We start from the raw sequence: 461373 nt of genomic DNA, 5'->3' as shown, positions 1-461373 counted from the left end.
AAAGACCTGCATGGACCGTCGCTCCTTCCTCATCTCCACGGCCGTTGCCAGTGCCGGCATGGCTTTTCGTGCCCACGCAGAAACGGCGGAGAACGCCCCCCGCTTCGACGCGCCGAGCTTCCGGACCGGCAACGCCCGCTGGCAGGCCGCCTATGACAAAGCGCTCGAAGTGCTGGCCGCCAATGTCCAGACGATGCCCTATGTCAGCAAGCCGGTGCTGATCGAGGGGGCGGTCTATCAGGGCATCTGGCAGGAATGCGGCCCGCACGAAGCATTGGTCTATCGCAAGTTCCGCCCGGACGTGGCGCGCAGCAGCCACATGACCTTCTTCGAGTTGCAGCGCGCCGACGGCCAGTTGCCCGCCAACAACAAGCTGGCGGAAACCGGCTTCGGGCAGATCCAGATGGTGGTGCCCATCGCCGCCACCGCATGGGAACTGGCGCGTGCGACGGGTGACGGCGCTCTGCTGGAAGCGGCCTACCGCGCCTGCTCGGCGTGGGACGGCTGGCTGATGCGATACCGCAATACGCGCGGAACCGGGCTGGTGGAGGGTTTCTGCACTTACGACACCGGGCATGACAACAGTCCGCGCTGGGCCGGGATGCCCAACCAGTGTCCCAACAAGGACGCACGAACTCACCATCCCATCGCCACTCTGCCGCGCCTCTGCCCGGACCTTTCCGCCACGGTCTTCGGCGGCAGGCAGGCACTCGCCGAAATGGCGCGCGCGCTGGGCAAGACGGCGGACGCGGATCGCTGGGCGGAGCAGGCCGAGAACATTCGCAGCCTCATCCTCGCGAAACTCTACGTGCCGGAGGATGCCGCCTTCTACGATCTGGATGCCAAGGGTGATTTCATCCGCGTCCGGTCGGACATCCTGTCGCGCGTCTGCGGGGAGCATGTGCCCGATCAGGCGCTGTTCGACACGCTCTGGGCGCGGCAGTTGCATAATCCCGAGGCGTTCTGGGCGCCGTTCCCGCTGACCTCGGTGGCGATGGACGATCCCGCCTTCGTCGGCTCTTTCCCCGCCAACAGTTGGGGCGGCGCGACGCAGGCGCTCACCGCGTTGCGGGCGGGCCGCTGGTTCGACCATTATGGCCGCTCCGCCGAGTTCACCGAAATGATGGACCACTGGTGCGAAGCGCTCCAGCGCGACATGACCTTCCGCCAGCAGATGAACCCCCACACGGGCGCTTTCACGCTTGAGGAAGCGCCGGGCTATTCTCCCGCCGCGCTGGTCATGGTCGATTACAGCTGGCGGTTGGTCGGCGTCTGCGAAGAGGCTGACGGCCTGCACTGGAACGTTCGCCCGGGCCACGCTGCCGCGCAGGATGCTCGCCTTTCGATGCGGACGGACGGCGGGCGCACCGCCGTCATGGCCTATGGCGCGGGCGGAGCCGACCTTACTCTAAACGGCGCGCCCATGGCCCGGATCGCGGGCGGGTCGGCCCGCCTCGTTACCGACGCGCTGGGCATTCCGCGCCATCTCGTGGGCATCGACCCGCGCCCACAGACCATCAGCCTGCGCCTGGCGGGCCGCAAGCCGCGCAGCCTGACGCTGCGCGCCAACGAACAGGTATCGCTATGACCCAAGGACCAGACGCCATGAAGCTCAGCCGCCGCACCCTGATCGCCGGTGCCGCCGCCATGGCGCTGCCCATGCCCGCCTTCGCGCGGGAGGCGGATTCGCTCGCGTCGCAGGGTGCGGCCAAGGGCATCCGGTTCGGGAGCACGATGGGCAAGAACAACTTCGCGGACCCACGCTATCGCGCGCTCAATGCCGCGCAATGCGCGCTGGTCGTGCCTGAAAACGAGATGAAATGGGCGGCGACCCGACCCGATGCGGAGCACTTCGACTTCACGGCCGCCGACCGCATCGTGGACTGGGCGACGGCCAATGGAATGGGCGTGCGCGGGCACACACTGCTTTGGCACAGCGAGCACTGGATGCCTGAATGGGTGTCGAAGCATGACTACGGCGCGAACCCCAAGGCCGAGGCGGAGCGGCTGCTGACCCAGCACGTTTCCACGGTGGCAGGCCGCTATGCGCCGCGCGTGGACAGTTTCGACGTGGTCAACGAGGCGGTCGATTCCGAAACTGGCAAGCTTCGCGAAACCGCGCTGTCGCAGCGTCTGGGTGCGATCGAGACGCTGGATATCGCCTTTCACACGGCGCGGCAGGCGGCGCCCAAGGCCCAGCTTGTTTACAACGACTACATGGGCTGGCGCAGCGATGAGGGCGTGCACCGCGATGGTGTGCTGCGGCTGCTGGAAGAGTTCCGCAAGCGCGGCACACCGGTCGACGCGCTGGGCGTCCAGAGCCACCTTGGCAGCAAGTATAGCGACACGCCGACCGGCCTCGGCGCGCTGGACGAGACCGCCTGGCGCCGCTTCCTCGATGAAGTGACCGGCATGGGCTTCGACCTGCTGATTACCGAGATGGACATTCACGACAACCCGCTGCCGGGCGCCATCGGTCCGCGGGATGCCGAGGTCGCGGCGCATGCCAAGGCCTATCTCGATCTGATGCTGTCCTATCGGCAGATCGATACGGTGATGTGCTGGGGGCTGTCCGATCGTTATAGCTGGCTGAACGGTCTGCGCCCGCGTCCGGACGGGTTGCCCAAGCGGCCTTGTCCGTATGATGCGGATTTTCGCGCGAAGCCCTTCCACGATGCGATTGCGGCTGCTTTTGCTGCGGCACCGGATCGGCGGAAGGTTCAGGCGGGTAGGGGATAAGGCCGCATACAGCTGATTCAACCAACCCCGTCATCCCCGCGCAGGCGGGGATGTGGATTCACATTCGAAGTGCAACGGTTGAAGAGAGCATGCCTCGGCGGGTGTTTTGAAGTCGAGGCATTTTCGCGGTGTATTGTTGTAGCGTTGGATGATGTCCTCAAAGTGGGCAGGCGAGAGATCCTCGATGTTGGTCTTGCGCGGCAGGTCGCGTCTGAGGCGGCCGATGGCGTTTTCGACGCCGCCCTTTTGCCATGGGGCATGGGGGTCGCAGAAGAACGTATCGATGCCGAGACGGTGCAACCTGTGGTGCTGTGCAAACTCGGTGCCGTTGTCGAGGGTCAGGGTTTGGCGCAAGGCGGCGGGCCAGGGCCGCAGCATGGCGGCGAGCAGGTCGGCGGTGCGCCGGGCCTTTCGGTCGGGCGGATGGCAGATCAGGGTGTAGCGCGAGGAGCGTTCATGGGCGACGAGGATGGCCTGGCCGTATCGGGCGAAGAGCATGAAGTCGGCCTCCCAGTGGCCGGGCCGGGACCGATCCGCGGCCTCGTCCGGGCGCATGGCGATGGGTTGGCGCTTGGCGATGAAGCGGACCGAGGATCCGCCGGGCTTGCGGCGCCATCCGCGGCGGGCCTTGGCGCGGGGCAGATAATGGCGCCATGATCGATCGTTCGTCCGCCTGATCTGGGCATGGATGAAGCGATAGATGCTCTCGTGACTGATGATACGCACGCCGGCCTCGCGGGCCATGCGGCCGGCGATCTGCTCGGGTGACCAGCCGGCCGCGAGGCGGCCCAGCACGCCCTCGCGCAAGGCCTGATCGCGTTCGAGGCGCATGCCCGACCAGCGCCGGGCGCGCGCCTGCTCTTGCGCATAGCCGGGCCGATAGCCCACCGTGCTGCCGCTGTTGCGCTTCAGCTCCCGAAAGATCGTCGATGCCGAGCGATCCAGAGCTGCCGCGATCTGGCGCAGCGATTGCCCGTCTTCATGAAGACGGGCAATCGTACACCGCTCTTCCAGATCAAGCTGTTCGTAAGCTCTTCCCATGACAACACCATAACCTGGTGTTGCACTTCGTTTGTGAACTTGGCGGATCCCGCTTCTGTTGTGCTGGGCGAGAGGTCGCCAAGAAGCGGGGCCCCCGCCTTCGCGGGGGCGACGGTGATGTCGGAGCCCGACCGGGTGAGTTCCGGGTTGCGAATGTGCCTACCGCGGCGGGTTATTCGCGCCCGGATCTGCCCTCCCGGTCTAGAACTCGCCCGAAAGCGGCCCATCGGCGCGGCGGTCTTCCATCCCGCGGCCACCGGTGCTGCGAAAGCCGGTTACTCCCTCCAGCGAATAGGTCGGCCGGCCGGGCGCACGGATGTCGATGAAGTCGGCATCCCGCACATCTTCCAGTCGGAACGCCGCGCGGGGGTCGGGAGCGGCCACGGACACCTCGACATTGCTGAAACGCATGTTGCGCGCGTGGCGAACGAAGAAGCCGGTTGCAGGAAGGTCGCCGAACATGGTCGCTTCGGGATAGGCCAGTTCGGCCTCGGGAGGCCGGACGCGGGCCATTTCCGCCGGCGCGCCGCCGACGTGATGGAAATGGCAGTCGGCGATAGTCACATCCTCGATCCGGTGATCGGCAAGGCCCGCGATGACCGAGGGCAGGATAGTGGCGTTGGAACTGACCACGTTCTGGATGAGGATGCGCTTCATCGATCCGATGGGTACACCTGCCGGTCCGCGCATCCGCTTGCCGATGCGCAGGAACAGCGGCGCATCGATGATGCCGCGCATGGTGATGTTGCTGACGGTCACGTCCTCTACCACCGCGCCGTCCACTGTCTCGAAGGCAAGGCCCCGGCTGTCTTCGAAGATGCAGTTGGTGATCGCAATGTTGCGGAAGCCGCCGTTGGATTCGGTGCCGAACTTGATACGCCCGTGGATCTTCGGCGCGAAGGAGGCGGGCATCTTCCGCCAGGTGCCGTCCAGCACCGAGCCGACTTCATAGTTGCCGGTGACGAAGCAATTCGAAATCGTGAGGTTCTCGGTGATCCGGGGATGGCCCAGCGCATAGCTGCTCTTGGGGCAGATGCCGTCGTCCCACGGGGAATTGACCGTGCAGTTGCTGATGCGCACGTTGCGGCAGCAATCGATGTCGAACCCGTCGCGGTTGGTGTCGGCCAGCACGTTGTCGATGGTGAGATTATCGACGCCGGTCGCGAGCAGGGCGAACCAGCCGCCCTCCAGTATGTGCACGTCGCGCAGGGTGACGTTGCGACAGTTCTTGAGCGCGATTGCCTTGTTGCCGGTGCCCGGCCCGGTGGGGTCGTTCAGCCAGTTGTCCTTGCCGTCGCCGCGGCCCAGCCCCTTGCCCCAGATCAGGCCGGGTCCGAGGATGGCGATATCGTGGAGGTCTTCGCCCCAGATCAGGCTGTTGCGCCAATGGCCATGGCCGAAGTCCTGATAGGCACCCCAGTCGCCGATGGGTTCGGCATGGTCGTAGCCGTGCGTCTCCGTGGGCGCGGCGGCCAGCAGCGTGGCGCCGTCTCCCAGCAGGAGCGTGATGTTGCTCTTGAGGCGGATCGTATAGCTGGCGTAAGTGCCGGCCGGAAAATAGACGGTGCCGCCGCCGAGCGATGCGGCATGGTCGATCGCCTTGTTGATCGCGCCGCTGTCGATCGTGCGGCCATCGCCCTTGGCGCCGAAGTGGCGGACGTCCACCACGCCGCCGCCCGTTGCCGACATGAGCAGTTTGCCCGGTGCGCCCGCAGCGGCCTGCGTGAAGGACGCCGCGCCCGCCAGAATTCCGCCCTGGATGAAGGCGCGCCGGTCAAACCCCATGATTATTCTCTCCCCCGTAGCGGGTCTGTTGGACGGGAAGCGGATCCGTCCGCTTCCCGTCCCATTGTATTTTAGAACTTTAGCTGGGCGCCAAGGAAGAACTCCGTCCCGAGCACGTCATAGGTGGCCGAGAAGGTATTGGCGTTCGGTCCCTGCGTCGTCACCGGAGGCTTGTTGTTGAACATGTTGTTCGCGCCGCCGAAGATCTCGATCCCGTCCTTGAGCGTATAGTTGAACGACAGATCGAAGTAGTTCTGCGCCTTGAGCACCGGATAGGCGAAGCTGTCCAGAGCAGGCGCATTGGCCGCGCCCTGACGGTCAGGCACTACGAAGCGGTCGGTCGTGACCTTGCCGATATAGCGGTGCCGCAGGCTCAGGCTGAGATCCTCGACATTCCAGGTGATGCGCGTCGTGCCGCGCCAGCGCGGAAGCGGCTGGCCGCACGTCGGGCCGTAGGCCCCGGCGCATTCGTTCTTGATATCGGGCAGGGCGGCGACCGGGACGGAGGTGAACTCGTCCAGATAGGTCATGCTGCTGCTGATATCGAACGAACTGGTCTCGCCCACGCCCGGCAGGCCGAAGCCCACGTTGAACGAGTAGCGCGCCGCGAAGTCGATGCCGGAGGTCTTGAGCTTGCCGGTATTGGCGTTGCGGATCTGCGCCACATAAGGATCGTTGATCTCGCCCGTGTTGGGATTGCGGACGATGGCGCGGCAGAACTCGCTATTGGCGTCCTGAATGACGGTATAGCAGAGGTTCAGCGTGTTCTGGAGGCCGCCACCCAGCGACGAGATCGCGCCGTCGAGCGAGATGTTGAAGTAATCGACGCTCAGGTAGAGCCGGGGCGCGAAGCTGGGCGTCAGCACTGCACCGAACGTGACCGTGTCGGACTTTTCGGCACCCAGGTTCGGATTGCCGCCGAAATCGGCCGGCATGATGCTGTTGGGCTGCACTGCGTCGGTGAACACCGCAGCAGTCGGAACGCCGGTGGCGACACAGACGGCGCGCACGGCGGCGGTCTGCTGTGCGGTGGGCGCGCGCGACGAGCAGGGATCGGTCGCCACGCCGACCACGCGGGTCACGCCGCCGTACAGCTCGCTGACGTTGGGCGCGCGGATGGCGCGCTGGTATTGGCCCCGGAACGCGATGTCCCGGTTGACGCGCCAGTCCAGACCGCCAAGGTAGGTCCATTGGCCGCCCACGCCCGCGAGGCTGTAGTCCGAATAGCGGAAGCCGCCATTGGCAACCAGGCTTTCAACGAAGCGCGTATCGTGCACCAGCGGCACGCGAAGCTCGCCGAAGATTTCCTTCACCGAAACGTCGCCCTTGGTCGGAAGGCCGGGGTTGAAGCCCGCGACGTCGCCCGATGCCAGGAAGGAGTCCGGCGTGAAGGTGGCGCTGGACTTGCGCCATTCGGTGCCGAGCGAGAAGCCCACCGGGCCGGCCGGAAGCTTGAACGCGGTGCCGGTGATGCTGCCTTGCGCTACCTGCTGGGTGGCGATGGTGGAGTTGGTGGCACTGATGCGGATTGCGTTCGCGCAGTCTGCCGAGACGTTCTGGCCGAAGATGTTGCAGACCGGGTCCGCACCACCCACCGAGAGCAAGGCGGCCTGCAGGCGGCTGCGGGAGATCGCGTTCTGGAGCAGCAGCGTGTCCTCGCTGCGCGCATAAGTGTAATAGGCGTCGAACTTCAGGTCGGTGAAGAAATCTTCGGACAGATCGCCGATCTTACCCTTCAGGCCCCAGGCGCCGCGGAACACGTTGCGTCGTTCGCTGGCCAGACGCGGGCCGACTTCGCTGTAGCGCCGGCCGGCGGTGAGCACGGCCAGACCGTCGCCCGGCGTGGTCGTGCGCGTGGACGTGCCGCTGGTGACGGTGGTGGTGCCGGTTTCCGCCAGATCGAGCTGGTGCAGGACGTCCTGCAGCTGCGGCGTCAGATAGGGATTGTCGACATCGAACAGCGTCGGGGCGCCGACATTGGTCGGTGCGAGGCGGGCGTTCACTACGTTGTTGCTGTAGTGAAGCTCCATGTAGCCGGTGACGCTGTCGGTGACGTCGTAATGGCCGAAGCTGTTGATCATCCAGCGCTTTTGCGGCTGGATCAGGTAGTTGTCGGGGCCGAGGTTGAAGTCATCCTGCGGCGAGATCTGCGGGCGTGCGGTGGTTCCCGCGTCATTGAAGGTGAACCCGCGCGAGGTGAGCGAGGAAAGGCCCGCTGCGGCATAGGCCGCGTTCAGCGCCGTGTTCGAACCGCCGAAGGCCGGGATGCCGGAGAAGCGACCGTTGGGAATGTCGCCGCTGCCGCCGGCTACGAAGCCCAGCTGGCCGCCACCGGCGACGCAGCCCTGACCGGACGGCGGCGTGAAAGGCGTGCCCGCGCGACTGCTGCTGCCGCTGCCGGGAACGACGCAGCCGTCCGACAGCGAGTCATAGGCGAAATCGCCGCGCTCGCCGCGCGTGATCGACCCTCGGTTGAGATAGTTGCCTGAGACGACGAGATTGCCGCGGCCATCCGCGAAATTGCCGCCCATGGTCAGGTCGAACGTGTAGACGGGCGTGCCCGTCGGACGGTCCATGTTGAGCTGCGCGCGTGCTTCCACGCCTTCGAAATCGTCGCGCATGATGAAGTTGACGACGCCGGTGATCGCGTCCGAACCATAGACAGCGGAAGAGCCGCCGGTCACGATTTCCGTGCGGGCGATCAGGCTGGACGGGATGGTGTTGAGATCGGTGACTTGCTCCGGGCCGTAAATGGCATAGCGCCGTCCATTGACCAGCACCAGGTTACGCGTCGAGCCGAACCCGCGAAGATTGACGTCCGCAAAGCCGCCCGGAACGGTGTTCGAAGTCGCGCTGCCAAGCTGCGAGCCGACCACCTGAGGCAGTTCGGACAAAGTCCGCTCGACATTCACATTGCCGGAAAGCTTGATGTCTTCCTGGCTCACCACGCTGACCGGCGTGGAGGCATCGAAGCCGTTGCGCGCGATGCGCGAGCCGGTGACGATGATGTCGGCCGCAGTGGCTTCCTGCTGTGCGGTTTGCGTATCCGAAGGCGGTGCAGCTGCCGGAGCGGCGTCTTGTGCCAGCGCTGGCACACTGTGGTAAAAAATAAGCGCGGCCCCACCCAAGAGATACGCGCGCAAAGATGGCATGTCCTTCATCATTCCTCCCCTTTTTCAACCGAACTGATCGTCGGAGCGCGGGGCTCCAACTCACGTATTGGCTCTGTAGCGCATTAGGTAGCGCTATCATCTGGATCTACACGTATGCCTCAAACCGGGTCGCGTCAAGCGATGCAACAAACGCGACATATGGTTCGGTCGCTGCTCCGGTCGCAACGGCGAGCTCTACGTGGCTGTTGCATTGCGTTCCGGTTGGCGCTTGGGATGGCTCGATCGGCGCTGGTTTCACAGGAAATTCATGTGGATAGTATGGGCGCAAATTTGTGCCCCGACAGGATTGCCTCGGCCCGCACAAGGCTCGGCAGGGGCGATAATACGGTCAAGGCGCGTGGACGATGATCGCAGGCGTCAAAGATGCAGTTTGTGGCGTATAAGTGTGTTGCCCAATCGGATGGTATTGCACAACGTACACGCCGCCTTGATCTGACAAATGGACAATGCAGACCTATGTTTCACAATTCAGTGCAAGCACAGGTCATTTCTCGAAAAATCTACTGAAGCAAATTTTTCTCAAAGCCCGTAATGGTGTCGTTATTATCAAGATGAGTTTCGGCATTATCCAATTGTATCGAAAAATATCGAATACTGTACCGGACCTTCTGCGCGTTTAGTGTCATTTTAACCATAATTTGGCGTTCGTATTGCGCACTTTTGACCATTCGGAAATAAATTTCATAGGGGACATGCTTGCGGGGGCGTTAACCGCTCTATAATGCCAAAATCGTACCAAAGTTGCAGATTTGACGGTGCGCATTGTGCACGAAAGTTCAGGTTGGCTGCGACGGGATTTGATTTTTTCGGTGGGGCATATGACGGAATTGAAGCAGAAGAATCGCAAGGCCGCGAATGTTGCGGCAGGGGCCGCCAACGCGCCGCAGGTTAACGGAAGCCTTCCGCTCTATCGCGATCCACGTCCTGTACACAGCGCGACTCACGCCGATGCGGCGGTGATCGTGGCGCCCACCGATTTCGGCTTTGCCGCCGCCGCGCCGATGATCCAGTTGACCGTCGATGAGTTCGAACGGGCCTCGCTCGACTATCCCATCCTGTTCTTCGGCGACGATCGCCAGCCTTACGTCGTTACCGGACTGGAAGCGGAGCGCAATCTGTTCGTTTCGGAAGGCCGCTATCAGGCAGGGGCCTATATTCCCGCCTATTTGCGCCGCTATCCTTTCGTGTTTGCGCGTGATGAAGGCAGCGAACGCCTGATCCTCTGCCTCGATCACGCTTCTGGCCGCGTCGCCGGCAAGACCGAAGACGGTGCCGTCGCGCTCTTCGACAGCGGCGAAGCCACCGAGCTGACCCTTCAGGCGCTGCGATTCTGCGAGAACTACGAAAGCGCGCAGGCCCGCACGCGTTTGCTGATCGCATTGCTGGAAGAGCTGGAGCTCTTCGAAGTAAAGCGTGTGCACTACACTGCGCCTGGTGCAACTGATCCCAGTCTGTTGGTCGAATACAGCACAGTAGATCGCACCCGCTTCGAAGCGCTGCCGAACGAGCAGTTCCTGCGCCTGCGTGAAGCCGGTGCGCTGCCCGCGATCCATGCGCAGATCGCTTCGCAGGCGAAGTGGGACGCGCTGGCGGCGGTTTCCCGCACGACCTGATTTTCCGGCCGTACCAGAGCCGCCCGATCCGCGCTGCATAAGGCAGTGCGGAAAGGGCGGCTTTGACGCATCGCCGCGTCTCAAGACATCGCGAATGATTTTCTAACGCTTTGATAAGCAGGAAATTATTCTGACATTTTCTATGTGTTGTCCCGGATTCCTGCTGCCCGCCGCGTGGCGTACAGCAGGGCCATCCCGCTCCTAAGGCGGGCCGGACAACAGGCCGATCAGGCTCCGGGGGGCTTCACCTTGAACATTATTGACACTTTCGCTGGCCGTTCCACCGAGAGCACGGGAGAGACGCGCTCTGCCCGCTCATGGCGCGCGGGAACGTCCGTGGCGACGCTTGCTGCAATGATGGTTTTGGGCGGGGTCGTGCCCTTCGCGGCATCTGCCACCCCCGCACCGACGCCGTCTGCCACGCCGACCCCCACGCCGACTCCCACTCCCACTCCGGGGCCGATCGTGATGCCGCCTGTCGGGTCGCAGATCGAAAATCCGCTTACAGGTGAACTGGAAGTCGTCACCACGCAGATGCCGCCGATGCAGGTGCAGACGGCCAGCAACAATGTGATCCTGCTCGCCACCGAAGTGGGGCAGACTTTCGACGTTTCGGGGACGACCTACACTGTCACTGATGTCACCACCAATTCCGGCGGCGCGGTTACGTCCGTCTCGCTGCAAAGCTCTGCCGACAGCACGATCAGCACCACCGATGTCGTAACCTCGATCGCGCCCGCGACCAATGCGAGCGGGGCCGACAACATCGATCTGCCTTCTGACCCGGGCGATCGCACTTATCGCAACGTCCAGCGCGGCCGCAGCGGCGGCAACGGGCACATCGGCGCGCTGTTCATCTCGGCCGGTAACGGTGGTTCGGGTTCGAATGGTCCGGACATCACCGATTCCATCTCTGGTTCGATTTCCTCGCAGTCGAGCGGCCTGGCGGCCGTCATCGTGCAGAGCATCGGCGGTAACGGCGGCAAGGGCGGCAACGGCTATCTCGGCTCGCATGGCGGCACCGGCGGCACTGCCGGCGTAGGCGGCGATGTCAGTCTGGTCAGCACGGCGAGCGTGGTGACCACGGGCACGAGTGCCTATGGTATCCTTGTCAGCAGCTCGGCCGGCAAGGGCGGCGATGGTGGTTCCGGCTGGCTGTCGAGCGGCGGTTCGGGCGGCGGTTCGCCGGGCGTGGGCGGCAATGCGGCAGTCACCAACGAGGGTTCCGTTGCCACCAGCGGCGGCGGTTCGATCGGCATTCTGGCGCAAAGCCTTGGCGGCACGGCGGGCAGCGGCGGCGACAGCTTCGGCCTCGTCGCGTCCAGCGGCGGTGGCAGCTACGGGGGCAAGGGCGGCAATGTCCTCGTCAACCAGAATGGCGTCGTCCAGACCTCGGGGGACGGTGCGCATGGCGTCCTTGCGCAGTCGGTGGGCGGCTCGGGCGGTAGCGGCGGCACCAGTGGCGGCGTATTCGCCGATTCCAGCTCCGGCGGCGCGGGCGGCGCGGGCGGCAACGCCACGATCACTGCGGGCTTCGATTCCTCCACGAAGACGACCGGCGATTATGCCCATGCCTTCTTTGCGCAATCGGTAGGCGGCGGCGGCGGCAACGGCGGCACGACGGTCGGTCTGGTGGCGCTGGGCAGTGCCGGCAGCGAAGGCAGCGATGCCGGAACCGTCAGCATCGCCATTGCCGATGGCGCCTATGTCTCCACGGCGGGCATCGGCTCCTACGGCGTGATGGCGCAGTCGATCGGTGGTGGCGGTGGCAATGCCGGCGTCAGCGGCGGTCTGGCCGCGCTGGGCGGCACGGGCGCGGGCGGCGGCAATGGCGGCACCGTGTACGTGTCTTCGGGCGCGACGATGGTGACGACCGGTGCTTCGGGCAAGGGTATCTTCGCCCAGTCGGTTGGCGGCGGCGGCGGTTCGGCTGCGGGCACCGGCGGTCTTGTCTCGCTCGGCGGTTCGGGCGCGGGCGGCGGCGACGGCGGACTGGTTCAGGTCACGCAGAGCTCGGGCGGATCGATCACCACGTCCGGCTCATGGGCGGATGCGATCTTCGCGCAATCGGTCGGCGGCGGCGGCGGGTCTGGTTCCGGTACGGTCGGTCTTGTCGGCCTTGGCGGTTCGGGCGCGAGCGGCGGCCTTGGTGGCACTGTGATCGTCAACAACCAAGGCGCGTTGAAGACCACGGGCGATTATGCGCGCGGCATTTTCGCGCAATCGGTGGGCGGCGGCGGCGGCGCCGGCGGCAATTCGACCGGCCTTGCCGCAATTGGCGGCAGCGGCTCGGGCACGAGCCCCGGCGGCAGCGTAACGGTCACCAACGGCGGCTCGATCCTGACCACCGGCCTGCGCTCCATCGGCATCCAGGCGCAGTCTGTGGGCGGCGGCGGCGGTGACGGCGGCTCCTCGACCGGTCTCATCTCGATTGGCGGTTCGGGCGGCGGCGGCGGCAATGGCGGCGTGGTCACGGTCACCAACAGCGGCATGATCACCACCCAGGGCGACCAGGCTCTGGGTATCATTGCGCAATCGATCGGCGGCGGCGGCGGCAACGGCGGTTCCAGCACCGGCGTGCTCGCGATCGGCGGCGACGGCGGCAACGGCGGCAAGGGCGGCAAGGTCGTCCTCAACGAAACCGGCCTCGTCTCGACTTCGGGCGACGACGCGACCGCGATCTTCGTGCAATCGATTGGCGGCGGCGGCGGCAACGGCGGTTCGGCGGTGGCGGGCGGGCTCTTCGCCAGCGCCGCATTCGGCGGTTCGGGCGGCGGCGGCGGCGCGGGCGGCGATATCTGCGTCAACACCAACTCCGCCTGCACGACGGCCAGCTCGGACATGGGCGCGGCCTATATCGAGACGTATGGCGACCGTTCGAGCGGCCTGTTCGTCCAGTCGGTCGGCGGGGGCGGCGGCAATGGCGGCTTTGCGCTCTCGGCTTCGGCGGGCATTGGCGCGACGGCGTCGATCGCATTCGGTGGCTCGGGTGGCTCGGGCGGCTCAGGTGGCGCCGTGCGCGTCGGCCTGCAAGGCACGATTGCCACCAAGGGCCAGCTTTCGGACGGCATCTTCGCCAGCTCCGTCGGCGGCGGCGGCGGTAACGGCGGCTTCTCGGTTGCGGCGGGAGCCTCGCTCGGCGGTTCGCTGGCGATGAGCTTCGGCGGCGGCGGTGGCGTTGGCGGTGCAGGCGGCCTCGTCGATGTCAAGAGCGCCACGGACATCACCACCGAGGGCGACCAGTCGCGCGGCATCTTCGCACAGTCGGTCGGCGGCGGCGGCGGCAATGGCGGTTTCGCGGCCAGCGCGGCGATTGGCATCGGTGCGATCACCTCCACCTTCGGCGGCGTCGGCGGCGCGGGTTCGGACGGTTCGACCGTCAAGGTCGTCTCGGTTGGCGATATCTCGACCAAGGGCGATCAGTCGGACGCGATCTTCGCCGAAAGCGTCGGCGGCGGCGGCGGTAATGGCGGCTTCGCGGTGGGCCTTGCGGGCGGTGCGGCGGGCGCGGCCAGCCTGACCTTCGGCGGCGGCGGCGGTAATGGCGGCGCGGGCGACGATGTCACCGTCTCCTCGACGGGCGACCTTTCGACCGAAGGCGTCAGCGCCAACGGCATCTTCGCCCAATCGGTGGGCGGTGGCGGCGGCAATGGCGGCTTTGCGGTTTCCGGATCGGCCGGCGGCATTGGCGCGATGTCGGCAGCCTTCGGCGGCAGCGGCGCGAACGGCGGCAAGGGCGCCAAGGTCACCGTTTCCAGCACCGGCACGATCACCACGGTGGGCGACCTGTCCAATGGTATCCTTGCCCAGTCGGTCGGCGGGGGCGGCGGTAACGGCGGCTTCTCGGCGGCGATTTCGGGCGGCGGCATCGGTGCCGCGGGCCTCTCCATGGGCGGCGCGGGCGCCAACGGCGGCGACGGCGACGAAGTTTCGGTCACCTCTGACGGTGGCATCTGGACGCAGGGCGCGGCTGCGGCCGGCATTCTGGCACAATCGGTCGGCGGCGGCGGCGGGAACGGCGGTCTGGCGATTTCGGCCAGCGGCGGCTGGGCCGGCGGCGCTTCGCTGGCGTTCGGCGGCGGCGCGGGCAATGGCGGCACCGGCAGCACGGTCACGCTGGTCAGCACCGGCAATATCCTGACCGAGGGCGACAGCTCGCAGGGCCTGTTCGCGCAGTCGGTCGGTGGCGGTGGCGGCAATGGCGGCGGCGCCATCGCGGCTTCGGGCGGCCAGGGCGGCGGCATTTCCGCCTCGTTCGGCGGCAAGGGCGGCGACGGCGGCTCCTCCGGCAATGTCAGCATCGACAGCACCGGCGACATCCAGACGCTGGGCAACAATGCCGACGCCATCTTCGCCCAGTCGCTGGGCGGCGGCGGTGGCAACGGCGGTTTCGCGATCTCGGCGGCAGGCGGCCAGTTCGGCGCGGTCAGCCTCTCGATGGGCGGCACGGGCGGTGTCGGCGGTTCGGCGGGTGACGTTTCGGTCGACTCCGATGGCGACTTGACGACTTCGGGCGACTTCTCGGCCGGCGTGCGCGCGCAGTCCATCGGCGGCGGCGGCGGTAACGGCGGCTTCGCGATCTCTGCATCGGGCGCCCAGTTCGGCGCCGTTTCGCTCTCCTTCGGCGGTAACGGCGGCACGGGCGGCGCGGCGGGTGACGTCACGCTCACCTCGACCGGCGATATCTGGACCGAGGGCAACTATTCGCAGGGCCTGTTTGCGCAGTCGGTCGGCGGCGGCGGCGGCAACGGCGGCTTCTCCGTCAGCGCGGCGGCTGCACAGTACGGCGCGGCAGCCATTGGCTTCGGCGGCAAGGGCGGCACCGGCGGTGCGGCAGGCGACGCGGACCTGACCAATACCGGCGACATCGTCACGCTGGGCGACTTCAGCGCGGGCGCGCAAGTCCAGTCCATCGGCGGTGGCGGCGGCAACGGCGGCTGGAGCGTCAGCGCGGCGGGCGGCCAGTACGGCGCAGTCGCCATCGGCTTCGGCGGCACCGGCGGCGCGGGCGGCACGGCGGGCGACGTCACGCTCACCTCCACCGGCCAGATCGCGACTACGGGCGACCAGTCGAGCGGCCTTGTCGCGCAGTCCATCGGCGGCGGCGGCGGCAATGGCGGCTTCTCCGCCAGCGTCGCGGGCGCGCAGTACGGTGCGGCGGCACTGTCGTTCGGCGGCACCGGGGGCACCGGCAACGATGCGGGTACTGTCACGCTCGCCAACACGGGCGACATCTACACCGAAGGCACGCTGTCCAACGGCATCTTCGCCCAGTCGGTCGGCGGCGGCGGCGGCAATGGTGGCTTCTCAGTCGCAGTAGCAGGCGCGGAATATGCCTCGGCAGCGCTGGCGCTGGGCGGCAAGGGCGGCTCCGGCGGCAAGGGTGAGGCGGTTTCGGTCGTCTCCGCAGGCAACATCACCACGCTGGGCGATCAGGCGGACGGCATTCTGGCCCAGTCCATCGGTGGCGGCGGCGGTAATGGCGGTTTCGCCGTTTCCGGTACGCTGACGGCGAGCAGCGACGGGATTTCAGCCTCGGTCGCGGTTGGCGGCAAGGGCGGTTCGGGCGGCGAGGCGGGCGACGTCTCGCTGATTAGCACCGGCGATATTTCGACGAGCGGTGCCAGCTCGGTCGGCCTCTTCGCGCAGTCGGTGGGCGGCGGCGGCGGCAATGGCGGTTTCGCCGGCGCGCTTTCGCTCTCGGTGGGCAATGCGGTGGCCGTGGGCATCGGCGGTTCGGGCGGTACCGGCAATACGGCGGGCAACGTCACGCTCGGCTCGACCGGCAATGTGTCGACTTCGGGCAACCTTGCGGCGGGCATCCAGGCCCAGTCGATCGGCGGCGGCGGCGGCAACGGCGGCTTCAGCCTGACCGCCTCGGCCACGGTCGAGGGGCAGTCCATCGGCAACAGCAGCGGCGGCACTGGCGGCAGCGGCGGCCTTGCCGGCAATGTCGACGTGACCAGCCTTGGCACCGTGCAGACCACCGGTGAAATTGCCAACGGCATCTTCGCGCAGTCGGTCGGCGGCGGCGGCGGCAATGGTGGCTTCTCGATCTCCGCAAGCCTTTCGGCAAAGGGTGATTCCGACACGCAGAGCGTCGGCGGCAACGGCGGCACCGGCAATGACGCCGGCATGGTCAGCGTTTCGGCCACGGCGGGTGCCAATGCAGGCATCGCGGATTACTCCGTCGTCACATCGGGAACGGGCTCCAACGGCATCCTCGCGCAGTCGATCGGCGGCGGCGGCGGCTCCGGCGGCTTCTCGGTCGGCGGCGCATTCTCGGGCGAGGGCGATGCGTCCTCCAACCAGGTGGGCGGCAGCGGCGGCGCGGGCGGCAATGCGTCCACGGTCGATGTCGTCAACGTCGGCAAGATCCAGACCACCGGCAATATCGCCAACGGCATCTTCGCGCAGTCGGTCGGCGGCGGCGGCGGTAACGGCGGCTTCTCGGTCGGCGCGGGCGTCTCGATCAAGGGCGATGCGTCTTCGAGCGTCGGCGGCGGCGAAGGCGGCGCGGCGGGCAATTCGGACAACGTCAGCGTAGACACCACCGGCGCGATCTACACCGAAGGCGCCGCGTCCAACGGCGTGCTGGCGCAGTCGGTCGGCGGCGGCGGCGGCACTGGCGGCTTCTCGGTCAGCGCGGGCTTCAGCGCGGAAGGCGATTCCACCAGCGACAGCGTTGGCGGCGGCGGCGGTTCGGGCGGCAACGCCGGTAACGTCACGGTCATCGCGCGCGAAGGCATCACCACCAAGGGTGACGGTTCCAACGGCGTCTTCGCGCAGTCCGTGGGCGGCGGCGGCGGTTCCGGCGGCTTCGCCGTGGGCCTCGACGTATCTCTGAAGGGCGATGCGGAATCGAACGTCGGCGGCGGCGCGGGTTCGCTGGGCGGCACCGCGGGCGACGTTTCGGTCACCACCGAAGGCACGATCTGGACTGAAGGTGCGGCAGCAGCAGGCATCTTCGCGCAGTCGGTCGGCGGCGGCGGCGGCAATGGCGGCTTCTCGGTCGGCGCGGGCTTCTCCAGCGAGGGCGGTTCTTCGTCCACCAGCGTCGGCGGCGCCGGTGCGGGCGGGGCGATCGCGGGCAATGTCACTGTCCATGCCGACAGCGACATCCAGACCAAGGGCACCGGGTCCAACGGTATCCTCGCGCAGTCGATCGGCGGCGGCGGTGGTAACGGCGGCTTTGCCGTGGGCCTTGGTGTCTCGATCAAGGGCGACGCGGATTCCAAGGTCGGCGGCGGCGGCGCCGGCGACGGTTCCGACGCAGGCGATGTGACCGTGACCGGAACCGGCACGATCGTCACCCTCGGCGATCAGGCCAATGGCGTCTTCGCGCAGTCTGTCGGCGGGGGCGGCGGCAACGGCGGCTTCTCGGTCGGCGCGGGCCTCAGCCTCGACGGTGCGGCGACCAGCGACAGCGTGGGCGGCACGGGTGGCGGCGGCGGCAATGCCGGCACCGTCACGGTGGACCGCGCGGGCGACATCGGCACCAGCGGCGCCAATGCGAACGGTATCCTGGCCCAATCGGTGGGCGGCGGCGGCGGCAACGGCGGCTTTGCCGTGGGCCTTGGCGCATCCATGAAGGGCGACGCGGAATCGAGCGTCGGCGGCGGCGAAGGCGGCACGGCTGGCGACGGCGGGGACGTGTTCGTGTCCGACGTGGGCACGATCGTCACCAGCGGCACCAATTCGAACGGCATCTTCGCGCAGTCGGTCGGCGGCGGCGGCGGTTCGGGCGGGTTCTCGGTCGGCGCGGGCTTCAGCCTTGAGGGCGGCGCGACCAGCACCAGTGTCGGCGGTTCGGCCGGCGCGGGCGGCAGCGCGGGCAGCGTTTCCGTGTCGCATGACGGCGATATCCAGACCGCGGGCGCATCGGCCAACGGCGTGTTCGCCCAGTCGGTGGGCGGCGGTGGCGGCACCGGCGGCTTCTCGGTCGGCGCGGGCGCGTCGATGGATTCGGACGCCAAGTCCAGCGTCGGCGGCGGCGCCGGCGGTGCAGCCGGTTCCGCTTCGGATGTGACGGTGGTTCAGACCGGAACGGTCATCACCGCAGGCGCGGCGGCCAACGGCGTGCTGGCGCAGTCGGTCGGGGGCGGCGGCGGTGTCGGCGGCTTCTCGGTCTCGGCAGCGCTTTCGTCCTCGGGCGGCGCGGCCTCGGATTCGACCGGCGGCGGCGGCGGTTCCTCCGGCGATGCCGGGAATGTCAGCGTCACGGTTGATGGTGATATCCAGACCGACGGCGCCCAGGCACGCGGCGTTATCGCCCAGTCGGTGGGCGGCGGCGGCGGTTCCGGCGGCTTCGCGGTCGGCGCGGGCGCGTCCATCGAGGGCGATGCGGATTCGACCATCGGCGGCGGCGCTGGCGGCTCCTCGGGCAATGCGGGCAATGTCAGTGTCGATGTAAACGGCAATGTCGTCACCAAGGGCACGGCCTCGGTGGCGCTGCTGGCGCAATCGATCGGCGGCGGCGGCGGCGCGGGCGGCTTTGCGGTAGGCGCGGCGCTGTCCTCCAGCGGCGGCGCGACGGCGGATTCGACCGGTGGCGACGGCGGCTCGGCAGGCGATGCGGGCGACGTTTCCGTCACCCACACTGGCGGCATCGAGACTTTCGGCGCGCAATCGGGCGCGATCCTGGCGCAATCCATCGGCGGCGGCGGCGGTTCCGGCGGCTTCTCGGTCGGCGGCGCGCTGAGCGTTGAGGGTGAGGCGAACTCCACCATCGGCGGCGGCGCGGGCGGATCGGCCGGCAATGCCGGCACCGTGGACGTGGCCAATACCGGCGATATCTTCACCCACGGGGCCAATTCCACCGGCATCGTCGCGCAGTCCATCGGTGGCGGCGGCGGTAACGGCGGCTTCTCGGTTTCGGCCGGTCTCGCACTTTCGGGTGCGGACGCGGTTTCCAGTTCCACTGGCGGCGCGGGCGGATCGTCCGGTTCGGCCGACGATGTGAGCGTGACCTCGATCGGCAACATCAAGGTCGATGGCGATCACAGCCGCGGCATCGTCGCGCAGTCGATCGGCGGCGGTGGCGGCACCGGCGGCTTCTCGGTCTCCGGCGCGATTGCGACCAAGGGCTCGGGCGCATCCGACAGCGTCGGCGGCGCGGGCGGCGCGGGTAATGCTGCGGGCAATGTCACGGTCGTTTCGGTCGGCCAGATCCTGACTTCGGGCGATGCCACCAATGCGGTGCTGGCCCAGTCGATCGGCGGTGGCGGCGGCGCGGGTGGCTTCTCGGGCAGTCTGGCGGCGGCGCTGGGCGGCGGCGCGGCGGTCAGCTCGGTCGGCGGTGCGGGCGGCATCGGTTCCGACGCGGGCAATGTGGACCTGACGCTCAGCGGCGCACTCGGCACGCTGGGCAATGGCTCGGCGGCGGTGGTCGCCCAGTCGATCGGCGGCGGCGGCGGCGTGGGCGGCTTCTCGCTTGGCCTTGCGGCAGCATCGGATGGTGAGGGCGCCAGCGCCGTCACCGGCGGTTCGGGCGGCGATGGCGGCGTGGGCGGCAATGTCCTCGTCTCCACCAGCGCGTTGATCCAGACCCACGGCGCGCTGTCGGACGGCGTATTGGCGCAGTCGATCGGCGGCGGCGGCGGTTCGGGCGGCTTTGCCGTGGCCGGCGCCTTGGCCCTGGGCGAAAAGGCGGCCTCCAGCGCCACGGGCGGCGCGGGCGGTTCGGGCCAGAACGCCGGCACGGTCACCGTGCAGAACACTGGCGACATCTACACCTTCGGCGCGGCATCGAACGGCGTCGTGGCGCAGTCGATCGGCGGCGGCGGCGGCGTGGGCGGCTTCTCCGGCTCGCTCTCGATCTCTTCCACCTCGGAATCCGTGGCCAACAGCCTTGGCGGTTCGGGCGGCGTCGGGGGCGATGCGGCCGGCGTGAAGGTGGTGACCACCGGCAATATCCAGGTGCTGGGCGACCGCTCGGTGGCGATCGTTGCGCAGTCCATCGGCGGCGGCGGCGGTTCGGCCGGCTTCTCGCTGGGCGCATCCGCTTCCAAGGCGGCATCGGCCAGCGACGCAGTGGGCGGCAGCGGCGGCGCCGGCGGTGACGGCGGCACGGTGGAAGTGGCCAATGGCTCGACCGGCACGGTCGTGACCACCGGCAACTTCGGCTACGCCATTCTTGCCCAGTCGATCGGCGGCGGCGGCGGTTCGGGCGGTTTCGCCACGGGCGGCGCGCTCTCGCTGTCCGAAGGGGCAACCTCCTCGGTCGGCGGCGGAGCTGGCGGCGCAGCGGGTGACGGCGGCAATGTCGGCGTCAACAACTACAGCCTGATCCAGACCAGCGGCGACGGCGCCGTGGCGGTCTTCGCGCAGTCCATCGGCGGCGGCGGCGGCAGTGGCGGCTTCGCGGTGGGCGCGGGCCTTGCGGGCGGCAGCGACAGCACCCTTTCCAATGCCATTGGCGGCGGCGCGGGCAGCGGCGGTTCGGCGGGCACGGTCTCGCTCTACAACGACGGCACGATCCTGACGCAGGGCGCCAACGCAACGGCGGTGCTGATGCAGTCGATCGGCGGCGGCGGCGGCAACGGCGCCTTCGCGGTCAGCGGCGCGCTGGCCAAGGGCGGCGCGGCGAACAGCTCCATCGGCGGAGACGGCGGTACGGCGGGTTCGGCGGGCGATGTTACGCTGGTCAACACGGCGAACGCCACGATCGTTACCGAAGGCGCGATGTCCATCGCGATCCAGGCGCAGTCGATCGGCGGCGGCGGCGGTTCCGGCGGCTTCTCGGTCGGCGCGGGCCTTGCCCTCGAAGGCGATGCCAGCTCCACCGTGGGCGCGGGATCGGGCGGCGCGGGCGGTTCGGCCGGCGTGGTGTCCATCGACAACGCAGGCGACATCGGCACGCGGGGCGATGGCTCGCTGGCAGTGCTGGCGCAGTCCATCGGCGGCGGCGGCGGTTCGGGCGGCTTTGCCGTTTCGGGCGGCCTCAGCGTCAAGGGCGGCGCGGCCAGCAATGCCGTGGGCGGCCAGGGCGCTGGCGGCGGTGACGGCGGCCTCGTTTCGGTTACCAGCAGCGGCACGATCCAGACGCTGGGCGCCAATGCGACCGCGATCCTGGCCCAGTCGGTGGGCGGCGGCGGCGGCGCAGGCGGGTTCTCCGCCGGTGCGGCAGCAGCCAGCGCCGATGCGGCCTCGAACCTTGTCGGCGGCAGCGGCGGCGCGGCGGGTGCGGGCGGTGACGTCACGATCGCCAACAATGGCGGCACGATCACGACCGATGGCGACTTGTCCTACGCAGTCTATGCGCAGTCGGTCGGCGGTGGCGGCGGTTCGGGCGGCTTTGCGGCCGGCGCGGGTCTCAGCCTCGAAGGCGATGCCGAGTCCGGCGTGGGCGGTGGCAGCGGTGGTGGCGGCGGCGCGGGCGGCCTCGTCAGCCTCGACAATACCGGCACGATCGCGACCAAGGGCGCAGGCTCTGTGGCGGTCTTCGCCCAGTCGGTGGGCGGCGGCGGCGGTGCCGGCGGCTTCGCGGTGGGCGCGGGCCTGACCGCGCAAGGCGGTTCGGCTTCGGACAGCGTTGGCGGTTCGGGCGGCGCGGGCGGTGCCGGCGGTGTGGTTTCGATCACGACCGATGGCCTGGTCCAGACTGAAGGCGCCAATGCGACCGCAATCTTCGCACAGTCTGTCGGCGGTGGCGGCGGCAAGGGCGGCTTTGCCGTGGGTGCCTCCGCATCGAAGGCGGACAGCGTCTCGACCGTGGTCGGCGGTAGCGGCGGCGCGGGAGGTGACGGCGGCGAAGTCTCCGTGGCCAATGGCGCGAACGGCGCCGTTATCACGCTGGGCACGCTGTCCTATGCGGTCTTCGCGCAGTCTGTCGGCGGCGGCGGCGGTCAGGGCGGCTTCTCGGCTGGCGCGGCGCTGAGCCTTGAGGGCGATGCGAATTCGTCGGTCGGCGCGGGCGACGGTGCCGGCGGCGGCATCGGCGGCGTGGTTTCGCTGAGCAATGCCGGCAAGATCGGCACGGCGGGAGACGGTTCCATCGCAGTCTTCGCCCAGTCCGTGGGCGGCGGCGGTGGTGCCGGCGGCTTCGCGGCGGGCGGCGGCCTGACTATCGAGGGCGGCGCGGCTTCCAACTCGGTTGGCGGTGCAGGCGGCGATGGCGGTGCCGGCGGCGTGGTTTCGCTGGTCAACACCGGCTCGATCCGCACCGAAGGCGCCAATGCCACGGCGGTCTATGCCCAGTCTGTGGGCGGCGGCGGCGGTGTCGGCGGCTTCTCGGTCGGCGCCAGCGCCTCGAAGGCGGACAGCGCCTCGAACACGGTTGGCGGCAGCGGCGGAGCCGGCGGTGACGGCGGCGAAGTCTCCATCGGCAACGGCGCGGGTGGTTCGATCACCACACTGGGTGACTTCTCCTACGCGGTCTTCGCGCAGTCGGTCGGCGGTGGCGGCGGTTCGGGCGCGTTCGCGGCCGGCGGCGCGCTCAGCCTTGAAGGCGACGTGGACTCCAGCGTCGGGGGCGGCTCGGGCAGCGGCGGCGGTATCGGCGGCAATGTCACGCTGAGCAGCCTCGGCGCGATCCAGACGGCGGGCGAGGGCGCGATTGCGGTCTTCGCGCAGTCCATCGGCGGTGGCGGCGGTGCGGGCGGCTTCGCGGCCGGCGGCGGTCTCTCGGCCGAAGGCGGCGCGACTTCCAACACGATCGGCGGTTCGGGCGGCGCAGGCGGTTCGGGCGGCACGATCACGTTGGAGAACGGCGGTTCGATCCTGACGCAGGGCAGCAATGCGACGGCGCTCTTCGCGCAGTCCGTGGGCGGTGGCGGCGGTGTCGCCGGCTTCTCGACCGGCGGCGCGGCATCCAAGGCCGGTGCGGTTTCGCAGACGGTCGGCGGAGACGGCGGCACGGCGGGTGACGGCGGTGACATCACCGTCAGCAACGCAGCCGGCGGCAAGATCGAGACCGATGGCGCCATTTCCTACGGCGTCTTCGCGCAGTCGGTTGGCGGCGGTGGCGGTGCGGGCGGCTTTGCGGCTGGCGGTGCGCTGGCGCTCGGCGACGACGTGGAGAACGGCGTCGGCGGCGGTATCGGCGGTGCAGGCGGTCTTGGCGGCACGATTGCCATCGACAATGCAGGCCAAGTCGTCACGCTGGGCGACGCCTCGATTGCGGTCTTCGCACAGTCCATCGGCGGCGGCGGTGGTGCCGGTGCCTTTGCTGCAGGCGGCGGTCTTTCGGCCGAAGGCGCTTCGGCCAGTTCGTCGGTCGGCGGAGCCGGCGGCGACGGCGGTGCGGGCGGCAATATCACGGTCTCCAACAGCGGCCTCGTGGCGACGGCCGGCGATCAGGCGGTGGCGATCCTTGCCCAGTCGGTCGGCGGTGGCGGCGGTGTCGGCGGCTTTGTCGTCGGCGGCGCGGCGTCGCAGATGGATGCCGTGTCCGACACGATCGGCGGCAGCGGCGGCGCGGGCGGTATCGGCGGTGACATCACCGTGAACACCAGCGGCGCGGTCTATACCGAGGGCGCCTTCGCTTATGGTATCCAGGCGCAGTCGATCGGCGGCGGCGGCGGTAACGGCGGCTTTGCGGCCGGCGCGACCGTGGCGCTCACCGGCGATGCGCAGTCGACCATCGGCGGCGGTGCCGGCGGTGGCGGCGGCCTTGGCGGCGCGATCACGCTGACCAACAGCGGTACCATCGAAACGCTGGGTGCCGGGGCCGTTGCGGTCTTCGCGCAGTCCATCGGTGGCGGCGGCGGTGCCGGCGGCTTCGCGGGCGGTCTCACCGGATCGGGCGAGGGCGCCTTCAATTCGACCATCGGCGGTGCCGGTGGCGATGCCAGCCAGGGCGGCGATATTACCGTCAGCAACAGCGGCCAGATCCATGCGGCGGGTGCCAATGCAGCAGGCGTCTTCGCCCAGTCCGTGGGCGGCGGCGGCGGCCTTGGCGGCTTCTCGCTGGCGACAAACGGCGCGGTTTCCAGCCTGTCCAACACGCTTGGCGGTTCGGGCGGAGCCGGCGGTGACGGCGGCGCGATCAGCGTCACCAATGCCGCGGGCGCGACCATCGTGGTCGATGGCGATCTGTCTTACGGCGTCTTCGCGCAGTCCATCGGCGGTGGCGGCGGTTCCGGCGGTTTCGCGGTCGACGGCACCATCGCCACGGGCGGGGCGGTCAATTCGACGCTGGGCGCAGGCTCCGGCGGCGGTGGCGGCAATGGCGGCGCGATCACGCTGACCAATGCCGGCAACGTGCTGGCACAGGGTGCGGGCTCGGTTGCGGTCTTCGGCCAGTCGGTCGGCGGCGGCGGCGGTTCGGGCGGCTTCGCGGGCGGGCTTTCCGTCGGCGCGGGCGGCGCGCTCAGCCAGTCCATCGGCGGCGCGGGTGCCGGCGGCGGCAATGGCGGCGACATCGCGGTGTCCAACAGCGGCGTGATCCAGACGCTGGAAGCCAACTCCATCGGCGTCTTCGCACAGTCGGTCGGCGGCGGCGGCGGCCTTGGCGGCATGTCCATCTCAGGCTCGCTCAGCACCGGCAGCTCCACGACGACGAGCCTTGGCGGCTCGGGCGGCGCCGGCGGTGACGGCGGCACGATCACGGTCAGCAACAGCGGCGTGATCGATGCCAAGGGCGATCTGTCCTACGCCGTCTTCGCGCAGTCCATCGGCGGCGGCGGCGGCACGGCGGGCATGGTCGTTTCCGGCACGCTCAGCACCGGGCTTGGCGGCATGACTTCCGCGCTCGGCGGCAGCGGCGGTGCAGGCGGCAATGGCGGCGACATCACCGTCACCAACACCGGTTCGATCCTGGTGGAAGGCGCGGCTTCGGTCGGCATTCTGGCGCAGTCGATCGGCGGCGGCGGCGGTGCGGGCGGCTTCACCGGCTCGCTGGCGGTCACCGGCGGTTCGCTGAACACGCAAGTAGGCGGCACCGGTGGCGCGGGCGGCGACGGCGGCGACGTGACCGTCACCTCTACCGGCAGCATCGTCACCATGGCGGACGATTCCATCGCGGTGCTCGCGCAGTCCATCGCGGGCGGCGGCGGCCAGTCGGCCTATGCCATCGCCGCGCAGGCGGGCGCCTTCGACGGCGTGAACCTGACGCTGGGCGCGCAGGGCGAAGGGATCAGCGGCAAGCAGGGCAAGGTCGTCGTCAACCTCTCGGGCGGTGTGCTCCAGACGGCGGGCGCGCTTTCCTACGGCCTGCTGGCCCAGGCCATCGGCGCGGGCGGCGGCAACGTGGCGCTCTCCGTGCCCGATCCGCTGGAAGTCGGCTCCAATGGCCTGACCCTGCAACTGGGCAGCACCGGCGGTGTCGCGGGTGACGGCAACGTCATCGATGTGACCAACGCCAACGAGGTCCAGACCAAGGGCGCAGGCGCCATCGGCTTCGCCGCGCAGTCCATCGGCGGCGGCGGCGGTACCGAGGGCGTTACCGGCGATGTGGTGTTCGGCAGCGGCAATGCCGTCTGGTCCACCATTGTCGGCGGCAGCGGGGACTCGGCCGGTTCGGGTGCGGCAGTGACCATCGCCAACAGCGCGACCATCGTCACCGAAGGCGACGGGGCTCTTGGCCTGCTCGCCCAGTCGGTCGGCGGCGGCGGCGGTGTCGGCACCATGGCGCTCGGCCTTGCCGACGGATCGCTGGCGGGGGCTTCGCTCACTGCCGGCGGTGCGCAGACGACGGCGGGCAATGGTGGGGACATCACCTTCACCAGTTCCACCGGCGCCATCGGCACTTCGGGCAATCTCGCCTCGGCACTAGTCGTCCAGTCGATCGGCGGCGGCGGCGGTGTCGCCACGCTGTCCTCGATGGAAGGCGGCGCGTTGGGTGACATCACCCTTGCAGCCGGATCGACCGGCGGTGCGGGTGGTGACGGCGGCAACATCGTGCTCGACCAGAAGGCGGATGTCGTCACCAGCGGCACCGGCGCCAATGCGGTGCTCGTGCAATCGATCGGCGGCGGCGGTGGTCTGGCGACCCTCGACAATACCGGCGGCGCCGGCACGGTCACGAATGTCGACCTTGGCGGCGCGGCCAGCGGTTCGGGCGGCACTATCGACTTTGCCCTCAATGGCCGTGTCCAGACCACCGGCGCGGGGGCGGCGGGTGTCGTCGTCCAGTCCATCGGCGGCGGCGGCGGTTACGTCAGCGCCGTGGGGGCCAACGCGGATGGCACACTGACGCTGGGCGCGTCGAACGGCGCGACCGGTAGCGGCGGCGACGTTTCGGTGGCGATCAATCAGACGATCACCACCACCGGCGCGGGATCGACGGCACTCTTGGTGCAGTCGATCGGCGGTGGCGGCGGCGCGGCCTCCGTGGTTGGCGCGGACGGCACGGTCCAGACGCTGGACGTGGTGGATGCGAGTGCTGTCAGCCCGCTGCGCATGGCGCGCATGGCCGCCATCGCCCAGACTGCGGCGATCCCGAACGGCGTCGATGCCGGATCGGTGGATGTCACCGTGGGCGCGGCGATCCACACCAGCGGCGCCAATGCCAACGGTGTGGTCGTCCAGTCCGTGGGCGGCGGTGGTTCGGCCTTGGGCTCCGGCACTGGCGTGCTGGGCAGCTCGGGCATCGGCAATGCGGTGAACCTCACCGTGAACGCTGATGTCGTGACCACCGGCACGGGCTCCAGCGCTCTCGTTGCGCAGAGCACCGGCGGTCTTGGCGCCAGTGCGATCACGCTGGACATCGGCAAGGTCAACGTCGTCGGCGGTCTGGGCGGTCATGCCGTCTCGCTGCTCGGCGGCGCGGACAATACGGTGACCAATGCTGGCACGCTCCAGACCATGGACGGGCAGGAAGGCCTGGTGATCTACGCGGAGGGCGGCAACAACACGATCGTCAACTCCGGCACCATCGTCGGCTCGATCGATCTGGGTAGCGGCGTCGGCAGCTTCACCAACGTCAATGGCGGCATCTTCCTGGCCGGTTCGCTGGTCAACGTGGGTGCGGGCACGTTCGTCAACTCGGGCATTCTCAATCCGGGTGGCGGCGGCGTTGTGTCGCAGCTCGCGGTGAGCGGCGGCCTGACCCTGACGGCGGCCAGCGAGTACAACCTCGATCTCGACCTCAAGGCCAATACGGCCGACCGGGTTGTCGTATCGGGCGCGGCGGTGCTGGCAGGCAAGGTCACCACCAACCTGCTCAATCTGGGCTATGCCCGGACCGGGGCCAACGAAGTCGTCATCCTCGATGCGGCGGGTGGGATCACCGGGCAGGACGCAGTTCAGCTCGTTGCGCCGAATTCGGCCGTGGCGACGTTCTCGCTGGCGTATCCTTCGACCAACCAGCAGTCGATCCGCTACGTGGTCGAATATGCCCCGGCCGGACTGACCCAGCGTCAGGCCATGATCGGCGGCGTACTCGATCAGATCCAGCAGACGCCGACCGACGCCTTCGCGCCGACGGCCGCCGCGATCATCTCGATCCCGACGGTCGGCGCGCTGGGCACGGTCTATGACAGCCTGACGGGCGAGGGCGTGACTGCCGCGCAGAGTGCGACGCTAACGGCGGTGGGCAACAACCACGACGGCATCGACAGCCAGATCCTCGGCCGTATCGGCATGTTCGCGCCGGCCTGGGAGAAGGAGAAGCTCGGCAATCTCTGGATGACCGTCCAGGGTGGCCGTCAGCGGCTCGATGGAAACGATGGCGCGCACGACACGCGCACCAGCGGCTATGTCGTCCAGGGCGGCTGGGACTATCGTTTTGATGCGCGGACGCTTGTGGGCGCCAGCTTCGGCTTCGATCCGCAGAGCTTCTCGGTTGCGGGAGCGAGCACGTCGGGCAAGGCCAAGGTCTACACGGTGGGCGCCTATGCGGGCTTCCATCCGGGAGCATGGACGCTCAGCGCGGACCTGCTCTACAGCGTCTCGAACACCGACTACGTGCGCGACATGTGGCTCTATGCCGACGGCAATGTGCAGTCGCGCGGCGACTTCACTGCGCATGCGTGGTCGGGCCGCGCAGAAGTGGCGCGTCAGTTCGGCACCGGGAACGTTGTCTTCCAGCCCTTCGGTGCACTGGAAGCCACGCGCCTCCAACTGCCGAGCTTTGTCGAGACGCATGGCGAGGCACAGCAGAACGCGACGCTCGGCCTGGCCTTCTTCGGGAAGGACTGGACCCGCGCGCGCAGCCTGCTGGGCGCCAATGTTGCGGGCCGTATCGACTTGCCGCAGGGCAAGGCCCTCGTCACCACGCTGCGGGCTGCGTGGGTCCACGATTTCGACCCCGACCGTTCGATCACTTCGGCATTCGCCGGGGCTCCGGACTTCCGCTTCACCACCACGGGAGCGCGGGCCGTCAGCAACAGCGGCCGGATCGACCTGCGTTCCACCCTGCAAATGCACAATGTGGATTTGCAGGCCAGCGTCGGGGCCGACCTCGGCAAGGGCTATAATGACGTTACCGCCATGGTCGGTGTTCGGTTCCACATGTGACCGCGGCGCCCGTCATGCCCATCCCGATGCTTCCACACATTCCCACGATTTCGGCCGGGTCTTCGCAGACCCGGCCAACAGAACTGCGCTAACAGGAGAATTGCCTTGAAGACCAAGCTCATGGCCGGCGCGTCGGCGCTGACCCTCGTGATACTCGCGCCCGGCGTCGCCCAGGCAGTGCCTTCCGGTGCTTGCGGCGTCCCCGCTACTTCTGCCGATCCCAATGTCGTCTCGTGCATCAGCGACAGCAACAATTTCCCCAACGGCGTCAGCTACGATCAGACGACCTATGGCACGCCCGCTAACCTGAAGATCGATATCTACGGCACCGCCGTCATCAATGCGACCGGAACCCCGACCGCGGTCACCATCAGCGGGTCCGCGAACCACGATGCCCTGATCGGCGCGCGCAGCGGATCGAAGATCACGGGCACCCAGACTGGGCTTGAGGCGACGACGTCGGGCACCGGCAATGCCGTGATCGAGAACCACGGTACGGTCAATTCCGGCGGCACGGGCGCGTTCGCAGGCGCACTGGGCGCTGGTTCGGCGACGATCACCAATGCCAGCGATGGTACAGTCACGGTGACGCAGCCATCGAGCGGCGGCGTCAACGGGGGAGTGGGCCTTGGGATCACCGGCACCAACGGCAGCATCGTCAATCAGGGCACGGTCACCGTCAATTCGGGCGGATCCGGCCAATTCTTCGGTCTTGGTGCCAGCGGTGTTGGCGGCGGTACGCTGACGGCCACCAACTCCAACCTGGTAAAAGTCACCACCGACGGCGCGGACGCCGTGGGCATCGGCACTGTACCCAGCGCGGGTAACTTCGTGCTGGCCAACAACGCGACGCTCACTGTGTCGTCGAACACCGGCAGCGCCGCGGGCCTTGCGGTCAGCGGCAACGGATCGACCGGAACCAGCGCGCTGACGAACACCGGTGCGCTTTCCGTCACTTCCACCAGAGGCAGTGCGACCGGCATGTCGGTCGATCAGGCCACCGACGTGACCATGGCCGCCACCCGCACCAGCGCCGCCAGCACCTTCACGGTCTCCGGCGCCGACGCGACCGGCTTTGCGGTTACCGGCGCCGCCGGCGCGGTCAGCGTGACGGGTTCGGGCCAGTATGTCGGCGTGACCGGCACCAACTCGGCGACGGGCGTTTCGGTTTCCGGCGGGACCACGCAGACCGTGGCTTTCGCGCCTGCCACTGTCGGCGGCACGGCCTATCCCGGTGATCTGGACGTGCGCGCGGGCAGCGATGCCAGTGGCGTAGTCCTGAGCGGCGCGACCGACGCGGTTTCGGTGGGCTTCACCGGTGCCAATCTGACGGTCACCAGCACCGGTGCGGGAGCCAAGGGTATTGATGTGACCGGCGGCAGCTCGGTCGACATTTCGGTCATTCCCGGCAGCGGTAACGGTGCTTCGCTGACGGTTTCGGCGGCGGGCGGCGATGCCAGCGGGATCTCCACTTCCGGCGCGACCGGCGTGCAGCGCGTGACCCTCGGCGATCTCTTCAACGTGACCAACACGGCTGGTTCGGCCGTCGGCATCTCGCTGGAAGACGGCACCGATCAGACCGTGTCGCTTGCCAGCGGTGCAACGGTTACGGGTTCGGACGGGGCTAGCGGAGTTGCCCTTGCCGGTGGCACCGGCGCCGTTTCGGTGACCAGTTCGGGTGCGCTTACCGTCGAGGGCGGAACGGGTGACGCCTATGGCGTTGCCATCGCGGACGGCTCCAGCCAGCAGGTTCATCTTGCCGGCGCGCTTGATGTGACCGGCGCCGGCTTAGTCTATGGCGTTTACTCTACCGACAGCACTGGCGTAGTAGCGATCACGGCGGCTGACACGGTCAATGTTACCAGCAGCGATGGCGAAGCGGTTGGCGCTCTCGTTTATGGCGGAACCGACGTTGCGGTCAGCTTCGCCAAGGGGCTGAACATCCAGGGCAGCACGGGCGCCGCAGGTGCGGGCGTCTACGGCAGCGGCGCTCTCTCGATTGCTTCGACGCAGGACGTTTCCGTCAATGCGGGCGACGGAAGCGCATTTGCATTCGGCACATATATGATCGGGGGCACGTCGCAGGCGGCGACTGTCGACGGTAACCTCGTCGTCGCGGGTGGCGCTGGCGGTTATGGGTCGTTCCAGATCGGTGCTACCGGTCCGGTTTCGCTGGCGATTGCCGGAGATTTCACCGGCGCCAACTTGTTCGAAGGCCTTGTCCAGCAGGGCGGCACGACCCAGTCGATCGATCTGGGCGGCACCTTCTCGCTCACCTCGACGAGCGGCGATATCTATGGCGCCGATCTTAGGGATTCGACGGAAAGCGCCAGCCTGACGGTTGGCGGCGCCTTCGACGTCTCGGCAGCGGCCGGTTCGGCGATCGGCGTCAACCTTTCCGGCAATGACGGATCGGTGTCGCTGGCTCAGGGTATGACGGTTTCGGCGGCGGGTGCGTCGGCCTTGGGTCTGACCGCTTCCCTTAACGGTGGCGCGAACGTCACGCTGGGCGGTGCGCTGTCCGTTACCAACGATGCGTCCTCTCTCGGCGGCACGGCAACCGGTCTTTCGATCGGGAGCCTGGGGGCTCAGACCGTTTCGCTTGCCGGGCCGGTCACGGTTTCGGCGGACGGCACGGCCAGCGGCATCGGTCTCTACGGAGACACCGGTGCAATCTCGCTGACCACGGCAGGTCTGGTCTCGGTACAGAGCGCCAGCGGCGTCGCGCAGGGTGTTACCGTCGATGGCGGCAGCGACCAGACGGTCACGCTGACGGGCGGCCTCGATGTCAGCGCGGCCGGTGATGTCGGCGGCGTGGAACTGGCGGACGGCACCGGCACTGCCACGCTGCATCTTCCGACGTCGCTTTCCGTCACCAGCACGGACGGTGCGGCCACCGGCATTTTGGCGCATGCGGGCAATAGCCTCGTCGTCGATGGTGCCGGTGCGATCACCGCTACGGGGGCGACGGGTGCCTACGGCGTGCAGACCACCGACTTCACGGGAACCCAGAACCTTGTGCTGGGCGATGTGTCGGCAACGACGCAAACGGGTGAGGTGTTCGGCGTTGACCTTGCAGGCAGCGGCGCAATCGCGCTGGCTGACACCGGCGGCGTGGTCGTCGCATCGGGCAGCGGCACCGGTGCGGGCGTTTCGCTTGTCGGGACCGGTGCGGACGGTGCGCTCACAGCCTCGCTGGCCGATGTGCAGGCGAGCGGCGACGGCGTGCAGGGCGTGATCTTGTCGCAGACCGGCAGCGGCGCGACCGGCGCGATCACTGCCACGCTCGCCTCGGTATCGACGACCGGCGCCGACGCCAGCGGTGTGACCGTGCGCGGCGCCGATGCCGGTACGGTTTCGCTCACGCTGGGCGGATCGGTGACCTCGGCGCTGCTGCGCACAGCGGCCGTCGACCATTCGGGCGGCGTTTCGACGCTGGGCGACAATGCCAATGGCGTGAACTTCATCTTCGGTGACGGTGCAGGCTCGCTCACCAACCTGGGTTCGGTCACCACTGCGGGTGCGAATTCGGACGGTATTGCCGCCACGGCGACCGGCACCGGTTCGATCTCCATCAACAGCTGGAACGTCGCGACCAGCGGCGCCGGTTCCGACGGCATTTCGGTCCAGACCGGCAGCGGCGCGCAGACCCTGACGGTCCAGACCGTGGCTGTTACCGGCGCAGGCGCACGCGGCATTGTCGCCACGTCAGGCAGCGGCGCGATCACGCTGGTCAGCACCGGCGTATCGGCTGCGAGCGGAGATGCCGTCAGCCTGAACTCGGCCACCGGGAACGTCTCGGCGACGCTGGTTGGCGGCGGCAACACCGTCTCAAAGACGGGCGCGGGCCTCACCATCACCACCGGCGGCAGCGCTGCGGTGACGCAGGGCACCGCGGCGACGCTGCACGGCGCGACCTACGGTCTCGTCTCGGATGCGGCAGGCGGCCAGACGGTCGTGCTGTCGGGCACGGTCGGCGCGGACAGCAACCACGCCGTCGCGCTTTCGGGCGGTGCGGCCACGCTGACCAACAATGGCACGATCAACGGTTACATGACCTTCGATACGGCCTCGACCACGCTGACCAACGCAGGGACGTGGAACGCGCAGGGCGGCAACAGCACGTTTGCGGGCAATGCCACGGTGATCAACAGCGGCACGCTGAACATCAACGCGGCAGCGACCGCGGCGGCCACGATGAAGCTGACCGGCGTCACCACTTTCCGCAACTCGGGCACGATCAGCCTCGTCAACGGCCACACCGGAGACGTGCTCGATCTCGGCAATGCGGCCTTCGTGGGCAGCGGCAATTCGCGTGTCGTGCTGGAAGCGAACCTTGGCGCCAGCGCCGTGGGCAGCAATCCGGCACAGTCGGCCGACCAGCTCAATGTCGGCGCGGCGTCCGGCACAACGACCATCATCATCACCGATCTCAGCGGCAGCACGGCAGCCAAGTTCAACTTCGACGGCATCCGTCTGGTGAACGCAGCGTCGGCGACTGCCGGTGCTTTCGTTCTCGATGGCGGCGCGGTCAACAAGGGCTTCGTCGATTATCAGCTGGTCACCGATGCGACGGGCAATGTCGATCTGGTCGGTGTGCCCAGCACGCAGGCCTTCGAACTGGTGCGCACCGGCGCCGAAGTGCGCCACTACTGGCGCCGTTCGGGCGATGCATGGTCCGATCAGATGCGCGGTATCGCTCCGAAGGAAGGCACCTCGCTCTGGGGCCAGGTCCTTGGCGGCAGCGAGACCAACCGCTCGCGCCCGCTCTATTCGGAAACCGTGCTGGGCACCGCCACGACGTTCGCGCCCAATCTCGATGTGCGCGACACGTGGTGGGGCGGTCAGTTCGGCTTCGACTGGGGCCATGGCAGCGACCAGAGCGGCGACTGGGGCGTCGGCATGACTGCGGGCTACGTCTCGCAGGAAGGCAAGGTCAAGTCGACCGGCGACCTGATCAAGCTCAACGGCGGCAACGTGGGCCTTTACGCTCGTTATCGCAGTGCGGGCGGCTTCTTCGCCCACGGTCTGGCGAAGCTCGATCGCTATTCGCTGAAGTACGATATGGACAACGGCGCCAGCGCGCCCAAGACCAACGGTACGAGCTACGGCGTCGAGATCGAGGCGGGCTACCACATCCGCACCGGCATGTTGTTCCTCGAACCTTCGGCCAGTGCATCGTGGACCAATGCGGACCTTGACGGCTTTGCCGCGACGCAGGGCGGCGTCGGTGCGAAGTTCAACCATGTCCAGAGCTTCTACGGCCGCGCGGGCCTGCGCGCGGGCGTGGAGACCCACTCGGGCAATTGGGCGATCCAGCCCTATGTCGGCGCGAACTGGGAAGGCGAAATGAACGGCCGCCCCGGTGCCACGCTGTCTTCGGGCGGAGAGGACCTCTACTTCCGCGACGATGCCGAAGGCGGCCGCGCGCGCTGGGAAGTGGGTGTGCAGGGCGCTTCGGACGGTCTGTCCGCCTTCGCCAAGGTGGAAGGCGTTACCGGTTCGGGCAGCAGCGGTGTTGCTGGCCGTGCAGGCGTTGCCTTCCGCTTCTGACGGCAGCGAAAGTCCAAACAAGAGGGGCGGCGCACTTCGGTGCGTCGCCCCTTTTTCATTTCTTAGATCATTTCCCCGGTGCTTGGGATCGCAAATAGGCGATCAGGTCCGCGCGGGTGAGTGGGTCTTCCACCCCGGCGAATTGCATGGTCGTGCCCGGCACCATCTTCATCGGATTGGCGATCCATACATTGAGCGTGCGCTCATCCCATGTACCGCCGTAAGACGAGAGGGCCGCCGTGTAGCCATAGCGGGGGCTGTTGCTGGCGACGGGCTTGCCGAAGACGCCGTAAAGGTTGGGACCGCCCCGATCGGAAGCACCTTCGATGATGCTGTGGCAGGCGGCGCATTGCCGGAATTTCCGAGCACCGACATCGGCATCTGCCACTTTCATCAGGGCATCGAGCGACGGATGGAGGCCCGCTGCCCGCAAGCGCTCTTCGCGACGATCGTCGCCGCAGCCGCCAAGCGCCAGAGCAAGTAGGGCGATCGATGCCAGCCGAATGAGGGGGCGCTGAATCACGTCGCGGTCGCCCGACCGCCGGGACCCATCACATCACCTTCACTCACGATAGCCTCCGTGCCGATTCATACAAAATCCGTTATGGCTATTTGCATGGATATTGAATCCATGCAAATAGCGTTATATATGGCAATAAGACTCAAGCAAATCGATTAAGGCTCCGCCCGATGCTGGATCAAGACGCCACTCCCAAAAGCAAAGGCCAATGGATCTTCCGTTGCGGCCTGAAAGGGCTCTGCCCCCGATGCGGCAAGGGGCCCATGTTCCGTAAATGGCTCAAGCTTCAGGATACGTGCCCGACATGCGGCCTGAACTATAATTTCGCCGCCCCGGACGATGGCCCGGCATTCTTCTCGCTCTGCATCGTGGCCTTTCCGCTCACCTTTTTCGCGGTGTGGTTGCAGGTTGCCTATGAGCCGCCGTTCTGGGTGCATTTGCTGACATCGTTCCCCTTGCTCGGGATCGGCTGCGTGGTTCCCCTGCAATATATCAAGGGGTGGCTGGTCGCTTCCCAATATGTGAACAAGGCGCAGGAAGCAGGCACCGAGAAGCTTTGGGCGGATCTTCATGCCCGCGCCGAGCGCAAGGGCGATTGATATGGGCATGCAAACGTTACCCCGTCGGCTCGATCTTGCATCGCGACTGGTTTTGGACCTCTACGAGGCGATCAACCGCCCCGATCTTGCCGGGATGATCCGCGACGGTAGGGCGGATGATTTTCCCGAAATCGAAGTTGTGGCCGTGCTATTGGCAGATCAGGCGGCAAGAATGGCCCGTTATGAGGCCGCCTTGGTTCAATATGCGGATCCCGGCTTCTGGGATGAAGCAACTCCAGGCGGTGCGCTGGCCAACCACGATGGTGGCGAGATGGCGAGAAACGTTCTTGCCGGGCGCCCGCCGTTCTTTCATCGGGACTGACAAGGCATGCAAACCGCATGCATATTCCGGAAGGCTCCCATGCAAGGCTGGATACCCGACATCAGCGCGGCGCGCGGACCGAAGTACCTGGCGATTGCCGAGGCGCTTTCCCGCGATATCGATGCCGGAACGCTGCGGCCCGGCGAGCGCCTGCTGCCGCAGCGAGCGCTCGCGGAAGCTCTGGCGGTGGACCTGACCACCGTGACCCGTGCTTACGGCGAAGCCCAGCGCCTCGGCCTTATCGAGGGGAGCGGACGGCGCGGCAGTTTCGTGCGTGCCAAGGCGGTTTCCTCGACCGGCATTTCGCTTGGCGACCCGGGCGATGTGGGTATGAACGCGCCGCCGGAAGCATTCGGCGGGACTTTGGCGGTCGCCTTTCGCGACTGCGCCTCCACGCTCCTTTCATCGGATACCATGGCCCTGCCATTCCAGTATCAGCGCAGCGGCGGTGGATCCGGCATACGGCAGGCCGGTGCCGAGCTTCTGGCGGCTCGCAACATTCCCTGCAGTGAAGACAGCGTCCTCGTGGCGGCGGGTGGGCAGAACGCGCTTCACGCCATCTTCAGCGCCGAGTTCAGCGCTGGTGACGTGATCGCGGTATGCGCCTTCGCCTATCCCGGATTGCTGGCACTGGCCCGCAGGTTTGGCGTCGAACTGGTCGCGATCGCTTCCGACGAGGGGGGAATGGACCCGGCCGCGCTTGACGAAGCTTGCGCCGCGCGCCCTATTCGCGGTCTCTACATCGTTCCGACTAACGATAATCCGACGACGGTGACGATGCCGCTTGAGCGGCGGGAAGCCATTGCCGCAACCGTCAACAAGCACGATCTTCTGCTGATCGAAGACGATGCCTATGGTTTCCTGCCAAGGAACCCTGTCAGTCCGATTGCCTCGCTTGCTCCCGACAATACGTGGCACATTGCCAGCGTATCGAAGGCTTTGACGCCGGGACTGCGGGTTGCCTGGCTGCGCGCTCCGGATGTGGCGAGGGCATGGCGGCTCGCGGCCGACATGCACGAGACGGCTATCATGGCCCCGCCGCTGAATGCCGCCGTAGTGGCCGAGTGGATCCGCACCGGCACCTTCGAGAAGCTCGTCGGGGAAGTTCGCAGCGAAGCCCGCGCGCGGCAGGCGATTGCGCGCAAATGCCTCCCGAACGAAGCCTTCGGATCACAGGAAGACGGGTATCATCTGTGGGTCGCGGCGGGCGAGGGCGCCAATGCGCAGCACATTGCGGACGCTCTGCGCCAGCACGGTCTTTCCGCGATTCCGGGAGATGCTTTCGCGGTCGACCGGGCATCGAACTCGGGAAGCGCCATGCTTCGTGTCTCGATCGGCGGATCGATTTCCAGAGAGAGATTGCAACGCGGCCTGATCTTGTTGGCTGCTCTGATCCGTCCGGAGGCATCCCGAAGGGTCAGTCTGGTTTAATCCGGAACCGCACGGCTGGAAGCGATGTCCTGGAGTGCGTCCTTCATCGCATGCTTGGCCGTGTTCGCGGCCGGAAAACCGGCATAGGGCACCGCGAGGTAGAGCATTTCCTCAAGCTCTTTTTGCGTGATCCCGAAATCCAGCGCGATCCGCACGTGGTGCTTCAATTCTTCCGTCTGTCGCAGCGCCATGAGCATGCCGATGACGACCGCGCTGCGCATACGGTTTTCCAGACCCTCGCGGGACCAGACGGTACCGTAGGCGAATTCGGCGGCCCAGGCCGCGCATTGCTTGCCGAAATCGTCGGAGTCGATGTGTTCGCGCAGGCCCGCCTCAAGTGGTTCGCCAAGAACGTCACCGAGCAGCCGAACGCCGCGTTCCTGCTTGTCGGAAGGGGTTCCCATCGCTTTCACACCTCACAATTCGTTACAGCGAACGTGGACTTTGGTCTCGTCATTCGGGCCGCGCAGAGTGGCGAACATCGCGGGAAGGTCGATCAGCGGGATCTCGTTGGTCACGATGGTCTTGGGATCGACGTGGCCCTTATCCATCTGGCTGGCGATGTACGTAAACTCTTTCATCGAATAGCCCACCGCGAACTGGATCGAGACGCATTTGTACGATGCAATCGCGGGAATGATCGGATCGGGCGCGGTGCAGAAGCCCAGCGAGACGATCCGGCCGAACTGGTCCGCATGCTGGATCGCCTTGGTAAGCATGCCCTCGGCGCCGACGCATTCGAACACGATCTGCGGCGCGCCGCCCAGCGCTTCCACGACCTCGCCGATCTCGTTGTCGCCATAGGTAACGAAAGCGTCCGCTCCCATCGCCAGCGAGAGATCCTCGCGGCGCGCCGAGCGCGACATGGCGACGATGCGCCCGGCGCCCAGTCGCCGTGCCCAGTAGATCGCGTAAAGCGCGACCGTGCCGCCGCCCAGCACGAGCACCCGGTCGTCCGGCTTGATCGCCGCGAAATTGACGCCGTAGAGGCTGATCGCCAGCGGTTCGATCAGCGCGCCGTCGGTCAGCGACAAGGTAGAGGGCAGCCGCGTCGCGACGCTTACGGGAATACTGGCGAACTCCGCGAAACCGACCATCGCCTTGGCCGGGCTCGACCGGCACAGCACGTTATTGCCGTGAGCATGGCAGGACTGGCACTGGCCGCAGGCTACCGAGGGCAGCACCGCGATCCGTTCGCCGATCCGGAACCCCTCGACCTCGCGGCCGAGTTCGACGATCTCACCCGCATATTCGTGGCCGAAGCGGGCGTTCGGGCCGTAGTCCCAGACCCCGCCCTTGGTCATCGACAAGTCGGTTCCGCAGATGCCGCAGCGATGCACGCGGATGAGCACTTCGCCCGGGCCTGGGCGAGGGTCCGCCACTTGCTCGATGACGATGGGCTGGCCTTTGCCGGGATAGATCGCCGCCTTCACTTGGCCTTCTCCACCAGATCGTAGCGCTGGATATAGTCTCCGAACGGCGCCCGCGCCTGTTCTTCGGTCATGCCGTAGTCTGCGATCGCATAGCGATGGACGCCGTGCTGCAGTTCCGGCTTTTCCTCGATCCGCCGCGCGAAACCGGCGCGGGTGGTATCGGGAATGTCCATGCCGATGAAATCGTAGATGCGTTCGAGCACGTCCATCGGCTGCCGATGGAAATCGCGGTGCACCACGTCGAGCACTTGCCCCGGATGGCGGCTGCGGACCGCCTCCGCCTTGCGGACTGCGTTTGCCCATTTCGCCACTTCGCGTTCCAGCATGATCGCCGCGCGTTGGTCGGCGCGGTCCTGTTCGATGGTTGGGTGCGAGGCCATCAGCAGCGAGACCAGCGAGGGGATCGCCTTGGCCGGATCGCGATGCGTCTGGATGACTTTGGCATCGGGAAACACCGCAAACAGCAGGTCGAGATTGTCGATATGGCCGGGGTTCTTGAGCAGCCAGCGCTTGTCGCGATCGTTCACGCCGATGAGCTGGACGCATTGGCGATAGTAGTCGTAGGCCGGTGCTTCGCTCTGGCATTGCCACCAGGCGTCATAAGTTGCCGCCGACCAGCCGCAGTTCCAGAGGTTCGATACGAACGAATGGCGCAGCAGCATGCAGCATTCGTGGACTTCCTCGGCCGCGACGTGATGCGCGGCGCGCTTTTGCGGCGCCACCGCATAGCGTGCCTCGATCAGGGCGAGCGACTTGCGGAACTCGGGATAGTTCTCCCACTGCTCCACCGGCGGCCGGGGCATCGGCGCGTCGAGCAGCCAGGTCTGCAATCCCTGAAAGCGCGGATCGACCGCCATCAGGCGGTGCAGGGCAGTGGTGCCGGTACGAGGGATGCCGGTGATGACGACCGGGCTGGCGATGGCGACCGCATCGAAGCCGGGATTGTCCTTCATTGCGCGGAAGGCCCCGGCGCGGCTGCGCAGTACGCCGACGATCTGGCCCCAGGCGGCCCGCCGGCCCCGATCGGTGAAGTGCGTGTCATAGTCCATCGACTGGAGCATGACCTTCAGGCCGGGGAGATAGTCGCCGGGCCCGAAGTCGTCATGGCCCAGTTCGGCGGCGACGATCTCATGCGCCCGGTCGCTGGCGGTGCGGAATTGCTCCGGTGGATCGTAACCGAAATCCATGGCCTGACTCTCTCTTGTTTTTTGCCGGTGTTCGCGCTGTTACCAGCGCCGCCGCCGCTGACAGGCGCGCACGCGCTGGCGCAGTTCCTCGGCGCGCTCCTCGGGTGTCACCACCGGCGTATCGGCAGGCAGGTGCGCGCGCAGGTCGGCAAGCTTGACGCGGGTGATCGTCGGGGTGGGCTCGCTGTCGCAGTCGTACCAGCGGCCGTAGATACCGCCCTCGGTATAGCCCGCCGGATCGAGCCAGTTCGGCACGCCTGGATCTTCCAACGCGATCACGGCGAGGTACTTTCCGTCCGAGCCGAGCTTCGCATAATGCCCGTTGGAGCTGGAAATCCGATAGACGTATTCAAGCGCGTTGAAGTACGGATCGTTGAGCTGGATGTTCCAGTACGGCGCCCGGGCCGGGATATCGGTCTCGATGATGAGCGCCTCATCCGGCTCGAACTGGAAGCAGGCCGGCCAATAGACCTGTTTGACCAACGCGCCGGGCATGCGGATCGGTTCGAAGACATTGAAGCCGACCCGTTCCTTCACGCCGTTCTGCATCGGGTAGTAGAGGTTGGTCTTGCGGCCCGGGAACTTCGCCATCTCTCGGATGCGGCGCAGGATTTCCTCGGGCGAAAGTCGCGGCTTGGGCGGGACGGGATCGAGGCACTCGATGGAGAGGCGCGGGTCCACTTCGTTCAGCCAGTCGTAGCTGCGATAGCGCAAGTAGAGATAGCCTGCCTCGGGATCGATCTTCGCCCACTTGCCCTCGTAACCGGCCGGACGTTCGGCGCTGAAGATCACTGAGAAATCCTCGCCGAGTTCCAACCCCAGATCGGCATCGTCCACTTCGTTGTGGCCATTGGGGCGGGGCATTTCGTCGACCGACCCGGACTGCACCTTCTGGCTGGTGAAGGAGAGGATCTTGCAGGTGCCGCGATTGCCGGAGATCCGGTAGGTCAGGTCGCCCCGGATCGGCGACTGGACGTAGATATCGTCCGGATTGGGCTGAAGCGTGTAGACCGGGTTCCACAGTGGCGCCCAGTCCGGATGCTCGGGCGTGGCGTGAAAGTACGCGAAATAGGCGTAGGACAGGCTGGTCATCGTCTGGCGATAGACGTCCGCCCGGTAGGCGGGATCGTCCGGCCGCCATGTCTTGTCCAGATTGACGACCGCGCTTTCAAGATCGGTCAGATAGGCAAGCAGCGTTGGTTCGATTTCCACGACGGTAGCCTCTCCCTGCCGATGCCCGGACCGGCGACATAAAAGATAGTGATAACTATCTATCTTTGTGAACGCGCTTCCGGCAAGCGATTTTCCGCAGCCGATGCCCGATCTCTCTACGCTGCAGCGATCTTACTTCTTTTGGCTGCCCATCATGAATGAGGGATCGATCGCCCCGGTCATGACGCCGCTGGCGAAGCCCTGATCGGTATAGAGAAACGATCCGGTCACCGCGCCGTTGAGCGGGCTGTTCAGCAGAATGAGCGGCCAGGCCTGATCCTCCGCCGTCGCGATCCGGCCGAGAGAGGGGTAGGGCCAGCTATCGAGGAATTCCTGGCTCAGCACGTCGGCGGACTGTTCCATGAACGCCGTCTTGGTGGGGCAGGGGCCAATCGCGTTGAAGCGGATGCGGCGGGAGTTGCCCAGTGCCACTGCTGCGTTCTGGACCCAGACAACCAGCATTTCCTTCGACGTGGTGTAACCATCGCGCAGGCGCTTCGCGGGATCGGCCTCTACCCATGCCAGCGCTTCGTCGGGATCGGAGATGGCCAGCATTTCAACGCTCTGGGCAAGGTTCTTCTGCCAGCCCATCGCGGCGTCCGAGGAGATCAGCGCTATTCCGGCGCCATCGGCGAGCGAGGGGACGAGCTGTTCCACCAGCAACCGCGTGCCGATGTAGTTTACCCGCATGCAGTAGAGCGCGCCCTTCACATGGGGCGGCAATCCGGCGCAGGGAAACAGAAAGTCGATGGGCGCCAGCGCCTTGAGCGCCTCGGCTGTAGCGCGGACTTGCGCGAAATCGGACAAGTCGCAGGCGTGGAACCCGGCATGAGGTACCTTGGGCGTCTGGATATCGACGATGTGCACCCGGGCCCCAAGTTCGCCGAGAATGCGGGCGACGGCTTCGCCCATGCCGGACGCTCCGCCCGCGACGACCACGGTCTTGCCCCGATATCCCAGCCCATCCAAGCCCTGCACCATTACGCGCACTCCCATCCCGATTGCTTCCGGCTTGGGTGCCGGTTTTCGCGCTCCTCATTACGGCGGCGCTATTGGCGATGCAAGATAGATAGCATACACTATCATTATGTGCCGAAGGCAATCGGATAGGGGAGTGTCGAGTCAATGGATCTCAAGCTCGCAAGGCAGGGTGGAACTTTCGATACCGGATCGGGCCTGCTCCGCGCCGAGCATTTTCAGATGGCCTACGCCACCAACGATATCGAAAAGGCGCGGGAGTTCTTCGCCAGCGGTCTGGGTATTCGCGAATTCCGCAGGCTGGAGGGGCCGCTTGCGGCAGGTGGCTACATCAAGGCCGATTTGGCGTGGGTCGGCTCCATCATGTACGAATTGATCGAGGCGACCGGGCCGGGCTCGGCGATCTACATGAGCCGGCAGCCCGCCGGCGAAGGCGTGAAGATCTGGCATCACCACCTAGGCTTTCTCATTCACGATAAGGAGCAGTGGGACGGCGTGATGCGGCAGGCGGAACGCAATGGCTGGGATATTCCCTATCGCAGCAGCAATTCGCTGCTCGACGCCTGTTTCGTCGATGTGCCGCAACTGGGGCACTATCTGGAATATCTCTTCGCCAATCCCACCGGGATCGCGTTTTTCGAATCCGTGCCCCGGCAATGACCGGGCCCTGTTCGATCTACAGGTTTCCTTCCGGGGACCATCTGGCGTAATCGGCGAATGCCGACACGAACAACTGGAGCCCCCGTGGAATCAACGAAGCCTGCACGCCGCAAACGGCGCACCTCCGAGGAAGTGACCAGCCGAATTCTTCAGGCGGCCGAGGCGGAATTCAGGCAGTGCGGCTATTCCGGCGCCACCACGGCGGCCATCGCGCGCAAGGCGGAAACCACCGAGGCGCAGCTTTTCCGGATGTTCTCGTCGAAAGCGGCGCTGTTTCGGGAGGCGGTGTTCCGCCCCCTGAACGACCATCTCGAACGCTTCAGTTCCAGCCATGCGGTCGGCAGCACCAACAGGGGCACCCGGCGCGAGAACGCGGAACTGTACATTACCGAGTTGCAGCGCTTCCTCTCGGAGCATTCGCAGCTGTTGCTGGCCGTGCTGACCGCCAGCAATTACGGTCAGCAGGATGCGACCGGTTCCGAGGCTATCGACAGCCTCAATGCCTACTTCGAAAAGGGCGCGCAGGTACAGGAGCAGCGCGTGGGGGAAAAGCCGCGCGTCGATCCGCGTCTGATGGTCAGGGTGTCGTTCGGAGCGGTCCTTGCCAACGTGATGTTCAAGGACGTGCTGTTCCCTAAAGGCTTGGCCGATGATGACGATATCAACGCTGCGATCGTGGATTTCGTGCTCGACGGTATCAGCGCCAATTCCGAATAGAGCGTTTCATTAGTGCGCCACGTTCGAATGGAGCGTGAGCAATCGATATATCGCTTCGTCGCCCTCGCGAATGCGGGGGCCCCGCTTTCTTGCGGTTTCGTGCCACGCAAAAAGGAGCGGGATCCCCGCCTTCGCGGGGATGACGGGGTTTGGGGGCCGATTTTGTTGTTTAGGGGCGGTCGGGGAGAACGGCTCTGGCATGATCGTTCCCCGGCAAACTGACGCTCCTAAATCCAGTCCCTCCACTTGAACCACAGATAGGGAATGATGGTCGACACAAGGCACAGGACGAGCGCGAAGGGATAACCTAACCGCCAACTCAGTTCGGGCATGACGTGAAAGTTCATGCCGTAAATGCCAACCACAAGCACCGGCGGAATGCCCACCACGGACGCGACCGTCAGCACTTTTACCACGTCATTCTGCTCGATACTGATAAAGGCAGTCGCAGCGTCCTGCTGAAGCTGGATACGGCCGCCCAGGCTGGTCTCGAACTCGTCGAGCGAGTTGATGTCGTGGCGCAGCGATTCAAGCCTGTCCTGCATCGCCTGGTCGAGCTTCGGCGTGCAGCGATCGAGAACGAAGCTCACCATGCGCCCGATACTCAGGAACGCATAACGTGCACGGGACGCACGGTCGCTCGCCTGGCCCATGTTGCGTATGATCTCGCGGATCTTTCGCGTTTCTCTCCGGAGCCCCTGTCTGGTGGTCTCCTCGAAAAACAGCGATTGAGATGCCTGAGACACGATTTCCGAGGCGTGTTCGAGGTGGTCCGCCGCACGGTCGACAATGTCTTCCAGCAATGCCGCAAGCGCGGACGCCGAGGTGAGCTGCGGCGCATGTCGCAACTCGTCGGCAACAGACGCAAATGTCGCCAACTCGGCATAGCGAACCGTGACCAGCACTTCGGGCGTGAAGATGAAGCCGGTTGGCGCCAGTTGCCAATGCCCTGTATCGACCCCCGCAATCAGGGGCGCGCTCATGTAAAGGATGTGGCCGTCGGCGCGGAGGCGGCTCGACGTTTCGATTTCCCGAAGCGCGTCCAGATCCGGGATATGGATGCCATAGCGCTCCCGGACCATGTTCCGCTCGCCCTCATCGGGTGACAGCAGATCCAGCCACTTGGCGTTGCGCTCATCCTGCCCGTTCGGGAACGCTCTCAGCATGTTGCTCTCCCGCGGCACGGTACACGGGAACAACAATTGGATCTGGACAACGTTCCAAGTGCGCGGAGGCGGGGCTTTCGAACAGCGAATCGATGGCCGAGCGACAGTAATTCACCTTTTCATCGACCGACAGGCTCAGGCCGCGATCGGGCTCTATCAGCAGATGATCGCTTTTCGTGTCGCGCTGCACGGTCAGCGTCACCGAACCGCGCGCCGTGAATTTGAAGGCGTTGGACAACAGTTTCTTCATGATCTGCTCGACGCGCTGGGCATCGGTGTTGATGCGCGCCGGCAGAGCCGGATCGTGCTCGATGTGGAACGCCACGCCCTGGTCGCGCGCCACGGGCTCGAAGCTCTGGCTGAGATGACTGACCATGGCATCGACGGGGGTGTCCTCGGCAATGATGCTGATCTTGCCGGCCTCTACCTTCGACAAGTCGAGAATATCGTTGATGAGACCCAGCAGTTCCAGCCCGCCATTATGGATGACGCGCGCCTCTTCCACCTGTTCGGCCGTCAGATTGACTGTCTCGTTGGCCGCAAGCGCGCGCGACAGGATCAGCAGGGAATTGAGCGGCGTGCGCAGCTCGTGGCTCATATTGGCGAGGAATTCGGATTTGTATTTCGACGATTGTTCGACCTCGCGGGCCTTTTCCTCGATCAGGCGCTTGGCTTCCTCCAGATCGCGCGACTGAGCGCGGATGCGTTCGTTCTGCTCCTCCAGCGCGCTGGTCTTTTCCTCAAGCTCCTCGTTCGACGCCTCGATTTCCTCGTTCGAGACTTTCAGCTCTTCCTGCTGCATCTTGAGCTCTTCCTCGCGCCGTTCCAGCTCCTGCGTGTAAAGCAGCTGCTGGGCCAGCGAGCGGGCACGGCTGCGCTGATAGAGCCAAACGGCAAGGACGATGCAGGCATAGGAGATCAGCGTAACGATCCCCATCAGCCATTTGTTGTGATCGAGATTGGCGGCGTCGACTTCCTGACGCTGCCGGAGCAGATGTTCTTCTTCCGCGCCCATGATGGTGAGTTGCTCGCGGACGCGCTCCATCAGCGACCGGCCGTGGATCAGCGTCGCTTCCGCCACGGCTGCGGGCTGCTCGGGAGCCTGAGGTCCGCGCGCATTTATCGTTGCGGCCAGATAGTCGAGCAGGGCCCGGCTTCTCACGTCCATCTCGTCGAGATTGGCCTGTTGAGAGGGATTGTCAGCCGTCAGGTTGCGCAGCAGCACCAGTTCCTGCCGGATGGAGCGGTGTTCGGGCGTTCCGCCATCATCGAGCGAGGCGCTTTTGCCGTCTCGCAGGGCATCGTGATAGGCCTGAAGAAAGTCGGGATTTCCGGTCAGCAGATAGCCGGGCTGCCCGGTCCCGGCGCTTTCATGGAGATCGCGCAGGAGGGAAATGTGCCGACGGACCAGGTAAGTATGATCCACCCAGCCGCGCGCCCGGCCGAGCGCGGCATCCTGACTTACGAACATGAGCGCAGCGAACAGGTAAACGAGGGTAATCACGCCTATGGCAATTGCCGTGGCATGGCGGGCAAGCAGGTTTTCCCTTGGCGGCGCAGGCGTCATGCGAGGCTCCCGGAATGCCGGAGGCCGCGATGGCGTTATCGGGAACCGTCGTGGCCGGCCCCTGTTGATGGATCGAAAGTTCCTTTTATTGCCTAATGATACCTTAGGTTTTGGTACGCATATAAAGCGCGGCCAGGGTCACGTAATCGCCAAGAATCTGTCATTCGTTCGACCGGCAGGCTTGGCCTCTTACGAAACCAAAGCCAGCCCTTATATGCGCTTCGCCATTTCTCCCTGCCCCGAAGGACAGCGCTTTATGCCCCAAGAGACCGTATCGATCCAAACCGCTGACGGCACCTGCACTACTTACGTGCTCACGCCCGAAGGGGAGGGCCCTTGGCCCGCGGTCATCTATTACATGGATGCCTTCGCCATCCGGCCGGCCGTATTCGAAATGGCCAGGAACCTGACCGATGCGGGCTATCTGGTGCTGTTGCCCGACCTGTTCTACCGCCATGGACCCTATGAGGCGCTGGTCCCCAAGGACGTGTTCGCCAACAACGCCTTCGCCACGGACGTGGCGCCGCTGATGGCGTCTACGGACAATCACAAGGCCGGTCGCACCGATACCGAGGCGCTGATCGCCTATCTCGACACCCGCAGCGATGTGAAGGGTGACAAGATCGGCACCGTCGGTTTCTGCATGGGCGGCGGCATGGCCATTGCTGCGGCAGGCTTCTTCCCCGATCGCGTGGCGGCAGCGGTCAGCTTCCACGGCGGCAATCTGGCCACTGACAAGGAGGTCAGCCCGCATCTGCTGGCGCCGCAGATCAAGGCCGAACTGCTGGTTCTGGGCGCCGATAATGACCATTCCTATCCGCTCGACATGGCTGAGCGGCTGGAAGCGGCGCTGAATGAAGCGGGCGTGACCAATACCTGCAAGATCTACGAGGGCGTTGCCCATGGGTGGACGAAGCCCGATTTTCCGATTTTCGACGCTGAAGCGACGGAACGCGGCTGGGGTGAAGCGCTGGCACTGTTCGATGCCCACATGAAGTAAGCGGACGCCATCCGTGCCAAGGCCCGGAATCGGATAAATCTTCGTTGGAGCGTGATCCGAACGCTGAATCGGATCACGCTCTTTATTCTTTGTTCTCCGCATATTCCGAGTCGCCGGAGGATGTCTGGAAATTCGCCGAAAGCGAGTTTTCCGGCACCGACCGGCATTTTCCAACAGACTCTCAGGGGCTTAGGCCGCGATTGAAAATGCCCAAAAATTCGTAGCATACGACAGAGTTTTTTCGGAGGGTGAAAACCCGGATTATGTGCTGTCGAGGCTCGAATCACCTCTGTCCGATATGGTCAGACAAGGCCGCCGATCACCGTATTTGCGATGGAATTCGCGGTTTTTCTCATTCGCGATGGCGGCGGCGGATACCGAAATTGGCCGCCTTACGGAATTACTTAGCTATTGATCTTCTGCCGCTGCCATAGGCATAATCGCTTTACAGGTACGCGCTGGGCTTTTTTCCTGCTACTACGTCCTGACGCCCTGCGTGCTGCGTCCACGCGCATGGGTGAATTTTTTTACTGAGCGCAGCGAAGGTACGTTCGTAGTCATGGCATTTGACAGAGGAAATCGCGGGAACGGCCGCGGCAAGCGGGATCGTTTCGGAGAGGGCGATTCGAACCCATTTGGTGGTGATCGTTTCGGCGGTTCCGACCGGTTTGGCGGCGGTGGTGACCGCTTTGGTGGCGGCGGCGATCGCTTTGGCGGCGGCGGCGGCGGTTTCGGCGGCCCGCGCGGCGGCGGCGGTGGCGGCTTCGGCGGCCCGCGCGGCGGCGGTGCCCCCTCGGTAGTCGTTGGCGAAGGCCGCGGCGTTGTGAAGTTCTTCAACTCGGATAAGGGCTTCGGCTTCATCCAGCGCGAAGACGGTGGCGACGATGTGTTCGTGCACATCAGCTCGGTTGAGCGCGCCGGTCTCAGCGGTCTGGCCGAAGGTCAGCAGCTTGAATTCCAGCTCGTCGATCGCGGCGGCAAGATCTCGGCCAGCGAACTGGTGGTCGTGGGCGAAGTGATCGCCGTTGCCAAGCGCGAATCGGCTGCGCCGCAGCGCCAGCTGACCGGCGAAAAGGCCACCGGCACCGTGAAGTTCTTCAACTCCATGAAGGGCTTCGGCTTCATCACGCGTGATGATGGCCAGCCGGACGCCTTCGTGCACATCAGCGCTGTCGAGCGTGCGGGCCTCTCGGGCTTGAACGAAGGCGATCAGCTTGAGTTCGAGATCGAAGTCGACCGCCGTGGCAAGACCTCGGCTGTAAACCTGGCGGCACGCTGAGTTTACACTGACTGCGAGCCGCTCTTGCGAGACGGCTCGGGAGCTTGATGCTCTGATAATGTTCTCGCGGTGGAGCGATTTGGGCGGCTACGTCCGAAGTCTCTCCACCGCGTAGGGCTCGGCCGACTGGCTGCGCGGGCCCAAATTCATCCCCACTCGAATTTCAGCGGACGCGAAGAGACATGTCCTCGCGTGATGCGTTCTGCTGTCCGAATATCCGGATGGTTTGTTCGCCGGACGCTGGCGATCCCCTTGGCAACGCGCGCTCAGACTCATGTCGTCCACGGCCACCACCCGGACCGTCCGCGAAGAAGGCGCCGCCTTCACCGCGTTGTAGCGCTACATGTCCGTCTCAATCGTCGATCCGCAATGGTGGCTTTATTCATCAAGGCCGCTGAATAGATCATCCAAGATGGCGGATCCTCAACGGGCGGCGGCGGCCGCATTCCATTTTCCAGTAGCCGATTTGACGTTCTGTTTTCCCATCGATCCGATTGGGGGGGCGGGATGAGGGCTTCATCTGCCTGCCAAGAGCACTGTCGTGCACTGGTGAGACGTTCGTCCCTCGCAGCGCCACAGTCCGGAAAAGCCGTTTGTTAATGAAAAATAACGAAAAATGAATATACGGGCACCCGAACATGCCGGGTGCCCTTTTTGTAAGATAACGATTTGGCCTTCTCGGTGGCGGCATTGCGCATTGGAAGAATTTTTTTGAATCTCGCGAAACAAAATGAAGAGTAATAAAATTAAAATAAATATCCAGATGAATAGCATTTTATTTCTTATAATTCGTCATATTCAGAAAAACTATTAGACCGAACTCAAATAATTCGTGTTCGGAAGATGTTTTCCAAATATATCCGTGTTGATGGAATAATTTATTGTTTCCAAAAGGAGGACTTCATTGCTTCGGTTTGTTTTAATTTCGTCGGCCGCAATTTTGCTCGCCCCTTCCACTTCGGCGTTGGCTGCACAGCCAACGGGCGCGCAGAAGGCGCAGGTCGCAGCCGAGAATGACGTTCCCCACTGTGAGCGCAAGCTGGGCACCGTGTCGGTAGCTGATGGAGACGATCCGTTTGGATGGACCCAATTCAGCCTTGCGCCGCCTTCCAAGCTGCTCAAGGTGCTGATCCAGCGGTCGGGCTGCTTCAATCTGGTCGATCGCGGCACGGGCCTTCGCGCGGCCGAACAGGAGCGCAACATCGGCAACGGCCTCGGTTTGCAACGCGGGGCCAATGTCGGCGTGGGTCAGATCAAGGCCGCCGATTATGTCCTTGTGGCCGAGGTTCAGGCCGCGAACCGCAACGCCAGCGGAAGTTCCGTCGGTGGTCTTGTGGGCGGTCTGGTCGGAGGGCGCTTCGGAGCGCTGGCAGGCGGTATCAATAGCCGCAAGATGGAGGCGAACACGGTGTTGTCGCTTACCAACGTGCGGACCACCGAGACTGTACAGACCGCCGAAGGCTATGCGGTCAAGAACAGTCTCTCGTTCGGTGCGGGCGGCGGATCCGGGTTCTTTGGAGGCGGTATCGGCGCGGTCGGCGGCGGGTATGACAATACCGACATCGGCAAGATCGTGACGATGGCCTTCATCCAGGCCTATTCGAAGATGGTGACCGATCTCGGTCTGCTCCAGCCGGGTTCAGCTGCCACGGCCGAGGCCGCCCCGACCAAGACCTTCACGGCGATCGGTCCGGTCGCGATGCACAAGACGGCCGCCGCTGGCGGGGTCATTCGCACCCTGCCATCGGGTGCGATGGTCTACCCGACCGGCAAAAAGAATGGCCTGTGGTGGGAAATCGCCGACGAGAACGACAATGTCGGCTGGGTGCTCAATACCAAGCTCGCGCCTACGCAGTAATTCCCGGCCCGATGGCCCGATAATCGCCTGACGTTGCCGGCCTCATTGAAGAGAGCCGGCAGCGCTTGGTTGGCGCGGCATGCCGCCGCCCGCTGGACTGAGCAGCGACCGGCTATTGAGATGTACGAAGCGACACTTCCTGCATTTATGCATCCGCCGTCGATCGGGAGATGGATACCGCGATCGATTTGTAGGCAGGCGTGCCGCTGGCGGGATCGAAATCCTCCAGCGGAACAAGGCAGTTCGCCTCCGGATAGTAAGCCGCCAGCGAGCCTCGGGCGATGGCGTGCTTGATTACCGTAAAGCCCTTGAGCGCGCGCCCGGAGGGCGTAGTCACGTCCACCACATCGCCATGGGCAAGGCCCAGCATGCTGAGGTCTACTTCGTTGGCGAAGATCACGTCGCGCCGCCCGGTCACGCCGCGATAGCGGTCGTCCAGGCTGTAGATCGTGGTGTTGTACTGGTCATGGCTGCGGATGGTGGTGAGCAGCAGCGGCCGCGCGCCTTCGTGCGGCACGATGGGATGGGCGATGAACTGCGCCTTGCCGCTGGGCGTGCTCCACACGCGGTTGGTCGGCCCGATGGTCAGGCGAAAGCCGCCGGGCTCTCGCACGCGGATGTTGAAATCGTGGAAGTCGGGATAGACCTGCTCGATGCCCTCGCGAATGCGGTCGTAGTCGGCCACGAGCGCGTCCCAGTCCACCTGTGTATGCGGCATCGCCGCCTTGGCCAGACCCGCGACGATGGCAGGTTCGGACCGGACATGCGGCCCCGGCGCCTTCAGCTTCCCGCGTGAGGCGTGGACCATGGACATGCTGTCTTCCACGGTGACGAACTGCGGGCCCGCCGCCTGCACGTCCAGTTCCGTCCGGCCGAGGCAGGGCAGCACCAGCGTTTCCTTGGCGATCAGCAGGCAAGTGCGGTTGAACTTGGTGAGGATGTTTACCGAGAGATCCAGCTTGCGTACAGCCGCGAAGCAGGCCTCGGGATCGGGCATGGCTACGGCAAGGTTGCCGCCCAGCGCGATCAGGGCCTTGGAGTGGCCGTCGCGCATGGCTTCCAGCGCCTCGACCGCGTTGTGGCCGTGTTTGCGGGGGGCGGCGATCCCGTAGGCGGCGTCCAGCCGTTCGAGCATCGCCTCGGCCGGGATCTCGGTAATGCCCACCGTGCGGTCGCCCTGCACATTGCTATGGCCGCGCAGTGGGCAGATCCCGGCGCCCGCCTTGCCGAAATTGCCGCGCAGCAGCAGGAGATTGGCGATCGACTGCACGTTCTGCGTGCCATGGCGATGCTGGGTGATGCCCATGCCGTAGCAAACGATCACCCGCTCGGCGTTCATGTAGACTTTCGCCATCGCTTCGATGGCATCGCGGGTCAGGCCGGACGTGGTCTCGATCCAGTCCCACGAGGTTGCGTCGAGATCGGCCCTGAGCGCCTCGATCCCCTCGGTGTGTTCGGCGATGAAGGCATGGTCGAGCGCATCCGCCTCGATCACCAGCTTCATCATGCCCTTCAGCATCGCCATGTCGCCGCCGATCCGCACCTGATGATAGGCGGAGGCCAGCGGCGTCGCATGGGTGGAGAGCATCTCGGTGGGATGCTGCGGAGACTTGAAGCGCTCCAGCCCGCGTTCGCGCATCGGATTGGCGACCACGATCGGCACGCCCCGCTTCGATGCTGCGGCCAGCGTGGAGAGCATGCGCGGATGGTTGGTGCCGGGATTGTGGCCGATGCAGAAGATGGCGTCCGCATGGTCGAAGTCTTCCAGCGTCACCGTGCCCTTGCCGATGCCGATCGACTTGGGCAGGCCCACGCTCGTCGCCTCGTGGCACATGTTGGAGCAGTCGGGGAAGTTGTTGGTCCCGAACTCGCGCGCGAAAAGCTGGTAAAGGAATGCCGCCTCGTTGGAGGCGCGGCCCGAGCAGTAGAATTCGCAGGCGTCCGCATGGTCCAGCCCTTGAAGCACCGCTCCGGCGCGCGCGAAGGCCTCGTCCCATGGGATCGGCACGAAATGGTCGGTCTCGGAATCGTAGCGCAGCGGCTCGGTCAGGCGGCCCGCGTCCTCCAGCGCGTGATCGCTCCAGGTCCACAGCTCGCTGACCGTATGGCGGGCGAAGAAGTCGGGATCGACACGCTTGACGGTGGCCTCCCAGGTCACCGCCTTGGCGCCGTTCTCGCAGAATTCGAACGAGGACGTGTGCTTGGGATCGGGCCAGGCGCAGCCGGGACAGTCGAACCCGTCCGGCTGGTTCATCTGCAACAGCGCGCGGGTATCGGGGCTGGCCTTCATCTGCTCGCGCACAGTGCGCGCAACGGCGCCCAGTGCGCCCCAGCCGCCGGCCGGGCCCTTGTAGTCGCTAATGCCCGTAAGCGTGTCATCGGCGGTCCGATTGTCGGCCATTGCTGGGGTTCCTTCCGGTTATCCTCGATCCCGCTCGTGCGGCGGATTCCAGCTTCGCAGGGATGGTGGATGATTCCGCCAAGGGTTCAAGCACGATGTGACCAAACGCGCTATTGCTGACGGAAACGTGGTAGTGTCGGTGGGGATCCTGCGCCATCGATGTTGCCCCAGTGTCAGTACTCAGGCGGGCTGGCCGCGCCGGGAAGTCCCCTTATAAGTCAGGCACGTCACTGGGCAGCATCGGCGGCTTGTGCTTCCTGCGAGAATCTCTCCTTGAAGAGGTCAAAGGGCTCGTTGCCGGGATTGGCCTCGCGGAACGCCTCGCGGCCGGCGTCTTTGAGATAGTCGGCATAAAGCATTGTCGTGGTGCCGATGCGCCGCACGGAGAGGACGGTGTCCATTTGCTCCATGAATACGCCGAGCTTTTCAATTGGCGCGCAGGCGATGACCTGGAGATTGAACTCTCGAAGCAATGCCAGGCAGCTGTTCACGTTTCCGCCGTCGAGCGCGTTGAATGCCTCGTCGAACAGGATGATCCCGAGCCCAAGCCTGTCCCGATTGTCTTCCGACGAGTGGCACACGTTCGACATCGCGCAGGCCATGGCGATGTAGAACGGTACTTGCTTCTCGCCGCCTGAGCCGCTGCCCTGGCGCTTGGCGTAGTCCGAAGTGACGCGCTCGCCGTCGAGCGTGGTGGTTTGCAGATCGAAGTGCAGATAATTGCGATAATCGCTGATCTGCTCGACGTTGTCGCCCTCGTCGATCATCCGCTTGATGCGCTCGACGCCTTTCATCAGACTCGGTTCGATTCCCGAATTTGCATCGTCGAACAGCGTGCTGACATCGATGCTGTTGAGTTGCACCCGGCGTGCAATCTCTACGATCTCGGCAAAGAAGCGATCGGGCTTCACGTCAAACCGATAGAGTTCACCATGGAACGGTCGCATCTGGAGGCTGCGATTGAGACTGCGGATTTGCCGTTTCGCGCCTTCGATGCGGTCATGCAGTTTGACCAGCATGTCCGTTTTGAGCGACGTCTCGATCGACGTACGCGCTTCCTGGGCTTGCTCGCGGTAGTCGCTTAGCGCGTTGTTGACGATGGCTGCCAGTTGCTTCTCAAGCCATTCCAGCTGGATGGCCGGGGCATCCTCGCGTCGGAACTGGTCGGAAATACCGGCTTCGAAGGCGTAAGCGTAAGCTTTCTGCGGCGCCTGCACTGCCAGGTGACTGACGCGGCTGCGTGCTCTGGTGGCCATGTCCTGCGCCGCGATCTGCACGTTTTCGAGCAGCCCGCCCTGTTCACGCATCAGGTGCTCGAAATCGGCCATGGCCGCGTCGCGCTCGTCGGACGGCAGGATATCGCGGTCGGCGAACACGCCTTGCGCCTTTTCGAGACCTGCTTCGGCGCCCGACAGTTTTTCCTTCACAATCCCCACCATGGGGCCGGCGACGCGTTCGGCGGCCGCGTCGGCTTCAAGTTGCTGACGCAGATCTTCGAGATCGGATTTCAGCCCTTCGAGGCGGTCCTGAATTTCAACGGGCCGCTCACCTTCCAGAGTTCGGATGTTGTCCCGGATCTGTGCGACCGCTTCAGCGGCATGATGGCGAATGCGTTCCAGCTCTTCGAGGTTGCGACTGCCGCCGACTTCCAGGAATTTCTGGATGCCTTCGATAAGACCCTTCAGCGCTGCGGAATCGGCCTCGTGACGCGTATAGGCGCGCTCCTGCGATTCCAGCAGGTTTTCGAGGATGGGGATGTTCTTGCGATTGGCGTCCTTGCCGAGCCGGTGGACCCGGGCCGGGCGCCGATTCTCGATCGAGCCGCCCGACGCAACGAGACAGTCGGGCGTAACCGCGCGGTCGAAGCGGAGCAAGTCGTGCTCGCTGTCGACCCGGCGCACCGCGTTCAACCGGCGGTTGATGAAGGCTCGCGCATGAACGCTCTCGGTGGCGATGATGTCGGCCAGGCTGCCTGCCGTCGGCGCTTGTCCAATTTCTCCGGTCTTCGTGGTGTTTACGATCTGCGTGCCGGGATAATCCCTGCGTTGCTGGCGGAGCAGGGTAATCGCGCGCTGCGCTTGATCGGGCTCGACCACCAGCGCTTCGCCTGCCGCACCCAGCAGCGTTTCGGCGGCATCGGTCCAAAGCTCGTCGGTGACTTCGACGAGTTCTGCGATAGGGGTGGCTTCGATGTCGTGCGCGGCCAGATACTGAATGAGCCGCAATGTCGGGTCCGCGATCAGCGCCTTGCCGCCGGAGAGACGCTGCAACTGCTCCCGGTTTTCGCGGATCTGGGATCTCAGCGTGACGAGATTGGTGAGGTGGCTGTCCCGTGCGCCCTGAGCTGCGACGGCATAGCGCTCCAGCGGCTCGAGCGTGCGATGAACGATCTGATCGACATCGCGCGCGGCAAGGCTGGTCTCGCCGCCTACTCTGGCGCGCAAGGCCGCCAGTGCATCGCGTGCCTGTTGATATTCGTCCTGCGCATAGACCAGCACCAGTTTGTCGGCGAGGCTGGCCGCGGCCGCGACGGAGGCGAAATAGGCCTGATAGGCTTGCTCGGCATCCGTATGCGCGCGCTCGGCATTCGGCAGGTTGATCTCGCGAAACCCGCGGATCGCCTGCTCCCGGCTATCGTTGTCGAGAGCCCGGGTGATTTCCTTGATCTCGTCCTGCGTCCGCGTGAGCGCCTCGCGGGTTTGCTTCACCCGGCGCTCCGCCAGTTCCCACTCTTCCTGCTTGCGGGCGAGCTGATCGGTTACCGCCTTGACCCGCTCGGCCAGTCGGTCGCGTTCGGCCTTGCCCGCCACCCAGCGCATGCGGACTTCTTCCGACATGCGGTCGAGCAGTTCGCGGTAGGCTGTTACCGCTTCGGTGACTTGCTGCTTCTGCTTCTCCAGCTCGTCGATCTTTTTGAGCAGGCCGCGCCAGGTCGCGACCGACTTTCTCAGCTCCTCGATATTGAGCCCGGCCGGATCGAGTAGGAATTCACGCACGAACTCGGTCGCCGACTTCATCTCGCGGATGCGCAGGCCGTTTTTCAGCGTCTTGAGAAACTTCTCGGGATCGGCGTGATGGCCTTTGCCGCCCAGCGCCATGAGCACGCGCCGGGTGAAATGGGTGGGGCGATGCCCGAGATTATCGAACCCCGGCACGCGCCTGAGCCGTGTTACCAGCTCGTCGTACGGCAAGACATAGGGCTTGCCGTCGATGTCCTGAAGAAAATCGGTGTCACGCAGGGCCTGATCGGGCGCGATGAACGCGCCCAGTACCTCTTCGCTTTGCTGTCCTTCCACGGCGCTCATGCCGACGCCGATCGTCCAGCATTTGCCATCGCGCTCCCGTTCGAACACGAGCGAAACGTAGCTGATGCAATTGCTCCGCAGCGTCTCTCCGGCGACCCTGCCAAGGCAATAATCGTACACCGAGCGAGTTTCGCCGACTTTGCGGGTCTGGCCCGCCGTGACGTTGGCGCTGGCGTTCAGCTGGAAATAATTCCTGTTGTTGCCGGTCAGCACGACCTGGATGGCGTCGAGTATTGACGATTTGCCCGCCCCGTTCGGGCCGATCAACGACGTGCTGCCGCGCACGTCGATGGTCAGGCTTTCAAAGGTGTACCAGTTGATCAGATTGATGCGGCTGAGTTTGATCATTGCACAATTGCCTCGTCCGCGAGGGCGTCTTCGCCCTCATCCGATGTAAAGGCGGCGTCATCGACGGGGGTGCCGTCGTCGCCGTCATCTTCTGCGAAGTCGGAGAGCCCGCCGGGGATTTCTGCGGTGTCCTGCCGCGCATGGGTGGCGGCAATCCACTCCGCGATCCGTGCCTGATAGGCCTCGCCGGTGACGCTTCGGATCGCCGGCCGGATGGTGATGGCGACCCCGTTCTCCAGCGGAATATCCTCGCCAAGGTCGATGAAGCGGCGCTTGCGGAATGCCTCAAGGATCTTGCGAACGCGCGGCCACGGCGGCCGGGGCCGTGCAACCCACTGGTCGTAGCGCTCCAGAACTTCCATGGAAGTCGTCGCGATGAGGCCGAATTCTTCCTGGCTCATCGACACGACGCCCTGCTCGAAGGTGGCTCGCAGGGCGAGGAGAATGATCGTCTCGTCAAGCGAGAGCATCGTGCGGGTCAGGCTGTCCTGAGGCCGCAGTTCGATCATCATCTCGTCGGGCTTTATCACGAGGTCGCGTCCGAGTGCATCGAACAGCCCGCCAAAATAGCCTTTGTGGCGCACGATCAGGTCATAGGTTCCCGAGGCATTGTAATCGTCGCGGAAGAGGCATTGTTGCGCCAACAGACGATCTGCCGCTTTGACCATCATCTCCTTGGTGAGATCGCGGTTCTGAGGACGGTCGAGCAGCTCTTCGAGATCGTAGAGAGTTGCGTTAGCCATGATCGATTTCCAGATTTTCGGGAAGATTGCGGTAGACGCTGAAGGCCGAAAACGCGGACCAATCGGTGTCTACCAAGGTGTCGAGATCGTGCGACACGCGGAACCGGCGCAGCAATTCCTTGCTGCCGAACATATCGAGTTGCCGGACCCCTTGCAGAAGCAGGGCATCCTCGGGTGTTTCGACGACAAAATCACGGGCATGAAGTTCCGCCGCGGATCCGAGGTTGCGCTCGATGTAGCCGGCGATCTTATCCGGGGTGACGGAGAGACGCACCAGATAGGCCTGCTGCGCCCGGTCGTAAGCGTAGAGCGCAGGATCGATTTGCGTTTTCTGTACCGAAGTAGGTGTTGCCGTGACGCGCCGGGATGATGGGCTGGCCAGGTTTCCGGGCCCCCAGTGACGCACCGGATCGGCGAGGTCGGATGGAACGGGAAGCGGGGCGTCCCAATCGAGATCGGTCGCGCCGACATCCCGCAGCAAATGGGTCAGGCGTACGAGAGTAGAGCCATCTATCTCGTTCATATAGCTGATGGTCCGCGCAATGCGCTGTTCCAAACGGCTGCGAAAGGCGTCGATGTCATCCAGCCGTTCCTCGGCGGCATCGAAGATCCGCTTCACCTGGCCGAGATGCTGACGCACTTTGGAAATCGCGATTTCGTACGAGGAGGCAAGGCCCTGGGCGACATACCCCTCGGCAAAGGCGGCAACGATCTCGTTGTCGTGTTCGTAATCGGAAATGATCTGGATGATCCGATTGCGATGACGAAACGGATTGTTGGTCGTCTTGATGGCGCGGTAGTCCGAGATCAGCACTTCTTCGACGAATTGAAAGAAGCTTGCCAGGATCCGCGTGGGCTGGGGATCGGCAACGATGCGCTGCTCATGCGCGCGCAAATTCCCGATGATGGCCGACAGGTGCTGCTGGAAACGACGGGCCCGCGCAGCACTGTCCGCCAGGGATGAGGCCTTGTCGAGCGGGTTGTCGCCCAGTCGCTCGATGACGCTTTCGAGCGCGGCGATCGTGCCGCCGAAATGAACTGCCTCGCCCTCTTCGATCGCGCTTAGCGTTTCGAGAAGCATCGAAACCGAGGCTTCAAGATCGACCATCTGCACATAGCCGCGGCGATGTTCGACCAGCCAACCGGCCTGCTTCAGGCGGAGATAGACGTTATTCGGGTTCTGGCTTGCATCCGCGTTTGCAGCGTCCGCGGCAAAGTCCTCCACGAGATCGGACAACCTGTCGATCTGCACGGCAATGAAGGCAACAAGCTCGTCCTTGCGAACAGGCTTGGCGTAATTCTCTCCGAAGAACTCGCGATAGATCCACAAGATCAGCCGGGCATAGTCACGCTTGGCAGCGGACGCCAGAATACCAAACAGACTCGGCGGAAGATGCCCAAACAACGTATCTTTTATTGTACCGTCTTGTTCTGACTCGCTTGCTTCGTACATCGTAACCTTGTCGGGTGTGGGCGGCCCATTCGCTGCGCGGCGGTTCTTTCGCAGCGCGGGCTGGGGCGGATAGAGCGCGCCGTTTATGACCGCAACCAAGTCCGATTTTCTATGAACATGTTATAGCATCGGGCAGCGCGGGCGTGCACGCCCGCGCTGCCCGTGAAGGGGATGAACCCATCCTCCGGCGCGGGATCGAGGCCGCATTTGGCCGCGTTCCAGCGCCGAGACATGTTCCGGTCAGCGATGCGGGCCGCGGTAGTAGCCGTGATAACCGCCCCGGTACCCGTATCCCGGGCGACCGTAGTTATAGTGGCGATAATAAAAGGCGTGATAGGGATAAGGCCGGTAGGTCCAGCGGTTGTCGATGAATATCCACGGACGATACCATTCCGGTGCGGCATAATAATAAGGCTGGCCATAGCCTTCGTAATAGAAGGCCGGCGCGCCGCCGCGCATGACATAGCCCGGCGGGCAGCCCGGGCTGGTTTCCCCGGTGCTGGCGCTGCCTACCGCTGCCCCGCCTACCGCACCCATGGCGCCGCCGACGATTGCGCCCGTGCCATGGTCATGCCGTCCCGCGACACTGGATCCAAGCAGGGCGCCGAGCAACCCGCCGATCAAGGCGCCCGATCCGGCATTGTTGCCCGAACGCACGCAATAATGCTGGGCCCAATCTTCGGCACGGGCTTCGTAATAACGATCCTGCTGGATCTGCTGCGCGTAAGCCGGGTCCTGCTGATAGCCCGGCGGCGGCGGGGGCGGTTGCGATCCATCATAGCCGCGCGGCGCCGCGGCGGCATAGCTGTCAGGCGGCGGCGGCGCGTATTGCCCGCCGTACTGGCCCCCATACTGGCCCTGATACTGGTTTGGATATTGGCCTTGATACTGGCCGTCCGGCCGCGGCGGGCTGTATTGCTGGTCGTACTGGCTCTGATTTTGCGCAGGATATTGCCCCGGATCCTGACCATTCGGCGCAGGCGGCGGAGGCGGATAATTGCCGGACGATTCGGGCGGCGGGTAGTCCTGCGCCGAAGCGGAGGCGAGCGGTGTCGCGACCGCGACCAGACCCACCATCATATACGCTCCTGCTTTTTGCAGCCTGCCAGTCATGTCCACTCGTCCTGTCCAATTTCGAGCGGCGAATCTGCCATCCCAAGTGTGAACTGCCGCTGACGCGCAATGTTATGAAATATCTTCAAATGTAACAGGCGGGTCGCAAGACCCTTCGGTTGCGGTGCCGGACCGAGATCCGCTGCGCGCGTCCTGCGGTCGGGAGAGGGGAGGGAGAAGCAAATCGACGTGATTTCCATCACGCGCGTCCTGCGGGCTTCGCATTATCGGAGGGTCTGGGTGCGACGCGAAAAGACATATGGACTTTGAAATGATCGCAATTGCGGCGCGAATTTTGTGCCACTTCAATCAGCACGGCCGGGGCGAACATGCGCGCTGGAACGGTGTTCGCTGGGAAAGCGATTGCAGCCGGTGCGGCGCGCCCATCGTGCGCATCGCACATCGGGTCTGGCACCGGCGGCAGTAGCTGAAGCCCTTTCCGGTTCGGCGGGCATCGCTTCACACAAAGGGTGTGGCGAATTCCATCCGGATGCCGCCGGGAATGAACACCAGGAAATGACGCGTTGTTGCCCCCGGGCGGATCGGGCTGGGCGGGACATCGACAATGACTTCCGGATGAGCGCTCACCTTGCGCCATGCCTCTTCCAGCGCATCGTCGTCCGCCACGGCCAGGGAAAGGTGGTGCAGGCCGATATTGGCGCGCCGGTCGAATACGCGGGCGGTCATCGGGTCGGCGGCGCGCCAAAGGGTCAGCAGGACGGTGCCGTCCGACACGAAGATCGAGGGGTAGTCCGGTACCCCGCCGACTTCATCGAACCCCAGAACACCGCAGAAGAACGCGCGCGCCTGATTGAGGTCCGGGACAGTCAGGCCAACGTGATGGACGCCGTGTGTTAGTGTGTCGGTCATGAGTTCATTCCTTCCAGTTCGGAGACGCGGGAGCGCAGCCGGGCCAGTTCGTCGAGCAGGGGCCGGACGCCCTGCGAGATCTGTGCTTCGGTGAAACGCGGGGTGATGTGCTGGGGGCAATTCCAGTCGAAACCGACCACATCGATCACGAAAGCCCGTTCCGGCTCGGCGTCGTAGTCGGGTACCATCAGCGCCGCGATGTCCGCCGGATCCTCGCTGGCATGGGCATGGCCGATCATCTTGAGCCGGCGCCGGCTTGGATAGTCCATAAGGAACAGTGATACGCGGTCGTCAGCGGCGAGGTTTGCGGCTGACAGATACTGCCGATTGCCCCGATAGTCGGCAAAGCCGATGCGATTGCCCGCGAGCTGCCGAAGAAACCCGGCCGGACCGCCGCGATGCTGGATGTAGGGCCAGCCGTCTTCGCTGACGCTGGCCATGTAGAAGCTGTCACGGGCGGTGATGAAGTCCAGCTCGCGCTGGGTCAGAATGTCCATTTCGCCCGCGTGGGCTTCCATTCGCGCGTAAGAGCTGCGCGAACCCGCCGCCTCCTGCAAAGCGCGAGCCCCGGGGCCGAACATGGTGTGGAGGAAAGTCTGTGCCATGCGACGGAACGTAATGCATTGCCGTTGACATTATAATCGGTGAGGATCGGCGTTCACTATTCCGGTTTGGAGAATAATGGATCGCTTCGAAACTCTGACCGCGCTTGTCGCCGTGGCCGACAAGCGCGGCTTCGCAGCGGCGGCGCGTGCTTTGGACGTCTCGCCTCCGGCCGTGACGCGGGCCGTCGCGGCGCTGGAACGGCACCTTGGCGTGTCTCTGTTTCACCGCTCCACCCGGGCGGTTTCGCTGACGGACGAAGGGGCGGCCTTTCTCGACCGGGCGCGCCGGATACTGGCTGACTTGCGTGAGGCGGAGCAGGTCGTCATGGGCGGACGATCGGTGCCGCGCGGGCAACTCTATATCACCGCGCCGGTCATGTTCGGGCGGCTGCACGTGTTGCCGGCGATCGGTGCGCTTCTGGCAAAACATGACGGCTTGAGCGCGCGGATGATGCTGCTCGACCGCAATGTGCGCATCGTGGAGGAAGGGATCGACGTGGCCGTGCGGATCGGAGCGCTTGCGGACAGCGCGCTGCGCGTTGTCGCAATCGGGTCGGTGCAGCAGACGATCGTGGCGAGCCCGGCTTATCTCGCAAGTCACGGCATTCCGGCACTCCCCTCCGACCTGAAAGGCCATAGCTGTATCGTCGGCAGCGGTGTCCGGATCGGCAGCGCGTGGCCGTTCGGGGGCAAGGATGAGCCACCCGTTGAAATCGTGCCCCGCCTCACTGTCAATACGGTCGATGCTGCGATCGAGGCGGCTGAGGTCGGGCTCGGATTCGCCAATGTGCTAAGCTATCAGTCAGCCGAAGCCATTGCGGCCGGGCGACTGGTCCGGGTGCTAGCGGATCATGCGCCTGCGCCGATGCCGGTGAATTTGCTCTACGATGCCGGTCGCGCGGCGATGCCCTCGGTCCGAGCATTCATCGATGTCATGCGCGAGCGGGCGCAGCAAAGAGCGTGGAGTTAGCGAGCAGCCCGAAGTTGAGACATTCACGCAAGCTGTCATTCGGATCACGGACCAGATTTGAGTTGCGCGACCTTGCCGGCTTCGGCAGTCTGAAACTGCGGCGAACAAAGGCAAACTCCATCGGTGAGAATGCGCTCAGCGGCAACGCTGATCGAGCCTGACGGAGATGACCGAAAGGGTGCTGCGCAACGAAGGGAAGGTCCACGCCATGGGTCGTTACCTGCTTTTGGCAATCTCGTTGGTACTGGCATCGCCTGCTTGGGCAAAGTCAGACAGTCAGTCTCTGGGAGTCTGGAAGAATCCACAGAACAGCGTGCATGTCCGCGCTGAACGGTGCGGCAATCAGATGTGCGGTGTCGTCGTTTGGGCAAACGACAAGGCAAAGGCCGATGCAAAACGCGGCGGCACCAATAACCTGGTGGGCATGAACCTCTTCCGGGATTTCACGCAGGAGAAGCCCGGCGTGTGGCGTGGCCGGGTGTTCGTGCCTGACATGAATCGCACGTTCTCCGGCAGAGTCACGATGCTCGATCACAATCGGCTGGAAGGGAGAGGCTGCCTTACCGGAAATATCGGCTGCCGATCTCAGACCTGGACGCGGCTGAATTAAAGCAAGGTTGGTTGAGGCTTCGGGGCGAGGTGCGATGGGGCGCATAGTCGTGGCGCTTGGCGGCAATGCGCTGCTGAAACGCGGCGAGCCGATGACGGCTGAAAACCAGCGCCGCAATGCACGCATAGCCGCCGAAGCCTTGGCGGGACTGTGCGAGACTGAGCAAACCGTCATCACGCACGGGAATGGCCCGCAGGTTGGCCTCCTTGCCTTGCAGGAAGTGCTGAACACCGACATCGAGGACTATCCGCTCGACGTGCTCGTCAGCGAGACGATGGGGATGATCGGCTACATGATCGAGCAGGAACTGGGCAATATCCTGCCGCTCGAACATCACATCGTCACGCTGTTGACGATGATCGAGGTCGATCCCGACGATCCTGCCTTCGGCGATCCTGCCAAGTTCATCGGCAAGCTCTATACTGCGGATCAGGCGAAAGCCGCCGCCACCGCGAACGGATGGACCATGAAGGTGGACGGCGCTCACTGGCGGCGCGTCCTTCCCTCACCGAAGCCGAAGCACATCGTTCAGACTCAGGCGATCGAATGGCTGCTCGAAAAGGGGGCCACGGTGATCGCCGCCGGTGGCGGCGGCATTCCGACGATGCATAAGTCCCCTACCGATCACCGGCTGATTGGCGTTCAGGCGGTGATCGACAAGGACCTGGCATCTTGCCTGCTTGCCAAGGTGATCGGCGCCGATTGCCTTGTCATCGCGACGGACACGGATGCAGTCTATCTGGACTGGGGCAAACCCGGACAGCGCGGTATCCGGTCGATCACACCGGATGCGTTGGACAGTTATGAATTTCCGGCGGGCTCGATGGGCCCCAAAGTCGAAGCGGCGCAGGATTTCGCCCGTGCGACGGGCCAGCGCGCGGTAATTTGCGCACTCGGCGATGTTCCGGCAGCGATCCGGCGCGAAAAGGGGACTACGGTCGATATCCACGCGGGGGAAACGACGTTTCATTGATGGCGTAATCTACGGCATCAGTCGGCGGCGTCCTTCCCAGAGATGCCAACGCATCGCCAGCGCCGCGCCATCGCCATCCTGCACCCGGATGGCTTCCACGATTACCTCGTGCTCGCGCAGCATGGTGGCAATGACGTCCGGATGTCGGGAGCGCGAGATATCGAGGCCCGCGCGCATGACTTTCTCGATGCCGGACCGGAGCGCGTCAAAGGCGATCAGGAATGCGGGATTGCCCGTTGCACTGGCGATGCGGCGGTGGAGTTCCATGTCCTCGGCATGAGCCGGCGCGCCCGACAGCAGGGCGGAGCGCAGCATGTCCATGCCTTCCTCGACATAGGACATCTCCGGCGATGTGCGCCGGGTAGCGGCGAGCCGGGCGGCTTCCGCTTCCAGCACGAACCGCACCTCGAAGCTGCCCATCGTCGCGGAAAGCTCGCACATCGGCATGAACGCTGCCAGTCGTTCCGAAGGACGGTTCTTGACGAACGAGCCGGCTCCCCGCCGGGCTTCGGTGATGCCGTCCGATGCGAGCCGGACCAGCGCTTCGCGCACGATTGCCCGCGAGACGCCGAACATCTCGGCCAGTCCCGCTTCGGAGGGCAATCGCGCGCCGACTTCGAGGTTCCTCGACTTGATGATCTCGACGATGCCCGCATAGGCGTGATCGGAAAGCCGTGGCTGGTTCATGCTCCTGCTGCCCTAGAAGACGCTGCTGGCCAGAAGTACCAGCAAGAGCCCGACCACAGCGACGACGGTTTCCATGATCGACCATGTGCGGAAAGTGCCGGGCATGTCGGTGCCGAGATAGCTCTTTACCAGCCAGAAACCCGGATCGTTGACGTGCGAGAAGAACAGCGATCCGGCACCGATGGCCAGCACCATCCACTCGGGTTCGACACCCGAACTGGCGGCCAGACCTTGCATGACCCCCGCCGTGGTGATCGTGGCGACAGTGGCCGAGCCGGTCGCGAGACGGATGCAGACAGATACGCCCCAAGCAAGCAGCAGGGGAGAGATCGCGCCGTCACCAGCAAGACGAACCAGCATGTCCGACAGGCCGGCGGTCACCAGAACTTGCTTGAGCGCGCCGCCGGCGCCGATGGCAAGGAGGATGCCGCCTGCAGGGGTCATCGCTTCCAGCCAGATCGCGTCCTGGATGCGGCGCTCACCAAGGCGCCATCCAAACAGCAGCGGCAAGGCGAAGAGGTTGGCGAGCAGCAGGGCGATGACCGGATTGCTTACCCAGCCCAGCCAGGCCAATCGGGCTGCGACGGGGGGCGGGGCGATAGCGACGGCCTGCCCTGCGGCGATCAGCACGACCGGCAGCAGGACGGCAGTCAGCGCGCGGCCGACGGAGGGCGTGTCTATGTCGATCGTCTTGGGCGCGAGCAGGGGCGGGCTGAGCTTGACGCCGCGCACGGTGAAGCGAGCGAGCACGGGGCCGGCGATCACGGCGGTGGGAATGCCCACCAAAAGCCCGTAGGCGAGCGTCAGGCCGAGGTTCGCGCCGAGCGCGTTGACCGCCAGCAATGGCCCCGGATGCGGCGGCACGAGCGCATGGACCACAGAGAGACCCGCCAGCGCGGGCAGCATCAGGCGCAGCTTGGATTCGTCATCGTCGAGCCCCTTCGGAAGCGCCGCGGCGGCAGAGGCGATGATCGGCAGCAGCAGGACGAGGCCGGTTTCGAAGAACAGCGGCAGTCCGATCAGCAGCGCGGTGAAAAGGCTGGCCCATGGCGCCCCTTTGACGCCCGACACGCCCAGTGCCGCGCGTGCCAGCCCAGCCGCGCCGTTCGACAGTTGCAGCATGGCACCTAGGCCAAGCCCCAAGGCAACGACCAGTCCGGTACCGCCAAGGATCGTGCCGGCACCTTTCTCCACGGCCTTTGCGGTCTCATCCAGCGGAATTCCGGCGAGTATGCCGACCGTGAAGGCGCCGCAGAGCAGCCCGACGAAGGGGTGGAGGCGGCCGCGTACGATAAGGGCAATCGACAATGCGATGCCCGCCACGGCGGAAAGGACGAGCCTGACGTCTTCAGGGGTCATGACCGGCCCGCTTCGGATGCGTGGAACGCGGCAATCCTTCTCCTGCCGAGCGCTCGTGCCCGGCAAAATGACAGCGCCATTCCTTACCTCTCCCTCTTTTCTCATTCGGCCGGTGTCATGGTTCGACCCGGATCTGTTGGACAGGCTATAGCCGGGACATCGGCATAATCTATAGAATTTCGCCATTCCGTCAGATTTCATCAAAATCTGTCAGACCAATTATCGCTTGCCCACGGCCAACCAGCATGGGTTTGGTAAGTCTTCAGAGCACGCCTGCATACGAAGTCGCTCTTTTCGCGCCGATCCAACGCGTCCGGAGGCCCGGTTTCGCGCGGAAACCTTGTTCATTCCGCCTCAATGACATGATTCATATAGCTTCTGCCGATCAGTTGATTTAGCTCTTCGGGTATCGAGCGCTGTGCAGCCTGCTGAATTCAGGGAGCCCAAGCTTATGACGCCAAAGCCGAGCCTTCTTGATCAGGTAGTCTGGCCTGCGGATTTACGCGCATTGCAACCTGAACAGTTGCGGCAATTGGCCGATGAATTGCGGCAGGAAGTCATTTCCGCCGTGGGTGTCACCGGTGGTCATTTGGGATCCGGTCTGGGCGTCGTGGAATTGACCACCGCCATCCATTATGTGTTCGACACGCCAAGCGACAGGCTGGTGTGGGATGTCGGGCATCAATGCTACCCCCACAAGATCCTGACGGGGCGGCGTGACCGTATCCGGACCTTGCGGCAGGGCGGCGGGCTGAGCGGCTTCACCAAGCGGGATGAAAGCCCGTACGATCCGTTCGGCGCGGCGCACAGTTCCACCTCGATCAGCGCTGCGCTGGGGTTCGCGGTCGCGAAGAAGCTGAGCGGCGAGCGCGGCAAGGCGATTGCGGTCATCGGTGACGGATCGATGTCCGCAGGCATGGCCTATGAGGCGATGAACAATGCGCGTCAGGCGGGTAACCGGCTGATCGTGATCCTCAACGACAACGACATGTCGATTGCCCCGCCTGTCGGCGGATTGTCGGCCTATCTGGCGCGGCTGGCATCGAGCCGCGAATTTCTGGGCCTGCGCGATCTCGCCAAAAAGCTGGCGCGGGGGCTGCCTCGTCCGCTGCACATCGCTGCGCGCAAGACCGAATCCTTCGCGCGCGGCATGGCGATGGGGGGGACCCTGTTCGACGAATTGGGCTTCTACTATGTCGGGCCGATAGACGGTCATAATCTCGACCAGTTGATCCCGGTGCTGGAAAATGTCCGCGATGCGGCGGAGGGACCGTGCCTCGTCCATGTCGTGACGCAAAAGGGCAAAGGCTATGCGCCGGCCGAGGCGGCGGCGGACAAGTACCATGGCGTGCAGAAGTTCGATGTCGTTACAGGCACGCAGGCCAAAGCGCCGCCGGGGCCGCCCAGCTATACCAGCGTCTTTGCCCAGGCGCTGATTGCCGAGGCGACGCGTGACGAGCGCGTCTGCGCGATTACCGCCGCGATGCCTGCGGGCACCGGGCTCGACAAATTCGCGGAAGCCTTTCCCGATCGCGCTTTCGACGTGGGCATTGCCGAACAGCATGCCGTGACATTCGCCGCAGGCCTGGCCGCGCAGGGCATGCGGCCGTTTTGCGCGATCTATTCCACCTTCCTGCAACGTGCCTACGATCAGGTGGTGCACGATGTGGCGATCCAGAATCTGCCCGTACGCTTCGCGATAGACCGGGCGGGACTGGTCGGCGCGGATGGATCGACCCATGCCGGCAGTTTCGACATCACCTATCTGGCGACTTTGCCCAACATGGTGCTGATGGCGGCGGCCGACGAGGTCGAGCTGGTCCACATGGTCCATACCTGCGCTGTCCATGATGAAGGCCCCATTGCCGTGCGCTATCCGCGCGGCAATGGCGTGGGCATGGAACTGCCGAAGACGCCCGAGCGGCTGGAGATCGGCAAGGGCCGCGTGGTGCGGGACGGGCGGCAGGTCGCGATCCTGTCGCTCGGCACGAGGCTGGAAGAGGCACTGAAGGCCGCAGAGGCGCTGGAGGCCAAGGGACTGTCCACCACTGTGGCCGACTTGCGCTTTGCGAAGCCGCTGGATGAAGATCTGATCAGAAAGCTGCTGGTCACGCACGAGGTTGCCGTCACCATCGAGGAGGGCTCCATCGGCGGCCTGGGCGCACATGTGCTGACACTGGCGAGCGACCTTGGCCTGATCGATACCGGTCTGAAGATCCGCACGATGCGTCTGCCCGATATCTTCCAAAGCCAGGACAAGCCCGAGAAACAATATGCCGAGGCCGGGCTCGATGCGGGGGCCATTGTTGACATGGTCCTCGGTGCGCTTGGTCAGGATGACTCAGGATTTCAATGGCACCGTGAATCCAACATTCCCTAAGCTGAAAGTCCTTGCGTGCCTTGCGCCCTGTTTGCTGGGAGCATCACCGCCCGCCAGCGACGGTGCAGTCGTGCTTACCGTCGATGTCGGCAATGTTCGCGTCAGTAAGGGCTACGTACGTGTCGCCATTTGCCCAGAAAGCCAGTTTCTGAAGGATGATTGCCCGTTCTCGGGCGAAGCGCCTGCTCGCGTCGGTGTTACTCGCGTCCTCGTTCATTCGCTGCCGCCTGGACGCTATGCCGCACAGGCCTTTCTGGACGAAAACAGCAACGGCAAGGTGGATCGGGCGCTGTTCGGCATTCCGAAGGAAGGAGTTGGGTTTTCCAACGACGCTAAAATCGTGTTGGGCCCACCCAAATTCTCGGAGGCCGCGTTCCACTTCGATGGCGCGGCGCAGACCATACATTTCAATCTGCGTTATTTCATGGGCGCCAAAGGACCGGGCGGACAGTGACAAGCTTGCGTTTCGGGCCCGCCTCGCTCGTGATGGCGAGCGTTCGCCGCCCTTGGCTGACCCTTGTGCTGGGGCTCGTCGTCACCGCATTGGCGCTGTGGATCGCAGCCGATCGCATTGCCATGACGACGGATACGTCGGCCCTGATCTCCCCCAAGGTTAGCTGGCGGCAGCAGGAAGAGCGGATGGAATCCGCTTTTCCGCAACTGCGCGACAATATGCTCATCGTCATCGATGGTGAGACTCCGGAACTGGCCGAGGATGCCGCCGCCCGGCTCTCGGTCGCACTGGGTGCGGACAAGACGCATTTTCGCCTGGTCACGCGGCCCGATGGCGGCGAATTCTTTGCCCGTGAGGGCCTGCTGTTCGGATCCGTCGAAGATGTCCGCAGTGCGACGCGGGCGATGATCGATGCACAGCCGATGCTGGGGCCACTTGCCGCCGATCCCAGCCTGCGCGGCGTAACGGTCGCGCTTTCGACCATGCTGGACGGCGTTGACGCGGGAGAAATACCGCTCAGTCGCATCGACCGGCCGCTCCACGCACTGAGCACGGCCATCGGTGGTTCGCTGGACGGCAAGAAACCGCATTTCTCTTGGCAAAGGCTGTTTGCGGAAGACGGCAAGGGAGTGAGCCCGCCGACAAGGCGCCTGATCCTGACCCAGCCCGTCCTCGATCATGGCGCACTGATGCCCGGCGAAGCCGCGAGCGAGGCGGTGATCGCCGCCGCCGGAAAACTCTCCATCGATCACGCGCACGGCGTGCGGATCAGCCTCACCGGCGAAGTCCCGCTGGCCGATGAAGAGTTTGCCACGCTTCAGGAGAACATCGGTGTAGTCGGGGCCGTCATGTTGGGCGCGATGTTGCTGACGCTCTGGTTCGCCACCCGTTCGGTGCGGCTGGTGGCGGCGATCATGACGACCATCCTGTCCGGCCTGATTGTGACCGCTGCAATCGGATTGCTGGCGATCGGGCGCTTCAACCTGATCTCGGTGGCCTTCATCCCGCTGTTCGTCGGTCTGGGCGTCGATTTCGGGATTCAGATCTGCGTGCGTTTCAATGCGGACCGGGCAGCTGGGGCCGAACCCAAAGAGGCTTTGCGACTGGCGGCAATGGCGCTGGGCGCGCCGCTGCTGCTGGCGGCCGGGGCTATTTTCCTCGGCTTCGGGGCGTTCCTGCCCACGGCCTATATCGGCATTGCCGAACTCGGCGTGATCGCCGGGCTGGGCATGATCGTGGCGCTGCTGTTCAGTCTGACGCTGCTGCCCGCGCTGATAATACTGCTGCGCCCCGGCGCGCCCCGCAGCGATGTCGGCTTCAAGGCTCTCGCCCCCGTAGACAGCTTTCTGGAACGCAAGCGCCGCACCGTTCTTTGGGCTTTCGGCGCGGCGATGGCCGTGGGGATCGCGCTGCTGCCTTGGGCGGTGTTTGATTTCAATCCGCTGGACTTGCGCGACCCGAATGCGCCCGCGATGCGCGCGCTCAAGGACCTGACGCGCGATCCTGACCGCACGCCCAATGTGATCGACGTACTTGCCGCCAATCCGGCCGAGGCGCGTCAATTGTCGCAGCGCCTGTCGGCATTGCCCGAAGTCGCGCAGGTCGTTTCGCTCGACAGTTTCGTTCCGGAGCAACAGGATGAGAAGCTGGCGCTGATTCAGGATGCGTCGCTGCTGCTCGACCTGACGATCAACCCGTTCGACATCGCTCCCCCCCCACCGACTCCGAATTGCAGCAGGCCATTGCGAGCACGGAAGCGAAGCTGCGAGGCGTGATCGCCGCGCACCCCGGCCCCGAAGGGAACGAGGCGAGCCGCCTGGCAACGTCGCTAAACCGGCTGGGCTCGGCTTCGGAAGCCCAGCGGGCCGCCGTTAACGACATGCTGTCCCGTCCGCTGGGTGTCATGCTCGATCAGATCAGGCAGGCACTGCAAGCCGGGCCAATCACGCGCGAGACTCTGCCGCCCGATCTGGTCCGCGATTGGGTCATGCCAACTGGTCTGGCCCGCTTGCAGGTGTTCCCGAGCGGCAATGCCAACGACAATGCCGTGATCCGCCAGTTCCGCAATGCCGTGGCCACGGTCACGCCTGCTATTTCCGGGTTGCCGGTGGCGACACAGGCTGCGGCCGGGACTGTTGCAGGTGCTTTCGTGCAGGCCGGCGTTTTGGCCTTCCTGCTGGTCAGCGTCCTGCTGTTCCTTGTGCTGCGCGATGTGAAGGAGGTGGCGTTCACACTCGCGCCCGTCGTCCTTTCCATCTTCCTGACGCTGGGGAGCTGCGTGCTGATCGGCCAGCCGATCAACTTTGCCAACATCATTGCCTTTCCCCTGCTGTTCGGCGTGGGCGTGGCATTCCATATCTATTTCGTGATGGCTTGGCGCGGCGGCGCGACCGGTTTGCTGCAATCGAGTCTGGCGCGTGCGGTCATGTTCAGCGCGCTTGCCACGGGCACTGCCTTCGGCAGCCTGTGGCTCTCCCATCATCCCGGAACCGCCAGCATGGGGAAGATCCTGATGATCTCGCTGATCTGGACGCTGATCTGTGCGCTGATCTTCGAACCCGCGCTGCTGGGGCCGCCGCGCAAGAAAGCGCAGAGCGGGCTCTAATTTCGCGCGGGATCGAGTAGCGGGTCGTGCAATTCCGGCGCATCGGACGGCGCGGGCCGTGCGGTGGCGCCCGCCGGATCGTCAAGCGGATCGCCCAGTTCTGCGGGGGCGTTGCCTGCCTTCGGCTTGTGCTTGCCGCGGATCTCCTCGATCTCGGCGGCACGATTTTGGAGATAGACGGACCGCAGTGTCGCGTAAGGGTCGATCGCGTCCGCTAGCAGGGTGCGCAGTTCCGGATCGGCCTCGGCGCGTATCTCCAAACCGTCCGCCACGCCGGTTGAAAGCTGATATTGCCAGGTCGAGAATGGCTTGCCGATTGCCAGCGGCAACAGGCTGTCATCGGCCGCGTTGCTCAGCGCATCGCGAAGCGTCGTCGGGCCCATGAACGGTATGAACAGATAAGGCCCGGATTTGACACCGTAAATCGCCAGCGTCGTGCCGAAGCCGTTCGGCCTGTACGGCAGATTGAAGTCCTTCGTTTTCGCCACATCGAACAGTCCGCCGATCCCTAGCGTCGTATTGATCGTGAAGCGGGCGAGGGTTTCCATCGCCTTGCCCGGTTTCGCCTGCAACAGGAAATTCACGAAAACAAAGGGTTCGGTCAGGTTGCTGATGAGGTTATGTATTCCCGAGCGGACGGGCTTGGGCACGATATGCTCGTACCCCATTGCGGCCGGCCGCCATATCGCCTTGTCCATTGCCTCGTAAATGCCGAACATCGTTCGGTTAAAGCCTTCGAGCGGATCTCTTTCGGCCCGGATTTCATCCGCTTCGATGACGTCAGCGGGTTCCGTTGCCACTTCCTCCGCCGGATCGGGAAGGGCGTCGGTGACCGGAGCCGGATCAGCAGCCGCAGCGTCGGCCGGTATGGCCTCCGGCGCGGGCGGGGGAACCGTAACCGGCGTGTCGTCGGGCGGCGGCGAATCGGCTGGCTGCTCGACTTGAGCCACCGCATCATAGGGCAGGGAAAGATCAGCCGATGCCGCCAGCAGCGCCACCGGCATGATTAGCGGCGTGATCAAAATTTCTCGCCCTTTGCCGCTATGGCATCCATGTGGGCAACCAGCGAAGCCGCTCCGCCCTTTTGCAACACCGACGCGAAATCGGAACGGCGTGTCGCGATCTGGCTGATCGCATTGCGATAGAACACGTCGATGATCTTCCAGTCGTTCCCGCTCTGGCGCAGGCGATAGCTGATGGCGACGGGCGCCTGTTTGGGCACATTCAGCGTCGTACGCACCAGCTTGTCACCGCCACGCTGCTGCACTTGCGGGTCCATGGTGAAGCTTTCGCCCGACCAACTGTCGAAATTGCGGGCATATTGGGAAATGGTCATGCGCCGGAAACTGCGCGTCAATGCCTGTTGGTCGGCGGCATTCAGCGATGTCCATGTCGGCCCGACGGCCAGCCGCGTCATCAGCGGCAGGTCGAACGTCCGGTCCAGAGTGGGACCAAGCGTGGCCGTTCGCGTCTGCACGGTGCCGCCCGCCTTCATCACCCGGATCAGATCGTCGTTCAGCTGCTGAACGGTGGCTCGCGCCGGATCGACGGCCTGCGCGCTGGCAACGGAAGGGGTAAGCGACAACAATAGGCCAAGCGTTAATATTGGATGGCGCATGCATTAACTCCATCAATGGCAGCTCGCTATCCCCTCTGCGGGGACCGTGGTGCACCATCATCTGTCTACATGGCAAGAACCAGCTGCATTCCCGTCTCACTTCTTTACTTTTAAATACAATGCCGCTGCCTCTTTCCTCGGCGACGTTTAACCAGTATCAGAGGGGCGATGCCAAGCCCGTCAGGGCCAATCCCATAAGGGAGATGTCGGTGGTAGCGGATAGTCCGAATTCCAACGTAGGCGAACCGTTGCAGATAGTGCTCGCCAACCCCCGCGGCTTTTGCGCGGGTGTTACACGGGCCATCGAAATCGTCGAACGCGCGCTCGAACGCTATGGCGCGCCGGTCTATGTCCGGCACGAGATCGTCCACAACAAACATGTTGTCGATCAATTGCGGAGCAAGGGCGCGGTTTTCGTGGACGAACTGTCCGAAATCCCGTCCGGTGCGATGACGATCTTCAGCGCGCACGGCGTTGCCCGCACGGTCGAGGACGAGGCGCGGGAACGCAACTTGCCAACCATCGACGCCACGTGCCCGCTGGTGACCAAGGTCCATTTCCAGGGTCGCCGTTACGCCAAGGCCGGGCGAACGCTGGTCCTGATCGGCCACCCCGGCCATGCCGAAGTGATTGGCACGATGGGCCAGATCGAGGCGCCGATTCACCTCGTCTCCACGCCCGAAGATGTCATGGCGCTGCCGCTGGGCGAGGATGTTCCTCTGGCTTACGTCACACAGACCACGCTCAGCATCGACGATACGCGCAGCGTGATTGCCGCGCTGCATGAACGCTTCGTCGATGTGGCCGGGCCCGAGGTCAGCGATATCTGCTATGCCACGCAAAACCGCCAGACGGCGGTGCGCGAACTGGCCTCGATCAGCGACCTGCTGCTGGTTGTCGGCGCACGCAATAGCTCCAATTCGATGCGGTTGCGGGAGATCGGCACGGAAATGGGCGTGGAAAGCCACCTTATCGACGATGGCAGCGCCATCGATCCGCAATGGCTGGATAATGTGCGGACGGTGGGCATTACCGCTGGCGCATCCGCGCCCGACGAACTGATCGACAGTGTGATCACTGCTCTCAGCGCGCTTCGCCCGGTTGCGGTTTCCGAACTGGAGGGGGTGAAGGAAACCATCCAGTTCCGCCTGCCCCCTGCGCTGCGCTACCCGGCCGCCCCGGCCGCGGAATAGGAGACTTTCATGGGCCTGCCCTTGTCTCAGGTGGCGCGCATCGGCGCCTATACGCTCAGCCGGCACATCCGGGGCGGGAAATATCCGCTGGTGCTGATGCTGGAACCGCTGCTTCGCTGCAACCTCGCCTGCCCCGGTTGCGGCAAGATCGACTATCCCGACGCCATTCTCAATCAGCGCCTCAGCTACGATCAGTGCATGGAGGCGATCGAGGAATGCGGCGCGCCTGCAGTGTCCATCGCGGGCGGCGAACCGCTGCTCCATCGGGACATGCCGCGTATTGTGGAAGGCTTCATTGCACGCAAGAAGCTGGTGATCCTGTGCACCAACGCCCTGTTGCTCAAGAAGAAGATCGACGATTATCGGCCTTCGCCGTTCTTCACATGGTCGATCCATCTCGACGGCGACAGGCAGATGCACGACGAAGCCGTCGATCTGGACGGCACTTACGACGTTGCGATTGAGGCCATTCATCTCGCGAAATCCAAGGGATTTCGCGTGCAGGTGAACTGCACGGTGTTCGAAGGCGCGGATCCCGCGCGGCTCGCGGCCTTTTTCGACCAGATGGAGACCCTTGGCGTCGAAATCACCGTTTCGCCTGGCTATGCCTATGAACGAGCGGCGGATCAGGAACACTTCCTCAACCGCGAACGCACCAAAAAGTTCTTCCGCAATGTCTTCAGCCGGGGGCAGGGCGGGAAGGCCTGGACTTTCACCAACTCGCCGCTGTTCCTCGATTTTCTGGCGGGTAACCAGACGTACGAATGCACGCCCTGGTCGATGCCGCTGCGCACGGTCTTCGGTTGGCAAAAGCCCTGCTATCTGGTGGGCGAAGGCTATGTCGGCAGCTTCCGGGAGCTGATGGAAGGCACCGATTGGGAGCAATATGGCGTCGGCAAGTACGAGAAATGCGCCAATTGCATGACCCATTGCGGTTTTGAAGGAACCGCCGCCACCGATGCGATCCGCCATCCGCTCAAGATGCTGTCGCTTGCGCGCAAGGGTGTCCGCACGGAGGGGGAGATGGCGCCCGATATCGACCTTTCGCACCAGAGGCCGGCGGAACAGGTCTATTCGTCCCACCTCGAACGGGAACTGGCGAAGATCAACGCCGCCGATCCCACTGCGGCGAAACACGTCGCGGGCAGGGGCTGAGTCGCCTTACGCCAGATCGAGACGATCGAACCCCGCACGGATAAGCGTGTCAAAAGCGTCCGACAGGCGGCGTAGCGCCTGATCGGTCTGCCGCCCGGTATGAAGAAGCGCCGGTAGCTGGCCGGGGCGTCGCGCAAGCGAACTCAGCACCGCACCCAGCGCCAGACCGCCATCGGGACGCATCCCGACTAACGCTGCGGGCGGCAGGTCATCCTCGGCACAATCGGCAACCACGCGGATCGCCGCGAAGGGCAGTTGCCTGCGCATAGCGACCCTTCGGGCGATATGGCTTTCCATGTCGGCAGCAATGGCGCCGCTTTGCCGGGCCAGATCCCGCTTATCGGCTGCGGTCGCCACAATCGTGTCGCTGCCGCAGATCGCGCCGGTAATCGCGTGGGGCAAGTCTTGCCGCAAGCGATCGACCAGCGTGCTGTCCCCATCGACGATCAGATCGCCCGACCGCAATGCCCGAGACAGCGCGCCCGCAATGCCGCAGGAGAGGACGATGCCGGGATGGGTTTCGGCAAGATTGTCCAGTTCCCGCTCCAATCGCACCGAGTCGCCCCCGCCTGCCACCACGAACACATTGCGGCCGGGCCGGTCGAAAAGGCGCGCCTCACGCTTCAGTCCGCAGGCGATCAGCAGCGTCACATTCCGGCCGTGACGCGGCGCGCGTTGGAGCGCTTGAGATTGCGGTAGCGGGCCATCGCCCAGAGCGGGAAATACTTGGGATAGCCGTGATAGCGGAGGTAGAACACGCGCGGAAAGCCGCCGCCGGTATAGTGTTCCTGCCCCCAGAGGCCGTCCGCATCCTGATTGTCCATCAGCCATGCCGCCCCGCGTTCGACAGCGTCGCTGTCCACGTCGCCTGCGGCCATCAGACCCAGCATGGCCCAGGCCGTTTGCGAGGCGGTGGACGGAGCCGGGACGTGCCCCTTGCGGTCCAGCGCATAGCTGTCGCAACTCTCTCCCCAACCGCCGTCCGCGTTCTGGATCCGTTTGAGCCAACGCGCCGCCCCGTCCACCGCTGGATCGGCGGCGTTTAGCCCTGCCGCATTCAGGGCGCAGAGCACCGACCATGTGCCGTAGATATGATTGACGCCCCAGCGGCCGAACCAGCCGCCCTCCGGTTCCTGTTCCCGGCGCAGATAGTCCAGCGCGGCGGCCATGCGCGGGCTGTCCAATGGCTCGCCCAACTGTGCCAGCATCGATACGCAGCGCGCCGATACGTCGGCGGTCGGCGGGTCGAGCAGCGCGCCGTGGTCGGCAAAGGGCAGGTTGTTGAGATAGTCGTAAGCGTTGTCGGCGTCGAAAGCGCCCCAGCCGCCGTTTTTCGACTGAAGTCCAACCGTCCATTCGACGCCCCGGTCGATCGGCATGCGATCCGCGACTTGTGCGCGGTCCATGGCCATGACCACGACGGCCGTGTCATCCAGATCGGGGTAGTGGTCATTATTGTACTGGAAAGCCCAGCCGCCGGGACGCACGCCGGGACGTTCTTCCGCCCAGTCACCGGCGACATCAAGTATCTGGCGTGGTTTCAGCCAGTCGAGCGCGGCTTCCGCCCGCGCCGCGTTCGCGTCCCCGCCCGCCTCCATCATCGCATGGCAGGCAAGGGCGGTGTCCCACACCGGAGAGACACAGGGCTGGCAATAGGCCTCCTCCTCACCGATCACGAGCAAGTTTTCTACGGACTTGCGGGCGATAGCGCGATGCGGGTGATCTTCAGCGTAGCCCAGCAGATCGAACATCATCACGCTGTTGGCCATAGCCGGATAGATGGCGCCCAGACCATCCTCGCCATTGAGGCGCTCGCTCACCCATGCAACGCAGGTGTCGATGGCGCGCTGCCGTAGCTTTCGCGGCCAGAGTCCATCGCCCAGCTTCAGCAATCGGTCCAGCGTATTGAAGCCCGTCGTCCAGAGCCATTTGGGATCGGCGGCCTGCGTCTGCCGCGAGGCGGCCTTGCCGGTGTAGAGTTCGTCGACCTTGATGCCCTTGGCATTCCGCGCGGCCGGCTTTCGCGTGCAGAGCACCAGTAGCGGGACGACCACCGTCCGTGCCCAATAGGACATCTTGGACAAGTGGATCGGAAACCAGCGCGGCAGCAGGATCAGTTCGGGCGGCAGCGTCGGCACTGCGGACCACGGCCCGGCGTCGAACAGCGCGAGCTGGATGCGGGTGAAGACATTGGCCGCTTCCGCCCCGCCCGCCGCCAGTATCGCAGCACGGGCGCGGGCCATGTGCGGGGCGTCTACATCGTCCCCGATCATCTTGAGCGCATAATAGGCCTTGATGCTGGCGCTGACGTCGAAGGGGCCGGCATGGAACAGGCCCCAACCATGATCATCGCCGGACTGGATGCGGCGCAGATAGCGCGCGATCTTCGCTTCCAGCAGGTTATCGACGGGCTCGCCCAGATAATGACGCAGCAGCACGTATTCGGCCGGAATCGTGCAGTCCGCCTCCAGTTCGAACACCCAATGCCCGTCCGGCCTCTGCGCTTTGGCGAGGGCAGCCGCGGCGCGATCGACCGCCGCATCGATATCGACCAGCGACGGATGGGATGCGGAAAGCGTCGCCATGGAGGTCTCCTATGCTCCGACCCGTTCGATGACCATCCGCGCCGCCGTTTCGCCGGAGCGGATGGCGCCTTCTATCGTGGCGGGCAGCCTGGTCTGCGTCCAGTCACCTGCGAGGAACAGGTTGCGTAAGGCCGTTCGGGCGCCGGGACGGCGGGCATCCTGCTCAGGCGTGGCGGAAAAGGTCGCGCGCTTTTCCTTCACGATCTGCCAGCGCGGCATTGGCGCTGAAAAGCGATAGGCAGACTGGATCTCGTCCCAGAACCGCCGGGCCAAGGCGTCGCGCTCCATGTCCACCAGACCGTCGGCGGCCGAAACCGTGACGGAAATGCGATCCGGAAAGGCAAAGAGCCACTGCGCCGTGCCGCCCAACACGCCGAGCATCGGCGGAGCGTCGGCTGGCGGTGCCATGGCGAAATGTGCGTTGACGATAGCGTGGAAGGCGTCGGGCACGGTCAGTCCCGGCAGGAGTGTCGCCGCGACGGTGGGCGGCACGGCAAGCACTATCGCTTCATACTCTTGCACGGCTTCCGGGCCTTGCCCCCAGTCCAGCGTCGCGACCCGGTCACCGTCCACCGCGATACCCCTGAGACGGCGACCCAGCGTCACCGACGCGCCTTGCGAAGCGAGCCAGCCCAGCGCCGGATCGATGAAAGCGGCGGCCAGACTGGGATGGGCAATGTGCGGCAGGCTCGCTCGTCCGCCTCGCAGCAGCGATTCCCGCATGACGGCGGCCGTCAGCTTTGCCGATCCCTTCGCGGCAGGCGTATTGAGAATGGCCAGCAGTACCGGATCGAGCAATCGGGACCACAGCGTGCCGGTGGCGTGGATCCGGTCGCTGACGGTTTCTTCACCCCGCCTGGAAAGCAGTTTGCCGAGAGCGAGATAGTCCTTCAATTCGGTACCCGGCACGCGTCGGTTGCGGGAGAGAACCCACCACGGCACGGCACCGTCATTGATGCGAACCGTCCAGCGTTCGTCACGGGTGAGGTCCACGAAGGGAAAATCCGCATGATCGGGCCCGGACAGTGGCTCGTTGGCGCCCACCCTTTCTCGAAAGCGGCGCACTGCATCGTTTCCGGCCAGCACCAGATGATTGCCGTTGTCGATCGTCAGGCCGATCTGCGGATCGTGATAGGAGCGGCAGCGACCCCCGGCCTGCGCAGCGGCTTCGATCACGCGCACGGTCACGCCCGCTTCGGTCAGCCGAACGGCGGCGGAAAGGCCCGCGAGACCGGCCCCAACAACAATCGCCCGCCCAGCCTTCACCCCGTCACCAACAGCCGCGCCACGGTCAGGATCAGTCGGACCTTGTTGGTGCGCACGCGTGTTCGCGGCGGCGCCCAGCCCGCCATAAGCATCTGCCTGAGCAGCCGTGCATAGGCGCTCTCCATTAGTCGGGGCGCAAGCAGCAGGCCGCGCGGCCGAGAGGCGAGCAGCCGCCCCGCCTCGTCGAAATGCCGCTGGGCATGGGCCGCCAGCCAGCGGCCGGCCGGATCCATGCGCGGATCGGCTGCGACCTGTTGCGGTGAGGTCGGCACGATCCCCGCTGCCGCCAGCGCCTCGGCCGGAATATAGACGCGGCCGATGGCGGCATCCTCGTCTATGTCGCGCAGGATATTGGTCAGCTGTAAGGCCCTTCCAAGGTGGTGAGCCAAGGCGAGGCCCGGTTCCCGCTCCATGCCGAAAATGCGCACGGACAGCCGCCCCACGGCGGAGGCGACGCGGTCGCAATAGAGATCCAGCTCCGCTTCGCTTGGCCAGCAAATGTCGCGCTCCACGTCCATCGCCATGCCGTCGATCACCGCTTCGAAGTCGCGGCGATCAAGGTCGAAGCGCTTCACGCCAGAGGCCAGGAAATTGGCCTGCCCGGCATCGCGCCCGGCATAGAGCGCGTCGATATCGCGGCGCCACTGATCCAGCTGGCGTGCTCGCGAAACGCGGTCGCCGTGCTGGTCGTCGGCAATGTCGTCGACGATACGGCAGAAGTCGTAGACTGCAAAAATGGCGCTCCGTTCGACTTTGGGCAGCACGCGCATGCCCGCGTAGAAGGAACTGCGCGAGGCGCTGCTTGCCATGGCCGCCTCGCTCATGCGGGCCGCCGCAGCAGAGCGGGAAGGGCGGCCCCGGCGGCCAGGAACAGCGCTTCCACTTTACCGTGATGCACGCGCTCGCTCAGCGGATCGCGGGCTTCCAGCCGGTATGTCAGGCTGCGGGCGAGCCGGTGGATCACCGCCACTTCTGCTGTCAGTCGCCGGTCGCGGACGTGCGCTGCAAAGTCCGCCGATTGATCGAGCAAGCCGCGCGTCCTGCGGGCCAGATCGGCGATGATGGCGCGCAGGCTTTGACCGGCCTTGTTCGCGCCCAGTTCAGCCACGTCCAGTCCAGTGTCGAGCGGAATATAGACTCGGTTGAGCATACGATAATCCTTGCCGCAGTCCTGAAGGTGGTTGACGATCTGCAATGCCGCGCACAGCGCATCGTTCTTGGGCCAGAGCTGCCTGTCCTCGCCATGCACGTCGAGCACGAACCGCCCGACCGGCATTGCCGAATAGCGGCAATAGCCGATCAGATCGTCCCAATCGGCATAGCGCGTTACACTGACGTCGCGGACGAAGGCATCCAGCAGGTCGTGCGCGTGGATCGGATTGAGTCTCCGCGCTGCCATGGCCTCGCGCAATGCCATGGCTTCCGGTGCGCCGTCGCCGTCCAGCCCGGTGCGCATGCGGGCGAGCAGGGCCAGCTTTTCCTCCGGCGCGGCGGAAGGGTGGTCTGCGATGTCGTCCGCAGCCCGGGCGAAGCGGTAGAAGGCCATGATCGGCGGGCGATACTCCGCCTTGACCAGTAGGCTGGCGACGGGGAAATTTTCGCCGCGATGGTCCTTGCCGGACGACAACGTGCCCGATGCCTGAATGGCCGCATCCATCAGCTTTTCGCTCCAGCTTGCGCCCGGCCCTTCCACATGCCTCCCCGCCCACGTGCATGTTGCCAGGCCGAGAGCAAGGTGCATCCCGCATAGAAGGCGGCGATTGCTGGCAAGGCGAGTCCCAAAAGCGGGCTGCGACGATAGAAGCGCAGCACCGGCTGAAAAGACAAGGCCATGGCCATCCACGCTGCCAGTCCCAGCCAGTCCGCCAGCCCGTGCCCGAACAGGGTGAGCAGGGGCGGTACGCCGTATACCAGCAGCAATCCCGCCAGCGTAGCGCCCAGCAGCCACGGCGAATAGCGCAGCTGGGCATAGGCCGAGCGCGAGATCATCGCGGCGACCGAAGCAAAATCCTCATAGGGGCGGATGCTGACGGAATGGTCGGTCAGGCCCAGCCAGACCGGCCCTTGCCGTTTGAGCAGCGTGCCCAGCGTGCAATCGTCGATCAGCGCGCCCCGGATCGCGCCGATGCCGCCCGCCTGCTCCAACGCCGTGCGCCGCACGAGCATGCAGCCGCCCGCCGCCGCGCCCAGCTTTCCCGGCCGGTTCACCTGACCGAACGGATAGAGCATCTGAAAAAAGAACACGAAGGCAGGCACCAGCATCCGTTCGGCAAAGGTCTCGCAGCGCAGCCGGGCCATCAGGCTGACCAATGACAGGCGATTCGCCTCGCCCCGCGTCACCAGCGTGCGCAAGGTGTCCGGTGCATGGGCAATGTCTGCATCGGTGAGCCAGAGCCAGACAGGCGCGGTTCCAGCCTTTTCGATGCCCTGCTGCAAGGCCCAGAGCTTGCCGGTCCACCCCTGCGCCAGCGGTTTGCCGGTCAGCACCTCGACCCGATCCGATCCCAGTGCGCGGGCCACGGCGCCGGTTCCGTCACTGCTGGAATCGTCGACCAGCAGGATGCGGAAACGCCCGGGATAGTCCTGCGCGATGAGGCTGCGGAGGGAGCGGGCAATGACATCTGCCTCGTCGCGGGCGGGCACAACTGCCGTCACGTCGGGCCACTGCGAGGGTGGAGGCGGCAAGTGCCTGTCGTCCCGCTCCCGCGTCATCCAGAAGCCATCACGGCCCAGCAGCAGGCCCAGCCATATCGCCAGCACAGCGATGCCCAGACCTGTTGCCGGATCGGGGGCGATCATCGGATCATCTCCGCCTGCCGGAACCAGTCCATGGCGTCGCCGATCGCCTGCTGCCAAGGCCGCGCGGAATAGCCCAACTCGCGCTCGGCCTTGGCCGAGCTGAAGAACATCCGGTGCCGTCCCATGCGCAGCGAATCCATCGTGAGGAACGGTTCGCTGCCGCCGGACAGCCGCGCGACGCACTCGTTAGCCCAGGCCAGCGGCATCAGCGGTGCGCGCGGCAGACGCACCCGGGGCGGCTTTCGTCCGAGACGGATCGCGATTTCGGCCAGAATGTCGCCCAGCATCACGTCCTGCCCGCCAAGGATATAGCGTTCGCCGATCTTGCCTTTCTCAAGCGCGAGAACATGCCCTTCGGCCACATCGTCGACATGGGCAAGGTTGAGGCCGGAATCGATATAGGCAGGCATCCTCCCCAGCGCGGCTTCGACGATGATCCTGCCGGTAGGCGTGGGACGGACATCGCGCGGGCCGATGGGGGTCGATGGCTGGACGATCACGGCGGGGAGGCCCTGTTCGGCCACCATCCGTTCCACCAGCCGCTCGGCCACCACTTTGCTGCGCTTGTAGGCGCCGATCGCTTCGGAGGGGGCTGCCACGGCCCATTCGTCCACCGCACCGCTGTCCGAAGGTTTGAGCGTGGCGACGCTGCTGGTGTAGACGATCCGAGGCACCGCGGCCTTCAGCGCCGCCTGCATGACGCTTTGCGTGCCGGACAGATTGTTGCGAACGATCTGCTCTGGATCGGGCGCCCAAAGCCGGTAGTCTGCCGCGACGTGGAACAGCGTGTCGACGCCCTGCATCGCGCGCTCCATGGCCGCAGCGTCGCGCAGATCGCCTTCGACCAGTTCACCGGGAAAGCCTGCGAGGTTCACGCGGGAACTCTGGGCACGGGCAAGGCCGCGCAGCCGGAATCCACGGCTGGAGAGCGCCCGGGCCACTGCCGAGCCAACGAAGCCTGAAACGCCGGTAACGAGGGTCAATCGATTGGATTCAGACATTTTCCGGCCGAACATCCGAATGGTTGCCGACAGACTATGCTATTCCTATTCCCGTGAAGCGAACTGGCAAGTATCTTCTTTGAGTTTCCGAATGTTTTCATCATGCCGTGCTCGGCTGGCGAAGGAAGCGAATGACGGTTCTGACCATCGTGATGTCCGCTGTCGGATGGATCCTGCTGCTGATGGCCGTGATCGGCGCGGCCTATTTGGCGGCTGCGGCGTTCGCGCTGGACCGGTTCTTGCGGGCTGGGGAAGCACCAGAGCCGGGAAGCGAGGCGGTTACGATCCTGAAACCGCTCTATGGCCGGGAACCGCGCCTTCTGGAAAACCTCGCGAGCTTCGTCGAACAGGATCACGACGGCAGGATACAGATCCTGTGCGGCGTGCAGCGGCCCGACGATCCCGCAATTGAAACTGTCAGGGCGCTTCAGGCCCGCTTTCCGGAGGCCCGCATCGACCTTGTCGTGGATGGCACCCGCCACGGGCCGAACGGGAAAATCTCGAACCTCGTGAACATGATGGGCCATGCGGCACATGACACCCTGGTCCTCAGCGACAGCGACATGGCGGTGGAGGGCGATTATCTGTCCCGGCTGCTCCCGGCTCTCCGTCAGACGGGAACCGGCGCCGTCACCTGCCTCTATCGCGGGCGTGGGGATGGCGGCTTCTGGTCCCGACTGGCCGCTGCGGGAAGCAGCTATCAGTTCCTGCCCAACCTCGTCGTCGCGAAAACCCGTGGCATGGCGGCGCCCTGCATGGGATCGACCATCGCCCTCAGGCGCGAGACGCTGGATGCGATCGGCGGATTTGCCCGCTTCGCCGACGTGCTGGCCGACGATCACGCCATGGGGCAAGCGATCGTGCGGCTCGGCCTTTCTGTAGACGTTTCCCCCATGGTGCTGACTCACGCATTCGCCGATGCCCGGTTTCGCGAGGTATGGCGGCATGAATTGCGCTGGGCGGCGACGGTGCGCGGCATAGCCCCGGCCGGTTATGCCGGATCGTTCATCACCATTCCGTTTCCACTGGCGCTGATAGCGCTGCCCTTTCACCCCGTTGCAGGACTGGTGGCCGTGGTTGGGACGGCCCTTGTACGGCTCTGCACGAAGCGGGTGGTCGATCGTCACGCGGGCGCCAGTTCCGCGCCATTTTGGTCCTTGCCGCTGCGTGACATATTGAGTTTCGCGATTTTTCTTGCCAGCTTCTTCGTCCGCTCTGTTGATTGGCGCGGAACGGCGCTTAATATGGTAGGGCAAGGGCGCGTCACGGTTTCTTCGGAGATTGCCAGGACATGAAGTCTACGCTTTTTCTTCAAGCCCCCTCCTTCGACGGGTATGACGGCGGCGCCGGCGCGCGGTACCAGATGAAGCGCGAGGTGAAGTCCTTCTGGTATCCCACCTGGCTGGCCCAGCCCGCCGCGATGGTAGAGGGTTCGAAGCTGATCGACGCCCCCGCGCACGATCTGTCGTGGGACGATATCGCGCATGAGGTGGACGGTCGGGATCTGGTGATCCTGCACACCTCCACCCCCAGCTTCAATCAGGACGTGCGCACGGCCGAACTTATCAAGGCGCGCAATCCCAAGGTGCTGATCGGCATGATCGGAGCCAAGGTGGCAGTCGAAAGCGAAAAGGCGCTGGCCGCCAGCACCGCGATCGATTTCGTCTGCCGCAACGAATTCGACTTCACGATCGTCGATGTCGCGAACGGCATGCCACTGCGCGAAGTAGACGGGATTTCGTGGCGCGATGCCGATGGGTCTATCGTCCACAACCGGGACCGCAAGGTGCTGGAAGACATGGACTCGCTGCCATTCGTCTCACCGATCTACAAGCGCGACCTGACGATCGAGAAGTACTTCGGCGGCTATCTGAAGCACCCTTACGTCAGCTTCTACACGGGTCGCGGCTGCAAGAGCCGCTGCACCTTCTGCCTCTGGCCGCAGACCGTGGGCGGGCACAATTACCGCACCCGCTCGATCGCGCATGTGATCGAGGAAGTGAAATACGTCATGGAGAATATCCCCCAGACCAAGGAGATATTCTTCGACGACGACACGCTGACCGACAACGCCCCTCGCGTAGAAGAACTGGCCATCGCGCTGGGCAAGCTGGGTTTCGGCAAGCCGGGCTTCCCGATGAGCTGGAGCTGCAATGCCAAGGCCAACGTCCCGCGCAAGACGCTGGAAGTGCTGAAGGCCAACGGGTTGCGTCTGCTCCTGGTCGGCTATGAAAGCGGCAACCAGCAGATCCTGCACAATATCAAGAAGGGCCTGCGCGTCGATGTCGCGCGGCAATTCACCAAAGACTGCCACGAACTGGGCATCGTGATCCACGGCACTTTCATCCTGGGCCTTCCTGGCGAAACGGAAGAGACCATCGAGGAGACGATCAACTACGCCAAGGAGATCGATCCGCACACGATCCAGGTCTCGCTGGCGGCGCCTTATCCGGGCACGTTTCTCTACAAGCAGGCGATGGACAACGGCTGGTTCGACGGCACCGATCACCTGCTGACCGATGGCGGCAACCAGATCGCGCAATTGAGCTACGAACATCTGCCCGCGCCGGTGATCTTCGACAAGGTTGAGGAGTTCTACAAGCGCTTCTACTTCCGCCCGTCCAAGATCGGATCGATCGTGTGGGAAATGGTGCGCGACTGGGACATGATGAAACGCCGTCTGCGCGAAGGCGTTGAATTCTTCGATTTTCTGCGCCGCCGCAAGGTGGTCGCGTGATGCGCAGACCCATCTCAGCCCGCCGGTTCTGAGCCGGACCGTGAAGCGCCTGGTCGTCACTGCCGACGATTTCGGAGCGTCGCTGGAAGTCAACGAAGCGGTCGAGCGCGCGCATCGGGACGGCATTCTGACCGCTGCCAGCCTGATGGTCGGCGGCGCGGCCATGGACGACGCGGTGGAGCGGGCAAAGCGGCTGCCTTCGCTTGGAGTCGGCCTGCATGTCGTGCTGGTGGATGGGCGGCCCGTGCTGCCCTCGAACCGCGTTCCCGCGCTGGTCGATTCCGGGGGCAAGTTCCGTACCGACATGGTGCGTGCAGCCATGCGGATTTTCGCCTCACCCGCCGCGCGCCGCCAGCTTGCGGCGGAAGTCGAGGCGCAGTTCGATGCCTTTGCTGCTACCGGGCTGCCGCTCGATCATGTCAACGCGCACAAGCATTTCCATCTGCACCCCACGATTGCCGCCACGCTTGTGAAAGTGGGCAAGGCGCACGGCATGCGGACCGTTCGCGCACCCGTCGAACCGCGTGCCGTGCTGCGCGCGGTCGAAAGCGACAGCGTGCGTGCAGGAGTGGAGGGGATCTGGGCGCAGCAAGTGCAGCGCCTGATGCGTCGCGCCAGTCTGACCACACCGGATCAGGTCTTCGGCCTCGCCTGGTCTGGCGCGATGACCGCATCGCGTATCCAGGGCCTGCTGAAGCATTTGCCCGACGGTCTCAGCGAAATCTACGCGCATCCCGCGACCGGCCCCTATGCCGGATCGGCGCCCGGCTACCGCTACGCCGAAGAGTTGGCCGCGCTCACCGACTCACTTGCCAAACAGGCGGTGGCGCGCAATGCCATCGTTCTCGGACGCTTTACGGACTTCATTGAAGGAGAGCGCTCATGACTCTGGCCAGTTCCTGGGGCGACTACGACAAGACGGTTCCGCTCCCGACCGGACGGCTCAAATATGGCAGTCCCGAACACTTGCTGCTGATGAGCCGGACGCTGCTGGATACGCACGATCCCTATCGCCCGGCGTTGATCGACTGGCCGAAGCTGGACGACGATACGCGAAACAAGATCGTCTCCCTGCCGATCTGGGATATTGCCGTTGCCACCGAAGGCCGCGCCGGCATGAACGTCCGGACTTTTGCCGAAGGCGTGAACGATCCGTTGCTGAAGTCCGCCGTGGAAATGAACGCCTTCGAGGAATCACGCCACAAGCTGGTGCTGTCCGACATGGTGCAGGCCTACGGCATCGAACTGGTGCCGGAGCCCGCATATGTGCGGCCCGCCGATCCCGAATTCGCCTTCATGCGCACCGGCTATTCGGAATGCATCGACAGCTTCTTCGGCTTCGGCCTGTTCAAGGTGGCCAAGGATTCGGGCTTCTTTCCGCCCGAACTGGTCGATACCTTCGAGCCCGTGATGCGTGAGGAAGGGCGGCATATCCTGTTCTTCGTGAACTGGGTGGCCTGGTGGCGGCGCAACATGCCGCTGTGGCGACGGCCGTGGTTCGAACTCAAGGTGATCGCGGTCTGGGCGTTCCTGATCTGGGAACGGATCGACATGGCCAAGGGCATGGGCAAGGACAATACGCGCGCGCAGGAGAACAATTTCACGCTCAACGGCTCCAAGGAACTGGGCGTGGAGATCACTTTCCCCGAACTGGCGCGTCTCTGCCTGGCGGAGAACGACCGGCGGCTGTCTGCCTATGATGGGCGCCTGCTGCGCCCGCGTTTCGTGCCGAGCATGATCCGTTTGGCGCTGCGCTTCGTGAAGGGCCCCAAGCCGGGAGAAAGCGGCTGAAACACTGGGCGCGGATCGGCATATTGCTGGCGACCGTAGTTGGTCTTGCGGTTGCCGCGTGGACGATCGGCGCCGCCGGGCTGCGAGACGTGCTGGCCATTGCCGCGCGCATGGGACTGGCGGGTTTCCTGCTCTATTGCTTCTGGTCGCTGGGCGTCTTCGTCTTGCTAGGGGCGGCGTGGCTCGCGGCGGCACCCGGTGAGAAGGCGCGGACTCTTCCGCTGTTCGCCTGGGCGCGGATGGTGCGCGAGGCTGCTTCCGACTTGCTGCCGTTTTCCCAGTTGGGCGGAGTGATCGTCAGCGCCCGGACGCTGACAGCCGCATCGCTGCCCCCCCACCGCGTCCACGGCTCGCTGGTCGTGGACATGACCACCGAAATGGCGAGCCAGTTGGTCTACACCCTGTTCGGCCTGTCGCTGATGGGCTCGCTGCTGATCGGCGACGGCGCGGCGGTTCAATTACGCCCGGCGATCCTCGGCGGCACGTTCGTGATGGTCGCGATCATCCTGCTGTTCTTCGCCATGCAGCGAACCGCGCTGGATTTCGCCGCGGCCATTGCCGCTCGCTTCCTGCCGGAATCGACCGCCATGGCCGGTATGCGATCGGAGCTTTCGCGGATCTATGCGCAAAGGGACCGGGTGGCACTTGCCTTGGTCATCAATCTGGCAGCCTGGGTAGCCAGCGGTATTGGGGCCTGGCTCGCTTTGCGGTGGATGGGAACGCAGGCGTCGATCTGGGACATTCTCGCGCTGGAAAGTCTGATTTTCACGCTGCGCAGCGTTGCCTTCGTCATTCCGGGAGCGCTTGGAGTGCAGGAGGCCGCGTATGCTTTTGCAGGTCCGCTGTTCGGCTTGCCGCCGGAAACGGCTCTCGCCCTGTCCCTTGCCAAACGCGCCCGCGATCTGGCGATTGGCCTGCCCACGCTGCTCATCTGGCAAGCAATCGAATTGCGCGGCGTGACGGCACGACGCGAACGGGCCCTGTAAATGTATTGCCAAATCGGCTCGCTACTCAGGTTGACGGTCCCTGCCGAGCGCGCGCCGTACCGTTCCCTTACTGCCTCGCGGGGAAGAACACCGGGGCTGCCCCGGGTGACCAAACCGGAACACGCAGCATGATTGCGGCGAACAGCGGCGATGCCAGATAGTCGGACAGCCATCGCTGTACATGGGGAAGCGGCTGACTTTCGAACCACCCGCTATCCACCGCCGCACATTGCCGGACGAACGGGATTATGGCAGCGTCCGCGAGACCGCGCGTAGAGCCGCAAAGGAATGGGCTGGATGCCAGCCCGCTTTCCACTTCACGCAGGAATTCCAGCCCGCTCGCCCTGTGCGCCAAAGAATCGCCGTCGTGGCGCTCGGGATATTTGTAGCGGTCGAGATCATGCTTGAACGGGCCGTCGTTGATCGCGATCAGGGCGGCATCGCCGCGATCCAGCCAGCTTTCGGGATCGTTCCGCCCCAATGCGGCGTGCATGATGTCGAGGCTCTGTTCGATCGTTTTGCCATCGGCTTGCACCAATACGGGCACCGTGCCTTTCGGGGAGGCGCGGAGCATGTCCGCCGGTTTCGCCGAAAGCTTGATCTCTCGCAGTTCGCAGGTGGTCGCGCTGACGGCCAGAGCCAGCCTTGCCCGCATCGCGTAAGGGCATCGCCTGAAGCTGTAGAGGACCGGCTCAACCATCGTACTTCTCATTGCCAATGCTGCTTGGTCGGCTCCCCTAGCAGCCATCGCCACTCGAAATCACCCGGAAACGCATCGGCGGAATCTGACGGGGAACGCCGTTCGAGACGTTCCCCGCGTAGGACCTTACCAGGTGAAGCCGATGGTTCCCTGCACCGTCCGGCGGTTGCCGTACCAGCACCAACTATAAGCCGCAAAGCAGCTGGTCAGGTACTTCTTGTCGAAGATGTTGGTGGCGTTGAGGCCCAGAGTGACGCCGGAAAGGCTGGGGCTCACCTTGGCGAGGTTATAGCGGATCAGCCCATCGAACACGGTATATGCGGGCGTGTAGATAGTCGTTTCGCCATCGAGGCTGCCCGCATAGACCTTGTCCACATGGCGAACCGCGCCGCCGAGGGAGAGGCCCTGGAACGTGCCCGCCCTCGGCTCCCAGGCAAGGTTCGCGCTGATGCCGCCCTTGCCAACGGTGGCGAGGCCCTTGCCGACATTGTCGGGATTGACGTCCTTGAGAACCTTCACGTTCTGGCTGCTGAACGCGAGGCGGAAGTTGAAGTCATAAGGCAGCGAGCCGCTGGCCTCGACCTCGACCCCGCGCGAACGCACTTCGCCCGACTGGAACGAGGCGAAAGTCACCGGGTTGGAGACGACCACATTGGTCTGGTTGATCTGGAACCAGGCGCCTGTCAGTAGGATGTCCGTGCCCGGGATCACGTACTTTGCACCGGCCTCGATCTGCTTGCCGAGCGAGGGCTTGGCAAGCTCGCCGTTGTCCAAAATGGCAGACTGCGGTTCGAACGAGGTCGAGTAAGTGACATAGGGCGAAAGCCCGAGGTCCGTCTTGTAGAGCGCCGCGGCGCGCCAGGTGAACTTCCGGTCGTGCTGGACGGACCCGCTCTGCTCAAGCCGCGCCCAGTCCTGACGGCCGCTCAGCGTAACGTCGAGCTTGCCGACCGAAATGCGATCCTGCGCGTAGACGCCTTGCTGACGCTGCCGGGTGGCGACATAGGTGGGATCAACAAGACTGTTCGGATCGTAATTGAAGTCCGCGTCAAAGCCGGGGACTTCATAGGGATTCCGCGGCGTCGGCATCGTGCCGTAGACGGGGTTGTAGGCATCGATCGTGTTGGCCGAGCCGAACGCATAGAGTTCGTTTGAATGCGCGACCTGCCGGTCCAGACCGAACAGCAGGTTATGTTCCAGCGGACCGGTGCTGAACTTGCCGCTGAGCTGGTTGTCGAAGGTCCAGTTGTTCAGGTGCTCGGTCGTCGCATAGGACGCACGGTTGTAGACGGTGCCGTCCTCCTCAACCGGTGAGCCCGACGTATAGACGATGCCGAGGCTGCTCTTCACATACTGGTAGCGGCCGGAGGCGCGGAACGCCCAGTTGTCTCCGAATTCGTGGCGGAAAATGAAGGTTCCGGCAGCCTGTTCGCGCTTGAAGAAGTCATCCGGCTCGCCGCCGTAGAACTTCGTGGAGATCTTGCCGTTGGGATTGTCGAACAGCGTGCCGCTGGCCGGGAACACGCCGTAGTTGCCGTTGTAGGGATCGTGCGAGTAGGCACCGAGCACCGTGAATGTGGTCGGAGTGCCTGCCCCAAGCGTCACTGCGCCGGAAACGGTCTGGCGGCGGCGCTTGCCGATGTCCTGCTGGGAGTCTGCGCCATTAACGCTGCCGTTGATGCGCCACAGCACGGTCTCGCCGATTTTCCCGCCGATGTCGCCGTCGACACGGTAGAGATTGTAGCTGCCGTAGGACCCCGAGACCGCGCCGTAGAAATCGCGATCAATCGGCAGCTTGCTCTGCATGTTGACGAAGCCGCCCGGGCTGGACGAACCGTAAAGCGCAGAGGCCGGGCCCTTCACGACTTCGATGCGATCGAGCCGCGACATGTCGACCTGCGGGGTCGCATAGCCGGTGGCGCTGCCGAACATCTTCAGACCGTCGAGATAGGTCGGCGCATCGAAGCCGCGCAGCTTGAACTGGTCGTAGACTTCGGCCGAGGAACCGCGCGTTTCGGGCGTGACACCGGCGACGAACCGCAGAGCCTGGTTGAGGTTCTGGATGCCCAGATCGGAGATCGTCCCGGAATCGATCACCGAGATCGACTGGGGCGTCAGGGCGATGGGCGTGTCGCTCTTGGTGCCGGACGAGGCGACGGTCGCAGGGCGATCGCCCTTGACGACGATATCGTCGTTCTCCGCAGCCGCCGCGTGAGCGAAGGCAGGAAGAATGGAAACCGCCATCATGCCAGTGGCCGCTCCCAGAAGAAGCCGTCCGCGGACCGTCGTTCGAAACATTGTGTGCCTTTCGAGAATGAGTCGCAGCTGGTCACTAGTGCTAATGCGAATTGATCGCAATATAATCGGAGCGGTGCGGGATCTTTCCGGGATGCAGGCGCGAACTTGTGGGAAATGGGCAACAGATCCGCGGATTGCGGCTGTTGGGCGATGGCGATGCGTGCGGCAGACCGACCGCCGAAGCCGACACGTGGGAGCAGATCGACTGGACACGGCGAGTACGCGGGCGCGCGATGTGTGCTGGGTAACGCGAACGGGCGGGCCGGGCATTGCCGATCTGATCGACCTAAACTGCGGGCCGGCTACCGCGCTTATTGTGTCGCGTGGTGGCCCGGAACTGCTGACACCCTCCATGCGAAACCGATACGCTGTCACTGGCCGGAGGCTGGTGCAAACGAGGAGGATTGCGCTGCCCGGATCGCGCGAGTCTATGCTGAAGGCACCGCGTTTTCAGTGGCACCGGCTGGCAAGAGCGACGTGCCACGCGGATCAGCATCATCAATTGGTGAACGTCGGGCGAAGGCGTGGCAGCGACCATCGGCACCGTCTCGCGCGTGCCGTCTGGAATCCGTTCTTGAGAGAGGGCACTCGCAGGAAGCGCCACGTTTTCGACGCGGCGCTTCCTGCTGCAATTATGGCGTCGCGATCAGGCCGGGCGCGTCGGCGACGAACACATCGAGTACGCCGTCGGCGATCTTGATCGGTCCTTCGAAGCGGGTCGCACCGGGGATTGACCGTATCGCTGCGGCTTCGTCCGCCATGCGCTTGGCATCGGCGAAGAACGGCTGTGCCGTGCCGCTGCCTTCGTCGGCGGCGCTCAGGCCCGCAGCCGTCAGTTGCAGGGCGCGGCCCCAGCGCTGCATTGCGTCGAGCCACGGCGCCGATTGGGCAACGAAGCCCTTGTCCGCCACGCCCGCGCGGATGATGTCCGGCGCATTGGCAATATCGTCCGCCTGACGCGCGAGATCCTTCAGTGCGGCCTTGCGCGCGGCGGCGTCGCCTTGTGCCAGTGCCTCCCGCACATAGTCCAGCACGGCCTTCAGTTTGGGCGCCTGCGGTTGCCAGGGCTGGGTGCCGAACGTCGGGGCGAGGTGCTGCGTGTCGAAGAAGGTGAGCAGCGCCGCCGTTGTGCGCGGATCATCGGACGCGAGTTCCCGCGCCGCCGCGTGCCAGGTCAGTTCCGCGTCATAAGCCTTGTCGTTCCAGGCGAAGGCGGTGAGCCCCATCACCGCCACGCGGCTGGGCGCTTCCTGATTCATCGGATTGGCGACGATGCCGGTCAGCTCGCTCGAAAGGCCCGCCTCGCGCCGTGCGTAAGGGGCGACCAGCAGCCGGCCCGTCGACTGGGCGTAATCGTTGACCGGATAGTTGTCCCACAGCAGCGTCTTGCGGCCGAACGCCTTGGTCGCGGCCTTGGCGTCGGGGATAGAGATCGCGGGCGGCACGACATCGGTACCGGTCCATTGGACGATAATCCGGGGATCGAGCTTCTCGCGCAGGCCTGCCTTGTAGGGCGATTCCGTGGCGTTGTAATATTCGGTCGGCACCATGATCAGCGACGGCCCGGCCGCGTTACCGGAGGCGAGATCAGCCTGGACCGCGTTCAGCAGGTAGGCCTGCGCTGCCGCAGCAGCCTTGTCGCTGGCGGGGCCGAACTTCTCCTTGTCGGCATCGCAGTTCCACTTGGTATATTCGATATCGTCGAGCGCCACGTAGAAGGTTCGCACGGTCAGCCCTCGGATCGCGTCGAACTTGCGGCGCAGCGCTTGAAGATCGGCCGGGCTGGAATAGCAGACCGACGGGCCGGGCGAGATCGCATAGACGAAATCGATGTGATTGCGCTCTGCCTGATGCACCAGTTCGCCCAGTTGCTTCAGTGTCGCGGCGGGATAATCGTCGCGCCATTTGTCGCGCGCGAAGGGATCGTCCTTGGGGCTGTAGATGTAGGTATTGGCTTTTGCGCGGCCGAGAAATGCGAGGTGCGCGCTACGGTCCTGCATCGTCCACGGGGCGCCGTAGAAGCCCTCGATGGTTCCGCGCACCGGCATGGACGGGAAGTCGTGAATGCGTACGGCCGGGAAGCTGGCGCGCTTCGCCAACTGGCGCAGCGACTGGGCGGCGTGGAACAGGCCGTCGCCATCGAAGCCGGCGAGGACGGTCAGGTTGCCGTCGTCTTCAACCGTACTGGCGAGAGTGTAGCCTTCCTTTTCCGTGGGCAGGGCGGCTTTCCCCCGGCTGACGGCACTGCGCAGGATCGCGGAATTGCCGGTACCAATGACGATATAGCTCTGATCTAGCCGGGCAGGGACGTGCGTGGCCGTGCGGATGCGGGTGACGCCGGCATTGCTCAAGATCTGCCGTACGAGTTCGACGGTTTCGGCATCAGTCTTCGCCGCTTGCACCAACACGACCGAGGTGCCGAGCGTGACCGTGCCGCCATTCAATTGCATCGAGGTCGGGGTAGGGAAGATGCCGGGCAGCGATTCCGTCATTGCGCTGGCGTGCGGTGCGGCAGCGGTGGCGGCCAGGATGAGGGGGAGGGCCGCTCTGACGCTTTGATTCAGGCGGCGACGATAGTGATTCACCCAGACTCTCCGGTATTAGAATGGTGTTATATAGGTCTTGTAAATCAGACCCGTCACCACAATGCAAGCGCTGCGGCCAGCCGATTTATCTTTCACGGGATGTAATGGGTTTGGGAGGTCTGCGTCGGCGAATTGGCCGGAAAGACCCGCCCCTAAAAGGGGCTGTAGCGCCGGGCGGGGCGCTTCGTCTCGGATGTTCGAGACGATCTAACGGCAAATGCCGGAACCCCGTTTCGGAGGTTCCGGCACATTGCTCTTATCAGAAGTTGACGGTCGCGCCGATCGCCAGCTGGCGGCCGAGCGAGTCGTAACGGGCCGACAGAGTGTTGCTCCGCGACAATGCGTAGCTGTACGAATTGGGGATCAGCGGCGGCAGCTTGTCGAAGATGTTGTTCGCCGACATGCGCAGCGAGAACTGCTCGTTGACGCGGACCGTGAGGGCCAGGTCGAAGTAGTTCTGCGCACCGATGCGGTAGAACGTCTCACGCTCGGTGCTCTCGCTCCAGCCGAGTGCCGGGTCGCCCGAGTTCGACACGTTCGTCAGCGGGCCCACATAGCGCCAGTTGAACGATGCGTTGAAGACGCGGTCGTCGGTCGTGTAGGTGGCGCGAAGGCTGTGGGTCCACTTGGGGATCAGCTGCCCGCAAGGACCGCCGTAGTAACCGGCGCAATTGTACTTCGCGAGGATCGGCGAATCCTGCCCGCCGGCCAGGGTCGTGAGCGAACCCGAGAAGTCGAACGCAACGCTGCCGTACTTGCCGAAGCCAAGGTTGTACTGGCCCTGGAAGTCCCAGCCGTGCGACTTGCTCTTGTAGTAGTTCGTCGTGCCGCCACGGATGTAGCCGGTGTCCGGGTTCGTGTTGGGGGTGCTCGAAAGCGTACCGTCCGCATTGCGCACGAACATCGAGCAGAAGAACTCGCTACCGGTCTGGAGACAGCCGTTCGAGAAGTAGTCGTAGTCGTTGTAGCCGATCGAGTCGTTGAGATCGATCAGGAAGCGGTCGACCGAGACGGTCAGGCCGCGGATGAACGACGGCTTGAGGACGACGCCGAAGGTCTTGGTATAAGCCGTTTCGGGATCGACGGTGTAGCCGCCGTGACGCACCGTGCAGCCGATGTCGGTCGGGCAGATCAGGGTCGGGCTGCCGTAGAGGTTATCGGCGAGGCCCGTTGCCTTGCAGACCTCGCGCGAGGCGGCGGGGGCACCGTAGACCGGAACGCGCTGACCGTTGGCACCGGTCGTGTAGCTGACCGTGGGCGCGCAGATGTCGTTGTAGGCCGTGTCGATGCGGCCGTAGCTGATGTTGGAGCCCTGATAGGCTTCCACCACCGTTGGGGCGCGCTGGGCGCGGTTGATCGAGCCGCGGAAGGTGATGTCCGGGATCGGGGCCCAGATCGCCTCGGCCTTCCAGGTCGAGAAGACGCTGGGGTTCGAGCTGTACTTGGACAGACGATAGGCGCCGTTGAACTGGATCAGGTCGGCGAAGGGCTTGTGCTCGGCAATCGGAACCTGAAGTTCCACGTTGCCTTCCCACGCGTGCTGCGAAAGGTTGCTGTCCGATCCGCCGTTCTGTTCGCGCCAGATGTCGTCGGCATAGCTCTGCAGCTTGTCCTCGCGGAACTCGGCGCCAAAGGCCACGGCCACGCCCTGTTCGGCCCACGGCGTCTTGATACCGTAAGTGCCCAGATCGCCCTGAACCGTGCCGACGACGTTGTAGAGCGAGTTGATCGTGGTGCTGGTGCCGAAGTTGCCCGAGATCAGGTAGTTGTAGAGCGACTGCGTGTTCATTGCCGAGTTGGCGCTGAAGGCGTCGAAGGGAAGGCAGCCGTCGGCCGAACCGCTGGCGCACTGAAGCTGGCCGTTGACGTTGACGACATTGAGCGCGTTGTTCACGCGGTCATAGTCCGGCTGGCCCCAGGTGATGTCCTGACGGTTGCGCGCGTAAACGCCGCCGAGGTCGTAGTTCCACCCTTGCGCGAACTGGCCGCGTACGCCGGCGGTCGCGCGCAGGCCGGTGTTGACGTAGACGTCGTCGAGCGGCGCCACGTTGTTGAGGCGATAGCGCAGTTCGATCGGCACGAGCGCGGAAGTGCCCGCAGCGGAGCCGCAGACAGTCTGCGCCTGGGAGGCCGACATCAGCGGATTGTTGCAGTTCACGTAGTACGACGAGGAACCGTCGCCATAAGCGCTGGGGCTGTAGACGCGCGCGGGGAAGGGGTTCGTCGAACGGTCGCGGAACCACATCACGCTGCCGTAGAGTTCGGCCGCGTCGGAGATCTCGAACGAGGTGAAGCCGCCGGCGTTCCAGCGCTTGTCGGCACGCTGGAAGGAATAGCCGTCATAGGGATTGGCGGCCACGGCATCGCTGTAGGGAACGAAAGTCCGCGATCCGTCGGGATTGTTGACGTACTGCTCGCCGCTGGCCGCGCCCGTGCGGGGCGAGACGTAGCCGTCGGGCGTGTAGGTCGAGACGGTGCAACCCAGCGGGCCGTCCTTGCTGCTTTCGACCAGCTGGCAGCCGGAGGTTTCGCGCGCCGAGAGCGGGACCAGTGCGGCCTCGCGGTAGTTGACGTAGCCGCTGATGTGGAAGCGGTTGTCGAACAGCTTCTTGCCGAAGGTCACCGAGACGTCGGTGCGGCCGCCGTCGGTGGTGGTGCCGCTGGCCGGCTGCTGGAAGCCGTACTGACTGGCGACGTCCGAAATCAGCGTGCGCTTGTTGCTGTGGGCGTAGAAGTTGTAGTTGCCGTTGACCTGGAGGCCTTCGAAATCGTCATCCATGACGAAGTTCACGACACCGGCGATGGCGTCCGAGCCGTAGACCGCCGAAGCGCCGCCGGTCAGCACGTCCACGCGCTTGATCAGCGAGGTGGGGATCATGTTGGCATCGACACCGTTCATGGTGCCCACGCGCTTGCCGTCGATCAGGGTCAGGGTGCGCTCGAAGCCAAGGTTGCGCAGCTTGATGCGCTGGCGGCCGTCGGAATCCTGGTAGTTCTGCTGGCTGTCCGGCGAGATCTGCGGGATGCGGTTGAGAACTTCCTCGATATTGACGGCGGCCTGCGCGCGGATCGCGTCGTTGGTGACGGACGTGATCGGTGCGGCGGCCGTGGCATTCGGGCGATTGATGCGCGAACCGGTAACGACGATGGATCCGGCGGGGGATGCGGGAGTACCGCCCGCGTTGTCGGCGGCAGCGTCGCCGGGCGTGTTGTCCTGCGCCAGCGCCGGAGCGGCGAGACCCGTAATGCAGGTCGTCGCCAACAGTATCTTCGTGATCTTCCTCATTCGTTGACCCATCTTCTTCCCTGGAATTGATACGACTTTTACTGGATGCATTCGTCCTCCCTTCCGGCGCGGGGGCGCCAGGCAGAGGTTCGAATTCGGTAGGTAATTCAGGCGGAGCGGAGACTGCCCGCGGGATGTACGACCGTGCGGCCGGCGGCATCGGTGACGGCGTAAGTGAAGCCCGGCTGGATCGCGAAGGCGCCGACCCGGCCGTCCTTGTCGATGGCGATGAAGGCCACTTGCGCGTCCTTCACGGCGTCTCCCCGCAGTTTGACGATGTGCTCGATCGCTTCCCGGCAGGCCGCCATTGCCGACAGGCCCATGCGCATGGACCCTACCACGCGCGCTGCGCCGGCAATGCGCGTCACTTCCTCGCCCACGCCCGTTGCCGAGGCGGCGCCGACGCCGGGTTCGACCAGCAGTCCGCAACCGGACTGGGGAGAGTCGCCCACCCGTCCCCGCAACTTGAAGGCCATGCCGGACGTGGTGCAGGCACCGGCGAGGCGCCCGTCCGGGCTGCGTGCAAGGATACCAATGGTGTCATGATCGAGCGCGGAACCGCGCTGGTTCTCGATATTGGCGACCGGCTTGTATTCCGCCTTCTTCAGCCATTCGCGCCATCCGGCCTCGGCTTCGGGCGTCAGCAGGTTCTGCGATGTGAAACCTTGCTCGCGGGCGAACTGCGCTGCGCCTTCGCCCACCAGCATCGTATGCGGCGTGCGTTCCATCACGCGACGGGCGACGGAGATCGCGTGGACATAGCCTTCGAGAGCGGCAACGGCGCCGGCATGGCCGCGATCGTCCATGATGATCGCGTCGAGCGTGACGTGACCATCGCGATCGGGATAGCCGCCAAGGCCGACCGAATGATTGGTGACATCGGCTTCCGGCACCCGCGCCCCGGCTTCCACCGCATCGATCAGCGTGCCGCCGGCTTTCCAGGTGCTATAGGCCGCCGCGTTGGCCGCGGCGCCAAAGTCCCATGTCGAAATCACCAGCGCGGGATCGCCGGCGCTCTGCATGGAAGTGCCCTTCACGGCAGGCGCAGCCCGCGCGGTTGCAGCGGCGACCGAGCCGACCAAGGCAAATCCCAAGGTATCGCGACGCGAAATTCCCATGCCCATTTTTCCCCTGCCGACAAGGCCACGCCGGGTCCCTTCCTGGACCGGCATGCCCTTCCCAAAGCGTGTCCTGCAACAAAGCTGTCATAGGGATTAAATCAATTCAATACCAAAATTCGCCGTGGGCTATATTTTTGCAACCAAGGTTGCATATTTGTCGCCAATTGGTCTCACTTGTCAGGGTAATGGAATGACCCACAAGGCTGGCTCCCCTCGCGGGGAGGCAGGTTTTCAGCCGAAAAGGGGGCGATTCAGGCCTGACGCGGCGGTCGGTTGCGCGATTCGCGTCCGAACGAAAGGTCCGGTGTGGTCTGCATGTGGAACGTCAGCTGACCACCCTGCATGATCTCGTCATGGCGGATCCAGCACCGGCTGTACGCCTTGCCGTTCCATTCCACGCGGCCGTAATAGGGCCGGTCCGAGCGATTGCCCGGGGCGCTGACGACAAGTTCGCGGCCGTTGCCCAGCTTCACCCGCGCCTCTTCGAACAGCGGACTGCCGAAGATATAGATGCCGCTGACCGGATCGACGGGATAGAACCCGAGCGCGGAGAGAACGTACCAGGCGCTCATCTGCCCGCAATCGTCGTTGCCGATCACGCCGCCCGGCCGGGCGCGGTACATCATGGCAAGCAGGCGGCGGGCCATGCCCTGCGTCTTCCAGTGCGCGCCGGTCCATGCATAGAGATAGGCAACGTGATGCGACGGTTCGTTGCCGTGCGCGTACTGGCCGACCATACCGCTGATGTCCGGCGGCGCGTTCTTCGGCAGCGCGGAGGGCGCGTTGAAGAAGGCGTCCAGCTTGGCCTCCAGTGCGGCGGGGCCGCCCATCGCTTCGGCAAGGCCGTGGACATCGTGCTGGTTGAGGAACGTCGCCTGCCAGCCGTTGCTCTCGGTAAAGTCCCGCCACTTCGCGGAATGGCCAAGCTCAACGGGGTCGTAGGGTTCCGCCCAGGTCCCGTCGTCAAGGCGCGGGCGCGCGAAACCCGTTGCGGTGTCGAACACGTTCTTCCAGTTACCCGCCCGCGCTTCCAGCCGCCTGGCATCGTCCAGCGCCCCTGCGGCGCGCGCGATCCGGGCGGCGGCATAGTCGTCATAGGCATATTCGAGCGTGCGGCTTACGCCCTCGAAAACCTTGTCGGCCGGGACGTAACCCTTGGCGTCGTAAAGCGGAATGCCCAGCGCGTTGTCCTGCGCGGGTGTGGCAAAGTCGAACGCGCGCTTGCGAATGCCCGGCCAGGCGGCGGAATACTCGCCCGGAATGCCCTTGGCCATGGCTTCGGCCAGAACCGGCACCGAGTGCCAGCCGATCATGCAGCCGGTTTCCACGCCCTGTAGCGGCCAGACCGGCGGCCCATAGGGGCTCTGCTGGGTCTGGCGAATGAGATCGCCGACGAACTGTTCCGCCTGCTTTGGCCGCAGCAGGATCTGCAACGGATGGACGGCGCGGTAGGTGTCCCAGAGCGAATAGGCGCTGTAGGCGGTCTGTCCCGGCGCGAGCTGCTGGACCTTGCGGTCTAGCCCCATCGTGCGGCCGTCCACATCGGAAAACAGCGTCGGGCTGATGGCCGCATGATAGAGCGCCGTCGTCATGATCGCGCGCTGGTCGGCGGTGCCGCCGCGCACGGTGATCTGGCCCAGTTCCTCGGCCCAGACGCGGCTCGCAGCTTGCCGGTATGCGTCGAAATCGAAGTGCGGCGCCTCGGCGACGAGGTTGGCGCGGGCGCCTGCGACATCCACGGCCGAAACGGCGGTGCGCACGATGATCGGGGCTGCCGCAGCGTCATCGAAATGGACTGCGGCCTTCAGGCGACGGCCTTTGACGCCCTGCGTTCCGGGCGCTTGCGGAGCGTCCGCATCGCCGAAGAATTCGACCCGGCTTGGCGGCCGCGAGAACTGCATCGCGAAGTAGATGTGCCGCCCCTTAGCCCAGCGGAAGACCCGGCGCTGCCCGGTGAGCGTGCCTTCGGCGTCCAGCGCGAGTTCGGCGTCGTCGATCAGCGGGTGAGCCTCTGAGGAATCCAGCACGAGGTGCGAGAGGTCGATCAGCAGATGGCCGGATCCGGCCTCTCCTGCCGGATAGGTATGGCGTTGGATCCCGGTCCGAAGCGTGGCGGTAAGCTCGCTGGCGACGCCGTTTTCCAACTGGACCCGGTAGTAGCCGGGCTCCGCCACCTCATCGGTGTAGCGCAGCCGGTAGCCTTCCTCCGGCCGGTCCAGCGGGCCGGGCTGGAGCCGCACGTCGCCCCGGCAGGGCTGCACCAGTACGTCCAGCATGTCGCCGATGCCGGTGCCCGAAAGATGCGTGTGCGAAAAGCCCAGCATCGAGGCGTCGCCATGATGGTAGCCAGAGCAGGTGTCCCACCGCGCGGTGTCCGTATCCGGACTGAGCTGAACCATGCCGAAGGGCAGGGTGGCGCCGGGGAAAGTGTGGCCGTCGCCGCCGGTACCGATGAAGGGGTCAGCTTTCGTCGGAGCCTCGGGATCGGTCGTTTCGGCTGCCATCGCACGTGTCGCGCCGGCCGAACCGGCGGCGGCGAGCAGCGCAAGGCGGCAGGAACCGGCCATCAGGCGGCGGCGGCTGAAAGCTGTCATGATAAAGAATCCTTAAAAGGACGGCGCCTGCCTATCCGGTCGAAACCGTGAGGCAGGCGCCGGCCCGTGTGCATGCAGGTCTCGGGAGGAGGAGAGTGAGACCTGCCGGCTTTGCACGGGACTTAGAAGCTGAACTGGGCAGTCGCCGAGGATTCGGCGTGGCCAAGCGAGCTGACATGTGTTGCCAGCAGCTTGATGCACGCAGGTTTCATCATAATTTCCTCGTGACCCGACCCGGGACCCGCGTTTCGACCGTTTCCGTTTGCGAAATGCGAGCCCGCTGAAATTTTCTTACGGCAATGCCAATATCATTCCAATCTTCGCAGTCAATGTCACCAAAATAGATCCTTGTGTCCACTGGAAATTTTTCTCGATCCCCGAATGTCGCCGGATCGCTAGGGATTTGGGGAAATTTTTGAAATCATCGCTCTCCGGCTGCGTCGAGCGGTCTGTTGAACCCGCTGGTCTGGTAAGCCAAAGTATGTCCAATTTGCGATAACGCGAATCACCGGTTGCAAAGCCGGCGGGGCAGTATGTGGGGGGGATAAAATGCTCGAGGTCTGTGTGGAGGATGCCGCCGGCATCGCGGCTGCCGTCATGGGCGGCGGAGACCGCGTGGAGCTGTGCAGTGCGCTGGCGCTGGGCGGCTTGACGCCGCCGCGCTCGCTGGTCCGTTTGGCTGCCGAGGCGCCGATTCCCGTCCACATGCTGTGCCGCCCGCGTGAAGGCGATTTCGTTTATGACGCGCGGGAAGTGGCGCAAGTCCGTGATGATATCGATCTGGCGGCCGAGGCCGGACTGGCGGGAATCGTGATCGGTGCGGGCAGCGCCGGAGGTCTCGACCTGCCGGTTCTGGACGAGTGGCTCGATCATGCCGGGCGCGCCGGTGCTGCACGCGGCGCGCGGCTTTCGCTGACGTTGCACCGGGTGTTCGACTTGCTGGACGACATGGAAAACGGGCTGGAGCAGGCCGTGGCGATGGGCTTCGATCGCATCCTGACCTCCGGCGGTGCCGCGCGGGCGGCGGAGGGTGCGCGGATGCTGGCCTATCTTGGCGAACTGGCGGCCGGGCGCATCGTGATTCTTGCCGGTTCTGGCGTTTCCGCCGAAACGATTCCGGTGCTGGGAGCGGCTGGAATCAGGGAGTTCCACGGCTCCTGCCGAACGGCGCAAGCGGTACCGGATGGTGGCGAACGCCTTGAGCAACTGGGCTTCCAGAAGGGCGCGCGGATGGTGACGGATGCGCGGGAAGTGGCGCGCGTAAAGGCGGCGATCGAAGCCCGGGCAAGCGGTACCTGAAAGGAACAGAACCGCACATGAAGTGCACGGACAGCCACGAATGGGAAGGCTGGGCGCACAAGAAAAATGATCGCCATGCGCAAAACCAATTGCGCATGGCCTTGAGTTCGTGAATACCAATATAGAACTTATATCGACATTGGTAGGTGGTCGTCCCCGATTGGTGCATAGCCCGCCGATCGGAAGGCGGGCCAGGGAGATTTCACCGTAATGCAGTCCGACGCCGCAAATCCTCCTCTTTCCCTCATGGCCCGCGAGGCCGCAGAGGCACCGCAGGCCGTGCGGGCGTTTCTGGAGGCCAACCGCGCAGCCCTTGCGGCGCTGGCGCGGGACCTGCGCGACAATCCGCCATCGGTCGTGGTTACTTGCGCGCGCGGATCGTCCGACAACGCGGCGACTTATGCCAAGTACCTGATCGAGACCATGGTGGGCCTGCCGGTCTCGTCCTCTGCGCTCAGCGTTTCTTCCGTGTTTGGCGCCGAGATGCAGCCGGGCCGCGTGCTCGTGCTGGCGATCTCGCAGAGCGGGCGCAGCCCCGACCTGCTGGCCGCCGTCGAGGCGCATCGCCGCGCCGGAGCCCGCGTTGTCGCGCTGGTGAATGACGAGACCGCGCCGCTCGCCGATCTGGCGCAGTGGGTGCTACCGCTTCACGCCGGGCCGGAAAAGTCGGTTGCGGCCACCAAGTCCTTCATCGCCTCGCTGGCCGGCGTTGCCGCGCTGGTGGCGCACTGGACCGGAGAGACCGAGCCCGGAGCCGCGCTGGGCAAGGCCATGGACGGTCTGCCCGAAGCGATGGAAGCGGCCGCGAAGATCGCCCCGTTCGATCTGGTCGAGCGGCTCTCCGATGCCGCCAATCTCTTCGTGATCGCACGCGGCTATGGCTTTGCCGTGGCACAGGAAGGGGCACTCAAGCTCAAGGAAACCTGCGCGCTCCACGCCGAGGCCTATAGCGCCGCCGAAGTGCGCCATGGCCCGATGACGATCATCGACGGCGGCTTCCCCATCGTCGCTTTCGCGACCTCCGATGCCAGCGGCGAGAGCGTGCGCGAAGCCGCCAGCGAGTTCGCCGGGCGCGGCGCGCAAGTCTCGCTGCTCGATGCCACGGTTCCGGTCGGCGCGCAGACTTTCGCCGCACTCGCAGGCCATCCCGCGCTGGAGCCACTGCTCATGATCCAGGCCTTCTATCCGCAAGTGAACGCGCTTTCGCTGGCGCGCGGTCTGGATCCCGACAAGCCCGCGCACTTGCGCAAGGTTACCGAGACTCTCTGATGAAAACTGCCTTCGTCAACGGCAACGTCTATCTTGGCCGCGCATGGGCGCGCGATGTCGTGCTGACCGTCGAGCAGGGCCGCATCGCCGCCATCGAGAGCGGCGCGGACGCCGATGAAGTCATCGATCTCGACGGAGGCTGGCTGGTGCCGGGCTTCATCGATGTGCAGGTGAACGGCGGCGGCGGCGTGCTGCTCAACGACAGCCCCACGGTTGCGGGCATCGCGACGATTGCCGCCGCGCACGCGCGCTTCGGCACCACGGCCATGCTGCCCACGCTGATCAGTGCCACGCCGGACGTGATCGCGGCGGGGCTGGACGCGACCGACGATGCCGTGTCCTCGGGCGTGAAGGGCTGCATCGGCATCCACGTCGAAGGGCCGGTACTCAACGCCAAGCGCCGGGGTATCCATTCCGAAGGCAATCTGCGCAAGCTGGACGACAGTCTGGTCGAACTGCTCACCAGGCCCCGCGCGGGCCGCGTGCTCTTCACTATCGCGCCCGAATATCTCGATGCGGATCAGGCGCGCGCGCTGATCGAGGCGGGTGTCGTGCTGGCCATGGGCCACTCCGATGCCGACTACGAGACGGCACGCGCCGCCTTCGACATGGGCGTGACGGGCGTGACCCACTTGTTCAACGCCATGTCCGCGCTGCACCATCGCAATCCCGGCATGGTCGGGGCGGCGCTGGAGAACCAGTCCGCGTGGTGCGGTCTGATCGCGGACGGATACCACGTCCACCCCGCAGTGATGCGCGTGGCGCTGGCAAGCCGCCCGATCGACCGCTTCATGCTGGTGACGGACGCGATGCCCTGCGTCGGTTCCGATCTTGCGAGCTTCCAACTGGATGGACGCGAGATCACCGTGGCGGAAGGGCGCTGCGTGGGCGCGGATGGCACGTTGGCGGGCGCTTCGCTGAATATGGCCGATGCGGTGCGCAATGTCGTCGACATGGCGGGTGTTTCGCTTGCGCAAGCCGTTGAAATGGCCACCTTGCAGCCTGCCGCGTTTCTGGGGCTTGCCTCTGAACGAGGCACCATTGCCGCCGGCCGCACCGCCGACTTCGTCCGCCTCGACCGCACCATGGCGCCGCAGGCGACGTGGATCGGCGGCGAGCGGGTGTTCTGAGATCCGTCTCCAGGAGACAAGCCAGTCCGATGTCTGCCTCCGTTTCCCCTATTTTGAGCGCCACCCGCGCAAACACGCCAGCCGAACCGCAGAGCATCGCCGTTGCGGCGCCTCTCGAAGGATGGCTGGGTCCGCTTGACGAGATTCCCGATCCGGCCTTTGCAAGCGGCATGGTCGGCGACGGCGTTGCCATCGATCCTACCGGCTCGGTGCTCCATGCGCCTTGCGAGGGCGTGATCGCCTCGATCGCGGCGACGGGCCATGCGGTGACCTTGCGCCTTGAAGGCGGGGCGGAACTGCTGGTCCATCTGGGCGTCGATACTGTGGCGATGGGCGGGCGCGGTTTCACGCCGCTGGTGGCTCAGGACCAGAGCGTTGCGGCAGGCGATCCGCTGATCCGTTTCGACCTTGATGCGATCGTGACCGGCGCGCCGAGCGCGATGACGCCGGTGCTGCTGCTTTCGGGCGAGGAATGGGCGCTGGAATCGAAGCGCGAGCCGGGCCCGGTGGCGGTTGGCGACATGGTGATGACGCTGCGGCACATCGGCGCGGCAGCAGGCGAGGCGTCACAGCCTACCGCGTCCGCTGATGACGAACTGGTGCGCGAGATTTCCGTGCCGCTGCGTCACGGTATCCACGCGCGCCCGGCGGCGCGCCTGCGGCAGGTGGCGACGTCTTTCGATGCGGGCGTGCGGATGGAGATCGCCGGCAAGTCGGCCAGCCTGCGCAGCCCGGTGGGTGTGCTGGCGCTGGGCGTCAAGCTGGGTGACCGCATTTCGCTCCACGCGCGCGGCGCGCAGGCGGCGGACGTGCTGGACGCGCTGGAAGCGCTGATCGCCAGCGGTATGGGCGAACTGGCGCATGCGGATGAAAAGATCGACGAGAAGTCCGGTGTCGAGCCCGCGCGCGTGACCGCGTCGGTGCTCCGCCGGGCGACTGCGATCGCGGCGGATGGTACGCTGGCGGGCGTCGTTGCCGCGCCGGGCGTGGCCGTGGGGCAGGCGGTTCGCTATCGTCTTGGCGAGGTGGAAGTCTCGGCCGGATCGGGCGATGCCGCCACCGAACGGGCTTTGCTGGACGAAACGCTGGCGCAGTTACGCCTCAAGATCGCGGCGGAAAGCGAAGGCGCTCCGGCGCATGCCGCCTCGATCCTTGCTGCCCATGCGGTGATGCTGGAGGACGAGGACCTGCTCGCCGCCGCGCACGAGGCTATCGGCAATGGCGCAAGCGCGGGTGAGGGGTGGCGCGTCGCCATTGGCACGCAGGTCGAGCTACTGCTGCGATCCGGCGATGCCCGCCTTGCCGAGCGTGTGGACGACATGCGCGATCTGGAACGGCAGGTTCTCTGCGCGCTGATCGGCGGCGATGCCACGGGCTTTGCGCTTCCCGAAAATGCCGTGGTCATTGCCGAGGACCTCTTGCCCTCACAGCTCATGGCGCTCGATCCGCAGCGGCTCACGGCGATCTGCCTCGTCAATGGCGGGCCGACGTCGCATGTCGCGATCCTAGCTGCCGGGCTCGGCGTGCCGATGCTGGTGGCGATGGGAACGGCGCTGGACGGGATCCCGGACGGTGCGGTTCTGGTGGTGGACGCCGCCGCTGCGCGGATCGAAACCGACGCTTCGGAAGACCGCATCGCGCGTGTTCGGCAGCAGCTTGCGGCGCTCGCCGCGCGCCGTGCCGCCGCGCGCGAGGCCAAGGGGCCGTGCCATACGGCGGACGGCACCCGGATCGAGGTTTTCGCCAATCTCGGCTCGCTGGCCGATGCGCGTCAGGCGATGGAAAACGGCGCCGAGGGCTGCGGCCTGCTGCGCAGCGAGTTCCTGTTCGTCGAACGCCCGCAGGCCCCGAGTGTGGCCGAGCAGGCCGAAACCTATCAGGCTATCGCCGATGCGCTGGCGGGCCGGCCGCTGATCGTGCGCCTGCTCGATATTGGCGGTGACAAGCCCGCGCCGTTCCTGCCGATTCCGGCCGAGGAAAACCCGGCGCTGGGCCTGCGCGGCATTCGCGTCTGCCTCGCCCATCCCGAACTGCTGGAACAGCAGGTCGAGGCGATCTTGCGCGTGCGCCCGGCCGGTCAGTGCCGGATCATGGTGCCGATGGTCGCCAGCCTTGCGGAACTGCGCGCGGTGCGGGCGGTGGTCGATCGTGTCGCCCTGCGTCTTGGCCTGACCGAGCCGGTCTCGCTGGGGATCATGGTGGAAACGCCCGCTGCCGCCGCGACGGCCGACATTTTCGCGCGGGAGGCCGATTTCCTCTCGATCGGGACGAACGACCTCACGCAATATACGCTCGCCATGGACCGGGGCAATTCGGCGGTGGCGGCGGATATCGACGGGCTCCACCCGGCCGTGCTGCGCCTGATCGGCCTGACGTGCGAGGGCGGTTCGCGCGGCGGCCGCTGGACGGGCGTGTGCGGTTCGCTTGCGTCCGACCCCATGGCCGTGCCGCTGCTGCTGGGCCTCGGCGTGGCGGAGCTTTCGGCGACGCCCGCGCAAGTGCCGGACATCAAGGCGCTCGTCGCGGGGCTGGAAATCGAGCGCTGCCGCCAGCTTGCCGCCGATGCGCTGGAATGCGCCTCGGCCGGGGAAGTGCGCGAATTGATGCGGAAATTCTTGGAGGAGCAGGGGGCATGAGGCGCATTCTCGAAGCATTGCAGCCGCTGGGCCGTGCGCTCATGCTGCCGATTGCGGTGCTTCCGGTCGCGGGCTTGCTCCTGCGTCTGGGGCAATCGGACCTGCTCAATATCGCGCTGCTGAGCGCGGCGGGCGATGCGCTGTTCTCGCACCTTGGTCTGCTGTTCTCCATCGGTGTCGCCACCGGCTACGCGCGGGACGGCAACGGCGCGGCGTGCCTTGCGGGCATCGTCTGCTTCCTCGTCGGCACCGAAGGCGCCAAAGTGCTGATGCCGGTGCCGCTGGGCGTCGATCTCACGCTATCGGGCGAGGCGCTCGCGGCGGCGGTGGCGGCCGCCAAGAGCCAGGCCATCGGGCGGCTGGACGTGCCGATCGGCATCGTCTCCGGCCTTGTCGGCGGCACTTTCTACAACCGTTTCGCGGCGATGAAGCTGCCGGAATACCTCGCTTTCTTCGGCGGGCGGCGGTTCGTGCCGATCGTCTCGGGCGTGGCCGGTCTGGCGATTGCCCTGGTGGTGGGCATGGGCTTCCATCCCATCGTGGTCGGCATCGACGGCGTCAGCCACGGCATCACCGACCTTGGCGGCGTGGGGCTGTTCCTGTTCGGGCTGATCAACCGCCTGCTGCTGGTCACCGGCCTGCACCACGTGTTCAACAACCTCTTCTGGTTCGTCTTCGGCGACTACAACGGCGCGCATGGTGACATTCGCCGGTTCTTCGCGGGCGATCCCACGGCCGGAAGCTTCATGACCGGCTTCTTCCCGGTCATGATGTTCGGCCTGCCCGCCGCCTGCCTTGCGATGTACCGCGCGGCCCTGCCGGAGCGGCGCAAGGCGGTGGGCGGCATGCTCTTCAGTCTCGCGCTGACCTCGCTGCTAACCGGCGTGACCGAGCCCATCGAATTCAGCTTCATGTTCCTCGCCCCGGTGCTCTACGCCATCCACGCCGTGCTGACCGGCCTGTCGATGTGGCTGACGGACGCGCTGGGCATGCATCTTGGCTTCGGCTTCTCGGCGGGCCTGTTCGACTACGTGCTGAACTTCGGCAAGGCCACGCGCCCGCTGCTGCTGCTGCCGGTGGGGCTGCTCTACTTCGCGGTCTATTACGGCGTGTTCTCCTTCGCGATCCGCAAGCTGGACCTCAAGACACCCGGCCGCGAGGACGAGGATATGTCTGCCGCTACCCCCGCCGCCGCCGACAGCCCGGCGAGCGAGGGACGCGGCGCCGCCTTCCTCGCGGCACTGGGCGGCAGTGCCAACATCGTGGAAGTCTCCGCCTGCACCACCCGTCTGCGACTCATCATCGTCGATCACGGCGCGGTGGCAGAGGCGCGGCTCAAGGCGCTGGGCGCGCGCGGGTTGATCCGCCCTTCGGACAAGGCGCTTCAGGTGATCCTGGGCCCGGTGGCCGATATCGTATCCGTGGAAATCCGCGAGGCGATTGCGGCAGGCCCGGCCGTAGAGCGCAAGGTTGCCGTATCAGCCGAGGCCTCGTCGTCGGTGGGTTCGGTCGTGACGATCCCCGGTGCGATGCAGCAGGGGCTCGGCGGCGCTGCGAACGTGCTGGGCGCGCAGCGTTACGGCAATCGCCTGAGGGTGGAGCTACAGGATCCGGCCTTGCTCGACGAGCCCGCGCTGGCCGCTGCCGGTGTTCGCGGCGTGGCAGCCGCCGCAGGCCGCACCGTCCACCTGTTGTTCGCGCCCGAAGACCTCGACCGCTTCGCGGCCTGAGGTCAGGGGGCGGAGTCAGGGAGCCGGGGGTGCGTCGGCAGCGCGCGAGCGGGCCATCTGATCGGCAATTCGCTGGCGCTGGAGGGGCTGGGCCATGTCCGCCCTGACCGCGTAGAACGCGGAAAGGAACGTGCGGTCGGCTGCGGTCAGGCTATTGGGGGCGAGACCATCGCCAGCCGCGCCCGCTTCCGGCGTGAACAGCGTCAGGATGGTCGGTTCCTTGGCCGATCCTTTAAGCTTGGCGCCCGTCAGAGCACGCAGGGCCGCATAATCTGCGATCTGACGCAAGTCTCGATCGGCGGCGGCGTCCCGGTTGATCAGGACGACGGAACTGACGATATCACGGCGGATCGGCATCGAAAGCCGCGTCGACGTGGGGACGTGCAACATTTTCGGGCCGGTATCCGTATGACGCTGAGGGTCGCCGTCGCGGCTTCGGAGATCGACCTCGCTCCACGCCCACACCGGGCCGGGTTCTGCTAGAAGGCGGCGGATATCGGCATGCGACTGGCTCAGCATCGCGCCGGACCCCGCCTGAGACAGGGTGCGCACAGCGTCACGGCCGTCCTTCACGAAGACCACCATGACATTGGGTGTGCAACCCGCGCGGGCGATCCTAAGTCCGGCCGACGCGGCGACCGCCGTGATCCGGTCAGCCACCACCGCGTCCGCGCTGGGCGGCAGGCCCGTGCTGCCCACGCAGACCGGGTCCGTGAATCTCGCGAGCGGCACATCGTTTGCCGCCGCTATCGCGACTTGCGCGACGAAACGCTGCGCGGCGGGCTCTGACGGAACGTTCCCGGTCACGGTAATGGAGGAGGCGGCGGCCAATAGGCTGCCAAGGATGAGGCTCATTCCGGTTCTCCCTTGCGGAGAGAACCTACTGTGCGCGTTTGATTTTTCCTAGCTGTCCGGACCTGCCGGGCATCAGGGTTATGTTCTTTTAATCGCGTGACGGAACTCGCCGAAAGCGACGCATCGACTGTAGGGCCGGATTGCCGTTGCGGCGGAACTGCCGAAGCGGAACACGGCCCTACCTCGCGACATCGCCCTACTGACCGGGTTTCAATTCGATTTCCACGCGCTCGACTTTGCCGGTCAGCTTGAATGGCAGCTTGTACGTGAAATCGATCGGCGATCCGGTATCCATGCCGATGTCCAGCCCTTCGCCCAGCGAGAATTGAATGGGCACGGTTCGCTCCAGCCGCCCTCCGGCAACTTTGGTGCCATTGGCGGAGATAGTAATCTCGCCGCCCTTGCCCATCCCGCCGCCGTCATATTTGAAATCGACGGTGAGCGTCGTTTTTCCCTTGGGCAGGGGCGCCTCGGCCGCGAAGGTTGGCCGGTCGATCGAGAGGAAGTTGTAGACGAAGACGGGCTTGCCCTCGCGCAGATAGAGCCCGTAGCCGCCTTCAAGGCCGCCATGTGTGACGATCATGCCCTCGGCGTGGTCGCTCGGCAGGTCGATCTCGGCGGTAATCGTCCAGCTCTTGTTGAGCATCGGCAGGCAGGCAGCGTCCGGAAGCGCGATCTGCCCTTCATAATAGACGGCCTTGGTCCGCTTGCCGACGAGGCTTGGCCTGCCCATCGCCTCTGCATTCATGCGGATCGTGGCGCGCCAGTCGAGCGGCAGCACGCTATACTTGGCAGCCTCCACCCACCACATGTCCTGCAATTCGCGCAGCTTCTCGGGATGCTGCGCGGCGAGATCCTTCGCCTGCGAAAAGTCCTCGTCTAGCTTGTACAGTTCCCACACCTGTTCATCGGGGCTCCAATCCTCGGATCGGATCGGCTGCCAGGGCACGAACGAGGGGGCCGAAGCCATCCATCCGTCGTGATAGAGCCCGCGATTGACGCCCAGTTCGAAATATTGCGTCTTGCGTTTGCTGGCAACGCTGGCGTCTTCGAAGGTGGCGGCGAAGCTGACGCCCTCGATGGGTTTTTGCTGCACGCCGTTGAGTGTGCCGGGCGCGGTAATTCCGCAGATTTCATAGAGTGTCGGCACGATGTCGATCGTGTGGATGAACTGATCGCGCAGGCCGCCCTTGTCCTTGATGGCGTCGGGCCATGAGATGATCATCGGGTTGCGCGTTCCGCCGAAGTGGCTGGCGACTTGCTTGGTCCATTGGAACGGCGTGTTCATGGCGTGGGCCCAGGCGGACGGGAAGTGATTGAAGTGCTTGGGGCCGCCCAGTTCGTCGATCGCCTTGATGTTGTCTTCCCACTTCTCCGGAAGGCCGTTGAAGAACATGTTCTCGCACAGCGAGCCTTCAAGGCCGCCTTCGGCGCTCGAACCGTTGTCACCGGCGATGTAGAGGATGATCGTGTTGTCCGCGTCGGGCAGTTCCTTGACCGCGTCGATCACCCGGCCCATCGCCACGTCGACTTGCGCACCGTAGCCGGCGAAGACTTCCATCATCCGGGAATAGAGACGCTTCTGGTCGTCGTTGAGCGAATCCCATGCCGGAAGGCCCTTCGACCGGGTGGTCAATTCAGTATCCTGCGGGACCACCCCCAGATCCTTCTGGCGGGCGAGGGTCTGCTCGCGATAGGCGTCCCAGCCTTGATCGAACTGGCCCTTGAATTTGTCGATCCACTCCTTGGACGCATGGTGCGGCGCGTGCGTGGCGCCGGGCGCGACATAGAGGAAGAACGGCTTGTCCGGCGCAATGCTCTTGACCTGACGCAGCCAGGTTATCGCCCGGTCGGCAATGTCCTCGGTCAGGTGATAATCGGGATCTTCCGATGGCGGGACGAGGTTGTGGTTCTCGTAGAGGATCGGGTTCCAGTGATTCATGTCACCGGCGTTGAAACCGTAGAAATAGGCGAACCCAAGCCCGTTGGCCCAACGGTCGAACGGGCCTGCGGCGCTGGTTTCCCACGTCGGCGTATTGTGGTTCTTGCCGATCCAGGCGGTCATGTAGCCGTTCTGGCGCAGGACTTCGCCCACTGTTCCGCAATTCTTCGGCAGGATGCAGCAATAGCCGTCATAGCCGGTCGCGAGTTCGGTGATGCCGGCGAAAGACGCCGAATGGTGATTGCGCCCGGTGATGAGCGCCGCCCGTGTCGGGCTGCACAGCGCCGTCGTGTGGAAGTAGTTGTAGCGCAGGCCCTCCTTGGCGAGCCTGTCCATCGTCGGTGAGGGGACGCCGCCGCCAAAAGTCGAAAACTGGCCGAAACCGACATCGTCGAGGAGGATCAGCACGATGTTCGGCGCGCCCTTGGGCGGCTGCACGGGCTGCGGAAATGTCGCGGGGTCTGAGTCCTGATACGTGCGGCCGATTTCGCCGGTGAAATGGAAGTCGGGACGCGGCAGGATGCCGGGGGTTTGAGCAGGACGATCGATGGGCATGTGGGGGCTCCGTGCCGCGAATGTCCCGAAAAAATAGCCGGGCCTTGAGGGCGATCCATCGGGATAAACCCCCAAAAGTGCGCGGCTCGGGCCCGGCGGCTACCGAAGATCGGCGATCAGCGCGCCTTCCGGAACGTGAGATTGTAGCGTGCTTCGCCCGTGGCGGGATGGTCTCCGGCCTTGAGTTCGCCAACGCCGTGGAAGGTCATGCGCGAAGGGCCGCCCCACACGACGACATCGCCATGGACCACCCGGAGGCGGGCAGGGCGGTCGCTGCGGTGCCGGCCGCCCCACAGGAACGTTGCGGGCAACCCGAGCGAGACCGAGACGATCGGCGCAGAGTGATCCCGCTCGTCCATGTCCTGATGAAGGGAAAGCCTTGAACCAGGGATATAACGATTGACCAGGCAGGCGTCGGGCACGAAGCCGCTGAAGCCAAGCGCTTCGGCGGCCCGACCGGCAAGGTCGAGAAACAGCGGCGGGAGTGCCGGCCATGGCCTGTTCGTCTCAGGGTCGATGGCGTCGTAGCGATAGCCCGACCGATCGGACACCCAGCCCAGCGGGCCGCAGTTGAACATGGCGACCGACAGGCGCTTGCCGCCCCGGGTCTCCATGTGGCGGAAGGGCGCGAGCGCGGACATGTGCCGGACATGCGCGACCAGCGCGTCCGCCACGTCGAGCGCGAAGCCGCCAAGGATGGCCGCGCCCGGTCCGAGTGCCACGTCTCGATGATCGTCCGCGAAGAGGTCAGGCAGCATCGTGGAAAATGATCCCCAGCGTATGCCGCTTGCCCGAACGCACCATGCTGACACCGTGGCGCAGGTTGACCCGATAACTGCCGCGCGAGCCCCGCTGCGGGCGGGCATTCACCGCGAAGAGCACGGCATCACCCTTGCCGAGCGGTACCACCGCGGCGCGAGACTGCATGCGGGGACGCTGTTCGGTCAGAACGAACTCGCCGCCCGTGAAGTCCTTGCCCGGCTCCGAAAGGAGCACGGCGATCTGGAGCGGGAAAACATGATCGCCGTAGAGGTCCTGATGCAGGCAATTGTAGTCGCCCTTGCCATATTCCAGCAGCAGCGGCGTCGATCGCTTTTGGCCGGCTTCGTGGCAGCGTTCCAGGAATGTCGTATGGTCGGCGGGGAAGCGGACGTCGATCCCCATCCGCTCATGCCAGCCATTGGCGATCGGCGCGATGCGCCGATAGAGTTCGGTGCGCGCCGCCTCGATCAGCGGCGGCAGCGGATAGGCGAAATAGCGATACTCGCCTTTTCCGAAGCCATGGCGGGCCATGTGGATGTGGCTGCGAAAGACAGGGGTCGGTCCATAGAGGTCCGCCACCGCGTCGCATTCGGCGTCTTCGAAAAACGCCGGCAGGATCGCCCAGCCTTCCTCGTCGAGACTGGCCGCGATTGCACCCCAATCGTAAGCGGCAAGGCGCGCGTTCATGGAACTGCCCTGATGACGCACCTTTAGAATCCGAAGCCGATCTGGCGGTTCGAGGGAGAGGCAACCCCCTCCAGCGAGAGCATGTGCGCTTTCGTATCGGAGCGGCCCGGGGCCGAAAAGCCTCCGATCTTTCCGCCGGCAGCCGTCACGCGGTGGCATGGCACTATCAGCGGCACGGGATTGCGCGCCATCGCCTCGCCCACGGTCCGCGCGGTCTGGGGTTCTTCCCCCAAGGCCTTGGCGACGGCGCCGTAAGTCGTGGTTTCGCCGTAATCCAGCGCACGCACGAAGCCATAGATGCGTTCGAACAGGGATTCCTGTTCGCCCAGGTCGATCTCGACGGCAGAAAAATCCACCCGCTCGCCTTCGAAATAGCGCTGGGCGTCATGGATGACGGCCTGCAGGAATGCCGGGGGAGCCGTTCGTATCGACGTGGGAAAACGACGAAGCAGCGCGCTTTCGGCTGCTTCGGCTGTCCGTGACGGAAGGCGAAAGCTTGAGACGCTCGATCCTCGCCAGCCGATGGCGGCAAAGCCGTACGAGGTCCCGAAGATAACGTGTTGCGGCGATCGATCCACAATCGGGTCCTTCAGTATGCCGGACGCCGAGCCTTGCAGGACGGAATGGCCGTCAACGGCGCCTCATGATCGGAGGTATATGGGCGCATCTTGCCGCTGCCGCACTCCGATCCTTGCTTTCAAACCGGTTTTTTCCGCAATTGTCGCGAGATTTCCGGATGGGTGGAAGGCGGCGTACCGTTCTGAAATCGGGCTTATTGGGCGCTGACAACCGTTCGCTGGCGATAGGGGCTCTCATTCATGACGTTCCCCGGCGGATCGTATCGGCACACCAGGTATTCGTACCCTCTCCCTTTTGACAGGGCGCAACCGACCGACGTCGTTCCGGCCCAGATCATCTGCGTATAATGGCCAACGCGGTGATAATCGTCCTGCCACGAACGCATCCGGCGCAGCGGGATCTTTTCAGCCGCCCAACCCGAGACCATCTCTTCGAGGCGATAGCCGCCGCGGGTCCCCATCCAGAGGTTCTCGCCCTCCAGCCGGTTGGAGGCATCGTGCCGGAACACTGCCGATGATGCCAGCCGGTCTGCCCAGTAACCGGCATCACGCGCCAGCTTGGCACTCCAGCGCAGCGGCGCCGAGCCTACCGCCGCGCGCTCCCGGTTATGAATGGCGAGCACGATATCCTGAAATTGGGCTTCATTGACAGCCGGCCGAGTGCTGGAGGCGGCAACCGCCGCAGCAGCAAGTACGCCAAACACCATGAAAACTCCCGAATCAGCCACCTTTTGGCCGCGTTACACCCGGAATCCTGTCATTTTGTGGAACAGAGGCAAACCATTCCGGAGTATGATCCGTTCACCCCGAATCCGCCTTGAAAACGCTCTAGAATTCGGACCAGTCCTCGCCCGAGTGCGCGGGACTGATCGCCAGATTCCCACGCACCGGCAGCGACGCGTGACGCGGCGATGCCGCAGTCAGGGCAGGCGGATCGCGCCGGGACATGAGGCGCACAGGTCCGTTGGAAGCCGAATTCAGCCTGAAGCGCGTGGTCAGTTCGGCAAGCTCTGCCGCTTTGGAGGCGAGGCCGCGCGCGGCGGCGGCGGTCTGCTCCACCATTGCGGCGTTCTGCTGCACCATCTGGTCCATGCTGACGACGCCGCCGCCGATGTCGGTCAAAGCTTCGGACTGCACTTCGGCGCCTCGGGCGATCGCATCGACCAGCCTGTTGACTTCGGCGATCTTCGTACCGATCCGCTCAAGCATACGCCCGGTCTGCCCGACCAGATCGACCCCTTCCGCGACTTGCGTGGACGACGTGGTGATAAGCGCGCGAATTTCCCGCGCGGCGTCGGACGATCGCTGCGCCAGCGCCCGCACTTCGTTGGCGACCACGGCGAAACCCCGGCCGGCATCGCCTGCACGCGCCGCTTCCACGCCCGCGTTCAGAGCCAGAAAGGCGATGCCGTCGATCAGGTCGATGATCTGGTTGATCTGGAGCGAACTCTGCTCGATCGCGTCCATCGCGGCGACGGCATTGCGGACGACTTTGGCGCCGTCATCGGCATCGCCGCTGGCCGCACTCACCTGAATGCGGACCTCGCCGGCGCTGCGAGCGGTCACTTCCACCATCCCCGTCACGTTCTTCATGGAGGCAGAGGTGCGTTCCAGCGTCGCCGCCTGACTTGCCGTGCGCTGGGCAAGATCGTCCGACGCCGCGCGGATTTTGGCCGAACCCGTCCGTACGCATTCGGCGGAGGATACGACTTGCGCGATGCTGGCCTCCAGACCGACGACGGTGCGGTTGAAACCGGCGCGCAGGCTTTCGTATTCTTCCGCGAAGGCCGTATCCAGCTTGATGGTCATGTCGCCGCCTTCCAGCGCGAGCAGACCGCGCTCCAGCGCCTCGACCATCTGCTGGCGGGTGGAATTGAGCTGGACCTGCACGGCATTGTCCCGGAACACGGCCATGGCGTTGGTCATCCGGCCCACGCAGTCGCTGTGATCGGTGAACCTGATCGGACTGGCAAGATCGCCTGCCGCCAGCCCTTCCATGCGCATGACCGTCTCGACATAGGGATCGCAGATCAGCTTGCCGCTGATCTTCACGGTGGCCAGTGTCGCCACCAGTGACAGGACCGCCAGCCCGATTCCGGGCGCGGTGAAATTGCGGGCGGCGAGAGCCGCGCCGGCTACGGAGAGCAGGCCCCAGAATCCGTGCAGATAGAACAGGGTGCGGAACTTGACCCGGATGGGGGCATATTTCTCGAACCAATTGAACATCGTCGGCCTCGCTGATCATTTTTCCGCGAGGACGGAATGCCTCGGGCGAGACGACGGTTTACCGGGGATTTGCGAAGGATTGGCAGTATCGCCGCTAGGGACTTTCAAGTAGCGAGGCGCGCCACTTAAGGGCGAAATTGGCCTGCATGCCGCACAATCTTGCGACCGGCAGCGCTGCCGCTAAGCGCGCATTTCAAGAGCACAGGCAGACTTGTCGGCGGCCGGCGGTTCCGCAGGCTCGATCCGGTTGCGACCGCCGATTTTGGCCCTGTAGAGCGCGGCGTCCGCGGCCGAGAGGAGATCCGCAAGATCGTTGCCGTCGCGTCCCAGTTCCGCAAGGCCGATGCTGACGGTTGCCGTGACGTCCACGCCATTTTCCCGATCTATGACGATCTCCGCAAAGCCGCTCACCACGCCTTGGGCGATAGCGGCGGCCTCCGCATCGGATTTGCAGGTCAACAATGCGGCGAATTCCTCACCGCCGATTCGCGCGAGAATGGCAGCCGGCCCGACGATGCCCCTGACGAAACCTGCGAACAGCTTGAGCACCCGGTCGCCCGTCGCATGGCCAAACCGGTCGTTGATGGCCTTGAAGTGGTCGAGATCGAAAGCGAGCAGAAAGATACGCGCGTCCGCGTTTGCATTGCGAATGTGGCTCTCGGCTTCCTCGAAGAACCAGCGCCGATTACCCAGGCCGGTCAGATAGTCCGTGCGCGAGGCTTGCAGCAACTGGTCCTGTGTTTCCTCTCGCAGGAGCGCCATCAGCGCCATGGGCAGGCCGACCGAGTAGAGCACGCCTTCGTACATCGTGAAGACGCTGGAGATCGCAAGCAGTCGCGGCCCGAAACCCGGTACCGCCAGAGGCAGGACAAAGGCTCTGCCTATGTAGAAGAGCGAATGCATGGCCGCGAAGGCCAGCGCAACACGGCGGGATCGCAAGAAGCGGAAGCGATCGTTCGTCCACAGCTCCCAGGCTGTCAGGCCGCTGACCAGCGCGATGGGAAATGCGCTGATATAGTTCCAGATAATATCCCGGCAGCATTCGCCCATGGCGATCCAGATCAGGGCCTGGAAAGCGAAAATAGCCAGCGAAATCGCGCCGCGCTTGCGGCCGGCCAGGCGCGCTACGCCCTGAAAAATCAGAAGATACCCGCCCATCATGGCCATATTGGCCAAACTTGCGCCAAGGGCACCGGCGAACATCGTTCGCCCCATCGCCAATGCGCACCCGGCAGCCAGCGCCGAATAGCCGGCGGCGAGTATGCCGAGTTCATTCCTGCGCAAGGGCCGTGCATGCCGCTCCCAGAGCGTCATGACTGCACTGAGAGCCAAAGTGCCTATGGCAAGGAAATACAAAGTGGAGAGATCAAACCGCATCGCAGGCACCGAAGATTGGCGGTCCTTTACCTGCAATCTGGAAATTTCCCATCACTTAATCGGCCACGGGCCTCTGGCCCGTAGCTTCGGATGGGTGTCTCTCCGATTTCCTGATAGTGGCTGGAGCGCTACCGCCGCCCCTACCGGCATTGGGCCGGTAGGGGCGGCGCTGTAGCCAAGGGCATTTTCTCATCAGGTGGAACCACTTGATGACCCGGAAAACGCCGAAACCGTCTTAGTCCAGGAAGCTGCGCATGATGCGCGACCGGCTCGGGTGCTTGAGCTTGCGCAGCGCCTTGGCCTCGATCTGGCGGATACGTTCGCGGGTGACCGAGAACTGCTGGCCGACTTCCTCAAGCGTATGGTCGGTGTTCATGCCGATGCCGAAGCGCATGCGCAGCACGCGCTCTTCGCGCGGCGTGAGCGAGGCAAGGGTGCGGGTGATCATTTCCTTGAGGTTGGACTCGATCGCCGCATCCACCGGGATGACCGCATTCGAATCCTGAATGAAGTCACCCAGATGGCTGTCTTCCTCGTCACCCACGGGGGTTTCGAGCGAGATCGGCTCTTTGGCAATCTTCAGGACCCGCTTGACCTTTTCGAGCGGCATCGACAGGCGCTCGGCCATTTCTTCCGGCGTGGGCTCGCGGCCATGGTCGTGCAGGAAGCGGCGGTTGGTGCGGACCAGCTTGTTGATCGTCTCGATCATGTGGACCGGGATGCGGATCGTGCGCGCCTGATCCGCGATCGAGCGCGTGATCGCCTGACGGATCCACCAGGTGGCATAAGTCGAGAACTTGTAGCCGCGGCGGTACTCGAACTTGTCGACCGCCTTCATCAGGCCGATGTTGCCTTCCTGGATGAGGTCCAGGAACTGCAGGCCGCGGTTCATGTACTTCTTGGCGATCGAGATCACCAGACGCAGGTTCGCCTCGACCATTTCCTTCTTGGCGATGCGCGCCTCGCGCTCACCCTTCTGGACCATGTTGACGATGCGGCGGAACTCGGGAAGCGCCATGCCGGTGGCGGCGGCGATGTCCGAGACTTCGAGGCGGATACGCTCGGCCGGATCGGCTTCGTTGGCCGCGAAAGCCGCCCACTTCTTGTCCTTCGTCGCCATTTCGCCGATCCAGGTGTCGTCCAGTTCGCGGCCGACATAGGTTTCGAGGAAGTCGGCGCGCTTCACCTTGTGGCGCTCTACCAGGCGCAGCATCTGGCCGCCCAGCGTGGTGAGCCGGCGGTTGAACGAGTAGAGATTGTCGACGAGGTATTCGATCTTCGCCGCGTGGAATTTCACCGATTCCACTTGCGCGGTCAGGTCTTCGCGCAGCTGCTGGTACTGCTCTTCCTTGGCGACCGGGAAGTCGATGCCCAGCGCCAGCGCGTCGAGACGCTCCGACTGGAGGCGCTCGAAGGCCTGGAACAGCTCGGTGATGAGCGAGAATTTCTCAAGCGCTTCCGGCTTGAGGGCCGCTTCCATCTGCGCAAGGCTGATGGTGTTGTCCTCGTCCTCGTCCTCGGCCGCGCGCTTGGCGATCGGATTGCCGTCTTCGTCCAGCTCGGTGGTGGTTTCCTCTTCCTCGGCCTCGTCGTCCTCCTTGAAGGAGGGGCCGGCGATCTTTTCGCTGATCTCGCCGTCGTCGTCGCCTTCACCGTCTTCCGACAGGCTTTCGGGCGCAGGCTCCTTGGTCAGCATTGCATCGAGATCGAGGATCTCGCGCAGCTGCATCTCGCCGTTGTTGAGCGCTTCGGACCACTGGATGATGGCGTGGAAGGTGAGCGGGCTCTCGCAGAGGCCCATGATCATCATGTCGCGGCCGGCTTCGATGCGCTTGGCAATCGCCGCTTCGCCCGCACGGGAAAGCATTTCCACCGCGCCCATCTCGCGCAGGTACATGCGCACCGGATCGTCGGTGCGGCCGAGGGCGTCCGCTTTCTTGCTGTCCGGCGTGCGGCGCTGGGAGATTTCGCCGTCGTCGCCGGCGTCATCATCCATATCGCGATCGTCGTCGTTTTGCGAATCGGCCTGAGAATCGGTCTCGTCGCCGTCCTCGCCTTCATCCTCGTTCTCGACGATCTTGATGCCCATCTCCGAGATCGCGGCCATGATGTCCTCGATCTGGTCGGTGGACATCTGATCCTGCGGCAGGGCAGCGTTCAGCTCGCTTACGGTGATGGTACCACGGCTCTTGGCGCGGGCGATAAACCGCGCAACCGCACCCTTGCCACTCTCAATAAGCGGTGCATCGAAATCCGCCGCGTTCTCGTTCTTGCTCATAGGTATGCCATTGTCTCATTTGCGCGGCCCATGACGGTCACTTCGCCAGGACAAAAAATAGGTATGGGGCCCCTTGCCTGACAAGGGCAGTAAATTCCAGTGGTCTCTCGCCCAAACCCAATTCGATGCCCTTATGGCCTTTATGAAGCGTTTGAAAGGCTGAGGTACGGGGGCCGTGAAGCGGCGTAGCAGGGCCCTGTTGCCATCGCCGTCATTGGCGACGAATGGGCTTCATCGAATCGGGTGTGGGTTACATGTTACAATAGGTCCATGCCGGAGGCGAGAAATCGCGGGTCCGTCGGCTCAAGGCCGGGGTGCGCGGGCGCGGCAGCCGATTGCCGTCAATCAGCAGGAGTAAGTCGATGGTTCCAGGAAGTTCAAGCCCCGCTCACGAGCGGAATACGGCCATTTACGTGGCGGTGATCGATGGCGCGACGTTTGGTGCACTTGCCGAACGATATGGCATCAGCAGGGTTCGCGTGCAGCAGGTCTATGCCCGCGAGCGGGCAAACGCCTGGGAAGCGCGCAGCCGGGGAGCGACCAGCTACCTTGATCGGCCCATCCCCAAGGATGTCTGATGCTCGCGTTCCATCGCGATGACGCTGCTTTGAGCATGTCCGCACCGTCCATTTGGCGATGCGAACGAGGTTCCGATCCTTCGACGGGCTCAGGATAAGCAGTGGGCGGGAGGGGCGGCGGGATCCCTTTGGGCAGAACATGGCGCGCTTTCAAAACGAGGACGCAGGTGTGGTAATGCTGGCCGCCTCGCTGTAGGCGGGCGGCGCAAGTTCAGACAATTCAGGCAGACGCATGGCCCGCAAGCATTCGAAACATGGCCCCTACGAAGACCTCCGTAGCGAGGAGGATGAGGCTCCGGCTCCCGTTGAGCCTTGCTGGCTCTGCGGCCGCCCCACCGGCAAGACTATCGTCTGGCACCATCCGGTACCCAAGAGCCGGGGCGGGCGCGATGTCGTGCCCATGCACTCGATCTGCCAGCAGACGCTGATCGCCAATTTCACCAATTCCGAATTGCAGCGCCACGGAATGGATGTGGAGGGTTTGCTGGCCGATCCGAACGTGCGCAAGTTCGTCGATTGGGTGGCGAACAAGGACCCCGATTTCACCGCGACCATCACCAAGAAGAAACGCTGATCGGGCCGGAATCGCCCGTCTTTGATCGCCTGCTTTTCCGGTCTCCCGCTGCCTTCGTGGTCCGGACTGTCAGAGTCCGGACCACGCCAGGTCAGATAATCAGTGGTTATGCCGTGGCGTCTTGGCGGAAATCTGGCGGTATTTCACGGCCATTTCCAGCACGGCGCCTTCGGCCATCTGCCCGGTCTTCTCGCGGAAGAGTTCCTCCCACGGGGTATGGCTTTCCGGCACCGGCGGAGGCGTCTCCGTCTTGCGGCGGGCGATCTCCGCTTCGTCCACCAGCGCGTTGCAAGAGCCTGCACGGACATCGATGCGGATCACGTCGCCGGTGCGCAGCCATGAGAGACCGCCGCCGGCGGCGCTCTCGGGCGAGCAGTTGAGGATCGAAGGGCTGTCCGAAGTACCGGACTGGCGCCCGTCGCCCAGCGTCGGCAGCCACTGCACGCCGCGACGGATCAGCGCGTCTGGCGGCTGCATGTTGACGACCTCGGCCGAGCCGGGCCAGCCCAGCGGTCCGGCGCCGCGCATCACGAGGATGCAGTTCTCGTCGATTTCCAGCGAGGGATCGTTGATCCGGTGGTGATAGTCGTCACCGCCCTCGAACACGACCGCGCGGCCTTCGAACACGCCTTCCGAGCCGGGGCGCGAGAGGTAGCGTTCGTGGAATTCGGCGCTGATGACGGAAGTCTTCATGATGCCGAAGTCGAACAGGTTGCCGGAAAGGACGAGGAAGCCCGCCTTTTCGCGCAGCGGTTCGGCGAAAGGACGGATTACCTCGCGGTCGCGTGCTTCGCGGCCGGTAAGGTTTTCGGCCAGCGTCTCGCCGGTCACCGTCAGGCAGTCGTCCGCGAGCACGCCCGCCTGTTGCAGTTCCCACATGACCGACGGCACGCCGCCCGCGCGGTGGAAGCGCTCGCCGAGGAACCGCCCGGCGGGCTGCATGTCGACGATCAGCGGCAGGTCGTAGCCATGCTCGGTCCAGTCCGAGGCGTGGAGTTCGACGCCCGCGTGACGGGCCATCGCCATGACGTGCGGCTGGGCATTGCTCGAACCGCCGATGGCGCTGACCACGCGGATCGCGTTGAGGAAGCTCTCACGCGTCAGGATGGCCGATGGGCGCAGGTCTTCATAGGCCATCTCGACAATGCGGCGGCCGGTTTCGTAGGCGATCTGGCCGCGTTCGCGGTAGGGCGCCGGGATCGCCGCACAGCCGGGGAGCGAGAGGCCCAGCGCCTCGGCCACGGCGTTCATGGTCGAAGCGGTGCCCATGGTGTTGCAGTGCCCGGCCGAAGGGGCGCTGTCGCAGGCGCGCTGGAGGAATTCTTCCTCGTCGATCTGGCCCGCTGCCAGCTTGCGGCGGCTGCGCCAGATCACCGTGCCCGAGCCGACGAGGTCGCCTTCGTGCCAGCCGTCGAGCATCGGGCCGCCCGAGAGGACGATGGCCGGAATGTCCACGGTGGAGGCGGCCATAACCTGCGACGGCGTCGTCTTGTCGCAGCCCGTCGTCAGCACCACACCATCGATGGGGTAGCCGTAGAGGATCTCGACAAGGCCCATATAGGCGAGGTTGCGGTCGAGCGCGGCGGTGGGGCGGCGGCAATTCTCGAAGATCGGGTGGACCGGGAACTCCATCGCGATGCCGCCCGCGTCGCGGATGCCGTCGCGCACACGCTTCGCCAGATCGATATGGATGCGGTTGCACGGCGAAAGGTCGCTGCCCGACTGGGCGATGCCGATGATCGGGCGTCCCGACCGCAGTTCTGCGGGCGTGATGCCGTAGTTCATGAAGCGTTCGAGATAGAGCGCGACCATGTCCGAACGGGCAGGATCGGCGAACCAATCCTGCGAACGGAAGCGGCGCGGTGCCGCGGAGTCGTTGCCCGCAGTGTCGTTATGGTTGTCCATGGTCATCAGCCCAGCTTGAGCACGCCGTCGATGCGGCGCGGTGCGTTCCAGGGATTGCCGTCGCGCAGACCCTCGGGGAGCAGGGCGGACGGCATGTTCTGATAGCACACCGGGCGCAGGAAGCGATCGATCGCCTTGGCCCCGACCGAGGTGGTGCGGCCATCCGAAGTCGAGGGGAACGGCCCGCCATGAACCATTGCGTGGCACACTTCGACGCCGGTGGGCCAGCCGTTGACGAGGATGCGGCCGACCTTGCGCTCCAGCACGGGGAGCAGTTCGGCAGCGGCGTCTTCGTCCTCGGCATCGAGGATCAGCGTGGCGGTGAGTTGGCCTTCGAGCGCGGCGATGACTTGCTTGGCCTCACTCATGTCGGTGACGGTGATGACGAGCGAGGAGGAGCCGAAGACTTCCGCGCCCAGTGCCGCGTCGGCCAGGAAATCGGCGGCGCTGGTCTTGAACAGTGCGCCCTGTGCCTGATGCGGGCCGGTCGGCTCGACACCGCGTGCGAGCGTGGTGACGGCCGAGTGGTCTGCCAGGGCTTCGACGCCATCGACGTAAGCCGCGTGGATGCCCGGCGTCAGCATGTCCTGCGCTGCGCTGCCGACCATGGCAGCGGCGGCCGAGGCGAGGAAGGTGTCGAGGTCCGGGCCGTCCATGGCGATGACGAGGCCGGGATTGGTGCAGAACTGGCCCGCGCCCATCGTCAGCGAGCCGACGAAAGCGGCGCCCAGCGCTTCACCGCGTGCGGCGAGAGCGGCGGGGAACAGCACGACGGGGTTGATCGAGCTCATCTCGGCATAGACCGGGATCGGCTCCGGGCGGCTGGCGGCGGTGCGCATCAGCGCCATGCCGCCGCCGCGCGATCCGGTAAAGCCTACGGCCTTGATGCGGTGGTCGGCGACGAGCGCGGTACCGGCCTCGCGGTTGGCGGGCAGGTAGGAGAACACGCCCTCGGGCAGGTGGCACAGCGCTACCGCGCGCTGGATCGCGCGGGCGACCAGTTCGCCGGTGCCGGGGTGGGCCGAGTGACCCTTGACGATCACCGGGCAACCCGCCGCGAAGGCCGAGGCCGTGTCACCGCCGGCGACGGAGAAGGCGAGGGGGAAGTTGCTCGCGCCGAACACCACGACCGGGCCGAGCGAGACCTTGCGGACGCGCAGGTCCGGGCGGGGCAGCGGTGCGCGTTCGGGCAGGGCGGGATCGATGGTGAGGTCAGCCCAACTGCCTTCGCGCAGGACCTGGGCGAAGAGGCGAAGCTGGCCGGTGGTGCGGCCGCGTTCGCCTTCGAGGCGGGCGCGCGGCAGGCCGGTTTCGGCCATGGCGCGCTCGATCAGGTCATCGCCAATGCGCACGATCTCGTCCGCAATGGTTTCCAGGAACACGGCGCGGGTTTCCGGCGCGGCTTCCGCGAAGGCAATTGCAGCGGCATCGGCCAGCGCGCAGGCGCGCTCCACTTCCGGCAGGCCGGCGGTGGTGAACCGGGGTTCGATGGCGGCGCCCGTGGCAGGGTTTACCGCGGTATAAGTGGTCTCGGTATGCTCTTCGCTGCGGCCGATGAGAATGGCGCCGGTGATCATCGTAACAGTCCTTCCACCCACGGGGATTTGCGGAGGCCGCCGCCAAACAGCGCACAGGTGTCCGGGAATCGCGCGCACGGGCAGGGCACGTACGGAGCAATCTCGATCACATCGGCATCCTCAACGATTTCGTTTTGGTAGCGCTATCATTTACCCGGTGCGCAGCCGCCGTCAAGGGCAAATGGGAGGGACGGCCGAGAGCAATCGGGCAACGGCGAACGATGCGCATCGGCGGGTTGGCGCGCGCGGGATCCTCTCTGACCGATCGGCAGATCATCTCCAGTCAAATCGCGGGGGAGGTTTGTTGCTTTCGGCGGAATTAAGAGCGTCGCGTGACTTCCGGGTACTTCAAAGGACAGAGCGCCATGACCACATTCGTAAGCAGGATCGCCGCCGAACTCGCCGACCGCGAGGCGATCCGCGAATGCCTTTCGCGCTATGCGCGCGGTGTGGATCGGCTCGATGCCGACATGGTCCGCAGCGCTTACTGGCCGGATTGCATCGACGAGCACCTGAGCTTCCGGGGCAATGCCGAGGAGTTCATTGACTGGTCCTTTGCGGCGATGGGCACGATGGACCAGACCATGCACTTCGTCTGCAATGTGCTGATGACCATTGATGGCAACACTGCCGACGTGGAATCCTATTTCTACGGCATCCATCGCATCAACACGCCGGACGGCAAGCGGGACGTTATCGGCGCGGGCCGTTATGTCGATCGCTTCGAGAAGCGCGATGACGAATGGCGCATCAAGGAACGGCTCGTTGTCACCGACTGGTTTCGTGAATACTCGGACTCGGCGGATTGGTCGAAGGGCCTGATGGGCATCCCCATCACACCGGGCGGCCGCTACCCTCACGACGAGAGCTACAAGCGCATCGCGCTGGATCGGTGACGCGGCGCGGCGCCCTCATTCCGGGGTCGCGTTAATCCTTTAACTTTGGCGAGTTTCCATAAATGGCGTGACCGATGTCACGCAAAATTAACGCGGCATATGGTCATAGGCGCCCGCTTCAAGAGTGAACCCTTTGATTCGGAGGGGGAGTTCCCAAGGGGGAAATTTTGACCAAGAATTCGTATAACTGCCTCAAGCAGCAGGGGCGGCGCCTGCGTGTGGGCGGTACTCGCACGTCGTCGATTGCTCTTGCTCTGTCGGCCAGCGCGATTGCCTTGTTTGCCGTTCCGGCCATGGCGCAAAGTGTTCCGAACGCGGGCAGCCTTCAGAGAGAGCTTCGGCAGGGCCTTCCCGGCGGCGTTCCCCGCCAGTCGCCGCTGCCCTTGGCGCCTTCGGAAGCAGACACGGCCACCGGCGGCGAAACCGTTCGGGTCGAACGCTTCGTGATCGAGGGAGCCACTTTGCTTCAGGAAAGCGAACTGGCAACCGCGACCCAATCCTATATCGGCCGAGATCTCACGCTTCGTGGCCTTCAGGCGGCCGCCCAGGCGGTTGCCGATGTCTATCGCCGCCACGGCTTCTTTGCACGCACTGTGCTGCCGCCGCAGGACGTGACCACCGGCATCGTCCACATCCGCGTGATCGAAGGCCGCTTTGGTCGCATCGTCACCGAAGACAAGGCGGCGCGTGCTGACGGTGCCTTCGTGGAACGCGTGGTCGGCGGCCGCCTCACGCAAGGCGCGCCCTATTCGGATCAGGCGCTCGAACGCGGCCTGCTGGTCGCCAACGATCTCCCGGGCATCCGCGCTGACGGCGTGCTCAAGGCGGGCAGCGCCCCCGGCACCAGCGATCTTGCTCTTACCGTAACCGACACGGCATTGGTGACCGGCAGCATCAGCGCGGACAATGGCGGCGTCGATGCCACTGGTCTTTGCCGGGGGATCGCCTCGCTGGCGCTCAACAACCTCACCGGCAAGGGCGATCAAGTCACGCTGCTGGGGCTGGGATCGCGCGATCTCGGCTATGGCCAGATCGGTTGGAACGTGCCGCTCGGCACGGGCGGGTGGCGCGCGGGCGTCTATGCCAGCTACATGCGCTACACGCTGGGCGGCGACTTTGCCGACCTTGACGGGCGCGGCAATGCCGATACCCAGGGGTTGGAGGTCACCTATCCCGTGATCCGCAGCGCCACCCAGACGCTGCAACTTCGTGCCGCTTACGAACACGGTCATTATCACGATGATCTGCTTGGCGAAGCGGCCCATCGCAAGCAGGTAAACCGTCTGGCCCTTTCGCTGAGCGGCGAAGGCAGCGACAGGCTGGGCGGGGGTGGCCGCACGCGCTACGCGCTGACGATGACGCTCGGGTCGCTAGACCTGAACGGTCTTCCCAGCGACCGCATTCTCGACAGTCTGACGACCGATGCCAACGGCGCCTACGGCAAGCTTCAGGCCGAACTCACGCGGGACCAGCGGCTTGCAGGGCCATTCTTCCTGCGCGTTCGCGTCACCGGGCAGTGGGCGATGAACAATCTCGATTCTTCAGAGCAGTTCTCGCTGGGCGGCCCCTATGGCGTCCGCGCTTTCCCCGTCAACGAGGCGATGGGCGATCGCGGCGCGCTGGCCAATGCCGAACTGCACGTGCCCGTCAGCGGCGGCGCGCTCAAGGGGCTTGACCTCTATGGCTTCGTCGATGGCGGCGCCATCCGCCTGCATACGCGGACATGGGCTGGCTGGAACGATCCGGGCGCGGACAATGTCTACGCGCTTGCCGGGGCCGGCGCGGGCGTGACCTATGCTCTGCCCTACGGGTTCTCGATCGCAGCCGTGGTTGCCGCGCCGATCACCGACAATCCGGGCGGTCCCGACAAGCAGCACAACGAAGATGGCAGCAAGCGCAACGTGCGCGGCTGGTTCAACCTCTCCAAGACATTCTGATCGGACAGACCTCCAATGATCACCCGGACCCGCCGCCTTGCCATGAACGCAAGCGTTTCGCTTTTCAGCCTTGCACTTGCCACGCCGGCGCTTGCCAATCCCCCGACCAATGCGCTGCCGACGGGGGGCGAAGTCGCCGCCGGACAAGTGTCCATTGGCACCAGCGGCGCCGCTATGACTGTAACCCAGTCGAGCCAGCGCGGCATCGTCAACTGGCAGGGCTTTGACATCGGCAAGGATGCCTCGGTTTCCTTCGTGCAACCTGACGCCAACGCGGTCACGCTGAACCGCGTGCTTTCGTCGGCGGGATCGACAATCGCGGGCACGCTCACGTCGAACGGCAAGGTCTATGTCGTCAATCCTAACGGCGTGCTGTTCACCTCGACCGCACAAGTCAACGTGGGCGGACTGGTTGCGGCGGCGGGATCGATTTCGGATGCCGACTTCCTCGCGGGCACGGATCGCTTCACGCTGAACGAGGGCGGTTCGGTGATCAATCAGGGCCTGATTACGGCCCATGAGGGCGGCCAGGTCGTGCTGGTTGGCGGAACCGTCTCGAACCTCGGTTCGATCTCGGCCAGCAAGGGCGACATCGTGCTCGCCTCCGGTGCCGGGGTGCTGCTCGATGCTGGGGCCAACGGACACCTGCAAGTGCAGGTCGATGGCGCGACGACACAGGCGCTGGTCGAGAACGGCGGCCTGATCGCAGCCGGTGGCGGCCAGGTGCTGCTCAGCGCACAAGGCGCCAGCGCGGCGGTGTCGTCGGTGGTATCGAACACCGGCACGATCGAGGCGCATACGCTGGCCAACCAGTCGGGACGGATCCTCCTGCTGGCAGGCATGGCGGGCGGCACCGTCAATGCCGGCGGCGTGCTTGATGCTTCTGCGCCCGATGGCGGGGATGGCGGCTTTGTCGAGACTTCGGCCGCGAAGGTTGCCGTAAGCGACGACATCAAGGTTTCCACCAAGGCGGCCTCCGGTGCGTTCGGCACCTGGTTGATCGATCCCACCGACGTTGAGATCTCATCCACTCAGGATGCGGCTGGCCTGCTCAACAATGCGACGCTTTCCGCCAGTCTTGAAAACGGCAATGTCGCAATCTCGCTGGGGGTTAGCGGCAGCTTGACGGTGAAGGATGCGGTCAGCTGGAATGCGTCGACCACGCTGTCCCTGACCTCGGCCGGAAGCTTGTCCGTCGCGGCCGATATCACGGCGACAGGTGCCTCGGCGGGGCTCCAGCTCGTGAGCAATTCCGGCGCCATCGGCATTTCCGGCGACATCACGTTAAGCGGCGCGAATGCGTCACTCAGTCTCAATGCGGGTGGTGCAGGTTATAACCTGATCGATGGCGCCCGCATCTCGCTTCCGGGGAGCAATGCCGGTCTGACGATCGACAGTCAGGCATATACGCTGATCCACGATGTCAACCAGCTGCAGGCGACGAGCGGGAGTGGATACATCGCTCTGGCCAATGACATTGATGCCTCCAGCATCGCGAACTTCGTCCCGATCGCGAACCAGGCCGGCACATTCGCGGGGCTTGGCCACTTCATCGACAGGCTGACGATCAATAAACCATCGTCCGCTTATGTCGGGCTGTTCTCTAGGGCCAGCGGGACAATTCGGGACGTGACCCTTTCCAACGTCTCCGTTATTGGCGGCGCTGTAACAGGATCACTCGTTGGATATCGTATCGCCGGAACCGTTTCCAACGCCCACGTGACCGGAAGTGTTTCGGGAAGTGATCATGTTGGCGGTCTCGTGGGAGGGAGCGTCGGCGGTACCATCGACAATTCTTCGTCATCAGCCAGCATCACCGGCAGGCAATATGTCGGAGGGTTGTCCGGCGAAGAAGATAATGGCACCATTAGAAATTCCTATGCCACCGGAACAGTCTCGGCATCGATTGGCTATGCAGGCGGTCTTGTTGGATTTGGATCCAATGAAACGATTGCGAATGTCTATGCCAGCGGCGCCGTCTCGGGGAGCACTTTTACCGGAGGTCTTGTAGGATATTCCGGGATCATGGCCGGCGTAAGCAATGCGTATTGGGATATTCAAAGCACCGGTCAAAGTTCCAGCGCTGTCGGCACCGGCATCTCCAACAGCCAGGCCTACACCGCCGCGACCTACAGCGGCTTTGACTTCGCCAATACATGGACCATGGTTGACGGCAACACGCGCCCCATGTTGCGCAGTGAGGCATCGAGCGTAATCGCAACCCCGCACGCCCTCCAGCTCGCCAATCTGGACTTGGCCGGAAATTACGAACTCGGCGCGGATATCGATCTTGCAGGCAGCTTTACCGTCAACGGCGGCAACAACTATTACTCCGATGTCTGGGCCCCGGCCGGGTTCAGCCCCATCGGTAACGTCGGTGTCGCCTTCACCGGATCGTTCGACGGCCGGAATCACACTATCACCGGTCTTAAGATCAATCGCGGCAACGAGAGCTATGTCGGCCTCTTCGGCAGCACCTCGGGCGCGGCGATCAAGGATGTCGTGCTTTCCGGCGGCAGTGTAACCGGATTGGACCATGTCGGCGCGCTTGTCGGCGCATCGCAGGACGGAAGCATCACCGGCGCGGGATCCTCGGCGACGGTGACGGGAACATCGTCCGGCGAAGTCGACACAGGCGGACTCGCTGGTTATGTGAACGGGACCAGCATTACCGCCGCATGGGCCAGCGGAAATGTGGTCAGTCAGGGGCGCAATATCGGCGGCCTTGTCGGATATCTCAATTCCGGCACGATCGGCCAGTCCTATGCTACCGGCAATATCGCCGGCAGTCAGGGGCCGTTGGGCAACGCGGTTGCTGGCGGATTTGTCGGTCTGAACAGGGGAACGATCTCCAATTCCTTTGCTACGGGTTCCGTAACCTCAAGCATGAGCTATCTCGGCGGCTTTGTGGGTTACAATAACGGTTCGATTACGAACGCTTACGCCACCGGCAACGTCAACGGCTTGATCCTTGCAAGTTCGATTGGCGGATTTGTGGGCTCGAACGACTTCAACGGAACTATCGTGAACGCCTTTGCAACAGGCATGGTGGTCGGCGGCGCGGTGACGGGCGGCTTCGCTGGATACAATGCCGCTGGGCCAAGTATCACGGGGGCCTATTATAACGCGAGTACGAGCGGTCAAGTCTTGGGAATTGGGGGAGGTCCCGGCAACGCTGTCGGCCTCACGTCGGAAGGCATGACCTCGCTGGCCAATTTCACAGCGGCCGGCTGGAGCATTGACGATGAGGGCGGAACGGCTTCGGTCTGGCGGATCTACGATGGAAGCACCACGCCGATGCTCCGTTCGTTCCTCACGCAACTGACCGTCACGAACCAGTCCGCGACCAAGACTTACGATGGCCTTGCTTACTCCGTCGGCAATACCGTCTCGTACAGCGGCTTTACCAGCAATGATACGGTTGCGAACCTTGGCGGATCGTTGACCGTTGGCGGCGCGGCGAATGGTGCTATCGACGCCGGAACCTATGCCATTACGGCATCGGGTCTCTACTCGACCAAGTATGACATCGTCAGCGTCGACGGGACGCTCACGGTCGACAAGGCTGCTCTGACGGTGACAGCCAATGACGCGACCAAGACGTATGACGGACTGGCTTACGACGGCAGTTCGGGCCTCTCGTACAGCGGCTTCGTCCACGGCGAAACCGCTTCGGTCCTCGGGGGAGCAGCCGCGTACTCCAGCGGCATCAATGCCGGAACCTCTGCGATCAGCGCTTCAGGGCTGACCTCGAACAACTACGCGATCACTTACGTCGATGGTGCCCTTACGGTGAACAAGGCGTCACTGACCGTGACTGCGAGCGATGCCAGCAAGACTTACGACGGCCTCGCCTACAGCGGCGGCGCCGGGGTGACCTATAGCGGCCTCGTCAATGGCGAGACATCCTCGGTGCTCGGCGGCACGCTGGCTTACGGCGGCACCGCACAGGGCGCGACGAACGCAGGGACATACACGCTGAGCGCGTCTGGTCTGACGTCTGGCAACTATGCGATTAGCTACGTCGGCGGCGGTCTCACGGTGAACAAGGCGTCACTGACCGTGACCGCGAGCGATGCCAGCAAGACCTATGACGGCCTTGCCTACAGCGGCGGCGCCGGGGTGACCTATAGCGGCCTCGTCAATGGCGAGACATCCTCGGTGCTCGGCGGCACGCTGGCTTACGGCGGCACCGCACAGGGCGCGACGAACGCCGGGACATACACGCTGAGCGCGTCTGGTCTGACGTCTGGCAACTATGCGATCAGCTACGTCGGCGGCGGTCTCACGGTGAACAAGGCGGCACTGACCGTGACCGCGAGCGATGCCAGCAAGACTTACGACGGCCTCGCCTACGGCGGCGGCGCCGGGGTGACCTATAGCGGCCTCGTCAATGGCGAAACGTCGTCGGTGCTCGGCGGCACGCTGGCTTACGGCGGCACCGCACAGGGCGCGACGAACGCAGGGACATACACGCTGAGCGCGTCTGGTCTGACGTCTGGCAACTATGCGATTAGCTACGTCGGCGGCGGTCTCACGGTGAACAAGGCGGCACTGACCGTGACTGCGAGCGATGCCAGCAAGACCTATGACGGCCTCGCCTACGGCGGCGGCGCCGGGGTGACCTATAGCGGCCTCGTCAATGGCGAAACGTCGTCGGTGCTCGGCGGCACGCTGGCTTACGGCGGCACCGCACAGGGCGCGACGAACGCCGGGACATACACGCTGAGCGCGTCTGGTCTGACGTCTGGCAACTATGCGATTAGCTACGTCGGCGGCGGTCTCACGGTGAACAAGGCGGCACTGACCGTGACCGCGAGCGATGCCAGCAAGACCTATGACGGCCTTGCCTACAGCGGCGGCGCCGGGGTGACCTATAGCGGCCTCGTCAATGGCGAGACATCCTCGGTGCTCGGCGGCACGCTGGCTTACGGCGGCACCGCACAGGGCGCGACGAACGCCGGGACATACACGCTGAGCGCGTCTGGTCTGACGTCTGGCAACTATGCGATCAGCTACGTCGGCGGCGGTCTCACGGTGAACAAGGCGGCACTGACCGTGACTGCGAGCGATGCCAGCAAGACCTATGACGGCCTTGCCTACAGCGGCGGCGCCGGGGTGACCTATAGCGGCCTCGTCAATGGCGAGACATCCTCGGTGCTCGGCGGCACGCTGGCTTATGGTGGCACCGCACAGGGCGCGACGAACGCAGGGACATACACGCTGAGCGCGTCTGGTCTGACGTCTGGCAACTATGCGATTAGCTACGTCGGCGGCGGTCTCACGGTGAACAAGGCGGCACTGACCGTGACCGCGAGCGATGCCAGCAAGACCTATGACGGCCTCGCCTACGGCGGCGGCGCCGGGGTGACCTATAGCGGCCTCGTCAATGGCGAGACATCCTCGGTGCTCGGCGGCACGCTGGCTTACGGCGGCACCGCACAGGGCGCGACGAACGCAGGGACATACACGCTGAGCGCGTCTGGTCTGACGTCTGGCAACTATGCGATTAGCTACGTCGGCGGCGGTCTCACGGTGAACAAGGCGGCACTGACCGTGACCGCGAGCGATGCCAGCAAGACCTATGACGGCCTTGCCTACAGCGGTGGCGCCGGGGTGACCTATAGCGGCCTCGTCAATGGCGAGACATCCTCGGTGCTCGGCGGCACGCTGGCTTACGGCGGCACCGCACAGGGCGCGACGAACGCCGGGACATACACGCTGAGCGCGTCTGGTCTGACGTCTGGCAACTATGCGATTAGCTACGTCGGCGGCGGTCTCACGGTGAACAAGGCGGCACTGACCGTGACCGCGAGCGATGCCAGCAAGACTTACGATGGCCTCGCCTACGGCGGCGGCGCCGGGGTGACCTATAGCGGCCTCGTCAATGGCGAGACATCCTCGGTGCTCGGCGGCACGCTGGCTTACGGCGGCACCGCACAGGGCGCGACGAACGCAGGGACATACACGCTGAGCGCGTCTGGTCTGACGTCTGGCAACTATGCGATTAGCTACGTCGGCGGTGGTCTCACGGTGAACAAGGCGGCACTGACCGTGACCGCGAGCGATGCCAGCAAGACCTATGACGGCCTTGCCTACAGCGGTGGCGCCGGGGTGACCTATAGCGGCCTCGTCAATGGCGAGACATCCTCGGTGCTCGGCGGCACGCTGGCTTACGGCGGCACCGCACAGGGCGCGACGAACGCCGGGACATACACGCTGAGCGCGTCTGGTCTGACGTCTGGCAACTATGCGATTAGCTACGTCGGCGGCGGTCTCACGGTGAACAAGGCGGCACTGACCGTGACCGCGAGCGATGCCAGCAAGACTTACGATGGCCTCGCCTACGGCGGCGGCGCTGGCGTGACCTATAGCGGCTTCGCGAATGGCGAAGATGCCACCGTTCTCGTCGGCAATCTCATGTACGGAGGGAGCTCGCAGGGGGCTCGCAATGCCGGTTCGTACGGGATCGCCGTTTCTGGCCTTGCTTCCGCCAACTACGCGATTTCCTATACCGATGGTGTCCTTTCCATCGACCCGGCGAAGCTTGCGATCGCGGCGGATTCAAAGACGATCCCCGCGCTGGGAAGCTTGCCGCCCCTGACCTATACGGTCGATGGTCTCGTTGCTGGAGACAGCGCCAATTCCGTGATTACGGGAGCGCTGCTCACCGATGCGGATACGAACCGGCCGGGAAGCTATGCGATCCTGCAGGGAACGCTGGCCGTTGCCGATAGCAACTATCAGCTTGCGGGCTTTACGCCGGGCGTCCTCACCGTCGACGGCACGCAGGCTCATGCCGACGCGCCGATCAGCAGCGAACTGCAAGTGTCTCTGCAGCAATCCTCATCCGCCAACCACACTCGCGGCAATTCGGCGCCGTTCGTTCCGGGGGCAATGGGGCAGTCGGCCGGTACCATTATCGACGGTCACCTCGGCTTCGAGGGTGATTTCATTCCCTAAAACGGTAAGACCTGCGCCGGCACAACTGGCGCAGGTCTTACTGCCTTGACGCTGTGGTCAGGATTGCCGCCTGCTCCGCGCGCGCTCCGCACTGCCGTGGGCGCGGCGGACCTTGAGCAGGTCGTGGCGGCTCAAAATGCCTGAAACGCGGCCGGTTTCAGAATCGACGATAGGAATGCGTCCCACATCGGCCTCCACCATCATGTCGGCAATCCGGCTGATCGGATCGAATTGGCAGCCGAATGGAATGGATGCGTCCGAGGCGACTTCGGCCAAAGTCGCGTCCGTTTCCGCGCCGTGCACTTTCCAGCGCAGGATGTCGGATCGGGAGACCATTCCAGCCAACTTGCCGTGCGCATCGATCACCGGATAGCTGCGGAACTGCGCGTCGGTGCTGAAGAAGGCGATGGCGTCGGCGACGGGCATAGTGCCGGGCAAGGTCTGCGGATCCGGCGTCATGACCTGCAGTGCCTGAAGGAAATCGAACGGATCGACTGTGTATTCCTGAAGGATATGGCGGCCGCGCCGCGCGATCTTTTCGGTCAGGATCGAGCGGCGCATCATGAGGACGCTGACGGTGTAGGCTCCGCCAGCCGCTGCAAGCGTAAGGGGCAGCATGGCGAAATCGCCGGTCAGTTCCACCGCGAAGAGCGTGGCCATCAGCGGCGCTCGCATCGCGCCGCTGAGGATGCCCGCCATGCCGGCCAGCGCCCAGACTGCCGCACCACCGGGCAGGTAATGCCCGAGCAGGAAGCCCAGCGCTCCGCCAATCAGCAGCAGCGGCGCAAGAACGCCGCCCGACGTGCCCGAACCCAGGGCGATCAGCCATACGGTCGCCTTGACCAGAAGCAGCGCCACCGCCACGCGGATCGCCAGCGATCCATCGAGCAGGCCGCGGATGCTTTCGTAACCCGCGCCCAGAACGTGGGCATCGATCAGGCCGCCGATCCCGACCGCCAGACCGCCAAGCGCGGGCCACCACATCCAGTGGATCGGCAGGCGGGCGAACTGGTCCTCCACTTTGTAGAGCAGTGCGGAGAGCAGGCACGCCTGCCCGCCTGCGAGCATGCCGATGGCCAGCGCGACGCCGATCAGCCCAGGTGCGAGCGGCAATGCATGATGCACCGGGAACAGCGGGCCCGTGCTGACCAGCAATGGCCGCCAGAGCCATGAGACCAGAACTGCCATCACCACGGGTACGAAGCTGCGCGGTTTCCATTCGAACAAGAGCACCTCAATGGCGAGCAGGATTGCCGCTATCGGTGTGCCGAAGATGGCGGTCATGCCCGCAGCGGCGCCGGAGACCAGCAGCGTCTTACGCTCCGCCGCGCTGAAGCTGAAGAATTGGGCGAACAGCGAACCGATGGCGCCGCCGGTCATGATGATCGGGCCTTCGGCGCCGAACGGGCCGCCGCTGCCGATGGAAATGGCGGAAGACAGCGGCTTCAGCACGGCGACTTTCAAGGACAGACGGCTTTCGCCGTAAAGGATCGCCTCGATCGCCTCGGGAATGCCGTGGCCTCGGATTTTTTCCGAACCGAAGCGCGCCATCAGGCCGACGATCAGGCTGCCGATGGCAGGCACCGCGACCAGCCATACGCCCAGCGCATTGTCGGTGATGGCCGAAGGCGCGGCGGAAAGGCGGCCGAACCAGAACAGATTGGTGGCGACCGCGATGGCCTTCAGCAGAACCCACGCGCCCAAGGCGCCGCCCGTGCCCACTGGCAGTGCGGCGAGCGCCAGCATGAGCATGCGCCGGTCCGCGCTGTGATCGCCCAATGGGCGCCGGGACGAAGGTAAATCTTGGAATGTCATGGCATGGCGCTCGAATGGAAGGAGTGGATTGCGCGGCACATATATCGTAATGCGATATTTATCAACGATTGACAAAATTGGCCCCGAACAGGGACTGGAAGGCATGAGCCACGAACTGACCGATGCCGATTATGCGGCGCTAGCCGACTTTCGATTCTCGCTGCGGCAGTTCCAGGCCTTCAGCGAAGCGAAGGCGGCGGAGTGCGGATTGACGCCGCAGCAGCATCAGGCCCTGCTGGTTATCCGGGCGGCACCGGCAGAGGCGGCCACGGTCGGGCATGTGGCCGAACGGCTGATCCTGAAGCCGCACAGCGCGACGGGGCTGGTTGATCGGCTGGTTTCGCTCGGCCTTGTCCAGAGAGCGCCGTCGCGCGATGACAAGCGCCGCGCACTGCTTGCATTGACCGAGCAGGCGCACCGCACGCTGGAAACGCTCAGCGCGACGCACCGTGAGGAAATCGGCCGCCTGAAGCCGATGCTGATCGCGCTGTTGGACAAGCTTCAGGTGTGATTGCGTTACTTGCACGTGTGGCGAAATAATCGCGACGCGGGTGCTAATTGAGAATAATTTTCAAATTAACTACTGAGATTATAGTTCTGAATGATGTTGATGAGCGGTTTTTGTGGATCGCAAGTAAACGGATTTTGGAATATATTCGGCGCGCTGTCTTAGTATCATGGAGATGGTCATGCTTGACCGCGACGCCGCGTTGCAGACAATTCGGGATGTCTATGCTGCCCGTGTTTCGGGAGATAAGGAAGCATTGGCAACCTATTGGGCCGATGATGCGCGCTTCGATTTTGTCGGAGCGCGATCGCTGTTGGAACCTGTCGGTTTCAGTTCTGAATCTTCGATGGATCAGATCGGCCAGTTGATCGATCGCTTTCGGTTCAGCGATCTTGAACTTCTGGATGCGGTGGTCGAAGGTGAAAAGATCGCGGCGCGCTGGGAAGTTACCGTTGCGGCCGAAGGAAAAGAACCGGTTCGTACGCAACTGTTCGACCTGATCACTTTGGATGAAGAGGGCAAAATCCGGTCCTTCATCCAATTTACCGATACCGCTTTGGTCCGGCACGTGGCGGCCTGAAGACAATTGCGGCTCACAAACGTCTCGCGGCAATTCCGGTAAGGTTTTATGCTGCGGCATGATTTTCGCTCGTGCCGTTCTTGCCATGATGCTCGCTTCGGCTGCTGCCGCAGGGTGCCCCATCGCCGCTGCCCAATCGGCGGATGTAGTGGGGGTTTACGACGGCGGACAAACCGAGATGGCCGCCGGTATCGAACTGCACGCGGACGGCCGTTTCCTTTATGGAATGTACTATGGCGCGCTTGATGAACAGGCGCAGGGCACTTGGACGTCCGATGGAAGTCAGGTGCTGCTCACCAGCGATCCGGTCGTCCCGCCCCGATTTGTCCTGATCGACCACCACGATGCGCCTGCCGGGCAGATCAGGCTTCTGCTGGACCTGCCCGAGGGGATGTCCCGGCAATATTTCAACGCGGAATTCCGGCTCCCGGACGGAAGCGTGACCGACCGCCAACTCAGCGACGAGCCGGAGCCGCTGGAATTCGATGCGCGCGCAATGCCCGTTTCGGTCACTCTGCGGCTTCCCGTCTTCGATCTTCGCGGCGAAACCATCGAATTGCCGCCACCGATGGGCCACGAGATCCATGTCCGTTTCGAGCCGCACGATCTGGGCGTGGTTGCGTTTACACGGACGCCGCTGCGCAGGGACCATGGCGACCTGATCCTCCAACGATACGATCGCACCATCCGCTTCAGGCGGGTCGCGGCTGCGGAGAGCCCTCGGTAAGAAACCTATGCGGCAGTTCCGGTTTGCAGGAGCCACCCCATTGCTGCCGCAAAAGCGAACAGGGAAAGGCTGGCGGCTGGCCACTGCCGTAACACGCCATCGAAATCTTCGACGAGCCCGCCGAAAAATGCGGCCTTGCCCGGTCGCACGGAAGACGGCCGCTGTGCGAAACCCCAGGCCAAGAGGCAGCCGCCTCCTGTGACGAGGAAGATTGTCAGCAGTTCAACCGGTGCGAGCGGGTTTGAAATCAGCTCGCTTGGCAGACCGATCCCGGGTACGGCTGCCACGAAGCCGAGTAGCAGCGACGCCAGTGCCAGTGCCAGCGCCGTACATTCCGACAACCGCGAGACGCGGGCAATCTCTCGCCCCGGAGCCACGGGACTTGCCAGCAAGCGTCGCAGAACGAGCACCGTATAGCCCGCCGTGAATGCGGCTCCGCCCTGCAAGAACGCTGTCCACCACCATTGGCCCTGGTCGGCCGCCGCTGCCAGAAGCAGCTTCTTGGCAAGATAGGCGCCGCTGGGAACCACGCCCATCAGCGCCAGTCCGGCCACGGCGAAAGTCAGCGTCGTGATCGGCAAGGCCCGCGCCGCACCGCCCAGTTCGGCAATGCGGTCATGCCCGAGCGCTTTGTAGAACAGGCCCGCCGCCATGAACATGCTGGCTTTTGCGGTGGCGTGCGATGCCGCTTGCAGCAGTCCGGCGGTCAGCACGTTGCCGCCCGACATTGCTCCGGCGCTCGCGTCGAAGGCGAGCGGGAACATCAGGAACAGATAACCGATCTGCGCAACCGTTGAATAGGCGACCAGCAGCTTGAGCCGTTGCTGCCGCAGCGCAACGATGCTTCCAACCACGATCGCCGCCGCCCCCATCGCACCGAGCAGCTGCGCAGCGCCGAACGTGACGACGCCGGGCATGACATCGAACCATAACCGCACGATCAGGAACCACGATCCCTTGATGACAAGGCCGGAAAGGATCGCGCTCGCCGCCGCCGGGGCCCCGGCATGGGCCGGCGGCAGCCAGATGTGGAGCGGAAACAGCGCCGTCTTGGCAAGCAGTCCGGCGGTCATCAGCGCGAGCACGGTCCGCGTCACAAGGCTCGGCTGGATCACGCGTGACAGCAGTTCGATGTCGAGCGTGCCGTAGACGCCAAAGATCAGCACCGTGCCCAGCAGATAGAGCAGCGAACCCATCAGCGCGAACAGCAGGTAACGCAAGGCCGCTCGCAAGGTCTCGGCGCGGCCGTCGAGGCAGACCAGCGGGACTCCGGCAAAAGTCAGAAGCTCCAGCCCCACGTAAAGCGTGAATAGATCACCGCTGACAAAGATGAGATTGAGCGATCCCCACACCGCGAGCAACAGCAGCCAGAAGGCCAGCGGTGCCCGGGCTTCCACCAGGCCTTCGGGCACCGCAAAATCGCGGCGCGCGTAAAGCGCGATGGCGGCTACGACACCTATCACCACCGCCATCATCCCCGCCGCCAGCCCGTCGGCGCGCAGCGCTACGCCCAGCGGAGGTGCCCAACCGCCGAGCCGGTAGACCAAGGGAGCGTGGGCAACCTGAGGCCCTATTGCCGCGACTGTCACGACCACGCAGACAATAGTGATGGCGGCAACGCGAGGCGTATTGCGGCCGCCCGCCATCAGCGCCAGCATCATGCCCACGAACGGCAGCAATACGGCCAGAACGATGAGCAGCCCTGCCGGAGTTTCCGTCATGCAGGAGGATCGGCGTCATGGCGGGGCGGCGTTTCGGCCAAAGTGGTCCGGTCGGTCACCGAACGCAGCCGCAGCAGCATCGCCGTCGCCATTGCCGTGGCCGAGAACGCCACGACAATGCCGGTAATCAATATGGCGTGCAGGACGGGATCGCCGCCGAACCCAGCCTCGGTGCCGCGACGGGCGAGGGTTCCCGCCAATAGGAACACGCCGCTTCCCACGATGTTGAAGGCGAGGATCTTGCGCAAAGGCGAGGCGTGGGCGATCAGCCCGAACACACCCAGCCCGATCAGTATGGCGGCGGCGAGGCCGTGAAGTGTGGCGCTGGTCATGCTTCGGCCCGTTTCCGCAGCGGGGGCGGGATCAGCAGTGCCAGTATCAAGGTCAGGGTGGGCAGCAAGGCGATCTCGATCGTCACGATCAGCGGCTTGGCATAGGCGGCGGGTAGCCCGAGAAACGCTCCGGTGCTCGCTACGCCATAGCCGCCGACAAGAATGAAGCCGATGGGACCGGCGATCAGTCCCGCCCGCAGCCATCTGGAGCTTACCGGCGGCGTCTTGCCGAGCCCGGCGGATATGATCAGCAACCACATGGCCGCGAGGATCGTTGCTGCCTGGAATTTGCCGCCCGGCTGGTCGGCGCCCGCCCAGAAGATATAGATCCCGATCACCAGCCCGATCGGAGGCAGCACGCGCGCGATATAGGCGAGGATGCCGTTGGGATTGGCGGTTTGCGGTGCCCCGATCCGCCCGGGCCATTCGGCATCGGGCGCCAGAGACCAGACGGCGATCAGCGCGAGCAGCAGCACCACGGCTTCGAGCAGGGTATCCATCGACCGAAATGCCAGCAGCACGGCGGTGATGGGATTCTGGACGCCCGTTGCCGCGATATTCCCGGCCACCAGGGACGCCAAACTCGGCGCCGGAGAAGGCAAGGCCAGGACGCATGCGGCCAGAATTGCGGCCATGGCGGCACCAACCCCAATAGCGATGACGAGAGTTCCTACGGTTGCAGGCGCCACCGGCGCCGCCGATTTCAACCGCCGCGCGGCGCCGATCATCAGCGCGCCGGTGAGCCCTCCACCGATTGCGGCCTCGGTCATGGCAACATCGATGCCCTGCAATTGCACCCACACCAGACCCAGCAGCATCCCGTAGGCAATGAAACCCGCCACGGCTGCAAACGTGTTCGTGCCCAGCACGACCCATGCCGCTAGCCCGATCAGCAGCAGGAGTGCCGCGCTGTCCAGCCACGCGGTCACGGCTTGAAGTCTCCGGATTGGCGGATCAGGTGCGCAACCAACTGGGCCAGGCATGCTCCGGACAGCATCGCCAGCAGCCAGACGAAGATCATCTTGGCGCCGTCCGCAATGCCTGCGAGCCTCGGCAGCAGTCCGATCACCACCAGCCCGAGGCCCAGATTATCGGCCTTCGTAAGTGCATGAAGCCGCGAAAGCGCATCGGGGAAGCGCAGCAGGCCCACGGTTCCGGCAAGAAAGAACACGACGCCCGTGCTCACCAGAACGATCGTCCAGAGATCGAGGAGCAAGGTCATTCGTCTCCTCCTCCGCTGTTCGGGCTGATGCCTCGCACGAAGGCCAGCCCGGCAAACGCCGAGAGCAGAGCGACGATAAGCGCGACATCAATCACCGCCGGCTGCCGTGTCACGGCGCCGAAGATCAGCATTACCGCCGTGCTGCCGGTGCCGAGCAATTGCACCGCCATCATGCGATCGGCCTCGCCGGGGCCGCGCAGGAGGCGCACCAGCCCGACCGCGACCACCACCAGGATGGCGCAAGCCGAGCCGAGCAGAAATTCAGTCATGCCTGCGGCCCGCAATCAGGGCGCGCGCCATCAGTCTTTCCTCTGCCCACAACTGCTGGACGACAGGGTTGCGGAGATCGAGGCAGTGATAGGTGAGAACGCCATCAACCTCGCCGCAGGGCACCGTGCCGGGGATCAGGCTCGTAATGGTGGCGAACGTGTTGCGTGCCAGACCTTCCGGAAAGCCAAGCGGGCAGGCGATGAAACCGGGCTGGATCGGCAATCTCGGGTCAAAGACGCGGCGGGCGATGTCGAAACCGGCCCGCACCGATTGCCAGATGAAATGGGGCATCAGGGCCGCCATGCTGACGAAATGCAGGCAGCCGGTCGCGGGCGGGAATGTGCGCAAGCTGAGCCATGTTGCCGCGCTGGCAGCGCCGGCGCCGACCAGCAGGTCGGTAGGCCGGGCGCTGGGCATCATGATGAGCCAGAGTGCAAGATAGCTGATCCCGCGCGCGATCGTGGCCGCGCTGCGTGACGGCAATTTTCCGGTCGATGCCGTGCCGTCCGTCATTTCGGATTTGCCGTTACTCAGCGGCATCGCGAATGATGGGGCACGTCATGCAATGCCCGCCGCCCCGTCCGCGTCCGAGTTCGGCGCCGGAGATGGTGATGACCTCGATCCCGGCCTTGCGCAGCAGGGTGTTGGTATAGACGTTGCGGTCATAGGCGAGCACCACGCCGGGCGAGACGCAGACGAGGTTCGCGCCCGAATCCCACTGCGTGCGCTCGCGCATGTAGTGGGTGCCGCCGGTCTCCACCACGCGCATGTTGTCGACCTTGAGCGCGCGGGCGACTGCCGCCACCCAGCCGCCTTCCTCGCGCCGCACGTCGAAGCCGCCGTTGGCACCGGGGCGGATCATGTAAGGGGTGATGGTGTCGACGATGTCGGGATAGATCAGCACGCAGTCGCGGTCGGCAAAGGTGAAGATCGTGTCGAGGTGCATCGCCGCGCGCAGCCGGGGCATGCCCGCCACCAGGATCTGGTCCACCACGTCCTGCTGGAACAGCGAGCGCGCGAGCAGCGCGATGCCCTGGCGCGAGGTGCGCTCGGACATGCCGATCAGCAGCGTGCGGTTGCCCGCCGGCATCACATCGCCGCCCTCGATCGTGGCCAGGCCGTGATCCTCTTCGGGATTGCCGTGCCAGATCTTGGTCTTGCCCGCGAAGTCGGGGTGGAACTTGTAGATCGCCGTGGTCAGCAAGGTCTCGTCCTTGCGCGCGGGCCAGTAGAGCGGGTTGACCGTGCAGCCGCCGTAGATCCAGCAGGTGGTGTCGCGCGTGTAGAGCGTGTTGGGCAGGGGGGTGATGAGGTACTGGGTAATCCCCGGCGTCTCGCGGATCAGCGCCATCAGCGCGCTGGAGTGGCTTTCGGGGAACTCCTCCACCGACAGGCCGCCGATCAGGATCTCGGCCAGTTCGCGGTGGGGCAGGCCTTCGAGATAGCTGCGCACATCGGTCAGCAGGCCGAGCCCGACCTCGTTCTCGGTGACGCGGTGGTCGAGGATCCACTTGCGCGCCTCGGGGATGCCGACGGTGGTGGTCAGCAGGTCGTGCATCTCCACCACATCGACGCCGCGGTCGCGCATCTTCTGCTGGAAATCGAGGTGGTCGCGCTTGGCCGCGTCCACCCAGAGCACGTCATCGAACAGCAGGTCGTCGCAGTTGGACGGGGTCAGCCGCTGGTGCGCGCGGCCCGGCGCGCAGACCATGACCTTGCGCAGCTTGCCGACTTCGGAGTGAACGCCATAGGGAGTGTCAGTAGACATGGGGGGAGGCTCCTGTTGGATCGGATCACGGAACGATGCGGCCGGTGAGCAGCCCGGCAAGGCCGACCAGCCCTCCGACCAGCACCACCAGGAAGATCACCAGCTCGACCGGCTTGAACAGCCGCACGCCCTGTTCGCGCCGGGCCCAGACGTAGAGGATCAGGGTGCCCGGGATCAGCAGGATCGCCACGAGCATGACATGCTCCAGCCCCGCCGCCACGAACATCACGACCGAATAGAACGCCGCCACCCAGGCGATGAACTGGTCGCGTCCGGCCTCACTGCCATCGGCGCCATACCCCTCGCGGCGGCGGGCGATCAGAACGCCGTAGCCCGCCACCAGCAGGTAAGGCAGCAGCGCGCTGACGCTGGTGAGGTCCAGCATCAGGTTGAAGGCATCCTGCGACCAGTAAGTCGAGATGACGAAGAGCGAGACGACGATGTTGGACAGCCACAGCGCATTGGCGGGCACGCGGTTGCGGTTCTCTTCGGAAAACAGCCGGGGCATGTCGCGCGACTTGGCGGCGGCGAACAGCACTTCGGCGCAGATCAGCGACCAGGCGAGATAGGCGCCCAGCACCGAGACCAGCACGCCCACCGAGATGAACACGCTGCCCCACGGGCCCACCACTTCCGCCAGCGCGCTGGCGAGCGAGGGCTGGCGCAGCCCGGCCACCGCCGCCTGCGGCATCACCGCATAAGGCAGCAGCGTGACCGCGACCATCAGCCCGGTCACCCCCACGAAGCCCAGGATCGTGGCGGTGCCGACATCGGCGCGGGTGCGGGCAAAGCGCGAATAGACGCTGGCGCCCTCGATGCCGAGGAACACGAAGACGGTGATGAGCATGGTATCGCGCACCTGCGCCACCAGCGTCTTCTCTGGCATGCCTTCGCCGCCCCAGAAGTTGGCAGCGAACGTGTCCCAGTGGAACGCCAGCAGCATCAGCAGCAGCGCCGCCAGGATCGGCACGATCTTGGCGATGGTGACGACGAAGTTGATGAAAGTGGCCTGCTCGATCCCGCGCAGGATCATGAAGTGGAAGGCCCAGATGCCGACCAGCGAGACGCCGATGGCCACCGCCGAACTGCCGTCTCCGAACACCGGGAAGAACTTGCCGAGCGTCGCGCCGATCAGGACCCAGTAGAACACGTTGCCGAGAATGGAGCCGAGCCAGTACCCGAAGGCGGAAAGGAACCCCATGTAGTCCCCGAAGCCGGCCTTGGCATAAGCGAAGACGCCAGCATCGATATCGGGCTTGCGCGCGGCGAGCGCCTGGAAGACCCGGGCCAGCGCGTACATGCCGGTGCCGGCGATGAGCCAGGCGATGATCGCCCCGAACGGCCCCGTCGCCGAACCGAACCGCGCCGGCAGATTGAAGATCCCCGCCCCGATCATCGAACCCACCACCATCGAGGTGAGCGAAAACAGCGAGATCTTGTTATCCTGGCTCGGCATCTACGTCTCCCGGCGTGGAATTTCGATGGGTCGCGGCAGTATCCGGTAAAAAGCTGCTTCAGGGGGCGAGAGACGTTCGACGTTGCATGGCCGTACGGATTTGGGAGGCGAGCGCGTTCTTTGAAAACTGCCGATGAAGTGGATCGGCTACTGCATTGGGACGGAAAGCCGATCCTTCGACTTCTTCTGCACCGGCTGGAGACGGCGCGGGAGCCGCCTGCCAGGCGGCAAGAATGGTGAAGTCGGAGTTCATCCTGCTCTCCCGGACAGTCGCGACCAAGGGTGAAAGCAGCCCTAAGCGACGCATTGCCAAAAGAAATAGTTGTATAAAATCGGTCCCTTGGCAAGCGGCAAATAGTTCTCTTTATTTCTGGTAAATTCTCTTGGCAGCCTGCCTGTAAACCAAGAGCAACATTGAAAATTCCAATCTATTTGTGCCGAGATCGCATCGTATCCAGTGCGCAAGTCATTACGATCTTTAGGCCGCGAAAGCGCGCACGGCCATCACGGGGTCAGCTTGCGTGAGCGATGGCATTGATGGGGGCGAGCACGGACCTTGCCCGAACGACAGTCGGGCAGTCCGACCTTACTATGCCGGATGGTTATAATGATTTGACGCATATTATAGTATCGGCATTCCGATCGGGCTGCCTAGAACTCGCCTCAGGAGAGGTGAGAACGCATGGACAGCAAGGAACGCTATGGCCCTTGGGCCGTCATTTCCGGTGCATCGGAAGGGACAGGCAAGGCTTTTGCCCATCTGCTTGCAAGCAAGGGCATCCATTGCCTGCTGATCGCGCGTCGGGAAGCGCCGCTCGAAGAACTCGCGGATGACCTGACGCGGCAATATGGCATTGAGACGGTCATAGCCGCGATCGATCTTGCCAAGCCCGACGCCTGCGACCGGATGATGACTGCAGTTGGCGATCGCGAGGTCGGGTTGTTCGTCAGCAATGCCGGCTCCGATCCGAACGCGGCCCGCTTTCTGGAACAGGACCTCTCGGCATGGGTCGATCTGGTCGAGCGCAACGTCACCACAATGATGAAATGCAGCTATCATTTGGCCGGGCCGATGAAGGCGCGCGGCCGGGGCGGTGTGCTGCTGGTCAATTCGGGTGCCTGTTACGGCGGTTCTACCGCCATGGGGACCTATTCCGGCAGCAAGGCCTTCACCCTGTGCTTCGCCGAAGGGCTCTGGGCCGAATTGCGGCCTCACGGTGTGGATGTCCTCACTTTGGTGATGAGCCGGACCGATACGCCCGAATTCCGCCGCGTTCTCGCCCAGCAGGGCATGCCTGTTCCGGACGATATCGCATCGCCGAACGATGTCGCCCGTCTGGGCCTTGAGCGATTGCCGCATGGCCCGATCTGCAACTGGGGCGAGGAGGATGACGAGAGCGGCATGTCGGCCACGTCCGCGGCGCAAAGGCGCGAAAGGGTTGTCATGATCGACAAGGTTACCAGCCAGCTTTTCGGCCGTTCGTGATGGAGGACGTGCAAATGAATTCCGCAGCTCTCGTCGAGGATCTCGCCGCGCGGCAGGCGATCACCGATCAGATCTATCGCTATTGCCGGGCAATGGACCGGATCGACCATGAACTGGGCTATGCAGTCTGGCACGCAGACGGAACCGCCGACTATGGAGAGGCCGTGTTCCAGGGGCTCGGGCGGGACTTCGTGGACCACGTCTGCAAGCAGCACGGCGGGCTGCTGACCCACTCGCATCAGGTGACGAACATCGTCATTGAACTGGACGGTGCGCAAGCGGCGAGCGAGGCCTATGTCACAGCAACCCTGCGGATGGAGCGCGGCGGCAAGCTGCTGCAAATGACCGTGCTCAGCCGCTACGTCGACCGCTGGTCGCGGCGGGAAGGCCGCTGGGCGATCGACCATCGCATCACCGTCACTGACATGGACGAAATCCGCGAAGTCACCCCGATGAAGGCGCACGATCGCGGCAGGAGGGACATGGACGACCCATCCTACGCGGTTTTGACCGCAGGACAGACGAATTACGGAGACAGGACATGAAGGCAGCCTATATCGAAAACGGCAAGGTGCTGGTCGGCGAAATGGCCGACCCGACCCCCGGCAAGGGGCAGGCGCTGGTCAGGACGCACAGCTGCGGCATGTGTGCATCGGAAGCGCACTTCCTCCACGCCGGGCAGAATATCATCGATCTGTCGCGGCGGCTCGGCGGGCCTTATGCGGCGCTCGATTTTGCGCTCCCGTTCGTGCCCGGCCATGAATATGTCGGCGAGGTTCTCGATTACGGTCCGGGCAGCAAGCGCACGGTGAAGCCGGGACGCAAGGTGACATCGGTGCCGATCATGCGGCAGGACGGCGCCCATGCTGTGATCGGCTTCAGTCACGACTGCCCCGGCGGTTGGGGAGAGCTGATGCTCCTTGACGAGGACATCATGATGGAAGTGCCGTCCGACATGGACGACGATCATGCCGCGATGATCGAGCCGCTGGCGGTGGGGTTGGAACATGCCCGTCGCGGGCGTCCGGACAAGAACGATGCCGCGCTGGTCCTCGGCTGCGGGGCGATCGGCCTCGGCGTGATCGCGGGGCTCAGGATGATGGGTGTTGCGCCGATTGTTGCCGCCGATTTCCATGAGGAGCGTCGCAAGCAGGCGATAGCGATGGGCGCCGATATCGCCGTCGATCCTCGCGAAATCGATCCCTATGCGCCGCTGCCCGCCTTTGGCGGACGCAAGGTCAACCTGATCTACGAGAATGTCGGCCAGCCCGGCATGCTCCAGCGCATCATCGAGGCGGCGCCTTTCGAAGGGCGGATCGTCATGGGCGGATATTGCATGGAGCAGGAGCATCTGCTGGTGTTCGCCGCGCAGAACAAGCGGCTCAATATCCAGTTCGCCGGCGGCGAGGAACCGCAGGACATGGAACTGGCCATGCGTGCGATTGCCGATGGGCGCATCGACGTGACGCCGTGGCTGGGAGCCCGCATCGGACTCTCGGGCGTTGCGAAAGCGGTGGGCGATATGTCCGGGCCCGTCGCGCCGGTGCGGACCGTCGTCGATCCGCGAACGATCTGACGGCAGGGAGAACGCCCATGGCCCGGCTGGGTATCGAAATGATCAGCGTGTTCGGTCTGCCCCCGGTCGAATTCGTCCACCTGGCCGCCGATCTGGGCTGCCGGCACATCTCGACCGGGCTGACCGCGGCGGGGTACAATCCCCACGGTTATGCGCCGTTCTCCCTGCGCGATGACGCGGCGCTGCGGCGGGCGACGATTGCGGCGATGCAGGAGCGGGGCATCACCATTTCGCTGGGCGAGGGCATGAATGTCCGCGCGGGCAGCGACGTGCGCGATCTGGCCGGCGACCTTGATGTGATGGCCGAACTGGGCGCCGAGCGGATCAATACGGTCAGCCTCGATCCGGACCTTGCCCGCAGTTTCGATCAGTTCGGCATCCTTGCGGAGATGGTCGCGGCGCGCGGGATGGAGACGACGGTCGAGTTCGCGCCGTCGCTGTCGGTCGCGGACCTGCCCACCGCGCTGGATGCGCTGCGCCATGTCGGGCGGGCGGATTTCCGACTGCTGGTCGATACGATGCACCTCGTCCGATCCGGGGCCGGGGCGGCCGACCTCGCGGCGCTGGATCCAGATCTGATCGGCTACATCCAGTTCTGCGATGCCCCGCTGGAACCGCGCTTTGAAAGCTATTTCGAGGAATCGATGTTCGAACGGGTGGCTCCGGGTGAGGGTGAACTCGGCCTTCGCGAGATCGTCGCGGCGTTGCCGCACGACCGGGTCTATGCGCTGGAGCTGCCCTTGCGTAGCGAGGCGGAAGTGGGGGTCGGTCCGCATGCGCGGCTGTCCAAATGCGTGGAGGCCGCGCGCCGCCTTTTGGCTGAAGTACATGGGGAGAGCACTGCGAATGCCTGATTTCAAGGAGCGCTACGGTCCTGTCGCGCTGGTCACCGGGGCATCTTCGGGCATCGGCGCGGCTTTTGCGGAGGCATTGGCGGCGCGGGGGCTGGACCTTGTGCTGGTGGCGCGGCGTGTCGAGCGCTTGCAGGAACTCGCGGGCCGTTTGGCGCGTGACCATGGCGTGGGTGTGGAAGTCTGCCCGGTCGACCTTGCGCGACCTGACGCCGCCGAACGGATGCTTTCGGCCACGGCGGCGCTCGACGTGGGGCTTGTCGTCAGCAACGCGGGCTTTGGAATGAAGGGCGATCACGCCGACAACGATCCGCTGGCGATGGCCGAGATGTTGCAGGTCAACTGCAATGTGCCGATGCAACTGACGCGCGGCTTCGCGCCCCGGCTGCGGGAGCGGGGCAGGGGAGGCGTCATTCTCACCAGTTCGGTCGAGGGCCTGATCGGGTGCCCCTATTCAGCCGCCTATTCCGCGACCAAGGCCTTGGTGAAATCGCTGGGCGAGGCGTTGTGGGCGGAATTGCAGCCGGACGGGGTCGACGTGCTGACGGTGTGCCCCGGTGCCACGGAATCGGAAGCGGCGGCGCGCGCGGGTGTCGATCCTGCGACTCTGCGCAACGTGATGAAGGCCGAGGATGTTGCCGAACTTGCGCTCGACAATATCCGCAACGGGCCCACGTTCATCAGCAGCGAGCATTATCGCGCGACGTTCGACAAGCTGCTGTCGATGCCCCGGCGAGACGCGTTGATGGCGATGGCGGCCGGAATGAAAGGTTCGGCGACGGGCCAGAATCGCGGAGGTTGAGGCTTTCCAGCTATTGCGGTGCCGCTGGCCTGCCGATCCCGTTGACGATCAGCGCTGCGAGGAAACGGGCGTGGCGGGCATTGTCGCGCGCATCTTCGGACGGATCGGCACGGATCTCAGTGCCCAGCAGAGTCATCACCATGATGAGCCGGGCGCATTCCTCGCGGTCCGTATTGTCGGCCAGCTCGCCGCGTGCCTGTGCGTCGGCCAGCATCGCGCTCAGTGGGGCGTGGAACATCGCGTGGGACGCCTCGATCAGTTCCTCGCGCAGTTCCGCCATCGAGCCGGGGTTCATTGACAGCGCCTTGCGGAACGCCTGGGCGTGGGGGCGCGCAAGGACTGCCAGCGCTTCCAGCACATAGCTGCTCAGGCGCTGCTCCAGCGAACCGGACAAGTCGAACGTGATCGGCCCGGCATTGCCCAGCACTTCACGCACGGCATCGACGAAGAGATCGGTCTTGTTGGAGTACCGTGCATAGACGGTCTTGCGTGACAGTCCCGCAGCCTTGGCAACGGCATTCAGCGAAGCAGCCTCACCCTTTTCCAGCAGTTCGTGGAGCGCGGCGTCGCGGATCGCGCGGTCTATCGAGGCAGCTTCCTCCAGACTGGGCCTGCCCTTGCTGCGGGCTTCCTGAACGGATTCTTCCATTGTCGCTGCTGCCCCCTCCGGCGTTCGTCGATGGCTGTCATAGCCGCATCCGCGATCGGTGGCCAAGGATTAAAGAAACATCATTGTATATTTAAATTCGCGCTGCTACCCGCAGCCCATTGAGCAACATCGTGGGCGCAAGGTTCAAGGAATGCGGGCGAATCTCCGAAACGGGGCGGAACGGGCGGCGAGGCTCTCGGTCTCTGCCATCGCGGTGCTGCTCTGCGGCTGCGCGCCGCAAGTCCACCTTCCGCAGGCCGACACGGCGCTGCCCCCCGCCTTCGAAGCGAATGCGGCGCCGGCCGGGACGCTGCCCGAAGCCTCGCTCGACCGCTGGTGGGAGAGCTTCCGCGATCCTCAGCTTGCCGGGCTGATCGACACCGCGCTGGCCCGCAGTACCACGGCGAGACTGGCCTACGCTCGCCTGTCCGAGGCGCGGGCGACCCGCTCGGTCAACCGCGCCAGCACTTTGCCGACCGGCAGCCTTTCCGCCACCGCCACCGAGCAGGGGACGCGCCGGATCTCGGGGCAGGGGGCAAACGTGCCCGGCGACGACAGCTATCAGGTTACATTCTACCCGAGTTGGGAGGTTGACCTGTTCGGCCGCCTCTCCGCGATCCGTGAGCAGGCGGATGTGCAATATGCGTCCTCCACGCTCGACTGGCACGGCGTGCGGCTTGCCTTGGCAGCGGACGTGGCGGCCGCGCTTTTTCAGGCGCGCGGCACGGCGATCGATCTTGGAACCGCTCGCGAACGCCTCAAGATCGCGACCGATCTGGCCAAGAGTGCCCAACTCGGCGAAGCGCACGGACTGACTTCGGGGCAAGACGCGGCACGGCTCGACGCCGATCTTGCCAGTGCCGCTGCCGAAGTGACGAGGCTTGAGGGCGAATTGCAGGCGTCCAAGCGCTCGCTGCTGATCCTCGTCGGCACGCCGAACGCGCCGACCGAAAGCCTTCCCATCGAGGCGCGGATGGACGACGCACCGGTGCTGCCCGCCGTGACGCCGGGATTGCTTCTCGCGCGGCGGCCCGATGTTTTGTCGGCGGGCCTCGCCGTGGAATCGGCGGTGCTGGGCGTGCAGGTGAACCGGCTCGCGCTGTTCCCCCGTTTCGACATCCAGCCGGGCCTTGCCCTGTCTGCGACGACCGGGCCGGCGGGCGGTGCCAGTGCCTTGTGGTCGCTGGCGGCGGGGCTGACCGTTCCGCTGCTCGATCGCACTCGGCTCATGGCGCAGCTGCGGGTGAGCGAGGCGCAGGGGCAGCAAGCTGTCGTTTCCTACGAACAGACCGTGCAGAACGCTTATGGCGAGGCCGAAAACGCACTCGTCCGGTTGGCCGCGAACCGCAACCGCATGGCCGATCTGGAACGTGCCGAAGCTCGCTCGCGCTTGGCCTATGACAGCGCGCTGCGCGGTTATCGCGCGGGCCTCACCGATCTCACCACCGTTTTGCAGGTTGAGCAGACCTGGCTTCAGGCCCGCGCCGCACGCGATCAGGGGCGGCTGGCGCTGCTGACCGGGACGGTTTCGACCGTGCGCGCGCTGGGCGGAGGCTGGGATGCCCAGAATCAGGTGCAGATACAGACCGCGCAAGGAGCGCAATGATGAAGTTGCCCGTTTTCCGCTCCACTGTCGCCGTTTCCGTGCTTGCCGCGTTGACTTTTCTGGCCGGTTGCAAAGGGCACGATGCCGCTCGCAAGGAAGTCATGCCGCCGCAGGCAGTGACAGTGGCCACGGTCACGCAGCGGGCGATGAGCGGCGGCCTGACCGCTTCCGGCCGCTTCGTCCCGCGTGAGGAGATGGCGGTGTCCGCCGATCTCTCTGGCTTCAGGATCGCCAGCGTCTTCGTCGAGGAAGGGGCCGTCGTCCGCGCTGGGCAAGTGCTGGCACAACTCGACGACAGTCTGCTGGTCTCGCAGATCGGGCAGCTCCGCGCGAGCCTTGCGCAGCAGCAGGTCGCCTATGAGCAGGCGCGCGAACAGGCGGGCCGGGTAGACGGCCTGGAAGGGCAGGGCGTCCTCTCCGCCGAGGCGATCGCCACCCGCAAGTTTGCGCAGCGCAATGCCGCCGCGGCCGAGGCGGCCACCAAGGCCCAGCTCAACGACCTGCTGGTGCGGCAGAATCACCTCTCGATCCGGGCACCAGCCGATGGGCTTGTGCTCGAACGCACGGCGCGTCCCGGCGAAACGTCGAGCACAGGCACGGCGATGTTCACGATGGCACGCGACAGCCTGCTGGAGCTTTACGCCGAACTGCCTGAAGTGGACGCTGCCGGCATCAAGATTGGCGATCCGGTACAGGTCACACTGGCATCGGGGCGCACGCTCAACGGCCATGTGCGCCTGATCGGCGAACGCGTGGACAGCAATACCGGAGTCGTCATCGCCCGCATCGCATTGCCGGTGGACCGTGAACTGCGTCAGGGCGGCTTTGCCCGGGCCACGTTCTCGCGCGAGGCGGAAGTGCTGGCGCTGCCCGAGGCAGCGGTGCGCTACGATGCCGATGGCGCCAACGTCATGATTATCGACCGCGACGACCACGTCCATCGCCTCAAGGTCCGCACCGGGCGTCATGCCGATGGCCTGGTGGAGCTGCGTGACGGACCGCCTGCGGGAAGCCGCGTCGCGGTCCGGGGCGCGGCCTTCACGCTGGACGGCGATAAGGTTCGTATCGCGGGAGCCGCCAAGTGAACTTGCGTATTTCCGCTTGGGCGATCCGTAATCCGATCCCCGTCGCGCTACTGTTCATACTGCTTACCGTGTCGGGCGTGGTCGCCTACATGCGGATGCCGGTGAAGCAGTTCCCCAACGTCAACCTGCCCATCGTCACGGTCACCGTCACCCAGAGCGGGGCGGCACCGACCGAGATGGAAAACCAGATCACCCGCCCGATCGAGAACGCGCTGACCGGCGTGCCGGGGATCAAGAACATCAGTTCGACAGTGACGCTGGGCGCATCGACGACCTCGCTCGAATTCGAGCTGGGCAGCGATATCCAGAAGGCCACTGACGATGTCCGCACGGTAGTGGAGCGGACCCGCGTGGAACTGCCGCAGGGTATCGATCCCCCGACCGTGCAGCGCATCGACCTCGACAGCGCGCCGATCGTCACATACGCGGTTACTGCGCCGGAAATGAGCGACACGCAGCTGGCGTGGTTCATCGACAACGAAGTGACGCGCACGCTTCAGGCCGAGCGTGGCGTCGGGCAAGTCTCGCGCATAGGCGGTGCCGAGCGCGAAATCACGGTGATCCTCGATCCCGAGCGCATGGCCGGGCTGGGCGTGACAAGCGCGCAGGTCAATTCCGCGCTGGCCGCCTTCCACACCGACGCGCCGGGCGGCCGGGCCAATATCGGCGCGGTCGAGCAGACGGTGCGCGTGATCGGCTCGGCCGCCGACGTGGCCCGCATCCGCGAGCTGACGATCCCGGTGCAGGGACGCTACGTGCGTCTCTCCGACATTGCCGAAGTGGGTGACGGGCAGGGCGAAGTTCGCGGCTTCGCGCGTCTCTCCGGACGGCCAGTGGTGGCGATCCAGGTGTCCAAGACCAGCGATGCGAGCGACGTGACCGTATCGGACGGCGTGGCGAAGGCCATCGCCGGCCTCTCCGCGAAGCATCCCGGCGTGACGTTCGACAAGATCGTCTCGACGGCGGATCTCACCCGCCGCAGCTTCATGGCCACGGTGGACGTGCTGATCGAGGGCGTGATCCTCGCGATCGTCGTCGTGTTCCTGTTCCTGCGCGACTGGCGGGCGACGGCGATTGCGGCGGTAGCTATGCCGCTCTCGCTGATCCCGACGTTCATCTACATGGCGGCGATGGGGTTCAGCCTGAACGGCATCACCCTGCTGGCGCTGACACTGGTGATCGGCATTCTGGTCGACGACGCCATCGTCGAGATCGAGAACATCGAGAAACGCATCGAGAAGGGCGAAAGCCCCTATCAGGCCGCGCTGATCGGTGCCGATTCCATCGGGCTTGCGGTGATTGCCACTACGGCGACGATCATCGCGGTCTTCGCGCCGGTCTCGCTAATGCCCGGACAGGCGGGGCAGTTCTTTCGCGAATTCGGTCTTACCGTGGCGGCGGCGGTCACGTTCTCGCTGGTGGTGGCGCGGCTGCTGACGCCGCTGATGGCCGCCTATTTCCTCAAGCCCCACCACTTGCGCACCTCGACTGTCGCCGGGGCGCGGCTTCATCCATGGCACGCGCGGGCGCTCGACTGGGCGCTGGCCCGGCCCCGGATCTGCACCGCCATCGGCATGGGGCTGCTGGTGCTGGCACTGGTGATTGCCTCGACACTCCAGATCGGTTTCCAGGCGACGCAGAACCGCAATTACATCTACCTCGCTGTGGAAGGCGCGCCCGGCGCCACGCGGGACGACATGAACCGCGCGGTCGAACAGGCGACGCGGATCCTGATGCACGAGTCCGATGTCGAGGATGTCTTCGCGCAAGTCGGCTCGACGGGCGGCGGGCTGAACAGCGGCGGCACGGACCTCAAGGACGGCACGCTGACGGTGCTGCTGCGCCACGACCGAGACGAGACCTCAGAGCAGTTCCAGGCCCGAATCGGCCCGAAACTGCGCGCTATTCCCGAGGCGCGGTTCTACAATCAGGGCAACTTCGGACAGGCAGCCGTTTCGGTGGTGATCGCCGGTGCCGACGGGCCGACGCTCGAACGCACGCAGATGCAGCTTCTGCGTGAGATGCGCCGCCTGAAGGCAATCGCTGATCCCCGCCCGAGCCCCTCGGCGCCGGGCCCCGAACTGGTGATTACTCCGCGTCCCGAAGAAGCCGCGCGGCTCAACGTCGATACCGTGACGCTCGCCAATGTCGTTCGCATAGCCACTATCGGCGACATCGACGCCTCGGTCGCGAAGTTCTCCGAAGGCGAGCAGCGCCTGCCGATCCGCGTACGCCTGCCCGAAAGCGCGCGGAACGACCTTTCGGCGATCTCCGGCCTGCGTGTGCCCACGCGTGACGGCAACACGACGCCGCTGTCCAGCGTCGCCGATATCCATTTCCACGCCGGTCCCGGCAAGATCGTGCGCTACAACCGCGAGCGCCGCGTCAGCGTGGAGGCGGACCTTGCCGTGGGCGAGGCGATCGGATCGGCCATGCAGTCCGTGCGGACCCTGCCGACGATGCAGCACCTGCCCGCCGGCGTGCATGAGGCGCAGCAGGGCACGACCCAGATCATGGAGGAGATGTTCGTCGGCTTCGTGCTGGCGCTGTTTGCCGGGGTCGGGCTGACTTATACCGTGCTGGTCCTGCTGTTCCGGGGCTTCTTCAAGCCTGCGGTCATCATGGGCGCGCTGCCGCTCAGCCTGCTCGGAGCTTTCGCCGCGCTGCGCCTGCTGGGCTTTGCGATCGACATGCCGGTGCTGATCGGCCTGCTCATGCTCATGGGCCTCTGCGCCAAGAACTCGATCCTGCTGGTGGAATTCGCCATCGAGGCGGAGCGGGCCGGTGCGCCGGTGCGCGAGGCACTGAAGGAAGCCTGTGCGCAGCGAACCCGGCCGATCATCATGACCTCGGTGGCGATGATCGCGGGCATGCTGCCCACAGCATTTGCGATCAGCGAGGGTTCTGAATCCCGGCAGCCCATGGCCATCGCGGTGATCGGTGGCATTCTGACCTCAACGATGCTCTCGCTGGTGCTGGTGCCGGTGATCTACGAGATCATCGACGGCTTCGAGCAGCGGCTTCTGCCCAAGCTGGCCCGGCTGGTGACGCATCCCGACCCGGCGCCGCCGGAAGCGACGGACGCCTCGTCCTCACCGGGTTGAGGCGCTGCCTATCGCAGCGAATATGTCACGACGTAACCGAAGTGGTCGGAGAGCGTGTCGCCGCCGTTCGTCTTGCCGAAGGGCACATGTGCTCCGGTGAAGTGCAGCACCTGGCCGAAGCCAGGGCGGAAATATTGCTTGTCTTTCGCGCGCTTCACCACGGCGGCCAGATCGGCGTTCGGAGCGCCGGCAAACTGTCTGGAAGCCTCGGTGGTCTCCAGTGCCGAGCCCATGGCGGCATCGGCGGCGGCCACGCGCATCGGGTCGTGGCCGACATTGAAGTCGCCCGCGAAGACAAGACTGGTCTGGGACGGCACATTGGCGCCGATGAACGCGCGCGCTTGCGCCAACTGGGCCCGATAGGCGGCGTTGGCCCGCGCAATCGGCACGCCCGACGCGGCGCGGGAATTGAGGTGGGTGTCGGCAATGGCGATCGGTTGGCCTTGTCCGGGAACCCGGATCCAGGCGAGCAGCACGCCCTTGGCGGCCAGACAGTCATATCCGGCGCAGATGTCCTTCGGATAGGCCATGCGGCGCGTCGCCACGATCGGATAGTCGGACATGATGACGAGCCCGCTATCGACCCATTTGCCGTCCGCTTCGCCCTTGCTCCGGGAGGTCTGCCGGATCAGCGCGGTAAGTGAAGGGTCGGTTTGCGATCCTGCCGGAAGGTTCGATGCTTCGGCTTGCTGCGGGCCGGTCGCCACGTAGCGGTAGCCCGCCTCGGCCGCGATGGCCTTGGCTTCGGGAATGAAGGCTTCCTGCAATGCCACGACATGGGGCTGGCTGCCATGGCGTCTCAGGTCCGCCAGTCGCCCGCCGATTTTGGCAAGCTCGGAAGCCCGTCCGAACGCGACAGGGAAGGGCAGACCCTCCACGTTGTAGGTCATCACTGTAAGGCTGCCCGTGGGCGCGGTCGAGATTGGCGCAAAGCCGAAATCCGGCACGGCGGCGGGCAGGGGGCGGGCGAAACTGGCGGCGGCCAGAGCTGCCACCATGGCAACGGCGCAAACGCCAATTCGGTTCAGGCCAAGTCGGATCATGAGGAGAAGACACTCCGAAACAGGATGCCGCTTAGACGCCGCCCCGTGGCCTGACCCGCACTGCGGAAATTCGTGTGCGGGTCTGCCGCTCGGCCGGAGTCTTGCCGATGTCCCGAACTCGGGATGGGGAATGGAGTTGGACGAAATGAGCCGATCCATGGTGACAGGTGTGGCCTTCACTTTGCTGGCGATAGCGCCCGTGAATGTTCAGGCGCAGGGCGAGAAGCTGCGAGGATCGGCGGGGGCCGACTACCTGCCGCAGCTGGTCGAATGGTCGCTGTCGGACCGGGCCGGAGCCGATCAGGCAAAGGCCGTGCATTTCGAGCGCGATTCCGGCGATGCGGGATGGAGCATGGATTTTCTGGCGGTCAAATCGCTCGATCCGGTCGAGCGCGCGGTCGATAGGGACAGCGCCCGCTTTCGCGGCAAGCACATGTCGGTGAATGCCTGGCACGCGCTGGGCGGCGAGGATCTGGTGCGCTTCACCGCGATTGCCGGAAGGGTCAGTCGCCGTGCCGCCGATGCGGTGATGCTCCCGGCCAAAACGCGCGCCAGTTATGTCGGTGCCGAACTGGCGTGGGAGCACGCGCGCGACTGGTCGCTTTCGGCCGGCGTCTACCAGCAGGGCGGCTGGGGCGGCCACTCGATGGAGAGTGACCTGCTGCGCCTGACCAATGGCGAACCGGTCGCCGCCAATGGCCTCCATGCGGCGTGGCGCTTCGCGCTCGACCATGGAGACGCGGCGGGAGAGCCGCGCACTTGGCTGGGGCTGGACGGCCATTCCGGCAACCGCGGCAGCGGCATCGGCACCGGCCTGCGCCATGCCAGCGATGTCAGCCTGCTGCTGACGACACGTTTTTGAGGGCGCCATGACCGCCGCTGGAAGATCATCCGAACATCTGCTTTACCTGATCGAGGAGAGTGCGATTGCGCAAGGAGGACGGGCTATGACGTCGCTGGGGCAGGAAGTGCCTGCCGAGGGCGGTCTGCGGCAGCTCAGTCTGGCGATGCGGGGGGAACTGCGCCGGTTTCTGCTGGCGCGCCGTGTCAGCGAGGCCGATGCCGAGGACGTGCTGCAAGACCTGTTCATCCGCCTTGAGACCAGCGTGACCGGCCCGGTCCGCTCGCCGCGTGCCTATCTCTACCAGATGGTCAACAACATGGCGCATACCCGCCGCCGGACCGAAACGCGCCGTCAGGCCCGCGACGCCGGCTGGATCGAAGTGCGGCCCGATGCCCGGACCAGCACGGGGACTCATGGGCGGGGGGATGCCGCCGAGGAACAGGCCGATGCGGCGCCCGATCCAGAAACCGCGTTGGTCGCGCGCGACCAGCTTGCCCGTGTCGAGGCGAGACTGGCCGAGTTGCCGGAACGCACGGCCCATATTTTCCGCCAGTTCCGGGTAGAGGGCGCTTCGCAGAAGGATATCGCCATCGAACAGGGCATCAGCCTGAGCGCGGTGGAAAAGCACTTGCAGCGCGCCTATCGCGCGGTGCTCGAAATTCGAAACCGGCTTGAGGACACGCCCCCATCTACGGGGATGACAGGGCCTACCGGAATGACAGGAGGGTTCGATGGCTCGTCCCGCTGAGCACGACATTCAGTCGCAGGCGATTGCCTGGCACTTGCGCCTCGCCGATGCGAGCGAGGAGGAGTGGAACGAATTCACCCACTGGCTGGAGGCTGACGAGCGCCATAACGACGCTTACGAGGCGATCTGCGATGCCGATCATGCGCTGGAACCCGCCGTCGTGCTGGCCCGGCAGGAACCGGCGGAAGCCGGGGAGCTTCCCGTGGCGGCTGTCGCGGCGGGACGCGGAACGGCAGGTCGGCGGCGCTGGATGTGGCCGGCCATGGCGGCCTCCTTTGCCCTTGTCGCGGTCGGCAGTTGGGCCGTGATGGGCCGTATGGGGCAGGAATATACCGTCAGCACCGCCCCCGGAGAATCGCGGACGTTGGCGCTGTCCGACGGCAGCCGGATCGCGCTCAACGGCGGTACGGAGCTGGTCCTCAGCAAGTCCGATCCGCGCGTGGCCGAACTCAAGTCTGGCGAGGCGCAGTTCTCGATCCGGCACGACGCGGGCAGCCCCTTCGCATTGACGGTGGGCGCGCAGAGGATCGTCGATGTCGGCACTGTGTTCAATGTCCGGTCGAGCGGGCGCGGCTTGCAGGTCGAAGTGGCGGAAGGCGCGGTACGCTTCGAGGACGGGGTAACCCGGCTGCGCCTCAATGCGGGCGATACGCTGGATGCCAGCGGGGACCGGCTGGTCGAAGGCACCCGCGCGCCCGCCGATATCGGCAGCTGGACACGCGGCAAGCTGGTCTACCGCGAGGCGCCGCTTGTCGAAGTTGTGGGTGACATTACCCGGGCACGGGGGATTGCCATCGAACTGGGTCCGGAACTATCGCATGCCAGTTTTACAGGTGTGATACAGTTGGATGGCGACAATGCATCGCTACGCCGGCGTGTCGAACTCCTGATTGGCGCGAAGGTGACCGAAACAGCCGATGGGTGGTCGATTACACGATGACTGGTTTGTTCCCGCGCTCTTTGCGGTCGCCATCAATACTGTCTGCATCACCCCGGCTCTGGCCGGGGAAATCCGCGCCTTCTCGGTGCCAGCGGGACGACTTTCCGATGGCCTGATCACGCTGGCGCAGCAGGGCGGGATTTCGATCGTGCTGGGCGATCCGAAGCTCGACAGCCTGCGCACGCGCGGTCTTTCGGGGCGTTACGAGGCAGCGGACGCGCTGCGGCGGCTCCTTGCGGGCAGCGGCTATGACGCGGTGTTCATCGATGCCCGGACAGTGCGTCTGGTCCGGCGTCCACCTGCGCCGCATGCCGCCCGCGCGCCGGATCGCGTGCCGGTCGTTCCTCCGCACCCCCGACCGGTGCTGGAAACTTCGGGCCCGGACATCGTCGTCACGGCGACCAAGCAGCGTATCGGCCTTGCCGATTATCCTGCCAGCGTTGCCGTCGTCGAACCCACGCGCGAGGAACTCGCGCGGGCCGGAGGGCAGGGCACTGGCTACATTCTCGGCAAGCTTCCGGAGCTTTCCTCCACCAACCTGGGTCCCGGGCGGAACAAGATCTTCATTCGCGGCATTGCCGACAGCAGCTTCAACGGCACCAGTCAGGCAACGATCAGCCAGTACCTCGGCGACTTGCGGCTAATCTACAGCGCCCCGGACCCGGACCTTGCGCTGCACGATATTACGCGGGTGGAAGTGCTCGAAGGGCCGCAAGGCACGCTCTACGGCGCCGGAACGCTGGGCGGGATCATCCGGCTGGTGCCGACGCCGCCCGATCCGAACGGGTGGAGCGCCGAAGGGGCCTTCGGCCTGCGCTTCACGCAGAAAGGCGAACCGGGCGGCGATGGTGCACTGGTCGCCAACGTGCCGATCGTGGCGCGGAAGCTGGCCTTGCGGACCGTGGTCTACCGCACCGTGGACGGCGGTTATATCGACGATGCCCGGCGCGGCCTCAGCGACATCAACCGCAACAGCAGCACCGGCCTTCGCGCAACGCTGCGCTGGCAGCCGGATGCGGCGTGGACAGCAGACCTCACGCTGGTGGGGCAGAACCTCAATTCGCGCGACGGCCAATATACCCTGCGCGGCGAGCCAGATCTGACCCGCTCGTCCTACATCGCCCAGCCTTTCGACAACGACTACCGTCTCGTCGGGCTCACCGTCTCGCGCGACTGGGAGCGGATGCAGCTCGTTTCGGCGACGGGCTATGCCCGCCAGAGCATCGATACCGTGTTCGACGCGACGGTCGATCCCGAGGAGATCCGCAAGTACGAGGAGGACATCGGCGTCCGGCTGTTCTCGCACGAGACGCGCCTGAGCGGGCAATGGGGCACGCGCGGCACATGGCTGGCGGGTGTCAGCCTGCTCCACAACACCGACCACGCCGCCCGCAGCCTTGGCGCGCCCGATGTGCCGGCACCGTTGTCCAGCGTCTCGAATGTCACTCTGGACGCCGCCGTGTTCGGGGAGGTCGGCGTGCCGCTTGGCCGTACCTTCCAGCTTACGCTGGGCGGCCGGTACAGCTACGTGCGCCAGACCAGCGAGTTCATGGGCAGCGACAACAGTAACCCCGATGATATCGATTACGAGCCGCTGCGGCGCCAGAAGCGATTCCTGCCCTCGGCGGCGCTGGCGTGGAAGGCCCGGGCGGGACTGCTGCTCTACGGGCGCTATCAGCAGGGCTACCGGCCGGGCGGCCTGCAAGTCACCGGTTCGGCCACCGATCCCAGCGCCGACCGCTTCGTGTCCGACCGTATCGAGACGATGGAAGTGGGCCTGCGCTTCGGCATGGAAAAGGGCGCGCGTCTGTCCGGCAGTCTGGCCGCGTCCGTGGCGCGCTGGCGGGATATTCAGGCGGATCTCGTCGGCGTCGACGGGCTGCCCTATATTGCCAATATCGGTTCGGGACGGGTGCGCAATGTCGCGCTGTCACTCGCATGGCACCCGGTCGACGCGCTGTCTTTCGAGGCTGCGGGCTTCCTCAATTCGAGCAACTTGTCCGATCCGGCGCCGGGGTTCGATAATGTCGATGACCGCGACCTGCCCAACATTGCCGACGAAGGCTGGCGGACGGCGGTCAAGTATACCCATGGTTTCGGCTGGGCGAACCTGACCGCAGACGCCGCCCTGCGCTACGTCGGGCATTCGAAGCTGGCCATCGTGGCGCCCTTCGCATTGGGGCAGGGCCGTTACTACGATCTTTCGATGGGCGCGCGGCTCGGGTTCGGGCGCTGGGGGCTCTCGCTGGATATCGACAATGCGCTCGACCAGCGGGGCAATACGTTCGCTTTCGGCAATCCTTTCACCGTGGCCGACGGGTTGCAACAGACGCCGATGCGCCCGCGCTCCGTGAGACTGGGCGTCGACGCGACGTTTTGATCGGCATGTGCGGGTCCATCGGGCGTCCGGAGTCATGCCGGCATGACCCAGCCTCTCAGGATCGTCCTTCCCATTCACAGTTTCGAGCCCGGCGGCGTCGAGCGGGTCGCGTTGGGACTGGCGCGCCATTGGCAGGATCTGGGCCACGAGATCGTGGTCGTGCTGGGGCGGGACGAGGGGCTGGACCGGGCCAATGCACCCCGGACGCTGGATTACCGGATCCGTCCCAATCGATCTCCGCTCCGGTTTCCGACCGCGCGCCTCGAAACGCTGTGGATGATATGGTGCCTGTTCCACCATCTCCTCCGCAACCGCGCAGACGTGATCTTCTGCCCCGGCAATACGTACACGATCGTCTGCGTGGTGATGAAACTCTTGCTGCGCGGGCGCTGCCCGCCGGTAGTGGTAAAAGTCAGCAACGACCTTGTTCGGGCGGACAAGACGGCGTTTCGGCGCCGATGGTATCGATGCTGGCTCAAGATCAACGGCCTGCTGCTCGAACGCTTCGTTGGGCTTGCCGAGCCGATGTTCGAGGAGATCGTCGAGGGCATGGGCGTCGGCGATCACCGGGTCTCTACCATCCACGATCCGGCGCTTGACCGGGCCCGTCTCGAACGGCTGCTCGCCATCGAGCGGGAGCGCAAGCAGGGTCACGGCCATCGCTTCGTCGCGGTGGGGCGATTGGCGGCCCAGAAGAACCTGCCGCTGCTGCTCATGGCCTTTGCCGAGGGTTTTCGACCCGGTGACCGGCTCACCATCGTCGGTGAGGGCTGCGGCCGGGCCGCGCTGGAGCGGCAGGTGCGGCAACTGGCTTTGCAGAACCATGTCACGTTCGCCGGTCACGTGGCCTGCCCCGATCCTTTCCTGCGCGATGCCGATTGCCTGATCCTCTCATCCAACTACGAAGGCGTGCCCGCCGTGGTGATCGAGGCAATTGCGGCGGGCCTGCCGGTGATCGCCACCGATTGCTGTTCCAGCATGAAATCGCTGCTCGGCCACGGAACGCGCGGCGTGATCGTGCCGGTGGGGGATGCGCAGGGGCTGGCAGCGGCGATTGCCGGTTGCGCGGCCCTGCCCAGGCCCTGCGCCGTGGAGCGCGGCTATGCGGCGCACTTTACGCTCGAACGCGCCGCCGCCGCCTACCTCGCGACGATGCGTGAGGCTATCGCGCAAGGGCGTGAACCCCGCTTCGCCGCCGCGGCCGACCCGGCCTAGCGGTCTCTTGTTGCGGCATATTTCAAAAAAATTTCGGACCCGGGTGCGGAATCGGTGAGGGCGCGGCGTCCCTGCACCATGCGCATCGGATTCCTCTTCAACCACGACCAGATTCACCAGGTCGCGCACAGTCTGCCCATTGCCCTGGCCATGGCGGACGGCGGATTTTCGGGCGAACTGGTGGTTGCGACGACCAACGCCGCGCTCGCGGCCGAAGTCCGCAGGCTGGGCGGGGACCGCATCGGCACGCGCATCGAACATGTCGAGCTTTCGCCCTCGGCGTTTTCGAAGCGCATGGATTCGCTGCTCGGCCGGGTTGTCCCGGCGGCGAAGATCCTGATCTATCGTGACAATCTCGATTTCTTCCGCAGCCTCGACGTGCTGGTGGTGGCCGAGAAGACCTCGCTGATCCTCAGGAATCGCTATGGCCTGCGCAACCTTGCCTTCGTCCATACCCGCCACGGTGCGGGCGACCGGGCGATCGGCTTCGACAAGGCCAGCGCCAGCTTCGATCACGTGCTCTGCTCGGGCCCCAAGATCCGCGACCGCCTGATTGCCGAAGCGGGAGTCGACCCCTCGCAGATCAGCATGGTCGGCTATCCCAAGTTCGACCTCCAGCGCGATGCCGCGCCCAAGCGGTTCCTTCCCACGGCCGAAAAGGTCGTACTCTACAATCCGCACTGTTCGCCGCACTTGTCGTCGTGGTATCGCGACGGGCATGACGTTTTCGAACACTTTCTGGGAGACGAGCGGAACGGGCTCCTGTTCGCGCCGCATGTCATGCTGTTCCAGCGGCAGTTCGTCGTGACCATCGATAAGCTGACCGTCGAGAAGGCCGGGACGATCCCGCCGAAGTTCCTGCGCGGCGAGAATATCAAGATCGATCTTGGCAGCCGCGCCTCTACCGACATGACCTACACGATGTCGGCGGACATCTACCTTGGCGACGCCAGCAGTCAGGTCTATGAATTCCTGCTGCGGCCGCGTCCCTGCATCTTCCTGAACAGCCACGGCCATGCCTGGCGCGACGATCCCAATTTCCATCACTGGACCGCCGGAGAGGTCATTTCCGGGCCCGAGGAACTGCCCGGTGCCATCGCGCGCGCGGAAGATCTGCACGAAAGCCATTACCGCCGCGTGCAGGAAGACCTGTTCGCAGAGAGCTTCGACTTGCAGTCCACTCCCTCTTCGGTTCGCGCGGCGCGGGCCATCGTCGATTTCGCGAACGGTTGCGTGCGAACGCTCAGGCCGCTTCAGCGCGCTTCGGCCTGAGGCGGGCGATATCATGTTCGCCAGACGAATGGCCCGGTCACAGGACGAAATCGTCCCGAACGATGTTGCGCACGAGGTAGGGCATGCAGCCCGGCCGCACGGAATCGTCGGCCGGATCTTCACATCGCTGGGCCTCGTGCTGGGCGGCAAGGCTGGGGCGGGGATCATCAGCCTTGGCTATCTGCTGTTGGCCACCCGTTTCCTCGGCCCGACCGAATATGGCGTGCTGGTGCTGGTCCATGCTTATGTCACGACCGTCTGCGGCATCGTCGAGTTCCCCTCATGGCAGGCCGTCGTGCGCTATGGCGCGGAGGCCCAGCAGAAGAACGAGCCGCATCGTCTGGTCCGGCTCCTGCGCTTCGGCGCGAAAGTAGAGCTGATCGGCGGTGCTCTGGCCATTGTTTCGGCCATGTTGTTGGTGCCGCTTGTCGGGCCGCATCTCGACTGGCCGCCCAAGGCGATGGCGTTCGCGCCGTTTTATGCTTTCGCGGTTCTCGGATCAGTGCGCTCGACACCGGCAGGCTATCTCCAGCTATGCGGTCGTTTCGACCTGCTGGGGCTGCACAATCTCGTTCAGCCGGTCGTCCGGTTGGGCGGGGCCCTGATCGTGATCGCCTTCGGCTGGGGCCTGCGCTCGTTTCTGGTGGCATGGCTGCTGGCGGCGCTGGCCGAATTCGCGGTGCTCTGGGCCATGGGCCTGTGGGTTGCCGCGCGTGAGTTGGGCAGCGCCTTGTGGGATCCGGAACAGGGTGACCCGGCAGAGGAAAATGAAGGAATCTGGCGCTTCCTGATCGCCAGCAACGCCGATGTCACGCTGGGCGAGTTGACCGGCAGAGTGGCGCCGCTGGTCGTGGGTTGGGTGCTTGGTCCGGCCATGGCGGGCCTGTTCTCGGTGGCGCAACGGGCCACCGTTATCATCGCGCAGCCCGCGCAGATCCTGGGCAATACTGCTTACGCAGAACTGTCCCACGTCGTCGCGAGCGGGCGGGGCGGCAAGGCGCTGCGCCGTATTCTCGGCAAGATCGTGGTGATCGGGCTGCTGGCGGCGGCCCCGGTGGTGCTGGTCGTGGCGCTGTTCCCGCAGCAGATCCTGCATCTTCTGGCCGGCAAGGCATTTACCGAGGCGGCCGGGGTGATGATCGTGCTCGTGCTGGCCCGCGCCATCGCGCTGATCGGCCCGCCGTGCAGTTCGGCAATCTCCGCGCTGGGCCATCCCGTCCGGTCGATGAGTGCGAACCTGTTCGCCAGCCTAGTCTTCCTCTCGGCCATGCCGTGGCTGCTCCACCAGTATGGCCTGATGGGCGCGGGTATTCAGGCGCTCGGGCAGGCGATCCTTGCGAGCGGACTGCTTGTTTTCCTCGTATGGCGCAGCAGCCTGCAACGGTGAGCGCGATGCGGATTGCCTATATCATCAACTCGGTGGAAGGCGGCGGGGCGGCGCTGCCGGTGCCGTCGGTCGCGCGCGTGCTGGCCGAGGCGGGCGCCGAAGTGCGCGTCTTTGCGCTTACCCGCCGGGACGGCCGTGCCTTGCCGGCGATGGAGGCGGCGGGCCTCGATCCCCGTGTTCGCGACGGCGGAGAAAAGGACCACGCCCGGGCCCTGCACTGGATGATGCACGAGGTGCGCGCCTGGCGGGCCACGCACTTGTGGACCTCGCTCAGCCGCGCGACGCTGCTGGGCCTGATTGCCGGACCGTTGATGAACCTGCCGGTGATTTCATGGCAGCACGCCGCGTTCCTGAAGCCGTGGAACTTGCGCCTGCTGCGCCTGCTTCAGTCGCGGGCTTCGTTGTGGGTGGCGGATTCCCGCTCGGTCGCAAGGTTCGCGACGCAGCGCCTCGGCGTATCGGAACAGCGGCTGGAGACCTGGCCGATCTACGCCGTCGATCCCGCCATGCCGGTTGCGCAGGGCTGGCGTCCGGGTGAGGTGCTGCGCCTCGGCAGCCTTGGCCGCCTGCACCCGGTCAAGGGCTACGACGTGCTGATCGAGGCGCTGGCGCGGCTGCGGCAGGGCGGTTTCGTGCCGCCCGTCCCTTGCGAGGTCGTGATTGCCGGCGACGGCGCCGAGCGCGAGCGGCTTGAAGCGCAAGCCCGGACGTTGAGTGTCGAGAACCTGCGCCTTGCCGGATACACCGAGGAGCCGAAACGCTTTCTGGCCGACTGCCACCTCTATCTCCAGCCCTCGCGTTCGGAAGGATTCTGCATCGCCGGACACGAGGCATTGACGGCAGGGCTGCCGGTCGTGGCATCGCGCGTCGGGGAACTGGCCCATTCGATCCGCTCGGGCGAGACCGGCTGGCTCGCCGCGCCCGGAGACGCCGGAAGCCTTGCCGAAGGCCTGCGCGCCGCGCTGGGCGATCCGTCGCGGCTATCGGCGCTGGGCCGTTCCGCCCGCGCCGATATGCTGGACCGCTTCTCGCCTGAGCGCTTTTCGCGCGCCGGCAACGCTATCTATCAGCGTATCGCCCAAGGCTCCGCCTGAGGTCGAGCGCGATCCCGGCCAGCGACCGGTCGATGGTCTTGACGTCGAACAGCGTGACATCCCTCCAGCCGCTCAGCGTGTGCATGCCCTCGAACTGCGCGGGAAAGGCCAGCGGATCGCCTTCGCGCGCTTCGAAGGCGGTTTCGTCCAGCCGGTCGATCCACAGCGGCCGGATCGCCCCGCCGTAAGTCCGCGTGCAGTCCTGCGTGGGCAGCACGATCGTCCCATTCACGAGCACCGGTACGCCGCCCGGCCGAGCCGAAGCGCGGCTGCGGCGCACCGGATTGCCGGGATGCGGGGTCCATGGCCCGGTTAGCCGTTCCGCCCATGCCACGTGGAGCGAGCCGAGCTTGGTCTCGCGGCTCTCGCCTGAGGAATAGAACAGCCACCAGCGCCCGTCGTGGCGAAGGATCGATGCGTCGACCGGTAGGCAATCGAGTTCGATCGCGCATTCGGCCCGCCATTCGTCGAGCGCCGCATTGCCGCGATAGAGCGTGAGTTTCCCGGAGCGATGCGCCTCGGGCAGCATCCAGACCGCGCCTTCGCCCTCGAACACTTGCGGGTAGGACAAATGCCACGGCTCGCGCAGCACCAGCCGCCGGTCGACGAGGCTGAATGCGCGGTCGAAGCTCAGGCGCTCGATCGCGCCGTGGCGGGTGCGATAATCGTACTGTTCGGCGAAGACGTGAAAGTGCACGCCATCGTCGAAGCCGAACGGGTCGGCCAGAAAGGTGAAGGCGGGCTCGGGCGGAAACCATATCGCGCTTTCCGGTGAGAAACCCCGGGAAAGCACCTCGTCGAGAGGACGGGTAATCAGCCCGCACTGCCAGATATCCTTGCGTCGCGGCATCGGGCTCTCATAGCCTGATGCCGCGCATTGACAACCGGCATGACACCCGGACGAAGGCGGCACTCCCTTCATCATCGAATGACGCGACCTGCGCTTTTCCGTTGCTCGAAAGTTTTGGCTTATATTTCAATCTGTAGCGAAAGCGTCACACGCGCATGGAATAGGCGCCCCCCGAGGCGCCGCGGGCTCAGGGTCACGCGGCGCTTTCCAATTCCATGGGGGCATTCGTGTTACAAAAATCGGTTCTCGCCCTGGCGGCCGCCGCCAGTTTTACGGTTTCCGCTCAGGCAAAGGCAGAAGACGCCGCGCCGGCGGAGACGGACAGCAATGAAGTCCGCGATATCGTCGTCATCGGCAGCGGCCAGACCCGCTCGGTTTCGACGCTCCTGCCCGCGAACCTCGATGTCCTGCCCCCGGGTACCAGCGTGCAGAAGGCGCTGAACTTCCTTCCCGGCGTCAGCGCGCAGTCGATCGACGCACTGGGTCTCAACGAGCAGTCGCTGTCGCTTCAGGTGCGCGGCTTCAGCACCACGCATCTCGGCTACACGCTCGACGGCATGCCGCTGGGCGATGGCGCCTACAACAATTACAACGGCCTCTCGATCAGCCGCGCGCTGATTTCGGAGAACCTCGGCGAGGCCAATCTCGCGACCGGGATCGCCGGCCTTGGCATCGCGTCGACCAGCAACCTTGGCGGCGCATTGATCTACCTCAGCAGCGCCCCCCACAAGGAAATGGGGCTGATGGCCAGCCAGAGCTTTGGCAGCCAGGACAGCCTGCGCACGTTCGCGCGCTTCGATACGGGCGAGCACGGCGGTTTCTCGGCCTATGTTTCCGGACAGTACAGCGAGCAGGACCTGTTCGTGAACCAGCGCGCGTGGAACCGGTCCACCGGCAAGCAGCTCAACGGCAAGGCGCAGTACGAATTCACCGGCGGAAAGATCACCGCCTTCGCGGACATTTCGCGTACGAATCAGGCCGATGATCCCTATCTGTCGAAGGACATGCTTGGCCGCCTCGGCTGGGATTGGGGCGGTTATGCGCCGGACTGGCAGTCCTACCTCGGCGTCGCCTATTGCACGGTGACCGGCCCGACCGCACCGGGCAAGTGCGTCAATGCACCCAAGCCGCAAAAGAACGCCGACGTTACCTATACCAACGGCCAGATCCTGCGTAACGACAACCTGTTCTACGTTGCCGGGGACTTCGACGTCACCAAGTCCCTAACCGCCCATCTGCAGGTCTATCACCACACCGACAAGGGTGCGGGCAACAACTGGATCGTCGGCTGGTCCAAGCAGGGCACGGCGACCACTGACGACGACGTGCCGGTCCAGATCCGCGACACGCGCTACACCATCAACCGCACCGGCGGGCTCGGCAGCCTCACCTGGGACGTCGGCTTCAACCAGTTCCAGGCGGGCTTCTGGCTGGAGGAAAACAAGAGCAGCGCTGCGCGCTATATCTGGGCGAATGTCACCGGTCCGTTCGATCTCGGCCAGTTCCTGCAAGGCCAGCCTGACACGGCCCAGTGGGTGCAGGAAACCAAGTGGAAGACGCGCCAGTTCTACGTGCAGGACACGATCAAGCTGCTCGATGACGCGGTAACGATCGATTTCGGCTTCAAGGGCACCTATTCGCGGTCCGATGCCGAGGCGCAGGACGGTATCGCCAAGACGCCGCCGCCGGCCTCCAGCCAGTTCGCGACGGGTTCGCTCACCGCCAAGGACTTCTTCCTTCCGGAGGCGGGTGTGCACTGGCAGGTTGCGGACCACCACGAACTCTATGCCAGCTATGCCGAGAACATGGCGATGTTCCAGGGCGGCTTCAAACTCGGCCCGCAGTCGGTGACGCAGCCCGTCTGGGACGCGCAGGGCAAGACGCTGAAGCCCGAGACATCGCGCAGCTTCGAAGGCGGCTATCGCTATGTGAACGGCCCGGTTCAGCTCGCACTGAGCGGCTACTGGGTCAATTTCGACAATCGTCTGCTGCAGTACAACCCGTGCCCGACCAACCAGCAGCAGAATCCGGGCTGCGGCAATTCCTTCCACAATGCCGGCGGTGTCACCAGCCGGGGCGTGGAACTGGGCGTATTGTGGAAGCCGGCGCCGTGGCTGACCTGGTACAACTCGGCATCGTACAACAAGTCCACTTATGATGACGATCTCAACTGGTGCACGACCACTTGCGTCGTCAAGGCAACCGCCGGCAAGCAGCAGGTGGATACGCCGAAGGAGATGGTCTCCAGCGTGCTGACCGTGCGGCAGAACGGCTTCTCGGCCTCGCTTCAGGGCAAGTATACCGGCCGCCGTTACTACACATACACCAACGACCAGAGCTTCGGCGGCTACACCACCTTCGATCTCGGCGTGGGGTATGACTTCGGTTCGGTCGGCGTGGTGAAGGGCGCGAAGCTTTCGTTCAACGTCACCAACCTGACCAACAAGCGCTATGCGTCGAACTTCGACAACAGCGTGTTTGCACCGGATGACGCTGCCGGGACGCTGCTGGTGTTCCACTCGTCGGCGCCGCGCCAGATCTTCGGAACGCTGGGCGTTGCCTTCTAAGCCTTTGTAATACCCTCTCCACCCTTCCCCGTCGCGACAGGCGGGGAAGCGTCGACATCAGGCCGAACGAGTGGGCCGGGTCTCGGGGATCATCGCAAAGACCGGCAAAACGCCGAGGGCGACAGCGGCGATCATCAGGCCCGGAACGGCTTGCCACCCGGTCAGCGCAACCAGCCAGTGGGCAACGAATGGCGCAAGACCGCCGAATATCGCCGTTGCCGCAGTTGCTCCAAGGGCAAGCCCCGAAAGCCGGCCTTCTCCGGGAAACAGTTCGGCCGTAGCCACTGCCCCTACGGCGCTGACCGCACCGCCCAGCGCCGCCAATATCAGCGCGCCGATCAGGGCAGCGCCGTATGAGCCCATGCCCATCGCCGCGAAGCAACTGGCGGGCGCCAGAACCGAAAGCACGCCCACTCCCAGCAGCACCGGCCGCCGTCCGATCCGGTCGGAAAGGGCGCCCACGAAAGGCGTCACGAAAATCACCATGACCGCCGCCGCCGTAGAGAGCCACAGCGCCTGGCTCTCTACCATCACGCCCGTTCCCGTGATGAACACGGGCACATAGGTGATGCCGACATAGTAGGTGATCGAACCCAGCGCGGAAATGGCGAAGCCGCGCGCGATTGCCGCGCGGTGGCGGGAAAGGACCTGACGCAGCGGCTGCTCGGGAACTGTGCGGTGGATGACTTGCCGCTCGAACTCGGGCGATTCTTCCAGCGTGGCGCGCGCCAGCAGCACGGCTCCGGCCAGAACCGCGCCGAACAGGAAAGGTATGCGCCAGCCCCATGAATCGAGTGCGGCCGGAGCCAGTGCATTGACCACCAGTGCGGAAAGTCCCGCTGCCAGCAGCCCGCCCAACTCGCTCGCCGCCGCGGCGGAGGAGGTAACAAGCCCGCGCCGCCCGCGATGCGCGCCTTCCATCAGGTAGGCGACCACGCCGGTATATTCGCCGCCCACCGAAAATCCCATTATGCAGCGCAGGAACAACAGCAACCAGCCAGAGGCCGGGCCGATGCTCGCATAAGTGGGCAAGGCAGCAGTGGCGAGCATGGCCGCCGTCATCAGTGCCATGGACATCAGCATCATTCGCCGTCGTCCATATCGGTCTCCGACATGGCCGAAGACTGCGGCGCCGAGGGGGCGCATCAGATAGGCAATCGCGAAACCGCCCAGTGTGGTCGAAAGCGCGGCTTCATTGCCACCGAAGAACACCCGCGACAGGACGGTGGCCAGATAGAGATAGAGTGTGAAATCGTACCATTCGACGATCGTCGAAAAGGCGGCGATCGCCATGGATTGCCTCGACAAAGGCGCGTGTTCGCGTGCCCCGTCTCCAGCGTTCATCGGCCCGGGCGGCCCGTGCGATTTCCAAACGACATGAAGGGCATGATAACCCGTTGCCCGGTCTTGGCAATCGCAGGACTTCAGTAGCTCAGAGGTGTGGCCGCGAGGGAATAGTCAGAGCGCGCTGGCAAAATGTCCCAGCGTCAAGGCGACACCGGCGCAAGAGATGACCGCTCCCAAACCAAGCTGCACGGGATTGGACAATTGCCGAATGGGCAGGGCGAGCGTGTTTTCCAGTGTTTTCATGCCCTTTTTGTAGTCCGGTTCGGGGTGGGCAATGAGTGGGAAATGCCGCTCACTCTGATTGCCCATGGCGATTTCCGCAGGTCGCAGCCAACGGCTGTCGGTCGGCGCAAAACTAAATATCCGAGTATACGCCGCGAAATCAAAGACAAGGACAGTCTTGAAGCGCCCAGGTCATTGTTGAGAGTCGTTCGCGTGGAACAAGGGGGCGGCCATAGTCATTGAAGGCGCAAACATCCATGACAGGAACTCCACCATGGCAGGCAAAGTCGAGGAACGCAGCGCCTTTCTGACCGACGTCAAGACTCTGCGCGCACGGGCGCGCAAGTCGCTGGACGATGGCGCGGTGATGCCCAGCTATCACGGCGATGTCGCAAAGACGATCGAGCTGTTGCAGAACGTGGTGGCGACCGAACTCGTCTGCGTGTTGCGATACCAGATGCACGCGATCACGGCGGACGGCATCACCTCCAAGAGCGTCGCCGCCGAATTCGAAGAGCACGCCGCGAGCGAGCACGAGCACATGATGATGGCCGCGAACCGCATCGACCAGCTTGGCGGAGCACCGAACCTCAACCCCGAAGGCCTGGCCTCGCGCGCCGCTACGGAATACGGAAACGGCGGCAATCTGGTTGAGATGATCAAGCAGAATCTCGTGGCCGAGCGGCTGGTGATCGAGCACTATCAGGAACTGATCCGCTATTTCGACGATCACGATCCCACCACGCGCATCATGCTGGAACACATTCTGGCCGACGAGGAAGATCACGCCTCGGACATGCACGATCTGCTCGTCGCGCATGAGGGGCGCCCATTTTTGTAATGGGACGTCGTCGGCCTTGGCGATGACGTCCTCGCAAGTCGGAAGGATGGAAAGGCAACGGTCATGGCCAATGGCTGGGCGCCGGACGGCGCCGTTCAGGACCAGATAGAAGACAGCCTGAAGGACGCGATATCGGCCGCGAGGGCGCGAATGCCTCATGGCGAAGGCCTCGCGGAATGCGAGGAATGCGGCGATCCCATCCCGGACGCGCGGCGTCAGGCAATGCCCGGTGTCCGCACTTGCGTTGTCTGTCAGGCCTGGCGCGACAAGGTGCCGGTCCATGGGGGCATCAATCGGCGCGGGAGCAAGGACAGCCAATTGCGTTGAATGGAGGAAGGGCCTCCGGGGGGGCGGAGCGGTCCAACGGGAACGCGTCAGGCCTTGAGTAGTTGGGGGAACACGATTGCCATCTTTCGAAACGGGAGCTTTTTCATGAAAAATGCCGCTCTGTTCGCAATCCCGCTTGCGGTTCTCGCCTTGGCGGGGTGCAAGAAAGAATCGCCCCAGCCCGCCGAGGCGACCTCTCCCGCGGCCCCGGATACCGCGATGCCGCCCGCCGTGGTGCCCACCGCTACAGAAACCGTTGCAGAGGTCGTGAGCCCGGGGCAGGCCTTCGCCAACACCGCTGCCGCCAGCGACGCCTTCGAAATCGCCGCATCCAAGCTTGCCGCGACGCACGCCCAGTCGGCTAACGTCAAGCATTTTGCCGAGCAGATGATTACGGCCCACACCAAGTCCACCACCTTGCTGAAGACCGCTGCCAGCGCTGCGATTCCGGCGATCACGCCCGATCCGACGCTCAGCCCCGCGCAGCAGCAGACGCTCGACACGCTCGCCACCAAGTCGGGTAAGGACTTCGACGAGGCTTTCGCCAAGGCGCAGGTGGATGGACACCAGGCGACGCTTGATGTTCTGAAGGCCTATTCCACGACCGGAGACGTGCCTTCGCTGAAGGCTTTCGCGGATCACGTGATTCCGATCGTAGTTGCCCACCTCAACATGGCCAAGGCCCTGTAAGACGGCGCTGAATATCCGGCTACGCGGCGAATGTGCGGCGTAGCCGGATAAATCGGTCAACGCCCGAGGAACAGTTCCGCGACAGCATCGATGATCGCATCGGCATCGAGGCGATATTCGCGGTAGAGATCGATCAAGTCGCCGGTCTGACCGAAGCGGTCGGTTCCGAGCGGACTGACCCGCATTCCCCTGACCCCGCCCAGCCATGAGAGCGCCCCTGGCGATCCGTCGAGTACGGTCACGAGACCCGCGCCAGGCGCGAGTGCCGACAGCAGGGTTTCCGCATGGCAGGGCTGCGCCTCACCGCCATTCCAGCGCGCTGCCCGGCGCTCTGACCAGCCGCGATGCAGCAGGTCGGGCGATGTGACGTTGAGCAGCCCGATGCCGGGCAGATCGTCGGCAAGCTGCTCCCACGCGGACAGTGCTTCCGGGGCGACGACGCCGGAAAAGACGATCGCCGCCTCTGCGCCGGGCCCGGGTTTCCGCAGCCAATACCCGCCCTTGAGCGCATCGCCCTCCCATGCCGCGTCCTCGCGCGTCACTTGCGGAATCGAGCGCGTCGAAAGGCGCAGATAGACCGAACCGCCGTCCGCCTCCTGCATATGTGCGAAGGCCCAGCCCATGATGAGCGCAAGCTCGTCCGCAAAGGCGGGATCGAAATAGGTCAGGTTCGGCTGCCCCATGCCGATCAGCGGTGTGTTGATGGACTGATGCGCGCCGCCTTCCGCCGCCAGCGTGAGGCCGGAGGGGGTGCCGACCAGCAGGAACCGCGAATCCTGATAACACCCGTAATTCAGCGCATCGAGCCCGCGCGCGATGAAGGGATCGTAGACCGTGCCCACCGGCAACAGTCGCGTGCCGAAATGCGGCGCGGCAAGCCCCAGCGAGGCGAGCATGATGAAGAAGTTGTTCTCGGCAATGCCCAGTTCGATGTGCTGTCCGGCGGCATGTCCCTGCCATTTCTGCGCGGAGGGGATTTTCGCTTTCTGGAACACGTCCACCAGTTCCTGACGGCGGAACAGCCCGCGCTGGTTGACGAAGCCGCCCAGATTGGTGGTCTGCGTCACATCCGGCGCGGTGGTGACGATGCGGTCGCCCAGTTCCTCACCGGACTTGGCGATGTCGAGCAAGATGCGCCCGAACGCGGCCTGTGTGGATTGCTCGGTGCCATCGGGAGTGATCAGTGCCGGAACCGCGACGGAGGGCGCCACCGGCTCGGCAGGCTTTCTTGCGAGCGCGGTGGTCTCGATGAAAGCCTTGAGCCGGGCTGCAACATTATCGCCCAGACCGCCCCACGGCTCCCATTCCTGCCCTTCGGCAATGCCCATGCTGGCGCGGAACTGCTCCATCTGGGGCTTGTTCATCATCCCCGAATGGTTGTCCTTGTGCCCGGCGAGCGGCAGCCCGTGCCCCTTGACGGTATAGGCGATGAACAGCGTGGGCCGGTCATCGTCGCAGGCATCGAATGCGCTGGTCAGAGTGTCGATGCAGTGGCCGCCGAGGTTGGTCATCAGCGCGGCCAGACTGTCGTCGTCGAAGCTCTCGATCAGTTGGCGTACATGGGCCTTCTCGCCGATATCGGCCATGAGCCGCGCGCGCCAAGCCGCTCCGCCCTGATAGGTGAGCGCAGCGAATTCCGCATTGGGGCAGCCGTCGATCCATTCCTCGATCGCCTTGCCACCGGGCCGCGCGAAAGCCTCGCGCTGCAACTTGCCGTACTTCAGCGTGACCACGCGCCAGCCGCAAGTCTCGAAAATGTCGTCGAAGCGGCGGAACATGCGGTCCGCCGTCGTGGCGTCCAGCGACTGGCGGTTGTAGTCGACGATCCACCAGCAATTGCGCAGATCGTGCTTGTAGCCTTCGATCAGGCACTCGTAGATATTGCCCTCGTCCAACTCGGCATCGCCCATCAGCGCGATCATCCGGCCTGCGTCTTCCTGGCGCACCTGGCCGTGGGCGATCAGATAGTCCTGCACCAGACTGGTAAAGGCCGTGACTGCCACGCCAAGACCCACCGATCCGGTCGAGAAATCCACCGGGATCGCGTCCTTCGTCCGCGAGGGGTAACTCTGCACGCCGCCCAGCCCGCGAAAGCGCTGCAAGCGGTCGAGGCTCTGGTTGCCCAGCAGATAGTGAATCGCATGGAGCAGCGGTCCGGCGTGCGGCTTCACCGCAACCTTGTCTTGCGGGCGAAGCGCATGGAAATAGAGCGCAGCCATGATCGCCGTCATCGAGGCGCAGCTTGCCTGATGGCCGCCCACTTTCAGTCCATCGCGCTTCTCGCGAATGTGGTTGGCGTTATGGATAGTCCAGGCGGAAAGCCACAGCAGTCGCTTTTCCAGCTCCTCAATCGCGCTGACGATTTCGGCCCGATCATGTTCGACGATAGCCGCCATATTTCCGTCTCTCCCGTACTTATTGCGAAGGAGAATAGGCCGGATCGCTGAGGCAGGTCCTTGCAAAACCATGCGCGATGCGCTGCACGGGTGGCAGATAGTGCCAAATCTAGATAGCCGGAGAGAATTATATGCCAAATTCGTCGCTCGATCACTTCGACAGGCGTATTCTCGACGAAGTGCAGATCAATGGCCGCGTGACCAATCAGGACCTGTCGGATCGGATCGGGCTGTCCCCTTCGCCGTGCCTGCGGCGCCTGAAGCAGCTCGAAAGCGACAACGTGATTACCGGCTATGTTGCGCTGGTCGATCCGGAGGCTGTCGGCTTGTCGGTAACCGCCTTCGTCCGCGTGCGGCTCGATCAGCAGGACGATCACCATCTGGCATTGTTCGAAGACGCGGTGACAAGCTTTCCGGAAGTCATGGAATGTTATCTGATGACCGGGGAAGCGGACTATCAGCTTCGCGTTCTGGTGCCGACGCTGAGCGCGTTCGAGGATTTCCTGCGCGCGCGGCTCACCCGGATCAAGGGCGTGGCGCAAGTGACGACCAGCTTCGCGCTGCGTCCCGTCGTATACCGGACCGCGCTGCCGACCACGGCGTGAGCCTGCCGGACAGGGGCGAGCGGTTCATCCTCCGCGAGGAACGGAATGTCTTTGCGCTGGCCCACAGGCCAATCGTGGATATTCTCCGCACCAAGGAGAACCACGATGCCGACCACTTCCGAGAAGCGAGCCGCGTTCCGCAAGCTGCATGAGAGCGGGTTCTTCATCATCCCCAACGCCTGGGACGGGGGGAGCGCGGTGCGTCTCGCCAAGCTGGGTTTCAAGGCGATTGCCTCCACCAGCGCGGGCGCCGCGTGGGCTGCCGGCAGGGACGATGGCCAGCTCAGCCGTGACGAAGTGCTGGACCATCTCGGCATGCTGGTCGCCGCGACCGACCTGCCGGTCAATGCCGACTTCGAGAACGGTTTTGCCGACTATCCGGACGAGGTGGCCGCGAACGTCGCGCTGGCGGTGGATACCGGCGTTGCGGGCCTATCCATTGAGGATTGGTCGGGCCATAGCATGTACGACCTTGGCCTTGCGGTAGAGCGCATTGCCGCCGCGCGGGCGGCAATCGATGCGATCGATCCGGCTGTCATGTTGATCGGCCGCAACGAGAATTTCCGGGTGCCGGGCATGACTGCGAAGGAGAGTATCGCCCGAGCGGTCGCCTATGCCGAAGCCGGCGCGGATTGCCTGTTCGTGCCGTTCATCCTCGATCTGGGCGCCGTTGCCGAACTGGTGTCGGCCGTTGCGCCCAAGCCGGTCAATGTCGTCATCCACGACTACGATGCGAGTATTCGCGCTTTCGCGGATCTGGGCGTGCGGCGGTGCAGCGTCGGGGGGAGCCTTGCCAAGCGCACCTGGACGGCATTCGACGAAGCCGCCGCAGCGCTCAGACGGTGCGAGCCGTAAGCGCCCCGAACACATCTCCTCAGCCCGAAAACATCGCCGGAACAATCCGAAACGCGCTTCCTGCCCTTGCGTCCGCCTGCGGGGCAAGTTAGCAGGCGCCGTCTTTCCGCGTCCTGTGGACCGGAAGGGCAAGATCGCGCCGGTGCCTTGAAAGAGGCTTAATAGGGAACGCGGTGAGGGGGCTCGCCCCTGAATCCGAGGCTGTCCCTGCAACTGTAAGCGGCGAGCGCGATGCACATCGCGGCAGGGCAAGGACGCCTGCCGCAGCCACTGGGCCGGACGCTAAGTCATGCGGGGCCTGGGAAGGCCGTGCATCGTGCCGTGACCCGTGAGCCAGGAGACCTGCCGGCGTCTGGTCGCTCTCGCTTTGGCCCAGGGGATGGCCGGGGCCCGGTGATTTTTCCGTCTGAGCGACGAACGAGCGGTGGAGACCGCATCGGTTCGCGTAACGGTCGCCTCGGGCGTCCGGCCGTCCACGCGCGCCGACCGTCGCAGGCGGCAGGTCTCTGCCGGTAGTCGCAAGACGCCGGGGAAATATTGATGACTTTCCGTATAACTGCATTTTGCGCATGCGTGGCCCTGTGCGCGATTGCTTCCACTCCTGCCCTTGCGGAGGACGCGCCTTCCGCGTCGGACGCTGGAACCGCCGAAGAAATCGTGGTCTTCGGCCGCGGCGAGGCGAAGATCGGTGAGGCCCATGCTGCCAGTGAGGGCAGCGTGGCAGGCTCGGACTTGCTGGTCCGCCCCCTGCTTCGCGTCGCCGAATTGCTGGAAGCCGTGCCGGGCATGGTCGCCGCCCAGCATTCGGGCAGCGGCAAGGCAAACCAGTACTTTTTGCGGGGCTTCAACCTCGATCACGGGACCGATTTCACGACCTATATCGACGGCGTGCAGATGAACTTGCGCACGCACGGCCACGGGCAGGGCTATCTCGACCTCAACGGCCTGATCCCCGAGATCGTCGCCCGGGAGGATTTCCGTAAAGGGCCCTATCGCGCGGATGGCGGCGATTTTGCGCTGGCGGGCGCGGCCTACATGACCACTATCGATGGGTTCGACCGGCCTTGGGTCTCGGTGGAAGGCGGTTCTTACAATGCGGGGCGTCTCGCAGCGGGCGGCACGATCAAGGACCTTGGCGGCGGCGATCTCACCCTTGTTGGGCAGGCCAAGCGCTATGACGGGCCCTGGGAAGAGGCCGAGCATCTGCGCCATTACGCGGTTTTCGCGAAGTACGCGGTGCCGCTTGGCGAGGGAAAGCTGGAAGCCTCGCTCCACGCCTATCACGCCACCTGGCGGCCGACCGAACAGATCCCCGAGCGCATCATCGGCTCGGACATCTGCCCCGATGTGTTTTGCTCGCCCGATCCTTCCGCGCGCGGGCGGACCACGCGTTTCGTCGGCAATGTCGGCGTGACGCAGGCCAGTTGGAGCGCAAACCTCTACGCCCAGTACTACGACTGGAACATGTACTCGAACCCCACCTACAGTGACCCGGACGGCACCAGCGCGCAGATCGAGCAGTACGACAAGCGCTGGGTCACCGGCCTCACCGCGCGCAAGCAGTGGGAGCTTGCAGATAGCCTGCAATTCACTGTCGGAACCGAAAATCGCTACGACCACATTGGCAGCGTCGGCGTGAATCGCACGGCGGATCGAGAGCTGCTCTATTCGCTCGGCCGCTATCATGTCGAAGAGCTTTCCGGTGCGCTCTACGGCGAAGCGATGTGGAAGCCGCTGCCCGGCCTGCGCCTGACCGGCGGGCTGCGCGGCGATTACTATCACTATTCGGTGCGCGCACGCGATGCGGCGGCCGCCGCGCTCGGCGAGGGCAACGGGCACGATTCCATCGTTTCGCCCAAGTTCTCGGCCGCGTATGAAGTGACGCCGCAGTTCGAAGTCTATGCTAACTGGGGCCGGGGCTTCCATTCGAACGACGTGCGCGGCGCGGTCAATGTGGATACGCCGGTGCCCGTGCTGGTGCGCGGCACCGGCAAGGAACTGGGCGGCCGCCTCCAGATCGGCAAGTTCTCGCTGACGGGCACGTATTGGTGGCTCGATGTGGCCAGCGAATTGCGCTTCGTAGGCGATTCCAACGCGGTGGAGCCCACCGGCGCCAGCAAGCGCCATGGCTACGAGGTGGTCGCCTTCTGGCGTCCGCTGCCGTGGCTGGCGCTCGACGGCAACTATACCGAGAACCACTCGCGTTATGACAATGGCGATCGCATTCCCAATGCCTTCGAGAACGCCGCCTCGGCGGGGGCCTCGATCGTGCTCGACCCGTGGGAAGCCAGCATCCGCGTCCGCCATCTCGGGCCCTATCCGCTGGTCGAGGACAACTCGGTGCGCGACCAGGGCAGCACCGTCGTCAACGCCCGCGCCGCGTGGAAGGGCAAGAAGATCGAGATCTATGGCGAAGTGCTCAACATCTTCGACAGCCGGGACAAGGACATCGCCTATTACTACGAATCCTATATTCCCGCATTCGACGCCGACGGACCGACCGATGGCCGATTGAGCCGTGTGATCGAACCGCGCACCTTCAAGATTGGCGCGCGCTACACATTCTGAATGCAAGGCGTACCGCGGAGTTTGCTCCGCGGTACGACGCGCCCGTCATGCCCGTCATCCTGAACTTGTTTCGGGATCCATCTGGCCGCCAACGTGGGTGTTTCGGGAACCAGCCGATATCCCGGCCTGCCAAGGCGACGGCGGTGCGGGCGGAGAGATGGACCCTGAAACAAGTTCAGGGTGACGATGTGTGGAGTACAGGTTGTACTTCCTGTCGAATGCGGAATTGCCGGATTTGAGCCCGCGATTGATCGGCAGGGCGGTGTCATCACGGTTGTGGCAGGTTCGCGTCTGGACCCCGTCCCGAACGCAAACTACCCCCTGACCGAACGAACCGAGGGGACATCGAATGAAGCGCGCAAGAGCGATGCACATCCGCCAACCGGCGGGGCTGGATCACCTGGAACCGGGCGAAGTCGATGTCGTTTCGCCCGGTCCCGACGAGATCCTCGTACGCCTTCGCGCGGCGTCGCTGAATTTTCGGGACGATCTTGTCGTGCGGGGCGTGTTCCCCGCGAAGGACGGGCTGATCCCCTTGTCCGACGGCGCGGGTGAGGTGGTCGAGGTCGGCTCGGCGGTCTCCGGCTTTGCCGTGGGGGACGCGGTCGTCAGCACTTTTCATCCCAACTGGCGCGACGGTCATGTCGAGCGGGCGGAGCTGAACAATTCTCCCGGCGGTCCGGCAGACGGTTATGCCTGTGAATTCGCGACCCGGTCAGTGTCTCACTTCACGCGTGCCCCCGCCGGTTACACGCATGCCGAAAGCGCGACGCTCACTTGCGCCGGTGTCACCGCCTGGCGCGCGGTGGTGACCGATGGGCAGGTCCGCCCCGGTGAGACCGTGCTGGTGCTGGGCACCGGCGGCGTGTCGTTGTTTGCGTTGCAATTCGCCAAGGCTGCCGGCGCCACAGTGATCGCGACCTCTTCAAGCCGCGAAAAGCTGGACCGCTTGCAGGAACTGGGCGCGGATCATGTCATCAATTACCGCGAGGATCCCAACTGGGGTGCCGCAGTGCTTGAGCTTACTGGCGGGCTGGGCGCCGATCATGTCATCGAGGTCGGCGGGCCGCACACGCTTCCGCAATCGTTGGTGGCGGCGAGGACGGGCGGTCACATTGCTATCATCGGGGCAGCGGCAGGCTTCGATATCGACACGATGCCGTTCGCGATCGTGCAGGCTAAGCGCCTGCGGCTGCAAGCCGTCACCGTGGGTAGTCGGCGCGATCAACTCGACATGGTGCGCGCGATCGAGGCGCACGGAATACGGCCGGTGATCGACCGGAGCTTTCCGCTGGAAAAACTGCCCGACGCTTTCGGCTATCTCAAGACCGGGCAGCATTTCGGCAAAGTGGTGATTGCCATCTGAACGGCGGCACTGGCTCGCTCATCCATCCGATCTTCCATCAGGGTATACTTGTGGGAGGTCGGGTGGGGGAGCGGGCCGGTGCCGCAAAATTCGCCCGTGGCGAATTTTCAACCGGGCTCATCCGTGCTTTTGTATGAGCGGTGTCTGTGCCCGGATCGCGACAAGGAGACCGTCAAGATACTTCTCGGCCTCGGCCGCGTCACTTTCGGGATAGGCGGCGGTCAGTCGTCCGCTCCAGTAGCCGTAGTTCGCGGTGGTCAGACTGAAGCGCCAGGGAACATTGTTCCGGTTACCGCTGAAGATGCCGCGATAGGCATCGAGGTTCGGGTTGTTCGGCACGGTGACCGGGCCTTCGGAGACGATCTGGGGCGCCGAGAAGTGCGACATCGTCTGCTGCCGCATGATCGTGTAGTGATCCTTGGCAGGCATATCGTCGATATGCACCACGGCCATTCGCACGATGAGGTGGTCCTTGCCCTCGTTCAGCAAGTGATCGTAGCCGATCGCGACATAGTCTCCGCTCGTATCGAAGGCCTGTTCCTTGAGACGGGTGAAGCCTTCCACTTGTGCCGGGAAGCGAAGCCCACTGGAGACGTGGATCAGCGTGGTTCCGTCAGGCGCGAACTTGAAGCCTTCCGGCACTTCGCTTCCGGTCACTTTCTTGGCGGCGGCCTTGGTCGTGTGCACTGCGTTGGCGGGCGAAGAAGACGCCTGAGCCGCCGATGGAGCGGTGAGCAGAAGGCCCAGAAGGGCTACCGATGCAAGTGGCAAGGGCGACATCGCGTTGGCTCCTGTGATCGAGAGACTGAACGAACAGATTGCCTTGAATGAAACAGGCTTCCGGAATTGTGAAGAGTATTATGACGCGGCCATGAAATTCGATGTCGATAAGCGATCATTTGGTGGAAAATTCACCGAATGATCGCAGGTCATGCGGGGTGCGATTGCGTCTCCGGTCCCAGCGCGGCGCAAAGTTCTTCGCCCGAGGTCGGCCGCCCGAAGTGCCAGCCTTGCAAGCGGGTACAGCCCGCCGCGCGCGCGATCCGCGCCTGTTCCTCGGTCTCCACGCCTTCGGCCGTGACTTCTGCGTCGAAGGCATTGGCCAGCGCGACGATGGAGAGCATCATCTCGCGCGAGCGGGCATCGCGGCTGAGCGGCGCGACGAAGGCCTTGTCGATCTTGATCCGATCCAGTTTAAGCCTTTGCAGGTAGCCGATGCTCGCATAGCCGGTGCCGAAATCGTCCAGCGCGATCCGGACGCCGAGTTCCCGCAGCCGGTTTATCACTTGCGCGGCCTTGTCGGGACGGCGCAGCAGCAGGCTTTCCGTGATTTCCAGCTCCAGTCGTTCAGGCGGAAACTGGGTTTCCTGTAGCGCATGGCGCACGTCGTCCAGCAGGTTGTGGTCCCAGAACTGTACCGGCGAAATGTTAACTGCCAGTTCGAGTGCGGTCTCCCGCATGGCCAGACAGGCCTGGTAGAGCACCTGACGGCCGACCGCGTTGATCAGGCCGCTCAGTTCGGCAATGGGAATGAAGACATCCGGCGGAACGTCGCCGTGTTCGGGGTGGCGCCAGCGCACGAGCGCCTCCACGGCCACGATCCTTGCATTGTCGGACGCGACGATGGGCTGGTAATGGACATAGAGTTCCTTGCCGGCGATTGAGGCCTGAAGGTCCCGCTCCAGCTTCATTCTCAGCAGGTGGCCTTCGTCCAGATTGACGGCATATTTGCGGGTGCAGTTCTTGCCGTCCCCCTTTGCCGCGTACATAGCCACGTCCGCGCGGCGCATCAGTTCGTCCTGTCCTTCCGGCCCCACATCGGCCGCATCGGCACAACCGATGCTGATGCCCAGCGTGACGCGATAGGCGCCGATGACGAACGGGGCCTCGAACGAGCGGATGATATTCTCGCAGATGCAGTCCGCGTCCCGCGCCATGTCGCGGGACAGCAGGACCGCGAATTCGTCTCCTCCGGCCCGCGCCACGAGTTCGCCCTCGGCAATGCTGCGAACCCGCGCGGCGGCTTCTTTCAGCAGGAGGTCTCCGGCGGCGTGGCCGTAGACGTCATTGGCGTCCTTGAACCCGTCGAGGTCCATGAACAGGAGCGTGAGATCGTCCCCTGCGGCGAGGTGGGCGGAAATCTGGGATAGCAGGGTCCGCCGGTTGGGCAGCCCGGTCAGCGAATCGTGACCCGCGTGATGGCGAGCGCGCAATTCGCTTTGCCGAAGCGCTTCGATCGTGCGGCTGTTGTTCTGGAAGATCAGTATCGCCGCCGCCACCGAGAGCAGCCCCAGCGCGACGATGGCCGGCGCCACTTCCCGCAGCAGCCGGGTTCCCGGTTGATGGGGCGCCCACGCCAGCCAGCCGAGTGTCGTGCCATCGGTTCCCTTCAAGGCAACCGATGCGGATGACGGCTCTGGCGGCGCGAGGCTCAACTTCACGGTCGAAAGGCGCAGTTCCTGTGTGATCCGGGCCAGAGTCGCAGCATCGATGGCATGGGCGATCACCAGCATGAACGTCGGTTGGTCGGCCGGGATCGAGATTTTGGGTGTCAGGGGAACGATGGCGGCAGTGGAATAGGTGACGATGCGATTGCCCTGGCGGCTGAAGCCCGCCTCGATGGGGCTGCCTTCGCGAGGCATCTTTCGCACTTCGTCTATCGAGCGGGTGAATGCCGGGCCGAGCGTTTCCTGCGCGGCGTGCGCGGGGGCGTGAGGGTGCCTGAAGCTGTAGATGGTCTCATCCCGGCCATTCAGGATGAAGATGTCCTCATAGCCCTGAATTCGGCCGAGATAGGCAACGACGTTGTCGTCAACCCAACCTGGTTGCAGGCCCATACTGATATGGCGGACGGCATCGTCCCACTTCGCATAGTCCTGCAAATCGTGCTGGACCCCCACCGTCAGAGTGCGCACGGCGCCTTCCACGGCCTGTTGTTCGCGTTGCTGTTCCAGACCGTCCTGCGCGCGCGTGGTGAGCGCGATCAGGAACAGAACAGATCCGAAACAGGCGAGGAGCAGCAGGATGACCGGCCAAAAATGCCTTGCCTTGAGCGTGAAACTCAGACGTCTCAGGACAGGATGAGTCATGAAGGACATGTTTCGGAACTAGAAATCACCTCTTAAATTATAGTTCCACTTGGCCTCGGTTGGTCGAATTCGATCAGGTTTCCTGCGCGGGCGAGCGGCGCCAAGTTTGGCGCAATTATGTTTTGCATGATTTTTCGGCCGCAACTGATTGAGTCGGAAGTGTTTTGGACTGCCAATCGCCGGGATGCTATTGCGATTTTTCGGAGGGTGCGTGCCGCGATTGGGGTTTCCGCCTGCCGGTGCTGGCGCCGGGGAGCCTCTTCGCGAGGCGCGGGTTGCCGCAAGCCATGCTCCCCGAACCCGCTCAGGCTGAGCTTGTCGAAGCCCCTGCGGGCGTGGTGGGAGGTCCGGATCCTTCGACAAGCTCAGGATGAGCGGGGTGGGGAAGAAGAGAAGAGGGGGTATCTATTCCGCTGCGGCGGCAAATTCCGTTGCGCACTCGATTGTCTTGCGCACCACCATGGAGTCATGTTCGAGGAAGACGCGCTCAATTTCCGAGCGTTTCTCGAAAATCAGCTTCGCCACGCCTGCCGTCATGCCGCCTTCGTCACCGACGCGGCCGAGTACACCCGCGAGATCTTCGAGAGTCGCTTTTTCGGGGCTTCCGTGAAGCCCTCCCTTCGAATCGCGATAGGCTACGCACTCGGTTGCCATTGCTTGCCCTCATGACAGTAATAAATTGAACGAGATGCGGCGAATTCCGGAGCCGAGCCACCGAGCGGATTTCGGGAGGATACCCCAAGGAACATGCCTGTTTGTCTCAAATATGCAGGTATAATTCCAGACATAACTTCGGCTAAAATTGATGATTGATAGACAAATTTGATCCACCGGCGGTCGCCGTTTATGCTGGTGAGCGGAAGTTTACCATTGCGATGGCAAGTAATTCAGCGGCTTGCACTTTTCTCCTTTTCGTAACACCCACGAAGCACCCCGGCGGATGCATGTGGATAAAACACCGCATCGCTTCGGCGTGCCGGGGACCCGTCAGCCGTGGAGAATGGACTGAGGGAAGGCCTCATGCCATTCGCATCAAGGGGTTCCTGCCGCTGGGGCAAGGGGTCCGCCCGGCCGTTCATCCGGATAAACCCCGATGGCAACGGATGGCGCCGTGGGAGAGGCTGGGTACCGCTCAAAGCGGAGGCCTTGCATGCGATCAACTCATTCTGGTGCGGCTGTCGGAGCCCCAGCGCTGATTGCCGTCCTGACAGTGGCGCTGGCCCTGTCGGCCGTCCCGGCAAACGCGCAGGACAATGCCACTGCCGCGCAAGACACCCCATCGGCGGCTCCATCTTCGGGTAACGACACGCTCGTACTCGATCCTGTCGCGATGTCCGCGCTCAAGGGGATGGGGGCCTATCTCGCCTCCCTCCAGAAGTTCGAACTGCACACCAAGGCCACCGTCGAAACCACGCTTCAGGACACCGACCTGTCGGTGCATTTGGGTTACGAGGGGGCGTACTACGTGCAGCGGCCGACCGGGTTCTTCGTCCAGATGAAATCGGACCGGACCATCCGCGAGTATATCTATGACGGCAAGACTTTCACGGTGAACGTGCCGCGGCAGAAGTTCTTCAGCACCGTCGCCGCGCCGCCGACGATCCGCAAGACGATCGACAAGGTCTATCTCGATTATGGCATCAGCCTGCCGCTGGCGGACTTGTTCTACTGGGCGGACAATCCCACCACGGACGGGATCCGCAAGGCGGTGCGTATCGGTTATGCCAACGTCAACGGACAGGACTGCGACCAGTTCGCCTATCGCGGCGATGACCTCGACTGGGAGCTGTGGATCGCGCGCGGCAAGGCGCCGCTGCCGCTGCGCATTGTCGTGACGCACCGCGATACGAACCCGCGCGGTTCGTACAGCGCGGACCTGACGTGGAATACGTCTCCCAGCTTCGATGCGAGCCGCTTCAAGTTTACGCCGCCCGATGGCGCGAAAAGCATAAGCCTTGCGGCCGCAACAGGGGAGCAGTGACATGCGCAAGAAAAGGTCCTGCCAGCTCATCGCCGCCACCAGCGCGCTGCTGCTGGTCGCGACGGCCCTGACTCCGGCTGAAGCCCAGCGCCGTTTCGGCGGCGGGGGCGGCATGCGCGCCGGCGGCGGCTTCCATGCCGGAGGCGGCATGCGCGGCGGCATCTCTCCGGGCCGCGCGCCGGACAATTTCCATGCACCCGGAAGCGGGGGTGGGGGCATTCACAACCCCGACATTCCCCGGGGGCCGCCGCCGTCGCCGGGACCCCATCCCGGACCTGGCCCCAATCCGGGACCCAATCCGGGCCCAAATCCAGGACCGCATCCCGGACCGGGCCCCGGTCCTGGCCCTCATCCTGGGCCAGGACCCGGACCTGGACCTGGACCACATCCGGGCCCCGGCCCCGGCCCCGGCCCTGGACCGCACCCGGGACCGCCTCCTCCTCCTCCGCCGCCCGGTTGGGGCTGGGGTTGGGGCTGGGATGACGATCCTTACTGGGATGCCGTGGGCGTGGGGATGATCGCCGGCACGACGGCGGCCGTGGTCGCCAGCAGCGCCGCGAACAACAACACGACCGTGGTGATCAACACCATGCCCGTGGGCAGTGTCGTGGCTGTGCTGCCGCCCAATTGCGCGCAAGTGACGCGGGCGGACGTGACGTACTATTCCTGCGACAACGTCTGGTACAAGCCGCAGTACCAAGCGAGCGGCGTCACTTACCTGATCGTGAACCCGCCCGAATAAAGCCCAAGGCACAGGGTTGGAGGCGCTGCGAGCCATTACGCTCGCAGCGCCTTTTCTTTGTGCGAATGTTAGCCCAAGAGCCCGCCATCTCGGCGTTTTTTTTTGGGGGCGACGAAGCGGGAAAGGGGTAGCGAAGAGCGTTAACCGCACTCTCGAAACGGCGCGCGTTCATCCGGCGCCGCTTTCTGCTAGTTCTTTAGGCGAGACTTCCGGCGCTCTTCCTGCTGAGATAGTGCAGGAACGGAATGCCGATCAGGGTCGAGACGACCAGCGACAGCACCACCGCTGCCGGAACCAGCGGCACATTGGGTATGGTCTGGGTAACGATGGCAAGCGCGACGCCGGGATGGCGCGTCGATGCGGCCAAAGAGAGTGCGGCCTTGTCGCCGCGATCGGGGCCGCCCAGCCAATAGCCCGCAGCAAGGCCGACCACGGCCATCACCGCAAAAGCGACCAGCGTTCCGTTACCCACCAGCCTCCAAAACGCGGGTGCGAGAATGATGACGAAAGCGACCACCACCAGCAACAGCAAAATGGTGCCCACCTTGCTGACGATTGCGCTGACGCGCGGCACCGCGCAGCCGAACAGGGGCTGCGCCATCAGGCCGAGGACGAGCGGGATCAGCACCGAAATCGCCAGCGGCTTGACCAGCGCGAGCGGCGATATCGAAACGTCGAGCGAAAAGATGCGCGAGGCGATGGCAATCCCGATCGGGGCGACGAACAGCGAAACGATCGTCGCCCCGAACAGGAGGCCAGTTACATAACAGCTCTCGCCGCCGGCCTTGATCTGCTTGCCGGGCAGGATCGGCGGCAGCGGAGAGAGCGCCATCGCCGCAACGGCGATGACCACCGGCCGGGGCAAATCCACAAGGTAGATCATCAGGAACGCCGCGGCCGGGACCAGCACGAACATGGCCACGAAAGCACCGAGGCCCAGCCGCCAGTGAATGACCAGATACATCAGGTCACTCACTTTGGCGCGCAGGGCCAGCGCGAAGAGCAGGAGCACCACGCTCAGGACCGTGGCGAGCTTGACGACGACGAGAAGGCTCATATCGTTGCTCCCGTAGCCCTGCGCGGAGCGGCGTCAGGGCCCCCAGCGCGGCGGATTGACGACGACGTACTGGACCGACGATCCCGCATATTGCGGTTGATACCAGGTGTTGCCGCATTGCGAGTAGCTGATACCGTTGACCACGACGGTCGAGCAGCTGGGCGGAACCGACCGTACGATGCTGCCCACGACGGCGGCGGTGACGGCGGCCGTCGCGATCGTCGCGGCCGGGTGCCAGTGATCGTCCCAATCGTCCCAGTCGCCATGACCGTGATAGTCATTGTGGACGTTGACGTTGACGTCGCGATTGACATTCCGGTTGACGTTGCGATTCACGTTCCGGTTGGCGTTGTGGTTGATGTTGCTTGAAGCCCCGCCGCGCGCGGCGGGACGGCCGCCGCCGCCCATGTTCGGATGTGCGCCGCCGCCGGCATGGCCGCCGCCGCCGGCAGGTCTCCCGCCTCCGGCATGTCCGCCGCCGCCTCCACGCTTGGGAGCAAGCTCGGCAACAGGCAGGGCGCCCGCGCCGTCAAGCGAAGTTCTGACGCCATGGGAAGCGGGCGCGGCGAGCGGCGCTCCCTCGAAGGCCAGCGCAAGCGATGCAGCCAGTGCCACGCCGCCGTTCAGCATCATGCTCATTGTCCTTCTCCCTTGGCAGGCGTCATCTTCGAGACATCGGCAATGTTGATGCGATTGGCACCAGACGGCGGCACGAAGGTAAAGTTCTCACTCGGCGAAAGCGGAGTCAGGTCCCAGGTCAGCAGGGCCGTGTACTGCGGCATCGTCGGATCGTCCTTGTTGGTGATCACGATCTTGCAGGGCAGACCTTGCGATCCCTGATCGATCCACAGTTGCCAGTCGACGTGTTCCTGCCGGAACGCATAGTGCATGCACTGCTTGCCGCCGACCTGCTCGGGCCGGACGATCATCGCCTCCTGAATGCGGGAGCGGATCTTCTGGTCGGTGCTCCAGGTGAACAGGTCCGCCAGCGGGATCTCGATATCGAATTGGGTCTGCGCCTTGTCGACGGTCAGGCCGATCGTCGAAGGTGCGGCGAAGTCGGCATAATAACCCAGCTTCGGCGCGAAGATCGTGAAGGTCTTGCCGTCATAATACATCTCGCGCGAACGGGTGTCGGCGGCGACGATGATCCTGAACGCATTGGGCCGGCGCACGAACGTGTCGACCGTTCCGCCGAACTGGATCTTCTGCCCGGTCACCAGCACCACTTCGGTGGTGACGTCGGACCGGACGTGGAACGAGGACAGCGCCTGAAGCGCGGCGCTCATCTTGTCGACAGCCGCCATGGCGGCCGGATCAATGGGGGCGCTGGCATCTGCGCTCGCCGCCGATGACGCGGCGCTTTGGGCCTGCGCGGGGAAACTCGCACCTGCCGCGGTGCCAAGTATCGCGATGACCAGAAGGCCGCGCCGCAGTGGACCTGAACGTAAAGAGCCGGAACGCAGTGAGCCGGGACTGGCCATGACCTCTTCCTTTCCTTGATCGGTGTTTCGGTTTCGATTTCAATATCGCGGGCCGGACAAAAGGAGCGAAGCGTGACAGACGCCGCGTGAACTCTCGCACTATCTGCGTTCCATCGGGAAACCCCATCGGGGTTTTTGCTGAGGCGGCAGGGTTAGAACCCTTTGGCCGGGGCCTGTTGTTTCCTTGTCAGGAGCGGATTTCTTCCGCTCTCGCCGCCGCGGCCATGGCTTCCTTTTCGGGCGCGAATTCGTCGATGTCGCGCTCAAGGAAAAAGCTGAGGCCTGTGCGGATCGCGGCGATCGCCGCCAGCTTGCCAACATCGTCCCAGGTCGGCGCGATGGCCGTCCTGATGATGTCGGCGCCCAGCGCGAATTCCAGCGCCAGCACGATCCACTGCGCGAACTGCATCCAGACCTGGCGGCGCGTCCATGCGTTGGGGCGGCGGGTGAGGCGTACGGCCATGCGGACCAGCGCCTCGGCCGCGCCGTAGACCACGATGAGCGCGACCACCGTCTCCAGAATGAGCGCGGAGGATGAGGCAAAGAGGCGAAGTGTGTCTTCCATCTGCGGCGTCCTCCGGGCCTTTATTGCTTGGGGATGTTCATTTTCAGCGGGATCGTGAAGTCCAGCCAGAACGAGTCGCCCTTGAGGCGGTTGGTGGTGTCGAGTTCGTGCATGATGCGCGCGCGGAAGGTCGCGGGCGTGCGCGCCATGACGACGTTGAGCGCCGCCGTGCCGCCCACCGCCACCGCCTCGCCCTTGAAAGGGCCGAGGATGCCGTTATCGCCGGTCACCTGCTTCTGGTAATAGGCCTGCGCGCCCAGCGAGAACTTCTTCGACAGCGCCTTTTCCACGGCGCCTTCCAGATGGATCTCGTCGCCGCTGCTATAGTCGGTCACGTCGTTCCTGCCGTTGAAAGTGTATCCACCCTTGGCGGAAACGTCCCAGCCGGAATCCGCATCGTGCCAGCTGACAGCGAGAGACTGGTCAACCGCCCAACGGTGAAACGACAGGTTGGCGAGTTGGCCCTCGCGGTAATTGCCGACTGGAAAGTTGACCAGCGTAGCGAGCTGGAAATGCATCTTCTTGCCATGCCAGCCGAGCATTACCGTGCCGACCGGATCGCCGGTAGTGAGCGCGGTATCGCGCCGGTTCGCCGAAAAGACGCCGCCGTTCGGGCCCGTCAGCACCGCGTCCGCATTCATCATCGGCGCGCCGAACGGCATGATGCCGCCGATGGCAATCGTGCCGCCAAGGAAATTCGTTGAGGGCACCAGCAGGATCGTCTCGAAATCGGCGACGATCGTGGCGTCAAGGCCGGCCACGACGTTGCCGTTGATCGGAAACTCCCGCTTCGCGCTGATGCTGCCGTCGTAGACGTAGATCGTCTTGTCGTAGAAAACGCCCTCGACCGGGGGCATCACGGCGGTTCCCGGACCGCCGGAACCCAGGAGGTAGAGCGAAGTTCCGCCCTCGGTCGCGTGCGCCGCTCCGGGCAGTCCGAGCGACAGGACCGCCAACGCGGCCGATGCCCTGTATAGTGCCCTCATGTTTGTTCTCCGCAGGCCTATCTTCGGCTGCGAATCTACACACTCGAATAGTGGTGCTTTATCGGGATAAACCCTTGGGAACCCCGCCGGGCGTTCCCCGGCTCGCAGCCGTGACGATTACGGGGTATCGCGGATGACATGCCGGGATTGCACGTGTTTTCCGTAGCGAATGCGGGCGCCGGGCTTAGGGGCTTACCCTAGGTAGTCCTAGGGTAAGCCCCGATACGCGCGGTGCCGGGCGGAACATATTCTCGTATCAATCAAGAACTCTTGAGATAGCTTCAAATTCTTGGCTTTGCCTGATAAATTGCCACCGTGATCAAGCGTCCATTTCCAGTTGCCCCATCCTGTCAGGAGCCGACCATGGGAAACGAAATAGTCGAAGTGATTTCCAACCGCTTGCGTCCAGTCGGCGTGGCGACAAGTCAGGCGCGGTTTGCTGTGGCCCGTCGCCGGCGGGCGGCAGGAATGCTCGGTGCGGTCGTGGCGACATGCGCGTGCCAGTTGCCCGCGCATGCGCAGACGCTCGATAACAATTACTGGATCAGCGGGATGGCCTATTTTCCGCGGGTCGCCACCAATGTCCGCGTTTCCACGCCGGCCCAGGTCCTTCCCAGCACCGACATCAGTCTGGAAAAGGATCTCAAGCTGGACAAGAACGATGTGCTGCCCTCCATCACCGGCGGCGCCCGGTTCGGCAGGTTCATCGTCGGCGCCGATTACTACAAGCTCAAGCGCAATGGCGAAGTCTCGCTGGCGAACGACATAACGTTCGACGGCGTAACCTACCCGACAGCCGCGCACGTCAGCAGTGGTTTCGACAGCACGATCTATCGCCTGACGATTGGCTATGCGATCGTCAAGAAGCCGGATCTCGAACTGGGGGCGGGGATTGGTCTGCACGCCACCGATTTCGTCATCTCCATTGCGGGTGAGGGGTCTGTCGGGAATGAGACCGCCCAATCCGAAGTCCGGCGGCGCAAGGCTCTCGCGCCATTGCCGACACTTGGTCTGTTCGGCACCTACAAGGTTGCCCCGCGCGTCGAGCTGAACGCAAGGGCGGACTATCTTTCGCTCAACATCGGCGATTACGATGGCCGTCTGCTAAATTTTCAGGCCGGCGCGAATTACAATGTCCTGAAGAATGTCGCGATCGGCGTGGCCTATCGCTACGTTGACTACCGGCTGGGGGTCGACAAGGACAGCTGGAACGGCCGTGTGCGCTACAAGCTATACGGTCCCGCCGTGCAGCTTCAGGCCTCTTTCTGACGCTGAGAGGCCTGCCAGCGATTTCCGGAGCCGGGCCTATGGCCCGGCTTCATTTCATTTCGGAAACAGGAACGTGACGACAAAGCGCGCGCCCCACTCGGGGCCGCCCACCGGGCGTTCCGCATAGTAGCGCGCGCCGACCGTGAGGTTGACAGGCTGCTTGCCGAACTTGACCACATGACCCACCGAGAAATTGATCGGGACTACCCAGTTCTTCGCCTTCCAGTCGTACGTGGTCTCGGTGTTGAGCGTGAAGCTGGTGGAATCCGGCATGGTGTGCGTGACAAACGGCTGGAGGAAAGTCTGGCTGACGTCCGTGCCGGAAGACTGGCCGGCAAACGACCAGATGTGGTTGGCGAGAATGCCGAAGGTCAGGCCATGTCCCTGCTTGAGCACGACGGCGGTCGGACCGGCGCCGAACTTGCGCGCGCTGAAGGCGTCGGCCCCGGATGGCCACAGGATTGCCGGGCCCACGCCCCAGACCAGGCCGTTTCTGGCCTGCTTGGGGGACAGGAAGAAGCTCTGCGTAGTATCGCCGAAGCCTGTTGCGCCGTCCTCGCCTCTGACAGTGGAACCCTCGCTGATGAACGGCAGGATGGTCCGGATGATGAGGTTCCAGTTGCTGCCCACACTGACGGGAATCACCGGTTGAAAGTTGAGAGTGAAGCGATCGCCGCCATGCGGGCCGTAGCAGCAGTCGTAGTTCGTCTGGAACGGCACCGAAATGAGGTTCGAGACGGGGTTGGCGAGTTGTTGGGCCAGCGCGTGGGCATCGGAGGCCGGTGTGGCGGCATTGTCGCTTACGGTGGCGGGCGCGGGCTTATCGTCCTGCGCGTGCACCGCCACAGGGGCAAGGCCGATTCCCGCAAGCGCAAGGAGTGCAAGTCGTGACGTCCATGTATGCGATGTCATCTGCACCTCCTGAGATCCCTGAGGCGGCCATGTTTTTGGCCGATTTTCGATCCGCCATTGTCCGGCACCGGTGCGGACATGCCATTGGTGTTTTCCCTAGGCTTGGGGGGATGGAACCCCGCGCATTGAATCGGCGGCATTTTCGCGATTGCGACAGAAGGCCGGCTTTAAGGGCAAGCCCGCCACGGGCTGGGGAATTACCCTGATTGTCGAGCCAGTTCCCTGAGGGGAAAAGTGCCTAGTCTCGTGCCAACTCAACCCCCAACGACATCAGGGAACGCACACGCATGGCCCAATCACCCAAGGAAACGCCGCTCATCCGCCCGGATCGATTCACGGAAACGCCGGTTCCGCCGATGCCGGATGTCGGTACGGCGAAATCCGAAGAAGCGTCGACGATCTATTCGCACTTCCGCACTGGCCTGTCGCGGCATCGCACCGGGCTTTCCGAGCATCGCACCGATCTCTCGGAATACCGCACCGACCTTTCGCGGCACCGCACAGACCTGTCGGAAAACCGCACTGAGATGTCGACGCGGCGAACCGGGATGTCGATCCAGCGCACACGGATGTCGGCGGATCGGACGCTGATGTCGGAAATCCGTACGTCCTTGTCCATGATCGGCTTCGGTTTCACGATCTTTCAGGCCTTCAAGCGACTCGCAGACGCCGGGACCATCACCAATTCCCGCGCGCCCGGAAACTTTGGCGGCACCCTGATCGTTCTCGGGATGATTATTCTTGTCGGCGGGATCTGGCGGCACATCCAGTTCGCCAACGAATTGCGGGCCCGCCGGAAAGAGATGATCGCTGACGGATTGCTGCACGGAGACAGCGCCTATCCGATCTCCGTTACGCTCGTTGTGGCGATTGGATTGATGATTGTCGGGCTCTTCGCATTGGTGAGCGTGGTATTTGATATCTCGGCATTCGGATGATCCGTTCCCTGAGTACGTCGAAGGGAAAAATGCAATCGCGTCAATTGCGGTCTAGGGGTTATTACCGATGACAAAGGGCAATTACTGATGGTAACACTACTGAAATTAGGTCCGCGTACTTAGGGTGTACCGTGGGCCTTGGGTAAACCATCAGGAGGATTTCGGTGCGGGAAGCTTCCGATACGGCCATGCAGGCCCCTGCCGCAGTGGCCACTGACGGAATGGTCTTCGTGCCCGGAGGAACCTACTGGATGGGTTCCGACGAGCACTATCCCGAAGAAGCGCCCGCCCATCCTGTGAACGTCGACGGTTTCTGGATCGACGCGACGCCGGTCACCAATCGGGACTTCGCTGCTTTCGTTTATGCGACGGGATATGTCACGACGGCGGAAATCGCGCCGAATTCGGCCGACTACCCGGGCGCTATTCCGGAAATGCTGCGGCCCGCCTCGCTTGTGTTTTCGCAACCTGACCGGCCGGTACCCCTCGACAACATCGGTTATTGGTGGGACTACCGCTTCGAGGCGGACTGGCGCCATCCGTTGGGGCCTGGCTCATCGATCGAGGGGCTGGAAAACCACCCGGTGGTCCACGTTTCCTATGACGACGTTCTGGCTTACGCGAAATGGGCGGGCAAATCGCTTGCCACCGAGGCTGAATGGGAACTGGCCGCGCGCGGTGGCCTGGAACGCGCCGAATTCGCTTGGGGCCACGAACTGATGCCCAATGGGCGGCCGATGGCCAACACCTGGCAGGGGAATTTCCCGAGTGAGAACCTGCTGGAGGACGGCTATCTGCGTACCTCGCCGGTGGATGCGTTTCCGGCCAACGGCTACGGCATTTTCGACATGATCGGCAACGTCTGGGAATGGACGAGCGATTACTTCGCGGCAGTGCATGAGGTCGTGACGACCAAGCCTTGCTGCGCCCCGCGCAATCCGCAAGGCGCTGCACGTGAACGCAGTTTCGATCCGGCGCAGCCCGAGATTCCCATTCCGCGCAAGGTGCTCAAGGGGGGCTCTCACCTCTGCGCACCCAATTATTGCCGCCGCTATCGGCCCGCCGCGCGCCATGCGCAGCCGATCGACACGTCGACCAGCCATGTCGGCTTTCGCTGTGTCGTGCGCCCGGTCGATGACACCGCCGTGTAGGCAATTCGGCTCCGCGGCTATCCATCGGGAAATTTGCAAAGGGACTGGAAAATGACTTAATTTTTGATCGTTGGGTGGGTGATGTAAAAGTTGCAATAGGAAAAAAATCAGGGGTCGCGCTGTCGATTGTGATGTGATTTACAACATCGAGGCGCCCAAATGGCTTTCAGCGAACTCTCTTATCTCATCGAGCGTCTGGCCGGCGACATGTCGGTCGATGCGCTTGCTGCCGAAACCTGCACGCCGGAAGACGTCCGTGTAACCTTGCTAAGGGCACGCGACGATGAACGACGGCGGCTGGCGCGCGATCTTCATGACGTGCTGGCGCAGAACCTTTTCATCCTGGAACTCGAATTGCAGTCCCTGCACGACGGCAGGGCCGAGTATCGCGAGCGTGCACACCGCAGCGCGAAAAGCACGATCGGTGAACTCCAGCGGCAGATCCGCTGTTTCAGCTACCTACTACATCCCCCCGAACTGGAGAAATTGGGACTTGCCGACGCGCTGGATACACTCGTCTCCGGCATGGCCGCACGCACCGGGATCGACGTGGAATTCGACACATGTGGTTATAAACCTGGCGCCTGCCATGAAACGGAGCTGTCGCTGTTCCGCGTGGCACAGGCAGCGTTAATGAACGTCTTCAAGCATAGCGGCGCCTGCAGTGCGCAAGTGCGCCTTACATCCCGGCGCAACTGGATCGTCCTGTGTGTGCGGGACTATGGACCCTCGGATGGTCATGGGACGAAGCCGCCGGTGGATCCGCGTGACTGCGGAGTCGGCCTGAACGGGATGCATGCCCGCATGGCGGGCCTGTGCGGCCGCTTCACGGTCCGTTCGAACCACGACGGGACCGTGGTCACCGCGATCGCGCCGCGACGGCTTGGCAACGATTGCGCGATGGACGCTGCCCTGTTCGAAGACCGGGATGCGTTCCCGCTTCGCGCGCAAACCGTGCCGCGTCAGGCCGATGTCTTGCGCGTTATGAACGTCATGCCCGCGATCGCGGGCAGTGGCTAAGGGCCACGTAGAGTGCGCTGATCAGGGCCCCGCGATCAGGGCTCGATAATGTTGTTGCGCACGGCATAGCGCACCAGCCCGGCGGTAGTCTTGATATCCAGCTTATGCATGGCCGAGGCGCGGTGCGTCTCGACCGTCTTGATGCTGAGCCCCAGAATTCCTGCAATCTCCTTGTTCAACCGCCCTTCGGCGATCAACTGGACGATCTCCCGCTCGCGCGTGGTCAGTTGCGAGCTACTGGAACTGCGCGTGGACGCCTCTACGAAGCGGTCGAGCAGTGTCTGCGAGACATTCCCGGAGAAGTAAGGGCGTCGCACTGCCAGCGCTTCGACTGCCGAGATCAGGTGCTTGGTCGCATCCGACTTGAGCAGATAGCCGCGCACACCGGCCGTCAGTAGTTCCGCCAGAATATCTTCGCGATCATGCATGGTGAAGATGAGTATTTCGACACGTGGAAGTTCCCGCTTCACCGCTCTTGTTATTTCGAGGCCGTTCATCATCGGCAGTGAAAAGTCGAGAATGGCGATGTCAGGCTGTGTCGATCTGATCAGTTCAAGTGCATCCCTCCCATTGGAAGCCTCCCCGACGATCCGCCAGTCGGGATTTACGGACAATGTGGATCGCACACCGAGACGAATAGCCTCGTGGTCGTCCGCTATTACGATACGCCTGACTGGGCTACTCATCGCCTCCTCGTGGATGCGGCGCGCGGTGCGGGCCTGAACTGTTCGGAAAATGTTTCATCGGACAATTGAACTGTGTCGCCTATCGGGAAAACCCCTCATCCCGGCCTGCGCAATCCCCGGCCGCATCTGAAAGAAACAGGGAGAAGAGCTGAGCTGACTTGCTGAAGTTGCGATGGTGTCGATGCTGTTTTCCCTCACGCCTCTTATGTTTTTGAACGGCGCTATCCCTTCTTGGAATTTCCCAGGGTTTTACGGATATTGAGGGAATTGGGGGAGTGTCAAGCTGTTACTTCTGACAACGGAGCACAGCTATGTCGGTAATAGGCCATTGGTTGCTTGTCACCCCGATCTGGATCATCGGCATCGTGCTCTACGGCGCGATGATCGTCGCGGCATGGAGCGGGTGGAAGCTGCGCAGCGTCACGCGCCGCGGGAAAGCGGCGGCTGCCGGTAGCGCCCCGGGAGACGAGGATGAGCAGGTCAAGGACGATCATGCCGAGCTTGGCTATATCGTTTCGGCCGTGATGGGCCTGCTGGCGCTGCTGGTCGGTTTCACTTTTGCCCTGGCGATCGACCGCTTCGATACCCGCCGCGCGATGGTTCTGGACGAGTCCAATGCGATCGGCACGGCCTACTTGCGCACCCAATTGCTCGACGAGCCGCATCGCACGAAGATCAGTACCTTGCTGCACAACTATACGGAGAACCGCATTGCGCTCGCCCGCGAACCTATCGGTCCGCGCCAGGTGGACCTGTTGGGGCGCAGCAATGCGATGATCACGCAGCTCTGGTCGGATACTGTCGATGCCTTCCCGACGATCGCCGGAAAGCCGTTCTCCACGTCCTATATCTCCTCGATTAACGAGATGATCGATGACGATGCCAAGCGCCAGCAGGCGCGCCGTGCGCACGTTCCGCTTGAAGTATTCATCCTGCTGGTGGTCTATCAGACCGCTGCCGGGGGGGTGCTGGGCTACGTGCTGGCCGGACGGCGGGGGCGGATCAGCGCCGCGATGCTGCTCTTGCTGTTCGGCGGGGCCTTGCTGCTTGTCATCGATATCGACCGTCCGACATCAGGCGGCATTGTCGAGGATCAGGAGCCGATGATCCAGTTGCTGGACATGATGAAGGCGCAGCCGCCGGGCAGCTTCGGAAGCGCGCCCGCCGCGGCAGCGGTGCCGCAGGGACACTGACCCTTTGCAGGGTCAGTCGAGTCCGAAGGACCAGGCGTGGCCGAATTGCAGGTAGAACACCGCGCCGCCCGGTCCGTAGGCCACGTCTATGCCCGCATCGAGGCCCAGTTTCCGGGCAAGGCGATAGCGAAAACCACCGCCACCGGCGAAGATCGCGCCTGAATTGTCGAAGGTCCGCTTGCCGCCGTCATCGGTAAAGCCAAGCCCGGCAAAGGCCAGGATCGACCATCGGTCGCTCAGCCGCCGCGTCACTTCCAGTTCGCCGCTATAGGCGGTGGCGCCTTGGTAGCGCGAAGCCTCGACCCCGCGAATGTTGATGGCGGGCGCGAAGAACACCGGATAATTGTTGCGCGCGGCATCAATCTCCAGCTTCGCGCCGACGTCCCAAGCCGGCGAGAGCCGGTGAAAGCCGTAGCCGTGAAGCTCGTATATCTGAAAGTCGCGGTCGCTGCCGAAGGCACCCGTATTGAACTTTCCCTCTGCGTAGACATTCAAGCCCTCGGTTGGCGACAGCACATTGTCCCGACTGTCGAAATGCACCCCGAAGCCCAGCGCGCCAGTGTTCAGCTTGTGGTCGAAATCGGGCGCGAAGCTGTCGGGCAGCTTCGGCCCGTCCGGATTCTGCTGGAAATCGAGGCTCGAATGGAGCTGGCGGAAGTCGAAGACCGGCCCGAACGAGAAACGCCGGTCGGCCAGATGCAGGCGAAACGAACCGACTGCGCCGTAGTCGTAGCGGTTGGTATATTCGATGCCGTCGGGCAGGAAGGCGGGGTAGATGTTGAGATTGATCTTGCCCCGGCCGACACCGAATTTGTAGCTTACTTTGCCGTCCCACCACGATCCGGAGCGGAAGAACCCATAGCCGTAGGAGCCGTTCCCGGTCTTAACCGCGCCGACCATCGTACGCGTTATACCGCTCTTACTGTCCTTCGGCAGCTTGATGAACTGAGCGATGAGGCCGAAGCCGCCGTCCACCGCCGGTTCGGTGATGATGACCGGCATCGGTAAAAACCCGCCCTTGGCGAGCGTGTTCGAGAAGTCGAACTTTCCGTCCTTCTCATCGAAGAACATCCGGTGGAACTTCGATTCCTTCTTGGGTTGAGGAGCAGCGCCGTCGGCTGTGGTATCGGCCGCAGTGTCGGCAGGTGCTGCGGTCGTGGCCGTCACCGGCTGCATACCGGGGGCAGGTGCCTCCTGCGCCCACGCGAGGCTTGCGGGAAAGACGAGAAGCGAACCGGCGCCAAGCCGGGCGAGCACTCGTACGAGCGAACGGTGTTGCCATGGTGCCATGCCGAAATCGTCGCCCCCTGCCGTGGATGAAGCTGCGGAACTTCAAAGCTTAAGGCGCTTGGGGCGGCGACCTATCGGTAGTTCACCTGAGATTGCGAGGTACTGGCATGACCTTTTGCCGCATTGCGGCGATATGCCCGGCAAGCTCAGGGTAATTTCCGATTATATGGCCTGCGGGAAGGGCCTAGGCCGATAAGCGGGATGCCAGCCAACCAGCCATCGCCGGGCCCACGCGCGTGGGCCCGCATTCGCGGAGCCCTCGCGCCGCGCCGGGGCTTGGGCTGTCTCATCGTGCCGATGCTGGTCTGCGTCAGCACGCCCGCGCTGGCCGACGGACCGGGCGACCAGATCGACGATATGGACGAACAGGCCGAAGCGGTCGCCAGAGCCGTGAGCGGTAAGGAAGCCCCCGGCAAGAGCGGAAAGGACATCCTTGCCGTACCGTTGCCGATCACCAATCCCACGCTCGGCACGGGACTGGTCGTGGCCGGTGTTGCCTTCTACAACCCGAACAACGCGCCGTCGCCGTGGATCACCGGTGGCGCGGCGATGAAGACCAGCAATGGCAACTGGCTGGTGGGCGGCTTTCACAGCATGTCGCTTGACGGCGATCGCTACCGCTTGAGTGCGGCCGTGGGCGCAGGCGATCTGGTCATGGACTACTACGGCATCGGCCCCGAGGCGGGGGACCGCAATATCTCCACGAACTTGCACCAGAAGATCGCGGTGGTCCGGCTTCAGGGGCAGGTTCGGGTAGCGCCGGGGCTCTATGCCGGGGTGCGGATGTTCTACGCCAGCGTCGATGCCACGCAGAAGGACCTCGATCCGACCTATCCGGATCTGGCGATCCCGCCGGGTCAGGAGAATACCGACCTTGCCCAGATCGGCCCCGTCGTGACTTACGACACGCGGGACAATTCACTCAATCCACGCCACGGCGTCTATGCCCATGCCGAATGGCTGTTGAGCCTGAAAGTGCTCGGAGGAGACTTCACTTCGCGCAAGTTGACGGCCGGCGTCAGCTGGTACGTGCCGAGCGGAAGCAAGACGGTCTGGGCGCTGCACGGCGGCCTCTGCGGCGCTTCGTCTGGTGCGCCGTTCTACGACTTGTGCCTCTATGGGCAGAAGAACGACCTCAGGGGCTACAAGACGGGCCGCTACCGCGACCGTGCGAGCTGGGCCATGCAGGTCGAATGGCGGCGGCAACTGTTTGGCCGGTTCGGCGCGGTGGCTTTCGGCGGCATCGGCGGAACCGCGCCGCGTCTTGACCGGCTGGACGATACCAAGTTCCTTCCCGCCGGTGGCGTGGGTCTGCGCTATCAGCCCTCGCGCAAGACCAATATCAACCTGCGTCTGGATCTGGCGGTCGGCCGGGATTCCAGAGCGGTCTATCTGGGTATTGCCGAGGCCTTTTGAGCAGGGGCCCCGCCGCCGTTCTACTTCGCAGGTGGGGGCGGGAATTTGGCCAACACGGCGCGCACCGCCGTATCGATCTTTTCCTGCGTCACCGAACTCTGCGTAACCTGCTGGGTCGCCGTGCCATGCCAGACGGGCGCCTTGGTGCGCGTGTCGTAGATGTCGATCACGAGCGTACCGTCGGTCACGTTCCGCACATCGACGCGCGATCCGCCCCAACCGCTCCAGCCGCCCCAGGGACGGAAGTAGGGCCCGTAAGAACCGAAGTCTGTCACTTCCACGCGGTCTCGCGAGCCGATGGTGAAGCCCACGGCGAAATCGCCGGGGTCCGCCTGGGTAAAGCCTCGGTTCGCCAGTTCGGTGTCGATAGAGGCGCGGATCCGCTCCGTCAGCAATGGGTTCATGCCGTTCGGCACTTTCCGGTAGGCCCAGCTATAAGTCCGGAACGAGGCGAAATTGGCGTTGGGATCGGAGTCGAAGTTCACGGTGGGCGTCGAGGCACACGCGGTCAGAAGCGCGGCCAATGCCAGAGTGGCCATCCGTCTGCTCATGGTGATTCCTCCTGTGGACATAGGCGGATAGTCGCCGAGTCTCAGGGATCATGCCATCAGGGCCGCCCCTAGGAGGGATGGGGGCTCGCCCCGAGGGTCGGCAGAACTTAGCTGGCGGCGGGCAAGGTCAGCACCACCAGCAGGCCGGGGCCGTCCTGACGATCCACCAGCTCAATAGACCCCCGCGCCAGCGTCATTGCCTTGACCGCTATGGAAAGCCCGAGACCACTGCCGGAAGACGGCGCTGCGCCGCGCTCGAAGCGGCGCAGCAGGCGGTCGCGGTCTTCAGCAGGGACGCCGCGCCCCCGGTCGCCGATGGTCACGACGAGGTGATCGGATGTGCGGATGATGGCGATGTCGACCTGTCCGCCCTCCCGCGCATGGCGGACGGCATTGTGGATCACCGCCGCCAGCGCGATCTGGAGCGATGCGGGATCGCATGTCCAGCGCACCACATGCTCGGGCAGGACGGTAAATTCGATCTCGTCGGGTGGCAGGTTGATAAGGGCCTCAGCCACGACATCCGCCACCAGCGCGTGGATATCCACCGAACGCACGGATACCGCCGTCGCATTGAGGCGGGCAAGGGTCAGCATGCCGTCGACAAGGTCGTTGGCGCGCTTCACCACGGCCAGCAGGCGGTTCACGTCCTCCACGATCGGCTGGGGTGCGGTCTTGCGCAGCAATTGCGCCTGCGCCCGGATCGCCGCCAGCGGCGTGCGCAATTCGTGCGCAACATCGTCGGTGAAGGCCTGCTCCAGCTCGTAGGCCTGCTCCAGCCGCGCGAAGAGCTTGTTCAGCGCCACGATCAGCGGCCCGAGATCGCGCGACCAGTCCTCGGGCACCAGCGGCATCAGATCCGCCAGCGTGCGCGCGTTGAGCGTCGCGGCGAGCCGCTCGACTTCGGACAGGCTCTTGCGCAGCGTCCACCAGAGAATGACCATGGCAGCGGTAAGCAACAGGAACAGAGGCAGCACGAGCCTGCGCACGACGGGCCCGATCGAGAACTCGCGCATGGCGTCGCGTTCGGCCACCACCACCAGCAGCCGGGGATCGCGGCCCGGAAGGCCATAGCTGCGCCAGCGTTCACCCAGCGCGGTAAAATCGTGCAGGCCCGGCTGGCGCGGGACCAGTTCGACCGGCGCGCCCCAGCTCGACTGCGCGACCGGCTGGCCTTTCCAGAACACCGCGAACATGCACCAGTCATAGGAGGCGCGGAACGCCTTCTTTTCCTCGGCCGACAGCAGCGGATCGGCCTTTCCGGCAAGATCGTTGCTCCGCGCCACCATCACGCCGGCGGTCAGTTCGTCCTGCATCATCATGTACAGCAGGCGCGAGGCATTCACGAGCTGGGCGTCGGAAGAGCGCCCGATCTCCACGCTGGCGACCGAATAGAGGATCGCGCCCATGGCCAGACCGGTGATCGCCAGCAGCATCAGCACGCGGCGGTAGAGCCGGGTGGAGAGCGAGGAGCGCTTCACGCCTCCAACCCGCCGACCATGTAGCCCAGCCCGCGCGCCGTGCGGATGAAGTCGCGCCCGAACTTGCGCCGCAGCGAGGAGATGGCGACCTCGATAGTGTTCGATTCCACCCACTGGTCCTGATCGTAGAGTTCGCCCTCCAGATCGGTCTTGGAAACGAAACGCCGGCTGCGCCGCATCAGTAGCGCGAGAACGCGGAATTCCTTGGCGGTCAGCAACACTTCCTCGCCGTCCATGCTGGCGACATGTCCGGCGAAGTCCAGCGTGACCCGGCCAACGCTGAGGCTATCGTCATGCCGGCGCTCACGGCGGCGCAATTGCGAGCGGATGCGGGCGGCCAGTTCCTCAAGATCGACGGGCTTGACCACATAATCGTCCGCTCCCGCATCGAGTCCGGCAACGCGGTGCGGCGTGCGATCGAAGGCGGTAATGACGATGACCGGCGTCTCGTCGCGCCGCGCGCGCAAGGCGCGCAGCACTTCGAGGCCGGTCATGTGCGGCAATCCGATGTCGAGCAGGATGACGTCGTAACTGCCCACCCCGACAGCGACGAGCACGTCGTCGCCGCGCGCGAAAAGATCGACGACATAGCCGTCGAGTTCGAGCGCCCGCTTCATCGCCGGGCCAAGATCGACATCGTCTTCCGCGATCAGCAGGCGGGGCAAAAGGGGACTCCACGTCGGTTTGCGGGATAGCCAGACGGATCGCCGGATGGTTCAGGCGCCCCATCGGAGGCGGACGAACCGGGACTACGCCAGCTTTCGGGCGACCGTCAAACTGGCCCGAAAACTTTTGTCGCCATCAGCTTCGCGTCAGCTTCGCAGGCTAGGAAGCAGGGCTCGACCTGAACCCACGAGCTTTTCCCGCAGCCCCCCGCTTCGGAAGAGCGGCAGGAGCGGCCAACGAAATCATGACGATACAAAAGTCTCCACGCGAGATCGCGTCCTGCACTCCGTTGGATTCCTCTTTCGCGCAGAGACCGGCTCTGTCGCTCGTCACTGCGGATGATTCTGCCCTGGCGCCCTGCATCGCGCTGGTCGGCTGCGACGGTTCGGGCAAATCCACGCTTGCCCGCGATCTGGTGGCACTGCTGGAGCAGCAGGCTCCCACGCGTTCGATGTATCTCGGCCTCGGCACCGGGGACCTTGGTCGCAAGATCGGCCAGGTGCCGCTGATCGGCCGGATCGTCGAGCGGTTCCTGACCAGCAAGGCCAAGCGCGCGCATGAGGGAGACGCACGGGCGGCGGAGCGCAAAGCGTCCGACAAGCGCCTGCCGGGGCTGGTCACGGCGCTGGCGATGTTTGCCTTCTCGCTTGCCCGGAAGCGGCGTTTTCGCAAGGTTCTCGATTACCGGCGGCAGGGCGTGCAAGTGGTGACCGATCGCTACCCGCAGGCCGAAATCCCCGGCAGCTTCGACGGACCGGGCCTGTCGTGGATGCGCAAGGGCTCGGCGCTGGTCGAACGGCTCGCCTCGCGGGAGCGTGCATTATACGACGGCATGGCAGCCTATCGCCCCACCGTGGTGATCCGGCTCAACGTCGATGTTGACACCGCGATGGGCCGCAAGGCCGATCATGAGCGTGCGATGCTGGAAAAGAAGCTTGCCGTGATGCCGACTTTGCGCTTTGGCGGCGCGCAGATCGTCGATGTCGATGCCACGCGGCCCTACCGTGAGGTGCTCGACACCGTTCGCGGCGTGCTGCGGCGGCACGGCCTGCAAACATGACGCATACCACCACGCTTTCCTAATTCGGGCCCGACGATGAATTCTGCTTCCCTTCCGCCCCTCATTGCTGTCGTCGGTTGCGACGGTTCCGGCAAATCGACCGTGACCGAGGCGCTTCGTGCCTGGCTGGACGAGCAGCGACCTGCGCGGATTTGCCATCTGGGCAAGCAGTCCGGCAATATCGGCCGCGCCATCGGCCGCCTGCCGCTGCTGGGCGGCAAGCTCGACAAATCGATCCACGCCAAGGCGCAGAAGGCACAGACCGACAAGGGTCCGGGGCTGGGCGCCGCGCTGGTGATCTATCTGTTTTCGATGCGGCGAGTGCGCCGTTTCCGCCGCATGATGCGCGCACGCCGCGATGGCTACGCGATCATCGCAGACCGTTTCCCGCAAGTGGGTGTGCCCGGTCCGATGGACGGGCTGGGCCTCGCACATGCCGGAGCCAAGGGCCTTGTCGGCATGCTCGCACGGTCCGAACGGCGGCAGTATGAGGCCATGGTGGCGACCCGTCCCGATCTCGTGCTGCGGCTCAATGTCTCGCTCGACGTGGCAGTGGCGCGCAAGCCCGACCACCGTTTGTCGTCGCTCGCGCGCAAGATCGCCGACGTGCCGCGCCTGACCTTCGAAGGCGCGCCGGTCGTGGAGATCGATGCCGAAGCCCCGCTTGAGCAGGTCCTCGCAGAGGCGAAGGCTGCGATTGCCGAGCGGCTTGCCGCCATGGGCGCTGCCCCGGCACGAAAGGCCGCGTGATGAAGGCCGTGAAACACTGGTTTTCGGACGGCGTGTTCCGCACGATCCTGCGCAATGCGTCCTATCTCGGCTCGACCAAGCTGATCGCCGCGCTGCTGGGCTTGATCGCACTGGCCTGCGCCGGGCGCGGCATGTCCCCGGCCTTGTTCGGTACGCTCGTCATCATCCATTCCTACGCCAACGGCGTGGGCGCGCTGGTCAAGTTCCAGACCTGGCAATTCATCGTCCGCTACGGCACCCCCGCACTGGGCCGGGGCGACCTTGACGAACTGCGCGACGTGACCGGCTTCGCCTTCGGGCTCGACCTCGCCAGCGGACTGGTGGGGCTGGCCGGGGGCCTGATCCTGTTGCCGTTCCTGGCCAACTGGTTCGACATCCCGGCAGAAGATGTGCGGCTGGCGATGCTCTATTGCACGCTGATCCCGACGATGACGGCGGCCACCCCGTCGGGCATCCTGCGCGTGCTGGACCGGTTCGACCAGATCGCCCTCCAGCAGCTCGTCACGCCGGCCTTGCGCGCCCTTGGGGGCGCCATTTCCTATTTCGGGAACTTCGGTTTCGTGGGCTTCGTGCTCACCTGGTACATCGCGGACCTTGCGGGCGATTTGTGCCTCTGGGCAATGTCGGTGCAGGAACTGCGCCGCCGGGAAATCCGGGGCGCGCTGCGTCCGGGCCTGCTTGGGCCGGGGCGGCGGCTGTCGGCTGCGTGGGACTTCGTGTGGACGACCAATATCGCCCATTCGATCTGGGCGGCCTGGGGGCCGGTCAGCAACCTCATCGTCGGCGCCATGCTGGGCCCGACGAGCGCGGGCCTGTTCAAGATTGCCGCCACATTCTTCGATTCCGCCAGCAAGCCGGCTGACCTTATGTCCCGCAGCTTCTATCCGGAAATCATGCGGCTCGATCCGACCAGTCGCCATCCGTGGCAACTGGCCATTCGCAGTGCCGTAATGTCCGGTGCGATCGGCGCGCTGATCCTGCTGGTGGTCATCATTGGCGGCGAGCCGGTCATCGGCCTGGTGTTCGGCAAGCGCTATGTCGAGGCATACGACCTGCTCCAGCTCATGACCGCGTCGCTGATCGTCACGATGGCAAGCTTCCCGCTGGAATCGCTGCTCTACATGGCGGGGCGCCAGCGCTCGGCACTGGTGGCGGAAGGCACGGCGGCGGCTGGTTATGCGCTGCTGCTGTTCGTTCTGATCCATTTCTACGGGTTGACCGGCGCGGGTCTCGCCTATGTCGCGGGCGTTTCGCTCAAGGCGCTGTTCATGCTGGTACCCACGCTTTGGGCCTACCGTGAGCGGCAGAAACTGGTCTACGTGATGACGGGCGGAGCGCGGGCGTGAACGGGGGCCGGACTTTCCCGGCAGAGACGCTGGATGCGCTGTTTCAGGCGGTCGAGGTGAACGACGTGGTCGATCCCGTCGTCAGCCTTCCCGATCCGATCCCGATCGCTTGCAGCGAGGAGGAGATGCGTCGCTGTCTGGATCTGTGCATGCAGTTCTGGAGCAAAAACGCAGACCCGGTGCAGATGCGCGCGCTCGCCCATACGCTGATCGTTTCCGGCGACCTGCCGCCGGACGCGCGGGTGCGCTACAAGAATATCCGCGCTGCCTACAAGCAACTGCGCTTCGCGCTGGTGCTCCACGGCAAGCGGCACAAGGCGCCGCGGCTGTTCCGCTGGACCGTTGCAGTCATGGGGCATCTTCAGGATGCCTTTCGCAACCGGCGGCGCATGGCGGTATTGGGCTATGGCCTGATGCTGCGATTGCTATTGTCTCGGCCGCTATGGATGGCGGTGCGCCGGGAAGTCGAGTCCGTAGAACTCGACACCTCCGCCGGGTTCCTCGCCTTCCGGCGCGAGGAATTCCACCGGCTGAAGCGCTGGCTGGAAAGCGGTTCGCTTAGCGGCCATCAATTTCACATGATGCGCAAGGTCGTGAGCCGTCAGGTCTCGTTCTACGACGTGATGCGCACGCTCCAGCCCGATGAGCAGGTCTACCGCATGTCCCGTTTCCTAAGCGCGATCAACGGGCTTATGGGCGGCATGCACGACGATCTGGTGGAACAGGCCGGGGCCGGGCAGCGGAACTATCACCGCGACAGCGTCGCTATTCCCGGCGATCTTGGCGACCGTCTGCGGACACTCGTGGCGCGCAATCCCTTCGTGGCGGCCTGACCGGCGCGCCTTGCGTCAGTGGCTGCTGCGGGCGCGGGGGAGACTTTCTCCGGACATCTCGTAGCGAGGGCGGGGTTCGCACAGCGACATCTCGCGCGCCATGACGGCAGCCTGAGTCCGGTTCCGCGCACCCAGCTTGGTCAGGATCGACTTCACGGTCGCCTTGATTGCGGCTTCGGTGACATTGAGGTCGTAGGCGATCGTCTTGTTCTGCAAGCCGTTGCGCAGGCTGGCGAGGACATCGAGTTCGCGGGTGTTGAACTTGTAGTCCTCCACGCTCGAACTCTGCGGCGCGCTCCGGCTTGTGACGACCAGCATGTTGTCGACCATGTCGATGATCTCGGGCGGGGCTACCCGCTGTCCGATCGCCACCATCTGCATCATCGAAACCAGCGACTGGCAGGGCGAGTCGATCAGGAAGTAGGCATGCGCGCCCGCCATGTAGAGCGCTGCCATTTCCGAGAATTCGAAAGATTCGACCAGTACGACGATGCGGAGCCGGGGATAGCGCAGCAGGAGGTTACCCAGCGTGGCTGCACCGTCGGCGCCGCAAATCGACCTGTCGATGACCAGAATGGCCTCTTCATGGCGCCCTGCCAGCGCGGGAGCGAGAGCGGCCAGACTGCGCAGGGGCTCGGCGGTTCCAAGGGCGGAATCGGCCAGGATCCGGCACATTCCTTCCTGCGCGAGTGAGTTCTTCATCGCGACGAACATCGTGATGGACATGGTGGATGCTCCTTGCTTGCGGCGTTCGACCTCGAAAGTTTGCCGGGGCCGTCGTGCCCGGCGGAAAGGGACTGCGGCCGCTTTTCAGGCGGCGAAACGGACGGCGGAGCGCTGGGGGGATTTCGGTGAACAACCGCGTCGATCTAATGGATTTCGCTGTTAACCAGATGCAGCGAGGGTTTGCCGGTGCAAGGCGATGCACCGTCGGGATATTCGATATTGCCGTCAGGTCGCAGGATGAAGAACTCGGTGGTGTCGACGGAGCCGTTGATGGTGATCGGCCAGATCGTCGAGATCGGCACTTCGTCGCCCGCGATGCGGAAAGTATCGATGCGCCAGGCGATGACCTGATCCATCATTTCCGGTGCGGGAGATTCTCGTCCTCGTCCATGCAAGTTCGGTGACACGTAGAAGCCGTCACCCGCAGATACACACGTCGTAGAAATAAGCTCGTGGGTCATGCTACCCCCAGCCAATGGCGCCAGGCGCCGGGACATTCGCCTTGCAAGATCGGAACGGAATATTCCAATGATGACTTGCCTGTTTACTATGTCTCGTCCCGGCTTACGGCGACCTTACAAGCACCGCCGGATAAGATGATGTTGCGCTTGCCGTATTGTGTCACATTGGTGCAGTGTGGCGTGCCGGTCGTATGCGGTTCCCGCATCGCCGCAGCATGAAAGATGTTTGAGCATTTTCAAGTCAGGTGGGATCACCTGACGACTCGGAAAATGCGCCAAACAAACGATAAACAGAGCGCAATCCGGTTCGGAACGAACGGAATACGCTCTGAGCAACCACGGCAACGGCATGCCGGCTCCGGCTGAGATGCCTGAAGCCTTGCGGGGAGCGGGGCATGCGGCTGCTGATCGTCGAGGACAATCCCGAACTGGCAGAGCTTATCGGCCTCCATCTGGCCGAGGCGGGGTTTCCCAACGACATCGTTTCTACAGCCGATGAGGCGCGCGCCTTCGTCGAAACGGGACATCACGCCGCCATGCTGCTCGATCTCGGCCTTCCGGACGAGGATGGCATCGTGCTCCTGCGCCAGTTGCGTGCGGCGGGCCATTTCCTGCCGGTGCTGGTGCTGACGGCGCGATCGGCCATTGCGGACCGGGTGGCCGGGCTCAATGCGGGGGCGGACGATTATCTGCCCAAGCCCTTTGCCGCCGAGGAACTGATCGCGCGCGTCGCCGCGCTCTTGCGGCGGGCCACGGGCGATCAGGGCGGCGCGATCGCCTGCGGCCAGCTTCGGTACGATGTCGCCTCGCAGACCCTGCGTGTGGACGATACCACGATCGTACTCGCCCCGCGCGAAGTGCAGCTTCTGGATCTCCTGATGCGCCACCGGGACAAAGTGGTGCGTAAATCGCAGATCGAGTCGGCGTTCTTCGGCCTTGGCGAGGAATTTTCCTCCAACGCCGCCGAAGTGAGTGTGCACCGGCTGCGCAAGCGCCTGATGTCGCTGGACGTCGGCGCCGAGATCGTGACCGTGCGCGGGCTGGGATACCTGCTGCGGTCCGCGCAGGAGAAATGATGCGCACACCTTCCGTCCTGCGCCGGATTCTCGTCCTTCACGCCGCCGCCACGCTGATTACGGCCGTGTTCGCCGCATTGGGTGCGTGGCTGCTGATCGACAGCACGGGAGACCGGCTCCAGCGGCAGGTCCTCGACGAATATGCGCAGAAGATGCAGGCGGGGCTGGAGCGCCATTCGAAAGGCTGGACGATCTCGGAAGAGGCAGCCGTGGCCCTGCGCGGCGGGGGCAGCAGCTTCAGCTTCTGGGTCGAGGACCGGGGGCGCCGCATCGCCGTGGACAACCTGAAGTCCTCTCCCTCGCTCGCCGTGCCGACCCGGCCGGACGTCACCTATTTCAGGCGTGTGCGCGGCTCGAAGATCTATTCGGGCATCAGCATGCCGCTTGTCCGCGAGCCGGGAAGCTGGCTGGTGATCGTCCAGAACCTCGATCACCCCGACGTGATCTTCGACGATCTGCGCGCCCAGATCGTGATGGTTGGCGGCGGACTTCTGGCGATTTTCCTGGTCGGGCTGCTGACGGTGGACACTTACATCGTGCGGCAGTCGCTGGCGCCGGTCAAACGCGCCTCGCGCGAGGTCGAGCAGGTCTTTCCCCACCAGTTGCAGCAGCGCGTGGATACCGAAGGCATGCCGGAAGAAGTGCTTCCGCTGCTGCGCGCCTTCAACGCGGCGCTGGACCGGGTGGAGGACGCCTATCGGATCGAGCGGGAATTCGCGGCGGATGCAGCGCACGAACTGCGCACGCCGCTGGCCATTCTGCGCCTGCTGGCGGGGCAGGGCGGGCCGTCCGAAGTGCAGATGCGGATGCTTCGCCAGATCGATGTGGTCGAAGCGATTGTCGAGCGCCTGCTGCTGGTGGCGGAAGTGGACGCCATGGCCTGCGATCCGGAGGAAATGGTCGAACTGCGCTCGGTCGTGGAAGACCGCGTGGCCGCCATCGTGCCGCTGCTGATGGCGAAAGGGCAAGTCGTCGAGATCGTCGGCTTGCCGCGCATGGAGGTCTTCGCTTCGGAATATCTGGTCGGCCGGGTGCTGGATTCGCTGCTGGAAAATGCTGCGAAACATACGCTGCCCGGCACCCGCGTCACGGTTGCCGTAGGGCCGGGATCGGAAGTCCATGTGGCCGACACGGGGCCCGGGCTTCCCACTTACGATCCGCAGATATTCGCGCGTTTCGAGGCGGCTCGGCGGGATCTTTCGCGAAGTTCCGGATTGGGTCTCGCGATCGCCAGCGAATTGATGCGCAAGGTGGGCGGGAAACTGGAATCCCGCGCGAACGTCCCGAACGGCGTGATCTTCACGCTGCGATTTCGTTCGGTCTGAACGCGCGGGATAAGGATCAGGCCGCGAAGCCGCCGTCGATGGCGTAGAGACCGGCGGTAACGAAGCCGGCTTCCGCGCTCGCCAACCAGGCGACGAGGCTGGCGACTTCATCGGGCTGGCCATGGCGGGCAATCGCCATGAAGCTGTGCATGCCATCTGCCATCGGCCCATTTGCCGGGTTCATGTCGGTATCGACCGGGCCGGGCTGCACGACGTTGACGGTGATGCCGCGCGGGCCAAGATCGCGGGCAAGGCCGCGCGCCATGCCCTGCATGGCCGACTTGGTGAGCGCATAGGCCGCTCCGCCCGCGAAGGGCATGCGGTCGCCATTGGTGGAGCCGATCACCACGATCCGGCCGCCCTCGGGCATCGTGCGCGCCGCTTCGACCGAGGCGAAGTAGGGCGCGCGCACGTTAACGTCGATCATCCGGTCGATCGCGTCGGGATCGAGTTCGAGCGCATCGCCGATAACCAGCACGCCCGCGCTGACGACCAGCACGTCGAGCGGCCCGGCATCGCGGACAGTAGCGATCACCGCGTCGCGATCCGCTGCGTCGGAGCGCACGGCGGTCGCGCCGGTCTCTGTGGCAAGGGCTTCGGCCGCGTCCTTCGAACCGGCGTAGGTGAAGGTGACGGAGGCGCCTTCCTCGGCAAGTCTCCTGACGACAGCGGCACCGATACCGCGGCTGCCGCCGATGACGAGGGCTTTCTTGTTGGTGAAGCGAGTCATGAGTTCGGTTCCTTTCGAATGGAGATCAGGCAAGTTCGAGCGCCTGCGCGGGGAGAGGGAGAGTATCGATAGCGGCCTCGGCAGCGGCGACGACAGTGCCGCGCGCATCGGGGGAGAGGGCCAGCCCTTCGGCGTGGACCACGGTGACATCCGTGATGCCCACGAAGCCGAGCACGGCCTTGAGATAGGGCGTCTGGAAGTCCATGCCGTCAACCGGCGATCCGGGAACGAAAGCGCTGCCGCGTCCGGTGACGAGGTAGACCGGCTTGTTGGCGACCAGTCCCACCGGGCCCTGCGCCGTATAGCCGAACGTCACGCCGGCCTGGCACACGCGGTCGATCCAGGCCTTGAGCTGGCTGGAAATGCTGAAGTTGTACATCGGGGAGGCAATGACGATGGCGTCGGCAGCAAGGAATTCGGCGATCGCGGCATCGCCAAGCGCGATCTCCGCCGTGAAGTCGGCATCCGTTGCCGCGCCGCTCTTCGCGGCCAGATAGGCGCCGCTCAGGTGGGGGATCGGATCGGCGGCGAGATCGCGATAGATCACATTCGCGCCGGGGTTCTTGGCAAGCAGCCTTTCGACAAGGCGGCGGCCAAGCGGGCGGGTAACGGAAGCGTCGCCCAGAATGCTCGAATCGATGTGCAGAATGTTCATGGGGGCTATCCCTGTTCGGTTTCGTTGATCCTGAGATACGCTGCCGCCGACATTCCGATTAGCGGGCTGATGGGCATCTGATTGTTGCCTTCCTGATGCGTAATCGCTGCCCATTATGTTTGGAAGACAAGGCGGGCCCGGAGCGATTTCGCGTGACGGATCATTGTGCTAGCCTTGCCTTGTTCAATCGCGTGAAGGGGCACGCATGCCGCATCTGCCGGATTTCGAGGCATGGGCCATCTTCGCGAAAGTCGCGGAAAAGGGTTCGTTCAGTCACGCCGCCGAAGAACTCGGCCTTGCCAAGACCACCGTTTCCAAGACCGTGACCCGGCTTGAGGAGCGGATGCGGACCACGCTGCTCCACCGCACCACGCGCAAGCTCTCGCTAACCGAGACGGGGCGGCTGTCGCTGGAGCGCGCGATGCGCATCCTGGCTGACGGCGCGGCGATAGAGGCCGATATTCTGGAGGAAGCGGCAGTGCCGCGCGGATCGATCCGGCTCGCCTCGATGTCGGGCTTCGGCACCGACGCGCTGGCCTGTGCGCTGCCGGAGTTCCTCAGGGCCTATCCGGAAGTGCGTGTCGATCTTACGCTGCGCGAAAGCCATGTCGATCTTGTCGGGGAGGGGTTCGATGCCGCGATACAGGTCGGGGCGGGCGTCGATTCCAGCCTCAGGACCAGCCGCCTGTTCTCGTTCCGCCGCCCGCTGCTTGGCGCGCCGGCGCTGCTCGAAGCGAGGGGCATGCCCGCCCACCCTTCGGAACTGGCGCGCTATCCGGCGGTGATCCCGACCCATGTTTCATGGGGGCAGGACTGGGTGTTCGAACGGGAGGGGCATGAGGCGGTCGCGCTGCGAATGGACGGCTGTTACCGGGTGAACAACCCGATCGCCATGATACCCGCGCTCGTCGCCGGGATCGGGCTGGCCATCCTGCCCGAGTTCTACGTCTGGAAGCAGCTTGAAGAAGGCTCGCTGGTGGAACTGTTGCCCGACTGGCGGCCGCCGTCGGGCCCGGTCTTTCTGGTGACGCCGCCCGGCCGCGCGCGCCCGGCGCGGGTGCGCGTCCTGCTCGAATTCCTGCGCGAGCATTTCGCGCGCCAGCCCTGGGCGCACGGCATCGAGAGCTGATCAGGTCACGTCGATGCGCACCTCGACATTGCCGCGCACCGCTTTCGAATAAGGGCAGCGGGCGTGGGCACTCGCCGCCAGTTCCTCCGCCAGTTCGGGGGGCAGGCCGGGCAGGTCGAGCGAAAGGGACACGGCCAGCACCGGCCCCGATGCATCGCCGCCGCGCAGCCGGACCGTCGCGGTGACATTGCTGTCCGACGCCAGTGCGACGGCGCGCTCCTGCGCTTCCATCCGCAAGGTGGCGAGGAAGCAGGCGGCATAGGCAGCCGCGAAGAGCTGTTCGGGGTTGGTGCCGCGCCCATCGTCGCCGCCAAGGGCGGCCGGGGTCGAAAGATCGACCCGCAGCCGCCCGTCGCAGCTTGAAACGCAACCGGAACGTCCGCCAAGGACAGTGGCCTGCGCGGTATAGATCGGGTCCATGGGCTCTCTCACGCCGCCCCGGTCAGCTTCGCGACGGCGGCAGGCGCGGCGCGGAACGAGATCGCAAGGCGGTTGTAGGTGTTCATCAGCCCGATCGCGATGGTCAGATCGGACAGCTGCTTGGCATCGAAGACGCGGGCGGCGGCCTCATATTCGGCATCGGGCACGGCCGTATCGGCAACGCGGGTGACGGTTTCCGCCCAGGCGAGGGCGGCCTGTTCGACGTCGCTGAACAAGGGCCGTGCCTCGCGCCAGACGGGCACGAGCACCAGCTTCTCCGTGCTGACGCCCTTGGCCAGCAAGTCGCGGCTATGCATGTCGATGCAATATGCGCAGCCGTTAATGAGGCTGACGCGTAAGTAGACCAGATCGACCAAGGCGGGATCGAGTCCGCTTGTCATCACATAACCGTAGACGTGGCCCAGTGCCTTCATTCCGGCGGGGGCGGCAAGATTGTGATCGATGCGGTGGGTCATGGGAACGTCTCCATCGTGATCGTGAACTCGGGGTATGCGGCCCTGAATAGAGCAATGTGGGAAAGCCGATTAGGCACCGCGTCGTCACCTGATTGGTGCCTGCGAAGGGCATAATCGATGCCGGCCCGCGCCCTCGGCTCGTGTCAAATCATTGCCGGACACCCCTGCAAGATTGACGCGCTCCCCCTGTGATGAGAGGCCTTGCAAGAGGCGCGGCAAGCACAGGAACCGCAGGCGCCCGCCGAGAGAGGTGCCTTTGCCACGATTACGCTCCTCGCGCCTTCCGGTGCAGGCCGCGATCCTGCTTCTGCTGCTGGGGCTGGTCCAACTGGCTGGCAGCCTGCTGTTCTATCAGTCGATCGACCGCCAGACCCTGCGCGAGGACCACGCACGGCGGATTGCCGAACTGTTGGTCGTGAGCGAGCGCATCCATGGCATCGACGCGGGGCAGGTGGTGAAGGTCATGTCCACCCGTCATCTCGACGCGCACGTTGCCGCCGCACCGCTCGTGACCGGCGCCGAGATGGCGCGCCCGCTGCGGTCGATTGCGGGTGAAGTCGTCCGGTGGGAGCCGTCGCTGGCGGGCCGTGAATTCCATCTCGCCTATTCACCGGGGCCCCAGGGAAGGCGCGATCTGGTGGGTTCGATGCGGCTCGCCGATGGAACGTGGCTGAACTTCCGGTCCAGCGACATCGGCGGCACCTGGCCGGTCGCGGCCCGCGCGACCGTGCTGACGCTGCTGACCGCGCTCGCCTGTCTTGCGGTCGGTCTTCTGGCGCTGGGCGTGCTCACCCGGCCCTTGCGGCGGCTTGCGCGCGCGGCCGATGCGATCGGCCATGGCCAGCGTGTAGAGATCGACGAGCAGGGCTCTGCGGATCTGCGCGATCTCGCCCATGCGATGAACGTGATGCAGGAGCGCATCGCCCGGCTCGTCGAGGATCAGGCCCGCTCGTTCGAGGCGATCAGCCACGATCTGCGTACACCGCTCGCGCGCCAGCGGGTTGTTGTCGATCTTGTCGAGGACCGGGAGCTTGCCGACATCCTCGGCGGCAGCATTGAGGAGATGGAGGCGCTGATCGCGTCGCTTCAGGGCTACCTTCGCGCCCAGCATATCGCCAGCGAGCCCGAAGAGGTCGATCTGGGCGCGCTCGTCGCGGGCGTGGCCGGGGCCTATGGCGACTGCGTGCAGGTTTCCGGTCCGGGCGATGCCAAGACCCGGACTTATGTCGAACCGGTCAGGCTGGCCCTCTCGGCACTGGTCGAGAACGCGGTGCGGTTCGGCGGCGCGGCGCAAGTGCGGCTGCTCAAGACGGCCGATGGATGGAACATCGAGGTGGAGGACCCGGGCGCCGGCATTCCGGCCCGCCACTTCACGGACGTCCTCGCCCCGTTCTTCCGGATCGACGAGGCGCGCAGTCGGGACGTGCCCGGCTTCGGCCTTGGCATCCCGACGGCGCACCGGCTGATGATGCGCTTCGGCGGCGCGCTGTCTTTCGAGGACAGGGCGCAGGGCGGCTTTGTCGCGCGCATTCGCGTGCCCGCCGCCCCGCATTCCTGATCGGCGCGGCTATCCCGCCATGGCCTTGGCGATCTGCTGGATACGCGCGCGGCGGGCGCTGGCCGAGGTTCCGGCATAGCCCACTTCCTCGTCCTCCAGCGCCCAGTTGCACACCGGCCCATGCGGCAGCCGCGCAAGGCCGAGCGCGGCCACATCCTCGGACGAAGCGCAATTGTCAGGGAAGGCGTGCCCCTTGCGCGCCATGAGTTCGCGGTGCGCGGGCGTGTCGGTGCGCCCCATGATGAGGTTCAGCACGTCCACGCCGTGGGGATTGAGTTCGGCCCAGAGCCCTTCGCCGAAGACGAGATCGAAAGCCTTGCTGCCGCCATAGACGGTAATCCCCGGTAGCCCGCCATAGCACGCGCCCGAGCCGACCAGGATGATGCCGCCCCGCCCCCGCGCGCGCATCGGTCCGGCGAAGCGATGGCACGCCCGCATCGAGGTCATGACATTGCGCGTGACGAGCGCTTCCCAATCGGCCAGTGCGCCGTCGAGGAACAGCGCGCCGTTGGAATCGGCACCGGCATTGAGGATCAGCAGCCCCACCTCGCGCCCGTCCGCAAGATCGACCATGCGATCCGCCGCGTCCTCAAGCGCCAGATCGATCGAGCCGGTGACGCAGTCGACGCCGTGGTCCCGCGCGATTTCGGCGGCAAGCTCTGCCAGCGGCCCCTCGCGTCGGGCCACGAGGATCAGGTTGATGCCCGCTGCCGCCAGTTGGCGGGCGAAAGCGGCGCCGGTTCCTTCCGATGCCCCCGCGACAAGGGCCCATGGTCCGTACCGTTCGCGCATGTCCAAAATATTCTCTCCCGCTTATCCGTTCGCCGGGAGGATATCGAAGCACGGCCATGCCGCCATTTCAAAATGCGGCAGACTTCTATCTCGATCCGAGATAGCCCAAGGGCCATGGAGATCAGACGCCTGCGCTACTTTCTGCGGATTGCCGAAGACGGTTCGCTGACGCGGTCCGCCGGAGTGCTGCGGATCGCGCAATCGGCGCTGACGCGGCAGATGCGGCTGCTCGAACAGGATCTGGGCGTGAAGCTCTTCGTGCGCTCCTCGCGCGGGATGGCGCTGACCGAGGACGGCGAGCAACTGCGGACGTCGGTGGCCGCGCCGCTGCGCGAACTGGAACTCGCGCTCGATGCGATCCGAAGGCAAGGTCCGCAAGCCCGCTCGACGGTGGTGATCGGCCTGCCGCCGGGCCTTGCCGACATGCTCGGCCTGACGCTGGCGCTCGAACTGGAACGGCGCGTGCCGGACATTGCCGTGCGCATGGTGGAAGGGCCGACCGGCAGCCTGGTCGACTGGCTCAATCGCGGCGTGGTCGATCTTGCGCTGCTGGAGGATTCCGCCCGTGACGGCAGGATCGAGGAACGTCTGCTGCATGAAGAGCGGCTCTGGCTGATCGGTCCCGTCGATGCGCCTTTCAACGGCACCGTGCGGTTCGAGGATGCGGCGCCGTTGCCGTTGATCGTGCCGTCGCACCATCTCGGCATTGGCGGCGCCATCGAGGATGCCGCAGCGGCGCGCGGGCTGGCGCTCAATGTCCGCATGCACGTCGATGCTGCGCGGCTCGCTCGCGATCTCGTCGAAAGGGGGGCGGGCTATGCGATCCTGCCACACGGCTATTGCCGGGACGCGATTAGCCAGGGTCGTTTCCGGGGCTGGGAACTGGTCGAGCCGGAGCTGATGGTGGGTATCCACCTCGCCTTCCGGCGGCATCGGCGCGCGCGCAAGGGCGATTTCGACAGGTTGCAGGACGCCGTAACTGCTATCGCGAGCGAACGGTTCCTAAAGTAGCGGACTGACAAGCCGCGCCAGATTTTCCAGAAGGCGCGCAGTTTGCGGCCGGGCGCGCCATTCGGGTAGGGTCAGTTCGTCGCTGCACTCCAAATAGCCACGCAGGATTTCGAGCATCGGGGCGACGGCGTCCGCCCCGTGCAGGATAAGGCTGATCTCGGCATTGAGCGCGAAGGAGCGCATGTCGACATTGCTCGATCCGACCACGGCGATTGTGTCGTCAATGGCCACCGACTTGGCGTGCAGCAGATGGCGGCGATAGCCATGGAGGCGCGCGCCGGCCTCCAGCAGTTCCTGATAGTAGGAACGCTGGGCATAGCTGACGAGGCGCTGGTCGACGACTTGCGAGACGACAAGGTTCACCGAGACCGAGCGCGCAGCCGCGTTCTTGACCGCCGTAATCAGCGCCTGATCGGGGATCAGGTAGGGGGAGACGATGGTGACTTCACGCCGCGCCCGGTGGACCAGTTCGACGAGCAGACGCTCGTAGCCAGTCGTGCCGAAATCCGGCCCGCTCGGCATGGCCTGATGCACCGAACTGCCCACCGGAGCTGGGATCGGCAGCGCGTCGAGCCGCTCACCGGTTTCGAGGTACCAGTCGCTGGCGAACATGGCATCGAAGGCCGCCACCACCGGCCCTTCGACGCGCGCGACCAGTTCGTCGTTGACGATGCCCGGCTTGAAGTCGCGGTTCACGATGTTCTGGGATCCGACGAACGCGATCCGGCCATCGAAAAGGCAGAGCTTGCGGTGATTGCGCAAGTCCGTGCGCGCGCGGCGCAGGGGCGCGAAGCGTACCGGCAGGACGAGGCGGGCTTCCACTCCCGCTTGCCGGAGCAGGGCCATGCTGCGCTTGGCCCATGGGCGAGATCCCAGCGCATCGACCAGCACGTGCACGGGAACACCGCGCCCGTGCGCCCGTGCGAGAGCCTCCGCCACCGCCTTTCCGGTGCGGTCGTCGGCGAAAATGTAGGTCTGGAGACGTATGCGGATCGTGGCGGCATCGATCGCCTCGATCATTGCGGCGATAGTGCCGTCATAGTTGCTCAGCAGCCGGGCGGAATTACCGGCGCAGGCCGGAAATCCGCCGAGCATTTCGGCCAGTTGCTGGATCTCGGACTGTTCGGTGCCGTCGGCCGCGAGGTCCCGGGCGACCTGCTGCCGAAAGGGCCGATCGTCGGCGAAGCGGGCCTGTCGCCACGCCGGGAACTGCGCCCGGCCGATGAAGCGATAGAGGATGAGCGCCGGCACCGGCAGGAACAGCACGAAGAGCAGCCAACTGCGCGCGGCTTCGGGCGAGCGGCGCATCGGCAGGATCACCACCATGGCCAGGCGAATGACCCATTCGATCAACAGGTAAGTCAGCGCAAGCCGCGAGGCGTCGAACATGGGGTCCAAGGTATCGAGCAGCGCGCGCCATGGCCAGCCTTGAGATAGGCTGGCTGGATTCGGCCCGTATCAATCCTCCAGCGCGGGCAGTTTTCCGCTGTCGACAGCGCGCAGCGGTGCCCGGCTGAGTTCGTTTCCGGCGCGCGTCAGCTTGGAGAGCAGGGCAACGAAGGTCTCCTGCTCTTCGGGCGAGAGACCGGCGAGAATGTCTTCCTGCACCCGCTCGATCCACGGATTGGCGCGCTCCAGCACGTCCTGCCCCGCAGGCGTAAGCGCAAGGACCCGGGCGCGGCGGTCGGTCGGGCTGATCTCGCGCACGACAAGGCCCTTCTGGACCAGCCGGTCGATCACCCCGCCGATCGTCACGCGGTCATAGGCGATCATCCCGGCCAGGGTCTGCTGGCCCAGCCCGGGATGATCGCGCAAGGTTATCAGCGCGGCGAACTGCACCGCCGTCACGTCGATGTCCGCTTCGGCCATGCGGCTGCCGAAAAGGGCGACCGAGATCTGCTGGAGACGGCGGATCAGGTGGCCGGGCAAAGTTTCGAGGTCGCGGTTGCTCATGCCGGCACCTAGCGCGATTTTGCCGCCTTCCTCAAGCCCGCCGAAGGATCGCCGCGAAGTACGCAGACAGTTCTACTCTTGCCTCCAGCGGCAGCACATGTCCGATGTACTGGTCCGGGCGGACGACGATCATGCAGCCCCGTTCGCGATCGATCCCGCGCATATCGTAGATATCGCCCGCTCCAGCGTCGACGCAGAACGCCTTTTCGTAGTCGCGCAGGCCCAGTTCGCCCTTGCGGGGCCAGAGCAGGCCGGGAAGATCGTCCATCGACAGCGACTGGTGCGACTGCTGGAATATCGCGCGGACGTCGATAACCGCATCGCCATCCGCGCCCGCCGGAGTGTGGCGCACCAAGGGAGAGGCCGGATCGCTTTCAAGGAAGCGGCAGAGTTCGGCAATGTGGGATTCCGGGCGCGAACCCGGCGCGAGGCCGTCCTTGCCCGCGAAGAGATAGATCCGCCAGCGTCCGTCTGCAGCAGCGACATGGCCGAGCTGCATGGGCTTGGCATCGGCCAGCCGCACGACCGGGGCCGAGTGGAAACGCATGCCGATCCCGAACCCTTCGGCAAGGCCCTGATGCTCGCCGCTGCCGGTCAGCGCGGAGGGGCGATACTGTGTGGCGGTGCCTGCGGTGAAGCGACCCTGCTTGACGAAGTAGCGCTGGAACGCGGCGGGATCGACGCCGTCCCCGGTCTCGTCCGTCTTCGGCTTGGCGCTGAACATGGCGGCGAATTCGCGGTCGAAGTCGATCAGTTCCTTGGCGATGGCCTGCCGCTCCGCCGAATAGCTGTGCAGCAGTTCCGGCCCGGCCCGATCGGCCAGCACGGCGGCAAGCTTCCAGCCGAGGTTGAAAGTGTCCTGCATGGACACGTTCATGCCCTGGCCCGCCTTGGGGCTATGCGTATGGCAGGCGTCGCCCGCGATGAAGACGCGGGGGAAGCGCGTGGTTTCTTCGCCTGCGGGCACATCGTCGAACTTGTCGCAGAGACGCTGGCCGATCTCGTAGACGGACCACCACGCAACCTGCTTCACATCCAGCACATAGGGATGGAGGATGCGCTGCGCCGCCGCGACAAGCTGGTCTTGCGTGATGTTCTTGGCCGAGACGCGCTCGTCCGCGCCCAGTTTGTCCAGCTCGATATAGAGGCGCACGAGGTAGCCGCCCTCGCGCGGGATGATGAGAATATTGCCCTCGTTGGCCGAGTGGATCGCGCTCTTGAGGCGGATGTCGGGGAAATCGCTGTAGGCAAGCACGTCCATCACGCCCCAGGCCTGATTGGCGGATTCGCCGGTGAGGCCAAGTCCGATAGCCTGGCGAACCCGGCTGCGCGCGCCGTCGCAGCCGACGACGTAGCGGGCGCGGATCACCTCGATCGCGTCCTCGCCTTCGGTGCCGACCGGGCGGAGGCGGACCAAGACGGGCGCCTCGGGGTCTTCCAGAACGGTCAGATCGACGATTTCCATCCCGTAGTCCGGCACCAGCCGGCTCGGCGAATTGCGCATGCATTCAAGATAGAAGTCATGGACGCGCGCCTGATTGAGGATGACATGCGGGAATTCGGAGAGCCCTTCCTCGGTGTCGCGGATGCGGCCGTGGTGGGCGATGTTGCGAGCCTCGGTCTCGTCAGGCTTCCAGAACGTGGTCTCGTTGACCCAATAGGCTTCCCGGGCCACACGGTCTGCAAAGCCGAAGGCGTTGAACATTTCCATCGTGCGGCAGGCAATGCCGTCGGCCTGACCAAGCTCCAGCGGCCCGGGCTTGCGCTCGATGATACGCGTGCGGATCGCGGGGAAACGCGCGAGTTGGGCGGCCAGCGTCAGACCCGCGGGCCCGCAGCCGACGATCAACACGTCGACTTCGTCCGATACCGTGGCGCGAGCGGCGGCCGGATGGATTTCGGGATCGCCGGTGCGGAATCCGTTCAAATGAAACTGCATGTGCATCCTCGCTTGCATGACGGTCTCATTGGGAGAGGGCCGCCTTTGAGTCGATATATGTAGTATGCGACATAAATTTAGCGGTCAACGTGGATGAGGGCTGGGCGCGGTAAGCGACGGCAGCCATGAGGAACTTTTTTGTCGCTGTTCGCCGGAATTGTGCGGGGTAAAAGCTTGGACAGGATGGCGAAGGCGTGTCGCTGCGCGGCCATCGACATCGATCAAGCACGCTGAATTGTCATGAAAATCACATATTGCGTGGTTCCCGGCAAAGTTGAATGCTGGCGCGCCGATGTGCGGCGGGCCGTGCCGGCCGGTTGAATTGCGTGATGCCGATCGTGGGGTCACGATAATGGAGGACGTATTGATGAAGCTTGTTGGAATGGCCCTTGGCCTGGCAGTTGCTTTCGCTCCGATGGCCGCCGAAGCACAGGCAGCGGCGCCTGTGGCCGCCACGCCCTCCGCCACTGCGGGCTATACCGTGACCGAAACGAATATCGGCACCCTGCTTGACGATCCCGCTGCCAAGGCGATCATCGACAAGTACCTGCCCGGTCTTTCCACGAACCCGCAGATCGACATGGCCCGTTCGATGTCGCTGAAGACCGTCCAGCAGTACGCACCTGACAAGATCACCGACGAGGCGCTGTCGAAAGTTCAGACCGACCTTTCGAAGCTGCCCGCCAAGAAGTGAATACGATCCGGTCGCCGGTCATGATGCCGGCGGCCGGACAATGCGGCAAACAGAGCGTGATTGCGTGGTGTTCGCCGGTGGTGCGATGCCTGCCCACTGGCGGCCGATCTTGGTTGGCACCGGCAACGGGGCGGGCCATCAGACGCGGACGACAGGACAATTGAGGTCAATCGACGATGCATGAGAGCAGCCGGAAGCTGGTGGCGCCTGAACTCCTGATCGGGCTCGATGTGATGCCCGACGTCGATTTCGGCGCGGGCATGGCGCAGTTTCGCCAACCTTTCGCCTCGCGGGAAATGCAGCCGCTGCCGGAAAAGCTGGCCGTCGTTTCGCGAAGCGAGCATCGCATCCCGAGCGGGAGCGATGCACCGGACGTGCGGGTGCTTCGTTACGATCCTCCCCAGACGGACAAGGCCTTGCGCCCGGCCATGCTGCACATTCATGGCGGCGGCTATGTGCTGGGCGATGCCGACATGAGCGACATCTCCAACCGCTCCACGGCGCTGGCGACGGGCTGCGTGGTCGTATCGGTGGACTATCGCCTCGCGCCGGAAACGGTCTGGCCCGGCGCGCTGGAGGATTGCTACGTCGCGCTCCGCTGGCTGGCCGACAATGCGGACAAATTCGGCATAGACAGGGACCGTATCGCGGTTTCAGGCGAAAGCGCGGGCGGCGGCCATGCCGCTGCGCTGGCCATTCACGCCCGCAATGAAAACGGGCCGGCGATTCGCTTCCTGCTGCTCGACGCCCCCATGCTGGACGACCGCACGGTCGCCGGAAACGATCTCAATCCCTATAGCGGCGAATTCGTCTGGACACCGAAGAAAAACCACTTCGGATGGTCGGCATTGCTGGGCCGCGAGGCCGGCGGCGATGACGTGCCGGAGGCAGCTGTCCCCGCCAGAACGAAAGACCTGACCGGATTGCCGCCCACCTTCATTTCGGTGGGCGCGCTGGATCTGTTTCTGGAAGAAGACATGGAATTCGCCCGCAGATTGATGCGGGTGGGAACGCCGGTCGAACTGCACGTGATTCCGGGCGCCTATCATGGCTTCGGCGTTGCCCAGAACGCCCCGCAAGTGGCCGAGCTTGTTCGCCTCCGCATGGCAGCCTTGGGACGGGCTTTTGCGTAGGGGTGAATTTACAAGGCGCCGCGCGGATGCGCTGCGCCTTGGGCTCTTCAGCGGGTTGCCCGGCTCGGCGTGATCGAAAAGCGGCCGGACCGGCTCCAGTAACCGGCGCCCGCCCGAAAAGTGCCCGTTCCGTCAAGGTGCACGAAAGCGTCCGGCTTGCCCAGCGCCTGTGCGATTACGCGCTTGGCGGCGGCATGGGCGGCGGCTTCGTCGCCGGCATCGATCTTCTGGTGGATGGGATCCGACCCGGGCGAGGTCGAGAACTGGAGGTCGAACATCGACGGATTTGCGCTCCTTGCGCGGATCAGAGCAAATGCAATGCCTGATGCTTTAGGGGCGGTGGGGGAATCGTCAATGGCCGCTGGGCACGGCAAGCGGCAGACCGAGTGTCTCGCGCGGCTCAACTATTGGGCGGCGAGGGGATCGCGCCGGACCGCGCTCTTGCTGCGGCGCCGGAGCCAGCGCTCTACCGGACGGTCGAACAGCAGGTAAGTCAGTATCGCGGCCGTCAGCGCCAGCAGTAGCATCGCCGCGGCCAGTGCCAGATCGCCCGCCGCGGTGCCGCTGGCCCAGCGCTCCATGAATGTCATGAGCGGCCGATGCACGAGGTAGAGCGCGAACGATGCCTCGCCCAGAAGTTGCAGCACGGGATTGTGCAACATGCCGGACAGAGCGCCCCGGCCATGCGCGAAAATGAGGATCAGTGCCGCCATCGGCGGCACGAACACGAGCTGGTAGCGGAACGCCAGCGGCACCGCGAACCAGTCGACCGCGAACATCGTGGCCAGCACCGTCGCAACCAGTAGGGCCTCGGTCGGGCCGGTTGCCCAGCGTCTTCCCATGCCTTGCTGCCATGCGCGGTAGAGCAGGATGCCCGCGAGGAATTCGAACAGACGGGTCAAGGGGAAGACGTAGAACAGCCAGTCGACGAAAGGCGAGTAACCGTGGACCTGCATGGACGCGACGCTGGCGCCTGCCGCGATTACGGCGATCCCGCCGATGAACACGCTCCGCATCGTCTTGGGGCTCATCTTCACCAGCCAGGGAAACAGCGTGTAGAAGAACAGCTCATTGGACAGTGTCCAGGAAGGGCCGTTCAATGAATAGTGGATCAGCGGCTCGGGAAACCAGCTGTGCAGCAGCGCGAGGTTGAGCCAGATCGCGGGTGTCGGCGGCAAGTCATTCTTCAGCACCAGATAGCCGATAAACGCCAGTCCGACCGCCAGATGGAGCGGAAAGATCCTCGCCAGACGCCGATAGAGATAAGTCGCCACCGAAACCTCGCCGGTTTTCAGCGCGCGCTCATAGGCGTGGGTCAGGATGAAGCCGGAGAGGATGAAGAAAAAGGTGACGCCGCAGGCGCCTTGCCGCAGGAACACCTCATAAAGGCCCCGCAAGGCGGGGCTACGGCTCTGTTCGAAGAAGACCAGATGCGAAAGCAGAACCAGCAGCGCCGCGAAGAAACGCAGCGAGGTCAGCTGGGCAAGCTTGGCGTGGCTCTGGACCGTCAACATCCGGGCGCGGGTGTGAGCAACTCAAGATAGCGATTGGCCGAAACCCGGGTGGTGAACTGCTCCAGCCAACTGGTCGGCACCGGCGCGGGGCGCTTGTTCAGCACATCGAGCATGGCGTCTGCCAGCATATCCGGGTCTTCCACGTTCACCAGCTTGCCGAATCGGCCATGGTCCAGCGCTTCGGCAGGGCCGGAAGGGCAGTCGGTGGCGATTACGGGCGTGCCCAGCGCCATCGCCTCGATCACCACATTGGCCAGGCTCTCGAACCGCGAGGACAGCACGAAAAGGCTGGCCTTGGCGGTATAGGCATGGGGATTGGGCGCGAAGCCGGGCATCGACACGTCTTCCGAGAGGCCGAGGCGATTTACCAGATCGGTCAGCATCGGGCGCTCCGAACCGTCGCCCAGGATGATGAGGCGGCAGCGCATCTGCTTGCGGACTGTCGCGAAGGCGGTGATGAGCGTGCCGAAATCCTTCTGATGCTCAAGGCGGCCGACGCCCATGACGATCGGCACGTCGGGATCGCGGAACCACGGATGGTCAACCGGCGCCTGACCGGATTCGATCAACCCGTCGCTGACGATCGGGTTGTAGATACAGGTGATCGTGCCCGGATCGATGTCGATCACTTTGGCAAGATCCAGCGCCGTGCCCTTGGACACTGCGACGATGGTATCCGCGCGCGGATAGAACAGGTGGGCCAGCCGGAAGAACCAATACCGCGATTGCCAGGGCCGCGCTTCGTCAAGATCGACCGAGGGGAAGCAATGCTCGGTCAGCATCAGGCGGAAGTGGAAGCCCGCGATCCACCGCACCAGAATGGCGACGAGGTTAGGAAAGCCGAAGCCCGTGCACATCACCGCCTGCGGCCGGGTCCGGCGCAAATAGGCGCGCAGCTTGGTCACCCGCGCGATGGGGCCCTTTGCGTCGAGCACTTCGTAGGTCACGCCCTCGGGAATGAGGGTGCGGAACGGCGACCACGGATTGTCGAGATCGACCAGGATCACTGGGTGGATGCCGCGCGCCAGGAACTCCTCGGCAAGGTTGAACACCACCCGGTCGACACCTCCGTTATAGAGCTGCCGCGCGTAGAAGACGATGTCGGGTCTGTCGGTCTGTTCCATGGGCTGGCTTTCGCAAGATCCTGTGTGACGGCGCTATCCGGCCATGACCGGCGCGCCGCGGTGCGGTTGGGAAACGTCCTGCAATATCCCTGCGATTGTGCGTGCCTTAACCGCCCAGTCGTGCCCTTCGCGTTCGAGGTGACGGCGGCCGGCATGGCCCAGATCGCGGCGCAGTTCAGGTGAATTGGCAAGGCGGCGCATGGCGGCGGTGAGCCCGTCCACGAAGTCGCTCTTCGACGAAGGCGGCACCAGGATCGCGCAGTCGCGGCTTGCATATTGGGCGGCGCCGCCCCAGTCGGCGGCGATCACGGGAACGCCAATGGCCATGGCCTCCATCATCGCGATACCGCCGCATTCCCTCAGCGAGGGCGATACGAAGGCGCCGGCGTCCAGCAGCAGTTCCATGTAGCGTTCGAGCGGAACGCGGCCATGCATCACCACGCTGTCGGCAAGGCCTTCCGTGCGCACCAGTTCCTCGATCTCGCCGTAAAGCTCCCCGTCGCCGACAAGGTCCAAACGGACGCCGCCCGTGCGGGCAAGCGGCGCGAAAGCACGCACCAGATAGGAGATGCCTTTCCAGTCCACGAACCGGCCGCAGAAGATGAAGGACATCTTGCCGCCCAGCGCGGGATCGGCGCCGCGCGGCTGCCAGCGGCCGAGGTCGACCGCGCTCTCCATCACTTCGCGGATCTGCCCGGAGACGCCGCTCGGCAGGGCCGCGCGCGTCTGCTCGTTGGCGACCAACAGCACGGCGGCCTTGCGCTTGCCGGGGATCAGCCGGTGGAGCAGCCCCGTGGCGCTGCGCGTGCCGGAGATCGCCATGCGCACCAGCGGGCCATCCATGTGCCGGAAGGCGGGCGGCAGGTCCATGCCGCCGCTCATCGGGCCGATCACCACCGGAGCGCCCAGATCGTACATGAAACTGACGGCCCGGGCCGCGATCGGCGCGGGCTCGAAAACCACGTCGACAGTGCCTTGCGCCACTCGCCCCCGAGCCATCCGCCGGATGCGCTGCTGGGTAATCAAGTGGATCAACTGGTTGAAGACGAGATCCTCCACGCGGTGCGGAAAGATCCGGCCGATGCGGAACAGGATGCGTTGCAGGAAGTGATCACTGACGAAGGAAAACCGCGCGAACATCGCCGGGTCGAGGTCTTCCGCAAGTTGTTCGCGAACGCGCTCGTGGCAAATGATTCTGACATCGTGCCCCAGCGCAAGGAAGTGCTGGAGGTAGTAATAGGGCAGGATCGTTTCGCCGCTGAGATTGCGCGATACGTTCTCGGCGATCAGCAGAATGTTGAGCTTCGGGGCTTCCGGCTCTGACGGAGTCTTCCTATTCCCCAGGCCGGGCTGCGGGAATTGAGGGGAGGGCAACTGCACGGTCATTCCGTTAACATCCGTCCGGTCCTTCCTCAGGCGTCGCTCGCGCAGAAATCCCGGATGATGCCGATCGCCGTTTCGATATGGCGCGGGGCAAGGTCGGGATAGAGCGGTAGGCACAGGATCCTGCGGGCAAAACTGCGGGCGACCGGCATGTCCGCGCGGGCGGACGGCAAGTCGCGGTAGACCGAATGATCGCTCACCAGCGGCCAGAAATAGGCCCGCGCATGGATGCCCCTGGCCCGCAGACGCTCGCAAAGCTCTTCGCGGCGGTCCGCCAGATGGTCCGCAAGCAGCATCGGGTAATAGGAATGGTTGAGCTGCCAGCCGGGTTCGGGCTGGAACAGGTCGATGCCCGCGATATCCCGGATGCCCGCAGTATAGCGCGCCGAGATGGCGCCGCGCCGGGCGATCACTTCGTCTGCATACTTGAGCTGGAGCAGGCCGAACGCGGCCTGGAACTCGCTCATCTTGGCATTGGTGCCCACCGCGTCGACCGAGGTTGCATTGGAGAAGCCGAAATTGCGAAGCTGCGCGATCCGCGCCTTCAGGGGCGCGTCACAAATGATCGCGCCGCCTTCGAAGGTATTGAAGACCTTGGTCGCATGGAAGCTGAGGCAGGTGGCGTCACCCGCCGTCAGCAGGCTCTTCCCGTCGCGGCGGACGTTGAAGGCGTGGGCGCCGTCGTAGAGCGTCTTCAGGCCGTGGGTCGCCGCGATTTCGGCAATGCGCTCGGTCCCGCAAGGGTGGCCGAAACAATGGACCGGCAAGATGGCGCAAGTTTCACTGGTGATGGCCTGTTCGATCAGTTCGGGATCGAGATTGCCCGTTTTGGGATCGATATCCACGAAGACCGGCCGCAAGTTGCACGACTGGATCGCATGGGTGGTGGCGACGAACGTGAAAGGCGTGGTGATGACCTCGCCCTTCAGGTCGAGCGCCCGCAGCACCAGCTCCAGTGCTGCCGTCCCGTTCGAGGTCAAGGCGACATGCTCGACGCCGAGATAGGCGGCAAGCTCTTCCTCGAACTGCTGATGGAACGGCCCGGCATTGGTCAGCCAGCGATTGGCCCAGATTCCTTCGAGATAGGGCACGAATTCGTTGAGCGGCGGCAGGAACGGGCGCGTTACCGGCGCGTCGTCCAGATCGACCGGTGGGGCCCGTCGTTTCTTGACGACGGTCCGCTCGGCAACAGGGCTGCCGGTGTCTTCAGCCTCATATTCGCTAAGCGAAAGGGGCTCGCCAGTAGTGGCTTTCTGCAATTCCATTACCGCCCCCATCTATGAACGGAACATGGAAAGAGACTATCGCGCGGTGCCGAGCGGCGTCAGTCTGCATTGCCAGTACAGGTTTTCAGGGAGGATGGATTCCCGCGCGCGGTGCTTTGGTTCCGGGAGCGGTCGTGGGCTCCGGTAAAGTGCTTGAAGATATATCAAGATGCGAACTTGGAAGGGCCGCAAACGCGCTCAAGTGGCGCGTTGCAGGCATTCCTCCGTGTTTACCCGGGGAAACTCGCTGCAATTCCACTGCACCCGCACGGCCTTGTCATTTGAGTGTCGTACGAATGTAAAGGAGATCGCGTCCACCGAATTGCCGGGCAGCGGCAACGTGTTAGCGCGGCGCGAAGAGTCGGTCCACCCGACGAAGCGGCAGTCGGCAAATCCCGCGCAGCGCTGCTCGGCAATGCGCCGGAAGCTGTCGGGAGAGGCCCCGGCGGGAAGCGTGACAAGGAAAATGCCCTGATCCTGCAACGACGGGGCGGGAGCTTGTGGAGCGGACGCGAGCGGCGAGGGCACGCCGGCCGTGGCAACGGCGGCCAGTGCGGATGCGGAAGCCGGCTGTCCTCCGTCAAGCGGGCCATCGACCGCGTGCGCCTGAGACAGCGGCGCCAGCAGCGCGATGCGCGGTTCGCTTCCGGCATAGTGCTTGCCGAAAGTGGGGGCGCCGCTCGCGCCGTGCCAGCGGAAAAAGAGGTGGGTCTTGACCACCGCCAGCTTGTCCATCGTGCGGTCCCAGACCGGGCTCACCCAGTCGGTGTGATAGTGCGTGGCCTGCCCGACGGTGGCCTCCACGCGCCCCAGCAGCATCTCGGCCGCCACGCGCCGCGCGTCCTGCCAGGCGGCGGGAGTGGGCCGCCTGCGGAACAGTGAGCCGTCGCAGGTGAAGGTGAACTGGCAGCCTGTCGGACGGTCGGCGCCTTCGAATACGACGCCGCAGATCGTGGATGGGAATGCGGCGTGGCGTACACGGTTGAGCACCACTTGCGCTACCGCCCGCTGGTCAGAAGGATCTCCTCCGGCCTCGTAGAAGTCAGCCGCCGCAAGGCAATCGAGCGCGCGCGAACGGTCCGCGAACGAGCTGTCGAGATAGAACGGCTGAGCCGGGAACAAGGCGCCCTGTGCCAACGGAATCGCGGCATTCACGGTACGTGCGAGTTGCGCCTGCGCGTCGGTTGCAGGGGGCGGCAAGCCGGCTGTGGGCATGGTCAGCGCGGGGACCGCGCGGGTTCTCGTCAGCAGTGCCGCAGCGGGCGAGGCCGGCTGGAACGCAAGCCCGGCCACCGGAACCGTGGCACCGGGAGCCAGCGCCATGACGGCGCCAAGGAGCATGGCACGCGCCCGAACCACGGCGTGAAAACCGTCCCGCCAGCGGCCGGTGCTGGGGCCATCGATGCTCTGCAAAGGGTCAGACAAGATCGAGCGTCCGCTCGACATCGTCGATGTCGGCAATAAAGCCATTGTTGGCTCCTTTCGCGACGACCAGCGCATAGTCCTGACCCTGCCGGTCGGTGAGCCGCTTCAGTGTGGAATTCACGCCCGTCTGCGGCTGGATCACCAGCGCGCGGGCATCGGCGGGCATCATCACCAGCCCGTGGACGAGATGATTGCCCTCTACTCCGACAATCACTTCGGCACCGCCACAGGCGCGGGCGATCTGGGCAATATCCACCCGGCTCGGGTCGAGCACGCGGAAGCCGTGCCGCACCGCGAGATGTTCGGCGATGTTCAGTTCGTTGAGCAGCGCGTGGGGCCCAGCCCGGTTAGCGTGCTCCTGCAGGAGGAAGACGCCGGGATGGCGCTCGACCGGGCGGCGCACCAGCCGCCGGCGCATCTCGTCGGCCCGGGCGCGCTTGTGCTCGTTGTCGGTCTCGTCATCGAACAGCACGAGTTCGTCGCAGTGGATCGCGGCGGCTCTCGCGGGAAGCATGCCGAGCGCGCTTTCGTATTCGAACATGTGGCGGCCGAATTTGCCCGTCGATGACAGTGCAGTCGTGAAAGGCACGCCCGCTTCTTCGGCAAGCCGGTAGGTCAGGCAATCGTCGCCCAGCCAGTAACCGAAGCGGAGATTGCCCGGCCCGCTTTCGTAGAGGGCAAGGCGGCCCATCTCACGCGGGGCAAATGCAAGCGGGGCGAAGCGCGTGCCGGGGCGAAGCCGGCGAATGGCACAACGCGCATGGAGCACGCCGTTGTGGAGCAGCACATCCCTGATGCAATAGCCCATGGTCGGCGCCGCGATCACATCGAAGCCGCCCTTGAAGTGGCGCATCGCTTCCTTGACGGTGCCGCATTCGGCGCCGGAAATCCGCTCCAGTTGGCCTGGCAGGACTTTCGCGCTGCGCACTTCGATGCAGCTGCGGGGGGCAATCTGCCAGCGTTCGAACGCGGCCTTGGTAATGTCAGGCTGGCCATTGCCGAGCAACCGGTCGAGCAGCCTGCGCGCAGGCCGCCATGACAGCGTGCGCCGGGAGGTCGCCGGTGTGAAGGGCCTGTCGGTGGTGGGCGAGAAGGCCGTGTGGGAAGCGTCGTTCACGGGCGCACCACGGCGGCCTGTCGGCCGGACCGGCAGGATCCCTGTCTGCGATTTCGCGAGGCGCGCAGGACCGTCAAGGCAAGTCTCCACTCATCCCGGAAGGGTCTCATGACGCGCGCGTACGCGCATCCGGGCGAGGGCCCACCCACGCAACACAGGCCAAAACTCATTGGGAAAAGTCGCAATGCCGCGAAGCGCCCGGCTGCCGCATAATGTGAGCCATGATCGAGATTGCAGGCAGCGCGGCATCCGGCCCCTTCGTCCTGCCGCGACGGCGCGGCGATGTGGGGGGAGCGGCGGAGCGGCGAGCACAGGCGCAGGCCGTCCATGGTACCGCCTCGGCGCAGGCAGCAGGAACGCGGCGGGTCGCGTACCTGACGAACGTCTACCCCAAGATCAGCCACAGTTTCATCCGCACCGAGATCGCCGCGCTTGAGCGGCAGGGCTTTGCGGTCAGCCGCTTCACCGTGCGCCGATCGGACCAGCCGCTGGTGGGGCAGGAGGATCGCGCCGAAGCCGGGCTCACGACCTCGCTGCTGGACAATGCGGCGGGCCTTGCCGGTGCGGTTGCGGCCTGTTTGGCCTCACGGCCCGGTGCGGCATGGCGGGCACTGCGGCTGTCCCTGCGGGCATCCGGCCCCGGCAACCGGCTGAGGGCCTGTGCCTATTTTGCCGAGGCGGCGCTGCTGGCGCGGCAACTCGAACGCGAGGGGACGCGGCATCTCCATGTGCACTTCGGAACCAATCCGGCCATGGTTGCGCGCCTTGTCGCGCAGCTGGCGCCGGTGACGTTCAGCTTTACCGTTCACGGCCCTGACGAGTTCGATTCCCCGCTTGCCCTCGACTTGCCGGGCAAGATTGCCGATGCGGCTTTCGTGGCGGCGGTGTCCAGCTTCGGGCGGGGGCAGTTGATGCGATGGTCCGATCCCGAGCACTGGAACCGCATTCAAGTGGTGCACTGCGCGCCGGATGCGCCGTTCTTCGGCGACATCGAGACTGTGCCGCCCGGCGATGCCTCGCGTTTTGTCTGCGTGGCGCGGCTCAGCGCGCAGAAGGGATTGCCGCTGCTGATCGAGGCGGTCGGCCGTGTCGCGGCCAGGCGCCCCATCGCGCTCGACGTGCTGGGCGACGGCGAGGACCGCGCGGCTATCGAGCGGCAGATCGCCCGGCTCGGGCTGGGCGACAGCATACGCCTGCTCGGCTGGGCTGGTCCGGAGGAGATCCGGACCGCGCTTTCCGCCGCACGCGCGTTCGTGCTGCCCAGCTTTGCCGAAGGGCTCCCGGTGGTCCTGATGGAAGCGATGGCGCTTCGCCGCCCGGTGATCGCCACCGCCATCGCGGGCATTCCCGAGCTGGTGGATCACAATGTGGGCTGGCTGGTGCCTTCGGGATCGGTCGATGCAATCGCTGCGGCGCTGGACGCGGCGCTCGATGCGCCTGCCGATGTGCTTGGAGCGATGGGCGAACGCGGGCGGGAGCGGGTCTTGCAAGACCATGCTCCGGATCGCTGCGCGGCCGGGCTTGCGGCGCTGCTCGCTCCGTTCGTCTAGCAGGTCTTCCTAGGGTATTGCCCGCTCCGTCAGTGGGGGGACATCTGACGAAGCGGGCAACTCGGTGAAACAGGTCTGAGCCGCGAAAATCCTTACAGTCCCGCGGGCGGTATCATCCGCAGAAGCAGCGAGAGTTGCCGCCGCCAGAGCGCCGCCTTGCGCTGCCGGGGAGGAAGGAAACGTGCCATCTGCGCGATATCCTTGCGCGACAGTCCCGTGCGTTCGCACAGAAACGGATGGCGCGGCGGATTGGCGAAATAGCTGTAGAACAGCGCCGCGCGATCACGCCGGGTGGCGGGTTTACCGCGATGAAAGAAGCGCGCCGTGTCGGAGAACACCACGGTCCCACGCGGGCCCACGCAGCTGACGATATCGTTCTGGAACGAGGCGCCCAACCGGCGTTCCAGCTCGGCATCGTCGGCCAGTTCGTACGTGAAGCCGTCGCGGTCGTTTTGCAGCGTGTCCGCGCGCGCGATCAGCTCGAACGGACCGCCATCGGTATCCACGTCGTGCAGATAGACCGCGACCTTGAGCATGCGGCGGTCTTCCCAGTCGCGGTGCCATTTGCGCGTGGAAATCGCGCGGCCGTCGGCGACGGTGTAATTGATGGCCACCCCGTCATAGGCGACCGGCAGGCCAAGATAGGCCTCCGCGATGTTGAGCAGCCGCTCCTGCACGCCCCAGCGGTAAATCCACGGATTGCGAACGATGTCGCTGGGCGGCACGATGATGAATTCCGTGCCCTGGCTTGCCAGAGCCCGCGCCTCTTCGGCGAAAGCGCTCGCCAGTTCTCCGGCCTGTGCGAGCAGGGCCTGCGAACCGGGTAAGCTAAACTCCTCCAGCGTCGTCATATAAACGCCGTGGGTGTCCAGCGCGGCAACGATCCGGGCATCGGCGGCGGAAAGGCTGCGCAGGGCGCCGCTGTGGCGGTGCAGCGCCTGGCTATGCTTGCCTGCAAGCCACATACGGACATGGCGCTGATTGGTGATCTTCAATGCGCTGCGCGCCGGCAGATCGTGCAACCAGCGCGCTTTCTGATCGCGGGTCATGCCCGTCATCGTCTTACCTCCCTTGCGTGCGGGCAGGGCTACCCTGCCGGTTCGTCCGCATCCTGCGCTTCACGGAGCTGCTAAAGGTTGGCGAGCGGCGCTCCGGCAGAATTGCCCTCGCGGTCGTCCTGGTAATAGTAGCCGTAGGAATTGGAACGGGACTGAAGGGCGATCGAGTTGTTGAGGATCGTCCCGACAATCGGCGTCGGGTTCAGCGCGTTCGCCACATCGATGATGTCGCGTTTACGGCTGCGCGCTTCTTCGGCCACCAGCAGGACGCCGTCGATGCCGCGCGCGATCAGGACAAGATCGTCCCCGATAAGTGCGGGCGGCGTATCGACGATGCAGATCGGCCCGTTACTGTTAGAGCGCAGCCGCTTCAGGACGTCGGCCAGCGCCGCCGAGGCGAGCAGGCTTCCCGCATTGACGCGGGCGAGGCGGACGCGGTGCACGGTCAGGTCGAAGCCCTCGATCTGTATCGCGGTGTCTTCCCAAGTGGCCTCGCCCGAAAGGTAGTCGTCGATGCCGGGCGTGTCTGTCGGCAAGCCCAGCCTTTGCCCGAGCGAGGGCTGGTGAAGGTCGAGTTCCAGCAGGATCGTGGGATGGATGCGGCTGAGCGTCGCGGCAAGGTTCGTGGCGATATGCGTCTTTCCGTTGCCCGCCTGTGCGGACGTGACTGCGAAGACGCGCTGGTGCATCGCCGTGGCATGGTGCAGCAGGCCCGAGCGGATCATGAAGAAGGGCCGCGAATGATCGCTCATCGCTCCGAACCCGACGATGTGATTCCGGGTGAGCACCTCGGGATCGAGCACCCAGCGGCCGGAGCCCGTGGCAACCGGTTCGGCAAGGCGAAGCGTGGGCTCCACGCTGGTTTCCGCGTTCATCATGCTGCTCCTCTCGCCGGTTTGATGCCGGCCCATCGCGCTTCTATCCACCGCAGGATGCGGGGAAACAGGGCGTCTTGTGGCTGAAGCGCAGGAACCACGCCCAGCACCGGAATCTGCGCCGTCCGCGTCAGCGTTTCCTCGCCATGGATCGTGCCGCTGACCAGTTCGTAGGTGAAGATCAGAGCCAGCCCGAGGCCCATGCCGCCCACAAGTCCCATCAGGATCAGCACAAGCGGCTTGGCACCCAAGGGTTCCAGCGGCAGGCTGGGCTGATCGACGACGGTAAAGCGCTCGCCCTTGTCTTCGGTCTGGAGATTGGCGGCGACTTGCGCGTCGAGCTGCTTCTCGCGAAGCGAGTCGTACTGGCGCTTGAGGTTGTCGTACTCGCGCTCGATCATGTTGAGCTGATAGGCCGCCTCGGGCGCCTCGGCGGCGCGGCGGTCCATGTCACCCATGGTCCGGATCAGTTCGGACCGTCGGTCGGACAGCACCGCGATGCGGTTGCGGCCGGCGGCAATTTCCGAGACCACGACGTTCGAGGCCTGCTGCGGCTGCTGCGCGGCCACGACTTTTTGGCGCTCGACTTCGGCCTTGGCCGCGATCACGTCCGGAAAGCTGTCGGAATGGATTGCCTGAAGCTGCGCGAGCCGAGCCTGGGCCGTGCGCAGGCCCTCGGATCCCGCAGGCGGTGCCTGATCCAGTTCCTGCTGACGCGAGGCGAGCAGCCCGTTCTGCTGGATGATCCCCTGCGTTTCGGAATCGGTCCGCGAGATCTCGGCGCGGAGGGCGGAGCTGGACTGTGCGCTGAGCGCCACTTCGGACGGAAGCGCACCGGCATACCGCGCCTCGACATCGCGCCGCTTGTCTTCCAGATCGCGCAGCTGCCGCTCCAGTTCCTCGGACCGGTGTTCAAGGAACGCTGCCGTGCCGGTAGCCTGTTCGGTGCGGAAGCGCTTGTCTTCCACCAGGAACATCTGGGTCAGTTGCTCGGTAATGGCCTGCGCCTTTTGCGGATCGGCGTACTTGTACGACAGCGTGAAGGCGATCGTGCTGCCCCGGCCGCCGATGCCCTGATTGGTGCCGACAAGATCGACCCCGATGTTGCTGCGCATCAGTTCCAGCAACGTGGGCGTGTCGAGCTTGGCGCGCTGGGCCGGGTAGAGGTCGTTGTCCCGGATCAGGTGCGCAAGGCTGTCCCGGCTGACGATCTGCTGGCGGATCTTGGCGATCCGCTCATCGGCGATGTCGGTCAGCGGAGAGGCGACCAGCGTGGTCGGGATCTGCGGGGAATCGATCAGCAGCGTCGCGTTCGACTGGTAGAGCGGGTTGCGCAGCGCGATCGCCACGCCTGCCGCCAGCAGGCCCACTACGACGGGCGGGATCAACCATCGCCAGCGCCGTCTGAGGATCGCCACGATCTCGCGCGGGTAGATGCCGAGCCCGTCAGGGTCCGTCTTTGGCAGGGCAGGAGGCTTGATCGATAGTGTCATCGGCGCGGTATCCCGAGAGTGATGCCGATCTGAAGGACGGCGGAATCGGCGGGTTGTCCGCCAATGCCGGTCCTTCGGCGATATTCGACGCCGCCAAATACCGACATCCGCGAATCCAGCCTGTGGTCGTAGCGCGCCGACAGCTGGGTTGCGTTGATGTCGCTAATGGGCCCCACCTGGGGCGTGCGCCGGTAGTCTGCGCTGGCAGAAAGGGTTCCGTATTCGCTGGTTCGCCAGCTGAGCGTGGCGCCCACGGCGCTTTCGCGCTGGATGCCCTGGAAACTGGTGACCACGGGTTCGATGCTGGCCGTGATGCAGGCGCTGACATGGCCCGGTTCGTGGCACAGCTGGGCGGAACCGGCGAACTGCACGCCGTCGGTCCCGCGCTGTCCGAACGGGTCGATGCGCGAGGTCTGGGCAATGCCGAGTTCGACCTCGGCGCGCCAGCCATGGCCCATCCGGCGCGATGCCGTGGCCCGGACCGACCAAGCATTCGGATCGCCGCCGGTCTTCGATTTCGTCCAGGTAAAGACGCCTCTCGCGCCAAGCGTGGTCAGCGAGTCGATCTGCCGCTGGGCGTTGAACGTGGCACCGAGCGCCGATGTCTTGTCGAGCAGGATGGAATCGTGCGGGACCAGCCGGTTCCAGTCGACCCGTCCGCTCAACGTGGTCAGGGCATCGCTGTGCCAGGTGACCGTCTGCCCAAGGACCGTGCGGTCCTGAAGGCTGAGCGGATCGATGGCGGCGTCGATGCTGTCGGTCAGTTCCTCGATCGACAGGATCCGCTCGTACGAGGCATCGGTGTGCAGCGAGAGATATTCGTTATGCCGATGGTCGAGCGCGAGCGCGACACCGCCGGTGACGAAATTGCCGTAGCCCTGGCTGTACTGCCGGAAGGCCACGCTGCCGTCAGCCTGAAGGCGGGTGCCGGGGCCAAGGTCCAGGCCCGCGCCTCCCCGTGCGGCCACTTCACCGCCCACGGTGAAGGCATCTTCGCCGGGGATCAGGAAAGGATTACGCCCCCCGAACATGCTCAGGTCGAACTCGATATGAGGCGGCGACTGGGCCGTGCCTGTGGCAGTGATCGGGGCGGTATCCGTGACCGGAGAGACTTGTGCCTGGGCGAAGGCAGGCTGCGGCAGCAGCATGGCGACGCCGATTGCAGGGCCCATCGTGGAAACGATTGCAGTGGCGGATGCCATGATGGGAACATGCCTGTGGCCCTTCACGGAATGACGAGAACGTCGCCGCTCGAAAGCGTCGGCAGCGGCTTGGCAAGTTTACCTGCCTCCATCGCCCGTCCCCCCTTTAGCAACTTGTTGAGCGCTACCGGTTCGACCACTTCGCCACGGGGGGTTTGGCGAAGGATCACCGCGTTCTTGACGTCCGCGAAGTCCGCGGTACCGCCTGCCATGCTGAGCGCCTGAAGAATGTTGGGCGCGGTGCCCGCGGTGAAACCGCCGGGCGTGCGCACTTTGCCCACCACGAAGAAGCGCATGCCGGTGGTTTCACGCACAGAGACCGTCACGTCGGGCGGAGTGCCGCGATAATTGAGCGAGATCCGGTCCCGGATTTCGGCAGCGATGTCGGAGACGTTGCGGCCGCTCGCCTTGACGGTTCCAGCGAGTGGAAACGAGAACGTGCCGTCCGGCTGGACCAGCACCTGGCGCTGCATGCGATCCTCGCCCCAGACGAAGACGTCCAGCGAATCGCCGGCATTGATGGTGTAGCGCGGCGTCATTGCACCGGCGGGGGAGGCGGCCATCGCCGCGCCCACGGCCGCCGTGGAGACCGGCGCGGTTTCCTGCGCCATGACCGGCGCGGTGCTTGCTGCCAGTACCGCCATGAGAATGCTGAACCCGATGGACCGCTCGAAGGCGGGGCGCCGGTGAACCGGAGGGCTGGCGGACAGGATCGGATGGCTTGCGATGGGCACTTTACCTCCTCGTCCCCGTATTTGACGGGTCTCAGACGGGTTCTGCAAACCGGTTTTCGGCCGGTTTTGAGGCTTCCCCGCGATCATGGATAAACCTTAACGATTTGGGAAAAGCCATGAAATCGTACGATTGTGGTTCGGTCTTCACCCCCCGGAGAATTCGCAAGGTTTCAGGGGGCAAACAGGCCGAAAGATCCGGCCGCAAAATCCCGGTCCGAATTTTCCGGAGGCTCGATGCGGGTGGCGGTTCGGTGAACAGATCGCGGCGGCGCGTCGCTGCATAATACGGGCGGGGAGGTGACGCATGTCCACGCTCAGCATTCACCACGAGTTCGAGACCGCAGTGCCGTCCGCCCGCGCGCTTTCACCGGCAGCGGAGATGATACGCAAATCCTCCGATCCGGTGGAGTTTCTCGAACTGGCCTTCACGCCCATCGATATGGAAACCGCGCTCGATGCCGTGATCCGGCGCGCGCCCTCCGCCCGGTTTACTTATGTGGTCACGCCCAATGTCGATCACGTGGTCCGCCTCCAGCTCCAGCGCTCCGATCTCTGGCCCGCCTATCGCGGTGCGTGGATGACGCTGTGCGACAGCCGCATCCTGTCCCGCCTCGCGCGGACCGTCGGCCGGGATCTCCCGGTCGTGACCGGCAGCGACCTGACCGCCGCCTTGTTCGAGCGTATCGCGCCGGACGACCCGGTTGCCATCCTTGGCGGCAGCAGCGCCAAGATCGACGAGATCGCGAAGCGCTTCGGCCTACGCAACGTGCGGCACTACAATCCGCCGATGGGCTTCATCCATAACCCGCGCGAGCTTGCCCGCGCGGTGCGCTTCGTGGTGGAGGCCAAGGCCCGCTACTCGTTCCTGGCGGTGGGATCGCCGCAGCAGGAGATCGTCGCGCGGCGCGTGGCCAAGGCCTGCGGCGCACGCGGCGTCGGCTTCTGCATCGGCGCTAGCCTCGACTTCCTGACCGGAGAGGAGCAGCGGGCGCCCGTTGTCATGCAGCAGATGGCGCTTGAATGGCTTTACCGCCTCTGCGCCAATCCGCAGCGGCTCTGGCGGCGGTACCTGATCGAGGGACCGCAGATCTTCAGCATTCACCAGACCTGGTGCAGGAGAGCGTCGCCCATGGAAAGGGCGGCCGGAGGCCGGCCACGCTGAAACGCCCACTCACTGTGCTCGCAGGGATTTCCACTCTTGCGGCTGCGGCCGTTCTCTCCATCCACCTTGGCGCGTCGGGCCGGGAAGCGCGGCTTGTTGCCGTTGCACCTTCCGCCACGCCAACTCCGCACCCGACCGCAGCAGCCCCTCCGCGGCCCACGGTGATCGGGGTCAATCTCTACGGATTGCTCACCTACAACCGGCAGCCTGTCTTCGCCAACCTGATCGAGCAGGGCGAGTGGTTCTCGTCTCGCGGGCAGAGTTGGAAGCAGATGGGAGACAGCCAGCTCGATCCGTCGGGCTGGGTGAAATGGTTGAACCCGGGAGAGACGGCCCCCCATCTGCTGGCCCTGCCGGGCGCGCCGTTCCGTCCGGAGACCGTGCGGTGCACGTTCACCGGTAACGGCGAACTGCAAGCCGGCGGCGTGGCCAGAGTGCAGGACAGCGACGCGCATTCGCTGACGCTGGATCTGCAACCCACCGGTAACCCCGAAGAGCTGGCCTGGATCGAGCTGGTTCGCACCGATCCGCAGGACCCGCTGAAGAACATCGACTGCCGCAAGGTCGGAACCCCGGCCGATGCCCGCTTCGATCCCGATTTCCTCGCATTCCTCAAGGGTTTCCGCGTAATCCGGTTCCTCGACTGGCAGCGCGTCAATGACAATGCCCCGGTATCGTGGGCGACGCGGACATTGCCGGGCTCGGCATCGCAAGTCTCGGCGGCAGGCGCCTCGATCGAGGACATGGTCGATGTTGCCAATGCGACCGGTGCCGATCCGTGGTTCCTGATGCCTTACAATGCGGACGCCGACTATGTGCGCCACTTCGCGCAGCTCGTCCGCGCGCGCCTCTCGCCCAAGCGCACCGTCTATGTCGAATTCGGCAACGAGGTCTGGAACGATTACTTCGACGCGGCCCAACAGGCCCAGCGCGAAGGCCTGTCGCTGGGACTGGGAGCGGGCGATCCCATGCGCGCGCGGATGGAACGCTATGCCGAGCGCATGGAGGAGACCATGAAAGTCTGGACCTCCGTCTATGCCGACCGGCCGAGCGCGCTGGTCCGCGTCTGTTCGACCCAACACGCCAATTCTTCGCTTGCACGCATGGTGTTGGGCCACCGCGACACGGCACGCTGGGTCGATGCGCTGGCGACCGCGCCCTACATCTGGTTCGATCTCAAGGGCTACCACGCGGGCGATGTCGACCGGGTATTCGCGGGGCTGCCCGGCGCGGTGGACCGCACGATGGCGATGGCTGACGAGAACAAGGCCATCGCCGCCGAATACGGCAAGCGCTACATCGCCTACGAAGGCGGTCAGCATCTGATCACCGACGACCTCGACCTCGCGCGCGCCATCCAGCGCGATCCGCGCATGGGCGCGATCTATGCCCGCTATCTCGAAGGTTGGCGGCAGCGCTTTGGCGACACCATGGTGCTTTACGCATCGACCACCCCGATTGCCGGATACGGCTCGTGGGGCCTGCGCGAATATGCCGGGCAGCCCCTGTCCGAAGCGCCGAAGCTCGCCGCCGTGCGCCGTTTCATGGGAGACGCCGAGTGAACCTGCCACTGGGCCTGAACACCGATCGACTGCCGGAATCGCCCCTGAACCCGCAACCGAGACCGCCACTGGCGCAACCGTCGAACGGTTCGGCCGATGCGACGGGTGTCGCCGTGTGTCTGGGGCTGCTGGCGATGCTGGTGCTGGGCGCGGGCGCCTTCGTGGTGGTCCGTACCGGCGTTTATCTGGCCTGTGTCAGCACACTGGGCGTAGCGCTGTTCGTCCTGTCTTTGAAGGGCGAATATCGGCGTGAGATGTTGCCTCGGGCGCTGATCGGCACGTTCATGCCGCCGATGCTCGCCTGGATGCTTCCGGAAGCCCATCTGATCCAGCTTGTGATGCTGTTCTGGGTGCCGCTGCTGGCGGGCTCGGTCAGCCGCATTGCCGGGGTTTACCTGTTCAGCGTGCTGCTGCTGCCACCGCTTGACCTGCCGGTCTACGTCGGTTCGCTGAAACTGTTCGATTTCGGCATTCTCGATGCGCTGGTGCTGGGGAGCGCCGTTGCCATTGCCTGTCGCCCGGTCCTCCACGCCCGCCGCTTTGCAAGCGACAAGTGGGTGATCGCGGTCATACTGCTGCTGAGCGTGGCGGTCTCTCGCCAAACGAGCATGACGAACGTGTTGCGCATGCTGGTGAACGCTGTGTTCGACCTGGGCCTGCCCTATTTCGTGCTGAGCCGGGGTATCAACGGTGTGGACCAATTGCGTGCCGCAATGCGCTGGTTCGCTTGCGGCGGCGTTGCGCTGGCATCGCTGATGACCTTCGAGGCCTTCCGCGCATGGCCGATGTACAACGAGCTTTACGCCCGCGACATGGTGCCCACGATCATTCTGGTCAAGGAACGGGCGGGAATCCTGCGCGCTGCCGGACCCTTCATGGAATCGACTTCGGCGGCGCTGGTCCTTGCCCTGTGCCTTATGGCGCTGTGGATCCTGCGCAGCGATTTCCGGTCACGCCTGCATCATTACCTGCTGGTGGGCCTCGTCTTCCTGGGTATGTCCGTGCCGCAATCGCGCGGGGCGTGGATCGGCTTCTTCCTCGGCCTGCTGGTGCTCGACGTCTATCGCCGAGACTACAAAAGGCTGATCCTCAAAGCCGCCCTGTTCGCGGGCGGCATCGTTCTGGTCTTTGCCGCCGCCCATGTATCAAGCGGGATCGCGGCATCGCTCGGTATGGGAGCGGGCCCGGACGACACCGTGGCATATCGCCGCATGCTGCTGCAGCGCGGCATCGAAGAGATCATGCGGCGGCCGTTCACCGGCTATTCGACGCCCCAGCTCGCGTATATCCTTGCCGACATGCGACAGGGGGAGGGGATCATCGATTTCGTCAATTCCTATCTCTGGGTGACACTTGTGTCGGGGGTGGCGGGGCTGTCGATCTTCGTGGGAGCGTTCCTGTCACCACTGATCGGACTGTGGAAACGGCGCCGAGATCTTGCCGCGCCGGATATCGATCCGCTGGCGTCTCAGGCCTGCGCTTTCGCGTTCACCTGCCTGGTGATGCTGATGGTGATGTTCGCCTTCACCTCCTTCGGGTCGCGACCGGCATTCCTGACATTCGCCTTCTTCGGCTTCGCGCTTGCGGTGCGGGGGAGCGACTTGCGGAGTCCAAGGACGCCGGAGGCGATACGGCTGCGTTGATGGGCTGGGGTTCATCCCGGCGCCACTAGAGCCACACGGCTTCTCCTAAATTCCCTGATTTCCAAATCCCGTCATCCCCGCGCAGGCGGGGATCCCGCTTGTTCTTCGTTCAGCACGCAGAGACACGCGGAGACGCAGAGGGGCAGTCTCTCTGCGTCTCCGCGTCTCTGCGTGAAACCAAAAAGCGGGGCCCCCGCCTTCGCGGGGGCGACGGGCCTATTTGGTCAGAAATACGGAGAGAGGCTGGCCGTGGAACCGCCCGAATTCAGTGGAGCAGTGGCCCGATCACCAGATCGGCACCAAGACCGCAAGCCACACCCACCGGACCGGCTGCCAGATAGAACAGCTCCTGCCGCAGGTCGAGCAGGTCGAATTTCTGCATCCGCACCCATTTGACCAGCAGGGCGGGCAGTTCCATCACGCCCACCGCCACGATCAGGCCGAACTCGCCGTAAAAGACGAAGCCTGCAACGCCGGCGAACGCCAGCCAGACCAGCTTGGAAATACTGGCCTCCAGCGAGGCTCGCACGTGTCCGGCGGCCAGCAGCGCTTCGTTTCCAGCATTGGACGAAAGCGCCAGCAACGACGAGATCGATAGCACCTGGAGGTAGATCGCCGCTTCGGCATAACGGGCGCTGTAGAAGAGTTTGACGATGATCGGCGCCGCACCGATGATCCCGCCCGTCGCGAATGTGTAGAGCAGGGAGGGTATCTTGCGCCGTTCGTAGAACTTGGCCTTGAGATCCCCGTGCCCGTCGCGCCAGAGCTGGGCATAGGTGGGATAGAGCACGCGGCTGGCATATGTCATCGCGAAGGCCAGCGGCGCCGAGGCGAGATTCCCCGCCAGCACGTAAAGGCCGAAGTGGTTGAGCGACATGACCTTGGCGAGCACGAACTTGTCGCACTGCGAGATGACGAGGAAGATCAGGCTGGAGCCGGTGATATAGCGCGCGAAGGACCACAGTTCCTGCACGACATCCCGGTCCAGCCGGAACTTGCGGAATGAATCGTCGAACATGACGTAGCTGAGCACCAGCTTGAGCGCTCCGTTCGTCAGCATACCCGCCAGGATCGCCCAGTAGCTGCGCCAGAAATAGGCCAGGACCGCGCTCACCGCGATCTGTACGACAAGCACGACGATATCGATCGCCGAAAGGCGAAGCACCAGTCGTTGGCGCAAGGCGGTGAGCATGCTGCTCGACGAGAAACCGTCCAACACGAAGGTCAGGCTTGAAACCGCGATGATCAGCGCAAGCTCCGGCTTTTCCAGAAGCATGGCGATCGGACGCGCGCAGACGACCAGCACCAGCGCCAGAAACAGCGCACGGATCAGCGAGGCGGTCCACACCGTGTCGAGAAAGCGCGGATCGTCGCCATTCTTGTGGCGCACCACGAAGGGCTGGAAACCGAAGTCGGTGGACATCGTCGCGGCGAACTGGATCGAGGCGACGATGCCGGAGATGCCGAAGACTTCCGGCACCAGCAGGCGCGTCAGGATCATGCCGCTGACGGCTCTGAGCAGGTTGTTGAGGATGACGGTGACGACCACGACATTGGTGTCGCGAAGCGCCAGTCCCTTGATCCGGTCGATCAGGTTGCGGCTTGGCGCCGACCCGGGTTCCGCTGCCGGCGCGGCATTCGGAAAGAACATCAGATCGCGACCCGAATGGACTCTGGTGGCAAAGCCGTCCCCATCTGCACGCACAATCCTCCCTCAGGGTATCGCGGGAAATCTACCGTTCGGGCGCGGGCAGTGTCGATCATGAGAACTGCGAGGGGAGTTTCAGGTCTGCCGCCGCGCCCCCCGCGCGATCTATCCTGCTGGCCGGAACGTGGGCCCGCGAACGCGTTTTCGCGCGTGGTGCCAGCAAGAGGGCAGGCTGCGATGGCGTATCTGGAAATGACGGATCTGGGCGGTTATCAATGCTTCGATCATGAAGCCTGCAAGGCTGCCGGCGCCGACAAGGCGGCGGAATACCGCTTCAACGACCCGTTCCCGCATGTGGTGGTGGATGACTTCCTCGATCCCGGCCTGCTGCGCCGGGTGGCCGCCGAGTTCCCCGACAGTACCGGGCATGACTACTTCGACCGCTCGCAGGAACGGCTGAAGTTCCAGTTCCGTCCGGACCAGTGCGAAGGCCCGGCATCGCGGATCCTGTTCGCCGAACTCAACTCGCGCGCGTTCCTGACCTTCCTGACGCAGATGACCGGCATTCGCGGGCTGATCCCCGATCCCTACCATGCCGGTGCCGGGCTCCACGAAACGCGCCGCGGCGGGCACCTTGGCGTCCATGCCGACTTCCCGTTCCACGCGGGCATGAAAGTCGAGCGCCGGCTCAACCTGCTGATCTACCTCAACGAGGACTGGGCGCCCGAATATGGCGGCGCGCTGGAACTGTGGGATCGCGGCATGCAGCAGGCCCGCCACTCGGTGCTGCCCGAATTCGGACGGGCGGTGATCTTCAGCACTGACCGCGACACGTTCCACGGCCATCCCGAGCCGCTGACCTGCCCGGAAGGCCGCTCGCGCCGCTCGATCGCGACTTATTACTATACGGCGATGGGCGAAGACCCGCGCGGGATCGAACGCTCCACCGACTTTCGCGTGCGGCCCGGCACCGGCGACAAGACCGACTGGCGGATGCGCCTGCAAAACCTGAAGTCCGACTGGATGCCGCCGATCCTGCAACGCCGCCACCGTCAGCCGCTTGAGCCAGTGCCGATGCCGGTGCCGAACGAGGCCGAAGCGCCGGTTGGCCCCGCTGCTGCCAGCCCGGCGCGATGATATTCGTTCTGGCATGGTTGATTGCGCTTGGCACTGCGCTGCCCGTGCTGGTGCTTGCATTGGAATGCGCGGTGGGCGCCTGCCGCTCCGCGCGGCTGTCCGGGACCGGGAATGACAGCGCGCCCGCCTGCATCGTGCTGATGCCCGCGCATGACGAGGCGCAGGGGATCGCGCAGGTCGTTTCCGCCGTTCTCGCCCAGCTGCGTGCCTGCGACGAACTCGTGGTCATTGCCGACAACTGCACCGACGATACGGCCGCCATCGCCCGCGCGCTCGGCGCGACGGTGATCGAGCGGACCGACCCCGCACTGCGCGGCAAAGGCTATGCGCTGGAGCACGGCCGCGTCTTTATCGAGACGCAACGGACCACCGGCGAAGCAGGCATCGTCGTCATCAACGACGCAGACTGTCTGCCCCATCCGGGCGCGATCCCGGCGCTGGTGGCGGCTGCCGCTCGGCGCGGCGCGGTCGTGCAGGGCGCCTATCTGATGATCCCGCCGCCAACCGCCGATGCAGTGGTGCGCGTCTCGTGCTTCGCATTCCTCGTGAAGAACCTCGTCCGCCAACTCGCGCTCGATAGTCTGGCGGGCGCGGCCCTGCTGCAAGGATCGGGCATGGCCTTTCCGCGCCCCGTCTTCGCGCGGATCGGCTGGGCCGCTGCGTCGCTGGTCGAGGATCTCGACATGGGCGTCGAACTGCTGCTCGCCGGACAGTCCGTGGTGTTCGAGCCCGCCGCCCGGTTCGACAGCGGCGCGAGTTCCGCGCGCGGCACCGCCAGCCAGCGCCGCCGATGGGAACACGGCATGCTGGAGAGCGCACGCCAACTCGTGCCCCGGCTGCTTGCCGCCGGATGCGCCCGGCTGTTTCGCGGCGGCGCGAGCCTGATCGTTGTCGCTTTCGATCTGCTGGTGCCGCCCACCGTGCTGTTGATTGCCGTGCTCATGGCGGTTCTGGTGCTGCTCCTGCTGATGGTGGGGATCGGCCCGCCGACGCTGTTCCTGTTGGGGGCTGGCCTCGCACTGGCGCTGGCGCTCGGCGCGGCATGGTGGCGACATGGCCGCAGCGTGCTGCCGGTGTCGAGCATCGGCCAGATCCCCGGCTACATCCTGTGGAAGCTGCCGCTGCTGGCCCAGTTCGTCACCCGGCGTGAACGCAGCTGGATCCGCACGGAACGGGGGCCATGAACGAAGTCGCCTTCGTCATTATCGGCCGCAACGAGGGGCAGCGCCTGTCCCTCGCAATCGACAGCGTGCTGCGCCAGACGCCGCGTGCCGTCTATGTCGATTCGGGATCGAGCGACGGCAGCGTCGCGCTGGCAGAACGGCGCGGACTGCCGGTGGTGGAGCTTGACCCGCGCTTCCCTTTCACCCCGGCCCGCGCGCGCAACGCCGGTCTTGCCTGGCTGGTGCGCGACGATCCGGGGCTGGCCTTCGTCCACTTCATCGACGGCGATTGCGAACTCGTGCCGGGCTGGCTCGACCACGCGCTGAGCGCCTTGCGCGCGGATGGAGAACTTGCCGCCGCCTGCGGTCGCCGCCGGGAGCGCGATCCCCACGCCAGTCCCTACAACCGCCTCCGCGACTTTGAATGGGACAGTTCCGGAAACGCGGCCCGCGCCTGCGGTGGTGACATGCTGTTCCGTGTCGCGCCGTTCCGCTCGGTCGGCGGCTTTCGCGAGGACCTGATCGCGGGCGAGGAGCCGGACTTGTGCTGCCGCATCCGCCGCTGCGGCTGGTCGATCCGGCAGCTCGATATGGACGCGACGATCCACGATGCGGCGATGACGCGCTTTTCGCAGTGGTGGCAGCACAACCGCCGCACCGGCTACGCGCTGGCCGAGGGTCTGGCGCTGCGCGGTACTTTCGATCCGGCCTTGCGGCGGCGGGTGATGCGCAATGTGATCTGGGCCATGCCGCCGATGTGGCTGTTCTGGCCGGTGCTCTGGACGCGCGTCTGCCTGCGGGGCGGCCCCCTGCTGGCCAGCTTCACTACACTGGGCAAGCTGCCGCATTTTCAAGGACAGCTGGACTATTGGCGCCGCCGTCGCAAGCCGCGCTTTGCCGAAACGGGCCCGCTCATCGAATACAAATAAGTACTGCCGCCGAATTTCGTGCGCGCTCAATTCCGAATATCTGGGCCATCCTGAATTTCTGGCACCATGAATTTCTGGACCGTGTTGATGAAATGGTGGTCCGCGGGCCAGTCCGATAGGCTTCGTCGGGTAAGGAGATAAGTCCATGGGTGGGACGACTGATCCGAATACCGATCCGTTTGTCGAACTTGCAGGTCTGGACTTTGACGGGAAACGGGGGGGCGCTGCCCGCACAATTCTTGTCGGTAACGAGACGCTTCTGGCCCAGTGCGGCGAGCTGTTGCGGGAGCGCGGCCACCAGATCGTAGCCGTTGTCGCGACGCCGCTGTCGCCGGCGGCGGACTGGGCGCGGCGCGCCGGACTGCCGCTGTTCGGCCGTCAGCAGGACCTGCTCAGCGCCGGGATCGGACCGATCGACTGGCTGTTCAGCATTTCCAACCTCTCGGTGCTGTCGGAAGACGTGCTGGGGCTGGCTTCGCGCGGAGCGGTCAATTTCCACGACGGCCCACTGCCTGCCCGCGCCGGGCTCAACACGCCGGTCTGGGCACTGCTCGACGATGCAGGCGAGCACGGCGTCACCTGGCACCTGATGACCCGCGAGATCGACCGGGGCGCCGTTCTGGCCGCCGAAACGTTCGAGATCGCCCCGGGCGAGACCGCGCTTTCGCTCAACACCCGCTGCTTCGAGGCGGGCCTCCGCTGCTTCGAGACGATGGTGGCGGACCTTGACCGCGCCGTCGCTTCGGCCGTGCCGCAAACACAGGCGCCGCTGCGCATGTTCGGCCGCGCGGACCGTCCCGCCGCTGCCGCCACCATCGATTGGAGCCGACCCGCGGCCGAGATCGCAAGGCTGGTCGGCGCGCTCGATTACGGTGCCTACGCCAATCCGATGGGCACTCCGAAGGCGCTGCTGGGCGAGCACTTGTTCCTTGTCCGCCAGATCACCGTGCTCGACGACTGGTCGGGCGCAGAGCCCGGCACCGTCCTGCATTGGGGCGCATCGCCGGTTGTCGCCACGGCTGACCGGGACATCCGGATCGAACGCATGGCCACGCTCGACGGCGAGCCGCTGGAGAGCCTCGATGCTGGACATACGACGGTGTTCGCCACGCTTTCGGCGGAGCGGCGCGCCAGTCTGGAAATGCTCGACGCGGCCGCAGGCCGGTTCGAGGCATGGTGGCGCCGCCGTCTCCAGCTGCGCGAAAGCCTGCAATTGCCGAGCTTCCGCCCCCCTTCGGAGGAAGGTGGCCCGGTCTGGACCGTGATCGACCGATCGCTCGCACCGGGCTGCGGCGGCATGGCGACGATGGCCCTGATGGTGGCGTGCCTCGCCCGCATGGCCGACCGCGACAGTGTCGAGATCGGCTATGGCGACGAAGTCGGCCGGTCGCGGCTTGAAGACGTGGCGGCGTGGTTCGCCAATGAAGCCCCGCTCAAGGTCGCGGTCGATTTCACCGCCCCGGTCGCTGTTCTGACCGAAAGGCTCCAGCGCGAAATCGCCGACTTGCATCGTCACGTCGCAATATCCCGCGATCTTGTCGCGCGCAGTCCGGAACTGCGCGGAGGCAGTGGCTTCGCGCATCCTGTCAGCGTGCAATTGGTCGACCGGCTTGAGAACGCCCGCCCGCGGAAAGGCTCCGTGCTCAGCCTGGCCATCTGCGCGCCGGAGGGGACGTGGCGCTGGACGTTCGACGCCACCCGCTTCCTGCCCGACGAGGCAGACGACCTCTGGAACGCGTTCGAGGCCATGCAGGCCGCCGCCGAAGCCGCGCCCGAACTGGCCGTCGGCAAGTTGCCGCTGATGACTGCGGCCGAACGCAGCCGCGTGTTGCAGGACTGGAACGCGACCGAAACCGCGCTGCCGCTGGGTGAGACGTGGCACCAGCGCTTTGTTGAGCAAGCGGCCCTCACGCCGGATCGCCTCGCGGTGACCTCCTGCGGAACTTCGCTCACGTATGGCGAGCTTGATGCGCTTTCCAACCGGATCGCCCATGGCCTTGCCATGCGCGGCGTCGGGCCCGAGGTGCTGGTCGGCCTGCACCTGTCGCGCTCCGTCGAAATGCTCGCCTGCCTGATCGCGGTGCACAAGGCGGGCGGTGCCTATGTCCCCCTCGACCCCTCGTACCCACGCGACCGACTCGCCCACATGGTGGCGGATTCGGGCATGCGCCTGATCCTCAGCGAGGCCGGGCTGGCGGGAGACCTATCGCCCGGCCACGCGCAAGTACTGCTTCTCGAAGACCTGCGCCCGGCGCTGGCCACGCTTTCGTCCGACCCGATCGAGGGCGGCGAAACCGGCGGCAATCTCGCCTATATGATCTACACTTCGGGTTCGACCGGGCTGCCCAAGGGCGTCATGGTCGAGCACCGCAACCTGCTCAATTTCTTCGCGGGCATGGACGCCAAGCTGGAGCCCGAGGGCACCTGGCTCGCCGTCACCAGCCTCAGCTTCGACATCTCGGTGTTGGAACTGCTCTGGCCGCTGATGCACGGCTACCACGTCGTCATCGCCAATGAGCGCGAAGTGCGCGGCGATGTGCGCAGCGGTGGCCATGGCAGCGTTCAGACCTCCGTGCCGACGCGGCCCGTAGGCTTCAGCCTGTTCTACTTCGCCAGCTCAAGGGCAGGCGATGCGGCCGAACAATATCGCCTGCTGCTGGAAGGCGCGCGGTTCGCCGATACCCACGGGTTCGAAGCAGTCTGGACACCCGAGCGCCACTTCCACGCCTTCGGCGGGCCCTATCCGAACCCCTCGGTCGCCGCTGCCGCCATCGCCGCGAGCACCACGCGCGTACAGATCCGCGCGGGCAGCGTGGTGGGCACCTTGCACCACCCGCTGCGCATCGCCGAGGAGTGGGCGCTGGTCGATAACATCTCCGGCGGGCGCGTGGGCATTGCCTTCGCCTCCGGATGGCAGCCGGACGACTTCGTGTTCAACCCCGCCGCTTTCGCCGACAAGGCCGGCACGCTGCGCCGCTGCATGGACGATGTGCGCGGGCTCTGGCGCGGCGAGGCGCGGTCCTATCCGGGGCCGCTGGGCCACGACGTGGAGATCCGCACCTATCCGCGTCCGCTTCAGCCCGAACTGCCGTGCTGGATCACCTCGGCGGGCAATGTGGACACGTTTATCCAGGCGGGCCGGGTTGGCGCCAATGTGCTGACGCACTTGCTCGGCCAGTCGATCGAGGACGTGGCTGTCAAGCTCGCCGCCTACCGCGAGGCGTGGCGCGAGGCCGGTCATCCGGGCGAGGGCCGCACCACGCTGATGCTCCACACCTTCCTTGGGGAGGACGAGGCTTCGGTCCGCGCCATCGTGCGTGAGCCGCTGCTGGACTATCTGCGCACCGCGACCAATCTGCTGCACCAGTACGCATGGTCGTTCCCCGCCTTCCGCCGCCCGAACGGCGAGGTGGAGCAAGTCAGCCTCGACGGCCTCACCGCCGAGGAAACCGACGCGCTGCTGGAACACGCGTTCGAGCGCTATTTCGAGACCAGCGGCCTGTTCGGCACGCCCGAGGACAACCTCGACCTGATCGCACGGCTTTCCGAGATCGGTGTCGACGAAGTGGGCTGCCTGATCGACTTCGGCGTCGATACGGAAACGGTGATCCGTCACCTGCCGACGCTCGACCGCCTGCGCGACCGCGTCCAGAACCCGGCGCCCGCTCCGGCATTCGAGGCTGATAGCCCGCTCCACGAATTGATGGCGCGGCACGGGGTCACGCATCTGCAATGCACGCCCTCGCTGCTTCAGGTGCTCGCAGGCGATCCGGAGGCACGGCCTCGCCTTGCTGCGCTGCGCCGCCTGATGGTGGGCGGCGAGGCATTCCCGCCGCAACTGGCGCAGGACATGGCCGCGCTCGTCCACGGCAAAGTCATGAACATGTACGGACCTACCGAGACCACCGTATGGTCCGCCGTCCACGTACTCGAACCCGGCGAAGTGGCGCCGCCGCTTGGCCGTCCGCTCGCCAATCAGCAGGTCTATATCCTCGACCGCAGGCTGGAACCCGTGCGGCCGGGAAGCCCCGGCGAACTGGTCATCGGCGGCGCGGGTGTGGTGCGGGGCTATCATGCCCGCCCGGATCTGACCGCCGAGCGCTTCGTCGCGCACCCCTTCCTCGCGGGTGAGCGGGCCTACCGCACCGGAGACCTTGCCCGCCAGCGCGCGGATGGGACGCTCGAATTCCTCGGCCGCCTCGATCATCAGGTTAAGATCCGTGGTTACCGCATCGAACTCGGCGAAATCGAATCCGCGCTGACCGCACATCCCAACGTGGCCGAGGCCGTGGTGGTTGCCCTGCGCGAAGGTGCGACGACACGCCTTGTCGGCTACGTCTCGCCGCGCGGTGTTCCGGTTCAGATCGACGCGCTGCGTGAGCATCTGCGTATCGGGCTGCCCGAGTTCATGGTGCCCGGCACTCTGGTCGTGCTCGATGCGCTGCCGCGCACGCCCAACGGCAAGATCGACCGTAAGGCGCTGCCCGACCCGGGAACGGTCACGGCCGCCGCTGCCACCGAACACGCCGAAACGGCGGAAACCGCCCCGGCCAACGAGATCGAAGCGCAGATCAAGGCGATCTGGTGCGATCTGCTCAAGATCCCGCATGTCGGGCGGGGCGAGAACTTCTTCGATATCGGCGGCCATTCGCTGCTCGCCATCCAGGCGCATCGCCGCCTTGCCGCCATCGCGCCGCGTCCGCTCGCGCTGACCGACGTGTTCCGCTTCCCGACCATCGCCGCACTCGGCGCCCATCTGACGGCGGACGAGAGCGACGCACCGGCCATGCGCGAAGTCAACGAACGCGCACTGGCCCGCCGGAACGCCTTCATGCGGCGCGGCGCGGCGCGCGCGGGGACGCGGGTCGGTTCGCCAATTGGTTCGGGGGTCTGAATCATGCACCAGTCGTTCGGTTCATTCGAGGAAGGCGGCATGGAGACTACCGCGCCCTCGATCGCCATCGTCGGCATGTCCTGCCGCTTTGCCGGGGCACGCAGCCCTGAAGAGTTCTGGTCGCTGCTGCGCGAAGGGCGCGAGGGGATCGAGACTTTCGGAGAGGCGGAACTGCTCGCTGCCGGAGTGCCCGCCGCCTTGCTCCGCAACCCAAACTACGTGCGCCGGGGTGCGCCGCTGGCCGACATGGAATGCTTCGACGCGGCGCTGTTCGGCCTCAGCCAGCGCGATGCGGCGATCATGGACCCGCAGCACCGCCATTTCCTGGAATGTGCGTGGGAAGCGCTGGAAGATGCCGGGCACACGCCCAAGGGCTTCGCGGAAGCGGGCGGGAGTGGTGGTGGCGGCGGCGTGATCGGCGTCTTCGCGGGCTCGGGCCACAATGCCTACATGCCCTATAACCTGCTCACCAACGGCAAACTGGTGAACGATGTGGGCTTGTTCCTGCTGCGCCACACCAGCAACGACAAGGACTTCCTGACCACGCGGGTATCCTACCTGTTCGACCTCAAGGGGCCGAGCATCAATGTCCAGACCGCCTGCTCGACCTCGCTGGTGTCGATCCACATGGCGATGCAGAGCCTGCTTTCGGGCGAGTGCGACATGGCGCTCGCGGGAGGCACGTCCATCGAACTGCCGCACCGGCAGGGCTACCTCTATGAAGAGGGCGAGATCCTCTCGCCCGACGGGCTCTGCCGCCCGTTCGACGCGGCCTCCAAGGGAACCGTCTTCGGCAGCGGCGTGGCCGTGCTGGCGCTGCGCCGGCTTGAGGACGCCATCGAAAGCGGCGACCACATCCATGCCGTGCTGCGCGGCTCCGCGATCAACAACGACGGCGCCGGCAAGGTCGGCTATCTCGCCCCCAGCGTGGACGGGCAGGCCGCCGTCATTGCCGAAGCTCTGGCGGTGTCCGATGTCGACCCGGCCGAGATCGATTATGTCGAGGCGCACGGCACCGGCACGCCCATCGGCGATCCCATCGAAGTGGCCGCGCTGACGCAAGTCTACGGCGGTTTCTCCGGCGCCGAGAAGCCCTGCGCGCTCGGTTCGGTCAAGGCCAATATCGGACATACAGACACCGCCGCCGGTGCCGCCGGCGTCATCAAGGTCGCCCTCGCCATGCGTCATGGCGAGATCCCTCCCGTTCCCAACTTCACGACCTCCAATCCAGATTGCGCGCTCGATGCCGGCCCCTTTTACATACCGGCATCAAGCGCGCCCTGGCCCCGGCGTGCTCATCGCCCCCGACGCGCCGGGGTCAGTTCGCTTGGCGTGGGCGGCACCAACGCCCACGTCATCATGGAGGAAGCGCCGCTGCGCGCTCCGGGCAGCGCCAGCCGCCGCCGTCAGCTCCTGCTCGGTTCGGGACAGACGGCGGAGGCGGCGAGCGCCAACCTGAAGGCACTGGCCGCCCACTTTGCCGCGAACCGCGAAGGCTCGCTGGCCGATGCGGCCTTCACGCTGGTGACGGGCCGCCGCCATTTGCCGATCCGCCGCTTTGCCGTGGCGGGAACGGCGGACGAAGCATTCGTCGCGCTTGAGGCTGCGGCTGCGGATCCTTCCGCGCGGCCGCCCTGCATTCCGGGCCGCCCAGTCGCTTTCCTATTCTGCGGCGGCGGTCCGCAGCATGTCGACATGGCGCGCGACCTCTACGAGACCGAGCCCACGTTCCGCGTCGAAATCGATCGCGGCATAGCATTGGCGAACCGGATCGGCGTGCCCGAACTGCGCCGCTGGCTGTTCCCGATGGAGGCAGACCGTGCCCGCGCCGCCGAGGAAATGGAGCGCCCCTCCAACGCCTTGCCCGCGCTCTTCATCGTCCAGACCGCACTGGCGCGGCTGTGGATGTCGTTCGGCATAGAGCCCGCCGCCATGATCGGGCACAGCTGCGGCGAATATGCGGCGGCGCATGTTTCCGGCGTCGTAGACCTCGAAACCGGCCTGCGCATCGTCCACGCGCGCGGCCGCCTGTTCGAGACCACGGGCGAGGGCGCCATGCTCGGCGTGCCGCTGTCCGAGGCCGAACTCGCGGCGATGCTGCCCGCCGACCTTTCCATCGCGACGATCAACACGCCGCGCCTCTGCGTCGTCTCCGGCGCGGCGGACGCTATCGCCCGCTTCCACCAGACGTTGGAGGCGCGCGAGATCGAATCGCAGCCTATTCCGATCACGGTCGCCGCGCATTCGCCGATGCTCGACCCGATCCTGCCCGAGTTCCGCGCGCTGCTGCGGACGATGAACTTGCGGGCGCCGACGATCCCCTTCGCCTCGAACCTTACCGGAGACTGGGTGCGCCCGCAGGACGCGACCGATCCCGAGTACTGGGTCCGCCACTTGCGCGAACCGGTGCGCTTCACCGATGGCCTCCAGCGCCTGCTCGACGATCCCGAGCGCGTGCTGCTGGAAGTCGGCCCCGGTCGCACAATGGGCAGCCTTGCGCGGCATCATCCCGCCCGGCCCGCCACGCAGCCGGTCATCAGTTCGATGCGCCACCCCGATCAGCCGCTGGCCGACGATGCTTGTCTCATGCAGGTGCTGGGCGAACTGTGGGCGGCGGGCGTCGATATCGACTGGCAGGCCTGGTGGGGCGGCGAACGCCGCTTGCGCGTCCCGCTGCCAACCTACCGTTTCGACCGCCAGCGCCACTGGATCGAACCCGGCGCCAGCCTAGCACTTGGCGGGTACAGCCATGCCGACGATGTGCGGCTCGATCTGGCCGACTGGGCCAACGAACCGGTCTGGATCCACTGCGACCTGCCCGACAGCGAACCGCTTGAGGGCCCCGCGCTCGTGCTCTGCGACGAGGCGGGTTTCGGTGAGCGCCTCGCCGCCCGGCTGCGCGCGCGTGAGGTTCCGGTCGTGACCGTCCGCGCCGGAAAGCGCTGCCTGGAGACGGCGGAAGGCTCGTACATCGTGCGCGCCGGCGAGCGAAACGACTGGGGCTGGCTGCTCGGCCGCCTAGCTGATGCGGAACTGCTGCCCCGGCAGGTCTATCACTGCTGGCAGGTCACCGCGCCGGGCAGCGGCCGTTCGGGCAGGGAGCGCGATGCGCTGCTCGCTCGCGGACTGCACAGCCTTGTCGCCCTGGCGCCCGAACTGGCCGACGCCTGCGACGGTACCGACGTGGCACTCGCGGTCGTCACCAGTCAGGCGCAATGCGTCGGCGGCGACAGCGCCGTCATGCCGATCAAGGCAACGATGATCGGCGCTGCGCGCACGGTCGCGGCCGAATATCCCGGCCTGCGCACGCGCGCCATCGACATCGACTATTCTCCCGTCGCTCACCCGCAAGCGATCGCCGGGCTGACCGACTGGGTAATCGCCGGACTGGGCGAGACCGATGCCCGCGAACTGTCGGTGCGCGCGGGCGAGGGCTGGGTGCTCGATCACCGCATGGCCGCCAGCGCGCCTATGGCCGAGGGCCACAGCCTGTTCCGGCAGGGTGGCACTTACGTCGTTACCGGCGGTCTTGGCGGGATCGGCCTCACCATCGCACGCCATCTGGCGAGCCGGTTCGGCGCGCGGATCGTGCTCGTCGGCCGCACCGCGCTGCCGCCGCGCGCGCGCTGGGCCGAACTTCTCGCCCGGGGCGACCTGCCGCTGGCGACCGAGGAAAGAGTGCGCAAGCTGCTGGCTCTCGAAGCGGCGGGCGCGCAAGTGGAATCGGTCGTTGCCGACGTTGCCGATGCCCGCGCGCTGCGCCGGGGCCTGCGGCGCGCAGTTGCCCGGTTCGGGCCGATCATCGGCGTGTTCCATGCTGCCGGTACACTCGACGACGGTCTGATCGAAACCCGCACACGCAGCGCGGTCGAAGCGGTGCTGCGGCCCAAGATCGATGGCACGCTGGCGCTGGAAGAGGCACTGGACGGCCACGCGCCCGAATTCCTCGTGCTGTTCTCCTCGATCAGCGCCTTTGCGGGCATTCCGGGGCAGATCGACTATGCCGCCGCCAATGCCTTCCTAGATGCCTATGCCCAGTCGCGCCGCCACGATCCGGTTACCCGGGTGTGCTCGGTGGGCTGGAGCCAATGGGCCGAAGTGGGCATGGCCGCCGCGCTCAACCGGCCAGAGGGCGCCGCAAGCGAGCTTCCGGCCGATCTCGGCGAAGGCAAGCCCGTCGCGCATCCGTTCCTCGAACGGATCCATGCAATCTCAAGTCAGGAATTCGTCGTCACCGGCACGTTGTCCCCCCAACGGCACTGGCTGCTCGCAGAGCATCGGGTCGTAAATGCCGGTGCGCTGTTGCCCGGGACCGGCTTCCTTGAGCTGGCCCGGGCAGCGGTTGCACTCGTGAAGCCGGGGCCGCTGGAATTCTCGGACTTCTCGTTCCTGCGACCGTTTGCGGTGCCCGACGACGGCGCGCGTGAGCTGTGCATCCACGCCCGCCGCCGTACCGAGGGCGGATGGCGCATCTCGGTGCTCGGCCGTCCCGAAGGCGCGGGCGGCAAGGACTGGGTCGAACACGCGCGCGGACTGGTGCGCTGCCATGGCACGACGCCGCTCAATCCGGCGCTCGATCTCGACGCCATTGCCGAGCGCTGCCGTGCGGGCATCGGCGGCGGGGCCGACCAGCCCAAGCTTCAGGTCGGCCCGCGTTGGAACAACCTCACGCGGACGCTGGTGGGCAAGGGCGAGGCGCTGCTGCGGCTCGAATTGCCGGAAGAATTTCGCGGCGACCTTGCTGAAGTGTTGCTCCATCCCGCGCTGCTCGATTTTGCCACCGCCGGGGCGCAGACGCTGATCCCGGGGCGTGATGCCGAGCGCGATTTCTACGCCCCGTTCACCTATCGCCGCTTCTTGCTCCACGCCCCGCTTCCGGCTGAGATCGTCAGCCATGTGCGCTTGCGCCCGGGCGGCGAGGATGCCGGGCAAACGGCGGTCTTCAACGTGACGATCACTGATCCCGACGGCCTCGTGCTGGCGGAGGCGAGCGAGTTCACGATGATGCGGGTCATCGATACCGGCCTGCTCTCTCGCGGGAGCGAATCCGGCGCCGCGCCCGTCTCGCTCGCTCCGGTTCCCGGCGCGCAGGAGGGCGAGGCTATTCTGCCCGAAGAAGGCGTCCGGATCGTCGAGCGCCTGCTGGCAGGCAAGGCCCGGCCGCACACGGTGATTTCGCCCTATCCGCTGGCAGGCGTGCTCGGCCGCCTGCGCAAGCCGCCGCGCCGGGCCCCGGCCGCCAGCGAGGGCGATCCCGCCGACTTGCCCGCGACCGAGGCCGAGAAGGTCATTGCCGACTTGTGGTGCGATCTGCTCGGCATGGAGGCGGTGGGCCGGAACGACAATTTCTTCGACCTTGGCGGCCATTCGCTGCTCGCGGTCCAGTTCACCAATCGCCTGCGCCGCAAGACCGGACAGACGCTGCCGCTGGCGGCCATGCTCGGTCAGCCCACCGTGGCGAACCTTGCCGCGATCATCGATCCCGACAGCCGCGCGCTGGGCGGCGGAACGGGCGCGGCGGCTGTGGGAACCGTCGAAGCGGGCGTCATCACTATTCGCAAGGGTGGATCGGGCCTGCCGCTGTTCCTCATCCACGACGGACTTGGCGAGACGCTGCTCTATCGCGGCCTTGCCCTGCGACTGGATTCGGCGCGGCCGATCCTCGGGCTCGAACCGCTACGCAATGCGGACGGCAGCTATGCCCATACCCGGATCGACGAGATGGCCGCCTATTACCTCGGCCTCATCCGGCAGGCTCGGCCGACCGGCCCATATCTGCTGGCAGGGCTCTGCGCCGGGGGTGTGATAGCCTTCGAGATCGGCCGCCAGCTTCAGGACCTTGGCGAGCAGGTGGCCTTCGTGGGCATTATCGACGCCGCCGATGTCGAGGCCCGCAGGCGGCGGTTTCTCAACACCCGGTTCAGGCTGGCGCGCATGCGCGGGCTGATCGGCGAAGTCGGCGCCGCGCATGTCCTGCCCGAACTGGGCCGCCGCGCCTGGAACGCCGCCCGCTGGGAAGTGGGCTCACGCGTCAGCCGGATCCGCGACCGCCGCACCGTCCAGTCCCTGCGTGCCGGAGGCGTGCTCACGGCCGCCGAAAGCACGCCGGCCCGGGCTATGTCGTTCCTCAAGCTCTATGAAGTGGCGCACAAGGAGCATCAGCCGCGCGGCATTTTCGAAGGCGGCATGGTGGCGCTGTTCAAGGCCAGCGACGTCACCAATCTGCCGGACGATATGCCGTACCGCCTGACCTACCGCGACTATGCGCTGGGCTGGGGCAAGCGCGTGCGCGAGGAGATCATGATCGTCGACGTGCCCGGCGGACACGGCAGCAGCTTGCAGGAACCGAATATCGAGACGCTGGCTCCGTTGTTTCAGGAAGCGCTCGATAATGCGCTGATGGACCTGGCCCCGTCCTACGCCTCCGAGGCGCTGGAAGGGCCCGTCGAATTGCTGGGAGTAGCCGCGGAATGACGCCTTCCAACGCCGCCAATACGGTGCCTTCGCTCGACGTTATCATCGTCAACTACCGCACCGGACCGCTCGTGGTCTCCTGTCTGGAGAGCCTGCTGGCCGAGCGCGGCCCCGATATCGCGCTGCGGGTCTTCGTGATCGACAATGCCTCGCCCGATGGCTCGGCCGCCGTGATCGAAGCGGCAGTCGCGCGCGAAAAGTGGGACTGGGTGACCGTGATCCGCTCTCCGGTGAACGGCGGGTTCGGCGCGGGCAACAATATCGGTTTCGAGGCGATCCTGTCGGGCCGAGATCCCGCGCAGACGGTGTGGCTGGTCAACCCCGATACCCGCGTCATGCCCGGCGCGGCGCGGGCGCTGGTGGAGTTCATGGCCGCCGTTCCCGCCGCGGGCGTGGTCGGCACGGCACTACTCGAAGGCGACGGCGCATTGTGGCCCTATGCTTTCCGCTTTCCGACCATTCTGGGTGAGCTGGAGCGGGGACTGCGCTGGGGACCGGCCTCCAGGTTGCTGTCGCGCCACGCCATCGGCCGCCGGATGGGGCCGCGCCCGGAACCCGTCGACTGGGTCAGCGGCGCCAGCTTCGCGATCCGCCGCAAGGTGCTGGAGGAAGGGCTCCGCTTCGATGAGGGCTTTTTCCTCTTCTACGAGGAAACCGACTTTTGCCGCATGATCCGGGCTGAAGGCTGGCAGACGTGGTACCTGCCGCAGGCCGTGGTGCTGCACATCGCGGGACAGAGCATCGGGGTCCATGCCAAGGATGCAAAGCTGCCGCGCATGCCCGGCTACTGGTTCGATTCCCGCCAGCGCTACTTCGTCAAGAACCACGGCCGCGCCTATGCTATGCTGGCCGACATGGCATGGATGGGCGGGCATATCCTGTTCCTTGCCAAGCAGTTGTTGCGCCGGGAAGACACGCCGGATCCGCCGCGCCTGCTGAGCGATTTCGCGCGGCGCTCCGCACTGGCGCCGCGCCGCAGCCAAAGCCTGGAAAGTGCGTAACCACGCACTACTGGCGCTGAACCGCGATGCGGACAGGGCCTTGCGCGGCTTTCGCCTTGCGATGGAGCCGATTACGGCACCGTTTCCGCTATGGCTGCTGTCTGTGCCGGACATCGTCGATCCGCGTCTTGCCGCCACCCTTTCGGATGCGGAGCGGGAGCGGGCAGGGCGCTTTGTGCGCGAGCCACTGCGCCGGCGCTACATCGCGGCGCATGGCGCGCTGCGCGTGCTGGGCGAGTGCTATTTCGGAGTGGCGGCGGCAGACCAGCGCTATGATCCTGGCGATCTGGGCAAACCCTATCTGTCGGGCGTACCGGGGGCGCAATGCAGCATCAGCTACAGCGGCCAGTCGGCGCTGATCGCATGGTCGCAGGAATATGAGATCGGTGTCGATCTGGAAGCGGTCCGTCCCATCGAGGACGCCGACGAACTGAGCGTGCTTCACTACACGCAGGATGAGCAGGCGGGACTGCGGGGCCCGGAATGCGGGCCGGGCAGCCCCATCTGCGATCGCGCCTTCCTGAGCGTATGGGTCAGGAAAGAGGCTTGCATAAAAGCGCTCGGTGCCGGGCTCTCGATCGCGCCGTCTTCATTTGACTGCGGGGTCGGGCCGGGGGTCAGGAGCGTCGAAATTGAAGGACAGTTCGTGGAATGTGAAAATTACGACCTGAAGGACGACCTGATGGTCGCCTGGGCCCGATTGCGCCGCGTGGCTTCACCGGGTCCATCGGCTTACGAACTGTATAATTGGTCTTACTGATAGGGCTGAAGAAGCCCTTCGCGGATCACGTGAGCAATCATATGAGCACGATTGCGCGTTCTTGTTTTAAGGCGAACGTTTTCTACGTGCCGCTCGACAGTGCAAGGTGCGATCTTCAGTTCGATCGCGGTTTCTTTAGCAGAACGTCCCATCGCCACAAAACGAAGTACGTCCAGTTCCCTCGCAGTTAATTGCACTGCATCTTCATTACCAAATCTGTGCATGTAATTCCCCCAAATTTAATCGGTGAGGTCATTTCAACCTCATAAGCAATGTTACCTAGGGCGCTAAATGAGTCACGCTATATTTTGGATTCAACCGCAGCCGTTTGGCTTGGCCTTTTGCGTTTGCGATATCGCATGAGCCTATCCCGTTCATACTTAATCGCCGCTTCGGAACTCTCGGAATGATCCGGGAGTATTATGATGACGATTGCACACAGCGAACTGCACGGAAAAGCACCCGGAACGGGTGTGGAACGCAGATGCGGAAGGCGGTGATCGAACGGCGGCGTTAGCCAAATGGCTAACCCGTAAGAGCAAGGGGGAGGGGTGAAAAAATGGTCCCCGGTGCGCCTGGACAATTCCTTGGGTGAGAGGCTCGCCCGATCTCGGGTGCAAACATGGCCCGAGTTCACGTTTGATCCTGAGTCGAGAGGTCCATCATCCCGTCGCCCCCGCGAAGGCGGGATCCCTGCGTTCGCGGGGATGACGGGTTTTGGGTTCGATAACGGGATTGGAATGGCGAATTGCTTGTGGGCGCGGGATTCGCCTGACGAACGCAGCCTAGGCCTGAACCGCGTCGTCGATGCACACGGTCACCGATTCGCCCGCCTGACGCGATGGCTTACCCAGCGACAGCTCCCGCGCCATGACGGCAGCCTGCGTCCGGTTGCGAACGCCCAGCTTCTTGAGGATCGATTTGACCGAGGCCTTCATGGCCGACTCGCTGACCCCAAGGTCGCGCGCGATGGCCTTGTTGGGCAACCCTTGCCCCAGATGGCCAAGGACCATCCGCTCCCGCTCGTTGAGGTTGTAGCTGTCGACCTTGGAGTTCTGGGGCGAATGGCTAGTGACCAGCAGCATGTTCCCCAGCAGGTCCACCAGCTCCGGCGGTGCCACCTTTTGCCCGATGGCCACCATCTGCATCATCGCCACCAGCGCCTGATAGGGCACGTGGTCCAGGAAGTAGGCATGCGCCCCGGCTGCATAGATCGCGACCATCTGCGAAAAGTCGAACGAGTCCACCAGCGTGACGATCCGCGTATCGGGAAAACTGGCGAGAGTGGCCGCCACGGTGGCTGCACCGTCCACGCCGAGCAGCGACCGGTCGATGACCAGAATGTGGATGTCCGCCGAAGCGGACAAGTCCGCATCCAATTCGCGAAGATGGTCCACCGTCTCGACAATCTCGAACCATGAATCGGACAGAATGCGGCGCACACCTTCGCGCACGAGTGCATTCTTGATAGCAAGGGAAACTGCGGTAGCCATTTTGGGAAAGCCTCTGTTTTCCAATGCGCCAATTGTGCAGCGCCCCAGACGAGGTGGCCGTATATACTGCTCCGCCCAGCAGTGCGTATTCTAGATATCCGAATGCGTACTGTATATTTTCTTTTATCTTATCGCAATGCGTCCATTTGTAGCCCATTTTGAGGAGAGGTCGTGGAGCAACGGGTAGCCGCAAGGTGCATGCGAATTATCGAATTTCTCGCTTTTCGGGCGCCGCATCCGGTAACATGCACGGTGCCGATTATCACGAGAGGCGATCGCTCTGAGTATTGCCTTCATGGTCCCGGCAATAAGCAGAGGGCGATTTTCGGAAGGCCCCTTTCGGGATCGAGTAAAGAGGTCCGTCGGCGCGGAATTGGCAAGGCGCTTGATATCCGGTTTTGTTGAGTAGAGATCGGAGCACGTCCCGCGTCGGAACAGGGCACGGGGCGCTTCGTTACTGCCGGCAGAATTCAGAGGATCCGGTCAAAATGCACGTCACCACGTACGACATCGCCGGACCTGTGCTGCTCACGCCCCGGCGTCATGAGGACGCGCGGGGCTATTTCATGGAGACCTTTCGTGCCGACATCTGCGCCCAGCACTGTGACGGCGCCATGTTCGTGCAGGATAACGAGTCACTGAGCGCGCGGGAGGGAACCCTGCGCGGGCTGCACTTCCAGACGTCGCCGCATCAACAGGGCAAGCTGGTCAGGTGCACCGCCGGCTCGCTGTTCGATGTGGCGGTGGACATTCGCGAAGGCTCGCCCACATTCGGCCGCTGGATCGCGGAAACGCTTGACCCGGATAATGGGAAGCAGCTCTGGATCCCGCCCGGGTTCGCGCATGGCTTCTGCACACTGCTTCCCGATACGGTGGTGGCCTACAAGGTGACCGACTATTACAGCCCCGAATGCGACACCGGCCTGGCGTGGAACGATCCGGCGATCGCCGTCGCCTGGCCGGATATCGCCGATCCGGAAACGCTGTCCGCGAAAGACCGGGCGCTTCCCACTTTGAGCGATCCCGCCGCCCGCCCAAAAGCTCTTGGGGCTGGCAAGGAGGCACTGCGATGCGCGTGATCGTCACCGGCGGGGCCGGCTTCATCGGATCGGCGCTCGTTCGCTATCTCGTTCTGGAACGCGGGTTCGATGTGCTCAACATCGATGCCCTGACATATGCGGGCTGCGAGGCCTCGCTGCGCGCCGTGGCGGAGCGCCCGAACTACCGCTTCCTAAAGGCCGACATTCGCGACCGCGCAGCGATGGATGCCGCCTTCGCGCAATTCCGGCCCGACCGGGTCATGCATCTGGCCGCCGAAAGCCATGTCGACCGCTCGATTACGGGAGCTTCGGCGTTCGTCGAAACCAACGTGATGGGAACCTTCGCCCTGCTCGAAGCGGCGCGCGGCTATTGGGCCGGGCTGGACCGGGAGCGGCACGCGGCGTTCCGGTTCCTCCATGTCTCCACCGACGAGGTCTACGGCACACTGGGCGAGGAAGGGCTGTTCACCGAGGACACGCCATACGATCCCAGCTCGCCCTATTCGGCATCCAAGGCCGCGTCCGACCATCTCGCCAAGGCGTGGCACCGCACCTACGGGTTGCCGGTTGTCGTCTCGAACTGCTCGAACAACTACGGGCCTTATCATTTCCCCGAAAAGCTGATCCCGCTGACCATTCTCAACGCGCTCGCCGGACGGAACCTGCCGGTCTACGGCCGCGGGGAGAACGTGCGCGACTGGCTCTATGTAGAGGATCACGTGCGCGCGCTTGACTGCATCGCCGAGCGCGGCCGACCGGGCCGGACATACAATGTCGGCGGCGGCAATGAGCGTCGCAATATCGACGTGGTGCGACAGATCTGCGCGATCCTTGACGAACTCGTCCCCGCCGAAACCCCGCGCGAACGGCTGATCGCCTTCGTGACCGACCGGCCCGGGCACGACGCCCGCTATGCCATCGACGCCACCCGGCTGGAGAACGAACTCGGCTGGCGCGCGCAGGAGACTTTCGAGACCGGCCTTGCACGAACCGTGCGTTGGTATCTCGACAACGAGTGGTGGTGGGGCCCACTGCGTGCCCGCTACGAGGGCGAGCGGCTGGGCCTTCCCGCGGTGGCCGCCGCATGAGGCTGGCCGTCACCGGAACCAGCGGGCAAGTCGCCAGCAGCCTGCTCGAATGCGGTCCGCAGCGCGGCGTCGAAGTTGTGACCGTGGGCCGCCCTGAACTCGATCTTGCCTCGGCCTCGCCGGACGATGCGATCCGCGCTCTGGAGGCGGTGTCACCCGATGCGATCGTCTCGGCCGCCGCCTATACCGCCGTCGACCGCGCCGAGAGCGATGCCGAAACCGCCGATGCCGTCAATTGCCGGGGCGCCGCCGCGATTGCGCAGGCCGCCCGGCAACTCGGCGTGCCGCTGGTCCATCTCTCCACCGACTACGTCTTTTCCGGAACGACCGGCCAGCCCCGCCGCGAAAGCGATGCCACCGCGCCGCTTGGCGTCTATGGCCTGACCAAGCTCGACGGCGAACACCGCGTCACCGCGCTCTACGGCGAAAACACCGCGATCCTGCGGACGGCGTGGGTCTACAGCCCGTTCGGCGGCAATTTCGTCAAGACCATGCTGAGACTGGCGGGCGAGCGCCCGGAAATCTCCGTCGTCTCCGACCAGATCGGCAATCCGACCAGCGCGCTCGACATTGCCGAGGGCGTGCTCACCGTCGCGCGCAATCTCGTCCGTAGCCCGGATCCCGCCTTACGAGGCACTTTCCATATGGCGGCGACGGGCGAAGCCTCATGGGCGGACCTTGCCGAGGAGACTTTCAAAATCTCGCGCCGGTTCGGCGGCCCGCAGGCCGAAGTGAGGCGGATTTCCACCGAGGACTATCCCACACCGGCCAGGCGCCCCGCCGATGCCCGGCTGGACAGTTCCCGGATCAAGCTGGTGCATGGCGTCGTCATGCCCTCCTGGCAGTGGTCGCTTGCGGCCGTGGTCGAACGGCTGGTCGGCAAGCCCGGCGTCGTTCCCTTATTGGTGAGAGCACAGGCATGAAGGGCATCATTCTCGCCGGCGGAAGCGGCACCCGGCTCTATCCGATGACGCTGGCGACATCGAAGCAGCTCATGCCGATCTACGACAAGCCGATGATCTACTATCCGCTCACCACGCTGATGCTGGCGGGAATCCGGCAAGTACTCATCATCTCCACCCCGCGCGACCTGCCCGCATTCCGCGACCTGCTGGGCGATGGATCGCAGTGGGGCATGGAAGTGGAATATGCCGTGCAGCCCCGCCCGGAAGGGCTGGCGCAGGCCTATGTCATCGGCGCCGACTTCGTGGGCGGCGATCCCTCGGCGCTCATCCTCGGCGACAATATCTTTCACGGCCACGGCCTGCCGAACCTGCTGACCGACGCGGCGCAGCGCGAAAGCGGCGCCAGCGTCTTCGCCTATCACGTGCAGGATCCCGAGCGTTACGGTGTCGTCGAGTTCGACGGGCAGATGAATGCCCTGTCGATCGAGGAAAAGCCGGCGCGGCCGCGCTCGAACTGGGCGGTTACCGGGCTCTATTTCTACGACGGGCAGGTGGTGGACATTGCCGCAAATCTGAAGCCCTCCGCGCGCGGCGAACTGGAGATTACCGACGTCAACCGCGTCTATCTCGAACGCGGATCGCTCTCGGTGGAAGTGATGGGGCGGGGGTTTGCCTGGCTCGATACCGGCACGCCCGAAAGCCTGATGGACGCCGCCGAATTCGTGCGCATTCTTGAAAAGCGGCAGGCCGTGAAGATCGCCTGCCCGGAGGAGATCGCCTTCCGGCGCGGCTTCATCGACGAGGGCGAGTTCGAGCGGTCCATCGCCCGCCTCGGAAAGTCGGAATATGCGCGCTACCTGCTGGGTGTGCTGGCCCAGACCAGTATTGCGAAGGGTTCGCTCACTGCCGAACCGGAACCGCGCATCGCGGTGCGGTAGGCAGGCCTGATCAGCCGTTGCTGGGGTAGATGAAGCCGGATACCGGGTTCGAACGTGAACCCATGCCGCCTGCCTGGGCGTACCATACGCGCACTTGGCTCCAGTCACCGGCAGCCGAAACGTCCTCGGCCAAGGCCCCGCGCTCGATCTTGCCGCGGAACGACCAGTTGGCATGGTCGAGTAGGATGTGGCGCGCGTCGAGGATCTTCTCGACAACCGCGACATGGCCTAGCGGCATCGCCGCCGACCTCGCCATCGCCAGCACCGCGCCGATCTTCGGCGTGCTGCCCCGCTCATAGAGGTCCTTGGCCTTTTCCCACCAGGTCCAAGCATTGCCGTGGATATCGATACCCGAATGATCGCGGGCATAGGGCACGCACTGAAGCGGCGCTGCCATGGCCTGACCCGAGAAGCCGAATACCAGCAGCAGCGCAAACAGCGCCTGAGCAAAAACCCACGCCGGATTGCGGCGTGCCGACATCTGCTTGGTCATGGACATGATTTCAGGAGATGAATTGACAATAGAAAACCGATTGCCGCTCAACGACGCCACCCGCTTGTTCTTTTTGGACCCGCTCTGGCGACCCGCCAGGACCGCCGAATTCGGTCGGTGATCGGCGTGAAGCAGCCCGATCGCGGCTTGGCCATGCTCTTTCCCCAGGCCGTGGCATGGGTGCGACGGATCGAAGAAAGCGCGGGAACCTTATCGATTCGTCGCAAAACTGGGCTCGAAAGCTGCGGTAAACTGCGGTTTCGGCGCGAAAGCCGCGATTGAGATGCGTGCCCGCAAGCCGATTTCCGCAATGGAAACAGGAGATTGCAGACAAGTCCTTTCCCATGGTGCATTGCGGGCGCTCTGCCGAACCGAATGGACCGAAGCCGTGCCCCAATTGCCATTCTTTACCGCCGACGTGTTCACCAAAATCCGCTTCGGCGGAAACCCTCTCGCTGTCGTCTTTGGCGGCCAAGCGATTGATGTTGCAATGATGCAGGCGATAGCCGCCGAATTCAATCTCAGCGAAACGACCTTCGTTTTACCGCCGGCCGACTCCGCCAACACCGCCCGCGTTCGTATCTTCAGCCGAAGCGCGGAAATGGCATTCGCGGGGCACCCATTGGTCGGCACAGCCTTCGTTCTTGCGAATCAGCGCCCCGATTTGAACGCGGCCACATTCGAGGTTCCCGCCGGAATTGTGCACGTCCAGATCGAGCGCGATGCCGATGGCGCAGTTATCGGTGCAGCCATCGAAACGCCGCAGCCGCTGACTATCGGCGACACGGTCGCGCCCGAGGTCATCGCGCAGGCACTTCGGCTGGCTCCGGCCGACGTGGTGACAACGCACCATCTGCCCGTGGCCGCTTCAAACGGAAACGCTTTCGTCATCGCGGAAGTCGCCCGGGAAGCACTGTCGCGCTGCGATCCGGATCTGGCCGCGTTCCGCGCCGCGCTGGCGGGCCATCCGCAATTCGGCAGCCGTTTCGCGATCCACGTCTACAGCAGGGAAGGTCAGGTGCTGCGCGCTCGGATGTTCGCGCCGCTTTCCGGAACCTGGGAAGATCCCGCCACGGGCAGCGCCAACACGCCGCTGGCCTGCCTAATGCTGTCGCTCGAACCGGAAGCGCAGGAGGCGGGCTTTGAAATCCATCAGGGCGTCGAAATGGGGCGGCCCAGCCTGTTGCATGTAGATGCGCGCCGAACGCCGGATGGGATCGTTGCGACATTGCGGGGGTCTTGCGTGGCGGTCATGCAGGGGGAGATCGCTTTGTGAACTTGCGGCGAACAGCGGCGGGGCGGAGGGCGGACTGAGCAGGCAGCACCGCGCGCTCCATATATACACCAGCCACCCAAATCCCGTGATCCCCGCCTTCGCAGGGGCGACGGCGGTCAATTTCGATAGCTTCCGGTCAATTCAATACGAGGCGCATATCGTTGGCGGGGGTATTCGGCACGGAATTGGCCGAGGCTAAAGCGCTCCGACTTCATGCCGAAGAACGGGCTCTCCAGTCCTCGGATTCGTCAGAGTAACATTCTCCAAGGCCTTGATTAACCAAACTTCGCTGCTCTTGGTGAGCACGGCAAGGATCAACGTATCCACGGCATGCGGACCTACCGGATGCGCAGGTCCGGTCGTCAGCCGGCTCCAGAAATGAACGACCGTCGCCCCTTCGCCAAGCGGGAGGACATCGATCAACTCGTTTTCCAACCTGGAATCGCTGTAGATCGTCTCGTGAATGGGGCGATGCAGTTCGACGATATCCGCCACGCCGCGAACATAGTGCCCGAAACGGTTCACGAACGTGGCGTCCTCCTGGAACAGCGCCCCCAGCGAACCCATGTCGTGGCTGTTCCACGCCGCCTGGAAAGCCATCGGCACATCTTCGGGCTGCTTCATGACTGTCCTCCCGTTTACTCCGCCGTCGGTTGCCATGTTCTTTCAGGCGGTCTCGGGCAGGAAGCGGCGAAACAGCCTTTCGCTCCCCACGGCGGCGCGGGCGTGCTCGCGCATGGCGCGTTCGGCGCGGTCGGGGTCCATCCGCAAGATCGCATCCATCACTTCACAATGATTGTGATGAGCCGATAGCAAGTGCATGTATTCGCTGGCCGGATCGCTCTCCAGCGCCAGCGCGGAGGCCGAGGCGAAGGGCAGATGATCGTTGCGGGCAAGCGCCTGCGCGATCGACGGATTGCCGCTGGCCTCGACAAGCAGCGCGTGGAAGTTCTGGTTGTAGTCGTGGAAGAGATCGAGGTCACCGGCGGCAAGGTACCCTTTAGTGAAGATCGCCTCACCTTCGGCAAGGCAGGCGGAGAACTGCGCTTCCTCCTGCGCGGAAAGCCCCCGCGCGGCGACGCGACGGGCGGCCAGTCCTTCCAACACGCCGCGCACTTCGATCGCGCCGTGGATATCAGCAGCGGTCATTACGCGCGCGGTGTAGCCCCGCGCGCCCAGCTTCTCGACCAGCCCTTCGGCTTCCAGCGCACGCAAGGCGGTGCGCACCGGCATGCGCGAGACGCCCAGCGCTTCGGCCGTGGCGACTTCGCCGATGCGCTCGCCGGGCTTGAAGGTGCCATTGGCGATCATGCGTCGGAGCGAGATAATCACGTAGCGGCCGGGCTTGAGGCGGCCGCTCGCGTTCATCTCATCAAGATCGTCTCTCTCGTCCATCCCTCGTCTTTGGCGGGGTTTTCGCCGCTGTCAAATCAAGCCGTCCCGGCGGCGATGGCGCGGTCGATCATCATGCGCGAACGCACCCCGCCCGCGTCGATATTGAGCTTGAGCAGCCGTCGTTCCGGCCAGCGCAGCAGGTTTGCCTGCTGCATTTCCAGCATTTCCAGATCTTCGCTGAAGATCTTGTGCTGCCCCTCGCGGATCGTGTCGGTGAGCGCCGGGTCGTCGACGCCGAAGCGGCGCGCCATGCCCCAGAAGTAATGGTGGCTGGTTTCGGTCTCGGGCGTGATGAAATCGACGACGATGCTCGAAGCCTTCGCCTCATCGGGCGCGTCATAACCGCCATGGCCTTCCAGTGCGACGCCGACCTCGATCATCACGTGGCTCGGCAGGCTGAAGCGGCAGAGCTGCCAACGGTCAACCGTTGCATCCTCAGGCAATCCGGCGCCGCGCAGGGCCATGCGCCAGAACGGCGGGGCCTTCACGCCTTCCATGAAGCGGCTGGTGACAACTTCGGCCTCATCTGCACGGGTGCGCACGGGGGCTTCGTCGATTTCCTTCTGGCCGATGCTGCTGGCATGGACGTAAGTTTCGTGCGTGAGGTCCATGAGGTTGTCGATCATTAGGCGGTAATCGCAGGCGATGTGGAAATAGCCGCCGCCATAGGCCCATTCGTCGCTCTCGGCCCAGGCAAGGTGGTGCAACTTGGCGGGGTCGGCCGCCTCGGTATCGCCGGGCCAGACCCAGATGAAGCCATAGCGCTCGATCACCGCGAAACGACGGGCGGCGGGAAAGCCGCCGACTTTCTGGCCGGGCATCCCGGCTACCTTGCCGCGACAATCCACCGTGAGGCCGTGGTAGCCGCAAACAAGCTGCCCTTCGCGCACGAATCCAAGCGAGAGCGGCGCGCCGCGATGAGGGCAGAAATCCTCCAGTGCGGTGGCGCGGCCGTCTGCCCCCCGAAAGATCACCATTCGCTCTCCGCAGATGGTTCTGCCGAGCGGTCGGTCCGCGATTTCTTCGGGCGTACAGGCCACGTACCAGGCATTCACTGACCAAGTGGCCTTGATATCCGAGGTCGATTTACCGTCCATCATCCATTCCTGATTTTGCTTTATTGGATCCAATAATGGTAGTAATGGATCCAATGTCAAGCCAGGCCAAGCGGGATCGCTCACCAACGGCTATGTCCCGCTAGGTGCCTGCAAGGTATGGTTCAGTCGCTCTTGCGTAGAGGCGCCGGATCGCCGGGAAAGGAAGCACGAACGTGATCGCCATCGGATGCCTTGCGCTCATTGTTTTACCGCTGCTGGGCCTTGCACTCGGGGGATTTCTGGCGGGGGCAACCGGCGCAAAAATGGGCGCGGCCGCGGGGTTCGTACTGGCGCTGGGGCTCTGCGGCGTGAGCAGCTATGCGCTTGTGAAGGCAGCCCGGAGCAAGTAGCGCTCCCTCTTGCTGCGAGCCGGATCTTGGCCCATCTGGGCACTCCCCCCGACGACGTCCCGAGGTAGTCTCCATGGAATATGCATTGCTCATCGACGGCCAGCTGGTGGCCGGCACCCAGACGCTCGAAGTCGTCAATCCGGCGACCGGCAAGCCCCTCGCGACGGCGCCCCGCGCCGATGAGGCGCAGGCCGAAACCGCAATCGCCGCGGCCCGGCGCGCTTTCCCGGCATGGGCGGCGCTCGGCTATGCGAGAAGGCGGGCCTATCTCGAAACTCTGGCAACTGCGATGGAGCAGCGGGCGGAGGACTTTGCCCGCCTGCTGACGCAGGAGCAGGGCAAGCCGATCGAGCAGGCGCGGGGCGAAGTCGGGGCCAGTGTTGCGGCGATCGCATATTATGCAGAACAGGAACTTACACCGCGAACCTTGCGCGAATCCGAAGGTGAGCGGATCATCGAGCAACGCTATCCGCTGGGCGTGGTCGCGGCGATCACGCCGTGGAACTATCCGCTGTTGCTGCTGGTACTCAAGATGGCCCCGGCGCTCATCACGGGCAACACAGTGATCGGCAAGCCCGCGCCGACGACGCCGCTGACCACGCTGCTGCTGGGTGAGATCGCGGCTTCGATCCTGCCAGCTGGCGTGTTCCAGACACTGGTCGATCACAATGACCTCGGCGCTCTGTTGAGCGGGCATCCGGACGTGGCGCATGTCAGCTTCACCGGCTCGACGCCGACCGGCAAGAAGGTGCTCGCCAGCGCGGCCGATACGCTCAAGCGCTTCACGCTGGAACTGGGCGGCAACGATGCGGCGCTGGTGCTTGACGATGCCGACATCGCGCAGATCGCGCCGCGCATCTTCGCGGGCGCCACCACGAATTCCGGCCAGATCTGCCTGGCGATCAAACGCGTCTACGCTCCGCGTGACAAGCTCGACGCGCTCTGCGATGCCCTTGCCAAACTGGCGGGGGAGGCCGTGGTCGGTGACGGCCTGGAGCAGGGGACCACTATCGGCCCGATCCAGAACCGCGCGCAGTACGAAAGAGTACTGGGCTTCATCGAGGAAGCGCGTGGTCAGGGTACGCTGGTTGCGGGCGGCGAGCCAGTTGCCGGGCAGGGTTACTTCATTGCGCCCACCATCGTGCGCGACTTGCCCGACGATGCCCGACTGGTGCGGGAGGAGCAGTTCGGACCAGTCCTGCCGGTGCTGGCCTACGACGAGCTCGACGAGGTGATCGCCCGCGTCAACGGCACCGATTACGGCCTTGGCGCCACGGTCTGGACCTCCGATGCGGAGCGCGGCATTGCGGTCGCCTCGCGCATCGAAAGCGGCACGGTCTGGGTCAATCGCCATCTCGATCTGCCGTTCGACGTCCCCTTCGGCGGTGCCAAGCAGTCTGGCATCGGCCGTCAACAAGGGATCGAGGGCATGGAGGACTTCACGCAGCCTCGGATCGTGAACGCGGCGCTTTCGTGACGGCCCAGCTCTTTTCCTACGGAACCTTGCGCGATCCCGAGGTCCAGCGCGCCTTGTTCGGACGAGTGCTTCAAGGTGAAGTTGACGCCATGATGGGCTAGCGCCAGCGCATGATCGAGATCACCGATCCCGCAGTGATCGCCAAGAGCGGCGCGCTGGCATCCGATGGTGGAACGCAGCGAGCATGCGCGCGACGCTGTTGAAGGTATAGTGTTCACGCTGACGCCTGAGGATCCGGTCCGCGCCGATGCCTATGAGGTCGACTACGTGCGGCGAGAGGTCCTGCTCCGGTCGGGAAATACGGCGTTCGTCTATGGGGATCCCGCCGAATGATCGTTCGCCCCATACCCGGCCGGTGGGAAGTTGCCTTCGCGGTGCGTGGCTCGATCCTGCCCTCGATCACCGGACGCCCGGCGTCGATGGCGGCCGTGGTTCTGCCCGCGCTGGCAGGGGCGGGGGCACTTCGCCCTTGCGACCGCTGGTCGATGGACTTTGTCGCGGATACGTTTGGCGCGTCGCGCAAGTTCAGGATTATGGCGATCAACGATGATTGCTGCCGAGAGAACCTGTGCTTGGCCGCGGCCACCAGTATCTCGGGGGCTCAGGTGGCGCGCGAACTGGATGCTCTGGTTCGCCTGCACGGAAAACCGGCTTGCATTGTCGGTGATAATAGCACTGAATTTACGAGCCGGGCGATCCTGCAGTGGGCCAGCAAGAACAAGGTCGAGTGGCATTACATCGACCTCGGAATGCCCCATCAGAACGGCTTCATCGAGAGCTTCAACGGCCCATTGCGCGATGAGCTGCTAAACGAAGAACTGTTCGACAGCTTGGCTGACGCCCGCCGGAAGCTGGCGATCTGGCGCTGCGACTACAACCATTTTGGGCCCCACTCGTCGGTGGGGAATCGAACGCCTGCGCAAGCGCGTTGGACGTTCGTGCAGGACGATAGCATCACGCCCGACGCGCTTGTGCAAGCGAGCGTGCCGGAATATTCAACCGCAAGACTCTCGTTATGATCGAGATGATCGAGGGACCGCCGGGGGGCTGGTCACTGGCATTGTCACGCGCCTCAAACGGATGGCATCAGCCAGAAAAATTTCATCGTACAGGAAATGCGATTGAATAATATTCCTCATTAAAACAGGAAAAGATAGATTGTATTCGTTGTTAAGTCCCAAATTAATTCGATAAAATCGGAATTACAATTTAATAATATTGATATTAATTTGACATTTGCGAGAAAAACATTACGATGAAATTCATCAGCGGCAGTCAACGAGCATGCCGGTGACTGAGTGTCTGATTCAAAATTGCGGACATCGAGGTCAGGGCCTTGCGATGCGGCGGGCATATAGCTGTATGGATGCGATAAAGAGCCAGGCGGTGGCGGACGCGATCGTTTCCTCGAAGTCCTTTGCCAAACGCCGGTTGCGGCTCAACCAGGCGAGCGTTCGTTCAACGACCCAGCGGCGGGGCAAGACCTCGAAACCCTTGGCATTATCGGATCGTTTGATGATTTCGACGGTCCACTTTCCGATCCGGCGCAGGGCATCCTTGAGTTTGTTTCCGGCGTAGCCGCCGTCTGCAAACACATGACGCAGCCAGGGGAAGCGCCTGACGATTTCTCCAAGGACAAGCGGTGCCCCGTCCCGGTCCTGGATGTCGGCAGCGTGCACAACGGCATGGACAAGATTTCCATCTGTGTCGGTCAGGATGTGCCGTTTGCGTCCTTTGATCTTCTTCCCTGCATCGTAACCGGACACGCCACCGCTTTCGCTCGTCTTGACCGACTGGCTGTCGATCACGCCGGCGCTGGGAGAAGCCTCTCGGCCATCGGCTACTCGGGCCATCATCAACAAGGTGTGGTTTACCGTCAGCCACAGTCCGTTATCTCGCCACAAGTAGAACCAATGCCGCACGCTCGACACCGGCGGAAAGCAAGGCGGCAGCATCCGCCATGGCAGGCCTCCGCGCAGTAGGTACAGAATTGCTTCGACAATGCGTCTCAATGGCCACTTGCGGGGGCGTCCGACACGCGAGGCAGGTGGAAGCAATGGCTCAAGCAGCGCCCACTCGGCATCCGTTAAATCGCTTGGCAAAGTCAGCCCGCTTCGCGCATGAAGGGCGCGAGTGGTATCGGTCCACATCATTGAATCCATGGTAGTTTTTGGCGAAACCCATGAATCAACGACAGGACAAGCCGTCAAGATAACCTGCTGATACCACTCAACTTATTTTCTGATCAGGCTCTGAGAGACCGCCGTGCTCCCGCTTGAGGGAGAAAAATCGTGGATCTCAATTTACTTCTATTCCGGCACCAGATCGCTCTTATGCGATTAGCCGAGGCCACAGGTCAGCCTGGTAGAGAGCAACTGGTTGACGATCTTCGCGAATGCCGACAAAAAATCGAAGCGAAGCGTCGGATTTTGGGCGTTCCTCAATACCCTGGATGGTTAAGCCTCTTTGGCGGGAGCGCGCGATGAACAGCGGATGCCGAAAGCTTATGTGCAACAGTAGTGCTTTAAGTCATCGGCTCGATTGCCTCGATTAAGCCTCTAACTGCTGGCGGAAAGCATTTGGTTTGCACGACCGTGCAAACCCGCAATCGCATTTCGGCCAAGATTTTCTTAATATTTAATACCGGGACGGGTCGGTAGATTTCGCTTCTGCCGCCGATCAGGTTTGTGGTGGAACTCTACTTCCTCAAGAAAAGTGAGATAAAGACCATGCCCATATGGAACTTCGCTCAGGACAACGTCAGCGATCTTGTTGATTGATACGGCGTGCATAATCAAGAATTCGATCGCCTCTCATCGCCTTGTGAGAAAAGCGCGCCGCGTAAAAATTCGTATTTCGATGTCTACTGTGCGGAATGGGTGAGTTTCACTTCAACCCTGTCCGGCGGCGGTGATTGGCATTGGCGGTTGATTTCAGCAGGTCGGGTCTTGCTGGATTGTGGCGGCTACAAGAGCCGATCCGCATGCACCCTAGCGGTCAACACATTGCGAAGAGAGGCGTGGGCGGCAGAGTTTACTCAATGAAGTGGGCGCTGCGATTACCAAAACAGATGGATAGCGATGCGGCCACATTCCGCTCGCTGAGCTGATGGTCGTTTCTGAAAAAATGGTCGAATCCGCCACGTTGATCCTCCAGATTCCGGCGTAGTTGCGCCATGCAGATGCGGAAGTAGTGCGCGCATTCCGAATAGGCCGGCCTCCAAACTTCCATAAGCCTCTGCAGGTGCGTAATGCCCCTACCGTGCCTCGAATGAGGGCTGATCGCCGGTGAAATTCGATCGTTGTCAGGTACACAGCTTCACCGAAAGTAATTTGTTTCCGACGTTCCCGCGCCGCATTAAACAGCGGGCTCGCCGCAACTTCTGTCCAATTCCATTATCGTTGGGTGGTTTGCGAGCAGAGACCGGGAGCGCCGTGCAGCCGCTCCTCAATATCCGCATCGAAAATCTCGGGTGGCAACGTCCAAAACTGCTCGGATCGACACGATCACCTGAGCGTAGCGTAGTCGCCTGCGTCCTGGTCCCAACTGTCAAGCTTCCCGTCATCCCAAACTCCGCGTGATAACCCCGGAATCCGCCGTTCTTCGCGGTCACAATCGGAATTAACCGATAGCCCCCCAAATGATGAGTTGCGGGTCAAGGTTGATTTCTCGTCGGTTTACTTCTCCCGGTTGCATCGGCATCCAGCTGAGCTCGTTCACGACTACCGACGGGTATGCCTCGCCGGTACCACCTCATATCCGGTCGCCGCTCGGGAGGGCTGCACCATAATCCCGCATTCGGGGACGTGGCTCAGGAGAACGGAGATCTTCTTTTAACCGGCATTCCGCAATTGAGGCGGCATCCACCACATGGCTTGTGATCCAGCCTTCCGCCTCAAGCGCGCGATGAATCCAAAATCCATCAAGCCCCGCTTCCTGAATGACCACCACACGATACAGTCGACCATCCCGAACCTGCGCCTTCTCACGGAGCCTGCCCAAACAGGCCGTCAATCCGGGCAGGTCCCCGTCGGGCACCGAGTGACGTGGCATCCGTTCGCTGCCAGGGGACAGCGACGTCACCACCCACGTCGATTTCGATAGTCCAGCGAAACGAAAATTGCGCCAAGATCAATACGGATGGCGGCAGGCTGCGAGATTGGTTCTGCTGATATGGCAAATCCTTGCACAGAGGTTGGTAGCAAACCGACTCTGATTTCCCTCAGGCCGCTGTCCACCTCTCATCATGGGATCTTTTCCTTCGATGACAAATAATGTAGGTGCCTACATAGATCAATCTAAGGTACCCGACATGTCGAACCATCGTCAGTCTGCGCAAAACTTCCCTCTCAGCCGGCGAACGTTTCTGGCAGGGGCCATAGTCAGCGCGGCATCGCCATCCCTGGCAGTGACGGCGAATGACGATCCGTTGGATGCCTTTTTGAAAGCGCAGCTTCAGGCCGGGAGGATCCCCGGCATGGCGGTAGGTATTGCGCGATCGGGCAAAGTGGCCCTTGTACGGGGATACGGCTTGGCCAATGTCGCGCAACATCGGCGCGTGACCACCGACACGATGTTTCACCTCGCCTCTGTCACCAAGACTGTGACTGCCACCGCGATCATGATGCTGGTTGAAGCAGACCGGATTGATCTCGACGCGCCCGTCAATCGATATCTCGACTTCAAAGTCATCAATCCCGCCCATCCGATTGCCGCCATCACGGTTCGCCATCTGCTGATGCACGTGTCGGGAATATCGGACGAAACCTATTACAACATCGATTTCCGGACGATTGGCCGAGATTCGCCGCTGCCGCTGAGGATTTTCCTCACCGACTATCTGGTGCCTGGCGGTAAGCATTATTCGGCTACTGGCAGTTTCTCGTCGGCTGCGCCGGGTGCGAACTATGACTATTGCAATGTCGGTTACGCGCTGCTCGGCTATCTAGTGCAGCGGGTCGCGGATGAGGACCTGCGTGCTTTCACCGCGAGCCGGATGTTCAAACCGCTCGGCATGCGGCACATCTCGTGGACCATCGCTGACACGCCCAAGCCGCTGATGGCCACGCCATACGACGTTGTCGACGATCAGATCGTCCCCACCGAACCTGTCGGATTTCCCGATTTTCCGGTGGGAATGCTACGCTCCTCCATCGCAGGTTTCATGCCCTTTGTAGCTGCGGCCGCCAACAACGGAATGGCGGACGGCTCGCGGATCCTGACGGCGGCCGACCAGTCCGAGATGCTGACTATGCATGCCCCGCCCGGCTTGCCGACCTGGGTGACCGGTCAGGGACTGGGCTGGATGGAATCGGAGGGCTTCGGCAAGCGCCGGATCAACCATTGGGGCGGCGATCCCGGCGTGTTCACCGCGGTTTATCTCGACCCTGCCTCGACGACCGGCATAGCAATCTTCACCAACGTTTCGGCTACGCCCGCGAGCAAGGCTGCGATTAAGGCTATCGCCGAGCGTCTCCTCACCGAGCCATTGGTATGACGGGCAAGCGAACGGACTATAGTCGCAGCGTTGGCGCGGCCGCCCTTGGCGCGCGCATACGCCGACTTTCCGATCGGTTCGACCGCGAAACCGCACAAATCTATGCGGCGCAGGGCATTCGCTTCGAGCAGCGCTGGTTCGGCATTCTCAACCAGATTGTCATGAACGGCGCGATGACGGTTGGCGAGATTGCCGAGGCGCTTTGCGTCACGCATGTCTCGGTCAGCCAGGCAAGGCGGGCGCTTGAAGACGCAGGATTGCTCCAGGCCACGAGCGATCAATCCGATGCCCGGCGCCGGCTCCTCTCCCTCACGCCGCAGGGAGAGTTGCTTACCGCTGCTCTTGGACCGCTTTGGAAGGCCCTTAGCGAATGCGCCGAGGAATTGGACGCCGAGGCAGGCCATCTGGTGCGGCTGCTTGATCGCCTTGAAGACGCACTCGACGAATGCCCGCTGGCCGCGCGTGTCGCCGCCCGCATTGGCTTGGCGGATGGATGAAATCGCTTTAATCCGGACACCAGTTGGCGTGACGTTGAGCCATATCCCGTCCGCGTTCGTGATGTTGAGGCGTTTATCCGCCAGAAGCAAAAGTCTACCGGCCGCTTTCAGCGTTGTCCAAATGGCTGCTGAACTTCTGCCTCGAGAGCGCAAGCAGATGTCGGGCGAAGTGCCCTAAAGCACCTCGCCCTGCCGGTATGCAACCTTCGCATCACCTCGAACTTTGGAGCCGCGTTCGGTGACCGACACACTCGGTATGTGATCGATTCGCGTTAAAAGAGCGCCGAGGAAGTCGGCAACGACTCCGTTTCCATTGCTGGTTTCGACATGGATACGAAGAGCGCCGGGATCGGTGCCGAAATTGCGGACGACAACATTGTCTCCGAAAAAGCGTTGCGCAGTTTCTCGGATGGGCTTTCCGGTGGGCGACTATCCAGCCGGCGCTGCACCCGGCTACGCCTTATTGGGAGGCGACATAAGCGAGGTTACAATCTCGCAGAGATGAACATTTGACTCGCAACCGGGGCGCCGCGCTGTCGCGGTCCCGGCGATCTCAATGAGGCTTATGTTACAGGAAGGCGCGAAGTGCGCAGGAATGCCCCTTGGATTCTTTCGCCGGTAACTTGATCGGAATGTCCGGATTTCCCCGACATCCAAAACGTCTAACCGAGCAGCAACAATAGGCCAGCGGGCAGAGGGTTGGATGACCCGCTGGCCTTACTCGAAGCTACCAACCAGCTCCGCCCCGCCCACTGCAAATTTGTAGGCGACAATGACGAAGTTACAAAAAAGTACATTAGAGATGATCGTATTGCTTTCTACCGAATACCAATGATAGTTGATCACTTTTTAAGTGATCCATCTCCGCAAGATTTTGAGATATTTCGCATCGCTGTCATCATTTTTAGATGAAGAAGATGGCTCATCCAAAGGGTGATGTAGTGAGGGAAAATATATAAACAACGTACTGTGAGCGTACGGCTTATTTCGATATATGGCCAATGGTAATTTCTAAACAAGTATCAATAAGAATTGATATTGATTGAGATGTGTTGCTTATTGCCTTGGGCCGCGACTGGGCTTGGGGTCGGTGTATAGCGCTTTTCGGCTGTTCTGCGTTGATGCGGGACGAGGGCGCGGTGCTTTTCAGATTTCCACTTTCCTCGGAAAGTTCGCGAAAATGCAAGTGCGCAGTGCGCTGTGACCAAATTCACGGTCCAAAAACGCCGTGGGCCACTGTATAGTAGCGACAATCCAGAGGGAGATAGGAGGGCTGGTTTGTAACAATTATCAATAATATCAAACAATATGAATTTCGAATGCGATGTGGGATTGTGCCGGATGAACAATCGCTTCATCGACAAGCTGCGCGGCTTTGCCACACTCAACGACGAGGATATCGCTATCCTTCGCGCTGCCACGTCGCACCCTCAGGTCATCGCCGCGAAAAAGGATCTGATCCGCGAGGGGGACCGACCCGGACCGGTGTTCATTGTCCTCGACGGTTGGGCGTTTCGTTATAAGATTTTGCCGAGCGGCGCGCGGCAGGTCCTGGCATTCCTCATGCCGGGAGACTCCTGCGATCTTCACGTCGGTCTGCTCGCGCACATGGACCACAGTATCCAGACCATCGAGCCTACCTCTGTGGCGACCATTGATCGTACGCGCATGGACGAGATGATGGACGAACGCCCCAACATTGCAAGGGCGATGTATTTGTCGCAACTTGTTGATGAAGGCACCATGCGGGCTTGGATAACAAGTATGGGGCGCCGAACCAGTATTGAGCGTGTGGCGCATTTGATGTGTGAACTTTATCTTCGTGCCAGGAACATAGGAATTGCGCCTGACACTCAGCTAACCCTGCCGTTGTCGCAAATTATATTGGCGGATTCGTTGGGCATGACCCCCGTCCACCTTAATCGCGTTCTCAAGGAATTGCGGCTTGCAGGGGCAATGTCGCTCGAGCGCGGTAGTTTGCATATCGAGAGCCCGGCCAAACTGGTAGAGATCGCGGGTTTTGATGAGAACTACCTGCACAGGCGGTTACGCGAGAGAGCGTGATGTTCGGCAGGTCGGTATAAAAGGTGCCAATCGGCGTCAGGATCTGGGGATATCCTGCTTGAGGCTTGAGCAAATCGTCTTGAGCAGAGAAATCGATTCCGAATGCCCATTGATCGGTTGCGCGCGTTCCAACGAAATCTCGATGCCGGCGTCGATTGCGACTTCTACAATTTCTATGGCCTGTGCGACATCGATGATTGATCTCGCAATCAAGCCGTGAATCAGGCTTTCGACAAGCAAAACTGCTGCATGGCCGCTGCCATCTTGGTGTTCGCCTGAGGCGTTGATGGCCGTATCCGTTTTTGCGGTTGGAAGATCGCTCACAACACGGCTCCGTCAGGCGAAAGCACCAGGTCCTTCAGCCGTCGGAGCCTGAATGAGTGTGGCCGACGATCACCTATCGTACCAGTGTTTCGCCTAATTTCCACAACCTATATTAACAATTCCACATAAAATTTGGCAACTTCCTGCACGGGGGGATTCGGGCACTCAGAGAGTCGAGCTGATCCTCGTGGGCGAACGTGACACGGTCGCTGGACAAAAGAATGAAGGCGTCTCCGGCGATGGGCGGCCTGCAAATTACATTCTTTCATTTTTGGCGTTTTGCCCGAGAAGATTTTTCGATCCGGCAATGTTTATTCGGTTCCGAATAGAAATTGTCCGAAGGCATTACCGAATTGAGCATGGATTCGGAACGACAGTGCACACCCCAGCTACGTGCGACTAGCTGGGGTGTGCACCTGACCGCGTCGTGAAGACTCAAGGGGGCAGTTGAGCTCCATTGGCAATGCGATTGACCTTGCCAGGCAAGGGTTGCGGCACCCCAACGCGGATGAATTAAATATAACATCCATCAATAATATGTAAATATAAAATCCGATTATCACTAGGGTGCGCTAGCTCATGTATGAGGCTTCAGTATGGGTTTCCCTAAAGTAAAGTATTTTCTCTTATTTCGTTCTTGGGCCTGCCTGCGATTCGCCAAAAATGGGGTTCTCGAATTTAGGCGCGGTAGCTGCTTGGATTCGTTTGCGATCTGCTCCTGAGTGTCAGGCGCCATGCAAAACTGGGCCGGTAGCGAGAAATAGAACTGGGCCCCCTCCTGAAGGAGGAGGGACTGATGGGTAGCCTGGATAATGCGACAGTTTACGCGGTGTCTGCGCGGAGAGATTCGATGCTCGAGCTTGATGCGGTGACAGCTATAGATTGCGCGAAAAGCGGCGGAGTGCCCTTCTGCAGAAGGCCACTCCGTCGCTTAATTCCGTAATCGCTTGAGCATGAAAAAAGGGGGGGCAGTTTTACGTGTCGCCCCCGGCTCAATTCCCGGCGTCGTTTGACACCTGGGCGATAAGATGATTGAGCATCTGTCCCTCAACCTCCGCTCGCTCGTCGCTTTGCCGCTGTGCAACGAAAAAATGCGTCCCGTATAGATTCCCACGAAATCTCTGATTTCTGGACGGGTAGTATCTACCTGAATCTCATTGGTAGTACCACAAAAGTAGAAGTGACCGGTACACTGTCCGCCAACGGGAAGCGCCTTCATCCGTCATCCTTGGGTCGGTGAGCGTTTGTCGCTCGCCTATCCGATCTGAAGGCTTCCCAGCAGGCCCAAATCTGCATCCCCATAATTGCCCAATTTTATATAGAAATATCAATATAGATTATGGAAATGCGATTAGATACTGGTACGATGATCAGCGATCGTCGGCTGCTGCTTCCAGTCAAGCTCCTGCGATTGAGGGACCCGGTCGTCAGGCCCCGCTTCCGTGGCTGGGTTATTCGGCGCCGGCTGTGTCGAGCCATTTAGCATTTACGGTTTAGGTGTTCGCGATGGAAAACACGTGATTTATGGCTCGTAAAACAGGGGGTGTTTAACATGGTGCAAGGCAGAATTCTCGATCTGACTTCGGACATCGTTTCAGCGCACATCAGCAGAAACACGGTTTCTACGTTTGAACTTCCGCAGCTGATTTCGGCGGTTTATGACACGCTTGCTTCGCTGGGTAAGGAGCTGGAACCTGCCGTGTCGGAACGAGTGCCGGCAGTTTCGATCCGCACGTCAGTGAAGCCCGATGGCATTACTTGCCTCGAATGCGGAGCAAAGCAGAAGACGCTGAAGCGGCACCTTAGAACCCAGCATAATCTCTCTGCGGACGAGTACCGAGCGCGCTGGAACCTGCGATCCGATTATCCGATAGTTTCTGCCGACTACGCGGCAAAGCGTGCAGAACTCGCAACCCGGATCGGCTTTGGGGACGCAGTGGTCCTCAAGAAGACGCCAGATGAGGCCGTCCTAGACAAGGCCGTTTCAACCAAGGCACCGGCATTGAAAGCCGTCGAGCCGGGGGGCGCCGACGTTGCGAGCAGAAGGGCTGCCAATGCGGTTCCAGCTCCCAAACCCAAGCGCAAGCCACGCAAGAGCGGTGTCGAAGCGGCCGTACACGCTGGCTTGCGGTTCAATCGCGAGCGTCCAACACCATAGGGCGAATTATGCATGCCAGGGCCGAAGAACAGCCAACGTTGCAACAAATAGGGAGGATGGGGGATGTCATCTTCGTGCTGCCGGATAGTGATCGCTGATGATCATGAGGCGATACGTGAGGGCGTTCGCGCAAGTTTAAAGGACCGTCGAGGCTGGCAGATCGTTGGCGAAGCGGCCGAAGGTCTCGGCGCGTTGAAACTAGTCCGGGAAACTCAGCCTGACATAGCCATTGTTGCTTATTCACTGCGGCAGATGAACGGGTTGGCACTCACTCGCGCAATCAAGCGCGATCTGCCCGGCACTGAGGTCTTGATTTACACGATGCACGAACGGGAGAGTATTGTGCTCGAGGCCTTGGACGCCGGCGCGCTCGGCTATGTGCTGAAATCCGACACGATCACAAATTTGATCGAGGCGCTCGAGGCGTTGGCTAAGCACAAGCTCTATATCTCGGCTGCATTGGCGGACCGGCTGGAAAATTATTTCGTGGAACACGGACGCAATTCGGCGAATACATCCCCACTTACTTCGCGGGAGCGTGAAATTGTCCAGCTCATAGCAGAGGGAAATTTTAATAAGTCTATCGCGCACAAACTTACCATCAGTGTCAAGACAGTAGAGGCTCATCGCACATCACTGATGCACAAGCTTAAGGTACGGTCGACCGCCGATGTTGTCCGCTACGCATTACGAAACAACATGGTGGATGTGGGGAGTTAATTAATTCGCACATTCCTGCAAGCGCGGAAATTCTCTCGCGTCAATTGAGCGCTGCTGTCGGTCTTGCTGGTCAGATATACATTCTTTGGCCTCGACGCTCTGGGTGACCGGCTTGAGGATCCGTTTGGTCGTGAGCCGAATGACCTGCCCCTCGATGCCATCGCGCGGACGGTGGAGCGGGAGATGCTGCCGGCTTTGGGAGAAACGGATTTGCCGCCCGCAATCGCGCCGGTCGGGTACTTGCTTCAATAAAACGGCGAATGTTATGGCTGCGCCGCGCTTGCGCGCTTTAGCGCAGTCCGGCCAGCCACTCGCCGATCATCGCTCGCCCCGCCGCCACGGCGGCGGGCCCCAGCGCCTCGTGCGCGCCGCGCAGCGACGCTTCGTCGCCGCCTGCTTCGATCACCGCGCCGGGCCATTGCTCGATCCATGCATCGAAACGCGGGTCCATGCCCATTTCGGCATGGAACTGAAGCCCAAGGATATTGCTGCCGCGCCGGAAGGCCTGATGCTCATAGACATGGCTCGACGCGAGTAGCTCGACATTATCGGGCAATGTGAAGGTATCCCCATGCCAGTGCAGCACCGGCACGCCTGAAATATGACGAAGCGGGCTGTCGGCCGCGTGATCGTGCACTCTCACCGAGTGAAAGCCCACTTCCTTGGCAGGCCCCGCATAGACCTTGGCGCCCAGAGCTGCCGCCATCATCTGCGCGCCGAAGCAGACGCCCAGTGTCGGCCGGTCTGCTTCGAGGCGCAGGGTCAACCGGCGCATCTGGCAGGCGATCCAGGGATAGCGGTCCTGCTCGTAGATCCCCATCGGCCCACCCATCATGATGAGCAGGTCAGGCTCGCGCAAGTCGAGCGAGGAGAAAGCGGGATCGGTTACATCGATGCGATCGACGAGATAGCCGTGATCCTCGATGGGCTGGCGGAAGCCCGCCACGCCCTCGTAAGGGACGTGGCGGATGATCAGCGCGGTCTTCTGCGGCATTGCCCTATTCGTTCGCCTACTGGAAACGCTTTTTTTCGGTGACGTCGATCTGCACCACACGCCCGTCGTGAACGGTTAGCGAGATCTGGCCATAGCGCAAGTTCAGCAGCGCCTCGCGCACGGTGGCGAGATTTTCCTCAAGCTGGCGTTTTTGCTCGGGAGAATTGGTCTGCTGGGGAGAGTTGGCAGTCATCTGGGTATCCTCAATCTGCAAAAGTTCGCGATCGCCGGGCTTCGATGCGTACCGTCTGGCCGACTGACGGGGGAACTTGGTTGGTATCGACGTCGATCTCGATAATGGCATTGCTGTCCGCCAGCCGCCCCTCGACGCGCCAGGCGCTGCCTTTGCGGAAGACATTGTCCACCGCGACCGCATCGCCGCCCTGGGCAACGATGGCGATGTCATGCGGGCGCACGTGGCGGCCGTCAGGCAGGCGGTTGGTCTCGCCCACGAAGTGCGAGACGAAGGCAGTTGCCGGTTCCATATAGACTTCTTCGGGTGTGCCCACCTGGTCGATACGGCCATGATCCATGACCACGACGCGGTCGGCGAGTTCGAGTGCTTCCTCCTGATCGTGAGTGACGAAGATCGAGGTCAGCCCCATCTGCTTGTGCAGGTCGCGCAGCCAGCGGCGCAGATCCTTGCGGACCTTGGCGTCCAGCGCGCCGAAGGGCTCGTCCAGCAGCAGCAGGCTCGGTTCGATGGCCAGTGCACGGGCAAGCGCCACGCGCTGGCGCTGGCCACCGGAAAGCTGGCCCGGATAACGGCCGCCAAGCCCGTCGAGCTGGACGATCCGCAGCAGTTCGTCGGCGCGGGCCTTGATCTCGGCCTTCTTCGGACGAGTCTTCGACTTGCGCACATTGAGCCCGAAGGCGACATTGTCGGCCACGGTCATGTGGCGGAACAGCGCGTATTGCTGGAACACGAAACCGACCTTGCGGCGGCCCACCGGAATATCCGACACGTCCTCCCCGTCGAAATAGACGTGGCCTTCGTCCTGGAACTCAAGGCCGGCGATGATGCGCAGCAGGGTGGTCTTGCCCGAACCGGAAGGACCGAGCAGGGCGATGAATTCGCCCGGCTGGATCTCAAGGTCGATGCCGTGAAGCGCGGCGTAGTCGCCAAAACGCTTGGTGATATTCTGGACGCGGATCAATGTCTTGCTCCTGAGTGAAGATCGAAGCGCCATTCGAGCACGCTCTTGAGAACAAGCGTGACGAGCGCGAGTGCGGCCAGCAGCGAGGCCACCGCGAAGGCTCCGACAAAGTCGTATTCGTTGTAGAGGATCTCGACATGCAGCGGCATCGTGTTGGTCTCTCCCCGGATATGTCCGGAGACCACCGAAACCGCGCCGAATTCGCCCATGGCGCGCGCGTTGCAGAGCAGCACGCCATAGAGCAGGCCCCAGCGGATGTTGGGCAGGGTTACGTGCCAGAAAGTCTGCCACCCGTTGGCACCGAGCGAGAGGGCGGCTTCCTCGTCGTCCTTGCCCTGCTCCATCATCAGCGGGATCAGTTCGCGGGCGACGAAGGGGAAGGTGATGAAGACTGTTGCCAGCACGATCCCCGGCACGGCGAAGATGATCTTGAGCCCGTGCGCCGAGAGCCACGGCCCCAGCAGGCCCTGAGCGCCGAACAGCAGCACGAAGACCAGACCCGAAACCACCGGGGAGACCGACAGCGGAAGGTCGATCATGGTCAGCAGCAGGTTCTTGCCGGGGAAACTGAACTTGGTGATAGCCCAGCTTGCCGCAAGGCCGAACACGACGTTGAGCGGAACGCTGATCGCCGCGATGAACAGCGTCAGCCGGATGGCTGCGAGTGCATCGGGGTTGGAGACGGCCTCCAGGAAGGGTTCGATGCCCTGCTTCAGCGCCTCGATGAACACCGCGACAAGCGGCATCACGAGGAAGAAGGCGAGGAAGGCAAGCGCGACCAGGATCAGGACGACCTGGGTGGTGCGGCTCTCGGTGCCGGGAGCGTGCTGCCTCATGAGCCGAGCCTCCGGCGGCGGGCAGACTGCATGGCATTCAGCGTGAACAGCACGGCGAAGGAAATCAGCATCATGATCATGGCGATCGCGGTGGCACCATTATAGGCATATTGCTCCAGCTGGGTGACGATCAGCAGCGGGGCGATCTCGGTCCGGCCGGGCATGTTGCCCGAGATGAAGATCACCGAGCCGTACTCGCCCACCCCGCGCGCGAAGGCGAGGGCGGCGCCGGTGAAGAGCGCGGGCATGATCGCCGGGAAGATCACGCGGAAGAAGGTCTGGAAGCGATTTGCGCCCAGCGTTGCCGCCGCTTCTTCCACGTCCAGCCCCAGATCGGCGAGCACCGGCTCCACCGAGCGCACCACGAATGGCAGCCCGATGAAGATCAGCGCCACGGTGATGCCGGTGGCGGTGAAGGCGACCTTGATGCCCAGCGGGTCAAGAAACTGCCCGACCCAGCCCGTTGGCGCATAGATCGACGTCAGCGCGATGCCGGCCACTGCGGTTGGCAGCGCGAAGGGCAGGTCCACCAGCGCGCTGACGATCCGCTTTCCCGGAAAATCGTACCGCACCAGCGTCCAGGCCACGAGCAGCCCGAATACCGCGTTGACCAGCGCTGCCGCCGCCGCCGTGCCGAAGCTCAGGCGATAGGCCGCCATCGCGCGGTCGGAGAACCCGACCTCGACGAACGCGTGCCAGCCCATGCCTGCCGATTTCAGGAACAGCGTGGAAAGCGGGATCAGGACGATCAGGGAAAGCCAGGCGAGGCTGAACCCGAAAGTCAGCCCGAAACCCGGAAGTACTGAAGGCGCGCGCCATCGCGGCTTGCGCATTGCAATTGAGGTCATCTGCAGTGGCCTGCTCGATTGGGGACGCCGTTTGGGAAGCGTCGTTTCACTTCTTCGTGTAGATACGGTCAAATGCGCCGCCATCGTCGAAATAGGTCTTCTGCGCATTCGCCCAGCCGCCAAAGTCCTTGTCGATGGTGACGAGGTTGACCTTCGGGAACTGCGTGGCGAACTGTTCGGCGATCTTGGGATCGCTCGGCCGGTAGAAGTTGCGGGCGATCGCGACTTGCGCCTCAGGCGTATAGAGATATTCGAGGTAGGCCTTCGAGACTTCCTCGGTACCGTGCTTCTTCGCATTGGCGGCGATCACTGCGACCGGCGGTTCGGCGAGGATCGAGATCGAGGGGTTCACGATTTCGAACTTGCCCGCGCCGAGCTTCTTCTCGGCGAGCAGCGCCTCGTTTTCCCAGGCCAGCAGCACGTCGCCGATGCCGCGTTCGACAAAGGTCGTGGTCGATCCGCGCGCGCCGCTGTCAAGCACCGGAACGTGCGAGAAGAGCTGCTTCACGTAAGTCTCGGCAGCGGCATCCGATCCGCCTGCCTTACGGCCATAGGCCCAGGCGGCCAGGAAGTTCCAGCGCGCGCCGCCGCTGGTCTTGGGATTGGGCGTGATGACTTCCACGCCCGGCTTCACCAGATCGCCCCAGTCATGGATGCCCTTGGGATTGCCCTTGCGGACGAGGAAGACGATCGTCGAGGTGTAAGGCGAGCTGTTGTTGGGCAGCGCCTTCTGCCAGTCGGCCGGAAGCAGCTGTGCCTTCTTCGAAATCACATCGATATCGTAGGCGAGCGCCAGCGTGGCGACATCGGCCTCAAGCCCATCGATGATCGCGCGGCTCTGCTTGCCTGAGCCGCCGTGGCTCATGCGGAAAGTCACGTCCTGCCCGGTCTTCTTCTTCCAGTAGGTGGCGAAGGCGGGGTTGATCGCCTGGTACAGCTCGCGGGTCGGATCGTAGGAGACATTGGTGATCTCCACGCTGTTGCCCGACTTGTTTCCGCCCGAACATCCGGCGAGCGAAACGGTAAGCGCCGTCGCAGCGGCTGCGGCCAGGAACATGCGGCGATGGATTGGCAGGGTATTCATCGTGTCACGTCTCCCGTTGAGGCTTGCATGCCTAATCTCAATTGATTTGGTTGACATTAAAGTTCTTGTTGCAGGGTGACAAGCGGCGTTTTGGAGGCAGGCCATCGCCCATCCGGAGGATGTGGGCGGAAGGCCCGGAAGAAGCCCGATTTTTCGGCCGCGAGGCGCTGCGAACTTGTGGGTAACCGGAGGCAGACCGCCTCGTTCCAGCGCCAGGGCGGTATCGCCCGACCGCTGGTGCCCGCCCGTTCACTGCGACGGTGCGCCTTCGGGAGTAGGGGTGTGGGCCGTGCGCGGCGTATGTCCAATTCCCGGATTGAACATGTTGCAGGGATCGAGCGCGGCATAGTGCGCGCTCAGCGCCGGCTTGGCCTCATAAAGATGGCCGACGTTGTGTTCGGCCGGATATTCGGCGCCGCGCCGGTCGAGCAGGGGCAGCATGGCCTGTTCCAGTGCCGCGCAGTCGGTGCCCTTGGCGACGATATAGTCCTGATGGAACACGTGGCAGAAGAAATGCCCGTAATAGAGCTTGTGCAGGATCGGCCGCTCGATCTCTTCTGGCAGGTGTTCGAGCCAGTCCTCGCAATTGCGGGGCAGCGCGATATCGAGCGCGACGATGTCCTCCACTTCCTCCGGGTGGACAGCCCGGTACCGTATGGCCGCTCCGGCCGCCGCGAAGCGGTGGAGGAAGGCGGCTTCGGCCTCCTCGTCACTGCATTCGAAGACCTCGCCCGTTGCCGAAGGGAAATGGCCGGCAAGCCAGCCTCGTGCCTCTTCTATGCCGTCATCGGCCATGCGCAGCATGAGATGATGCTCGAAACGGTCGCGCCAGTCCCTGAGGCGGCGCGGCAGGTGTCCGGGCAAGCGATCCGCCGCCCACTGCATCACCTTGTCAGAGAGGTTCGACGGCAACAGGCGGCTGCGCCGGGTAAACGCATCCACCCGCGCCTTGCCTGCGAACAGTGCAGGCAGCCGGTCGGTGCCCAGCTTGCGGATGGCGAGGTAGGTATCCTTGCCATAGCGTTCGGCGATATCGAAACAGTCGCGGTGCATGTACTCGCCCGCGACCGGCAAGTGCGCGAAGCCGCCCAGAACCGCTCGGCGCAGTGCAGTGAGTTCGGCCGGGTCGTTGGTGCCCACGTAGAACACCCGGGTTGTGCGATCCTTGACGAAAGTATCGAGCCGCACGGCGAAGAGCATGACCTTACCCGCGCTGCCCGATGCCTCGAACAGGCGGGAGGGGTCGGCATTGAAGCGGGCGGGGCTTGAAGCATCGATTTCGCGCACATGGTCGGCATAGCCGTGGTCGCACGCCGCGCGATCTTTCGCCGGATCGACATCGGACTCCGCGAATTCGCCGCGTTCGAGACGGGCGAGCATCGTTTCCGGCTCCTCCCCCAACGCGATGCCGAGATGATTGACAAGTTCGAGCCGCCCGCCCGCATCGACGCGGGCGTAAAGCGCCAGTTCGGTATAGGCAGGCCCGCGCCGCACGAGCGCACCGCCCGAATTGTTGCAGATCCCGCCCAGCACCGACGCGCCAAGGCAGGACGAGCCGATCACCGAATGCGGCTCGCGCCCCAATGGCTTCAACATGGCTTCCAGCTTGTAAAGCGTGGCGCCGGGCAGGCAGACCACTTGCGAGCCGTCCCGGATCAGCCGAATGCCGCCGAGCCGGCGCATGCTGACGATCACCACCGGACGGTCATAATCACCGTCGGGCGTCGATCCGCCGGTGAGGCCGGTGTTGGCCGCCTGCGCGATCACGATCACTCCCGCATCTACACAGGCGCGCAGCACGCGCCATTGCTCGACCAAACTACCCGGCTGGGCCACGGCCAGTACCGGGCCGGAGCCGAAGCGATAGCCGGTGCGGAAAGCCAGCGTGGCCTTCTCTCCCGTCAGCACATGCCGTCGTCCTACCGCTTCGCGCAGGCGCACAAGGAGTGCGCCGGCCGCCTTCGGGACGGATGGAATCGCGCTGGAGCCGGGGCAGTCGATCGGCATGGCGTCTCGTCGGCTGGCCGGGTTTCCCGGCGGGGGCAGTCCCTTATGGGGTAACCCGCTAACGCTAAATGCGCAATTGGATGGCGATCTCCGGCGCCATTTACTCCGGATTGCGGGCTGGCGATGTGCCTCGGGTCCCGGTATCGGGGGGCGATGACCAGATCGAACGCCACCCGCAGGTTTGCCCTCTTCTCCACGCCGGAGGCCCCGGCATGACGCTGGCTGGCAAAACCGCGTTGGTGACCGGTGCGACGGGCGGCCTGGGGCGTGAAATCGCTTTTGGCTTTGCCGAGGCGGGGGCCCACGTCGTTGTGCAGGCGCGCGGCCGTGACCGGGCGGAGGACGTGGTTGCCGCCATTGCCGGTGCGGGCGGAAGCGCCGAGGCGGTGGTTTTCGATCTCGCCGATACGCAGGCCGTGGCCGAAACGCTGGCGGGGCAACGGACCGTGGACATTCTCGTCAACAATGCTGGCCACCGCGATCGTAGGGCGATTTCCGAACTGGACCGTGAGGCGGTTCGCTACATGCTGGAAATCAATCTGGTCGCTTGCTTCGATCTTGCCCGTATTCTTGCTCCGCGCATGAGCGCAGGGGGGCGCATCGTCAACGTGACCTCGATCGCCGGCCCCATCGCCCGGGCCGGAGATGCCGCGTACACCATGTCCAAAGGCGGGCTTGAGGCGCTGACCCGGGCGCTCGCCGCCGAGCTGGGCAGCCGGGGCATTACTGTCAACGCCGTTGCCCCGGGTTATTTCGCGACCGAGGCAAATGCGGAGATGGTGGCCGATCCCGGCATTGGTCAGCACCTTGCGCGGCGTACCTCGCTCGGCCGCTGGGGGCGTCCGAGCGAAGTAGTGGGGCCGGTGCTTTTCCTGGCCTCACCCGCCGCTTCCTATGTCACCGGACAGGTCCTGGCCGTTGACGGTGGGTATCTGGCCCACTTTTGACGGGCCAGATACCCCGTCCTAGGGGCGCACCACGATCTTCGCCCGCGACAGATTCTGGATGCGGGCAAAGGGCGTGTTTGCATCGCCCTCGCGCTGGGAGGCGGCGCGCAGGACCACGAAGTAGGTACCCGGCTTGTCGAAGCTATGCGTTGTGGAAACCGTGACGTTTGCACCGGTTTCCGGCTTCGCGTCCTCGTCGAAGGTGCCGTCGCCCTCGAAGTCCCACTGCGCGGAGACCACGGAACCGGCGCCCGGCGGGACCGATACCGTTCCGGCAAGTCGCACCGGCTGTCCGCGTCGCACGTCCGTCTGCGCCTTGCCATTTGCCGTTATCGTGACGACCGGCTGGATGCCCTGACGCGCGCTCGCCGCGGCGGGGACCTGAATTTGCCCGTCAACCACCTTGTACTGCGTCGATTGTGGCGGCGCCTTGCCGGTTTCGACCCATGCGGACATATCGCGCAGCGCCTGCTGCAACACGCCGATGTAGGATATCACGCGCGAGGGATCGTCCTGCTTCGTCTGGTCGCCGTGAAGCGCGCGGTCAGTGTACCAGATGCGGAACCGGTCATCGAGCGATGCGCCCACGTTCGCGGCAACCTGCCGGCGATACCAGTCGCCCTGCCACGCCAGCGCCTCGCGGTCCCACATGTTCTCGATTAGGATCACTTTGCCGTCGAACTTGCCAGTCGGCACCGCGCCCGAGGCGTTCTTCGTGAACATCGGGCCGAGCAGCATCTTGCGCTGCGCATAGCGCGGTGTGCCGTCGGCGGTGCGGAACTGGTCCCAGACTGGATATTGGCCGTCATTTGGCGGAACCTGATGCCGGTGATAGCTCTCCACCGCCAGAATATCGCTGTTGTCGAGCGTGACCGCATCGCCCGCCTTGACCTGCGCCACGACGCGCGGATCGTTGATACCGATCATCGCGATGCCGTCCTTGACGTCGCTCAGCAGCAATTTCTTGCCCGATGGCAGTACGAGGTCCGCCAGCAGCAGCGGCTTGCCCTGTGGCACTTGCTCCAGTCGCAGGGCCACCGGCACTTCGTCCGCCGAATTGAGCCCCATCGCCTTCCACGCGAGGTCGGCAGTGCCTTTTGCCGTGCCGGGGGAGCGGCCGGTGTCGAGCCCCATGGTCTCGGCCTTCGCCTCTGTGATGACCTCGACGATGCGGGTGGCGGTGTGCGTCCGGTCGGCGGCGTAGAGTTCGGGGCTGTCATGCCCCTCGTAGCCGGGCTGGCTCCAGAAGTCGCTGAAGTAGCTCGGATCGACCATGCGCACGGCGCCGAAAAGCAGCGCGAAGGCGTGCGGCCCCATCGTCCGCCAGGCATACCAGGACTGCGGCGGGAAACCCATGCGCGTGGCTTCGACAAGCGCCGCCTTCTGCTGGGCGTCAAGCCCGGCGTAAGGATTGCCGTTGCCGCCCGCGTCGAGCGCCGCGACGACCCCGTCCAGCTTCGGGCCAAGCACGCGCATGGCATTGAGGCGGACGGTGAACATGTTCGGAATGGCCATTGGCGAGCCGAGCACATAGGGCACTGCACCGTCCCAGACGCCGTGGGTGTTCTCCAGCGAACCCAGCGTGCGATAAGCGCCGCCGCTGCCGCCATAGGCATATCCGTAGACATGCGGACGCGGTGCGTAGACCTGCGCGGCCACGAAACGCGAAAAGCGCGCGGCGGCGGCATTGGCGCGATAGGCGCCGATGGTCTGGTCCATGCCGCCGAACGGATCGGCCGCCTTGGGGCCGCCGCCATTGGTCTCGATGAAATAGGCCCCGCTGGTCAGTGCCGCGCCGATCCGGTCTTCCTCGCCGCTCAGCCCTTGCGAGAGCGTTTCGCTGTCCGGTACCGGCGTGATGTACTGGAAGAACCGGCCTTGCCAGCCATCCACCGGGAAATAGTAGGAAAACCGGGTGTCGGTACCTTCGAAGCCGCCGTGGACGTAGCGGTAGGCGATTGTCCCGTCATGCCGCACTTCGTCCAGATCGACGAAGGGATGGGCGAACATGGCATCCTCGGCGGTATAGCCATCGGCCCGAAGCGTTGTCTTGGCGGGGGTCTCCACAGCAGCGGTTGCCGCCATGACAGGCGTCGCCGCCACGCAGGCGAGTGCCAGCGTGGCCGTCGCCGCCAGCATTCCTGCACGCATTTGAGTCGGGCGCAAGGATCGCGCGCGCTGGTCGTTCGAAGTCCCGTGCTTCCGCATCCTCATTTTCTCCCGCTTATCCGGCGCACTCGTCGGCGCGCTTTGTCAAACCTCTAGCGCGGTTGGGGCGAAGAGCGCCGCAATATCTTGGAACCGCAATGATTATCGCGGTGGCGGCAAAAGCATCCATCAGGAGTGCCGAATTCTCAGGTAACCGACCACTGGCGGAGCAGGTTATGATAGACATTGGTCAGCGCATCGACCGAACCGTGTTCCGGATGATCGCCCGCAATCGACTGGATCGCGCCGTCCAGTTCGAACATCAGCCGTCGGCGCTCCGGAGAAGCGACGAAGCTCTGTGTCCAGAAGAACGAGGCAAAGCGCACGCCGCGTGTTACCGGCGCGACCCGGTGCAGGCTACTGCCGGGATAGACGACCAGAGAGCCCGCCGGAAGCTTGACCGTATGGTTCCCGAACATGTCCTCAATAACAAGTTCGCCACCGTCGTACTCGTCGGGATCGCTGAGGAACAGCGTGCTCGACACGTCGCTGCGCAAGTGCTCGCCCGTACCAGGGATCGGGAAGATCGCGTTGTCGACATGGTTTCCGTAGTGCCCATGCCCGTCATAGCGGCTGAAACGCGGTTGCAGGATGCGCTGGGGCAGGGTGGCGGCAATGAATAGCGGCGTTTGGTAAAGCCGCGTCAGCACCCGGTCGGCAAGTTGCCGGGCCAGCGGGTGATCGAGCGGGAGTTGTTCGTTCTCCTTGACGAGCGCCGCGCGGTGACCTGCGGTGGCGCGCCCGTCCGCCCAGTTGGCCGCTTGCAGCGCCTCGCGGATTTCGCGCACTTCGTCGGGTTGGAAAAGCTCGGGAATCTCGATGACCATGCGGCCTTACTTGCGCAATATGCGCAAGATGACAATGCCGGCGCGGGAGAGTGCCTGAGCCCGGCCGTCACTCTTCGGCGGCGTAAAAGGCGTCTGCGAAGTCGAAGGCGTCGTAGACGATGCGGCGATAGGTTTCGTCGAAAGTCTTCCGGATTGCGCCGTCACTGATGACCATCGGGCGATCCTCCTCCACGGCCTTGACGACCAGCTTGCCGACCAGTTCGGCCGGCCGGAATTTGACTTCGGCATGCCACTGCGCGCCATTGGGGATCTGCACTTCGCCCTCGCCCGGACCGCCGAAACGGGCAGGGCGGTAGCGGGCATTGTTGGCCTTCATGTTGCTGACGACGCCGTGGGGCACGAAGGCCGTGACCCTCACGCCCTGTTCGCGCGCCTCGATGGCAAGGTTCAGCATCATGCCGATGATCCCCATTTTCGCGCCCGAATAGGCCGCGTGATAGGGGATCCAACTCGGCAGCAGCCCGGCGGTGGAGGCCGTGGCGCAGAAATGCCCGTCGCGCGCGGCCACCATGTCGGGATAGAAGGTCTTTACACAGTTGAGCACGCCCAGCAGGTTGGCATGGATGATCCAGTCGATGTCGTCCGCACTCATGTCGGTGATGCGCTCGAACGAGGTTGCTCCGGCGTTCGCGAACAACAGCGAGACGGGGCCGAGATGCTCGGTGGCAGCCTGTTTCGCGGCTTCGAGAGAGGCCATGTCCGTCACGTCGCAGCCGATCGCCAGCGCCTTGCCTCCCATCGCGGCGATCTCGCGGGCGACCGCTTCAGCGTTTTCGGGAAGGATATCGGCAATCGCCACGGCCGCGCCCTTGGCGGCGAGTTCAAGCGCCAGCCCGCGCCCGATGCCGCTGCCTCCGCCGGTCACCACGGCCGTCCGGCCCGCCACTTTGGTCATCGCGTTCCTCTCCCCCTGCGTCGGTGTTCTTCAGGCCCTGAAGGACCCTACATTCTCACCGATGTCGTTATGTCGTTCATTGCGGCGGCCGGGGCGAATTCGAAACGACCTAGGCCATAATCTCCGGCAATCGTGGTGCGCTGCATAGTGCGGCCAAGCGCCGGGTCGTTGCCCGAGACGGCATGGAGCATGCGCCAGTTGTCCCAGATCAACATCTGATCAAGCCGCCATCCGTGGTGATAGCTTTGGGCGGCGGCGATGCTGTTGACAGTCTGGCAGACCTCTTCCAGCAGCGCCTCGCCTTCCGGCGTCTCCAGCCCGAGAATGCCGTCGGCCATGTAGGGTGAAACGTGAAGGCAGCGCCCGCCATCGGCGCGTGTCCAGATCGCCGGATGGATTGCGCGCGGCGCGCCTTTCCGATTTTCCATCATTTCGAGCGCACCCGGCTTTTCGCGGACCACGCGCAAGGTCTCAGGCTGGCCGAAACGGTTGGTCTGATAGGCGACGTTGAGCGTATAGAGGATTTGCGCCTGTTCGAGCCGATCGCGCAGGTCAGCCGGAAAGGCGCGATAAAGCGCCAGTCCGTCGACGAAGCCGGTAAGCCCACCCTCGGGCGTGATCCGGGTCGCCCGCAGCACACCAGCCCGATTGAGCTCGTTGTTATAGCAATGGTCGAAGTGCCAGGGCAGCCAGTGCGCGAGTTGCTTGCCTTCGATCTCGACGACGCCCGATGCGTTGGGTTCCTGCTTGATCTCGACCACGCCGGGCAACTTGCTGGCATCGACCCGGCTGACTTCCTTCAGCGGATGTTCCTTGAGCGGGCCGAATACGCCGCTCAAGGCCACCTGCATCTCGTCGCTCTGCTCGATCCCGTCGAAGACGATCAGCCCCTCACGCTCGAAGGCATCGAAGATCACCCGGCGGCTGGCTTCGTCCGCCAGAACCGCGTGCGTGACACCGGAAATGCGCACGCCGAAAGGCAGGTCCTGTCTGAGCGGTTCGATCCTCAATGTGCCCATTCCTTGCATCCCTTTCCATTTGGCGCCCCGATCGTTTCATCGGTAGCGCGCCGCCGTTTCTACGGCATCTGTGCATTCAGCATTGAATCGACCAGCAGTCGCCGCAATTGCTCGTTTTCGCGCCTCAGGTGTTGGAGTTCCAAAGTCGCGGTTTCCGGCGCGCCGTTGCCCGCCGGGGCTCTGCGGCCGTCCGCTCCGGACAAGAGGCCGTGAAGCAGCACGTGGACGGCATAGCGGATGTTGCTCTCGATCTCGTCGGTGCCGACGGTCATGCCCCAGGCCGTCACGGTGGGCGGACCGCACACGACGATGTACATATAAGCAATTGCGGCGTTGCGTGCCTGCTCCTCGCCGCATTCGAGGCGGCGGCGGAACAGGCCGGCCAGCCAATCGACGGTCGGGCCGGTGCCGGCATTATAAGTGAAAGCGCCGATCTCCGGAATTCTGGCGGATTCGGCGTTGGTGATTCGCAGCAGGCTGATGCCGTCCTCGCTCATTACATTCGCAACGAGGAGGCGGCCGATGCGTAGCAGAGTGTCCTCGAAATCGTCGCTCTCGCAGGCCTCGAGCGTTTCGAGGGGCAGTATCCAGTCCTCGATCGCGCGCTCCAGCGCGGCCTTGAAGAAGGTGAGCTTGTCGCCATAGCGCTGATAAAAGGTGCGTTTCGCCATACCCGCTGCCGCGCAAATTGCGTCGATGCTGGTGCGCTCGAACCCGCTTTCCAGGAACAGTACCAGAGCGCGGTCGAGCAACTCCTCGTTGCTGAGCGAGGGGCGTCCCGGCCCCCGGCTCGGCGGAGCTACGTGCCCTTCGATCACCTTCACACCTCCCCCGCCCGGCATTGGGATACAATTAAAACGATGTAGGTATTAAATGCTTGCATGTTCCTACCAGGTGATGGAATGTGTGGGTAATACGCCTATGTATGAAACGATACGGGTGATAATCGGCTCGGCAACCGTGTCGGTCAAGCCCCGAAAGGATAATAGGACATAGCGCGGCGCAAAGCCGGCGGAGGAGAGGCGGACGTGGGATTCGCAGGCGGAATTTCCGAATCCGAAACGGCCATGCCATCGGGCGGGAAGGCGGCTCTCCCGCTCGCCCCGCGCATTGGCTCTCAGCTCATGATCGACAAGGCGGCGCTGCTTTCTGGCCGCCACGCTGCGCAAATTCGCGCCTTGCTGGCCGAGCGCGGTGTCGTGGTGATGCGCGGCTTAGGTGTCGATGACGAAGAATTGCGCACGATCGCACGCAGCCTTGGCGAATTGCGCATCGGCAAGGCGCGACGCGGTGCCGACGGCGCGGTGCTGGCCGAAGGTGATGGCGGCGTGCTCCGCGTGACGCTCGATGAGACACGCAACCCCGAATACGCGCGCTTCCTGTTCGGCAACCAGCTCTGGCACATGGACGGCACTTACGAAGAGGTTCCGCCTTTCGCCACGCTGCTGGCACCTGTGCGCTTGTCCAACCGGGGCGGTGATACGCTCTTCGCCAATACTTGCGCCGCCTTTGCGGACCTTGCCGAGGAAAAACAGCGGCGGCTCGAAAAGCTGCGCGTGGTCCACACGATGCAGGCGGCGCTTTTTCCCGCCAAGCGCGATTGCACGGTGGAGGAGTTCGCGCTGTGGAGTTCCTATCCGCAGCGTTCGCATCCGCTGGTCTGGCAGCACCGTTCGGGCGCGCGTTCTCTCGTCCTCAGTACGTCGGGTGCCTATGTCGAAGGCATGGAACCGGCGGAAAGCCATGACCTGCTCCAGCGCCTGATGATCCACGCCACGCAGGACCAGTACGTCTACCGTCACAAGTGGCAGCCGGGCGATCTCGCGATCTGGGACAATACCGGCACGATGCACCGCGTGGAACCGTTCGACCGTGAAAGCGGACGCGAACTGCATCGCTGCACGCTCAACGGCGAGGAACCTGTCACGGCGCCGGCCTGAAAGGCTGAATGCGACCACTGACCCAACGCAATACGAGGATGAGCAACATGCAGGTCGGTATCCACCTGGGCTTCCAGAATCTCCACGGCATGCCGGACGGCGATTTCTTCCGCCGCGAGACCCAGCTCGCGATTGAGGCCGAGGCCATGGGCTTCGACTTCGCCGCGGCGGTGGAACACCACTTCACCGACTACGCCGCCTGTCCCGATCCGCTGCAACTGCTGACTTACGTCGCCGCGAAGACGAGCACAATCAAGCTGATGCCCGCGGCGGTCATTCTGCCGTGGAACGATCCGCTGCGCGTGGTCGAAAAGACCGCCATGCTCGACCATCTCAGCAACGGCCGCGTGATCCTGGGCATGGGACGCGGCGCAGCACGGCGCGAATTTACCGGCTTTCGCACCGATCTAGCGGATTCCCGCGAACGCTTCGACGAGGCGGCACCGATGATCCTGAGGGGGCTGGAAACCGGATTCGTGGAAGGCGCCGGACCGCACTTCCCTCAACCGCGTGTTGAAGTTCGGCCCCGGCCTGAGGGTTGGTCGAAAGAACGCTGCGTCATGGTTTCGATGTCGCGATCCTCGGTGGAGGAAGCAGCCCAGCTCGGCCTGCGCACGCTGCGGTTTTCGCAAGGCGACTGGGCCAAGGCGTTGCCCGAGATCGACTTCTACCGCGAGACTTTCGCCACGCTCCACGGCGAACCCGCGCCGCCTTTCGTCATCAGCGATTTCGTCGTCTGCTTCGAGGACGAGCAGCAGGTGATCGATTATACCGACAAGTACTTTGCCGCGCAGTTCCAGCAGGTTGCCCAGCATTACGAGTTCGGCGGCGAGCATTTCCGCAGCCTCCCGTCCTATTCGACATATGTTTATCTGGGCGAAGCGGCCGAAGCGGCGGGCGGCCCGGACAAGGCCTATCGTGACTACATCTCCGGCAACATGATCGGCACCCCCGACCAATTGGTCGAAAAGCATTTCGCGCGAGCGGAAATGGTCGGCGACTACTGGATTATCGCCAATTTCAGCTTCGGCGGCATGCCCTACGACGAAGTCTACCGGCAGATGCGGACTTTCGCGGAGAAAGTCATGCCTCGCTTGAAGGAGAGCGCGCGAGTGACGGCCTGAGCCAGTCCATCCGCGCTACCCCGCCGTCTTCTCGCCCATCACGCTGGGTATCCGAGATCGTACTGCCAACATGCGGCGGCAATGTGTTCGGCTTTTCAACGACAAATCGGTTCGAGCGGCAGATTTGCCCGTTCTCTGATCAAGATTGACGTGGCTATTTCGGCCGACACCGAACGAACTGCAACGCGCCTCATCGCGGTCGTTCAAGTTCCCCGAGCCTCTCCTAAAACATGCCATGACCGCAGTGCCGACTCCGGCCGGGCCCAAGGGCCGTGTCGTCGGACGAACCGGTTAGTCCCCTTCCGGTCGCTGACCCGAGAAGGGTGCCGTTCATAAAGGTTCCCTGACCCCAGGCCAAAAACGACCGCAAGGAGGGACGATCCGGAGCGGCTCCTATCGGAACAACGAGGGTTTAAGCGCCCGTTCATTGAGGTTTTAGCGCGCTCGCTTTGAGAACAGAATGTCGAGACGGCTGCGTTGGACGCTCGCAGCGAGCATCTGGGGGCGCTCGATAGGATGCAAGCACTAAATTCGCTCGCGTTATTCGAAGAGCTATTCTTTCGCGGCCAGGAATATCGGTGTGCAGAGTTAGGGAACTCGCTCACAAGATCCGTAACCACGGCAAAACTCATCTCAATGGCGTTTTTATCCTCGGCATTGAGCGCTGAGAAGAGCAGATCAAATTTGGCCATGACTAAAGGCTTGAAATCAGGCAGTAGGCATCGTGTGTCTTAGCAATGACATTTACTTGACGATGATATGACCATGTATCAAAATGGGGTTCATGATTGTCCGGCAATGGCGCGGTTGAGATGACCAGACCAGAGAACGACACAGCGATTTCAATCGAGTTGGCAAAGCGCATTCTCGATTCCGAAGCGCGCGGAGACGAGGTGGAAGCTTACATCAACCGCGTGGGGTTGGGCTGGACGCGGATCGTCGGGATTAATTTCGAAGCGGATCACATCTACTGCAGCTACCGCCTCGCCCTTGACGATTTCTGGATTGATGGGACGATCCTATGCGCGCCCGCTGACATCCTCGCGGTAAGGGTGGTGGCATGTCCCTCATTGCTAAAGCGCGCGCCGATCGGTGTCTGTTAGAGCTTAGCGCAAGGCGCGTCGCTGCGCATCAGACATACGGCGGCTTCTTGACGATCCCGAATGCGGTCGGTCCGCGTTGCCGGGGATAATTGGAACTTACATGGAATTCAGACTGGTTCAGCCCAGCGAACACGAAACTATCGCTGCCATTTGGTATGAAAGCGTTAGCCTGATGGATGGAGGTGCACCTGCCCTCGATGACACAAGCACTTTGCTGGACCGGATTAGCATCGAAAATGGCTGGTGTTTGAACGTTGCTGTGGTTGGCGGCCATATCGTCGGGCTGCTTGCGACCATTCCTGAGCAACGCATTCTCGATCAGCTTTTCGTCGCGCCAGACGCTCAACGCCAAGGCATTGGCGCTGCGCTGCTCGATGAAGCAAAGCGGTAGCTTGCGACAGGCTTCACACTTCGGACGCCCGTGACCAATGCCGCCGGGCACCGCTTCTATGAGCCCCTCGGTCTACGGGTTGTGGAGGATACAGCCCACCCGATTACTGGAACGCCAGTCCGCTGCTTTGGATGGAAGCAATAGCCACGCACCCATTGGCATCACATGCTGTCCGACTGGGAGGCACGTAGATGCCCTAGAAATATGTCGCGCGTACTAAACGTTGCCGCTCTTGCGGAGACGGATGCATGATAAACCCCGTCGGATTGGCAAAGTGTCGGCAGCCCCGTCAGCTGAAGTCTCCAACATCAGATCGCGGAAGCAGCTTTCGTCACAAATCTCGAAGCTGTCTTTCCGATCTTCGCCAACGAAAACGCCTGCCATGTTGATGCCCAGGCCTGCCAAGGCATTCATATGCGCTCCGTGAGCCTCCAGCATCGTCCAACCCTGCCTTGATGCAGCGGAACACTGCCCCCGGCGCCATGGAATCAAGGATGCTTTGCGCTTTGCCCGTACGCATCCTGTGAAATCAACAAATGCCAGCCCAATTCCGTCCGTCATGATGGACATGCCGGCGGACATCGTGAAACCCGGAGAAAGTCGGATCGCGATGTGGGATAAGCCCGCTTGCCAATACTGAATCCTTGACCTTGGCCCAGAAAATTCTGGTCCATCACCCTGGCTCCATCTCCAGGAGCGTGAGCGCGCCGTCCACGAGCCGGACGATCTGCCGTTCGGTCAATGTCGTGCGCAGTACCGCGACATGGAAGATGATCGTGCCGATCAACGTGTTGAACGCGAAGTCGCGCACCTGTTCGGACGTGCCGGGACGGGCGCGTTCGAACTCGCGCAAGTAGAAGGTCTGCTCGTTCATGCCGTGGCGGGCGATGGCGGCAGCCAGTTCGGCATGGTGTTCGGCACTGAAAGACATCATCAGCGTTGCCGGGCCGCGCGGACCCGCCATGTAAGTGCAGAGCGCGCGGGCATGCGCGATCAGCACTTCGCGCGGGCTCATCGAATCGTCGATCCTCGGCTCGATCCGGCGCGAGGTCTGGCCCAGCGTCGCCTCGACCAGTTCGGCCTTGTTGGCGAAGCGGCGATAGAGCGTCGAGCGGCTGCATCCGACCAGTTCCGCCACGCTTTCGAATGTGAGTGCTTCATAGCCTTTCTCCGCCAGAAGCCGCCATGCGGCCTCGGCGATGGCCGCGTCCTTTTCCTCGTCGCGCGGGCGGCCCCGCCCCCGTGCGGGCGTCGATACCGGCTCCAGTGCTTTGCTTCCTTCGGTCATTCCTGTCCCCCGTAAACCTCTAACGTCTCACAATTCTGTCATAAAATAACGATACACGCTCGTCTCGTAAATCGCAATCGAAGTAGGGATTCGGGTCGTGATCAATAAACTGGCATTGTTTTCGAGTGTCCTCGCGCTGAGCGTCGGACAAGCCTATGCGGAGGAGGCTCCGGCGCAACCCGCAGATGCGGACGGCGGCTCGCAGGCCGACATCGTCGTTACCGCGCGCAAGACGCGCGAGCGGATCGGCGACGTGCCGCTGGCGATCACCGCGATCGGCGGAGATGACCTGCGCCGTAACGATCACATCCGTCTGGAGGACCTGAACCAGCTCGTCCCCAGCACCAATGTCGTCGTTACTAACGGTCACCAGACCAGCATCTCGATCCGCGGCATCGGCAACAATCCGGGCAGCGATGGGCTTGAGAACAGTGCCGGCGTCTTCGTCGACGGCGTCTATCTCGGCCGCCCGGGCATGGCTGCGTCCGACCTGATCGACATTGCGCAGATCGAAGTGCTGCGCGGTCCGCAGGGCACGCTGTTCGGCAAGAACACCACGGCAGGCGCCGTCAACATCACCACCGAACTGCCGCAGTTCGACTGGAGTGGCCGCGCGGCGGTGACGTACGGCCGCTTCAACTACCAGCAGTATCAGGGCACTCTGACCGGCCCGATCACCGACAACCTCGCCTTCCGCCTGACGGGTTACGACACCACGCGCGACGGGATCGTGAAGAACATCGCGAATGGCGACAAGGTCAGCGATCTGGGCCGTCGCGGCGGGCGGCTCCAACTGCTCTACAAGCCTTCCAACGATCTCAGCGTGCGCCTGATTGGCGAATATGCGCGCGAGCAGCAAAGCTCCGGCGCGGTCACCGTGATCCCCAGCTGGGGCCTTACGCCCGCCGCGATCCAGACCAAGCTCGATGCCACCGGCGCAATTCTGGCGATCGATCCCGACGGCCTGACGACGGCAGCGGGCGGGCCTTACAGCACGGGCACCCGCCAGGGCGCGGGCTCGGCCGAGGTCAACTGGACCTTCGGCGGCGGCTTCACGCTCACCTCGCTGACGGCCTATCGCTACTGGCAGTACGATTCCGCTTCGGACACCGAGGGCAGCAGCGCCGATGCCCTGTACGGCGGCTACCACATCAAGGATCGCCAGTTCACGCAGGAAGTGCGCCTCGCGCTTCCGCGCATGGGCAACTTCGATGCGGTCGGCGGCCTCTACTACTTCCACCAGAAGGTCGATACGACGCAGTACGTTTCCTATGGGGACCAGGCTGCCGCGTGGCTTGCCGGCATGCCGACCGCGACGCTCAAGGCCTATGCGCCCTATTCGCCCGCACTGGCGACCCTGCTGGCCTATAACGGCACCCGTTGGGACACCAAGGCCGCGCCCGAGACCAACAGCATTGCCGCTTTCGGTCAGGTCAACTGGCACGTCACCCCGCAGTGGAACGTGACCGGCGGCCTTCGCGTGACGTATGAGACCAAGGAAGAAGACGTTACCCGCCCGGTGCCGGTCAGCAATGCGACCGGCGATCCGGTCGCCGCGCTCGCATCGCAGGCGGCAGGCCCGATCCACGCGCGCATCAGCAATACCGCGCCGTCGTTCCTGATCAGCACCGACTACCGCTTCAATCCGCAAGTCATGGCCTATGCCCTGATTTCGCGCGGGCAGAAGGCGGGCGGCCTCAACACCACGCTGCCGCCGGCCGGGCTCGATGCCGAGGCGCTGAAGGTCCTGCCCGAGACGGCGACCAACTATGAAGTCGGCATCAAGGGCGACTTCCTGAGCCACGCGCTGACCCTCAACCTCAGCGTGTTCAATACTGACATCCGCAACTATCAGGCCAACGTGTTGATGGAGGTCAACAACCAGGTCGTTCAGCTGCTGACCAACGCCGGCAGCGCGCGCACGCGGGGTGTCGAGTTTGAAGGCACGGTGCGTCCGGTGAACGGCCTCTCGATCCACGGTTTCGTCGCCTACAACGATGCCAAGTACCGCGAATATTCCGCAGGTCCGTGCCCGATCGAAGTGACGGGTCAGGCCACGTGCGACCTCTCGGGCCGTCCGATCGCCGGCGCACCGAAGTGGACCACGGGCATCAACGGCGACTACCAGCATGAACTGGCCTCGGGCCTGGTGGGCTATGCCAGCGCGGAATACTCGTTCCGCTCGAAGTATTACGGCTCGCTCGACGATTCCGAACTGACCAAGACCGGCGGCTACGGCTTGCTCAACTTGCGCATGGGGCTGCGGCTCGACGATCGCTGGGACCTGTCGGTCTGGGGCCGCAACGTCACCGACAAGAAGTACGCCAGCAACTACTTCAACTACGGCTCGGTGCTTCCCGGCACCTACGTCGCCTTCTTCGGCGATCCGGCGACATACGGCGCGACCTTGCGCTTCTCGTTCTGACCCTTTTCCTGAGACCCTTCGGAGTTAAGCCCATGAAAACGCTTTCCCGCCTTCTCGTCGCCTGCACCTGCCTTACCGGCATCGCATCCGGAATTACCTTGGCCGCCGCGCCCGCCCAGGCCAAGGACGGCAGCTTCACCATCGCGGTGATCCCCGACACGCAGAACTACGTCGATTACACGCACCAGACGGCCGAGGGCTTCACGTTCGACGCCAGCAAGCTGTTCCTTGATCAGATGGCCTTCGTCGCCGCCAACCTGAAGAGCGCCGGCGGCGACATCGCCTTCGTCGACGGGCTGGGCGACAACTGGCAGCACCAGTCGATGATGATCGATCCGGCGCATGCCGCGCGCGGATTCAAGCGCGCGCCCAACCCAATGATGGAGGCGCACTTCGCGCCCACCGAAAAGGTCCATACGGTTGAAATGCCGACCGTTGGGCAGGGCTGGGACATGCTCGTAGGCAAGGTACCGTTCTCGGTCGTACCGGGCAATCACGACTACGACGCTATGTGGACGGATTCGAACCATCCGCCTGCCGCGCAAGTCCGCAGCGCGGCGGACGTGGGCATGCTGCACTCCGGTGGGCTTTCCAACTGGAAGAAGGTGTTCTCGGATCAGTCGAAGTACTTCAAGGGCCAGTCCTGGTACGTGGCCAGCCATGACGACGGCGCCGACAGCGCCCAGATCTTCACGGCGGGCGGCTATCGCTTCCTCCACATCGGCCTGCAGTTCGATGCGCCGAACGATTCGCTGAAGTGGGCGGCGGAAATCATCAAGCGCTATCCCGGCCTGCCGACGATCGTGTCCATGCATGACTTCCTCGACACGGCCGGAAACCGCCTGCCGAATCCGATGATCGACAATGCCGCCGTCGATCCGGAGGACAACAGCCCGCAGATGATCTGGGACAAGTTCATCAGCCAGAACGACCAGATCTTCATGGTCCTCTGCGGCCACGAGCATGCGCAGGCCTTCCGCACCGACAGCAACCGCTTCGGCCACCCGGTCTATCAGGTCCTCGCCGACTATCAGGACCGTGCGCAGACCGCCAAGGATGCCGGTGCGAAGCTGGAGCCCGGCATGGGCATCGGCGATGGCTGGCTGCGCCTGATGACGTTCGACATGGCGCCCAAGGTGCCGCAAGTGAAAGTCCGGACCTATTCGACGCACTACAAGGTCAACAGCGTCGAAGCGCCCAAGTATGCCGAATGGTACAAGGCCGGTGAGAAGCCCCAGCTTTCCGACGCCGAATACATGAAGGCGGACGATTTCACCATCGACCTGACCGACTTCCGCGCGCGCTTCGACAAGGTCGGCAAGATCGCCGCGAAATAGCTATCGCTTGGAGCTTGTTTGAAAATTAGCTGAATGCGAATTTTGCGGCCCCGCCCCTCTTCTCTTACGAGCTTACCCCGATTGGTGGTCGGATCGGGAAGGGGAGAGGCGGAGCCGCGCCGAAAATGCCCGGTTGGGCACTTTTCAAACAGATGGGGTGATTGGGGCTCCACCGCATCAGTTCAGCCGCCTGCTTTCTGGCCTCGGAATACTTCGGCGCTCGAGGTGCACAGCGCACTCGCAAATCCTGCTGCTGCTCGTAATCTCGGCACCAATCTTTAAGCGCATTCTTGGTGGGATAGCCCAGCTGGCGAATGGTCGCCCTAATCCGCTTGCCAAGCTTGAGATACAGCTCAACCGTCCGGATCCTGTCTGCGTGGGGATACATGAACTACCTCCATGGTGGTCCAAGTTTTCGTCCACATCCCCCCGGGGCAATCCTCAGTGGCAATCAACAGCGACTATACCTAAGCTGCTTCTGCGATCCGTTCTACCTTGATCTCATCTTCATGCGCGCGTGCGCCAGCGAGGTCATAGGCCGACTGCATGCGAAGCAGGGTATCGGCCTTGATCCCGAATGCCTTTTCGAAGCGGATCGCCATGTCGGCCGATATCGACGAATGCAGGGTATCTGGGAACATGGGAATTTCGACACTGAAATTGCCGAAATCGCCGAAGATGGCCCGGCCTACATCCTTTGGATCCGATCCTCATCAGTTCAAGTCAGGGCGTCAATCGGCCGAGCTTCCTCGCAGCACGTCTGCCCGAGGAATTACGCGATAAAACTGCTTTCGGCAGTGCGCGCGCGCATCGCGTCTCCGGTCAATCACTGAAATGCGCCTGGGGGCCGATCTCCAGCGGCGTGCCGAGCACGCCGCCGCGCAGGGGAACGCCGACATTACGGGCCCAATCGAGCCAGAGCTTGTCCAGTCGTGCGACCACTTCAGGATAGAGTTGGCGAACGTCCTGCGTCTCGGTCCGGTCGTTCTCGAGATCATAGAGGGCCCAGGCAAGGTCGCCCCGCTGCCCTCCCGGGGCCAGCGAGACGAGCTTCCAGCGGCCGTCGATTACCGCGCGGGCGCCGTAATGTTCGAAGAAGAAAGGGCGGTTCGCCGGGATCGGCTTGCCTTCGAACACGCCGGCGAGCGAAACACCGTCGATGGGAGCCTTGTCCGTGCGCGGGGTAACACCGGCAAGGTCGAGCAGGGTCGGCGTCACATCGATGATATGCGCGGGCATGCTCACGCGCGTATCTTCGCGTGCGCCCAATGCCGCAGGCCAGCTCATCAGGAACGGTGCGTGGGTACCGCCCTGGTAGCTTTCCGCCTTCCAGTAGCGCCAGGGGGTGTTCGCCGCGCTGGCCCATTGCGCGCCGAGGCAGGCCATCGTCTGGTCGTCGCCGATCTCGTGTTCTGGATACTCGCCGTACGCGACCTTGCGGCCGTCGCGCGTCTCGCTCCAGCGGTCGTAGCCTGCCTCGACCATCACTTCGGGCGAAGCGCCGTTGTCGATAGTGAAGACGATCAGCGTATCTTCAAATTGCCCGGTATCCTTGAGCGCCTGAATCAGCCGGCCGATGCCTTGATCCATCACTTCGATCATGGCGGCATGCGTCGCCATTTTTCGCACCTGTACCGTGCGCTGCTCGTCGGTCAGGCGCTCCCACGGAATCGAGGCGTTGTGCTCGTAGCGACTTTCAACCGCATCGAGCCGGTCGACGGCGGGATCGACAAGCCCGAACTTGATCTGGCGGGCATAGCGGTCCTGCCGGATCTGGTTCCAGCCGGTGGAAAAGCGCGGGATATACTTCTCGATCAGGGCCGCAGGAGCCATCAGCGGCCAGTGCGCCGCCGTATAGGCCAGATACATCATGAAGGGATCGGAGCCCTTGGCGAGGCGCTTCACTTCGCCCACCGCATGATCGCTGATCGCGTCGGTGAAATAGAACCCCTCGGGGACGGACCTTACCGGCTGGAAGTCGTTCACGAGGCTGAAGGGATCGTGATAGTTCACCACGCCCCAGATGATCCCCCAATGATGCTGGAAGCCGCGAGCGGCGGGATATGTGCGGCGATCCCCGAAATCGCGGTCGAAATGGGCCTGATGGTTGATCCACTTGAGATGCTCGGCCTTGTCCGCAATCGGCTCCGCAGCGGTGAGGTGCCATTTGCCGACCATCGTGGTGGCATAGCCCGCGCGGCGCAGTTCCTCGGCAACCGTAGGCACTTCGAGCGAGAGGCTGGTGCCGTTGCCCGCCATGTTTACGCGGTGTGGATAGCGTCCGGTGAGCAGCGAGGCACGCGAGGGGCAGCAGCGAGCCATGTTGTAAAAATTGGTGAAGTTGACCGAGCGCTTGGCCAGCGCGTTGAGATTAGGCGTGTCGACCTCGCCGCCAAACGCACCGATGTCGGAATAGCCGATATCGTCGCCCAGGATCACGATCATGTTGGGCCGCTTGCGCGGGCGACTGGTCGGAGTGAACGGCAGTTCGCCGAGCAGGCTCGCACTGGCGGGGCCGCCCATCGCGGCGAGGGAGCCGAGCAAGGCCAGCTTCTGAAGGAAGCGACGGCGCGGGCCCACGATTCCGGAATTGGTGGTTTCGCGCAAACTTATTCTCCCGTGGATGGTGCTGCGGGGCACGGGTGCACCGTGCCCCGACCAGTCGTCAGATGCGGACGCGGACGCCGGCAGTGTAGGTCGTCTCGTCGTACCGATACTCCTGCCCGTAAGCAGGCTGGTTGTAGTAGCCGCGGTACTTAGCGCCGAGGATATTGGTGCCGCCCAGATCAAAGCGGAGCCGGTCGTTGACGTCCCAGCTCAGTCCGAAGTCGAGCCGTCCGCTAGGGCGTACGTAGTTGAGCAGGAGCGGGTTGTAGGTTGCATCGCTGGCCCGTGCCGGATCGACTTCGCGGATACCGAGCGCGCCGGTCTCGTCGCTGTCATAATATTTCGAGCGCCACGTGTAGATCAGGCGGCCAGAAAAGCCCGATTTTTCATAAAGCAGCCCGGTGTTGAAGTTGTACTTCGACACGCCCTGCAGCGGCAGGCCGGCGAGCCGGTCGCTGCCCTTCACTTCGGTATCGGCATAAGTGAAGTTGCCCATGACCCCCAGGCCGGACAAAGCGCCCGGTAGGAAGTCGAAGAATGTCTGGCCGCTGACTTCGATGCCCTGCAATTCGGCCTGGCCGATATTGCGCGGGCGGCTGATCGAATAGTTGATCCCGTCGATGACCTCGTTGGCAGAAGCGGTCACCACGCGGTCGGTAATGTCGCGCTTGTAGAGAGCCACGGCGATGAAGCCGCGTCGGAAATAATATTCGAGACTGAGGTCGTAGCTGTCCGATTTCTGCGGGCGCAGGTCCGGATTGCCAGCGGAGCCCGCGTTGAGGATGTTGGGGTTGGTGGACAGTGAATACGTCAGCCCCGGATTGAGCGAGGCAAAATCCGGGCGGCGGATCGTCTTCGCGTAGCTCGCCCGCAGCTGAAGGCCGCCGCCGAACTGAAGCCGCGCGCTGGCGTTGGGCAGCACGTCGGTATCGGTGGTGGTCTGCGAAAGCGGCCGGATTTCCGTGCGCGCGGGCTGACCGCCCGATGCCGGAATCGTCACCACGCTCGAGCCGCGTATCGTGCGTTCGGTACGGGTCGGACGTACGCCGAAGATGCCGTCCAGTGTGATCCCCGAGGTGATCGGCGTCTCATAATTGAACTGGGCATACCCCGCGATCGTCTTCTCGGTGGCGTAGAAGGCACGCTCCGGCTGATAGGCGGGATCGCCGGTGGGTAGACCGTAGAGTGTCCGGAGTGCGTCGCGGCCTTCGTCCGTACGCAGGAAGTCGGGATTGGGCACCAGAGCGCCCGATCCGTCGTTGAACTGCGGGACGCCGGGCATGAGCGTGAGATAGTCGCTCGGCAGCCCCGAGGCATCGACCCTCACTGCGCTGGCCTCGCTGGCAGACCCGATTACCCCGCCGGGCGCCGCCTTGCTCACGATAGCCTGCTGGAACTCGCTGCCGCGATCCGCATAGCGGATGCCTGCCTGGAACTTGCGGAGCAAATTGCTGTCGATGTCGAAGCTGGTATCGATCCGCGCCTGGAACAAGTCGCCCACCGAGCGGCTGAAGTTCTGGTCGAGGCCTTCGCTGAGCACAAGGTTCGAAGAAGACAAGAGTGGATCGCCGGGCGTGGTGGCCGTCGCTCCGCTGCCGCTGTTCGCGGTGTACTGGAAGGTCGGGATTCGCTGGCCGACCACCGCCAGGACAGTCTCGGAAGTGTTGATCGATCGTTGGTACGACACGTCGGCCTTGGCGCTTACGCCGTCGCGATCGAATTTCGCCCCGATCGCGGCAAGCCAGCCGTCGGTCCGGTTGTCGTAGCTGTAGGTCTTCTGCTCGCTTACGGCGTTGGAGATCGTTGCTGACTGGACCTGGCAGAGTTCCTGCACATTGAAGGCGGGAAGCGTGGGCGGGGTGCCGCTGGGAAGGGGCGACTGGCCGCTGTCATTGCGGGCCCGCGCCGTGATGCAATCGTCGGACAGTTCGATGTTGGAAATGCGCGTGCCCGGCAGGAACAGCTGCGCATTGGCCAACGACCATTGGCTCTGCGAGCGATAGCCCGTGTAGAGCCCGTCGGCATAGACCTGGACGCTGTCCGAGGCCTGCCACTGAAGCGAGGCATTGGCCTGGGGGCGCTCGTACCAACCATAGTCCGAGTGGCTCTCAACGACGTTGGGCAAGAGCACGCCCGGCAAATTGTAGGGAATGCCGGTCCCCTGTGCTGCGCGGCGCACGCCCTCACGGGTACGCGGGTGATTGTAATGCGTCTTGGCCCAGCTGACGTTGAGCAGCGCGCCGATTTCGCCGATCCCGGTATCCCAGGTATCGGTGGCGAGAATGCTCACCTGCGGATCGAGCCTGTCCGATTTCACGCCGTAGTTGCCGTGCGCGTTGACAACGATCGTCGGCTTGCTGAAGTTGAACGGCTTGTTGACCTGCAGATCGATAATGCCGGCTATGCCGCCTTCGATCAGGTCCGCCGTATTGGACTTGATTACGTCTATCCGTGACAGTGCATCGGCAGGCAGGTCTTGCATTGCGAACGTGCGGCCGGTGGTGGTGATGATCTCGCGGCCATCGAGCGTGGTCAGGATGTCGCCCAGACCGCGGATGCGCACATTGCCGATCTCGTTCGACTGGGTGACCGACACCTGTACGCCCGGAACGCGCTGTAGCGCTGCCGCCGTCGTGGGATCGGGGAACTTGCCGATATCTTCCGAGACGATCGAATCGACGATTTGCGGTGCCTGCTGCTTGATCTGCGCAGCGCGTTCCACCGACTGGCGAATGCCGGTGACGACAATATCACTCGCCTGGCCTTCTGCTGGAGCGGCTTCCTGCGCCCCTGCCGCACCGCTTGCCGAGAGCGCCGCGATCGAAATGGAAACGTATCCTGCGTGCAACAGTAGTGAATGACGACGGCCCGCCAACGTGATCGATCTCATGTAGCCCCTGAATTCATGACGAACGCCGACGGCGCCTGCCGGGCAGCGCACGGGCAGGCGTTTCGGAAAGTTCGGTTTGAAGGATCTGCCTGGCGCGGTCGCCTCGGCCGAGGGCTTTCGAGCCCTGCGATTAACTCAACCTAAAAAGTTGATAAATATCAGCAAGATAGTTGTGCTTGGTGCAAACGAAGCTCTCCTACTGCGGGCCGGCGCCGCAATCGTCGCTCAAACAAACAGATGGATGACTTCTGCTTCTGGCAGCGCGGCATCCGCCAAGAGAGAGCGATGGCAGCAAGCCGGATCTCTCTCGAAGCAAAGCAGCGCAGTGGAATGTTCCTCTACCAACGAGCGCAGCCGGGCCATCTGTGCCATCGCCTCCGGCAGCTCCAATTGCCCGGCATACACTTCGGCGAGCCTGGCGTGATTATGCTTTCGCGCCGCCTCGCGGCCTTCTGGCGGGGTGCCAAGCGCCTTCAGGCCGATATAGTCGATTCCGGCTTCGCGTAATCCGGCGGCAAGTACATTCTTGGAAAAGCCCGGCCGGCGAGAGAGCGGCACGGCCCGTACGTCGGCCAGAAGCGCGACGCCCGCCAATCGCAGGGCTTCGATTAAGGCCGTCTGAGTGACGCCTTCGTAGCCAATAGTGAAGATACGCATAATGAAGTCACAAATATCCCAAATGAAATTTGCGCGGAATCAAGAATAATGCTCTTCAGTTGGGGGGTGGTAGAGGCGCAGGGTAGGGCCCTTCTTTCGCTTTGCGCCCAAGCCGCCGCTACGGAGTGAGGATTGACGTCGTCGAATATGGCGAGATTGTCTGCCATCCAAGCTTCGAATAGAGGGCTCGGCCGTCTTGGGTGGCGACCAACAACTCGGGGGCGCTCGAACGCTGCCGAGCGTCATGCAGAGTCCGCATTAGGACGCGCCCAAGTCCCTTCCGGCGGTGCTCGGGCTCTGTCGCGATCCGGTCATAGACAAAGACACCGCAGGCCTCCGCTGCATAACCGCTTGCTGCAAGCGCACCCGTTCGGGAAACGATGCGCGCCTCGATCACCATGCCGACTTTCTTAGCTTCGATTTTATACCCGTGGGCTAGGGGTATCGCGGGAGGGTGCTGGCGAGTGGCCTGTATAAAGTAGCTCGGAGCATGAATCTCCCAGCCCGCCGGTAATACCGCCCGCAGTTGGTCGGCCTCGCCGCAAAGTTTCAAAAAATGGCGAGGTTCGCTGATGGTGCGCGCCAGTTCTTCGAGACCCGCGCCAACCTTAGGGAAAACCCAACGGGCGATCTCGGCATCCGACTTAGAATCGACACGAAATCCCCCGTATTCAGGCACTGGCAAAGACAGTCCACGCGCGACGGAACGTGCCGAGAGCCATGCATTCAGGACGATAGGATCAAGGCCTTGATTGCTCATCATCTCTCGCAAATGAAACGGCAGCCACCTTGCAACCCCCAAAGCGCTTGGGCAAGAATCCCAATTCACTCTGCTTGACGCAAGGTAATCGGTCCCCGGCCGCCGCGCGGTCCATGAATGATCGGCCGCTTTGAGGGAACGAGTTTGGGTCGGCGAACGGCCGAAGTGCTGGCGGTAGTTGCCCTGGGATCGGCCAGATGAGACAACGTCGGGCAGGCGGCAGCGATCAGGCTTTTCCAACGATTTACAGACTTTCCCGCACCGCCGCCGTGGCTGACGTCCGCGTCTACCTGTCGGTCTCATCGGAATCGGAAAGCAACGTTATGATCAAGGCGGCAGCTATGCAGATAAGAAAACCGACAATGATAAAAATCTTGGCCATGTCAGCGCTCCACCACGCAGTGACAGCTTAGCTGGCCTGCCGGTCCTTCCTATCGCCCTTGGTGCTTCTTTTGCAGCTTCCCGCTGATCAGCATTTCCGCCAACTGCACTCCGCGTTTTTCCTGATGTCGCTGTGATCTGCCGTGTCCTAGCGTTGCCGAAGCGCGCGGAGGGCGGAATGATGGAAGCAATGAGCGGCGTTTCGACATCGCGGGTGCGGCTCTGGCTCCGCTGCCTTTCAGCGCTCCTGATCGTGCAGATGACGGTAACCGGCTGTGCGACGCCTCAACGCCTTCCGGCAGTTCCAACCGCGATGACGGGCGAGGCCGACCTCGGGATGGGGCAGATCCGCTACTTCGTGCGCCGTGACGCCTCAGGTTTCGAAGCGGAAGCAAAGGCGTCGCTCGCCAAGGAGTTGGCCTATCGCGCCAGTACCGGCCAGACGGGGCCGTTGCCGCCAGTCTATTTTCTCGCCATCTCCGGCGGGGGAGACAATGGCGCATTTGGCGCGGGCCTTCTGAATGGCTGGACCGCCACCGGGACGCGGCCCGAATTCAAGGCGGTTACGGGCGTGAGCACGGGAGCACTGATCGCGCCTTTCGCATTCCTCGGTCCGAAATATGACAAGGTGCTAGAGGACGTCTATACCAAGACTTCACAGGCCGACATATTCAAGATGCGCGGCATGATCAAAGGCTTCTTCAGCGATGCCATGGCCGACACGACACCACTGTACAAACTGGTTAAACGCTACACGGACAAAGCGCTGCTTGATGCTATAGCCGCAGAATATGCCAAAGGCCGATTGCTGCTTGTCGGCACTGCCAACCTGGATTCGCTCGAGCCCGTCGTCTGGAACATGACGGCGATCGCGTCGAGCAAGGATCCGCGGGCGCCCGAATTGTTTCGACGCGTGCTGGTGGCGTCCGCTTCGATCCCCGGCGCCTTCCCGCCTGTTATGCTTGACGTTACTGTCGAGGGGACAAAATATCAGGAGATGCACGCGGACGGCGGCACGATGGCGCAGGTGTTCTTCTATCCCCCGTCGCTTCGCATCGACCAGGCTGGTGGTGTCCAAGGGCGCAAGCGATACCTTTATGTGATCCGCAATGCACGGCTTGATCCAGACTGGGCGAGTGTCGACCGGCGCACGTTGCCGGTTGCGACGCGCGCCATTTCATCGCTTACCCAAACTCAGGGGATCGGAGACCTCTACAGAATTTTTACGACCACCCAGCGCGATGGGATCGAGTATAATCTCGCCTTTATCCCCGCGACATTCAACGTGCCTCATCGCGAAGAATTCGATACCAACTACATGCAGCACCTGTTCGCCACCGGCCGGCAGATGGCGACGGTAGGTTACCCCTGGCAGAAATTTCCGCCCGGTTACGAAAAATGATTGGCTCAGCTGCCGGTCGGTTCGTCTGATCTACCCTTGCAATGGAGCGCAGAAGGCTTTCTGAGCCGCAAATTCGCTAAGGCATTGCGTTGATCATGCATCATTCGCAGAGGGCGCGGTCAACCGGTCAATATTAACCATCGGCGCGGAATGCTATCTGGGACGATCTCTGGGACCGGCCATTATCCCAGCATTCAGGCCTTTCTGGCTGATTATTGACCTTTGGAAAAGCGGCCTTCCGTTGCCCTGGGCGTCAACGGGAACGTATGGCTGCTACAATGGAGCTGCTTCAGAGCCGCGAACGGCAGTTTAGTTGGCGGGTCTTGATGTATACGTCTGCCACGTAGACGGACATGATCCAGCTGGGCAGATGAGGCAAAGCGAAAATCAGCCGCCCGGCCGAGAAGGTAAGGCAATGGCTTGAAGGGTGATTGAGGCGGGAATTGTCGAAGACCATGCCGCGGTCAGCCTTGCAGATTGCCGCTCGAATGAACGGCATGCCACGCGCGCAGCAGGTGCGGATTTTCTCTTCCGGCACGATGTGTCCCCCTTCTTCCACACGAGCGCCTACGCGAGCTACGGATAGCTCCGGCGTATCGACGCCGACATTCATCACGATGACGGTGAAGCCGCTGGCGCGGGCCTCGTCTACGAGCTCAAGCTTAGACGGATGTGAGAAGACGGTCTCGGTTACGAAGTCCTGCCCCTGCGCGAGATACTTGGCTCGGCGCGAGGTGGCGATCTGTGCGGCCTCGTAAGATGCCTCTGGTGATGGATCACGGACTTCGTCACGCTGGATGACGTCAGCGTTTATGAACGGACCCGCGAAGCTGGGTGCAACGCGAAGCTGATAGAGAGTGGACTTGCCGGCACCATTTGGTCCGGCAAGCACTATCATCGTCGGTTTCATGCCTTGCTTGCAGTCTTCTCGCTTATGAGATTACCGGCAGCATCGAGGCCGACGCCGAGGCCAAGCTGCCGCCGACCAGCGAAATAGGATTTCTCGTCAGGCCCGGGCTGCCCCATCTTTTCGGCGAAGCTGTCGAGCCAGACGTCCTTTTCTTCGCTAGTGAGCGCGGTGGACTCGATTTGCCCCGCCAGGGCCGCTGTGATTCTGGCATGATCAAAATGGCCAGACTGCTCAATCGCGCGACCGATGCGCACCCAATGCGCGACTTGGCCCGCGACGGACCGACTTTGCAGTTCGGATTCGCGACGTACGATCTTCAAGATGTCATCGGCAAGCTTGATTGATTGGGCCACGGATGACCTCTGTATCCGGAGGTGGCATTTTGCCACCTTACTTTCAAGTGTTCGATCCAGTGGCACTCGTCAGGTGTCCTGATTTCGCAAACAAGCGTAATTGGGGCAGCTTGAGTGTACTTACCGGACGTTCGCAATGTCGATGATTGAGGCGCGTTCGGACCCAGTGTTCATCAACCTAGCCGCGGTCGACAGAAACCAGAGCGCCGCGCGAAGATCGGCCTTGTGTGTGGAATCCGATCGCCTGAGCCTATGGCGGGCTATCAGGAAGCCGATTTCTCCTGACAATGGCCACTGTGTCGGCAGCGAAGGTTGGAGGGGAGGGAGGGGCCACGGGCTATCAGTTCCTGAAATTCCGGATCGTGACCAGGATTTCATCAAAGCCTCGCCATCGCTTTGATGAAATCCAACCGGCAGTCGTCCGCGCGGAAAGTCTGAGAAGGCAGCGGCGGCATCCACGACGGATTGCAGGTAAACGCGGCGTTCGAGCGCGGATCAATCGCTGTTTCGCCGCGCGGCTCACCTAGTTCCGCTCCTCAGCACCATTTTCGGCAGGAACGATGACCACCTCAGCGGTTTGCATTCGCATCCACGGTCGATCGTTATCACCCTGGAAACGGAGCCAAGCCGGCCATGCAAAAGCTTGCCGAGAATTTCTGGAATTTCCGCGGCTCGTTCAAGATCGCAAAGATCGTCAATCTTGGCACCCAGATGTCTCTGGTGCGAAGGCCAGGAGGGCGCTTCACCCTTATCGACAGCTACGGCGTGTCCGGTGACGACCGCAATGCGCTGCTCAGCCTTACCGGAAACGGCGATGCAATCGACACGATCATCAACGTCCACCCCTTTCACACGCTGCACTGCGCCGCCGCCCATGAACTGGCGCCGCATGCGCGGTTGTTCGGCACACGGCGGCACCGCGAACGGGCGCCCGAACTACCGTGGGAGCCTGACGCAATAGAGGACCAGACAACGCAGGCCACGTTCCCGGATCTCGACTTTTCAGTCCCTGCCGGGCTCGATCTGGTGACCGCGGATGACGCCGTCCATGCCGCCTCCGTCCTCGTCCGGCACCGGGAAAGCGGCATCGTCCATGTCGACGACACGCTGATGGTGCTGGCGGCTCCTGGCTTGCTCGGCCACGTCCTCTCCCAGTCGCGGCTGCGCTTTCATCCGATGCTGGGAAAGGCACTGCAGCACCGCCCCGGCGCCGCCGACGATTTTGCAGCATGGGCGCTGGCTCTGGCACATAACTGGGCGAAAACGCCGATCGTCTGCGCCGCCCATTTGGCCGTGCGGCGCCTGCGTCCCGGTGCCTGGCACGAGGAAGTGACGCATGCGCTTTCCGCTGCCGCCAGGACACTCGACCGTCACCGCGCGCGTCACGGCTAATGCCGGCACATCCTCCCCAATCCATCGGAAGCACCCAGCCCATGAGCGAGAATCAAGCCCGCACGATTGTCCTGCAGACCGATGTCGCGGTAATCGGCGCCGGCACCGCCGGTCTCGCTGCCGAGCGCGCCGCGCGCAAGAACAGGGCCTCCACCCTGTTGATCGATCCCGATTTCAACGGGACCACGTGCGCGCGGGTGGGCTGCATGCCCTCCAAGCTGCTGATCGCCGCAGCCCGTGAAGCCGCGCGTATCGGGCGAGCGAGCCTGTTCGGGATAGAGGTCGATGGCGTCAGGATCGATGGTCCTTCCGTCCTGCAGCGCGTGCGCGCGGAGCGTGACCGGTTCGCCCGCCTGGTACGCGAGTCGATCACCCGGCTGCCAAAGGACGTGGCGATCCACGCACACGCCCGTTTCGAGGGGCCCGGCCGCCTCATTCTCGACGACGGGCGGCGCGTGGAAGCGCGGGCGATCGTCATCGCTACCGGCTCTGCGCCGATCCTGCCCGCGCCTTTCGCGGCGCTGGGGGAGGCAGCGCTCACCAGCGACACGGTGTTCGAACTGGCGGACCTGCCGAAACGCCTGGCGGTGGTCGGCTCGGGCGCCATCGGCCTCGAACTGGCGCAGGCGTTCGCCCACCTTGGCGTTGAAGTCGCGCTGTTCGACAAGGGCGCGCGCATGGCCAAAGTGCGCTGCAACAAAGTCCATGGCCGGTTGCGCGAGGTTCTGGAAGATGATCTCGCCCTGCATCTCGGCGTCGACGTCATGCCCTATGCGACAGAGCGTGGCGTGCGCCTGAACTGGAGCGGCGCGAGCGAGGGCGAGGCGGAATTTGATAAGGCGCTCGTCGCCGTCGGGCGAAAGCCGCAGCTGGACGGGCTCGATCTCGACAAGGCCGGGCTCGACCTCGACGATCATGGCGTTCCCCTCCACGAACGCACGACGATGCGCTGCGGGGAAAGCGCTGTCTTCCTGGCAGGAGATGCAGCGGCCGATCTGCCGCTCCTGCACGAAGCTTCGCACGAGGGCGCCATCGCCGGCCGCAACGCCGCTGCCTATCCCGCGCCGATCCCGGCGGCGCGCAACACGCCCATTGCCATCACTTTCACCGAACCGGTGCTGGCCACGATCGGCAAGGCGGAAGAGGAGGGGACGGTCACCGGATCGGCGGATTTTTCCGATCAGGGCCGCGCGCGCGTTGACGGGCTCAATTGCGGGGTGCTGACCCTTTACGCCTCAGCGCCCGACGGGAGGCTGATCGGTGCCGATCTGATCACGCCTGCGGGCGAGCATCTGGCACACATGCTGGCCTGGGCGGTGCAGGGCGGCTTAACTGCGACGCAGCTTCTGGCCATGCCCTTCTATCATCCGACCATCGAGGAAGGATTGAAAAAGGCACTCCGCACCATCTGTGCCGCTACGCCCATCGCGCTCCCTCCCGATCAGGATGCCGGTACGCCCGCGGGCGCGTGATGGCCCGCTTCACGAAAGGCACCGCGTGATCTGCCAATTTTCGAGAGCACGACAACCAATTCGGGCGATACAACTGCCTCCAGGACGGGCAGCGCAGAAGCCGCGCCGGGAAAATACCAAACTCGCTCTCTATAATTGGCGTCGGCCTTCGCAACATCTCTTGGAACACCGGGGGCGGCCGAAAGTTCTGCAAGAGAGCTGCTCGAAAAGGTCGGCGCAGCGTTTATATAAAGGAGAGCCCTCATGTTTCGCTGGGCCATCATTTTTGCCGTTGTCGCGTTAATCGCGGCGCTTCTGGGCTTTGGCGGCGTAGCAGGTCTTTCTGTCAGCCTTGCAAAGCTCTTCCTGCTCGTTGCGGTGGTGATCCTGGTTCTTGGCTACTTCTTCGGTCGGGGCAGAAGGATGCCTTGAAGCATGACGGATCGACATATCTCTGTTCGCCAGAGACTGTCGTCCGTAGCCTGAAGTTCCAGATCTTACGGCAGGAGGCTATCGAGTGCGCTCTCCTGCCGTATGATGTGCCCATTCCTGTCCAAAGGGGAGGGGGCGAAATCTACGTTCCTTGGCCGGCGTCACACGTCGGTAGCGGCGCACGCTTGCGCCGCCGAAATTCCGCGACCTTGGCCTTGTTTCCACAAGCCGAAATCGAGCACCAACGCCGATCACCAGAGCGCAAAGTGTCTACGAATTGGATTGTACAGGTACGCGACTGACATTGGCGAATGTTCGCCGCGTCCTCGCCGCCGAACAGGTGAACGCATTCCTTGCCAGGAATGACAGTAAATCCACGACCGATCCGTTCAGCGTAAGCCCGCCGTCCGCGCCCAGCACTGATCTTGTCGTGAAGCGTTCTCGCGCTCGGCAATCTGCTGCCGCGTATTTGCGAGACTTCATTGTCGTGGTCATATCAGGGTGGCACGAAATCGGTGACAGGACCAATACCAGGACAGCAATTCAGGCTGACGCGCTTTACGCCATCGAAAAGTTGATCTCATGGCTCTCTCCGGATCCGATCTGCGACGACTGCATCAATTGGGCCCTTGTCCTTTCGGCGAGCAATCATTCCGATCAGGTCGTACGCGAACTGGCCGGTGCAAACGGCTTCGAGCGCATAAAAGCCGACTGCAGCCTTTTCGTCGCAATCCGCCTCGTGACGCGCCGCCCCTGATCATTTCCCGAGACAATCAAACCCCGCGCGGTGCCAAGGGGCGACAAACTGGATTTGCTACCCGCCGACAGTCAGGCCATCTGCCGACGCTGCGAAAAGGCGGGGGCTTCGTTCTCATTGGCTTCGCGCCGAATGGTGCATAGCTTGCTTGCACCTTCCCACAGTTCAGCCGTTCTGCGATCCGCCTCGCGATGGGCAATGATGAGCGCGCCAGTGAGATCCTCGGCCTTGAATTCGATGCGCCTCGCAACGCCCTCGCCATCGTCCGAAAACCGCAGTGTATAGATCTTCATGCCTGACCTCCATCGTTCTTCCAGGCGCTTGCGGACTGACAAACTGCAGCAGCCCTTGAAGAGTTCCCGGCCGGCCAAAGCTGTCCGACATCGGCATACGATGGCTGATGGATCACGCCCCGATCTCCCACACACCCGCGTCGGTCTGTTTGAGCGTACAAAGCTTTCGCGAGCCGTCCCACAGTTCGGCGGGTCGATCGGGCGCTTCTTTCTTGGCGATCAAGAGAGCGAGGCCCGGGTCGGTAGCCTCGAACCTGATATTCTTGGCAAGGCCATGGTGGTCTTCATGGAACTTGAGCGTATAGATCGCCATAGCGTTCTCCATGCGCGGACAATGGCTCGCTTCACCAAAACGACCTGCAAGTTCTCCAATCGAACGAGGTTGCGATCCATTCTCGATGCGATGAATCGACGCTCCTCTGCGGCATACTGCGGGGTTCGGGCGCGGTCGATAAAAGGTCGCAATCCGCGTTTCTGCGGTGTGTAAGGGAAGAGACGCGTTAGCGGTGGGGCTCCCTAGGTATCCGGCACCGCGATGCAGGCCCCATCAAGGCGCCCTTGGTGCTCATTGCGTCTCCGGCTTCGGTTCTGACATTGTTCCCGGATCGGGCCCAATCCATTCCGTAGTGAGGCATTGACCTGGGAAAGTCGCGGTTCCCGCCGCAACCATCGTGAGCGCCTTCTTTCCTCGCCTGCCAAGGCGGGCTCCTCACGGCCGCTGACGCCGCAAACAAGCTGCCAGCGCCTGTCGTTCGTTGAAGCTACGGCCTGACGGTCCGCCGAAACAGCTGTGACTTTGCCTTCGGTTTCCCCACTGCCCGGAAATGGTCCGGGACTAGCAATGCCAATGAGATCAAGAAATGCCTACAATCGGATATCTGACCGGCGTTGGCTCAGCTGCAAGGGTCAGCTTTGCATCGTCTCGATCCGCGAAGAGCCGGGGCGCGGCCAATAACCTCAAGACTGCGGAGGCCCAGCTCGACTTTCGGGTGCTCAAGAGGCTCAGCGACGAACTACGCCAGTAAACCCAGCAGCTTTTCCAGCAGTAGGTTTCGAGCGCCGAGACCTTCCTCGATATTTCGAATTTCGGGACATTGCGGGGAAAGAACAATGCCGTATTCCAGCTGTACCAGGCGGCCGGTCAACAGTATAAGGCCGTTCTGACTGTCAAGACGCTCTATTGCTCGCTCTGGCACGACCTCAAATTTCTGCGCGGCTGGGCCCACAACGCCGCGCTCGATCTGATTCTGGTCTGGCCGCGCGATGGAGAGTGTACCGAGCGTTGTTTCGAGCTACTGCACTTGGCCTATATCTAGGGCCGTTGTTCTCCCAACTATTCGATCAGCATGGCCGAACTGGATTGGGTATTTCAGAGCGTTCAGGTGATTCAAACGGCGGATCAAGAGGATCGCCGTGAAGCCGATTTCTGAAGAGCTGAAAATCGCACCGAATCTGCAAATGAATGACCCTTGTGAAGTCAGGCTTGCAACAATCGTCACCTGATGGACTTGTCCTCCTTTAGGACTTCGGCACATCTTTGCCGCAGGCGGAAAGGCTGGGCAAATGCCACAAGGGAGAGTTTTGAATTTCGACACCAAAAAAGGCTACGGCTTCATCGCGCCGCTCGAGGGCGGGCCCGACTGTTTCGTCCACGTCTCCGCTGTGATCGCATCGGGAATGTGGACGCTCACGACCGACCAGCACGTTTTCTATCAAATACTGATCGCCAGGAATGGCAAAGTCTCCGCGATCAATTTGCGCGGCATTTCTCAGTAGCTGGCGAGGGCCTCCTCGCCCTTTTTCGGATCCTGTTCTTGTTAACGACCGTCACATCCCAGATCGAAGCGTCCATACCTCGAGTGCCTCGCCGACGATCGCACGGATTGCCCGTAGCGGATTGCCCGTAGCGGATGGACCGTGGGTAAGCGAGCTTCAGTGCCCACGTAAGAAAATAGTCCCCCGCTCACAAAAGCATGATCACAAGTAATATTGAGCCAGGTCGATCGGCATTATCAGCTTCGTCACGGCATAGTTAGCGTGGTGGAATTGTAGCAGCTCTCCAGATCGACAGAATCTGCCTGTGATAAAGGCTTCTCCAGAACAACAAACGCAAGGTCATCTCGCAGCGGCGTCCCAAACCGGTTGTCGCCATAGGGAAAGGGCTCGGTCTCGCCTGTCAAATGATAGCCTCGGCGAATATACCATGCGATGAGCGTTTCCCTGACGTTGACGACGGTCATTCGAACGCGACGTCCGCCGCGGATACGAACCATATTCTCTGCGTCAGCGAGGAGTGACCGCCCCAAACCTGAATTTTGACGCTCAGGATCGGTCGCGAGCGAACCAAGGTACCAGACAGCGTTCGTCATCGGCTCCAGCCAGACACATCCGAGGGTCTTGCCGCTCGACGGATTTAACCATTTGAGAAATGCGCCAGGCTTGGCGGCAAGATCAACGCGCAACAGCTGCTCGGTGATGCGATCACCCGAGATATAGCCCGCCTCTGAGTTCCAGCCGGAGTTCGCCTGCGAACCGCGATAGGCGCGGTTCATCAAGGATACGATGCTCGGAATATCCGTCTCGGTAATGACTTCGAACATGCCAGATCCTAGAAGGGGCGGTGACGCCGTCCCGCAAAATGCCTCTATTGTGAACTTTGAGTTCGTCATGTTCTCAGTCGCTCAAGGGTCTTCAGGTCCACTATGCGAGGAGGCTTCACGAAGTCCACACGCGTCCCCATTGCAGCCGAATTTTAACCGACCGGCCTCCGGCAATCCCGGCGCGCTTCAAGGCGGTCCCAATCGCACAATCGGACGGTTTACGGTGCTACCCGATATCGAGCACGTTTAGCGCTTGAGCGGAACGCTGCGATGCGAGTCACAGATCAGTTTTACACGGCGCCTGACGCCAAGATCCGCGCCTCACAGCTTCAGGGTGAAAGGCGACTTGCCGCTCCAGTCAGAGGCGTTGCGCGCAGCTACTGGTTCGATTCAATCGGATGGATCCCCAAGGATTGACGGAAATCTGCGCCTTTGAGGACCAATTCACGGGACTCATCCGTTGCGTTCATACCACTAGCATTGAGCGTTTCCCTGGCCAAGGCCGAGCCTGTAAGCAGGGCGGGCGCATCTTGCACGAGTTTTAATCGATGAGGATTTTGGCGGCCTGGCTTCGGTCTTGCACAAATCGAACGGCTTTCAGGCAGTCTGCCTTGGTGAGAAATCCGTAGCCGCCGGCCATTAGTACGCCGGTACGGTCATGAAGCTGCCACTGCCAATCTCCGCCTGCGTATTGAGTCGATGTTAGCATTACCATTTCAGCGCGAAAAATCTGAAAGTAGGCGGATCTCCGAGGTACGAGGGGAATGGTGAATGCTCCGCCTTCGTTTTCCCATTCTTGGCGCTGAGCTCTATCCGCACCATCTTGATCAAGGAAAGAAATTGCTATTGGCGCACTCTTCCTCGCAATCGAGGCGGGAATGTGTCTGGCAGTGGGTGCTTTTCGCGCCGCGATCTGTTCTTCGATTGCACCAAGGAAATGCTCGGAAAAATGCGCTGTTGAGACGTAATCCTGTTCGTACTCGCCGAGATCGTGCCCGGATCCGAACCGTGCATTGAGCTGCTCGAAAATATTCGGATCATCGTCGGCGAGATGACCGATCAATGCTTGGAGTATGCGCTCGTGAGAGAGGACGCGCCGTTCAAGGGTCGTAACCTCGCGAGGTTTCGCATTGGCTCCGCCTTCCCCCGAATTGGACGGCGCCATCTCGGCTGGAGGGGGGGAGTTGGGTATTCGCTCGGCTTCCTTTGCAGCGGAAGAAAATGCGGAAAAGGAACGCGATTTTCTGAAAGGTCTGTGGGACATGGGCTTCACCGCTTGAGCGGGAGCAATCAACTCTCAGTCGCGTTTTGCTCGAAATAAGGACGGCGATATATGTTAATTAGGGCGCCTTCTTTAAAATTCAATAATGTCGGAATATTATTTCATATATGATGGATATTTTGAATATTATTTCGTTGCGGTGCCATATAAATCCGAGGTCGCCGAGCCCTACCGTGGGCGAGGAAGTCGCGATTGATCCAAAACCGAATTAGGAAATGAGGGCACGTTCTGCTACGCTCACGTGAACGGTCCTAAGAGCATTTGACGCGGCTCGTCATTGCGGGCCCAGGACATCTCTCGCTATGGCATCACGTTCCTCGTTCAAGCTCGCGGAGGCTGGTATCGGGCAGACGCGCGATGGTGCAATGGATATAGTGCGCAAACTCAATGCTCGTGTAAGCGGTTCGGGCAGGCGGACAATGATGTTTGCGCATGGATTCGGCTGCGACCAGAACATGTGGCGCTATGTCGCGCCCCGGTTCGAGCCCGCTTTTCGCACGGTGCTGTTCGATTATGTCGGAATGGGGCAGACCGATCCGCTTGCCTACGACCCTGTGAAATATGCATCCCTCGACGGATACTGCGAGGATGTGGTGGAGCTGGCCCGCGCGACCGGAATAAGGGGCGGAATCTTTGTCGGCCATTCGGTCAGCGCCATGATCGGGCTGCTCGCCGCTCGTCGTGCACCGGATTTGTTCTCCACGCTGGTCCTGGTTGGGCCTTCACCGTGTTACATTGACGACGGCGATTATATCGGCGGGTTCAACCGCGGGCAGATCGATGACCTGCTCGACTTTCTCGACAGCAATCACCTGGGCTGGTCGCGAACCATGGCACCTGTGATCATGGGCAATGCGGATCGCCCGGAATTGGGCGAGGAATTGGCCGAAAGCTTCTGCCGCGCCGATCCCGAGATCGCCAAGCAGTTCGCCCGCGCGACATTCCTGTCCGACAATCGAGCCGATCTGGTTGCGATCGGTGCGCGCGTGCTGATCCTACAGTGCCGCGACGACGTCATCGCACCCCTCAGCGTCGGCCGGTACGTGCATGAGGCGATACCGGGAAGCGAACTGGTCGTGCTCGATGCCACCGGGCATTGTCCAAACCTGAGCGCTCCGGTAGCGACATTCGAGGCGATCCGGGCCTTTGTCTGAGGGGCCAGCCCCTCTGCCCCCCGGCGGTGGGGAAGCGCTTGATTTCGAAGACCTGTTCGAGACGGCCCCATGCGGATACCTCTCTACCGATCGGAACGGCCGCATCACGCGGGCCAACCGAACGTTTGCCAACTGGATCAAATATCCGGCCGAGGATCTGAAAGGGAAGCGTTTCTCCGATCTTCTCGCGATCGGCGGCAAGATTTTCTACGAAACCCACTTCGCTCCGATGCTGCACATGCAGGGCAGCTTCAATGAAGTCGCATTGGACATCGTCGCCGCCGATGGCCGCCTCCTCCCCACACTGGTCAATGCGATAGAGCGCCGCGATCAAGTCGGCCGGGTGAGCTTCATACGTTTTACGGTCTTCCTGGCGACGGAACGGCGTGCCTATGAACGCAACTTGCTGCGCGAGCGCAACGACGCCCAGGAAGAAGTGAAGGCCGCCCACGTTGATTCCGAACTGCGTGAGCAGTTTATCGCAGTCCTGGGCCACGATCTGCGCAACCCGGTCGCCTCGATCGTCAGCGGCATTCGCATTCTTGAGAGGGAAACGCTGAGCGAGCGCGCACGCATGGTGCTGAACCTGATGGACGGCAGCGCCGTGCGCGCTTTTGGCCTCATCGACAACGTGATGGATTTCGCGCGCGGCCGGCTTGGCGGCGGCATTACGCTTTCGCGCGACGCAAACGAGCCTCTGGAACCTACGCTGCGGCAGATCGTCGACGAGGTGCGTTCCATCGCGCCCGATCAGCGGGTCGAGGCGACCTATGCGCTCGACGAGCCCGTCGATTGTGATCACATACGCATCGGGCAATTGCTCTCGAACCTGCTCGGCAACGCCCTGATGCACGGGAGTGAGGAACTTCCGGTCCGGCTGCAGGCGAGGACGGGGCAGGGCAATCTGACGATCTCTGTCGCCAATGGCGGCGAGGCTATCGCGCCGGACACGATGGAACGGCTTTTCCAGCCCTTTCAGCGAGGGCAAGGACGCGGCGGTAACCAGGGCCTGGGACTTGGTCTGCACATCGCATCCGAAATCGCCCGTGCCCACGGTGGGACGCTCTGCGTGCGTTCGGACAATGCCGAGACGTGCTTCACCTTTACAATGCCTCTCGCGCGCGAGCCTGACTAAATTATTCATCGCTGCGAACTTCTATCCGCGGACGGCATTGAACATAAACGGGGCAGCTCCCCGGTAAGGAGAGCTTTGATGCCGAATTACGATTCCAAGTCTACTGTGCTGGTGGTCGAAGACGATGCCCTTGTACGCATGCTGGCCGTCGACATTTTCAGCGCAGAGGGTTTCGAGGTTCTCGAGGCCGGAAATGCCGAGGAGGCGTTGATCATCCTCGATCGACACGAAGCAATATGCCTGCTGTTCACCGATATCGACATGCCCGGAACGCTCGACGGACTGGAACTTGCGCGCCAGGTGCAGCGGCTTTGGCCTCCGGTGCGCATTCTCCTCACCTCGGGCCACCATCACCTTGGTTCGGATTTGCGGCCCGCCGACGGCCAATTCATCCGCAAGCCATGGACTCATCAGAAGCTGATGCAATCCGTCTCGCAGGTCCTGCAAAACTAGTGGCGTAGTGGCGCGGACGCCCCGCGCAATGGAAGGAATTATCATGGCCAATTACGGAACACCCTTCGCGGTGAACTCGAATGGGGACCGATGGTATCTTGTAACGGACCGGGGAGCCGGAAAGCCCCTTGTGCTGCACGAAGCCAGCCCGGCATCCGGTGGGTCACAGACGCTTACCGAGGTTCCGGAATTCCTTAGCAGTGCCGCGAGTACTGCGCAGGGCGGCGCGCTCGTCGAAATGATGGAAGCACTGATGATCGAAGCTCTGGGCAAGGCGACCAGTCGCGAGGCGTTTCTGGAAGAGCTTCGCGCCGCTTCGGAGGACGCGGTTGCGGTTGCCCTTGAGGGGGCCAAAGTGAAACTGCCCCTGACGACGTCCTACGAGGCATTGGAATTCTTCAACTGCATGCTCGATAGCCTCACCCAGCAACGAGAGATTGACGATGCCGCAGATGCCTTGCGCATTCCGGTCGGATTCGGGAGCACAGATTAACCCGCGTGCAAATCGTGCTGATCCAGGTTAATTTCGTTCCGGCTTCCGTGTCTTTCTGTTCCAGGCTGCGTTTGGTTAGTGTCCGGACGATCGTCGTTCCGACCTTTTCGACAGGTATGACAATGACCGAAGTCTCTCACGATATTTCAATACTCAACTCTCTTATCGCCACCACCATTGACAGCGTGGATGGCTATAGTGAAGCCGCGAAGGACAGCGACAGCGGGCAATTTGGCGCGCTCTTCACCAGCCGGGCCTCCGAACGCCGCGAAGTTGCCTCACGGCTTCAGCAGGAAGTGGTTCGCCTCGGCGGCAATGCGGAAGACGACGGCACGGTTTTGGCCGGCGCCCATCGAATGTTCCTCAACCTCAAGGCTTCAATGACCGGCCATGATGACAAGGCAATCGTCAACGAAGTCGAAGCGGGCGAAGACCATATCAAGGCCAAGTTCGAGGATGCTCTCGAAGACCTGGACCTATCACCCGAAGTACTCCAGTTGATCGAGACCTGCTACGCCTCCGTAAAGGCAGGCCATGACGAAATGCGAACCATCAAGCATTCGATGCAACGCTAACGCTTGTGCCGGTGGGCCAAAACCCGCCGGCACCGCCTTCAGGGGATTGCGAGGAGCACGCGGGCCCGCGCGATGTCGGAATTGCTTGGCTGTCGTAGTACCTCGAGGCTATCGTCCGTCCATGCGACAAGTCCGGCGCGCTCGCAGGCGGCAAGCCAGCCCGCCATGGGCCACCAGCCCCACTTCTCCCGAAATACGCGTGCGTTGCGAACGATGTCGTCAAAATGCTGGAGAGGCGGCTCGAACATGTCGTGGAACTGATGGAACGCGCCCGGTCCCCCCATGAACAATAACGGGAGATCCGCATTCCGTGCGCGCAAGCCAAAGTCGGTATCTTCAGCGCCGTAGCCGGTAAAGGCCTCGTCAAAACCCCCGAGGTCGAGGAACGTGCCGCGCCGTATGCCGAAGACCAGCGACCAGAACAGTCCTGCATCCTGCACCGGACGCAGTCCGCTGGCAGGGAAACTCCGGGCCGGATGACCCGGAGAGCGGGACAGGAGGTCAGCTTCCTCCCATTGTCCGCGCGCGTCATCCGGACCGAGATAGCGCACTTGTGTACAGACGAGTGCATCATGCTCCGCGATCACGTCCGCCATCGCAGCGACCAGCCCGCGCATGGGAATGCAGTCGACATCGAGAAAAAGCAGCGCGTCTCCTCCAGCTGCATCCGCCGCCATGTTGCGCGCGGCCGCCAATGGAAGCTCATCTTGGAAAAGGTGGAGGATATGGACCGGGCAGGGCGCTTCTCCGACCGCGACCGAAGGCCGGCTGCCCATGTCGACGACGATGAGCTCGCCGGGTATAACCGTGCTGCGGCGCAGGCCCTCGATCAGTTGTGCCAGATGAGCGGGACGGTTCTTCACGAGGGTCAGGACGCTAGAGAGTCACGCCAGGATCCGCCAGAGGTCGAGGCGATAGAACGGCATGCGCTGGGCTTCGATCACGTCGACCCGCGCCTCAAGCATCGCCAGGAGCTTCAGGACCACCTCGTCACCGCTCTGGGGGTAATCGGTTTCTCCCGTCCAGTGGACCAGAAGCACGTTTCCGTCCGGCACTACATGAGAGGCCAGCCACCTGGCGGCCTCGTGCAGGTCTGGATCGGCCCAGTAATAGGCGACTTCGGACAGGACTACGAGATCGAATGAAGAGGCAGGTGCTGACCGGGGGAAGGACATTTCGGCAAAAGATACGTTGGACAGCGCCGCACATCCTGCCCGTGCGGCCTGCAGTGCCGTCACGCTGACATCTACTGCCAGCAGCTTGCGGCAATATGGCGCCAGCGCCCGCGTCAATGCGCCCTTCGCACACCCGAGTTCGAAACCGCTCTCGTAGACCCGGTTGTTTAGGGCGCGAATGGTATGGGCGTGTTTGCCGCGCTCGTACTCGCTCGTTTCCAGGTCCCATGGATCATCGGTCTGCCTGAACATCTCCTCGAAGTAATCGGGGGGGAGGCTGGTGGACGGTCGGATCATCGGGATCTCCGCAGAAACAGGGTGTCGGATGCGGGCATGCGCTGGCGTTGGGCAGGCAACCGGAAGCCGGGGCCATGTAAGGGCGTGAGTTGGCTGCGATGCGCGCGCAGGGCCTGTCGCCGTTTCCCGATCGGCATCGCCTGAGTGTTGAGTGTCCGGTAGTCCCGCGCAGGAGGGGAACTTGCCCAGACGCGGTACTCCGCCACAAGGAGCCGGCATTTCGCACTCGCGCGCACCGCATAGGCGACCCCGGCCGCGGCGGCATGGTCGCAGTGGGGTTCGTGCCGCGCGGTCACGGCGATGGCGTCTACTCGGAGACGGCGACAGAGGGCGGCAAGTGCCGAGACAGTCCGGGCGAATGCTATGCTTTCGGGGGCGGTCGGGGCGGCGTCGGTCCAGCCGAGATGGATGGGCGGGAAGCTGCGGCTCCCGGTCAGCCGGAACAGGGCTAAACCCGCCTCCCGTTTTCGCCGCGATGAAAGGCCGGCGCGCTCTACGTGCGACCCCGATCCATCGGTCAGGTAGACAAGCGCCGCGAAATGGCCGCCGAGCGCGGCTTGTGCGATGAGCGCGCCTGCCCCCAGCGTCTCGTCGTCGGGATGGGGGGCCAGCACCAGCCAGCGCAAAGCCTGGTATGGCCGCCGGGCGAGCGACAGATCTACCACAGCCTATCTCCATCGCCCCAGGCGTCACGGTCGAGCCATGTAAGAGCCGCCTGATCGCGCGCGTGGTCAGCTCCGGCCTGACGCAGGTAGAGCGCGAGGTCGCGGCAGATCTTGTCGATGCGCTCCCCGTCCATCGCGCTGCGGGTGCCAACGATCCGCGCGGAAAGCTCCATGACGTCAAGCGCGGCGCGCTCGACCACGCCGCGTGTCATGCGGGCGAAGGCGGGTCCGTCCTCGTCATCCCGCGCCGCGCGCATCGCGCATTCGCGGACCCAGAGATAGGCGGTGCGGGCAGCCGCGACGCAGTCTGCAAACTTCTTCCTCTGGAGAGGATCGCTACGCGCGGAATCGGGTATCGCGAGCCGTGTCTCGGAGACGAGCGCCTCGATCCCCCCTAGCTGAACGGCGGTAAATCGCCATGCCCCGGCAGTAAAACGCGGATCTCGATCGTAGTCGCCGGGAAGGCCCAGCAGGTCGATCTCCTCTACAGCCAGTCCCGTCAGATCGTAGAGCCCGCTATTTGTCGCTCGCATGCCGCGAACGCGCCACCCAGTGCAATCGGCGCGGCGCGCATCGTTGGCACGCACAATTATCAGCCGCCGCGAGCCCTCAGGGGGCTGCGCCGTGACAAGGGCAAAAGCAAGTCCGCCCGCTCCGCTGGCGAACGACTTGCTGCCGCTAAGCACCTGCTTGCCTTCACCATCGTGCTCGATGACGACGCCCGGCGGTGGTTCCGTCGCCCATATCCCGTATAACGCGCCTTGCTCCAACTCGCGTTCGAGCCGGGCAGCCTGTGCTGGGGTGCCGTACCATTCGAACAAGGCGAGGGCGTTAACATGGCCTTCATAGAGCCGACCGAGGCTGAGGTCGGCACGGCCGACGATGCGCAGAACGTCCAGCAGCGCCCGGTACCGGGCAGACGTATCGGTGAAGGGCGTGCCTCCGCTGGCGGGCGCCGCGAAATCGCGGTGCAGCCCTGCGGAAACAAGACAGCGGATGCTGTCTATCGGAAACACCGGCGCAGCATCGTAGCGCGCGCCAAGCTCGGCAATGCGCGTCGCTATCGCCGCAGCGCGCGTCGCCGGCCCCGGTCGATCGGATGTGGCAAGGGTGGAAAGCATTACGCCGAGTGCTCCAAAAAGCGGGTCTGGCTCGCCTGCTCGGCGAGCCAGACCGCTGCCTTTTGCGCACCGCTGGCATCGTGGAGCGCGCCGAGGGCTGCGAGAGGTAGCCGGAGTGCCTGTTCGATCAGCTCGGGCCAGCGCTCGGCCGCTGGCCATGCCGGAAGGACGATCGCGGCTCTCGCTGCCGCGAGGCCGGCGGCTATGGCATCCTGTTCGTCAAAAGGCCGGCTAGCGGGAATGCATATGAAAGGCCTCCCGGCTGCCATCACCGCGCCGACCACGCCGTCGCCGGCTGCACCGACAACAATCGCAGCGCGCGCAATCTCGCGCTCGGGCGTATGGCTCCAACCGGCGAAAGTCAGATTGTCAGGCGGATTGAGGGGTACCTGGGCGGGACCGATCACGCGCCATTGCCATTGCGGGCATGCGCGGGCTGCGGCAGCGATGCGGTCTCCCTCGCCGGGCGTCCCGCCGCGCCCGAATGCGATCAGGACGCTGCAATCTACAGGTACGTCGCTTGCGGGCGGGCAGACGATACCGGGAAAGTAGCAGGTCTTTTGCCGCACCCATTGCGCAGTCGAAGGTTCCTCGAGATCGGCATGAAAGGGGGCCAGCAGCGCACGCGCTGCGCGAAATGCTTCGAGATGGGCCGCGTCGTTTCGCTTGCCGTTAAGACGGACGTAGAGCGTGGGCACCGATGCCGCGCGCGAGATCATCGCCATCTCTGCCGAAACGTCCACGACCATCAAGGCTGGTTCAGCGGATGCGATCCACTGGGTGAAGCGGGCAACGCGGGCGCGCACACCGCGATGATCGATCGGAGCATAATGCAGTGCATGTGGGCGACATTCGGCATTGTCCTGCCCATCCCACCTGCCCGGGACCAGGCAGTCATCGGCGAGCTCTACGCCCGCCTCGCCGACGCCCGTCCCAAGCAAGACAATCGGCCAGTCGCTCGCAGTCTGAATGGCCACCGCGCGCGCGAGATGCCCGGCGCCTTGGTGATGGACGTAATAGCCGATCGGACGCCGCCTCATGTCGCGACCTCGAGCACCATGTCGTCGGGCATGGGATCAAGCGAAGGCTCGAGCAGGGCGATCCGGGCGTTGCCATCCGGTTCGCTGCGTAGCTTTCGGCGCCAGAGCGCACGCAGTCGCCAGTGCTCGAATGCCGGGGCTCGGGGCTGGCCTTGACGAACAGCGTCCTGGAAGAGCGCGTCCATGTGACAACTCATGCCTCCATGCGCTCTGCCATCGCGGCGCGGAGATACGTAAGTGAAGACGTCCTGCGGATGAACCAGTTTTCCGCCGGCAGCGACGGCCGCAGCGACAAGCGCAAGGTCTTCTCCTGTCGGCAACAGCGGCACCCCGCCGCATTTTGCGTATAGCTGCGCGCGGATCGCCAACGAGGCACCCGTATGATCTCCGTGGCGAGGAGGCGGATCCCACGGCAGCGGGTCGATTGCATCCTCTATCCTGCGCACAATTTGCCAATAATTCTCCCAGGCATCCCGAATTTTCGCGACCTGCGGCGGCAGAGGCTCGAAGGGGTCAATCGCAAGGTCGCCACCGACTATGTCCGCTCCGCAAAGCATAGCCCGCGATATACGTTCCAGCCATTCGGGAGGGGGTCTCGTATCGGCATCCGTGCTGACCAGAACAAAGTGCCGATCAAGAGCGCGTAATGCACTTCCCTTGTCCATCGCCATCCTGCGAGCCGATCCCGCATGAGCCATCGCTTCCGGAAACGTCACTTGCTCGACGTGCAGCGACAGTCGGCCCTCGTGCCGCGCCTGTTCCCGCCTCACAACATCAAGACTATCGTCACTGGAATTGTTGATGACGATCGAGACCGGAATCAGTCCTTCCCACGTCTGGGCAGCAAGAGCGTTGAGCAATGTCGTCAATCTGCGCGCTTCATTGCGGGCCGGGACACACACGCAAAATTCCATGCCGCCGCGCCGGGCCTTGGATACCATGTCAACCATGAGGCCCTCCGGCACAGGAGCGCATCAAACTGGAAGCGCCAACGCAGCTCTGAATGGCGGGGTCCGTAACTGCCGAACGCGCTTTCCCGTTGGGGTGTGCAGCGATGCGATTGCGGTACAGGGTCTCGTAGTTGCCCACCATTTGCTGCGAATCACATAGCCATTCGGCGCGGGCACGGCAGTGGCTGCGCTTCAACGACAATGCCGCAAGCCCCGCTGCGGCGAGCGAGGCAACGTCATCGGGCCGGGCCAGGATACCGCTGTTCGCGTCGATGATTTCGGGGATGGCTCCGCGGGCGAAAGCCGCCACTGGGACACCGCACGCCAGCGCTTCTGCTACGACAAGTCCGTAGGGCTCGTCCCACATCGGTGTGCACAGGAAGGCTCTCGCACCGCCGACGAGACGCGCCAGATCGGCGTGGGCAAGATGACCGATATACACCGTGTCCGGCCCGAGCCGGGGAGCGATGCGGGTGCTGAAATAATCGGGGTCAAGGATCGGCCCGGCAATGCGCAGCGGCAGGCCGATCAGCCGCGCTGCATCGATGGCGAAATGCAGGCCCTTTTCCGGTACGATCCGCCCGTACCAGACGAGATACCCCGCCTCATCGGAAATCGGGCGGAATGCGAAGTTCTCAAGATCGATCCCGTTCAGGATTACCTCGTCCACTTTGGCGACATGTGCCCAGAACGCGGCGACCGCCTGCGAGACGGCGACGAAGGCATGGTTTCGTGCCGAACATAGCCGTACGCCGCTCTCCAACCAGCAGAACGGCGGAGTGTGCAGCGTGGTGACCACGGGCATCGGCAGCGTGTCCGCCAACGTCACCGGAAGGTAATGGAGCGAGTTGTTGTGGATCAGGTCAAAGTCACGGTGCCGAAGGCCGTTCATCAGGCTGAGGTAGGCATGATGCTCCGTGAAGAACGCCACGTCGCCCGCTTCCGTCGTGCCGACCGCGGCAAGCGCGGTCTCGGTGCAAATCGCTTCCAGTCCCAGGCGGCGGTCGGAATGGGTCGAGGCGAATACCGTCACCGCGTGGCCGCGCTTGCGCAAGGCGCGTGCCAGGAGGTGGGTATGCATCTCCAGCCCGCCGGCGAAAGGCTCCGCTATGGGGTGGCGCAAATGGGCAATAATGCCGATCCGCAAACGCGGCTCTCGCGGACCGCCCGGAGACGGCGATATGCCGCCTCCGGGATAGGCAGTAGCCACCGTCAGATCAGGCTGCGGGCCGTGCATCGAGATCGACCTCCAGTTCGCGCGGCCAGTGGCGGAGCGCGCGGCAAGCGGTCAGGAATGGCTCGGCATCCGCTGCACTCTCCAGCGGCAGGCATGCTTCGTCGAGGTCGTCGAGGATGCCCGCCCGTTCGAAGATCTCCTCTGCCTCGTCATTCATCCCGATGAACTTGCAGTGAGCGAAGGCGTCAGTCACAAAATCCTTGGCAGCGGCATCGAGCGAGAGCAGCGCTGCGCCCGCTTCGGAAACCAAGATTGCCACTGCATCGAAGAGGACCGAAGGTCCGCCGTCGATCTTGTGCTTGGCTGCAACGCTCGTCCCGTCAGACAGGGTGACCCCGGCGATCTTGGGGGCGACCACTTCATAGACTGCGCCTTCGGCCTCCACTGCGGCGAGCAGCGCGGCGAGAATCTCCGCATCGGCCCCGTCGCTGAGCAGGATGCCTAGTTTGCGGCCTTTGAAACTGTCACGCCCGTTCTTGACGATGCTGAGCTTGTCGGAGGGCGGCAGATCCTCGATTGGCGCCTGGGCCGCGACCGCCGCACCGGGCAGTGCGAGGCCCAGCCCGTCGGCCACAGTTGCAGCAAGGCCGCTATCGATATTGAGCAAGTGGGAAATGGTCCGCGAGCGAATGTCCGGGCGTTCAACCTTTGACAGTTCGAATACGAGCGCATCGCCAATGTGTTTTTGTTCGATCAGCGTCTGGCTGACAAAGAACTGCCGGGCCTGGCTGTAGTGATCGGCGAAACTCTCGGATCGCACGCGCTGCTTGGGGCCATCGGCTTCCTCGGCGACGCTGGTGAAACCGCGAACCGGATCCTCGCGCGGCCCGCCTCGGGTCGGTCCCCAGCTATTTGGTTCGTAATTGGCGCGGCCCTTGGGATTGTGCATCGCCATGTGTCCATCTTGCTGAAAATGAGCCATCGGGCATTTGGGTGCGTTGATCGGAATATGCGTAAAGTTGGGGCTGCCCAGCCGCTTGAGCTGGGTATCGAGGTACGAGAAATTGCGCCCCTGAAGCAGCGGATCGTTCGAGAAGTCGATGCCGGGGGGCACGTTCTGGGTGCAGAAGGCGACTTGCTCGGTTTCGGCGAAGAAGTTGTCGACCACGCGGTCGAGCACCAGCCGGCCGACCACGCGGATGGGCACGAGCTCCTCGGGAATGAGCTTGGTCGCATCGAGCACGTCGAAATCGAAACTGTCGGCGAAAGCATCATCGAAGAGTTGCACCCCGAGTTCCCATTCAGGGAAATCGCCGGAATTGATCGCGTCCCACAAGTCGCGGCGATGGAAATCGGGATCGGCTCCGTTGATCTTCACCGCCTCGTTCCAGACGACCGACTGGAGACCATGCTTTGGCTTCCAGTGGAACTTGACGAAAGTGGACATGCCCTTGGCATCGACGAGCCGGAAGGTATGGACACCAAATCCTTCCATCATGCGAAGAGAACGCGGAATGGCTCGGTCGGACATTGTCCACATGATCATGTGGAAGCTCTCCGGCGTCAGGCTGACGAAGTCCCAGAAATTGTCGTGCGCAGTCTGGGCCTGCGGAAAGTCGCGGTCCGGCTCAGGCTTGGCGGCATGGATCAGGTCGGGGAACTTAATCGCATCCTGAATGAAGAACACCGGGATATTGTTACCGACAAGATCCCAGTTGCCTTCCTGGGTATAGAGCTTGACCGCAAAGCCGCGCACGTCGCGGGCAAGATCGGGCGAGCCCTTCGAACCAGCGACCGTCGAGAACCGCACAAAGGCCGGCGTGCGCTCGCCGACACGCTGGAAAACGTCGGCACGGCTGACGTCGCTAAGGCTGTCGGTGAGTTCGAAGAAGCCGTGGGCGCCGTATCCACGCGCATGGACCACACGTTCAGGTATCCGCTCGTGATCGAAATGAAACATCTTCTCGCGAAAATGCGTGTCCTCCAGCAATGCGGGGCCGCGTGCACCTTGTCTCAGACTGTTCTGGTCATCTGCGACGGGAATGCCCTGTTGCGTGGTGAGCGTGGCTACATCTCCGCCAGCCGTCTGATGGGTCTCCCCACCCGGCGCCTGTAATTCGGAAAACGTGCCGGATATGGCGGCGTCCGCCGGTATCGCAGGCGCCTTCCCGGCCGTTTCTCCCGGGATATCGGCCAAGGCAGAATCGTTCGGGACGGCATTCGCCTTCGCTGCAGTCGGCGCATCTTCTTGCGTCTTAGCCATTTGGCTATCCTTTTGTATATGGGATGCAAGGCGGATAAGACGTCAAAACGACGGTCGCATGCCTTGGGTCACAGTATCATCGGAACAGGCGAACACTGCGGCGGGTTGCCGGGCCGAGAGCAGAATTAACTTGCGTCAGTACGTTTCCACGATGCCGAGGCTGCAACGTACGCGGAACTGCGGGATTACACTTGAAGGCGCTTGCGTGTTTGCGATCCGCAAAAGGAGGCCCCTTCTGTATACCGACCGTTTCCTCAGAGAAAAAAGGGGCATGAGCCTGTCCTCCGACGAACGCGAGAGGCTGGAGGCCGGGGTTGTCGAGGTGCGCTCGCTGGATGCACGGCGAATAGTCATTGGCGCCGGCACCCGGCTGCGCCAGAGCATGCTGCTGACCGAAGGCATCATGTCCCGCTACATCGACGATCGCAACGGTTTGCGGCAATTGGTAGCCATCCACGTTCCCGGCGACTTCGTGGACCTTCACGCCTACCCCTTGCTGACGCTCGACCATGATGTCGGCACGATGACGCCTGCCAGGGTGGCGATTGTGCCCCACAGTGAACTCGACGCGATGATTGCCGAGCGTCCGGCCCTGGGCCGAAAACTATGGTTCGCGACGTTGATCGATGCGGCGATACACCGGGCGTGGCTGTTCCGGCTCGGCCGGCTGGACGCGGTTGGCCGGGTCGCGCATTTCCTGTGCGAGACCAACATGCGTCTCACTTCCGCAGGGCTCAGCGATGGACATCGCTTTGTGCTCGCGCTTACGCAGACGGACCTCTCAGAGATATGCGGATTGACCAATGTCCATGTTAACCGGGTGCTTCGCCAACTGCGCGAGGAGCGCCTTTGTGTTTTCAGATCCTCGCAGGTGGAGATAGTTGACCCGGCGAAACTGGCGGCGCGCGGTCAGTTTGATCCAGGTTACCTCTACATGGCTGCGCACGAAGAAGCCCCCTAACGCAAGTTTCAGCGACAGGGGGTTTCCTTCAGGCTGGCTGTGTCCATAGGCGCGCTGAAACCGGGTCGGTCTTGATTTCCAATCGGCTTGTTTGCGCCTTCATTTGGAAATCGGCGACGTCAGCAAATCGCAGTCGGGAATGCCCCCCACGCCTTGAGTATCGCAAAAGCAGCCCGTCGACGGTTCGCGTGACCACGCGGTCCTTTTCGTCCTCGGATCAGCTGCCCTTTGCAAGCGCGCAACGGATTTTTGCAGATCTGCGCGTCGATCAGATTCTTTATGCGCACGTATTGCGAGCGAGCCTTTTTCCCAAGACCTGTCGCCCCAAAAATTCTCCGCAGGATGACTTGTAAGCCAGATCGAATACCCCAATTATTGTGCAGTGCAGCATAACCGCGTGGCGCGCTCCTGCGCTGACTTCCTCGATCAAGGAATATGCAATGCGCAGTCTTTCAGACACTATTTCACAGCTCGCTAGCCTCCATCGCAAGCTTGATGTCGAGCATTTCAGGGCAAACAGCCGGCTGACGCGACTTACTGACTTCGGGAGCAATCCTGGCGCTTTGGCGGCGCATGTCTACATTCCGAAAAATTTCAAGGCTGGCGCGGCGCTCGTCGTTGTTCTGCATGGCTGTACCCAGAATGCGGGAGGTTACGATACAGGTGCGGGCTGGTCGGAAATGGCCGATCAACACGGCTTTGCGCTCCTCTTTCCAGAGCAAAGACGCGAGAACAATTCCAACCTTTGCTTCAACTGGTTTTTACCCGCCGATATTCGTCGCAATTCAGGCGAAGCGCTCTCAATCCGGCAAATGGTGGCAGCCGTCATGACCGAACATTCCATCGATCCGGCCCGTGTTTTCATTACCGGCCTGTCTGCGGGCGGGGCCATGACCGCTGTTATGCTTGCAACTTATCCGGAAGTGTTTGCCGGAGCTGCCGTCATCGCGGGTCTGCCTTACGGCTGCGTCAGCAACGTGCCCCAGGCACTTCAATTGATGAGCGGCCAAGGTATCCCGGATACGAGCAAGCTTGTCTCCCGCCTACGCGGAGCGTCGTTACATGCAAGCCCTTGGCCGACGCTTTCGGTATGGCACGGGAGTGCAGATAACACTGTTCATCCCGCAAACGCGCAGGCTATTCTTGCGCCTTGGCGCGAACTTCACGGAGTGTCTGAAACACCAAGCATGACAGAGGCGATAGGCCGCTCCTCACGGCAGGTTTGGCGTAACGCTGAGGGCCGCGATGTGATCGAGGCTTACGCAATTAAGGGAATGGATCATGGCACCCCGCTGGACACCTCGAACCCGGAGGGATGCGGGCGAGCCGGAGCCTTCATGATCGATGTCGGAATTTCCTCGACGCAGCGAATCTGCAAGTTTTGGGGTCTTTTGACACAGCATGAAATGGCCGCGGTACCGGAACTGGCGGTAGAGCCGGTACCTGATGCCGTGCCGATGTCGGCCGCATCGCAGGGCGGCCAAAGCGATGGATCGTGGTTCACGCCTCAGTACCGAATGAGGGAACCTGCCAGGGGCGCCAATGCCTGCAAGGTTATAGAAAACGCTCTGCGAGCGGCCGGCCTTATGAAATGAGGTCCCTCCATTTCGATAGCGGCCCCGTTAACCCGCCGATGGACTCGCGCTGGCGGATGAGGGCCTGGCTGCCTTTGGCGGTCAGCAGCCGACCAGCAGCTTTTGCCTGATCGCTGTAAGGTAAGTCGTTCAGCGGACGGGCAGCTATCTGTCCGTTCCCAAAGATGACCCGACATTCCGCAAACGGCCATCCTGGGCGTCCAGATTGGAAAAGCGGCTGGTCTGCACCTGGAGAGTGAAAATTGGCGGCTGGACGGCCACAATGGGTCGTGGCCCGCTACTGGCCCAAGTCGAGATAGTAGCGGGTGGATTTCAGCGTGCCGGTCTGCCTCAGTGCGCCCATATCGACCAACTCGTGCAAATCGCGGGTTGCAGTTGCACGAGAGGTACCGGTAATGGTGATGTAATTGGCCGCGCTCAGCCCCCCGATGAAGCCGTCCAACCCTTCGCGGAACATCCGAGCAATGGTGCGCGCTTGCCGCTCGTTCAGCCGGTCCCGGAAGCGGTCGTAAAATTGCGTCTTGGTGATGAGAAAGTCGATCAGGGCAAGACTGTGCGTCTGGGCGTCCAGCACGGTTTCGGCAAAATAGGTCAGCCAGGCGGTGATTTCGTTTTTCTTGTTAGCCGCTTCCAGCGCATCGTAATAGGCGGCCCTCTTGCGCTGGATGACATGTGAAAGGGCTATCAGGCTGGGCTGGCCGATTGCCTGTGACAGCACTTTCTCGGCTAGCGCACGAGCCACGCGCCCGTTGCCATCCTCGAAGGGATGGATCGACACGAAATAGAAGTGAGCGATCCCGGCCCGGGTCAACCCCGGCAACGGTCTTGTCCCCTCGGGAGACGTGGCGGCGAACCACGCAAGGAAACTCTGCATTTCCAGTGGCACGTCCTGCGAGGGCGGGGCCTCGAAATGCACCTTCGGCTTGTGGCTGAAACCTGAGACGACCTGCATAGCGTCTGCGTGTTCGCGGTAATTGCCGACAGCCTCGATGTCGTGTCGCCCACTGACCACCATGCGGTGCCAGGCGAACAGGGTCTCATCCGCGAGCGGTTCGGCAAAGTCGCGATAGAGGGCGATCATCATTTCAGCGATGCCGCGCTCGGCCGGCGGGATGCGACGGTCTCCGACTTCAAGACCGAACTGGCGGCGAAGCGAGCTTTGCACGCTGTCGCGGTTGAGCAACTCGCCTTCGATCTCGGACGTCTTGAGCGCTTCGCCGGTCATGATATCGATGGTGACGGCGGCGCGGTCATCGTCGGCAAGGTGTTTGACCGAACCGATGAGTATCCCGGACTGCTGCAGGAATCTGGCTTCAGACGTCGCCAAAGAGGCGCTATCCCAACGAAATTCAGGCCAGTCTGGCTGCTGCCAATTCCACTTCATGAGCCATAAATAGCCTTTTTATAACTCACTGAATATCATTTTTTGAGGTAAAAGCCTGTGATTTTTGCCTCATCCAGCCATCACTCACTGAGTGACCAAAGCGGGACAACCCGTTCTGACGCGTTCTACCTATGGCCATCATGGCCATTGGAGACGTGTCATGGGATTATCAGAATTCGATCCCGCCGCGCATGAGCGGGTTTCATGGAACGTCGGGCGAAAAGTGGCCGCGAAGTGCGCGTTCAGGCCCCGTCAGATCTGGGCCGTCCGCTTCTTTCTCGACCAACATCGACGCATCCGGGATCGGGCCCTATTCGATCTTGCCATCGACAGCAAACTGCGCGGCTGCGACCTGGTGAAGATGATGATCGCGACATCGTTTGTGACCGGAAAATTCGGACACGGGCAACAGTGGTTCAGCAAAAGACCGGAAGGCCAGTCCAGTTCGAGTTGATGGACGATGCTCGTGCCAGCCTTCTGAAATGGCTTGAGTTGCGAGGTGGATCGCTCGAAGATTTCATCTTCCCAAGTCGCACAGACCACGCGACCCACATCAGCGCGCGGCAATATGCCCACCTGGTTGACGAATGGGTCACTGGAATTGGCTTACCGAGCGAGGATTACGGTACGCATTCCCTCCGGTATGCCAATTACTGGACGAGGCGGGCTTCGGGGCGCGCCGGCTCGATCTTCGTTTCCACCGCGTGGATAACGCCGTAGAGGCGATCCGCGGTGGGCTCGCCAAGGCAAGCCGCGACAAGAAGCAGATCGCCCGTTTGCTGTGCGATAGGATTGAGGCCGTCGATCCTGGCTTCGGCATCGAACGGATGGTACTGGCGGCACCAGCGATTGAGCCTCTAGGCCTTCGGACCATGTCGAGCCTTGGCGACAAGCCCGTTCCCGACGTGTCCGCGCTCGTCGATATTCTCGGTAATCGAGTGGGCGAGAAAAGGTTGTTTCGCGTGGCGGCGCGCGAGAGCCATATGCCTGAGCGCTCTACGGAGCGCATCGCACCGATGGCGGATCCTACGCTCCTGCGCTGGCCGGAGCGTTGGCCGCGTCCGGCACGGTTGTTCGCAAGGCCGGAATTGATCGAGACGATGGCGCTTTTGCCCGATCACCCGCCGGTTCATTTCGTATGGCGAGGCGTGCGCCGGCGCGTGAAACGGGCAGACGGGCCCGAGCGCATCTATGGCGAATGGCATTTGAGCGAGGCGGAGTGGCTCAGCGTTCGCGACTATTTTCTAGTCGAGGACGAAACGGGCGCGCGCTACTGGGTCTTCCGGCAGGGTGATGGCATGGACGCCGCTACAGGCGGGCAGGATTGGTTCTTGCATGGCTTGTTTGGCTAGTGCCTCGCGCAATCAACTGGAAAATCCGCTTTTTTGTCAGGAACGAAGTCGAACCAGACGATCGCGTACGCAGATTCAATTCAGCTGAAAGCGACGCGGATTCACGTCGTCCGATCCGAATCTCGAAACGGCCGCAAAGTCGGACATTCCGGAACGGCTCCTATCGAAAGCGAAATGCTTAGAGCTGTCCTTCATTCATTTCGCGACTTTAATCTGGGCTTAACACGCAGTCATGATGAGTGTCATTATGAGCTTATCAAAATCCTGATCATGAAGCTATAAGGGAAAAGACCGTGGCGAATGTGATGATGATCGGCATCCACCCCGATGAAGTCGACTTTTCGGATCCGGCTCTCCCACCTGGCCTGGATGCAGATAAAATTCTCGCGGCTATTACTCTTAGCCTCGATCAGTTGAAGGCAGCAGGCCATGAGGCAACCGTGGTCTTCGTCTCGGCAGATGCGGCCAAGCTGGACGCGCTTGCAGAGGGCTTTGCCCGTGATGCGGTGGATTGCGTGACGATCGGCGGCGGCGTAACCCGACCTCCCAAGAATATGGAACTCCTTGAGACGGTACTGAACATCATCGCCAGTGCGACTCCGGTTCCGCGTATCGCGTTAGTAGCAAGTCCAGATCAGGCGTTGGCGGCCGTAAACCGGGTGTTACGCTAGAACGACCCATTCCGGCTGTTCAACTGCTCATTTCCTGTAACCAAGTGTGGCCCGTCTGTTTACTCATTTTGGATGCCCGAGGCAGGCCTCAGCTGGCTGGCCGCTTCGGGGCGCTCCATCGAGGATGTCGGTAATCATGTGCGGATCTTTCTCAAGGCCCATTCTGGCCGCTGAACGGCTGTCCGCCTTTGCCGAGGCAGCCTGCGGATCGAGCGCTATAATTTCTTACGGCAGCACTATGGGATTGTCGCCGCGCCGGCGCTAGTTGTAATGGTCAAGCAATCGCCTTCTGAGAAAGGAACATCAATCGTGACGCCACGTGCCGCCATCCAACAGATTGCACGCATGGTTCGGGATGATATCCGCTCGGGCGAATTCTCGCTCGGGGCTCACAGCGTCGGAGATATGCTAGCGGAGCAACCCGAAGCGTTATTGCTGGTCGTCGACCTCACTGGTGCCGAAGGGCGTAAGAAGCGGCCCGATGCAATGATGCATCACGCGTATTCTTTCATGCTCGGCCAAGCTCTCGAACAGCTACGCCAGAGAAGTGAAGCCGGCAACGGCCATGCGACCACCGCCATGGAAAATGTCCGAGCCACGATCGCTCAGCAGATGCGTACTGGCAAGCTCATGCCGACGGCAGCCATGACCCTTGTCTCGGCGTTTTCACGGGCTGGGATCGAGGTGGGAGAGGATATACGCAGCGCAATGGATCAAGCGATGGTCCAGACCGGAGCTGGCCATCAGAATCTCCCGATGGCCGATGTTGACGAGATGTTGAAGGACTTGGTGAAAGCCTGTGAGGGCGACCCGTTCCTAATTCAGAGCCAATTCGCCGAATTGACGGCAGCCATGCCTGCCGAGCTGCAACTCAGCTTGTTGGAAGGACTCATTCTCGCGGACGATTCCAGTCTTCGTGAGGCTGCTATCGGTTGGCTTCTTACAGAACATGCGATCGCTAAGCCGTTGGCTTCCATGATAGAGGAAGCCGCCAATCGAGGGCTTGTATCAGCGGCGTCAGTCACGAATCTCATGCTGATCCGCAACTGGGTGTCGGAAGATCGACGCCGTGCGATCGACGCGATCATCAGAGCCGCGCGAACTGTCGGCTCGTTGTCAGAGAAACGCCCCTCAATTCAGGTCAGGGAACTTCTGATATCTGAGCGCGATGGGGCGGGAGCCCAAAGCATATTCGCATCGATCAAGCAGGGCCGAAAGAATGCGCTAGTATCAATTCTGATCAAGCAGGGTCATGGTGTGCGGGATGCCTGGGTGGCAAGCTCGCTAAGCAGGCCCGAGATCGACGACATGCTTGACCATATTGCGTCCGAGATGTCGGTCCATGAAACGACAGCCGAAGACACGTCCATACTCTTGAGCAGCGCCTTAGCTGATGGGCCGCTTGGCTCTGCCCCCCCGTTTGGCCTCGTTCAGGCAATCAACCTGATCGGGCTCTCGGATGTAGCGCCCAAGCCTGTCTCGGTGGACGATCTAGTTTCCTCGATGCTCACGGGCGCCGGCGCTGCAGCAATCGATGCCAAGGCGGTGGAGAGGGCAGTGCGCGCCTCCGGCCGGTGGCTGGCGACCAACCCTCAGCTAGATTCCTGGTTTGAGAATGGCGACGACGTTGCCGCAACGATCAAAGGTAAGCGCAAGATCGAAGACCGGATCGCCGCGATTATCGAGAACGTGCTGGAACCAAAGCGGGCCTATTGGGCCAGCGTCCTCGCTTGGAATGCATTCGCGCAGCGAGGTGACGACCACGGTTCGGACTGGATCGAAATGGCACTTGTCGCTCATGCGATGGCTTCGGAACGACCCCTGACAGAAATTCCACTAGCGCGCTTCATCGCCGTGCAAACGGAGGCAGCGGCCCGGAACTGATGGGCGAGGCAACTAGGCCAAGGCCGCGCCGGCCGGAAGTTGTTCCCAACAAAATCGACCCATCGTTGCCGCTCAGGGCCGTTGTCTGACTTCCCGAAAGCGAAAATATTTTTCAGCTGCGCGCGGAGCACTCCTTGTCGGAAAAGTGGCACGATCCGGTCAGTCCGCTTCCGGACGGCATTTGGCTGGAGTGGACGTTCGTTCAAGCTTTAGCGCGCTTGCTTTGGGAGTAAGATGTCACAGGTTCGCATCCTATCTCCCGGCCCAACTTTGCCAATGACTTAGACTCCCCCTTGGGGGTGCGGTTTACAGGAGGTTTACACCTTCAGGCTATTTCGTGGCGGCCGCCGGAAACTCGAACAGGAGTTTGCGGCCAGCTTCGAGGCATGGGAATTCTACTTCGCCAGCGGCGGAGACGAGGTTCCCAACGAGGTAGCCCAGCGCAAGACGAAGAGCCGCATAGCGGTGCGGGCCAAGGCAAAGGCGAAGCCCGAGCCTCGTTCTCCCCCGCCAAAGGCGCTTTGAGCGAACTTCATAAACCTGTCTGTCCCGCGCAGCCGGACTGCAATCTAGTACATTTCAGTATAGTGCTGATCTCCAAGTCTTTTGCTTATTCCCTCTCGGGATTAGAAGCGATAAATTAAATCGACATACAAATATAAAATCACAAAGCGCCAAAACCTTAGATTATAGATTGAATGCTTCGATCAATATACATTGCGAATCGTAGTAATTTTCCGGATCATTGCCCCGTAAAAAAGGGGTATCATCATGGCAAGCAATTCATCTACCCAGACAGATGAACCGTCGCTTCGTTCATTCGAGATACCGCCCGCATTCGTGAAACCGGCGATCGTCATGTGCCGCTACTTCAACACGATGCTCGATGCGGTCTTCTACGATGTGCCCGCCCTGCTCTCCGATCTCCACGCCGAGGATGTGGTTGTCGAGACGTCGCCGACGAGCAACGAGAAGATCCCATCGCGAATCCTCGATCTCGGCGCGCTCGGCAATCCCGAAGGATGCCTGCTGCTGATCGACACGAGAACGCGGCCATACGTCCACCGTTTCGACAGCGTCGAAGCCTTCCTGGAATCCCCGCATCCCGAAACCCGCAAGGTCGACGTCGTGACCATTACCGGTGTCGGCAGTTCCGCACTCGGAAGTGCGGCGATGGGCTGGAACGTCTCGAAGGCGCTCGGCGCACCGGTGCTTGCCATTGTGCCGGGATACGGCCTTGCCGACATGGTCCTTCAGGGGCTCGGCGGCTGGTTCGGTTTCGGGATGCATGACTGGCTCGGTACAAAGACCACGGTCCAGACGGCGATCGCCAATGTCGCGCCTGAGAACGCCAGGATCGGCCGCATGCTCGCAGGCTCGGTGTCCGATGCCAGGACCCTCAACGGCGCCCCGGTCTTCCGCCATGGCTCAGGCTCGTCGGACGTCCTCCATGCCCTGATCCGTGACCGGGTGAGTCCGTTCAGGCTGCTTGTCGGACACAGCAAGGGCGCGCTTCAGATCGGCAATGCGGTCGCCTCGCTCGACGGCGAAAAGACGAAAGACCTCGAGATCGTCACTCTGGGATGTCCGATCCGCAGGACGCAGGGAACCGGCAAGTATGCGCAGTACCTCGGTGTGTTCGACGCGCTCGGCCAGCTCAACATGTGGGGTAACCTGCCAAGCGAGTGGGTCCTCACCTGGCACTCCACCAACCCCTGGCTACCGCCTTCCATGTATCCCGGCGAGCTGGCAGTGCGAAAGCCCAGTTGAGAGCGGGCAACCCTCATCACTGAATAAACGGCGCGCTCCCGCTTTTTGTCCGCATCCTCTGGGGCCGGCCGAGCGAATAGTTTGATATTAGTCGCTTTACATATGAGTGAAGGAACACGCATACATTCCGACGGGTAACCCAGGGATAATTTAAACTGATGCAAGACAGACTTCTCGATCTGACTTCGATCATCGTTTCTGCGCACATCGGCAACAATGCTGTTTCGGCCGATGAACCTCCTGGACTTATAGGGTCAATCTACGGTTCACTCTCTTTGCTCGGGAAGGAGCCGGGACCTGCGGAGCCGGAACTCACCCCTGCGGTTTCGATCCGCGCCTCCCTCAAACCTGACGCGATCACCTGTCTTGAATGTGGAGCCAGGTAGAAAACGCTGAAACGGCATCTCCGCAGCCAGCATGATCTGTCCGCGGAAGAGTACCGCGCTCGGTGGAAACTACAGCCTGATTATCCCATGATTTCGGCAAATTATGCTAAAAATCGTGTGGAACCGGCATTACGGATCGGCCTCGGGAGGAAAAAAGACCTCAAAAAGAAGGCAGTTGCGGCCGCTTCAACTGGGTCCTCCTCATCAGCCTCCTCCTCGAAGGCCGCGCCGATGAAGGCCACCCTCTTGAAGGCGCGCAAGCTTGAGGGCGCCGTACCGCAGGTCGCCAAAGTTCCCAAACCGGCAGCCGCGGCCAAGGCGAAACGTAAAATGGCAAGCAAGCTCAACGCCGAGGCGGTCTAAACCGGCAGCCTCAACTTAGAGCCGTCATACATCTCGTCCAGCAACGCCGAGCCTGCGGCAAGTCGGTCCTCGTCGTCTTCGTGCAGCCTGCAGATGCGAACAATCGCATCAGAAAGCGCCGCTGCGCCTGGATGATCGTACTTGCCATCCTCGATATCGAGCTGGTGGATGATCACGGCGATCTCGCAAAGGCCGGGATCAACGCTTATCCCGCTACGCTTCAGCAAGGTTTCGAAAGAGCAATTGTCGCCCTCGTGCGTGAATTCGCCGTCGACGATGTCGAACCGGAGTTCCCGACGCTGATGTACGTAACGGGCGGGATCTACGAAGCGGAAGTGCGGCCGTGGGTCGATGAAGCGGCGGATCAGCCAGGCCGATGCAATCCTGTCAATGCCCAGGCCTCGACGAGTTACCCACGTGCGGCCATGCAGTTCCTTGACGCGATAGGCTTCACCTGGAGCCGCGCGGCCGACATCAGGATGACGCAGGGTCGCCTCGACAAGAGAGCGCATGATCTCTTCCGCGCGATCTCGCCAACCCGTCGTCACGAATTCGATGGCGGTTATGGCATCCAATCTCCGGCGCATCCTAGCCACCGATGACGCCTTGACGTCGCCAGCCAGAAGCAGCTTGACCTCGGCGGCCCAGCTTTCGAAATCTGCCGATCTTGCGGTCCGGAAGAGTTCCGCCGGATCCTCGCTTCCCTCAAGGATCGCACCGGATATGATCGACGCCTGTCCGCCCCCGGCGACGGCGTCTTGAAGAGCGAGCTTGAAAATGTCGCGGTGCGCCGGCTCGTCGGGCATAAGGTGGGCGCCGCTCGCCAGCGACACTGCGCCGGCCTCGCGCAGGCGGCGCCAAATCTTGACCCGCGTGTAGGCGGGCTGTGACGGGAGTTGCATCGCCAGAACGAGCCAGGGCTGTGTATCGGTCATGATACGATCATATCTTGGCCTGCATCTGCCGGAAAGCTTGAACCCGCCGAGTCGCAGTTTTAGCCCTCTTTCCGATCCTGGCGATGGAGGTATCCGGTGAGCACTTCGCGTTTTCGCATTGGGTTGGCCCGCCTTGCACAGGCGATAGAATCGCCGGCGGTTGCAGCGCCTGACTGGAAAGCTGTCGGATTGGCGCTGGGCAAACCGGGCGCCCTACAGGCAGACGGCGTCTATCATGTCGAATTTCCCCGCCCCGACCTGCACATCATGGACGATGGCATTGCGATTAAACCAGGCTCGGTGCTGTGTTCATGGGTTGCCTTTCATGAGAAGGATGATCTGTCGATGGTCATGGGCGACCTCGTGCTTTCCCACGATGAAGTTATTCCGGTGATGCGCTCGCTGGAGGCCAAAGGGATTAAGGTCAGCGCGCTTCGCAATCATCTGCTGCGTTCGCGCCTGGCGACGATGTATATGCACTTCGAGGGGCACGGCGATCCAGTGAAGCTCGCAGCAGCTATCCAGGCAGCACTTCGGCTCAGCAAAACGCCGTTCACGGCATCGACGTATGCCGCTTCCATGTTTTTGCTCGACCTCGATACTGCCGGTATCGACGCGATCATGCGGGCCAAGGGCAATCCAACCGGCGGGGTCTATCTGTTCGAGATCGCGCGAAAGGCAGCGCCGAAAGCTTATGGGATAATGCTTCCGAACCCGATGGGATCGGCATTCGCGATCAAATTTCGGCCCATGGGCGGCGGGAAGGCGGCCATAAACGGCGATTTCATGCTGACCGCCGGTGAGGTCAATCCCGTAATCCGCACGCTTCAGGCGGGCGGGATCAAGGTCCCGTCTCTACACAATCACTTGCTTAAAAGTGGCCCTCGTCTTTTCTTCATGCATTTCTGGGCCAACGACGATGCGCTCAAGCTCGCCAGGACGCTACGCAGCGCGCTGGACAAGGTGGAGGCATCCGCACCATGACCTTCGCTCTGGCAACCCAAGAGACGAACCGAACCTCCGAAGCGCCGCACGGCATCCCATTCGGTGAAGCAGTCCGCGTATGGGCCCGGATCGCCTGTCTTAGCTTCGGCGGACCCGCAGGCCAGATCGCCGTCATGCACCGGATCCTGATCGACGAGAAGAAGTGGATCGGCGAGGAGCGTTTCCTCCACGCGCTCAACTTCTGCATGCTGCTGCCCGGTCCCGAGGCCCAGCAACTGGCCATCTACATCGGTTGGCTCCTTCACAAGGTGAAAGGTGGACTGGTTGCGGGGATACTTTTCGTGCTGCCCGGAGCGTTGTCGATCATGGCGCTGTCCTGGATTTACGTCCTACTCGGACGCGTCGCACCCGTCGCCGCGCTGTTTTTCGGGCTTAAGGCGGCTGTGGTCGCCATTGTCTTTCAGGCCGTGCTGCGGATCGGCTCACGCGCCCTTGATAATCGAACGCGTTGGTTCATAGCCGGCACATCTTTTGCGTTGCTGTTCTTCTTCAAAGTGCCGTTCCCGATCGTCATTCTTGCGGCCGGCTTGGTTGGCTGGAGCGCTAGCCGTCTAGGCGTTAAAGCATTTCAGCGCGGCGGTGATGGCCACGCCAAACCAGGATCGCTGCGGGACGAGGACAGCGCGCTTGGCGTAGAGATCCCCGATCACGCCAGCACCGGGTTAGGAGCCATTGCCGGAGTGTCCGCAATTCTTATGGTCGCCTGGTTCTTGCCGCTACTGGCCGTAATCACCTTTGCTCCGGCGGACAGTGCATTCGCAGAAGTGGGCACCTTCTTCTCCAAGATGGCGATGCTGACTTTCGGCGGCGCTTACGCCGTGCTGGCCTGGGTCGGGCAGGCTGCGGTCGATCATTATCACTGGCTTACGCCGCCTGAGATGCTCGATGGTCTCGGCCTAGCGGAAAGTACGCCGGGTCCGCTGATCATGGTCACCCAATACGTCGGCTTCCTGGCGACCTATCGCCACCCTGGCATGCTGTCGCCACTTCTCGCCGGAACGCTGGGCGGTCTGCTGACCACCTGGGTCACGTTCGCCCCCTGCTTCCTCTGGATCTTCGTAGGCGCGCCATTCATCGAACGCATGCGGACTAACCATGCGCTTGCTGCCGCGCTTTCGGCGATCACGGCGGCAGTGGTCGGTGTAATCCTGAACCTCGCGCTGTGGTTTGCACTTCACTACTGGTTTGCCGATGTCAGCGAGCACCGCCTTGGCATCCTGACGCTGCCGGTGCCCGATCTCGCGACTGTCGACTGTTTCGCTCTGGGGCTTTCTATAGTGGCGCTGATCGCCATCACCCGGTTCAAGTTCAGCACATTTGCCATCCTGGGGTTGTGCTCGCTGGTCGGCCTTACCCGGCTCTTCCTGTTGTCACGCGGAATTTGACGGCCACACGCAATATCTTGGTATTGGGGGCGGCCGTAGTGATGTTGACTCCCGGCGCATGCACTGGGTCGCCGCCGTCCTTCAAGGCAACCGAGCAACGGTCCCGCTCGTTCTTCGGAAGGTGATCCCGTTACCCGAGACCAAGGGTAGGATTGATCACCTTGCGATCGATCTTCCCGGTCAGCGTCTGTTCGTTGCTGAAGTTGCCAATCGCACGGTGGATATTATCGATTTGTCAAGCGAACCGCAGATTTGACCCCTCGTGTTGCCACACCGAAGATTGTTACCGAGCTTAGCGGCTGCGAGATGCGCTATCCGCCGCGGCGGGTGGTGATATGGCGAGGCTCTTCATCCAGTCCCCGCCAAGGATGATCTGTCCGGTTATTTCTGCACGCCATACCTTCACGGCCTTTTGCACCGTCCTCGCGCTTTTGTGCGTGAAGCGCGATGGATCGGTCCACTTTTATGGCGCCAAAGGAAATGAGATTGCATCGCTCCAACTGGGCGACGACGCCGACAATGTGAGGGTTGATCGTCGTAGTGGTCAGGTCGTTGTCGGTTACGGTTCGGGCGGCTTGGCAACAATTGATCCACGCACGCACAGAATCCTGAACCGCATGACCTTCAAAGGACATCCCGAAGGCTTCAGCCTCTCTGGTAACAAGGCGTTCGTGAATGTGCCGGATGACGGAGCGATCCTGAGGATCGACCGCGATGGAGGAAAGGTCGAGGCGCGGTGGCCGACCGGCGCGCACAGGTTGAATTTCCCGATGGCCCTCGATCCGGCGGGAAGAACGGCAACGATTGCCTATCGTCTTCCGGCCGGTTTGGTGCGGCTCGACACGACAACCGGGAAAGTGCTCGCAAGCCAGCTGATTTGGGGAGGCTCTGACGATCTCTTTCTCGATGTGGATCGGGTGATTGACGTTTGCGGGTCTGGCCATGTCGATCTGGTTCGGAGCGATAAGCTCGCGGCCCGGGTCAATACCAGCAATGGCGCCCGTACCGGTCTGTTTGTCCCGGAACTTCGCACGCTGTTCGTCGCGGCGCCGGATCGAGCGAAATCCGCAGCGATTTTCGATCTGGGAGTCCGTAACCGCTGACCTACGAATTCCGCGGGATTGACGCTTTGGATTCACAGAGAGCTGAAGGCTAAGGGCAACTCGCTCAATTTCCAGAAGCGGGCGGACGGCAAACGGCCAGAACTCCCCATGAACGGCCGCATTAATGTAGGGCAAGTTTCGGGGAGGGCGCTTGCCCCGTCTATGTCCGTTATGTCGGCGGCTAAAACCCGTTAGGTGCTCAATCGGCGGTCACGATCGAATGTTCAAGCCGAACATCGTCAAGCAATCGCTCGATTGCAGCGCGCTGCGCATCGGTGCCACCAAGCCTGACATCCCAATTGCAATGGGCATGCGTCGCCATATCGCGCACGATGAGCTTGCCAAGCGCCCGCCGCCATGTCTGGGACGTGCCGCCTCTCTCCCGCATGAGACGGGCAATGAGCAGAAGTTCGAGGTCGGAAGCAGTCATACACACCGCTTAGTCGTAGCCGGCGGCTAAGCAAGCAGAGCTTCGCTCGCAAGCGTGACGGATCGACGGCAGGCTTCGAGAATCAGTCGCGGAGCCGCCGACGTCTGCTCTGTCGGCGATGGTCGAGAGGTCCTGTTTCCGCCGAGGCCGACTTCTTGCCATCCACCAATTGCAATCCGCCTGATCATCGTCCTTCGAGTAGCGCTTCGGCATTGACACCGACTTGGCCTGAGGAGCGGTCAGTCAATCTCAGACCGCTTCCCGTCTCTCCAAAGATGCCTATCCGTTTCAGCGGGAGCATGGAAAAGCGGAGATGACTATGAGCACCTGTTCACCGGAGCGCCGAGATCACGATATTCCCCTGACTGATGAGGCCGTTCTCCATAAGGATGTTCATCTCGGACTGCAGATCTGCCGAGCCAACAGTCTATCGCTCACGCGGCTTCAGCTTGCGCTGAGAAAGGACGACAGGCGCTGCGTGCTGGAAGCGATCGACCGGCTGCATGACCTGGATGCCCAGATCGGCCGTTTGCTCGAACGACTGCCCATATCCGCCAACGATGATCTGGAAACCCAAGCGATCTGCAAATATATCGACGATCAAAGGATGGCGGTCGCGTTTGAAAGGCTTGCGCTTGTAAGTCAGGTAAGCGGTCCGGATATGCTATCGCCCACCGGCCACTGGAGCGTCCCAAATCAGTCGAGAACGCCCGACGGGCGTTCTACCGAACAAGCTGGTTTACCGACCGCAACGGACCGGCAGCTCTCGCCCAAAACACTGGGCTTCGTACTAGTCATGTGAATCTAAAATTCGCCACATAACGTTCGTTCGGTGGCCTGGCAGAAGCGCTTGACCGATGCGAGTATCTCATCGGCAGATTTGGTCCATCGATATGGTTTCGGGTTTTCGTTGTGTCGCTCGATGAAGGAGCAGGATGTCCTGCTCGAGCTGGCTGGTCGAGGTGTGTACGCCGCGGCGCAGCTGCTTGCGTGTCAGTTCGGCGAACCAGCGCTCGACCTGGTTGATCCACGACGCCGAGGTCGGCGTGAAATGGACGTGGTAGTGTGGCCGACGAGCGAGCCATGCTCGGACCGACGCGGTTTTGTGAGTCGCGTAGTTATCCATGACGATATGGATGTCGAGATCGGGAGGCACCCGCGCGTCGATCTGCTTGAGGAAGTCGAGAAATTCGGTCGCCCGGTGGCGCTTGTAGCATTTGCCGATCACGAAGCCTGACGCGATGTCGAGCGCGGCGAACAACGTGGTCGTGCCGTGGCGGACGTAGCTGTGGGTGCGGCGCTCCGGCACACCGGGCATCATCGGCAGGACCGGCTGCTCGCGGTCAAGCGCCTGGATCTGAGACTTCTCGTCGACGCTAAGAACGAGTGCGCGGTTGGGTGGCGACAAATAGAGGCCAACGATATCGCGGACCTTGTCGACGAAAAGCGGATCGCTCGAGAGCTTGAAGGTCTCCGAGCGGTGCGGCTGCAAGCCGAAGGCCGTCCAGATGCGCCGGATGGTGGTATGGGAGAAGCCGGTCGCACCGGCCATTGAGCGGATCGACCAGTGCGTTGCATCGGCGGGCGTCGAGCGCAGCGTGCGCTCGATCACGGCGGCAACCTGATCGTCGTCGATCGTCCGTGGCCTCCCAGGTCGGGCCTCGTCCAGCAGCCCTTCGATACGATCCTTCAGGAAGCGCCGCCGCCATTTCCCGACCGTGTGTTCGTGCACGCCCAGCTCGGCAGCAACGACCTTGCTTGGGAGGCCGTCAGCGCAGCGTAGAATGATCCGGCATCGTTCAGACATCGAGCGGGCTATCCGGTGCCGGCGGACTTGCCGCTCCAGATACTCCCGCTCCTCGGCCTCCAAAACCAGAGGTGTTGTTGGTCGACCACTTGCATTTGCCATGCCGCTCTCCCCATCTACCAACACAGCATACAATGTGCCTTACTTCAGTTCCAGATGACTAGCGCTTTTGGTGTTTGCTGCTGTAGTCAGCGTGATCATTTTTACTTCAGGCGTTTAGGGCAACATTGCAAGAGTGAGCAGTTCGTGATCCAATTGTCGCCATCCTGGGCCGGCACCTTAGTATCTGATTCAAAATTATCCGGCATAATTTCATGATCTTGCGATGCGGCGGGTAAAGAGCTGGATCGACGCGATAAAGAGCCATGCGGTTGCAGACGCGATGGTCTGCTCGCAGTCTTTTGCGAGCCGGCGGTTTCGGCTGATCCATGCGAGGGTCCGTTCGACGACCCATCGCCGAGGCAGCACCTCGAAGCCCTTGGCGGTGTCGGATCGCTTGACGATCGCAATGGTCCACTTGCCGATGCGGCGCAGTGCGTCCTTGAGCTTGGTTCCGGCATAGCCTCCATCAGCGAACACATGGCGTAGCCAAGGGAAGCGGCCGACGATTTCGGCGAGCACCAGCGGCGCGCCAACGCGATCCTGGATGTCGGCGGTGTGGATCACGGCGTGGACGAGATTGCCTTCGGTGTTGGTCAGGATGTGCCGCTTGCGCCCGTTGACCTTCTTGCCGGCGTCATACCCCCGTGGCCCGCCGCTTTGCGTGGTTTTCGTGCTCTGGCTGTCGATCACGCCAGCGCTGGGCGACGCCTCGCGGCCCTGCGCCTCGCGCGCCACCATCAGCAAGGTGCGGTTGATCGTCAGCCACAGGCCGTTCTCGCGCCAGAGGTAAAACCAGTGCCGCACAGTCGAAACCGGAGGATAGCACGGCGGCAACATCCGCCATGGCAGGCCGCCATGCAGCAGATACAGGATCGCCTCGACAATCCGCCGGATCGGCCACTTGCGAGGCCGTCCGACATGCGATGCGGGAGGAAGCAGCGGCTCTAGAACCGCCCACTCGGCATCGGTCATATCGCTTGGCAAAGCTAGCCCGCTTCGCGCATGTAGGGCGCGAGTGGTGTCGGTCTACATCGTTGAATCCACGGTAGTTTTTGGCGAAACCCCCTGAATCAACGACGGGTTCAGTCGTCAAGCTAACCTGCTGATACCACTCAACTTAGTTTTCGATCAGGCACTAAGACGAAGGTGTTGCGCCCCTCGAGGTGGAAGCTCCAGCCATGAAAACCGCATGTGATCGAGCGGCGGTTGCCCGAGGCCGAATGCTGGGCAGATTGACTGAAGGTTGACGAAATCGGAGAAATTGTCCGTCCAGATTTAGGGTAAATTCGCTCGAACGTGAACGGGGGATAGAGTGTCAAACTCGCCTGACTACGCTCCGATTCGTCGCGCCCATGGCTCCTATATGGCTCCCAGACCAATTTCTTGAGATTCGAGACCAAACGGGGACTAAATTCATTCTAGTGATAAATATCGATAAACTTAGATCCCTGCTGGTTTGGGGCGGTTCATCGCACGCTATAAGAGTCAGATGTTCGCGCGGCTCATTGGTGAGCCGAACGTACCGCAGGACATTGCCGGGGCGTGGTTCGCTCCTGATCCGCCGCACGTCAATCCATTGCCGGCGGATATTCGCCGGAACGGAGGCTGACGGGAAGCGGCGGCGGGCCTTCCAGCCTGCCGCCGATCCATCCTCAGAACTTCACGCCGAAAGTCACGCCGTAAGTCGCCGGTGCGGCCCAGACGCTGCCGATGCCCAGCGATGCGTAGTTGACCGCCGAACGATAGCGGTGATCGGTCACGTTCTCTCCGAAGAGAGCGAGCGAGTACTTGTCGGAAGCATCATTCCATTCGGCGCGCAGGCCAAGCTGGGCGTAGTCACCCTGCTTGAACTGCTGGGCAATGCCGAAATAGAACGACGAGGTGTAGTAGAGATTACCCGAAAGCGTGAGCCTTCCGCCAGCCAGATCGAGTCCATAGGACGCCGCGAGGTTAGCCGTGATCTCCGGCGAGCGCTGCATCTTGAAGCCGCTGGCGTCGGTGGTGGTTTCGACCAGTGCACCCGCTCCGAGGCCCCCGAACTCAGGAGGCGTGCAGGCGACCGGCGTAGTGCCGAACGCTGCTGCGGGATCGCAGAACTGGTAGAACGGCGCGTTGGGGAACTTCTTGTATCGCGCATGGGTCCAGGCGACGCCTGCGGACACCGTGAAGTCCGAAGTGACGTGCCCGCTCACCTGGCCTTCGAGGCCGTAGATCTCGGAACTGGCGGCATTGGTGATCCGCGCGGTACCGGCCTGGAAGCTCGATACCTGGAGGTTCTTGTAGTCGTAGTAGAACCCGGACAGATCGGCCGACAGCCAGCCCTTGGCGTACTTGTAGCCCAGTTCGTAAGCATTGATCGTCTCGGGCTTCACCGGGCGGTAGGAATAGCCGCCGACGTTTAGCAAGCCGGCTTTGTAGCCCTGCGTGAACGAGGCATAGATGCTCGATTCGTCGTTCGGTTTGAAGCGCAGCACGGCGCGGGGCGTGACGCGATTGTTAGTGAGCTTCGGCACGTCGTAGCGGGTATAGAGCGGCACTTCGGAATAGGGCGGGAAGGCCACGGGATTGCCGTTAGCGTCTTCATAAACTGAAGCGGTTAGCGCACGTTCGAAGTAGGCGTCGTCCACCCAGTCATGGCTGTAGCGCGCGCCCGCTGTCAGGAAGAGCTGCGGCGTGATCTCGTACGTGGCGTCGGCGAAGACCGCGATCGACTGCGTGAGCGTGCCGGACTCGCCGTTGCGGACGAACGGCGCAGTGCCAAGCTTGGCATAAGTCGGCCAGGTATCGCGGTTGTTGAAGTAATAGGCGCCAGTTGTCCATTGCAGGCGCGAGCCCGGCTTCGAGTTCAGCAGCAGTTCCTGCGTGAAGGTCTTGCTGTTGGAACCGATGCGGATGGTGAAGATCGGCAGCGCGGTGGCGTCAAGGTCCTGTACACTGGTGACCCGCTCATCGCGGTACTGCGTATAAGACGTGAGGTCCGCGAAACCGAGGTTCGCCTTGATCGTGCCCTGGATAGCGTCGGTGTTGGTTGTCGCGCCGATGCCGTCGGTGGGATTGAGCGCCACCTGATTGGGTTTGGTCGCGTAATATCCGGTCGGGGTGTACTGATAGATCCACTTCGTGCCGTCTTCGTCGACGAAGGCGTTGTGCATCAGCGCCGAGGGATCGTCGGACTGCGAGTGGGTATAGCGCAGCAGGAAGCTGACGTCGGGAGAAACCTCGACCTTCAGGCCGGTGCGCACCGACCAGCGGTTGTACTGTCCGATCTTGTCGTTGTTATCGATAATGTTGGTCTGGAAACCGTCACCACGGCGATAGAGGCCCTCGACATCGAACGCGACGCCCGGCGCGATGGCGGAAGTGCCGTAACCCTGCACTTCGACCGTGTTGAAGCGGCCATAGGACACACGCATTTCGCCGCCCGGCTTCTCGCTGGGATCGGCAGTGGTGATGAGAATCGCGCCGCCCGTGGTGTTGCGGCCGAACAGGGTGCCCTGCGGGCCCTTGAGCACCTGCACCGACTGCACTTTCATCAGCTGGAAGTCGGTCGAAGCCGCGCTCGGCAGGAAGAAGCCGTCAAGGTAAGTGGCGACGTTGGGACCGCCGCCCGAAGTGGTGATTGCCGTGCCAACGCCGCGAATGGTGGGCTGAGTGTAGACGCCGGACTTGTCGAACCGCAGCGCAGGGACGACCCGCGACAGATCGGAAAGCTGGCGCACGCCGGCATCGGTCAGCGTCTGGCTGCTGACCGAGGTGATCGTGATCGGCACGTCAAGCTGGCGTTCCGAACGGCGCTGCGCGGTGACGTAGATCTCGCCGGACGGCGTCGGTTCGGATGCCGTCTGGGACGCTGCTTGAGTCGCCGTCTGTCCAGCATCCTGAGCCGCCGCCTGTTGCGCCAACATCGCAGTTGCCAACACTACTGCGGACGATGCGCAGCGCCAGAAATTGATCGACATGTTTTCCCTCCCCTGATTGTTGCCCGCCATTTCAGCGGTATCTGCCTTTGGCCTTTGCATTAGCTCACGTTCGGACAAAGTTTCGCGATAGCCATATCGCTATGGCGTTTTACGGGCAGCTCCGTTGCGGAAGGGCCATTAGCCTTAGGGGGGTGAGCCTATTTTTATGGCGCGGCTTTGGGCGACAGGCTTTTCCGGCCTCGGATATAGAAAGCCCCCACAAGCGATTGCTTTTCGCACCCCCGTGCTTGTCAGCCCCGGCATTCGCTGCCAGCGGCGATGCGAACCCGCTCTGGCCGGAGAGAGCATGAATCAGCCAAGGCATCCCTTCTCATTCCCAGCCTTCCGGCTGTTCTGGGTGGCGCGGCTTTGCACGACCATGGCGCAGGGCGGGATGGTCGTCGTGCTGGGCTGGCAGGTCTACGAAGTCGCCCGCGCCACGCGCAGCATCAAAGAGGCGGCGTTCCAGCTCGGCATAGTCGGACTGGTACAGTTCATTCCGCTGTTTCTGCTGGTACTCGTGACCGGATGGACCGCCGATCATATCGACCGGCGCGTAATCGCGCGCCTGTGTAGCGTGGTTCAGCTCGGCTGCGCGCTACTGCTTGGCTGGCTCAACACCGGCCATGCGAGTGCCGGTCACGGGGTGACACTGGGCGCGCTGTTCGCCGTGGCGGCAACGTTCGGGATCGTCAGAGCCTTTGCAGGCCCCGCACTCAACGCCCTTGCGCCAGATCTGGTCCCGGCCGACGTCTTGCCGAGAGCGATTGCCACCAATGCCATCGCCAGTCGCCTTGGTGCGATCATCGGTCCGGCCTCGGTCGGCTTTCTTTATGCTGCCGGGCCGGTGCTGCCCTATGCGGTGGCCGCCGGACTCTTCACGCTCTGCCTCGGCTGCCTGATGGCGATCGCGCCGGTGCCGCGATCGAAGCGAAACGCCGCGCTCAATCCATGGCAGCAGATGATCGAGGGCGTGGCCTATGTTCGCTATCATCCGCTGATCCTCGGCGCCATTTCGCTGGACCTGATGGCGGTGCTGCTGGGCGGTGCGACGGCTCTTCTGCCGGTCTTCGCGCATGATATCCTCATGATCGGCCCCAGCGGGCTCGGGACCTTGCGTGCTGCGCCTGCCCTCGGCGCGATGCTCTCGGCGTTCTGGTTCTCATGGCGGCCGCTCGACCGTGGGGTCGGGATCAAGATGCTGGCGGCCGTCGCGGTTTACGGCGTGGCGATCGTCGGCTTCGGGGTCTCGCGGTGGTTGCCGCTCTCCCTGCTGTGCCTGACCGTATCGGGTGCGGCGGACATGTTCTCGGTCTATGTGCGCCAATCGCTGATCCAGCTTTCCACCCCGCAGGATATGCGGGGCAGGGTAGGGGCCGTCTCATCCCTGTTCATTTCCGCATCGAACGAACTGGGCGAAGCGGAATCCGGTTTCGTGGCGGCGCTGATCGGCCCCGTCGCCACGGTGATCGTGGGCGGTTTCGGAGCAATCGCGGTCACGATGATCTGGTCCCGGCTGTTTCCGGCCTTGCGGCAGGCACACAGCTTTGACATCCGCCCGTTCGAGCCGGCGCGCAAATAGGCCGTGGATAAAATCGGCTGCGACAAGACTAGCCGCCGCTGTACGGCCCGCGCTTCTGCGGCAAGCCCGCGTTTGGGCTTGCAAATCAAAAGTGTTTCCTGCCGACCGCTTAGGTCGCGGCTACACTATATTTACGATTGAAACACCGCTACTTAGCTAAGCTTGCACACCTGTGGGGGGTGATGGGTGCCATGCTATTGCAAACGCAAGGAAATCAGGTTGGGGGTGAGTCCCACGCAAATAGCCGGCGGCACGCGCGGGCGCGTGATCTGTTGCCTGCGATGATCATGCTCTGCCTGCTGGTGGCGGGTTTGCTCGTCGCCTCGCTCGCCAGTACGGAGAAGGGCGACGGCTATCTCGTCGTGGCGCCGCCGGGCTGGACGCTCGGACACACGACAGGATTGATCCGCGCCTCGGGTGGCCGGTTGGTGCGGCCGGGCGGCTTCTCCAACATCGTCATCGCCGCGTCGACTGACCCCCGCTTTGGCCGGGCGCTGAAACGTGCGGGCGCCGTATTTGTCCGGCGGGTGCCGGGTCCGCTGGGCTGCGCCGCTCCCCAAAAGCCGAGTACCGCGACATGACAGACGAGATCGCCGCGCTTCGCACCAGGTTCGGGCGCTTCCTGGTCGTCCTGCTCTGGCTCCATGTTCCGCTGCTGGTCACGGTGGCGCTAATTCAGGGCGAATCGCTTCTCAACGCCGCGCTGGCCGGTGTGTTGCTTGCGGGCTCCTACCATCTCATGTGGGCACTGAACGGGCCCGCACCGGCCACACGCTACCTTTCCGCCGTCGCGTTGATGGGCGAGGTCGCCTTGCTGCTGTTCTTGATGCGGGGTCATCCCTGGCAGATGGACATGCACATGTACTTCTTCGCGATGCTGGCGCTGACCATCGCCTGGCTTGATCGCGAGACCATTCTTGTGGCCGCCTTCGCCATCGGGCTGCATCACCTGCTGCTGTTGTTCCTGCTGCCCTATGCGGTGTTCCCGCAGGAAGGAACGCTAGAGCGCGTGCTGTTCCATGCCGGAATCGTGGCGTTCCAGACAGCGGTGCTGATCTGGCTCAACGGCATGCTGGTGGCCAGTTTCGAGCGTATCGGCCGCATGAGCAGCGAGATCCTCCAGAAGAATGCGGCGCTTGAAGCACGCACACGTGAGGCCGAGGAGGCGACGCGTGTGAAAAGCATGTTCCTTGCGAACATGAGCCACGAAATTCGCACGCCGATGAACGCAATCCTTGGCTATGGCCACCTGATCGGCCTTACCGGCCTCGACGATCGCCAGCGCGACTTCGTGGACAAGATCAAGGGCGCGGGCTCCTCGCTGCTGCGGCTGATCAACGACATCCTCGACTTCTCGAAGAACGAGGCGGGCAAGCTGGTGCTGGAAATGCAAGACTTCGACTTGCGCGCGACGATTGCCGAGCAGGTCCAGTTGGTCGCTTTCGAGGCGCAGGCGAAAGGCGTGCGCCTTTTCTCGCACATCGCACCGGACGTGCCGCAGGCAGTCTGCGGCGATCCCCTGCGGATTGCGCAAGTTGCGCTCAATCTGCTGAGCAACGCTGTCAAGTTCTCGGTGGGCGGGCGCGTCGAGGTCAGCGTCTATGTGGTCGAGCGCGAGGGCAAGCACGCCATGCTCGAACTCGTCGTTGCCGACGACGGCATCGGGATGAGCGCCGAGCAACAGGCCGCACTCTACCGGCCCTTCTCGCAGGCGGACAATTCGACGACGCGCCGCTTCGGGGGCACCGGCCTTGGCCTCGCGATCTGCAAGCAAATCCTCGAACAGATGGGCGGCTCGATCGCCGTCGCCAGCGCACCGGGCAAGGGCAGCACCTTCACTTGCCGGTTCGAGGTGGCGGAAGCCGGTGCGATTCCCGCGAGCAGGGTGGTATCCTTCGAGCAGATCCGCGACTTGCGCGTGCTGGCGGTCGACGACAATTCGGCCTCGCGCGAAATCGTCGAAGGTATATTCGGCCATTGGGGTATGAATATCGACCTGGCCGCTTCCGGCGAGGAAGCCCTGGCTGCCTGCACGGCCGCGTGCGGCAAGGGCGACCCGTTCGATCTTGTCCTGATCGACTGGAAGATGCCGGGAATGGACGGCCTCACGCTCGCCCGCATCCTTCAGGAACGCGGCGTGGAAGTGCCCCCGCCGCTTACGCTTATCCTTACGGCCTATAGTGTCGACGAAGCGCTGGCCGAAGCGCAGGGGATCGCCATCTCTGCCGTGCTGGCCAAGCCGATCGATCCGCAAGCCCTGCTGGAAACGATTACCCTGCTTTTCGCCGGGGAAGAGCCGGCCCCAATGAAGCCCGCGCCTCCGGCAGCTCCTGTGCAGGCGCAAGTGCAGCCGCACTTGCGCGGCCAGCGCGTGCTGGTAGCGGAGGACAACGAAATCAACCTCGAAATCGCGACCGAACTGCTCACCCAGGCCGGGCTCATCGTCGATCCGGCGATCAATGGGCGAATGGCCTGCGATCTCATCAGTGCGCGGGGCGACAGCTACGCGGGCATTCTGATGGACGTGCAAATGCCGGAGATGGACGGGCTGGAGGCAACCCGCCGGATCCGCGAGACATGGCCGCGCGGGACGCTGCCGATACTGGCCATGACCGCGCATGCCTTCGATGAGGAGAAGCGCAAGTGCTTCGAGGCTGGAATGGACGATCATATCGCCAAGCCGGTCTCACCTGCCGCCCTCGTGGCGCTGCTCGACCGCTGGCTCAAGCCTGTGGGGGCTGCGCCGGCCAAAGCGCCGGAAGCGGATGCCCGCCGGACGGACGCTGAGGCTGTACTGCCGGAGCAACTCGCGCCATTCGATCTTCCCGCCGCGCTGGAGCGGGTCGGCGGCAAGGCCGCGCTGCTGCGCCGCCTGATCGTCAGTTTCGGCCGCGATTATGGTGCCGTGCCGACGAACTTGCGCAGCGCGCTCTCTCGCGACGAGCCGTGGGAGGCCCGCCGGATCGCCCACGGTCTGCGCAGCGTGGCCGGGGCTCTTGGCCTCCATACGGTACAATCCTGCGCCTCGGAGATTGAACGCTTGTTCGAAGCGGATGACATCGCGTCCGTACCCGCCGAAATTGATGCGCTCGACGCGGCATTGCAGCCTGCCATTGCCGCCGCACGGGGTCTTGATGGCCAATCCGGCGAAGACCGCACCGAAGCTTCCGCTGCCGATCCCGAACGCGCGGCACGTGCGCTCGCGGAATTGCGCGGATTGCTGCTGCGCCGCAGCCTTCGGGCGCGCGACGCCTATGAGGAATTCGCGCGGGCCTCAGGCCTGCTGGAAGCCGAACGGCAGAATCACCCACTCTGTCATGCCTTGCAGCGGCTTGACTATGTAGCTGCATTGGAACTTGTCGACCGCATCGACGACCGTGCTGACATTCAGCCGGTGACCTCCGATCCTGTCGCAATAAGGAATATTCCGTGACCAAGGCGACGATCCTGATTGTCGATGACGATGTCGCAAATATCGAAATCATGAATGCCGCGCTGGAGGACGACTACGACGTGTGCTTCGCCAGTTCGGGCGAGGATGCGCTGGATGTTGCGCGCGCCGTGCAGCCGGACCTGGTTTTGTTGGACGTGGTCATGCCGGGCATCGACGGGTTCGAGGCCTGCCGCAAGTTCAAGACTGATCCCCTGCTGGCCGATGTGCCAGTGATCTTCACGACTGGGCTTGGCGATACCGAGGCTGAAATGCGCGGGCTGTCGCTCGGCGCAATCGATTACATCACCAAACCGGTGCAGCCTGCGCTGCTGCGCGCGCGTGTGGCCAACCACGTTGAACTCAAGCGCATGCGCGACCGGCTTGCGCAAATGGCGGTTACCGACGCACTGACCGGGCTGAACAATCGCCGCCACCTTGAAATAGACCTTGCCGCCGATTGCGGACGACTGTCACGGAGCGACGAATGGCTGTCGGTCATCATGGTCGACATCGATTTCTTCAAGCAGTTCAATGACACTTACGGGCATCAGGCCGGCGACAGGTGCATCATGATGATCGCCTCGGCACTGACCCGGGCGATCCGCAACCTGAGTGGTGACCTGAACGGCAAGGCGGCCCGCTATGGCGGCGAGGAATTCCTCTGCGCGCTGCCGGGCGCAGACCCGGTGTCGGCAGGCGAAGTGGCGCTGGAAATCAAGCGGCAGGTCGATGCCCTTTGCATCCCGCACAAGACCTCGCGGATCGGCCCGCAAGTAACGGTGAGCATCGGCGTCGCTTGTGCGCGCTGCCGGGACGGCATGACTCCGGACCACTGGATCGCAGCAGCCGACGCGCAGCTTTACAAGAGCAAGTCGTACGGCCGAGACCGGGTTACGCTGGACTGTTTCGAGGGCGCAGCCTCGCACTGATGCGCAAATGGCCCGGCAGAGCGGGCCAGTACCGGCGGCGGCACGAATGCGGAAGTTCGCGCCGCCGCCGGCGTCTCTGAGAAAGCCCCTTCTGAGAAGGGCCCCGGATCAGGCGGTTGGCGGATAAGGGTGGCGGCCGAAGACCCACTTGGGCGCGTCGTTGGAGGTGCGGAACGGGTCTATGAGTAGTACCTTGGCCTCGTGACCGGCCATGCCGGCCTGATGGGCGATGTCGATCGCCCGGTTCAGCGCCGCCTTCATATCGGCGAACACTGCAAGGGCAACGCCGTGGAGAGTGACTGTCCAGCGATCGCCCTGCGGCAGGACGTGATAATCGTTCTGTTCCATGCGCCGTATCTCCTCTCTCTTTGCAATTGTCGTGAAACGGATGCCGCGAGACGGGTGGGCCTGAATTTGTATCGTCAGGCCGCAAAGCTCTGCCTTGGCGGCGGGATTTCTGTAATCGGCTTGCGTGCTGTCGAGGTCGACCCGCACCGGATAATCGCTACTTCGCGGCCACTTCATCTTGCGGCCGGGGCGGCGGGAAACTCACCGCTCTATATTCTCAACCATACTAGTGGACAAAGTCCTGTCAATGCGATTCGGCGCGGCTTTCGCGGCTCGTCGCTTGCGCGGCACTGGTTGTCTGCCGGCCGTGTTCGGCAGGCGACAATGTGCCATCAGAAACTGCCAAGCCGGTCCCAGCGGATGAAGGGGAGGATTGACGCATGGTCATCCGTCCATGGCCGCGCCGCGTGCTCGTTCAGCACGGTCCATGGCGCATCCGGTCTGTGCCGCGCCAGTGCATCCAGTACCGCGCCATCGCGGGAAAGGGCGATCCAGCGCGACGGCGTGTAGCGGTCGGTGTCAGCCGGAATGTCGAGCCGCGAGAGGGCCGCCAAACCGGCATCGCGGGCATTGGCGCCGACCACCGGGGCCAGATCGATGTAGCGATTCGAGATATGAAGCATGAGCAGCCCGCGCGGACTCAGTGCCTTGAGGTAGACCTGTAGTGCCTCACGCGTCAGCAGATGCATCGGAATCGCGTCGGAAGAGAACGCGTCAATCACCAGCACGTCGAACGAGGCCGGCGGCAGTTTCGCAAGTTCCAGCCGAGCATCGCCGATGACGACGCGGGCGTCAGGCGTGCAATCGCGGAGGAACGTGAAGCGGCCGGAGGTCGAGAAACGCAGGACCACCGGATCGATCTCGAAGAAGGTCCAGTGCTGACCCGGCTGCGATCGACAGGCGAGTGAGCCGGTGCCAAGCCCCACCACGCCGACGCGGGCGTGCGGCCCCTGAAGCGCTGGGGTCGCGGCAAGCGCCAGTGACACGCCGGAACCGGGGCCGTAATAGGTCAGCGCGTCATGCGCGTGCGCGGGATCGAGCGATTGCTCGCCGTGCAGCGTGGTGCCGTGCGCGAGCGTGCGGAGCCTCTCGTCCTGCCGGTCGTGCACGGTATAGATGCCGAAATAGCTGCGCGTACGGTCTCCCGCGAGCGTCGCGCGGATCGTCCAGATGCCGCCCTGCGCAACCATCGCCGTGGCCAGCACGGCAAGGAACGCGCCGCGCCACGCCATGACCATAAGACCGGTGCCCACCAGAAACACCGTCAGCATCGTTGCGATCAGCACGTCATCGGGGCGCAGCGCATACTGGTCCAACTGCCACGCCAGAAACGCTGCGAAGGCGAGCAACAGGCCGAGCGCGATGCGCAAGGGGCCGGAATCGATGCTCTCACTCTCGCTCCAGCGCAGCAGCGGCTCAAGCGGCATCAGCAGCGCGGCGGCCAGCACCAGCAAGGGGTGCTCCCAGGCCCAGTCGAACACCATCGGTGCGAGCAGCGCCGTGAACAATCCGCCCAGCGCGCCGCCCGCCGAAAGCGCGAGATAGAACCGTGTGAGATGGGCCGGGCCCGGTCGCAAGTCGTAAAGGCGCGCATGCAGGGCCGTCGCCACGCAGAACAGCAAGAGGCAAGTCGCCCCGGCCATCCACAGTCCGCCCGACCCGTTTGACACCATCGCGTAGCTGCCCGCGAAGAGCACGACGACGGGCGCGCACCGGCTCACCGCATGGGCCGGTGCGCGCCGATCGGCAAAGGCGAGGACGAAGCTCAGCAGATAGAGGCCGAGCGGGATCACCCAGAGGAGCGGCATCGCGAAGATATCGGTCGTGAGGTGGGTTGTGGTGGACAGCATCAGCCCCGAGGGCACGGCGGAGAGCATCAGCCACAGGACCACGGTGCGCCAGCCGATCGGCGCCTCTTCAGGCGCCTCGACACTCGCGGCGCGCTGATCGGGCAGGGCATATCGGCTCGCGGCGGCGAGCGCGACGAGCAGGACCAGCAGCACGAATCCGGCCGTCCATGCAATGCTCTGCTGGCGCAAGCTCAACAGGGGCTCGGCGAGCAGCGGATAGGCAAGAAGCCCCGCAAAACTGCCCAGATTCGAGGCCGCATAGAGCGCCCAAGGCTCGCCCGCACGCGGATCCGCGGCGAACCAACGCTGCATCAGCGGCGCCTGTGCCGATACGGCGAAGAATACCGGGCCGATCGACAGGCCGAGCAAAAGCGGCACCCACAATTCCTCGGGAAGCCCGGCAATCCGCGTCATGCCGGTCAGCCCGGCCGGCAGCGTCAGGCCTGCCAGTATCAGCAGCGAAAGGTGCACTGCCGCCTGCCTGCGCAGCGACAGTCTGCCAAGCCAGTGGGCATAGGCATATCCCGCCAGGAGCAGCGCCTGATAGACCAGCATGGCGCTGTTCCAGACGTTCGGCGCGCCGCCGAGACGCGGCAATGCCATGCGGGCGATCATGGGCTGAACGAGGAAGAGCAGGAAGCTCCCGACAAGGATCGTGGCGACGAACAGACCGCGAGCGGGGCCGCGAAAACCGGCTGCACTCATGACGCGGTGCCAGGCCGGCACGCAGATTCAAGGCGGAGTTGGGCGGGGGGAGCCATCAACAGCCTCTATCGCATTGCTTGATCTCGATAAAGAAGTGCCTCGCCCGGAATGTCCAAAAATCAGGATGAGACTTGGTGAACCACGGTAAGGTGCAGGCTCTCCAACGCTGAGAAACGGTTATTCATTCGCTACGATCGCCGCCTTCCCGCGAACGTCGCGAGAAGACAGGTCGCTGCGACCGGGCCGATCCAGTCGACCCACTGATCGAGCTTGGGCCAGACGCGCAAGTCGAGCGGCCCCCACCAGGGCATGTTGGCCCTCAAGCCATGGCCATAGAGTTCGATCCAACGGTACTCCGCCTGTGCGATCTCGCGGCCGATGAAGTAACCCGAAGCCAAGGCCGCGCCGGTCCACCAACTGCCGGTGAGACGCGCGATGATCACCTGCAGGATCAGGGCGGCGACCGCGTGTTCGAAATAGTTCATTTTCGGCAGTTCCCTTGGCATCCGATGAAAGGGGGATGTGACTGAAACGAGATAAAGTCGACGCAACACTGTCGTACTGATGCATTGCTCAAGTCATATTTTTAAATTTCCCTGTGTTGCCCCCATGCAACCCCATCCTGTAAAAATGAAATACCATCCGTTTTCGTGAAAATGACATGGGATTGTCATCGGTATGTCGCCGAACAGGTGGAATTCCCCCGTCGGTTTCAGGGTGGAGTTCTCTCTCAATGAAGACGGTTCACGTATCTCGCCTGCTTGCGGCAGGCGTCTCGTTTCTTGCCTGCGCCGTTGCCATGCCTGCCTTTGCGGCGGACAATAATGCGGCCGACGCTCCCGCAGATCCTTCCGGAGATGGCGCCGCCACAGGCTCCACGGGTGAGATTGTCGTCCTCGGTTTCGGCGAAACCCGCCAAACGCAGACTGTCAATGCACAGGATATCGCGTTGCTGACACCGGGCACTTCGCCGCTCAAGGCAATCGCCAAATTGCCCGGTGTCAACTTCCAGTCGGCCGATGCCTTCGGCAGCTATGAATGGTCGGCCCGCATCTCGCTGCGCGGCTTCAACCAGAACCAGTTGGGCTTCACGCTCGACGGCGTGCCGCTGGGCGACATGAGCTACGGTAATTATAACGGGCTCCACATAAGCCGCGCCATCATCTCCGAAAACCTCGGCAACGTCACTGTCAGCCAGGGCGCCGGTGCGCTGGGCACGGCCTCCACCTCCAATCTGGGGGGCACGCTGCTGTTCAACTCGCGCGATCCGGGCCATGATCTCGATGTCGTCGCCAGCGCAACCTACGGCAGCGAGGATACCGTGCGCGCCTTCATTCGCGGAGAAACCGGCGACATGGGCCCGTTCCGCGCCTACGTTTCCTATGCCCACATGGACGCTGGCAAGTGGAAGGGTGATGGCGCCCAGAAGCAGGATCAGGTCAATGCGAAGCTGGTGGGCGACCTTGGCGCCGGACGCCTCACCGCCTGGGTGAACTATTCGGACCGCCGCGAGAACGACTATCAGGATCTGTCCAAGGCGATGATCGATCGCCTCGGCTACAAGTGGGACAATTTCGCGCCCGACTGGAAGGCGGCCTATTCCACGGCCGCGGTGTATCAGAACCAGCTCGCCGCCGCTGCCGGCACGGCACTGCCTTTCCCGATGTACGGCACCGCCTTCACTGCGCCGATCGAAACCGTTGACGATGCCTACTACAATGCCGCCGGCCTGCGCCGGGACTGGCTGGGCAGCGTCAAGTTCGAGACCCCGGTTGATCGGCCGCTGCGTTTCTCGCTGCAATCGTACTACCACAACAACCATGGTCAGGGCCTCTGGTGGACGCCCTATTTGCCGAGCCCGACCGGCGCGCCGCTTTCGGTGCGCACGACCGAATACGACATCAAGCGCGCTGGCGCGATCGCGACGCTGAACTGGGATGTCAGCTTCAACAAGCTGGAGCTGGGCGCCTGGTATGAGGGCAACAATTTCCGTCAGGCCCGCCGCTACTACGCGCTGGACAATACGCTCGACGGCAGCTCGCGGGATTCGCTGGAATTCCAGTCCGACCCGTTCGCTACGCAGTGGGATTACAAGTTCCAGACCAACACGTTCGTCTACCACGTGTCCGACACAATCGACGTGGGTGATGCGCTGACCATCAGCGGTGGCTGGAAGGGCATCGACGTTGTCAACAAGGCCAATCCGATCGTCCAGTCGAGCTATCCCTCGGGCCGGATCAAGGCCAACGACATGTTCCTGCCGCAAATCGGCGCGGTCTACCGGGTATCGTCGAAGGCCGAACTCTTTGCCAGCTACACCGAAAACATGCGCGCCTTCGTTTCTGCGGTGACATCGGGTCCGTTCTCGACCACGCAGGCCGGTTTCGACGAAATCAGTGGCACGCTGAAGCCGGAAACCTCGCAAACCGTCGAAGGCGGCGCGCGCTTCCGCTCAGGTCCGTTCCAGGGATCGCTCGCGGGCTACTACGTGGACTTCAAGAACCGCCTGCTGGCGATCAGCTCCGGTCCCGGCATCGTCGGCAGCCCGAGCATTCTGGCCAACGTCGGCTCGGTTCAGACGTACGGCTTCGAAGCTGCGGCAACGGTGCAACTGCCCGCCGGTTTCAGCGCCACGGCGTCCTACGCCTACAACGTCTCGGAATATCAGGATGACGTTGTCGACGGGACCGGCGCCGTCGTGAATACCGAGGGCAAGACCGTGCCCGACAGCCCGCGCCACATCGCCTCGGCCGAACTCGCCTATACCGGCGATATCTTGTTCGGCCGCATCGGCGGCAATTACATGTCGAAGCGCTACTACAGCTATACCAACGACGTTTCGGTGGGCGGCCGCTTCCTGCTCGATGCGTCGCTTGGTGCCAAAGTGCCGGAGGGACATGGCTATCTCTCGGGCGTCGCTCTCGAAGTCTCGGTGAGCAATCTGACCGACAAGAAGTACGTCTCGACGGTGGGCTCGAACGGCTTCACCAACAGCGGGGATTCGCAGACCCTGCTGACCGGCGCGCCGCGGCAGTGGTTTGTTACCCTGCGCCGCGGTTTCTAAACGCGGCGTGGAACTGAGCCCGTCCCCAAGGTGGGGGCGGGCTCAAGATCCTCAGGCGCTGTACAGCGGTTCTGCTGGTGCGGGGGTTCTGCGAACCGTCAGGACAACGGCAACCAGTCCGACGAACGAAGTTGCCGCTCCCGCCAGTGCCACGGCCGGAAAGCCAAGGCCCGCCGCGATCACGCCGCCGCCCAGCGCCGCGCCAATCGCGTTACCGAGATTGAATGCACCTATATTGACCGACGACGCCAGGTTGGGCGCGTCCGCCGCAGCGGTCATGACGCGGACTTGCAAGGGCGGCACCAGCGCAAAGCTGGCCACGCCCCAGAGGAACACCAGCACGGCAGTCGGCGCAGCGAAAGGCATTAGCAGCGCGAAGGCGACGAGGATCGCCGCAAGGCTCGCCAATGTCACCATCAAGGTCCGGTCCACCGAGCGGTCGGCGAAACGCCCGCCAAGCCAGTTGCCCACCGTCAGCCCCAGGCCATATGTCACGAGCATGGCGGTGACGAAACCGAGCGAAGCATGGGTCGCCTCGCGCAAGATCGGCACGACATACGTGAAGACGGTGAACATTGCGCTCGATCCGACAACCGTCAGCGCCAGCGCGCCGAGAACCTTGCCCCGTGTCAGAACGCGCAGTTCCGCCATCGCATTGCCCCCTTGGGGCGCCGGCAGGGCGGGCAACGTCAGCCGTAGCGCCGCCATGGTGGCGAGGCCAAGGCCCGAAATGCCCCAGAAAGCCATACGCCAGCCAAGGTGCTCGCCCGCCCAGGTCGCCAGCGGCACGCCGATGACGTTGGCAATCGTGAGGCCCATGAACATGGCGGCAACGGCGCCCGCCTTGCGCTCCGGCAGCACGAGGCTGACTGCGACGACCGAGCCCACGCCGAAGAAGGCGCCGTGGTTGAACGACGTGACGATCCGCGCCACCAGCAGCATGGTGTAGCTGTCGGACATCGCCGCCAGCAGGTTCCCCAGCGTGAAGATGCCCGCCAATGCGATCAACAGCGTGCGGCGCGGCATTCGGCCGGTGGTGAGCGTCATCAGCGGTGCACCGACCATGACTCCGAGCGCATAGGCGCTGATGAGCAGCCCGGCCGTGGGGATCGAGATCCCCAGGCCGGTGGCGATGACCGGCAGCAGGCCCATCGGCGCGAACTCGGTGACGCCAATACCGAATGCGCCGACGGAAAGGGCCAGGAGCCCCGGATTGAGCTTCATGGGTTGCAGTCCTTGTCAGACCATCGCCGGGTTGAGACGGGCAAAGCCCGCCTGCTGGCGATAGGGAGTGTGCGGGTAGGGTGGGGCAACGTCGCTCGCGGCATCCAGCGTGGCGACTTGTGCCGCCGTCAACGCCCAGCCGACCGCGCCGAGATTGTCGCGCAGCTGCTCTTCGTTCCGCGCGCCGATAATCACCGACGAGACCGTCGGCCGCCGCAACAGCCAGTTGATCGCGACTTGCGGTACGGTCTTGCCGGTTTCCTCGGCAATGCTCTCCAGCGCGTCGATCACCCGGTAGAGGTGCTCCTCGGTCACCGGCGGGGCGAACTGTTCGGTATCATGCAGGCGGCTGCCGGCGGGGATCGGACGACCGCGACCGATCTTGCCCGTAAGGCGTCCCCAGCCGAGCGGGCTCCAGACCAAAGCCCCCACGCCCTGATCGGCGGCAAGCGGCATGAGGTCCCACTCATAGGCGCGGCCGATCAGCGAATAATAGACCTGATGCGCAGTCAGGCGCGGCCAGCCGTGGCGATCGGCCACACCTTGCGCCTTCATGATCTGCCAGCCGGGATAGTTGGAAACACCTGCGTAGCGCAGCTTGCCCGCTGCGATCAGCATGTCCAGCGTGCCCATCAGTTCCTCCACGGGAGTGGACGCATCGAAGGCGTGGAGCTGGAGCAGGTCGATATGATCGGCACCAAGACGCCGGAGGGAGGCATCTACCGCGCCAATCAGCCGGGAGCGCGAGGCGCCCCAGTCCTGCGGGCCGTCGCCCATCGGCAAGCCGGTTTTGGTTGAGATCAGCACCTGATCGCGGCGCCCCTTGATCGCTTCGCCGAGCACTTCCTCGGAGGCGCCGTTCGAATAGACATCGGCGGTATCGAACAGTGTTACGCCAGCCTCAAGGCAGATATCGATCAGGCGCCGCGCTTCCGCCGCGTCGCTACTTCCCCAGGCGCCGAACAGCGGCCCGCTGCCGCCGAAAGTGCCGGTGCCGAAACTCAGCGCCGGCACTCGCAGGCCCGACGAACCCAATTGGCGGTATTCCATGCTTGATCCTTCCGGTTACGCTTCGCCTGCATAAATGGAACACGCTATTGTGCAGCGTTAGCCCTCGCGAAGGGCAAGGTTCTTTGCTATCCACGCAAAGATGGATGACGGAATGGATCGCGCGCGGGCGCTGGAAGTGTTCGCGGCGGTAGTCGATCTGGGCAGTTTTTCCGCAGCGGGCCGCGTACTGGGGCTCACCCCTTCGGCTGTGAGCCGTCAGGTCGACCGTATCGAGGCGCGACTTGGTGTGCGGCTGCTGCTGCGCTCGACCCGGGCATTGGCGCTGACCAGCGAAGGTAGCGCCTATCTCCTCGCAGCGCGGCGCATCCTTGCAGACCTCAACGATTCCGAGCAGCAGATCGCCGATCAGGGCGCCCCGCGCGGGCGGCTGAGAGTCAGTGCAGCGCTGGCGCACGGTCGGCTCTGCGTGGTGCCGCTGCTTGGCGAATTCGCGCGCCGTTTTCCGCACATTCTGGTGGACATCGCGTTGACCGACGCGCTGGTCGACGTGGCGGCCGGGCAGGCCGATGTGGCGATCCGCTTCGGTCCGCTGCCCGACAGCGGCCTTACCGCGCGCAAGCTGGGCGAAACGCGGCGCGTCATTGTTGCTTCGCCCGACTATCTAGCCCGCGTTGGTACCCCGCGCGAGCCTGAGGATTTGCTGGACCACAATTGCCTGAGCTTCAACTTTCAGCGGGTGGAACCGGTCTGGCCGTTTCGGCGGGCTGGACGCGATTTCACCCTGTCGGTGAAGGGAACGATCGAGGCCAACAATGGCGAGACGCTGGGACAACTTGCCGAGCAAGGGGTGGGCATCACCCGTGTCGGTTGCTTCAGCGTCGCCGCGCAAATCGCGTCGGGCGATCTCGTTCCACTGCTGGAAGATTTCAATCCGGGTGATGTCGAGCAGATCCATGCTGTCTTCGTCGGCGGTGCAAATGTTCCCGCGCGTGTCCGCGTGTTCATCGATTTTCTTGCCGAAAATCTGCGCTGATTCAGGATTTTCCAGCGCGGCGGATCACTTGCGCAGCCGCGAGACTTTGCTGGCGACATTTGCAGGTATCTCAATAAACAAGAAAATTCGACAACGTCGGTGCTTGCGAGCGTGACGGACGTCTTTTTCGGCATGCCTGCGTGGCACGTCTTGCTCTCCATCGATCTATGTACTAGTTGGTACACAGATCGATGGAGAGCATTGCGAGCACTCCGTTTTCATGCATTCTCTGCGGACCTGACCGCTCCGGCTGTGCAAGCCCGGGCATGTTCGGCGCAATCGAAGACGATAAAGGAGGTGCCGAATGCCCGGCACGAACAACGCTATCGGCTTTCTAGCCAAGGTATGGCTGTGGCTGCTCGGGACAATCGTCCTGCTGGCGGGCCTTTTTTTCACCCTTGGCGGAGCGAAACTCGCCAGTCTTGGCGGCAGTCTTTACTTCGTGGTCGCCGGCATCGCGCTGCTGGTCTCCGGTTTCCTGATCTTCCGGCGCCGACCGGCCGGTGCGCTGCTCTTCGGGGCAACGTTCCTGCTGACAATCTGCTGGGCATTGTGGGAGGTGGGCTTTGCGTTCTGGCCGCTGATCTCGCGCCTATTGGCGATGGGTGTCGGCGCGACGGTGGTGGCGCTATCCTATCCTCTGCTGGTTCGCTCGGCCGGTCGCAGACCCTCGCGCGGTCCCGCACTTGGCGTGGCGGTTGTGCTGGCTCTCTGCTCGGCAATGGGCTTTGCCGCGATGTTCGTACCGCATCCCACTGTCGCTTTCACCGGGCAGGAGGGCGCGCTGATTCCGGTCGATCCGGCCCATGAGCAGAAGAACTGGGAAGCTTACGGCAATACCGGTGGCGGCAGCCGCTTCGTCGCTCTGGACCAGATCACGCGTGACAACGTGAAGGACCTGAAAGTGGCCTGGACCTACCGTACGGGTGACATGGCGGTGAGCGACGGCAACGGTGCCGAAGACCAAAACACGCCTCTGCAAGTGGGCGATACTGTCTTCGTCTGCACCCCGCACAACAACGTCATCGCGCTCGATGCCGACAGCGGCCGCGAAAAGTGGAAGACCATCATCAATGCACGCGCCTCGGTCTGGATGCGCTGCCGCGGGCTTGCCTATTTCGACGCCAAGGCGCCGATCCAGCAGCCGAACATGCCCGGTTCCACCCCGGTCACCGCCATCACCGTTCCTGAGGGCGCGCCATGCCAGCGCCGTATCCTGATGAACACGATCAACGCCGAACTGATTGCGCTCGACGCCGATACCGGGAAATTCTGCCCCGACTTCGGTACCGGCGGCCGTGTCGATCTGAAAGCCGGGCTCGGCAATGCGCCGGATCCGCAATACCAGCTCACTTCCGCGCCGACCCTTGCCGGGACTACCGTGGTCGTCGGCGGCCGCGTGGCGGACAATGTGCAAGTGGACATGCCCGGCGGCGTGATGCGCGGCTTTGACGTGATCACCGGCAAGCTGCGCTGGGCTTTCGACCCCGGCAATCCGGCAATCACCGGCATGCCCCCGGAAGGTCAGACCTACACCCGCTCGACCCCCAATGTCTGGGCCGCGATGTCCTACGATCCGGCCAGCAACACCGTGTTCATGCCGGTGGGCAGCCCCTCCGTCGATCTCTACGGGCAAACGCGAACCCCGCTCGATCACAAGTACGGTGCCTCGATGCTCGCGCTCGATGCGACGACGGGCAAGGAGAAGTGGCACTTCCAGACGGTGCACAACGATCTGTGGGACTTCGACGTGCCCATGCAACCGACCTTTTTCGACTTCTCCCAAGCTGATGGCAGGACTGTGCCCGCGCTGGTGTTCGGCACCAAGGCAGGCCAACTCTACGTGCTTGACCGCGCAACTGGCCGGCCGCTGACCGAAGTCGCGAACGTTGCAGTCAAACCCGCCAACATTCCGAACGAGCCCTATTCACTCACCCAGCCCAAGTCGGTCGGCATGCCGCAAATCGGCACTGGTCTGCTGACCGAGGCCGATATGTGGGGTGCGACGCCGTTCGACCAGTTGCTCTGCCGTATCGCCTTTAAGGGCATGCGGTATGAGGGCCTCTACACCGCGCCCGGCACGGACAAGTCGCTGAGCTTCCCGGGATCGCTGGGGGGCATGAACTGGGGCGGGCTCTCGATCGATCCCACCAGCAACACCATCTTCGCCAACGACATGCGTCTCGGCCTCTGGGTCCAGATGTTCCCGCAGACGGCGGAGCAGAAAGGCGCAGCGGGCAATGCTGGCGAAGCTGTCAATACCGGCATGGGCAGCGTTCCGCTGAAGGGCACGCCCTATTCGGTTATCAAGGACCGCTTCCTCTCCGCGCTGGGCGTGCCCTGCCAGAAACCGCCCTTCGGCACGCTGACGGCGATCGACATGAAGACTCGCCAGATCAAGTGGCAGGTCCCGGTCGGCACCGTGCGCGATACCGGCCCGATGGGCATCCGCATGGGCCTGCCGATCCCGGTCGGCCTGCCGACGCTCGGCGGTACATTGGCGACGCAGGGCGGTCTCGTCTTCATCGCAGGAACGCAGGATTACTATCTGCGCGCCTTCGATTCGGCGAACGGTAAGGAGATCTGGAAAGCCCGTCTGCCGGTTGGCAGCCAAGGCGGCCCGATGAGCTACAAGTCCCCGAAAACCGGTAAACAATATGTCGTGATCACCGCAGGCGGCGCGCGTCAGTCGCCCGACCGCGGCGACTACGTGATCGCTTACAAGCTACCCTGACGGTCAAGGTGGCGGAGTTGAGGCTCTGCCACCGTCCGTTGCCGCAAATCCCAAGCAAACCCCCGCGTTCCGGAAGGCGCGGGGACAGGAGCGGGCTTTGGCCCATTACATGACCAGATTGACCCGACTGGCCGGTTGCGGCCTGCTGATTGCGATTCCTCTCGTGGCCGGTGAGGCACGCGCCGAAGACACGACCGAACTAGCCGCAGAAAATCAGGCCCAGACTGTGGCTCAATCGGGGGCTCAACCAGGGCCTCAACCGGCCCCGCAAGCTGCCGGACCCGATACGCTCACCGGAGATTGGGGAGGGCTGCGCACGGACCTTGCCAATTCCGGCGTCACTTTCCGGGGCGACTACGTCTCGGAGTCGTTCGCGGCCGTCAAAGGCGGGCTGCGGCAGGGCACCGCTTATACGCAGCAGGTCCGCATGGGCGCGGATTTCGATATGGGCAGGATCGCGGGTTGGTCGGGCACGACTTTTCATTTCACCATCAATGACCGCCGGGGCGTCGGAATCTCGTCGGATTTCGTCGGAAACCGACTGCCAATTCAGGAGGCCTATGGCGGCCAGTATACCCGCCTTACCGAAGTCAGCGTGGAGCAGAGCCTGATCGGCGGCAAGCTCGACGTCAGAGCCGGCTTCTTTGCCATGGGGAACGACCTTGGCGGCATGGCGCTGGGCTGCAACTTCGTGAACGCGGCCTTCTGTGCGCACGCACTTTCGCTTTCGGGCAACAGCGGATGGTACAATTATCCCAACGCGCGCTGGGGAGCGACGATCCGCTACAAACTGCACCCGGATGTGACGATCCGCACAGGCGTCTATCAAGTGAACCCTCGCCTCAATGACGAGGACAATGCCTGGAACCCCTTCGCGGGTGGGACCATCGGCGTGTTGCTTCCGCTGGAGGTGGAATACGATCCCGGCGCGGCGGCAGGCAGCCGCGCGCTTCCGGGGCATTACAAGCTGGGCGTCTACTACGATACCTCACGCGTGGCGGAGCAAGGCAGCGATGGCACGGTCAAGGGCCGCTACGGCGTCTATCTCCTGGCTGACCAGATGATCTGGCGTGACGGGCAGGGGGGGCGGGGCCTCTCGATCTTCGGTCAATTCACGGCCAATCCCGAGATTTCCGCGCAGATCACGCGCTGGTATGCAAGCGGCTTCGTCAAGACCGGCACGTTCAAGGGACGTGACGCCGATACCGTGGCGCTTGGCTTCGTGCATGCCGTGGTCGATCCGCGCCTGCGCCGTCAGAATGTCGACATTGCCCCCATTCCGGGCAGCTATGCCTCGCTGCCCGCCGGAGAGACAGCAATCGAACTGAGCTACGGCATTCAGGCCGCCCGCTGGCTCTCGATCCGGCCTGACGTGCAGTACATCGTAGAGCCCGGCGCTTTCAGCTTCCGCTCGACGCCGAACGCGCTGGCACTGGGCTGTCAGGTGAAGATGCAGTTCTGACCACGTCTGCTAGAGCAACGCCTGTGGCGCAGCAATGCCGTTGCTCTCGCAGGCTTGACCGCTCATAGCGCAGGCGATGCAGGACACCGGGTTCACCGAGCGCAACCGGCGCGAAATCATCGCCATCGCAACCGCCCATTTCGCGGACAAGGGTTTCGCGGGCGCGCGCGTCGATGAGATCGCTGCGGCCACCGCGACATCCAAGCGGATGATCTACTATCATTTCGGCAGCAAGGAAGGGCTCTACCGGGCAGTCTTGACCGAGGCTTATCGCGGCATTCGCTCGGCCGAACTCGAGGCGGGGCTTGATGACATGTCGCCGCTGGCCGCGCTCGATCGGCTGACGGCGCTCACGTTCGACTATCACTTCCACCATCCCGAACTCGTCAGGCTAGTGATGGACGAGAACATGCGGCACGGCCCGCATATCGCCTCAGTCGTGGAGGCGCGGAACGAACTCGTGCTGCCCAAGACAGCGGCGCTGATTGCGCGGGGCGTTGCCGATGGCAGCTTCCGGTCAGGTATTGACCCGATCGATCTGCACATGACGATCAGCGCGCTGGCCTTTTACTTCATCTCCAACCGCTACACCTTCGGCGCGATTTTCGATGTCGACATGGCGAGTGAATCCGCTGCCGCGCGGCGCCGCGAACAGGCTGTCGCGATCGTTCGCGCCTATTGCCAGCGGCACCCGTAAAGGTCACCCCGAAGTTCGCAGGTTTCCACGCAGGACCTTCAGTTCCTCGTTCAGCCGGGAGAGTTGGGCTATCGAGAGCCCGGTCGCGGCGAGCACTTCCTGCGGCACACAGCGCGCTTCCTCCATGGTCTCGCGGCCCTTGTCGGTCAGCGCCACGCGCACCACGCGCTCATCCGCGCTGTCACGCGTGCGGGTCACGAAACCCGCCGCCTCGAGTCGCTTGATAAGCGGCGTGAGCGTATTCGATTCGAGAAAGAGACTCTCGCCCAGTTCGCTCACGGTCTGGCCATCGCGGCGGGTGAGGGCGATCAGAGCAAGGTACTGAAGATAGGTCAGGCCCAGCCGATCGAGTAGGGGCTTGTAGATGCGATTGAACGCAAGGCCGGTCGAATAGACGGAAAAGCACAGGAAATCCTCGAAGGGATCGCTGCGTGGGGGGGCGGTCGAGAGGGATGGCTGTGTCATGCAGCGAATATAAATCGCACGCGATTTAATCGCAAGGGTTGACACGATGCCGGTAGAGATGCATTTATATCGCACACGATTATTTCACTAACGACCCAATGTCCCCATCTCTTGGAAGGAAAATGAAGATGTCGATCACCCCGCTCTACAAGACCAGCGCCACGGCTACCGGGGGCCGCGACGGCCAGGCTGCCACGGATGACGGCAGCTTCGCCGTTACGCTCGGCACGGCGAAGGAACTCGGCGGCAATGGCGAGGGCAACAACCCCGAACAGCTCTTCGCCTCGGGCTACGCAGCCTGCTTCCTCGGCGCGATGAAGTTCGCCGCTGCGCAGGACAAGTCGCTGCCCCGCGTCCCTGCCGACGCCAGTGTCAACGTTACAATCGGCATCGGCCCGCGCAGCGACAAGGGTTTCGGCTTGACCGCCGAGCTGAAGGCCTCGCTTCCCGGCGTGGACCGCGCGGCCGCTGAAGCTCTGGTCGCCGAGGCCGACACGATCTGCCCCTATAGCCACGCCATTCGCGGCAATGTCGAAGTGGCGCTCTCGGTCGCCTGATCGGCGCCAATACGCAACGAAAATGGCGCGGCTCCAAGAGGAGTCGCGCCCTTTCGGTTTGCTTGCGGCCGTTGCCGCCTATCGAACGAGATGCACGCCGCTCAACAACTGGAGCGACGCCGAATAGTAATCGTCGGCCAGGATCGCTGGTTTTTGTGTCCCGAGCAGCAGACTGGCCACCGCCGCGCCGCCGCTCGAAATCGCGTAGGGCGCCTCTTCACCGGTCATCACGTCGATCCACGCGGGGATCGGGCGACCGGCAGCCGTGCTGGAACGCCAGTACGCGTCGACATCGTCCACGAGTGCCGGACGCCCGCCCAATGACGCCCAAAGCGGTACCCGGATCGCGTCATATCCGAAGCGCGGCGGCTTGTCGGGCGCCGGCGCGAGCTGGGAGGGCCCCGTAATCCTCATCCAGTCCACCGGCAAATGGCGGGTTCCGAAGCGGGCAATCTTCGCGATCGCTTCGCAGTCGGCGATGATCGGCCCCCACGGCTGTTGCCCGTCGATCAGCGCGAACGCATCGAGCGCGGGCCAGACGAAGTAGGACGAATTGAGCGTAACGCCTGCCTCATTGGCAAAGCCCTCGATCCCGGGCAGCAGGAGCTTGCGGCCATAGCGCTCGATAACGCAGTGGCTGACGATCGCAGCGCGGATCTCGGCCGCGCGAGCGGTGTATTCCGGGCGATTCCAGCGCTGGCCGGCGAGGCCGAGCGCCCATGCGATGATGATATCGCCGTCGGTCGCATTGTTGCGATCAGCCACCGGATTGGCGGCGGTAGGGTCAAAGCGCCAGGAATGAAGCGCCACATCAGGGCGGGCGAGGTGTTCGCGGGTCCACTTGGCGATCCGGTCGAACGCCTCGCGGTCTCCGGCGTCGAGCGCGAATGCCAGCCCGTAGCTCTGACCCTCGCTGTGGCTGACACCCTTGTTGCCGGTATCGACGATGCGGCCGTCCTGCGAGAGGAACAGCTCGCGATAGCTGCTCCAGGTTGCCGGGCGGCCGGGTGTGCGGCTTTGGGCGCCGCCGTTGCAGGCTGCCGTCAGCGTCAGCATCGCGGCCAGGGTGAATTTCCTGCGGTCGATGCGCGGTCCTCGGAACGTCTCGTCGCTAGCCATTTTCGCGTCTAATCCTCGTTCAGCGTCCGTGACGCACTTCGAGCAGATCGTCCTTCCATACGGCCACCGTGCGCAGCGCCTCACCGCTTCCCAGCGCCCGGAACCAGGCGTCGTAGGCGCCTTCCAGAACCCCCAGCAGCATGGCCTGCCACGAATGGCGCAAGTCGGGCACGACCGGCTCCGGCAAGTGCACATGGCGCACCGTAATCGCGTCCTCGCCGACCACAAGCTCAATCTCGCCCCAGTCGAGATCCTGCCAAAAACCATTAATCCGCGATTGCAGCGTAGCCACATCGCTGACGTCTTCCAGCGGAACGAGCGTGGCCATACGACGCCCGATCGCCACGAAGAACGCCCGCGCCTGCCCAGCGGGCGCGCTTTCGCCCACTTCGGCGGCTGTCATCGTGGCCAGCAGCGCAAGGCCGCCCACCCCGGTCAGATCCCCTTCGTGCCGAGGGGATGGAAATGCCTGGAACTTCATCTGCCGGTGCTCCCGAAGTTCTGCCGTACGCCGAACACGCTACGGAACTCATCATAACTTCCGAAGGTATTATAGCTCGCTTCACCGCCGATGCGGGTTGTCGGCGTAACCTTGTAGTAAAGCGAGAGCAGGGCCGAAAGCGCAAAGCCGGTCTTGCTGGTTTCATCGTAATAGGCGCGCACGTCGTTGTCGGCCAGCTTGTAGGCGTCAAGCTGGGACTGAAGGGCGGGATCGTTGGGGTAGAGCGGACTGGCATCCTCGCTATAGCTCTGGAAACCGGGCGTGAACGAAGCGCGCAGATCGAAGCGCTCGTCCTGGAAGGTGTAGTTCACCGGGAAGCCCACGCTGATGAAGCTTTGCGGGCTGAAATAGCCGCCGTTGCCCCAGGTGAAGGTGTTCTGGCTCTTGTCGTAGGACTGATAATTGACATTGAGGCCGACCGTCAGGTTGCCCCGAGGGCTGGCATAAGCGCGCAGATAGCCGCCGACATTGGCCTCGAACCCATCATTGCGGATGACCTTGGTGCCGTCGAAACGATAGTACCGCCCCTCGCCGTAAACACCGCTGCCGTCGTGGTCATAGGAAAGCCCTGCGGCGAAGGCCGTGCGCATCACCTGGCCCCAACGCGCCTTGGTCACCGGGTCGACGGTACCGGCGTAGGACAGCACACTGTCTGTAACCGGCTTGCGTTCGATCATGGCACTAGCGCGCAGGCTGTTGTCTATCTTCGGGGTGACGGCGGCGTGGAAGGCGACTTTGGTCTTGCCCATGCCGATCGGCGTCGTGCCCACTTCGCCCTGAGCCAGATCGCTCTCGTAGCCGATCGAGACGGCAGCGCCTGAATCGTTGACACTGCCCGGGCCGGTAAACACGGCCTCGGTCTGGGAGACTATATTCGCGGCCTCCACCGTGGCGTTCTGCCCGAAGCGCGCCTGCCCGGACTTGCTGGGAGAGCCGGCGTCGATCACCGTCGCTTCCACTTTCGCGTAGACCCGGCCGCCGAGCACGTCGGTCGACAGGCGCGCGGAGCCCTTGATCTCATCCAGACGGCTCAGGCCCTTTTCGCCGGAACGCTGGCGGTAGCCGGTCTCGATATCGGCGCGCGGGCCAGTTTCCTGTGTCAGTGCCGCAAGCTTCGACTGGATCTGCGCCATGACCGGATCGCCCGGCACGGCAGTGGAGGGCGGTGCGCTCACCGGGAAGCTGGAGGTCGGCGCCGCGCTTACGGAACCCGCGCCATAAGCGGGGCTGGCATAAGCCACGGCGCTAGTGCCCGCCATGGGGGCGGACGGTGCCACCGGCATCGGCGAAGATGCCGCGACCGTGCCCGACGGTAGCCGCGTGCCCGAACCGAGCGCAAAGGGATTGACCGGTTGCGGCGCTGCTACCGCCTGATTGCGGAACGGGTTGGCCGAACCTGCCGGGCCCGTCGTGCCAAAGGGATTGCCCCCGGCCAGCGCATTGGCGGAGCCCTGCTGCGCGACATAGAGATCGCGAGCATCCCTGAGCATGCGGGCAGCGGCGCGGTTGTCGCCTCGGGCTTGTTCGACCCGCGCCAGTGTCATGCGTACTTCGTAGTCCTGCGGGAAAGCGCGCAGCACATCGGCCTGGGCCTTGCGCGAGAGGTCGCCATCGCCGGCTGCCTGTGCCGTTTCAGCAAGACCAAGCAGGGCGTCGCGGTCGCCGGGCTTGCGGGCCAACACCAGCTGCCACGTCTGCGCAGCGCGGGCGGACATTCCGCCGGTCTGGTAGAGCCGGGCGAGACCGGTCAGCACATCGGTGCTATCGGGCGAGGCGCTCCACGCCGATTGCAGGATATCGAAGGAATCGGCGTAGCGTCCTTCGAGCCGCGCGTGGTCGGCCTGCGAGACCATCAGCGAGGCATTCATCCGTGCATAGGCGCGCTGACCTTCGGGTGAATTGCCCGCCAATGCGCCGGCGCGCTCCAGCGCTTCACGCGCCAGATCGTCACGGCCGACGCGCGCCAAGGTGCCAATCAGGCCCTCGTAGTCCTCCACGCTGGTAATCTGCCCGCGCATCGCGTTTTCCGCGACCGCGCTGGCACCTGCGGTATCGCCCAATTCGTAAAGGGCATTGGCGATGGCCGCCTGCTTGCCTGCCGGAATACCGCTCATCCCGCCGAGTTCCCGCAGCGAGTTCAGCGCTTGTGCGGATTGGCCTGCCGCCGCCAGCCCCTTCGCGCGTGCAATTGCCTCGTCGGTTTTCACGCTTACGGCGAAGCTACGCATCGGCGCAGTTCGCTGGGTTTCGGGGATCAGGTCGATCAGGCGGGCTGCTTCTGTCGGACGGCCCATGTCGGCATTGATCAGCGCGGCGGCGTAGAGCGCGTCGGGTTGGCCCTTGTTGACCAGCGAGCGCACCAGCGCCTCGGTCTCAGGAATGCGGCCGCGTTTCAAATTGAATTGTGCAAATTCGTAGCGGATCCATGGATCTTCGGGATCGAGTACGAGCCCGGCCTGGAATTCGCGGATAGCGCCCAGATCGTCGCCATTGGCCGCCGCTGCCATGGCCCGGCTGCGTGCCGCGCGCAGTTGCAGGCGTTTGTCGTCGGTCGCGCCCCCGCCCTGGCTGGCCTGACGGTAGAGATCTGCCGCATCGGCGTGGCGCCCTTGCTGCTCATAGATGTCCGCGAGCAGTTCCAGCGCGGGCGCGGGTTGCGCATAGCCGGAATGGACCAGGGCCTCGGCCTTCTGCTGTGCTCCCGTGGCATCTCCGCGTGCCAGAGTGTCGCGCGCGTCCTGAAGTCCTGCGAAAAATCGCGCCGAAGCGAGGCCCTGCGCCCATTGTTCCGAACGACCAAGGCGCGAGGCCTGATCGAGCAGGCTGGCGGATTCCGCGAAACGGCTCTGTCGCAGCCGCACGATGCCGAGGCCGCCAAGCGCATCGGCATCGCGGGAATTGATCGCCAGCGCCCGCTCGAACTGGCTGGAGGCACCGACCAGATCGCCCTTGTCGAGCGCGGCGAAGCCGGCGACGCGTGCCTGCCCACCACGGTTCGCAGCCGTCACGGCGGGGCTCGGCGGCGTGGGTGCCGGGGCGGGTTTGCGCTGCGCGGGGGGAGGCGTGGGCGTGGCTGGCGCCGTCGCTCGCGGCGGCGTCGGGACCGCGTTGCGCGGCGGTGGCGGCGGCGCAGCGGGAGCCGGACGTGCGGGCGCATTCCTCATCGCCGCGAGCACCTCCGGATTGTTCGGATCGATCGCGCGCGCGCGGCGCAGCGCTTGCTGGGCCAGATCCTCTCGCCCTTTCGAGCGCCAGTACTTGGCCTGTTGCAACAGTGCCGCGACGCCGGCCGTCTCTGCAACTGCGACGCCCGTACCGGCGCCGAGGCCGATCGGCGCCGCGCTCAGCAGCAGGGCAAGGCCGGTGAGGCGCAGGCTCTTCGTCGCAGACATCATGCGGTTTCGTCCGGGTTGCCGAGGCGGCGTTGGGCCTGTCGGCGGAAGTAGAAGTAGGCTGGTCCGGCAAGGATCACGGCGAGCGCGAGCGCGCAGATTCCCATGAGCATCGGCCGCTGGCTGAACCAGTAGGCCATTTTCATCCAGATCGGCAGCGAGCCGGTCCAATAGCGGTCGCCGATCGCGAAGCTGCTCATGCCGTCTCCGCGCGTGACCGCCAGATCGCCCTGGATCGACGCGTTGATCTTTACGTCCGCCATGCCATCGACCAGCGGGGGGAGCGCGGCCGCATTGTCCGCCAGAAGGGCAACCACCGTGCGGTCCGACGCGAAGGGCGAGCGGAAGCTTACGATCCCCGAGAACCCACGCGAGTTAAAGACCAGCGGCGCCGCTGCCATCGGATCGTCACGCTGCGTGCCGCCGAAAAATGCAGTCAGATATTGCATCGGTGAACGCTGGGAGACTTCGAGGTGTCCGTTCACGTAACGCACCGGCGCGCGGGAGAACAAGTTGCCGATCCCGGCCAGTTCGGCGCGGCCGACGACCAATACGTCCTGATCCGCAAGCTGTTCGGCATCGACTGTCGACGTCACGGTGACGGCCGTCACTGGCACGCCAGTCGAGTCCCCGAACCGGCCCATCAGGTCCAGGAATGCCTCGACCGATGCGGGCAGGGGATTGTCGGACATGACAACGGTGGTCTCACCAAGATCCGGCGCCACGGTGAAGGGGAAGCCGGCACCGGCGAAAGTCGCAAGATCCGGCATGAGGATCGCGTGGTAGGCCGAAGTGAAGTCGATCGTGCTTGTGGGATCGACCGAAGTGCGGACGTTCTCCGGCAGGGTGCCGGTGCACTTCTTCTTGTCGGCGATGACCAGATTGTAGTCGAATGTCAGCTCATTCTGGCCGAACAGGTTGTAGCGCGGCAGGATGATCGAGGCGTCGGAATCCTGGCTCTTGGCCCCGCTTTGGCCGAACAGTTCCTCCCACCATCGCGAGCCCAGCGGCAACGACTTCAGGTACTGTCCGTTGAGCGACACGTCGAGGCGGGAGGCGCGCTTGTCCAGCCACTGCGCGACCGGATAGCGATAGCCCAGATTCAACCGTCCGCCTTCACGCGGCCAGAAGAACAGGTCGGGCGCGACGCGGAAGCTGGCGCTCAGCGTGCCGGGGCGGAAACCCATGCCTTGCAGCGCATAGGCCGGCATGATCTGCCCAAGCTGGACCGGATGATCGGTGGTGATCCACCGCAGCGCGCCGTAGCGCGACCAGGTCGGGATGCGAACGCCGTCGAAGGCCATGCGCTGGCCGCCGAACACGCCGCGTCCGAGTGCCACCGCGCCCGTGGCAAGGCGCAGTTCGCCGTCGCTGCGGCCCATGAACACCAGCAGCGTGCCGGTGGGATCGGCAGGGTTGGTCATAACCGCCGCCGAAGGGCCGGTGATCGGGGCCAGCGTGAGCCCCGGGATCGACTGGCCGGCCTTGAGGAATACCACTGCGTTGCCCTTGGGCAAGGCGCCGTAGACCGGTTTGAACGAGAAGCGGCGATAGCTGGCCATCGCGCCCAGCCACGAGGCCGTGGCGGCGGACGCCTCCAGTTCACCCTTGTGAGGTGTGCCCGCGTACACGAACGGCATGCGCAGCGGCGCGTTCTGCCCCTTGTCGAAGAACGGCAGCGGCAGTCTCGCAAGATCGGGCCCGAAGGCGAGCGGCTGATAGTTGAAATCGATCCACGAGCGCACATTGCTGATGTTCGCCCAGAGCACCGAATTGAACGGATCTTCGCAATCGCGGGCGTAGTGGCCGACAAGGCGCAAGTTGAGCTGGTTATCGCCCGGCAGGAAAAGCGCGGGATTGATCGGAATACGCAGGACCTGCCCGCCCGCATCGCCCCGCGTTAGCGGCAGGGTTTGCACCACTTCACCGTTCACAATGACGACGAGGTGGCTCATGTCGTCAAGCATCTGCGGCGACCAGGCCATTTGCAGGGTCAACACGGCCGAAGTAACGACGCGGTCCTGCCGCATGCCGAAGGGAATGCCGATTTCGCCCTGCGTACCTTGCAGACGGATCGGGCTGGTGATGCGCATGTCCTTGAGCGTCAACCGCTCCGCGATGCCGCCCGGCGCGGGAGCGGGTGACGCTGCGGCCGGGTCCGCCGGTGCCGCGGGCTTTGTGGCCGCCTTGGCGGCGGGCACGGGCGCGGCATGGACCTCGCGGGTGCTGAACACCATGGTCGCCAGTCCCAGCCCCAGCGCGGCAACCAGCGCGGCGGCCTTGGCGAAACGCCGGAACGGGCGTTTCGGCGCCTTGGCGGAGCCTGGCGTGCTGTCCTGCGGATGGAAGGGATCGGAAGGTTCGACGGGAGCGAGAAGGGCGGCCTGTTCGCGCATGACGCGCCGTTCGGCGAAATTGAGGCGCAGCATGCGTTTGATGGTCACCATGTCGACAAGGATGATATCGGCGAGCGAGCGGATCCCGTGGACCTGCTCGTGGGGGCCCGAGGGCTGCCAGGCGTCTGCGCGGCCCATGACTGCGCGAACGAGATGGCGACCAGCCAGAACGTCAAGCTGTTCGAAACGGACGTAGACGTTGTTGCCGCTGGTGCGCAGCGTCTCCACCGGGATCGAGAGCACTTCGTCGCCCATGGCCATTGTGATGTGGCCAACCGCAAGGTTCTGGATGGGCTGGCCGGCCGGCAGAGAAAGTCCGGCGCCGCCCATCGAGATATCGATAGTGCGCGCCGCCAGCACGTGGCCCGAGGTGAGGTAGGCCGTCACCGGCAGCTCGACCGGGATGCGGATGTCTCTGCGGGCCTGCCGCGTCTCGCGCGCGACGGAAACCGCCGCTACCAGGATGATCAGGCTGAACGATGCCCATGCCGCGTTCAGCACCAGCGTATCGGTCTGAACGTTGAACATGTAGGGGAAGAACAGCCATTTCACGACGGCCAACACGATCCCCATCACCAGCAGCCCGATGCAGATCAGGTGCGGACGCACGATTGCCCAGTCGAAATAGGTGCGGTCCAGCAGGCTGCCCTTGTCGGTGACATTGAACTTGCCCTTGCGGGGCTGGAAAAGCGTCATCAGCGTCGGTTTCACCAGGTGGAAGGCCAGGATCGTTTCGTAGACCTCGCCCCAGAACGGCCGTCGATCTCCGCCCTGCGTGCGCAAGTTGGAGGCCGAGGCGCAGAACAGGTGCGGCATGGCATAAGCGAAGATCAACGAGGCCGAGGCCTGGATAATGTTGAGACCGAAAATCAGGTAGGCGAGGGGGCTGGTCAGGAAGGCGATGCGTGGCAACGGATACTGGAAGTGCAGCATTGCGTTGAGGTAGCAAAGCCGCTGCTGCCAAGTCAGGCCGCGCCCGAACAGCGGGTTATCGATGCGCAGGATCTGCGTCATGCCGCGTGCCCAGCGGATGCGCTGGCCAACGTGGAGTACCAGTCGCTCAGTGGCGAGGCCTGCGGAAAGGCGGGCGCTGACATAGGCAGTGTTCCAGCCCGTGCGCTGCAGTTTGAGGGCGGTGTGTGCGTCCTCGGTCACCGTCTCGCCGGCGAACCCGTTGGTCTCCATCAGCGCCTCGCGCCGGATGATCGCGCAGGATCCGCAGAAGAAGGCCGCGTTCCACAAGTCGTTGCCGCCTTGCACGGGGCCGTAAAACAAGTCGCCTTCGCCGGCCATGTCTTCGATCACGCCGGCAAGATTGCGCTGGACCGGATCGGGCGAATACATGTGGTGCGGCGTCTGCAACAGGGCAAGGCGCGGGTCCTTCTGGAACCAGCCCACCGTGAGTTGCAGGAAGGCGCGCGTGGGCACGTGGTCGCAGTCGAAGATGGCGATCAACTCGCCGTCGGTCTTGCCCATCGCCGCGTTGAGATTGCCCGCCTTGGCGTGCAGATTGTTATCGCGGGTGATGTAGCCGCACCCCGCCTCGCGCGCGAAAGCGCGGAATTCGGCACGTTTGCCGTCATCTAGAATGAAGACGCGGTAACGGTCGGCCGGATAATCGAGATCCATCGCCGCGAACACCGTGTTGCGCACGATGCCCAGGCTCTCGTTGTAGGTCGGGATGTAGATATCGACGGTAGGCCAGTTCTCCGGATCACCGGTGGGTTCGATCACCGGGCGGTCGAGCGGCCAACTCGTCTGCACGAAGCCAAGGACGAGGATGACCCACGCATACAGTTCGGCAAGGTACAGTCCGCCGCCGAGCAGGAATTCCGGCAAAGTGCCGAAGGCCAGCGTCTGGGTGGTTCGCCAGAACATATACCGGGTGGAGATCAGCACCGCGAGCAGGCCTAGCGCCAGCGAGCCCTTGCGGCCCGGCCAGCGCCGTAGGACAAGAGTCCCGGCGATCGCCACTGCCGCGAATATCCACTGCGCCCGAGTATCGAGCGGCACGCCAACCACCATTGCGGCAATCAGCACGATCGGCACAACGGCGAGGTACCGGAACGCCCTGCCGGGCAGAATTTTACCGCTCATGCAGCGCGGCTCGCGGTCGGTGCGATCCAGGAGGCGGCGGTGGATTCCAGCGCGGGTAGAATTGCGCCGGAAATCGCCCGAGCATCGTGCAGCGCCGCGCTGGCCGGAGCGTAGCGGGAGAGGGGTTGCAACATGGCCATGGCTTCGGGGACGGCCTCGTCAAGGCGGATACGCCCGATCAGCCGCTGCCCCGCCAATTCGCGCACGAAAGCGGAGCCGTGCCGGGACAGGCGGCGCGTTTCATCCAGTGCGTTGATCACAAACGCCGTGCGCAGCAGACCCTCGCTCCCGGTTTCTCCGAACATCTGTGGCAGCAGCGCCAGCGTGTCGGGTTGGGCGGTCAGGGTGCAGAGGTGGGCGCAGGCATGCTCGACCAGTCGCAGCCCCGCGCGGAATTCGCCCGAGGGCATGTCCACCACAAGCACGCGGTCCTTGCCCGGCGTCAGGTAACCAAGGTCATTCAGCATCGGCAGAAGGTCGGCGTCTTCGGCCGGGCGGTGCCAGTGGCGCAAGTTGATGCCGCCCACCAGCACGGCTTCGTCGGCCGGAGCGGTCAACGAGGGGAGGGATATCGCCTGCGAAAGTCCGAAATGTAACGCCATGGTGTCGCGCGCGGCCATTGTCAGCACCGTCACGTCGGCGCCTTCGGCAGCAAGGCCCATGGCGAGGTGTGCGGCGACGAATGTCGTCCCGGTGCCGCCCTTCGGCGCATGGCATAGGACCATTGGCATCAGTTTTCTCCCTGCTCGCCCGGCTTTCCGCGCGCGTCTCCGCCCGATTGCGACAGGCGACGCAGCAGGCCTCGAATGTCCTGCGGGGGGGGCGGGGCAGGCACTTCTTCAGCGGGCAAGGCAGGCTGGGTGCCTTGCTCGTAACGGCTGAACAGGACCTTCAATGGTTCCTCCGCCGGTTTGGTCAGGGGGCTCGCTGACGTGCCGCTCAAAGTGCCTGGGTGCGGAGTGATCGAGGGCTGGGTGCGTTCGGCTGCCGGGGAAGAGGCGCCGACTCCGTTGCCCTGCGGTGTTCCCGGATCGAGCGCCTGAAGGCGAGGATCGCGCAGGAGGGATTCCAGGATCGGCCAGAGCTCAAGATCGGTGAAACGATCCTCGAATTCGCGATAGGCAAAATCGCTTCGGCCCAAACGGTCCAAAAGGTTTCGGGCATCGATGCGCATGCTGCGTTTCCCCCTATCGTCACGGCAACATCATTAAAATTGGTTAATATCTAGTTTACGCGGAGCGAAAAGTTCAAAAGCCTCGCGCCGCGAATTTTCTGATATGGTGCAGCGATTGTGCCGCAGCTGGCGCGTGGCGGATAGGATACCCGTTCGGGCTCGTTTTGGGCCCGTGAACGCTCCGTCCGCGGGGTTCCTCGACGCGCATTTTCCTCTCTCATTCCCCTGATATTGCGCCCCAATTAGCGTTCGGACTTGAATGCACCGGATTCTTCCGTGGTTCTTGAAGGCGCCAATGTCATGTAAAGGAGTGCAAAATCGTCACGAAGGCGGAATGGGAACGCGCAAAGTCGATAGGGGTTCCAAGGAGAGGAACCTGGTAATCGAGGGGCGGGCCCCAAGAACATCGGGACACCTCCTGACAGGAGGATCGCGGGACAGAGGAAACGGCGGGTGCAAAAGGACGGACAGCTTGAGCTACCGGTGGCCCAGTACCTGCGGCTCAGGCGCCATATCCCGCCGCTCTACGGCGTGCTGGCGATTAACGTTGTGGCGCTGGCATTCACCCATAGAGCTACCGCGCCCCTATACCTGACCCTTGGTGTACCCTTTCTTCTGGTGCTGGCCTGCCTCCAGCGCATCCACGTCTGGACGCGGCCTGTAGCCCCCGCTGCCATTGCCGTGACCGAGGCTGAGCGCCTGATGCGCCGCACGACTTGGCTGGGTATCGGAATGGCGCTGGGCTTTCTGGCCTGGGCGCTTGTCCTCGACCAATATGGCACGCCCGAGCAGCGCGGGCACGTGATGCTGTTCATCGCCGCGACCATGATGGCCTGCATCTTCTGCCTCACCTACCTTCCGCGCGCGGCGACAGCGATCGGCGTGATCGTGATCTGCGCGTTCACACTCTACTGCGTGCTACAGGGCAGTGAGGAGCGCATCGCAATGGCGCTTTCGATTGGGGTGGTGACGGGGCTGATCCTCTTCGTCATCCGCGATTCCTTCGCCGCGTTCGTCCATCTTGAGGCCTCACGCGATGCGCTGATCGCCGGGCAACGGCGAGCGGAACGCCTTGAGGCGGAAAGTGCCCGGCTTGCCCGCACCGACGCGCTCACCCAATTGCCAAACCGGCGGCGGTTTCTGGAAGATGTCGAACAGCGCCTCGAAGGCTGCTCACCCGATAAGCGCTTTTCGATCGGCCTGCTGGATCTCGACGGTTTTAAACCCGTCAACGATACCCACGGTCATGCGCAAGGGGACCGCTTGCTTCAGGCAATCGGCGGGCGGATTGCGGCCTTGTGCGACGGCAAGGCCACGGTCGCCCGGCTAGGCGGCGACGAATTCGGCGTGATCGTTCCCGCCGCGATCGACGCGGCGCAAGAACTCATGCAGAGGATCTGCCTGACGGTCCAGGAACCGGTGGAACTGGGCGATACGCTCGTTTCGGTCGGCGCTTCGGGCGGGGTGGCGGCCTATCCGGATTCCGGCCGGGATGTGAACGACCTGTTCGACCGGGCAGATTTCGCGCTCTACTATGCTAAGCGGCATGCACGCGGCAATTGTCTGAAGTTTTCGGCGGAGTTCGAAAACCTGATCCGCGCCGACCACCTTGTTGAATCCGCGCTTCAGTCGGCCGATCTGTCGAACGAAGTCTCGCTGGTCTTCCAACTGATCTACGACGTGGAGAAGATGGTGCCGGTCGCCGCCGAAGCGCTGGCCCGCTGGTCTTCACCGATCGCGGGGACAGTGGCGCCGGAAATGCTGGTATCCTGCGCCGAACGGCTCGGAATTCTGCGGGTTCTGACGTTGCATTTGTTCGATCTCGCGCTGGCGTCGGCCGCCGTCACGCCGGAACATTTACGCATTTCCTTCAACCTTTCGGCCGGAGACCTGACCAATCCGCAAACCATAACCGGCATTCTGGACCGTATCGGCGCCTGCGGCATCGACCCGCACCGGCTGGTCTTTGAAGTCACCGAAACCTCGCTGATCTCGAACTTCGGTACTGCTGTTCGCGAGCTTCAACACCTGAGGGAAACCGGCGCAAAGATAGCGCTCGACGATTTCGGCACGGGCTTTTCGTCGTTCAATTCGTTGCAGCAATTGCCGCTCGACGTGCTCAAGATCGACAAGAGCTTTGCCGACCGTTTGGAGGATATTTCATGCCGCCGTGTGCTGAACGGTATTCGGTCGCTAGCATTCTCCATGTCGCTCGATTGCGTGATCGAGGGCATCGAGACCGAGGAGCAGCTAACCGCCGTCCGTTCGCTGGGATTTCGTTTCGTGCAGGGCTTTCACCTTGCAGCGCCTCGTTCGCTGAAGGACATCGCCGCGCTTGTGGGCCCGGATTAATTTAACATAAGATATATTATCATCCTGATCCGGTGTAAGCGCAACTTAGAGATGTCACCCCCCGCAATTTAGAGATGTCACCACGCTGGGACGTCTCGTGGTCCCGGTGGCATAGTCCTCCCTGTTTGCTGAGAGGACGCGCTTATGTCGGTGGTGGCTATGAGCCATGGCGAGCTTTCACGATACGATACGCTGCTGCGAGTGGGCGTGTTCCACCGCCAGATCAGTCGATCGGCAGCCCGAAGACTAGCGCAATGGCGTAGGCGAGCGAAAGCGAGGGATCATGTTTACCGTTCTCGATCAGGTTGATGACCTGGCGCAAGACGCCTACGCTACCGCCAAGCCCAGCCTGCAATTATTCATGTCCGGTCTCTGCTCATGTAAGGTATGCCGAAATTGGGCGATGGAAGTGTCAAGAGAAGCTGACATCAGCGAACGGAAGGGCCGCATTTCCCTTGCGCCACCGATTCCAGCCCATTTTTTATGCTAGTTTCTCCTTCCGAACCAATGTCTTCCTGGAAACTTTGGATTAATTAACCAAATCTAGCAGAAATGCCGGGATATTGCCCTAATAAGGTCGCACACATCCCCCCGAAGAAAGCCTGATGCTCCTCATCCTGCAATGCATTCGTGACCGGCACGATTTTCCGCTCGTCCTGTTGGCAGCGCTCGTCTGTGCGCTGACCGCGATCGGCACGGTACGGCTGTCCCGGCAGATCCGCTGGGCCCATGGCCGCGAAAAGACGGCCTGGCTGGCCACTACCGGCATTGTCGCCGGACTGGGCATCTGGGCTACCCATTTCATTGCCATGCTCGGCTACGATCCGGGATTCGTATTCGGTTACGATTTCGCTGAAACCGCCGCCTCGCTGGCCATCGTGCTGGTGACGTCGGTCGCCGCATTGCTGCTGGCAGCCCGTTTCGATTCCAAAACAGGGTCGGTTTGCAGCGCCTTGCTGATGGGCGGCGGCGTTGCGGCGATGCACTATCTTGGCATGGCCGCGCTTGAAATGCCCGCGATCATTCGCTGGGACCTGGGCTACGTGGTCGTTTCCGTCGTGCTGGCGATTGCCCCCTTCACGCTTGCGATCCCGCTGGCCCTGCGCGGCCAGTCGGCCGGCACGGGAGCGGCAGCGGCGATGCTCATGGCCTTTGCTGTCGTGCTGCTCCACTTCACGGGCATGACGGCGATCTCGTTGATCCCCTCGCGCGCGGACTTCTCATCGGACACGATGATGTCGCCCCGCGCGATGTCGCTGTGGGTCTTCGTTGCCGCGTTCAGCACGTTGGCAATTGCCGCGACGGCGGCCGCCATCAGCCGCCGCGCAGAGATCATGATGCGCCGCAACGAGCGCCTCAACAACGAGAGGCTGGAGCTTGTCGGGCGCCGCCTCGATCTTGCGCTGGAGAACATGCATCAGGGCCTGTGCCTGTTCGGCGCGGACGGGCAGTTGGTCCTGTGGAACCAGCGTTTCCTCGAGATGTATCGGCTTGCAGCCGGCGATATCCGCCTGGGCATGACCATGCGGGACATTGCCCAGGCGGCCATCGGCAATCGGGCGCCTCCCGCAGAAATCGAACGGCGCGTGATGCGTGTGCTCAACAATCTGGATGCCGCGCTCGAAAGCCACGGCCGCGCGCCCGATGTTTCGGAATATGACGATTTCGTCGTTTCGGTCCGTTCGCGCCCCCTCCCCGACGGCGGCTGGGTCTCAACCTTCGACGACATTACCGAACAGCGCCGGACGGAAGCGCGGATCGAGCATCTGGCGTTGCACGATGGGCTCACCGGCCTACCCAACCGAAGCAAGTTCAATGACCTGATGGACCGCGCGATCGACATCGCCGCTCATTCCGGCGCGCGTCTTGGGGTGGTCGTGCTCGACCTCGACGGGTTCAAGGAAATCAACGATTCACGCGGCCATGCCGCCGGTGACGAGGCCCTCAAGGCCGTCGCCACCAGCTTGCGGGAGGCCATGCTGGAGGGCCAGAACGTCGCGCGCCTTGGCGGCGACGAGTTTGCCGCGACGGTCCTGTTCCGCGAGAACCATGAACTTGCCGATTTTGTCGATCGCATCTCCACCTGCTTCAACGGGCCTTCCGGTTCGGGTGCGGGCGATTTCGTCGTCAAGGCCAGCTTCGGCGTCGCCGCCTATCCGGAGGATGGACTGGACCGTGAGCAGCTCTGCAACAATGCCGACCTTGCCATGTACCGCGCCAAGGAAAACCTCGGCGAGCGTATCTGCTACTACGAAAAGGGCATGGACGAGAGTGCGCGCTACCGGCGCCAGATCGCGGCAGATCTGCGCGGCGCGGCAGAACGCGGCGAACTGATCATCCTCTATCAGGCGCAGCGCACGCTCAAGGACGGCTGCATCAGCGGCTACGAGGCGCTGTTGCGCTGGCATCACCCAGCCCGAGGCCTTGTCACGCCCTGCGAGTTCATTCCTATTGCCGAAGAGACCGGAGAAATCTTCGCCATCGGCGAATGGGTCCTCCGTCAGGCCTGCCGCGAAGCTGCGCGTTGGCCCGAGCACCATATGGTCGCCGTCAATCTCTCTGCGGTGCAGCTTGGCCTGCCCAACCTTCCCGAGATCATCGCCGGCATTCTCGTAGAGACCGGCCTGCCGCCGCGCCGCCTTGAACTCGAAATTACCGAGACCGCGATCATCGGTGACAAGGCGCGCGCCCTGCACATCCTGCGCAAGCTCAAGGCTATGGGCGTCAGTATCGCCATCGACGATTTCGGTACCGGCTATTCGTCGCTCGACACGCTGAACTCGTTCCCGTTCGACAAGATCAAGATCGACAAGTCCTTCGTTACCGGTTCGGAAGACCGCCCTCAGGCCCGCGCCATCATCCGCGCGGTGCTTGCGCTCGGCCGTAGCCTTGACGTGCCGGTCCTTGCCGAAGGCGTCGAGACGCACTTGCATGTCGATCTGCTCCAGGCCGAGGGCTGCGATCAGGTCCAGGGCTTCCTGTTCGGCCGCCCGCAATGCGCGCCCAGCCTGATGGCTGCCGCCGGAATGGAGGTCGACGGCGCCTCCGCAGGCAGCGCCGCCGCCCATATGCTCCACAGCGCCGGAAGCGCCCCATCTTGACACTTGGGCCCGGCGATTGCTGATGGAATTGCCTGCCGAAACCGAACCGGACGGCCTTAACCAGACAGGCAGCGGTTCCCCCTGCCACGACGAGGACATTGCCTTGCCCACCGCGATCAGCATTTCACCCGAAGTCACTTTCGCCAACGACCTGCCCATGGTGCTGATCGGCGGCATGAACGTGATCGAGGGGCGCGACATCGTGCTGGAAGTCGCTGCGGAATTCGTGCGCGTTACCGGCGAACTCGGCATGCCCTATGTGTTCAAGGCCAGCTTCGACAAGGCTAACCGCTCGTCCATCGGCTCGTTCCGGGGGCCGGGACTGGAGGCCGGGCTCAAGGTCCTTGCCGAGGTCAAAGAGCACTTCGGCGTGCCGATCCTGACCGACGTGCACGAACCCTTCCAAGCCGAAGCCGTCGCGGAAGTGGCGGACATTCTCCAGCTTCCCGCCTTCCTGGCGCGCCAGACCGATCTCGTCGTGGCGATTGCCCGCACCGGCCGAGTCATCAACGTCAAGAAGCCGCAGTTCCTTGCTCCGCACGAAATGCGGCACATTATCCGCAAATGCGAGGAAGCCGGCAACGATCAGGTCCTGCTGTGCGAGCGCGGCAGCTGTTTCGGGTACAACAATCTGGTCGTGGACATGCTCGGCATGGACGAGATGAAGGCCATGGCGCCCGTGGTGTTCGACGCGACCCACGCCCTCCAGCGCCCGGGCGGGCGTGAAACCAGCGCCGACGGCCGCCGCACGCAGGCAGCGACCCTTGCAAGGTCCGGAATGGCACTCGGAATCGCCGGGCTCTTTCTTGAGGCTCATCCCGACCCGGACGCCGCGCTGTGCGACGGACCCTGCGCGCTTCCGCTCGACAAGCTGCGGCCTTACCTTGAACAGGTTCAGGCCATCGACAGTCTAGTCAAGCAGTTCGCGCCGCTCGAAATCGACTGAATCAAGGCCTTCCGGCGCGCGTCAGACGATGCCGCGCGCCTTCAGGATGCGTTCGATCACGGGCTTGTCGCCCGGATTGTTGAGTTCGATCGCGTCCCATTCGAGCGGATCGAGGGTAACGACCGAAACCGGCAGGCCGAGGTCGAGGAAGCGCAACTGCTCCAGCCCCTCCAGCTTTTCCAGTTCGCAGGCCGCTGCCGCCGCGTAGAGTTCGAGCGCGGCGGGGCGATAGGCGTAGAGCCCCAGGTGAAGATGGACCGGCGGGAATTCCATCGCCGCCGCTTCGGGGGGCAGATAGGGAAGCACGCGTTTCGAGAAATAGAGCGCTCGCCCGCGGCCGTCGATCACCGCCGTCGTGCCGCCGACGCGGCCTTCGGCCTGATCCTGCGTCAAATGCGCGTAAACCGAGCGCGACGCGCGCACTGCGGGGGTTGCCATCACGGCCTCGGGATCGTGCGACAATCTCTCGACCAGACGCGGGATCACGCTGGCCGGAGAGAGCGGCGCATCGCCTTGCAGATTGACGATGACATCGGCAACTGGCCCGAGCCGGGTGATCGCCTGCGCACAGCGTTCGGTGCCATTCGCGCAATCGGACGAGGTCATGACGACTTGGCCGCCAAAGCTTTCGACTTCCTCGGCAATCCGGTCGTCATCAGTGGCCACCCAGACGCTAACCAGCCCCTTGGCCGCGCCCCCAACCGCCATGGCGCAGTCCCAGCTGCGACGGATGAGGCTGCGTTCCTCGCCCGTGGCCCCGGTCAGCCGAACGAGCGGCTTTCCCGGGTAACGGGTGGAGGCATATCGGGCCGGGATGAGGATGGCGAAACTGACATCGACGGGGTTGGTGCCCACCGAATTGGTGTCCGTGCAATTTTCTTCGAGCATTGAGTTGTTTTTCAGGTCAGTCCGGTGCGCAGGAAATCATGGACATGGATGATCCCGATGGGGATCTGGATACCGGTTGCCACCGAAGCATCCTGAACGGGAACGCAGCACGCCTCATCTTCCGCCACCACGAAGGCGCAAGTGATCTTAGAGGCATTGAGGAAGCGCAGCGCATCCTCGGCAGCCATGCCCGCGCGCAGCACGCGAGGGCGGCGGGTCATCACGTCTTGCGCGCGGACCTGATCGAGCGTGCGGAAATGGCGCCGCAAATCGCCGTCGGTAATGATGCCGACAAGCCTTCCGGCAGCATCGACAACCCCGGCGATGCCGAAGCCCATCGATGTCATGCGGGAAATGACTTCTTCCATCGGCAGGTCAAGCTCGACCAGCGGCAACTTGCCGTCGCCGTGCATCAACTGCCCGACCGATGCCAGTCGAAGACCGATCGAGCCGCCGGGATGAAGCTCCTTGAACCCGTCCCGAGAGAACCCGCGCGCATCCATCAGGACCATGGCGATGGCATCGCCGAGCGCAAGTTGCTGCGCCGTCGAACTGGTCGGCGCGATATTCGACGAGCAGGCCTCGGTGGCCTGCGGCATCAGGATGCAGACCGTGGACCGGCGATCGACCAGCGAACCGGCGCCGGACGTAACGCCCACCACCGGGATGCCGCGTCGTTCGGCGTGGTCGTAGAGGACCTGGAGTTCGGCGGTATTGCCGGAATTGGAGAGCGCGAGAATCACGTCTCCCTCCACCACCATGCCAAGATCACCATGCGCCGCTTCACCGGGGTGAAGATACATGGCGGGCGATCCGGTTGCAGAGAGGGTTGCCGCAATCTTGCGACCGACATGACCGGACTTGCCGATGCCGGCAACCACGATCCGGCCCGAGGCCAAGCTCAGCAATTCACAGGCGGAGACAAAATTCCTGTCCAGCGAAGTCGCGAGGTGATCGAGCGTCCTTGCTTCGATCCGGATGACCTCACGCGCCCGTGAAAGTACGCTTTCGCTTCCCCCGACCGCCATCAGGACCACTGAAGATGACAAGACAACTCCCCTTTTCTTGGCGGCTTCGAGCATGGGCTCTTTCGCTGCACTGCACAATAAGTAATGCCTAACATATTCTGTTAGGCAACTTAATCACGCAGACTTAACACCTATTGCAACCTACGTAGGCGCGGCGTTGCAGCATGTAAATCCCTGCAAACCCTCGACGTCACCGCTTCGTCGCAATTTCGGCGGCGTTACCCGCAATACCAGCGAAGTATTGTTAAAATTCTGTAGTTGCGAAGCCGGATTGCCAAAAGAGACCTCACGAGTCGCCCGGTTCACCTGCGGCCTTACGAATTCCGACGGACTGCCAGGGCTGGCCGATCGTTCCAGCGAAACGATCGCGCAACGCCCAGAGCCAGCCGACCCGTCTTTCTGCAACGCCGCGAACGCTGAGAAGATCCCCACCGAGCCACGGCAGGAATGGATTACGCCGCGCATAGGACCAGATCTCCACCCGCTGCACCGCCCGCACTGAGGCACCTCGCGCATGGAAACCCAGTGTATCGGCTACAACCAGCGTGTTGCCGGGGATCGCGAAGACTTCCGGCTCCGACAATCCCATCTCGGCCAATTCCGCGGAATTCACGCGCGGCGAGCCGCGACCGGAGAGGCGGTCCATTTGCTGCGGGCCGACAAGGCTCCGCCGATATTCCCAGTCGAGACGTTCGGGCGTGAGCCGGTGCGAGCCGCGTACATAGGTAAACGGCGCTTCGTCGTGCGCCACCGGATTGAGGAACAGCCAGGCCTTGAGCGAGGAATGGAACGCATCAGCGTGGAGTGCTTCCTGAGGATCGTCTCCCTCCCCCGGATCGTGCGTCACGATCGTCTGGATGTAGTGTAGCGGCGTGATCCGGAAGCCCGCCACGTAGGCGAACAGGGCCTTCAGGTCGGCACGCTCCAGTTGGCGGCGCAGTTCCGGGATGGCTTCGAGCATGGCAGGATCGATCGCCAAGCGCCGCGTTATCGCATCGCCCTGACGCATTTCCCGGGCCGGGCCGCGATAATCGAGGATCGCGCCACGCAGGGCTGCGAAGGTTTCAGGCGCGACAAAATCGGAAATCGCCACGAAGCCGTCACGGTCGAACGCCTCGCGCCATTCGGGGCGAACGCGCCGGGCCAGACGGCGGCGGCGCCAGGCGCAGAGGCTTCCTGCAAGCTGCACGCGGACGCGGTGCAAGCCAAGGCGATTCAGACGGCGGGATCCGAGAAGCGGGTTATCGAGAAAGCTCTTTGCACCGGTTCCCAGTTGGACCATCCAAATCGGAAACATGAGGAACGACTTGACCGATTTGAGAACAATCATATGAAATAGAAAACCAATCTCGGGGGGCGGCTCGATGGCCTCCCTGTTTGGCATTTGGCAACCTTTTTCGCAAGGTTCGGTTCCGGGACTGTGTCCGGCACGTGAGCGTTGTGCGGCGGCAGGGGTCAGGGTGACATGGATTGATGAGGATGGGTCCAGGCGCACGCACGGTTCTGGCACTTGCGGGTTGCGTAGCGGCAACCCCGGCCTGCGCCGAGATCACAGCTTCGACAGGCGACACGGTTCCGGTCGTTACCAGCGCGCCGCCTGACAGCCAGGGCGCGGCGGCTTCTCTTGAACAGATACCCGTCACTCTACCGGTTGCACCATCCGAAACCCTCGTCGGCGTCGAGCCCATCGCCTGGAATCTCGGCGATGCGCTGGATGGGAACGCACCGCAGGCTTCCGCCGAAGTCGCGGCCATGGCGGCATCGGGGGGCGAGCCGGCCAATGTCGGTATCGGCGCGGCCGGATTCGGCGCGGGCGGTCTCGAAGACGTCAGCGGCGATAGCGTCAATGGCCCGGCCGATCCGCTCAAGCGCCGCTGGTCGGACCATATCCCGCGCGACCAATCCCAATATCGCACGTTTTGGCAGCAGGCGCGCACTGTCAGGACCGAGGCCCTGATCGGCGTTGCCTATTTCACCCTCATCAGCTCGCACAAATTCTTCAAGGAAACCGCGCCGTTCCACTTCAAGGACGAGGGCTATTTCGGCAAGGACACCGAAAATATCGGCGTCGACAAGCTTACCCACGCGTTCGACACGTACTTGCTCGCGGAATTCTTCCACAGCCAGATTCACCGGAAGACCGGTGCGACGGCGGGCGATGCGATCACGGCAGCCATCATCGCGTCCGGGCTCATGGCCTTCAACGAGATTTCGGACGCGATCGAGCCAGACAGCGGCTATTCGCTTCAGGACGTCTCGATGAACATCGCCGGTGCAGCCCTGTCGGTTTTGCGCAATACGGTGCCCGGCATGAAGGAGAAGTTCTCCTTCAAGATCGAGATCGTTCCCAACAGCAATATCTACAGTATTCAGGGCAAGCCGCACTATGCGCAGCAGCGCTTCATGTTCTCGCTCAAGGGCGCAGGATTCAAGGAATTGAACCACTCACCGCTTCGCTATCTGGATTTGCAGGTCGGCTATTTCGCTTCGGACTTCTCCAATGCCGACAAGGCGGCGGGCGTAGATCCGAAGCGTCACCTTTTCTTCGGCGTCGGGCTGAACCTTGGCGAACTGCTGTTCGGAAAGTCGCAGTCCCGCCTCGGCAGAGTGGCCTATACCGTGCTTGACTACTTCCAACTTCCCTATACGTCGCTGCGCTACGATACGACCGGACGGGTCGGTTATTGATCCCGATTATCGGCGCATAAAGGGCAAATGATGACGGACCGGCTCACACTCGCGGTGGAGCAGGCAATGCGGGAAGCGGCGGAAATTGCGATCATGCCTCGCTTCCGCACGAGCGAAGCCCACGTTCTCGCCGACAAGGGTGAGGACGGCAACACCGAGCCCGTAACCGCAGCCGACCGCGAGAGCGAAGAAATCCTTGCCGGGCGCCTTGCCTCGCTTATCCCCGGCGCAGGGATCGTTGGCGAGGAAGCGGTTCATGCCGACCCCGCGCTGCTGGACAGGCTCGGTTCCGGGGCGTGCTGGCTGATCGACCCGCTCGACGGCACTGCCAACTTCGCTGCCGGACAAGGCCCCTTCGGCCTGCTCGTCGCTCTGGTCGAGGACGGGCTGCCGGTGGGGGGCTGGATTTTCGATCCGCTTTCGAACCGCTTCTGCGCGGCGCTGGCTGGCCATGGCGCCAGCGTGAACGGCAAAGCCTTCAAGGCTGCGGAGGTCCCGCGAAAGCGCCCACTGGCGGCCGTCACCCGTCTGTTCGCTAACCGCGCCTCGCGCGAAACCCTTATGGACGCGCTGGCGGCCGACTATGATGTCATCGACAGCCCGCGCTGCGCCGCCGACCAGTATCCACGCGTGGCGATTGGTGAAAACGACGTGACACTGTTTACCCGCACCCTGCCCTGGGATCACGCGGCCGGTGTCGTTCTCCTCAATGAAGCCGGCGGGCGCGCAGCCCGGCCGAACGGCCAGCCCTACCGCTGCGACGATCAAGGCGAAGGCCTGATAGTCGCCACTTCACCGCGGCAGTGGGAGGCGATGGCAGAGCAACTCGTCGCTCTTGGATGCGATCTCACCAGCACCAGCGTAGCAGCATGAACAGCCTTCCATTCCTGCGCATTCCGCCCTTCCCGGCCCACCGCGCCGCGCCGCTTGCGATTGCCCGTGGTGACGCGGATCCGGTGGATCCGGCAGCGCCCGAGAGCCTGCTCGCCGCACTGAGGGAGCACCAGGTGGGCGGCTCGTTCTGGGGGACACAGGCCGATCGGCTCGCCGGGCGAGACGTGGTGCTTTCCGTCACCCGTGCCGGGGATGCTCCCGCAATCCTGGCCTCCGCGCGCGAGTCCGGACTGCACGACCGGTCTGTCCTGATCGGCTCCGGCGCGTCAGGGGACGGCCTTCCCACCCTGCCCGCGAAGAGCGATCCATGGTTCGTCTGTGCCGGCGCCGCTCAAGTCATCGCGGCGGCTGACGATGAAATCGCGCTCGTCGCCGCGATCCTCGGCATTCCGCTTACCGTAATCGGCGAAGGACGTTTCGCCGCGCTGGGCAATCCCGATGCGCTGGGTTCGGTACTCTCGCAGGAACTGGACCGTCGCTGGCGCTATCGCAGCCCCTTCGACGGTAGCGAGATCGACGCGCTTAAAGCAATCGCCATGCTGGGACGCTGGCGCACATTGATCGACGCCAACCGGCGTGTTGCCGCCGTCCATGGCATCGCGCGCTGGAAGCGGATCACGGCGGACAACCTGTTGTGGGACGGCTCCGGCGCCGTCCGACACGACCGCGCCGTTCAAAACGGCCCATCGGCTGGCAATGAAGTACTCGCTTGGATCACTCGCAGCGATGCCAAGGCTCTCGCTGACCTGAAAGCCAAAGGCGTGACCATCGGTGAGATCGAGGACGGCATGATCCGCTCGACCGGTTTGGGCGCCAATTGCGTGCCTCCGCTCTCGATTGTGGTCGATGTGCAGGGCCCGCATTTCGATCCGGCGCAGGCCAGTTCGCTCGAAACGATCCTCCAAAGCGCCGAGATCGACGCCAGGACGCTGGCACGTGCAGCAGCGCTGCGCGAGCGGCTGGTTCGCGCCGGGATCAGCAAATACGGGCAGGACCAGACCCTCGCGGCCGTGCCCGACCGTAAAGATGGCTGCCGGATCGTGCTGGTAACCGGGCAGGTCGAGGACGATCGCTCGGTGCTGTGCGGCGGTGCCGGTCTGGGCAATCTCGAACTGCTCCGGCGTGCCCGCACGCAGGAGCCGGCAGCCCGGATCATCTTCAAGCCGCATCCCGATGTCGAGGCGGGCCATCGTAAGGGCCATGTTCCCGATGCCCAAACGCTCGAACTGGCTGACGAGATCGACCGCAGTTCGTCGATTGCGGCGCTGCTGGACCGGGTCGATGCGGTCCACGTTCTCACCTCGCTGGCCGGCTTCGAGGCATTGATGCGCGGCCGCGAGGTGGTGACCCACGGCGTCCCCTTCTATGCCGGCTGGGGTCTGACCCGCGACCTCGGGCCGGTTCCTGCCCGGCGCACGCGCCAGCGGACGCTCGACGAGCTGGTTGCAGCCACGCTCCTCCTCTACCCGCGCTATCTCGATCCGGTGACGCGCCTGCCGTGCGAGGTGGAAGTGCTGGTGGACCGTATCGCGGCAGGTCAAGCCGATGTCCGATCCCCCCTCATTCGCCTGCGGGAATGGCAGGGGCGGCTGAACAGGTTGCTGGGCTGGAGAGATCGACGATAGCGGCGAGGACACCTGCGGCCTCGCTTGCCAATGGATTGAAGCAATTGCTAAGCGGCTAACCTCCGGCGACACCGACTTCCCTACAGGATACGATCTTGGCAGCATCGCGTTCCCAACTGCCCGCGAGGCCTTTCGTCTTCGATGCGAGCCGCCTGATCTGGCGCCTCTGGCGCGGGCGACTGCCGACCGGGATCGACCGGGTCTGCCTTGCCTATCTCGAACATTTCGCGGAGCAGTCCTGCGCCTTCCTGCAATGGCGCGACCACCGCGTCGTGCTGGGGGCCAAGGATAGCGACCGCCTGTTCGCCCTGCTGCGGGCAAGTGCGGGCATGCTCGACAAGCGGCGGCTAGTCATGCTTCTGGCGCATGCCATTCCGCGCGCCATGCTCGCGCGCCGGTACTGCAAGGGCGCCATCTACCTCAATGTCGGCCACACCGGCCTGCACATCGATTCGCTGCCCTCATGGCTGAAGGAGCATGGCCTCCGGCCTGTATACCTCATTCATGACCTGATCCCGATCACCCACCCGGAATATTGCCGAGAAGGGGAGCTGGCTAAGCACACCGTCCGGATGCGCAATGCCTTGCGCAGTGCCAGCGGGATCATCGTCAATTCGGGGGATACGGGCAATGCGCTCGCCCGGTTCGGGCTTGAGCAGGGGTTGCCGCCGGTGCCGCAACTTGTGGCGCATCTCGGCATCGAGACGCCGGGCTCCGGTGATGCAGGATCGCCTCATCCGCGCCCTTATTTCCTGTCGATCGGCACGATCGAGGCGCGCAAAAACCACATGCTCCTGCTCGACGCCTGGGACCATCTTCGCCGCGAGCTTGGTGCGGACACGCCTGATCTGGTGCTGGTCGGCCAGCGCGGCTGGATGGCCGAGAGCACGTTTGCAAGGCTCGACGGCGCTCGGCCCGAGCACGGCAAGGTGATCGAACTCCAGCGCTGCACGGACGACGATCTCGACACATGGATCACCCATGCAAGGGCCTTGCTCATGCCGAGTCGGGTCGAAGGCTACGGTCTACCGGTGCTCGAAGCCATGCTGCGCGGCACGCCCGCGATCGCAAGCGACCTTGCCATCTATCAGGAAATCGGCGGCAATGTACCGCTGCTGCTCGATCCCGACGATACCGCCGCCTGGGCCCGTGCCGCCAGGGACTACCTGACGGATAGCCCAGACCGCGAAAGACAGAAGGCTGCGCTGGAAACCTTCGTCACCCCCGGGTGGGCGGAGCACATGCAACTGGTCGAGCGCTGGCTTGGCGCCCTGCCCGCGTAAGTCACAGCACCCGCAGCCCGAGTTGCCCCAGCAGTTCCGCCGCCTGAAGGCGGGAAATCGTGGCGCCCCGGAACAGCCGGGCGTCCATCAGTTCCAGTCCGCTGAGATCGGCCCCGCGCAAATCGGCCTGCTCGAACCGGCTGCCGTTGAGTGTGGCGTTACGGAGTGAGGACTCCTCGAACACCGCCATGCGAAAGTCGCATTTCCGCAAGTCCGCCTCGGAAAAATCCACCCGTTTCAGGTTCGATTTCCGGAAGGAGATCCCGGGCAGCTTGGCATAGGAGAGCAGGACTTCTTCCAGCACCACACCGATCATGCCGGCATCCGTGAAGTCGGCGCCGGTGAGCTTGCAGTTTGCAAACCGCGTGGACATGAGGCTCGCCCGCCGGAACGAGGCATTGTTGAAGTCCCCACCCGTCACTGCGGCATCGCCAAAATCGGTACCGACGAAAGAGGCCTCCGCGCCTCGGCAGCCGATGAATGCGGTCTCGGTCAGAATGGCCCGATCGAATCTGGCCCGCCGCATGACGCAGCGCTCAAAACGCATTTGGCGCAAATCGAGCGAGGAAAAGTCGCCTCCGTCCAGATCGCACTCGATCAGGTGATGCGGCCGCAAGCCGTCTTCTCCGGCCAGATCGGCGCGCGTTACGGTATGGCCGGTCAATGTGGCGATGGCTTCTTTCGGATCGTTCATCACGGCCTTATGGGCGCACGAGCCGGGAGAAGAAAGTCTCGATCAGAACACGGGATAACCGCTTCCGAACCATGGGCGATCGATATTTCACGGCGCTGGCGGGCAAAAGCGGCCGAGGCCTCACGGGCCTATTTCAGACTCACTCCCAACGGCGCCGAGAATTTCAGCGCCGTGCAAAGTAGCGCCTGAAGAAGCATGCCAATGGTTCGATGATGATACTCAAACCCGAATAAGAGCAATCTTGCAATCCGCTTATAGACCGATTAGTCGGTAGGTCAAGTTTGGGCACGCCATTGTCCAAGCAGTTTGGGGCTTTTCCAGCAGACGGTATCTCACCGCCGCCTTCGCGCTTTGTCGTGAGGTGCCGTTCGGCGGGAAGGTCAATGCGGCGCCGCTTCAGACGGAATAAGCCAGTCCACATCAGAAGGCCTTCAGGGCCCGCGCTTAACACGTTGCACAGATATTTTAGAACCTTGGGAGAGGCCGCTTATGACAAAAATTGCCACGCGTTTGGGGCTTTCAGCTGCGGCTACAGCCTCGCTGGGAATATTGCTCGGAACCTCCAGCGCACTTGTACCCACCCCCGATTCCATGGCTCATTCGCAGACGCCGGCGACCAGTGACTTCGAGGCAAGCTGCACACCGGAATTCGTGCAGGCCGCTGCCTCCGGGCTTGGCAGTGCGATCACGATCAAGCCGATCAAGGACAGCATGTTCAAGGGCGCCACAAACTACGTTGCGGCAAAAGGCACACGCCCGGCTTTCTGCCAAGTGACCGGAAGTTTCGTCACCAATCCCGAGACAGGCAAAACCTCAAACTTCCTTGCCTCGTTCCCGTCGAACTGGAATGGAAAGTACTTGCAGCTCGGCTGCAGTGGTCATTGCGGCCAGTTCTATGTGAGCGATCCGGCCATGCCTTCCGTCACTGTCACGGCGCAAGGACATCCGGGTCAGATCATCGAGAAAGGATACGCGACGTTCGCCACCGACGAGGGCCATGAGGGGCTTGATTCCGCATCGTGGGCAGTGAAGAATGGAAAAGTCGATCAGGACTATGTCGACGATTTCCTCTACCGGGCCGATAAAGTTCTCGCGCGCCTCGGCAAGAATTTCACCACCACCTTCTACGGACGCGTGAACGGCGCGAAGCAGCAGATCTCGCATTCCTATTTCGAGGGTTGCTCCGGAGGCGGACGTGACGCGATGGTCGTTGCATCCTACTTCCCGGAGGAGTTCGACGGGATCATCGCGGGATCGCCTTACGACATCTGGGGCGTGTCGTTCCACGGTACGGCAATCGGAAAAGCAACGAGCCGCTCGGCGGGATCAGTGCTTACACCCGGCTTGCTCTCGCTTATGGACAATGTGGTCAAGAAGCAGTGCGATGCGCTCGACGGCGTCAAGGACGGGCTCATCCAGAACCCTGCCGCATGCAACTTCGATCCGGAACGGGATCTGCCGAAGTGTGGCCCCGGCTCCACGCCCGGGCAATGCTTCACTCCCGAACAGATCGAAACTGTGGCGGTAACTGTGAATGCGGTGACCGATGAGCGCGGAAACATCGTACAGCCGGGCTATTCAGTCAGTGAACTTGGGGTTCTGGGCGGCGGAACGGCGATGCTTAGCGATCCGGTGCATGAGATCTTCGTGCACAAAAACGATCCGGGCTTCAAAGCGGCTTCCATGGTCACATTCCGACGCGGCGGCCCCGGACCTGTCACGGGTTTTCATGCTGTCGTGCCCGCCGCCGAAGTCGCCGCAGCACGAGCAGCCCTGCTCCCCGGCATCGGAACGCTGCCCGAAAATACGGCGCGGCTGATGAACAGCAAGACGAAGCTGCTGATGTGGCATAACTACAGCGATGAGCGGCTCACCCCTTACATGTCGGTGAACTGGTATAACCAACTGGCGCGGCGCCATGGCGGCTTCGACAAGGTCCAGCAACAAGTCCGGCTGTTCATGCTTCCCGGCACCGCCCATTGCAGCATCGTAAGCAGTGCCCCCAATAGTTTCGACCCGATCACGGCACTTGAGGGATGGGTCGAGAAAGGCCACGCACCTGAGTCCCTGCCGGCGTGGGTCGCCGACCGGCAATATACGCCCGGTGGACCGAAAGCCTTGGCACTGAAGACCCCGAACTACACCATGCCCCTGTGCAAGTATCCCGAAATGGCCCGCTACAGCGGCAAGGGAGATATACAGGACAAGAAGAACTGGAGCTGCAGCCCAAGTGACAAGCGACTGCTCACTGTCGGGACCAGCGGCAGGCAGGCGGGCCTGATGATGAAATAGTGAAAAGGAGTGCTCGCGATTAACGTTGTCGCGCTGGCATTCACCCATCGCGAGATAAGCCGGTGCACCGGGAACGGCGTCCCGGGACGCCTCCGGCTTATCGTCCGCCCGGCCCCCTTACGATTTCGCCGCCTTTGGCGGCTCGAAAATCACAAATATTGATACCGAGAGTATAGTTTATTGACAAAATCGGCCTGACCAATGATATCCTGGCAATAGATGAGAACATCGACCGGGCCAGCCGGGAAGTGGCCAAGGTCGTCAGCGTGGATGGACTGCGCTTTCGCGATCTTGATCGAAACAGAAAGCCGGATGCCTTGCAACGAAAGCGGCCGCAATCTGGCGAGAGACAAGATACATGAAAAATGCCCATGCTAATCGCGCTTCGAAAGCAGATGCGGCGTTTCCGCTGAGCCGTCGCAGCGTCTTCGGGCTGTCCGTTGCGCTTGCGGTAACGCTTGACGGCCAGCCCGCGGCCGCAGGCAGCACCCCGACAACAGGCTCGATGAATGCGGCAGACGGCGCGGTTCACCTCCCGCCCCGGACCATCGAGCCGCCGCTGTCCATCAGCGAGGCCGCGCGGGCCTATTTGCGCAAGGGCGCGAATACCGCTGAGGATCCGTCTCCTCCCGTCACCAATTCTGCAGCATGGCGCACGAAGATTGCTGATCACGATGCGAGCATGCTCCGCATGATGAACCGCGGCGATCTGGTCCTCCCCGGTTTCAAGGTGGAAGACCGCGTGATCGGCGCGGCGAAAGTCTATGTTATCACACCGCCGGCTTCTGCGCCCAACCAAGGCAAGCCGCATCTCAGCATCCATGGGGGCGGCTGGACAAGTCTGGGCGGGAAAATCGCCCGCGTTCTGGCGCAAGTACAAGCCCAGCAATACGGCGGCGTGATCTATGCAGTCGATTATCGCATGCCGCCGGATCATCCCTTCCCCGTCCCCCTGGACGATTGCCTTGCTGTCTATCGAGAGATGACCCGCCAATTTCGGCCCGACCAGATCTTGGTCTCGGGCGGGTCGGCGGGAGGCAATCTGGCCGCTGCACTCATGTTGAAGGCACGCGACGTCGGGCTGCCTCAGCCCGCTGCGCTCTTGCTGGATACGCCGGTAGTCGATTTGACAGGCGTGAGCGATACCTTGCAGACCAACCAGCATCTCGACACGTTGTTGAAGGTCTGGCGGCAGGATGCGAATGTCGCTCTCTACGCTGGCAGTTCAAACCTCGCAGATCCTTATCTGTCCCCGCTGAAGGGAGACTTGTCTCGTGGCTTCCCGCCGACCTACCTGCGGTCCGGCACGCGTGACCTCTTCCTGTCCGACACGGTCCGTTTCCACGCTGCTTTGCGAAAGGCCGGTGTCCCGGCGGATCTCTATGTCGGCGAAGCGATGCCGCACGGGGGCTTCGGCGGCCGCACACCGGAAGACCTGGATGCCGTTGCCGATGCCCTGCGCTGGCTGGCCGTTCATTGGACCTGAAGTCGGCCGTAGGTACGCAAAGCGTAACGTCTGCATCCACGTCGCCTGATCAATTGGATTCTCTTGGACTGACAACGCGACTGAGCGTCACCGGGCCGATCAATCCTGCCGGCCTGAGCGGAGCATCTGCCTTGTATGCGGGCATAACGGTGAAGGCTATCTTGGCCCCTCCAGGCTGCGCGTCCCCGATCAAGCGATTGACCCACAAATTGGCGACACGGACTTCGAGATGGTTCTTCCCATTTCGCAATGCCTTGCCAATGTCGACCTGAAACGGCGCATGCCAAACAGTGCCTAACCCTATGCCGTTGAGGCGGACCTCGGCCAGGTCACCGACGCGTCCCAGATCGAGCAGGACAGGCGCGCCGGAGCGGTAACCTGCCCGCACAGAAAAGTCTTTTGTGTAAGTAGCCACGCCCGAGAAGTACTTGATGCCCGGATCGGTCTGCTCGTTAAGCAGCACAAGATGCCCTATCGCGAGTGAGCGAGGCGCTCCGCGACCCGCTTCGAAAGCCACGTTCCACCCGTCATCCAAAGACATTATCTGGCGGGGTTCGGACTGAGGAAGCGTCAATGCCTGCGCCGCCGCGTTTCGACGAAAGACCACGAAGAAACTGTCATTGGCCGCCATCGTGAGCGGCACGACAGTCTCGTTGCCTTCGATCCGATAGGATACTGGCGTGATCGCGCCGGTATCGGCTCTCCAGATCTCTGGCGCTTTGCCTGCAACCCGGAAACGGGCGTCAAACCCTTCGCTTCGGCCGAGTTCATTGGACACGAAATAGACATCGCCGCCGTCCAGTCGCCGATGCACAAATCTGATCTGGCTGTCGGATGGTGCGCCGCCGATTGCGAAATCGGGCGCCACGCCGATGGTTCGCAGGGCGGCATCGACATCATGGCCACTAACGACCTGGCCGGCTCCGACAGCAGTCACGGCGCTACCCGACCACAGGCGGCGAACCAGCGCTGCATATTCGACGGGATCATCCTGCAAGGCAGGCGAACCGGCCGGAGCATCGCCCGCGATCACGGCGCCCGCATCGGCAAGTTCCGCGATGCGCCGAAGCATCGGCAAAGTCATGCGCGCACTCGATCCGCCAAGATAGAGCAGGCGATACCGGGCTCCGGACGGTGCCACCAAAGCGCCTGCGTCGACTTTGAAAACCTTTTGCAGGACCGTCGCATTGACGTAGTCATAGCCGTTGCGCGTTGGACCACCGGCGTATGCAGCCTTGCCGGCTATCGGCGTAGGCTCCTCTTCGCCATAGAAATAGGCGACGTCGGCAACGAACCGCCCCTGTCGCAACAGCAAGCCGGTCCGCGCCATGTAGTCCACCCAAGGCCGAGCCATCTCGGACCAGGTCTCGTTGCGCGTAAAGAATTGACCGATATGCCACATCGATAGCCCGGGCTTCTTGTCGACGGGTTGGTGCACCGAGGTATGGATGACGGGAAGATTGACCCCATTCGCGAACTCGGCGTCAATGACCGGACGCAGATCCGAGGGCGAATGGGCCCAAGGGAAGCGCGTCGACGTCATCGATTCTGCTGCGACTACGTTCTGCCCGAACAGATGGGCGACGGATGCCGCTCCCCGAATGTCGACAAGGTACGGAAATTTCGGCCCATCCTCGGGCCTGAACGCCCACATCGCAGCCATTGGCACGTCCGCGAACCGCCGCATGTCCATATTGTCGCCGAGTGAGGTACGCCCCCCTTCAAGCGCCTCGCTGTACCAGCGAAGGCCGTTCTCGTGGGCAACTGCCGCGACCGTGGCATAGTGCTCCGAGGCGTGGAGGTCGGCAATCGTGCGACGAAAATCGAACAGGAAGGCATCGCTCTTTGCCCGGGATTCGACGATCGTTCCGGTCAGCACGGGCAGCCATGGACGGGCATCGTAGCCACGCAGCCGGCGAAACTGGTCAAGCATGGCGGGCGTCCAGTTGAACGGACCAACCTCGGTGCTGTCGTTGACGAGCGCCTTCAAACCGTGGGACGCGAACGAACCTGGTCCAAGTGTTTCCTTGAAGCGGCCAAGATAGGTCTCGAAATACCGGCGAACGGCGGCCGCATCGAGTTTGTCCACCTCAAGCCCGGTCGCCTCCGCCGAAGCAGGGTGATTGAGAGCGCCGGTGAGCGAGTAGCCCATCCGCACCACCCGCCATTCTCCCTGAGGAACGGTCCAGTCCAGCGAACCATCGGGCCGCATCCGGCTTGTCAGATCGAGAACATCGCCGGCCGGCACGCCATTCGTCTCGCTTCCGACATCGGCATCAAGCGCACTGTAATCGGCGGCGGCGGAAAAGCCTGCTTTCACTTCGAACTCGTTGACCCGCGCCTCGTGCGACAGGCGCAGATCGACAATATCGAGCTTTTGCCTCGGCTTGCCGAGGCCAGAAAATCCCGCATATCCGGGTGCGGAGATCGTCGCAGAACCAGCAACTGGCGGCGCCGGTACGAGAACGAAGCGGAAGTGGCGGGCGACAACCGGCGCGAAGCTGATGGTCGTGGGTACGATGCCAAGGCGGATATCGGCGATCCTGCGCCAGTGAATCCCATCCATACTGGCTTCGAGACGCGGTACTACGGTGGCCGCCGAATAAAGGTCGGCAACGTCGGCAATGAAGAGCGATGCGGAACGGATGGTTTGTGGACGGGAGTAAGTGAGAACAATCATGCCGGGGTTTTCAGAGGTGCCCGCAGGGACCTCGACTCCGGTTGCGTAAGAGCCATCAAGCAGGGCGGCGCCGTCCAACGCTTTGCCATCAGCCAGTGTGAAAGTTGGAACCGCGCTCTTTTGCGTATCGTGCACGCGCCAGGCGAACACGGCTGCATCGGCGTAGAAATTCGGAATTTGAGGCTTTGTAACCGCGCTCAGTTCGTTGTGCGGCGCGAGATCCTGAAACAGACCGGTTATAGTTGGCGGGGGCTGCAGCACGCCGTCGAACCGCCGGCCCCCGCGCACTATGGTTTCGCTCCAGACCATCTTTTTCATCGCGTCCTGAGGCTTCACCCAAGGCCCTCCGGACTCGCTCCAACCTGCCGAAGCGGCGATACCGAGTTCAAGACCGAGACCGTTCGCAAGCGTTGCAGCGTGCCGGAATGCCCCCTGCCATTCCGGCGACATGTATGTGATCCTCCGCTCCACAACTTTGGGAAGAGCAAAACTCCCGTCAAAAGTCTGCGCTCCGCCCAGCCCGACGCGCTTCATCCATGCAAGGTCTTTCTCGATCCCGTCTTCGCTTATGTTGCCATCCAGCCAATGCCACCAAACCCTGGGGCGGGCGGCCTGGGGCGGATCGCGAAAGCCATCCTCTAACGGATCGCCTTGCGAAACGGCTTGCGGCGCGGGGTCGGCAAGTGCGGCAAACGGAAAGCTCAGGCCCGATCCGCAAAGCAGCGCACCGATCGCAAAAACGGCAAACGTTTTGGTTCTGTTCGGCGCACTTTCCAACGGCAACATCCTGCTTCCCACACCCAGCTTGAACAAACGGAGCCTCCTCCCCGCTGAAGATCCCAGCAGCCATTTCCCGTCGTTCCAAACATCGTGACGGCGGGAAACGAACAAGGAGAAGTGCCGCGTTATCTCGACTTCTCAAAAACCGATTGCAAAAATTACTGACTAGTTGGTAGGCTTAACGCTCATTCGCGATGCGGTCAACGCGCGTGACCGAATCCAAACCGTTTGCAGTTTTGAAAACGTTACGAAAAATTCTGGAGAGTATCCTGTGACAGAAGCCCTCGAACTGATCGACCGTGACTATCTTACCGATCCCGCTCTGTTGCTCGATCCTTACGAGTTTTTCAGGGAACTGCGCGAACGCGGCCGCGTGACCGCATCGAGAGCGCGCGAAGACCTCCTGATTGTCACGGGCTTCCAGGAAGCCCTCGACGTCCTCAATAATCCCAAGGATTTCTCCTCGGCGATCGCTCCCGGCGGCCCGGTTGCACCGCTGCCGTTCGTGCCGGAAGGTGACGACCTTACTCCGCAAATCGAGGCGCACCGCGATCAGATAATTGCTGGCGACTTGCTGGTTGCCCTCGACGATACCCGGCACGCCAACGCGCGCGCGGTGCTCAACCGCCTCTTCGTGCCCTCGCGGCTGAAGGCGAACGAAGCCTACATCAACGAACTGGCGGAAACGATGGTGCGTGATGCCGTGCAGAGCGGCGGATGCGAAGTGATCAAGGGCGTTGCCGTACCGTTCGTGACACTTGTGATAGCGGATCTGCTGGGCGTTCCATCCGAGGACCGCGAACAGTTCACCAACGTCATCGAAAACGCGCCCCCGCCGGGCAGCATTCAAGCCGAAGGCGCGACGACGGACGTGGGACCGCTGGAATTCATGGCGGGCTTCTTCGTGCGCTACCTGATGGAACGCCGAGCCGCCCCCAACGGAGACGTCCTCAGCGATCTCGCAACCGCCACTTATCCGGACGGGACGCTTCCGGATGTCATCGAACTGGTGAAGCTCAGCACCTTCCTGTTCGGCGCCGGGCAGGACACGAGCGCGAAGCTGCTCGGCAATTCCATGCTCTATCTTACCCGAATGCCTGACGTGCAGCGCCAGCTTCGCGAAGACCCCAGCCTTATCCCGGCGTTCATCGAGGAGGTTTTGCGCCTTGAAGGGTCGAGCAAGGTCACGTTCCGCCTCGCGCGCCGAGACACCAATATCGGAGACCTTCCCGTCAAGGCGGGAACCAAGGTGATGATCGCCCTTGCTGCTGCCAATCGGGACCCTGCTCGCTGGGAAAATCCCGACGAATTCCAGCTTAACCGTCCAAAACTGCGCGAACAGCTGGCCTTCGGCCGCGGCGGGCATGTCTGTTCGGGCGCACCGCTCGCCCGGGTGGAGATCCGGATCATCCTGGAGAAGTTCCTGAAGCTCACGAGCAACATTGCGATCGACGAGGCAGCACACGGTTCGCCAGCCGATCCGGCGCTTGAGTACGAGGCCAGCTTCATCGTTCGAGGACTTGAAAAGCTGAATGTGAAATTGACCCCTGCGGCGAACTGAAAACAACCGAATTCAAGGAACGATCGAATGAATGAAAAACGTACTGTTGTCGTTACCGGCGCGGCAGGAGGCATCGGCCTTGGCATTGCCCAGCGCTTTGCGCGCGATGGCCATCCGACCGCGATGCTGGACATGAACGGCGCGCTTCTCGACAAGGAAGCCGAGCTGCTGCGCGCGGAAGGCACGCGGATTGCCGCTCACGCCGTCGATATTTCGGACCGTTCGGCACTCGACGAAGTCTATGACAGCATCCGCAAGGAACTGGGGCCGATTAGCATCGTCGTGGCGAACGCGGGAATTTCCGAATTCGTCCCCTTCATGGAAATGTCGCAGTCGCAGTGGGACCGGACGATGACGGTTAACCTCACCGGCGTGTTCCATACCGTGCAGGCCGCACTTCCGGACATGATCGAGCAGTCGTGGGGCCGGATCGTTACGATTTCCTCGCAGGCGGCGCAGTCGGGCGGCCCGCGGCAGGTCCATTACTCGGCATCGAAAGGCGGCGTCATCGGCATGACCCGGGCGCTCGCACGCGAGTTTGCCCCGCACAATATCACCGTCAACACCATCCCGCCTTCGCTGGTGGAGACCCCGATGATGCACCGGCATGCGGAATCCAGCGGGTTCCCGACCGAGATGATCGTCCAGATGATTCCGATTTCCCGTCCCGGCACGCCCGCCGACATCGCGGGGGCCTGTGCTTATCTCGCTTCGGACGATGCGAGCTATGTCACCGGGCAGGTGCTCGGCGTGAATGGCGGCATGTACATCTGAGAGCGACCGCGCTCGCCTGACCTATCCATTCCGGCGCCCCGGTTCAGACCGGGGCGCCGCTCCCATGCCATCGCGGGGAGCGGCGAACCGGGCTTGCTGTCGTCACCCTATCTTGCGGAAGCCCAAAGGCCGGCAGGCGCGCAAGGCAGGCCAACGTCCTTCAACGTCAGAATGCCGGCAGGGGCCGCCTTGACGTTGAAGGCGGCGTTTACGGCCGGCATGGCCGTCATCGTATCCCACTCGTGCCGCCCCCAGTGCGCGGGCGGCGTGAAGCGAATGCGCGTATTGACCTCCGGCTCGCCCTTGATCACCAGATGGTACTGGTCGTCGTCAAACTCCCAGCCCTCATTGAGAAGTTTGGTCAGATACCAGGCGACGGTCACCTTTACGACGGTGCGACCGCCAATCTTCCCAGTCCAACCGGCGCGCAGCGCGGCATTGGTATCCTTGGGGATGGTCATGAAGCCGAGATCGACCGTCTGTGAGGCTGTGGCGAATTCGATATCGTAATCCAGTTCCTCCAGTTCGAAACCCAGAGCTGTCGCCAACCGGTTCGCGGCATCGTAGAACGATGTCATCCACAAGCGACTTGTCTGGATGACTTCCGGCGTGGCTTCGGGAAGCGATATTCCCATCGCGAGCCAGGTCTCCTTGGATTCGTAGACCGAACAATCGGCCGATTCCGAAATCGAGACCATCTCGACATCACGGCATACCGCCGTCAGCGCAGCAGCTACACCGTTGATCCACCCGGGGTTTACCCCTGTAATGAAGAGCGAGGAATCGCCCTTTTGGCACGCTGCCTCCAGCGCCTGCCGGGTCTCTCCCTGAATGCCTCCGACGTTCAGGAACAGGTTGGTGCTGATGATGTCTATTCCGCTTTCCAGCAATCTGACGGCGTGGTCCAGATCGGCCATGAAAGGTGTGTAGATGACCGCGTCGGCGCCCAGGGCAATCAGCGCGTCGATATCATTTGTCGCCAACACTCCGCATTCGGGCCGCCCGCAAAGCGTTCCTGCATCCACGCCACGCTTCTCGTCGGAATAGGCAAAGACACCCGCCAATTCCAATCGGGGATCATCCAGAATGCCGCGAAGCGCAAGCTTGCCGACTTTTCCGGTGGTCCATTGTATTACCCGCATGGTTTCCATTTCTCTCTCCCGTATAATTTGCAAATTATTGATCAAAAAGGCGACTTAAACACTACGACAGACAATATTTCGGAATGTCGCCGGCCAGCTCATTTTTCGGTTTTTCGTTTTAGAAACCCTTGAATATCCAGCCATTGGATAAGCTGGTGGAAGACGCCCAGACTGGTCGTGCCGGGCCTCCCCAGCCCAAATCCGTGCCCGCCACTCTGATAGGCATGCAATTCGACGGGCCGCCCTGCCGAGTGCCAAGCGGCGACGACAGGAAAGCCGTCAAATCTGGCAATCTTGTCGTCAAAGGCCACCGCAGCGAACATTGGCGGTGCCGTTACCGGCACCTCAACCTTGTCCAAACCTCCGTAAAGGAGCGCAACGAAGTTCGGCCGCCCACCGGGCTCATTTACAAGAGCGGCGTCTCTGGCCACGGTTGCTCCAGAGGAGAACCCGATCATCCCGACGCGTGCAGGGTCCACGCCCCAGCGCGCGGCGTTGGCCCGCACCATCGCGATCGCGGTACCGGCATCCTTGACCGCGGCGGTGCTATCGGTCTCCGTCGCCTCGCCTTTTTCCGCCTTTGCCTGCAGCTGCGCAAAATAGGCCAGAAGATCGGGAACAGCCACGGGCGTCGGTTGGACTCGGTATTTCAGTACGAATGCCGCGATCCCGCGGCGTGCGAACGCATGCGCAACCTGCCAGCCTTCCGCATCCAGAGCGAGCATGATCATACCGCCGCCGGGCGCGATCACGACGGCCGCCCCTGTTGCATGCCCCGGTTCCGGAAGGATCGGTGTAAGCGTCGGATGCGAGACGTTTCTCACGACATCCAGCGTCCCAAGCCGTGTCCAGACTTCGGTATCGGCGCTACCGGCGACCGAATCGTCCAGCGGTATCGAAGGTGGTGCCTTTGGAGCGGGAATATCGCGTACCGCAGGGCTTGTCTGCGCGGCGCTGGGTATACCGATGAGCGCAAGAGCAAGTGCCCCAAAGTATACAGACTTTCGCATGCACTACTCCCCAGCCCGTCCGAACGCTTTTGCATCCTGGAATCTCATTGCCCGCCGTCGCGATTCCCAAACCTACCGAACAGTTGGTTAATTGTGCAAGCCATGGCAAACCGAAATAGCACCTGTCCTCAGATCATCGAGGCAGCCGCTCGATGTCAGGTGCGAGCGCCAGCACACTGCCCATGAGAATGCGGACAAGGTCCGCTTGCCCCCGCGCGCCGATTTTTGCGTAGATTTTCTTGGAGTAGCCCCGTGCCGTTTCGACCTGCAGGCCAAGATCGTCCGCCGCCTCGGCAATCGATCTTCCACGGCACAGTTCAAGCGCAAGCCGGGCCTCGCTCTTGGTAAGCCGGAACAGATCGATGAGTTGGCCACATCGATCCGCGATCCTCCAGCTATCGCCATGGATGTAGGCAACTACAACGGGCTTCCCGATTGTACCGATAAAGCGCCGGGGCGCCGGAACCAGCAGCATATCCAGCCATGGATCCCTCGACAACGAAACCGCGCGTGGCTGGGCCTCAACACTAGTCGACATCACGCGGATGATATCGAGAATGGCTTTTTCGGTATTGGCGTCGGCAATCTTCAGCCGCCCCGCCCCGGATCGGCTGAGCATTCCCGATCTTTGCAGCAAAACCGATCCGACGTCGTCGCAATCGACTACCTTTCCATTCCGGTCGAGCGCCAGCCATCCGAATTGCAGCCGTCGGATCGCCTCGGCGGCGAGTGACGCGGTGAAGCTTTCTCTTTGCAAAGTCACGTAATTGCGCAGAACGCCTCGCAAAAACGGCGCAAGTTGTTCGAGAAGTCTGTCTACGTCGCGATCGAACGCCCCGACTTTGCGGACGATAGTCAACCAGGCGTCGACACCACTAGGCTCTCTCACCCGCATCTGGCGGATATCGCTTACACCATGGACTTGCGTCAGTTCGGTATAGAATGCCGTGTGCTCCCCTTGATCCTGCTCGATAAGATCCCGCAGGGAATAAGGCGTCGCCTCGCTCGTCGTGTCTCCCGAATTCGGGTCACGTGAAACGAAATGACGTCTATGGATGTCCTTGCTCTCCTCGATGCGGGCATCGCCCCAAATGAGCTGCAAGGCATCATCCTGCCGCCAGCCGGGCGGTTGGCACAGGAGAATGGCAAAGTCGGAATTGGTAGCGGCGGAAAGCTGCGAGAGAAAGGTGCTCCACAATTCCGTTTCATATGCACCGTCCAGCAGGCTCTGGGTAAGATCAGCCAAGCCAAGCGTAGCGGACATTCTTAGCTCTCCCGGATTTTACTTCGCATACCCCCATATGGGTGTTTTTCTGCTGCCATCCTTACGCCAAGATTGCCGCAACACCAAACGGGCGGCACGACAATAATGCCGCGGGATCGAGGATACTGGGCAACTCCAACCGACCGGCAAAAAGCGGGCATCGCCTGGTGCGATCGTGGGAGGAGAAGGCGACAGCGCCATCTGCCGAAAAGGAAATTACCTGCACGTGGATGAAACCACGGCGGGCGAACAGGGAGGAAAGCCATGAAGAAACTACGGTGGATCGTGCTGTCAGGCGCAAGCCTTCTGCCATTGGCAAGCGCACACGCGCAGGACGCGCCGAAGGAAGCCACGGTATATTCGTCTGAAGACATCATCGTCACGGCGCGCCGCCGTCAGGAGAGCCTGCAGGACGTGCCCCAAACGGTCAACGCCGTCACCACGGAAGCGATCGAAAAGCTCAACCTCCAGAACTTCAAGGATATTCAGAACGTAGTCCCCGGGCTCCAGCTTGCGGGCGGCGTTACCGGTTCGGATTCCAAGTTCTCGCTTCGCGGCGTGACGTTCGATACGCTGGCGGGCAGCACGAGCCCCACGGTTCAGTTCTACATCAATGAAGCGAGCGCGGATTCGAACCTTGTATTCCAGTCGATGTTCGACGTGGGACAGATCGAAGTGCTGCGCGGGCCGCAAGGCACCTTGCGCGGCCGTTCCGCGCCATCCGGCGCGATCACCCTGACGACCAAGGGCGCCGACCTTTCCGAGACCGGCGGCTACGTCAACATGACGGGGACTACGCGAGGGAACATCAACGTCAACGGCGCCGTGGGCGTGCCGCTGATCGATGGCGTACTGGGAATTCGTTTGGCCGGGCTCGTCGATCACAACGAACTCGACAGCGTGACGAGCGTGAACAATGGCGCCGATCCGTTCGGCAAGACCGAGGCAATGCGCGCAAGTCTGCGCTTCGAGCCCACGGACACTATCGGCGTGTCACTGATGTACCAGCACATGGACGCCAAATATCGCTCTTTCCAACAGGTCGATGGCTTTTCCAACCCCTTCCCGATGCTGGGCCGACTTTGCGGCCGCCGGCGTTCTGGTAGCTCGTTGCAAGTCCAATCAATCGATTTCGACCGCGCCGCGCTGGACACTCTCGGTCCAGTCCGAATACTCGCACCCGGTATCGAATTCCGTCGACGGATTTATCCGCGGGCTGTTCAACTATTACCCGGAAAATCCCTATCGCAACGAAGGCGTAGTCATCGACGACTACAGCCTGCTCAATGTCTACGCAGGCATTCGCTCGCCCGACAACGCTTGGGAAATCTCGCTGTACTCGAAGAATGCGCTGAACACGTCTCAGGTTCTTTCGCGGGGACAGGTGGCGCCGGTGTTTGGCTTCATTCCCGTCAACTACCGTCCGATCAGCTACACTCCGCGTCGTGAGTTTGGTCTGAATGTACGATACTCATTCGGATCGCGCTGATCCGCATTCGCAGCCGCACCGACGCGATCCTTCACGCCGTCGGTGCGGCAACATTTCCGTCCTGAAAACAGGCACGTTCACCATGGCGTGCCTGCTCGCTTTCCATTCGGAAAGCGGCGAAGCACGACCGCCGATAGGAGCCCCTGCGCCATGTCCGATAACCTTGTTGCCGCAATCGAGAATGATGACCTGACCCGCATCGTCCTGATCCGCCAGTTCAAAAAGGGCGAGCAGCTCGTCATCGACGAACCGGCATCACCCCATACGCCGGTTGCCCCGTCCGACCTGTGCCTCGTCAAGCTGATCGTCGGGCCCGGCAATCCGGGGCCCGAGGGCGCGCCTTCGACCTCGCCCGGGATCGGCATCGAAGTCTGGCTGCCCTCGCGTGAGGCCTGGAACGGGCGCATCCACAACATCGGCGGCCTCGGCGGCTTCGACGGCGGCCAGCACAGTTCGCCCCATGCGATAGGCTGGCCTTACGCGGCACTGACCGCAGGCAGCGAGGGTTCGCTTTCAGCCAGTACCGATTCCGGTCACACGCTCACAAACGGTGCCTGGGCGATGAACCCGGATGGCACGCCGGCGCGCCAGCTTTGGGAAGACTATGCCCACCGTGCGATGCACGTGATGGCCGAAAAGACCAAGCAGCTCGCCCAAGTCTATTACGGCAAGCCCGCACACCATGCCTATTACGAAGGTGTGTCTACCGGCGGGCGCCACGGCTATCGCCTCGCCCAGGAATATCCGGAGGACTATGACGGGATCATCGCCAGTCTACCTGCACTCAACTGGGCACAATGGGTTACTGCCGACGTCTACCGCAGCCTCGCAGTCGAGCGCGAGCTCGGCGGTCATTACCTGACCAAGGCCCAGATGGACCTCGTGTCCAATGCCGCCATTGCTTCGTGTGATACCGTGGGCGGGCAGCACATGGGCTATGTAACCGACAACGCCGCGTGCATCTACGACCCCACCAAGGACAAGACCGTGCTGCGCGTCGAGGAGGGCGGCACCAACGCCGGGTCCGATGCGCTGTCGCTTGCGCAGGCGCGCGTCGTCAACCAGATGTGGTACGGCATCACCAGTGATGGCTCGGCGCCCGATCCTGCGCGAGACAACGGCGTGGGGACGAAACTTTCGGGGCCGCACAAGTGGTACGGCCTCATGCGCGGCACCTCGCTCTATCAGGCCTATTTCGCCAATATCGGCTATGGCAGCTCGAACGCCCACGAGGGATACGTGGCCGATCAGGTGGCGCTCGATCTGGGCGATCCCCGCCTCGCCAATCCGACGTTCCACAATGCCAGCGCCAATGGCGAGGCGGGCTGGACGAAGCTGACTTATGAGGAACTCGCCCGGGCGTTCGATCGCGGCACCGAACTCGACGAGACTTTCGGCCGCCTTGCGAGCGACAATCCCGACCTTTCGGCATTCAAGGCCCGCGGCGGCAAGTTCCTCAGCTGGCATGGCTGGAATGACGAGGCGATCCCGGTCCAGGGAACGATCCGCTACTACGATCGGGTGCTTCAGACGATGGGCGGACCGGAGCAGGTCCATGACTTCTTCCGGCTCTATCTGCTGCCGGGCGTGGGCCACATGTCTCCCAACGGCACGTCGAACCCCGAAGCGCATCCGCCACTGGTGGCGCCGGGTCAGTTCTTCGCCCTGATGGTCGACTGGGTCGAGAACGGCAAATCGCCGGACGATATCGTCATCGAGACCCCCGCCGACAGCCCGATCCGCCGCAGCGCGCCGATCGCGCCTTACCCAAGGCAAGTGCGCTATGTCGGCGGCAATCCGAACGAGGCAGCTAGCTACGAAGTGCAATAAAAAGAGGAGCTTCGAAACATCGCGCAATTGCGCGCTTCGGAGCCCCCTCAAGGCCGACATTCACAGGCGCGCGAATGTATTCAGGTCCGCGGTATCGTCAAGCCTGCCTGACGCCCGCTTTCGCGCCTTCAAGCATACGCCGGTCGTTCGCCGGGCATTCCCAGTTGTGACCGTCATTGACGTCGCTCGTCTCCTAACTACCGCGCCATTACGGGATATTTGCAAAGCGGCATGGTTCTGCCGGGCGCTCTGTCTCTCATGGCAGCGGTGGCTGCAAAAGCGCAATTAGGACGACTGGTACGGCAATCAAGGCAAAGAGGGCAGAATTCTCCAACGAACACTTGCCTGTCGGATCGCGTTCGCCAGCGGCAAGCAGTCACATATCGAAATCGTGAAGTCGGTCGGTCGTACCCTTCGACCGATAACGAGCGGACGCATGAAACACTCTGTTCCGGAACGAGCCGTGGAAACCGGTGACCGCTGAGCGTGTTGATTGATGGCAGCCGGTCTCAATCCGGAATGGCGGACGATTGCCGCCGGATTTGCATCGAACGGGGGCCGCCCAACCGGAGCTACGCAATGATGAGGACGATTCGGTCGAATGGCTACTCATGCTGGACGGATAAATGAACGAAGACATAATGAGCGGCGCGCAATGCGCCGCTTCCACTACGACGCTGAGCTCCCTGCAGACGCCCTTGCCCTTCAACAGTCCTTTGGACCGCAATCATTGCGACTTTGACTAAGCGGCGAGCGGCGCAAGCCCTACACATCTATCATTTGTCACAGCTTCACCCAACTGAGTGGCGAGCCCACAAGCTGCTCGACCAAGTTGCGGTATGGGTGGCCGCAAATCAGCCTGTCATCGTTCGAACGGAACCAATGCGCGAATGGTATTCTCAAGCGTGGCTCCCAAATCGAACGATCCCGGCTTATCATACCACCGGCGGGCCAAGCCGAATATCAGCGCATAGCAGATGCGAGCCGTCTCTGCCGGATCCTCTGCCCAGGATTGCAGCAATTGGGCAAAGAGGGTTTCGGTTTCCTCTGCCCTTGCCAGGAACCAGTCATGCGCCGGATGCGCGGGATCCATCGCATCCGTCTGCAGGATGATGAGAAACCGGCCAAGCTCGGGGATTTCCCGATAACGCTCGATAATCCGGCGCAGCAACCGCACCATCGCCAGGTAGGCGTCCTTTCCGTTCCCGGAGGATTTTTTCGTCGCAGCCACGAGCGGCGCCACGATCACTTCCTCGCGGCGCTCGATCTCATCGACGAGGGCGATCAAAACTCCATCCTTGGAGCCGAAGTAATACAACAGCCCCGCGTTGGAGATCCCGCACTTGCTCGCCAGACCCTGGATGGTAAATCCGCGCGAGCCTATCTGACCGATCTGGCGGATTGCCTCGTCGATGATCTGCGCTCTGCGAACGGCAGCGTCTTCGCGCGTTCCTCTTTGATTCTTGGAAACCATGGAACTGCTGTACCGATCAGTTGGTAACGCGCGCAAGGCCCAACGCGCCGCCAATCCAACAAATCGGCATTCCGTGCCGCGTTAGCAGTCAGGCAGTATCTCTCGCCGCAAAATCTCCGCCAGCGCATGCGGCCTCGTATTCATCGCCTGATGCCCAGCATCGATCCGCACGATCCGATCGGCTTTGAAGCGTTCAGCGAACCGCTCCTGCCAGGAAACGGGTAATATGCCGTCAGCCAGACAGACGACGTATGTCGCCGGCACTATTCCATGATGATCGTTCCGCCATGACGTGTATTCGTACGTCGACAAAGGCCAGGTGTCGCCGCCCAACTTCGCCAGAAACGTTGATCTTTGGTCCTCATCCATGTCGTTGCAGAACATCTGGGGATAGCGATCCGCGGGGTTTTCGGTCTTTGGATCGAAAGGCCAGCCGACTTCGTCGGGATTGGTGCCCTGAATTCCGGAGCCCATCAGCGCACGAACGCTCTGGCCTGGTACAGGTATGGAGCACGAGACATAGACCGCGCGCCGAAACAGGTCAGGACGCCGGGCCAGCATCAGCGACATGACCTGACCGCCTTGCGAATGACCGACCAGCAACGGCCGCTTCAGACCGGCAGCGAGGATATCGGCGATCATCTCCTCCGCCACGTCATCAAGGCTAACCTCGGCAGTAAGTCGGTCCCGCTTGGTACCGCAGCCCGGGGCATCGAGCGCGACGGTCCTGCTGCCGCCGGTTTGCAGATTGAGGGCGGCGATGGTCTCCCCCCACACCCATCCGCCTTGCCCGCCGCCGTGGACGAACGCGATCTCGATATCCATGCACGCTTTCCTCTCTGTTTTTGTTATTGGTTATGGGTCGGATCAGGCCGAGGCATCATGCCGCCAGATAGCCGCGTATCGCGGCCAGTGCCCTTGCCGCAAGCGGCGAATGGACCCTCCCCTTGAGGCGCCCCGCGAAGATTGCGGTAGGGGGTAGCGGCAATCCGTCGATGACGATCTCCACCAGTCGGCCATCGCGCAGTTCTTCGGCTATGAAAGCCTGCGAGCAGATGCAGACTAGCTCCGTGGCCATCACCGCATCGCGCAGGATATGGTAATTGTCGCAGACCATGCGCGATCGGCTCGGGATCGGGGGGCCTACCGGATCTTCAACCGAACTGGCCCAAGGATAGTCCGCCAGATCGGCAAGTTGCAGATTTTTTCGGCCCGCCAGGGGATGGCCTTGTCGGACCACACAGGCGGGCCGCGCATCGCCAACTTGTTCGAGTTCGATTTCCCCGGCGTCGGCAACGTGCGGGCCGGGGAAGAAAATCATTTCCACTTCGTCGTTGGCAAGGGCCTCGACCAGTTCTTCACCCGGGCGAACCATGACCCGAAGCTGCATGTCGCTGGCGCCGAAGAAGTCGCCGGTGAAGCGCGGAACCAGTTCGCTTGCCAGCAGCGGCGCCATCCCCATCGACAGTCGCCCACCGCGCCCGCCCGCCAGAAGGCCCATGTTGCTTTCGAAGACCCGCAGCCCCTTAAGCAGGGGACGTGCCTGCTCCAGCACCTGAATTCCGGCTGCCGTAGGCTCTACCCCGTGGCCGACGCGGTTGAAGATCGCAAAGCCGTAGCGTTCCTCGATTGTCGCGATGCTGCGGCTCAGTGCCGGTTGGCTGAGATTGAGTTCCATCGCCGCGCGCGAGAAGCTTCCGCACCGCGCTACCGAAACCAGATGCTGAAGCTTGCCGAGCGATAGGTCCATAAACAATCCGCATGGAGATACACGAATTCAGCATTAGACCTCATACCCCGCTTGCCGCAATGCTAATGCCATAATGACAAGTGGGATGCCCGATGTTCAAACAGATCTGCTTCTTCCGGAAGCGGCCCGACATGTCGATGGACGCCTTCCTCGACTATTACGAAAACCAGCATTCGCAGCTTGCGAAGAAGATGGGCGCGAAGCCCGCGCTACCCAACGCGGTCCGCTACGTGCGGCGCTATCTCACGCCCGAGCGCAATCCTGTAACGGGCGAAATCCACGATTCCGGCTATGACTGCCTGATGGAAATCTGGTGGAACAGCCGCGAGGATTTCGAAGCCTCGCAGCGCATCATTTCCGATCCCGCGCGTCTGCCGATGACTATGGAGGATGAGCGGCGGCTGTTCGCCAGCCACGCCAATCCGGTCTGCTCGGTGATCGATTACGATTCCCCAATGGGTCCGCATGGCGAGGCGACGCATGTCGTGCTTCGCCATGGCGATGAAGCGGAGTAAAGCGGATGAGCGACGAAAGCATGCAGGTGATCCGCGAAGCCCGGCGCGACTGGGTGAGCGAGCACCGTGAGATGTATCTCTCCTCGGGCGGCGTTCAGGGCCACATCATGGACATCACGGCCGTCGGAGGTCGTGCCTTCGCCACGCATTGCCTGGTCAAGTACACGGGCCGCAAGAGCGGCAAGATCTTCATCACGCCGCTGTGCTACGCCGATATCGGCGGCGAAGTGGTTATCTGCGCGTCCAAGGGCGGCGCCGATCATCATCCGGCCTGGTATCTCAATATCGTCGACCAGCCCGAAATCGAATTCCAGATCGCGACGCAGGCATTCCGGGGCACCTGGCGAGAGCCCGAAGGCGCCGAGCGTGAGAAGGTCTGGTCCTTCTTCATCGACTGCCATCCCTTCTACGAGACCTACCAGAAATCGACGAGCCGGGTACTTCCGCTGGTCATGTTCAAGGCGGCCGAGGAAATTCCGGTCTTTCGCGCCGAAGACGCCACCGGCATCCGGACGACCTGACCGCCCATGACCCACGTTTACGCGAAACGCGATACTGCGGGACTGTCTTACGCGCACGGCATTCCGCTCGCCGAGGAAGCCGGATGCGGCGCGCTGACACTGGGCGCCTATCTGCGCGAAGTCGTGGAGCGTCACGGCCCCGCCGAAGCCGCCGTGATCCACCTTGACGGCGCCGCGGTGCGCTGGACCTATGACGACCTGTGGGCGCGCGCCAACGAAGTCGCGCGCGCACTCAAGGCTTGCGGCGTCGGCAAGGGCACGCGGGTTGGCCTGCTGATGACGAACCGGCTGGAGTTCCTCTCCTGCCTGTTCGGCACCGCGCTGGCAGGCGGCATCGCCACGACCATCAGCACATTCTTCACCGCGCCGGAACTCGGCGCCGTGTTGGAGGCGTCGTGCTGCTCGGTCCTGCTGCTTGAGCGCCACGTCCTCAAGAAGGACTTTGCCGCGATGCTGGGCGAACTGGAGCCGTCCATCGGGGGAAGCGCGCCGGGCGCCCTGCTCTCTGCTCGGTTCCCCTTCCTGACGCATATCGCGCGCATCGATGGGGACGAAGGCTACGGCGCCGTCGAAGGCTGGTCCTCGTTCCTTGCCCGTGGCGACGCTGTTCCCGATGCCGTGATCGAGGCCTGCGCGGCGGCTGTCCTGCCAAGCGATCCGGGCGCCCTGTTCTTCTCCTCCGGATCGACTGGCAAGGCGAAAGGTATTCTTTCCGCACACCGCGCGATCTGCCTGCAACTCTGGCGCTGGAAGACTTGGTACGGAATCGAAGAACCGCCACGAACATGGTCCGCGAACGGGTTCTTCTTCTCGGGCAATTTCACCATGGCGCTGGGGGGAACGCTGTCTTCCGGCGGCCGTCTGCTGCTCCAGCGCTGGTTCGATCCCGAAGCGGCGCTGGCACTGATCCAGGCGGAAAACGCGACGATGCTGCTCGCCTGGCCGCATCAGTGGCCGCAGCTTGAGGCCGTGCCCGGTTATGCGGAGGCGGATCTTTCCGCACTGCGCTATGTCGACGGCGCCTTCCCGCTCGCCAATCACCCCACCGTTTCGGCCAACTGGACCGAACCGCGCGCCTACGGCAGCACCGAGACGTTCACGCTGATCTCGGTCTTTCCAGCCGGTACGCCGGAAAGCGACGCGGCGGGCAGTCATGGACGCCCGACCCCAGGATCGACGATCCGCATCGTCGATCCGATGACCGGCTCCGCCATGCCGATTGGCGAACGCGGCGAAATCGCGGTGAAGGGACCAACGCTGATGCTGGGCTATCTTGGCGTCCCGCTGGACGATACGCTGGATGACGAAGGCTTCTTCCACACGGGAGACGGTGGCTGGCTGGACGCCGAGGGCCGCCTGTTCTGGGAGGGCCGGCTCAACGACATCATCAAGACGGGCGGCGCCAACGTTTCGCCGCTGGAGATCGACGCGGTGCTGCGCGACTGTCCGGGCGTGAAGATCGCACAGACGGTGGGTTTGCCCGACGCCCTGCTGGGTGAACTCGTGGTCAGCTGCGTGGTGCCGCTGGAAGGCGCGGCCCCTTCCGCCGAACAGATCCGCGCCTATGCCCGACAGCGGCTTGCGAGTTTCAAGGTCCCGCGCATGGTCCTGTTTTTCGCCGAAGACGAACTCAAGACCACCGGCAGCGCCAAGATCAAGACGGCCGACCTTCGCCAGCTTGCGGCCAGCCGCCTCGTGTGAAGCGAGATAGGCAGACAATATATTCGAATTGGGAGAGCACATTATGAGCCTGGAACAGGAACTCGCGGAATTGAAGGCGACTGTCGTCTATCTCAAGGACCGGCAGGACATTCTTGATTGCATCCAGCGCGAGAGCCGCGCGCGCGATCGGCAGGATGTCGAGCAGATCGCCGGCTGCTGGTGGGAAGACGGTGTGGACGAACACGGCCCGAGCGTCACGTTCGCTCCGGACTATCCGGAAAAGGCCAACAAAGGCCACTACACGAATTTCAACATGACCAGCCACAACATCACCAACCACATCTGCGAGCTGGACGGCGATGTGGCCCACTGCGAATCCTACGTGATCGGCGGCCTCTACTGGCTTGATGGCAAGAGCACGACCATCGCCATCGGCCGCTATCTCGACCGGCTGGAAAAGCGAAACGGCGAATGGCGCATCGTCGTGCGCCGCTGCACTATCGAGGCGAGCGCGGATTGCGACGGCACCTGGGTTCACTCCAAGAATGTTCAAGGCTTCCTTAAGGGCCTGTGGAGCAAGGAGGATCCTTCTTACGAGCGCCCTTACGAGTGGAAGCCCCGCCAAGAAGGAGTCCGCTGGTGAGCGATACGCAGACTGTAGCCGTCGATCCGCAGACGCTTGAACGTATTCGTGCCCGGGAGGCCGAAATCCTCGGAAAACCGCCGCGCGTCGAGACAGTGGATCGCATGGCACGCGCTGATGAGATTATCGAGGCCACCGATCGCCTGCGTGCCTCGCTGTTCGGCAATGTCCCTTCGCTCTCGATCGAGCAGGTTCCCCAGATCATGGTGACGATGATGCCGTTCGGCACATTGTGGGAACGGATCATGGGGCTGTCCATGACGGTCATGGGCCCGGCAAGCCGCCTTGCGAAGCGCGACCAGAAGCTGGCGATCCTGCGCACCGGCTGGCTGCTGCAAGCGCCTTACGAATTCGGCGAGCATGTCCATCAATCGAAGGCGCTGGGCATGACCAGCGAGGAGATAGAGCGGATCACGTCGGAAGGCTCGGCATCGCCCCTCTGGAACGACCACGAACGTGCCATTCTACGCTGTGCCGAGCAGTTGCACGCCAATGCCGCAGTCGACGACGAGACCTGGGAGGTGCTTTCGCGCAGTCTGGACGCCCAGCAGATCTTTGAGCTGATCGTGCTGATCGGCCAGTTCACGCTGGTCGCCTATTTCCAGAATGCGCTGCGGCTGCCGCTGGAAGCTGGCAATCCGGGGCTCGCAGCCCGCTGATTATCGCTGCCGCGCCCGACCTACCGAACTATACAGGACTACGGAGACACCCATGGCGCTGACACGCCTCGTCATCGAACACAGCGAGCCCTATGCGGGTGGCCACTCCTGGGGCGAGGCCGGCCCATACGAACGCCTGACCGGCACGGCATGGTTCGAAGTCGATCCCGCCGACCCGCGCAATGCCGTGATCGTCAATCTCGATCGCGCTCCGCGGACCGCGAGCGGCAAAGTCGCCTTCCGTGCTCCGGTGATCCTGCTCAAGCCTGTCGACATGGGGCGAGGCAACGGCAAGATCTTCCACGACATCAATAATCGAGGCAATACCGACCTCGGGCCGGTCGATGACGCGTCGAAGGTCAACGGGCAGGTCGCGCAGCAGCTCCGCATGGGTTTCGTGCTTGTCGATGCGGGCTGGCACGGCGACGGCATTCCCAATCCAGTGCAGCTGTTCCCCGATTTTCCAGTCGCCACGCAGGTCGACGGCTCGCCGATCATCGCCAATGTCCGGCTGGAATTCTCGGTCCCGGTACCGATGCTGAGCCAGCCCTTCGCCCCTTTCTGGCGCGCTTACGAGACGGCCGATACCTACACCTCGGCCTCAAGCCTCGTCATGCGCGAGCGGGCATGCGGAGTGCCGGTCCCGGTGCCTGCCGACAGATGGGCCTTCGGGACGTGCAACGACGGTCTGGACAGCCTGACGCCCTCCACCACCGACATCACGCTGTTCGACGGCTTCAGCCCGGACCGGCTCTACGAGCTGATCTATCCGGCCAGGAACCCGATCGTCATGGGGCTGGCCTATGCGGTGACGCGCGACCTTGCCGCATTTCTGCGCTCGGCCGCAGCCGACAACGAGGGCACGCCCAATCCATTGGGCTTCTCACCCCAGCGCCCTGCGCGTCGCTCCTATGCCTATGGCGCCTCCTCGACCGGCATGTATTTGCGCGAATTCCTCTATCTGGGCTTCAATGAGGACGAAGTTAGCCGAAAGGTCTTCGACGGCGTGTTCATCAACACCGGAGGGGCCAATCGCCTCTTTGCCAATGTCGAATTCGCGCACCCCACATTCTATGCCGCGCAGGACGGCCATGCCGACTATCTTTCCAACGCCCAATCGCCCTTCACATTCGGACCCTCGCTCGATCCGCTGACCGGCCGGACCGATGGCATCCTGAAGCGTCCCGCGACTGATCCGCTGGTGATCGAGGCTGTCGATGAGAACAGCTTCTGGACATGGAAGAACTCACTCCAGGTCGTCGATGGGCACGGCAACGCCATTGCTCAAGCCGACAACGTGCGGCTCTATTTCAAGGCGGGTTCGGGTCATCTCGGCATCTATGGACTGCTGAGCCCGCCGGTGACGCCAAACGGTTTCATGGGCGAAGCCCGCTACCCGGCACAGGCCCTCGATGCACCAGCCTTCAACCCGCAAGCCATCGAGCGTTCGCTGCCCGGCCATGGCGGCGCGTTGGTGGTCGTTCTCGACGAATGGGCGGACCGGGGAATTGCACCGCCGTCCAGTACCTTCCCGACGATCGAAAACGGTGGGCTGATTACGATCGAGGAATACCAGGCGCTGTTCCCGGATATACCGGATTTCCAGCCGCCCGCCGTCATCGCCGGTCTGGATCTGCTGGACTTCGGACCGGAGTTCGGCCCGCACGGCGGACGCCTCACCACGCTTCCGCCGTGCCATGGTAAGAGCTACCGCCTCTTCGTCCCGCGCCCGGACGCAGACGGCATCGCGGTGGGGGACTTCCGCCCGATGGAAGCGGCGGTTCCGCTGGGCACCAATGTCGGCTGGAACCTGCGCCGCGAAGGATGCCGCGGCGGTGACCTCTGCGGACTGGAAGGATCCTACCTGCCGTTCGCCCGAACGCGCGAAGAGCGGCTTGCCGCAGGCGACCCCCGTCTTTCACTGGAAGAGCGCTACGGCGACCACGAGGGATTCGTCTCTGCTATCCGCAAGGCCGCGCAGGAACGCGTTGAAGCCCGCTTCATGCTCGAAATGGACGCCCGAGCATGGATCGAAGCGGCCAAGGATTCCGATGTCCTGAGGGAATTACCGCGCACGCGTTCCCTCCAACGCGCATAGTCAGTGCTGTGCCAGTCTGCCTCGCGACAGCAGGGGTTCCAGAACCTTGTCCCACTCGGCGACGACGTCGAATTCCCGGCCCTGCCGCAACCATTGCTGAGCAAGGCCCTGCATGACCGCCAGAACGTGGCGGCTGTTCGAGGCCGGCTCGGCAACATAGGGAGTCAGCAGTTTCTCCAAGAGTTCGAGCGTCATTTGCTCGCGCTTTTTGAACCAGTCGTGCGCGACATGCCCCGTTTCCAGAGACTCGGCCTGCAACAGCAGCACGAAGCGGGTAATCACCGGGTCCGCCACCGACCGGCGAACCATCTCCCGCATCAGCGTGACGATCGATTGCCAGGCCATGGCCGAATGGTCCTGCGCATGTTCGACAGCCTTGATCAGGGGCTCGGCTGCTGCTCTCTCGCTTGTTTCGAGGGTGTCGAGCACTCCCAGCAGCAGGTCTTCTTTCGTACGCATTCGATAGCCGCCGCGAGGTTGTCGCGTTGACGGAGGTTCAGGCGACGAGTTCCTCGGCGGCCTGCTGCTGAGCGGCCTTCCAGTGCCACGGGAGGAGTTCATGAAGGCGGTTCTGTGGAATGTCAGCGATCCGGTCGAGGACGTCGGTGAACCAGGCGAGCGGATCGACTTCGTTGAGCCGAGCCGTGCCGAAGAGGCTGAACATCATCGCCGCGCGCTGGCCGCCGCGGTCCGAGCCCACGAACAACCAGGCTTTTCTTCCTCGAGCAACGCTGCGCAGCTGACGCTCCGCGGCGTTGTTTGAGAGACATATCCGGCCATCGGCGAGGAAGGTGGTGAAGCCCGCCCAGTCGTTCTGAAGGTAGGCGATGGCCTTGGCCACGGCATCGTGACGAGAGAGCTTGCTGCGGGTCTCGTGCATCCAGGTTTCCAACTCGGCCACGATCGGAGCGGACCGCTCCTGACGAACGGCGAGGCGCTCGGCAGCAGGCTTGCCGTTGATGTCGCGCTCGATGGCAAAGAGCCGATCGATGATCTCAAGCGCCTCGGTCGCCAGCGGCGAGATGAGTGGCGTGGCGCCCTTCTTCTTACGCTTGAGCTGCTGCCTGAGGTCGACGAGCTTGAAGAATTCCCGGCGCCCATGAGCCCAGCAATTAGCGCGCGTCATGGGCTTATCCGCCCAGCCTTCCTCGAACAGGGCATTGAAGCCGGCATACCTGTCGACCTGGAGAATACCCGTATAGCCGGCCAGGTGGGCGCGAGGATGCTCGCCCCTGCGATCGCTCGAGTAGTAGCACAGCGCCACTGGAGGCGCCGGCCCGCCGAACGGGCGATCGTCGCGCACATAGTCCCAGATCCGCGCCACTTCGGTCTTCCGTTTTGCTAAAAGCGGAACGGTGGTGTCGTCGGCATGCAGGCGGTCAGCGGCGAGCCCATGGGCCTCCAGCAGCAAGAACAGCGGTTTCACCACCACGCAGATCGCGCCGATCTGATCCGCGAGCGTCGAGAGGCTCAAGGGGATGCCTTCGGCCTCGAGCCGATCGCGCTGGCTGTTAAGGGGCTGGTGCAGACCGTACTTCTGGAAGGCCAGGTTCGCCAGGAAGTGCGGCCCGAACATTCCGCGCGGCGTGACGTGGAAGGGCGCCGGGGGCTGGCTGATCTTCTCGCACTTACGGCAGGAGACTTTCTCCCGGACCGTCTGGATCACCTTGTGGCGAGCGGGCACTCTCTCGAGCGTCTCGGTGATCACCGCGGGGAGATGGCTCAGATCGTCCGAGCCGCAGCACGGACACAGCTCTGGCGCCGGGATAATGATCTTCTCGCGCGGCACGTCGGCCGGGAAGTCGCGGCGAGTGGATCGCTTGCGGGTAAACGCTGCAACCGTAGTGGTCTTGGCGGCCGCAATTTGCCCAAGCAGTTCGGCTTCGCTCGCGTTGGCCGCGAGTTCCTCGAAGGTCAGTTCGAGCTGATTGAGCAGATGCCGGCTGCGCTCGGAGCTCGCGCCGTATTTATCGCGGCGCATCTTCTCGTTCATCAGCTCAAGGTGCGCGTTGCGAGCCAGCAGGTCGGCATTGATAGCCCAAACTTTGGCGACCTGCGCCTCGGCCACGAGTGCTTTGACCTGGGCTTGTTCTGCCTGTTCACGAACGACGGCGAGCTCGGCGCGTAACTGGAGAAGCTCGTCGGATGCGTCGCTCGAGGCCATGCCCACTTATAGCATCAGAAGCCCACAAACCCCAGACTTTTAGCCACTTTTCCGCAGATTTTGCCCTCGATCCGGTGCTCGACCAGGCGCGAGTTTTGTCTCACCCTGATTGACGCTGGCCATCAGCCAACCTGCGTCGGACGCCAGGTCTCCTGGGGGTTGCGCCAGTCTATACCCTCGAGCAGGCAGGCCATTGCCGAAGCCGAGATCGCGACCGTCCCGTCCTTTGCGGCGGGCCACACAAAACGCCCCTTTTCCAAACGTTTTGCATATAACGACATCCCGAGGCCGTCATGCCACAATATCTTGCACAGCGATCCGCTCCGGCCCCGGAAGACGTACAGGTCGCCGGCGTGGACGTCCTTTTTCAAGGCCTCCTGAACTTGCAAGGCGAGCGACCGCATTCCGCGGCGCATGTCAGTATGACCTAACGCGAGCCAGACCTTGCTTCCGTTCGGGACAGGGATCATCGGATCAGCGCCTTCAGAACCGCCGCGGCCACGCCCGGCGGTGCCGATGCGTAGATGTTCACGCGCCGCCCGCCAGGCAGATCCACCACAACAGCGGGCGGCGACGCTAACTGTTTGCTACATCCGTCATCCAGCACGACGGCTTCGACGAAGCCGACCTCCACCGCCGCTGAAGAGCCTGCCGCGCCAGCCCCAAAGCAAGCCTTGCGGCGCCAAGTGTAAATCAGCCCCGTCGACACGTCATACTGGCGAGCTACACGCGCCACGCAGGCACCCGGAGAAAAGGCCTCGGCCAAAATCTTCGCGCGCTCGTCCTCACGCCAACGCCGCCGACGCTCAGGCCCACCGAAAACCGTGATTTGACCCACAACAACCGCTCCTACGACCGCTCTCAAGAGCGTCCTTAAGAGCGATCCATCACCATCCGAACAAGGCGACCCTCAACGGATGCGTACCTTCTTTCGAATGGAAGTAATAAAGAAGACCCGCGCCGGACATCCCGCAGCGATCCGCAAGACCATGGACCGTCAAGCCGTGAAAGCCGAGTTCGGCGAACATGGCGATTGCCTCTTTCAGGATCGCATTTCTCCGCTCCTGAGGCTTCCAGCGATCCTTCGATTTCGTCACGCACGGCCTCTGGCGACCGGATCGCGTGCGACAGGGTCCGGATCGTTAACGACACGGGTGGAAACGTCGAAGATCATGTTGGGACGTGTCCGGCTGTCGTAGCGCGGCCATGCCAACCGGCTTCCTGCCGGATTGCCGTTTTTCGCAAAGTCGAGCCATGCCGTCATCATCATGTCAGACAGGCTATCGACCTCCGGTCCCTCGCCAATGAACTGGACAGGGACTTTCGTGCCGAACACCAGCGGCACTTCGGTTCCATGCGGACTGCGCAGCACACGGCCCGCTACGCGCGGCTCGTAATCAACGCGGTAAAGGTACACAGGCGCAGCGTTTTGCGCCGACTTGCGCTCCGCCATTACGATCGAATCGGAACGGAACAACCGGTCCGTCATCATGGACGACACCAGATAGCTGGGATCGTCATGAGGATAGGCCGCGCGATAGGCGGCGAAAGCAGCCGCGCCGCGATCGCCCATGACGGCGGCGAACCGCTCCCGGGCATGCTCTTCGCTCATGGCGCCCAGTTCGGGGTCCCCTGCCATAAAAAGAGTGGCCTCGTCCTTTGCAGACCCCACCATCAGCGGGATATTCCGGCTGAACGCAGTCGCCGCCGGGTCGAACGGGTCGGCCGGGATCGAGCGTCCGTCCACCATCGGCGCAAGCGTCCCTGCCGCCAGCCCGGTCCCGGCCGAAGGCAGGCGCACTGCGGACGCAGCGGCAATGATCTTCTGGCGATCGATTGTCTGCATTGTGTGCACGTCGGCCTTGGAAATTCCCAGCCGGGCAATCGTCTGCTCGGCGATCTCCTGTGCATCGGACTTCGAGACCAGCGAGACGATCGGCCCGCTCATCGCGATCGCCTTGTGGAACAGGCCCTGAGCGGGCGCCATTCCCAGCAGGGTTGAGACCTTGGCCCCACCGCCGCTCTGTCCGAAGATCGTTACGTTATCCGGATCGCCCCCGAAGGCGGCGATATTGGCCTGTACCCATTGCAGCGCGAGCACAATGTCGAGCATGCCGACATTGCCGCTATCGGCAAAATCCTCATGCAAGCCGCCAAGATAAAGATAACCCATCGCATTGAGACGATGGTTGAGCGAAACGAACACGACATCGCCGCGCCGGACAAGTTCGCTGCCGTCCGTCATCGGATCGAGGCCCGATCCCATCGCAAATGCGCCGCCGTGGAGCCAGACCATGACCGGCCGCTTTCTCGTGGGCGAAGCATCAGGCGTGATGACATTGAGGACGAGACAGTCCTCGCTCTCGCCAAGCTGGGCATTGGTCAGGTTGGCGACCGCCATCATCACCGGAAGGCCCGGGGCATGGGGATCAACCTTACCCATGATTCCGGGCAAGGTGATCATGCCCTGCGGCGCCTTGTGGCCGAGGGTATTACACGCGCGCACGCCGCTCCATGGCGATACTCCCTGCGCCGGCTGAAAACGCCGCAGGGAAGTGTCGCCTCCATAGGGTATACCAAGGAAACGCGAGACTCCGCCGGCGCGGGCTCCCGTCACTTTCCCCGATGTCGTATCCACCACGCCCGTAGCAGTCGGTTCGCCCGCATCGGCCATACCCGGCAGGGTCATGGCCGCCGCGCCTGCCAGCGCGGTGCCCAGCACTTTTCTTCGGTCCCATGCGCCATGGTCCATGTCAGTATGCTCCCCTTCCCGGTCATCGTGCGCGGCGCGGCACCGCCAGCCCCAGCGACTTGCGCAGTTCCGGCTTGAGTTCGATCACGTAGAACCCGCTCGCATTGCAGGCGAACCAGATCTGGCCGCTCTCACCCACGTAGCGGACGTGGGACATGCAGGGGTCGCCAGGCTTGAAATAGGCGATCTCACGCGGATCGGCCGGATTGCGCAAGTCTACGATCCGAAGGCCCGCGTACATGAACGGGAACAGGCCCAGCCGGGTATTGTCGGCGTCGTCGACATCCTGGAAGTGCGTGGCGGCCGTCCCGACGCGTCCCACGATACCTCCGGTGGCTTTTTCCATTGTGCTGGGCGTTGGGCAGTTCTCCTGCCGGTTCATCGCGAGCCGGAACTCGCCAACGATCTTGGGATTTTTCTCGTCGGCAATGGAAGTGATGCGCGGCCATGCGCCCGGGCAGGCGCCCAGTTCGCCGGCATTCACTATATAGGGAACACCGCCAATCCGCGCGCGAGCCGGCGAATGCCAGCCGGCGTGAGCAGCCGCTCCGATCAGCCGCAGCTTGGGATCGACGCGGCCTTGTGCAAAGTCGCTGTTGTCGAAGATGAACAGACCGCCTGCATCCTGACCGACCGCTGCCGGTGACGGAACGCCGGGCTTGGGGTTGCGGAATTCGTGCTCCGCATCCGCGCCCTGCGATGTCGTGACGCCCACATAGATGCGCGAGGCATCGGGGCTGAAGACAAGCTCATGCGGCGCGAACGGGAAGCTGGTACCGTCGGGGCGCGTTGCTTCGAATTTGCCGACGAACCTGGGGCTGGACGGGTTGGAAATGTCCATGATCTGGATACCGCCGGCCCCCGTGAAGGGATTGAGCACGGTTCCATAAACGAACCGGCCGTCCGGCGAGATCGTGATCGTGTGCACCGGCTCCGGCCACTTGATCTCGGACTTCAGTTTGGGATCGCCACAGGCATGAACATCGTAGATCGAAAGCCAGCCCTCGTCGGGACCGCCCATCCCGGAAACCCCGCCGTAGGTGCTTGCCGCCAGGATCGCATGATCCTTGGTCGTGGATGCATTCAGGGTTTCCGTCGCGTAGATGGCGCCCTTGTCTTGCAGATACCGCACGGTCTTGGGCGCGGCGGGATTGCTCACGTCAATCACTGCGACCCCGGATGTCGCATCGACGGGAAGCTTGAGCAGCTGTCCGTCCGGTTTGATCGTCATGCCCGAGGCGACGTAAGCGCAGGCGCCCGACCAGGCCATGGCAAGATTACCCGTCCGACCGCCAATGTCCGAATGACCGACGACATTCACGCCGCTCGAGTACGGTGTGGCAAGCACTTTGCCCGCTTCGGCCTCGACAGTCTCCCCCTGCTTGCCCGGCTCAGGGCGGTCCGCCGTCGCTGCGACAGCTTGGGAGACCGGCAGCGAGATCGCCGCACATCCGACCAGAAGGACAGAGCCGAGCGCCTTCAGTGTCATCATCGATTTTGTTTTCCTTGCCTGCATTTCCCTCACCCTTTCAATCGACAACGTCGGGGCAGCGACCGTTCTTGCGCATCCGGCGCATCGATCCGTCTTGCCCCGCGCAAGTCCAGTTCGGCGTATCGAGGCTGTCTAAGTTGGTGCTTTCCCGGTGCAGTTCCGTCACCGTCCGACTCCCCTTCGGCCGGTCCGCTTTGCAGCGAACTCGTAACCTACCGAATGTTTAGTAGTCTTTCTTGTTTTGGCAAGTCCGCGGGTGAAATTGAATTGCCAAGCTTCGGGATAGCATTGCCAAACACCTTGAGGCGCGCACTACCGGACTTTCGGGCACGACCGCGCGAGCTGGACGAAACTTGTGCCGCGATCGCCTCCAGAGTTTTCGCTTAACGTGGGCCTGACGTCCGTTCAGACGGTCTAGCGCTGGAAGAGGCGATCGAAGACGACGGGGCCTTTCAATAAATCGGCAGGCGCGTGGTAGCCTTGATTTCCGAAAGTGCGACCAGTGAATTGATTTCCTGCACGCCTGGCACCAGCGAGAGCTTGTCGAAAAAGAAGCGCTCATAGGCGCCGATATCCTTCGCCACGATGCGCAGGATGAAGTCGATGTTACCCATCAGCACGTAACAATCGAGCACCTCCGGAAACCCCCGAATCGCCTCGGTGAAGGCCTCCAGATTGGCGCGTCCGGTGGCCGTCAGTTTCACTTGCGCAAAGATCTGAGCGTTTAGCCCCAGAAGCCCCCTGTCGAGCAAGGCAACTTGCTCTCGAATGTAGCCATTTTCTTTCAGGCGCTGGATCCGCCTCCAGCATGGGGCTTGAGACAGCCCGATCGCTTCGGCGATTTCAGCGGTAGACTGCGCGCAATTGCGCTGCAGCTCACCCAAAATCGCTTTGTCGAACTCATCGAGTTCATCGATCGACATTTTTCTTAAAACCTCCAGTTTTGGTAATTTTTATGCGAGGCGAGCGCAATGGGCTCAAATTGCGCAATTTTTTTAAGCCCATCCGCGGACTATCTTCCGTTAGTGCCCGCCCGCAGAGCAGGCCCTTCACCGGGAAGAGCATATTCCTCAATGTATACAACAAAGCAATTTCTCGTTCGCGCCTGGTCCGATCCGGCAACCGTGTCACGCGTGGTCAATCCGTTCGTGCAGCTTGGTCTGATCCCTAGGCGGATCGAGGCGCAGGTGCTGGAAACCATGATGGAAGTAACGATCACGCAGGATGGCCTGGGCATGCCCGAAGCCGAGCGGCTGGCCGATAAGCTCGGCAACATTTTCCTGGTACAGGATGTCAGCCTTCACGACGTCGTGGAACGCGAGTTGGATCCCGCGACATGAACTGGCCAGCAAACGGGCCGCATCTCCACATTCCCGAACCTTGCACGAGGCCCGGAGACGGCGCCGACTTTTCGGGTTTCGTCATCCCGCCCGCAGGCTCCGTTCCCCGGCCTGCAATCGACGCGGATCCGGCAGCGATGCGTGCGCTCGCCTTCGATCTCATCCGCGTCCTTGATGAAAACCATCAAGCCGTGGGTGAGTGGAACCCGCACTTGACGGACGAGACACTCGTCGCCGGCCTGCGCGCGATGCTCCTGACGCGTACATACGACACCCGCATGATGCGCGCCCAGCGGCAAGGCAAGACGAGCTTTTACATGAAGTCCACCGGCGAGGAGGCCGTGGCGGTTGCAGCCGCCATGGCGCTGAATCCGAAGGACATGTGCTTCCCAACCTACCGCCAGCAAGGCCTGCTTATCGCGCGTGACTGGTCTCTGGTTGAAATGATGAACCAGGTCTATTCCAACAGCCATGACCGCCTGAAGGGCCGGCAGATGCCGGTCTTCTATTCAAGCCGCGAAGCCGGATTCTTCTCCATTTCCGGAAACCTCGGAACGCAGTTCAGCCAGGCGGTCGGCTGGGCCATGGCATCGGCTTCGGAAAGCGACCCGCGCATCGCGGCTGCCTGGATCGGCGAAGGCGCCACCGCCGAAGGCGACTTTCACCACGCGCTTACTTTCGCCAGCGTCTATCAGGCTCCGGTCATTCTGAACGTCGTCAACAACCAATGGGCGATCTCCTCATTTTCGGGGATCGCAGGCGGCGAGCGTGCGACATTCGCTTCACGCGGCATCGGCCACGGCATTCCTTCGCTGCGTGTCGATGGCAATGACTTCCTGGCCGTGCACGCTATCACGGACTGGGCCGCAAAGCGCGCGCGCATGGGCCTTGGTCCGACGCTCATCGAATTGTTCACGTACCGTGCCGAAGGCCATTCGACTTCGGATGACCCAACTCGCTATCGGCCCAACACGGACACCGCCACGTGGCCCCTTGGCGATCCCATTGCGCGCCTCAGCGACCATCTCGCTTCGCGCGGATGCTGGTCGGCAGCGATGCACACCGCACTGGAACGCGAGGTCAAGGAAGTGGTGGACGCCGCCGGGCGCGAGTCGGAAAGTTTCGGCACCCTCAAGGAAGGCTCCCGCCTGCCCGCCTCGTCGATTTTCGAAGACGTCTACAAGATCATGCCTCCGCATCTGCGCGACCAGCTGGCGGAGTCAGGCTTATGAACGCAACACAATCTCTCAGCATGATCCAGGCGATCAACGAGGCCCTCGACGTCGCGCTTGAGCGCGACCGGATGGTGACGATTTTCGGGCAGGATGTGGGCTATTTCGGCGGCGTCTTCCGGGCGACTGAAGGGCTTCAGAAAAGGCACGGGTCACACCGCGTTTTCGATGCGCCCATCAGCGAAGCAGGTATTGTCGCCGTCGCCGTCGGCATGGGTGCATTCGGCAAGCGCCCGGTGGTGGAAATCCAGTTCGCCGACTACATCTACCCGGCGGCGGACCAGATCATCTCCGAAGCCGCTCGCATGCGCTATCGCACGTGCGGGGAGTGGTGGTCGCCGATTACCGTGCGCTCACCTTACGGCGGCGGGATCTACGGCGGTCAGACCCACAGTCAGTCGCCGGAAGGCATATTCACGCATGTGGCTGGCCTGAAGACCGTCATTCCCTCGAACCCTCACGACGCCAAGGGGCTTTTGCTGGCTGCGATCGAGGATGACGACCCGGTTCTCTTTTTCGAACCCAAGCGGCTCTATCACGGGCCGTTCGACGGCCATCATGAGCGCCCCGTTCAGTCCTGGTCCGATCACCCGGACGCCGAGGTCCCGCAAGGGCACTATACAACGCCGCTCGGCAAGGCGCGCATCGTGCGCGAAGGGGATGAAGTTACGGTCCTTGCCTATGGAACCATGGTCCATGTCGCGCTGGCGGCTGTGCAAGAGACCGGCATCGATGCAGAAATCATCGATTTACGTACCCTCATCCCCCTCGACCTCGACACCATTCGTCAATCGGCCTCCAAAACGGGTCGCTGCGTCGTGGTCCATGAGGCTACGCGAACTTGCGGTTTCGGCGCCGAGCTTGCGGCCCTGGTCCAGAAGCACTGCTTCTTCGATCTGGAGGCTCCGGTTGAACGTGTAACCGGTTGGGACACGCCCTACCCCCATGCTTTCGAATGGGAATATTTTCCCGGCCCTGCGCGTGTGGGGCAGGCGCTCAGACAGATAATCGAGGTGTGATGAGGTGACGACGTACGCATTCAAGCTTCCCGATATCGGGGAAGGAATCGCGCAGGCCGAGATCGTGGGATGGAAGGTCGGTATCGGTGACTGGGTCAGCGAGGACGATCCCATCGCGGATGTTATGACAGACAAGGCCACCGTGGAAATGTCGGCTCCCGTTTCGGGCAGGTTGCTCCAGATCGGCGGTGCGGAAGGGGACCAAATCGCCATCGGCAGCATGCTCGCCGTCTTCGAGCTGGAAGGAGAGGAAACTCCCGATAGCATTCCCTTGGTCCAGATGGATATGGCGACGGCAGAACTCGCATCGAACACCCATGAAATGCTCGCGAAGGTCGCGACCGTAAGCGATGGATCGTCGGAACAAGGCCCTGCGCCTTCGGACAGCCATTTGTTCGGGGCTCCGCCCAATTCGGCACGGGCCGACCGGGTCGCGGCCTCTCCCGCAGTCCGCGGCCGGGCGAAAGAACTGGGTATCCCTCTAAGCGAAGTCCGGCCGGGTGCCGACGGACGCATCCGCCATGCCGATCTCGATGCGTTTCTCCGCTATTCCGAAAGCTACCGCCCCTCAGGCGCAGCCCGTAAAGACGAAGCCATTCGCGTGATCGGGCTGCGACGCCGGGTGGCCGAGAATATGGCGGCGGCCAAACGGAACATACCGCACTTCTCCTACATCGAAGAGATTGATGTCACTAAGCTGGAAGCATTGCGCGCCGATCTCAATGCCACTCGCGGCGAGCGGCCAAGGCTTACGATCCTCCCGCTTCTTGCAGTGGCGCTATGTCGCACAGTGCCGGCCTTTCCGATGATGAACGCACTCTACGACGAGGATACCGGCATCGTTACCCGCAAGGGCGCGGTGCACTTGGGAATAGCCACACAGACCGATGCAGGTCTGACGGTACCGGTCGTACGCGATGCCCATTCGCTCAATATCTGGCAGCTTGCGAATGAGATCGCCCGCCTTGCCGCCGCCGCTCGCGACGGCACGATCCGCGCCGCCGAATTATCGGGATCGACGCTGACGATTACCTCGCTCGGCCCGCTGGGAGGGATCGCCACAACGCCGGTGATAAATAGACCTGAAGTCGCGATCCTTGGCCCCAACAAAGTTGTCGAGCGGCCTGTCGTCAGGGATGGCAGGATAGAAGTCGCCAAAGTCATGAATCTGTCCGTGTCATGCGACCATCGTGTCGTGGATGGATGGGATGCCGCCAGCTTCGTGCAGGCGATGAAGCGGCTGATCGAAACACCGGCCCTCCTTTTTGTCGACTGAGCGACAATAAGCGTCTCGCATCAATCGGCTAACCGCACCGGGCGCTGTCCCGTGCCAAATTCATATGAGGTCACTTCTCCCATGATTGAACTTGCTCAGGCACGTGCCGTCATTGCCGCTGCTCGCGCCAAAGGCCGCGAATTGGGGCTTAATCCACTCACCGTCGTAATCCTCGATCCCGGCGGACATCTGGTCGCCCTCGAGCGCGAAGACAACTCGGGATTCGGCCGACCCGACATTGCACTCGGCAAGGCGGCCGGGGCCCTTGCAATGGGTGTATCCAGCCGCAAGCTGGGCGATATGGCGGCCGAGCGCCCGCAGTTCATGGGCGCCCTTTCCAGCGCATGGAATGGCAAGCTCATTCCTGCTGCAGGGGGCGTGCTGATCCGTTCGCAAACGGGCGTATTGCTCGGCGCCGTTGGCGTCAGCGGGGACGTTTCGGACCACGATGAAGCAGCAGCCTTCGCCGGAATTGAAGCGGCCGGTCTCGCAGTCGGCTGAGCCGAGACCGCTCTCGGCCGAGTGTACAGACCGCACGTCGGGCGACATTCCTCCCTCCATGCTCGGCAAAAAACTAAAAAACCGGAGAGACAGATTGAGACTTAACGACAAGGTCGCACTGGTGACGGGCGCAGGCTCGGGCATCGGGCGGGCAATCTGCGAACTGTTCGCGGCCGAAGGGGCCCGTGTGGTCTGCGCCGACATCAGCGGAGCCCAGGTGGATGTTGCCGCTGCGATTGGCGAGACCGCCTATCCCGTCCATGCCGACGTCACACAAAGCCGGGACGTCGCCGCGATGGTCGCTGCGGCGCAGGCGCGATACGGCCGACTGGACATTCTCATCAACAATGCGGGGATTACCGGCGCGATCGACGCTCCGCTTCATGAGCAGGACGAGGACGCGTTCGATCTTGTGGTGAACGTGAATCTTCGCAGCGTTTTTCTCGGCATGAAGCATGCCATTCCGGCCATGCTGCGAACCGGGGGAGGCGCGATCGTCAATACGGCTTCCGCCTCGGGGCTGGTCGGATGGAAAGGACTGTCGTGCTACTCTGCGTCCAAGGCAGCGGTCATCCAGCTAACCAAGAGTGCGGCGCTCGATTACGCCAAGGACCGTATTCGCATCAATGCGATTTGTCCCGGTACCACTTGGACCGGAATGGTTCCCTGGTCGGAAGGACTGCGCGAACCACCCGAAGGGACGGCCGTGCTGCCCAACATTCCGATGGAGCGCTGGGGGTTAGACCGCGAAATCGCTTCGGCTGCGGTCTATCTCGCCAGCGACGAGGCCAGCTACGTAACCGGGATCGCGATGCCGGTGGACGGTGGTTATGTCGCCGCCTGATGGAGGCTTGCGGCGATAGATTGACGCTCTCATTCCGCGCCGCTAACAATATGACGAACATGCCCGCAGCATGTGGGCGGCCGTCGTGGGAGCAGAAGTCATGGCATCGGGATATCCGCGTCTGGAAGGCAAAGTCGCGATCGTTACCGGAGGAGGCCAGGGGATTGGTGCAGCGATTGCTGTCGCTTACGCCCGCGAAGGAGCCCGCGTTCTGATCACTGGCCGAACCCGAGAGAAGCTGGAAAGCGTCGCCGCTGAAATCGAAAATTCGGGCGGCACATGCGCCTATGAAGTCGCGATCGCGGGCGAACGGGAACAATCGGCGAAGGTCGTAGAACGCGCGATGCGCGATTGGGCTCGCGTCGACATCCTCGTCAACAATGCCCACAGCTTTACAGACTACCTCCCGTTAGCCGACCCACTGATGGAAGAAAATTGCCGGATCGATTTCCAGTCCGCATTCTTCGGCTCCCTCCAGTTCATGCAATTGTGTCATCCGCACATGGCTGCCCGGCGCGGGGGATCGATCATCAACTTCGGCTCAAGTTTCGGCATTCGCTGCGAGCCGGGGTTCCTTGCCTATGCCGCATCCAAGGAGGCGATCCGCACGCTTACACGAACCGCGGCCAGGGAATGGGGAACCGACGGCATTCGCGTAAATACGATCCTGCCTTCGGCGATGTCTCCCAAGGCACTGAGCTATCTTGAGGAAAGCCGAAGCTACGATGCCGAACTGGCCAAAGTCGCGGTCGGGCGCTTCGGCGAGCCCGCCGACATTGCGCCGACCGCGATTTTCCTGGCCAGCGACGAATCCGCCTATGTCACCGGCCAGACCATTGGTGTCGATGGCGGCTCCACCATGCTGTGAACCGGGAAGGCCCCTGCCCTTTACTTCCGTCGGAGCTGCGTGAAGAACGCCTGTCGTGACGAATGTACGGTAGCGCCCAAGCAAAGTACGCGAAGGCTGGACCGCGAAGGGGTTGAACGAGACGATGACAGTCAACCGGCGAATGGGGCCACCGGGATCTGCCGTATGGCACCGGATGCTGGACGGGGCCGAGGCGATCCTGCGAGATGAAGGGTACGGAGTCCTCACCTCGCGCAGCGTGGCTGAACGCATTGGCGTCAAGCAGCGACTGGTTTACTATTACTTCGCCACGATGGACGAATTGATCGTCCAGACATTCCGGCGCCTCGCCTCGCGGGAGGTCGAACGGCTTGAAGCCGCGCTCACCGGCAACAATTCACTGCACGAGGTATGGGACGTCTGCGTCCACACCAGCGATACCCGAATGGTCTCCGAATTCATGGCGCTGGCCAACCGCATGGAGCCGCTTCGCGAGGAAGTGGTCGCCTATATCGAGACGACGCGGCGCATTCAAATCGCAGCGCTCGAACAGGCTCTCGGCAAGGATCTGGCAGCAAGGATGCCCAAGGCCGCCATCGCGATCCTGGCCACGAGCGCGGCACTTACGCTCCATCGGGAGGCGGCTATCGGGATCACCTTGGGACACGATGAGGTCATGAAGGTGATCGAGGAATTCATCGCGCATTATGCGCCGCTGAAATCGTAAGAAAACCCTCTCCCGACGGCCTGGCGGCCACGAGAATTGACAGTGTCGCGGCCTGCTAATAACCTGACGAACATGACGGGCGGCGCGAATATTTTTCGCGCCGGAATCCGTGCAGGGAGGCATGGCTATGGCTACTAAGCGAACCGCACTTATAACGGGAGCCGGCGATCCTGCCGGCATGGGCGCCGCAATCGCCCGCCGCTTCGCCCGATCGGGCATGAGCGTGGCCGTGCTCGATATCGTGGAGGAAGGTGCAAAAGAAGTGGCTGCCTCCATCACGGCGGCGGGCGGCAGCGCAATTGCCGTGACTGCAGACGTGACCGACAGAAGGCAGGTAACAGAGGCCGCCGAACGCGTCCGCAGTGCCTTTGGTCCGATCGGCGTGTTGGTAAACAATGCCGCAATCGAAGGCTGGTGCAAGTTCGAGGATCTGACCGACGAACTGTGGGACCGGACGATGGAGGTCAATCTCAAGGGGGCGTTCATCGTCACCCAGACCGTGCTTCCCGATATGGAAGCGGCAGGCTGGGGCCGTATCGTAAACATCTCCGCTCTGGGCGGCCAGATGGGCGGCGTGTTCGACATGAGCCATTACAATTCGAGCAAGGGAGGCATGATCAGCTTCACCCATTCGCTCGCCATCGGGCTCGGCGCCAAGGGCATTACCGCCAATACCGTATCGCCCGGCTTCATCGACACACCGATGGCCCGTAGAGCCATCGAGACCAGCGCGTTTCCGGTCGATCACCGCGAGATCCTCAAGTCCTATCCGATCCCGCGACTGGGCAGCGCCGAAGATATTGCGGCCGCCGTCGCCTTCTTCGCTTCCGAAGACGCAGGATACATCACAAACCAGGTGCTGGGCGTGAACGGCGGCTGCTACAACTGAGGAACTTGCAAGGTCGGTGGCGCCGGCTTTGTCCGGCGCCGGCTCAGACCCGTGCAAAATCCCCAGGATCGATCACGATGGCATTCTTCGCCTTGTCGATAGCGGGCACGACAATATCGCCATAATAGCCTGGATCACGCTCGAACCGCTCATCACGGGTCAGATCGGCTATTGCCTGGTTGAGTTCGACAAATGGCCTCATCCTCGCTTCGTACCGAGCGAATGCCGCAGCGTGATCTTCGGGCGATCGCGCAATCTCGCTCGCAAGGACGAACCCGCCAACGATGGCCAGCGTCGCGCCCTGACCGGAATATGGCGAAGGACAATAGGCCGCGTCCCCCACAACGGCGATGCGACCCTTGCTCCAGCGGTCCATCCGCACCTGAGCGATGAGCCCGAGATAGAAGTCCGGCGCAGATTCCATTGCCTCAAGGAAGTGGCCTGTCTTCCAGCCGAGATGCATGGTCCGCTCACGAACCCGGGCCATCTGTTCTGCGCGATTTCCGAGGTCTTCTCCAAGACTTGCCGGCACGCTGAAGCAGACGCGCAGTTGGTCGTTCTCGGGCGTGGGATAGACCATATAACCGCCTGCCGCCCCTTTGTAGCTGATCTGCCAATCCTTGAGGCCCAGAGTGTTCGGCGCCGTAAAGGGCGCAAGCGCGATGCCGAACGGACGCAAGAATTCTACATCCTCTCCGAAACACCGGCGCCGCAGATCGGAGCGCAAGCCTTCGGCTCCAATCACCAGATCGAAACGTCGCCGCTCTCCGCTCTTGAAAGCGACATCTACGCCCTCTGCGGTCTCTTGCACGTCGACAATGGAGTTTCCGAAACAAACCGGAACCTCCTTCGGCAGCGCATTGACCAGTGTATTGGCCAGTCGGTCGCGCAAGATCTCGATGTCAGGGTTATCGAGCGGCCCGCCGGAGATCGTCATCTCCTCCGAACGCCAGACTTCTTTCCCGTCATCATCGATGATCGAGACACCCTTCATGCGCATGGCATTGGCGCGCACGACGTGCTCGAGATCCATTGCCTCAAGAACTGTCAGAGCCTTTCCGCGGACATCGATCGCATGCCCGCCGCGTGGTCCAGTCGAAAGACGTTCGACCAGTACCGGGCGAAAGCCGAAGCGATGCAGCCACCATGTGGTGACAGGCCCCGCGATGCTCGCTCCCGAAACGAGGATGTCTTTCATGTCGCTCTCCGCACGTGTTCGTCAAGATGATAGCATCTTCGATGCGGAGAGTGCAGGCTAGGGAGCGACAATCGCTCGGCCGATCTCTTCGCAGGTGAGCAAACACGGGGAGCCGTCAACGGCATTGACCAGCCCTGCGTAATCGCTAACAAATAGACGAACAAAAGGAATGCGCGACGTCCATCAAGGTGCCGCATCATGGGAGATGAACATGGAGGTGGTCGATGCAAGTGCCTATCTGGTGATCGCTGAAGGCACGTATCTTGAAGGACTGTCCTACGACTTCCGACGCGGTGTGATCTGGTACAGCGACGTGATCGCCGGCGGCATCCACGGTGTGAGGCCTGACGGAACGCCCGTTGCCAGTTTCAACGAAAGCCGGATGTGGATCGGCGGGGTGATGATGAACGAGTGCGGCGCCGTGCTCTCAAGCGGTCAGGGCGGCATCATGTGGAACGATCCCGACAACGGCAAGTCAGGCTGGCTGATCCGCGAACTGGAAGGGTTGCCCATCAACGGCATCAACGAAATGTGGCCCGACGGCGAAGGCGGCATCTTCTTCGGTACCAATGACATCGATCATGTGATCGCCGCACGCGACACGCGCCCGACCGCCATCTACCGGATGAGCGTGGAGGGCCGGGTTACCAAATTATCAAACGAGGTCTATTTCTCGAACGGCGTCGCGCACGATCCGCTGCGCAGACGCTTCTATTGCAGCGATACCTTCCGGACTTCTCTGGTTTGGGATGTGACCGACGACCTCTCGCTGCAAAATCGCCGGACCTTTTTTGAGAAGGACGACTGCGACGGATTGGCGCTGGAAGAGGATGGCACAGTCCTCCTGACGGGGTTTCGCTCGCCAGGCCTGATCACGCGCGTATCACCGGAGGGGCAGGAACTTGCACCACTGATAACACCGGATGGTTCCACGACTCAGATCCGCTTCGGAGGCGAGGATCTGCGCGATTTCTATATCAACGTGGTGCCGGGGGACGGCGGGGACAGCCTGAAGGAAGGTCGCCCCCTTTCCGGACGTTCGCGCCTTTATCGGGGCAGGAGCGCGAAGGCCGGAATGCCTGTGGTTCCCTCGCGCTTCACGCTCTCCTGATAGACGCGGGCGACCGCCTCACGCCATCTCGGCGGCGTCAACCTTCACGGTCGTGCCGCTCATGAACGCTGCCATGTCGGACGCAAGGAAAAGCACGACGCGGCCGATATCGTCAGGCACACCCACGCGGCCGAGCCGGCTGGTGCTCAGCGCCGGAATCTGTTCGAGAAGTTCGGGCTTTGCCGTAATGGCGCGAGCGGTCTTTTCCGTCCGGGCGTGGCTCGGCGCAACGCCCAGGACCCGTATATCGAAAGGCGCCAGTTCGAGCGCCAATTGCCGGGTCATGCCGCGAACACCGTGCTTCGACGCGACATAGGCACAAAGCCCCGGCGCAACACCCCTGAACCCGGCCTGAGATGCAACATTGATGATCACGCCGCCTTGGCCGCGCTCGATCATCCGCCGCGCCGCCGTCCTCGCGCCGATAAAGATGCCCCGAAGGTTGACGGCCATGACCTCATCCCACTCTCCAACCGTCATATCGAGGAGCGGAATGCTGGGATAGAGCGCGGCGTTTCCAACCCAGATGTCGATCCCGCCAAAGTGCTCAGCCGCCATTGCCGCGACCTGCTCGCATTCCGCCTCATTGGCAGCATCGCAGCGACACGCGACCACCTGCCCTCGTCCCATCGCGCGTATTTCTTCGGCAGCGGCACTGGCAAGAGGCGCGTCGATATCGGCGATCAGCACGTTTGCACCGGCTTCCGCAAGTCGACGGGCCATGGCTTTGCCAAGCCCCGTCGCGCCGCCGGTAACAACCGCGCAGCGCCCTTCAAGCGATATCAGCTGTTGAATGGTTTTGTCGGATACATCGGCTACGGCCATCGGCCCATTCCCCCTGTCTTGAATGACTTCCGGCTTCCGGAAAGTCCGGCGTCAGGCCATCTCGAATTTGATGTGAAGATCCACGAGACTGCGGAAGGTATAGGTCGGCACGAAGCGGAAGTGCCGGTTCTCCGGCGGTCCGTGACGGGTCTCATCAAGTTCGATACACTTGGTGCGTGCAAGCAGCCGCTCAATCGCGATGCCCGCCTCCATCCGGCCCAAAGGTGCGCCGGGGCAGGCGTGAAGCCCTCTGCTGAAGGCAATATGGTCCCGCAATCCCGCCCGGTCGATATCGAAGGCATCCGGATTTTCAAAGCGCCGCGGATCGCGATTGGCCGCCGAGAGACAGGCAGTCATCACGCTGCCCGCCGGAAGCGGAATGCCAGCCAGTTCGGTATCCCTCACGGCCAGACGATAGGCCGCCTTGACCGGTGGATCGAAGCGCAGAACTTCCTCGATGAAGTCACCGATGCGTGCCGGTTCCACACGCAAACGCTCCTGCAAATCGCTATCTTCGGCAAGAATGCGCACAGCCATCGAGATAAGATGCGACGTGGTATCCTGGCCGGCACCGAACAGAAACCGCGCAAGGTTGGAGAGGGTTTCAAAAGGCACATCTTCGCCGTTCCGGAACTTCGACTGGACCAGCTCGGTCAAGAGATCGTCGCGCGGGCTCTCCAGCCTTTCGCGCAGATAGCCATCGAACAGGTCCTTCAACGCGGCAAGCGGATCGGGGCCGACCTTCGCTTGCGCATCCCCCTCGATCTGGCTTGGCGGCGCGCCAATAGCTTCCAGCAGCACCGCGCGATCAGATTCGGGAATGCCCATGAAATCCGAAATCGCGAAAGTCGTTGTCGCATGGGCGTAGCGGACGACAACATTGCATTGCCCTTCTCTCGCAAATCCGTCGATCAGGCGATCTGCCAGCGATCTCAGGTACTGTTCGTTTTGCCGAATCCGCCGATAGGTCAGCAGACTTGTGATCAGCGTGCGATGCTCTGCATGGCGGGCTCCGTCGAAGCAGACCAGGTGCGCCGACCATGGAAGGCAATCGCGGACTTCATCGAGTTGCGCACCAATGTCATCGCCGTGAGGTTCGAAGGGCAGCGGCGGAATGGGCCCAAGAACGGAAAGGCAGGACGAAATGCCCTCATCCTTGCGATTGAGCAGTTCGGTCAGTTCATCATAGCCGGTTACCATATAGGCACCCTGATATGGCTCGCGCTGTACCGGGCAGATTGCACGAATCCGGCCGAAATAATCGGCGGGATCATCGATCACGGCCCGATCGCTGAAGAAATCCGGTAGCGGCTTGTCCACGTTATCGCATCCTCTCCCCTCGCCCAGACGGTCATTTGTAGGCGCAAAGCAGCGCGGCGAGAATTGTGTTCGTCACATTGTTAGCATTGTGCCGGGGAACGGTCAATCGGCCGCTCCCCGCCTGCGCAAACCTCACCGGAATCGAAAAACCTCTTTCCAACCCATGCCCATTAGTCTACCAACTGTTTAGTTGATATTGCAGCGCCGAACCTTGTGGGTACGAAGGTCACGAAATCCGGGCGGTTCGCCCGAACTGCGTTACCACAGCCTGTCGTCATCCCTCCGGAGCGCCAGGTTGAAACTTGCGAATGCCCGCCGTCTCGATGCGTTTCCTCTCCTGGAAGCAGACGGGATGGCGGGCACTTTTTCGCATTACACCGTACCGGACGCAATATCGCACCGCGAGGGGACAGAGGGAGGCGGGAAGATGACGATGGCCGAGAGGAACAAGACGAAGATCGCTCGCCGCGTAATCGAAGTTCTGGATTACCTCGACAGCGGGCGCGACGAAATCACCGTGATGGACATCGTGCGCTCCTTCCATCGCCCGCAATCCAGCACCTCCGAATTGCTGGCGAGCCTGGTTGAACTCGGCCTTCTCCACAAGGACCCGATCGCGCGGACATACCGCGTGATGCCGCGTGCGGCGTTCATCGGCCAGTCTTGCCAACCACAATCGATCCGCGACGGGCGCATCGTACGCCTCGTTGAAACGCTCCATTCGCAGACCGGATACCCGGTTACACTCAATGCGATTGTCGGTGTATCGGCACAAATTGTCGCAGTGCGCGGTACCGGCGATCTGGCCGCGCGCAAGTCACGCTTCCAATGCGGTGCCAAAGATCCGCTCGCCTTCAGTGCAGTCGGGCAAATGCTGCTTTCAGCGGTGCCCCAACCGCGCCGAGGCGGAGTCCTGCGCCGCCTCAACGCCGAAGCCGAACAGAAACGCAAATTCGCTGTAGCCGAAATGGACGTGCGTATCGCAGCTATGAGCGAGCGGCAGTTCGCGATTGGTCCGGCCGGATTTGGAACCGACCGCAAGGCGCTGGCGCTACTCGTTCCCGGTCAACCCGGTGATCGCCCGCTGGCAATCGGACTCGTTCTGCCGGCGCGTGAAAAGACGGAACCCGCGCCTCTTTTGGAGCAAGTTCGCGCGGTCATGGCGACGTCCCTCGGGATTCCGGAAATCGGCCAACCCGACGATGAAAGCCAAACGGTCCTCGAAATGCGCAGCGTGTTGAAAGCATCCGCCTGATCCGCGAAACATCCTGCTGGTCAACCAGCCAAATCGAACCGACACTCTGAAATACCAGGCAAAGCGCGCCCACAAGAATCCGCGCATCAGGGAGAGTAAAAAGGGAATGCTGGCAACGCGTATGAAACCGGGGCTTTATTCGGCCCTTGCCGCCGTACTTGCACTGTCTGCGTGCAACAAACCCGCCCAGCCGATCGATCAGAACATGATCGCGAATCCCGACGAATGGCCGAGTTGGGGCCGCACGGCGGGCGAGACGCACTATTCCCCGCTGGACGAGATCAACACCGACACGGTCGGCAATCTCAAGCTGGCGTGGCATACCGATCTGGAGCCGGGCTACACCGCCAGCACCCCGCTGATGGCCGAGGGCAAGGTCTTCGTGACCAGTGGCCACTCGCATATCCGCGCGCTCGACGCGGTGACCGGCAAGCAGCTCTGGGAATACGACGGCGGCACGCGAGAGCGCGCTACATCCACTCTGCAGATGAGTTGGGGCAACAAGGGCATCGCTTATGACGCGGGCCACGTCTTCCTTGTCACCACCGACGGCTACGTGATCTCGCTCGATGCCGAGACCGGCAAGGAAGCGTGGAAGACCTACGACTATCCCGATCAGGCCCCGCGCAACTCCAACGGCGCGCCGCGCGTGTTCGGGGGCAAGGTGATCGTCGGCTTCGGCGGCGCCGACATCAGCCCGGCGCGCGGCTTCGTCACCGCTTATGACGAGAAGACCGGCAAACAGGCCTGGCGGTTCTACACGACGCCGGGAGACGAAGTCTCGCCCGTCAATCAGAAAGCCGAAGCGGTCATGCGCAAGACATGGCCGAGCGGGTGGAAGAACCCCGACGGCACCCGGCGCGGCGGCGGCGGCACCGCGTGGAACGCCTTCAGCTACGATCCAGAACTCAACATGATCTACCTCGGTATCGGCAACGGCTTCCCCTACAACCAGAACTTGCGCAGCCCCGGCGGCGGCGACAACCTGTTCCTTGCCTCGATCGTCGCGGTCGATGCGAATACCGGCGAATACAAGTGGCACTATCAGGTCTGTCCCGGCGAGCAGTGGGATTGCACCGCCACCACCGACATGTCGCTGGCGACGCTGAAAATCGACGGCAAGGACCGCAAGGTGCTGATGCAGGCACCGAAGAACGGGTTCCTCTATGTGATCGATCGGGCAAGCGGAAAGCTGATTTCCGCCGACAAGATCGCCAAGGTCACCTGGGCCGATCACATCGACATGAAGACCGGCCGCCCGGTCGAGAACCCCGGCATCCGCTACGCGGGCAAGCCCGGCATGTTCGAACTCTGGCCGGGGCCGACCGGCGCGCATTCGTGGATGCCGCAGGCCTACAGCCCGCAGACTGGCCTCCTTTACATCCCCGTGATCGAAAAGGGCGCGCTGATCGGTGACGGCCAGAAAGGCGGCGCCGAGATCAGCAGGGGCATGGGTGTGACACTCAATCCCGAAGCCGGGTTGAAGAACGATTCCCGTTCCTTCCTCAAGGCTTTCGATCCCGCCACGCAGAAGGAAATCTGGAAAGTCGAACTCCCCGGAGACTGGCCCGGCGGCGTGATGGCCAGCGGCGGCGGACTGGTGTTCGAGGGGCAGATCGACGGACAGTTCGTCGCCCGCGATGCCAAAACCGGAAAGCAGCTCTGGTCGTTCAAGGCGCAGAGTCCGATCGTTGGCGCGCCGATCACCTATCGGGCCGGCGGCAAGCAGTATGTCACGGTGCTGTCGGGCAATGGCGGCACCGGCGGCGGCATCGGATCACCGGGCAACGCGGCCTACCGTACCGACTATCGCGCACCCCGGCATGTGCTGACTTTCGCGATTGGCGGAAGCGACACCCTTCCAGCCTATCAGCCGCCCGAACTGGTTCCGCCTGCCGATCCGGACTTCAAACCGGACACAAAGACAATCATGGCAGGCGGGATGGCATTCGCAACCAACGGGTGCATGGTGTGCCACGGCTGGAATGCGGTGGGCGGCGGAGCCGCGCCTGACTTGCGCTATTCGCCTGCAATCGTGGATCCGCAGACGTTCAAGATGATCGTTCAGCAAGGCGGCCTCAAGCTCAACGGAATGCCTCCCTTCCGGCAATTGAGCGATCAGGATCTGGAAGCTTTGCGTCTCTATCTGCGCGCACGCGCCAAGGCAGCCCCAATGGAGGCGCAGCCAGCACAGCATGGTGGGCGCGGCTCGCGATAAACCGGCAAGTCCTGCATATCGAAAATGACGGCAAGAGCGGGAATCAAGAGTAACTCGATTCTTACGCTCTTGCCGCCAAAATGAGCTGTGAGAGGAACAAGACCGGCCATGCTTTCCTGGACTTTAGCGGCCCTGGCGATCGCAGCAGCACCGGTAACCGTGGCGGCCGCCCCGGTCACCGACTGCCCGCTTCGCGATGCCGCCTTTTCGCTGGATTCTCCGCTGATCGACGTGCTCCTCAGCCCGTCGGCGAAGGCCGCTGCGGATCAGGCGATGTCGGGAAAGCTGTCGAGCTTGCCACCGTTTTTTGTCCGAACCGACGCACCGACCTTTTCCGCCATTTTGACACTGCGCCAAGTCGCCGTGATGGTGGGGGCGGATGCAAAGGCGCTACCCGCGCTCGATACGAGATTGCGAACCCTCCAGGTGACCGAGGCCGACCACATTGCCCGGTGTGCACGCTATGACAATGACCGCCCACAATTCGATCTCCAGCCGGGCAAACCGCACATTCTGCTGTTCGAAAAGATAAATGGATTCAAGGACGAGCCCGGCTTCAATGCTGCCCATGCCGCCTTCATCGCAATGGCCGCGCGCAAAGGCTGGAACATCGTCACGACGAATCGCGGCGGCGCCTTTACGCCCGAAAATCTTTCGCATTTCGATGCAGTCGTCTGGAACAACATCAGCGGGGACGTGCTGACACTGGCGCAGCGGAAAGCCTTTCGCGACTACATCGAGAAAGGCGGTGCCTATATAGGCGTACACGGCAGCGCCGGCGATCCCTCCTATTTCTGGGACTGGTACGCCGATTCCCTGCTAGGCGCCCGTTTCGTGGGCCACCCCATGCAACCGCAGTTTCAGGAAGCCCGGATATTCGTCGACGACAAGACGCATCCTGCGGCAGCCCGCCTGCCTGCGACCTGGACCATGAAAGATGAATGGTACAGCTTCGCCGCCAGCCCGCGGGTCACCGGGGCCGACGTCATCGCCCGTCTGGACGAGAGCACCTATTCCCAGAATGGTGGGTTCGGTGAGAAGCTGTCGATGGGCGACCACCCCATCGCGTGGAGCAGACACGTCGGAAAAGGACGGATGTTCTATTCGGCAATCGGCCACCTCCCGCAATCCTACTCCGAGGCGCACTACGTCGCCATGCTCGAAGACGCCGCCGACTGGGCAATCGGTAAATCAGCATCGCCGACGACGGCTCACAAGTGATCCCGCAATGCCCATCAGCCAGGAAAGGCAATTATGGCGAATGAAGGAATCTCGCGCAGGCAATGCGCAAGTCTTGTAAGCACGGCGGCTATCGGCGCCGCCTTGGCACCACATGCCTTTGCGCAAGCGGCCGCTGCCGGCGCCGGCATATCGAGCCCGCCTGCGGACTTCGACCCTCTTCCCTTCGTGAACCCCGAGCTCAGGCCAATGATTGCATCGGCATTGCCGATGATGCGCGGCTCGGTCACCACCAAGGAAGCCGTGATTGCCGCCCGATCCAGCCGATCCCCGCTTGAGCGCGCGCCCAGCGCCGGGATTTCTATCGCTGAGAAGCGGATTCCCGGAAGACCAGGCGATCCCGATGTGCGTATCTATATCGTCAACGCCGGGCCGAAAGCGCAGGCCCGACCTGCGATCCTGCACATTCACGGCGGCGGCTACATCCTTGGGACTGCCGCAAGCGGCCTTGCCGACCTACAGGATCTCGCCCGCGATCTCGACTGCGTAATTGTCACGGTGGACTACCGTCTTGCGCCCGAGACCCCATTCCCCGGCCCGCTGGAAGATTGCTATGCTGGCCTAAAATGGCTTCATGCGAACGTCGGCGCGCTTGGCGTCGATCCTGCACGCATCGCGGTAAAGGGCGAAAGCGCAGGGGGCGGTCTGGCCGCAATGCTTGCGATTGCCGCGCGCGACCGGAAAGAAGTTCCGCTGGCCTACCAATGCCTGATCTACCCGATGCTCGATGACCGAACGGGAAGCACCGTGCACCGGCCTCCCCAGCAGGGCGCGCTGATGTGGACCCCGCAAAGCAACAGGTTCGGCTGGAGCAGCTTTCTGGGCATCCCTGCGGGATCGCCGCAAGTTCCAGCCGGGGCTGTACCCGCTCGCACCGCAAACCTTGAAGGCCTGCCTCCCGCGTTCATAGGAGTCGGTACTATCGATCTGTTTTATGAGGAAAATCTCGAATACGCACGGCGCCTCGCGGCCGCCGGCGTGCAAGTGGAACTCGCCATCGCCCCTGGCGCCTTTCATGGCTTCACGCTGGTCCGTCAGGCGAAACTCGTCCAGCGCTACGAAAGCCACATGATGGCCGCCCTTCGCGATGGTTTGGGGCTGCCGCCAGCATAGGCCTCCAACGCCGGCGTCAAGGACGGGCGCTTCCAGCCTTCGCGACATGAAAAGAACCCCCGCCACAATCTGGCGGGGGTTCTTTTCCATTCAGACCCGGGCAATTGACGCCGGGATCACCTCGATCCGAACGCGTAACGGAATGTCAGTCCGAACTCGCGATTGGGGGTCGTATTGATGATCGTGTAGGGGCTGGTGGCCGTCATCCCCACCGTCTTGAAGGTGGGCAGCACCAATTGCTGGTAGTTCGACGTGGCCGCACGGTTAATGATCGTCGCCTTGTCGACACCAAACAGGTTCTTGGCAAAGGCCGAGACTTCCCAGGCGCCCTTGGGATCGCGAATGCCAAGGAACAGATTGAGCAGGCCATACGAACCGACCTGATCAAAAGCGAACTGGGGATCGCCCTGCGCCGATCCGTTGAAGTTGAACATGGCCCGCCCGAAACCTTCGAGCGAGGACGATATATCCTGATGATACTCGGTCTGAACAGTTGCGGAGAACGGCGACTGGAACGAGGAACGCTGCGTCACCTTGCAACCGGCCACATTATTGGCCCCGACTGCGGCCTGAAGGGCCGCAAGTGAGGGCGGCGCGCTCAGATCGTCGGGAATGCCGTCGCCATTGAGATCGTTGCAGGGAATGAGCCCGTTCTTGATCTTGCCCAGCGCGTAACTTGCCGTCGCCGAAACGCTCCAGTTCGGCGTGATCTCAAAGGAGGCATCCGCTTCGACGCCGTTGACTTCGACCGGCACCGAGGCGACGAAATTGAAGATGCCCACTGTCGGCGTCACCGTCACGGCTCCGCCGGCACCCACCGTGGCCATGTAATTCACGTAATAGACGCCGCTCTGCGAGCGATAGGGATAGTTGTTGAACTTCTGGTGATACACGGAGAGGTTTGCCGTACCACGGCCGCCGAACAGCGTGGTCTTGATACCCGCTTCGTAGGACTGCGATGTTTCGGTCTTCAAGTTCTGGAATGAGTTCTGAAGATCGGACTTCACGACGCTGAAATCACCGATCGAAAACGCACCGGGACGCCTTGAGGTACCGAAGCTGGCATAGGCCATGACGGCGGGACTGAAGCGGTGCTTGAGCGAAGCAATATAGATCATGCCGTCGTCGTTAACCGGCGACGTCGGGAGAGCGTTGCCCGCGATCACCATCGGCACGCCAGGATCCCGGTGTTTGATGTGGCGCAGACCGCCGGAAAGCTCCGTACTGTCGCCAATATGTGCGGTCAGGTTCGCGAAGAACGATTCCTCGGTCACGTGGCCGCCATTCAGGCCGATAGGTGTTTCGGCGATCGTGGCCAGTCCACCACCAAGACTTGCAGGAAGAAATACCGGGGTCTGCGAAATTACGTTCGTATCAGCTTTCTGCAGCGTGTGGAAATAACCCGCTACGTAGTCGAACATTCCCGCGACCAAGGATTCGTTCTGAAGTCGGATTTCATGCGTCCACGTGTCGGCGTGGGTATGCGTGGTCTGGAACCAGTTCTTTCCCGACAGGATATTGGCGCTGTCTGAGTTCGTCACCGACTGGACGTCGAGATCGTACTTCTGACCCTGATAGACCAGCAACTGACCGGCAAGGCGGAGTTCCGCGCGCCAGTTATAGCTGTTGAACGTCTGATCGACATTGCGGGGATTGGACAGGATCGAAAGCCGGTCGCCCGGCGTGATGACCGGATCGCTTTGCTCGGCGCTGGGATCGAACAGCGAGTAGGACGCAAATTGATCGAATTCGCGCGCCTTGCGCGACATCGTCTGCGCTACGCCGTAAAGCCGCAGGAAATCGGTCGGCTCGACAAGAAGGCTGATGCGCCCGCTTGCCGTATGGGTATAGGGATCCCGGCGATCACCATCGTTCTGGATCGACGTGACGCGGTTACCCTCGCCCGCCGAATAGACGCCCGCGACACGCACCGCAGCCAGCCCGGACAGCAGCGGCAGATTGAGTGCACCATTGACGTTCTGGCCGCCAATAGTGTTGGCCGTCGTCGACATGTAGCCGCCGACATTGTAAAGATCGGGTCGCTTCGTGTTGACGACAATCGAACCTGACGGGGTCGCCTGTCCACGCAAGGTTCCCTGCGGTCCGCGCAAGACTTCCACCTGACTCACGTCATACATGGTCTGCAGGACCAGGCTGCCCTCCTGCGGGGCATCGTTCTGGTAAAAGGCGACCGAAGCCGAGACGCCGGCGTTGGGATCGTACTGGATCCCGCGCATCTGGCCGCCTGCGGCAACGCCGTTGGAATTGCTGAAGAACTGAAGACCCGGAACCAGGTTCTGCACTTCGTTGAAGTCGCGCATGTTGAGCTTCTGGATCTGCTCGGACGTGACAGCATTGACCGCCATCGGCACGTCCTGAATGCTTTCATCCCGGCGACGCGCTTCGACGATGATGACACTCGACGCTTCTTCGGCATCTTGGGATGGAGCTTGCTGCGCCATTGCTGGAACAGAAATCGACAGAGCGCTCACACCGATGAACGCCACCTTCTTGCAAAGGCGCATGTAATACCTCCCCTATTTTTTAAGGCGCCTCCAACCAAATGGGGCGCTGTTGATTGCCTGACCAATCTTGATTCCCCTATTGCACCCACCTTCTTCCTTGGCAAGCAGCATGGCACGAGATTGCATACAATCTTAGTCAGAGAGGCAGTTGGCCCACCTCCAAGATTGGGGGCGGGCCAACGACTAAAAATCCATAATATCCATAAAACAACGCGTTTAAGCGATTTTTATCGGCAAAGGGTGCCATCGATCTCTTCGTCTTTTCCCGCCGAGGCCAGATCATCGCCACAGCGTTTGTATCCAATAATAGACCTTACCACTTTCGAAGCGAGAAAAGTCGCTCGAAATGGCCTGCGCCTCACTGCGTCCAAACGCGCCCTTTCCAATTGGAACGCACCGATGGACCAAGCGCTTCCGCGTTCTCGCCCAAGGCGAAATCATAGTCGCCCGCCGGGATAGTCCATTTTCCGTCGGCCCAATCCGCCAGCAGGCGATTGTCGATAGTCATGCTGACACTGCGAGACTCGCCGGGCTCAAGCGCGACACGCTGGAATCCGACCAACCGCTGCACCTTCCGCCCGGCTCGGCCAACCAGATAGAGCTGGACGACTGTGGCGCCGCTGCGTTGCCCCGTATTGGTGACAAGCATTGTCGCGCGGTTGCCCTGGATCTGGAGCTTGCCGGCCTGAAACGCCGTGTAACTCAGCCCAAAGCCGAACGGAAAAAGTGCCCGCTGTTGCTTGAGGGCATTCCATCGATAGCCCACGTCCGCGCCTTCGATGTCGTAGTTCACATCGAGCCTAGTGTTCGCAGGAATGTTGCCGAGTGAGATGTCGCCGCTCAGTTCGACGCCGTCGAGATGAGGGCGAGGGAGTTGTTCGATGGCGGCAGGGAAAGTGACCGACAGGCGGCCCGAGGGATTGGTTTCGCCGAACAGGACCGAGGCAATCGCCTCGGCGCCCGCCGCGCCGGGATACCAGGCCTCGACAACGGCAGCTGTCTTGCCAAGCCAGGGCATCAAGACGGGCGCGCCCGTTTCGAGCACCACGATGGTGCGCGGATTGGCCGCGGCAACGGCCTCGATCAGGGCGTCCTGACCGTCGGGAAGGCCGAGGTCCGGCGCGTCGATGCCCTCGGTCATCCACTGCGTTGCGAACACGATGGCGATATCCGAGTGCCGGGCAAGTTCCACCGCGCGCGAAATGTATCGGCTGTCGCGAAAGCGAACCTCCGCGCCTGCCGCTCGCCGCTTGATTGCGTCGAAAGGCGCCCCGGGCTGGTACTGCTGCGAAATCAAGGCCGCGAATGGCCCCGATCCGCCGATCGGCACTGTCAGTGCCGGCCCCTTCTCGCCGTTGACCTGGCTCGAACCCGCTCCCGACAGCACCCCGGTATCCGCAAAGCCGCCGATGACGGCAATGGATTTCGCCGACCCGGCAAGCGGCAAAACCCCGCCGACATTGCGTAGCAAGACGATGCCCTGCTCGGCAATCCGGCGCGAGACAGCGAGGTTGGCAGCCGCATCGACTGCCTTTGTAGGCTCACCCGGCTTGTCGAGCCCGTGAGCATAGATGCTCGTCAGGATCCGCTTGTTCATATCGTCCAGCCGACGCGCATATTGCGGGTCGGACGCAGCCTTGCCTGCCAGAGTGTCGCTGAAGAACACCTTCGGGTCCATTTCCTGACCCGACTGCTGGTCGAGGCCGTGAATGGCGGCTTCCACCCCATGAACAGCGCCCCAATCGGACATGACGAAGCCCTTGTAGCCCCAGTCCTGCTTCAGCACTTTCTGGAGCAGCCAGTCATTCTCGCAAGCGTAGGCGCCATTGACCTTGTTGTAGGCGCACATCACCGCGCCGGGACGTCCGATTTCAAGACCTATCTGGAAAGCGAGGAGATCGCTCTCCCGTGCGGCGCTTTCGGATATCCGCGCATCGAGAAAATAGCGGCCACTTTCCTGATCGTTGACCGCGAAGTGCTTGATCGTCGAGACAATCCCGTTCGATTGGATACCGGCGATCGCGTTACCCGCCAGGACACCGGAAAGCAGCGGATCTTCGGACAGATATTCGAACGTGCGCCCGTTGCGCGGGTCCCGGATCAGGTTAGTGCCTCCGGCCAGCATCACATTGAAGCCCTTGGCCTTCGCCTCTGCGCCAATCATGGCGCCGCCGGCACGGATCAGATCGGGATCCCACGTCGATCCCATCGCCA

General features: G+C 63.5%; 364 protein-coding genes, 8 pseudogenes and 1 riboswitch (1 of these 373 only partly in view). Of the genes and pseudogenes, 186 read left to right on the top strand and 186 right to left on the bottom strand.

The genetic code is table 11. From position 1 onward, the window contains the following. Positions 1 to 10 precede the first annotated feature (10 nt). A complete protein-coding gene (locus tag AC1VVK_RS23660) occupies positions 11 to 1588 on the top strand; it encodes an MGH1-like glycoside hydrolase domain-containing protein (protein WP_482905614.1) in 1578 nt (525 codons plus the stop codon). Positions 1589 to 1605: 17 nt separating this feature from the next. Beyond that, positions 1606 to 2739: an endo-1,4-beta-xylanase gene (locus AC1VVK_RS23655; RefSeq protein WP_482905613.1), complete on the top strand. Its 1134-nt coding sequence runs from the start codon at positions 1606 to 1608 to the stop codon at positions 2737 to 2739. A gap of 30 nt (positions 2740 to 2769) precedes the next feature. Here the strand turns inward: AC1VVK_RS23655 and AC1VVK_RS23650 are convergent, their stop codons facing one another. The 3 genes from AC1VVK_RS23650 to AC1VVK_RS23640 all read right to left on the bottom strand — a co-directional run bounded on the left by AC1VVK_RS23650 (position 2770) and on the right by AC1VVK_RS23640 (position 8717). After that, on the bottom strand, positions 2770 to 3780 hold the full coding sequence (locus AC1VVK_RS23650) for an IS30 family transposase (RefSeq protein WP_482905612.1): 1011 nt from the start codon (positions 3778 to 3780) through the stop codon (positions 2770 to 2772). A gap of 201 nt (positions 3781 to 3981) precedes the next feature. Further along, positions 3982 to 5565, bottom strand: a complete 1584-nt coding sequence (locus AC1VVK_RS23645; RefSeq protein WP_482905611.1) for a rhamnogalacturonidase — start codon at positions 5563 to 5565, stop codon at positions 3982 to 3984. A gap of 71 nt (positions 5566 to 5636) precedes the next feature. Beyond that, complete coding sequence (locus AC1VVK_RS23640; protein WP_482905610.1) at positions 5637 to 8717, bottom strand: TonB-dependent receptor domain-containing protein; 3081 nt, start codon at positions 8715 to 8717, stop codon at positions 5637 to 5639. Positions 8718 to 9565: 848 nt separating this feature from the next. Here AC1VVK_RS23640 and AC1VVK_RS23635 point away from each other — a divergent pair. From AC1VVK_RS23635 to AC1VVK_RS23625, 3 genes are all read left to right on the top strand, one after another. Next, positions 9566 to 10351: a SapC family protein gene (locus tag AC1VVK_RS23635; protein ID WP_482905609.1), complete on the top strand. Its 786-nt coding sequence runs from the start codon at positions 9566 to 9568 to the stop codon at positions 10349 to 10351. A gap of 249 nt (positions 10352 to 10600) precedes the next feature. Further along, positions 10601 to 28750, top strand: coding sequence for a hypothetical protein (locus AC1VVK_RS23630; protein ID WP_482905608.1), 18150 nt, complete (start codon positions 10601 to 10603; stop codon positions 28748 to 28750). A 105-nt stretch (positions 28751 to 28855) separates the two neighbouring features. Next, the gene (locus tag AC1VVK_RS23625) at positions 28856 to 34303 is read left to right on the top strand and encodes an autotransporter outer membrane beta-barrel domain-containing protein (protein ID WP_482905607.1); all 5448 of its coding nucleotides are present in this window, start codon (positions 28856 to 28858) and stop codon (positions 34301 to 34303) included. A gap of 67 nt (positions 34304 to 34370) precedes the next feature. Here AC1VVK_RS23625 and AC1VVK_RS23620 read toward each other — a convergent pair whose 3' ends face one another. After that, positions 34371 to 34826: a c-type cytochrome gene (locus AC1VVK_RS23620; protein ID WP_482905606.1), complete on the bottom strand. Its 456-nt coding sequence runs from the start codon at positions 34824 to 34826 to the stop codon at positions 34371 to 34373. A 167-nt stretch (positions 34827 to 34993) separates the two neighbouring features. Between AC1VVK_RS23620 and AC1VVK_RS23615 the strand changes: the two genes are divergently transcribed. Genes AC1VVK_RS23615 through AC1VVK_RS23605 form a run of 3 tightly spaced genes read left to right on the top strand, consistent with a single transcriptional unit; the run spans position 34994 to position 37175 of the window. Further along, positions 34994 to 35422 (top strand): DUF983 domain-containing protein, encoded by a 429-nt coding sequence (locus AC1VVK_RS23615; protein WP_132391274.1) that lies wholly within the window; start codon positions 34994 to 34996, stop codon positions 35420 to 35422. 1 nt (position 35423) lies between these two features. After that, complete coding sequence (locus AC1VVK_RS23610) at positions 35424 to 35744, top strand: hypothetical protein (RefSeq protein WP_482905605.1); 321 nt, start codon at positions 35424 to 35426, stop codon at positions 35742 to 35744. Positions 35745 to 35783: 39 nt separating this feature from the next. Further along, positions 35784 to 37175, top strand: a complete 1392-nt coding sequence (locus AC1VVK_RS23605) for an aminotransferase-like domain-containing protein (protein WP_482905604.1) — start codon at positions 35784 to 35786, stop codon at positions 37173 to 37175. Here the strand turns inward: AC1VVK_RS23605 and AC1VVK_RS23600 are convergent. The 5 genes from AC1VVK_RS23600 to AC1VVK_RS23580 all read right to left on the bottom strand — a co-directional run bounded on the left by AC1VVK_RS23600 (position 37172) and on the right by AC1VVK_RS23580 (position 41988). Then, entirely contained in the window at positions 37172 to 37579 is a 408-nt protein-coding gene (locus tag AC1VVK_RS23600; protein ID WP_482905603.1) for a carboxymuconolactone decarboxylase family protein, read from the bottom strand. The two genes, AC1VVK_RS23605 and AC1VVK_RS23600, sit on opposite strands and share 4 nt — an antisense overlap. A gap of 12 nt (positions 37580 to 37591) precedes the next feature. Next, complete coding sequence (locus tag AC1VVK_RS23595; RefSeq protein WP_482905602.1) at positions 37592 to 38608, bottom strand: alcohol dehydrogenase catalytic domain-containing protein; 1017 nt, start codon at positions 38606 to 38608, stop codon at positions 37592 to 37594. Further along, positions 38605 to 39795 (bottom strand): sulfotransferase family protein, encoded by a 1191-nt coding sequence (locus tag AC1VVK_RS23590; RefSeq protein WP_482905601.1) that lies wholly within the window; start codon positions 39793 to 39795, stop codon positions 38605 to 38607. Before AC1VVK_RS23590 ends, AC1VVK_RS23595 begins: the two co-directional genes overlap by 4 nt. Before the next feature lie 39 nt (positions 39796 to 39834). Beyond that, complete coding sequence (locus AC1VVK_RS23585) at positions 39835 to 41007, bottom strand: hypothetical protein (protein WP_482905600.1); 1173 nt, start codon at positions 41005 to 41007, stop codon at positions 39835 to 39837. Between the two features lie 132 nt (positions 41008 to 41139). Further along, positions 41140 to 41988 carry an SDR family oxidoreductase gene (locus AC1VVK_RS23580; RefSeq protein WP_482905599.1) on the bottom strand — a complete coding sequence of 283 codons (849 nt, stop codon included), beginning with the start codon at positions 41986 to 41988 and terminating at the stop codon, positions 41140 to 41142. 144 nt (positions 41989 to 42132) lie between these two features. On the opposite strand from AC1VVK_RS23580, the gene AC1VVK_RS23575 reads away from it, so the two are divergent. Next, positions 42133 to 42645, top strand: coding sequence for a VOC family protein (locus AC1VVK_RS23575; RefSeq protein ID WP_482905598.1), 513 nt, complete (start codon positions 42133 to 42135; stop codon positions 42643 to 42645). Positions 42646 to 42729: 84 nt separating this feature from the next. Further along, positions 42730 to 43362, top strand: a complete 633-nt coding sequence (locus AC1VVK_RS23570) for a TetR/AcrR family transcriptional regulator (RefSeq protein ID WP_482905597.1) — start codon at positions 42730 to 42732, stop codon at positions 43360 to 43362. Positions 43363 to 43589: 227 nt separating this feature from the next. Here AC1VVK_RS23570 and AC1VVK_RS23565 read toward each other — a convergent pair whose 3' ends face one another. Next, the gene (locus tag AC1VVK_RS23565; protein ID WP_482905596.1) at positions 43590 to 44528 is read right to left on the bottom strand and encodes a magnesium transporter CorA family protein; all 939 of its coding nucleotides are present in this window, start codon (positions 44526 to 44528) and stop codon (positions 43590 to 43592) included. Beyond that, on the bottom strand, positions 44497 to 46095 hold the full coding sequence (locus AC1VVK_RS23560) for a CHASE3 domain-containing protein (RefSeq protein WP_482905595.1): 1599 nt from the start codon (positions 46093 to 46095) through the stop codon (positions 44497 to 44499). The genes AC1VVK_RS23565 and AC1VVK_RS23560 overlap by 32 nt, the downstream gene beginning before the upstream one ends. A 256-nt stretch (positions 46096 to 46351) precedes the next feature. Here AC1VVK_RS23560 and AC1VVK_RS23555 point away from each other — a divergent pair, with 256 nt between their 5' ends. From AC1VVK_RS23555 to AC1VVK_RS23545, 3 genes are all read left to right on the top strand, one after another. Beyond that, positions 46352 to 47095 (top strand): dienelactone hydrolase family protein, encoded by a 744-nt coding sequence (locus AC1VVK_RS23555; protein ID WP_482905594.1) that lies wholly within the window; start codon positions 46352 to 46354, stop codon positions 47093 to 47095. A 559-nt stretch (positions 47096 to 47654) separates the two neighbouring features. Continuing rightward, positions 47655 to 48374: a cold-shock protein gene (locus AC1VVK_RS23550; RefSeq protein ID WP_482905593.1), complete on the top strand. Its 720-nt coding sequence runs from the start codon at positions 47655 to 47657 to the stop codon at positions 48372 to 48374. A 964-nt stretch (positions 48375 to 49338) separates the two neighbouring features. Beyond that, positions 49339 to 50232, top strand: a complete 894-nt coding sequence (locus tag AC1VVK_RS23545) for a CsgG/HfaB family protein (protein ID WP_243652743.1) — start codon at positions 49339 to 49341, stop codon at positions 50230 to 50232. A 145-nt stretch (positions 50233 to 50377) separates the two neighbouring features. Here the strand turns inward: AC1VVK_RS23545 and AC1VVK_RS23540 are convergent, their stop codons facing one another. The 7 genes from AC1VVK_RS23540 to AC1VVK_RS23510 all read right to left on the bottom strand — a co-directional run bounded on the left by AC1VVK_RS23540 (position 50378) and on the right by AC1VVK_RS23510 (position 61070). Continuing rightward, positions 50378 to 52633 carry an FdhF/YdeP family oxidoreductase gene (locus AC1VVK_RS23540; protein WP_482905592.1) on the bottom strand — a complete coding sequence of 752 codons (2256 nt, stop codon included), beginning with the start codon at positions 52631 to 52633 and terminating at the stop codon, positions 50378 to 50380. A gap of 227 nt (positions 52634 to 52860) precedes the next feature. After that, on the bottom strand, positions 52861 to 56286 hold the full coding sequence (locus AC1VVK_RS23535; RefSeq protein ID WP_482905591.1) for an SbcC/MukB-like Walker B domain-containing protein: 3426 nt from the start codon (positions 56284 to 56286) through the stop codon (positions 52861 to 52863). Continuing rightward, positions 56283 to 57029: a DUF4194 domain-containing protein gene (locus tag AC1VVK_RS23530; protein ID WP_482905590.1), complete on the bottom strand. Its 747-nt coding sequence runs from the start codon at positions 57027 to 57029 to the stop codon at positions 56283 to 56285. Before AC1VVK_RS23530 ends, AC1VVK_RS23535 begins: the two co-directional genes overlap by 4 nt. Continuing rightward, positions 57022 to 58482: a Wadjet anti-phage system protein JetA family protein gene (locus AC1VVK_RS23525; protein WP_482905589.1), complete on the bottom strand. Its 1461-nt coding sequence runs from the start codon at positions 58480 to 58482 to the stop codon at positions 57022 to 57024. The genes AC1VVK_RS23530 and AC1VVK_RS23525 overlap by 8 nt, the downstream gene beginning before the upstream one ends. 240 nt (positions 58483 to 58722) lie before the next feature. Continuing rightward, on the bottom strand, positions 58723 to 59562 hold the full coding sequence (locus tag AC1VVK_RS23520) for a hypothetical protein (RefSeq protein WP_482905588.1): 840 nt from the start codon (positions 59560 to 59562) through the stop codon (positions 58723 to 58725). Between the two features lie 492 nt (positions 59563 to 60054). Then, on the bottom strand, positions 60055 to 60465 hold the full coding sequence (locus AC1VVK_RS23515) for a VOC family protein (RefSeq protein ID WP_482905587.1): 411 nt from the start codon (positions 60463 to 60465) through the stop codon (positions 60055 to 60057). Next, positions 60462 to 61070 carry a pyridoxamine 5'-phosphate oxidase family protein gene (locus tag AC1VVK_RS23510; protein WP_482905586.1) on the bottom strand — a complete coding sequence of 203 codons (609 nt, stop codon included), beginning with the start codon at positions 61068 to 61070 and terminating at the stop codon, positions 60462 to 60464. Before AC1VVK_RS23510 ends, AC1VVK_RS23515 begins: the two co-directional genes overlap by 4 nt. 76 nt (positions 61071 to 61146) lie before the next feature. On the opposite strand from AC1VVK_RS23510, the gene AC1VVK_RS23505 reads away from it, so the two are divergent. From AC1VVK_RS23505 to arcC, 3 genes are all read left to right on the top strand, one after another. Continuing rightward, the gene (locus AC1VVK_RS23505; RefSeq protein WP_482905585.1) at positions 61147 to 62040 is read left to right on the top strand and encodes a LysR family transcriptional regulator; all 894 of its coding nucleotides are present in this window, start codon (positions 61147 to 61149) and stop codon (positions 62038 to 62040) included. Between the two features lie 166 nt (positions 62041 to 62206). Next, positions 62207 to 62650 carry a DUF2147 domain-containing protein gene (locus tag AC1VVK_RS23500; RefSeq protein ID WP_243652742.1) on the top strand — a complete coding sequence of 148 codons (444 nt, stop codon included), beginning with the start codon at positions 62207 to 62209 and terminating at the stop codon, positions 62648 to 62650. A gap of 34 nt (positions 62651 to 62684) precedes the next feature. Further along, positions 62685 to 63623, top strand: a complete 939-nt coding sequence (arcC, locus tag AC1VVK_RS23495) for a carbamate kinase (protein ID WP_482905584.1) — start codon at positions 62685 to 62687, stop codon at positions 63621 to 63623. Positions 63624 to 63632: 9 nt separating this feature from the next. Here the strand turns inward: arcC and AC1VVK_RS23490 are convergent, their stop codons facing one another. Continuing rightward, positions 63633 to 64310, bottom strand: a complete 678-nt coding sequence (locus AC1VVK_RS23490) for a FadR/GntR family transcriptional regulator (RefSeq protein WP_482905583.1) — start codon at positions 64308 to 64310, stop codon at positions 63633 to 63635. A 12-nt stretch (positions 64311 to 64322) separates the two neighbouring features. After that, the gene (locus AC1VVK_RS23485) at positions 64323 to 65669 is read right to left on the bottom strand and encodes a GntT/GntP/DsdX family permease (protein WP_482905582.1); all 1347 of its coding nucleotides are present in this window, start codon (positions 65667 to 65669) and stop codon (positions 64323 to 64325) included. A 451-nt stretch (positions 65670 to 66120) separates the two neighbouring features. Here AC1VVK_RS23485 and dxs point away from each other — a divergent pair, with 451 nt between their 5' ends. The 4 genes from dxs to AC1VVK_RS23465 are packed head-to-tail and all read left to right on the top strand — an operon-like array spanning position 66121 to position 71108. Further along, on the top strand, positions 66121 to 68049 hold the full coding sequence (gene dxs / locus AC1VVK_RS23480; protein WP_482905581.1) for a 1-deoxy-D-xylulose-5-phosphate synthase: 1929 nt from the start codon (positions 66121 to 66123) through the stop codon (positions 68047 to 68049). Then, a complete protein-coding gene (locus AC1VVK_RS23475) occupies positions 68006 to 68503 on the top strand; it encodes a DUF2141 domain-containing protein (RefSeq protein ID WP_482905580.1) in 498 nt (165 codons plus the stop codon). Before dxs ends, AC1VVK_RS23475 begins: the two co-directional genes overlap by 44 nt. Next, on the top strand, positions 68500 to 70278 hold the full coding sequence (locus AC1VVK_RS23470; RefSeq protein ID WP_482905579.1) for an MMPL family transporter: 1779 nt from the start codon (positions 68500 to 68502) through the stop codon (positions 70276 to 70278). The genes AC1VVK_RS23475 and AC1VVK_RS23470 overlap by 4 nt, the downstream gene beginning before the upstream one ends. After that, positions 70275 to 71108 carry a hypothetical protein gene (locus AC1VVK_RS23465; protein WP_482905578.1) on the top strand — a complete coding sequence of 278 codons (834 nt, stop codon included), beginning with the start codon at positions 70275 to 70277 and terminating at the stop codon, positions 71106 to 71108. Before AC1VVK_RS23470 ends, AC1VVK_RS23465 begins: the two co-directional genes overlap by 4 nt. Here the strand turns inward: AC1VVK_RS23465 and AC1VVK_RS23460 are convergent. Both AC1VVK_RS23460 and AC1VVK_RS23455 read right to left on the bottom strand, forming a co-directional pair. Continuing rightward, a complete protein-coding gene (locus AC1VVK_RS23460; RefSeq protein ID WP_482905577.1) occupies positions 71105 to 72112 on the bottom strand; it encodes an MlaA family lipoprotein in 1008 nt (335 codons plus the stop codon). The two genes, AC1VVK_RS23465 and AC1VVK_RS23460, sit on opposite strands and share 4 nt — an antisense overlap. 14 nt (positions 72113 to 72126) lie before the next feature. Further along, positions 72127 to 72726 carry an ABC transporter substrate-binding protein gene (locus tag AC1VVK_RS23455; RefSeq protein WP_482905576.1) on the bottom strand — a complete coding sequence of 200 codons (600 nt, stop codon included), beginning with the start codon at positions 72724 to 72726 and terminating at the stop codon, positions 72127 to 72129. Positions 72727 to 72929: 203 nt separating this feature from the next. Here AC1VVK_RS23455 and ispH point away from each other — a divergent pair, with 203 nt between their 5' ends. Together ispH and hpnH are read left to right on the top strand one after the other, a co-directional pair. Further along, positions 72930 to 73919, top strand: coding sequence for a 4-hydroxy-3-methylbut-2-enyl diphosphate reductase (gene ispH / locus AC1VVK_RS23450; RefSeq protein ID WP_132391092.1), 990 nt, complete (start codon positions 72930 to 72932; stop codon positions 73917 to 73919). Positions 73920 to 73928: 9 nt separating this feature from the next. Next, positions 73929 to 75074 carry an adenosyl-hopene transferase HpnH gene (gene hpnH, locus AC1VVK_RS23445; protein ID WP_482905575.1) on the top strand — a complete coding sequence of 382 codons (1146 nt, stop codon included), beginning with the start codon at positions 73929 to 73931 and terminating at the stop codon, positions 75072 to 75074. A 6-nt stretch (positions 75075 to 75080) separates the two neighbouring features. Here hpnH and AC1VVK_RS23440 read toward each other — a convergent pair whose 3' ends face one another. The 7 genes from AC1VVK_RS23440 to hpnA are packed head-to-tail and all read right to left on the bottom strand — an operon-like array spanning position 75081 to position 82740. After that, complete coding sequence (locus AC1VVK_RS23440; protein ID WP_482905574.1) at positions 75081 to 75725, bottom strand: phosphorylase family protein; 645 nt, start codon at positions 75723 to 75725, stop codon at positions 75081 to 75083. Next, the gene (shc, locus tag AC1VVK_RS23435) at positions 75722 to 77659 is read right to left on the bottom strand and encodes a squalene--hopene cyclase (protein ID WP_482905573.1); all 1938 of its coding nucleotides are present in this window, start codon (positions 77657 to 77659) and stop codon (positions 75722 to 75724) included. The genes AC1VVK_RS23440 and shc overlap by 4 nt, the downstream gene beginning before the upstream one ends. A gap of 9 nt (positions 77660 to 77668) precedes the next feature. After that, on the bottom strand, positions 77669 to 78925 hold the full coding sequence (hpnE, locus tag AC1VVK_RS23430; RefSeq protein ID WP_482905572.1) for a hydroxysqualene dehydroxylase HpnE: 1257 nt from the start codon (positions 78923 to 78925) through the stop codon (positions 77669 to 77671). Further along, complete coding sequence (gene hpnD, locus AC1VVK_RS23425; RefSeq protein WP_482905571.1) at positions 78922 to 79749, bottom strand: presqualene diphosphate synthase HpnD; 828 nt, start codon at positions 79747 to 79749, stop codon at positions 78922 to 78924. The genes hpnE and hpnD overlap by 4 nt, the downstream gene beginning before the upstream one ends. Beyond that, the gene (gene hpnC / locus AC1VVK_RS23420; RefSeq protein WP_482905570.1) at positions 79746 to 80582 is read right to left on the bottom strand and encodes a squalene synthase HpnC; all 837 of its coding nucleotides are present in this window, start codon (positions 80580 to 80582) and stop codon (positions 79746 to 79748) included. The genes hpnD and hpnC overlap by 4 nt, the downstream gene beginning before the upstream one ends. Then, positions 80582 to 81724, bottom strand: coding sequence for a glycosyltransferase (locus tag AC1VVK_RS23415; RefSeq protein ID WP_482905569.1), 1143 nt, complete (start codon positions 81722 to 81724; stop codon positions 80582 to 80584). The genes hpnC and AC1VVK_RS23415 overlap by 1 nt, the downstream gene beginning before the upstream one ends. After that, complete coding sequence (gene hpnA, locus AC1VVK_RS23410; protein WP_482905568.1) at positions 81721 to 82740, bottom strand: hopanoid-associated sugar epimerase; 1020 nt, start codon at positions 82738 to 82740, stop codon at positions 81721 to 81723. The genes AC1VVK_RS23415 and hpnA overlap by 4 nt, the downstream gene beginning before the upstream one ends. A gap of 167 nt (positions 82741 to 82907) precedes the next feature. Here hpnA and hpnI point away from each other — a divergent pair, with 167 nt between their 5' ends. The 5 genes from hpnI to AC1VVK_RS23385 are packed head-to-tail and all read left to right on the top strand — an operon-like array spanning position 82908 to position 88239. Then, entirely contained in the window at positions 82908 to 84020 is a 1113-nt protein-coding gene (gene hpnI / locus AC1VVK_RS23405) for a bacteriohopanetetrol glucosamine biosynthesis glycosyltransferase HpnI (protein ID WP_482905567.1), read from the top strand. Beyond that, complete coding sequence (gene hpnJ, locus AC1VVK_RS23400) at positions 84017 to 85462, top strand: hopanoid biosynthesis associated radical SAM protein HpnJ (RefSeq protein WP_482905566.1); 1446 nt, start codon at positions 84017 to 84019, stop codon at positions 85460 to 85462. The genes hpnI and hpnJ overlap by 4 nt, the downstream gene beginning before the upstream one ends. A gap of 40 nt (positions 85463 to 85502) precedes the next feature. Next, on the top strand, positions 85503 to 86348 hold the full coding sequence (hpnK, locus tag AC1VVK_RS23395) for a hopanoid biosynthesis-associated protein HpnK (protein WP_482905565.1): 846 nt from the start codon (positions 85503 to 85505) through the stop codon (positions 86346 to 86348). Then, positions 86345 to 87253: a ferritin-like domain-containing protein gene (locus AC1VVK_RS23390; protein WP_482905564.1), complete on the top strand. Its 909-nt coding sequence runs from the start codon at positions 86345 to 86347 to the stop codon at positions 87251 to 87253. The genes hpnK and AC1VVK_RS23390 overlap by 4 nt, the downstream gene beginning before the upstream one ends. Positions 87254 to 87276: 23 nt before the next feature. After that, positions 87277 to 88239 carry a lysylphosphatidylglycerol synthase domain-containing protein gene (locus tag AC1VVK_RS23385; RefSeq protein WP_482905563.1) on the top strand — a complete coding sequence of 321 codons (963 nt, stop codon included), beginning with the start codon at positions 87277 to 87279 and terminating at the stop codon, positions 88237 to 88239. Positions 88240 to 88306: 67 nt separating this feature from the next. Here the strand turns inward: AC1VVK_RS23385 and AC1VVK_RS23380 are convergent, their stop codons facing one another. The 6 genes from AC1VVK_RS23380 to AC1VVK_RS23355 form a co-directional block, all read right to left on the bottom strand. Further along, positions 88307 to 88939, bottom strand: coding sequence for a glutathione S-transferase (locus tag AC1VVK_RS23380; protein ID WP_482905562.1), 633 nt, complete (start codon positions 88937 to 88939; stop codon positions 88307 to 88309). Positions 88940 to 89065: 126 nt separating this feature from the next. Beyond that, positions 89066 to 91186 (bottom strand): TonB-dependent siderophore receptor, encoded by a 2121-nt coding sequence (locus AC1VVK_RS23375; RefSeq protein WP_482905561.1) that lies wholly within the window; start codon positions 91184 to 91186, stop codon positions 89066 to 89068. A gap of 683 nt (positions 91187 to 91869) precedes the next feature. After that, positions 91870 to 93729, bottom strand: coding sequence for a glycoside hydrolase family 84 protein (locus tag AC1VVK_RS23370; RefSeq protein ID WP_482905560.1), 1860 nt, complete (start codon positions 93727 to 93729; stop codon positions 91870 to 91872). A 352-nt stretch (positions 93730 to 94081) separates the two neighbouring features. Further along, positions 94082 to 97108, bottom strand: coding sequence for a TonB-dependent receptor domain-containing protein (locus AC1VVK_RS23365; protein WP_482905559.1), 3027 nt, complete (start codon positions 97106 to 97108; stop codon positions 94082 to 94084). A 107-nt stretch (positions 97109 to 97215) separates the two neighbouring features. After that, entirely contained in the window at positions 97216 to 98226 is a 1011-nt protein-coding gene (locus AC1VVK_RS23360; RefSeq protein ID WP_482905558.1) for a glycosylasparaginase, read from the bottom strand. Positions 98227 to 98480: 254 nt separating this feature from the next. Beyond that, positions 98481 to 100823 carry a GH92 family glycosyl hydrolase gene (locus AC1VVK_RS23355; protein WP_482905557.1) on the bottom strand — a complete coding sequence of 781 codons (2343 nt, stop codon included), beginning with the start codon at positions 100821 to 100823 and terminating at the stop codon, positions 98481 to 98483. A gap of 549 nt (positions 100824 to 101372) precedes the next feature. Here AC1VVK_RS23355 and AC1VVK_RS23350 point away from each other — a divergent pair. The 5 genes from AC1VVK_RS23350 (at position 101373) to nagE (ending at position 108887) form a co-directional block, all read left to right on the top strand. After that, the gene (locus AC1VVK_RS23350; RefSeq protein ID WP_482905556.1) at positions 101373 to 102122 is read left to right on the top strand and encodes a copper homeostasis protein CutC; all 750 of its coding nucleotides are present in this window, start codon (positions 101373 to 101375) and stop codon (positions 102120 to 102122) included. A gap of 210 nt (positions 102123 to 102332) precedes the next feature. Next, positions 102333 to 103391 (top strand): SIS domain-containing protein, encoded by a 1059-nt coding sequence (locus tag AC1VVK_RS23345; RefSeq protein ID WP_482905555.1) that lies wholly within the window; start codon positions 102333 to 102335, stop codon positions 103389 to 103391. Next, a complete protein-coding gene (nagA, locus tag AC1VVK_RS23340) occupies positions 103391 to 104521 on the top strand; it encodes an N-acetylglucosamine-6-phosphate deacetylase (protein WP_482905554.1) in 1131 nt (376 codons plus the stop codon). Before AC1VVK_RS23345 ends, nagA begins: the two co-directional genes overlap by 1 nt. Positions 104522 to 104550: 29 nt before the next feature. Then, positions 104551 to 107157: a phosphoenolpyruvate--protein phosphotransferase gene (gene ptsP / locus AC1VVK_RS23335; protein WP_482905553.1), complete on the top strand. Its 2607-nt coding sequence runs from the start codon at positions 104551 to 104553 to the stop codon at positions 107155 to 107157. Next, a complete protein-coding gene (gene nagE, locus AC1VVK_RS23330) occupies positions 107154 to 108887 on the top strand; it encodes an N-acetylglucosamine-specific PTS transporter subunit IIBC (RefSeq protein ID WP_482905552.1) in 1734 nt (577 codons plus the stop codon). The genes ptsP and nagE overlap by 4 nt, the downstream gene beginning before the upstream one ends. A gap of 15 nt (positions 108888 to 108902) precedes the next feature. Here the strand turns inward: nagE and AC1VVK_RS23325 are convergent, their stop codons facing one another. The 9 genes from AC1VVK_RS23325 to rpoD form a co-directional block, all read right to left on the bottom strand. Beyond that, positions 108903 to 109742, bottom strand: a complete 840-nt coding sequence (locus tag AC1VVK_RS23325; protein ID WP_482905551.1) for a hypothetical protein — start codon at positions 109740 to 109742, stop codon at positions 108903 to 108905. Positions 109743 to 109938: 196 nt separating this feature from the next. After that, a complete protein-coding gene (locus tag AC1VVK_RS23320; RefSeq protein WP_482905550.1) occupies positions 109939 to 112239 on the bottom strand; it encodes an arylsulfatase in 2301 nt (766 codons plus the stop codon). 116 nt (positions 112240 to 112355) lie between these two features. Further along, positions 112356 to 112997: a DNA oxidative demethylase AlkB gene (gene alkB / locus AC1VVK_RS23315; protein WP_482905549.1), complete on the bottom strand. Its 642-nt coding sequence runs from the start codon at positions 112995 to 112997 to the stop codon at positions 112356 to 112358. Next, positions 112987 to 113688: a 2OG-Fe(II) oxygenase gene (locus AC1VVK_RS23310; protein WP_482905548.1), complete on the bottom strand. Its 702-nt coding sequence runs from the start codon at positions 113686 to 113688 to the stop codon at positions 112987 to 112989. The genes alkB and AC1VVK_RS23310 overlap by 11 nt, the downstream gene beginning before the upstream one ends. 23 nt (positions 113689 to 113711) lie before the next feature. Next, positions 113712 to 114266: a methylated-DNA--[protein]-cysteine S-methyltransferase gene (locus AC1VVK_RS23305; protein ID WP_482905547.1), complete on the bottom strand. Its 555-nt coding sequence runs from the start codon at positions 114264 to 114266 to the stop codon at positions 113712 to 113714. A 194-nt stretch (positions 114267 to 114460) separates the two neighbouring features. After that, positions 114461 to 114994: a CAP domain-containing protein gene (locus tag AC1VVK_RS23300; protein WP_482905546.1), complete on the bottom strand. Its 534-nt coding sequence runs from the start codon at positions 114992 to 114994 to the stop codon at positions 114461 to 114463. Between the two features lie 100 nt (positions 114995 to 115094). Next, positions 115095 to 116492, bottom strand: coding sequence for a methyl-accepting chemotaxis protein (locus tag AC1VVK_RS23295; RefSeq protein ID WP_482905545.1), 1398 nt, complete (start codon positions 116490 to 116492; stop codon positions 115095 to 115097). Positions 116493 to 116672: 180 nt separating this feature from the next. After that, positions 116673 to 117905 carry a GGDEF domain-containing protein gene (locus tag AC1VVK_RS23290; protein WP_482905544.1) on the bottom strand — a complete coding sequence of 411 codons (1233 nt, stop codon included), beginning with the start codon at positions 117903 to 117905 and terminating at the stop codon, positions 116673 to 116675. A 199-nt stretch (positions 117906 to 118104) separates the two neighbouring features. Next, positions 118105 to 120147 (bottom strand): RNA polymerase sigma factor RpoD, encoded by a 2043-nt coding sequence (rpoD, locus tag AC1VVK_RS23285; RefSeq protein WP_482905543.1) that lies wholly within the window; start codon positions 120145 to 120147, stop codon positions 118105 to 118107. A 362-nt stretch (positions 120148 to 120509) separates the two neighbouring features. Here rpoD and AC1VVK_RS23280 point away from each other — a divergent pair, with 362 nt between their 5' ends. Next, positions 120510 to 120725 (top strand): hypothetical protein, encoded by a 216-nt coding sequence (locus tag AC1VVK_RS23280; RefSeq protein WP_132391034.1) that lies wholly within the window; start codon positions 120510 to 120512, stop codon positions 120723 to 120725. Between the two features lie 232 nt (positions 120726 to 120957). Continuing rightward, complete coding sequence (locus AC1VVK_RS23275; protein ID WP_482905542.1) at positions 120958 to 121299, top strand: hypothetical protein; 342 nt, start codon at positions 120958 to 120960, stop codon at positions 121297 to 121299. Between the two features lie 99 nt (positions 121300 to 121398). Here the strand turns inward: AC1VVK_RS23275 and AC1VVK_RS23270 are convergent, their stop codons facing one another. Together AC1VVK_RS23270 and AC1VVK_RS23265 are read right to left on the bottom strand one after the other, a co-directional pair. Next, positions 121399 to 123204, bottom strand: coding sequence for an IlvD/Edd family dehydratase (locus AC1VVK_RS23270; RefSeq protein WP_482906763.1), 1806 nt, complete (start codon positions 123202 to 123204; stop codon positions 121399 to 121401). 5 nt (positions 123205 to 123209) lie between these two features. Beyond that, positions 123210 to 124781 (bottom strand): aldehyde dehydrogenase (NADP(+)), encoded by a 1572-nt coding sequence (locus tag AC1VVK_RS23265; RefSeq protein WP_482905541.1) that lies wholly within the window; start codon positions 124779 to 124781, stop codon positions 123210 to 123212. Positions 124782 to 125146: 365 nt separating this feature from the next. Between AC1VVK_RS23265 and AC1VVK_RS23260 the strand changes: the two genes are divergently transcribed. From AC1VVK_RS23260 to AC1VVK_RS23250, 3 genes are all read left to right on the top strand, one after another. Next, the gene (locus AC1VVK_RS23260) at positions 125147 to 125677 is read left to right on the top strand and encodes a nuclear transport factor 2 family protein (RefSeq protein ID WP_482905540.1); all 531 of its coding nucleotides are present in this window, start codon (positions 125147 to 125149) and stop codon (positions 125675 to 125677) included. A gap of 167 nt (positions 125678 to 125844) precedes the next feature. Continuing rightward, positions 125845 to 127614, top strand: coding sequence for a ShlB/FhaC/HecB family hemolysin secretion/activation protein (locus AC1VVK_RS23255; RefSeq protein WP_482905539.1), 1770 nt, complete (start codon positions 125845 to 125847; stop codon positions 127612 to 127614). A gap of 15 nt (positions 127615 to 127629) precedes the next feature. Then, positions 127630 to 134577, top strand: a complete 6948-nt coding sequence (locus AC1VVK_RS23250) for an MBG domain-containing protein (RefSeq protein ID WP_482905538.1) — start codon at positions 127630 to 127632, stop codon at positions 134575 to 134577. Positions 134578 to 134634: 57 nt separating this feature from the next. On the opposite strand, the gene AC1VVK_RS23245 is transcribed toward AC1VVK_RS23250, so the two are convergent. Beyond that, positions 134635 to 136392 carry a chloride channel protein gene (locus AC1VVK_RS23245; RefSeq protein WP_482905537.1) on the bottom strand — a complete coding sequence of 586 codons (1758 nt, stop codon included), beginning with the start codon at positions 136390 to 136392 and terminating at the stop codon, positions 134635 to 134637. A gap of 103 nt (positions 136393 to 136495) precedes the next feature. Between AC1VVK_RS23245 and AC1VVK_RS23240 the strand changes: the two genes are divergently transcribed. The 3 genes from AC1VVK_RS23240 to AC1VVK_RS23230 all read left to right on the top strand — a co-directional run bounded on the left by AC1VVK_RS23240 (position 136496) and on the right by AC1VVK_RS23230 (position 138207). Then, a complete protein-coding gene (locus tag AC1VVK_RS23240) occupies positions 136496 to 136903 on the top strand; it encodes a MarR family winged helix-turn-helix transcriptional regulator (RefSeq protein ID WP_482905536.1) in 408 nt (135 codons plus the stop codon). Positions 136904 to 137081: 178 nt separating this feature from the next. Beyond that, positions 137082 to 137480 (top strand): nuclear transport factor 2 family protein, encoded by a 399-nt coding sequence (locus AC1VVK_RS23235; protein ID WP_482905535.1) that lies wholly within the window; start codon positions 137082 to 137084, stop codon positions 137478 to 137480. Positions 137481 to 137538: 58 nt separating this feature from the next. Then, positions 137539 to 138207, top strand: a complete 669-nt coding sequence (locus AC1VVK_RS23230) for a hypothetical protein (protein WP_482905534.1) — start codon at positions 137539 to 137541, stop codon at positions 138205 to 138207. A 5-nt stretch (positions 138208 to 138212) separates the two neighbouring features. On the opposite strand, the gene AC1VVK_RS23225 is transcribed toward AC1VVK_RS23230, so the two are convergent. The 9 genes from AC1VVK_RS23225 to AC1VVK_RS23185 are packed head-to-tail and all read right to left on the bottom strand — an operon-like array spanning position 138213 to position 145229. Further along, a complete protein-coding gene (locus tag AC1VVK_RS23225; RefSeq protein ID WP_482905533.1) occupies positions 138213 to 139928 on the bottom strand; it encodes a complex I subunit 5 family protein in 1716 nt (571 codons plus the stop codon). Then, on the bottom strand, positions 139925 to 140260 hold the full coding sequence (locus AC1VVK_RS23220; RefSeq protein WP_482905532.1) for an NADH-quinone oxidoreductase subunit K: 336 nt from the start codon (positions 140258 to 140260) through the stop codon (positions 139925 to 139927). Before AC1VVK_RS23220 ends, AC1VVK_RS23225 begins: the two co-directional genes overlap by 4 nt. Further along, a complete protein-coding gene (locus AC1VVK_RS23215; protein WP_482905531.1) occupies positions 140257 to 141189 on the bottom strand; it encodes a hydrogenase subunit MbhD domain-containing protein in 933 nt (310 codons plus the stop codon). The genes AC1VVK_RS23220 and AC1VVK_RS23215 overlap by 4 nt, the downstream gene beginning before the upstream one ends. After that, positions 141186 to 141482 carry a monovalent cation/H(+) antiporter subunit G gene (locus tag AC1VVK_RS23210; protein WP_482905530.1) on the bottom strand — a complete coding sequence of 99 codons (297 nt, stop codon included), beginning with the start codon at positions 141480 to 141482 and terminating at the stop codon, positions 141186 to 141188. Before AC1VVK_RS23210 ends, AC1VVK_RS23215 begins: the two co-directional genes overlap by 4 nt. After that, positions 141479 to 141751, bottom strand: coding sequence for an MrpF/PhaF family protein (locus AC1VVK_RS23205; RefSeq protein ID WP_482905529.1), 273 nt, complete (start codon positions 141749 to 141751; stop codon positions 141479 to 141481). The genes AC1VVK_RS23210 and AC1VVK_RS23205 overlap by 4 nt, the downstream gene beginning before the upstream one ends. Beyond that, positions 141744 to 142265 carry a Na+/H+ antiporter subunit E gene (locus tag AC1VVK_RS23200; protein ID WP_482905528.1) on the bottom strand — a complete coding sequence of 174 codons (522 nt, stop codon included), beginning with the start codon at positions 142263 to 142265 and terminating at the stop codon, positions 141744 to 141746. Before AC1VVK_RS23200 ends, AC1VVK_RS23205 begins: the two co-directional genes overlap by 8 nt. A 13-nt stretch (positions 142266 to 142278) precedes the next feature. Next, positions 142279 to 143520, bottom strand: coding sequence for an arginine deiminase (locus AC1VVK_RS23195; RefSeq protein ID WP_482905527.1), 1242 nt, complete (start codon positions 143518 to 143520; stop codon positions 142279 to 142281). Between the two features lie 25 nt (positions 143521 to 143545). Further along, on the bottom strand, positions 143546 to 144976 hold the full coding sequence (locus tag AC1VVK_RS23190) for a basic amino acid/polyamine antiporter (protein WP_482903582.1): 1431 nt from the start codon (positions 144974 to 144976) through the stop codon (positions 143546 to 143548). 58 nt (positions 144977 to 145034) lie between these two features. After that, positions 145035 to 145229 carry a hypothetical protein gene (locus AC1VVK_RS23185; RefSeq protein ID WP_482905526.1) on the bottom strand — a complete coding sequence of 65 codons (195 nt, stop codon included), beginning with the start codon at positions 145227 to 145229 and terminating at the stop codon, positions 145035 to 145037. A gap of 429 nt (positions 145230 to 145658) precedes the next feature. Here AC1VVK_RS23185 and AC1VVK_RS23180 point away from each other — a divergent pair, with 429 nt between their 5' ends. The 5 genes from AC1VVK_RS23180 to AC1VVK_RS23160 are packed head-to-tail and all read left to right on the top strand — an operon-like array spanning position 145659 to position 149691. Further along, positions 145659 to 146462, top strand: coding sequence for an SDR family NAD(P)-dependent oxidoreductase (locus tag AC1VVK_RS23180; protein WP_482905525.1), 804 nt, complete (start codon positions 145659 to 145661; stop codon positions 146460 to 146462). Positions 146463 to 146476: 14 nt separating this feature from the next. Continuing rightward, on the top strand, positions 146477 to 147007 hold the full coding sequence (locus AC1VVK_RS23175) for a nuclear transport factor 2 family protein (RefSeq protein WP_482905524.1): 531 nt from the start codon (positions 146477 to 146479) through the stop codon (positions 147005 to 147007). Continuing rightward, the gene (locus AC1VVK_RS23170) at positions 147004 to 148038 is read left to right on the top strand and encodes a zinc-binding dehydrogenase (protein ID WP_482905523.1); all 1035 of its coding nucleotides are present in this window, start codon (positions 147004 to 147006) and stop codon (positions 148036 to 148038) included. The genes AC1VVK_RS23175 and AC1VVK_RS23170 overlap by 4 nt, the downstream gene beginning before the upstream one ends. Positions 148039 to 148055: 17 nt before the next feature. Beyond that, positions 148056 to 148892: a sugar phosphate isomerase/epimerase family protein gene (locus tag AC1VVK_RS23165; RefSeq protein ID WP_482905522.1), complete on the top strand. Its 837-nt coding sequence runs from the start codon at positions 148056 to 148058 to the stop codon at positions 148890 to 148892. After that, the gene (locus AC1VVK_RS23160; protein WP_482905521.1) at positions 148885 to 149691 is read left to right on the top strand and encodes an SDR family NAD(P)-dependent oxidoreductase; all 807 of its coding nucleotides are present in this window, start codon (positions 148885 to 148887) and stop codon (positions 149689 to 149691) included. The genes AC1VVK_RS23165 and AC1VVK_RS23160 overlap by 8 nt, the downstream gene beginning before the upstream one ends. 10 nt (positions 149692 to 149701) lie before the next feature. On the opposite strand, the gene AC1VVK_RS23155 is transcribed toward AC1VVK_RS23160, so the two are convergent. Then, positions 149702 to 150340 carry a TetR/AcrR family transcriptional regulator gene (locus AC1VVK_RS23155; protein WP_482905520.1) on the bottom strand — a complete coding sequence of 213 codons (639 nt, stop codon included), beginning with the start codon at positions 150338 to 150340 and terminating at the stop codon, positions 149702 to 149704. A gap of 151 nt (positions 150341 to 150491) precedes the next feature. Here AC1VVK_RS23155 and AC1VVK_RS23150 point away from each other — a divergent pair, with 151 nt between their 5' ends. The 3 genes from AC1VVK_RS23150 to AC1VVK_RS23140 are packed head-to-tail and all read left to right on the top strand — an operon-like array spanning position 150492 to position 156135. Beyond that, a complete protein-coding gene (locus tag AC1VVK_RS23150; protein WP_482905519.1) occupies positions 150492 to 151946 on the top strand; it encodes an efflux transporter outer membrane subunit in 1455 nt (484 codons plus the stop codon). Then, entirely contained in the window at positions 151946 to 153031 is a 1086-nt protein-coding gene (locus AC1VVK_RS23145) for an efflux RND transporter periplasmic adaptor subunit (RefSeq protein WP_482905518.1), read from the top strand. The genes AC1VVK_RS23150 and AC1VVK_RS23145 overlap by 1 nt, the downstream gene beginning before the upstream one ends. Then, on the top strand, positions 153028 to 156135 hold the full coding sequence (locus AC1VVK_RS23140; protein ID WP_482905517.1) for an efflux RND transporter permease subunit: 3108 nt from the start codon (positions 153028 to 153030) through the stop codon (positions 156133 to 156135). Before AC1VVK_RS23145 ends, AC1VVK_RS23140 begins: the two co-directional genes overlap by 4 nt. A gap of 8 nt (positions 156136 to 156143) precedes the next feature. Here AC1VVK_RS23140 and AC1VVK_RS23135 read toward each other — a convergent pair whose 3' ends face one another. Beyond that, positions 156144 to 157178 carry an endonuclease/exonuclease/phosphatase family protein gene (locus AC1VVK_RS23135; protein ID WP_482905516.1) on the bottom strand — a complete coding sequence of 345 codons (1035 nt, stop codon included), beginning with the start codon at positions 157176 to 157178 and terminating at the stop codon, positions 156144 to 156146. Between the two features lie 145 nt (positions 157179 to 157323). Here AC1VVK_RS23135 and AC1VVK_RS23130 point away from each other — a divergent pair, with 145 nt between their 5' ends. From AC1VVK_RS23130 to AC1VVK_RS23095, 8 genes are all read left to right on the top strand, one after another. Further along, positions 157324 to 158040 carry a hypothetical protein gene (locus AC1VVK_RS23130; RefSeq protein WP_482905515.1) on the top strand — a complete coding sequence of 239 codons (717 nt, stop codon included), beginning with the start codon at positions 157324 to 157326 and terminating at the stop codon, positions 158038 to 158040. Positions 158041 to 158047: 7 nt separating this feature from the next. Next, positions 158048 to 158770 carry an RNA polymerase sigma factor gene (locus tag AC1VVK_RS23125; RefSeq protein WP_482905514.1) on the top strand — a complete coding sequence of 241 codons (723 nt, stop codon included), beginning with the start codon at positions 158048 to 158050 and terminating at the stop codon, positions 158768 to 158770. Then, positions 158754 to 159710 carry a FecR family protein gene (locus AC1VVK_RS23120; RefSeq protein WP_482905513.1) on the top strand — a complete coding sequence of 319 codons (957 nt, stop codon included), beginning with the start codon at positions 158754 to 158756 and terminating at the stop codon, positions 159708 to 159710. The genes AC1VVK_RS23125 and AC1VVK_RS23120 overlap by 17 nt, the downstream gene beginning before the upstream one ends. After that, complete coding sequence (locus tag AC1VVK_RS23115) at positions 159688 to 162090, top strand: TonB-dependent receptor (RefSeq protein ID WP_482905512.1); 2403 nt, start codon at positions 159688 to 159690, stop codon at positions 162088 to 162090. The genes AC1VVK_RS23120 and AC1VVK_RS23115 overlap by 23 nt, the downstream gene beginning before the upstream one ends. A gap of 42 nt (positions 162091 to 162132) precedes the next feature. Next, positions 162133 to 163305 carry a glycosyltransferase gene (locus AC1VVK_RS23110; RefSeq protein WP_482905511.1) on the top strand — a complete coding sequence of 391 codons (1173 nt, stop codon included), beginning with the start codon at positions 162133 to 162135 and terminating at the stop codon, positions 163303 to 163305. A gap of 78 nt (positions 163306 to 163383) precedes the next feature. Continuing rightward, positions 163384 to 164577: a hypothetical protein gene (locus AC1VVK_RS23105; protein WP_482905510.1), complete on the top strand. Its 1194-nt coding sequence runs from the start codon at positions 163384 to 163386 to the stop codon at positions 164575 to 164577. Between the two features lie 13 nt (positions 164578 to 164590). Beyond that, positions 164591 to 165964: a lipopolysaccharide biosynthesis protein gene (locus AC1VVK_RS23100; RefSeq protein ID WP_482905509.1), complete on the top strand. Its 1374-nt coding sequence runs from the start codon at positions 164591 to 164593 to the stop codon at positions 165962 to 165964. Between the two features lie 5 nt (positions 165965 to 165969). Continuing rightward, a complete protein-coding gene (locus tag AC1VVK_RS23095) occupies positions 165970 to 167058 on the top strand; it encodes a glycosyltransferase family 4 protein (RefSeq protein WP_482906762.1) in 1089 nt (362 codons plus the stop codon). Here the strand turns inward: AC1VVK_RS23095 and AC1VVK_RS23090 are convergent. Beyond that, the gene (locus tag AC1VVK_RS23090; RefSeq protein ID WP_482905508.1) at positions 167024 to 167908 is read right to left on the bottom strand and encodes a glucosamine inositolphosphorylceramide transferase family protein; all 885 of its coding nucleotides are present in this window, start codon (positions 167906 to 167908) and stop codon (positions 167024 to 167026) included. The genes AC1VVK_RS23095 and AC1VVK_RS23090 overlap by 35 nt on opposite strands. Positions 167909 to 168135: 227 nt before the next feature. Between AC1VVK_RS23090 and AC1VVK_RS23085 the strand changes: the two genes are divergently transcribed. Continuing rightward, a complete protein-coding gene (locus AC1VVK_RS23085) occupies positions 168136 to 170475 on the top strand; it encodes a TonB-dependent receptor (RefSeq protein ID WP_482905507.1) in 2340 nt (779 codons plus the stop codon). Between the two features lie 57 nt (positions 170476 to 170532). On the opposite strand, the gene AC1VVK_RS23080 is transcribed toward AC1VVK_RS23085, so the two are convergent. Together AC1VVK_RS23080 and AC1VVK_RS23075 are read right to left on the bottom strand one after the other, a co-directional pair. Further along, complete coding sequence (locus tag AC1VVK_RS23080; RefSeq protein ID WP_482905506.1) at positions 170533 to 171768, bottom strand: MFS transporter; 1236 nt, start codon at positions 171766 to 171768, stop codon at positions 170533 to 170535. A 165-nt stretch (positions 171769 to 171933) separates the two neighbouring features. Beyond that, the gene (locus AC1VVK_RS23075; RefSeq protein WP_482905505.1) at positions 171934 to 172131 is read right to left on the bottom strand and encodes a hypothetical protein; all 198 of its coding nucleotides are present in this window, start codon (positions 172129 to 172131) and stop codon (positions 171934 to 171936) included. Between the two features lie 187 nt (positions 172132 to 172318). Between AC1VVK_RS23075 and AC1VVK_RS23070 the strand changes: the two genes are divergently transcribed. From AC1VVK_RS23070 to AC1VVK_RS23060, 3 genes are all read left to right on the top strand, one after another. Next, a complete protein-coding gene (locus AC1VVK_RS23070) occupies positions 172319 to 172885 on the top strand; it encodes a ferritin-like domain-containing protein (protein WP_482905504.1) in 567 nt (188 codons plus the stop codon). Positions 172886 to 172948: 63 nt separating this feature from the next. Beyond that, positions 172949 to 173212, top strand: a complete 264-nt coding sequence (locus tag AC1VVK_RS23065; RefSeq protein ID WP_482905503.1) for a DksA/TraR family C4-type zinc finger protein — start codon at positions 172949 to 172951, stop codon at positions 173210 to 173212. 105 nt (positions 173213 to 173317) lie between these two features. After that, on the top strand, positions 173318 to 173902 hold the full coding sequence (locus tag AC1VVK_RS23060; protein ID WP_482905502.1) for a DUF4142 domain-containing protein: 585 nt from the start codon (positions 173318 to 173320) through the stop codon (positions 173900 to 173902). Positions 173903 to 173958: 56 nt separating this feature from the next. On the opposite strand, the gene AC1VVK_RS23055 is transcribed toward AC1VVK_RS23060, so the two are convergent. Continuing rightward, positions 173959 to 176298: a transketolase gene (locus tag AC1VVK_RS23055; protein ID WP_482905501.1), complete on the bottom strand. Its 2340-nt coding sequence runs from the start codon at positions 176296 to 176298 to the stop codon at positions 173959 to 173961. 131 nt (positions 176299 to 176429) lie between these two features. Here AC1VVK_RS23055 and AC1VVK_RS23050 point away from each other — a divergent pair, with 131 nt between their 5' ends. The 4 genes from AC1VVK_RS23050 (at position 176430) to AC1VVK_RS23035 (ending at position 181692) form a co-directional block, all read left to right on the top strand. After that, a complete protein-coding gene (locus tag AC1VVK_RS23050; RefSeq protein WP_482905500.1) occupies positions 176430 to 176903 on the top strand; it encodes an Lrp/AsnC family transcriptional regulator in 474 nt (157 codons plus the stop codon). A gap of 105 nt (positions 176904 to 177008) precedes the next feature. Next, the gene (locus AC1VVK_RS23045; protein ID WP_482905499.1) at positions 177009 to 177758 is read left to right on the top strand and encodes an isocitrate lyase/PEP mutase family protein; all 750 of its coding nucleotides are present in this window, start codon (positions 177009 to 177011) and stop codon (positions 177756 to 177758) included. Positions 177759 to 177881: 123 nt separating this feature from the next. Further along, a riboswitch (cobalamin riboswitch) is annotated at positions 177882 to 178122 on the top strand. 176 nt (positions 178123 to 178298) lie between these two features. Further along, positions 178299 to 180326 (top strand): TonB-dependent receptor, encoded by a 2028-nt coding sequence (locus tag AC1VVK_RS23040; protein WP_482905498.1) that lies wholly within the window; start codon positions 178299 to 178301, stop codon positions 180324 to 180326. 349 nt (positions 180327 to 180675) lie between these two features. Continuing rightward, a complete protein-coding gene (locus AC1VVK_RS23035) occupies positions 180676 to 181692 on the top strand; it encodes a zinc-dependent alcohol dehydrogenase family protein (RefSeq protein WP_482905497.1) in 1017 nt (338 codons plus the stop codon). Positions 181693 to 181809: 117 nt separating this feature from the next. Here the strand turns inward: AC1VVK_RS23035 and AC1VVK_RS23030 are convergent, their stop codons facing one another. The 3 genes from AC1VVK_RS23030 to AC1VVK_RS23020 form a co-directional block, all read right to left on the bottom strand. Continuing rightward, positions 181810 to 182472 carry a hypothetical protein gene (locus tag AC1VVK_RS23030; protein ID WP_482905496.1) on the bottom strand — a complete coding sequence of 221 codons (663 nt, stop codon included), beginning with the start codon at positions 182470 to 182472 and terminating at the stop codon, positions 181810 to 181812. Between the two features lie 149 nt (positions 182473 to 182621). Beyond that, on the bottom strand, positions 182622 to 184781 hold the full coding sequence (locus tag AC1VVK_RS23025; RefSeq protein WP_482905495.1) for a putative bifunctional diguanylate cyclase/phosphodiesterase: 2160 nt from the start codon (positions 184779 to 184781) through the stop codon (positions 182622 to 182624). Between the two features lie 405 nt (positions 184782 to 185186). After that, on the bottom strand, positions 185187 to 185435 hold the full coding sequence (locus AC1VVK_RS23020) for a hypothetical protein (protein WP_132386273.1): 249 nt from the start codon (positions 185433 to 185435) through the stop codon (positions 185187 to 185189). A 496-nt stretch (positions 185436 to 185931) separates the two neighbouring features. On the opposite strand from AC1VVK_RS23020, the gene AC1VVK_RS23015 reads away from it, so the two are divergent. Continuing rightward, positions 185932 to 186762, top strand: a complete 831-nt coding sequence (locus AC1VVK_RS23015) for a DUF2092 domain-containing protein (protein ID WP_482905494.1) — start codon at positions 185932 to 185934, stop codon at positions 186760 to 186762. A 508-nt stretch (positions 186763 to 187270) separates the two neighbouring features. Then, the gene (locus AC1VVK_RS23010) at positions 187271 to 187504 is read left to right on the top strand and encodes a hypothetical protein (RefSeq protein WP_132386271.1); all 234 of its coding nucleotides are present in this window, start codon (positions 187271 to 187273) and stop codon (positions 187502 to 187504) included. Positions 187505 to 187700: 196 nt separating this feature from the next. Here the strand turns inward: AC1VVK_RS23010 and AC1VVK_RS23005 are convergent, their stop codons facing one another. The 5 genes from AC1VVK_RS23005 to AC1VVK_RS22985 form a co-directional block, all read right to left on the bottom strand. Further along, positions 187701 to 188561: a bile acid:sodium symporter gene (locus tag AC1VVK_RS23005; RefSeq protein WP_482905493.1), complete on the bottom strand. Its 861-nt coding sequence runs from the start codon at positions 188559 to 188561 to the stop codon at positions 187701 to 187703. Positions 188562 to 188594: 33 nt separating this feature from the next. Beyond that, positions 188595 to 189200: a hypothetical protein gene (locus tag AC1VVK_RS23000; protein WP_482905492.1), complete on the bottom strand. Its 606-nt coding sequence runs from the start codon at positions 189198 to 189200 to the stop codon at positions 188595 to 188597. Beyond that, positions 189197 to 190045, bottom strand: coding sequence for a DUF2092 domain-containing protein (locus AC1VVK_RS22995; RefSeq protein WP_482905491.1), 849 nt, complete (start codon positions 190043 to 190045; stop codon positions 189197 to 189199). Before AC1VVK_RS22995 ends, AC1VVK_RS23000 begins: the two co-directional genes overlap by 4 nt. Before the next feature lie 187 nt (positions 190046 to 190232). Next, complete coding sequence (locus AC1VVK_RS22990) at positions 190233 to 190610, bottom strand: DUF1622 domain-containing protein (protein WP_132386267.1); 378 nt, start codon at positions 190608 to 190610, stop codon at positions 190233 to 190235. A gap of 20 nt (positions 190611 to 190630) precedes the next feature. Further along, on the bottom strand, positions 190631 to 191596 hold the full coding sequence (locus AC1VVK_RS22985) for a SphA family protein (protein ID WP_482905490.1): 966 nt from the start codon (positions 191594 to 191596) through the stop codon (positions 190631 to 190633). A 363-nt stretch (positions 191597 to 191959) separates the two neighbouring features. On the opposite strand from AC1VVK_RS22985, the gene AC1VVK_RS22980 reads away from it, so the two are divergent. Beyond that, positions 191960 to 192865 carry a hypothetical protein gene (locus tag AC1VVK_RS22980; protein ID WP_482905489.1) on the top strand — a complete coding sequence of 302 codons (906 nt, stop codon included), beginning with the start codon at positions 191960 to 191962 and terminating at the stop codon, positions 192863 to 192865. A 54-nt stretch (positions 192866 to 192919) separates the two neighbouring features. Here the strand turns inward: AC1VVK_RS22980 and AC1VVK_RS22975 are convergent, their stop codons facing one another. Further along, on the bottom strand, positions 192920 to 193777 hold the full coding sequence (locus AC1VVK_RS22975; protein ID WP_482905488.1) for a hypothetical protein: 858 nt from the start codon (positions 193775 to 193777) through the stop codon (positions 192920 to 192922). Positions 193778 to 194133: 356 nt separating this feature from the next. Here AC1VVK_RS22975 and AC1VVK_RS22970 point away from each other — a divergent pair, with 356 nt between their 5' ends. The 3 genes from AC1VVK_RS22970 to AC1VVK_RS22960 all read left to right on the top strand — a co-directional run bounded on the left by AC1VVK_RS22970 (position 194134) and on the right by AC1VVK_RS22960 (position 196886). Next, on the top strand, positions 194134 to 194715 hold the full coding sequence (locus AC1VVK_RS22970; protein WP_482905487.1) for a YidH family protein: 582 nt from the start codon (positions 194134 to 194136) through the stop codon (positions 194713 to 194715). Between the two features lie 221 nt (positions 194716 to 194936). Beyond that, a complete protein-coding gene (locus AC1VVK_RS22965; protein ID WP_482906761.1) occupies positions 194937 to 195866 on the top strand; it encodes a formylglycine-generating enzyme family protein in 930 nt (309 codons plus the stop codon). Between the two features lie 159 nt (positions 195867 to 196025). Beyond that, on the top strand, positions 196026 to 196886 hold the full coding sequence (locus AC1VVK_RS22960) for a sensor histidine kinase (RefSeq protein WP_482905486.1): 861 nt from the start codon (positions 196026 to 196028) through the stop codon (positions 196884 to 196886). A 35-nt stretch (positions 196887 to 196921) separates the two neighbouring features. On the opposite strand, the gene AC1VVK_RS22955 is transcribed toward AC1VVK_RS22960, so the two are convergent. Further along, a complete protein-coding gene (locus AC1VVK_RS22955) occupies positions 196922 to 197500 on the bottom strand; it encodes a response regulator (RefSeq protein WP_482905485.1) in 579 nt (192 codons plus the stop codon). A 383-nt stretch (positions 197501 to 197883) separates the two neighbouring features. Here AC1VVK_RS22955 and AC1VVK_RS22950 point away from each other — a divergent pair, with 383 nt between their 5' ends. Further along, positions 197884 to 198765, top strand: coding sequence for a bestrophin-like domain (locus AC1VVK_RS22950; RefSeq protein WP_482905484.1), 882 nt, complete (start codon positions 197884 to 197886; stop codon positions 198763 to 198765). 12 nt (positions 198766 to 198777) lie between these two features. On the opposite strand, the gene AC1VVK_RS22945 is transcribed toward AC1VVK_RS22950, so the two are convergent. Further along, positions 198778 to 200055: a BamA/TamA family outer membrane protein gene (locus AC1VVK_RS22945; protein WP_482905483.1), complete on the bottom strand. Its 1278-nt coding sequence runs from the start codon at positions 200053 to 200055 to the stop codon at positions 198778 to 198780. A 276-nt stretch (positions 200056 to 200331) separates the two neighbouring features. Here AC1VVK_RS22945 and AC1VVK_RS22940 point away from each other — a divergent pair, with 276 nt between their 5' ends. Next, the gene (locus AC1VVK_RS22940; RefSeq protein ID WP_482905482.1) at positions 200332 to 201471 is read left to right on the top strand and encodes a BamA/TamA family outer membrane protein; all 1140 of its coding nucleotides are present in this window, start codon (positions 200332 to 200334) and stop codon (positions 201469 to 201471) included. Positions 201472 to 201491: 20 nt separating this feature from the next. Here AC1VVK_RS22940 and AC1VVK_RS22935 read toward each other — a convergent pair whose 3' ends face one another. The 3 genes from AC1VVK_RS22935 to AC1VVK_RS22925 all read right to left on the bottom strand — a co-directional run bounded on the left by AC1VVK_RS22935 (position 201492) and on the right by AC1VVK_RS22925 (position 204168). Continuing rightward, entirely contained in the window at positions 201492 to 202022 is a 531-nt protein-coding gene (locus tag AC1VVK_RS22935) for a DUF4136 domain-containing protein (protein WP_482905481.1), read from the bottom strand. A 107-nt stretch (positions 202023 to 202129) separates the two neighbouring features. Further along, complete coding sequence (locus AC1VVK_RS22930; protein ID WP_482905480.1) at positions 202130 to 203503, bottom strand: sensor histidine kinase; 1374 nt, start codon at positions 203501 to 203503, stop codon at positions 202130 to 202132. Next, on the bottom strand, positions 203500 to 204168 hold the full coding sequence (locus tag AC1VVK_RS22925) for a response regulator transcription factor (protein ID WP_482905479.1): 669 nt from the start codon (positions 204166 to 204168) through the stop codon (positions 203500 to 203502). The genes AC1VVK_RS22930 and AC1VVK_RS22925 overlap by 4 nt, the downstream gene beginning before the upstream one ends. 245 nt (positions 204169 to 204413) lie before the next feature. Between AC1VVK_RS22925 and AC1VVK_RS22920 the strand changes: the two genes are divergently transcribed. From AC1VVK_RS22920 to AC1VVK_RS22905, 4 genes are read left to right on the top strand one after another with little or no spacing between them, the layout of a single operon-like run. Continuing rightward, the gene (locus AC1VVK_RS22920; RefSeq protein WP_482905478.1) at positions 204414 to 205229 is read left to right on the top strand and encodes a nucleoside/nucleotide kinase family protein; all 816 of its coding nucleotides are present in this window, start codon (positions 204414 to 204416) and stop codon (positions 205227 to 205229) included. Between the two features lie 36 nt (positions 205230 to 205265). Beyond that, positions 205266 to 205979, top strand: coding sequence for a nucleoside/nucleotide kinase family protein (locus tag AC1VVK_RS22915; protein ID WP_482905477.1), 714 nt, complete (start codon positions 205266 to 205268; stop codon positions 205977 to 205979). After that, positions 205979 to 207325: a lipopolysaccharide biosynthesis protein gene (locus tag AC1VVK_RS22910; protein ID WP_207904663.1), complete on the top strand. Its 1347-nt coding sequence runs from the start codon at positions 205979 to 205981 to the stop codon at positions 207323 to 207325. The genes AC1VVK_RS22915 and AC1VVK_RS22910 overlap by 1 nt, the downstream gene beginning before the upstream one ends. Continuing rightward, positions 207322 to 208158, top strand: coding sequence for a hypothetical protein (locus AC1VVK_RS22905; protein ID WP_482905476.1), 837 nt, complete (start codon positions 207322 to 207324; stop codon positions 208156 to 208158). The genes AC1VVK_RS22910 and AC1VVK_RS22905 overlap by 4 nt, the downstream gene beginning before the upstream one ends. Positions 208159 to 208173: 15 nt before the next feature. On the opposite strand, the gene AC1VVK_RS22900 is transcribed toward AC1VVK_RS22905, so the two are convergent. Both AC1VVK_RS22900 and AC1VVK_RS22895 read right to left on the bottom strand, forming a co-directional pair. Further along, complete coding sequence (locus AC1VVK_RS22900; RefSeq protein ID WP_482905475.1) at positions 208174 to 208884, bottom strand: LuxR C-terminal-related transcriptional regulator; 711 nt, start codon at positions 208882 to 208884, stop codon at positions 208174 to 208176. 143 nt (positions 208885 to 209027) lie between these two features. Beyond that, positions 209028 to 209243, bottom strand: coding sequence for a hypothetical protein (locus tag AC1VVK_RS22895; RefSeq protein WP_482905474.1), 216 nt, complete (start codon positions 209241 to 209243; stop codon positions 209028 to 209030). A 497-nt stretch (positions 209244 to 209740) separates the two neighbouring features. On the opposite strand from AC1VVK_RS22895, the gene AC1VVK_RS22890 reads away from it, so the two are divergent. Continuing rightward, a complete protein-coding gene (locus AC1VVK_RS22890) occupies positions 209741 to 210421 on the top strand; it encodes a response regulator (RefSeq protein ID WP_132386249.1) in 681 nt (226 codons plus the stop codon). Further along, positions 210421 to 211746, top strand: coding sequence for a sensor histidine kinase (locus tag AC1VVK_RS22885; protein WP_165912140.1), 1326 nt, complete (start codon positions 210421 to 210423; stop codon positions 211744 to 211746). Before AC1VVK_RS22890 ends, AC1VVK_RS22885 begins: the two co-directional genes overlap by 1 nt. Before the next feature lie 16 nt (positions 211747 to 211762). Here the strand turns inward: AC1VVK_RS22885 and bdcA are convergent, their stop codons facing one another. Then, complete coding sequence (gene bdcA / locus AC1VVK_RS22880) at positions 211763 to 212476, bottom strand: SDR family oxidoreductase (RefSeq protein WP_482905473.1); 714 nt, start codon at positions 212474 to 212476, stop codon at positions 211763 to 211765. Positions 212477 to 212501: 25 nt separating this feature from the next. After that, entirely contained in the window at positions 212502 to 213131 is a 630-nt protein-coding gene (locus AC1VVK_RS22875; RefSeq protein WP_482905472.1) for an FMN-dependent NADH-azoreductase, read from the bottom strand. 205 nt (positions 213132 to 213336) lie between these two features. Between AC1VVK_RS22875 and AC1VVK_RS22870 the strand changes: the two genes are divergently transcribed. Next, the gene (locus AC1VVK_RS22870; protein ID WP_482905471.1) at positions 213337 to 214260 is read left to right on the top strand and encodes a LysR family transcriptional regulator; all 924 of its coding nucleotides are present in this window, start codon (positions 213337 to 213339) and stop codon (positions 214258 to 214260) included. Here AC1VVK_RS22870 and AC1VVK_RS22865 read toward each other — a convergent pair whose 3' ends face one another. Together AC1VVK_RS22865 and AC1VVK_RS22860 are read right to left on the bottom strand one after the other, a co-directional pair. Beyond that, positions 214261 to 214680 carry an Ohr family peroxiredoxin gene (locus AC1VVK_RS22865; protein WP_482905470.1) on the bottom strand — a complete coding sequence of 140 codons (420 nt, stop codon included), beginning with the start codon at positions 214678 to 214680 and terminating at the stop codon, positions 214261 to 214263. A gap of 8 nt (positions 214681 to 214688) precedes the next feature. After that, a complete protein-coding gene (locus AC1VVK_RS22860) occupies positions 214689 to 215156 on the bottom strand; it encodes a carboxymuconolactone decarboxylase family protein (RefSeq protein ID WP_482905469.1) in 468 nt (155 codons plus the stop codon). 250 nt (positions 215157 to 215406) lie between these two features. On the opposite strand from AC1VVK_RS22860, the gene AC1VVK_RS22855 reads away from it, so the two are divergent. Continuing rightward, positions 215407 to 216714: an ATP-binding protein gene (locus AC1VVK_RS22855; RefSeq protein WP_482905468.1), complete on the top strand. Its 1308-nt coding sequence runs from the start codon at positions 215407 to 215409 to the stop codon at positions 216712 to 216714. Positions 216715 to 216723: 9 nt separating this feature from the next. On the opposite strand, the gene AC1VVK_RS22850 is transcribed toward AC1VVK_RS22855, so the two are convergent. Continuing rightward, the gene (locus tag AC1VVK_RS22850; RefSeq protein ID WP_482905467.1) at positions 216724 to 217506 is read right to left on the bottom strand and encodes an SDR family NAD(P)-dependent oxidoreductase; all 783 of its coding nucleotides are present in this window, start codon (positions 217504 to 217506) and stop codon (positions 216724 to 216726) included. 114 nt (positions 217507 to 217620) lie between these two features. On the opposite strand from AC1VVK_RS22850, the gene AC1VVK_RS22845 reads away from it, so the two are divergent. After that, positions 217621 to 218517 (top strand): LysR family transcriptional regulator, encoded by an 897-nt coding sequence (locus AC1VVK_RS22845; protein WP_482905466.1) that lies wholly within the window; start codon positions 217621 to 217623, stop codon positions 218515 to 218517. On the opposite strand, the gene cls is transcribed toward AC1VVK_RS22845, so the two are convergent. The 3 genes from cls to AC1VVK_RS22830 form a co-directional block, all read right to left on the bottom strand. Further along, on the bottom strand, positions 218509 to 219906 hold the full coding sequence (cls, locus tag AC1VVK_RS22840; RefSeq protein WP_482905465.1) for a cardiolipin synthase: 1398 nt from the start codon (positions 219904 to 219906) through the stop codon (positions 218509 to 218511). The genes AC1VVK_RS22845 and cls overlap by 9 nt on opposite strands. A 69-nt stretch (positions 219907 to 219975) precedes the next feature. Further along, positions 219976 to 220470 (bottom strand): MarR family winged helix-turn-helix transcriptional regulator, encoded by a 495-nt coding sequence (locus AC1VVK_RS22835; protein ID WP_132386238.1) that lies wholly within the window; start codon positions 220468 to 220470, stop codon positions 219976 to 219978. A 31-nt stretch (positions 220471 to 220501) separates the two neighbouring features. Beyond that, a complete protein-coding gene (locus tag AC1VVK_RS22830; RefSeq protein ID WP_482905464.1) occupies positions 220502 to 222409 on the bottom strand; it encodes an FAD-binding monooxygenase in 1908 nt (635 codons plus the stop codon). A gap of 367 nt (positions 222410 to 222776) precedes the next feature. On the opposite strand from AC1VVK_RS22830, the gene AC1VVK_RS22825 reads away from it, so the two are divergent. Continuing rightward, a complete protein-coding gene (locus AC1VVK_RS22825; protein WP_132386236.1) occupies positions 222777 to 223103 on the top strand; it encodes a hypothetical protein in 327 nt (108 codons plus the stop codon). Positions 223104 to 223279: 176 nt separating this feature from the next. Beyond that, a complete protein-coding gene (locus AC1VVK_RS22820; protein WP_482905463.1) occupies positions 223280 to 224236 on the top strand; it encodes an alpha/beta hydrolase in 957 nt (318 codons plus the stop codon). 47 nt (positions 224237 to 224283) lie between these two features. On the opposite strand, the gene AC1VVK_RS22815 is transcribed toward AC1VVK_RS22820, so the two are convergent. The 7 genes from AC1VVK_RS22815 to AC1VVK_RS22785 form a co-directional block, all read right to left on the bottom strand. Continuing rightward, a complete protein-coding gene (locus tag AC1VVK_RS22815) occupies positions 224284 to 224514 on the bottom strand; it encodes a hypothetical protein (protein ID WP_132386234.1) in 231 nt (76 codons plus the stop codon). A 126-nt stretch (positions 224515 to 224640) separates the two neighbouring features. After that, positions 224641 to 225750, bottom strand: coding sequence for an acyltransferase family protein (locus AC1VVK_RS22810; protein ID WP_482905462.1), 1110 nt, complete (start codon positions 225748 to 225750; stop codon positions 224641 to 224643). Beyond that, the gene (locus tag AC1VVK_RS22805; protein WP_482905461.1) at positions 225744 to 226874 is read right to left on the bottom strand and encodes a glycosyltransferase; all 1131 of its coding nucleotides are present in this window, start codon (positions 226872 to 226874) and stop codon (positions 225744 to 225746) included. Before AC1VVK_RS22805 ends, AC1VVK_RS22810 begins: the two co-directional genes overlap by 7 nt. A 33-nt stretch (positions 226875 to 226907) precedes the next feature. Beyond that, the gene (locus AC1VVK_RS22800) at positions 226908 to 228260 is read right to left on the bottom strand and encodes a glycosyltransferase family 4 protein (RefSeq protein ID WP_482905460.1); all 1353 of its coding nucleotides are present in this window, start codon (positions 228258 to 228260) and stop codon (positions 226908 to 226910) included. 26 nt (positions 228261 to 228286) lie between these two features. After that, positions 228287 to 229522, bottom strand: a complete 1236-nt coding sequence (locus AC1VVK_RS22795; protein ID WP_482905459.1) for a DegT/DnrJ/EryC1/StrS family aminotransferase — start codon at positions 229520 to 229522, stop codon at positions 228287 to 228289. Positions 229523 to 229720: 198 nt separating this feature from the next. After that, positions 229721 to 230947 (bottom strand): cell wall hydrolase, encoded by a 1227-nt coding sequence (locus tag AC1VVK_RS22790; RefSeq protein WP_482905458.1) that lies wholly within the window; start codon positions 230945 to 230947, stop codon positions 229721 to 229723. Beyond that, on the bottom strand, positions 230940 to 232064 hold the full coding sequence (locus AC1VVK_RS22785; RefSeq protein WP_482905457.1) for a glycosyltransferase 61 family protein: 1125 nt from the start codon (positions 232062 to 232064) through the stop codon (positions 230940 to 230942). The genes AC1VVK_RS22790 and AC1VVK_RS22785 overlap by 8 nt, the downstream gene beginning before the upstream one ends. 221 nt (positions 232065 to 232285) lie before the next feature. Here AC1VVK_RS22785 and AC1VVK_RS22780 point away from each other — a divergent pair, with 221 nt between their 5' ends. Then, positions 232286 to 233614, top strand: coding sequence for a glycosyltransferase (locus AC1VVK_RS22780; protein ID WP_482905456.1), 1329 nt, complete (start codon positions 232286 to 232288; stop codon positions 233612 to 233614). Positions 233615 to 233706: 92 nt separating this feature from the next. Here AC1VVK_RS22780 and AC1VVK_RS22775 read toward each other — a convergent pair whose 3' ends face one another. The 5 genes from AC1VVK_RS22775 to AC1VVK_RS22755 form a co-directional block, all read right to left on the bottom strand. Next, positions 233707 to 234672: a phytanoyl-CoA dioxygenase family protein gene (locus tag AC1VVK_RS22775; protein ID WP_482905455.1), complete on the bottom strand. Its 966-nt coding sequence runs from the start codon at positions 234670 to 234672 to the stop codon at positions 233707 to 233709. A gap of 71 nt (positions 234673 to 234743) precedes the next feature. Then, the gene (locus AC1VVK_RS22770) at positions 234744 to 235550 is read right to left on the bottom strand and encodes a CpsD/CapB family tyrosine-protein kinase (protein WP_482905454.1); all 807 of its coding nucleotides are present in this window, start codon (positions 235548 to 235550) and stop codon (positions 234744 to 234746) included. Next, positions 235547 to 237040, bottom strand: a complete 1494-nt coding sequence (locus AC1VVK_RS22765) for a GumC family protein (RefSeq protein ID WP_482905453.1) — start codon at positions 237038 to 237040, stop codon at positions 235547 to 235549. Before AC1VVK_RS22765 ends, AC1VVK_RS22770 begins: the two co-directional genes overlap by 4 nt. Next, positions 237037 to 238242: a hypothetical protein gene (locus AC1VVK_RS22760; protein ID WP_482905452.1), complete on the bottom strand. Its 1206-nt coding sequence runs from the start codon at positions 238240 to 238242 to the stop codon at positions 237037 to 237039. Before AC1VVK_RS22760 ends, AC1VVK_RS22765 begins: the two co-directional genes overlap by 4 nt. 23 nt (positions 238243 to 238265) lie before the next feature. Next, positions 238266 to 238976: a polysaccharide biosynthesis/export family protein gene (locus tag AC1VVK_RS22755; RefSeq protein WP_482905451.1), complete on the bottom strand. Its 711-nt coding sequence runs from the start codon at positions 238974 to 238976 to the stop codon at positions 238266 to 238268. Positions 238977 to 239280: 304 nt separating this feature from the next. Between AC1VVK_RS22755 and AC1VVK_RS22750 the strand changes: the two genes are divergently transcribed. The 3 genes from AC1VVK_RS22750 (at position 239281) to AC1VVK_RS22740 (ending at position 243343) form a co-directional block, all read left to right on the top strand. Next, complete coding sequence (locus AC1VVK_RS22750; RefSeq protein WP_482905450.1) at positions 239281 to 240138, top strand: WecB/TagA/CpsF family glycosyltransferase; 858 nt, start codon at positions 239281 to 239283, stop codon at positions 240136 to 240138. Positions 240139 to 240299: 161 nt separating this feature from the next. Continuing rightward, a complete protein-coding gene (locus tag AC1VVK_RS22745) occupies positions 240300 to 241700 on the top strand; it encodes a hypothetical protein (protein WP_482905449.1) in 1401 nt (466 codons plus the stop codon). Next, positions 241697 to 243343, top strand: a complete 1647-nt coding sequence (locus AC1VVK_RS22740) for an O-antigen ligase family protein (RefSeq protein WP_482905448.1) — start codon at positions 241697 to 241699, stop codon at positions 243341 to 243343. Before AC1VVK_RS22745 ends, AC1VVK_RS22740 begins: the two co-directional genes overlap by 4 nt. Before the next feature lie 265 nt (positions 243344 to 243608). On the opposite strand, the gene AC1VVK_RS22735 is transcribed toward AC1VVK_RS22740, so the two are convergent. Further along, on the bottom strand, positions 243609 to 244994 hold the full coding sequence (locus AC1VVK_RS22735; protein WP_482905447.1) for an oligosaccharide flippase family protein: 1386 nt from the start codon (positions 244992 to 244994) through the stop codon (positions 243609 to 243611). 234 nt (positions 244995 to 245228) lie between these two features. On the opposite strand from AC1VVK_RS22735, the gene AC1VVK_RS22730 reads away from it, so the two are divergent. The 9 genes and pseudogenes from AC1VVK_RS22730 to AC1VVK_RS22690 all read left to right on the top strand — a co-directional run bounded on the left by AC1VVK_RS22730 (position 245229) and on the right by AC1VVK_RS22690 (position 261349). Next, on the top strand, positions 245229 to 246128 hold the full coding sequence (locus AC1VVK_RS22730; protein ID WP_482905446.1) for a 2OG-Fe(II) oxygenase: 900 nt from the start codon (positions 245229 to 245231) through the stop codon (positions 246126 to 246128). Next, positions 246125 to 247312, top strand: a complete 1188-nt coding sequence (locus tag AC1VVK_RS22725) for a glycosyltransferase family 2 protein (RefSeq protein WP_482905445.1) — start codon at positions 246125 to 246127, stop codon at positions 247310 to 247312. Before AC1VVK_RS22730 ends, AC1VVK_RS22725 begins: the two co-directional genes overlap by 4 nt. Further along, positions 247309 to 248220 carry a glycosyltransferase family 2 protein gene (locus tag AC1VVK_RS22720; RefSeq protein WP_482905444.1) on the top strand — a complete coding sequence of 304 codons (912 nt, stop codon included), beginning with the start codon at positions 247309 to 247311 and terminating at the stop codon, positions 248218 to 248220. The genes AC1VVK_RS22725 and AC1VVK_RS22720 overlap by 4 nt, the downstream gene beginning before the upstream one ends. Before the next feature lie 145 nt (positions 248221 to 248365). Beyond that, positions 248366 to 249232 (top strand): annotated as a pseudogene (locus AC1VVK_RS22715) (formyltransferase family protein); the annotation flags it as partial. 33 nt (positions 249233 to 249265) lie between these two features. Beyond that, positions 249266 to 250681, top strand: a pseudogene (locus AC1VVK_RS22710) (AMP-binding protein); the annotation flags it as partial. A gap of 24 nt (positions 250682 to 250705) precedes the next feature. Further along, on the top strand, positions 250706 to 253114 hold the full coding sequence (locus tag AC1VVK_RS22705; RefSeq protein ID WP_482906760.1) for a MupA/Atu3671 family FMN-dependent luciferase-like monooxygenase: 2409 nt from the start codon (positions 250706 to 250708) through the stop codon (positions 253112 to 253114). Positions 253115 to 253117: 3 nt separating this feature from the next. Next, positions 253118 to 259588 carry a beta-ketoacyl synthase N-terminal-like domain-containing protein gene (locus AC1VVK_RS22700; protein ID WP_482905443.1) on the top strand — a complete coding sequence of 2157 codons (6471 nt, stop codon included), beginning with the start codon at positions 253118 to 253120 and terminating at the stop codon, positions 259586 to 259588. Further along, complete coding sequence (locus AC1VVK_RS22695) at positions 259585 to 260589, top strand: glycosyltransferase family 2 protein (RefSeq protein ID WP_482905442.1); 1005 nt, start codon at positions 259585 to 259587, stop codon at positions 260587 to 260589. Before AC1VVK_RS22700 ends, AC1VVK_RS22695 begins: the two co-directional genes overlap by 4 nt. A gap of 40 nt (positions 260590 to 260629) precedes the next feature. Then, complete coding sequence (locus AC1VVK_RS22690) at positions 260630 to 261349, top strand: 4'-phosphopantetheinyl transferase family protein (RefSeq protein WP_482905441.1); 720 nt, start codon at positions 260630 to 260632, stop codon at positions 261347 to 261349. On the opposite strand, the gene AC1VVK_RS22685 is transcribed toward AC1VVK_RS22690, so the two are convergent. Continuing rightward, positions 261343 to 261573: a response regulator transcription factor gene (locus tag AC1VVK_RS22685; RefSeq protein ID WP_132386215.1), complete on the bottom strand. Its 231-nt coding sequence runs from the start codon at positions 261571 to 261573 to the stop codon at positions 261343 to 261345. The two genes, AC1VVK_RS22690 and AC1VVK_RS22685, sit on opposite strands and share 7 nt — an antisense overlap. A 561-nt stretch (positions 261574 to 262134) precedes the next feature. Next, positions 262135 to 262842, bottom strand: coding sequence for a LuxR C-terminal-related transcriptional regulator (locus AC1VVK_RS22680; protein WP_482905440.1), 708 nt, complete (start codon positions 262840 to 262842; stop codon positions 262135 to 262137). A gap of 488 nt (positions 262843 to 263330) precedes the next feature. Between AC1VVK_RS22680 and rfbC the strand changes: the two genes are divergently transcribed. Genes rfbC through rfbA form a run of 4 tightly spaced genes read left to right on the top strand, consistent with a single transcriptional unit; the run spans position 263331 to position 266813 of the window. After that, positions 263331 to 263921, top strand: coding sequence for a dTDP-4-dehydrorhamnose 3,5-epimerase (gene rfbC, locus AC1VVK_RS22675; protein WP_482905439.1), 591 nt, complete (start codon positions 263331 to 263333; stop codon positions 263919 to 263921). After that, positions 263912 to 264970, top strand: coding sequence for a dTDP-glucose 4,6-dehydratase (gene rfbB, locus AC1VVK_RS22670; protein WP_482905438.1), 1059 nt, complete (start codon positions 263912 to 263914; stop codon positions 264968 to 264970). The genes rfbC and rfbB overlap by 10 nt, the downstream gene beginning before the upstream one ends. Then, positions 264967 to 265893 (top strand): dTDP-4-dehydrorhamnose reductase, encoded by a 927-nt coding sequence (gene rfbD, locus AC1VVK_RS22665; RefSeq protein WP_482905437.1) that lies wholly within the window; start codon positions 264967 to 264969, stop codon positions 265891 to 265893. The genes rfbB and rfbD overlap by 4 nt, the downstream gene beginning before the upstream one ends. After that, a complete protein-coding gene (gene rfbA, locus AC1VVK_RS22660) occupies positions 265890 to 266813 on the top strand; it encodes a glucose-1-phosphate thymidylyltransferase RfbA (RefSeq protein WP_482905436.1) in 924 nt (307 codons plus the stop codon). Before rfbD ends, rfbA begins: the two co-directional genes overlap by 4 nt. 10 nt (positions 266814 to 266823) lie before the next feature. Here the strand turns inward: rfbA and AC1VVK_RS22655 are convergent, their stop codons facing one another. Beyond that, on the bottom strand, positions 266824 to 267306 hold the full coding sequence (locus tag AC1VVK_RS22655; RefSeq protein WP_482905435.1) for a CHAP domain-containing protein: 483 nt from the start codon (positions 267304 to 267306) through the stop codon (positions 266824 to 266826). A 283-nt stretch (positions 267307 to 267589) separates the two neighbouring features. Between AC1VVK_RS22655 and AC1VVK_RS22650 the strand changes: the two genes are divergently transcribed. Beyond that, positions 267590 to 268582: a PhzF family phenazine biosynthesis protein gene (locus AC1VVK_RS22650; RefSeq protein WP_482905434.1), complete on the top strand. Its 993-nt coding sequence runs from the start codon at positions 267590 to 267592 to the stop codon at positions 268580 to 268582. Between the two features lie 195 nt (positions 268583 to 268777). On the opposite strand, the gene AC1VVK_RS22645 is transcribed toward AC1VVK_RS22650, so the two are convergent. The 3 genes from AC1VVK_RS22645 to AC1VVK_RS22635 are packed head-to-tail and all read right to left on the bottom strand — an operon-like array spanning position 268778 to position 271074. Continuing rightward, positions 268778 to 269206: an SgcJ/EcaC family oxidoreductase gene (locus AC1VVK_RS22645; protein WP_482905433.1), complete on the bottom strand. Its 429-nt coding sequence runs from the start codon at positions 269204 to 269206 to the stop codon at positions 268778 to 268780. A gap of 42 nt (positions 269207 to 269248) precedes the next feature. Continuing rightward, positions 269249 to 269977: a GntR family transcriptional regulator gene (locus AC1VVK_RS22640; protein ID WP_482905432.1), complete on the bottom strand. Its 729-nt coding sequence runs from the start codon at positions 269975 to 269977 to the stop codon at positions 269249 to 269251. Between the two features lie 35 nt (positions 269978 to 270012). After that, complete coding sequence (locus AC1VVK_RS22635; RefSeq protein ID WP_482906759.1) at positions 270013 to 271074, bottom strand: Rieske 2Fe-2S domain-containing protein; 1062 nt, start codon at positions 271072 to 271074, stop codon at positions 270013 to 270015. A gap of 173 nt (positions 271075 to 271247) precedes the next feature. Between AC1VVK_RS22635 and AC1VVK_RS22630 the strand changes: the two genes are divergently transcribed. The 4 genes and pseudogenes from AC1VVK_RS22630 to AC1VVK_RS22615 all read left to right on the top strand — a co-directional run. Then, the gene (locus AC1VVK_RS22630) at positions 271248 to 271424 is read left to right on the top strand and encodes a hypothetical protein (protein WP_482905431.1); all 177 of its coding nucleotides are present in this window, start codon (positions 271248 to 271250) and stop codon (positions 271422 to 271424) included. Between the two features lie 73 nt (positions 271425 to 271497). Further along, positions 271498 to 272901, top strand: coding sequence for an aldehyde dehydrogenase family protein (locus AC1VVK_RS22625; RefSeq protein WP_482905430.1), 1404 nt, complete (start codon positions 271498 to 271500; stop codon positions 272899 to 272901). Between the two features lie 165 nt (positions 272902 to 273066). Next, a complete protein-coding gene (locus AC1VVK_RS22620; protein ID WP_482905429.1) occupies positions 273067 to 273234 on the top strand; it encodes a hypothetical protein in 168 nt (55 codons plus the stop codon). 128 nt (positions 273235 to 273362) lie between these two features. After that, positions 273363 to 273920 (top strand): annotated as a pseudogene (locus AC1VVK_RS22615) (integrase core domain-containing protein); the annotation flags it as partial. A gap of 309 nt (positions 273921 to 274229) precedes the next feature. On the opposite strand, the gene AC1VVK_RS22610 reads toward AC1VVK_RS22615, so the two are convergent. Further along, positions 274230 to 275051 carry an IS5 family transposase gene (locus AC1VVK_RS22610; protein WP_482906758.1) on the bottom strand — a complete coding sequence of 274 codons (822 nt, stop codon included), beginning with the start codon at positions 275049 to 275051 and terminating at the stop codon, positions 274230 to 274232. A 636-nt stretch (positions 275052 to 275687) separates the two neighbouring features. Between AC1VVK_RS22610 and AC1VVK_RS22605 the strand changes: the two genes are divergently transcribed. Next, a complete protein-coding gene (locus AC1VVK_RS22605; protein WP_482905428.1) occupies positions 275688 to 275945 on the top strand; it encodes a YegP family protein in 258 nt (85 codons plus the stop codon). 793 nt (positions 275946 to 276738) lie between these two features. Here AC1VVK_RS22605 and AC1VVK_RS22600 read toward each other — a convergent pair. Further along, positions 276739 to 277076: pseudogene (locus tag AC1VVK_RS22600) on the bottom strand (IS110 family transposase); the annotation flags it as partial. A gap of 137 nt (positions 277077 to 277213) precedes the next feature. On the opposite strand from AC1VVK_RS22600, the gene AC1VVK_RS22595 reads away from it, so the two are divergent. The 3 genes from AC1VVK_RS22595 (at position 277214) to AC1VVK_RS22585 (ending at position 280959) form a co-directional block, all read left to right on the top strand. Beyond that, positions 277214 to 278398 carry a serine hydrolase domain-containing protein gene (locus AC1VVK_RS22595; RefSeq protein ID WP_482905427.1) on the top strand — a complete coding sequence of 395 codons (1185 nt, stop codon included), beginning with the start codon at positions 277214 to 277216 and terminating at the stop codon, positions 278396 to 278398. After that, positions 278395 to 278895, top strand: coding sequence for a MarR family winged helix-turn-helix transcriptional regulator (locus AC1VVK_RS22590; RefSeq protein WP_482905426.1), 501 nt, complete (start codon positions 278395 to 278397; stop codon positions 278893 to 278895). Before AC1VVK_RS22595 ends, AC1VVK_RS22590 begins: the two co-directional genes overlap by 4 nt. 1341 nt (positions 278896 to 280236) lie before the next feature. Next, complete coding sequence (locus tag AC1VVK_RS22585) at positions 280237 to 280959, top strand: Crp/Fnr family transcriptional regulator (protein WP_482905425.1); 723 nt, start codon at positions 280237 to 280239, stop codon at positions 280957 to 280959. Between the two features lie 36 nt (positions 280960 to 280995). Here AC1VVK_RS22585 and AC1VVK_RS22580 read toward each other — a convergent pair whose 3' ends face one another. Next, positions 280996 to 281283, bottom strand: a complete 288-nt coding sequence (locus tag AC1VVK_RS22580) for a hypothetical protein (protein ID WP_482905424.1) — start codon at positions 281281 to 281283, stop codon at positions 280996 to 280998. A 1552-nt stretch (positions 281284 to 282835) separates the two neighbouring features. Here AC1VVK_RS22580 and AC1VVK_RS22575 point away from each other — a divergent pair. The 3 genes from AC1VVK_RS22575 (at position 282836) to AC1VVK_RS22565 (ending at position 284413) form a co-directional block, all read left to right on the top strand. Beyond that, positions 282836 to 283441: a Ros/MucR family transcriptional regulator gene (locus tag AC1VVK_RS22575; protein ID WP_482905423.1), complete on the top strand. Its 606-nt coding sequence runs from the start codon at positions 282836 to 282838 to the stop codon at positions 283439 to 283441. Between the two features lie 87 nt (positions 283442 to 283528). Further along, complete coding sequence (locus AC1VVK_RS22570; protein WP_482905422.1) at positions 283529 to 284161, top strand: response regulator; 633 nt, start codon at positions 283529 to 283531, stop codon at positions 284159 to 284161. A gap of 63 nt (positions 284162 to 284224) precedes the next feature. Next, positions 284225 to 284413: a hypothetical protein gene (locus tag AC1VVK_RS22565; protein ID WP_482905421.1), complete on the top strand. Its 189-nt coding sequence runs from the start codon at positions 284225 to 284227 to the stop codon at positions 284411 to 284413. A 37-nt stretch (positions 284414 to 284450) separates the two neighbouring features. On the opposite strand, the gene AC1VVK_RS22560 is transcribed toward AC1VVK_RS22565, so the two are convergent. The 7 genes from AC1VVK_RS22560 to dld all read right to left on the bottom strand — a co-directional run bounded on the left by AC1VVK_RS22560 (position 284451) and on the right by dld (position 291087). After that, complete coding sequence (locus AC1VVK_RS22560) at positions 284451 to 285155, bottom strand: glutamine amidotransferase (RefSeq protein WP_482905420.1); 705 nt, start codon at positions 285153 to 285155, stop codon at positions 284451 to 284453. A gap of 16 nt (positions 285156 to 285171) precedes the next feature. Then, positions 285172 to 285348 (bottom strand): YezD family protein, encoded by a 177-nt coding sequence (locus AC1VVK_RS22555; protein WP_482905419.1) that lies wholly within the window; start codon positions 285346 to 285348, stop codon positions 285172 to 285174. Between the two features lie 10 nt (positions 285349 to 285358). Next, complete coding sequence (locus AC1VVK_RS22550) at positions 285359 to 286312, bottom strand: sulfate/molybdate ABC transporter ATP-binding protein (RefSeq protein WP_482905418.1); 954 nt, start codon at positions 286310 to 286312, stop codon at positions 285359 to 285361. After that, on the bottom strand, positions 286309 to 287148 hold the full coding sequence (cysW, locus tag AC1VVK_RS22545; protein WP_482905417.1) for a sulfate ABC transporter permease subunit CysW: 840 nt from the start codon (positions 287146 to 287148) through the stop codon (positions 286309 to 286311). The genes AC1VVK_RS22550 and cysW overlap by 4 nt, the downstream gene beginning before the upstream one ends. Continuing rightward, on the bottom strand, positions 287145 to 287996 hold the full coding sequence (cysT, locus tag AC1VVK_RS22540; RefSeq protein ID WP_132386199.1) for a sulfate ABC transporter permease subunit CysT: 852 nt from the start codon (positions 287994 to 287996) through the stop codon (positions 287145 to 287147). Before cysT ends, cysW begins: the two co-directional genes overlap by 4 nt. Positions 287997 to 288042: 46 nt before the next feature. Next, a complete protein-coding gene (locus AC1VVK_RS22535; RefSeq protein ID WP_243652466.1) occupies positions 288043 to 289080 on the bottom strand; it encodes a sulfate ABC transporter substrate-binding protein in 1038 nt (345 codons plus the stop codon). 249 nt (positions 289081 to 289329) lie between these two features. Continuing rightward, on the bottom strand, positions 289330 to 291087 hold the full coding sequence (gene dld / locus AC1VVK_RS22530) for a D-lactate dehydrogenase (protein WP_482905416.1): 1758 nt from the start codon (positions 291085 to 291087) through the stop codon (positions 289330 to 289332). Positions 291088 to 291299: 212 nt separating this feature from the next. Here dld and AC1VVK_RS22525 point away from each other — a divergent pair, with 212 nt between their 5' ends. Beyond that, complete coding sequence (locus AC1VVK_RS22525) at positions 291300 to 292034, top strand: SDR family oxidoreductase (protein ID WP_482905415.1); 735 nt, start codon at positions 291300 to 291302, stop codon at positions 292032 to 292034. 18 nt (positions 292035 to 292052) lie between these two features. On the opposite strand, the gene AC1VVK_RS22520 is transcribed toward AC1VVK_RS22525, so the two are convergent. The 5 genes from AC1VVK_RS22520 to AC1VVK_RS22500 all read right to left on the bottom strand — a co-directional run bounded on the left by AC1VVK_RS22520 (position 292053) and on the right by AC1VVK_RS22500 (position 297822). Then, positions 292053 to 294173, bottom strand: a complete 2121-nt coding sequence (locus tag AC1VVK_RS22520; protein WP_482905414.1) for a PKD domain-containing protein — start codon at positions 294171 to 294173, stop codon at positions 292053 to 292055. A 215-nt stretch (positions 294174 to 294388) separates the two neighbouring features. Then, entirely contained in the window at positions 294389 to 295069 is a 681-nt protein-coding gene (locus AC1VVK_RS22515; RefSeq protein ID WP_482905413.1) for a Fe2+-dependent dioxygenase, read from the bottom strand. Positions 295070 to 295136: 67 nt separating this feature from the next. Next, the gene (locus tag AC1VVK_RS22510; RefSeq protein WP_482905412.1) at positions 295137 to 295985 is read right to left on the bottom strand and encodes an SDR family oxidoreductase; all 849 of its coding nucleotides are present in this window, start codon (positions 295983 to 295985) and stop codon (positions 295137 to 295139) included. A gap of 47 nt (positions 295986 to 296032) precedes the next feature. Beyond that, on the bottom strand, positions 296033 to 297004 hold the full coding sequence (locus tag AC1VVK_RS22505; protein ID WP_482905411.1) for a TauD/TfdA dioxygenase family protein: 972 nt from the start codon (positions 297002 to 297004) through the stop codon (positions 296033 to 296035). Positions 297005 to 297063: 59 nt separating this feature from the next. Next, positions 297064 to 297822: a TetR/AcrR family transcriptional regulator gene (locus tag AC1VVK_RS22500; protein ID WP_482905410.1), complete on the bottom strand. Its 759-nt coding sequence runs from the start codon at positions 297820 to 297822 to the stop codon at positions 297064 to 297066. Positions 297823 to 298032: 210 nt separating this feature from the next. Between AC1VVK_RS22500 and AC1VVK_RS22495 the strand changes: the two genes are divergently transcribed. The 4 genes from AC1VVK_RS22495 to AC1VVK_RS22480 all read left to right on the top strand — a co-directional run bounded on the left by AC1VVK_RS22495 (position 298033) and on the right by AC1VVK_RS22480 (position 301562). Next, the gene (locus AC1VVK_RS22495; RefSeq protein ID WP_482905409.1) at positions 298033 to 298944 is read left to right on the top strand and encodes a TauD/TfdA dioxygenase family protein; all 912 of its coding nucleotides are present in this window, start codon (positions 298033 to 298035) and stop codon (positions 298942 to 298944) included. Between the two features lie 47 nt (positions 298945 to 298991). Then, the gene (locus AC1VVK_RS22490; RefSeq protein WP_482905408.1) at positions 298992 to 300068 is read left to right on the top strand and encodes an LLM class flavin-dependent oxidoreductase; all 1077 of its coding nucleotides are present in this window, start codon (positions 298992 to 298994) and stop codon (positions 300066 to 300068) included. A 788-nt stretch (positions 300069 to 300856) separates the two neighbouring features. Continuing rightward, complete coding sequence (locus AC1VVK_RS22485; RefSeq protein ID WP_482905407.1) at positions 300857 to 301171, top strand: hypothetical protein; 315 nt, start codon at positions 300857 to 300859, stop codon at positions 301169 to 301171. A 100-nt stretch (positions 301172 to 301271) separates the two neighbouring features. Then, positions 301272 to 301562, top strand: a complete 291-nt coding sequence (locus AC1VVK_RS22480) for a GNAT family N-acetyltransferase (protein WP_482905406.1) — start codon at positions 301272 to 301274, stop codon at positions 301560 to 301562. A 673-nt stretch (positions 301563 to 302235) separates the two neighbouring features. Here AC1VVK_RS22480 and AC1VVK_RS22475 read toward each other — a convergent pair. Next, positions 302236 to 302850, bottom strand: coding sequence for a TetR/AcrR family transcriptional regulator (locus AC1VVK_RS22475; RefSeq protein ID WP_482905405.1), 615 nt, complete (start codon positions 302848 to 302850; stop codon positions 302236 to 302238). Positions 302851 to 302947: 97 nt separating this feature from the next. Between AC1VVK_RS22475 and AC1VVK_RS22470 the strand changes: the two genes are divergently transcribed. Together AC1VVK_RS22470 and AC1VVK_RS22465 are read left to right on the top strand one after the other, a co-directional pair. After that, positions 302948 to 305275, top strand: a complete 2328-nt coding sequence (locus AC1VVK_RS22470) for a TonB-dependent receptor (RefSeq protein WP_482905404.1) — start codon at positions 302948 to 302950, stop codon at positions 305273 to 305275. A gap of 32 nt (positions 305276 to 305307) precedes the next feature. Next, entirely contained in the window at positions 305308 to 306612 is a 1305-nt protein-coding gene (locus AC1VVK_RS22465; RefSeq protein WP_482905403.1) for a metallophosphoesterase family protein, read from the top strand. 184 nt (positions 306613 to 306796) lie between these two features. Here the strand turns inward: AC1VVK_RS22465 and AC1VVK_RS22460 are convergent. From AC1VVK_RS22460 to AC1VVK_RS22435, 6 genes and pseudogenes are all read right to left on the bottom strand, one after another. After that, positions 306797 to 307000: pseudogene (locus tag AC1VVK_RS22460) on the bottom strand (IS3 family transposase); the annotation flags it as partial. A 79-nt stretch (positions 307001 to 307079) separates the two neighbouring features. Then, positions 307080 to 307253 (bottom strand): helix-turn-helix transcriptional regulator, encoded by a 174-nt coding sequence (locus AC1VVK_RS22455; protein ID WP_482905402.1) that lies wholly within the window; start codon positions 307251 to 307253, stop codon positions 307080 to 307082. Between the two features lie 181 nt (positions 307254 to 307434). Then, positions 307435 to 309219, bottom strand: a complete 1785-nt coding sequence (locus AC1VVK_RS22450) for an arylsulfatase (protein ID WP_482905401.1) — start codon at positions 309217 to 309219, stop codon at positions 307435 to 307437. 58 nt (positions 309220 to 309277) lie between these two features. Next, entirely contained in the window at positions 309278 to 312109 is a 2832-nt protein-coding gene (locus AC1VVK_RS22445) for a TonB-dependent receptor (protein ID WP_482905400.1), read from the bottom strand. Between the two features lie 225 nt (positions 312110 to 312334). Further along, positions 312335 to 312766, bottom strand: a complete 432-nt coding sequence (locus AC1VVK_RS22440) for a DUF488 domain-containing protein (RefSeq protein WP_482905399.1) — start codon at positions 312764 to 312766, stop codon at positions 312335 to 312337. Positions 312767 to 312884: 118 nt separating this feature from the next. Next, complete coding sequence (locus tag AC1VVK_RS22435) at positions 312885 to 313529, bottom strand: GNAT family N-acetyltransferase (protein ID WP_482905398.1); 645 nt, start codon at positions 313527 to 313529, stop codon at positions 312885 to 312887. Between the two features lie 556 nt (positions 313530 to 314085). Here AC1VVK_RS22435 and AC1VVK_RS22430 point away from each other — a divergent pair. Beyond that, positions 314086 to 315309 carry a patatin-like phospholipase family protein gene (locus tag AC1VVK_RS22430; protein ID WP_482905397.1) on the top strand — a complete coding sequence of 408 codons (1224 nt, stop codon included), beginning with the start codon at positions 314086 to 314088 and terminating at the stop codon, positions 315307 to 315309. 289 nt (positions 315310 to 315598) lie between these two features. On the opposite strand, the gene AC1VVK_RS22425 is transcribed toward AC1VVK_RS22430, so the two are convergent. After that, positions 315599 to 316219, bottom strand: a complete 621-nt coding sequence (locus AC1VVK_RS22425; protein WP_482905396.1) for an ATPase — start codon at positions 316217 to 316219, stop codon at positions 315599 to 315601. Next, positions 316216 to 316572, bottom strand: coding sequence for a TA system antitoxin ParD family protein (locus AC1VVK_RS22420; RefSeq protein WP_482905395.1), 357 nt, complete (start codon positions 316570 to 316572; stop codon positions 316216 to 316218). The genes AC1VVK_RS22425 and AC1VVK_RS22420 overlap by 4 nt, the downstream gene beginning before the upstream one ends. A 633-nt stretch (positions 316573 to 317205) precedes the next feature. Here AC1VVK_RS22420 and AC1VVK_RS22415 point away from each other — a divergent pair. The 3 genes from AC1VVK_RS22415 (at position 317206) to AC1VVK_RS22405 (ending at position 319847) form a co-directional block, all read left to right on the top strand. Beyond that, entirely contained in the window at positions 317206 to 317964 is a 759-nt protein-coding gene (locus AC1VVK_RS22415; RefSeq protein WP_482905394.1) for a hypothetical protein, read from the top strand. Between the two features lie 41 nt (positions 317965 to 318005). Beyond that, the gene (locus tag AC1VVK_RS22410; protein WP_482905393.1) at positions 318006 to 319436 is read left to right on the top strand and encodes a dihydrolipoyl dehydrogenase; all 1431 of its coding nucleotides are present in this window, start codon (positions 318006 to 318008) and stop codon (positions 319434 to 319436) included. Between the two features lie 243 nt (positions 319437 to 319679). After that, positions 319680 to 319847, top strand: coding sequence for a DUF1328 domain-containing protein (locus tag AC1VVK_RS22405; protein WP_482905392.1), 168 nt, complete (start codon positions 319680 to 319682; stop codon positions 319845 to 319847). 142 nt (positions 319848 to 319989) lie between these two features. On the opposite strand, the gene AC1VVK_RS22400 is transcribed toward AC1VVK_RS22405, so the two are convergent. Next, positions 319990 to 320112 (bottom strand): CGNR zinc finger domain-containing protein, encoded by a 123-nt coding sequence (locus AC1VVK_RS22400; protein ID WP_482905391.1) that lies wholly within the window; start codon positions 320110 to 320112, stop codon positions 319990 to 319992. 39 nt (positions 320113 to 320151) lie between these two features. Between AC1VVK_RS22400 and AC1VVK_RS22395 the strand changes: the two genes are divergently transcribed. Then, a complete protein-coding gene (locus AC1VVK_RS22395; RefSeq protein WP_482905390.1) occupies positions 320152 to 320604 on the top strand; it encodes a hypothetical protein in 453 nt (150 codons plus the stop codon). Positions 320605 to 320675: 71 nt separating this feature from the next. Here the strand turns inward: AC1VVK_RS22395 and AC1VVK_RS22390 are convergent, their stop codons facing one another. Together AC1VVK_RS22390 and AC1VVK_RS22385 are read right to left on the bottom strand one after the other, a co-directional pair. Next, positions 320676 to 320897: a hypothetical protein gene (locus AC1VVK_RS22390; protein WP_482905389.1), complete on the bottom strand. Its 222-nt coding sequence runs from the start codon at positions 320895 to 320897 to the stop codon at positions 320676 to 320678. A gap of 112 nt (positions 320898 to 321009) precedes the next feature. After that, positions 321010 to 321210: a hypothetical protein gene (locus AC1VVK_RS22385; RefSeq protein ID WP_482905388.1), complete on the bottom strand. Its 201-nt coding sequence runs from the start codon at positions 321208 to 321210 to the stop codon at positions 321010 to 321012. A gap of 1268 nt (positions 321211 to 322478) precedes the next feature. Between AC1VVK_RS22385 and AC1VVK_RS22380 the strand changes: the two genes are divergently transcribed. Further along, on the top strand, positions 322479 to 322673 hold the full coding sequence (locus tag AC1VVK_RS22380; RefSeq protein WP_482905387.1) for a cold shock domain-containing protein: 195 nt from the start codon (positions 322479 to 322481) through the stop codon (positions 322671 to 322673). Between the two features lie 245 nt (positions 322674 to 322918). Here the strand turns inward: AC1VVK_RS22380 and AC1VVK_RS22375 are convergent, their stop codons facing one another. Both AC1VVK_RS22375 and AC1VVK_RS22370 read right to left on the bottom strand, forming a co-directional pair. Beyond that, positions 322919 to 323497, bottom strand: coding sequence for a GNAT family N-acetyltransferase (locus tag AC1VVK_RS22375; RefSeq protein ID WP_482905386.1), 579 nt, complete (start codon positions 323495 to 323497; stop codon positions 322919 to 322921). A 541-nt stretch (positions 323498 to 324038) separates the two neighbouring features. After that, positions 324039 to 324761 carry a hypothetical protein gene (locus tag AC1VVK_RS22370; RefSeq protein WP_482905385.1) on the bottom strand — a complete coding sequence of 241 codons (723 nt, stop codon included), beginning with the start codon at positions 324759 to 324761 and terminating at the stop codon, positions 324039 to 324041. Positions 324762 to 325144: 383 nt separating this feature from the next. On the opposite strand from AC1VVK_RS22370, the gene AC1VVK_RS22365 reads away from it, so the two are divergent. The 5 genes from AC1VVK_RS22365 (at position 325145) to AC1VVK_RS22345 (ending at position 328589) form a co-directional block, all read left to right on the top strand. After that, the gene (locus AC1VVK_RS22365) at positions 325145 to 325933 is read left to right on the top strand and encodes an alpha/beta fold hydrolase (protein WP_482906757.1); all 789 of its coding nucleotides are present in this window, start codon (positions 325145 to 325147) and stop codon (positions 325931 to 325933) included. Positions 325934 to 325985: 52 nt separating this feature from the next. Next, positions 325986 to 327068, top strand: a complete 1083-nt coding sequence (locus AC1VVK_RS22360; protein WP_482906756.1) for a PAS domain-containing sensor histidine kinase — start codon at positions 325986 to 325988, stop codon at positions 327066 to 327068. A gap of 78 nt (positions 327069 to 327146) precedes the next feature. After that, positions 327147 to 327521: a response regulator gene (locus AC1VVK_RS22355; protein ID WP_482905384.1), complete on the top strand. Its 375-nt coding sequence runs from the start codon at positions 327147 to 327149 to the stop codon at positions 327519 to 327521. Positions 327522 to 327564: 43 nt separating this feature from the next. After that, positions 327565 to 328014, top strand: a complete 450-nt coding sequence (locus AC1VVK_RS22350; RefSeq protein WP_482905383.1) for a hypothetical protein — start codon at positions 327565 to 327567, stop codon at positions 328012 to 328014. 122 nt (positions 328015 to 328136) lie between these two features. Then, positions 328137 to 328589 (top strand): PA2169 family four-helix-bundle protein, encoded by a 453-nt coding sequence (locus AC1VVK_RS22345; RefSeq protein WP_482905382.1) that lies wholly within the window; start codon positions 328137 to 328139, stop codon positions 328587 to 328589. A 38-nt stretch (positions 328590 to 328627) separates the two neighbouring features. Here AC1VVK_RS22345 and AC1VVK_RS22340 read toward each other — a convergent pair whose 3' ends face one another. The 8 genes from AC1VVK_RS22340 to katE all read right to left on the bottom strand — a co-directional run bounded on the left by AC1VVK_RS22340 (position 328628) and on the right by katE (position 337277). Beyond that, the gene (locus AC1VVK_RS22340; protein ID WP_482905381.1) at positions 328628 to 329452 is read right to left on the bottom strand and encodes a glycosyltransferase family 2 protein; all 825 of its coding nucleotides are present in this window, start codon (positions 329450 to 329452) and stop codon (positions 328628 to 328630) included. A 21-nt stretch (positions 329453 to 329473) separates the two neighbouring features. Beyond that, on the bottom strand, positions 329474 to 330061 hold the full coding sequence (locus AC1VVK_RS22335; RefSeq protein WP_482905380.1) for an SAM-dependent methyltransferase: 588 nt from the start codon (positions 330059 to 330061) through the stop codon (positions 329474 to 329476). Then, complete coding sequence (locus tag AC1VVK_RS22330; protein WP_482905379.1) at positions 330058 to 330726, bottom strand: PIG-L deacetylase family protein; 669 nt, start codon at positions 330724 to 330726, stop codon at positions 330058 to 330060. Before AC1VVK_RS22330 ends, AC1VVK_RS22335 begins: the two co-directional genes overlap by 4 nt. After that, positions 330720 to 331847, bottom strand: coding sequence for an acyl-CoA dehydrogenase family protein (locus AC1VVK_RS22325; RefSeq protein ID WP_482905378.1), 1128 nt, complete (start codon positions 331845 to 331847; stop codon positions 330720 to 330722). Before AC1VVK_RS22325 ends, AC1VVK_RS22330 begins: the two co-directional genes overlap by 7 nt. Beyond that, the gene (locus tag AC1VVK_RS22320; protein ID WP_482905377.1) at positions 331847 to 332887 is read right to left on the bottom strand and encodes a glycosyltransferase; all 1041 of its coding nucleotides are present in this window, start codon (positions 332885 to 332887) and stop codon (positions 331847 to 331849) included. The genes AC1VVK_RS22325 and AC1VVK_RS22320 overlap by 1 nt, the downstream gene beginning before the upstream one ends. Beyond that, positions 332884 to 333837, bottom strand: coding sequence for a glycosyltransferase family A protein (locus tag AC1VVK_RS22315; protein WP_482905376.1), 954 nt, complete (start codon positions 333835 to 333837; stop codon positions 332884 to 332886). Before AC1VVK_RS22315 ends, AC1VVK_RS22320 begins: the two co-directional genes overlap by 4 nt. Next, positions 333830 to 334984 (bottom strand): glycosyltransferase, encoded by a 1155-nt coding sequence (locus AC1VVK_RS22310; RefSeq protein ID WP_482906755.1) that lies wholly within the window; start codon positions 334982 to 334984, stop codon positions 333830 to 333832. Before AC1VVK_RS22310 ends, AC1VVK_RS22315 begins: the two co-directional genes overlap by 8 nt. 70 nt (positions 334985 to 335054) lie before the next feature. Further along, positions 335055 to 337277 (bottom strand): catalase, encoded by a 2223-nt coding sequence (gene katE / locus AC1VVK_RS22305; protein ID WP_482905375.1) that lies wholly within the window; start codon positions 337275 to 337277, stop codon positions 335055 to 335057. Between the two features lie 271 nt (positions 337278 to 337548). On the opposite strand from katE, the gene AC1VVK_RS22300 reads away from it, so the two are divergent. Continuing rightward, positions 337549 to 338238 carry a Crp/Fnr family transcriptional regulator gene (locus AC1VVK_RS22300; protein WP_482905374.1) on the top strand — a complete coding sequence of 230 codons (690 nt, stop codon included), beginning with the start codon at positions 337549 to 337551 and terminating at the stop codon, positions 338236 to 338238. A 440-nt stretch (positions 338239 to 338678) separates the two neighbouring features. Further along, the gene (locus AC1VVK_RS22295) at positions 338679 to 339833 is read left to right on the top strand and encodes an extracellular catalytic domain type 1 short-chain-length polyhydroxyalkanoate depolymerase (RefSeq protein ID WP_482905373.1); all 1155 of its coding nucleotides are present in this window, start codon (positions 338679 to 338681) and stop codon (positions 339831 to 339833) included. Positions 339834 to 340110: 277 nt separating this feature from the next. On the opposite strand, the gene AC1VVK_RS22290 is transcribed toward AC1VVK_RS22295, so the two are convergent. After that, on the bottom strand, positions 340111 to 341217 hold the full coding sequence (locus tag AC1VVK_RS22290) for a DUF4172 domain-containing protein (RefSeq protein ID WP_482905372.1): 1107 nt from the start codon (positions 341215 to 341217) through the stop codon (positions 340111 to 340113). Positions 341218 to 341377: 160 nt separating this feature from the next. On the opposite strand from AC1VVK_RS22290, the pseudogene AC1VVK_RS22285 reads away from it, so the two are divergent. From AC1VVK_RS22285 to AC1VVK_RS22255, 7 genes and pseudogenes are all read left to right on the top strand, one after another. Then, positions 341378 to 341859: pseudogene (locus tag AC1VVK_RS22285) on the top strand (tyrosine-type recombinase/integrase); the annotation flags it as partial. Then, positions 341805 to 342569, top strand: a complete 765-nt coding sequence (locus AC1VVK_RS22280; protein ID WP_482906783.1) for a hypothetical protein — start codon at positions 341805 to 341807, stop codon at positions 342567 to 342569. The pseudogene AC1VVK_RS22285 and the gene AC1VVK_RS22280, both read left to right, overlap by 55 nt. A 305-nt stretch (positions 342570 to 342874) precedes the next feature. Beyond that, positions 342875 to 343240: a hypothetical protein gene (locus tag AC1VVK_RS22275; protein ID WP_482905371.1), complete on the top strand. Its 366-nt coding sequence runs from the start codon at positions 342875 to 342877 to the stop codon at positions 343238 to 343240. 270 nt (positions 343241 to 343510) lie between these two features. Further along, positions 343511 to 345124: a hypothetical protein gene (locus AC1VVK_RS22270; RefSeq protein WP_482905370.1), complete on the top strand. Its 1614-nt coding sequence runs from the start codon at positions 343511 to 343513 to the stop codon at positions 345122 to 345124. Positions 345125 to 345895: 771 nt separating this feature from the next. Next, the gene (locus AC1VVK_RS22265) at positions 345896 to 346894 is read left to right on the top strand and encodes a hypothetical protein (RefSeq protein WP_482905369.1); all 999 of its coding nucleotides are present in this window, start codon (positions 345896 to 345898) and stop codon (positions 346892 to 346894) included. A 158-nt stretch (positions 346895 to 347052) separates the two neighbouring features. Beyond that, positions 347053 to 347367, top strand: a pseudogene (locus AC1VVK_RS22260) (Ros/MucR family transcriptional regulator); the annotation flags it as partial. Continuing rightward, a complete protein-coding gene (locus AC1VVK_RS22255; RefSeq protein WP_482906782.1) occupies positions 347368 to 347643 on the top strand; it encodes a hypothetical protein in 276 nt (91 codons plus the stop codon). On the opposite strand, the gene AC1VVK_RS22250 is transcribed toward AC1VVK_RS22255, so the two are convergent. Next, positions 347640 to 348578, bottom strand: coding sequence for a chromate resistance protein ChrB domain-containing protein (locus tag AC1VVK_RS22250; RefSeq protein ID WP_482905368.1), 939 nt, complete (start codon positions 348576 to 348578; stop codon positions 347640 to 347642). The genes AC1VVK_RS22255 and AC1VVK_RS22250 overlap by 4 nt on opposite strands. A 96-nt stretch (positions 348579 to 348674) precedes the next feature. Between AC1VVK_RS22250 and AC1VVK_RS22245 the strand changes: the two genes are divergently transcribed. The 3 genes from AC1VVK_RS22245 (at position 348675) to AC1VVK_RS22235 (ending at position 352071) form a co-directional block, all read left to right on the top strand. Beyond that, a complete protein-coding gene (locus AC1VVK_RS22245; protein WP_482905367.1) occupies positions 348675 to 349562 on the top strand; it encodes a DUF1259 domain-containing protein in 888 nt (295 codons plus the stop codon). Then, on the top strand, positions 349559 to 350968 hold the full coding sequence (gene chrA / locus AC1VVK_RS22240) for a chromate efflux transporter (RefSeq protein WP_482905366.1): 1410 nt from the start codon (positions 349559 to 349561) through the stop codon (positions 350966 to 350968). The genes AC1VVK_RS22245 and chrA overlap by 4 nt, the downstream gene beginning before the upstream one ends. Positions 350969 to 351303: 335 nt before the next feature. After that, on the top strand, positions 351304 to 352071 hold the full coding sequence (locus AC1VVK_RS22235) for a YncE family protein (RefSeq protein WP_482905365.1): 768 nt from the start codon (positions 351304 to 351306) through the stop codon (positions 352069 to 352071). A gap of 199 nt (positions 352072 to 352270) precedes the next feature. On the opposite strand, the gene AC1VVK_RS22230 is transcribed toward AC1VVK_RS22235, so the two are convergent. After that, positions 352271 to 352501 carry a hypothetical protein gene (locus AC1VVK_RS22230; RefSeq protein ID WP_482905364.1) on the bottom strand — a complete coding sequence of 77 codons (231 nt, stop codon included), beginning with the start codon at positions 352499 to 352501 and terminating at the stop codon, positions 352271 to 352273. A gap of 313 nt (positions 352502 to 352814) precedes the next feature. On the opposite strand from AC1VVK_RS22230, the gene AC1VVK_RS22225 reads away from it, so the two are divergent. Then, complete coding sequence (locus AC1VVK_RS22225) at positions 352815 to 353303, top strand: hypothetical protein (RefSeq protein WP_482905363.1); 489 nt, start codon at positions 352815 to 352817, stop codon at positions 353301 to 353303. Between the two features lie 2 nt (positions 353304 to 353305). On the opposite strand, the pseudogene AC1VVK_RS22220 reads toward AC1VVK_RS22225, so the two are convergent. The 3 genes and pseudogenes from AC1VVK_RS22220 to AC1VVK_RS22210 all read right to left on the bottom strand — a co-directional run bounded on the left by AC1VVK_RS22220 (position 353306) and on the right by AC1VVK_RS22210 (position 358369). Further along, a pseudogene (locus AC1VVK_RS22220) lies at positions 353306 to 354410 on the bottom strand (IS630 family transposase). A 210-nt stretch (positions 354411 to 354620) separates the two neighbouring features. Beyond that, the gene (locus tag AC1VVK_RS22215) at positions 354621 to 355382 is read right to left on the bottom strand and encodes an IS5 family transposase (protein ID WP_482905362.1); all 762 of its coding nucleotides are present in this window, start codon (positions 355380 to 355382) and stop codon (positions 354621 to 354623) included. Between the two features lie 680 nt (positions 355383 to 356062). Beyond that, positions 356063 to 358369, bottom strand: coding sequence for a TonB-dependent receptor (locus tag AC1VVK_RS22210; RefSeq protein WP_482905361.1), 2307 nt, complete (start codon positions 358367 to 358369; stop codon positions 356063 to 356065). A 307-nt stretch (positions 358370 to 358676) separates the two neighbouring features. On the opposite strand from AC1VVK_RS22210, the gene AC1VVK_RS22205 reads away from it, so the two are divergent. From AC1VVK_RS22205 to AC1VVK_RS22190, 4 genes are all read left to right on the top strand, one after another. Further along, on the top strand, positions 358677 to 359951 hold the full coding sequence (locus AC1VVK_RS22205; protein ID WP_482905360.1) for an MFS transporter: 1275 nt from the start codon (positions 358677 to 358679) through the stop codon (positions 359949 to 359951). A gap of 272 nt (positions 359952 to 360223) precedes the next feature. Further along, a complete protein-coding gene (locus AC1VVK_RS22200) occupies positions 360224 to 360532 on the top strand; it encodes a hypothetical protein (RefSeq protein WP_482905359.1) in 309 nt (102 codons plus the stop codon). Next, positions 360529 to 363384 carry a response regulator gene (locus AC1VVK_RS22195; protein ID WP_482905358.1) on the top strand — a complete coding sequence of 952 codons (2856 nt, stop codon included), beginning with the start codon at positions 360529 to 360531 and terminating at the stop codon, positions 363382 to 363384. The genes AC1VVK_RS22200 and AC1VVK_RS22195 overlap by 4 nt, the downstream gene beginning before the upstream one ends. Beyond that, positions 363381 to 364313 carry a diguanylate cyclase gene (locus AC1VVK_RS22190; protein WP_482905357.1) on the top strand — a complete coding sequence of 311 codons (933 nt, stop codon included), beginning with the start codon at positions 363381 to 363383 and terminating at the stop codon, positions 364311 to 364313. The genes AC1VVK_RS22195 and AC1VVK_RS22190 overlap by 4 nt, the downstream gene beginning before the upstream one ends. Before the next feature lie 108 nt (positions 364314 to 364421). Here AC1VVK_RS22190 and AC1VVK_RS22185 read toward each other — a convergent pair whose 3' ends face one another. The 3 genes from AC1VVK_RS22185 to AC1VVK_RS22175 all read right to left on the bottom strand — a co-directional run bounded on the left by AC1VVK_RS22185 (position 364422) and on the right by AC1VVK_RS22175 (position 367701). After that, positions 364422 to 364661 carry a hypothetical protein gene (locus tag AC1VVK_RS22185; protein WP_132386185.1) on the bottom strand — a complete coding sequence of 80 codons (240 nt, stop codon included), beginning with the start codon at positions 364659 to 364661 and terminating at the stop codon, positions 364422 to 364424. Positions 364662 to 364993: 332 nt separating this feature from the next. Then, on the bottom strand, positions 364994 to 367216 hold the full coding sequence (locus tag AC1VVK_RS22180) for a fused MFS/spermidine synthase (protein ID WP_482905356.1): 2223 nt from the start codon (positions 367214 to 367216) through the stop codon (positions 364994 to 364996). Positions 367217 to 367404: 188 nt separating this feature from the next. Next, positions 367405 to 367701 carry a hypothetical protein gene (locus tag AC1VVK_RS22175; RefSeq protein ID WP_482905355.1) on the bottom strand — a complete coding sequence of 99 codons (297 nt, stop codon included), beginning with the start codon at positions 367699 to 367701 and terminating at the stop codon, positions 367405 to 367407. Between the two features lie 248 nt (positions 367702 to 367949). Here AC1VVK_RS22175 and AC1VVK_RS22170 point away from each other — a divergent pair, with 248 nt between their 5' ends. Continuing rightward, the gene (locus AC1VVK_RS22170) at positions 367950 to 370280 is read left to right on the top strand and encodes a TonB-dependent receptor (protein WP_482905354.1); all 2331 of its coding nucleotides are present in this window, start codon (positions 367950 to 367952) and stop codon (positions 370278 to 370280) included. 51 nt (positions 370281 to 370331) lie between these two features. Here the strand turns inward: AC1VVK_RS22170 and AC1VVK_RS22165 are convergent, their stop codons facing one another. Continuing rightward, positions 370332 to 371504, bottom strand: a complete 1173-nt coding sequence (locus AC1VVK_RS22165; protein WP_482905353.1) for an MFS transporter — start codon at positions 371502 to 371504, stop codon at positions 370332 to 370334. Positions 371505 to 371519: 15 nt separating this feature from the next. Further along, positions 371520 to 372554 carry an aldo/keto reductase gene (locus tag AC1VVK_RS22160; RefSeq protein ID WP_482905352.1) on the bottom strand — a complete coding sequence of 345 codons (1035 nt, stop codon included), beginning with the start codon at positions 372552 to 372554 and terminating at the stop codon, positions 371520 to 371522. A gap of 112 nt (positions 372555 to 372666) precedes the next feature. Here AC1VVK_RS22160 and AC1VVK_RS22155 point away from each other — a divergent pair, with 112 nt between their 5' ends. From AC1VVK_RS22155 to AC1VVK_RS22140, 4 genes are all read left to right on the top strand, one after another. Continuing rightward, entirely contained in the window at positions 372667 to 373548 is an 882-nt protein-coding gene (locus tag AC1VVK_RS22155; protein ID WP_482905351.1) for a LysR family transcriptional regulator, read from the top strand. A gap of 304 nt (positions 373549 to 373852) precedes the next feature. Next, positions 373853 to 376282, top strand: coding sequence for a glucose/quinate/shikimate family membrane-bound PQQ-dependent dehydrogenase (locus AC1VVK_RS22150; RefSeq protein ID WP_482905350.1), 2430 nt, complete (start codon positions 373853 to 373855; stop codon positions 376280 to 376282). Positions 376283 to 376391: 109 nt separating this feature from the next. Next, positions 376392 to 377744: a carbohydrate porin gene (locus AC1VVK_RS22145; protein ID WP_482905349.1), complete on the top strand. Its 1353-nt coding sequence runs from the start codon at positions 376392 to 376394 to the stop codon at positions 377742 to 377744. 76 nt (positions 377745 to 377820) lie between these two features. Continuing rightward, entirely contained in the window at positions 377821 to 378441 is a 621-nt protein-coding gene (locus tag AC1VVK_RS22140) for a TetR family transcriptional regulator (RefSeq protein WP_482905348.1), read from the top strand. Between the two features lie 3 nt (positions 378442 to 378444). On the opposite strand, the gene AC1VVK_RS22135 is transcribed toward AC1VVK_RS22140, so the two are convergent. Next, the gene (locus tag AC1VVK_RS22135; protein WP_482905347.1) at positions 378445 to 378906 is read right to left on the bottom strand and encodes a MarR family winged helix-turn-helix transcriptional regulator; all 462 of its coding nucleotides are present in this window, start codon (positions 378904 to 378906) and stop codon (positions 378445 to 378447) included. Positions 378907 to 379034: 128 nt separating this feature from the next. Between AC1VVK_RS22135 and AC1VVK_RS22130 the strand changes: the two genes are divergently transcribed. Further along, positions 379035 to 379463: an organic hydroperoxide resistance protein gene (locus AC1VVK_RS22130; protein ID WP_132386175.1), complete on the top strand. Its 429-nt coding sequence runs from the start codon at positions 379035 to 379037 to the stop codon at positions 379461 to 379463. A 78-nt stretch (positions 379464 to 379541) separates the two neighbouring features. Here the strand turns inward: AC1VVK_RS22130 and AC1VVK_RS22125 are convergent, their stop codons facing one another. Genes AC1VVK_RS22125 through AC1VVK_RS22100 form a run of 6 tightly spaced genes read right to left on the bottom strand, consistent with a single transcriptional unit; the run spans position 379542 to position 390143 of the window. Next, positions 379542 to 380582, bottom strand: coding sequence for a family 8 glycosyl hydrolase (locus AC1VVK_RS22125; RefSeq protein ID WP_482905346.1), 1041 nt, complete (start codon positions 380580 to 380582; stop codon positions 379542 to 379544). Between the two features lie 19 nt (positions 380583 to 380601). Further along, a complete protein-coding gene (bcsD, locus tag AC1VVK_RS22120) occupies positions 380602 to 381063 on the bottom strand; it encodes a cellulose biosynthesis protein BcsD (RefSeq protein WP_482905345.1) in 462 nt (153 codons plus the stop codon). Beyond that, on the bottom strand, positions 381060 to 384479 hold the full coding sequence (locus AC1VVK_RS22115; protein WP_482905344.1) for a cellulose synthase subunit BcsC-related outer membrane protein: 3420 nt from the start codon (positions 384477 to 384479) through the stop codon (positions 381060 to 381062). Before AC1VVK_RS22115 ends, bcsD begins: the two co-directional genes overlap by 4 nt. Further along, positions 384476 to 388969 (bottom strand): UDP-forming cellulose synthase catalytic subunit, encoded by a 4494-nt coding sequence (gene bcsA / locus AC1VVK_RS22110; protein WP_482905343.1) that lies wholly within the window; start codon positions 388967 to 388969, stop codon positions 384476 to 384478. The genes AC1VVK_RS22115 and bcsA overlap by 4 nt, the downstream gene beginning before the upstream one ends. Next, on the bottom strand, positions 388966 to 389700 hold the full coding sequence (locus AC1VVK_RS22105; protein WP_482905342.1) for a cellulose synthase operon protein YhjQ/BcsQ: 735 nt from the start codon (positions 389698 to 389700) through the stop codon (positions 388966 to 388968). The genes bcsA and AC1VVK_RS22105 overlap by 4 nt, the downstream gene beginning before the upstream one ends. Further along, positions 389700 to 390143 (bottom strand): hypothetical protein, encoded by a 444-nt coding sequence (locus AC1VVK_RS22100; protein ID WP_482905341.1) that lies wholly within the window; start codon positions 390141 to 390143, stop codon positions 389700 to 389702. Before AC1VVK_RS22100 ends, AC1VVK_RS22105 begins: the two co-directional genes overlap by 1 nt. Before the next feature lie 453 nt (positions 390144 to 390596). Between AC1VVK_RS22100 and AC1VVK_RS22095 the strand changes: the two genes are divergently transcribed. Beyond that, entirely contained in the window at positions 390597 to 392495 is a 1899-nt protein-coding gene (locus AC1VVK_RS22095) for a putative bifunctional diguanylate cyclase/phosphodiesterase (protein ID WP_482905340.1), read from the top strand. A gap of 223 nt (positions 392496 to 392718) precedes the next feature. On the opposite strand, the gene AC1VVK_RS22090 is transcribed toward AC1VVK_RS22095, so the two are convergent. Further along, positions 392719 to 392850 (bottom strand): helix-turn-helix transcriptional regulator, encoded by a 132-nt coding sequence (locus AC1VVK_RS22090; protein ID WP_482905339.1) that lies wholly within the window; start codon positions 392848 to 392850, stop codon positions 392719 to 392721. Positions 392851 to 393100: 250 nt separating this feature from the next. Here AC1VVK_RS22090 and AC1VVK_RS22085 point away from each other — a divergent pair, with 250 nt between their 5' ends. After that, a complete protein-coding gene (locus tag AC1VVK_RS22085) occupies positions 393101 to 395596 on the top strand; it encodes a putative bifunctional diguanylate cyclase/phosphodiesterase (protein ID WP_482905338.1) in 2496 nt (831 codons plus the stop codon). 157 nt (positions 395597 to 395753) lie between these two features. Continuing rightward, complete coding sequence (kdsA, locus tag AC1VVK_RS22080) at positions 395754 to 396542, top strand: 3-deoxy-8-phosphooctulonate synthase (protein WP_482906754.1); 789 nt, start codon at positions 395754 to 395756, stop codon at positions 396540 to 396542. A gap of 21 nt (positions 396543 to 396563) precedes the next feature. Here kdsA and AC1VVK_RS22075 read toward each other — a convergent pair whose 3' ends face one another. The 3 genes from AC1VVK_RS22075 to AC1VVK_RS22065 all read right to left on the bottom strand — a co-directional run bounded on the left by AC1VVK_RS22075 (position 396564) and on the right by AC1VVK_RS22065 (position 399788). Next, positions 396564 to 397430, bottom strand: coding sequence for a 3-deoxy-manno-octulosonate cytidylyltransferase (locus AC1VVK_RS22075; RefSeq protein WP_482905337.1), 867 nt, complete (start codon positions 397428 to 397430; stop codon positions 396564 to 396566). 11 nt (positions 397431 to 397441) lie between these two features. After that, positions 397442 to 398479 (bottom strand): KpsF/GutQ family sugar-phosphate isomerase, encoded by a 1038-nt coding sequence (locus AC1VVK_RS22070; RefSeq protein ID WP_243652464.1) that lies wholly within the window; start codon positions 398477 to 398479, stop codon positions 397442 to 397444. 265 nt (positions 398480 to 398744) lie between these two features. Further along, positions 398745 to 399788 carry a phytanoyl-CoA dioxygenase family protein gene (locus AC1VVK_RS22065; protein WP_482906753.1) on the bottom strand — a complete coding sequence of 348 codons (1044 nt, stop codon included), beginning with the start codon at positions 399786 to 399788 and terminating at the stop codon, positions 398745 to 398747. A 149-nt stretch (positions 399789 to 399937) separates the two neighbouring features. On the opposite strand from AC1VVK_RS22065, the gene AC1VVK_RS22060 reads away from it, so the two are divergent. From AC1VVK_RS22060 to AC1VVK_RS22045, 4 genes are all read left to right on the top strand, one after another. Further along, on the top strand, positions 399938 to 401146 hold the full coding sequence (locus AC1VVK_RS22060) for a DUF2279 domain-containing protein (protein WP_482905336.1): 1209 nt from the start codon (positions 399938 to 399940) through the stop codon (positions 401144 to 401146). 27 nt (positions 401147 to 401173) lie between these two features. Next, positions 401174 to 402019, top strand: a complete 846-nt coding sequence (locus AC1VVK_RS22055) for an inositol monophosphatase family protein (protein ID WP_482905335.1) — start codon at positions 401174 to 401176, stop codon at positions 402017 to 402019. Continuing rightward, a complete protein-coding gene (locus tag AC1VVK_RS22050) occupies positions 402016 to 403665 on the top strand; it encodes a capsular polysaccharide export protein, LipB/KpsS family (protein ID WP_482905334.1) in 1650 nt (549 codons plus the stop codon). Before AC1VVK_RS22055 ends, AC1VVK_RS22050 begins: the two co-directional genes overlap by 4 nt. 95 nt (positions 403666 to 403760) lie before the next feature. Continuing rightward, positions 403761 to 404948: a glycosyltransferase family 4 protein gene (locus AC1VVK_RS22045; RefSeq protein ID WP_482905333.1), complete on the top strand. Its 1188-nt coding sequence runs from the start codon at positions 403761 to 403763 to the stop codon at positions 404946 to 404948. A 1-nt stretch (position 404949) separates the two neighbouring features. Here the strand turns inward: AC1VVK_RS22045 and AC1VVK_RS22040 are convergent, their stop codons facing one another. Next, positions 404950 to 405642 (bottom strand): pentapeptide repeat-containing protein, encoded by a 693-nt coding sequence (locus AC1VVK_RS22040; protein ID WP_482905332.1) that lies wholly within the window; start codon positions 405640 to 405642, stop codon positions 404950 to 404952. A 489-nt stretch (positions 405643 to 406131) separates the two neighbouring features. Between AC1VVK_RS22040 and AC1VVK_RS22035 the strand changes: the two genes are divergently transcribed. After that, entirely contained in the window at positions 406132 to 407934 is a 1803-nt protein-coding gene (locus tag AC1VVK_RS22035; protein ID WP_482905331.1) for a tannase/feruloyl esterase family alpha/beta hydrolase, read from the top strand. 358 nt (positions 407935 to 408292) lie between these two features. Then, positions 408293 to 409420 carry an alpha/beta hydrolase gene (locus AC1VVK_RS22030; RefSeq protein WP_482905330.1) on the top strand — a complete coding sequence of 376 codons (1128 nt, stop codon included), beginning with the start codon at positions 408293 to 408295 and terminating at the stop codon, positions 409418 to 409420. Positions 409421 to 409469: 49 nt separating this feature from the next. Here AC1VVK_RS22030 and AC1VVK_RS22025 read toward each other — a convergent pair whose 3' ends face one another. Then, positions 409470 to 412913, bottom strand: coding sequence for a glycosyl hydrolase (locus AC1VVK_RS22025; RefSeq protein WP_482905329.1), 3444 nt, complete (start codon positions 412911 to 412913; stop codon positions 409470 to 409472). 238 nt (positions 412914 to 413151) lie between these two features. Between AC1VVK_RS22025 and AC1VVK_RS22020 the strand changes: the two genes are divergently transcribed. Together AC1VVK_RS22020 and AC1VVK_RS22015 are read left to right on the top strand one after the other, a co-directional pair. Beyond that, complete coding sequence (locus AC1VVK_RS22020; RefSeq protein ID WP_482905328.1) at positions 413152 to 414441, top strand: cytochrome P450; 1290 nt, start codon at positions 413152 to 413154, stop codon at positions 414439 to 414441. A gap of 27 nt (positions 414442 to 414468) precedes the next feature. Beyond that, on the top strand, positions 414469 to 415215 hold the full coding sequence (locus AC1VVK_RS22015; RefSeq protein ID WP_482905327.1) for an SDR family oxidoreductase: 747 nt from the start codon (positions 414469 to 414471) through the stop codon (positions 415213 to 415215). Positions 415216 to 415322: 107 nt separating this feature from the next. Here AC1VVK_RS22015 and AC1VVK_RS22010 read toward each other — a convergent pair whose 3' ends face one another. The 3 genes from AC1VVK_RS22010 to AC1VVK_RS22000 form a co-directional block, all read right to left on the bottom strand. Continuing rightward, positions 415323 to 416366: an NAD(P)H-dependent amine dehydrogenase family protein gene (locus tag AC1VVK_RS22010; RefSeq protein WP_482905326.1), complete on the bottom strand. Its 1044-nt coding sequence runs from the start codon at positions 416364 to 416366 to the stop codon at positions 415323 to 415325. Positions 416367 to 416455: 89 nt separating this feature from the next. After that, complete coding sequence (locus AC1VVK_RS22005) at positions 416456 to 417367, bottom strand: alpha/beta hydrolase (RefSeq protein ID WP_482905325.1); 912 nt, start codon at positions 417365 to 417367, stop codon at positions 416456 to 416458. Positions 417368 to 417500: 133 nt separating this feature from the next. Beyond that, the gene (locus AC1VVK_RS22000) at positions 417501 to 418631 is read right to left on the bottom strand and encodes a helix-turn-helix transcriptional regulator (protein ID WP_482905324.1); all 1131 of its coding nucleotides are present in this window, start codon (positions 418629 to 418631) and stop codon (positions 417501 to 417503) included. A gap of 264 nt (positions 418632 to 418895) precedes the next feature. On the opposite strand from AC1VVK_RS22000, the gene AC1VVK_RS21995 reads away from it, so the two are divergent. Further along, positions 418896 to 420080: a TonB-dependent receptor plug domain-containing protein gene (locus AC1VVK_RS21995; protein ID WP_482905323.1), complete on the top strand. Its 1185-nt coding sequence runs from the start codon at positions 418896 to 418898 to the stop codon at positions 420078 to 420080. A 190-nt stretch (positions 420081 to 420270) separates the two neighbouring features. After that, on the top strand, positions 420271 to 421950 hold the full coding sequence (locus tag AC1VVK_RS21990; protein WP_482905322.1) for a tannase/feruloyl esterase family alpha/beta hydrolase: 1680 nt from the start codon (positions 420271 to 420273) through the stop codon (positions 421948 to 421950). Positions 421951 to 422812: 862 nt separating this feature from the next. On the opposite strand, the gene AC1VVK_RS21985 is transcribed toward AC1VVK_RS21990, so the two are convergent. The 3 genes from AC1VVK_RS21985 to AC1VVK_RS21975 form a co-directional block, all read right to left on the bottom strand. After that, positions 422813 to 423424: a TetR/AcrR family transcriptional regulator gene (locus tag AC1VVK_RS21985; protein ID WP_482905321.1), complete on the bottom strand. Its 612-nt coding sequence runs from the start codon at positions 423422 to 423424 to the stop codon at positions 422813 to 422815. Positions 423425 to 423505: 81 nt separating this feature from the next. Continuing rightward, the gene (locus AC1VVK_RS21980) at positions 423506 to 424249 is read right to left on the bottom strand and encodes an alpha/beta fold hydrolase (protein ID WP_482905320.1); all 744 of its coding nucleotides are present in this window, start codon (positions 424247 to 424249) and stop codon (positions 423506 to 423508) included. 55 nt (positions 424250 to 424304) lie between these two features. Then, a complete protein-coding gene (locus AC1VVK_RS21975; protein WP_482905319.1) occupies positions 424305 to 425174 on the bottom strand; it encodes a LysR family transcriptional regulator in 870 nt (289 codons plus the stop codon). 92 nt (positions 425175 to 425266) lie between these two features. Between AC1VVK_RS21975 and AC1VVK_RS21970 the strand changes: the two genes are divergently transcribed. The 6 genes from AC1VVK_RS21970 to AC1VVK_RS21945 are packed head-to-tail and all read left to right on the top strand — an operon-like array spanning position 425267 to position 431272. Continuing rightward, positions 425267 to 425689: an EthD domain-containing protein gene (locus AC1VVK_RS21970; protein ID WP_482905318.1), complete on the top strand. Its 423-nt coding sequence runs from the start codon at positions 425267 to 425269 to the stop codon at positions 425687 to 425689. A gap of 5 nt (positions 425690 to 425694) precedes the next feature. Next, complete coding sequence (locus AC1VVK_RS21965) at positions 425695 to 426210, top strand: nitroreductase/quinone reductase family protein (protein ID WP_482905317.1); 516 nt, start codon at positions 425695 to 425697, stop codon at positions 426208 to 426210. Between the two features lie 6 nt (positions 426211 to 426216). Continuing rightward, positions 426217 to 427911, top strand: coding sequence for a class I adenylate-forming enzyme family protein (locus AC1VVK_RS21960; RefSeq protein ID WP_482905316.1), 1695 nt, complete (start codon positions 426217 to 426219; stop codon positions 427909 to 427911). Between the two features lie 43 nt (positions 427912 to 427954). Next, a complete protein-coding gene (locus AC1VVK_RS21955) occupies positions 427955 to 428515 on the top strand; it encodes a nuclear transport factor 2 family protein (RefSeq protein WP_482905315.1) in 561 nt (186 codons plus the stop codon). Next, entirely contained in the window at positions 428512 to 429174 is a 663-nt protein-coding gene (locus AC1VVK_RS21950; protein ID WP_482905314.1) for a carboxymuconolactone decarboxylase family protein, read from the top strand. Before AC1VVK_RS21955 ends, AC1VVK_RS21950 begins: the two co-directional genes overlap by 4 nt. A 52-nt stretch (positions 429175 to 429226) precedes the next feature. Then, positions 429227 to 431272 (top strand): alpha/beta hydrolase domain-containing protein, encoded by a 2046-nt coding sequence (locus AC1VVK_RS21945; RefSeq protein WP_482905313.1) that lies wholly within the window; start codon positions 429227 to 429229, stop codon positions 431270 to 431272. On the opposite strand, the gene AC1VVK_RS21940 is transcribed toward AC1VVK_RS21945, so the two are convergent. From AC1VVK_RS21940 to AC1VVK_RS21900, 9 genes are all read right to left on the bottom strand, one after another. Further along, positions 431273 to 431731: a hypothetical protein gene (locus tag AC1VVK_RS21940; protein WP_482905312.1), complete on the bottom strand. Its 459-nt coding sequence runs from the start codon at positions 431729 to 431731 to the stop codon at positions 431273 to 431275. It lies immediately after the preceding gene. Between the two features lie 37 nt (positions 431732 to 431768). Then, on the bottom strand, positions 431769 to 433436 hold the full coding sequence (gene tnpC / locus AC1VVK_RS21935; protein WP_482902653.1) for an IS66 family transposase: 1668 nt from the start codon (positions 433434 to 433436) through the stop codon (positions 431769 to 431771). 122 nt (positions 433437 to 433558) lie between these two features. Then, complete coding sequence (gene tnpB / locus AC1VVK_RS21930) at positions 433559 to 433906, bottom strand: IS66 family insertion sequence element accessory protein TnpB (RefSeq protein ID WP_482902652.1); 348 nt, start codon at positions 433904 to 433906, stop codon at positions 433559 to 433561. Then, complete coding sequence (gene tnpA, locus AC1VVK_RS21925) at positions 433903 to 434274, bottom strand: IS66-like element accessory protein TnpA (protein WP_482902651.1); 372 nt, start codon at positions 434272 to 434274, stop codon at positions 433903 to 433905. The genes tnpB and tnpA overlap by 4 nt, the downstream gene beginning before the upstream one ends. A gap of 49 nt (positions 434275 to 434323) precedes the next feature. After that, positions 434324 to 434533, bottom strand: coding sequence for a TetR/AcrR family transcriptional regulator (locus tag AC1VVK_RS21920; RefSeq protein ID WP_482905311.1), 210 nt, complete (start codon positions 434531 to 434533; stop codon positions 434324 to 434326). Continuing rightward, on the bottom strand, positions 434530 to 436188 hold the full coding sequence (locus tag AC1VVK_RS21915) for a carboxylesterase/lipase family protein (RefSeq protein WP_482905310.1): 1659 nt from the start codon (positions 436186 to 436188) through the stop codon (positions 434530 to 434532). Before AC1VVK_RS21915 ends, AC1VVK_RS21920 begins: the two co-directional genes overlap by 4 nt. A gap of 22 nt (positions 436189 to 436210) precedes the next feature. Next, a complete protein-coding gene (locus tag AC1VVK_RS21910) occupies positions 436211 to 437680 on the bottom strand; it encodes an LVIVD repeat-containing protein (protein ID WP_482905309.1) in 1470 nt (489 codons plus the stop codon). A 37-nt stretch (positions 437681 to 437717) separates the two neighbouring features. Beyond that, positions 437718 to 437846: a hypothetical protein gene (locus tag AC1VVK_RS21905; protein ID WP_482905308.1), complete on the bottom strand. Its 129-nt coding sequence runs from the start codon at positions 437844 to 437846 to the stop codon at positions 437718 to 437720. A gap of 286 nt (positions 437847 to 438132) precedes the next feature. Beyond that, positions 438133 to 438597 (bottom strand): Lrp/AsnC family transcriptional regulator, encoded by a 465-nt coding sequence (locus tag AC1VVK_RS21900; protein ID WP_243652487.1) that lies wholly within the window; start codon positions 438595 to 438597, stop codon positions 438133 to 438135. Positions 438598 to 438753: 156 nt separating this feature from the next. Here AC1VVK_RS21900 and AC1VVK_RS21895 point away from each other — a divergent pair, with 156 nt between their 5' ends. The 9 genes from AC1VVK_RS21895 to AC1VVK_RS21855 all read left to right on the top strand — a co-directional run bounded on the left by AC1VVK_RS21895 (position 438754) and on the right by AC1VVK_RS21855 (position 446355). Beyond that, entirely contained in the window at positions 438754 to 439020 is a 267-nt protein-coding gene (locus tag AC1VVK_RS21895) for a hypothetical protein (RefSeq protein WP_482905307.1), read from the top strand. Next, entirely contained in the window at positions 439017 to 440252 is a 1236-nt protein-coding gene (locus AC1VVK_RS21890) for a thiamine pyrophosphate-dependent enzyme (protein WP_482905306.1), read from the top strand. Before AC1VVK_RS21895 ends, AC1VVK_RS21890 begins: the two co-directional genes overlap by 4 nt. Next, positions 440249 to 441271 carry an alpha-ketoacid dehydrogenase subunit beta gene (locus tag AC1VVK_RS21885; RefSeq protein WP_482905305.1) on the top strand — a complete coding sequence of 341 codons (1023 nt, stop codon included), beginning with the start codon at positions 440249 to 440251 and terminating at the stop codon, positions 441269 to 441271. Before AC1VVK_RS21890 ends, AC1VVK_RS21885 begins: the two co-directional genes overlap by 4 nt. A gap of 4 nt (positions 441272 to 441275) precedes the next feature. Next, complete coding sequence (locus AC1VVK_RS21880; protein WP_482905304.1) at positions 441276 to 442547, top strand: dihydrolipoamide acetyltransferase family protein; 1272 nt, start codon at positions 441276 to 441278, stop codon at positions 442545 to 442547. An 81-nt stretch (positions 442548 to 442628) separates the two neighbouring features. After that, the gene (locus AC1VVK_RS21875) at positions 442629 to 443048 is read left to right on the top strand and encodes a GlcG/HbpS family heme-binding protein (RefSeq protein ID WP_482905303.1); all 420 of its coding nucleotides are present in this window, start codon (positions 442629 to 442631) and stop codon (positions 443046 to 443048) included. A gap of 94 nt (positions 443049 to 443142) precedes the next feature. Further along, the gene (locus AC1VVK_RS21870) at positions 443143 to 443892 is read left to right on the top strand and encodes an SDR family NAD(P)-dependent oxidoreductase (protein ID WP_482905302.1); all 750 of its coding nucleotides are present in this window, start codon (positions 443143 to 443145) and stop codon (positions 443890 to 443892) included. 100 nt (positions 443893 to 443992) lie between these two features. Further along, a complete protein-coding gene (locus AC1VVK_RS21865; protein WP_482905301.1) occupies positions 443993 to 444760 on the top strand; it encodes an SDR family NAD(P)-dependent oxidoreductase in 768 nt (255 codons plus the stop codon). 124 nt (positions 444761 to 444884) lie between these two features. Next, the gene (locus tag AC1VVK_RS21860; protein ID WP_482905300.1) at positions 444885 to 445466 is read left to right on the top strand and encodes a TetR/AcrR family transcriptional regulator; all 582 of its coding nucleotides are present in this window, start codon (positions 444885 to 444887) and stop codon (positions 445464 to 445466) included. A 127-nt stretch (positions 445467 to 445593) separates the two neighbouring features. Next, on the top strand, positions 445594 to 446355 hold the full coding sequence (locus AC1VVK_RS21855; protein WP_482905299.1) for an SDR family NAD(P)-dependent oxidoreductase: 762 nt from the start codon (positions 445594 to 445596) through the stop codon (positions 446353 to 446355). Positions 446356 to 446398: 43 nt separating this feature from the next. Here AC1VVK_RS21855 and AC1VVK_RS21850 read toward each other — a convergent pair whose 3' ends face one another. Continuing rightward, entirely contained in the window at positions 446399 to 447553 is a 1155-nt protein-coding gene (locus AC1VVK_RS21850; RefSeq protein WP_482905298.1) for an FAD-dependent monooxygenase, read from the bottom strand. A gap of 211 nt (positions 447554 to 447764) precedes the next feature. On the opposite strand from AC1VVK_RS21850, the gene AC1VVK_RS21845 reads away from it, so the two are divergent. After that, entirely contained in the window at positions 447765 to 448664 is a 900-nt protein-coding gene (locus tag AC1VVK_RS21845; protein WP_482905297.1) for an SMP-30/gluconolactonase/LRE family protein, read from the top strand. An 18-nt stretch (positions 448665 to 448682) separates the two neighbouring features. On the opposite strand, the gene AC1VVK_RS21840 is transcribed toward AC1VVK_RS21845, so the two are convergent. Together AC1VVK_RS21840 and AC1VVK_RS21835 are read right to left on the bottom strand one after the other, a co-directional pair. Beyond that, entirely contained in the window at positions 448683 to 449489 is an 807-nt protein-coding gene (locus tag AC1VVK_RS21840) for an SDR family NAD(P)-dependent oxidoreductase (protein ID WP_482905296.1), read from the bottom strand. 51 nt (positions 449490 to 449540) lie between these two features. After that, positions 449541 to 450809: a cytochrome P450 gene (locus AC1VVK_RS21835; RefSeq protein ID WP_482905295.1), complete on the bottom strand. Its 1269-nt coding sequence runs from the start codon at positions 450807 to 450809 to the stop codon at positions 449541 to 449543. Positions 450810 to 451236: 427 nt separating this feature from the next. Between AC1VVK_RS21835 and AC1VVK_RS21830 the strand changes: the two genes are divergently transcribed. The 4 genes from AC1VVK_RS21830 (at position 451237) to AC1VVK_RS21815 (ending at position 456634) form a co-directional block, all read left to right on the top strand. Continuing rightward, complete coding sequence (locus AC1VVK_RS21830; protein ID WP_482905294.1) at positions 451237 to 452064, top strand: helix-turn-helix domain-containing protein; 828 nt, start codon at positions 451237 to 451239, stop codon at positions 452062 to 452064. Positions 452065 to 452170: 106 nt separating this feature from the next. After that, positions 452171 to 454282 carry a PQQ-dependent dehydrogenase, methanol/ethanol family gene (locus AC1VVK_RS21825; RefSeq protein ID WP_482905293.1) on the top strand — a complete coding sequence of 704 codons (2112 nt, stop codon included), beginning with the start codon at positions 452171 to 452173 and terminating at the stop codon, positions 454280 to 454282. Positions 454283 to 454390: 108 nt separating this feature from the next. Continuing rightward, positions 454391 to 455503, top strand: a complete 1113-nt coding sequence (locus AC1VVK_RS21820) for a ThuA domain-containing protein (RefSeq protein WP_482905292.1) — start codon at positions 454391 to 454393, stop codon at positions 455501 to 455503. 33 nt (positions 455504 to 455536) lie between these two features. Further along, the gene (locus tag AC1VVK_RS21815; protein WP_482905291.1) at positions 455537 to 456634 is read left to right on the top strand and encodes an alpha/beta hydrolase; all 1098 of its coding nucleotides are present in this window, start codon (positions 455537 to 455539) and stop codon (positions 456632 to 456634) included. A gap of 116 nt (positions 456635 to 456750) precedes the next feature. On the opposite strand, the gene AC1VVK_RS21810 is transcribed toward AC1VVK_RS21815, so the two are convergent. Together AC1VVK_RS21810 and AC1VVK_RS21805 are read right to left on the bottom strand one after the other, a co-directional pair. Then, the gene (locus AC1VVK_RS21810) at positions 456751 to 459159 is read right to left on the bottom strand and encodes a TonB-dependent receptor (RefSeq protein WP_482905290.1); all 2409 of its coding nucleotides are present in this window, start codon (positions 459157 to 459159) and stop codon (positions 456751 to 456753) included. Positions 459160 to 459517: 358 nt separating this feature from the next. Continuing rightward, positions 459518 to 461373: the 3' portion of a beta-glucosidase family protein gene (locus AC1VVK_RS21805; protein ID WP_482905289.1), read on the bottom strand. It continues 361 nt past the right edge of the window; only the last 1856 of its 2217 coding nucleotides appear in the window; the start codon falls outside the window, past its right edge; it ends in the stop codon at positions 459518 to 459520.

It is taken from the genome of Novosphingobium sp. BL-S-32, assembly GCF_056857055.1.
The sequence above is the reverse complement of the archived record's forward strand: the minus strand, read 5'-3'. Positions and strand labels throughout refer to the sequence as shown.

Coding starts and splice junctions, on each gene's coding strand:
- AC1VVK_RS22365 (WP_482906757.1), top strand. CDS start 325,145: ATGGATATAGTGCGCAAACTCAATGCTCGTGTAAGCGGTTCGGGCAGG.
- hpnA (WP_482905568.1), bottom strand. CDS start 82,740: ATGTTCGGCCGGAAAATGTCTGAATCCAATCGATTGACCCTCGTTACC.
- AC1VVK_RS22950 (WP_482905484.1), top strand. CDS start 197,884: ATGTCGGTAATAGGCCATTGGTTGCTTGTCACCCCGATCTGGATCATC.
- AC1VVK_RS23350 (WP_482905556.1), top strand. CDS start 101,373: ATGCTCGAGGTCTGTGTGGAGGATGCCGCCGGCATCGCGGCTGCCGTC.
- AC1VVK_RS22415 (WP_482905394.1), top strand. CDS start 317,206: ATGCAAAAGCTTGCCGAGAATTTCTGGAATTTCCGCGGCTCGTTCAAG.
- AC1VVK_RS22805 (WP_482905461.1), bottom strand. CDS start 226,874: ATGGAACAGACCGACAGACCCGACATCGTCTTCTACGCGCGGCAGCTC.
- AC1VVK_RS23145 (WP_482905518.1), top strand. CDS start 151,946: ATGAAGTTGCCCGTTTTCCGCTCCACTGTCGCCGTTTCCGTGCTTGCC.
- AC1VVK_RS22610 (WP_482906758.1), bottom strand. CDS start 275,051: ATGTGGACCGATACCACTCGCGCCCTTCATGCGCGAAGCGGGCTGACT.
- AC1VVK_RS22280 (WP_482906783.1), top strand. CDS start 341,805: ATGGGTCACTGGAATTGGCTTACCGAGCGAGGATTACGGTACGCATTC.
- AC1VVK_RS22040 (WP_482905332.1), bottom strand. CDS start 405,642: ATGAACGATCCGAAAGAAGCCATCGCCACATTGACCGGCCATACCGTA.
- AC1VVK_RS23500 (WP_243652742.1), top strand. CDS start 62,207: ATGACCGAAAGGGTGCTGCGCAACGAAGGGAAGGTCCACGCCATGGGT.
- AC1VVK_RS22750 (WP_482905450.1), top strand. CDS start 239,281: ATGTCCACGCTCAGCATTCACCACGAGTTCGAGACCGCAGTGCCGTCC.
- AC1VVK_RS23575 (WP_482905598.1), top strand. CDS start 42,133: ATGGATCTCAAGCTCGCAAGGCAGGGTGGAACTTTCGATACCGGATCG.
- AC1VVK_RS23270 (WP_482906763.1), bottom strand. CDS start 123,204: ATGGACAACCATAACGACACTGCGGGCAACGACTCCGCGGCACCGCGC.
- ptsP (WP_482905553.1), top strand. CDS start 104,551: ATGTCTGCCTCCGTTTCCCCTATTTTGAGCGCCACCCGCGCAAACACG.
- AC1VVK_RS23005 (WP_482905493.1), bottom strand. CDS start 188,561: ATGAGCCTTCTCGTCGTCGTCAAGCTCGCCACGGTCCTGAGCGTGGTG.
- AC1VVK_RS22890 (WP_132386249.1), top strand. CDS start 209,741: ATGCGGCTGCTGATCGTCGAGGACAATCCCGAACTGGCAGAGCTTATC.
- AC1VVK_RS23090 (WP_482905508.1), bottom strand. CDS start 167,908: ATGCCGCGACGCAAGGATATCTGGCAGTGCGGGCTGATTACCCGTCCT.
- AC1VVK_RS22575 (WP_482905423.1), top strand. CDS start 282,836: ATGGTGCAAGGCAGAATTCTCGATCTGACTTCGGACATCGTTTCAGCG.
- AC1VVK_RS23170 (WP_482905523.1), top strand. CDS start 147,004: ATGAAGGCAGCCTATATCGAAAACGGCAAGGTGCTGGTCGGCGAAATG.
- AC1VVK_RS21860 (WP_482905300.1), top strand. CDS start 444,885: ATGACAGTCAACCGGCGAATGGGGCCACCGGGATCTGCCGTATGGCAC.
- AC1VVK_RS23020 (WP_132386273.1), bottom strand. CDS start 185,435: ATGGCAACCGAGTGCGTAGCCTATCGCGATTCGAAGGGAGGGCTTCAC.
- AC1VVK_RS23095 (WP_482906762.1), top strand. CDS start 165,970: ATGCGGATTGCCTATATCATCAACTCGGTGGAAGGCGGCGGGGCGGCG.
- AC1VVK_RS23355 (WP_482905557.1), bottom strand. CDS start 100,823: ATGACAGCTTTCAGCCGCCGCCGCCTGATGGCCGGTTCCTGCCGCCTT.
- AC1VVK_RS22145 (WP_482905349.1), top strand. CDS start 376,392: ATGACCAGATTGACCCGACTGGCCGGTTGCGGCCTGCTGATTGCGATT.
- AC1VVK_RS22030 (WP_482905330.1), top strand. CDS start 408,293: ATGAAAAATGCCCATGCTAATCGCGCTTCGAAAGCAGATGCGGCGTTT.
- AC1VVK_RS22385 (WP_482905388.1), bottom strand. CDS start 321,210: ATGGCGATCTATACGCTCAAGTTCCATGAAGACCACCATGGCCTTGCC.
- AC1VVK_RS22440 (WP_482905399.1), bottom strand. CDS start 312,766: ATGCGTATCTTCACTATTGGCTACGAAGGCGTCACTCAGACGGCCTTA.
- AC1VVK_RS22150 (WP_482905350.1), top strand. CDS start 373,853: ATGCCCGGCACGAACAACGCTATCGGCTTTCTAGCCAAGGTATGGCTG.
- AC1VVK_RS23475 (WP_482905580.1), top strand. CDS start 68,006: ATGACTCAGGATTTCAATGGCACCGTGAATCCAACATTCCCTAAGCTG.
- AC1VVK_RS22180 (WP_482905356.1), bottom strand. CDS start 367,216: ATGAGTGCAGCCGGTTTTCGCGGCCCCGCTCGCGGTCTGTTCGTCGCC.
- AC1VVK_RS22445 (WP_482905400.1), bottom strand. CDS start 312,109: ATGAGATCGATCACGTTGGCGGGCCGTCGTCATTCACTACTGTTGCAC.
- AC1VVK_RS22335 (WP_482905380.1), bottom strand. CDS start 330,061: ATGATCCGACCGTCCACCAGCCTCCCCCCCGATTACTTCGAGGAGATG.
- AC1VVK_RS22075 (WP_482905337.1), bottom strand. CDS start 397,430: ATGCTCGAAGAAAATTGCACGGACACCAATTCGGTGGGCACCAACCCC.
- AC1VVK_RS23190 (WP_482903582.1), bottom strand. CDS start 144,976: ATGCCGAGCCAGGATAACAAGATCTCGCTGTTTTCGCTCACCTCGATG.
- AC1VVK_RS22465 (WP_482905403.1), top strand. CDS start 305,308: ATGAAAACGCTTTCCCGCCTTCTCGTCGCCTGCACCTGCCTTACCGGC.
- AC1VVK_RS23110 (WP_482905511.1), top strand. CDS start 162,133: ATGACCCAGCCTCTCAGGATCGTCCTTCCCATTCACAGTTTCGAGCCC.
- AC1VVK_RS21960 (WP_482905316.1), top strand. CDS start 426,217: ATGACCCACGTTTACGCGAAACGCGATACTGCGGGACTGTCTTACGCG.
- AC1VVK_RS21810 (WP_482905290.1), bottom strand. CDS start 459,159: ATGCGCCTTTGCAAGAAGGTGGCGTTCATCGGTGTGAGCGCTCTGTCG.
- AC1VVK_RS23645 (WP_482905611.1), bottom strand. CDS start 5,565: ATGGGGTTTGACCGGCGCGCCTTCATCCAGGGCGGAATTCTGGCGGGC.
- AC1VVK_RS23025 (WP_482905495.1), bottom strand. CDS start 184,781: ATGACTCATCCTGTCCTGAGACGTCTGAGTTTCACGCTCAAGGCAAGG.
- AC1VVK_RS22010 (WP_482905326.1), bottom strand. CDS start 416,366: ATGGAAACCATGCGGGTAATACAATGGACCACCGGAAAAGTCGGCAAG.
- AC1VVK_RS23115 (WP_482905512.1), top strand. CDS start 159,688: ATGGGTGGTCGATTACACGATGACTGGTTTGTTCCCGCGCTCTTTGCG.
- katE (WP_482905375.1), bottom strand. CDS start 337,277: ATGGCTAAGACGCAAGAAGATGCGCCGACTGCAGCGAAGGCGAATGCC.
- AC1VVK_RS22210 (WP_482905361.1), bottom strand. CDS start 358,369: ATGTCGATCAATTTCTGGCGCTGCGCATCGTCCGCAGTAGTGTTGGCA.
- AC1VVK_RS21885 (WP_482905305.1), top strand. CDS start 440,249: ATGAACGCAACACAATCTCTCAGCATGATCCAGGCGATCAACGAGGCC.
- AC1VVK_RS22815 (WP_132386234.1), bottom strand. CDS start 224,514: ATGTTCGACCTCCAGTTCTCGACCTCGCCCGGGTCGGATCCCATCCAC.
- AC1VVK_RS21820 (WP_482905292.1), top strand. CDS start 454,391: ATGCTTTCCTGGACTTTAGCGGCCCTGGCGATCGCAGCAGCACCGGTA.
- AC1VVK_RS23260 (WP_482905540.1), top strand. CDS start 125,147: ATGACCACATTCGTAAGCAGGATCGCCGCCGAACTCGCCGACCGCGAG.
- AC1VVK_RS23230 (WP_482905534.1), top strand. CDS start 137,539: ATGATTTTCGCTCGTGCCGTTCTTGCCATGATGCTCGCTTCGGCTGCT.
- AC1VVK_RS23515 (WP_482905587.1), bottom strand. CDS start 60,465: ATGACCGACACACTAACACACGGCGTCCATCACGTTGGCCTGACTGTC.
- AC1VVK_RS22885 (WP_165912140.1), top strand. CDS start 210,421: ATGCGCACACCTTCCGTCCTGCGCCGGATTCTCGTCCTTCACGCCGCC.
- AC1VVK_RS22685 (WP_132386215.1), bottom strand. CDS start 261,573: ATGCACAGATTTGGTAATGAAGATGCAGTGCAATTAACTGCGAGGGAA.
- AC1VVK_RS23080 (WP_482905506.1), bottom strand. CDS start 171,768: ATGGCGATCGCCGCCTTTTCGACGATCGTCGAATGGTACGATTTCACA.
- AC1VVK_RS21945 (WP_482905313.1), top strand. CDS start 429,227: ATGGCGCTGACACGCCTCGTCATCGAACACAGCGAGCCCTATGCGGGT.
- AC1VVK_RS22410 (WP_482905393.1), top strand. CDS start 318,006: ATGAGCGAGAATCAAGCCCGCACGATTGTCCTGCAGACCGATGTCGCG.
- AC1VVK_RS23070 (WP_482905504.1), top strand. CDS start 172,319: ATGGCAGGCAAAGTCGAGGAACGCAGCGCCTTTCTGACCGACGTCAAG.
- AC1VVK_RS23250 (WP_482905538.1), top strand. CDS start 127,630: ATGATCACCCGGACCCGCCGCCTTGCCATGAACGCAAGCGTTTCGCTT.
- bcsA (WP_482905343.1), bottom strand. CDS start 388,969: ATGAGCGGTAAAATTCTGCCCGGCAGGGCGTTCCGGTACCTCGCCGTT.
- AC1VVK_RS22995 (WP_482905491.1), bottom strand. CDS start 190,045: ATGGCCAGTCCCGGCTCACTGCGTTCCGGCTCTTTACGTTCAGGTCCA.
- AC1VVK_RS23180 (WP_482905525.1), top strand. CDS start 145,659: ATGGACAGCAAGGAACGCTATGGCCCTTGGGCCGTCATTTCCGGTGCA.
- AC1VVK_RS22760 (WP_482905452.1), bottom strand. CDS start 238,242: ATGGCATCCGCCACTGCAATCGTTTCCACGATGGGCCCTGCAATCGGC.
- rfbA (WP_482905436.1), top strand. CDS start 265,890: ATGAAGGGCATCATTCTCGCCGGCGGAAGCGGCACCCGGCTCTATCCG.
- AC1VVK_RS22935 (WP_482905481.1), bottom strand. CDS start 202,022: ATGAGCAGACGGATGGCCACTCTGGCATTGGCCGCGCTTCTGACCGCG.
- AC1VVK_RS22845 (WP_482905466.1), top strand. CDS start 217,621: ATGGAGATCAGACGCCTGCGCTACTTTCTGCGGATTGCCGAAGACGGT.
- AC1VVK_RS22535 (WP_243652466.1), bottom strand. CDS start 289,080: ATGAATACCCTGCCAATCCATCGCCGCATGTTCCTGGCCGCAGCCGCT.
- AC1VVK_RS23245 (WP_482905537.1), bottom strand. CDS start 136,392: ATGACATTCCAAGATTTACCTTCGTCCCGGCGCCCATTGGGCGATCAC.
- tnpB (WP_482902652.1), bottom strand. CDS start 433,906: ATGATCCCTGTCCCGAACGGAAGCAAGGTCTGGCTCGCGTTAGGTCAT.
- AC1VVK_RS23210 (WP_482905530.1), bottom strand. CDS start 141,482: ATGACCTTGCTCCTCGATCTCTGGACGATCGTTCTGGTGAGCACGGGC.
- AC1VVK_RS22230 (WP_482905364.1), bottom strand. CDS start 352,501: ATGACTGCTTCCGACCTCGAACTTCTGCTCATTGCCCGTCTCATGCGG.
- AC1VVK_RS22115 (WP_482905344.1), bottom strand. CDS start 384,479: ATGATGTCTGCGACGAAGAGCCTGCGCCTCACCGGCCTTGCCCTGCTG.
- AC1VVK_RS21975 (WP_482905319.1), bottom strand. CDS start 425,174: ATGGACCTATCGCTCGGCAAGCTTCAGCATCTGGTTTCGGTAGCGCGG.
- AC1VVK_RS22255 (WP_482906782.1), top strand. CDS start 347,368: ATGATTTCGGCAAATTATGCTAAAAATCGTGTGGAACCGGCATTACGG.
- AC1VVK_RS22595 (WP_482905427.1), top strand. CDS start 277,214: ATGTCGAACCATCGTCAGTCTGCGCAAAACTTCCCTCTCAGCCGGCGA.
- AC1VVK_RS21965 (WP_482905317.1), top strand. CDS start 425,695: ATGAGCGACGAAAGCATGCAGGTGATCCGCGAAGCCCGGCGCGACTGG.
- AC1VVK_RS22130 (WP_132386175.1), top strand. CDS start 379,035: ATGTCGATCACCCCGCTCTACAAGACCAGCGCCACGGCTACCGGGGGC.
- AC1VVK_RS23015 (WP_482905494.1), top strand. CDS start 185,932: ATGCGATCAACTCATTCTGGTGCGGCTGTCGGAGCCCCAGCGCTGATT.
- AC1VVK_RS23320 (WP_482905550.1), bottom strand. CDS start 112,239: ATGCCCATCGATCGTCCTGCTCAAACCCCCGGCATCCTGCCGCGTCCC.
- AC1VVK_RS21980 (WP_482905320.1), bottom strand. CDS start 424,249: ATGGATATCGAGATCGCGTTCGTCCACGGCGGCGGGCAAGGCGGATGG.
- AC1VVK_RS22910 (WP_207904663.1), top strand. CDS start 205,979: ATGAAGGCCGTGAAACACTGGTTTTCGGACGGCGTGTTCCGCACGATC.
- AC1VVK_RS23160 (WP_482905521.1), top strand. CDS start 148,885: ATGCCTGATTTCAAGGAGCGCTACGGTCCTGTCGCGCTGGTCACCGGG.
- AC1VVK_RS22100 (WP_482905341.1), bottom strand. CDS start 390,143: ATGCGCATCGATGCCCGAAACCTTTTGGACCGTTTGGGCCGAAGCGAT.
- bcsD (WP_482905345.1), bottom strand. CDS start 381,063: ATGAAGTTCCAGGCATTTCCATCCCCTCGGCACGAAGGGGATCTGACC.
- AC1VVK_RS23520 (WP_482905588.1), bottom strand. CDS start 59,562: ATGATGGTGGGTCTGGTCGCGGTCGCGACACCGCTCGCCTCCGCTTCG.
- hpnH (WP_482905575.1), top strand. CDS start 73,929: ATGGGCCTGCCCTTGTCTCAGGTGGCGCGCATCGGCGCCTATACGCTC.
- AC1VVK_RS22160 (WP_482905352.1), bottom strand. CDS start 372,554: ATGGAATACCGCCAATTGGGTTCGTCGGGCCTGCGAGTGCCGGCGCTG.
- AC1VVK_RS22960 (WP_482905486.1), top strand. CDS start 196,026: ATGGCTTTCAGCGAACTCTCTTATCTCATCGAGCGTCTGGCCGGCGAC.
- AC1VVK_RS22265 (WP_482905369.1), top strand. CDS start 345,896: ATGGCAAGCAATTCATCTACCCAGACAGATGAACCGTCGCTTCGTTCA.
- AC1VVK_RS22720 (WP_482905444.1), top strand. CDS start 247,309: ATGAACGAAGTCGCCTTCGTCATTATCGGCCGCAACGAGGGGCAGCGC.
- AC1VVK_RS22860 (WP_482905469.1), bottom strand. CDS start 215,156: ATGACCCACCGCATCGATCACAATCTTGCCGCCCCCGCCGGAATGAAG.
- AC1VVK_RS22140 (WP_482905348.1), top strand. CDS start 377,821: ATGCAGGACACCGGGTTCACCGAGCGCAACCGGCGCGAAATCATCGCC.
- AC1VVK_RS22680 (WP_482905440.1), bottom strand. CDS start 262,842: ATGGCTACCGCAGTTTCCCTTGCTATCAAGAATGCACTCGTGCGCGAA.
- AC1VVK_RS23650 (WP_482905612.1), bottom strand. CDS start 3,780: ATGGGAAGAGCTTACGAACAGCTTGATCTGGAAGAGCGGTGTACGATT.
- rpoD (WP_482905543.1), bottom strand. CDS start 120,147: ATGAGCAAGAACGAGAACGCGGCGGATTTCGATGCACCGCTTATTGAG.
- AC1VVK_RS23345 (WP_482905555.1), top strand. CDS start 102,333: ATGCAGTCCGACGCCGCAAATCCTCCTCTTTCCCTCATGGCCCGCGAG.
- AC1VVK_RS22425 (WP_482905396.1), bottom strand. CDS start 316,219: ATGAAACCGACGATGATAGTGCTTGCCGGACCAAATGGTGCCGGCAAG.
- AC1VVK_RS21985 (WP_482905321.1), bottom strand. CDS start 423,424: ATGGTTTCCAAGAATCAAAGAGGAACGCGCGAAGACGCTGCCGTTCGC.
- AC1VVK_RS23185 (WP_482905526.1), bottom strand. CDS start 145,229: ATGAACTCCGACTTCACCATTCTTGCCGCCTGGCAGGCGGCTCCCGCG.
- kdsA (WP_482906754.1), top strand. CDS start 395,754: ATGGTGCTGATCGGCGGCATGAACGTGATCGAGGGGCGCGACATCGTG.
- AC1VVK_RS23000 (WP_482905492.1), bottom strand. CDS start 189,200: ATGAGCATGATGCTGAACGGCGGCGTGGCACTGGCTGCATCGCTTGCG.
- AC1VVK_RS23325 (WP_482905551.1), bottom strand. CDS start 109,742: ATGAGCCTCATCCTTGGCAGCCTATTGGCCGCCGCCTCCTCCATTACC.
- AC1VVK_RS22830 (WP_482905464.1), bottom strand. CDS start 222,409: ATGCAGTTTCATTTGAACGGATTCCGCACCGGCGATCCCGAAATCCAT.
- AC1VVK_RS21840 (WP_482905296.1), bottom strand. CDS start 449,489: ATGGCCGTAGCCGATGTATCCGACAAAACCATTCAACAGCTGATATCG.
- AC1VVK_RS22900 (WP_482905475.1), bottom strand. CDS start 208,884: ATGTCCATCACGATGTTCGTCGCGATGAAGAACTCACTCGCGCAGGAA.
- AC1VVK_RS23310 (WP_482905548.1), bottom strand. CDS start 113,688: ATGAACGCGCGCCTTGCCGCTTACGATTGGGGTGCAATCGCGGCCAGT.
- AC1VVK_RS22370 (WP_482905385.1), bottom strand. CDS start 324,761: ATGTCCCACAGACCTTTCAGAAAATCGCGTTCCTTTTCCGCATTTTCT.
- AC1VVK_RS22555 (WP_482905419.1), bottom strand. CDS start 285,348: ATGACTGCCAACTCTCCCCAGCAGACCAATTCTCCCGAGCAAAAACGC.
- AC1VVK_RS22645 (WP_482905433.1), bottom strand. CDS start 269,206: ATGAAGCAGCCCGAAGATGTGCCGATGGCTTTCCAGGCGGCGTGGAAC.
- AC1VVK_RS22235 (WP_482905365.1), top strand. CDS start 351,304: ATGGCGAGGCTCTTCATCCAGTCCCCGCCAAGGATGATCTGTCCGGTT.
- AC1VVK_RS23050 (WP_482905500.1), top strand. CDS start 176,430: ATGCCAAATTCGTCGCTCGATCACTTCGACAGGCGTATTCTCGACGAA.
- hpnI (WP_482905567.1), top strand. CDS start 82,908: ATGGCCGTGATCGGCGCGGCCTATTTGGCGGCTGCGGCGTTCGCGCTG.
- AC1VVK_RS23240 (WP_482905536.1), top strand. CDS start 136,496: ATGAGCCACGAACTGACCGATGCCGATTATGCGGCGCTAGCCGACTTT.
- cls (WP_482905465.1), bottom strand. CDS start 219,906: ATGTTCGACGCCTCGCGGCTTGCGCTGACTTACCTGTTGATCGAATGG.
- AC1VVK_RS22505 (WP_482905411.1), bottom strand. CDS start 297,004: ATGGGCACATTGAGGATCGAACCGCTCAGACAGGACCTGCCTTTCGGC.
- AC1VVK_RS22850 (WP_482905467.1), bottom strand. CDS start 217,506: ATGCGCGAACGGTACGGACCATGGGCCCTTGTCGCGGGGGCATCGGAA.
- AC1VVK_RS22820 (WP_482905463.1), top strand. CDS start 223,280: ATGCATGAGAGCAGCCGGAAGCTGGTGGCGCCTGAACTCCTGATCGGG.
- AC1VVK_RS22405 (WP_482905392.1), top strand. CDS start 319,680: ATGTTTCGCTGGGCCATCATTTTTGCCGTTGTCGCGTTAATCGCGGCG.
- AC1VVK_RS23075 (WP_482905505.1), bottom strand. CDS start 172,131: ATGGGCAATCAGAGTGAGCGGCATTTCCCACTCATTGCCCACCCCGAA.
- AC1VVK_RS21850 (WP_482905298.1), bottom strand. CDS start 447,553: ATGAAAGACATCCTCGTTTCGGGAGCGAGCATCGCGGGGCCTGTCACC.
- AC1VVK_RS22165 (WP_482905353.1), bottom strand. CDS start 371,504: ATGAAGCTCAATCCGGGGCTCCTGGCCCTTTCCGTCGGCGCATTCGGT.
- AC1VVK_RS22295 (WP_482905373.1), top strand. CDS start 338,679: ATGCGCAGTCTTTCAGACACTATTTCACAGCTCGCTAGCCTCCATCGC.
- AC1VVK_RS23295 (WP_482905545.1), bottom strand. CDS start 116,492: ATGTTCAATTGGTTCGAGAAATATGCCCCCATCCGGGTCAAGTTCCGC.
- AC1VVK_RS23390 (WP_482905564.1), top strand. CDS start 86,345: ATGACTCTGGCCAGTTCCTGGGGCGACTACGACAAGACGGTTCCGCTC.
- AC1VVK_RS22970 (WP_482905487.1), top strand. CDS start 194,134: ATGCCGGATGTCGGTACGGCGAAATCCGAAGAAGCGTCGACGATCTAT.
- AC1VVK_RS22480 (WP_482905406.1), top strand. CDS start 301,272: ATGGAATTCAGACTGGTTCAGCCCAGCGAACACGAAACTATCGCTGCC.
- bdcA (WP_482905473.1), bottom strand. CDS start 212,476: ATGACTCGCTTCACCAACAAGAAAGCCCTCGTCATCGGCGGCAGCCGC.
- AC1VVK_RS23055 (WP_482905501.1), bottom strand. CDS start 176,298: ATGGCGGCTATCGTCGAACATGATCGGGCCGAAATCGTCAGCGCGATT.
- AC1VVK_RS21915 (WP_482905310.1), bottom strand. CDS start 436,188: ATGGACCATGGCGCATGGGACCGAAGAAAAGTGCTGGGCACCGCGCTG.
- AC1VVK_RS23040 (WP_482905498.1), top strand. CDS start 178,299: ATGACTTTCCGTATAACTGCATTTTGCGCATGCGTGGCCCTGTGCGCG.
- AC1VVK_RS22895 (WP_482905474.1), bottom strand. CDS start 209,243: ATGATGGATCAGGTCATCGCCTGGCGCATCGATACTTTCCGCATCGCG.
- AC1VVK_RS22700 (WP_482905443.1), top strand. CDS start 253,118: ATGCACCAGTCGTTCGGTTCATTCGAGGAAGGCGGCATGGAGACTACC.
- AC1VVK_RS22015 (WP_482905327.1), top strand. CDS start 414,469: ATGAATGAAAAACGTACTGTTGTCGTTACCGGCGCGGCAGGAGGCATC.
- AC1VVK_RS23120 (WP_482905513.1), top strand. CDS start 158,754: ATGGCTCGTCCCGCTGAGCACGACATTCAGTCGCAGGCGATTGCCTGG.
- AC1VVK_RS21995 (WP_482905323.1), top strand. CDS start 418,896: ATGAAGAAACTACGGTGGATCGTGCTGTCAGGCGCAAGCCTTCTGCCA.
- AC1VVK_RS22175 (WP_482905355.1), bottom strand. CDS start 367,701: ATGAACTATTTCGAACACGCGGTCGCCGCCCTGATCCTGCAGGTGATC.
- AC1VVK_RS23155 (WP_482905520.1), bottom strand. CDS start 150,340: ATGGAAGAATCCGTTCAGGAAGCCCGCAGCAAGGGCAGGCCCAGTCTG.
- AC1VVK_RS22695 (WP_482905442.1), top strand. CDS start 259,585: ATGACGCCTTCCAACGCCGCCAATACGGTGCCTTCGCTCGACGTTATC.
- AC1VVK_RS23615 (WP_132391274.1), top strand. CDS start 34,994: ATGCTGGATCAAGACGCCACTCCCAAAAGCAAAGGCCAATGGATCTTC.
- AC1VVK_RS22515 (WP_482905413.1), bottom strand. CDS start 295,069: ATGGTCATCGAGATTCCCGAGCTTTTCCAACCCGACGAAGTGCGCGAA.
- AC1VVK_RS23100 (WP_482905509.1), top strand. CDS start 164,591: ATGTTCGCCAGACGAATGGCCCGGTCACAGGACGAAATCGTCCCGAAC.
- AC1VVK_RS22655 (WP_482905435.1), bottom strand. CDS start 267,306: ATGACCAAGCAGATGTCGGCACGCCGCAATCCGGCGTGGGTTTTTGCT.
- rfbB (WP_482905438.1), top strand. CDS start 263,912: ATGCGCGTGATCGTCACCGGCGGGGCCGGCTTCATCGGATCGGCGCTC.
- shc (WP_482905573.1), bottom strand. CDS start 77,659: ATGGCGACGCTTTCCGCATCCCATCCGTCGCTGGTCGATATCGATGCG.
- AC1VVK_RS22620 (WP_482905429.1), top strand. CDS start 273,067: ATGGTGGAACGCAGCGAGCATGCGCGCGACGCTGTTGAAGGTATAGTG.
- AC1VVK_RS23125 (WP_482905514.1), top strand. CDS start 158,048: ATGACCGCCGCTGGAAGATCATCCGAACATCTGCTTTACCTGATCGAG.
- AC1VVK_RS23565 (WP_482905596.1), bottom strand. CDS start 44,528: ATGCTGAGAGCGTTCCCGAACGGGCAGGATGAGCGCAACGCCAAGTGG.
- AC1VVK_RS22705 (WP_482906760.1), top strand. CDS start 250,706: ATGCACGGCTACCACGTCGTCATCGCCAATGAGCGCGAAGTGCGCGGC.
- ispH (WP_132391092.1), top strand. CDS start 72,930: ATGTCGGTGGTAGCGGATAGTCCGAATTCCAACGTAGGCGAACCGTTG.
- AC1VVK_RS22250 (WP_482905368.1), bottom strand. CDS start 348,578: ATGACCGATACACAGCCCTGGCTCGTTCTGGCGATGCAACTCCCGTCA.
- AC1VVK_RS22560 (WP_482905420.1), bottom strand. CDS start 285,155: ATGCCGCAGAAGACCGCGCTGATCATCCGCCACGTCCCTTACGAGGGC.
- AC1VVK_RS22050 (WP_482905334.1), top strand. CDS start 402,016: ATGAACAGCCTTCCATTCCTGCGCATTCCGCCCTTCCCGGCCCACCGC.
- AC1VVK_RS22345 (WP_482905382.1), top strand. CDS start 328,137: ATGACCGAAGTCTCTCACGATATTTCAATACTCAACTCTCTTATCGCC.
- AC1VVK_RS22035 (WP_482905331.1), top strand. CDS start 406,132: ATGACAAAAATTGCCACGCGTTTGGGGCTTTCAGCTGCGGCTACAGCC.
- AC1VVK_RS22810 (WP_482905462.1), bottom strand. CDS start 225,750: ATGTTGACGGTCCAGAGCCACGCCAAGCTTGCCCAGCTGACCTCGCTG.
- AC1VVK_RS22920 (WP_482905478.1), top strand. CDS start 204,414: ATGACGATACAAAAGTCTCCACGCGAGATCGCGTCCTGCACTCCGTTG.
- nagA (WP_482905554.1), top strand. CDS start 103,391: ATGAAAACTGCCTTCGTCAACGGCAACGTCTATCTTGGCCGCGCATGG.
- AC1VVK_RS23265 (WP_482905541.1), bottom strand. CDS start 124,781: ATGATCACCGGCGCCATTCTCATCGGCCGCAGCGAAGAGCATACCGAG.
- AC1VVK_RS23175 (WP_482905524.1), top strand. CDS start 146,477: ATGAATTCCGCAGCTCTCGTCGAGGATCTCGCCGCGCGGCAGGCGATC.
- AC1VVK_RS23535 (WP_482905591.1), bottom strand. CDS start 56,286: ATGATCAAACTCAGCCGCATCAATCTGATCAACTGGTACACCTTTGAA.
- AC1VVK_RS23655 (WP_482905613.1), top strand. CDS start 1,606: ATGAAGCTCAGCCGCCGCACCCTGATCGCCGGTGCCGCCGCCATGGCG.
- AC1VVK_RS22205 (WP_482905360.1), top strand. CDS start 358,677: ATGAATCAGCCAAGGCATCCCTTCTCATTCCCAGCCTTCCGGCTGTTC.
- rfbD (WP_482905437.1), top strand. CDS start 264,967: ATGAGGCTGGCCGTCACCGGAACCAGCGGGCAAGTCGCCAGCAGCCTG.
- AC1VVK_RS23370 (WP_482905560.1), bottom strand. CDS start 93,729: ATGACGGAATCGCTGCCCGGCATCTTCCCTACCCCGACCTCGATGCAA.
- dld (WP_482905416.1), bottom strand. CDS start 291,087: ATGCCGATCGACTGCCCCGGCTCCAGCGCGATTCCATCCGTCCCGAAG.
- AC1VVK_RS22525 (WP_482905415.1), top strand. CDS start 291,300: ATGACGCTGGCTGGCAAAACCGCGTTGGTGACCGGTGCGACGGGCGGC.
- hpnJ (WP_482905566.1), top strand. CDS start 84,017: ATGAAGTCTACGCTTTTTCTTCAAGCCCCCTCCTTCGACGGGTATGAC.
- AC1VVK_RS22590 (WP_482905426.1), top strand. CDS start 278,395: ATGACGGGCAAGCGAACGGACTATAGTCGCAGCGTTGGCGCGGCCGCC.
- AC1VVK_RS22730 (WP_482905446.1), top strand. CDS start 245,229: ATGGCGTATCTGGAAATGACGGATCTGGGCGGTTATCAATGCTTCGAT.
- AC1VVK_RS23660 (WP_482905614.1), top strand. CDS start 11: ATGGACCGTCGCTCCTTCCTCATCTCCACGGCCGTTGCCAGTGCCGGC.
- dxs (WP_482905581.1), top strand. CDS start 66,121: ATGACGCCAAAGCCGAGCCTTCTTGATCAGGTAGTCTGGCCTGCGGAT.
- AC1VVK_RS22980 (WP_482905489.1), top strand. CDS start 191,960: ATGGGAAACGAAATAGTCGAAGTGATTTCCAACCGCTTGCGTCCAGTC.
- AC1VVK_RS23640 (WP_482905610.1), bottom strand. CDS start 8,717: ATGCCATCTTTGCGCGCGTATCTCTTGGGTGGGGCCGCGCTTATTTTT.
- AC1VVK_RS23510 (WP_482905586.1), bottom strand. CDS start 61,070: ATGGCACAGACTTTCCTCCACACCATGTTCGGCCCCGGGGCTCGCGCT.
- AC1VVK_RS21875 (WP_482905303.1), top strand. CDS start 442,629: ATGATTGAACTTGCTCAGGCACGTGCCGTCATTGCCGCTGCTCGCGCC.
- AC1VVK_RS22055 (WP_482905335.1), top strand. CDS start 401,174: ATGATGACGGACCGGCTCACACTCGCGGTGGAGCAGGCAATGCGGGAA.
- AC1VVK_RS22780 (WP_482905456.1), top strand. CDS start 232,286: ATGATCGAGATTGCAGGCAGCGCGGCATCCGGCCCCTTCGTCCTGCCG.
- AC1VVK_RS23045 (WP_482905499.1), top strand. CDS start 177,009: ATGCCGACCACTTCCGAGAAGCGAGCCGCGTTCCGCAAGCTGCATGAG.
- AC1VVK_RS22475 (WP_482905405.1), bottom strand. CDS start 302,850: ATGACCGAAGGAAGCAAAGCACTGGAGCCGGTATCGACGCCCGCACGG.
- AC1VVK_RS22640 (WP_482905432.1), bottom strand. CDS start 269,977: ATGGACGAGAGAGACGATCTTGATGAGATGAACGCGAGCGGCCGCCTC.
- AC1VVK_RS22105 (WP_482905342.1), bottom strand. CDS start 389,700: ATGCCAATGGTCCTATGCCATGCGCCGAAGGGCGGCACCGGGACGACA.
- AC1VVK_RS22350 (WP_482905383.1), top strand. CDS start 327,565: ATGGCCAATTACGGAACACCCTTCGCGGTGAACTCGAATGGGGACCGA.
- AC1VVK_RS23105 (WP_482905510.1), top strand. CDS start 163,384: ATGCGCATCGGATTCCTCTTCAACCACGACCAGATTCACCAGGTCGCG.
- AC1VVK_RS22510 (WP_482905412.1), bottom strand. CDS start 295,985: ATGACCAAAGTGGCGGGCCGGACGGCCGTGGTGACCGGCGGAGGCAGC.
- AC1VVK_RS22975 (WP_482905488.1), bottom strand. CDS start 193,777: ATGACATCGCATACATGGACGTCACGACTTGCACTCCTTGCGCTTGCG.
- AC1VVK_RS22435 (WP_482905398.1), bottom strand. CDS start 313,529: ATGATGAGCAATCAAGGCCTTGATCCTATCGTCCTGAATGCATGGCTC.
- AC1VVK_RS22915 (WP_482905477.1), top strand. CDS start 205,266: ATGAATTCTGCTTCCCTTCCGCCCCTCATTGCTGTCGTCGGTTGCGAC.
- AC1VVK_RS22375 (WP_482905386.1), bottom strand. CDS start 323,497: ATGTTCGAAGTCATTACCGAGACGGATATTCCGAGCATCGTATCCTTG.
- AC1VVK_RS23235 (WP_482905535.1), top strand. CDS start 137,082: ATGCTTGACCGCGACGCCGCGTTGCAGACAATTCGGGATGTCTATGCT.
- AC1VVK_RS21890 (WP_482905306.1), top strand. CDS start 439,017: ATGAACTGGCCAGCAAACGGGCCGCATCTCCACATTCCCGAACCTTGC.
- AC1VVK_RS23280 (WP_132391034.1), top strand. CDS start 120,510: ATGGTTCCAGGAAGTTCAAGCCCCGCTCACGAGCGGAATACGGCCATT.
- AC1VVK_RS23200 (WP_482905528.1), bottom strand. CDS start 142,265: ATGACGGACGGCACGGCATCGACCGGAAAATTGCCGTCACGCAGCGCG.
- AC1VVK_RS21970 (WP_482905318.1), top strand. CDS start 425,267: ATGTTCAAACAGATCTGCTTCTTCCGGAAGCGGCCCGACATGTCGATG.
- AC1VVK_RS22875 (WP_482905472.1), bottom strand. CDS start 213,131: ATGAACATTCTGCACATCGATTCGAGCATTCTGGGCGACGCTTCCGTT.
- AC1VVK_RS22795 (WP_482905459.1), bottom strand. CDS start 229,522: ATGGAATTGCAGAAAGCCACTACTGGCGAGCCCCTTTCGCTTAGCGAA.
- AC1VVK_RS22625 (WP_482905430.1), top strand. CDS start 271,498: ATGGAATATGCATTGCTCATCGACGGCCAGCTGGTGGCCGGCACCCAG.
- alkB (WP_482905549.1), bottom strand. CDS start 112,997: ATGCTGCCTGACCTCTTCGCGGACGATCATCGAGACGTGGCACTCGGA.
- AC1VVK_RS23360 (WP_482905558.1), bottom strand. CDS start 98,226: ATGGGAATTTCGCGTCGCGATACCTTGGGATTTGCCTTGGTCGGCTCG.
- hpnD (WP_482905571.1), bottom strand. CDS start 79,749: ATGAGCGAGGCGGCCATGGCAAGCAGCGCCTCGCGCAGTTCCTTCTAC.
- AC1VVK_RS21815 (WP_482905291.1), top strand. CDS start 455,537: ATGGCGAATGAAGGAATCTCGCGCAGGCAATGCGCAAGTCTTGTAAGC.
- AC1VVK_RS23485 (WP_482905582.1), bottom strand. CDS start 65,669: ATGACCCCTGAAGACGTCAGGCTCGTCCTTTCCGCCGTGGCGGGCATC.
- AC1VVK_RS22490 (WP_482905408.1), top strand. CDS start 298,992: ATGCAGGTCGGTATCCACCTGGGCTTCCAGAATCTCCACGGCATGCCG.
- AC1VVK_RS23150 (WP_482905519.1), top strand. CDS start 150,492: ATGCGGGCGAATCTCCGAAACGGGGCGGAACGGGCGGCGAGGCTCTCG.
- AC1VVK_RS22000 (WP_482905324.1), bottom strand. CDS start 418,631: ATGTCCGCTACGCTTGGCTTGGCTGATCTTACCCAGAGCCTGCTGGAC.
- rfbC (WP_482905439.1), top strand. CDS start 263,331: ATGCACGTCACCACGTACGACATCGCCGGACCTGTGCTGCTCACGCCC.
- AC1VVK_RS22770 (WP_482905454.1), bottom strand. CDS start 235,550: ATGATGAACGCGGAAACCAGCGTGGAGCCCACGCTTCGCCTTGCCGAA.
- AC1VVK_RS21990 (WP_482905322.1), top strand. CDS start 420,271: ATGTCCGATAACCTTGTTGCCGCAATCGAGAATGATGACCTGACCCGC.
- AC1VVK_RS22520 (WP_482905414.1), bottom strand. CDS start 294,173: ATGCTGGCGGCGACGGCCACGCTGGCACTCGCCTGCGTGGCGGCGACG.
- AC1VVK_RS23605 (WP_482905604.1), top strand. CDS start 35,784: ATGCAAGGCTGGATACCCGACATCAGCGCGGCGCGCGGACCGAAGTAC.
- AC1VVK_RS22155 (WP_482905351.1), top strand. CDS start 372,667: ATGGATCGCGCGCGGGCGCTGGAAGTGTTCGCGGCGGTAGTCGATCTG.
- AC1VVK_RS22965 (WP_482906761.1), top strand. CDS start 194,937: ATGGTCTTCGTGCCCGGAGGAACCTACTGGATGGGTTCCGACGAGCAC.
- AC1VVK_RS22725 (WP_482905445.1), top strand. CDS start 246,125: ATGATATTCGTTCTGGCATGGTTGATTGCGCTTGGCACTGCGCTGCCC.
- AC1VVK_RS23455 (WP_482905576.1), bottom strand. CDS start 72,726: ATGCGCCATCCAATATTAACGCTTGGCCTATTGTTGTCGCTTACCCCT.
- AC1VVK_RS23225 (WP_482905533.1), bottom strand. CDS start 139,928: ATGACGGAAACTCCGGCAGGGCTGCTCATCGTTCTGGCCGTATTGCTG.
- AC1VVK_RS22985 (WP_482905490.1), bottom strand. CDS start 191,596: ATGAGGGCACTATACAGGGCATCGGCCGCGTTGGCGGTCCTGTCGCTC.
- AC1VVK_RS22390 (WP_482905389.1), bottom strand. CDS start 320,897: ATGAAGATCTATACACTGCGGTTTTCGGACGATGGCGAGGGCGTTGCG.
- AC1VVK_RS22275 (WP_482905371.1), top strand. CDS start 342,875: ATGATGATCGGCATCCACCCCGATGAAGTCGACTTTTCGGATCCGGCT.
- AC1VVK_RS23550 (WP_482905593.1), top strand. CDS start 47,655: ATGGCATTTGACAGAGGAAATCGCGGGAACGGCCGCGGCAAGCGGGAT.
- AC1VVK_RS23365 (WP_482905559.1), bottom strand. CDS start 97,108: ATGAGGAAGATCACGAAGATACTGTTGGCGACGACCTGCATTACGGGT.
- AC1VVK_RS23130 (WP_482905515.1), top strand. CDS start 157,324: ATGAGCCGATCCATGGTGACAGGTGTGGCCTTCACTTTGCTGGCGATA.
- AC1VVK_RS22085 (WP_482905338.1), top strand. CDS start 393,101: ATGCTCCTCATCCTGCAATGCATTCGTGACCGGCACGATTTTCCGCTC.
- AC1VVK_RS22300 (WP_482905374.1), top strand. CDS start 337,549: ATGAGCCTGTCCTCCGACGAACGCGAGAGGCTGGAGGCCGGGGTTGTC.
- chrA (WP_482905366.1), top strand. CDS start 349,559: ATGACCTTCGCTCTGGCAACCCAAGAGACGAACCGAACCTCCGAAGCG.
- AC1VVK_RS22170 (WP_482905354.1), top strand. CDS start 367,950: ATGAAGACGGTTCACGTATCTCGCCTGCTTGCGGCAGGCGTCTCGTTT.
- AC1VVK_RS22990 (WP_132386267.1), bottom strand. CDS start 190,610: ATGGAAGACACACTTCGCCTCTTTGCCTCATCCTCCGCGCTCATTCTG.
- AC1VVK_RS23600 (WP_482905603.1), bottom strand. CDS start 37,579: ATGGGAACCCCTTCCGACAAGCAGGAACGCGGCGTTCGGCTGCTCGGT.
- AC1VVK_RS22215 (WP_482905362.1), bottom strand. CDS start 355,382: ATGACCGATGCCGAGTGGGCGGTTCTAGAGCCGCTGCTTCCTCCCGCA.
- AC1VVK_RS23035 (WP_482905497.1), top strand. CDS start 180,676: ATGAAGCGCGCAAGAGCGATGCACATCCGCCAACCGGCGGGGCTGGAT.
- cysW (WP_482905417.1), bottom strand. CDS start 287,148: ATGAGGCAGCACGCTCCCGGCACCGAGAGCCGCACCACCCAGGTCGTC.
- AC1VVK_RS21865 (WP_482905301.1), top strand. CDS start 443,993: ATGGCATCGGGATATCCGCGTCTGGAAGGCAAAGTCGCGATCGTTACC.
- AC1VVK_RS22835 (WP_132386238.1), bottom strand. CDS start 220,470: ATGAGCAACCGCGACCTCGAAACTTTGCCCGGCCACCTGATCCGCCGT.
- nagE (WP_482905552.1), top strand. CDS start 107,154: ATGAGGCGCATTCTCGAAGCATTGCAGCCGCTGGGCCGTGCGCTCATG.
- AC1VVK_RS22870 (WP_482905471.1), top strand. CDS start 213,337: ATGCCGCATCTGCCGGATTTCGAGGCATGGGCCATCTTCGCGAAAGTC.
- AC1VVK_RS23580 (WP_482905599.1), bottom strand. CDS start 41,988: ATGGTGCAGGGCTTGGATGGGCTGGGATATCGGGGCAAGACCGTGGTC.
- AC1VVK_RS22775 (WP_482905455.1), bottom strand. CDS start 234,672: ATGACGGGCATGACCCGCGATCAGAAAGCGCGCTGGTTGCACGATCTG.
- AC1VVK_RS22060 (WP_482905336.1), top strand. CDS start 399,938: ATGGGTCCAGGCGCACGCACGGTTCTGGCACTTGCGGGTTGCGTAGCG.
- AC1VVK_RS23460 (WP_482905577.1), bottom strand. CDS start 72,112: ATGCCGGTGGCGCTGCTGGCGGCATCGGCTGATCTTTCCCTGCCCTAT.
- AC1VVK_RS23610 (WP_482905605.1), top strand. CDS start 35,424: ATGGGCATGCAAACGTTACCCCGTCGGCTCGATCTTGCATCGCGACTG.
- AC1VVK_RS22185 (WP_132386185.1), bottom strand. CDS start 364,661: ATGGAACAGAACGATTATCACGTCCTGCCGCAGGGCGATCGCTGGACA.
- AC1VVK_RS22355 (WP_482905384.1), top strand. CDS start 327,147: ATGCCGAATTACGATTCCAAGTCTACTGTGCTGGTGGTCGAAGACGAT.
- AC1VVK_RS22765 (WP_482905453.1), bottom strand. CDS start 237,040: ATGACACTATCGATCAAGCCTCCTGCCCTGCCAAAGACGGACCCTGAC.
- AC1VVK_RS22125 (WP_482905346.1), bottom strand. CDS start 380,582: ATGGCTAGCGACGAGACGTTCCGAGGACCGCGCATCGACCGCAGGAAA.
- AC1VVK_RS23375 (WP_482905561.1), bottom strand. CDS start 91,186: ATGATGGCGGTTTCCATTCTTCCTGCCTTCGCTCACGCGGCGGCTGCG.
- AC1VVK_RS22065 (WP_482906753.1), bottom strand. CDS start 399,788: ATGATTGTTCTCAAATCGGTCAAGTCGTTCCTCATGTTTCCGATTTGG.
- AC1VVK_RS22225 (WP_482905363.1), top strand. CDS start 352,815: ATGACTATGAGCACCTGTTCACCGGAGCGCCGAGATCACGATATTCCC.
- AC1VVK_RS23555 (WP_482905594.1), top strand. CDS start 46,352: ATGCCCCAAGAGACCGTATCGATCCAAACCGCTGACGGCACCTGCACT.
- AC1VVK_RS22430 (WP_482905397.1), top strand. CDS start 314,086: ATGATGGAAGCAATGAGCGGCGTTTCGACATCGCGGGTGCGGCTCTGG.
- AC1VVK_RS22290 (WP_482905372.1), bottom strand. CDS start 341,217: ATGAAGTGGAATTGGCAGCAGCCAGACTGGCCTGAATTTCGTTGGGAT.
- AC1VVK_RS22735 (WP_482905447.1), bottom strand. CDS start 244,994: ATGTTCTTTCCGAATGCCGCGCCGGCAGCGGAACCCGGGTCGGCGCCA.
- AC1VVK_RS21825 (WP_482905293.1), top strand. CDS start 452,171: ATGCTGGCAACGCGTATGAAACCGGGGCTTTATTCGGCCCTTGCCGCC.
- AC1VVK_RS23560 (WP_482905595.1), bottom strand. CDS start 46,095: ATGACGCCTGCGCCGCCAAGGGAAAACCTGCTTGCCCGCCATGCCACG.
- AC1VVK_RS21940 (WP_482905312.1), bottom strand. CDS start 431,731: ATGCGTACGAAAGAAGACCTGCTGCTGGGAGTGCTCGACACCCTCGAA.
- AC1VVK_RS21830 (WP_482905294.1), top strand. CDS start 451,237: ATGACGATGGCCGAGAGGAACAAGACGAAGATCGCTCGCCGCGTAATC.
- AC1VVK_RS22325 (WP_482905378.1), bottom strand. CDS start 331,847: ATGCTTTCCACCCTTGCCACATCCGATCGACCGGGGCCGGCGACGCGC.
- AC1VVK_RS23060 (WP_482905502.1), top strand. CDS start 173,318: ATGAAAAATGCCGCTCTGTTCGCAATCCCGCTTGCGGTTCTCGCCTTG.
- AC1VVK_RS21845 (WP_482905297.1), top strand. CDS start 447,765: ATGGAGGTGGTCGATGCAAGTGCCTATCTGGTGATCGCTGAAGGCACG.
- AC1VVK_RS22945 (WP_482905483.1), bottom strand. CDS start 200,055: ATGGCACCATGGCAACACCGTTCGCTCGTACGAGTGCTCGCCCGGCTT.
- AC1VVK_RS22005 (WP_482905325.1), bottom strand. CDS start 417,367: ATGCGAAAGTCTGTATACTTTGGGGCACTTGCTCTTGCGCTCATCGGT.
- AC1VVK_RS21855 (WP_482905299.1), top strand. CDS start 445,594: ATGGCTACTAAGCGAACCGCACTTATAACGGGAGCCGGCGATCCTGCC.
- AC1VVK_RS23505 (WP_482905585.1), top strand. CDS start 61,147: ATGGATCGCTTCGAAACTCTGACCGCGCTTGTCGCCGTGGCCGACAAG.
- AC1VVK_RS22585 (WP_482905425.1), top strand. CDS start 280,237: ATGAACAATCGCTTCATCGACAAGCTGCGCGGCTTTGCCACACTCAAC.
- AC1VVK_RS21910 (WP_482905309.1), bottom strand. CDS start 437,680: ATGATGACACTGAAGGCGCTCGGCTCTGTCCTTCTGGTCGGATGTGCG.
- AC1VVK_RS22865 (WP_482905470.1), bottom strand. CDS start 214,680: ATGGACCCGATCTATACCGCGCAGGCCACTGTCCTTGGCGGACGTTCC.
- AC1VVK_RS22320 (WP_482905377.1), bottom strand. CDS start 332,887: ATGAGGCGGCGTCCGATCGGCTATTACGTCCATCACCAAGGCGCCGGG.
- AC1VVK_RS23525 (WP_482905589.1), bottom strand. CDS start 58,482: ATGTACGAAGCAAGCGAGTCAGAACAAGACGGTACAATAAAAGATACG.
- arcC (WP_482905584.1), top strand. CDS start 62,685: ATGGGGCGCATAGTCGTGGCGCTTGGCGGCAATGCGCTGCTGAAACGC.
- AC1VVK_RS22800 (WP_482905460.1), bottom strand. CDS start 228,260: ATGACCGTGCAGTTGCCCTCCCCTCAATTCCCGCAGCCCGGCCTGGGG.
- AC1VVK_RS22195 (WP_482905358.1), top strand. CDS start 360,529: ATGACAGACGAGATCGCCGCGCTTCGCACCAGGTTCGGGCGCTTCCTG.
- AC1VVK_RS22315 (WP_482905376.1), bottom strand. CDS start 333,837: ATGGTTGACATGGTATCCAAGGCCCGGCGCGGCGGCATGGAATTTTGC.
- AC1VVK_RS23415 (WP_482905569.1), bottom strand. CDS start 81,724: ATGATCGCCCCCGATCCGGCAACAGGTCTGGGCATCGCTGTGCTGGCG.
- AC1VVK_RS21895 (WP_482905307.1), top strand. CDS start 438,754: ATGTATACAACAAAGCAATTTCTCGTTCGCGCCTGGTCCGATCCGGCA.
- AC1VVK_RS21955 (WP_482905315.1), top strand. CDS start 427,955: ATGAGCCTGGAACAGGAACTCGCGGAATTGAAGGCGACTGTCGTCTAT.
- AC1VVK_RS23135 (WP_482905516.1), bottom strand. CDS start 157,178: ATGATCCGACTTGGCCTGAACCGAATTGGCGTTTGCGCCGTTGCCATG.
- AC1VVK_RS23065 (WP_482905503.1), top strand. CDS start 172,949: ATGGCCAATGGCTGGGCGCCGGACGGCGCCGTTCAGGACCAGATAGAA.
- AC1VVK_RS22650 (WP_482905434.1), top strand. CDS start 267,590: ATGCGTGCCCGCAAGCCGATTTCCGCAATGGAAACAGGAGATTGCAGA.
- tnpC (WP_482902653.1), bottom strand. CDS start 433,436: ATGGCCTCGAGCGACGCATCCGACGAGCTTCTCCAGTTACGCGCCGAG.
- AC1VVK_RS23205 (WP_482905529.1), bottom strand. CDS start 141,751: ATGACTGAATTTCTGCTCGGCTCGGCTTGCGCCATCCTGGTGGTGGTC.
- hpnC (WP_482905570.1), bottom strand. CDS start 80,582: ATGGATGCGGCCATTCAGGCATCGGGCACGTTGTCGTCCGGCAAGGAC.
- AC1VVK_RS23380 (WP_482905562.1), bottom strand. CDS start 88,939: ATGGTTGAGCCGGTCCTCTACAGCTTCAGGCGATGCCCTTACGCGATG.
- AC1VVK_RS22455 (WP_482905402.1), bottom strand. CDS start 307,253: ATGTTCCCAGATACCCTGCATTCGTCGATATCGGCCGACATGGCGATC.
- AC1VVK_RS22635 (WP_482906759.1), bottom strand. CDS start 271,074: ATGGACGGTAAATCGACCTCGGATATCAAGGCCACTTGGTCAGTGAAT.
- AC1VVK_RS22825 (WP_132386236.1), top strand. CDS start 222,777: ATGAAGCTTGTTGGAATGGCCCTTGGCCTGGCAGTTGCTTTCGCTCCG.
- AC1VVK_RS23490 (WP_482905583.1), bottom strand. CDS start 64,310: ATGAACCAGCCACGGCTTTCCGATCACGCCTATGCGGGCATCGTCGAG.
- AC1VVK_RS23530 (WP_482905590.1), bottom strand. CDS start 57,029: ATGGCTAACGCAACTCTCTACGATCTCGAAGAGCTGCTCGACCGTCCT.
- AC1VVK_RS22270 (WP_482905370.1), top strand. CDS start 343,511: ATGGTCAAGCAATCGCCTTCTGAGAAAGGAACATCAATCGTGACGCCA.
- AC1VVK_RS23030 (WP_482905496.1), bottom strand. CDS start 182,472: ATGTCGCCCTTGCCACTTGCATCGGTAGCCCTTCTGGGCCTTCTGCTC.
- AC1VVK_RS23195 (WP_482905527.1), bottom strand. CDS start 143,520: ATGTCTACTGACACTCCCTATGGCGTTCACTCCGAAGTCGGCAAGCTG.
- cysT (WP_132386199.1), bottom strand. CDS start 287,996: ATGACCTCAATTGCAATGCGCAAGCCGCGATGGCGCGCGCCTTCAGTA.
- AC1VVK_RS23165 (WP_482905522.1), top strand. CDS start 148,056: ATGGCCCGGCTGGGTATCGAAATGATCAGCGTGTTCGGTCTGCCCCCG.
- AC1VVK_RS23220 (WP_482905532.1), bottom strand. CDS start 140,260: ATGACCAGCGCCACACTTCACGGCCTCGCCGCCGCCATACTGATCGGG.
- AC1VVK_RS23275 (WP_482905542.1), top strand. CDS start 120,958: ATGGCCCGCAAGCATTCGAAACATGGCCCCTACGAAGACCTCCGTAGC.
- AC1VVK_RS23590 (WP_482905601.1), bottom strand. CDS start 39,795: ATGGATTTCGGTTACGATCCACCGGAGCAATTCCGCACCGCCAGCGAC.
- AC1VVK_RS22135 (WP_482905347.1), bottom strand. CDS start 378,906: ATGACACAGCCATCCCTCTCGACCGCCCCCCCACGCAGCGATCCCTTC.
- AC1VVK_RS23540 (WP_482905592.1), bottom strand. CDS start 52,633: ATGGCCGACAATCGGACCGCCGATGACACGCTTACGGGCATTAGCGAC.